Source organism: Erythrobacter sp. JB1-7, from assembly GCF_057365015.1.
In genome coordinates, this window is the sequence record NZ_CP200291.1 from 2,279,710 (window position 1) to 2,737,999 (window position 458,290).

Here is a 458,290-nt window from a genome sequence, read left to right on the forward strand (position 1 = left end):
GCGCATTGCAGGGCGCGCGGCCAGCTGCACGACCTATGGCGATCTGGGGCTGGGCGAATATGCGGCGCGGGCGAGCCGGGGGAAGCTGGGCGCGGATGATTTGTGCCACCATGATCCGATGTTCCTGCCTGATGGAACCTGCGTTTTCGGTCAATGCGGGGCTGCGCAAACGCATCTGGAACGCCAAGGCGTAGGGCTGGGGGATGTGTTTGTGTTCTTCGGTCTGTTCGCAGAGGAGGAAACGGGAGAGCCGCATCACCGCATCTTTGGTTATTTGCGAGTGGAAGAAATGGTGCCTCTGGCAGGTGGCGCGCCGCAATGGGCGCTGGATTTAGCGCATCCCCATGCGCTGGCGATGCACCACAAAAACGATGTGATCTGGCGAGGGGAAGGGCGCACGGCAAACCAGGCCAGCGATACCTTGCGCCTGACGGTGCCCGAAGGCCCGCCTAGCCTGTGGCAGCGGCCCGCATGGCTGAAACGCGGCGGGCTGTCCTATCACGACCGCGAAGACAGGTGGATCTCAGGCGGCAGATTGCGCTCCGTCGCGCGGGGTCAGGAATTTGTCGCCGATGTCGGACGGCGCAAGGCCCCGCGCGAATGGCTGGAGCAGGTGATCGGGGAGATAAAAAGCTAATCCTCCCCGGTTCGGGGAGGATTGGGGGGATCAGAGCGACTTGATAATCGCTGAGAAATCAAGCGCGCCATTCTCTCCAGCAAACGCCTCGTAAATCTCAGCCGAATGCTTGCCGAGCGGCGTTTTCGCCCCCGAAGTGTGCGCCGCCTCCATTGCAAGGCGCAAGTCTTTGAGCATCAGCGCTGAGGCAAAGCCGCCTTGGTAATCGTTATCCGAAGGGCTTTCAGGGCCAACACCGGGAACCGGGCAATAGCTTGTCATGGACCAGCACTGGCCGGAGGATACGCTGGAGATATCGTAGAAGGTTTGCGGATCAAGGCCGAGTTTATCCGCCATGGAAAACGCCTCTGCCGTGCCGATCATTTGCACCGCGAGCAGCATGTTGTTGCAGATCTTCGCCGCCTGTCCATTGCCTGCATCCCCTGCGTGGATCACGGCTTTGCCCATAGCTTGCAGGATCGGCTCCGCGCGGGCGAAGGCCTCGCCCGTACCGCCGACCATAAAGGTCAGCGTGCCGCCATTCGCTGCCGCAATCCCGCCGGACACGGGCGCATCGACCATGGCGTAACCTGCCCCTTCAGCGCTTTCGATCACCGCGCGTGCGGTGGCGACATCAATGGTCGAGCAATCGAGGAAAACCGCTCCTTCAGGGGCCTTGCCGATCACGTCTGCTTCGTAAACGGATTTCACAATGGCCCCATTCGGCAACATGGAAACAACCGCCTCTGCATCCGCGCACGCCTCTTTGGCGCTGGTGAATGTGGTGCATCCGGCCTCGCTCGCAGCGGCCAGCGCATCCTCGCTCAAATCAAAAGCGCGCACATCATGGCCCGCCTTCACAAGGTTAGCAGCCATCCCGCCGCCCATATTGCCGAGCCCGATAAAGGCGATTTTCATAGGTAATCTCCGATTTTCGTCATCCCAGACTTGATCTGGGATCGTTCGCCGTTAGCTCAGCGTCGCATCATGGATTGCCGCGTCACTGCGTTCCTCGCAATGACGAGTTTTGAGAGTGTGGGCGTGAGTTTCGTAACGTTTCGCTAGGATGACGTGGGTGTCTAGCGCCCCTTCCACACGCCCTCACGCTTCTCGATAAATGCGGCCATACCCTCGGCTTTGTCCTCTGATGCGGTCAAAATTTGGAAGATACGGCGTTCAACGATCAAGCCTTGATCTAGCGTCATTTCAAACGCTGAGTTCACCATTTCCTTGTTCGCGATTGTCGCCATGGGCGGCATTCCTGCGATGGTCTTGGCGGTTTTAAGCGCGTCTGCGATCAGGTCCGCTTGCGGCACCACGCGCACGATCAGGTTTGCGCGTTCGGCTTCCTCGGCGCTCATCATGCGGCCTGTCAGACACATTTCCATGCTCTTGGATTTGCCAATCGCGCGGGTGAGCCTTTGCGAACCGCCCATGCCGGGGGCCACGCCCAGCTTAATCTCTGGCTGGCCGAATTTGGCATTGTCCGAGGCGATGATGAAATCCGCCATCATCGCAAGCTCGCACCCGCCGCCAAGGGCAAAGCCATTGACCGCCGCAATCCAGGGCTTGCGCGTTTTCTTGACGATTTCAGACGTCCAGGGCGAGAAGAAATCATCGAGGTAAAAATCAGCTGCCGCTTTCTCGCTCATCTCTTTGATATCAGCGCCCGCGGCAAAGGCTTTCTCGCCTGACCCTGTCAGCACAGCGCAAAGCTGGCTGTCATCGGCTTGGTAAGCGGCGAAAGCTTGGATCAATTCATCCAGCACTTGGCTGTTCAATGCGTTCAGTGCCTTGGGCCGGTTGAGCGTTATCAGCGTAACGCCGGTGTTTCCTTGGGCGTTGGGTTCGACGAGAATCGTTTCGTAGGTCATTTGTGTCTCCTTAATCGTCATTGCGAGGAGCGAAGCGACGCCGCAATCCAGGGGCAGCAGCGCACTAGGCTCTGGATTGCTTCGCTTCGCTCGCAATGACGAAGGCGCAACCGGCATGTCGTAACTGCTAAAGCGGCTTCCACTCCTCGCCCCCCGGCAGCGGCGCGAAGATGCTGTCTATCAGCTCTTCGCTGACCTCTTCTGGCGTTGCGGGATCCCATTTGGGATCGTTGGTTTTGTCTGTGATGACCGCGCGGACGCCTTCGGCAAAATCGGGCCGGGTCAAAACGCGCGAAGCTATGCGGTATTCCATCACCATATTGTCGGCAAAGTCAGTGAGTTCGGTGCTTTCCGCGAGTTGCCGCATGGCGACTTTGCAGGTCTGCGGGCTCTTGGTGCCAAGCGTATCGCGTTCTTTCACCGCCCAGTCATCGCCTTCTTCGATGGCCGCCTCCAGGCTCGCACCGATTTCCTCGACACTGTCAGAGGCGAAGTGTTTCGCGATTTTGAGCGCGTTTTTCTCAATTCGCGCCTCGGGCGGAGTGCCGACAGGTTCGGACAGGATACCGCGAATGCGCCCGGGCCGTTCGATTATGCGCTCCTTAATCTCATCAAGCATCTCGCTTGGCACGTAATGCGTGGCAAGGCCCGCCCACAAGGCCTCCGCCCCGTCCAGCCGCGCACCGGTGAGCGCGAGAAACTGCCCAATCCGCCCGCCAAGGCGCGAAAGGTACCAGCCGCCGCCCACATCGGGGAACAGACCAATCCCGGTTTCTGGCATGGCGAACCGAGTGTTCTCGGTCGCCACGCGGAATTTCGCTGGCATCGCAATGCCCACGCCGCCGCCCATCGTGATCCCGTCCATGAACGCCACAATCGGCTTTTTATAGGTGAACATCTGATGGTTGAGCTGATACTCATCGTGAAAGAATTTGCGCCCCGATACCCCGCCATCGTTCAGCGCTGAATCGCGCAGGAAAGCGATATCGCCGCCTGCGCAAAAGCCGCGGGAGCCATCGGCATGGTCGAGTATGACCGCCTCAATCGCGTCATCATCCGCCCATACGGTGAGCGCGTTGGACATGGCATGACACATATCGAGCGTCAGCGCGTGGAGCGCCTTGGGACGGTTCAATGTGATATGCCCGATGGGGCCATTGGTGCGGGTTAAAACGTCAGGTGTCATGGTGCTGGATATCCTTGCGCGTCTGTTGGATACTCCGCGTCAAATACAGTCGGCGCAACCCCATCTTCGCGATAGGGACCGGGCTCACACCAAAATCCAACATCGGGCAATCCCTGCGCCCTCCATTGTTCACTTACGTTGCTGTTTAGAAGGCGGGTTACCATTTGGCAGTTGTTCTGGTTGTAGTCGTTTGCCTCGCCCTTAACATCAAAGGTGGCAAAATGGAGCCGCATATTCTTGTCTAGGCTACCATTGCGATACAACGTGGCTACGTGTGTTGTATTCTCACTTGCCTCTTGCTCGTTTAGTGGGCTTTGACAACCGGATAACAATCCAAGCAGAGTGAATGTCACTGCGAGTGCAGACTTCGTTTTCATTGCAGCAGCCAGTCCCGAATTACGATCATACATCGCTATTATTTCTTTGTTTGTTCGCAAATGTTGGTGCCATAGCCCGTTGGTTTACACTTGTAGCCGCATTCATAGTCACCCCCGCCATCAGGTCTTGCTCTTTCTAGGTGCTCAATCGCAGCCTTTTGGCAAAGATCAAAAGTCCGAAATCCGCGGATGGTATCATTTGTTAGCAGAGTATCACCCGTGTAAATGAACGCGTCCCATTGGTCGGGGCGATCATCGCAAGCGCCAAGCCCAAGTGAGACAATAGCCAAAACTGAGATTGCGAGCCGCCTCACTGCCGCAGTAAATCCCGGCCCACAATCATGCGCATCACCTGATTGGTGCCCTCCAGGATCGAGTGCACGCGCAGGTCTCTCCAGAACCGTTCAATCGGGTAATCGCGCAGATATCCGTATCCTCCGAAGAGTTGCAGCGCATCGTTCACAACCTTGCTGCCATTATCGGTCGCGAGGCGTTTTGCCATGGCGGAAAAGCGCGATTTGTCGGGCGCTCCATCGGTGACTTTGGCTGCGGCGAGGTAGAGTAGAGCGCGTGCCGCCTCCAAGTCGGTTGCCATATCCGCGAGCATAAATTGCGTGTTCTGGAAATCGGCAACGGGTTGATCGAACTGTTTGCGATCCTTGGTGTAAGCAATCGCTTCGTCCAGGCACCTTTGCGCGCCGCCCAGCGAGCATGCGCCGATATTCAAACGCCCGCCGTCAAGGCCCATCATGGCAAAGCGAAAGCCTTCGCCTTCATCGCCGACCCGGTTTGCCACTGGCACGCGCGCGTCCTCGAAAATCACTTGGGCAGTGGGGGAGGCGTTCCAGCCCAGTTTCTTCTCCGGCGCGCCAAAGCTGACACCCGGCGTATCTTTGTCGATCACGAGGCAGGAGATGCCTTTCGTTTTGTGATCGGAAGTGCGGACCATGCAGACATAGACATCGTTCACGCCGCCGCCTGAGATAAACTGTTTGGTCCCGTTCAAGACATAGTGATCGCCATCGAGCCGGGCCGTGGTTTTCAAAGCCGCCGCATCCGACCCGCTGCCGGGTTCTGTCAGGCAGTAACTTGCGATTTTCTCCATGCCGATGAGGTCAGGCAGATATCGGTCTTTTAGCTCCTGCTGCCCAAACTCATCGATCATCCACGCGGCCATATTGTGGATCGAGATAAAGGCGGACGTGGTGGGGCAGCCATAGGCCATCGCTTCCATAATCAGCGCGGCCTCGAGCCGCCCAAGCCCGATGCCGCCGCTTTCCTCCGACACGTAAATCGCGCCAAAGCCGAGCTCTGCCGATTGCTTGATCGTGTCTTTGGGAAAGATGTGTTTCTCATCCCACTCCGCCGCAAATGGCGTGATCTGGTCGGCGGTGAAACGCTGCGCGACTTCCTGAATGGCGAGCTGATCGTCGGTAAGGGAAAATTGTCCTGTCATGGCGGCTCATCTAGCCCCCTTGCGCGGCAATTAAAGGGATAGGCTTTCAGATTTTTGCTAGGTGTCCCGGTGTGATTGCGGTTAGTCTTGGATAGAGGGGAGCGAAACCTTGCGCATTGCCGTTCTGTCCGTAGTTGCAATTGCCTTGCTGGCGTGGGCTGTCTGGTGGCTCGCCCCCAAGTTTATGGTCAGTGATGGCGATATGACAGAGCCGCGCTCTGAGATTCACGCCGCCACGCATGAGGGCGTGATTTACACCGCTGGCGGGATTGGGTTTTTCCGCACTCTCAAAAGCTGCGAGGCTTATGACACACGGTTGCAAGAATGGCGCGATTGCCCTGATCTGCCGCGCGCTTTGCATCATGTGGCGATGGCGGCAAATGATCACATGGTGTTTGCAAGCGGCGGGTATTCAAGTCTGCCATTCAATGCGGATCGCGATGCTGCTGTGTTCGCCTTTGACCCTGCAAAGCCTGCTTCGGGGTGGGAGGAAATCGCCAAGCTTCCCACTGAATTGGGCCAGCACGCGATGGTCTATCGCGATGGGGGCTTGTTCCTGATTGGCGGGGAAAGCGGGGGCGAAACAGTCGCGCATTTGCGCCGGTATGATCTGGCAAGCGGCCGGTGGTCGCAGATGTCCGCCATGCCCACCGCGCGCCATTCGCATGCGATTGCCATGGATGAAACGCGTCTGTTCGTAACCGGCGGTCGCAGCCCGGCGCTCGGCGATGCGTCATCTGTTATCGAAGTGTATGATTTTGGCTCGGACAGCTGGACAAGTTTGCCCGATGCTCCGTTTAAGCTTGGCGGCCACGGTGCTGCGGTGATTGGCAGCCGCTTGCATGTCTATGGCGGAGAAGATCTGGATAGCGGCCTCGTGCTGGCACGGCATGCATCACTCGATCTGGCTGATCCGCAGGCGGGTTGGCAGGATGAAGCTGATCTCAGCAAGCCGCGTCACGGCTTTGCAACAGCATCGGTGGGCGGGGTGATCTATATTCTGGGCGGAGGTGCCCGCGCCGGGCTGCAGACGCCGTTCTCGGTTACCGGAACGGTTCAAATGCTGGCGGATAAATAATGGGCGCAGGTGTAACCTTTGCGCGCTATCATGCGTAGACTGATATATGTCTGCACAACAAAATCGCGCACGCCTTATCCTTGTCTACAACGCTGATACAGGTCTGATCCAGGCTCTGATGCATGCGGTGCACAAACAGCTGCGCCCGGACACCTATCCGTGCTCTTTATGCGCGCTTACATATGGTGCGGTGTCTATGCGCAGGGACTGGCGCAATTTTCTGGATGAGCTTGATCTGGATGTTGAGATCTATCACCGCGATGATTTTACCGGTGCCCACCCGCAATTGGGCACAGGCGGCGCGCGCGAGATTGCTTTGCCTGCGATCCTGATGGCTGAACCGGGGGCAGAGCCATTTGTGTTCATCCCCGCACCGGAACTGGACGCGATGGCCGATGCTGATGAGCTGATGGAGCATGTGGAAAAGACGCTGATGGTGTGCCGGATGGGCAGCCCCGTTGCAGCGAATGCAGCCGGCTAATTCGTTTCAAGCTCGCAAAAATCGCTTTGCGCGACTTGTTTTGCCTCGTCAAACAGCTCCTGCGTGGGCGCGAGCCGCCGGATCAGCACCACGCCGCGCGGTGTTGGGCTGATCGTGGCGGCATCATCACCTGAGCTGCCCGCGACAAGCTGTACCGATTTCGCCAGCCCTTCGCCGCGCACCGTCAAATAATTGTTGGTGTTGGCATCAAAGAAAGACAGCGACTGATAGCCGGGCCATTCGGCCATGGTGACATTGAGGCGGCTGCCCGGCTCGCTCAAATCATAGCGGCACAGCGAATAGAAGAGGTCAGGCGAAGTGCGCACCACGGCCTGTGTTTGCGGGGTGATCCGCTGCGGCGTGGTGAAAGCGTGCTGGCTGATCCCGCGGTTTTTCAGCGTTGCAAGCGTGCGGTCCATAATGACGCCGGGTGCATAATGCAGCGCCGCCCAATGCGCGGCGATGGCGGTGATGATGAGCACGGCGACGGGGCCAATCCAGCGGGTCATGATGCGTCCCCTTTGCAGGACAAGCGTTCAATAACCGGGGGTTTCAAACTGGTTTGCGGATCGGACAGCAGCTCTTCATCGGGCAGGTAAAGCCGCAGGGTGAGATCAAACTGGCCTGCATTGCGGCTGGAAATCCAGTCGACCCCTGGCTCCGGTCTTTCGGGCGCGACGAGCACGCTCCAGTCATCCGCTTCACCTGAAATGCTGGTCGCATCCATGCTGAGCGCTTTATCCTCGTTCATGGGCAGCATGCTTTGTGCATCGTACAAAGTGATCGACCACCAATTTGCAGGCAGTGCGCCGCCCAGTATCGCGTATTCGCATTCCTCGCGCAGCGGATCGCCTGCGCCATCAGTGGTGCGGGTGAAATAGACCGCTTCGCTTTTAGCCAATCCCAAGAGGCCATGGCGCGCAACGCGGGCGCGGGTGTAGGGATCGGCGGCCTTAGACCCGATAGCAAAATCGCTGCGCCAGCCATCCACTTCTACATCGCCGAAATCGAGCGGTTTCATGCCTGGCCAAAGCCCCGCCATATACAATGCGCTGGCAAGGCCTAAGCCAGCGCCGAGGACCGCTGCGAGGCCATAACGTATACTCGCGCTCATCATTCGATCACCGCCTCCGCTTCAATCTCAACCTTCCATTCCGGGCGGCATAGCCACGCTGCGCCAACCATGGTCGCAGCCGGATTGGCGCTTCCGAAGAAGATCTTGTGCACCTCGCCCACCGCGTCTTGGTCATTGGGATCGGTCAAAAACATGCGCGTGCGCACGACATGCTCTGCCTCGCCGCCCAATTCCTCAATGGCCGCGAGGATCAGATCGCAGCACCTTTCAGCTTGTGCGGCGGCATCGCCCACCCCATGAATATCGCGTGTGGTGGAGCCATCATCTTCGACGGGGCCAGTGCCCGCAACAATGATCCGATTGCCTGTCCGAACTGCGCGGCAAAAGCCGAATTGCGCCTCATAGGGGGAGCCGGAGGTTGTGCGTTGGCGAGAGGTCATTGGGGGCACCTTGTCCACGGAATCGGAGTAACTAAGATGTCTTCGTCCGGTGTTGGAAGCCGGTACAAGGTGACGTCGTTAGAGTCCCGCTTCACCAATCGAAGCATTTCTCGCCGTGTCCAGATTTCGCCTTCACCTTGCATTTCAAGCGAGACGATTAAGCCTTCAGAGTGTTGTTCTATCAATGTAACCGTGCCTACACTCTCATAAAAGACGATTTTATCCGATTTGATCTCGATCCGCTCTTCATTTGCGGTCTCACAACTGACCTGAATGTAATCCCACACCCACACGCCATGATATTGGTCTGGAATGCTGGTGTCGGCGGTTTGGGTTGAGGCACCTGCGGACGCTTCGGGCGCGGGTTCGCGATTGACCTTTTCCTGACCGCCCTGCTCGATCAATGTGGAAGGCTCACTAGGGTCGTCGGTGTTGGGGGATTGGTCCACTTCATACGAACATGCGGAGAGCAAAGCCAAGCAGGCAACGATTGGAAAACCGCGCATCCTATTCCCCTTCGGCCTCGCCCAGAACTTCGCGGTTGAACCGCTCTTCCAAAAGCCGTGTATTATTGCCCGGATACCAGCGCTGCGATCCGATCCCTTTGTGCCACGCCGCAAGCTCAACCAATGTCCCCTGCGCTGAGGGAACATCGGGCGTGTTCAGATATACAGGGTCGGCAAAGGCTTCATCGGCGGTGGCAATCGTCCACCCTGCCTTTTTCAAACCCGCAATCAAATCGCCCAGAAACAATGCCGATAAATCGGTTTCGTGCAGCAGGATATTGTGCACGATAGGGCGGTCATACGTCTTGAGGGCCAAGGCGTTGTAGAACTCTGCCGCTTCCACATGGGCGGTGACAAACAATCGCCCAGCGGCTGCCGGATCGTAGGCTTTGCCCTCACGCTCGGCCTTGTTAAGTGCGCCGTCAATCCACCAATCCGAGGCATCGACCGTTGGGCTGGCATTGAGCAGGCCTCGCGCGCTTAAAGCACCGCGCACCGCATCACGTTTGGTTTTGTCATTGCGGCCTTCATCAAGATAGGGATAGCGGAACCATTCGCGTGTGCCTTTTCGCTCCGCCAACCATTGGGCTGCCCGGTCGATTTCAGCGATATATTCGCCGGTTTCCGTGCGCGAAAGCCGGGGATGGCCGAATGTGTGATTGGCGATGACATGCCCGGCATCGATATAGGCTGCGATGCGCGCCTCGGCGCCGGGCCGCTCGGGAATTTTGCCCGGATTGATAAAGAAAGCCGCTTGTTCAACGCCGCCTTTGCGCAAGGCTTCGATCATCAGGCGCGTGCGCTCATCTTCGCTGAAAAAGGCGCCAGGATGGCGCGGCGTATCGTCAAAGGTTATCGCAATCCGTTTGCCCGGTAGCTCCGGCGTTGTAGCGCAAGCAGTAAGGATCAGCGCAAGGCAAGCGGTAAACAACCAGCGCAAGCGTTTATCCCTCACCTGCCGGGCAGCGCTTGCGTTCAAGCGCGCCGTAATTGGTGCCCGCAACTTCCATAAACAGGCGGCCATCTTGGACGCGAAGCCGGTAGGTCGTCTCCCACGTTTCCCCTTCGCCGGTGGAAAGCACAGTGATGAGCGCGCCTTCATTGTCCTGCCGGACGCTGGTCACTTTGGCGACGCTTTCGTAAAAGACCATTTCGCCCGCTGAAATGCGCAGCCGCGCATCGGAATTGGGTGAGCAATCGCTGTTCACATCATCCCATGTGCCATGAAAGCGCTCCGGGATAACCGGCGTGTTCGTGTCTGCATTGGCGGCAAAAGGCGCAGCTATGGCAGAGACAGCAAGGGCGAAGGGGGCGATGAGTTTGTATGAGGACATGGACAAACTCTATCACCCCATTTGCCGTTAGCCCATAGTCGGGATCACAAAAGCGTTGCCATCATCAGCCGAGCCATCGGGCCAACGCTGGGTTATCTTTTTCAGCTTGGTCCAGAATGCGAGGCCTTCGGTCCCGTATTGGTCGATATCGCCAAATCCTGATCGCTTCCATCCGCCAAACGAATGATAAGCAACAGGCACAGGGATCGGCACATTGATACCCACCATGCCCACCTGAACGCGGGCAGCAAATTCGCGTGCGGCGTGGCCATTGCGAGTGAAGATCGCAACGCCGTTGCCGTATTGATGCTCTGACGGCAGGCGCACAGCCTCTTCAAAATCCTTGGCGCGGACCATTTGCAGGACGGGGCCGAAGATTTCTTCCTGATAAGACTTCATTTGCGGCGTCACATGGTCGATCAATGTGGGGCCGACAAAGAACCCGTTTTCGTGGCCCTGCAAAGTGTATCCCCGCCCATCGACGACAATCTCGCCGCCTTCTTCTTCAGCCGTGGTGATCCATTGTTCGATGCGGGCCTTGTGTTCAGGCGTAACCACCGGGCCGTAATGCGCATCGGGATCGGTTGAAACGCCGATCCGCAGGGCCGCGATGGCCGGCAGCAGCTTTTCCTTGAGTCGCTCAGCCGTGTCTTCGCCGACCGGCACCACCACGGGCAGCGCCATGCAGCGTTCGCCCGCCGAGCCAAAGGCCGCGCCTGCCAGATCGTTCACCACAGCATCAAGATCAGCGTCTGGCATCACGATCCCGTGGTTCTTCGCGCCGCCAAAGGCTTGCACACGTTTGGCTTTTTCTGCGCCGCGCCGGTAAATGTAATGCGCGATGTCAGAGCTTCCGACAAAGCTGATCGCGGGGATATCGGGATGATCGATAATCGCATCGACCATTTCTTTATCGCCATGGATGACTTGCAGCAGGCCTTCAGGTGCGCCCGCCTCGATAAACAATTCGGCCAAACGCACAGGCACGGATGGATCGCGCTCTGATGGTTTGAGGATAAACGCATTGCCCGCAGCACACGCCATACCGAACATCCACATCGGGATCATCGCGGGGAAGTTAAACGGGGTGATCCCGGCGCCAATGCCAAGCGGTTGGCGCGTGGAAAGCACATCAATGCCGGGGCCTGCGCCTTGCGTGTATTCGCCTTTCAAAACCTGCGGAATGCCGCAGGTATATTCGATCACTTCCAGTCCGCGCTGCACATCGCCGATGGCATCGGGAACCGTCTTGCCGTGCTCGCTCGACAGCAATTCAGCAAGCGATTGCATATTCGCCTCGATCAGTTCCTTGAACCTGAACATGACGCGCGCGCGTTTCTGAGGATTGGTCGCGGCCCAGCCCGGCTGGACTTTCTTGGCGGTTTCAACCGCTGCATCGAGCAAAGCGGCATCGCCAAGCGCAACTTCGGCCTGAACTTCGCCGGTCGATGGGTTCCATATCTGGTGTTTGCGTGTGGGCGCGGGGCTATCGCCGACAATAAAATGATCAACCTGGCGCATGAATATTCCTCTCAAGCATCAATATCTGTCGCACGCCATAAGGGCATGAGCGGGCGAATCCAATCGGTTCCGCCATTGCGGGCCAATATAACGGACACGCCGCATCATCACCTATCTGATTGACCATCCAAAGCGTTTGCGGCAGAGCGCCCCCGCGCCAAAAGCACGCGCAAATCAGGCGCGGGTGTAGCTCAATGGTAGAGCAGCAGCTTCCCAAGCTGACGACGAGGGTTCGATTCCCTTCACCCGCTCCAGTCTGGCTACACCCGGCCGTTTACGTTTCCGATCAAATCTCGGTGATGATATCGCCCAGGGGCAGGCGCGATTTTGGCAGGGCGGCGTTAAAGTCATCATCGGCGCGGTAACCGGCAGTGACAATCGCGAGGCTTTGCAGGCCTTTGTCCGACAGGCCAAATTCTGCATCCAGCGCGCTGTGGTCCACGCCTTCCATTGGCGTTGTGTCGATGCCCATGGATGCCGCGCCCAGCATGAACTGGCCCATATTGAGGTACGTCTGGCACGCGTTCCATTCGGCAAGCTTGCCCGCATCGCGGTTCATATTGATGAACATTTTGCGCACATCATCGGTTTGCTTGGCCAGTTTCTCTGGGTCCTCGGCAAAACGGCCATCGGCCTGCTCCACTTCGAGCACTCGCGCGAGGAAATCATCGCTGAGCTGCGTGCGCGAGGCGAACACAATCGCGAGCGATGCATTGAGCACTTTGGGTTTGTTAAAGCTGAAGTCTCCCTCCGTCCCTTTGGCGACGCGCGCTTTGCCTTCATCGGTAGTGGCAAAGATAAAGTGCCATGGCTGGGCATTGGTGCTCGACGGGCTGAATTGCAGCAGGCTGCGCAATTTTGCCAGATCATCCTCGCTGATCGGGCGGGCGGGGTCGTATTCCTTGGTGGTGTAGCGCGATTTGGCGCTGTCGAGGATGGAACTGGCAGCGTTAAGCGGTGCGAGTGCGGCTTTGGTCATGATGATTGATGTCTCCTGATAAGAGTTTTGCAAGGCAGGGCGTTTTTGAAACGCGCTGCGGGTTTGACCCTCTAACTGGTGAGGCCTTGCAAAGTTTCAAATTGGAAGAGGGGCGCGCCTTTATAGACGCTCGCCATTCGCTCGCGTTTATCTAGGGGGCATCCTGATCGCGCCATCCAGCCGGAATTGATGGCCATTGATGTAGGTGTTGCGGGCAATCTCTACGATCAGCGAGGCAAATTCTTCCGGTTCGCCCAGCCGCTTGGGAAAGGGCACGCTGGCGTTCAATTGATCCCACATTTGCGGATTGCGGTCTTTCATGCCGAGCATTAGCGGCGTTGCAAAAATGCCGGGCATGACCGAGTTTACCCGAATGCCCAGGTCCATCAAATCGCGCGCCATGGGCAGAACCATGCCGTTCACGCCCGATTTGCACGATCCGTAAATCACCTGGCCGATCTGACCATCCTGCGCGGCGACGCTGGCAGTCAGAGTGATAGATCCGCGTTCGCCGTCATCATTGACTGGGTCGGCATGCGCCATGCCCAGCGCGCTGAGGCTCGCCATGCGGTAGCTGGCGACCAGAATGCCTTGCGCGCCGAATGCGTAATCTTCGCTGGACAAGCGTTTGTAGCCGCCCGTTTCCTTGTCATAGCCAATCGTCTTGCCGCGTTTGGATGCCATGGCGCAGTGGACCAGCGCGCGTTCCTGTCCGTTAGCGGCGCGCGCGGCTTCAAATCCGGCAATGGCAGAAGCTTCATCCATGATATCGACATGGTGGAACGTGCCGCCAATTGCGGCGGCATGCGCTTTGCCGTCCTCTTCATTGATATCGAAAATCGCGACGTTCAGCCCCGCATCGGCCAATGCCTTCGCGCTTGCCTTGCCCATTCCCGATGCGCCGCCGGTTACGATTGCGGCCATGCCCTGTTCCAATTTCATGCGGTGTCGCCCCTCTTATATGTCGCGCCGTTGAAAAACCGATTGGTAGGCCGGATTGCCCCTTTGTGCCAGCGGTCCCGGCGGCGCGCAGGCGCATCGCATTGATTTGCTCGTTAACCTTGCCGCGCTAAAGCTCGGTGCAATGGATACGTTTCTTTTCACTATGCTGCTGGTTTTTGTGTGCGCTCAGGGTGCGCGCGATCAATTGGTTGTGGCGAATTTGTCCGATGCGACAGGCCGCGCTGTACCGCCTTTGGTGTTTGGCATTGCCTGCGCGGTGTTCAGCGGCGTTGCGCTGGCCTTTGCGGGCGCAACCATTGCGCATATCCTGCCCACGCGCGCAGCGGAAATGCTGGTGGCTTTCGCTTTGGTGGCAGCCGCGATTGAATGCGTGTGGCCGGTAAAAATGAAACCCGCCAAAGAACCGACCCGGTCTGCCTTTGCCATCAGCGCGGTGCTGCTTTTTCGCCAGATCGGGGACGGGCCGCGCTTTATCATCTTTGCACTTGCCGCCGCTGCCAATTACGCGCCAGCCGCTGCGATTGGCGGCGCATTGGGCGGCGCGGCGGCGCTGGCGCTGGGCTGGCTGATGGGAGAACGAACGCTGGCGCGCTATCCGCTTTATTATCTGCGCATGGCACTGGGCGTGTGTTTGTTTGTTGCGGGCATCTTCATCGGATTGAACGCTCGTTACAATATCTACTGATCGCTTTTGCCGATCACTGCAAATGCGTTTTTCTCGAAACTAAATCCCGCCTTATCCATTGGTTAGGTGAAGAAGGCGGCGCGCGGTTCCCCCGTCCATACTGACGGTCTTTCGCGTGCAAACAGATTAAAAGGAGGGCAGAAATGCTTGACCCTAACAACAACTCCACCACTCAAATGGTTGCCGAAATCAATGGCCTGCTGGCCGATCATTTTGCGCTGTATGTGAAAACAAAGAACTTTCACTGGCATGTGAAAGGTCCGCGCTTTCGCGATCTGCACCTGATGTTTGATGAGCACGCAATTGAAATTCGCGACCAGATCGATGCCATCGGTGAACGCGCGCGCAAACTGGGCGGCGATACGATCACATCTGTTGGCATGATCGCGCAGCATACGCAGGTCAAAGACCAGGACAGCGCATCGCTCAGCGCGGACGATATGATCCGCGAATTGCGCGATGATAACGCAAACATGGTCGCACGCCTGAAAGCGATGAAAGAAACCGCAGATGCCGCAGGCGACAATGCCACGGACGGTTTGATTGATGACTGGACCGACATGGCCGAAGAGCGTGTGTGGTTCCTCAATTCAGCGCTCGGTTAAGACAAAGCAGGAGAGGCGCGTATCAAGCGCCCCCGGAACAAGGGGCAATAAACCCCGTCCAAAAGGCCGTTTCCGCTATAGGCGGAGGCGGCCTTTTTGCTATGCGCGGCTTTTGAAAGAGTGAAAGCGCGATGGACAATATAGAATTTCTGGGCGGGCAGGACGCGGTCGATATTGCTGACCGAATTGCAGCATTTCTCGATTGGGCTTTGGCCACCAGCGAAGGCGATCTGGCGATTGCGGTGCCGGGCGGGTCAACGCCGTTTCCGATATTTGAAGAACTGGCGAGCCGCGATCTCGATTTCACCCGGCTGGTGATCTGGCCCACCGATGACCGCATCGTCCCCGAAGATCACCCCGCTTCGAACACCGGCAAAATCCGCGCGATTTTTGAGCCTTTGGGCGCGCTGGTAAACGCGTTGCATGAAGAGGCTGAGCCGCCGGAATTTACGCTCGTCTGGCTCGGAATGGGGGCAGATGGGCATATCGCTTCGCTGTTTCCAAACACCGATCCGCAAGCCGATGAAACGCGCAGCGTGCTGCGTCTGACGCCCGATCCGCTCCCGCCAGAAGCTCCGTTTGACCGCATCACTTTGACCATGCCGGCATTGCTGGCGGCCGCAATGCTGTTGTTCGTGATCCGCGGCGATGACAAACGCGGCGTGTTCACTGGCGCGGTGGAGGGAGCGCATGATCTGCCGATTGCCCGGCTGCTGGCAGCGGCGCAAGATCACCCGGCGCCGCCGCAGATTACATGCTTCACCTGATTATCAAGGCGATCCCTGCGCCCGTGCACCGCGCGATTATGCCGCTGGCGCATAAGGTGCGCCATTACTGGCGGCGCTGGCGGGGAAAGCCGATTGCAGGTGCGGCGATTGTGCTGACCAATCCGGCAGGCGAGGTGCTGCTGCTGCGTCATTCTTATGGCCCGCCCGTTTGGGCTCTGCCGGGCGGAGGGATTGGCGCGGGCGAAGATCCTGCGGCCGCAGCCGCGCGCGAATTGGCCGAAGAATTGCAGGTTTCGCCGGACGCACTTGTACCCCTGGGCACGATGGAGGAGACCATTTCCGGCTCGCACCATATCGGCCATCTGTTTGCGGCAACCACCACTCAAACACCGCGTCCCGATGGCCGCGAAGTGGTGGAGGCGCGTTTTTTCCCGGCGGATGCCCTGCCATCCAATACAGGCCGCATTTCGCGCGCGCGGCTTGGTGCGTGGGCTGAACGGCGCGGATAGCGCCGAAACGGAAAAGCGCCGCGGTTAGCGCCAGGCCGGAAAAACGCCGCGGTTAGCGCCGAAACGGAAAAGCGCCGCGGGCCGCCTTAAAGCAGGCTCAGCTGCGCATCATCTTTGGGCGGGTCTGCCGCTTTACCCCGGTCCAGATTGGAGAGGGTCAGTCCCATTAACCGGATCGGCATGGGCAGCGGCAATTCTTCATTCAGCAGCGCGCGGCCAAGCTCAGCCATTTCCGCTTTGCTTTCAATCCAGTGCGGCACCGATTTTGACCGGGTGATCTGCTCAAAATTGTTGAACTTCATTTTCAAAGTGATGGTCTTGCCGCGCACCGGTGTGTCTTTGCCGCCGCCAGCCGCCTCAATCCGGCTCCACACGATCTCGATGATATCTTCCAGCGTGCTGCGCAAAGCCGCGCCGCCGCCAATATCCTCGCTGAAGGTCCGCTCTCCGCCAACAGATTTGCGCACCCGGTGCGCGCGCACAGGGCGCAGGTCGATCCCGCGTGCGGCGCGGTAAAGATAATCGGCCATGCTGCCGAAATTGGCGCGAAGGAAAGCGATGTCTTTCGCCGCCAGATCAGCGCCAGTGGCAATGCCAAGCCGGTTCATTTTCTCTTCCGCCTTTGGCCCCACACCATGAAAGCGGCGAATGGGAAGCCCGGCCACAAACCGTGCGCCTTCACCGGGGCGAATAACGCAAATGCCATCAGGCTTGTTCTGATCGCTCGCGATTTTGGCGAGGAATTTGTTGTAGCTCACTCCCGCGCTTGCCGTCAGCTGCGTTTTGGCGCGGATTTCCTGCCGGATCAGCTCGGCAATCCGGGTCGCGCTGCCAATGCCAAGCCTGTCCTCGGTCACATCCAGATAGGCCTCATCCAGGCTGAGCGGTTCGACATGTTCGGTGTGATGGCCAAACACCGCGCGTATCTGGCGGCTGGCTTCTTTATAGGCGTCAAAGCGGTGCCGCACGAAAACGAGATCGGGGCACAACCGTTTCGCAGTGACCGATGGCATGGCGCTTTTTACGCCAAATTTGCGCGCTTCATAGCTGGCCGCCGCCACCACGCCGCGCCCGCTTGACCCGCCGACAGCCACAGGCCGCCCGCGCAATTCGGGATTGTCGCGCTGCTCGACGCTTGCAAAAAAGGCATCCATATCGACATGGATGATCTTGCGAAGTCCGTTTTCGTCGGCCTGCTTGGGAGCCTCTTCATGGGCCGGGTCATTGGCCGGGGAACTGGGAACCGCATCGGTGGTCATCACCCCCATCAATTAGTCGCTGAGCGGAGATAAGTAACCTCCCTTTGGAACAATCACGTTGCACGCGGATTTTGTGCATATGCGAAAAGAACAATGGTCAATGGCCGCGCCAGCAGGCAATAGCGGCTCGATGGCTTCGAACACTTCCCAATCCACTCCATCAAAAGCGCTGGGCGAAACTCAGCTGATCTGGATGATGGCGATGCTGATGGCGCTTCAGGCCTTCGGTATTGATGCGATGCTGCCTGCATTGGATGAAATGGCGCTCGATCTGAATGTTGCGGGCAATGACCGGCAATATGTGATCGGCATTTACCTGCTTACCGCCGGGATTGGCGCACTGGTGCCCGGCGCATTGGCGGACCGTTTTGGCCGCCGCCCGATCCTGCTGGGCGCGATTGCGGTGCATATTTCGCTGTCGCTGCTCAGCGCTTTTGCAACCTCGTTTGAAATGCTGATCGGCATCCGCGCGGTTCAGGGCTTTTTCGGGGCAGGCATTGTCGCGCTGCCGCCTGCGATCATCCGCGACCGGGTGGGAGGCGATAAAATGGCCAAGATGATGAGCCTGATTTTCGTCATCTTTCTGATGGTTCCCGCCATCGCGCCCAGCATTGGCGAATTGGTCCTGCTGGTTGCCGATTGGCGCGCGATCTTTGCCGTCATGGCTCTGCAAGGCATTGTAATCGGCGCATGGGTGTATTTCCGCCTGCCCGAAAGCCTTTCAGAAGAAAACCGCCAGCCCATCGAAATCCCGGTGATCGCACGCAATATGGGCAAAGCGTTAAGCGTGCCGAGCGTGGTCGGCTATGTTTTCGGCAGCACATTGGTGTTTGGCGCCTTGTTTGGCTTTATCAATTCCGCCCAGCAATTGATCACAGAGGCATTTGACGCAGGCGATCAATTCCCGGTTGTATTCGGTATTTGCGCAGGGTCGATGGCAGTGGCGAGCTGGTCAAATTCGCGCATCGTCGAACGCTTTGGCGCGCGCCGGGTCAGCCACACGGCTCTGTTTGCGTTTATCGCGGTCAGCTCTGTGCAGGTCTGGTTCGCGTTTCAACCCAATGAAAGCCTGTATGAATTTGTGCCGCTCATGGCGATCAATATGATGCTGCTTGGCTTTATCGGGAGCAATTTTGGCGCGATTGCGATGAACCCGTTTTTCTCCATCGCAGGCGCTGCCAGCTCCGCGCACGGCTTTGTTCGCATGACCATTGCGGCGGTGATCGGCGCGGTAATCGGCCAGGCGTTCGATGGCACCGCGCGCCCGCTGGCGATTGCTTTGCTGACAAGCGGGATTGTCTGCTTGCTGCTGGTGCTGTTCAGCGAGAAAGGCAAATTGTTCGGCCCGCCGGATCGGATTGCGGGGCCGACAAAGATGAAGAATATCTGAGGGTTATTGTTTTTGCGCCGCCATCCGGGCGCGCATCCTCGGCGCTATTGCCTCGCTGCGCTACGGGCACCTGCGGGCGGGCGGTCGCCCTTGCGGCCTTGGGCCGTTCCTACCTCTCACACTCCAGCTTACGCCATGCAAGTTCAGCAAATTCGCACAATAAAGGCCGCGTATCGCGCGGGTCTATGATGTCCTCGACATTATAGCGTTCGGCTGATCGGAACGGCGATGTGACTTTCGCCAGACGCGCTTTGATGGCTTCGAGTTCAGCTGCCGGGTCTTCGGCGGCTTCGAGTTCCGATTTGTAAGCGACTTCCAATCCGCCCGCGATTGGCAGGCTGCCCCAATCACCCGATGGCCAGCAAAACCTGTATTGATACCGTTCGGCATTGCTCATCGCGCTGCCTGCAATGCCGTAAGCGCGGCGCATCACGATGCTGGCAAGCGGGACGGTGGCTTTGTAAATCGCATTCATGGCCTGAACGCCGTACCGGATCGTGCCCGCCATTTCCGCCTCGCGCCCGATCATAAAGCCGGGATTGTCAACGAGGTGGACGATGGGCAGGCGAAACTGGTCGGCGAGTGTGACGAAGCGTTCGACCTTTTCGCTGGTTTTCGCTTCCCATGACCCGCCAAGGAAGGTTGGATCGCTCGCAACCACTGCGACAGGATAGCCATCAAGGCGGGCCAGCGCAGTAATCGCCGCGCGGCCCCAGTTTTTGCCGATCTCAAAGACGGTGCCTTTATCGAGGATCATCTCCATCGCGCGGCGCATGGAGTAAACCTGATTGGCCTCATGCGGGACAAGGCTGAGCAGCGCTTCCTCGCGGCGGTCGGCGGGGTCTGAGTTTTGCGCCCGCCGGGCGAGCTGCCCTACATGTTCGGGCATAAAGGAAAGGAAATGGCGCGCGCGGGCGAACGCCTCAGCCTCTGATGCTACTTCATCATCACAAACGCCATTGCGGGTGTGTATATCCGCGCCGCCCAGCGCTTCCTTGTCGCGCGGGTCAGTGCCTTCATCGCCATCCATTGCGGCGACTACGGCGGGGCCAGCGGCGAAGACCTGGGAAAGCCCGCGCACCATCACCGAATAATGGCTCGCCACCAGCCTTGCCGCGCCCAATCCTGCCGTCGGACCGAGCGCCAGAGCCACCACAGGCACCGTGTCGAGATTGCGCACCGTCTCGCCCCAGCCCGGCACGGCGGGGATATAGGTCGCGCCGATTTGCTCCAGCGTTTTGACAGAGCCGCCGCCGCCCGTGCCATCAATCATCTTGATAATCGGCAGGCGCAGTTCGTGCGCCATTTGTTCAGCCTGCACCATCTTGCGCGCAATACCTGCATCCGCCGCGCCGCCGCGAATGGTGAAATCATCGGCTGTCGCAACCACCGGGCGGCCATGAACGGTCGCTTTGCCAAACAGGAACGGGGCAGGGGTGACGCCGGTCAGATCTCCCTTGTCATCATAGCGCGCCGCGCCCGCTATCTTGCCAATTTCGCGAAAAGAACCGGGATCACAGATTGCCGCCAGCCTTGCGCGCGCATCCATTTTGCCGCGAGAGTGCTGCCGCGCGACTTTATCCGCGCCGCCCATTTGCTCCGCCATCGCCTCACGCGCGCGCAGCTCTTCGAGTTCTTTTTCCCACGTCATGGTGCGTTATTCGACAGTTTGAGGCATGGGCGCACCAAGTGCCTCGCATTCATCGAGCGAAGTCATGGTGAAGCTTGTGTTGGTCACTTTCCAGCCCTTTTCGGGAAACTTGGCAAGGCTCATCGAATTGATCCCGCAATGGGTGGGTGTGTGGTTCACGAGGAACACATACGGCCCCCACACATGCGCCATGGTGCCGTCGATCTGCACCTGAGTGTAGCTCATATATTCGTCCGTGCCCGGAGGCGTTTGCTCCCAGCCTTTAAGGTGCTCACCAGCAGCCACAATGCGGATTTTGGGATCGTCGGGATCGCGGCGATCATGGACGAAGATGACGCTTTCTTGCGCCATGGTGTCGGCAAGGGCGGTTTTGTCGGGACTGCGAAGGGCCTCGAAAAAGGCGTCCACGGCGGCGGTGACTGGCGCCTCGGCGGTTTCTTCAGCGGCGAGGGGTGCGGCGATGAGCGCGAGCGCTGTCGCGGCTAGGGCGTGTTTAATCATGGACACTAGCTAACCGAAAGTGTTCGTCATTGCGAGCCGAAGGCGAAGCAATCCAGTCTCGATTTCTGTCACCCCGGCGAAGGTCGGAATCCAGTTGGCGTCGGCGATCAAGACTTCCGTTATCTGGATCCCGGCCTTCGCCGGGGTGACGGTTAGGGTGGTGGCTAGGCAGGCCGAAAATCCGCGATGCCCCAGGTGATCGGGCCATCGGGGTGTTTTTCGCGGTTGATCACTGCCGAAAAGAATGCGCGCACGCCGTACAAAGCTTTCTCTGCGCGCGGCACATAGGTGCGAGAATTCCACGCCTCGGTCCCGCGCGCGCGGACCTTGCGGCCAATCGCGCCATAAATGCGCGCGGCTGACAACACGGCCCAGCGGCTGCGAAAAGGCAGACGTTCGGCTCCCACCCGCGCGGCGGCTTCGTGTTTTTCAACCAGAGCGACCAGACGCGCGGTCATTTCGGCCAGCTCTTCGCGGTGATGCGGTTTGGTGTGCTGGCCCGGCTCGATATCCTGTTCGACCAGCCATTCGACCGGCAGATAACAGCGCCCCGCTGCATCATCTTCGACGATATCACGCGCGATGTTTGACAGCTGAAAGGCCAGCCCCAAATCATTCGCGCGGTCCAGCGTGTCGCTATCAGCGGGGTCCACGCCCATCACCACCGCCATCATCACACCAACCGCGCCCGCCACGTGGTAGCAATAGCGCATCATGTCGGCTTCGGTGCGCGGGCGCCAATCTTCTGCATCAAGAGCAAACCCTGCGATGACATCTTCTGCCATTTGCGGGGTGAGGCCCACTTCGCGCGCGACAATGCCGAAAGCATCGAAAGCCGGATCGCCTGTGGGTTTGCCTTCAAACGCTTTGGCCGTCAGTTTGCGGATGAGTGCCAAGCGGCTGTCGAGATCGGATTGATCGCCAAGCTCGCCGCCCATCACCTGATTGTCGGCAATGTCATCGCACCTGCGGCACCAGGCATAAAGCAGCCATGCCCGTTCGCGCGTTTCGCTGTCGAACAATTGCGAGGCGGCGGAGAAACTTTGCGAGCCTTGTTTGATCGCAAGGCGCGAGTGTTCGACGAGAGCGGCGCGGGTTTCGGGGGAGGTCATTGAGCTATTTGCGGGGATTCGCGATTGGGAGGCATCACAAATCATCCGCCTTCATCTGAAAGATGGGCGTGTGCGGCTGATACGCCGCCATCTTATCCAGCAGATCCGCAATTGTATCCGCCGCCACAAGAATGCCCTGATGCGCAGGGCGAACAAAGCCGACCTCGGCCATTTTCGCGTTGAACGCTATCAATTCGTCGTAAAAACCAAAGGCGTTGAGCAATCCCACAGGGTCCGAATGATAGCCAAGCTGCGCCCAGCTCATCGCTTCCCACAATTCATCCATGGTGCCCACGCCGCCGGGCAGAGTGACGAAACCATCCGAAAGATCGGTGAAGCGCTGCTTCCTCTCATGCATGCCGGAAACGGTGATAAGCTCATCGCAATTGTGATTGGCAACTTCGGAATTGACGAGCGCTTCGGGGATGACCCCGATAACCTCGCCACCTGCTGCGGCAGCGCCATTGGCGACAGCGCCCATCAGACCGAGACGCCCACCGCCATAGACAACGCCAATGCCGCGCTGCGCAAGTGTAGCGCCAACTTCGCTGGCAAGCGCTATATAGCGCGCGTCTTCAGGCGTGGCAGAGCCGCAGTAAACAGCGAGACGTTTCATGAATCCTCCCCAGCATGGGGAGGGGGACCAAGCGAAGCTTGGTGGAGGGGCGCGTTGTTCAATTCGGCCAACCTTTCATCACAAATCACACCCGATCGCCTAATCACTGTTTCCAGTCCTGACCGCATACAGCGCGCATCATCTGCTGTGTCTCAACTCTTCTCAAGTCCCACTTCGCAAACTCTCCAAACTCCAGTTGTTCGACGGTCCAGCGGTGTTCGCCGGGCGCGTAGGCTTCTTTCGATATCTGGTGAGATGCCTCGACCGTAGCAATCATGTTTCGCTTACAGTCAATTGCGATCACTGCGTCCATTCGCCCACTCGGATAAGTTCGAGGCACGATTTGAAATCGGGTCAAAACAGTCGGGAATTCACGCCCTTCGAATTTTATAGTCTTGCGTGAATTTCGATCCCAGTGAAACCATGACCCCTCATCCTTTTCGAGAACGGCCCAATCGTGCTGATGGTTTGGTGCCACCAATGTGGAAGTGCTCAAGTCCGGTGCGGCGGCAACCAATAATAGGGCGATGAGGCTCACACCGTCGCCCTTTTCTTCAAATCTTCCAGCATAATGCCAGCCGTGGCCTTGCCCGAACCCACAACGCCCGGAATGCCTGCACCCGGATGCGTGCCAGCGCCGACGAGGTAGAAGTTTTCGATGACATCGTCGCGGTTGTGACCGCGCAGGTATGCGCTTTGCCACAAGAGCGGTTCAAGGCTGAACGCGCTGCCCATATGGGCTGACAAATCCTGCTGGAAATCCTTGGGCGCGTAAGAGAACTTGGTCACGATCCGGTCATGAATGTCCGGGATCAGGCGGCGGCCGATTTCATCGAGGACCATTTTCTCAAGCTTGGGTCCAACCTCATCCCAATCCACCGGCATCTTGCCCATATGGGCAACCGGAACAAGCGCGTAGAATGTGCTTTTGCCCTTGGGTGCCATGCTGGGATCGGTCACAGTGGGGTGGTGGAGGTAGATCGCGAAATCTTCAGGCAGAACGCCGTTTGAGAAGATGTCGTCAAGCAGACCCTTATACCGCTCTGCAAACAGGATCATGTGATGCGCAATGCCGGGCCATGTTCCCTCAAGCCCGAAGTGGACGACGAACAATGAGGGTGAAAAGCTTTTCTTATTCAAGCTCTTCGCCATTTTCTGGCCGCGCTGGGAATCTGATAGCAAGTCCTTGTAAGAATGCATGATATCGCCATTGGACGCGACCGCATCAAAGCGCTGTTTCCAGCCTGATTTCGTCTCAACCTCATCCGCGCGGGTGCCCAATGTGTGGACCTGCACCACCGGATCGCCCACGCGCATTGTCCCGCCGAGCCGTTCGAAATGACGCACCATGCCCGCGATCAAGCGGTTGGTCCCGCCGCGCGCCCACCACACGCCGCCGTCTTTTTCCAGCTTGTGAATGAGCGCGTAAATGCTCGAGGTTTTCATCGGATTGCCGCCCACCAGCAGCGAATGGAAACTGAACGCCTCGCGCAGTTTGGGATGCTTGATATAGCTGGAGACCATCGAATAAACGCTGCGCCAGGCTTGCTCTTTCACCAGAGCAGGGGCAGCTTTCAACATGGTTTTGAAATCGAGGAACGGCTTTGTGCCAAGTTTCAGATAGCCTTCCTCATAAACGCGCGCCGAATATTCGAGGAAGCGCTGGTAACCCACCACATCATCGGGATTGAGCTTGGCAATTTCGGCGTTCAATTCGTCTTCGTCGTTGGAATAATTGAAATTGGTGCCATCGGGCCAGTTGAGGCGGTAGAACGGCATAACCTTCATCAGCTCAACATCTTCGGCGATGTCGTGGCCGGTCAATTCCCACAGCTCTTCAAGGCAAGGCGGATCGGTGACCACCGTGGGGCCTGCATCGAAGGTGAAGCCGTCTTTTTCCCAGAAATATGCGCGCCCGCCCGGCTTGTCGCGCGCTTCGACGACGGTTGTCGCGATGCCGTGTGATTGCAGCCGGATCGCCAGCGCCATCCCGCCAAAACCGGCGCCGATTACGCATGCCGATTTGCCTGCATATTTCTTCGCCATATCAGGATTGATCCCTTTGCCGCCTGGTTGCGCTGGGGCAAGGTTGAGTTTGGCATCTGCGTTCATGCAGGTTTCTCCGTGCTGAGTGGAATTCCGCGCGAGAAAAAGGCTTTCATCGCTCGGGGTATAGTTACGGGCGGCTTACCTGAGAGGATGCGCAGCTTGTCTCTTAACGAGCTGTCGCCGGCATAAAAGCGTTCCACCAGAGGGCCTGACAGGCCGTAAAAGCGTTGCAGCACCACCACGCGCTGGGCGGGGTCTGCCGCTTCGAACAGCATGCGCACCAGCATCCGGTAAAACGCCATTTCCTGCCAATGCGCGCGGGCGCGGCCTTCGCAAAACTGCGCCAGATCAGCGCCGCTCGTCTGCGGCGCGCGGGCCAGCAGGCCGGCTATGGCGAGCGCATTGTCGGCTGCAAATGGCAAGGTGTAACTGGTGAGCGGGTGCGAAAACCCGCCGCGCGATCCGGCAATGGCAACGCCGGGAATGCGCAATTCATCCAGCACCGCATCGAAATTGCCGCCGGATACAACAGGCAGAATTCCGGCTTCGTGCCCGATAACCTCGCCATGCAGCCCTTTTGCACGGGCATAGCTTTGTGTGCGCGACCAAAGCTGATCGCGGTCCATCTTGGGGTCATCGGCGTAATAGGTGTCTTCGATAAACACTTCATCCTTCGCCAAAGGCAGGACATAAACGAACCTGTAGGCCGCCCCATTGCCGTAAGGTGCGACCTGATCGACGGTGGCATCCATGATGACAGGGCGGGTGAGGCGGTGGGGTTCATCGGTGCGGATATGCTGGCCAAGGAAGACCTGCCATCCGCCTGCAAGGTTTTCGCTTGGCGTGAAGGTGCGGCAATCAATGACGCGTTTCGCTGCGATTTTGGAGCCATCATCCAAGGTTACACCATCAGCGTCCAACCCGCGCGCCCGGGTGCCAAGGCGCACCGAACCTTCCGGCAGGGTCGCCATCATGACTTTGTGAAAATCCTCGCTCGCCATGGAGCGGTATCCGGTGGGCAATTCGCGGCCATAGCGGGGGAAGTGTATCTCATATCCATCATCCCACGCATTTTGGGGGAAGGCGGATAAAAGATCGGTCGCGGCCCTATCGAGATCGCTCGTAAACCAGCTCCAGCGGTGATTGCCGCCCAGCGTTTCGCCTGCATCCAGCAGCACAAACCTGACATCAGGCGCGCGCTGGTGCAATGCAAGCGCCAGCAGCCCGCCAGCAAGCCCGCCGCCAACAATTGCGACGTCCTTGCCCGTCTGTGCGCCCGCATCTGAAACTGAGTCGTTCATCTGTTTCAACGCCCTAGGCGCATGGGCCGCGTCCGGCAATGTCGGCGGGGGCGGCGCGCTTATGCCGCGAATACGTGTTGCCCAATTGGAACTTCGCACGCGCCCGCTCATTGGAACGGATGCGGCGAGCGGCGTGCTTGCATCTGTTTGTTGTCGCTTATGTTTCTTGCAAAAAGGTCTCTCCCCGCCGTGCTCTTGTCCATTCTGCCATCCGAAAAATTGCGCCTTTCGCGCATTAGCGCCGCTTTCCTCGCCGCATTCGCGCTGAATGCGCCTGCCCTAGCTAAGGAGGCACTAGCTGAGGAGGCGCTGACTAAGGAGACCGCTGAATTGGAGGCGGAGGTGTCCGGGCACCAGGAAACGGACCCAAGAGCGAATGTTTCGCCCCAGACCCGGCAGCCGCCCCGGATCAAGCCTGTGTTCGATGACAACTGGGTTACCATCGGCATCGGTGTAGGGCTGGTGCCCAGCTATTCCGGCTCTGATGATTACAATGTCTTTCCGCTGCCTTTGATCGTTGGCCGTGTGGGCGGGGTTGGCCTGCGCCCCAACGGCCCGGGTCTTGCGCTTGATCTGCTGTCACCCGGCCCGGCCATCGGGTCGGGGCGCGATGTTGAGTTTAATTTCGGCCCCGCATTTCGGATCCGCAATGACCGGGCCGCGCAGGTCCGCGATGATGTGGTCGAACAGCTTGAGGATCTGGATCTGGCGGTCGAAGTTGGCCTCACCGGCGGGGTCAGCATACCCGGCGTGCTGCACAAACGCGATTCCGTTTCGTTCAACACTCAGATCCGCTGGGATGTGGCCGGCGCGCATGGCGGAATGCTGGTTGAGCCAAGCGTTGGATATCTAACGCCTGTATCGCGCAGCGCGCTGCTGAATGTGAGCCTGGGCCTGCAGTTTGTGGATGATGATTTCGCCGAATATTATTACAATATCAGCCCGGCTGACAGCGCGCTGAGCGGCCTTCCGGTGTTTGGCGCGGATGGCGGGCTAAACTCTGCCAGCGCCGCGGCAATCTTCACTCGCGATCTGGATGGCAACGCGCTGAACGGCGGTTTCAGCATCTATGCGATTGGCGGGTATTCGCGCCTTTTGGGCGATGGTGCAGACACGCCGTTCACAAATATTCGCGGGGATGCCGATCAGTTCATCGTCGGTGTGGGCGTTGCGTATACGTTTTAGGTCATTCCCCCGCTTCGCACGCATCAAGATGCGCTGAAATGAATGCTTCTGAAGCGGCATCAAATTCGGCATTTTGTTCGTCTGTGTAGTCCCGGTTGATCAGTTCAAGGCCGAGCGCGTTTATCTTGGGTTGCAAAGTTCTGAATGCGGGGAACCAGCTGGCGTTTGCAAATATCGTGTCCAACCTGCGGGTTTCATCCGCATTAAACGCCTTGAGAAAGCGCTTCACGCCTTCCTGCTTGTCAGCATTGTAGGCTTCCGCTGAAATCGTCAGATTGTCGTCGTCTGCATCAAGGACTTCGGCAATTGTGTTGTCTGCGCTTTGGCTGGCGATGGCTGTGGCAAGAAAGCGTTGCCCCAAATCAGAGCCAAAAAACCGGGCTGCCCCTGCCGCCTCTTCCTCCGACACATTCTGTTTGAAAAATCCCTCCAATTTGCTGCGATACCAATCATTGTCGGACATGTGAAAGCGGTACATTATCGGTCTGACAGCAGCGGTATACCCGTCAACAAAACCAGGGCAGTCGCGTTCCAGCTGCATGACGTCAGCATCCTGTCTAAGCACCGCGACAAAGCCGATCTCCATGTCATGTTCAAATCGCGATTTTGCGATATCATCTGAAGCCACGGCGAAGGCGAGCTGCGAAAATCCGTCTTGTTCATCGGCATTTTGCGCAACCAGTATCTGCGGCACAAAGGCCAGCATACATGCCAGAAATGCGCTAAATAAACTCCGCATGAGATTGTCCTATCGCTTTGTTAAAACGCCTATTTTGGCGAGGCTCCGTGCGATGTGTATGTGCGAAAATCGTCTTATCGGCAAGCCAAAGCCTTGCCATCGTTTTCGCACGCGCGCATCAAGCGGCTGAAATAACGGGAGAGAAGAACAATGGGTTTGCTTCATAAACTGGCCGCCGGATGCATCAGCCTTGCCGCGTTGGTCAGCGCGCCTGTTTCAGCGGAGACGATCCTGGTGCGCGCGGGCAATGTTATTGTTGATGCCAGCAGCGACCCCACGGGGCCTGCGACGATTGTCATCAAGGACGGCGTCATCACCAATGTGTTGAGGGTGGATGTGGCCACTCAAGACGCGCTTGAGGAAGAAGTCTCGCGCATGATCGATCTGTCGGACAAGACCGTTTTGCCCGGCCTTATCGATCTGCACACGCATTTGTCCGGCGATCCATCGGGCGAATTTTGGCGCGCGGCGACCACGCCGCCGGAATATTACACTTTGATCGCGGCCAAGAATGCGCGCCTAACCGCGCTTGCAGGTTTTACCACGGTCCGGGATCTGGGCTCGCGCACCGATCAGGTCACACAAAGCCTGCGCACAGCCACGGCTCAGGGGCTGGTGCCCGGTCCGCGCATTGTGACATCGGCGCGCACGATCAGCATTGTAGGCGGGCACGGCGATGTGAACGGCTTTCACAAACATGTCGATGATGTGCTGACATCGGGCTTTACATGCACAGGCGCGGTCGAATGTTCTGAAAAAGTGCGCACTGCGTCGAAATACGGCGCAGACCTGATCAAAATCACTGCCACAGGCGGCGTGTTGAGCCAGCAGGGGCGCGGGCTCGAAGAGCATTTTACCGCCGAAGAAATGCGCGCGATTGTTGAAACGGCAGAATTGCTGGGCCTGAAAGTCGCCGCTCACGCGCATGGGGCGCGCGGGATTGAGGCGGCGGCCAAAGCGGGCGTGCACACCATCGAACACGGCACCTATATGGACGAGGCCGCCGCCAAAGCGATGAAGGCGAGCGGCACAACCTTAATCCCAACCTTGATGGCATTTGCAGGCATCAAGGAAAAGCTGGGCACGGGGTTTTATACGCCCGTGGTTGAGGAGAAAATTCGCGCCGTCAGCGAGATCGCCGATACGATTGTCCCGCGCGCTCGCGAATACGGGGTGAACATCGCCTTTGGCACCGATGCAGGCGTGTTTGCGCATGGGGAGAATGCGGGCGAATTTGCGCTGCTGGTAAAAGGCGGGATGTCGAACCGCGAAGCCATTGCTTCTGCCACGACAGGGGCGGCTGAAATCCTCGGCATGGAAAGCGAGATTGGCCGGATTGCGCCGGGTTTTTCCGCCGATTTGATCGCTCTTTCCGGCAATCCCTTGGACGACGTGACCACGCTGGAGAATGTCGAGTTCACCATGGTGCGTGGCCGCGTCATCGAATGATATCGCAAGGGTTTGTTGGGGCGGCTTAAAACTCGCCCGCCACCCCGGCGCGCACGGCGGTGGAATTGCCGCCTGCATAAGTGACCCCGGCTGTGATCGCGACATCGCCTTGCAGCCGGTGCATCAGGCCAAGCGATACGCCCACTTCGCCGCGATAGGCCGCGATATTGCTGGCATAGCTGGTCTTGCCCGCTTCGCTGGGGAAATGCGGCGCGGCTTGGGCGGCGATGGCGGCAATTCCGCGCTTGGCATCATCATCGACCGTTTGCGCCAGATCAAACGCGCCATCAATCCGCGTTTCCAGCCCATTCACTCTCGCCTCAAGCGCGCCAAATTGCGCATCGGAAACCATTGCCAGAGCATTCATCGACACGCGCACATTGGCGACAGAGGCTGCGGTGGCGGCCTGCTGGCGACCCAAAGTGCCGTTTGCATCTATCGTCACGACATCGACGGGGCCTTCCTGCGCGGCGGTGGACGCGGTGATATCGCCCAGCCGCACCGATGATCCGGTGCCGCCCAGTGTCACTTGCTTGTCCGCAGTGGTCGCCGCACCTTGGCCGATGGCTGTTGCTTGTCTGTGCGAAGCGACCGCATCAACGCCAATTGCCGTGCTGAAACTGCCGCTGGCCTCGGTGTTCTCTCCCAAAGCCGTCGCGCGTTCTCCAGCATTCGCGCCGAACCCCACCGCGGTTGCGCGTGATCCGGTTGCGCGGCTGAGCTGTCCCACAGCCGTCGCCCGGCCAGCGGTTGCGCCTGCGGTATTGCCGACCGCCGTTGCGCTGGCAGCGGTGGCAAAGGCATTGCGGCCCATTGCTGCGCTGGAAAAGCCCGTTGCCCGTGAACCTGCGCCAACGGCTGAGGCGTTCTCGCCCGTGCCTTGCGCTCTTGCGCCCATTGCAAGTGAATTGGTCATGCTGGCAAACGCATCCACTCCGAATGCGGCTGCGCCATCTGCCAGGGCTTGCGCGCCCAAGCCGTCAGCATCCCCGCCGTCGCCTCCAATCGCGATCGACGATATGCCTGCTGCATTGCTGGCAGCTCCCAGCGCAATCGCTCTTTGTGACGCTGCACTGGCACCGGCCCCTATGGCCAGCGCTTCATCCTGCGCTGCCGATGCGAATGTGCCAAAGGCAAGGGATGAGGCGCCTTGGCTGGACGCGCCTCTGCCAATCGCTGCGCCCGTAATGCCGCTGGTCTGCGCCTCATATCCGATAGCAATCGCTTCGGCAGAATTGGCACCTGCTGATCGTCCTATGGCGATGGCAGAGCCGAAATCTGCTGCTGCCTGCGTACCAAGCGCGGTTGAGAAATCGCCCATCGCAGAACTGTCCGGTCCAATCGCAGTGCCGCGTACACCTGTGGCTTGGGATGCGGTGCCAATCGCGATGGCGCGTTCGCCTGAGGCAGCGCTGGTTGAACCCAATGCGATGGCGCGTTCAGCGTCGGCGGCGGCTTCGTCGCCGATGGCAATTGCGCTTGATCCTGATGCCGCGCTGTCTTTGCCCAAGGCCAAGGCGGCCGCGCCAGATGCGCTTGCCGCGTCACCAAATGAGGCTGCGCTCAAGCCGCTTGCCAATGCATCGACACCAATAGCGGTGGCTGCATCAGCGAGCGCTTGCGCATCGTTGCCAGCTGCGAAAGAGCTGATGCCAGCGGCCTGTGCGAGACTGCCAAGTGCGGTTGCACCCTCTGCTGTCGCGCGGGCTTCTTTGCCCAAAGCGCTGGCATCAACACCGCTTGCTTCTGCCTGACTGCCATAGGCCGCAGCGCCGGCTTCCGTGGCTTGTGACCCGGCGCCGACAGAGGTGGAATCGGCGCCTTGTGCATTGGCGAGATTGCCGATGGCTGTGGAGGCCGCGCCGCTTGCTTCAGCCGCCTTGCCTGCGGCGATGGCGTCAATTCCGTCGGCATTGGCGAGGTTACCAAGGGCGGTGGCTCCGTCTGCGGCTGCGGAGGCTTCTTTGCCGACAGCGCTGGCGTCAATGCCTGTCGCGCTGGCGAGATTGCCGATGGCTGCAGCGCCTGCAGCGTTGGCTTCAGCCGATTTGCCTGCGGCAATGGCGTTCACCCCGTCGGCGCTTGCCAGATTGCCGATTGCGGTCGCGCCGTCTGCGGCTGCGGAGGCTTCTTTACCGAATGCGCTGGCGTCAATGCCTGTCGCGCTTGCAACATTGCCGATGGCTGCAGCGCCTGCAGCGGTGGCTTCAGCCGATTTGCCTGCGGCGATGGCGTTTAGCCCATCGGCGCTTGCGAGATTGCCGATTGCTGTGGCGCCGTCTGCGGCTGCGGAGGCTTCTTTGCCGAAAGCGCTGGCGTCAATGCCTGTCGCGCTGGCAAGGTTGCCGATGGCTGCAGCGCCCGCAGCGGTGGCTTCAGCGGATTTGCCTGCGGCGATGGCATTGACCCCGTCGGCATTTGCAAGATTGCCGATTGCGGTTGCTCCATTGGCCAACGCATCCGCGCCAGTTCCCACGGCGAGTGCGCCAATACCGTCAGCTTCGCTAGAAGATCCAAAAGCGGCCGCGTCTTGCCCTGTTGCCTTTGCGTTTGATCCGGTTGCCGTTGTGTCGTCCCCGCTTGCTTCTGCATCGGAGCCAATGGCGACCGCATCATCGCCATCAACGATAGCGCCAGATCCGCATGCAAGCACTGAGGTGGCCGCGCCGACCACCGACGCGCCATCGGTGCCATCGCCAAGCACCGTGATGACGCCATCTGCATTGATATCAAGCAAGCAGGCTTGCGCTTTCACTTCCTCGCCAGGAGCGAAAACGAGGCTGGCAGCGATTGCATAAGCCGAGCATTTGATTGCTATGGGAAATTTCATGGATACCTCGCATTGCTTGATTGCTGTTCGCGATCCGCAATTGCACGAAATCATCCATGAAGCTTTCGAGGCGGCTTAGGTAGATATGCCCCGGCCAAACCCGTAACCACCTCGAAAGACTAACGTTTATCCCTGAGAGTTCTGCACCCAGGCTTAAAACTCGCCCGCTACCCCGGCGCGCACGGCGGTGGAATTGCCGCCCGCATAGGTTACGCCAGCTGTGATCGCGACATCGCCCTGCAATCGGTGCATCAGGCCGAGCGATACGCCAACCTCGCCGCGATAAGTCGCAACATTGCTGGCATAGCTGGTCTTGCCCGCTTCGCTGGGGAAATGCGGCGCGGCTTGCGCTGCAATGGCGGCAATCCCGCGTTTTGCATCATCATCCACCGTTTGCGCCAGATCAAATGCGCCATCAATTCGGGTTTCCAGCCCGCCAACGCGCGCTTCCAAAGCGCCAAATTGCGCTTCATTCACTTGGGCAAGGGCGTTCATCGATACGCGCACATTGGCAACAGAAGCTGCGGTTGCGGCCTGCTGGCGGCCAAGAACGCCGTTTTCATCAATGGTGACAACATCGACGGGGCCTTGCTGTGCATCGGTGGAGGCGGCGATATCGCCGATCCGCACCGATGAACCGCTACCGCCCAAAGCGACCTGATCATCAGCCGTTGTCGCTGCGCCTGCGCCAATCGCGGTGGAGCGGGCATTGAACGCTTCGGCTTCAAAGCCGACCGCCGTGCTGAACCCTCCGCGCGCATCGGCCCCTTCGCCAACGGCTGTTGCGCGGTTTCTGGCATTGGTGCCAAATCCAACCGCGGTGGCGCGGCTGCCTGTGGCGCGGCTGTCCTGCCCCACAGCCGTCGCCCGGCCAGCGGTTGCGCCTGCCGTGTTACCCACAGCAGTTGCGCTGGCGGCGGTGGCAAAGGCATTGCGGCCCAATGCGGCGCTGGATGTGCCAGAAGCCTGCGTGCCCGTGCCGACAGCTGATGCGTTTTCGCCCGTGCCCGCTGCCCCGCTGCCAAGCGCGAGCGATTGCGCTGCGCCAGCATTGGCTCCTGCACCAAAGGCGGCGGCGCCATTACCTGCTGCCGATGTGTTCGCACCAATCGCCAGAGCGTCTGCATCACTGGCATTCGCATTGACACCCAATGCCACAGACTGTGTGCCCGTGGCGGAAGCCGGTGTTGAGCTTGTTCCTGGCTGGATTGCCAAAAAGGCGCTGCCGCCAGATGATACATTGGCAATAGCGCTGTTGAGTTGTCCCAGATTAACCGCATCCGTCACCGCAGTGCCATCGGCGACATTGACCAGCCGCCGCTCTGATCCCTGGCGCCCGAATGATACGGTGTTCTCTTCCAGCGCGGCGGAATCCTGGCCGATTGCAACTGCGCCCTCTGCGCTCACAAACGCCGCCTGACCAATCGCGGTGGCGCGTGCGACATTGGTGAAAGCCGATTGTCCAATGGAGACCGAATCCTGCGCTGCAGCGGATTCGTTGCCGATTGCGACAGCGCGCTCGCCAAAGGTATTTGCGAACGCCCCGATTGCCACCGCGCTATCATTGCGGCCCACAGATGCGCGCGTGCCGATTGCGATGCTCAATTGCGCATCGGCATCCGCTCCTGATCCCAGCGCAATGGAATCCTCGCCCACAAAGCCTGCCGGTCCCTGTGTCCCTGTGGCAGCGAGAAATCGTGATGCGCCAGCGACTGTTTCAAGCGCGGTGTTAAGCTGCGCGACATTGACGGCATCGGTGTCTTCGAACCCTTCGGCGACGTGGATGATGCGGCGTTCAGAGCCCGCAATCCCGATTGAGACGACATTGTCCTGATCCGCGAGTGATCCGTATCCAAGCGCGACCGAATTGTCCGCACGGATAACCTGAGCCTCTGATCCAAGCGCCAAAGCGCCAAAACCGTCCGCGATTGTGCCTGCATTGCCGGAATCGTCGCTGTCTGCGCCGATAGCGACCGAAAATTGCCCTTCCGCGCGTGCTTCGGGGCCAATGGCAATGGCCTCATCACCCAAAGCTTGAGGGCTGACACCGTCTGAATTGACGTCCAGGAAACCCCCGCTTGCGCCGCCGCCGCCCACGGCTGCTTCAAGCTGGGAAAGCGTCACTGCGTCATTGGCATTCACGCCTTCTGCGACATTGGTGATCCGGCGGAAATCGCCCGATGCGCCGACAGAGACGGTGTTGGCCTCGGTCGCTTCTGATCCGAACCCGATGGCGACCGCGCGCGGGGCCGATGCCACGGCCTGCGCGCCCACGGCGGTTGAAGTTGCGCGGCTGGCATTTGCGCCGGAACCCAGCGCGAGGCTGTTTTCGCCATTGGCATTTGCTCCGCCAAAAGCGGCTGCGCCAAAGCCTGTTGCATTGGTGATCGCGCCAACAGCTGTAGTCATGTCGCCATTCGCACCGGACATCGCGCCGATGGTCGTGGCTTCTGACCCATCGGCAAAGGAAAGCTCTCCGATAGCGATAGAGCCGAACCCGGTTGCGGTCGGCTCTGATCCTTCGCTAAAATTGATGACTGCGCCTCCAAATCCGCTCATTGTGCCAAGTGCCGCATTGAGTTGCCGCACATTCACAGCATCAGTATCGAAAACGCCATCATTGACATTGGCTATGATGCGCTCTTCACCGTCAGATCCCACTGCAAAAACGTTGTCTCGGCTGGTGTTGGACCGCGCTCCGATGACGACAGAATTAGACCCGTTGTTTTCAGCGTCCACGCCAATCGCGATGCTGCCATCTGTCGCGACAAATGCACCCAGCTCGTCACCGTTTCCGTCGCTGCCAATGGCGATTGAATTGTTGCTGAAGACCCGCGATCCGGTGCCAATCACGATGGAGTCCACACCAAAAGCCTGCACAGGAACCGCGCCCGGTCCCCTCGTAGGACTGCCAATCACAATGGATCCTTGGCCATTGGCTTGCGCAAACGAACCAAGAGCAATGCCATCTCTCGCTGCGACCGAACTGCGCCCTAGTGCCAGCGCATCGGCGTCTGCAATCGCTCCAAAACCAAGCGCAACCGCGTTGATCGCCGCTGTGCTGTCCGATCCCAATGCAACCGCGCGCGTGCCGGTTGTGCTTGATCCGACCCCGCAGGCGAGCGAGGTGTTGACATTGGCCGAATCCGCCCCGCCATCATTGTCTGATCCTTCATCGACAACTCCGTCATCGTCGCGGTCGAGCAGGCAATCTTCGGCCTGTGCGCTGTGCGGTGTGAGCGCGAGGCCCAAGCTTCCGGCGATCATGGCGGTGGTGACAAGCAGCTTCGTCTTCATGGCAATTCCCCTTAAACCTTGCAGTTTTCCAAGAGGAACAGAGCCAAGCGCGATCCTGATCAGCGCTGTGCCAAAGTAATTATAACCCCGCTCCCCTGATGCGATCAGTATTGGGCGAAACTTGCCCGATAGCAACAGAAAACAGAAGCAATTTAGATGCTTACTGTTCTGTTCGGAGATATGGGTTAGCGCTCAACAATTCTTAGAACCCAAACGCGACCCCCACGCGCCCGCCTGTGCTGTCAGGCGCGCTGGAGCCTGCAAGGCCAGCGGAGATATAGACCCTGTCTGCAAGACGCGCCGATACGGACCCGGCAAAGCCCTGTTCGCCCCTGTAGGTGGATGCATTGAGGCTGACGCTGACCGCGCTGTCAGGCACAATCATCTGACCGCCCAATGCCATGGCCGCTGCGATCCCGCCGGACAGCCGCTGGTCCATGTCCTCCAGCTGAAATTCCAATCCTGCCACCTGGTCACCGATTGCAAGAACGCTGGTTTCCAGCGCGCTGAACTGAGCATCTGATACTTGCGCGAGAGCATCCATCGACAGTCGCACATTGGCGACCGAGGCGGCGGATGCGGCCTGCTGGCGGCCAAGAGTGCCGTTCTGGTCAATCGTCACGACATCCACCGGGCCCTGCTGTGCAGCTGTTGAGGCAGCAATATCGCCAATCCGCACGCTGGAGCCATCCCCGCCCAGCGCCACTTGATCATTGCGGCTCGTTTCTGCGCCTGCACCAATGGCGGTGGAGCGGGTGTTCGCAGCTTCAGCCTCAAATCCGATAGCGGTGCTGGCAAAACCGCTTGCGCCCGTATTTTCCCCCACCGATGTCGCGCGTTCCCCGGCCTGCGCGCCGAACCCGACAGCCGTTGCGCGATTGCCTGCCGCGCGGCTGTCCTGTCCCACGGCGGTGGCGCGGCCTGCACTTGCGCCTGCGGTGTTGCCAACTGCCGTTGCGCTGGCGGCCGTGGCGAAAGCGTTGCGGCCCAGCGCCGCGCTTGACAATCCGCTCGCCTGGGTTCCGGTGCCAAGGGCAGAGGCGTCTTCGCCCATCGCTCTTGCGCCTGTACCAAAAGCCGCAGCGCCGTCAGCGTTTGCGCGGGTTTGGTGCCCAATGGCGATGGAGCGTGTTGCCTCTGCGCGCGATTGCGAGCCCAGCGCGATGGCCTCGACCCCGGTCGCCTGTGCCTGCGCGCCCAAAGCGGTGGCGAATATTGCGCTGGCCAGACTGTCTGCGCCAAGGGCGGTGGAATCGGCTCCCAGCGCCAGCGCGCCTGTATCGCCTGCATCATTGCCATCACCGCCAATCGCAACCGCGCCGACACCGCTGGCCTGTGTGTTCCAGCCCAGAGCCACTGCGCCATGAGCGGTCGCAAAAGATGCTCTGCCAATGGCAATCGCCCCTTCGCGGCTGGCGGTTGCATTGCCGCCCACTGCCACGGCGAACGCGCCGCTGGCATCGGCCTGTTGGCCCAGCGCGCTGGAGCTTACGCCTGTTGCATCCGCCAGCCTGCCAACCGCGATGGAACGGTCCCCTTCAGCATTGGCCGAACTGCCAAACGCGCTCGAAAAAGCGCCCGTTGCCTGCGCATTGATCCCGCATGCGGTGGACGTTTCATCATCGTTGGAATTGGCCGCGCCATCATTATCGGTCGGCCCCAGGTCCACCGCGCCATCATTATCGCGGTCAAGCAAGCAATCATCCGCGCGCACCGCCTGCGGCCAAGTGACCGCCGCCATATTGATAAGCAAAACGCCCAATGCCGCATAAAGTTTTAGTGTCATACCATGCCCCTTAACTGGGCTGTTTGCCCAAATATTCCCCGCAATAGATCTATACCAATAGACCTTTATTAGCAGGGGTTAGGCACAAGAGGGCAGCAGCGATAGCGCCATTATAGAGCAGGTTTTTCGCGAACAGATGGCGCGGCCCGGTTCCCGCAGCTTGGCAAGGCGAGAAATAATGTCCAATGACCTGTAACCTTTTGCCGCTGGGTGCGAACCTGCTGCGAATGCGATATCTTTGGGGGCTACACACATGGAATTCACACTTTCGCGCAACACGCGCATCACCGCCATTCTGCTGCTGATCGCGGCAGTGACGCAGGCGGTTTACACCGTGCTTTACATCAACGAAGTCGATGTGCCCCGGCAATTGCTGTGGGGCGCAGAAGGCGTGCTCTTTACGCTGATGACAGCCTTTGCCGGCGCGGCCATGGCGCAAACCGGCCGCGTGCATCTGGGCTTTGCCGCAATCGCCTTTGCCAGCGTCCTCAACGTGGTGCAGGTGGGTGTCGGGCTGACTTTGTTCGGCCCATTTTTCGAAGCGGCAGGCGAAGTGGAAGCGCTTGCGCCTGTTGCAGGCGCTATCGTGGCATTCTCGTTCATGGTCTACAATGCGGCAAAGGTTTTGCTGGCCATGGCGCTGATGGCCTTTGGCTTTGCGAAATTGAGCGCGGGCGGCAAAGCGCTTGGCGGGCTTAGCGTGGTTGTTGGCCTGTTTGCCGCTGTCACCAATGCCGCATCGATGGCTGCGGGCCGCGATGTGTTTGGCGAATTGCCGCTTGCAGGCGGATCAGGCGTGTTGGCGACCGTGCTGCTGGCCGTGTGCCTGATGACGCTGCGAACAGACGAGGGCTGATCCGTCCGCCGCAAGACTGGCGCATTCTTGCTCGTTTAATCCCCCCCCCCCTTTTTTCCGGCACGCAATTTGTCGCATTCTTCCAAGGCGATTGGCTGCCGAGGCTTTATTGTCCTTGGTATCGCTTAGCCCGCGTTAGACGGCTGGGCCGAGAATTACCGAGACAAAGCCAGGTCAGGGGGCTTACGATTATGAATTTTGCAATCAGGGATACCGTTACCTTTATTGTTCGCGTGGCGGCAGGGGCGTGCTGCGCTGCTGGCTTTGCGATGGCTTTGACAGCGCCTGCGATAAGCTGACATCCGCCAAACACAGTGCCCATGGACTGCGCTGCGAACAGGGCATCAAACACAGCATCAAACACTGGACGCGCACGGTTAAAGCGCCTAGCTTTAATCCATCCCCGGGGAGCGCTGCTTTGCGCTGAGAGGTGGGTGTAGCGCCCCATGACCCGTTGAACCTGAACCTGTTAACACAGGCGGAGGGAGCGGGCTGTCCTGAGCGTGTTGAAGGAGCGGCTGTGCGATCTCTCCGTCTTTAGGAGAGCGTAAATGGCCGATATCAATTCACCTGTAGAAATTGGCGTAACCACTGGGCCCATTCGTGGCAGCCGCAAGGTTCATATCGGCGCGCGCACGGGCAGCGGTATTCAGGTCGCCATGCGCGAGATTGATCTGGAAGCGGGCGAAGAGCCAGTGCGGGTCTATGACACATCCGGCCCCTACACCGATGAAAATGTCAGCATTGATATCAATGCCGGGCTTGCCGGCCTTCGCTCTGACTGGATCAAAGCGCGCGGCGATGTCGAGCAATATGATGGGCGCGAGGTAAAGCCTGAAGATAACGGGCAATTGGGGCCAGACCGTTCTGGCGGGGTTCCGCAATTTCCTAATGTGGTGAAACGCCCGCTTCGCGCCAAAGCGGGGCAGAACGTCACCCAGATGCACTATGCCCGCAAAGGCATCATCACGCCCGAAATGGAATATGTCGCAGAGCGTGAGAACTTGGGCCGCGAACTGGCGGCTGATTTCGTGCGCGATGGCGAAAGCTGGGGCGCGGAAATTCCCGATGTCATCACGCCCGAATTCGTCCGCTCAGAAGTAGCGCGCGGCAGAGCCATCATCCCCAACAACATCAACCACCCCGAAACGGAACCGATGGCGATCGGGCGCAATTTCCTCGTCAAGATCAACGCCAATATTGGCAACTCCGCCGTCGCCAGCGATGTCGCGACCGAGGTTGACAAGATGGTCTGGGCCACGCGCTGGGGCGCGGATACGATCATGGACCTGTCCACGGGCCGCAACATTCACGACACGCGCGAATGGATCATCCGCAATTCCGCCGTGCCGGTTGGCACGGTGCCGATTTATCAGGCTCTCGAAAAAGTCGGCGGGGTTGCCGAAGACCTCACCTGGGACATTTTCCGCGACACGCTGATCGAGCAAGCCGAACAGGGCGTCGATTATTTCACCATCCATGCAGGTGTGCGTCTGCCGTTTGTGCCGATGGCAGCGAAGCGCGTCACCGGCATTGTCTCTCGCGGAGGCAGCATTATGGCAAAATGGTGCCTGGCGCATCACAAGGAAAGCTTCCTCTACGAGCATTTCGACGAAATCTCAGAGATTTGCGCCGCATACGACATCGCCTATTCACTCGGCGATGGCCTGCGCCCCGGCTCCATCGCGGACGCCAATGACGAAGCGCAATTTGCCGAGCTTTACACTCTGGGCGAGCTGACCAAGCGCGCTTGGGAACGCGACGTGCAGGTCATGATCGAGGGGCCGGGCCATGTCCCCATGCACAAGATCAAAGAAAATATGGACAAGCAGCTGGAGGCGTGCGGCGAAGCACCTTTCTACACGCTCGGGCCCCTCGTCACCGATATCGCGCCCGGTTACGATCACATCACCAGCGGCATTGGCGCGGCTCAAATCGGTTGGTACGGCACCGCAATGCTCTGCTACGTCACCCCCAAAGAGCACCTCGGCCTGCCTGACCGTGACGATGTAAAAGTGGGCGTGGTAACCTACAAACTCGCCGCCCACGCAGCTGACTTGGCGAAAGGCCACCCGGCCGCCAAAGTGCGCGATGATGCGCTGTCAAAAGCGCGCTTTGAATTCCGTTGGAGAGACCAGTTCAACCTCTCCCTCGACCCCGAAACCGCCGAAGAATTCCACGACCAGACCCTGCCAGCCGAAGGCGCGAAAACGGCGCATTTCTGCTCCATGTGCGGGCCGAAATTCTGCTCGATGAAAATCAGTCAGGAAGTGCGCGAATTCGCCGCCAAGCAGAATGCAGGCGCGGATAGCTTCCTTGCAGCAACCGCGCCGGTTGAAGGCGCGGAAGCGGGAATGGAGGAGATGAGCCGGGTGTATAAGGAGAAGGGGGAGCGGCTGTATCTGCCTGAGGAGGAGTAATCCATGACCGCCACAAAAGCACAAGATCATCAATACCGCGTGCCTTTTGTGGAGCGCACTGAGATGCAATATCTCGCTTTAGAGCGCGGCTATGCCAAGGCGCTTATGCCGCTTGGCCCCAATGCCAATCACGTTGATGTGATGTATATGGGCGCCTTCACCGTACTGGCCGAAGCGACCGCCGCCAATCCGGGTATCTCTGTTGTGGATGCAGAGAAGCACTTTCCCATCGTAAAAGACATTGCGGTCGACTTTCACCGCATGGCCGCCCGCGATGTGACCGCCGAATACCGCCTTAGCGAAGAGCAAATCGCAGGATTACTGGCAGACCTGGAACGCAAAGGCAGCGCTGGGTATTTGGCCGAAGTACCGATGCTGGATAGCAAGGGCACGCTGGTTGCGACAGGGAAGGTCACGATCAAGCTGCTGTCGCATTCTTGGGACGGGTGAGGGCGCGGAAGCGGGGATGGAGGAGATGAGCCGGGTGTACAAGGGGAAGGGCGAGCGGCTGTATTTGCCGGAGGAGGTGATGTGAACGGACTTTCGCTTGAGACCGATTTCGATGCAGCGATGATGGACATTTATGTCCGAGCTAAAGCAGAGGCAAACTACGTCGCTTCGATATTTCACCGCATGCTCATTGAACACCGTGGTCTCGAGACGGCTCGAAGATTGATCAATGATAGAACCGTTTCAGAGGGATATACGGCGCTTTGGCAGCGGGGACGTATGGACCTTACGGTCGAAGCCTTAGTATTCGAAAACCCAAAGTGGCATCCATTGTTCGAACCAGATGAGATTGAGAGAGCTCGAAAGCGCTTGGAGAACTACCAATACTTCGGAGAAAAACAGAGCGGCTAAAAATCAATAATGTCAGTTTTTTTGATGTCTCGAACAATCAGAGCCTTAAGCCTCCCAGTTGACGATTCAAGTCTCTGGCCATGAACTGTTATCATTCCGCGCGATGAGGAGCGATCGGTTGCATTGGAGCGCAAGCTGGATGCGATAAGCTCAATGTTCGCATTAGAGCGTGCGCCTTCACTTAACTCGAAGGGTATCGGGCGTTGTTCCATCGGTAGAAAAATCCGTCCTTTGAAAGTATTTACATTGTAACTCGACACCAATCCATCATGCTCGATAATCTCCTCGCGTTTAATGGTACGAGAAATAAAATCAAAACTGACCTGGGTCATGTCTGGGCCAATTTGTTCTTCGCCGCTGCGATCAACCCAAAACAATCTCGCTTGGCTCGCTGTTTCTGATCCGACAATTGGCCGGTGTATATCTGATATGCTCGACTCTGTCTTTTCAATAAGGCTATCGAGCTTTTCAGCCGTGATCTGCTTCTCTTCTAAGAGTTCACGATGCGACTGCAACAGACTCTTCTCATAATCAACGTGAAATCCTAGGGTATTGGCGACTACGTAATCGTATGAAGAATAAAGCAGGTGCCCCAACGGAGACTCTTTTGGCGCGTTACCTACCACCCAAGCAGCACCTACAATCGTAGCAGCAACTTTCCAAGAACCGGATTCGGGAGTTGAAACAAGGATTTCTGCATTCTTTAGTGATGGGGCTTGTGTGATTATTTCGCCATTCATCACTAAGTGGGTAGTAAGTGCAAGAGAGCGCTGAAACCCTACCATTGCGCGTGCCGCATCGTAAAAATCGAGGACGTGATTGTCGGACGACCGACCTTCGAATTTCAGTACAATGTTGGTCATTTATGAGCTGCCACAATAAAATTGAATAACAACTCAAGATCATTACAGCAGTGCATAGGAAATGGAAGCTGGACTTGAATTACTGACAACCTGAAAGATCGAAATCGCTTCGTTTCGTTGACTATAGTTGCGCGCTCCGCAACGTCGACACTTGTTATCGCTTCGTCTAAATGTTTCCGGTGACAAAGCGCCCACCCCTCAGCCTCAACCCCGCCCCATAGCCACCATCACCCGGTCCAAGCTTTGCAAGAACCGCGATCTATCCGCCTTACTAAAGGGCGGCGGGCCTCCGCCTATTCCGTCCATTCCGGCGCGCAGGTCTTCCATGATTGCTCGGGTTGCAAGCGCTGCGCCTATGCTCGCGGGGGTGAAAGCATCGCCATTGTGTTTAAGGACACGCGCGCCCGCTTTCAGGCAGCGATCCGCTAGCGGGATGTCGCCCGTAATCACCACGCTGCGCGCATCCGCATTATCGGCAATCCAATCATCAGCCGCGTCAAAGCCATCACCGACCACCACCCGTTTAACCCGCGGGTTATCGGGGATGCGGAAGGGAGAATTGCTGACAACGCGCACTTCGGCTTTGTACCGGTCAGCGACGCGGTAGATCTCGTCTTTGACGGGGCAGGCATCGGCGTCGATCAGGATGGTTACAGGCGATAAAGCGCCATCAAAGTCAGGCATGACGCCCCCTTAGCGCGCCCGGCCAATCTTTCCTACATTGCAAAATTGTGGCTTAAGCTCGTCGATGAGCAACTCCAAATCAGCGCCCACGCGCATCTCCGCCCATTCCTCTTCACTGGGATCCGATTCACTGGGATCCAACTCACTGGCATCCGACACCGCGCGCACGGTTACCTCTATTCGCCGCGATGGATGGACATTGGCAAAGCAAGCCGAATTTCTGCGCACGCTTTCGGCGTGTCACAGCGTAACCGAGGCCGCCCGCAGTGTCGGGATGAGCCGCCAATCAGCCTACAGGCTGCGCGCCCGGATGAAGGGCGAGCCATTTGATATGGCATGGACAGCCGCCTTTCGATGCCAGTTCGATGCGCTTGCCGAATTGGCGATGGACCGGGCCATGAATGGGGTGGAGGTGCCGCATCTCTATAAAGGCGAGCTGGTCCATACATCGCGCAAATTTGATGAACGGCTGACGGTCGCTTTGTTGGCGATGCGCGGTGCGTTTCGCCCCGCCAATATTGCGATGCGGACGCTTGATACCGATTACACCGATGCCGAGTTTGGGCAATTGGTCAAACGTTTGGAAAGCGGCCCAGAAACATGGGCCGAAGAAAGCCGAATGGATGGTGAGGCGGACGAAATTGAGGCGGTTAAATATCTGGAAAACAGGAATAACTCTAAGAAAGATCGGCCTGACAACGCGAAGTAAAGGCGTTTTCATGTTGGATAAGTGTCACCTTTGATTTTTGCTCAAAAAAGCGCGGATTTCCGTGGCTTTTCCCGCGAAAAGGGTGGGTGACACGGTGTCACCTTTGTCAACTTCGCCAATGGGTCAAAACAACGGCGGTTGGGACCTGAAATGGGGCCGATTGTGCTTGCCCCTTTGCGCATGGCTTCCCACATTGGATGGTACAAAAAAGCATCAAAGGAGAGCCTTGCTATGACAATGCAGTTTCAGTTTAACTCCGACAGTTCGGTAATGGGCACAGAAAATGTGGCAGAGCGGATCGAGGCGATGATGCGCGACAAAATGGCGCGGTTCGAAGATCGGCTCACTCGGCTAGAAGTGCACGTTACCGATGAGAACGGGCGCAAAGGCGGCGCAGATGACAAAACCTGCATGATCGAGGCGCGCCCGCGCGGCGGCAAACCAATCGGCGTCACCGAACATGCAAGCGATGTCGACACAGCAGCCCGGCGCGCGGCCAATACGATGGCGCAGCGGCTGGAACGCGTGCTGGGCAAAGAGGAAAAGCACAAGCACGACCCGCGCCCTGACAAGGTGCTCTGATCGGGCAGGCGCAAGTCTGCGTTCAAGGTGGTGACAGAAGCGTTTTCTTGCACCACCTCAAACTGTTACATGGCTGTTCGTCTATTCGACAATCGTGATCTCAACCCGGCGCGCTTCGGCATTGGATAGCTCTTCGCTGGTGGTGTCATCGGGTTTGACGAGTTCAGTGCGCGCTTCATCAATGCCAAGCGCAACCAGCTGCGCCTGCACGTTTTCAGCGCGCTGTTTGGACAATTCAGCGTTCAGTTCGGCATTGCCGGTGGGATCGTTAAAGCCCGATATGGCGAGCGTCGCATCCGGGTTCGCGTCAAGGTAGCCGCGAAGGCCAGTGGAGACGGTTTCGAAATCGGGCGTGACATCGGTGGCGCCGCTGTCGAAATAAACGCTCAGCATGGGGCGGCCATCGCGTTCGCTTGCGGTGATGCCAGCGCCTTCGGGCACGGTTTGCGGCTCGGGTGCGGCCTCGGGTGCCGGTGCGGGTTCAGGCGCTGAGGCGGCGGCTGGCGCGCTCACGGCTGCTTCGGGATCTTCGGCGAGGATGGTGGAATTGGCCCAGACCGAAACCAAGGCTGCCACCGCGATGGCACCGATTGCGATCAGGGCGACGAGGCACCCGGTCTGGAACATGGTGTCTTCTTCTGCGTCCTTGCGGCGGCGGCCAGAAGCAGCGGTTTGGGTTGGATCAGCCATGGTCAATTCCCCTCATGTCTTGCGCGAACGATCCGCGTTAGGCGAGGGGCGCTGTGCCGCTTTGCCGTTACAGACTCGAACACTGGCGAAAGGTTTAAGCAAAATGATCCAGAATGACAAGATTGCACTACACAATGCGTGTCATGCAATTTTGACGCTTATTTGATTGGGTAAATCGGATGGCGAAATTGTCTCGGTTGTAAAACTGTGTTTCCGCGAATGCCCGGTTAACTCAATGGCGGTAGACCGGGCACGTCATGACAATTTCCGACCACGCCTCCTTTGCCGCGCATTCTGCACCCGCTGACACCGCGATGAAGCTGTTTCCGGCGGTGTACGATGCCGCGCAGGAGGAGATGGCGGCGGCCTATCCCGCCAAATGGTGTCAGTTTGGTCACCATCTATCGGGCCATCCTTTATTGGGTTCGGCGGCGATTGCGCAATTGGCGACGCGCCTGCCGGCGCATCATGTGACGATACGGGGAGGCAAAGCGGGTTTGAGTGTGGCTGAACTGCTTGCCCAGATGGAGCGCGGGACCGCTTCGGTTGAGCTGCGCGACATTGACCGTGATCCGCAATACGACCTGCTGATGCGCGATGTCTTGGGCGAGTTAAAGCCGGTGATCGCAAAGGTAACCGGAGCCATGCGCGAACCTGCCGCTTCGCTGGTTATCGCAGCGCCGCATACCTCCACCCCCTTGCGGTTTGATCCAGCCTTTACGATCCATTTTCAGCTGTCAGGATCGCGCAGTGTGACAAGCTTTCCTGATGCAGAACAATCGGTTATTGTCCCGGTCGAGTTTGAACGCGCGCTGTGTGAGGATGCGGCAAGTGCCAGCGCAGCTCGCACTCTGGAATGGAACGATAGCCTGGCTCCGCTGGCAAAACGCCGCGATCCAGCGCCGAGTGAGGCGCTTTATGCCCCGGCTTTTGCTCCGCATTTGGTGCGCGTGCATGAGGAAATGTCAGTTTCGCTCGCGCTTTCGTGGAATTCGCGGTGGAGCATCCAGTTTGCTGAGGCGTGCCGGTTCAATGCAAGACTGCGCGCGCGGGGGCGAGCCCTGATCCTGCCCGGCCCTTTCCGGGGCGAAATTGGGTGCGCAGCTATGCCTGGCGGGCTTGGCAGCAATGGGACTGGGCCAAAGAACGCTTGCGGCGAGAGCGCGCGGCGTGGGCTTAGGCTGCGGGTCTTGGATTGGCCTTTGCGGCGGGCGCGCCGCGATGTGCGTCTTCCTAAACGAGCTTGCGCCCGAACACCGGTTTAGACCTTCGCTGGTGCATTCTGGACGCAGTATGATTGGCGGGGTCAGCGGGCGCGGTGATGATGGCAGGACCAGGCGCTGAGCCATTGTCGGCCTTCGGCTGAGGGGCAGGATCAAGCGGGACCAGTTCGAACAAAGCGGCGGCCTTATCGCCATCGTCCTCAAGCGATTTAACGCGGTAGCGCTGCGCTTGCCCTTCGGGTTCGAAGACCTCTCCATCGGTCCATGCTCGAGCGCCGCCCGCTTCGCTCAACCCCGCCTTCGCCGCGACAAAGGCGAGGATGCCTGTATAGCTATCGCGCCAGTCCTGTACGGCCGGTTCAACGACAACCTCGCCGCCGATCCAATGGACCGCGCCAAAACTGCGCACGCCCCGGGTTGCAGGCTCAGGGTCAAGCGCCTGACGTTTCGGGCCAAAGATGACCGGGTGAATATGCAGCGGGCCGGGTATGGGCTGAGCGGCGGCGGCATCAAAATGCTCGCCTGCAAACAGGCGGTTGGACTGTGCCCAATGGACCGCTGATGGCGGGGCATGATCGAAGGGAATGCGGCTCATCAAGGTAAGCAATTCAAGCCTGCGGTGAAACTGGCTGCGCTCTGATTGCGGTTCGGCCCGAGCTGGGCCAGCGTGCACACCCGCGTCTCCCTCCTTACTCGGCACATCCCCTTCGTCCGGCTCTTCGTGCCATACCTCGAGCAGGATGTGGCAGGCAGCGCGCTGCACCCGCGCGGCGATATCGGGACAAAGCTGCGTTGTGGCAGGCGATGCCAGCACTTGTTTCAGCGTCTCTTTGGGCGGCGGGCCAAGGCAGAATTCAAAGCTTAACCGCAACGCCTCTTCGGCATTTTCAAGCTGCGCAAACAGATCTGGCTTATGTTCGGAAACGGCGAAGATCGTGCCCGTTTTCATCTCTTCAACCCGCGCAAAATCACGCACAAGCGCGTCGAGCGTGTCGATGCGCTGATCGAATGTCAGCATGGATTGAAGGCGAACGGGATATTGCATTGCGGCTAACAGGTTAGCTGCATGTTTTGCCAATATCCTAAAGCGTCACGGTAAGCGGGGCGTTAACGGATCGCTGCTTCCCGTGATGCCCAGCTCGTCCAAAATGCTATCGGATTTCTTCTTTACACCGAAAAATCCAGCTTTGGCCAAAGGCCATGTCGCGCGGTTAAGGGGCTGGGTGATAATGTGCAGATCGCCGCTTTCGGCAAACGGGGCAAGATCATCGCGCAGCGCATCGCGCAACCAGCCCGCCGGCAGGGTCGGGGTGACAATCTGGGTGATGCCTGCACCGCGCATAATATCACCGAGCGCTGTATCGCTGTCCCACATCGCGGTTTTGCACCCAAACGCCTCGCCCGCTTCTGCAATTCCGCCTGCAACAGCCTCGCTTGCGAAAATGCGCGCGGCATCGCCAATGCCCCCGGGAGAGCGCGCCTCTGGCCGGGCAGCCCCAATGACAAGGGCCGGAATGCCGGGCAGGTCAAGCGGCGCGTGATGCGCGGCTTCATCATGCAGCAGCAGAGCGAACGGGCCATCAACCTGCGGCGTACCGGGAAAGGTGATCGGCTGGCGGCTGTGTTCTTCGGCTTCGGTCAGCGCCTCCGCTTCATCGGAAAGTCCATCTGCGTTCAGAGGACCGTCCGGCTGATTGGCCGTGTAACGCGCGATATTATCGGGCCGGGCAAGGTATGTTTTGCCTTTGGTGTGCAGCCCGCCGACCCAGCGCCACGACAGAGTGTTCGACGCCGCATCGCCATCGATCAAATGGCGCAGGAAGAAGTCCGCGCCCAATTGCCAATCCAGTTTTAAGGTAAAAATCCAGATGCTCGCAAACCACATGCGCGCATGATTGTGGAGGTATCCTGTCTCCACCAGTTCGCGCGCCCAGTGATCGAATGCGGCAATGCCGGTGCGTGCCTCTATCGCCTTAATGTAAGCGGTCTGCACCCCCGCATTGCTTTGCACGCGGGCGAAAGCCGCATCGCGCCCTTCGCAATAACTTGGCCAGATGGTGGGGCGCTGCTGAAGATACCCTTTGAAATAGACCCGCCAGAACACCTCTGCGATGAATTTCTCCGCCGCTTTTGGGCTGTGCTGGCCCAGAACCGCGTCAATCACTTCTGTCTCGCTTAACAGGCCTGCATGCAGCCAGGGCGACAATTGCGAGACATTGGCCCGCAAACCATCGGCGGCGACCGGGTCATCGTAATTGCGGGTGTTTTCATAGGCTTTGCCTGCATGGGGCAGGAACTGGGACAGGCGTGCAAGCCCGGCGGTGCGTGTTGGGGTAAAGATCATGGGGCTCAAACCCGCGGAATGCCTCGCCGGTTCCAGAGCAAAGCGCACGGAGCCCTATCTTTTTCGGAACATCCGCGCCGTATGTGGCTTCGTATGTAGTGAAGGGCACTGCGATCCCTATTCGCAGCTCGGCCCTCGTTTGATCCCCCTATTAAAAGGATAGACTTTATGAACATTTTCAAACTGACGCTCGCATCAGCCATGGCGCTTTCCATTGCGGCCTGCGCGTCCGAACCCGCCGAAGAAACCACGCCGGATGAAACCGCCGTGACCGAAGAAGCGACCGCCGCTGGCACCATTGTTGAAGTTGCGCAAGGCGATGAAAGCTTCTCCACTTTGGTCGATGCCGTTGTGGCCGCTGATCTGGTCGATACGCTTTCCGGCGAGGGTCCGTTCACCGTATTCGCTCCCACCAATGACGCATTCGGCAAACTGCCGGAAGGCACGGTCGAAGGTCTGGTTGCAGACGACAAGGAAACGCTTGGCGCGATCCTGAAATACCATGTTGTTGAAGGCAATGTGGCATCCGAAGCGCTGACTGCGGAAATCGCAGCGGCTGGCGAAGAAGGCTACACCGTCACCACCGTCGGCGGCGGCACCTTCACTGCAACTGTCGTTGATGGCGGCGTTGTGCTGACCGATGCGGCAGGCAACACCGCGGCAATCACTGCGACTGATGTCGAAGCGTCAAACGGCGTGGTGCATGTGATCGATACGGTTTTGATGCCGCAATAATTGCTGCGCAAAAACCAGACGCATAAAAAAGGGCGGGCTCTTGAAGAAAGGGCCCGCCTTTTGCGTGGGCGATCTGTGCCCGCTATGATGCCAGCAGGAGATACACGATGCGCGAATTGTTTTTGGCAGCAATGACCCTTGGCCTGGCCGCATGCGGCGCAAGCGATGGGATAGAGCGGGACGCGCAGCCTTTTTGCGCAATTGCGGCGGACGAAAAGATCACCGCGACTGGCACCGAACCGTTCTGGTCGATCGCAATCACAGGCGGCGAAGCTGTCTATTCCAGCCCCGAAACCCCTGATGGAGAAGTCTTCAATGTGGCCCGGTTTGCCGGGAACAATGGGCTGGGCTTTTCGGGCGAATTTCGCGGCGAAAAGCTTGTGCTGACGGTCACTCCGGGTGAATGCAGCGATGGGATGAGCGATGCGGCCTATCCCTTCACCGCAACCGTCGCACTGGGCGATGAAACATTGCTGGGCTGCGCCTACACTGACAGGCAGGGGGCAGAGGGCGCAGAGGAGGCATAGGGCGCGCCCTGACAAAAGTGCCACGGGACTTGGCCTGATGGGCGCGCCTATGGTCACTCGGACGAGGGCGCAAAGCGGCCAGTATCGCGGCGCATAATTGGGGAGGGATATCATGGCAGATCAAACAGGGGGCTGTCTGTGCGGCCAGGTGCGCTACACGCTCAGCGCTGATCCGGTGGTGTGCGTCGCGTGCCATTGCATCAATTGCCAGAAACAGGCTGGGTCAGCTTTGTCAGTGATCGTGGGCGTGCCTGAAACAGCGGTGGTGTGCGAAGGCCAATTGAAGACTTACAACGATACAGGCGACAGCGGCGCGCATGTCTACCGGCAGTTTTGCCCCGAATGCGGATCGCCTGTTTTCACCCGGCTTGATCGCGGCGATGGCTTAATGTTCATCAAAGCGGGCACTTTGGATGACACGTCAGCGCTTAATCCTGCATTCCATTGCTACACCAAAAGCAAACAAAACTGGCTGGATATTGGCGATGTTCCTGCGTTCGAAACGGTGCCTGCAGGGATGTGAATAAGCCACCGCTTTTGCTGCGAGATTCGCCTTTCACAGCAATTTTCGGAGAAGCTCAAAAGCAGGTAGGCCGTGCGCTTTGGGCGTTGCGCAGCGCAAAAATTTTGGAACGCGCCTCTCGTTTTCTCGTTGCATAGGAAACGAAATACAAACTGGTGAGCGCGTGCGGCCCCCTAATTTACGCCGCGTCATCGCCGGGAAAGCAGGTAACGTGAACACTGATGACGAACGCGATCGCGGGCGCCTGACCGGTCAGGCGTCGATGCGGTTTGACGATGCGCCTGATCGCTTTAAGGCTGGCGGCGCAGACAACAAATTTTCAGGCTCTTCCGGGGTTCTGTTCGAACAGGCCATGGCGCAAACGCGCATGGCGATATGTTTGTGCGATCCATACGCCAAAGATGTGCCGATCGTATTTGCGAACCGCGCATTCCGCCGGTTAACCGGATATTCCGAAGAGGAAATTCTGGGACGAAATTGCCGTTTCTTGCAAGGACCAGAAACCGATCCTGAACCCATTGCCCGCATCCGTGATGCTATCGCGAATGAGGATGTGGTTGTGGTTGAGATGCTCAACTACCGCAAGAACGGCACCACGTTCTGGAACGCGCTGCATCTTGGCCCGATTTACAATGATGAAGGCAAGCTCGTCTATTTCTTCGGCAGCCAGTGGGATGTCTCTGATGTCCGCGCGGCGCGTGCCGAAGAACAGCATGCCAAGGATATGGCGCGCGAATTGTCGCACCGGATGAAGAACATGTTCGCGGTCATCTCAGGCATCGTCAATGTGACGGGCCGGGTGCGCGGCGTGAAGGACGAAGCGGCTGAAATCAATTCGCGCATTCAGGCGCTTGGCCGCGCGTATGAAACCACACTGGATGAAGCATCAAGCGGCAATATCGACATTGGCGAGGCTATTCAGGCCGTCCTGTCGCCATATGGCCGCGAAGATGACCGGCTGACATTCAAAGGCAGCAGCGTGCGCATGCCGTTCACTGTTGTTTCGGTTGTCGGCCTGATCCTGCACGAACTGGCTGCCAATGCGACAAAACACGGCGCATGGCTGCGTGATAATGGGAAAGTCAGCGTCGATTGGTTCGTCAAAGACGAGCCGATGCTGACGATCACCTGGCGCGAACAAGGCGGCCCTCAGATTGATCCGCAAACCATCACTGCCGGCACTGGTACAGCGATTGTTGATCGTCTGCTCGCCGGTGGCCGCGGATCGATTGCCCGCCAATGGGATGAAAAGGGCCTCACCGCGACAGTGAAAGTGCCCGTCAGGGACACGCCATGAGCGTCCACCACACTCTGCTGTTGCTTGAGGATGAGCCGCTAATTCTGCTCGATCTGGAATATGCCGCGCAGGATCGCGATTGCGAAGTGCTTAGCGCGATGGACTGCAATTCGGCCATGGCGCATATCGCCAGCGGCACGCGCATAAGCGCGGCGGTTCTCGATGTGTCGCTGGGCGGGGGTGAGACATGCTTCACCGTCGCGCGCAAACTGAGCGAGCTGAAAGTCCCATACATCCTGCATTCCGGCGATCTTGACCGGCACAACGAACGCATTCGCGACATTAATGCAGAATTGATCGCAAAGCCTGCTGCTGCAGACAATGTGATTGACCGCGCGATTGGTCTGGCAGACGGCAAGCATTGATTGCTGGCCTGGCGGATCAATCCTAGAACAGCCCCGGCATTTCATATTGCGCCACGCTGGGCTGTTCAGGCTGCAAAGGTTCGCGCCCGCCTACGCTCAAGACGCCCTGGCCTTGCCCGCCGCTGATCGGAGTGCAGCTGCGCCCGGCCAGAAAATCAAGCGCGGTGGAAATCGAGGCCTCGTTGGGATCGCCCAACGCGGTGAATATGTCATCATCTGCGCGGCACGAATTGGGGATTTCGCTTGCAAGCCCTGTGAAGTAATCGCCATTGCCATCTGCGTTGACCGTCTGGAACGTCACGGCGCGCACCCGCAGATCGCAGCTATCCAGATCAAATCCAAATTGCCCCACAGGCTTGCCCGATGTGTCACTGCCGATCAGGGCGATGCTGTCATTGGCAAGATACGGGATCATCGCATTGGTCACCAGTTCGCTGGCCGATGCCGTGCTGCCGGTTGCGATCACGGCGATTTTGGTGGGCTGGATCGCATTGGTTTCGTTCTGGAACAATTCGGTTGAGTTTTCCGATGATTTTGAGGGCCTAAGCACGGTTTCGCTGAAGACTTGGCCCACACGCCCTTCGCCCATCAAATCGCCCAGCGTTTCAGCAACGCTCACCAATCCCCCGCCATTATAACGGAAATCGAAAATCAACTCGGTCACGCCCTGGCTGGCGAACAATTGAAATGCATCGCGCAATTGATTGGCTGCATCCGAGACGATGAATGTGCGCAGATTGAGATAGCCCACTTGCTTGCCGCCATCGTTTAGGATGAGCGCGCCATAACGGTCTGAAATGGGATCGAGCGAGAAATCGCTTTTCGCCACAGTCGTTTCAATCACCGCGCCATTGACATCGGTAAAGCGCAGCACGCGCTGTGTGCCCGCGGTGGACGGGCCAAGCGCATCGACAACCGCTTGCGGGCCCCCCGATGCCATCAGGCTGGATACGGTTTGCAGATTGCTCGAACTTGTCCCGATCGCCAGCAATTCGCTGCTGCGGTCAAAGCCTGCTTGAAAGCCATTGCCGTTTTCAAACGATTCAACACCGAACACGCGGTTGTTCACTGTGTCATAGGACAGACGAATGCCAAATCCTGCGCTGGAACCTGATGCAATCAGCTCGTTTTCTTCGGCAATGGAGGTTGCAAACGTAAAACCGACATCGCGCGATTGCGCGCGGGCAGGGGCGACGCGCGCGTTTAAAAAAGACTGCACATCGCTAAAATTGGCAGGGTTCACCGAATTGTCGAGCAGGTCGGGGAACAGATACCATTCATCGAGCACCCGGTCGGCAAAATCGATCTGTTCAGCCACCGAACACCCTGTGGATGGCGGCGGGGTCGGCGTGGGAGTGGGGCCAGGCGTGCCGACAATAGGCGCAGGGGGCGATCCGCCGCCGCCCCCGCACGCTGTCAAAACAAGTGCGAGGGTGGCTGTCAAAGCGGTGGTGCGAACAAACTTCATGGATGCGACTCCGAAAATGGGGGGCGAGCTTTTGGACTGTTTCGCTCGGCAAAGAATGACTGTGACCATGCAACGCCGGGGGCATTTGGGCAAGTTCCCACGGGGTAATTCACAATTTGTGACGATATGAAACAGGCCGACCCGTTGATTTTCCGCGATATTTTGAAAGTTTTCCGCAGAAACCGGGGCAAATGTGCTTGCGGCGGCTCGTATCAGAGCCATTGAAGGACTAGCAATTAGGTAATGGAAGCGATTCAATCATGACCGGGTTTCCCGATTGGCTCTCTCAAAAGTTGCCCGCATCCGCGCGGCACAATGGCCTTGCGATTGCCGAATTGGGCGATGCAAAGACATTCGGGCGTGGCGGCTTTGCGCTATCCAGCCCGGCATTTGAAGCGGGTGAGGAAATGGACCCGTGCTTTACCGCGAAGGAAGAAGACGCGGTCGCCCCCCCGCTGGAATGGAATGCACCGCCTGCAGGCGCGCAGGAAATCGTCGTTATCGCCGAAGACGCATCAACCAGCGGTGACATTCCTCAGACGCATTGGCTCGTGTGGGGAATGAAAGGGCAGAAAGGCAAACTGCTCGAAGGCGAAGCGCCGCCGCGCGCTGGTAAGAACGCACAAGGCAATTCAGAATGGCTTTTGCCCGATCCTCCGCTGGGGGAAACGCGGCACTACGTATTCCAAATCTTCGCGACTGAGTTACCGCTGACTTTGATGCCCGGTGCAACGCGCGACGATCTCATTGCATCGATCAAAGGCTTTGTGACGGCTTGTGATGTGCTTTATGCGCCGTTCACAGGTGTTGAGGCCGCCGATGAGGGCTGGGACGACGATTTGGAATAGACGAACCTAATTACACGTGAACTTTAACCGCCTGATTATATAAGGGAGAAAACCAATGGCGAATGCACTGCAAAAGCCGGTAAAATTGTCAGAAGAACTGGAAGCCGTTGTCGGCAAAGGTCCGATGCCGCGGACCGAAGTGACATCGAAAGTCTGGGTCTATATCAAGGCCAACAACCTGCAAAAGGAATCGGATAAGCGCACAATTGTGCCTGATGCGAAGCTTGGCGCGGTGATCGGTAATGATGAAATCAACATGATGAAGATGACCGGGAAAATCTCCAAGCATCTCAGCTGATTTCGGCTTTTCAATCGAAGTAATGGCGGCGCGCGATCCATCAGGGTCCGCGCCGTCTTTTCGTTTGGGCTGACTGGCGCTATCGTTTTGCCTGCGCAGGCGCTTTGCCAGCGCGGGCTGTGAGTTTAGCCCCGTATCCACTCAGGAGAGACCGCTATGCCCCGCCGCGCCCCGTTTTCCATCGCTCTTGGACTTGCCCTGTGTGCACCTGCTGCCGCGCAGGATGGCGTGCCTTCCGGGGCGGAAATTCCGGTCGAAGATGTGACTGGCGCGCTTCCTGAACCAGAGCCTCAACCCGAACCCGAACCGCTCAGCCCGGATCAAGTGGCTGCCAATGCCGCGCTGGATGCAGCGCCGGTGTTTGATGGTCATAACGATGTGCCGATCCAGCTGCGCGCACGCTTTGACAATCAGCTTGCCGGTTTTGATTTCACGGACACGGCAGATACCGGCACAATAGGCACCGATGGCGAAAGAGGCCGCCGGGTGATGCACACCGATTTAACGCGGCTCAAAACGGGCAAAGTGGGCGCGCAGTTCTGGTCTGTTTATGTGCCCGTGCAATTGCCCGAACCCGAAGCGGTGCAGATGACGCTGGAACAGATTGACGTTACCAAGCGGCTGATTGCCAAATACCCTGATGATCTGACTCTGGCGCTCTCCGCTGATCAGGTCGAAACCGCAATGGCAGAGGGGCGGATTGCCTCGCTTATCGGGATGGAAGGGGGGCATTCCATCGGATCAAGCCTTGCCGTGCTGCGCCAGATGTATGCGCTGGGCGCGCGTTATATGACGATCACGCACAATGCGAACACGCCGTGGGCCGACAGCGCAACCGATGATCCTGAACATGGCGGGCTGACCGGATTTGGCCGCGATGTCATTCGCGAAATGAACCGCATCGGCATGCTGGTTGATCTTAGCCATGTGAGCGAAGAGACGATGAACGATGCGCTCGATATTGCCACTGCGCCGGTCATTTTCAGCCATTCAGGCGCGCGCGGGGTCAATGGCCACGCGCGCAATGTGCCCGACAGCGTCCTTGCCCGATTGCGCGACAATGGCGGGATCGTGATGGTGGTGGCGCTGCCCGGCTATCTGAACGAGGCAGAGCGCGAATGGTACGCTGCCCGCTCCGCTGAGGAAGCGCGGCAGAAAGCTCTGTTCGCCGGTCAGCCTGATATTGTGAGCGCTGCGATGGAGCAGTGGGACGAAGCCAATCCAACGCCTGAAACCATGATCAGCCACATGGCCGATCACATCGACCACATCAAATCGGTCGCCGGGGTCGAAGCCATCGGCATTGGCGCTGATTTTGACGGAATGCCAACAGGGCCTGTGGGACTTGAGGATGTGGCGGGCTATCCCGCTTTGTTCGCAGAGCTTTCCCGGCGCGGCTATTCGCAGGTGGAAATGGAGCTGATCGCCAGCCGCAACGCGCTACGCGTGATGCGTATGGCAGAACGCGCCGCTGCCAATGCGCGCAGCCAGCCGGTGATTGAAACGATAATGCCCCAACCCGAGACTGATTGAGCCTGGGACTGATTAAACCCGAGACGCATTAAACCTTCTCAAGCAGCCTTAACGCAGTGTCAGCCCCACAAGGCCGGCACGATCCAAACCGCGCTCATCGCGATAATTGCTACGACAAGTCCAATGCCGAGCACATAACGCATATGGCCCGTGGTTTGCGCCGCGCGGGCATCATCATCTTCGATATGGATGGCGTCGTCTTTTTCTTCCATGATTATCTCTCGTAATCTCTTGCTGTTTATTGTCTCTTGCCACGCCAAAGGTCGGCGCGCCAGCGGATTGTCTTTAAGCGGCGGGCCTGTTTCAGTCGCGCAGCAGATCATTGATCCCGGTTTTGGACCGGGTTTGCGCGTCCACGGTTTTCACAATGACAGCGCAATAAAGCGATGGCCCAGGTGTTCCATCGGGCAAGGGCTTGCCAGGCAAAGCGCCGGGAACAACCACAGCATAAGGGGGCACTTCGCCCATATGCACTTCGCCCGTGGCCCGGTCGACGATCTTGGTCGAAGCGCCGAGGTAGACGCCCATCGACAGCACCGCGCCTTCGCCAACCCGCACACCTTCGGCCACTTCGCTGCGCGCGCCGATAAAGGCGCCATCGCCGATAATGACAGGTTCCGCCTGAAGCGGTTCGAGCACGCCGCCAATGCCGGCCCCGCCCGAAATGTGCACATTTTTGCCAATCTGCGCGCACGATCCAACCGTCGCCCAGGTATCGACCATGGTGCCTTCATCGACATAAGCGCCGATATTGACGAAGCTCGGCATCACCACTGCGCCTTTGCCGATATGGCTGCCGCGCCTAACGACTGCGCCGGGCACCACGCGAAAGCCTGCATCGCGAAAACGGTTTTCGCCCCATCCGGCAAATTTGATCGGCACCTTGTCAAACGCCGCCTCGCCCGCGGCGGCATCGGGCATGACGCGGTTGTCGTTGAGCCGGAAGGATAGCAGCACGGCTTTCTTTAACCACTGGTTCACTTGCCAGCTGCCATCAGAGACAGGCTCAGCAACGCGCGCTTCGCCGCTGTCGAGCATTGCGAGCGCATCGGAAACGGCATGACGCACCTCGCTGCCCGGCGTTATGTCCTGACGGTTTTCCCAGGCCTGTTCGATTTGGGCAATAAGTGTCTCGGTCATGGAGGTATCTCGCTGGGTTGCAGTTTGGCGTTGTCGCTTGCGAGGCTGCTAGCCGCGCAATCCCGGTGCAGCAAGCCTTATAGAGCGATCCCGGCTGCGACCTTAAAAGAATGGCGAAGAATGCGCTGCGTTCCAAAAAAGCCGCAGATCTTGAACCAAAATGGCGCTGCTATGGGTTGCCTCTTGTCAGCCTGTTAAGCTTACACTTAAACAGGTTTCTTAGGAGGCTGTCGAACAGGACATAAAAATATGATTCAACCGTCTCCGCGCGGCTCGCGCAAATCCGCCCCGCTTTCGATTTCAAAAACATCGATTCCTCAAGCGAACCCATCGCCCAATCCGGCCGCATCGCGCGCTACGATCCAGCGCGATGTGATACAGCCCGATGATAGGGCACCGATCCGCTGGAAAATCGTGGTTGCTGCGGTGGCTTGCGCTGCACTCACGGCTTGCGGCGGCGGCGGTACGTCGGGCGGAAACGGCGTTTCTTCAGTTCCGCCGCCGCCACCGCCGCCACCTCCACCTCCGCCGCCTCCACCTCCGCCGCCCCCACCTCCGCCGCCACCACCGCCCACAAATTTCGACACGCAGGAATTTCGGCGTTCTGACGGTCCATCATTCCACGCAGCGGACGAAGCATGGCGGCGCAATTTTACCGGAAACGGGGAAATCATTGCGGTGATCGATACAGGGCTGGATGAAGACAGCCCCGAATTTGCAGGCCGCGTGCATCCCAATTCAACCGATATTGTCGGCAATCGCGGCATCACACCCGAAGATGACCATGGCACCAATGTATCCCTGGTGGCCGCTGGCGGGCGCGATGATACCGGCGTTTTGGGGATTGCTTTCGATTCCCAAGTGCTCGCCATTCGCGCTGACAGCATCGGCAGCTGCGGCGATGATACACCGCAAGATGCGGGGCTGGATTGCAGTTTCACCGATAGAGACATTGCGCGCGGCGTCGATCTGGCGATCAATACCGGAGCGACTGTCATTAATCTCAGCCTTGGAGGCGGAGCCGCATCGCAGCCTCTGCTCAATGCGATTGGCCGTGCGGCTGATGCAGGCATCGTGGTTGTTGTGGCGGCTGGCAATGGCGGTGACGGTTCCGAAGCAGGGATTGATCCGGATCAGCCCGACCCCTTCGCATCCAGCCTGCAGGAAGCGGGCAATGGCAATGTCATTATTGTCGGGTCGGTCGATGCCTCGGGTAATATTTCCGATTTCAGCAACCGCGCAGGCAACTTCTCCGCGTCTTATCTGACGGCACTCGGCGAACGGGTGTGCTGCGTTTACGATAACGGCGAATTGTTCGTCGAAACGGTTGATGGCTCGCAATTCGTAACTCTGTTTTCGGGCACCAGCTTTGCTGCACCGCAAGTGGCAGGGGCGGTTGCTTTGCTGGCTCAGGCATTCCCCAATCTTTCAGCCAATGACATCGTCGAAATCCTGCTCGATACCGCGCGTGATGCGGGCGCTGCGGGGACGGATGATGTGTTTGGCACCGGCATTCTGGATCTCGCCGCAGCGGTTGCGCCGCAAGGCACAACGCGGCTGGCGAACACTGGCACGGCTTTGGCATTGGCGGATGATTTTGCGGTGGGTTCAGCCGCGATGGGCGATGCGCTGACAGGGTCAAGCCTGCGCACCGTGGTGCTCGACAGGTATGACCGGGCCTATAATGTTCAGCTTGGCAGCCAGTCGCGCTCGGCTGCGCAAGTGCAGCGTTTGCGCGGCGCGGTGGAACGCGGCGGCACAACGCATTCGGCGGGCAGTGACGCGCTGTCTCTGGCCGTTACGGTGGGTGATGGCCCGCTGGCAGGCGGCCTCAACTGGGCGCGCGATCTGCAATTGTCTTCCCGCGATGCCCAAGGTGCGCGCGTTCTGGCAGCGCGGGTGGCCGCGCGCATTGCGCCTGACATGCAGCTTGGCTTTGCCATTTCGCAAAGTGCGCATGGGCTGGTTGCGCAAATGCAGGGGAGTGAGCGCCCCGCTTTCGCCATCGCGCCTGATGCCAGCAATGATGCAGGCTTTCTGGAAAGCAGCGATGTCGCGATTGCCGCGCGCCACACTATCGGCCCGTGGGGCGTCACGCTGTCGGCTGAAGCCGGGCGCGCCTGGCTTGGCAATAATCGCCTTGTAGGCGGGGCGGCAATTGGCGTTCGCGAACGCCGCCCAACGACCACCTTTGGCCTCGCGGCTGATCGATCGTTTGGCGATTTGGATACCAATTTTGCACTGACTTGGCTCGCCGAGGAAGAGACCGTTCTGGGATCGCATTTCAATTCCGGTTTCGGGATCACCGGGGCGGATACGCTGTTCCTTGATGGGGAGGCGGGGTACAATTTTGCTCCCAATTGGCGGCTTGGCGGATCGCTGCGCGCCGGCGTAACGCGTCCGCGCGCAGGATCGCTATTGGGCTCTGGCTCGCAATTGCTGACGCAAGGGTGGTCGCTTGACCTTGCCAAACGCAGCACTTTTGCATCCGGTGACAGCATCGGTTTCCGCCTCAGCCAACCCTTGCGGGTAAGCGGCGGGGCGCTCAATTTTGAGCTGCCGGTCGCTTATGATTACGCCACCGAAACATCGGTGATCGGCACGCAGCGCCTGACGCTGACACCCAGCGGGCGCGAGGTTATGGGCGAATTTGCGTGGGGCACGCCGATGTTCTTTGGCTATGCGAGAGCCAGCGTGTTCTATCGCCGAGAGCCGGGCCACTTTTCCGCTGCGCCCGATGATATGGGCGCCGTGATCCGGTTTGATGCCAGGTTTTAGATTGCTGGCTGGAGCTTCAACCAAAATCAAAGCTCCAGCGCAGGTCTATTCGGGCATTCCCGCCGCTTTGGCAAAGCTGTAAGCGCTCGCCATCAAAGGCTGCACACGCTCGCTCATCTTTTTGGCATGAGCGGACGAGGCGGTGCCATCGATCACACGCTTTTTGATGCCCTGCATAATGCCGGCCAGCCGGAACAAATTGTATGCAAAGTACCAATCCATCGGGGGTACAGGATATCCGGTGCGCGCGACATAGCGTTCCACCGCTTCGTCCTTGGATGGGATGCCCAATTCTTCGAGGTCAAGCCCCATCAATCCCGCGCGTCCATCGGCCGGGTTGAACCAGTTGAGCATCAGATAGCTGAAATCCGCAATCGGATCGCCCAATGTCGACAATTCCCAATCCAGCACCGCGATTATGCGCGGTTCATCGCTTGCAAAAATCACATTGTCCAAGCGGTAATCGCCATGCACCACGCTTGATCCGTGCTGCGGCGGGATTGTTTGCGGCAGCCATTCGATCAAGCGCTCCATCATTGGCTGATGCTCGGTTTCGGACAGCTTGTATTGCTTTGACCAGCGCGAGATCTGGCGCGCGCAGTAATCGGTGGGTTTGCCATAATCGCCAAGCCCAATATCGCCGGGCGTATTAAGATGCAGATCGGCCATCGTATCGATCAGCGCGTAATAGATATCGCGCCGCTCGCTTGGCTCAAGACCGGGCAAAGCGCCATTCCATAAAGAGCGGCCATCGGCCATGCCCATTACGAAGAACTTGGAGCCGAGCACGCTCGCCTCTTCGCACAGGCCATATGTGCGCGGCACGGGAAATCCGGTCGGATACAGCCCCGTCATCGCGGTGTATTCACGGTCGACCGCATGGGCAGATGGCAGCAATTTGCCAAAGGGCTGGCGGCGCAGGACGTAATTTTGCGCAGGCGTTTCGATCTTGTAGGTCGGGTTGGATTGCCCGCCTTTGAACTTGGAGTAGCTGATCGGGCCTGCAAACCCCTCGACATTGGCTTCAAACCACGCGGTCAGTGCCTCAAGATCAAGCTTGTCCGCTTCTGGCACTTCGACGGTGCCGACCATTTCTGTGTCGAAATCAATATCCATTAGTCAAACACCACCACACTGCGCGCGGAATGCCCTTCGCGCATTTTGTCAAAGCCTGCATTTATATCGTCAAGCCCGATGCGCTCGGCAATGATCGTCTCGAGATCGAGCAGGCCGCGCATGTAGAAGTCCACCAGACGTGGCAGATCAACAGGGAAATGGTTGCCCCCCATAATTGCGCCCATTAGCTTTTTGCCAGACAGCAAATCCATCGCCGAAAGCCCGACTTTGCAATCGAGCGGCATCATGCCCAGGATGACTGCGCTGCCGCCGCGCCGCAAAGATGCGACCGCAAGATCAGCGGCCGCCTGACGGCCCACCGCCTCGATCCCCCAATGAACGCCGCCACTCGAAATCTCCAGGACTTGTTTTGCGGCATCATCGGCAAGAGCATCAATCACATGCGTCGCGCCAAGGGTTTGAGCGAGCTCACGCTTTTCCGGCAGCGGATCTGCTGCGATGATCTGACCTGCGCCTGCAATTTTGGCAGCGTTGATCGCGGCAAGGCCCACGCCGCCGCAGCCAACCACCAGCACGCTTTCCCCCGGTGTGACTTTGCACGCATTGAAGATCGTGCCAGCCCCGGTTGTCACAGCGCAGCCGATTACGGCGGCGCGGTCCATCGGCATGTCCTTATCAATCGCCACACAGGCGTTTTCGTGGATCAGCATCTGTTCGCTGAAGGCCGACAGATTGAGCATCTGATTGACCGGTTCGCCATTGCTGCGGGACATGCGCGGCGCATCGCCTTTGCCGCGCCGGGTGGCTGCGCCCAGGCACAAGGCCATGCGGCCCGTCACGCAAAATTCGCAAGTGCCGCAAAAGGCGCTGAGGCAGGATACGACGTGATCGCCCGGTTTCACCGTGCGCACTTCACTGCCCACAGCGCGCACCACGCCCGCTGCTTCATGCCCCGGTATCGCGGGGAGAGGATGCGGATAGGCACCATCGATAAAGTGCAGATCGGAATGGCAAAGCCCGCAGGCCTTGGTGTCGATCAGAACTTCGTGCGGGGCAGGATCGGCAAGCTCAATATCGCCGATCGCAAGCCCTTCGCCCGGAACTTCCAGGATTGCTGCCTTTGCCATTTGTCCTCTCCCCTAGCGCGCCGCGCGTTAGCGCGCTGCGCCGATATCACCTGCGCTCATACCGCCATCATTGGCCGCATCACCCACGCCGCCACCGCGCAGCGCGTTTGCGCTGGGGCCTGCTTCGGGCACATGCTTGCCAAATTCCATGCGTGCAATGGAGCGGGCGTGCACTTCGTCCGGGCCATCGGCCAGCCGCAAAGTGCGCTGATGGGCATAGGCAGAGGCAAGGCCGTAATCGTTCGATACGCCGCCGCCGCCATGGGCCTGAATGGCATCATCAATGATCTTGAGCGCCATATTGGGAGCCTGAACCTTGATCATGGCGATTTCCTGCTTGGCCGATTTGTTGCCGACTTTGTCCATCATATCGGCCGCTTTCAGACACAATAGGCGCGTCATATCGATATCGATCCGGGCGCGGGCCACGCGTTCTTCCCAAACCGAATGCTTGTAAATCGGTTTGCCGAAAGCTTCGCGTTCCTGCAGGCGCTTGCACATTTTTTCGAGCGCTTCTTCGGCGCAGCCAATGGTGCGCATGCAATGGTGGATGCGGCCCGGGCCAAGGCGCCCCTGCGCGATCTCAAACCCGCGTCCTTCGCCCAGCAGCATATTGCTGACAGGTACGCGCACGTCTTTCATTTCCACTTCCATATGGCCGTGAGGTGCGTCGTCATAGCCAAAGACGGGCAAGTGGCGCAGAATGTTCACGCCGGGGCTGTCAATCGGCATCAGCACCATGCTTTGCTGCGCATGGCGTTTCGCTTCAAAATCGGTTTTGCCCATCAGGATTGCGATTTTGCAGCGCGGATCGCCCAGGCCAGAAGACCACCATTTGCGGCCATTGATGACATATTCATCGCCATCGCGTTCAATCCGGGTTTCGATATTGGTCGCATCGGATGAAGCGGTGAACGGCTCTGTCATAAGAAAGGCAGAACGGATTTCGCCGTTCATGATCGGACCCAGCCATTGTTCTTTCTGTTCAAGCGTGCCGTAGCGGTGGAACACTTCCATATTGCCGGTGTCAGGCGCGGAACAGTTGAACACTTCTGATGCCCAGCCAATGCGGCCCATTTCTTCGGCGCACAAAGCGTATTCGAGATTGGTCAGACCAGGGCCGTCAAATTCGAATGTGTCATCGACATGGTGGTGGCTGTCATTGCGCGGCGGCATGAACAGGTTCCAGATGCCCGCTTCTTTGGCGAGCTTCTTTTTGTCTTCGATGATCTGAATGACTTTCCAGCGATCCCCCGCCGCATCCTGTTCGTGATAGGTGTCCATATTGGGGCGAACATGCGTTTCGATGAAATCGCGCACGCGGTCGCGCCAATAGACCTGTCGTTCTGTCGGTTGGAAATCCATAGGGTGATCCTCTCTAGTCCTGAATTGCAATCGAATCTGTTGCGGGCGACCGTGGCAGAGCGGATTGCCTGCGCCAAGCTCTCATTTGTGGCATTGGGCTTTGCTACATGGCATCTGGCTGAGGCCGTAGCGACAACCGTTCAATGCGCGCTTCGTGTTCTTCGCGGCTGATCGGGAACCGGGCGAGCCAATAGGCCGCGACAAGCGCCAGAATGATGGTTAGGCCGGCAAAGGCAGTGATGATGGTTGCAATGACATCAAACGGCACTTTGGTCGGATCAGCGCCCTGTTCAAGCTGCGAAAATCCGATGATCTGCCCGGTCAATGCCGCACCAAAACCGGTGGCGCATTTCTGCACCAGCCAGTTGCCCGAATAAAACGATCCCTCTGCGCGGCGTCCGGTGCGTTCTTCAAATGCCTCGACTATTTCTGCCAGCATGGAAGTGGACGAAATCATTACCACCACGCCGAACATATTGGCGAAAATGACGAACAGATAATACAGCACGGTCGATGAGAAAGAGGCGATTGGCGGCCACAAACCTGCAAGAAACAGCCCATAAGGCGCAATGCCGATCACAAGCGCGAGGATCGCAGACCAGGCAGCGCTTGCAGGCTTGCCGAAACGTTGGTGCATGGGCGCCACAATCATGAACATGCCGATCACCGACACCACCAGCACAAACGGATAAGCGGTCAAGCCATTGAGCCAGACAGGAGCCCAATCGAACGTCACCCGGTCAAGCTGCCAGACATAGACATTGAGAAAATTGGAGATGGAGAAATTCATCCCCTGGCTGATATAAGCGGCCAGCGCTCCGGCGGCGAAAATCAGAAACGCCTTTTCGCTGAAGGCCTCAACGATTTCGCCAAAGGCATCCTTGACGCTGAAAGGTGGCGGCTTTTGTTCGGGCAAATGCGCAACCAGCTTGTGCTGGCCAATGGCGGACCCGAGCACAGCCACTGCCATCAGGACCGCGCCCACCGTTCCCCATACCGGATAGCCTGCCTGATTGAGCAAGCCGTTCTCGCCCGGCATGAACACGGTATAGGCCAGCACCATCATGAGAATGCCGCCAAGCCATCCTGACAGAAAGCGAAACCGGAACAAGGTGGTGCGCTCATCGTAATCGGACGTAAGTTCAGGCACGAGGCTGATGGAAGGCACTTCGCAGGCCGACAGCAGCACCCGGATTGTCACCATCAATCCCAACAGGCCGAGCGCCGATGGCGCCTCACCACCGGGAGGGGACCACAGCATCACCCAGACAAACGCCAGCGGGATCGGCGCGGCATAAAGCCAAGGCAATCGCCTGCCCCAACGGGTGTAAGTGCGATCAGAAAGATATCCGATGATCGGATCGACAAAGGCATCGATTAACAAGGCTGCGAGCAGGATCAGCCCGACGAGGCCCGCATCCATTCCCAGAACCTGACTGTAGTAGAACAGCAGGAAGAACAAGAACCCCCCATCCTTGACCCCAAATGCCACCGCGCCAAAGCCATGAATGAGCTTTAGCCGCATCGGCAATTTGCCTTGTACAAAACTCATTGCGCCCCCTCACCTGGGTGACAATGCTCTGCGAATCCCGTCATTGTGGTTCTCCCAAACCTTGACCCTAAGCCTAGGCTTGCGATGTTTTTCGTCAATGATGTGTGTGGCCAAAGACCGGTGACGCTACGGCAAGCGAGGGCGTTTGCGCAAAGCGGCCGAATTGCGGTTTGAAAGCTTGCAGGAAGGCGCGAAATAACGATAACGTAAGCGTCAAGTGGGAGCTTATTTGAGAGGAGTTACGCCTGTTATGGCTGATCTGGAAACATTCCGCACCGAGACGCGGCAATGGCTTGAGGCAAACTGCCCGGCTGAAATGCGCGAGCCTGTACGCGATGAAGAAGACGTCTATTGGGGCGGCCGCAATGCGGTGTTCAAAAACGACGCGCAAAAGGCTTGGTTCGAAGCGTGTGTAGCAAAGGGCTACACCGTGCCAGCATGGCCAAAGGCATATGGCGGGGCCGGACTGGAACCGGCTGAGGCGAAAGTGCTGCGCGAGGAAATGGGCCGCATTGGTGCGCGCCCGCCGCTCAGCTCATTCGGTATCTGGATGCTTGGACCCGCTCTGCTGAAATTCGGCACTGAAGAGCAGAAAAAACATTTCCTCGGCCAGATCGCCCGCGGAGAAATTCGTTGGTGCCAAGGATATTCAGAGCCCGGCAGCGGCTCGGACCTCGTATCCTTGCAAACCTTTGGCGAAGACAAAGGCGATCACTGGGTCGTCAATGGGCAAAAGGTCTGGACCAGCTATGCCGATCATTGCGACTGGATTTTCTGCCTTGTCCGCACTGACAAGAACGACAAATATCGCGGCATCACATTCATGCTCTTCGATATGGAAAGTGAAGGCGCATCAACCAAGCCGATCAAATTGATCAGCGGCAATTCGCCTTTCTGCGAAACCTTCTTTGACAACGTAAAGGTGCCCAAAAGTTACGGCGAAGGTATTCCTGCACAAGTCGGCGAGATCAATCGCGGCTGGGACGTGGCGAAATATCTGCTGGGTCACGAGCGCGAGATGATTTCGGGCGCGGGCGGCGGTGATCGCACCTCTGCCATTGGTGCCGCGATGAAACGCCATGCGGCCAAGACCGGCGATGAGATTGATCCCGTTTTGCGCGCAGAACTGGCGATGTTTGATGTCGATGCGCTTGCCTATGGCGCGATGGGGGAAAAATTCCTCGACGAGATCAAGGTGGGCAAAGCGCACCCGGCGCAGCCAAATATGATGAAATATGCGGGCACCGAGCTGAATAAGCGCCGGCATGAATTGATGATGACAGCAGGCGGTTCGCGCAGCTTGGAATGGGAAAGCGACGAGACCGAAGGCGGCAAGCCATCGCGCAACTGGCTTCGCACCAAGGCCAATTCGATCGAAGGCGGCACGTCAGAAGTCATGCTCAATGTGATTTCCAAACGCATTCTCGAACTGCCTGGTTCGTAAACACTATTGGCGTCACCCCAGCGAAAGCTGGGGTCTCGTGCCGCTAGAGGAACACCCGGCGGCAGACGATCCCAGCTTTCGCTGGGATGACGTTTCTTGAGAGGACGAAACACAAATGCCCCTATATCACGACGAAGATCAGGCCATGCTGGCCGACAGCGCAAGCGGCTTTATGGCCGAAGAAGGCAATATCGCGAAACAGCTGCGCCATTACCGCGATGGCAATTGCCCCGATGGATTTGGCCACAAGCTGTGGAAGCAAATGGCCGAGATGGGCTTTACAGGCATGCTTGTGGGCGAAGAGGATGGCGGGCTTGGCATGGGCCATGTCGAAGCGGGCATTGTGCTGGAGGAGATTGGCCGCAATCTTACGCCTTCGCCGTTTCTGACCAGCTCCGTTCTGGCTGCGACCGCGCTCAAACATGGCTCGTCCGATATGAAAGGCCGCTATCTGCCCGGCCTGATCGAAGGCGACAGCGTCTTTGCCGTGGCGATTGATGAAACCGCAAAACACCGGCCCAGCCGGATCGCTACGCGCGCTGAGAAATCGGGCAATGGGTTCAAATTGTCGGGCGCAAAAACCTTCGTGATCCAGGCGGTTGCCGCCGACATGCTCGTGGTTGCTGCGCGTACCAGCGGATCGGACGATGACAATGATGGCATCACCTTGTTTGCCGTGCCCAAAGATGCCGCGAACATGACGCAGGATCCTGTGCGGCTGGTTGACAGCTCGGTTGCAAGTCACATCAAATTTGACGGTGTTGAATTGGACGGCGATGCCGTGATCGGCGACGTTGATGGCGGCCGCGATATTCTCAACGCTATGCTCACTGCCGGCCGTGTGGGTGCAGCCGCCGAAGGTGTGGGCGTCGCCAGCGGCGCGATGGATATGACCATCGATTACCTCAAACAGCGCAAGCAATTCGGCACCCTGATCGGTGAATTCCAGGCATTGCAGCACCGCGCCAGCCACCTTTATTCCGAAGTTGAAATTGCGCGCGCTAGCGTCATCAAAGCGCAGCAATTGCTGGATGCAGGCGCTGAAAGCGCTGATCTGATGAGCTCTGTTGCCAAAGCGAAAGTCGCCAAGACCGCAGGGCTTTCGGTGAAAGAAGGCGTGCAGATGCACGGCGGCATCGGGATGACTGATGAATATGACATCGGCCTTTACATGAAGCGCGACCGGGCTTTGCAGGAATTTTTGGGCGATGCCTATTTCCACGCGAACCGCGTCGCTGAACTTAGCGGATATTGAGGAAGCAATTGCATGGATATCCAATCCCTGTTCGGCCTTGATGGCCGTATCGCATTGGTCACGGGCGGCAGCCGCGGCATTGGCAAGATGTTTGTCGAAGGTCTGCTGGCCGCCGGCTGCGTCCGGGTTTACATCTCGGCGCGCAAAGTTGAGCAGATGGAAGCCACCATTGCCGAATTTGGGGCTGATAAAGTGATCGGCATTCCCGCTGATCTGTCCCAGATGGACGGCATGCAGCATGTTGCCGATGAAATGGCTAGCCGCGAGGACAAGCTTGATATCCTCATCAACAATGCGGGCGCTGCTTGGGGTCAGGATTATCTGGAATTTTCCGAAGCGGGCTGGCACCGCACGATGGACCTGAATGTCAAAACGCCGTTTTTCCTGACCCAAAAACTGCACGATCTGCTGGTGGCAGCGGGCAAAGGCGATCATCCGGCCAAGGTTATCCATGTGTCCAGCATTGATGGCCAGCGGATCAATCCCTGGGAAACCTATCCCTATCAGGCATCAAAGGCTGCGGTGATCCAACTCACCCGGCGCATGGCAGCTCGGTTGATACAGGACAATATCATCGTCACTTCCATCGCGCCGGGCGCTTTCGTCAGCGAAATGAACCAGGCGGCCAAGAACGATCCTGCCACCAGCGCGGCGGTTATCCCGGCCAAGCGCATCGGCACCAAGGAAGATATGGCAGCGGCGGCGATATACCTGTGCAGCCGGGCAGGCGATTACGTCGTCGGCGATACGGTGACAGTGGATGGCGGCATCGTAAACGCGGCTTTGCCAGCATCGTTCAGCGATCCATCGGGCGGCGTATAACGGGGCCATATTGGATGGGGCGGCGTAACGGATCGCGGCGCGCGCGCGTATAGGTCTGTGAACCTGCCCGTTATTCGGAGAGACCATGATGGCTGCGCTGTTTTTCCCTCGCTTTGCTGCTTCGCTTCTGGTTGGCGGAGTTTTCGCTCTGGCTCTTGCTGCGCCGCCGCTAACTCCGCTCGCTGCGCAAGATAGCGAGGAAGAGCGCGCGCCTGCCCCTGATTTCAGCGACGAAGCAGCCCCCGATGAAACGCCGCAGGAACCGGCCGCTGAAATGGCTGAAGCGCTTGACCGGATGGGCGAAGTGATTGCGGCGCTGGATGGCGAAGCGAGCCGCACCGGCAACAATTGGCAGTTTAATCTCGATGAGCAATTGATGATGGTCGTCACCGATCCCAAAGCAGGGCGGATGCGGATCATCACTCCGATCGCTGAGGCTTCTGCCCTTCCCGAAGGCGGGATGGAACGGTTGATGCAGGCCAATTTCGACACCGCTCTGGATGCGCGATATGCGGTGGGTCAGGGCGTTGTATGGGGCATTTTCCTCCACCCGCTCGACAGCCTGACGACGCGCGATTTTGCGAGCGGCATTTTGCAGACCAAATCGCTGGCCGATACATTTGGCACCACTTTTTCAAGCGGCGCGCTGAATTATGGCGGCGGCGATAGCGGCGCGATCATTGAAGAACAGCTCAAACAATTGCTGGAAGAACTGGAACAGCGCGAAACCGTTTGAGCGCCAGGCGCTAGAGCCTGCTCCCAGAGGCTATCCCATCAATCCGCGCACAAACGGGATCAGCCCTGTCTGGCGCGTGCGGCGCATCCGTTCTGCATCGAGCACTTCGCACACGCGGGCAAAGCATTCGTCCACATCGTCATTGATGACGACATAATCATATTCGGCCCAATGGCTGATTTCATCGCGCGCGCGCTCCATGCGGGCATCGATCACGCCTTCGGAGTCCTGCGCGCGTGCTTCCAATCGGCGGCGCAATTCATCAAGGCTGGGCGGCAGGATAAAGACGCTGACCACATCCTGCGCGTCTTTTTGATAAAGCTGCTGTGTGCCTTGCCAATCAATGTCGAACAGGAAATCGCGCCCCTCTTTCAACGCTTCGCGGATGGCGCCTTTGGGCGTGCCGTAGCGGTGGCCAAACACCTGCGCCCATTCGTAAAAGTCATCCTCTGCGATCATCGCATCAAAGCGCTCTTCGGAGACGAAATGGTAATGCACGCCGTCTTCTTCGCCGGGGCGGGGCGGGCGCGTGGTGGCAGAAACCGACATTTCGATATGACGGTCCGCTTCCAGCAGCATACGCGACAGGGTCGTCTTGCCCGCACCAGAAGGAGAGGACAGGATAAAAAGCAGCCCGCGCCGTTTCAGCGCATTGGTTTGCAGCGGAGGCGCGGTGCGTTCAGCGGTCATGCGCCAGGCTCTTCGCGCGTGAGAGCGGGGCGATCATCAGCAGCCGCGCGCGCCTTTTGGACACTGCGCCCGCGATCATAGAGCGTTTTGACCAGCACCCCGCCTGCCACCAGCGCAAGGCCCGGCACGGACCGGGTCGCAAGCTTGCTCGCCCCATACAGCGCAAGGCTGGTGACCACGGTGCGCCCGTCGATCAGTTCGCGCGCTTTGGCAGGATCGTAAGCGGCAACGACCATGCGCTTTTCCAGGTGGTCAAGCACAAGGCGGCCCGCGGCTTTCACAAGCAGCCCGGTGATCACCGCATTGGTGGCGGGATTGGTGCTGGGCAGGGGCAGCGATTTTGCATGTTCGCCCGCAGGCGCGTTGTCACTGAGCGAGCCGCTTTTGCTCGCGCCTTTCGCTTTCCCACGGTTAAGAATGCCCATCAGCCAAACGCCTTCCCGCGCTATTTCTTTCGGCCAAAATCCACTGAGACGACGTTCGAGCCATCGCCATCACCGCCCGCGCCATCTGTGTCGTCATTGCCTTCGGTGCCGTCATTTTGCGCCGCGTCATGCTCTTCGGGCGCAAGATCATCGACAGCGGCCTGAAACTGCAGACCAAAATCAACCGCCGGATCAACAAAGGCTGTGATCGCGGCAAAGGGCACTTGCAGTTTGGCAGGGATTTGATTGAACGACAGGCCGACCGAAAAGCCTTCTTCGCGCACTTCGAGTTCCCAGAACTTGTTCTGAAGCACTATCGTCATTTCATCGGGAAAGCGATCTTTCAGATGCTGCGGGATCGATACGCCGGGCGCGGTGGTTTTGAATGTGATGTAGAAATGATGCGTTCCCGGCAATTCGCCGCCGCCGCTTTGAATCTCGCCCAGCACGCGGCCCACAACCGCGCGCAGCGCTTCCTGCACGATTTCATCGTAAGGTATTAGGCTGTCAGGCGTTTCATCGGTCATGATGGTTAAAGAAGTGGCTGCGCGCGCGCCGATGGTCAAGACCTGTTCGACAACTATCCGGGATTGCACGAGGCTGACAGGCGCTTATAGCGCGTGACACTATGACACAAAACGCCTCTCAATCCGCTCGCGTTCCTGGCAGAACCGGTCACATTGCGCGCAAAACCGCCGAAACCTCGATTGATATCGCGGTCAATCTGGATGGCACAGGCGTTTATGATGTTTCGACAGGGATCGGCTTTCTCGATCATATGGTGGAGCAGTTTTCCAAACATTCGCTGATTGATGTCACGATGAAAGTGACCGGCGATCTGCATGTCGATCAGCATCACACAACAGAAGACAGCGCCATCGCATTGGGTCAGGCGCTGTCTGATGCGCTGGGCGATAAAGCGGGGATTGGCCGGTACGGTGCAGCCTATTCGCCCATGGATGAGACATTGGCGCGCGTGGCGCTTGATATTTCAGGCCGTCCGTTTCTGGTGTGGAATGCCGCGTTCACTCAGGAAAAGCTGGGCGAATGGGACACCGAACTGATCGAACACTGGTTCCAATCGGTCGCGCAAACCGCCGGGATCACGCTGCATATCGAATTGCTGTATGGCAGCAATAATCACCATATTTGTGAGAGCATTTACAAAGGGTTCGCCCGGGCCATGCGCATCGCAGTGGAACGCGATGTGCGCAAAGGCGACGCGGTGCCGTCAACCAAGGGGCAATTGGGCGGATAGGCCATGTTTGTGATTGATCTGGAATACACCGCCGCGCTTGATGTGATTGATGCGCTTTTACCCGATCATCAGGCGCATTTGCGCAGCGGCCATGCGGACGGCGTGTTTTTAAGCTGGGGCCGCAAACAGCCGCGCACGGGCGGTATCATCCTTGCCGTCGGAACCCGCGAGGCTGTTGAACTGCGTGTGAGCGATGATCCTTTTGTGCGCGAGGGCGCTTGCAAAGTGACGATCACCCAGATGATCCCGACATTCGCTGCCAAGGGGCTGGAGGCGTTGACGGCGTGACCACCGCGCTCATCGATTATGGTGCGGGCAATCTGCATTCGGTTTACAACGCTTTGAAAGCGGCTGGAGCGGATGTGACCGTTACCGCTGATGCAAGCACAGTGCGCACCGCCGACAGGATCGTGCTGCCGGGGGTTGGATCGTTTAAAGCGTGCAGCGATGGTTTGCGCGCGCTGCCCGGCATGATCGAGGCGATGGAAGAACGCGTGCACATTGGCGGCGCGCCGTTCCTGGGCATTTGTGTCGGCATGCAATTGCTGGCCACGCGCGGGCTGGAATTTGGCACGCATGAAGGGCTGGGCTGGATCGCGGGCGAAGTGCGCCTGATCACGCCCAGCGATCCTGCGATCAAGGTTCCGCATATGGGATGGAATGATGTGGCCTTGCTGCCCCATGCAAAAGGGCATGCAGTGATTGATCCGGGCGAGGCGTATTTCCTCCATTCCTATCATTTCGCTGCCGAAAACCCGTCGGATATCACCGCGATGACCGATCACGGCGAAGGGCTGGTCGCAGCCGTGGCGCGCGACACAATGCTGGGCGTGCAATTTCACCCCGAAAAGAGCCAGGCCTATGGTTTGGCGCTGCTAGAGAGGTTTCTGGAATGGAAGCCGTAGAGCCTTCGCCGCAAAACATTTCCTACAGCGGGAAATTGGGGCAGAGTTGCACAGCGGCTAAATCGCAATTGAAAGTGCCGAAATGCTAAAGGTTACACTTTTGAAACGGAAATGGGCCTCAAACTCAGGGGATGCGGGGCTTTGCGCCCGCGCACAACTTTTGCAAAAACCCCTCTCAGCGGTCCATGTCTCAGCCCCAAGCATGAAGGAAATGCCATGATCGTCTTCCCCGCCATCGACCTGAAGGCAGGCGAGGTGGTGCGCCTATCCGAAGGCGATATGGACCGCGCGACGGTTTACGGCGATGATCCTGCTGCGCAAGCCGCGCTGTTTGCTGAGGCCGACGCGCAGCATCTGCATGTGGTGGACCTTGATGGCAGCTTTGCCGGCGAAGGGCGCAATGCAGAGGCGGTGAGAGCGATCATCAAAGCGTTTCCCGGCCATGTGCAATTGGGCGGCGGTATCCGCGATGCAAGCGGGGTCGAAGGCTGGTTCAAGCTGGGCGTTGCGCGCGTCGTTATGGGCAGCGCCGCGCTCAAAAACCCCGAATTCGTGCGTGACATGGCCCGGGAGTGGGAAGGCGGCATCGTGGTCGCGGTGGATGCCAAAGACGGCATGGTCGCAACCGAAGGCTGGGCCGAGGTTTCCGATGTGCCTGTGGTCGATCTGGCAAGGCGATTTGAGGATGCAGGCGTTGCCGCGCTGCTGTTCACCGACATTGGCCGCGATGGGCTGCTGAAAGGCGTGAACGTGGATGCGACGGTTGAACTCGCCCGGCGCGTTGACATCCCTGTGATCGCGAGCGGCGGGGTCAAGGGATTGGATGACATCCACGTGCTGGCCGCTCATGCAAATGAGGGAATAGAAGGGGTGATAACAGGCCGTGCGCTCTATGAAGGCAGGCTGGACCTGGCCGCGGCGATTGCGATGGGGAACCGGGCGTGATGATCGCATTGCTTGGCACGATGTTGATGTTCGCTCTGATCTTGGCATTCATCGCCGGGCAAACCCGTGTGACCTTGGAGGCGCTCCAATCTGGCAAAGCGGGTTGGGGTAAGTATCGGGGGAACAAAGAAGCGTCACCTGTGAAGTACTACACTTGGATAGCCATCTACATCCTGTCTCTGGTGATTGGCCTTTCCTACGTTTTGGCCGCAATTCGGGTGATCCTCACATGACAGTCCGCATTCGCGTCATCCCCTGCCTCGACGTTGCTGATGGCCGCGTGGTGAAAGGGGTCAACTTCGTTGATCTCAAAGACGCAGGCGATCCGGTGGAGCAGGCGCGCGCCTATGACGCGGCGGGCGCGGATGAGCTGTGCTTTCTCGACATCTCGGCCAGTCACGAAGGGCGCGGGACATTGCTCGATATCGTCAAACGGACAGCTGAGGTGTGCTTCATGCCGCTGACGGTTGGCGGCGGGGTGCGCAGCGTGGATGACGCGCGCGCGCTGCTGCTCGCAGGGGCGGACAAGGTGGCGATCAACTCAGCTGCCGTTGCGCGGCCAGACCTTGTGGCAGAGATCGCCGCGCGCTTTGGCAGTCAATGCGTGGTGGCCAGCGTTGATGCGCGCAGCGTGGTGCCGCCTGTGGGCGAAGAGGCACCCAAATGGGAGATCTTCACGCATGGCGGACGCAAACCGACCGGCATCGACGCGGTCGAATACGCGGCCAAGGTGGCTGAGCTTGGCGCGGGTGAGCTGCTGGTGACCAGCATGGACGGCGATGGCACGCAGGCTGGCTATGACCTTGCGCTAACCCGCGCAATCGCGGACCGCGTGAGCATTCCGGTCATCGCCAGCGGCGGTGTGGGGACGCTGGATCACCTCGTGGACGGCGTGCGCGAAGGCGGGGCGAGCGCGGTGCTGGCCGCCTCGATCTTCCACTTTGGCACGCACACAATCAGCGAGGCACATGCAGCGCTGCGCGAGGCAGGCTTGCCTGCGCGCGGGGTATGAGGGAAGAGGGCGGGATGACAGACACTCTCCAACGGCTCGAAGCCACGATCGCGGCGCGCGCTGATGCTTCGCCTGATACAAGCTATGTGGCCAAGCTGAATGCGAAAGGCGTGGGCGCCATCGCGCAGAAAGTGGGTGAGGAAGCGACCGAGGCGGTGATCGCAGCGGTTGCTGGCTCTCCTGATGAGCTGACAAGTGAGGCGGCCGATCTGGTGTTCCACCTGCTGGTGCTGCTGCACAAGCGCGGTGTGTCGCTTGAGGATGTGACCAGTGAACTGGCGCGGCGCGAAGGGCTGTCGGGCCTGGATGAGAAAGCGCAAAGGAGCCAATAGAGCGATGCCAATCGATGCCACCCAGCCCTATGATGATGACAACATCTTCGCCAAGATCCTGCGCGGTGAGATACCCTCTGCCAAGGTTTATGAGGATGAATGGGCCTATGCGTTCGAGGATATCAACCCGCAAGCAGACGTGCATACACTGGTGATCCCCAAGGGCCGGTATGTCAGCTGGGATGACTTCAGCGCGAACGCGCCTGATGCTGAGATTGGCGGGTTCGTGCGGGCTGTCGGCAAGGTCGCTCGGATGAAAGGGCTGGTTGAACCGGGATACCGCTTGCTTGCCAATGTGGGCCAGCATAGCGGGCAGGAAGTGCCCCATCTGCATGTCCACCTGTTTGGAGGGCATCCCCTTGGCCCCATGATCGCGCGGTGATTGCTGGCGGGTTGAGGGATCGGTTCATCGCGGGTGGAACACCCATAATCCTGCATTCAGGTGGACATCTACACAGCTTGGCTATGCAGGGATTTGCAACCGCGCTAACCGATTGAATGATGAGAAGGCCAAACCTCCCCGGCGGATTGATCGATGGTTCGCGCCACCTGTACGGCGTGCGGGTCTATTACGAGGATACGGACCTTTCAGGCATCACCTATCATGCCAATTACCTGCGCTGGTTTGAACGCGCACGCTCTGACTTGTTGCGATTGCTGCGGATCGATCAGCGCGCTGCGATTGAGGCGGGCGAAGGCGCCTATGCGGTGACAGAGATGAACATCAAATACGTGTCTCCGGCCAGGCTGGATGATGATGTGATCATCACCACCACCAGCACCCAGATTGCGGCGGCCTCTGTGCGGATGGAGCAAGCTGCACGGCGCGGCGATGATGTGCTTTGCACAGCGCAAGTGCGTGCAGGCTTTCTCACTCTCGAAGGCCGCCCGCGCCGCCAACCGCAAGAATGGCGCGATGCCTTTCACACCTTTATGACCGCTTCATCCTGATCAAAGGACCATTTTCGAAAGTGTCACTCACCACTCTGACATCACAAGTCATCGCCGCCGCGTCACAGGTCTCTCTGGCTGCTCCTGCGGCTGGCGCTGCATCCACCCGGCTTGACCCGGTGGAGCTGTTTCTCGATGCCGATATCGTCGTTCAGGCCGTTATGGCTGGTTTGCTGATCGCCAGCATTGCGGTGTGGGCAATCAGCATCGCCTTTGCCTTGCGCATTGGCGGACTGGAGAAATCAGTCGATGGCTATCAGTCTGAATTCTGGGAAACGCGTGATCGCGACGGCATGCTGACCAAATCGGCCCGCGCGGGCAATCCGGCGGCGCGTGTCGCAGGGGCGGGGATGGATGAATGGAAGCGCTCCAAAGCCGGGCCTTCGATTGATCGCAGTGCCGCACGCGACCGGATCAGCGCTGCAATGGAAAGCCAGATCGCTGAGGAAGCCGACGAAACGGCAGGGCGTTTGGGCTTTCTTGCAACCACCGGATCGGTCGCGCCCTTTGTCGGCCTGTTCGGCACAGTCTGGGGCATCATGAACAGCTTCTTCCAGATCGGCGCACAGGAAAGCTCATCCCTGGCAGTGGTCGCGCCGGGCATTTCAGAGGCCTTGTTTGCGACCGCAATCGGTCTGTTCGCTGCTATCCCGGCAGTCATCGCCTATAACCGGTTTTCGGGCCGTGTGGACCGATATGAAGCGAAACTTCAAAGGTTTGCTGACAAGGTTCACGCAGGGCTCAGCAGGGAACTGGACAAAGGCTGATGGGGGCCGCACTCTCCTCTAACCGCCGCGGATCGCGCCGCTCGCGCCGTGCGCCGATGGCCGAAATCAACGTCACGCCCTTTGTTGATGTCATGCTCGTCCTGCTCATCATCTTCATGGTGACAGCCCCGCTCCTTGCAGTGGGTGTGCCCATTGAATTGCCCGAAAGCGCGGCCAATCCGGTCAATCAGGATCCTGAACAGATCACCGTTTCGCTCAATGAAGAAGGCGCGATCTTCATCAACAATGACGCTGTGCCCACTGGCGGTTTCCCCGCAGCTCTTGCGCAAACGGAGCGGGGCGCAGATGGGCAATTGCCCGTCGTCGTCTTTCGCGGGGATCGCAGCGTCGATTATGGGCGGACAATGGCCGTTCTGGGTGAGCTCAATCGTGCAGGCTTTACCCAGATTAAACTGGTGGCAGAGCCATGATGGGCAACGCAGCTTGCCCGGTCACCTCGGATTCATCGAGGCGCACTTAGCGTTGAGGTAATGATGGCTGAGGCACGAACATATCGCAATGAAGACGGCATTGGACTGGCCGTCGCTGCCGTTTTACACGTGGCGGTTGTCGCATTGCTATTGCTCCAGCCTGTGCGACTGCCTGATACCATCCCAGAACCTGAAGGCATCGCCGTCAGCCTCGCAACCGATGTGAGCTTGACATCCACGGCGCCTGATCCTGTGCCGGAGGCTGCGGCGGCTACTGCTCCCGTTCTGGGAGAAGTTCCGGTGCCTGAGCTGAGCGATCCTGTCCCGCTGCCCGATAGCGCGCCGCCTCCGCCGCCACCTTCGCGCTCAGTAGCGCCCAATCGCTCGGCATCCGCGCCTGCTGCGCGCCCAACGCCGCGAACCCCAGCGCCGTCGCCGCGCGCTACGCCCAGCCGGCCAAGCGGTGGAAGCCGGATTGGCGATGACTTCCTGCCCGGTGCAGGCACGTCATCGAGCAGCACCGAAACACGCATCCCGGCAAGCCAGATTGGTGCGAGTGCGCGCGCTTCTCTGCAGGCTGCGATCAACCGTCAGATCAAACCGCATTGGAGCGCGCCCAATGGAGTTGATGCGGAAAAGCTGGTTTCGATAGTGTCTTGGCAGCTCAGCGAGAACGGGTCTTTACGCGGTTCACCTCGCTGTAAAACCAACGCAAATAGCATAACCGCGTCCAATCGCCCGCAGGCAGGATTGCATTGCGAGCGCGCCATTAAGGCTATTCGTCAAGCTGCGCCTTTCGATCTCCCGGATGAATATTACGAAGCCTGGAAAAACATCACCGCTTGGCGGTTTGATAGAAGGTTGTGACCGATGAAACGTGCATTTATTCTGTTTGTCTTGAGCTTATCTACTCCCCTCGCAGCGCAGAACACCGATCTGGGCGAGCCAGTGGCAGAAGGCGGAGACGTGAACACCGTCTTTGAAGATAGCTCGCCGTTGAGTGAAGGGGGCCTTACGGGCTCCACCACCGATGAAAGCGCGTGGGAAGATCTCGGCATTGCCATCCCCGCTTTTGCTACCAATGCTGACCGGTCAACCCCTGCCAATTCGGGCGGAACGGCGGCGCTGGGGCAGGAAATCGCGCGCGTCATCACAGCCAATTTGCGCAATAACGGCCTGTTCAAACCGACTGGCCCAGACAGTCTGCCGCAGCCGCCATTCTCGCAAATCCGCAGCCCCAGCTGGAGCACGTGGAATTCGCGCGGTGCCGAAATGCTGGTACAGGGTTTCGCCAACGCAAGACCTGACGGCAAGCTGGTGGTGGGATGCTATCTTTATGATGTGGCTCTCAAAGATGAACTTATCCGTGAAGGGTACGAAGTGCGCCCGGCTGATTGGCGGCGCGCCGCGCATAAATGCTCCGACCTGATCTACGCGCGGCTGACGGGGGAAAGCCCGTTCTTTGACAGCCGCATCGCCTATATCGCCGAAACGGGACCAAAGGATAAGCGGGTCAAACGCCTTGCAGTGATGGACAGTGATGGTGCCAATCACCGCTTTCTCACCCTTGGCAGCGCCACCGCACTAACACCGCGATATTCGCCCGATTATTCTAAGATCCTGTACCTGTCCTATGTCGATGGCAATCCGCGGATCTATGTCTACGACATTGGCCGGGGCAGTCAGACTTTGGTGACAGAGAACAAAAGCCCGACACTCGCCCCGCGTTGGGCACCGGATGGCCAGCATATCCTGTTTTCCATGGCGGTTGCAGGCAACACCGATATTTACCGTGTCCCTGTAACGGGTGGGCGGATTACGCGGCTAACCGATACGCCTGGGATTGATATTGGCGGATCGTATTCGCCTGATGGCAGCAAGATCGTTTTCGAAAGCGATCGGTCTGGGTCGCAGCAATGCTATGTCATGAATGCTGATGGCACAAACCAGCGGCGCATCACCTTTTTCGGAGGGCGCTGCGCGACACCAGAATGGAGCCCGCGCGGTGACCAGATCGCGTTCACGCGCATTGCAGGCGACTTCAATGTCGCAGTGATGACGCCAGCGGGGCGTAACCTTCGCGTGCTGACGAACGGATGGCAAGATGAGGCCCCGACATGGGCGCCCAATGGCAGGATCATCCAATTTTTCCGTACGGCGCGCAATTCGGGCAAATCGAACCTGTGGCAGGTTGACCTCACCGGCCAGAACGAACGGCGTCTGCCAACCCCGGTTGATGCATCTGATCCCGCCTGGGGACCAATCCGGCCCTGATGGGGCTTGCCGATACGACCGATTGATGCGCTATTTGTATGATAAGCGATTGCGCTGACGAATGCTCAAAGAAAGGATAGTCTTGATGAACAAGCCTCTTGCCACCGCACTGCTGCTGGCCTCCGTCAGCGCGATTGCCGCATGCTCGAAAGAAGCGCCTGAGGAATTGCCGCCGCCACCGGTGAATACCGCGACACCAACCCCGGCGCCGCCGCCCACTAATACGGCGGGTGTTGCAGGGCCGGGTACACAGGCCCATTTCCGCAATGCTGTGGGTCAGTCCACGGTCGTTTTCTTCGATACAGATCGCTTTAACATCGACAGCGCGGATGCCGCCGCTTTGCAGGCGCAGGCGCAGTATTTCGCGCAATATCCCTCGCTGACTTTCACAATCGAAGGCCACTGCGATGAGCGCGGGACACGCGAATACAACCTTGCCCTGGGCGAACGGCGCGCCAATGCGGCGAAGAACTACCTCGTCAGTCTTGGCATTTCACCAGACCGGATCACCACGGTCAGCTTTGGTAAGGAGCGCCCCGTTGCGCTTGCTTCAACGCAGCAAGCCTGGGCTAAAAACCGCCGCGCGGCCAGCGTATTGATCAATTGACCTGAGCAGTGATGATGGGTGCCGGGGCGCTGATGGCGATCCCCGGTGCTTGCCCTGCGTCAAAGCCTGAAAACTGAGCAACAAGGCACAGAGCTGCCAGCGCGGCAGTGCTGAAAATGCTCGAAATTTTGAGTTGCTGGCTCATGCGGTTCCCTGTGTGAAAGCGCCGCGATAACGACACTTCGTAAACGTAGTATTGCAATGCAACATTTTCAATTGCAACTGGTTCCTCCAATTTACGAAAAGCGTGCGGGCCTGGATGCATCTCGCCTTTTCATCTGTGGTCAGGGTGGTTAGATTGGCGCTTGTGACCCATTCCATTCTTTCTTTCATTCCCCGTATTCAGGTTCCCGCATGAGCGCGGCACGTCGTTCCAACGATTGGGGCTTTCCGCGCTGGCGTTCCTACGATTCGTCGCGCGAAACGGTCGCGCAGCGTGAATGCGACCGGCATGGCTGCGATGAACCGGGGCTTTGTCCTGCGCCCAAATCGCCCAACAACCCGGACAAATGGTATTTCTGTCAAAAACATGCGGCGGAATACAACTCAAAGTGGGACTATTTCGAAGGTCTCGAAAAGGCCGAGAAAGAGCAGCGCGCCAAAGCGGAACGCGCCGAAAGCGCAGCCTATGCGGAAAGCTCGCATTATGGCTGGGCGACATCGGGCGATGGATCGCGCACCGCTGATGAGATGCGCGCGCTCGAAGTGCTGGAATTGGAAGCGGATGCTGAGTTTGAAGCCATCAAGAAAGCCTATCGCCAAAAAGCAAAACTGGTGCACCCTGACGTAAAACCGGGGGATGAGGAAGCTGCCAAGGAGTTCCAGAAACTCCAGGTCAGTTACGAAGTATTGCGTTCCGCCGAAGAGCGCCGGGTGTGGAAGGGGTGATCCCTTACAATCGCACGGCCTGAGTAGGAAAGCGGTTTAAGCGCTAATCTGCTTTCGGTCCTGCAAATCCGCGTTTGTTTGAGCTTGAATTGATCGCCGGGGCGGGATTGTCATTCCACCATGCAACATCGCTCCACGGGCGCGCATCAACCTCGTGGGTCCAGCAATTGCGCGGCTGCTGCGCCAGATGCCAATAGGTCTCTGCCAGATCAGCCGGGTCAAGCACGCCGTCTGCGCCCTTTGCCTGTCTGAATGCATCCCATTTATCACCCAGCAGTTTGCCCAATGTGTCGGGAGCATCGACCGCGCCATCGACCACCACATGCGCGACATGCACGCCTTGCGGGCCGAATTCTGCGTTTAAGGTCTGGCACAGCATCCGCCGCCCGCCCATGGCCGCTGCGTGGCTGTGCTGGCCCGCATTGCCGCGCATCGCCGATGTGGCAGAGGTCACCAGCAGCGTCCCATGCCGTCCGGTCTTGGCGCGCTCCACCATCGCTGGCAGCATCGAATGGGCAAGGCGGAACAGACCAAAGCAGCCCAGCCGCCACCCCAGCTCAAAGGTGCGGTGCGGGGTATCGTGCAGATCGCGGTTTCCGATCTGCGCGCCCAGATTGTAGAGCGCGGTGTCGATGGGGCCGATGTCGCGCTCGACCCGTTCCACCAGCTCTTCAATCGAGCCGTCTTCAGCCGCATTGAGCAGTGTGCCTGTCGCAGTGCCGCCCGCTTCCTCTATGTGGTCAATCAACCGGCCAAGGCTCGCCTCATCTGATCGGCGTGCGAGCACTGCGTGATATCCGCCCGCGGCAAACCGTATGGCGGTGTTCCCGCCGATCCCTGCGCCAGCCCCGATTACCAGACACACTGGCTTTCGCGTATCACCCATTGCTTACTCTCCCTCCCTTGCGGCTTAGCGCGGGTGAGGGGAGTAGGAAAGCGCCTCAAACGTGTTCGAGAGCTTGCTCGAAGTCTGCGATCAGATCGTCTGCATCCTCAATCCCCACGCTGATGCGCACCAGGCTGTCGGTTATGCCAAGCGCGGCTTTGCGTTCATCGGGCACTGACAGATGCGTCATGGATGCCGGGTGGCTCGCCAGTGTCTCTGTCCCGCCAAGGCTGACGGCAAGCTTTGCGATTTGCAGGTTGTCGAGGAAAGCGAAGCATTCCGCTTCGCCGCCTTTCAGGAACACGCTGAACGTGCTGCCTGCGCCTTTGCAATGCCGATCATAGATGTCGCGTTGGCGGGCATCTGTGATATCGCCGAGATAGCCAAGGCTGGTGACTTTGGGATGGTCTTTCAGAAACGCGCAAACCTTGGCGGCATTCTCGCCTGCGCGCTGCATGCGCAGTTCCACCGTCTCCAATGACCGCAGCAGCATCCAGGCGGTGTTCGGATCAACAATCCCGCCCATCGTGTTGCGCAGCGCGCGCACCGGGTCCATCCAGCTTTTCGCGCCCGCAATGCTGCCTGCCACAAGGTCCGAATGCCCGCCCACATACTTGGTGAGCGAATAGGCGACGATGTCCGCCCCGTGATCCAGCGGGCGCTGCCACAAGGGGCCAAGGAACGTGTTGTCAATCGCAATGGGGCAGGGCCATTTGAGGTTCGCATCGCGCGCTGCTTTCACAGCTTCGATATCGACCAGCGCGTTGGTGGGGTTTGCCGGGCTTTCCAGGTAGATCATCGCCACTTTGCCGCCATTCGCGTTTGCTTGGCGTTTGGCGCGGCTCAGCACCTCGTCCAGCTCTTCCCTGCTCGCGCCAGCGGGGAAGTCGACATAGGTCACTCCGAACTTCGACAGCACTTTGGCGACGAAGCCTTCGGATGCGGCATAGAGCGGGCCGGAATGCACGATCACATCGCCTTGGCTCACATAGGCCAGCATCAGCACGCAGATCGCGGTCATGCCGGATGAGAACGTCAGCGCATCCTCTGCCCCGTCCCAGATGGCAAGCCGGTCTTCCAGGATCTCCTGATTGGGTCCATTGAAGCGCGAATAGACCAGCCCTTCTGCTCCGCCTTCGCGTTTTCCGGTGATCCCTTCAAAGTGGCGTTTGCCGTCAGCCGCGCTCGGGAAGGCGAACGTGGAAGTGAGGAAGATGGGTGCTTTCAGTGATCCTTCGGACAGCACCGGGTCAAACCCGTGTCCCATCATCAGCGTCGAGGGCTTGAGCGGCCGGCCTGCGATGGAGGTGCGTTCTGGCTTGGGCTTGCGGCGCGGGGTGGGGGCACCGGGCGCTGCGTTCTGATCAACAGGTGTGTTGGTGGGGGGCGTATCGGTCATGGGCGGGAGCCTTCCTGCGTATTTGGACGCTCCCAGGAAGGCAGGAGCGGATTGGAGAGGGTAGGGGCGCCCGCCTCTAACCTTCCGCAGAGGCGCTTCTCCCTTTGCCTGTTAGGCCCTGCGATAGCCAGAACTGGTTTCACATGCAACCGCTTCGCGTCAGCTCGGTTCATCGCAGCTGAGGCACACATGGACCGCATGTTACACGGTCTTAGCGTAAAAAAGATCCGCCCGATATTTCGCCAGGTGCGCGGCAAGTGAGAGAAGGGGGCGGGATGGTTCATGCGCCCTTTATACCGCGCGGGAGCCATGTAGGACAGCGCTGCGGTTCCGGGGGAACAGGCGAGCATCGGCAGGCGCGCCTCTTCAGAAAAAAGCAGCTCGAAGCCGCACCCAGGTTGTGCTTTGATTAGGCCGATGGGCGCGCATGGGGCCAAAGAGCCTGAGACCAAGCGAAAGGGAGAGGCTTATGTCCATAAACGATCCGTTCCAGATGCAGCGCGAGCTGCGTTACGGCGCCCCGGTATGCGATCAGATTTTGACCGGGCGGCATTTCACCATCGGATATTCCTGGTATTTCCGGCAGGCCAAATGGACGCTGGAGATCATCAACCGCGAACGCGAGCTGGTGAACAATCTATCGGGCGTGGTGCGCAAAAACGCGTTCCGCGCAGACACGCGCATTCCCAAGCGGTTTCGCGCTGGGCTGAAAGCTTATGTCGGCAGCGGCTATGATCGCGGGCATTTGGTGGCGAGTGCCAATCAGGATTTGCAGGAAATCCAGAACTCCGAAACATTCCTGATGTCCAATATGAGCCCTCAAAAGCCGCAATTTAACCAAGGCATCTGGCGCGATCTGGAAGATGAAATCCGCAATCTGGATAAGCGGCCCAGCACTGCAGAAACTTATGTGCTGACTTGCCCGGTGTTCTATTTCGGCGAAAAGGTGGAGCGCATCGGCAAGACCCAAGAAGATTTCGGCATCAGCGTGCCGGTGCCTCATGCCTTCATCAAAAGCGTGCTGGTCGAAAACAAGCGCGGGCGATTCCGGCTGTGGACTTTTGAGATACCAAACAAGAAACAGACCGCTGATCTGGAGACGTTTCTCGTTAAAACCTATGATGCAGAACAGATTGTCGGCGGGCAGTTCTGGGACCGGATAGCGGGCGGCGATCTGCATGCGTATAAACGCAAAGCAGGGTCCATGTGGTGATCGCTTAAACCAGCGATCCCACCGCCCAAACCACGCCGACAATCAGGAAAATCCCGATTGCATCGAGCAGCAGCCCGGCGCTCATCAGTTTGCGGATCGTCAGCCGGCCTGTGCCCCATGCAATCGCGTTGGGGCCGGTTCCAGCAGGCAGAATGAAACCCCAGCTTGCCGCCAATGCTGCGGGCATCGCGACCAGAATGGCCTGTTCGCCCAGCCCAAGCCCTGCGGCTAGGCTGGCCACCACCGGGATGATCGCGCTGGCCGTGGCGACATTGCTGGCAAATTCCGTCACCAGAACTACCATGGCAACAATTGCGAGCGTCATCAGGATCAGCGGCACAGCCTCTAGTGGTAGCAGCGCATCGCCCAGCCACTGCGCCAGCCCGCTCGCCTGCATGCCTGCAGCCAGCGCCAGCCCGCCGCCAAACATCAGGATAACGCCCCAAGGCGCGCGGTTGGCCTCTTTCCATTCGAGCAGACGGCGCGCCTTTCCATCCTCGCCCGCGCCATCCTCGCGCACGCCATCGGGCAGAACGAACAGCGCAAGAGCCGCGATCACCGCAATGGTGCCATCGGTCCAGCTGCCCTCTGGCAAAAAGGGCGCGACCCAGCGGCGGCTCATCCACAGCGCAAAGGTAACCGCGATGATGATCGCCACGCGATTCTGCGGGCGCGACCATGGCGCGTTGTCCTCGATGGCATGGCGCGCGGCGGCAACATCAAAAGGGTGCGCGGTGACATTCTGAACGCGAGCGATGATCGCAGCGGCGAGCGGCACGCCCAAAAGCACAATCGGCAGGCCAAACATCATCCAGGTGGCAAAGCTGATTTCCAGCCCGATCATGTCATCCAGCAATTGCACCGCAATGCCATTGGTGGGTGATCCGACAATCGTGCCAAGCCCTCCAATGCTGGCGGCAAAGGCAATCCCCATGGGCAGCGCGCCGGAAAGGCCTTGGGTTTGCGGCTCGCTTGCGCTCGCGCCATGGCCACCCGCTCCCTCCACCCTTCCACCCGGATCGTAACCCGGTGTGATAATCCGGGTGGAAGGGTGGAGGGAGCGGGTGGCTACGGCCCCCTTAGACAACGCCGTCCCCTCAGACAACGCCGCTCCCCCAGAGAGCACCGCCAGTGCCATCGGCATCATAATCAGCGCGGTCGATGTGTTGGATATCAGCATCGACAAAACCGCCGCGCTCACCATAAAGGCGAGCAGCAGGCGCGCTTGTCCGCCGTCTGATCCAATCGCTTTCAATATCGCAAGGCTCAACCGGCGGTGCAGCCCGGTGCGCTCAATCGCCAGCGCGATAAACGCGCCGCCCAGCAGCAGGAACAGGATGGGCGCGTAATAGGCGCTCGCGGTCGCTTTGGCATCCATTACTGAACTGAGCGGCAACACCGCAAATGGAAGCAGCGCGGTCGCCGCCAAGGGCACCGCTTCGGTCATCCACCACACCGCCATCCACAGGACAAGGCCAGCGACCAGCCAGCCGCCCGGTTCCATGCCAGCAGGCGGCGCGGTCAAAGCGGTGATCGCAAACAGGGCAGGGCCCAAAAGCAGGCCGATGCGGCTGGCTGTCATGTGCGTTTAACCTCCCCCTTAAATCCGCGCGCGCGGATTGGTCAGGCATCCTGCCAGCTTGCATGACAAGCGCAAGGCCTCTTGCCCCAATTGCGGCGAGTGATTAGCGCTTGGGGTATGGGATGGCAGTACCATTTGATCGAAGGTGTGAAAGCGGTGTTCGCAGGCGCGGCGATTGGCATGGCTTTGCCGACGCTGTTTGTGATCGCTCTCGTCTGGGACGAAGGCGACGTCACGCAGGGCGAAACGGTTCTTTTGACGTTGATGCCATTTGGCGTGGGCGTTGTTGCTGCAGGGATTGGCCTGATCGTCGTCGGCTTTCCGATCACAGCATGGCTGGCGCGCCGCAATCAGGAAAGCTGGCGCGCTTATTTCACTGGCGGACTAATCGGCGGTTCGGTCCCCGTATTTCTGATCACGCTGGTGTTGATCGGGGCGGGTGGATCGCTGGCAGGCGGGTTTATTGGCGCGCTGTTTGTAAGCGCTTTTGGAGCGGTCACAGGCGGCGCTGTCGGTCATTTCTGGTGGGTCTTCGCACGCAAGAAAGCCGCGCTCAACAACACCGATGGCTTGACCGAAATGTTCGAATAAACCTTGCCGGAACGCGCCGCCGCCACTGGTGGGGGCAGCGCGTTCTGGCTTAGGCTTTATTGCACCTCAGGCGGCGCTTCGCCTTCGGGATAAGCGCCATCGCCATAGATGACCGTGCCTGTACGGATACCGCGGCGATAGGCCTTGTTCAGTTTTTGCGCGCGTTCGAACATCAATTGCTGCGCTGCCCGGTTGGCCACCGGCTCATCCGCGCATGCGGTTACCGGCGACATCCACGCATTGGGCGTGTCATCACCCACGCCGCGCCCGGTTGTGCACACAAATGTCAGCCCCGGATCGCGGTGGCCATTGATCATATCGGCAATGGTGCCTTCATAGCGATTGTATTTGATACGGTCTTTCTTGGCGATGAGAGCTTTCACATCATCACGCGCGAATTTGGACAGATGCGCTTTCAAATCCGCGTCCTGCGGAAAAAAGAACGGCTTTGCCTCATCATAAATACGGCTGATCCGCAATGCCCCGCCAAACGATTCCACTCCGCGTAGCGAGTTCACAAATTCCTCGGCATTGAGCGACAAAAGGACATCGACATTGCTGCCTGTAAAAGCGAGCCGCTGGATCGATGGCCCGCCAATTTCACCGCGCCAGAAACCGTAAATCACTTTGGGATCAGACCAGTTGGGATAGACGATCCGCTGGCGAATATCGCTCAGGCTTAAAGCGACACCGCGCACTGTGATGAATTTCGCCTCGTCCAATGGCGCACCGCCAATTGTGATTGCATAAGGTTGGCGCACGGGCCATCCTTTCGCGATTTGTTCGACCATGGCAACATTGTGCAGGTTCAGCCAGAACGCGAGCTGTTCGTTGCGCGGCAAAGTGGTGATATCGAGAGTGTCAGCAACGCGCTGCAAGTCTTCGCGATATTCGGTAAAGCTCGCAATAATCTCGGCACTCATAAACGAAAAGCCGACCATCGACCCATCCAGCCGGTAGATCGAATTGTGCGCCATGCGTATCCGAGTGGCGAGCGGGCCGGTGATTTCAAACGGTTTGCGCCGCATTGGCGGACCCATTGACATGACGAAATTCGAAAGCGCCTCGGTCCAGATGGAATAGTCTATCCGGTGGCGGATACGGTCACCCTTGGGCGCGAATTGGGTGAGGGAACTGTCAAAACTGGCGTCAACGTAATCTGCTTGAGCGATATCGGTAGAACTCGCTGAAAGCGGAACACCGGTCGCCGCCAACAAAGTAGCAGCGCTCAAAGACAAGAAATGACGATTGCTCATAGGCGTATACGTAGAGCCATCACCGCGCTCGTAAAGTCAAAATGCTACCAATGGCGATCTATTCAATCTCGCCTTTATCTTCTGGATCCCCCGGCAATGCGATATTGCTGAAAGTGACCGTTCCGGTTCGCCCTTCGCGGATGATTTTCTGGAATTTCTGTTCGCGCTGGGCGAGCAGACGCGCCATGCTCTGGGGTATGCGCGCGCTGACCGAACTGCCGCCAGACGTGATGTTCTGATAGGTCGGCTCGCGCACGCCGCCGGCCAGATCGGCGATGTCATATTCTGAAATGCGCGCCTCAGTGCTGGTGGTTTTTGCCAGCAATTCGCTCACTTCGGTATTCGCATATTGCGCGATATGGGCGCGCACATCTGCTTCGAAATTGGGAAAGAAGAAGGGGGCGGCCTCTTCATAGATTTTCGACACATCAAGGCGGCTGCCTGATTTTTGCGTGCCGCGCAGCGAGTTCACAAAATCGCGCGCGCCGCGTTCTAGCAGCCGGCCGACATTGCTGGCGTCAAATGCCTCTTTCTGGATCGAAGGCCCGCCAATTTCGCCTCGCCAAAATCCATAGATAACCAGCGGATCGTTCCAGTTCTGATAGACGATCTTCTCGCGAATATCGCGCGGGGAAAGCCTGATGCCTTCGACTGTGATAAACTTTGCCTCATCCAAAGGCACGCCATCGACTTTCAATTCGCGGGGCTGGCGCAGGGGCCAGTTTTGCGAAATTTTCTCAACCAGCGCGACATTGTGCAGGTTAATCCAATAGCTCAATTGCTCATTGCGGCTCAGCGCCTGAATGTCGATCTGGCTGGCGGTTGCTTCCAGATCGCGGCGATATTCTGAAAAACTGTCGCGGATGGCATCATCGAAAAAGCTGAACATGACCCGCGTGCCCTCGAGCCTGTAGCGCGAGACATGGCCATATTGGCGGCGCGAGCCAAAACTGGGATCAGGCCGGCCGGCACCTTGGCGCAGGGAAGGGCCCATTGAGATGACAAGGTTCTGCATCGCCTCGGTCCAGATTGAATAATCGATCCGGTCATTGTTCGGGTTATCGCCGGGCACAAAGGTCGCATATTGCGGATCTACCGAGGCGCTGCGGGCGTGTGCTGCCTGAACGGCAAAAGCGGCAGCGCAAGTGCTAATCGCAAGAATGGCGGCAAAGCGCGCAGATCCTGAACGCGGGCGGCGAGGGAGAGGCCTTAACAAGGGCATTCTGGTAGTCCTTCCGTGGGTAACAGACCGGCCCTTCTTGCGAGACCGTTTAGCCGATGCGCGGTATGGATGCGAAGCCAATCCGCAGCTTAAAGTTTAAGGCGCGCCGCACAAAGGGGGAAGGCGGCGCGCTGGGCCTTTGCAGCGCGAAGTGCACAGCAGTTGGCCCTAATACTGTGGTACATGAAATAATGTAACGCGCGATGACGGTAATCGGTTTCGGTGTGTTATTTGTCGAATACAGTGCTTGTTGGGTGCGCCCTTGGCATCCGCCAAGGGCTTGGCCGGACCGCGCCTGAGTCTTTGTTTGGTGCGGATTGCACATCCGTGCAATCCTTGGCCGGACCACCCCACCTCCCCGCCCGTCCACCAAGGGTTCCATAGGATATGGTGGACGGGCGGGGAGGTGGGGTGGTCCGGCGTGAGCGTTAGCGAGCCCAAACAAGAACGCGCGAAGCGAACACAAACAAAAACGCGCGTTATCAAGCAAACAAAAACGGGCGCTCTTTCGAACGCCCGTTTTAACGCTGCAGCGTTTGGCCGCACCTATTTCGGAGCCAGCACCATCAGCATTTGGCGACCTTCCAGCCGCGGGAATGCTTCGACTTTGGCCGTTTCTTCGACATCGGCCTGCACGCGTTTGAGCAGGTCCATGCCCAAATGCTGGTGCGCCATTTCGCGCCCGCGAAAGCGCAATGTCACTTTCACCTTGTCGCCATTGTCGATGAACTTGTTCACATTGCGCATCTTCACGTCATAATCATGCGTGTCGATATTGGGGCGCATTTTAACTTCTTTGATGTCCTGCGTCTTTTGGGTTTTGCGCGCGGCATTGGCCTTTTTCTGAGCCTCATACCGATATTTGCCAACATCGAGGAATTTGCACACGGGGGGGTCCGCATTGGGCGAGACCTCGACCAGGTTAAGACCTTTCTCATTGGCCTGTTCTGCCGCTTCGCGCGTGAACATCACACCCAGATTTTCGCCTTCGTCATCAATGACGCGGACTTTGGGCACTTGAATGAAATTGTCATAGCGAGGGCCGCTTTTAGTTGGCGGGGCCATCTGACGCCGAGGTGGACGGGCTATTGTGTTCTCCTGTTGTAGCCTTGATTCTTACGCGCTCCATGTAGGGGTTTTGAGCTCGAAACGCTAGGCAGAGTCTTAAGCTGCCTCGCGATAAAGCGGGAATGTGACCAATTTGCCCTTTGCGGGGAGCACCGCATCAATCGCGCTTGCGGGACTTAGCGCCTTCAAAATCTCCGGCGCGCCTGCATCCATTCCGCCTGTGTATGCGCCAAAGGCCGGCGCGATCATGCGATCGCCTGCTTCCATGGATCGGCTGATCACGCCGCAGGGACGCGCGATATGGCGGTTCCTTACACGCACGCGCATCTTGGGATGATAATGCCCGGAAAGCTCCGCGCGGGTTTCGCCCGGCTTTGCCTCGTGCCGCAAGATCACGCCGCCGACTTCCAGCTCGCCCGTAATCGCAGCGCCGAATGCCCGCGCCATGTTTTCATCGTGATTGCCCGTGATCCAAACCCAATCGAGCGCGCGGGTCAAACTCTCCAGCATTCCGGCGGCATAGGGATCGAGCCTGTGCGTGCCTGCGTCATCGTGAAAATTATCCCCCAGAGTGATAACCCGCCGCGCGCCCGTCGCTTTCACAGCATCGGCAATCCGCTCCAAAGTTTCGCGGCTGTCATAGGGGGAAGCATTTGCCCCTGCTGCGCATACCAGCTGCCCTTTTCCAGATGCAGATCGGCGACCAGCACTGCGCATTCCGCCGGCCAATACAGCGCATTCGATTTGAGCAGCACCATTTCATGGCCTGCAAACTCCATCGCAGCGCCAGTATCAGGCATGATGTGAAGGGGTGAACGAAACAAGAACCATGCGATGTCTCTTGCCGGGAGAGGAGCGCTTTGGCAAGAGCGCGGATATGGACTGGACATCGAACACACAGCAAGCGCGCACCTGGTTTGAAACCTTGCGCGATATGATCTGCGCAGAATTTGAAAGCATTGAGCGCGAGGCGGGCTCTGATGCGAGCTTTGAATACACCCCATGGAACCGCGAGGAAGAGGGCAATGATGATCCCGGCGGCGGCGTTCAGGGCTTGATGAAAGGCAAAGTGTTTGAAAAAGTCGGCGTGAATGTATCCACCGTGCGCGGCAGCTTTTCTGAACAATTTGCGGCTCAGGTGAACGGCGCAAGCGCTGAACATCCAGAGTTTACTGCGACCGGCATCAGCCTGGTTGCGCATATGGCCAACCCCCATGCGCCTGCCGTGCATATGAACATGCGCTTTCTTACCACGCAGGCGGCTTGGTTTGGCGGCGGGGCAGACCTTAATCCGCCCATTCCTTACGAGGAAGACACCGAGGCGTTTCACGCGAAGTTCAAGGCGACGTGCGATGCGCATGGCGGCGATTATTATGAGCGATACAAGAAATGGGCGGAAGATTATTTCTATATCCCGCATCGCAATGTGCACCGGGGCGTTGGCGGGATTTTCTACGACCATCTGGAATGCGCTGATGAGGCCGCGTTTGAGGCGAACCTCGCGTTTACCCAAGATGTGGGCAAGACATTCCTCGACATATTCCCCGCGCTTGTGCGCAAACGCATGAAGTCTGATTTCACCGCTGAGGAGGAAACCCAGCAGCTCGAATATCGCGGGCGCTATGCCGAGTTTAACCTCGTCTATGACCGAGGCACGATCTTTGGCCTCAAAACCGGCGGCAATGTTGACGCGATCCTGATGAGCCTGCCGCCGCGCGCTGTTTGGACGTAGTTTGGCTGCCGCTTGCGGCTTCTATTTCGCAGGGCAAGGGAGCGTCTGTTAAAGTTTTAAACCCGCGCAGATGTTTGTGCATCACATCGCGCAGCCGCGCCAGTTCCAGCGGCTTTGCCACATGTTCCTGCATCCCGCTTTCCAGGCACGCTTCGACATCGTCGTTGAACGCATTGGCAGTGAGAGCGACGATGGGAAGATCTTCGGGGGCAAAGCCAGCTTCGCGGATTGCGCGGGTCGCCTCCAGCCCATCCATGCGCGGCATCTGCAAATCCATTAGAACCATGGAATAGGGTTTAACCTCATCGCGGGCATCGATAACAGCTTTCACCGCTTCTTCGCCGTTTTCCGCAATTTCAAATGTGAGGCCGAGACGGCGCCCCATTTCGCAAATCAGTTCCTGATTGATATCGAAATCTTCGGCCAGCAATATCCTGCAGCTGCACCCCGCACAGGGATTGGCGGCGATCTCAGCTGCTGGTGGTCCCTTTATCTGAGGCGCTGGCGCAAGCACAAGCGGCAGGGAAAGTGTAAAGCTTGATCCTTCACCTTGCACGCTTGCAACCACCAGATCACCGCCCATCAATTCGCACAATTGGCGGCTGATGGGCAGGCCCAGACCCGTTCCGCCGCGCTGTGAATGCATGCGCTGATTGTCCTGACAAAACGGATCAAAGATCGACACCAGCATATTCGAAGCAATTCCAATCCCGGTATCACTTACGGTGAAGATGATGTGGCTTTTGCTGCGCGTCAGTTTGAGCGATACTGCGCCCTGATCGGTAAAGCGCACAGCATTGGACAACAGATTGCCAAGGATCTGGCGCAGCCTAAGCCCGTCCAATTGCACATAGCGCGGCACATCCGAGGCAATCTCACAGGTCAGATCAACGCCTTTTTCCTGCGCAATGGGCTGCGACAGGCGCGCGGCTTTGGCTGCCAGATGCGCGATATCGCAATTGTCCGCGCGCAATTCCAGCTTGCCTTCCTCGACCTTGGTCAAATCGAGAATGTCATTGAGCAGGGTTTGCAGCGCTTTGCCGGAATCCAGGATCAGATCGACATGCCGCTGCTGTTCCGCATCAAGCGCGCTTGTGGACAGCAATTCTGCAAAACCCAGCACGCCGTTCATCGGAGTGCGGATTTCATGGCTCATTTTTGCAAGGAAAGAGCTGCGCGCATTGGCGGATGCGTTGGCATTGTTGCGGGCCTCGCGCAGTTCGGCCTGCATCTTTTCTTCTTCGGTGCGGTCGCAAAACACACCAAACAAAGCGCTGGCTTTGCCATTTTCGTCAAATTCAACCAGCGAAGTGCTTTGCGTATGGGCCACTTCGCCGTCGGCGCGCAGCAAGCGCGCTCTAAAACTGAACGGTTCGCCGGTTTGCCGGGATGTTTCAATGGCTTCATTGACGATTTTGCGATCCCCTTCGTGATAGAAATTGATCGCATCCTCAAGGGCGGGCGGCTCATCGGGCTCAAGCCCGTGGATCGCGAAACACCCATCTGACCAATACACTTTATTGTTGCTCAGATCGACACGCCAATGGCCCACCTTGGCCGTGGTTTCGGTGAGTTTTAGCAGCCGGTTTGTTTCTTTCAGCCCGCGCATCTGGGCAGCGAGAGTGAGAGATTCGGCCTTGGCGCGGCGGCGCGCCGTTGCATCGCGCAGCAGAAATGCAAACGCCAATGCAGTGATCATCGCGACGCTGGCGATTTGCAAGGCGGCACCTGTCAGCAGCCCGGAACACAGCAAGATGATGCCGCACACTGCCGCGACTATTGTCGCTGCTGATGCAGCATGCACTTTGCCTGAAGAGAGCGCCGTTTCGTGTCCCATGTGCCTTAGAACGGCACGTTGGGCCCAATGTTTCAGCCACAGCGCTACTACCTAAATATCCATTTCCCTTTTTGAACGGCGCTCCAAGCAATTGAAACGAGATGCGTTAACGCTTGCCCGCTGGCGATGTTCGCCACATACTCGCAAGTGATGCTGCGCCAGTATGAACTTGTTGAACGGGTCAAGGAATACGATCCATCCGCTGATGAGGCGGCGCTGAACCGTGCCTATGTTTACACCGTCCAAAAACATGGCAGCCAGAAACGCGCGAGCGGAGACCCGTATTTCTCGCATCCGGTCGAAGTGGCGGGACTGATGACTGACCTGCAACTGGATCAGGAAACGATCATCACGGCCTTGCTGCATGATACGGTTGAGGACACGCTGGCAACGATTGAGGATATCGAACAGCATTTCGGAGCCGAAGTCGCGCAATTGGTCGACGGAGTGACCAAGCTTTCAAAAATCGAGGCTATGCCCGAAAATGAACGCGCGGCGGAGAACCTGCGCAAGTTTTTGCTGGCGATGTCAGAGGATATTCGCGTGCTGTTGGTCAAGCTGGCTGACCGTTTGCACAATATGCGCACGCTGCATTTCATCAAGAAACCTGAAAAACGCCAGCGCATCGCGCGTGAGACAATGGATATCTACGCCCCCTTGGCAGAGCGTGTGGGCATGTACGAATATATGCGCGAAATGCAGGCGCTGTCGTTCCGCGAGCTTGAACCCGAAGCCTATGCCACCATCACCGACCGGCTTGAAAAACTGCGCAATTCCGATGGCGGTCAGGTCGATGCCATCGCGCTTTCGATAAAGCAGGCGCTGGCCGAGGCTGATCTTAATGTCGAAGTGATGGGACGCGAAAAGCACCCCTTTTCGATTTGGCAGAAAATGTCTGAACGCCATGTCAGTTTTGAACAGGTCACTGATATCATGGCGTTCCGGGTGGTAACCGATAACGAGGCGGATTGTTACCGCGCTTTGGGCGTGCTGCACACGACGTGGCAGTTTTTACCCGGCAAATTCAAGGATTACATCTCAACGCCCAAAACCAATGGTTACCGCTCGCTGCACACCAGCTTGATGTATGAAAATTCAATGCGGGTCGAAGTGCAGATCAGGACGCGCGAAATGCACAAGCGCAATGAATTCGGGCTGGCGGCGCATTGGGCTTATAAACAGGGCGACAAACACGATGGCGCGGTGGGCTGGCTGCGCGATCTGATTGAGATTGTCGATGCCAGCCACGATGCCGAAGAATTGCTCGAACACACGCGCATGGCGATTTATCAGGATCGCATCTTCGCGTTCACTCCCAAAGGCGCCTTGTTCCAATTGCCAAAGGGTGCAAGCTCGGTCGATTTCGCCTTTGCGGTGCACACCGATCTGGGACTTGCCTGCGTGGGGGCAAAGATCAATGGCCGCCACATGCCGCTCAGGACGCCGCTCAATAATGGCGATGTGGTGGAGATCATCAAGGGAGCAGGCGCAGAGCCGCAATTGTCGTGGCTGGGCTTTGTCGTGACAGGCAAGGCGCGTGCGTCGATCCGGCGCGCGGTGCGGATGAAGGAGCGCGCTGAGGTTGCGACCATCGGCTCCAAACTGTTCGATGAAATCGCCTCCCGCGTGCCTGCGCGCATTGGCAAGAAAGCGATCCGTGCGGCAATTGAGCGATTGGGCATGGAAACGCCTGAAGAACTAATGTTCGCGATAGGCTCTGCCAAGCTGACCGACCGCGAAGTGATGGAAGCTTTGGTGCCGGGATGCACGTCTGAATTCGATAGCGATGCAGACTGGTCGCGGCGCGAACGGGTGGTTTCCATTCGCGGATTGACGCCGGGCGTTGCGTTTGAATTGGCGACATGCTGCCACCCGGTTCCTGGTGACCGCATTGTTGGCTTAAGGCGCAAGGGCGAAACGGTGCTCGTCCATGCGATTGATTGCCTGGAACTCGCCAATGGTGAGGACACCGATTGGCTGGACCTGTCCTGGGGTAAACGATCCCATGGCGCGATTGGGCGGTTAGCGGTGACGATCTATGACAGGCCCGGCACGCTGGCGGAAATGGCGGGCGTTTTTGCGCAGAACAAGATCAACGTGACCAGCCTGTCGCAAACACAGCTCGATCATCCATTTACCACCTATGAAATCGATGCAGAGGTCGAGGATTTAACCCATTTGACACGCATCTTGAGCGCCTTGCGCGCCAGTGATGCGGTCGCTCAGGCTGAACGCATCTAAACGTGCTTAAGCGGCTGTAACCCGCAGAATACGGGGCATTGCTTAGTTAAAGCCGGGTTAACCAGTCTTTAAACCGGTGCTGACACATCCTTTGCCAATCTGGACCTTCAACGCAATTGCTTTGAACGCCTTGCCAGGATCCTAAGTGAAAGGGATTTGACTGTGAATGCGATCAGTCATCGTGTCGATATGTCGGACAGCCCATCAGGGGCGATCGAGGTGGGAACGCCGCCTGATTTGCCGGGCGAATTGAGCCTGCTTGCGGGTGATACAGACGAATATCCCAAAACCGGCCAATCAACCCGGCGGCCTAAATGGCTGGATCGCTATTCCTTGAATGCCAAATTGCGCTTTGCAATGCTTGGCAATGTGATTATTCTGGGAAGCATGGGGCTCATCGTCTTGGGATGCTGGCTCTATTTTCTGAATTGGGGCGAAGATGTGGGCGATATGATCGCCGCGGAGATACGCACTGGTCAGGCAACGCTGGATCTGCGCGATGCACAGGCGCAGCTGGACGGACCCAGTGATGAATTTACGGCCGCGCGAAAGCAGGCAATTGCGTCATCGCTTGCTGATGCCAAAGCAGAGATCGCCATTGCCCAAGACCGCAATCAGGGCGCGGGGCAAATCGCCACCAAAGACCAACTTGACGCTTTTCAAGCCGACCTCATCCAGGTGCAAGCTCAGGTCGCCGCATTGCCCCTGCCAGCGTCGGAAGAAGCAATCGGTGCTCTGCGCGAAACCATCAAGGCTGCCGAAATCGATCAGCGCGCCAATGTCGAACAGCTTCGCGATGATGTGAGCACAATCTCGAATGAATTTTTCGACGCGCTCGTTTGGACCTTGAGTCTTGCAGGGTCGCTTTTGCTGGTTTCGTTTGTGGTGACATTTGTCGGTGTCAACTCGATTATCCGAAACGTTGTCGGCGTGGTTCGATCGATGACCGCACAAATGTCCAAAGTTGCCGGCGGCAAAACTGATGCCGAGATCCCGGGCCAAATGCGCGGGGATGAAATAGGTGAAATGGCAAGAGCGCTCGAGGTTTTTCGCGTTAAGTCTCTCGAACTTCGCGGCCTCAATGACACTCGGGCAAGGGAAGCCGAGCAGCGTTTGGCACAGCAAGAAGCGTTGAACAAAAGAGCCGCAACGCTTCGCAGCGAAACCAGCGGATTGCTCGAAGGGTGGGCGGATCAGTTTGAAGTAACCGGGACCGAATTGGTCGCCTCCGTTTCCAGCGCGATCGAGCAATTGCGCCAGACATCGCAATCCATGGAAGCTCTCTCACACGAGTCCGCCGAGCAATCGCGCGGAGCGAGCAAGGCCATGGAAGCGGCCAATGTCAATGTGACCGCTGCCGCTGCTGCGACGGACCAATTTGCCTTGTCAATCAGCGAGATCAGCCAGCAGGCTTCGGGGTCAGCAGCACTGGCGCGCGAAGCCAGCACTTTGGTTGATGCTGCCAATTCCCAGATGAACACTTTGGCCAATGCCGCTGATGAAATTGGCGAGATTGTTGAACTGATCCAAACGATCGCGCAGCGCACAAATCTGCTTGCCTTGAACGCCTCGATCGAGGCGGCCCGGGGAGGTGAGGCAGGGCGCGGTTTTGCGGTGGTAGCGAGCGAAGTGAAAGAACTGGCCAATCAAACGAGCGCAGCGACCCAAAGTGTGGGTGAGCGAATTCACGCGATCCAATCTTCAACCAATTCCAGCGTTGATGCGCTCACATCGATTGTGACTCAGATTACTGAGCTTGAACAATCCTCTGGGGTCATCGCAAGCGCGGTCGATCAGCAGTCTTTGTCGGGTGAAGAATTGGCGCGCAATATTGATGTGGCAGCATCGGGATCGAGCAGCGTTGTTGAACGCCTCGAAAAAATGCGGTGCACCAATGAGAAGACGGGCGGGGCAATCAATGAGGTTGTGGCCAGCGCGCAAGAGCTTGGCCATGTGGCTGAAAAGATGCGGGAAAAGGCAGGCGTGTTTGTTGCTCAGGTGCGAAAGTCTGCACGCGATCTGGCTGTGGATGACATAGATCCTGTGAGCGATCCATCGGTTCGCACTGAACCTAAAGCAGCTCTAGCGTCAGATTGACCGGGTCTCCCTCGGCCAGATTTTCAGCGCGCATCACCTTTTTGGACACCAGCAGCGTCCAATTTTTGCTGCGTTTGGACATGGTCTCGATATTCATCGGGAAGACCGAGGTTTTCCAGCGCGTTTCGCCAATCTGCGCATAGCATTTGACAGAGCCAAAACCGCGCTGCTTGCCAAATTCGAGGCGGTGCAGGGCAGCGTGAGTGGTGATGGCCTCAGCGGCTTTGCCTTTCAGGTTCACCAGATGATACGTGCCGCGCTCCCCGCTCCACCGCTGCAGGGGGAGGGCGGTATTGATCGTCTCGCTCATTCGTCTGCCGAACTCTCGGTAGCAATGGCGCGAATTGGCACGGGAATATTGCAGATATCCGCGCCGCCTGCGGGCACGATAAAGAATGGATCACGCCGGTTGGCGCGTGCCTCAGCATAGCGGGCAAAGCTCTCGGTTTCGGTGGAGAGATATTCAAAGCGGGGCTGCTCAGCCTCGGGCAAATCGGAGGCTACGCGGATCGAGAGGATAGGCGTGCGCTTGTCCGCTTCCTCAGCGGTGTAGAAACCCAATGCGCCTGAGCCGCGAGGAAGGGAGGACAGATGCTCCATCCCGCTGATAATGCGCCCTACAAGCGCGATATTGCGATCAAGATGACGCGGTGCATGGCCGATAACGGTGTAAAGCTCTGCGCCTGAGCCTGTGTCGGGGGAGGTGTTTCGGCCAACGCCTACCATGCCGTAGCAATGGACGGGCCAGAAAAAGTTCTCGGATACATCACGATAGAAACCTCGCTTTTGGACTTCCGCGTGCGGCAACATCGGTGCTTCGATCTCATTGTCGTTTTCGTCACGCCAGGGCCCGACTTGGTAGTTGCCAATTGGCCAACCACGCCTGAACTCAACCCATTCGGCATAACTGTCGCGCTCATGCCAGCCATTTGGCGCCGTCGGCGTGGTTGTAGTGTTGATTGAGATCATGGCGATATCATGACTGCTCATTTCACCATCGTTGTGTGGACCGGGAAAGGGAACATCTTCGGTCATTTTGAGGTATTCTTGGATCGCTGCTTTTTTCTCTGGCTCTGAGACATCTTGCCTAGAGAGCACCGCTTTGAGCGCAGATTCAGCGACCCAAAGAAATGCCGCCGATCCCATTTCTCGACGAAAAGCGTTCAGACTATCGAGGTTCATGTCCGCTTCGCCTAGTTTATTTTCATCGACTAGATACTCCTCCTCTCCCATCACCTTCAGCCCCTCAGGCAGCGGCTTCGCCTCGCCCTCCGCCTCAGGATTGTCGTGATTGGGATCGCCCCATTGGACGACGTAATTGTCCTGCACGCGGTTCACCGAGATACCGTCATACCATTTAGCGCGCGCCAAGGTGCGGATGTTTTCCACCCACCCTTGGCTGAACGGCGCAGGCATTAGCTGGATCACCACTTGTCGCTCGTTACCGTCACGGTCAGGAGCCAGCGTCATCACCACCATATCCTCTGCCGCAATCCTGACCCAATCTGCAGCATCAGCGGCGCTCACAATTTCATTGGGAGAAGGCGCTGCTTGTGCCTCTTCTTGAGCGGAAACGGGGAGGGCAAATGCGAGAAGCGCGGCGGCGGCAATCAGTGGCTGTTTCATGAAACACCTTGTGGCACCGCATCATCGCTTGCGAAAGGGTCAAGGCGTCGCTATCGACGCGCACCTGCTGATAAAGCATGCGGAGACGTGGCCGAGTGGTCGAAGGCGCACGCCTGGAAAGTGTGTAAAGGGGCAACTCTTTCGTGGGTTCGAATCCCACCGTCTCCGCCACCCACCCCCAGCACCGATCTTGTCTGTATTGCAGACTTAGGCTGCGAGGGTAGTCCGGTTTCCGCTGAGCCTTAGGAATGTCGACGACCTGCTGGCGGAGCGGAGGAATGATTTCTGTCACGAGGCCGTGCGGCATTGGTGAAACGGGTTCGGCCCGTTGTTCGCAGATGATGTCCAGCGACAGCGAGTAAGCCGGATGCGGGTCTTCTGGCAGTGGAAGTGGCACCTCGACGAGATCTATGTAAAGATCAATGGCGAGCTGCATTATCTGCGGCGCGCAGTCGACCAGTAGGGCGAGATCCTCGAGAGCTACGTCACGAAGATGTGCGACAAGAAAGCTGCAATGCGAGAACCCGGCAAGCGGGACAAACAGGAGGTAGGACGCTGGGCCAATAACAGGTTGGAGAACAGCCACCAGCCGTTACGATTGCGAGAGCGAGCGATGCTCAGATTTCGGCAGATGAAGTCGTTACAGAGGTTCGCCTCAGGCCACGCTAACGTCCACAAGCACCTCAATGCCCAACACTACCTATTTGATAGAGAAACCTAAAAGACCGCCCGCTCAGTCGCACTGGCTGAGTGGCAAATCTCATGGCCTGAGAATTAACTTGGGAAGGGGTACTTGCGCGGAACAGAGACAAGTTGCGATTAGACAGAATGCCCCTCGCACACCATGCCTGTTTCTGTGATTGCCAAACCCAGCATACATATTTAAGTCTACTAAGAATGTTGGTCGAGCGCCGTAATAGGGCAATAACTGAGCTTCGATTACGCTTACTAGTGATTTTTTTCGCCGCAATATCTGCTGGCGTTTTATCGGGATGCTCGCAGTCCAAGAACGATACTTTGCAGGCCTCGCCATGCCGGACTGCAATGCAAGCCGCTTACGGGACCGTTCCGGATGATCTGGGGGCTGCTTGCGCAGACGAGCTTCCCCAACTCAATTCCGATCTCCAATCCGCGGTTGTCGACAACTACATCCGCGAGACACGTAAATATCTTCCTGCAGAACGTTTGCCCGAGCTGATAACAAAGCTGTCGTCAGACAATCAGCGACGTATGAGCGCATTCGGAGCCCTCAAGATCATGCGCGAAGACGATGCTATGGAACGCTTAGACGCCATGGCAGCCGATCCAGCGAATGTGGCTGATGAAGTTGCATCGATCCTGATCGAACGTGCCCGTGCTGAGGTCATCGGACTGTCCGGCGATCGCGATCGTCAAACGATTATGTATGACAAGCTCATGCCGCGAGCAAAAGCTGCGGGTTTGATCCGTATGGTTCCTAGCCTGCAATATGGTTATGGCGTGATCGCTGCGCGTCAGGGTCGCTTGGCTGATGCAATAGGTCACTACCGTGCGTCCACCATAAGCTATGAACAAGTGGATAATCTGAAAGCTCGAGATGTGAGCTGCGACGGCCTGGCTGCGACAATCATAAATCTAGACTTCACCTCGCCTGAAGGTCAGGAAGTTCTCGAGGCTGTCAACAATGCTGGCTTGGCGTTGTGGGCTGGATGCGCTTTTCAGGGGATGAGCTGGAAGACCGGTCACGACGGCGATATCGATCTTTCAAACCAATACGCATCCAAGGCAGAGGAAATTTATCAGCGACATAACGCAGAAGGCATGTTGGCCATGCTTTATCTCAGCGATGCTAACACGGAAATGTTCGCGCAAAACTTCGCAAATTCCATTGCACTGGCCCAAAAGGCCATGGACATAGGGACCAGACTGAAAGACCAGTCCATAGTATACAACGCAAACAAATATCTTGCAGGGATATATTCCGATCTAGGGCAACACGACAAGGCTATTACGCTTTTCGAGGCTGCATTGGATGCCACACAAGGCACTAATCTGGCCCTGACGAGCAGTGTTGAGGCAAACATCGTAAAAGAAATTGGAGTCCAACATTATTGGGCTGGTCGTCCTGCCGAAGCTTTGGAAACCCTGACACGCGCGGGCAAAATTTTTCAGACCACTGACGCATACATGTCAGGTTATACCGATTTTCACATGGCAAAGTCACTCTATGATCTTGGGCGCATGGATGACGCTCTCGAACGAGCACAAGCAGCCTTGGAAAGATACGATGGCCCGATGGATGGTATCAAAAAAGCGGCTGTTTTGACCTGGATTGCGGAAAGACATCTCGAAAGCGGAAATGACGATCTGTCATATTCACGGCTCACTGAGGCAAAAGACCTGATAGAAGCGTCTGGGACATCCGTCGAAGATTTACCATCTCTAGGCGGATATAAGTTTTGGAACCTAGAATACGCGGAAAGCATGGCGAATATGTTGAAGCGGATGGGAAAACCGGAGATGGCCATTCCCTATCTTGAAGCCGCAGCCAAGATCAGCAAGGCCCAGTATCGTGGCGATAATATGAAAGCGCTGGCCAATACGGAACTTATGTTTGCTGTGCGCGACCGCGAGCAAGATCTAAGACTTATGCAGCGCAACGGGGAGCTCAAGGATCTCCAATTACAGAGATCTCAGCTGCTCGGCATCCTGTCTTTGATGGGTGTGGGCCTTGTCGGCCTGCTCGCATTTATTCTCTACCGATCGTACCGATATCAACGGCAACTTGTATTGACGCGCGATATGTTTCTGTCGGAAATTCATCACCGAACCAAAAACAACCTTCAGCTGTTATCAAGCCTATTGAGAATTGATGCCCGACGTAAAAAGGACATGAGCAAATCTCCTGGCAGCCGCTACGATTCTGCAAATCGCGCCCGCACAATGGCTCTGGTGCATGACCACCTTTACATGAGCTCGGATACGTCCGAAGTCGATACGCACGAGCTTATCATCGAGCTGCTAGCACTTCTCGACTCCAGCCTCGGACGTTCCGAAATCATTGTGACTTCCGATATCGAGAATGCGCAAGTTAATGTCGATACCGCTACGCCACTAGGCCTTGTCTTGTCTGAGATCATGACCAATGCATACAAGCACGCTTTCGGTCTAGAGGGAGGCACTTTGCATGTGGAATTGGCTAGCAAGGACAATTCCCTCACCTTGCGCATCCAAGATAACGGCCGCGGTTTCGATCTTAACAAAGCCCGAAACAAGAGCGGCTCAATGGGCCTGTCTATAATAGAAGATATGGTCAAGCAGATGAACGCATCTTTGAATGTGCGATCCAACGAGCAAGGATCCTGCTGGACTATATCCGGTATTCCGCGACATAGATCTTTCCCGCTTGCCGATCATTAGACTAACGCTTTTGAAAAGATAGAATTGTTAAGATGAATAGCCCCAGGCTTACTAGACGCCTTCGTGCTTTATGTTTTGCTTTCTTTCGTAATTGAACGGTGACAGCATACCATTAGCCGTGTGCTTTCGAGGGTTTACTATGGACAAATAGCGCTGTCGTTGCACGCCCAAACAAAGACTGGTTTTCGTTATCACTAGCGTCATCAGGATCGCGCTACATCCCTTTGATGCGACGACTTTGAACGAAGTCGTGGAAGGTGATGGCGTTTGGTTTTAACGCGCGTAAGCTCTCATAGCCGAAGGCAAAGTTGATCCGGTTATGCCAGCTGAGTTGCTCTGCGAACTCAGGCGCCAATCTGCGAAACAGTGCGGCCGGAAGGCGCCAGCCTTTGGGGCGTGTGCCGGTTACTTTGCGGTATGCACGTTTCATATCGTCCACCGTCATAACATCACCAGCCAGGTTGATTTTGCGACCTGCAAAGCTGTCCGGTTTGGTCAAGGCCTCTGCAGCTATCCACGCTAGATCGCTGATTGCCAGCATTTGGAATTTCGTCTCGGCCTTTAGAGATCCTGCCAAAATCGGAAACAACAGTTGGGGTTTCATGTTAGGGTTCATCAAGTTGTCCATGAACCAGACAGTGCCGAGAAGCGTCCAGTCGAGGGGGCTGCGTTTGATGTCTCGCTCCAGCAATGCCTTCGAAATGAAATGCTCAGGACCGCCAGGTTCGTGACCATCGCCCATGCTGGACTGTACAATATGGCGAACGCCAGACGCCTGTGCGGCTGCAATGACTGCCCTTCCTTGTTCCAGCTCGCCCACGAGCCCCGCCTCTGGCGCATAGAAATCCTGAACTGAGAATACGGCCTCGATACCGTCGAACGCAGGAAACAATGTGTCAGGTTTTGACAGATCCCCTTGGACGACCTGCGCACCCATTCTGGCAAGCGCTTGTGCTTTGTCAGACGAGGCCCGTCGGGTCAGGATACGGATTGCGTGACCGCGCCTCAGCATCTCATGCGCAACAGCTCCGCCCTGCAATCCCGTCGCGCCAAGGATAAGGAAGGTCATTGGGCCACCTCCCTTGTGATGAATTCATCAACGTGTTTCGCGACTTCGTTTGGCCGTTCCACGACCGAGATATGTTTGCCGCCCACCGGCGCGAAGTGGCCGTGTGGGATAAGTAACGCGGCTTCTGCCTGCACTGCGATCGGATACATCACGTCTTCTTTTCCGGCGATTACAAGCGTGGGGCAAGACAGGTCAGCTATGCGCGGCAACAACGGCGATCCGCGCAAAAGAACAGAGCGGATTGCGGCTGACATTCGCTTAGGGTCTGCCGTCTTGAGCATGTCGTGAAAGGCGCGCGCGTAGTGCTGGTTCGCTGCCAGAACCTCAGAAGTGAAGAAGCTGTTGGCGACGCCGTTGCGAAAGGTATTTGATGGCAAAATCCAACGGGCACCGCTGGCGATGAAGCGAGCCTGAAGGCCAGGGCGGGTCGCGCCAATCTCCATGGGTGTGTTCATCAATATCAGGGCTTTAACTCGGTCAGGATGCGCGAGCGCCAGTTGTGCAGCGGCCATCCCGCCCCAAGACGTTCCGCCCACGATGCCACGGTTCAGATCGAAGTAATCCATGATCTCTGCCACCGCCTTTGCGCAGGCGTCCATGGTAAACTCGGCCTCGCCGCCGCCGCTTTGCCCATGGGCGGGGCCGTCGATCAACAAGAACCGATAAGACCCGCCAAGTTGCGCGACAAGATCGCTATAGATCCGATGGTCGGTGAAAATCGACGGCCAAAGGACAATTGCCTCATAACCCGCGCCTGTATCCAAAACATGAAGCTGCCCCAAAGCGGTCGAAACGGTGCAGGAAACAGCCGCTGTCGCGTCAACTCTTGTCATTGGTTTCATCGTGCTCTCCAAAAGTAATCAATGATTACATATCGTCGCTTGCGCGCAATGTAAACACTGATTACAATTCCCTCATGACACTGGCAAAGCCCGATAACGCGCATCACCACGGAAACCTTAAGCAAGCACTTGTGGAATATACCCTTTCTGCGGCTGATCATGGGACGTTAGCCCAGCTGTCCGTGCGCAAGGCCGCCCGTGATTTGGGCGTGTCACCGGGGGCTGCCTATCGCCATTTTCCTGATAAGGACGCCCTAATGGCCGCCGTCGCGGCACAAGGATTCGACGCTTTGGCAGGCGCCTTTGAACACGCCGTCCCCTTTGAAAGCGAGGCGCGGGACGTAGCGGAGGCGCGCGCAAGGTTTGTGACGCTGGCAAACACCTACGTTGCATTCGCGCGCGACAGGACAGAGTTATGGAGGCTGATGTTCGGCCCCTTAGGCCTGATCCCAAGCCCGAATATGGACCGACCTTCTACCTATGACTGGCTCGCCAAGAGCCTGGATGAAATGGCGCTTTTTCAGATCATTGCCCCACCAAGCCCTCAGGATCAGTTCTTTGCATGGACTGCCCTTCACGGATTGTCGGACCTGCAAGCCTCTCCCGCGGTCAAAGGAGTGCCGCTTAAAAGCACGATAGAACGGCAGTGTTTGAAGATTCTCGCAGCCCTCTCGTAAAGCATAGTAGGGTGCCCTTCGCCGGTAATAGGGCGAAGGGCTATGGCGCAGTCTTTTCCGCCTTCAGTTAGTTCACAGGTATTCGTGACGTTCTCTGTGATACCGCTCAATTGAGTCAGTAGCGCTCAAAGAAGTCTCTCAAGACGGTGCTCAACTCTTCTGGACGGGTCTCTGGGATCCAATGGCCGCTGTCGAATGCCTGACCCTCGACGGTTGTTGCCAACGGTGTCAGCATGTCTCGCACATAAGGCACCGGTGCGAGGCGGCCGGCGTTCAGGCCGAGAACTGGCATTTCCAGCCGTGTTTCCATGAACGCTTTGTTGTCTTTTACGTCCTGCGCGAAGGCACGGTACCAATTAAAGCCCGCTTTTGCCGTCTTGGGATCGCTGTATGCATCCACTGTGATTGCGATCTCGACATCAGTAATGCCGCCAGCGCCGGCATCGAATTTCTTCATGAACTCGCCGTAATAAAAATCCTCTTGCCCTGCTGTCAGCACCTCCGGCACGTTATCCGGTGCTGCGTTAAAGGCAAAATGCCATGCGCGCGGATCAACAGAGATCGCAGCGAATGTAGGCGTGCCCGGGATTGGCACGTCGATTATCGTTACTGTGTCAGCCGCCTCTGGGAATTGGCTGGCGAACGCGAATGCCGTCATGCCCCCGACATCGTGGCCCACGATGTTGGCGCTGCTGATGCCGAGTTCATCCATCAGCGCCTTGATGTCGCCTGCCATAGTCGCTTTGTCATAACCGTCTTCCGGCTTGTCGGATGCGCCTACGCCGCGCAGATCAACTGCAATGACGTCATAGTCAGCAGCGAGCAACGGCATGACTTCGACCCATGACGCCCAGGTTTGGGGCCAGCCGTGCAAGAGAATAACAGTTTCACCGGGCCCGCCGTCACGCACATAGTGTAAGTTTACGTTGGAGGTGGTTGTGCGGGCGCTTTCGAAGCCTTCTGGGACTTGCGCGTTAGCGAGTGCGGCAGAAGCGGATAGAGCAAGAATTGCAGCGAATTGCACAAGGGTTTTCATGGTTTTGTTTCCTTTGGTTGAATTGAGAATAGTCTAGGACCAGTCGGACAGGTTCTGGCCGGTGATCTGCCCGACGTCCCGTGCCGGCAGTGCGTCCATCGCGTCCGAGAACAGCTCTGGACCAACCGAATTGAACCCGCCGATTTCTTTGAGTATCCGGACCGTGGTTTTCAGATCGAAGTCCCCGTCCCCGGGAAGGAGGCGATGGCGCAAAAGGTCGTTGTAAAGATCGCCTTTTTGTTCCGATTTCGCATCAACCAACTGGACGTCGAAGATCTTGTGGCCGGGGATTGTTCGCAGAAGGTCGTGATCCGGGTCTGATCGCCAAAAGTGCCATGTGTCGAAGGTCAGCCCAAGATTGTCGCGATTGACGGCCCGAACGAGATCCCACCCTTTGGCCAGAGTTTGAATGGAAGACACCGGCATCGGCTCAAACCCAAGGCGCAACCCACGTTGGTTTGCCCGGTCTGCAAAGCGTCCCAAGGCGTCGATCAGGGCCGAGCGTTCGTACTCCACGCCCAGGCCTTCGACGACATTGATTTGCGTTGCCCCTAGCACGTCAACCATCTCGAATATCTCATCTTCTGTATGATCAAGAAAGGCGATGTTTTCTTCGGGAAAGCCCTTCGGGATGGCAAAATTGGGGACCCATTGAACAAAGGGGTCGACAATGGCTGCATGGATTCCCGCATCGTCGTACCGCTTGCGGATGTTCGCATTGCTCAGACCTTGGTCGCGCCAGGTTTTGAAATCGATCGGAAAGACTGACATAGTGTCGAAGCCGCCCTCAATTGCAGCGAGGATCCGGTCGTCTAGCGACTTGTTTCGAACATTGGCCGCCCAAAGAACGCGACGTTTTGGTGTACTGGGCATAAGGCCCTCCGGTTTGCTAAATGCGAGAGCTGCAGCAGCGATTGCCGATGTGAGGACTGCACGACGATTCATCGAAACTCTCCCTATGCTGCGTGTGGGCGAGCGATTTCATCCAGCTTGGCGAACGCTCGCTGAATAGCGGGCCGTTGTTCAAGAGCTGCGACCCAAGCCCGCGTGTGAGGCATATCGGGAAGGCGTTCTGGCGCGGAGCGATCCAAATAGATTAGCCCCCCCGTGCCCAAGGAAAGGTCATCATGTCGGCAATGGTGTAGTCACCACCGCCTAGATAGGCGCTGACAGCGAGTCGTTGTTCGAGAACCGTGAAAAGACGGATTGTCTCGGCCAGATAACGTTCGATTGCATAGGGTAGCTGTTCGTCAGCCGCTTGGAAGTGCCCCCATTGACCAATCATCGGCCCCAGCCCGCCGACCTGCCAGAACGACCACGCCAAGGTGTCAGCCCTAGCTTGTCCTGTCTTTGGCAGAAATGAGCCGTGCTTTTCAGCGAGGTGCAGCAGAATAGCGCCTGATTCAAAAAATGTCAGATCACCGTCTTCAAGTGCAGGTATTTTGGCGTTCGGGCTAACTTTCAGAAACGCGCTTGTGCTCTGCTCTCCATGTTCGATGTCAATTGGCACCAAGTCGTAGGGGAGACCGAGTTCTTCCAGCAGAATTGCCGGCTTTTGGCCGTTGGGTGTGTTCCATGCGTATAGGGTAGTCACTGTCTCTCTCCAGCTTTGGTGTGCGTTGAGAGCAAACTATGAGAAAACCAAAACTAGCATTAGTCGGCGAATTCGGATATCATTTATCCATGCATGAATTAATAGACGCTTCATTGCCAGATCTCGCTTTGCTTGTACGGGTCAAAGACAGCGGCGGATTCAGCGCCGCTGCACGGCTCACCAAAACACCTCAACCCACGGTAAGTCGCCGGATCGCTGCATTGGAAGACCGTGTTGGGGTGCGTCTGTTCAATCGCACCACCCGCAGCGTAGTGCTGACAGACGCGGGACAACGCGTTTACCAACATGCGAAGCAAATGCTGGAACAGGCAGAGGCTGTCGCAACGGCCCTCGAAGAAATGAATTCAAGCCCCACAGGAACACTGCGTTTGACCTGCCCGGTGATAGTTGGCCAATGCCTAATAGGCGAGATCTTGCCGCAATACATCTCAACCTATCCCGAGGTGCGCATCAGGCTTGAGGCAACCGCGCGGCGTGTCGACCTCATAGAAGAAGGGTATGATATCGCGATAAGAGTCGGTGAATTGAGTGACTCAGGTCTTGCTTTGACCCCGCTTGGTCAGGCGACAACAGCGTTTTTTGCTACGCCAGACTACATGCTAGCTGCACCGCCCATTCGCGCCCCAGGTGATCTTGGCGCTCATCCCTTGTTTCTGTTTTCAGGATCGCTTGATCCAACTCGTGTCACTTTCGCAAAAGCGTCAGACGAAATGGTCGCTGATCTGACCCCCAGATTTGCCTGCAACGACGTCAGTCCAATCCTGAATGCTGCTCTGCAACATTTGGGAGTAGCGCAATTACCGAGATTTGCCGTCCAGTCGGAGTTACGCGCAGGGGACCTTGTCGAACTTTTACCGGATTGGCAGTTGCCCAAGACAAAAATCAGCGCACTGACCCCGTCATTTCGGGGTTCTTCTCCGGCCGTCAAAGCGTTTCTCGCATTAGCCAAAGAGGGTGTGAAAGGCCACCTTTGACGATGTTCTTTGTTTTGATCCTAAGGCAAACACGGTTTTGAAAGCCGCGATTGATGTCTGTCGCAGCATCGATAGTTCTGGGCGGTCTTGTCGGGCTTATCAGGCATTTCTGACTTCGCGTGTCATCGCGCGTCGATGCGCCGCAAGTCGAGAGCAAAGCCTTCTAGTCTATTTCGCCGTTCTAACTCATAGTTAACGTCCTTCGCGTGGTTGTTATGATGTAAGACAGCTTCCCACCGAGCTTGCGGAATGTTGACGAGATTTTGTTCGAACGCGGGATCGACATTTGTCACTAAACTCCTCGAATGTGGCGGAACTTTTCAGCCCGATGTCCGCTGCTGACATCGAACGGCAGCGGATGAGCCGGGCGCGCGGCTTCGTAACTGGCGCTGGCACCTCGATGAGATGTTCGTTTAAATGAGCGGTGATACGCGAAATTTTTGGTGAGCGGTCGACGACGAGGGTGAAGTTCTTGAGCGTTATGTCACCAAAAAAGCCCGCCAAAAAGCAGCTCTGAAGTTCTTTCGCAAACCGCTGAAGTGGCGCGGTAAGGTTGAGAAGATCGTGACCAGCGGTCTGAATTTTTATCCAGCAGCGATGCGCGAACTGGGAAAATTAGTTTCAGGATCATGGGCCAATAGTTTAATAATCGGACCAAAACTCGCATTTTCCGTTCTAAAGAATAGAAAACGTAATGCCGCGTTTCCGCCGGATGAAATAGCTACAAAAATTCGGTTCAATTTACGCCAGCGCCCACAACCACTTCGACTCTCTGCGCCGGCTTATGGATCGACAAACCTACAAGATCCGCCGTTCAGTTGGGCTTACCGCTTGGCAAAATTACGCTGCATGGTCCTGGCTCGCCTTTGCTATCGGTGGCCCATTCCAGGCGAGTTCGCTTTAGTCTGACAGCACCCTCATTTTTCTGAGAGCATCATGGGGCTCAAAAGCCACAACCCCGACTTCGCATGCCAAATTGGTATTACAGAATTATCTCGATAGGTCTACAAATTAGGTTGACAAAAAATAATGCCAATCTATCCCATCAAGCAATAATTACAGAATCACATGGGAGAGGAATGATGGGCAATCGGCTTACGCCGTCGCGGGGGTATTCGCGCAAACACCGTATTATCACTGGAATGTTGGTTGGTTCAGCCATTGCCCTGATACCGGGCGCGGCATTTGCTCAGGATGAGCAATCGGGCGCTTCTGTTGATGGCAGCGATGAAGACAATACGATCATCGTCACCGGCATTCGCAGTTCTTTGCAAAGCGCTCTGAACGAACAGCGTAACGCAGACAGCCTGATTGAAGTTATTCAGGCAGAAGACATTGGTAAGTTGCCTGACCAGAACCTTGCCGAGGTGCTTGAGAACGTCACAGGCGTGCAGATCACCAGAACCGCTGGCGTTGGTACTGGGGTTCAAATCCGTGGTACGAATGACAACCAAGTGCTTATCAATGGCGTTAAAACCGTTTCGGCTGGCACGGGTCGCGGCGGCATCAGCTTTGAAGACATTAACCCTGCCATCATTGGTTCAGTAGAAGTTATCAAGGCTCCAACTGCCGCCACACTTGAGGGATCGGTCGGCGGTACCGTTAATCTTCGCACTATTCGCCCGCTTGATATCACTGACCCCATTATCGCTGTGCGTGTGCAGGGTGAGTATAGCGAGCTGTCTGAAAGCGTGAAGCCGCGCATTTCAGCCAGTTTCGGCAATGTTTGGCAAACTGGCGGCGGCGAAATTGGTCTTGTGGTCAGCGGCAGCTACACCGAGCAAGAGGCAACCAGTTTCCGCCCGCGTGTTGACCGCGATAACCTGATTAACGCCAACGATTCAGTGACGGCAGCTGGTCTCCCGGGCCCTGCCAATCCGTTTCTAAATATCCAGTTCCTCAACCAGGAGCGGGAGAATTTCGAATACGATACCATCAACCTTGCAGGGTCTTTGGAGTGGGCACCCAGCGACAGCCTGATGTTCTTCCTCGATGTGATCTACAACGACCAAGAGCGTCGTCAGGACAGCTCACGCATTCAGGGTTCAGGCGTCAGCGCGGTCGACCGGGTCAATGTTCCTGATACGTTTGAAACCGTCAATTTTGGCTCGCTTGATGGGTTGGCATTGGGTAGCATCGAAGCGGCGCTAACCGGGACGATTCAGCCCAACCTTGCTCAGGATGATGATGATCCAAACCTCCGCTTTTCCAGCGATACTGGCGCGCGGCTAACCACTAGCGAAGTCTATCGTTTGGGCACCGAGTTCGAGACAGGAAAGCTAACCACTCGCGTTGAGTTGTCGCGTTCTACTTCGGATACATCCAACCCGAACCTCAGCACCACGCTCAACTTTATCAACCCGAACCCGCTCACTCCGCTGGATGGGTCCAGCAATGATAACAGCGTGCCTTTTATTTATGATCTGACGGGCGGCTCGCTTACTTTCGGTGTTGATTTCGATTCGCCTTTTGCACCCACCGTTGCCGATTTGCTTAACCCGGCGAACACGGTGCTGGATGCGGTGACGAACAGTAACAACACCACTGAGAACAAAGAAGACGCTTTCCGGATCGACACCTCGCTTGATCTGGAAGATACCTTTGGTTTCATCACATCTGTTGATGTCGGTTACCGCTACAATGACAGCTCAACTGAATTTAATCAGCTGCGCTCCACCTTTGGTACAGGCGCAATTGCGAACAGCCCCAGCGGTGCTGATCTGGGCGGTCTGATTGTTCAAGGGCCAGACAATTTTGGTGCTTTTGATGGCCGCGAACTTGCGTTCCGTAACTTCGTCGTGATCGATCCAAATCAGGCTTTCTCCAACCGCGACGAAGTGTTTGCGCAGTTGCAGGCCGCATTGGACGCAACGCCGGGCGGCATGGCAGCGATTGCTGGCGGTGGCCGTTTGCTAAATGATCTTGATCCAAATGCATCGGGCAATCTGAGCGCGTCATTCCGCGTTGAGGAGCAAACCCATGCTTTGTACGGTCAGGTCAATTTCGAAACCGGCCCAATCCGCGGCAATATCGGTGCGCGCTGGGTTGATACAAGCATCGATTCATTCGGCAATGCAGTCGCCAATGGGGTCGCCTCACCGCTGACTTCGAGCGGCGGCTACAGCGAGTTCCTGCCGCGTATAAACCTGATCGCAGATGTTACCGACAATCTGCTTTTCCGGGCCAGCTACACCGAAGATATCAATCGTCCTGACTTCGACGATCTGTCGCTGTCTGTGTCGTTCCCGACGGGGCCAAACAACGCTGTGTCGCTGGGCAACCCCAATCTTGCGCCAGAAACGGTGCGGTCTTACGATGCCTCGCTTTCGTGGTACTTTGCGCCGTCATCGCTGCTGAGCATTGGCTTCTTCCACAAGGATCGCACGAACCTGTTTGTCACTCAGCTCGAAGATGCTGTTGAGGATGCCAACGGCTTCCGCGACATTACGGATCCATGTGAGGGCGGCGGTATCTTCAACCCCGTGCCAGACCGTAACGTTCTGTCGCCAACACCGGGCAACGGCCTGTGTGTACCGCTGCAAACAATCGTGAACGATACCGCGACCACATCGCAAACGGGTATTGAGATCGCGTTCCAGTATGACCTGTCGCAATTTGAAGACACGCTGGGTTTTGCATCGGGCTTTGGTGTCATTGCAAACTACACCTATCAGGACTTCAGCGGCGGCGAGGCGACACAGACTGCTTCGGGCCGCGGTCAGGACATCTTTGAAGCGATCAATGCTAGCGTTCCTGATCCAGTTGAGGCGGTCCAAGGGCTGCTCGATTTCTCAGAAAACGCTTACAACCTGACGTTGTATTACGAGAAATACGGATTGTCGGCGCGTGCACGTTACACTTGGCGCGATGCGTTCCGCACGCTTGACACGGCGGCTGGTGCTTCGCTCAATTCGACGCTGGGCTTTCCGACTGTGACTTCCGCTCGCGGTCAGTTGAACGGTTCGATCGTTTATGAGCTCACCGACAATATCGCCCTTGGCGTTGAAGGTGTGAACCTGACGAAATCCCGGATTGAGCAATTCTGCGTTAATGACGGGGCGCTGCTGTGCTTCCAAGGATTGCCTGATCGCCGGATCACATTCGGCGCGACGGTGCGTTTCTAAGGTTCAATCGTTAAAAGTATCGCCAGCCGCTATTGCCCATTTTTGGTGCGCAATCAGCGGCTGGCCTTACCACAGATTGAACAGTTCAATTGTCTAGGAAAATTGGTATAGGCCTTACGATTACCTTAAGCTGGAGCCTTTTTGCAGATGAGTAGCAAGCGACTTTTTCAATCAGTGGCTGAGCAGATTGCCCAGTTGATCGATGAAGGTGCCTACCCGCCTGGCACGAGGTTGCCGGGTGAGCGGGAGCTCGCTGAAAAGCTGGGCGTAAGCCGGGTGACAATCCGCGAGGCTGAAATTGCATTGCAGGCTATCGGACGTCTGGAAATTAAGACTGGGTCAGGCGTTTATGTAAGCGATAGCAAGCCCTTAGTGGGTGAGGCGCTTCCCAATGCGAGCGCATTTGAAGTGACCGAAGCTCGCTTGCTGGTCGAGTCCGAAGCAGCTGCTCTTGCTGCGCACAACATATCTGATGATGCGGTTCTGAAGCTTGAAAAACTGGTTGAGATAATGCGTATCGGGACGCCGGAACAGGCGGATGAGGCTGATGAGAAATTTCATGCCACCATTGCCGAGGCTTCCAACAATGCAGCAATGGTCCATATGATCAAATCAATGTGGCGGATGCGCGAAGATATCCCTGACGTAAAGGCCACCTATCAGGCTGTTTGCGTTCATGATGCGGAAACGCGCACGGCGGAACACCGGGCTGTGTTTGATGCCTTGAAAGCGCGCGATCCTGCTGGCGCGCGCGCGGCAATGCGGGAGCATTTCCACCGTTTGCTGGAAAACATGCTTGAGGCGACCGAGCGCAAGGCGCTGGAGCAAGTGCAGCAGCAGGCAACCGAAAGTCGCGAACGCTTTCTGGCCTCTGCCAAAATCGGTTAGACCGATTGGTATTACAAATTATATAATTAGAACATGCCAGATTGATTGACAATCAATCGACTCGCCGTATAATCCTTGTAATCGGAATGTGGAGAGGACTGAGGGGATGGTAGCGAGGTTCGGCCTTGTGTCGGCGATAGTGTGCGCGGCTTCAAGCTCAGCATTGGCCGAACGCGTTCTGGTTTCCAACCAATCCGAATACGAAGCTGCTGCTGCCCGTGTCACAGCGGGTGATACGATTGTGCTTGCTCCCGGCGAATGGGACGATTTCGAGCTTGTGATTACGGGTGAAGGGCGTGCGGATGCGCCGATCACTGTCATGGCGCAAAATCCAGGCGAAACGATCCTTACAGGTCAATCCAGCCTACGCATCGGCGGCGAATACATCGTGGTCTCTGGGCTGGTGTTTCGCGATGGTTACAGCCCGCGCGGGGAAGTGATTGCCTTTCGCGTTTCCAAAGAAAATCAGGCCAGCAATAGCCGCGTCACGCAAGTCGTAGTCGATGGCTTTAGCAAACCTGATCGGTATGAGAGCGATTATTGGGTTGGTATTTATGGCAACCGCAACCGATTTGATTACAATCATTTGTCGGGAAAAACCAATAAGGGCGTGACGCTGGCCGTTCGGCTCGATTCAGAAGAAAGCCGCGAAAACGATCACCAGATTGCTTACAATTATTTCGGTCCGCGCGCGGTGCTTGGGTCAAATGGCGGCGAAACCCTGCGCATCGGTACCAGCCGATATTCGATGTTCAATTCCAACTCGCTGGTTGCCTATAATATATTCGACCGAACCGGCGGCGAGGTTGAGATTATATCGTCAAAATCCGGCGGGAATGTCTTTCGCGGCAATGTTTTCCTGAAAGCGCGCGGCACGCTGACTCTGCGTCACGGCGACAATAACGTGGTCGAAAGCAATGTCTTTTTTGGCGGCGGAGAGGATTACACAGGCGGTATCCGCGTCATCAATCGCGGCCAGCATGTGCTCGGCAATTACATGGAGGGCCTGCGCGGTGAAGCATTCTCCAGCGCGCTCGCGATCATGAACGGCGTGCCCAATTCGCCCGTCAATCGCTATGTCGAGGTGGCCAATGCGCGCATTGAAAACAACACCATTGTCGACAGCCGCCGGGTCGCATTCAATGTTGGCGCAGACGAAGAGCGTTCCGCAGCACCCAATGGCAGCACATTCAAAAACAATCTGATGAGCGGGCTCGAAGGTGCTTCCTTCATTGAAGCTTACGGTGATGTGTCCGGCATTAAGTTCAGCGGCAACCGTGTCAGCCAAGGCGGCGTTACGGAAAAGCTTGGCGCATTAACGCAGGCGCCTGCCGCGATGGAGCGGGCGGCCAACGGCTTGCTTTACCCTACCGATCCAGCGCTTGCCCATGTCGGTGCTGCGCGCGATCTGCCTGTGGTGGCATTAAGTCAGGTTGGAGTAAGTTGGTATCCCAAGCCCGCCGAGCGCATCGCGTTTGGCTCATCGGGCCGGACAATCGAAGTGGCGCCCGGGCATGACGCGCTTGCTGACGCTGTGATCGCGGCGCAAGATGGCGATGTTCTGATGCTCAGCGCCGGCAAATACATCGTTGATCGCTCTATTCCGGTTTCTGCCGCTATCGCGATCAAGGGCGCTGGGTCTGGGGAAACCTCAGTCCTGTTCACTCGCCCATCGCTATTTGAGCTGCGCGAAGGCGGAGAGCTTTCTCTTGAAAGTGTAGCAATCGACGGATCGCTTGCACCGGATTCGGTGGGCAATTCGGTCATAAGGACCACTATCTTTCCGATCCAATCCAATATGCGGATTGCGCTGGATCAGGTGGCTGTTCGCAATCTTACCGTCAACAAGTCGTTCAATGTGCTCACTTTGGGCAAGAACACTTTAGCTGATCGCGTTTTAATAAGGCGCAGCAGCTTTTCCGACATCACCGGCACAATCGTTTCCGCCGCAGCAGAAACGGATGATTACGGACAATACAATGTCGAATATCTCGAGATAACTGAGAATGACTTTGCGCGCGTTGGCGGGCCTATCGCGGACATTTATCGCGGCGGCCGCGATGAGAGCACTTTCGGGCCAAACGTCACTTTTGCGCAGAATTCGCTTCACGAAGTTGGGCTGGCCGCGACGAATGGTTCTGGCGGCTCGGTTAACCTCCACGGCGTTCAGATCGCGGCGCTTACGGACAATATGGTGCGCGGCTCTGCTCCGTTTCGTGTGGTTCACACTGTTGGCACGCCGAAAACATCCATAACGGGCAATGCTTTCGCTGGCACCGCTGATCTGATCCTTGAAGAATTAAATTTCAGCGGAGATCACCGGGCGAACACCATGGGCAACACTTTTGAGAAGGGGGACGCGAAATGAGCCGCTCCAGTCTCTTCGCAGTAGTCCCAGCAATGCTTGCAATGCTTGCAACGCATTCTCCTCTCCAGGCTGCTGCAAAACCAGTGACCGTCTCGTCTGATACGCGGATCGATCCAGGCGAGGCGGTCTTGGCTCATGCGCCGTTGTTTGCGGCAGAAATGGCCCGTGCGAGCGCATTTATTGATGGTATGATGAAGGACGGAATTGTCGTTCCCGTCCCCAAAGACCCAGGCGGCGGCTACACCCACGAACAACATAAACGCAATTTTCGCGCCCTGTATCAGGGCGGGCAGCTTTACCGGATCACCGGCGATGAAAAGTACCGGGTGTTTGTGCGTGATATGCTGCTCGAATATGCCGATCTTTACCCGGAACTTGGCGATCATCCCGCAAAGGCAAACCAGAATGTCGGGCGTCTGTTCTGGCAAGTTCTCAACGATGCCATGTGGCTCGTTCATGCCGTGCAGGGATATGGTGATATCCGCGATACCTTAAGCGCCGAGGAACGCGGGCTGATTGATGACAATGTCTTCCGGCCCGCAGCGCATTTCCTGTCTGTGGATTCTGAGCGGACGTTTAATCGCATTCACAACCACGCCACATGGGCCACTGCCGGGGTTGGCATGACCGGTTATCTGCTTGGCGATGATGACATGGTTGAGCGCGCTCTGCTTGGGTCTGACAAAAGCGGCGAAACCGGCTTTATCCGGCAAACCGAATTGCTGTTTTCACCCGACGGATATTACACTGAAGGCCCTTACTATCAGCGTTTTGCTCTCCTTCCCTTCCTGGTTTTTGCAAATGCGATTGAGCGCAACGAGCCAGAGCGCGCAATTTTCAAACATCGCGATGGGATTCTGCTGAAAGCGCTGCGTACAACCGTTCAGCAAAGCTATCGCGGGTACTTTTTCCCTTTCAATGATGCGATCCGCGATAAAAGCCTCCGCACGGCCGAACTTTATGAGGGCATCGCAATTGCTTACGGGCAAACGCGCGATCCAGCCCTGCTTTCAATTGCTGATTTTCAGGGGCGCACGGTTCTCACGCCCAATGGCGCCTTGGTCGCGCGCGATCTTGCGGCGAGTAAAGCTAAACCCTTTCCTTTCCGATCTCTGCTTTTGAGTGATGGGCCTGATGGAGATGAAGGCGCGGTTGCGATTTTGCGGCAGGGTCCGGTCAATCGCGAAGGCGAGCCAGCGACTGCTTTGATTGCGAAAAACAGCTCGCAAGGCATGGGCCATGGCCACTTCGATAAACTTGCATGGCAGCTTTACGATAATGGCAATGAAGTCGTGCGCGATTACGGCGCAGCGCGCTTTCTCAATATCGAGGCGAAGCGCGGCGGGCGTTACCTGCCTGAAAACGAAACTTGGGCGAAAAGTTCAATTGCGCACAACACTCTTGTTGTCGATGAGCAAAGCCATTTCGGTGGTGATGCAAAGCTAGCGGACACGTTCTGGCCCACGCAGCTCTATTTCTCTGATGCGGATGGCTTGCAAGTTTCCAGCGGAGTGATCGCAAGCGCTTATCCCGGCGTAACGATGCGCCGGACATTGGTGATGCCGCAAATCCCTGGTCTCGATGCGCCTCTGGTGATTGATCTGGTCAATGCGCAAAGCAATGAGGCGCATCAATACGATTTGCCGCTGCACTATTCGGGTCACATCATGGAACACGATTTTGCTGCGAAGACCAATGTCGCTGCTCGTCCCGTTTTGGGGACAGACAATGGCTATCAGCATATTTGGGTTGATGCAGAGGCCGCGCAGCAAAGTGGGAAAGGCGCGCTCACATGGATATTGGATGGACGCTTCTACACCTATCGTTTTGCAGCCAATGGACCCGTGACCGCGATCCTTGGCGAAAGCGGCGCAAACGATCCTGAATTTAACCTGCGGCGCGAACCCGTGCTGATCCTGCGCGCCCAACGGGAAGGCGAGGCAAGCTTTGCCAGCCTCTTGGAAGCGCATGGGCTGTATGACGGCGCGACCGAACAAACAATCGACAGCCGCAGCCTTGTTGCAGACCTCGACCATCAGCAGATTGAAGGCATGGATATCGTGGGCTTGACCCTGAAATCAGGGCAGCGCTTTGCGATAGCGGTCTCCCATAATCCTGACCCCGCGTCCGCACACAGTGTGACGATCAATGGCGACAGCCTGCAATGGGAAGGGTTTGCGAGTGTGATTGCGCTTTCCGGAGGGGATAATTGACAATGGCAACAATCGCAGAGGCACAAAGCCCGCCCTTTGTGGTCGCGAAGGACACACCCAAAGAAGATCTGGGCGATGGCATATCGCGTCAGATCCTTGGGTTTGGGCCGGAGATTATGATTGTCCGCGTTTGGTTTGAAAAAGGCGCTGTGGGCCAGGTGCATGCGCACCCTCATAGCCAATCCAGCTACGTTGAAAGCGGCAATTTTGAAGTCTTCATCGATGGTGAAAAGCGCGTTCTGGGCGCAGGCGATTGCTTCTACATTGCTCCCGATTTGGATCACGGCGCGGTGTGTCTTGAAGCAGGTGTGCTGATCGATACGTTCAGCCCTGTTCGCGAAGATTTTCTTGGGCTGGAGGGCTGAACGATGAAGATGAGCGGACTTCGCTGGTGGGTTGTTAGCCTTGTCGCGATTGCGACGATTATCAATTACATTGATCGTCAAACAATCAATGTCCTTTGGCCAGAACATATTGCGCCAGACTTGTTCCCGGACATGGATGCCGACGGGCATAAGGAAATTCTAGGCATCATCAGTGTCGTGTTCATTTTCTCATATGCGGCAGGGCAGGCGATTTTCGGCAAGATTTTCGATTGGCTGGGCACCCGGATGGGGTTTGTCCTTTCGATTGGCGTTTGGTCGCTGGCAACGGCGGCTCACGCGCTGGCAAAAGGCGTTGTAAGCTTTAGCATTTTCCGCGCTATTCTCGGAATTGCAGAGGCTGGAAACTGGCCCGGTGCGACCAAGGCAAACGCGGAATGGTTCCCGACCAAGGAACGCGCACTTGCTCAGGGTATATTCAATTCAGGCGCCGCTATTGGCGGCATTATATCGATCCCGCTAATCGGCTTTCTTGCGGTCATTCTCGACTGGAAATTGATCTTTATCATCGTCGGTTTGGTCGGCCTTTTGTGGCTGGTGCCGTGGTGGTTTATCGTAAAAGGCCCCCCGCAAAGCCACGATTGGCTTTCCGATGATGAGCGCGAATACATTCTTAACGGGCAAAAGCCGGAAACTTCTGATCCGGACGAAGCCGGCGAAGAATACAATCCATCGACAGGCGAATTGCTATCGCGCAAGGAAAGCTGGGGCGTCATTATCGCATCAGCCGCTATTGATCCCATCTGGTGGCTTTTCATCATCTGGATCCCAACTTACTTCCTCGAGGTTCATGACTTTGCCATCAAAGACGTCGCCGCTTCTGCATGGCTCCCGTATGTGGGCGCGATGGTCGGAGCGTGGGTTGGCGGATGGCTTGCTGGCAATCGTCTGAATTCTGGATGGAGCGTTGATAGAACCCGCAAATTCGTGATCACACTGGGCTGCCTGATCATGTTGCCTGCATTGCTGGCGCTGTCAGTTGCATCATCCCCGTGGGCCGCATTGTGGTTGATGTTTGCAATTCTGTTTGGCTTCCAGGTTGCAATTGGAAATGTCCAGACACTGCCCAGCGATCTTTATGGCAAAGGCACTGTGGGTACATTGGCGGGCGTTGCGGGTATGGCCGCGAAACTGAGCGCGGCGGCTTTGACCGCAATCGTTCCGATCATGACCGCGGGCGCCAATTATTATTCGGTGTTTGTTCTTGGCGCAGCTCTCGCGTTGACAGCAATTGCCAGCGTTTGGCTACTCTGCGGGACCATCAAACCGCTCAAACCACAAACCGCATAATCCAGAATTTGAAATTCACCTTTAGGGACGGGACACGATATGAAATTTTCAGGCAAAACAGCCATCGTAACGGGCGGCAGCCGCGACATTGGCCGCGCGGTGTGCGTAAAACTTGGCAGCGAGGGCGCCAATGTGGTTGTCAATTACAACAGCAATGAAGCGGACGCTGATGCGACTGTGGCAGCGGTAGAAGCGGCAGGTGGCAAAGCGATCAAAGTGAAAGCTGATGTAACCAAGCAAGCCGATGTCGCTGCACTTGTCGCAAAAGCTACCGATACTTTTGGTGATGCGATCCATATCCTGGTCAACAATGCAGGCGGTCTGGTCGCTCGCAAGACTTTGGCTGAAATGGACGAAGATTTTTTCAACTTCGTTATGCAATTGAACGCGACTTCGACTTTCCTGGCGTGCAAAGCGGCAGTTGCGCATATGAGCGAAGGTGCATCCATCGTGAATCTCGCATCGCTTGCCGGCCGCGATGGCGGCGGCGGCGGTGCGATTGCCTATGCTACTTCAAAAGGCGCGGTTATGACGATGACGCGCGGCCTTGCCAAAGAGCTTGGACCAAAAGGCATCCGTGTAAACGCGATTTGCCCCGGCATGATAGCAACCAAGTTCCACGATGATTTCACTCCCGATGCAGCCCGCGAAAATGTTGCCAATTCAACACCGCTGAAACGGCAGGGCAAAGCAGAGGAAACCGCTGAGCTTGTCTCATACCTCGCCTCGGATGAAGCTTCGTTCATTACAGGCGCGAATGTTGACATCAATGGCGGTCTGGCGTTCTCATAACGCTTTCCCTTTCTCCCCCTTTTTTAAGTTTATGAGAGCTTCTCTCCATGGCTGAATTCCTTTCTTTTGGCGAAATCATGCTGCGGCTCAAAACGCCGGGTCATGAACGGTTTTTCCAATCCCCTGCGTTTGAGGCGACCTTTGGCGGGGGCGAGGCGAATGTCGCTGTGGCTTTGTCCAATTACGGGCTTGATGCAGGCTTTGTCAGTGCGCTGCCGGATAATGACATTGGCGACAACGCCATCATGGAGCTGCGCAAATTTGGCGTGGATACAGCGCATATCAGCCGCTCAGGTGACCGGGTTGGCATTTATTTCCTCGAGACAGGCTCCAACCAGCGCCCCTCCAAAGTTGTTTATGACCGGGCAAACAGCTCGATCTGCAATGCCGGCATGGATGAGTTTGATTGGCCGGCAATCTTCAAAGGCGCAAAATGGCTGCACATCACCGGGATCACACCCGCGCTTAGCCAGTCGGCGGCAGACTTGTCGATGGCCTGTGTGAAAGCGGCCAAAGAAGCAGGGCTTACCGTAAGCTGCGATTTTAACTTCCGGGGCAAGCTATGGAAGTACGGCAAAAGCGCGCCTGAAGTGATGCGCGAACTCGTCAAATATGTCGATGTCGGCATCGCGAACGAGGAAGACTGCCAGAAATCGCTTGATATCAGCGTGGATGTCGATGTGGAAAGTGGTGAACTGGATACTGCCAAATACGAAGCGCTAGGCCAGAAAGTGCTCGATACCTATCCCGACATGCACACCATTGCGATCACACTGCGCGAAAGCCTTTCTGCGGATCGCAACAACTGGTCCGCCTGTTTGCGCACTCGCGATCACGGCTTTATGTTATCAAAGAAATACGCTCTTACTGATATTGTTGATCGAGTCGGCGGCGGAGACAGCTTTGCCTCAGCACTCATCTATGGCCTGAACGCTTATGAAGACCGCCAGCAAAGCCTGGAATTTGCCGTGGCCGCTTCCGCTCTCAAGCATACGATTAGCGGCGATTTCAATCGTGTGAATGTGTCTGAGGTGGAAAAGCTGATGAGCGGTGATGGATCAGGCCGGGTTCAACGCTGAATTTATCAACGATGGTTCGCAAGGGCACTGCCAGACCATATGTGCTGCTGGCGAAATGCGCCTGATCGGGTAGGACAAGGGCTAAGCCCTGCGGACCAGCCGGCTCGTTTCGCTATTTCATTTCATCACCGCAGATCCTTTGGCTTGAGGGTGGCAAGGACAGCGAAAGCCTCGAGAATTGCATAAGGAAGACCAGGGATAAGACGGCGGCGCCACGCATTTAGCGGTCAGCACCGAAATGGCATGGCATGCCGACTGAAATTACCATTGACGGTCCCACTTCCTGCGAGGCTGCGATGCGTGATTTGGGTGGCTCGGAGAAGCTGGAAACAAACCGCTTGTGCAGTGCCCCCGTCTATGCGGGAATTTCGTTCGAGCATCGCTTTTTTCTTCTCCCATTTGCATGCCCTATAGGTGCCGTGTCAGCACGCCTTGCGATTCTCTTGCCGGTTCAGCTTCGCCTTCTCAATAGCCAGCCTCTCTGGCGGGCGCTTGTGCGCGGGCGGTTTGCGGTGCGGATGTGGCAGTGCTGATCAATGTCTGCGCCTTGGCGATAGCAGCGGCTTCATCCATTTTGCCTGTGTGAACGGCTGTGCCCATTTCGAGCAATTCCATGCTAATCACAGTACCAGCGGAGGCTTCTTCTTCCACCGTGATGCCGCCAGCGCGCAAAAGCGAAGCATCCCATGCCGCGCGCACGGCGTTCCAATATGCGCCGGTCGCTTCCCAATATTCATCCGCCGCGCTCACCGGGTAGCCGTCGAACTTCCTATAGGTGTTAAGAACGCTTTCCTGCACATAGGGCACAGCCTCGCCATTGACCCATTTCATTTTGGTGTTGTCTTGCCAATGGATCCAGCCGCCCGGCATGGGCTGGTGCCGGTTGATTGACATGTAGTGATCATAAACCGGATTGCGCGTCGCATCGCGGCGAGCGAGCGGGCGCACAGTCCAGCTCGAACGCCAGCGGCGCACACCATTGGTGGTTTGCCATTGTCCCCACGCGGCATAGCGCGGGCTATCATCCACCTGGTACACCGTCTGCGCCCAGCGCCCTTTGCGTAAAGCTTCGGGTACGTCCTGCAATTCCCATGTGCCGGGCGCTGTGTATCCGAGAATTTGCTCGGGTTCATACTCCCAGTCTTGCCGCCAGTGTTTGACGACAAATGGGCTTTCATCCGGACCCACGACCAGCAGATGCTGAAGGACAATCTTTCGCCCCGTATCCTCAACCACTCGCACGCTTTCGTGCCCGCCGGACATTTTGGGTTCAAGCGGTGTGTAATCGGCGCGCCAGGGCGTTGTTTCTTTCATATCAAAGGTGACTTTGAAATTGCCTGCCATAGCCAGAATATCCGCGCGGTCAGCCTCAAACGATGCTTGCTCCATTTCAGCTGAGCGTTCGCCCACCGGATCATCAGCCAAAGCAGGTGTGCCTGCCATAGCAAGAACAGCCAGTGCGCCGCCAATCAGTGCGTGTTTCATCATGTCGTATGTCCCATTCTTACTTAGAAATTCGCGGTTAGAGAGACGCTGAAATTGCGTCCCGGCTGTGTGAAAGCATCAGTGATGGTGGACGCTGTGGTCAGGCCGCGCACATCGTTCCAATAGCTGTAGCTTTTGCCCAAAATATTGAAGATACCTGCACGCAGGGTGATCGTGTCGCCCACCCGGTAAAAAGCGGTGGCATCCAAAATGAAGAATTCATCCGGGCGGAAGCAATCGCCCTGGCATACGCCGGGAGTTTCATTGGCTGGCTTTTGAGCGTTGTACGTGCCGATCAACTCGCCGCCGAATGTGCGATCTGGATGGCGGTACCCGATGCCGATAACCGCGTTCAATGGATCAATGGTGGAAAGCGAGGCATCGGCAAGATTGGGTGATGAAACTTCGCCATCGGCATAGGCGATTGCGAAGCGCGCTCGAAAACCGCTGTCTGATTGATAGTCTGCCTTGGCCTCAACACCTGTGACATCAACCGCGTCCAGATTGATGAATTGGAAGATGCTCGGATCAAACGGAGTCCCTGTCCCGCCAACCACTTCTTGCGAGATAAAATTGTCATAGCCAGCGATAAAGCCTGTCAGCGACAGATCGACATTATCATCATTGTAGCGGATGCCTGCTTCAAAGCTCTCGCTGGTTTCAGGCTCCAGATCGGGATTGGGCGCGGATGTGTAGCCAAAGGCGAGGTTTTCGAAGAAATTGTTCACCTGGCTGGGCGTGGGCGCGCGAAACCCTTGTGCGTAATTGGCGAACAACCGAACTTCGCCGCCCAGTTTCACCACCGCGCCGACCTTGGGCGAAATGCGCGATCCGTCTTGGCCTGTCGCATCAAATGTAGGCAACAGCGGATCATCAGTTGGGTCGAGATCGTAAAAGTCGAGGCGAACCGCAGGATACAGCGTGAATGCGCCGCTAGCGAATTCTATCGCGCTGCCGATAAATGCGCCTCCAAGCGTGAAATCAGTGGCTGGAAAGGCGCGCGTGGGGAACACTTCGCCAAAGGGCGGGACGACCCCGTCGCGCAATCCTTCTTGGCGAGTGAAACTGATATCAGCGCCATAAGAAACAGTGTGTTTGACACTGCCGGTTGTAAAGCTGGACCTGAAATCGGCAACCGCCCCATACACGCGGTTGTCAAAAGTGTTGATCCGTTCGCGATCAGGGCGCGGTGTTGGCGATAGGGGGAGCGGTCTTCATCGGCGAATTGCCGGTCATTGCCATCTTGCCAATACCCGGCAAGATGAGCGTAGTCGAGAAAGCCTGCGCCAGCTTCATCCGCCGTCCAAGTCCAGTCGCCAGACACCCGAGTGCGTTCAATTGAATCAAGCGCGGTGAGATTGTCGACATTCCAGGCTGGAAACGGGCCGAAAAAGACAGGGCCAATGCCGCTTAGTACTTCGGAAAAAACCTCACGTTCCTGATATTCGCCGGTCAGGCGCAGGCGGTGATTGCCGTTGTCCCACACGAGCTTTCCAAGAAAGGCGTTGGAGCTGCCATCCTGCGGATTGGGAGTGGTGCGATCCGGGCCTGTGACGTCATTGGTGCCCTGATTGGCCAATTCTTCGAAATCACGCCGCGAATAGGCCAGCATGGCGGAAAACTGACCGGTAGAGCCAGCCACAGCGATTGTTTCGGCAAACTCCTGATCGGCAGAGCTGTATTGCGCACGCGCAAAACCGCCAAATGCTGCACCGTCCAGCAGGTCTTCTGGATCAGATGTGGTGAAACTGACGGCCCCTGCCAGTCCATCGCTGCCGTAAAAGGCTGATGCTGGCCCGCGCAGGATCTCGATCGATTTGACCAGACCGATGTCGGTTGAGCTGTCGCGGCCCACGCTTTGAGCGCCAAAGCTGAAACCTTGCGGCGTGCGAATGCCATCGACTTGGATAAGCACGCGATTGCCGCCAATGCCGCGAATGTTGAAATCTTCATTGCCCGCACGCCCCGTTGATCCAAGCGCTGCGCCAAATCGAGCAGGGGCCCGGCGCACGGTAACGCCCGGTTCAAATCGCACGACGTCGCGGATGTCTGTCGCCAGCTCGTCAGCGATTTGGTCAGCATCGATAACCGTTACTGTTGCGGGAGCATCGGCAATTGTTACGGGTGCGCGCGTCGCGGTTACTGTGATCGTTTTGGTGTCCTGCTCATTTTCCTCAGCATTCTCTGCTGCCACGGCAGGATTGGTGAGACTGAGCGCAAGACAGGAACAAGCCGACAATTTCGCGGCTCGATTTTTGAGAATGAACAAGAAAAACCCCTACATGTTGAATCGCAAATGCGAGTCACTCTCATTAGCATCGAGAGGTGCGGGGTTCTTGTCAACCGGTTTGGTAAAACGCTGCGCAATTCTTGTAGGGCAAGGGGTGGGCTGCATCGCTGATTGCCCCGACCAATAGCCTCGCTAATCGCCCCGCCAACCGTACAGCAAATCGCCGCGCGCATTGCCTGAGCGCAGGCGCCAACTCACAATTCAGCTGAAAAGAATGTCAGGCCTTATTTACCGGCCGGCGCATTCCGGGGTTCCGGGGGCAAATCGTCTTCGATGCTTTTGGCCATCGCTTCGATATCGCGCTCGGCCTTGGCGAAGCGGTCCTCGAACGAGCCTTGAGGGCCATCACCAAATATGATCGCTGCCAGCGCTGCAAGGGTCAGGCATCCAAGGACAATGGCGGGCCGCATCAATAATCGCGCCTGTAGCGCAGATTGACATTGGTGCCGATGGTTCCGCCCGCTTGGCTGAGGACGGACAAAGCGGGCGTGAGGCTGATTTCGAGCTGCGTGGCGGTAAATCCGCGCGCATCCGTGATGACCTCGATATAGACATCATCGGTGATGTATTGCCCGGCAGCAACCGCTGTCCCGCGGCCCGTCGCCTCGTCAGAGCCAAGGACGCGCAGGCGGTCCACGCCCGTGGCAGAGCGCAATTTGCCTAGCGGGTTCAATCCGCCGCTTCCCCCGCGAAGCGCGTTGAGCGATCCAGCCAGCTGAACGGCCTGCAAGGCCGACAGATTGGCAACGCTGCTGCCAAATAGGACGCGCGAAATGATTTCATCCTGAGGAAGTCCCGGCGTGCTGGAGAAGGCGATTTGGGGAGAATAGGCCCGGCCCGATACATCCACACTCACCGTGACTTCTTCGACCTGCTCGCTCGCATTCATCGCGATTGTGGGGTTAACCTCGCGCCCGCCATTGAAACGAATGCTTCCCTGATTGAGTTCAAAAGAGCGGCCAGCAAAGCCCAGCGTCCCGCGCACCATATCCACTTCACCTGCCATACGCGGATCGCCATTGGTTCCGGTTATGCGCAGGTTCGCGCTCCATTCGCTTTCTAGGCCCATGCCCGACACATACAATTTTTCGTCTGCCACCAGTTCCAGATTGAGCCGGATTTCGGTGAGCAGGTTTGCCAGCTCAACCTGCGACTGTGTTCCGTTTGAGCTCCCATCTTCGGGCGGTGGTTTGAAGCGCACGCCGCTAAGTTCGGGTACTTCGGCAGCTCCTGGATAGGCGAGTTTGTAACGCGCTTCGGGCAGGCGGATCGTTCCTGCCAAAATCGGCATTTCTCCGACGCGTTTGGTGAAGGTCAAATCACCCGTCGCACTGGCCGACAAAGCATCGCTGCGAGCAAGACGCGCATTGTTTAAACTGACATCGATATCCATCGGAAACCCGCGATCTGAAGCAAGGCTGACGGTCCCTGAAGCGGACACCGTCCCATCGCCAGCGGCCGCTTCGAGCTGTTCGATCAGCAATTCATCATTATCGAACCGCCCCGCAAATGTCATATCCGCCAAGCGAGTGCCATAGACCAGATTTTCATAGGTAAGCCCTTTGCCGCGGATAATACCGTTGAGCGCAGGCTTACCGACCTGACCGGAAAAATCGGCGGCTATGCCAAGCGCGCCTGTCAATTCCTGATCGTCCTGTCCGGCGAGCGAGAACACCGCTTGGGCAGGGCCATTATAGCGAATGCCCCCGCCAAGGGGCGCGCCCAGCAATCGGTTAACCCATGAACCTGTGCTGGGGGAAGGGGAGTGAGGCTGGCATTCAGCCGTCCGATCACTGCACCGCGCTGACGAATGACTGCGCGGCCCGCCCCGCCGCTTGCCTGCAATTGCCCGACAAAATTCACGTTCAAGGGCTCACTGACTGATGTCGCGGTGGACCGGGTCAGCCCTCTGATCCGCAGCCGTGCATCCGCGCGAGGGAAACTGGTCGCGCTTGCCTGAACGAAATCGAGGCTGCCTGATGCCTTGCCGCCGATCCCGAGATCTGGCGACACCGAATTGAGCAGTTTCAGCTCTACATCCTCCAGCCTGCTTTGCAGTTTGACGGCATCGCCAAATTCGCCTGCAATCTGCGCGCTACCTGCGCCGATATTCATCCGCGTAGGCAGCAGATCATAGCTGTTTGTGCGCGGGATTATGCGGGCAGGGGTGGCAGTTTTGAAGGGAATGCCGCGCACATTGCCATCTAATGCGGCGCGCCACAGATCAGGGGCCAGCTGCGCGTTAGCGGCGATGCGAAACGGCGCGCCATTATCGCCAGAGGCCAGCAATTGGGCTGTGCCCGTTCCTTCCCTGTAATTCACCTGCGCGCGCACCTTATCGATGGTGGTGCCAAAGTAATTCGCATTGGCAAGCTGGATATCTGCGACCACTTGGGGCTGATCATACAGCACCACATCGGCATCAATAATGCCGCGTCCAATGGTCAATTGAGCAGGGCCGGGCAAAGTGGTGCCCGAAGAGCGCAGCGCAATCGCAGCGGTCTGGAATTTGCCTTCGCCCCCCAATTGCACCAGGCCCGCAAGGCCGCGCCCATTGGCGTTCAGTTCGCCGGTGAAGGGCCCAGCTGCGCTTTGGCGTATTTCGCCTGAAAAACCGATGCCGCTCAAGTCGCCTTCATTGATGGCAAACGTAATCGGACCGCGGCTGAGATCGGCAATCATATCAGCGCGCAGCGGGCCGTAATCGGTGGCCGCATCAGCAAGGATCGCGTAGCGGCCATTATTGCCGCGAATTTTGGCTGTCAGGTCAGCAAGGCCGATCCCAAGGCCGGGCCGGGCCGCCTTGATTGTCGCTGTTGGGCGAGTAATGGTCCCTGCCAATTGGACGCCAAGCGGGCCATAATCATCGGAAAGCCCGCTTGCCACGAGATTGATCTGGCCGTCTGCGGAATAACTGCCGCGCCCATCGCGCAAGGCAAAGGAAGGCGCGGTCAGCCGCAAATTGGAAAAACGCGCGGTGCCGTCGCTGCCGTAGGACACATCGCTGGATGCGCGCAGATTGCCGCCAAGAAAATCGCGAACGCTTTCATTCGTCAGCTGTGTTGATCGCGCTTTGACAGAGCCTGCGAGCGCGTATTCGCCCGTATCGCGCGCTTTAAGATCTACATCGCTTGTGATGTCGAACAAGCCTACGCTTTCAAGCCGATAATTGTCGATCTTGCCATCCAGCGCGCCTGCATATCGGCCCGCCTCGGCATCGGCCAGCAAAGTGACCTGCGCGTCAATCCGGCGCGATTGCAGTCGCAAATTGTCGGACAGAATGCGCGGCCATGCGATCAAGATATCGCCCGTCAAGGCGATATCGCTTAACGTTCCTCCAGCGGCTGTATCGAGGCCAATGATCCGTGTCGCGCGCGCGGAAACCGGGATGGTCATGCTTGCGACGTCAACGTTTGCCGCGCCGCTTGCATTCAGCCCCTCAATCCCGATGCCGTTTGCTTCAATGCGGTTTGCATCAATGTCATACTGCACCGCAGGCGCCGAAAATTCCCCATCCAGCGTTAGCTGCGCGCGCAGGCCTGATCCGCTAATGTCGGGCGCGATTGTGCCGGGTTGCAGCAGCGCGAAGTTCGTCCGGAAATCCTCAAAAGTGTTCTGCGAAAGATCAACGAGACCGATGGCAGCAAGGTTGAACGCGTCGCTGAATACGCGCCCATCTACCTTTGCAGTGCGCTCATCCAAGGCTGCCTCAATATCGAGATTGGTGGTCTCTCCGAGCATTTGCGCCATCGCTTCGGGCGCAAATGCGGACAGTCGCAAATCGCCGCGTGCTCCAACGGTGCCATTGCGGGCTGTGAGGTCGATATCGGCAATGTCGGTCCCGTCCAGCACTGCCGAAAAATCACCATCCCATTTGGTCCAATCGCCTTGGCCCTTAAGTGTTGCTTGCATGGGGCCAGGCAAACCCGCCAAAGCCGCGATCACTCCGTCATCAGGGGCGTTGACTGACAGAGCGAGGTCCAAAATGTTGTCTTCGGGCACTGCGTCGAGCAAAAGGGTGAGACTGTCGCCTGCCGCATCGCTTTCTCCGCTTGCCAAACTGGCCGCGTCAAAATTGACCACGGCGCGCCCGTCTTCGATATGCGCATTGCCCGATAGCTGAGCGACACGCTGGGTGCCGGTCACACCGCGTTCAACCGTCAATTGATCAATTGCGAACCGTCCCACATCGATATCGTAATCGGGCAGCAGCGGTGCATCACTCGGCGGAGTCTCGGCAAATTCGGGCAGCCGAGCGAGGACCGCGGTCTCACCTGATAACTCGGTGATGTCGATATGCCCTGCGATAAAGGCAAACGGGTTCCAATCGAGCGCGATTTCAGGGGCGGACGCAAACAGGCCTTGCGGATCGGACAGGGTCAGATCGCGAATGGTGAGATCGCTGTAAAGCGAGCCTTCGAGCGAGCCAATCCCGATTTCAAGCCCGTTTTCAAATTCCAGCGCTTCGATCTGGTCCTTGACGAAATCGCGTCCCGGCGACGAATTGAGCGCAATCAGCGCGATGCCTGCGATCAGGATCACTGCGGCGATTACCGCGATTGCCCCAACCATTACGCGTTTGGGCCATGACCAGCTCTGTTTTGTCTCGCTCTCGGGCATCAAAATGCCTGCCCAATAGAGACATAGACATTGATGAGGCTTTCACCCTCGCGCCGATTGATCGGAGTTGCGACATCCAGCCGCAAGGGGCCAAAATTGGTGTAGAACCGGCCGCCAATTCCTGCACCGAAACGGATGTCGGAAAAGGTCGGTAGAGTATCTGTGTAAACCTGGCCCGCATCGACAAAGGCAACAATTCCATAATCGCCAAAGCGATATCGCACTTCGGCAGCGGCTTCGACTACGCTGCGCCCGCCGATCGGAGTGATGATAAATTCATCGGCGGTTTCGTCAGGATCAGTTGGGTCAAAATTGTCATTGGGCACCAGCACATTTGGCCCCAATTGCTGGAAGCCGAACCCGCGCACCGATCCCCCGCCGCCTGCATAAAGCCTGCGTGATGGAGCAATGTCGGAGCGATCTGCACCGGTAATGCTGCCAAATTTCGCTCTGCCTGCAAGAACGAAACTCTCATTGATCGGATAATACGCGGTGCTGTCGATCACGGTGCGCACATAGGGCACGAATTCGTTGTCGAAAGATGCCTCAGGTTGGAGCAATGCGTTGACCCTGAAACCTTTGGTTGGATTTAACAGATCATCGGATGTGTCAAACCCGACCTGCCCGGTGATCGATCCAATAAAATAGGTCTGATCCACGACATCGCCCAGATCGGCATCAAACGCCTCTTCGACGCTTCCGATGGCTTCTGCGCCAAATGCATAGGTAAAGCGTTTCTGCCAGATCGGGGTGGAGACGTAGGAATAAAGCAGGCCAATGCGCCCGGTGAACGCCTCGAACGCATCAAAATCTGAGCGCAGCGCGTTAAGGCCCACTTCAAAGGTCCGGTCGCGCTGCCCTGCATTGGCGCGGCGAAAGTTCAGCCCTGCGCCTTGCTCATTTGTGCCTGCAACAGCCGAGGCTGACAGCGCGCCTTCGGGCGGGAATAAATTGCGATGGGTCCAGCTTCCTTCGAGGCGAAAACCCTGACCAGTTCCAAACCCAAAGCTGCCGGCAAGGGTGCGCGGTGGTCCTGCATTCTGATCGACGGCGATGGTCACATATTCCGTGCCATCGCCAGCATCCTCGCCCGTGCGTTCGGGCACGACACTGACGGTGTTGAAAAGGCCAGTTGCAACCAATGCCTTGCGCAGATCATCGAGACCGCGGCTGTCAAACAATTCGCCGCGTTCAAACCGCGCAATGGTGGCGACTTGATCAGCATCAAAAGCGGTGTCGCCGCGCGCGACAAAACCGCCAATCCTGGCGCGAGGTCCAATATCAACTGGCAATGTGTAATCGCCGGTTGCCGTGATCGGATCAAGCAGCACATCGCGCTGGCCCAGTTCGGCAAAGGGATAACCGTTTTCAGGCAGAGCAGTCGCGATCAGAGCCTCATTTGCCAGAATGCGCGATGCAATAATCGGTTCGCCCAATTCAAGCGCGGAACTATCCGCAATCAAACCAGCCGGGACCGTAGGTTCAGCCTCAATCTTGATCGATGCCAGCGTAAATCGTTTGCCTGGTGTAATGTCGAGCGCCGCGACAATTCCAGTTTCGCCGTGTTCAGATGTGTTTTCGATCCGCGTTGCGACTTCGCTTTGATACCAGCCTTCGGACCTCAACAAACGCTGAACCAATTCGCCATCCTCGGTCAGCCGCGCTCTGATCATAGCGAGGTTGGCAGCTTTGCCATCCCCGTCTTCCAGTGCGGAAAGCCGATTGAATTCGCCCCGCAGGTCAAATTCGGTCTCCTTGTCGGCTTGCGCGAGGCCAGTTATTGCTGCGGTGTAGGCGAGCTCTGGCGCGGGTTCTGTGTCGCTGGTTGGTGCGCCGGCCAGTTCAACCTCCACCAGCTCAAACTGATCGAGAGGAGTGAGCGGGCGGGTTAGGTCAGCATCGCGAATGGGCGCATCGGCTATCACTTCTGTGCGGTCACCATCTGCCAGTTCGGGCAGGATAACGGTTGCCGATGTTTCATTAACAGGACCGTCTTCGGCCTCCTCGGCGCCAAAGCGACGCTCAAAATCCTCCAGCGATTCCAGTTCCTGATCAAGCGCGGGATCATCAAGATCGAGTTTAGGGATCGCGGATGCAAATTCGTCATCAGATATCACGGGTTCAATTGAGGGAAGAGCTGAGCCTATGGGTGGAGAAGGCTCAACCTCTGCATCGATTTGCGTATCTTGTGCTGCCAATGGCGCGCAGGCCACACCAAGTGCGAGCCAGACGAGCGAACGTCCCGACAGAACCAAAGATTGCTGCACTCTAAATGCCATTTGCTTTAATCAATACGCCTTGCGTTGCGGGCCTGGCGCTACGTCACTCCACATGATCCAAAGAGCGAAAGGTTCCCGCCATTGTTTGGAGGTCCTTCAACCGGCGCCTGTATGAACAAACGCTTGAGCGGGAAAGTGTTCCAGCGTCACTCCGGTCGAACCGATGGACTGATGGGTTTGCGCGCCAACCAGTTAAATTACTGGTCGCTTGGAAGCACTCCTGAGAGCCCTTTATGAACCAACGCTAAGCCTCCGAAACGGCGCAATAAGTCTTCAGGTAGTCCTCGTGAGCGGGAAGGCCGTTGGTCGCGCGTTCGACCAAAGAACGTACATTGTCCAAAAATTCCTGCAATTGCGCATCTGACAGGCCGTTCGCCATGGGATCATGAGCTGCCGGGTTAACGCCTTGCCCCAACATTACCTGCACCCAGCTCGCTTCGCGGAACAAGTCATCTGCATCGCGGCCAACCCGGCCAGATGATGCAAACAATTCTTGTTTCTGGGTCAGGGTCTCTGGCACATCCATATGCTTGCAATAACGCCAAAATTCAGTGTCTTCGCGAGTGGTCTGCTTATAATGAAGAATGAGAAAATCGCGGATCTGCTCAAATTCTTGGGCGCACCTGCGATTGTATTCCGCGCGTTCACGCTTGGCATTCTGATTGCTTGGAAACAGTTGTATAAGGCGGTTTATCTGAGATTGGATGAGGTGAATGCTGGTCGATTCCAACGGTTCCAGAAACCCGCTCGATAATCCGATAGCAGCGCAATTGTGCGACCAAAACTGCGACCGGCGCCCTGTGGTAAAACGAATAGGGCGGGGGTCAGCCAGAGCCTTGGTATCAAGACCCGCGATAAGAGTTTCACTCGCTTCATCATCAGATAAAAAGTCAGCGCAATATACGTGGCCATTGCCTGTGCGATGTTGCAGCGGAATGCGCCATTGCCATCCCGCAGATTTCGCAGTGGCGCGAGTGTAGGGCACTAATGTTTCTAGCCGCTCGCTTGGAACAGCTTGGGCGCGGTTGCATGGGAGCCAATGTGACCAGTCTTGATATGCCACACCCAGTTCCTGCCCGATCAGCAATGCGCGAAATCCGGTGCAGTCGATAAAGAAATCGCCGTCGATCCGATCGCCATTGCTGAGCGTGATGGCGGTCAGATCCCCGTCTTCCCCGTCGCGCGATATAGACTGTACGATCCCTTCGGTTCGTTTGACGCCGCGGTTTTCGCAATATTCACGCAGATAGGTTGCATATAGGCTTGCGTCGAAATGATAGGCATAGGCCAAGCCCGTCATGGCGGTATTACCGACACGGTCCAGCTTTCCAAATTTAGCCTTATCAGCCGCACATTGATGGAGCGAATAGTGCCATAGATCCTGGGTAATACCGAGCTGTTTGCCGCGTTTCCAATGATGATGGAAAGAGACATTCGCGAGGCTCATGCCCGCGTCGCCAAAGGTGTGCAGATAGCGCGATCCGAGGCTTCCCCAGTCGACAAACTCAATGCCCAATTTGAAAGTGCCATTGGTGCGGCGCACGAAATCATGTTCATCTAGGCCAAGGATAGTGTTGAGCCGGATGATCTGCGGGATGGTTGCTTCACCCACACCAACCGTGCCGATCGTATCGGATTCAACCAATTCGATCGAAAGTGTCTTGCCAAGCAGGCGAGAAAAGGCTGCCGCGGCGATCCACCCAGCAGTGCCGCCGCCCACAATGACAAGTTTTTCAAGAGGTTTCTTCATGGCCTAGATACGATGAGAGCAGACTTTGGCCGAAAAAATGCATTGATGGTCAGGCGACCTTCGACGGGGTCCGGTGAAAGAGGCGCTTTTTCATTTATAAGACCGGAATGGAGCATATTACCGCGATAGAACACTGCCTGGTTGAATGCACCATCGCTGGCAAAAATTCGCTCAAAATGTGGGGCCCCGTCGGTGACATAAGCTGGCGGCGGCAATCCGGTGGCGCGGACATCGTTTTCCAAAGTTGCTTTGTATTGCGGGAAATTATCCGCTGTTAGCGCTTCAAAACCAGTAGGTAGGTGGCGATAAAACCCGGTCCCGCCATGATCGGTTCGACCAAGGTAAAGCATCATGGCGATTTGATGGGGATCAGTGCCGTCGACATGAGGAAAGCACTGCATGGGAACAAGCCTTGAGGGGGGCGTTGTGACCAGCGAGAACCAAGCCTGCATCTCCCACCCATGGGCTGCTTTTCCGAATTGCGCATCGAGCATCGGCGCCAGTTGCGTGAGCAATGCAGTGCTCGCCTTTTCGTCAAGCTGCGACCGGAGGCCAGGATATTGCGGCGTGACCTCTGCAAAATTTTGCAAAGATGCGATATCAACAACGACATCAGGATTTGCAAGGAGGTCATGCACTTCGATAAAATCATGATTTTTCGAAGGAAACAAATCGGACCGAAGAGTTGCAAGTGAGATTGACCAGTTTTGCATTCTTAGATGTTGAACCTTCCTGTGAGTTCGCCGCTCGCGGAGCCTAACAAACCAGAACTGAAGCGCAAAGAAGTAAGGTCTAAAGATCTAAAATATAATAAAAATTATGGGTTCTGGTGCTAATTGTGTCGCGTTGCAGAGGGTTTGTCGCGCGAGAATTGCCACGCCGAACTGGAAAGTGTGGCAGTGCGGCCACATCTTTGAGAGTGTTGGGGGTTATTTTCGCAAAAGCCGGACGCGATGTACGTGAAAATATTGATTTTAAACATAAAAATGATCTCTCACTCATCTTTGGCGCAAATGCAGTTTCCGATTTACGGATCAAGCTTGATGCGTTATGCAAAAACATGCAAACACGCTGAGATCGTGATGCCCTTGGGGAGGATTTGAAATGGGATTTAAGCTTCACACTACCAATGCGCGCCTGCTTTGCGGTGCCGCAACTGGGCTTGCGCTCGTGGCGAGCGCTGTGCCTGCTGTGGCTCAAGATGAGCAGTCTGATAAAGAACCGCAGGCAGTTGATGATGGCAACCAGATTGTTGTCACCGGTATCCGCAGTGCCATTCAAAATTCACTCGAGACAAAGCGAGATGCAACGTCAATCGTTGAGGTCATCTCAGCTGAAGATCTTGGCCAATTGCCCGATCTGTCAATTGCCGATTCCTTGGCGCGTTTGCCTGGCGTCACAGCCCAGCGCGTTCGTGGTCGTTCGCAACAGGTTTCCATTCGCGGCCTTGGCCCTGATTTCTCGCTTGCTCTCTTGAATGGCCGTGAAATTGTCTCGGCGGGCAATAACCGCGGCATCGAATTCGACCAATTCCCCTCTGAGCTCATCAGCCAGGGCGTCGTCTACAAAACTGGCGATGCGCAGCTGGCTGCTATTGGTATTGCCGGGGCGGTTGATCTGCGCACGGTTCGTCCACTCGATTTCAACGACACTCAGCTGAGTGTTTCGGGTACTTACGTCTATAATGACAGCGGTTCGCGCAATCCTGACTTTCCCGAGGATGGTTACCGATTCTTTGGGTCTTACATCGACCAAAACGAGGCCGGTACTGTCGGTTGGTCCATTGGCGCCACGATCCAATCAAACCCAACGCATTTTATCTCACGGGAATTGAAGACCAACCAATTCCAAGTCGCGCGCGATGCAAATGGTATCATTTACCCCGCCGATAACCCACGTCAGGGCGCGGTGAGCCGTGAATTTGAGCGGACTTCAGTTGCTGGTTCTTTGCAGTTTGAGCCAAGCGAAGACTTCTCGCTAATGTTCGACGCGTTTTACACCGAAACCACCGATGCCGGTATTTTCCGGGGAACGGAAACTCCAATTGCATCATGGAGCGGTGCGCAGTTTGAAGGTGCGACAGGAGCGGGCCCATTTGCTGACAGTGCAAGTTATTCCGCCGTGGTGCCAATCCTGCGGACCGATACTGAAGGCAATGAAACTGAAATTTTCGCGCTTGGCGCCAATCTTGATTTCAATGTGACTGACAATCTCAGTTTCATTCTGGATTATGGTTTCTCAACCCTGGACCGCGAGGATATCGATTACGAATCCTATGCTGGCACCGGCCCTGCACGGTCAGGCGCTCAGGATACGTTGAATTTTACATTCCCAAGCGACGGGACATACAGCATTGACGGTTTGATTGACTACACCGATCCGGCCAATGTTCTGCTGACCGATCCAGGTGGTTGGGGCCAGGTTGGCTTTCTGCGTGAGCCTGTCATCAATGATCAATTGCATCAACTTCGCGCCGAACTTGCGTGGGAATTTGACGGGGGCTTTCTCGACAGCATGATCGTGGGCTGGTTGTTCACTGATCGTACCAAAGATTTCGATAATAACGGCACGTTCCTCCGGCAAGGTGCTGGCTTTGTGAACGGCTCAGCAGCCATTCCGGGCGATCTGATCGTGGGGGCGACCGATACCGGTGACCTTGGTCAGAATATCATTGCCTATGACCCTGCTGATTTGTTGACCAATGGCACATATCTGCTCGAACGGGCGACCGATGACACCGAATGGGAAGTCAACGAAACCGTTCACAACTTCTATATGCAGGCCAATATCGATGGTGATCTGGGCAGCATCCCGGTGCGCGGCAATATCGGGCTGCGCTATGCCTATACTGACCAGTCATCGACAGGCACTATCAGCGGCGGATTGGTGAATACTGTCGGCACTACCTATGGCGATTGGCTTCCCAGCGCCAACCTCAGCTTTGAAGTGGCTCCAGACACTTTCATTCGCCTTGCGGCGGCAGAGACGATCACCCGTTCACGGCTCGATCAGTTGGCGGCAAACCAGAACATCACGTTCAACAATTTGAGCTGTTCTGATACTGACGGTGACCAAATCCCAGATACTCTGCTGGCATTTAATCCGCCGGCTGTGGTCTGCTTCAATTTGGGCGGCGGAAACCCTCTATTGGAGCCATTTGAGTCGACATCATTCGATGTCTCGTTCGAAAAGTACTTCTCCCCAGGCACTGCGATTATCGTGGCGGGTTTCCACAAGGATCTTTCGAATTGGATCATTGATTTCAATGAATTGCGAGATCTGACACGCGAAATCAATCTGGGCAATTTCGATGGCAATGGTCTGGTGACAGCCAATCCGGAATTGGCCAACGGTGTGTTCAGCGGACCGGTGAACTTTTCGGACGGCACAATCACCGGTGTTGAAGGCACGGTTCGCGTTGATTTTCGCGATGTCACCAATGCACTTGATGGATTTGGCGGGTTCGTCAGCATCACTTATGCTGATGCATCGGTTGAAAACCAGAACGGGGACTCAATTCCGATCCCTGGCTATTCAGACACCACATGGTCTGCTGATCTTTTCTACGAGAAAAGCGGGTTTAGAGCAAAGCTGGCAGCAAGGTATCGTAGTGGGTTCCTTTCAGAGGTCCAAAACTTCGCCGGCGGACTTGATGGTGCCGATGCTCAGAGCGAAACCATCCTTGATGCGCAAATTGGATACACCTTCCAGGATGAAAGCGGGCCCTTGTCGGGTCTCGGGGTCTTGATTGAGGTGTTCAACCTCACGAATGAGCCGTTCGTTACTCAGAACGACCTGCTTGGCGTAGGTGGTGATGTGATCGGCACATTCCCCAGCCGCCATGAAGTTTATGGCCGGACGTTCAACTTTACGCTCCGCAAAAACTTTTGAACCTGAGGGTCGCATCTCTCTCGTGAACGGGGCTCGTCAGCGATGGCGGGCCCTTTTCTTTTGTGTCGCAAGTAAGCCTGAAATAGCTTTAAGCGGCTAGTGGCGACGGGCAGTGTCGTGCCAGAAAATCAGCGTGCATAGGCATATCGCTAACAGCGCTTTGCATGGCTTCGGCTATCATGCGCATCCGCTGCGCAACGGGTACATCGGCACGCATTTGTGTGATCGCTGGGGCTTTTTGCGGGGTGATACCTTGACCAAGATAAACCGCGATCCAGCTTGGATTGGCAAAAAGCTCCCGTTCATCTGCAACAATCATTCCATGGTTACGGAAATGGTCAATCTTGTATTGCAGGCTGTCTGGTATCGCCATCGCTGAGCAATAGCGCCAAAGCTCTGCGTCATCACGTTCGGTTGCAGTGTAATGCAGGATGAGAAAGTCGCGGATACGTTCATATTCGCGAGTCGTTTGCGCGTTGTATTCGCGCGCAAGTAATGGCGACATCTCCGTATCGGGCAGCAACGCTAACAATCGCAATATGCCATATTGGATCAGGTGAAGGCTTGTCGATTCCAACGGTTCCATAAATCCAGCCGACAGCCCGATAGCAACGCAGTTCTTGTCCCAAAATTTGCGGCGGCGGCCCGTTGTAAATCGCAAGGTTCGCGGGTCCGCCTGCGGTTTTCCGTCAAGCGACTCCAGTAGCGTTTCAGTTGCTTCATCCTCGCTGATAAACTCGCTGCAGTGAACGTAACCGTTGCCCGTACGGTGTTGCAAAGGAATGCGCCATTGCCAACCAGCCGCCTTGGCGGTTGACCGGGTGTATGGCGCGATATTTGCTCGCTTCTCGCAAGGTACGGCCACGGCACGATCGCATGGCAGCCAATGCCGCCAATCTTCATAGCCTGCATGCAAAGCACCTTCGATCAAAAGCCCGCGAAACCCGCTGCAATCAATAAATAACTCGCCTGACAAGGTTGAGCCATTGTCCAAAGTGACACCTTCGATGAAGCCATCTTCGCCGCGCAAATTCACATCGGTGACACGCCCTTCAATGCGCGACACGCCGCGAGCTTCGGAGAGCTTTCGCAAGAACGCTGCGTAAAGGCCAGCATCGAAGTGGTAGGCATAATCGAAAGTAGACTGGATTTTGCGTCGATCGCTTTCAGGATGGGCGAACCGGCCCGCCTTGGCCATGGCCCAACACATCGAGAAGTCGTCAATCGGACCCTCGATGCTGCCAGCAAGGTTCTCTCTCATCCAGTAATGGTAGAATGGCACTTTATCGAATTCAGCGCCGTAGCGGCCGAAGGGGTGGAAATATGAATGTCCCTGGCGCGCCCAATCAACGAATTGAATGCCAAGTTTGAATGAGCCAGCGGTTTCCTTGACGAATGTTGTTTCATCAATGCCGATGCGCTGATTGAATGTTCGGATAGGCGGGATCGTTGCCTCGCCGACGCCCACTGTGCCGATGGCTTCGGATTCTACGAGGGTAATTGAGCATTCGCGGCCCAACGCGTCGGATAAGGCGGCGGCTGTCATCCAGCCTGCGCTGCCGCCGCCAACAATCACAATGCGTTTCAGCGGAGCAGACTTCTCTACCATATCAGCCACCGCAGCTTTCGCGGATAAGCAGGCTGGTTTCCATCCGCTCTGAAATGGCTTTACCGCCGTGAGTGTCGATCAGTTTTGATACAAGCATCCGGCCAGCCAGATTTGCGTCTTGGTCGATAGTCGTCAGGCGAGGAGTGACCAGTCGCGATGCGGGGATGTTGTCATATCCAACAACCGATACGTCCTGCGGAACAGAGCGACCCGATTTTATTAGTGCGTGAATGGCGCCGATGGCAATCAAATCACTGGCAGCAAAGATCGCGTCAAACCCCGTTCCACTTTCAATCGCCGAGCGGGTTGTGGCTTCGCCTGATTGCACATCGAAATGCGCAGGCAGCGCCAGACTGTCATCCTGAGCAATGCCAGCCTCTTCCAGGGCTATTTTGTAGCCGCGATAACGTTGTTCCGCCTCGGGCGCCTCAGTATCGCCCAAGAACAGCACGCGTTTGCGCCCAAGCCTAAGCAGATGGGATGTGGCTCGGCGTCCACCCGCGACATTGTCAGAGCCGACGCTGCAATAGGCCGAGTCATTGAAATCCGCGCCCCAAACGACGAAATTGTCTTCCCCACCGGCAAGGCTGTTAAATGCATCATGTAAGGAGCTTTGCCCAATGAATATCATGCCGGTGGCGCGGCTTGTCGTCATCGCGAACCGCAAATCTTCAGCCGAGCGCGGAAAGACATGACTGATGACAAGATCAACTTTGCGGTCCCGCGCAGCTTCGGCAATGCCTGCCAACAGCTCGAGGAAGAAAGGATCGGCGACGCGAGTTTCCCGTGCTTGAGGGGCAGGCACAATTACCGCAATTGTGGCCTCTGCACCTACTGGCCCGTTAGGCATATGGCTGCGAAAATCGTAGTCATGCGCTCGGGCAATGCGCCAGATTTCCTGTTTAGTACGGCGTTTCACAGCAGGGCTGTCATTGAGGGCTCTTGATACGGTGGATATCGATACGCCCGCCTGCCGCGCGATATCTTCCAGCCGTGCGTTTTTCTTCGACCTCAATCCCGCAGCATCCATGCTTTATCTTTCCCCCAATGCCGCCCAGAACCCGGTGCGCGGCGCGAGAATGGATTGCACGTTTTGTGCGGTTTGCGCCAGTCTCTCATTTGCGATTACTGTGGCTGCTTGAAAGGCAGGCGGCACATCCCACTCAATGCTCTGGGTGCCTAAATTGAAAGCGCATAGCACCTCGCTTGTATGGCTGCGGCGAATGAAAGCGACGATGTCTGCTGGCGTATCCAGCAACTCGCTGTCACCCGCGATCAATGCATCAAGCGTTCGCCGCAACGCCAGCAATTGCCGCGTATAATTTACCATAGAGCTCGGTTCGCCTGATTGCAGATCAATCGCAAGTGAGGTGTGTGCAGGGTCCACTTTCAACCAGGTCTGGTTGGCATTGGAAAAGCCTGCCTGCGATGCTTGGGATTTCCAAGGTATTGGCGTGCGCGCCCCGTCACGGCCCAATGTGTGGGGCCAATTGAGGATCGCTTCGGGATCTTGCAGATCGGCAAACGCGACATGGCCCTGTGGCAGACCCAATTCCTCACCTTGATAGATAATTGGATTTCCGCGCAGCGATAACAGCAGCAGCATTGAAAGCCGCGCGGTTTGTTCAATCCCAGTCTCTCCAGTGCCCTCATCGCTGGCCCAGCGCGTGGTTGCGCGCGGTGCATCGTGATTGGAAAACGCCCATGATGGCCACCCTTCACCCGGCGTGCCGTCCCAGTTTGAAAGCGAATGTTTGACTTTCTGAGCGGTAAGGTTCGGCGCATAGAGAAAATCGAAATTGTAGGCTGAATCCAGCCGCTTGCCATTTGCCGTGAACGCTTTCATTTCAGCCAATGGATTGGGGCCGCCAACCTCTGCAACGGTGAACCGGTTTGGATATTCATTGATCGTCGCGCGGATGCGTTCAAGGAATGCCGGTATATCTTCATGCGATTGATTGAACCGTTTGATCTGCATATCGAACGGACGCGTAACCTCATTCATCGGCGCGCCTGAAGGCGGATTGTCGCGCAATTGCGGATCGTGCATCGAAAAATTGAGAGCGTCCAAACGAAACCCATCGACGCCGCGATCAAGCCAGAACCGCGCGACATTCAGCAGTGCTTCTTGAACTTCGGGGTTATGGACATTCAAATCAGGTTGGCTGGTCAGGAAATTGTGAAGGTAGTATTGCCTGCGCGGCCCATCCCATTGCCAAGACGATCCTCCAAACACCGATTGCCAGTTGGACGGAGGGGAACCATCCGGTTTTGGATCGGCCCAGACGTACCAATCGGCCTTGGCATTGGTTTGATCGCGCCGGCTCTCCTGAAACCATGCATGTTGATCGGAGGTGTGCGAATAAACTTGGTCGATGATCACTTTCAGGCCGAGCTCATGCGAGCGTTTGATGATCGCATCAAAATCATCGAAGGTCCCGAAAGTCGGATCAATCCCGCAATAGTCGGAAACATCGTACCCGAAATCCTCCATGGGTGACGTGAAGAACGGCGAAATCCAAATGCCGTCAACGCCAAGTGATGCAATGTAATCAAGGCCTTCTGCCACGCCGCTCAGATCACCGATGCCATCAGCATTGGTGTCTTTGAAGCTGCGCGGATAGATTTGGTAGATCACCGCACCGCGCCACCATTCCTGAACCGTCGTGAGCGGCTGGGACTTTGCTTTTTCAAGCGGTTTGGTCATTTCTTCTTCCCGTGTAATCGCGCGATGCACCAGCCAAAGGCGGGCAGTTCCATTTCCACGCTACCTGGCGCGGCAACGGCGCCTGGGCATTGGCCGTTCAATGCTTCCAATGAACGCGCTGCGTAACCCACTCTCGATGTAATGCTGATTGGCGCAGACGAAGTGTTGAAAGCCACTAGGTATTCTTCATCCGTCTCAGCATCGAAGCGAGAAAAACTGACAAGACCAGGCGCTTCATCATCATAGGTGCGCGCGATTTGTTTGCCCCGGCGCAATGCGGGATGCCTCGCCCTGACTTTAGCAAGCTCGGCAATCAGCCCATAGAGTGGATGGGCGGTATCGAAGTTCTCTTCGCTGGTGGTCGCATCTGTTCCGATCAGAATGTTGTCATTGTAACTGTCGGTAAGGCTTGCAAACATATCTTCACGCGCTGCTTGATCGTTGCCATCCCCTACAAAGCCTTGCTCGTCGCCATAGTAAATGACGGGGTTGCCGCGCAGGGTCATCAACATAGCATGACCAAGCTTGACCCGGCTCAAAAGTTCTTGGTTTGAAATGTCTGGATTGTCAGCTTTTACCAAAGTCGAAAAGCGGCCCATGTCGTGATTGCCAAGGAAAGTCGGCATCGTTCTGGCCGCGTCGGGTCCGCCTTCGTAATTCACATCGCCTTCGAACATATCAACTAGGACAGAAGGCGGGGTTCCTTTGCCTACGGCTTCGTGAACTGCCGATTGAAACGCGAAGTCCAACACCGCGGGAAACCCATCGCGGCGCGTAAACTGTGCCAAGACACCGCTGTCCGGGCTGGAGGAATACACTTCTCCGAATATCAGGAAGTTGGGAATGCCCTTCGCTTTCGCCGTTTCCAGCATAGCCGGCACAAAGCTTTGCCAAAACTCAGGGTTTACGTGTTTTGCAGTATCGATTCGGAAGCCATCAATGCCGAACCGAGTGATCCAACTGGCATAGATTTCGATCATGCCCGAGAGAACGCGTGGATGCTCGGTGTAAAGGTCATCAAGCCCGGCAAAATCTCCATAGCGGCTGCTTTCGCCGGAAAAGGTTGTGCTGCCGCGATTATGGTAGAAGATTGGATCGTTCAGCCATTCGGGCTTTTTGGAGTTGCGCTCTCCTGCAGGCACAATAGGAGTGTAGGCATAATCTGGGGATCTTAGACGCGCGAAATTCTCCTGAGTTTGCAATTCGTCGCCCATGAAACCGTCATTGATCGGCTCTCCAGTCAGCCCGCCGCGACGCGAATAGGGGAAATCTGAAAGGCTGCGATAGGTGTAGCTGGAGGCATTGCCATCGGCATACTGGATTACATCTGCCGTGTGATTGGTGATGATGTCCATATAAACTTTCATCCCGCGTGCATGGGCTGCATCGACGAAAGCTTTGAATTCTTCGTTGGTGCCAAAGTGTGGATCAATGCTGGTAAAGTCTGTCACCCAATAGCCGTGATAGCCTGCGCTTTCATCTCCTTCTGGGCCTTGCACTGGCTTGTTTTTGAAGATGGGTGCGAACCAAATGGCGGTCATCCCCATGCCTTGCAAATAATCAAGCCGTGCCGTCAGCCCAGCCAAATCGCCGCCGTGATAAAATCCTTTATGTTTAGGATCAAAGCCGTGATCGAGTGCTGTGCCTTCTATCCCGCCGCGGTCATTGGAGGGATCGCCATTGGCAAAGCGATCGGGCAGAACAAAATAGACCACCTCATCTTCGGGAAGCCTATCGCGATAAGCTGACCTTTCTTCAGGTGTTGGTTCTGCAGGCGCATCGTTCATTGCGGATGCGCTGCCAACAAAGCCTGCCAGGGCAAGCACGCCTGCCATCCATAGTCGCGTCATAGTCACGTCCTCCCGTGACCTGATTGCCACTTTTGTATCAACTTTGCAATTCTTTGTGAAAAATCATCAGCACTGAAATTGATGCAAATTTATCTCATAAAATCATTGGACTAATGACGGAAAAATCGAAAGAACTGGTCGTATATAGCGCCGAACCACAAAGGTTCTTGCAAAAATTTGCATAAGCGGCACACTAGGGCGGCTGGAATTAAGGGCAGATAATTGGCCTTTGCCAGCGAAACATACGCAAGAAGCGTGCCTGCAATTCTGATATCAGAATTGCAGAAACTGCGAGAGGGATAAGTGGATATGGCACAGGCGCAAGTGCTTGGATCGGGCACGGGCACCAGCACGGGGCGAAAACCAGCGATGAGCGCGGGCCAGATCTGGAATATGAGCTTTGGTTTTCTTGGCATCCAGATCGGCTTTGACCTTCAAAACGGCAATGTAAGTCGCATTTTCCAAACGCTTGGCGCCGAGGTGAATGAGCTTGCGATCTTATGGATCGCAGCGCCGATGACGGGCCTGATAATTCAACCGATTATCGGCCATCTATCCGACAACACATGGGGCAGGCTGGGGCGTAGACGCCCCTATTTCCTTATTGGTGCGATATTTGCGACATTGACATTGTTCATTATGCCGAATTCACCAACCTTGTGGGTTGCTGCAGGCATGTTGTGGATCATGGACGCCTCGCTCAATATCACGATGGAACCCTTTCGCGCATTCGTTGGTGACAATTTGCCGGATCGCCAGCGAACGCGAGGCTATGCAATGCAGAGCTTCTTCATTGGCGTTGGCGCCGTTATCGCTGGCGCGCTGCCATGGATGATGACCAATTGGATGGGGTTGTCTAATGTGGCGGGCGAAGGTGAGATACCTCAGACCGTTCAATATGCCTTTTATATTGGAGGCTTGGCTCTGTTCATCGCGGTGTGCTGGACGGTTTTTCGGACTAAAGAATACAGCCCTGATGAGATCGCTGGGTTTGAAGCGGCTCGGCACGCAGCTTTGGGCGTCGAGCCTATGGAAGCTGCAAATGTTCAACGCAGCGCTGCGCAATTTCAGCGCGGTGGTCTGGTCTGGATTGCAATCGGCGCAGCGTTTGCTGCCTTCGTGATGTATGCTCGCGGTGAACCCCGGCCTGCGTGGCTGGGCGAGGTTGAAGTCGCGCAAGAACTTTATGTCCTCGCTGGTTTGGTTGCAGCGTTCGGGGCCATTCAGATCATTGCATCACTGCTGCGCAGCGGCGGCAAAGATGACAATGGCTTTATGGAAGTCGTCAATGATCTGTTCTCCATGCCCAAGACCATGCGGCAGCTTGCTGTAGTCCAGTTCTTTAGCTGGTTTGCCATGTTCTCGATGTGGATTTACGGCACGCCCGCAGTTGCAGAATTTCACTTTGCGTCCCCTGACCCTGTGACCCAGGGGTATCAGGACGCAGCCGATTGGTGGAGCCTGCTTGGATCGGTTCGCAATGGCGTTGCAGCAGCGGCGGCTTTGGCTTTTATCGTTATCGCAGCAAAGATGGACAGGTGCCGTCTCCACGCCCTTAATCTGGCGATTGGAGCGGCGGGTTTCGCAGCGATGCTGTTAATCCGCGACCCGGCATTGCTATGGATGCCGATGGTTGCTGTAGGGTTCGCCTGGGCTTCGATCGTTTCGCTGCCATATGCCATTTTGGCAGGGTCTGTCCCTGCGCGGAAAATGGGCATCTATATGGGTATCTTCAACATTTTCATCGTTGTTCCGCAATTGATCGCGGCGACGTTGCTGGGCTTTTTGCTCACCACATTTTTCGATGGTGCGCCGATTTACGCGATGGCCATTTCAGCCATATCCTTTGCCCTGGCTGCGGTCGCGACCCTGTTTGTAACCGATGGGACCACTGCCATTCTAGAGCGACAGGCCAAATTGTCGGGGGCATCCTGATGCGCAAAACAGCATTGATGGCATTGGCGGCGGTTGGTCTTGCGGGATGCGAACCAGCGTCTGCACCAGCTTCGTTTGAGCCCCAGCCTTATGTGCAAACTGCGACGCCAGAATGGGCCGCAGATGCTGTAATTTATCAGATGAATACTCGGCAATTCACGCAGGAAGGCACCTTTGCCGCTGCGCAAAGTCATTTGCCAAGGCTTGCCGATATGGGGGTCGATATCATCTGGTTGATGCCGATCCACCCGATCGGCGAGGAAAAGCGTAAAGGGACAATGGGGAGCCCGTATGCGGTCCAGGATTATCGCCAGGTCAATCCCGATCTGGGCACGGAAGAAGAGTTTCGCGCCTTCGTTAGCGCGGCCCATGAAGCGGGTCTGAAAGTCATCCTTGATTGGGTCGCCAATCATTCAGCATGGGACAATCCGCTGATTGCCGAGCATCCTGAATGGTATACCCGCAATCTGGAAGGGGACATAATCCCGCCTGAAGGCACTGACTGGTCGGATGTTGCCGACTTTGACTACTCGAATTCGGGTCTGCGCGATTATATGACTGGCAGCCTGGCCTATTGGGTGCGCGAATTCGATGTGGATGGCTACCGCGCGGATGTCGCAGGCTTTGTACCGCTTGATTTTTGGGACACCGCACGCGCGCAGCTTGATACGATCAAACCTGTTTTTACGCTGGCCGAATGGGAAACCCGCGATCTTCACGCTCGCGCATTTGATGCGACCTATGCCTGGGGGTGGAAAGAGGCAATGCAGGAACTTGTTGCGGATGGCAGCGGCGCCGGAAAAATGCGCGGATACTATCTTGCGCAAAAAACCACTTGGCCGCACGCAGCGATGCGCATGGTTTATACCGATAATCACGACCAGAATTCGTGGGATGGAGTAGCGTCAGAAATTTATGGTCCAGCCTATGAAACGGCGATTGCCTTGAGTTTTGTTGGGCCTGGTATTCCGCTAATCTATAATGGTCAGGAAGCGGACCTCGATCGGCAGTTGGAGTTTTTCGAGAAGGATGAGATCGATTGGAATGAAGGTCGTTTCGATCCTCTATTCCGCTCTCTCATTGCGCTCAAAACAAGCGAGCGGGCATTGCACAATGGAGCCCATGGCGCCCCATTTGTTGATGTACCAAACAGCGCAAAAAAGGACGTGTTGAGCTTTATCCGAGGGGAGGGCGATGACCGCGTCTTTGCGGTCTTTAACCTGTCACCGCGCGCACAAAAGGTAACTTTTGATTTAGAGCGTCACTACGGCACAATGAGTGATGCGATTGGCGGCGAGACCGTGAGATTTGAAGCAGAAACCATGCTGGATCTTGGCCCCTGGGGTTACCGTCTCTTTACGGCTGAGTGATCTCAACCAGATCACCAGCAGACACATTGGGTTGGATGGTTTCCGAGCCATCGGGCCAGATCACGCGCAGGCCGGCGCTGGTGTTGCTGCCCATTCCAAAAATTTGATCAGTAGAATTGTGTGAGGTGAAATTGCTGTTGATGCCGACCATCCGCGTTTGAGTCGTGTCGGCGATGGTGAGCTCGATGATTGCACCAATCGCAAAAGTGTTCGGACCTCGCCCGCGCAGGCGCACTTTGACACTTTTCGCACCGGTTAATTGGTTTTCCCAATAATAGACCGCACCACTTGGCTCAGCGGTCAACAACAGCGCATCCATATCGCCATCATTGTCAAAATCATCGCAAATCACGCCGCGGCCCTGATCGGTCTCAGCAATGGCGGACGCCTCGGCGGCGTCTGCAAAAGTTCTGTCGCCGCCGTTCATCCAAAGACGGGTCACATCGTTCACATAGTTTGAAGCGCTGGGGTCTTTCCCAGCTTCCCAGCCGTTCGTCTGGTAAAGGTCTAGCCATCCATCCGCGTTAAAGTCTGCAAAGCACGATCCCCACCCCCAGCCGCCTGGCTCAATTCCCGATGCTGCATTGCGAACAAAACCGCCCGAGCCATTGTTTTCGAACAATCGATTGCCGTTGATTGAGGAAACAAACCAGTCGAAATCACCATCATTGTCGAAATCGCCAATCGCGGCTCCCATTCCGTTTTCGTCGTCTGGGATGAAGGCGCTTGAGCTGAAAGTTCCGTCGCCATTGTTAAGCAGCACTTTCGATCCGCGAAAATCGGACACCATCAGGATGTCCAGATCTCGGTCACCATCAATGTCGGCAAAGCCAGGCGCGAAGGTGTAATCATAATTTGGGCCCAGCACCCCCTGCGGCAGATCGAATGCCAGTAGACCTGCAACGCCGCTAGTCGCGCTGACTGGGGTGAAAGAGACTGCTCCACCTTGCGCCGTATCATTGCGCCAAAGTGTTTCGGTTTCGCCTGGATTTTCCGGATCGCGCGGTGTCCCCCAATGCGCCATCAAAACGTCCAGATCGCCATCCCCGTCATAGTCACCCAAAGCCATGGAAATGGTTTGTTGAGCGCTCGCCAAATCAAATCCTGATCCAGCAGTCGCATCTGTAAAGCTTCCAGTGCCGTCATTGATGAAAAGCTTCGTTGGCCCGCCTTCCAGCCCGCCAAGCAACAGATCTAGATCGCCGTCTCCATCCAAGTCGCCAAAAGTGGGGCCGCTATGCGCGCCGTTAATGCTGGTCCCCTCCAGCGTGAAAGCCAAACCTGCCGCGCCTGCGCTTTCCACAAAGGTGCCGCCCTGGTTTAAGTAGAGCAAGTTGGGGCCAATATCACCCCGCACAACAAACACATCGATGTCGCCATCATTGTCGATATCGCCTGATGCCGCGCCGCCAGCAAATTGGCTAACCATGCCATTGATGCCGCTTGAAAAGCCGAAGCTATGGCCGAAGCCGGCGGCGGCTGTACGATTGGAAAAGCTGGTGTTGCCTCCTGCAGGTAGCGTTGCACTGGCGGTGCTGGGCGAAGGGGAGGGCGTGCTGCCTCCACCTGCCGCGACCGGCGCAGGCGTGGTCGCACTATCGCCGCCGCCGCACCCGGCCAAGCCTGCAAACAGCAAAGCGCATATGGCGACCGCACTGACATTGGTCGCATTGCCCCTGTTACCGATCATGATCCCTCTCCCCGTGCCATTGATAGCACTTCTAACTTTTTTGCAGAAAAATGCACACTGGAAAAGCATGAGTTTGCTGGTATCGTGAGTGCGACGCCGGAGAAACTTGCAAAAATTTGCATAAATCTATCGATTGGGAGAATGTGATGCTGGCTCGTGTGACAAAGGCGGCCTGGATTGCCGTGTTGGTAATGGCCGCTGCGGTGCCTTTGCGCGCAGAACCTGTTCAGGAAACATCGCCCGACGGCCGAATTGCAGTCGAGATATCTGACCAAGGCGGTCTGGCAACCTACACAGTTTCGTTTGATGGCGAAGTTGTGATGGAACCTGCGCGTCTCGGCCTATTGTTTGCCGATCACCATGGCTTTGAAAATGACCTAAAGATCACCAGCCATACGCGGAACCGGGTTGATCAGTCATGGGAGCAACCATGGGGTGAGCGCCGGATCGTGCGCGATCATCACCGAGAAGTGGCGGTAACTTTCGGGTCTCAAAAAGGACCTGAGCGGCGCATGATTGTCCGCTTTCGTCTGTTCGATACCGGAATTGGTTTCCGCTATGAGCTGCCTGAGCAAGACGCTTTGCAAGGCGATATTCGTATTTCGGACGAGCTGACCCAGTTCAACATCGGGACGCAGGCAGACAGCTGGTGGACACCTGCGAGGCAGTTTAATCGATACGAATACATCTATCGAAAAGGCAAAGCGGGCATCGTGGATGACGCGCACACGCCAGTGACCTTTCGCCAGCCAAAAGGCGTGCATATCTCAATTCATGAAGCCGCTTTGGTGGATTATTCCGCCATGTCGCTTTTGGCGCTTAGGCCTGGCAGTTTCGAGGCGCGCCTGCGCGAAGGTGCAGACGGGGTGAAAGTGCACACGGCGGCTCCGTTCAAAAGCCCGTGGCGCACAATTCAGATTGCGCCTGATGCCAAGGGGCTTATCAATTCGGACATTGTTCTGAACCTTAATGAATCCAATGCGCTGGGCGATGTTTCGTGGGTTGAGCCGGGCAAATATATCGGCATCTGGTGGGCCATGCACATCAACGAGCGCACCTGGGGCAACGATGGCATTCACGGTGCGAACAATGATGATGTAAAACGCTATATCGACTTTGCAGCTGAGCACGGTTTTTCCGGGGTGCTCGTTGAAGGTTGGAACATTGGCTGGGACGGCGATTGGTTCAATAATGGCGAATTGTTTGATTTCACCCAGAGCTATCCAGATTTTGATTTGCCGATGCTCAGCCGATATGCGGCTGAAAAAGGCGTGCGCATAATCGGTCACCATGAAACCAGCGGAAATGTTGCCAATTACGAGGCGCAGATGGAAGCCGCCTTTGATCTTTACGCCGCCAATGGCGTGCGCGAGGTTAAGACGGGATATGTCGCGGATGCAGGCGATATTGTGCGCTATGATGACGAAGGCGTGAAGCAATATGAATGGCACGACAGCCAGTTTATGGTCGGTCATCACCTGCGAGCGGTCAAAGCAGCCGCTAAACGCAAGATTTCCATCAATGCGCATGAGCCAGTCAAAGACACAGGATTGCGGCGGACCTATCCCAATTGGATGACGCGGGAAGGGGTTCGCGGGATGGAGTTCAACGCATGGGGATCACCGCCCAATCCAACCGAGCATATCCCGGTGATCGCGTTCACCCGAATGCTATCAGGCCCGGCAGATTACACACCGGGTATCTTTGACCTGCGCCCCAATGAACGCCCCCCTGTGCGCGAAGATATGCAGCGCGGTGACCCTTCCAATCGCCCGCAAACAACATTGGCCAAGCAGCTGGCGTTGTATGTGGTGTTGTATTCGCCGTTGCAGATGGCGGCTGATCTGCCTGAAAACTATGAAGCGCGTATGGATGCGTTTCAGTTTATCAAAGACGTGGAGGCGGACTGGGAAGAAACCGTTGCGATTGCAGGCGAAGTTGGCGAATATGTTGCCATTGCGCGCAAAGGCCGCGCTGGTGGTGAATGGTTCTTGGGCGCCGTCACCGATGGCCGGGCGCGTGAAATGTCGTTACCTTTGGATTTTCTTGATGAGGGTAAGAGCTACACAGCGCAAGTTTACCGCGATGGTGATGATGCGCATTGGGACACCAATCCCAATGCCTTGGTGATTGAGGAAATCGCTGTAACCAGTACCGACAGTCTTGATGTAAGTCTCGCAGCTTCGGGCGGTGTGGCCGTGCGCTTTATCGAGCAGTGACGGATTTGATGTGAGCGATAACTTCTGCCTCGCTCACTACATCAGCGTATTTCGCTTCCATATCAAACAGGTTTGCTTGGTGCGGATCTTCATGCCGATCTCCAACGGCCTCTCGCACCACCGTCGTGATAAAGCCATGCGACATGCTGTCGACGCAAGTCGCGCGGATACAGCCGCTGGTGGTGAGACCTGTCAGGATCACATTATCAATGCTCATAACTGTTAAAGTTGAAGCGAGCGACGTGCCGAAAAAGGCGCTGGGATATTGCTTGGAAATAATAAGTTCGTGAGCGGCCGGCTCCAATCCTTTGGGCCATGCGCCCATGGGAGAGCCTTTTAAAAAATATCGCAAGGGTTTGGCTTTTTCATAGAACCGTCCGCCGTCAACCGCGCTTTGGTGATAGACAACATTGGTTAGGATGACCGGAATACCGGACTCGTGTGCCACTTCGCGCACCCGCAATGCCGATGCCAGAGTGTTGTCAACATCGGCATACAAATCGCATTCGGGATCAAAATATCCCTCAACAAAATCGATGAGAAGCAATGCTGGTTTTTTGCCAAAGCCTGCTTTTTGGCCATAGGCAGCTGCGTAATTGGTATTGAGATCGTTCATGCCCATTGCTTATGCCCGAACACAGTGCAGCTCAAGCGGGGTGATATGCGCGCTGTCCGGCAGTCGGACAGTTAAGTGCTGACTTGCCAGTCGGACCCGCACCGCGCATAGCGCCAGCGGTGAGTGAGAAACGACGATATGCGATAATCGGCTGCGGCATGATGGGCCGCGAGCATATGGCCAATCTTGCGCTGATCGACGGTGCACAATTGGTCGCAATCGCTGATCCCGATGCAGGATCACGCAAAGCTGCTGAGGCGTTGGCGAGCAAGCTTGGGCAAGATGTCGCGGTGTTTGCAGACAACGCCCGAATGCTTGCTGATACTACCCCCGATGCTGTTATTATCGCCGCACCCAATTACGCCCATTTTGGCCTTGTGCAGCCGGTGATGGAAATGGGCGCAGGTATTCTGCTTGAAAAGCCAATGTGTACAGATGTCGCGGATGCACTCACTTTGGCCGCAGCCGCTCGTGATTACGCCAACCTGTTCTGGGTGGGGCTGGAATATCGGTATATGCCGCCTGTCACCCGATTTATCGAGCGCGTGCATGCCGGCGAGGCGGGTGATGTAAAAATGCTCGCCATTCGCGAACACCGCTTTCCGTTCCTAGAAAAGGTGGGCGACTGGAACCGCTTCAATCGGAACACCGGGGGCACTCTGGTGGAAAAATGCTGCCATTTTTTCGACCTTATGCGTCATATCCTGCGCGATGAACCTTGCCGCGTTTTTGCAAGCGGCGGGCAGGATGTGAACCACCTCGATGAACGCTATCTTGGCGAGACACCCGACATCATCGACAACGCCTTTGTTACTGTTGATTTCGCAGGCGGCGCGCGCGCAATGCTTGATTTGTGCATGTTCGCAGAAGGGGCAGAGCAGCAGGAAGAGATCAGCGCGGTCGGGGACAGGGGCAAGCTTGAGGTTAAATTGCCTGCAAGCGAGATCATCTGGGCACAGCGGGCGGGGCAAGTCGATGGTAACGGCCAGCGCATCCACGGGCGACCGGGCTTTGAGGTAGAGCCCGTCTCGACGCCCAAGGACGCTCTTGCCGCCGGATCGCATCACGGCGCGACCTTTTTCCAGCAGCGCGATTTTCATGATGCGCTTGTGAACGGAACAGCGCCGCTTATCACCGCGCAAGACGGCTATCGCTCTGTTGTGATGGGTGCAGCTGCGCAGCAAAGCATCGCCACGGGCGAGCCTGTAACCATAGATTTTAAAGATGAGGATTGATCGACGTGCCTGACACCATGCCCCGCATTGGCTTTGGCCTGTGGAAGATCCCGCGCGAGGATACCGCTGATGCCGTTTTCGAAGCGGTTCGTGCAGGCTATCGCCATTTCGACAGCGCTGCCGATTACGGAAATGAGGCTGAAACCGGCGAAGGTTTGACGCGGGCCATCGCCGAAGGTCTGGTTGCGCGTGAGGAGCTGTGGATCACCTCAAAACTGTGGAACACCTTTCACGCGCCAGAGCATGTTGAAGAAGCATGCCGAAACTCAATGGCCGATTTGCAGCTTGATTACCTTGATCTTTATCTGATCCACTTTCCTATCCCGCTCGAATATGTGCCAATTGAAACGCGCTATCCGCCCGAATGGCTGTTTGACCCGGATGCGCCCAAGCCGCAGATGAAGCCGGCGCGTGTGCCGCTCCATCAGACGTGGATGGCGATGGAAGCATTGGTCGACAAGGCCGCCGCGCACCGCATTGGCGTGTGCAATTACAATTCGGCTTTGCTGCATGATCTGATGACCTATGCCGAGGTTAAGCCGGCAATGCTCCAGATCGAAGCGCATCCCTTTTTGACACAGGAGCGGCTGATCCGGCTCGCGGGTAATTACGGGATGGATGTGACAGCGTTTTCGCCTCTGGGTGCGCAAAGCTATTTTGAGCTCAATATGGCCGAGGCTGGAGAAAGTTTGCTGGGTGCGGCACCCGTCATGGTCGCAGCACAGGCGCATGGCAAAACCCCCGCGCAGGTTCTGCTGCGCTGGGGCGTGCAACGCGGCACGGCGGTCATCCCGAAAACTACCAAGCCTGAGCGGATGCGCGAAAATCTTGATATCGATGATTTTGAGCTGTCAGCGGTGGAAATGGCGGCGATCTCGTCGCTCAATCAGAACCGCCGGTTTAACGATCCGGGCACCTTTGCAGAGGAAGCGTTCGGCGCGTTTCACCCAATCTATGACTGATTTCCCGCATGTGATCGCAGGTGAAGGTTCGCTGGTGGAATACTTTGCCGATGGCCAGGCCGGCGTGGGAGCGCGTTTGGCTGACCATGGCGCAGTGCTGCTGCGCGGCTTTTGCGTGCCCGATGCGCATGCCTTTGACGCGGCAGTCAAGGCGTATGGTAAGCCCGGCTTTACTTACGAAGATCTCGCTTAGCAATGCGGTGCGCACGAATATCACTGCGCGTGTTTTCACCGCCAATGAAGCGCCGCCTCATACCGAGATTTTCCTCCATCACGAAATGGCGCAAACGCCGATCTATCCATCGGCGCTGTTCTTTTATTGTGAAATCGCACCAGACGAGGGCGGTGCTACGCCCTTGTGCCGATCTGACTGGGTTTGGGAGCGCTTGGTGATTGAAGCGCCAGCTTTTGCCGCGCGGCTTGAGGCAGAAGGCGTGCGCTACACAAATGTCATGCCGGGTGATGATGATGCGGGGTCAGGGCAGGGGCGGTCCTGGAAAAGCACTTTGAACAGCATAGCTCCCGAAGCGGCTGAGGCGCGGTTGGCACAGCTTGGCTATTCTTGGGAATGGCGAAAAGATGGATCCCTGCGCGCAACCACGCCCGTTCTGCCAGCAGTCCGCGAAATTGGCGGTGGCAGGCGCAGCTTCTTTAATCAGCTTATCGCCGCGTTTCGAGGGTGGTCAGACAGCCGCAATGACCCTGGCAAAGCGATCACTTTTGGCAGCGGCAAACCGATCACGGCAGGGGAGATGGGCCCCGCCATCGCAATCGCCGATGAGCTGACCTATGATCTGCGATGGCAGGCGGGCGATGTCGTTCTGGTCGATAATTTCACCGTGATGCATGGGCGGCGCCCTTTCAAAGGTAAGCGCCGCGTTTTGGCCAGCCTGATCAGCTGAGGGCTGGTCTGCGCGCTGCCATCACCCACGCTGCGATATTGGCAATACCCAGAGCGCTCATCAAAACGAAGAATGCCGTGCTGAAACCCTGAGCATTGGCCGCGCCCAATGGCGAAAACAGCAGATACAGCGCCACCACGCCCGACAGCAGTGTGAACGCCGCTGGCTGGGCGTAGGCCCAAGGCGTCATATCCACCTCGTGCCGCGCGGCTGGCCGATAAAGTTCCGCTCGCGGTGCCCAATATCCGCAGGCCAGCATGATCCCCACCTCAATCACAAACAGGATTGCATATTGGTGGATGAAATGCAGCGTCACAACATCGTCAAACACGAAGCGGAGCAATCCATAAGCGGTCACGTGGAAGACAATCACAAGCTTGGCTCCCAATGCCGGAACGCGCGCGGTGAACAGGCCCATGATGACGATCACGACCGTGGGGATGTTATAGAACCCGGTGAACACCCGTACGATCTGCCACAGCCCTTCCTGTGCAAAGTAGAGCATCGGCGCGGCCACGAATGAGAACAGCGCGATCACCACGCTCGCGATCTTGGCGACTTTCACCAGATGCGCATCGGTGGGCGCTTTGCGGGATGGCGCATAGATATCGAGCGTGAACAAGGTTGCCGCGCTGTTGAGCAGCGAGTTGAACGAGCTGAACACCGCGCCCAGCAGGACCGCCAAAAACACGCCTGCGAGATAAGCCGGCAGCAGATCGGAGACAAGCCGGGGGTAGGCCTCATCAATCGAGGCAAAGCCTGCGCCATACAGATGGAACGCGATGACGCCGGGGATCATCATCATGAACGGCACAAGGATCTTGAAAAACCCCGATGCCAGCACTCCCTTTTGCCCCTCAGCAAAAGAGGCCGCGCCCAATGTCCGCTGGATCACATATTGATTGGTGCACCAGTAGAACAGATTGGCGAAAATCATGCCGGTGAAGATTGTGCCGAACGGCGTGGGGTCGCTGGCAGAACCTATCGCATTCAGTTTTTCGGGGTGATTGGTAGCCAGCCGCTCAAGCCCCTCGCCGAAGCTGCCATCGCCCAGCGCGATCAGGCCCAGAACCGGGATCAGCGATCCGAATATCAAAAGGCCAATCCCATTCAGCGTGTCCGAAACGGCGACCGCGCGCAGCCCGCCAAACACCGAATAGGCCGCGCCGATCAAGCCTATCGTTACCGATGTTATGAGCAGTGCGGGGAACGCGCTCAACCCCGTCAGCGTCGGCACATCGAAGAACTTCATCACCGCCAGGCTGCCCGAATACAGCACCGATGGAATGGTCACGAGGCCGTATCCCAGCATAAACAGCAGCACCGACAATCGCCTGACAGTGGGATCGAACCGTTCGGCCAGAAATTCGGGCAGAGTGGTAAAGGCCCCGGCGAGGTATCGCGGCAGGAAAACGAACGCCATCGCCACGGTCGCGATAGCGGCGGTTACTTCCCACGCCATGCTCGACATATTGTGGCCATAGGCTGATCCATTGAGGCCGATCAGCTGTTCTGCCGATAGATTGGTGAGCAATAGCGACCCGGCGATAAACCCCGCGGTCAGCCCTCTTCCCGCAAGGAAATACCCATCGCGCGTTTCGGTCGTGCCGCGCGTTTTGAGCCAGCTGACCCAGGCGATCACTGCCATAACGACGGCGCAGCTTGCCAGTGTGAAGAGCAGTGAAGCGTCCATCGTTATGCCGCGTTAGCGGCAAGGGATGCCCTGCGTCAAAGCGGGCGGTGCATTGGCGATCTCGTACTAGCGCTGATTGACGAAGTACATACTGCGGGATGGGGGTCTAGGTGGAGGGGGAAGGGGGCTTTGTTCCGGCCCTGCGCTGAATGAGGGTGCAAAGGCCCGGCGCAAAGTTAGCAGGGTTCGGGCATGTAGGAAAATGGCCAAGTCTTTGCCTCGCCGCCGCCCCGCTGCCCCCCGTGGCCACCCCGCCGCCTCCATTGTCATCCCCGCGAAGGGCTCTCCTGAGCTTTGTCGAAGGGCGGGGATCCATGGACTGGCACGCGGTTTTGCAAACATTGCGGTGACAATTAGTGAATTACTTCACGGTTCATTTTACGGCCCCTACTACAAAGCTGTTTTGTGACAGGCTGTTAGCCAAACGGTTGTCTGCCTCGATATGTCTAATGCGACGTCCATCGAGCATCTTGTCATAGTAATCCGGCAACCAACCCAGCCGCTCCGCAATCCCTGTCGTCACCGGATCATTAGTCACCTCAACTGTAATCCGCTTCAACTTCACACCCTCGCCAAAGGTCGCGGCGAGATCGAGCGGGTCTACCTTTTCAACGCTGGTTGGATCATCGAGATCGCCGAACGTCACCAACATCGGATACATATGGCGGCGTCTGCCGGGGCCGGCGGGTTTGTACAAAGGCAGATCGTATTCGCCCTGCATCCGGAGGATTGCCCGGACTTTCTCTTTTGCAGCCCCATCTCCGCGATAGCTTGGTGCCAATAGTGACATCACATTGGAGGCCCAATCTGTCTGGCTTTCAGACCGCAACAGAGCAAACAGCGTGCGACCACCGGGCAAGTCCACAGCCACAGCCTCTCCGCGAGCGCGCATGGTCGCGCGTCCGGGTGAGAGTATAGCGTTCTTGCTTGCCACGCGCGTGGAGACCTCGATCACACTGGAGCCGGTTTTGAGGCCCTCGGGCGTTTCCACCTCGACCTTGAGGCGATAGCGGTATTCGGGCGGTGTGCTCTCAGCACACCCCGCCAGCAGCATCGCAGCCACCAAAGCCCAAAATCCGGCAATCATCCGCATAACCCACGCGCCCTCCTGCTGCGCTCGGAGCGGTAATCGCATGATTTGGTTGCGGTTTGGTATCCAGCGCGCCGCCCTAAAAAGGCGACTGCGGTGGTTGCCTCAATAGAAAACCCGCTCGTGCTGAGCTTGTCGAAGCACCGTCCTTCTTTTTGAGAGCATGGAGCCAAAGCGAAGGATGGCCCTTCGACAGGCTCCGGGCGAGCGGTCGTGGCCCGAAAGTTGGTAGACCTAGACACTCTCCCAAACACCCGCCAAAACACGTCCACGAAACACCCGCGCACCTACGATCCACAAAAAGAGCACCCCACCCACCATGACAGCCTGGCGTTTTGCGGTCGATCGTGGCGGCACTTTTACCGATGTGGTGGCGCTGACGCCGGGTGGCTCTTTGGTCACCGAAAAGCTGCTGTCAGAGCATCCTGGCCAGTATGATGACGCGGCCAGTGAAGGCGTGCGGCGGCTGCTTGCGCGGCACGCAGGGGGCAATGGCGAGGCGCCCATTGCCGAGGTGCGCATTGGAACGACTGTGGCCACCAATGCCCTGCTTGAGCGCAAGGGGGAACGCATCGCGCTCGCCATTACGCGCGGGTTTGCTGATGCCTTGCGGATCGGCACGCAGGCTCGGCCCGAAATCTTTGCGCGCCATATCATTTTGCCAGAGCAATTGCCGGACCGCGTCATCGAAGTGGATGAGCGCGTTGGCGCGGATGGTGAAGTGCTGCGCCCGCTTGATGAGGCCAAGGCGCGTTCCGATTTTGCGCAGCTAAAGGCAGACGGTTTTGACGCTATCGCTATCATCCTGATGCATGGCTGGAAATACCGCGAGCACGAGGCGCGGCTTGCGATAATCGCGCGCGAGCTTGGCTTTGCGCAGGTGAGTGTTAGCCATGAGGTCGCGCCGCTGATCAAACTCGTCCCGCGCGGGGATACGGCGGCGGTGGATGCGTATCTCTCGCCCGTCCTGCGGCGCTATACGGACGGTCTGCAAAAGAGCCTGCCTGAAACAGGCGCGCTCAAATTTATGCAATCCAATGGCGGATTGGCCGAAGTCGGCGCGTTTCGCGGTAAGGATGCGATCCTGTCCGGGCCTGCGGGCGGGGTTGTGGGCATGGTCGCGGCATCCGCGCCGCTTGGCCACACAAAGCTGATCGGGTTTGATATGGGCGGGACCAGCACTGATGTCGCGCATTACGCCGGCGAATTGGAGCTGACAGGCGAAAGCGTGGTCGCAGGCGTGCGCGTTGCCTCGCCCATGATGCAGATCCATACGGTGGCGGCGGGCGGCGGTTCTGTGTGCAGTTTTGATGGCGCGCGGTTCCGTGTGGGTCCGCAAAGCGCGGGGGCCAATCCGGGACCTGCGTGTTATCGCAAGGGCGGCCCGCTGACGGTAACCGATTGCAATCTGTTCCTAGGCCGGATTGACCCTGCGTTTTTCCCGCCTGTGTTTGGTGAGGGCGGGGATGAGCCGCTTGATCCCGATGCCTCGCGCGCCCGGCTGGAGGCGATTGCCGCTGCGCTGCCTGATCCCAAACCGCTGGAAGAAATCGCGGCGGGTTTCCTCGATATTGCGACCGACAATATGGCCAATGCGATCCGCAAAATATCGACCGCGCGCGGTTATGATGTGACGCGTTACGCGCTCGCGTGTTTTGGCGGGGCGGGCGGGCAACATGCGTGCAAAGTGGCTGACGCTTTGGGTATGGAGACGGTGCTGGTCCACCCGCTCGCGAGCATCCTGTCAGCCTATGGGATCGGGATTGCGCCTGTAAAAGCGATCCGCGAAGTTAGCCTTATCCGGCCATTGTCGGACGGATTTGGCGAAGAACTGGCACTGCTTGAAAAAGAGGCATCGGCTGCGCTGGCTGCGCAAGGTATTGAGAGCGCTGAGATAAACCTGGAGCCGCGCGCCCAGCTGCGGTTCGAGGGAAGCGACAGCGCGTTGATGATCCCATGCGGCGATGCCCGGAAAATGGACAGCGAATTTCGCGAACTTCATCGCCTGCGTTTTGGGTATTCCGATGCTCACAAAACAATCATCATTGAGGCGTTGAGCGTCGAAGCAAGCGGCCTGTCAGGCGGGCTGGGGGAAGCGTTCGCGCAGCCTGAGATGGCCCATGGAGAGGCTTTGGGCGCACTCAAAACAATGAAGCGCGCCGCGATGCAGGCAGGGCAAAGGGTGGATGGACCCGCGCTGATTATCGACCCTGGCTCCACGATTGTGGTCGAAGAAGGCTGGCAAGCGCGGCTTGCAGATGAGGGCAGTCTGATCCTGTCGCGCATTGCGGCGGCCAAACACGCGGCGGCAGCGGGCACTGAGGCCGACCCCATCAGGCTGGAGATATTCAACAATCTGTTCATGGCCATCGCCGAGGAAATGGGCGTTGTCCTCCAATCCACCGCGACATCGGTGAATATCAAGGAACGGCTCGATTTCTCCTGCGCTCTGTTTGACCAGGCAGGCGCGCTGATTGCCAATGCGCCGCATATTCCGGTGCATTTGGGATCGATGGGCGATTCCATCGCTCAGGTTATCGAGCAGAGGGGCCCTAGCGAAAACGGGATGCCGCGCGATGGGCGCGGGTTTAAGCGCGGCGATGCCTATGTTTTGAACGATCCCTATCGCGGCGGCACGCATCTGCCTGATGTTACGGTGATTGTGCCTGTGTTTTACTCAGACGCGGGAGAGGCCCCCGACGCATTCGTCGCCGCGCGCGGGCACCATGCCGATATTGGCGGGATCGCACCCGGCTCCATGCCGCCTGATAGCCGCACCATCGACGATGAAGGGGTGCTGATCGACAATGTGCTGATGGTGGATGAGGGGCGCTTTTGCGAAGGCGAAGTGCGGGAAGTGCTTGGCTCCACTGCAAATCCTGCGCGCAATCCGGACCGCAATCTATCCGATCTGCGCGCGCAATTGGCCGCCTGCACGCGCGGTGCGGATTTGCTCACCGGTGTGGTGGCCGATCAGGGGGCGGCGGTGGTGGAGGCCTATATGGGCCACGTCCTCGCCAATGCAGAGGAAAGCGTCCGGCGTCTGATCGACGGGCTCGACGAGGGCGAGTTTGCTTACGCAATGGATAGCGGCGCGTGTGTGAAGGTTGCCATCCGCATAGACCGCGCAGGCCGCAGCGCCGTGTTCGATTTTACCGGTACGTCCGATCAGCGGCCCGACAATTTCAACGCGCCAAGGTCAATAACGCGGGCAGCCTCGCTTTATGTCCTTCGCTCTTTAATCGACGATGCGATTCCGATGAATGACGGGTGCCTGCGCCCTGTGAAACTCGTGGTGCCCGAAGGGTCCATGCTCAACCCCCGGCCCGGAGCGGCCGTGGTCGCGGGCAATGTCGAGACGAGCCAGGTCATCACCGATGCTTTGTTCGCGGCGTGCGGTAAGCTTGCGCCTTCCCAAGGGACGATGAACAATTTCACTTTCGGCAATGATCGGCACCAATATTACGAGACGATCTGCGGCGGGTCGGGCGCAGGGCCGGATCATGACGGCACAGATGCTGTGCAAACGCATATGACCAACAGCCGCCTTACCGATCCGGAGATCCTCGAGACGCGCCTGCCCGTCCGCCTTGATAGCTTTGCGATCCGGCGCGGTTCCGGGGGCGAGGGCGCGCATTCGGGCGGCAATGGCGTGGAGCGGCGCGTGACTTTCCTTGAGGCAATGCGCGCGAATATGCTCGCAAACAGGCGGGCTGTGCCCCCGCGCGGTATTATGGGCGGCGGGGACGCGGCACCGGGCAAAAACTGGGTCGAGCGCAGGGATGGATCGCGCGAGGATTTGAGCGCAAGCGCGTCTGCTGAGATGCAACCGGGGGATACATTTGTGATCCATACGCCCGGCGGCGGCGGTTTCGGGGGAGGATTTGGTGATGGATGAGATGAATTACTGGCCGCTTGCAGGCATCGCGATTGTCGTTGCCGGCTTTGCGCTCAAATTCAATCCGCTGCTGGTGGTGGTCAGCGCGGCTGTTGCGACGGGCGTTCTCGCAGGGCTGGATGTGGTCGCGGTGATCGAGGCTTTGGGAAAGGCTTTCAATGATAACCGCTATATCTCGGTCACTTGGATCATCCTGCCTGTCATTGGCCTACTAGAGCGATACGGCCTGCAACAACGCGCGCGCGGTCTGATCGAGGGGATACGCGGGGCGACGTTTTCAAAGCTGCTGATCATCTATCTCGGCTTTCGCCAGATTACTGCGGCGCTGGGCATGAAAGATATCGGCGGCCATCCCCAAGCGGTGCGTCCTTTGGTGGCGCCCATGGCAGAGGCAGCAGCCGAAACCGCGCATGGCAACCTTCGCGAAAGCGACCGGGAGGAAGTCAAGGCGATGTCAGCTGCGACCGACAATGTCGGGCTGTTCTTTGGCGAGGATATTTTCTTCGCCATCGCATCAATCCTGTTGATCCAGGGCGTGTTTGAAAGCGCAGGCTACCCTCTCACTCCGCTTGAGCTGTCCGTCTGGGCCATCCCAACCGCGATATGCGCGTTCTTCATCCATGGCTGGCGGATCAATGCGCTCGACCGGCGAATTGGCGCGGGCAGGAGTGCGCGGCGATGATCACCTATGAATGGCTCTATATCCTCGCAGGAAGCTTTTTCGCGATCTGGGCGCTGCTCAGCCTTAAAGACAGGCTTTGGGGTAATGCCGGGTTCTGGGGGCTTTTGTCGGCAAGTTTCTTTGCTGGCAGCCATGTTTCCGATCTTGTGAACGGGATCATCGTGCTTGCCATGGTCGCGATTGCGGGGCTGGGCGGGCTGAAGCGCTCCAATCCGGACACCACAGGCGAGGCATCACGGGGCAAGCGCGCAGCGAGCCTTGGCAATAAGCTGTTCGTGCCCGCACTCATCGTGCCTTTTACTGCCGTGGCCGGAACGCTGCTGTATAATTTCACGCCCTTGGGGGAGACGGGCCTGTTTGAAGAACGGCGAGAGACGCTGCTCTTGTTCGGCATTGGCGTTGTCATCGCGCTTATCACTGCGATCATCTGGCTGCGTCCGCCCGCGCTCGCGCCTGCTGAGGAAGGGCGGCGATTGCTCGATTCCATTGGCTGGGCCGCTATCCTTCCGCAAATGCTGGCGGCGCTTGGCGCGGTGTTTGCGCTTGCCGGGGTGGGCGACATTATCGGCGGGGCAGCGGGGAGCGTTATTCCCGAAGGAAGCATCTTCCTCACCGTCGTCGTCTTCGCACTGGGCATGGCGATATTCACGATGATTATGGGCAATGCCTTTGCCGCATTCCCGGTGATGGCGGCGGCCATCGGTATTCCCCTGCTGGTTGAGGGATATGGCGGCGATCCTGCCGTGATCGGAGCGGTCGGTATGCTCGCCGGGTTCTGCGGCACTTTGCTCACGCCTATGGCGGCCAATTTCAACATCGTGCCTGCCGCGCTGCTTGAACTCAAAGACCAGAACGGAGTTATCAAACAGCAAGTGTGGACCGCGATCCCGCTGTGGGTGTGCAATGTTGCGATCATCTATGTGGGGGCGTTTCTGCTGTGGAAATGACCGCCGAAATCGCGGCCAAATTCGCGCAAATCGCGCTGGGTCACGTGGCAAAGCCGTTTCCGTACAAGGACGATCATGTCTTTGATGGTGAGAATGATGCGCGCCTGCCGCAGGCGGCACATCCATGCTTTTTCGGCAGTTTCGATTGGCATTCCTGCGTCCATTCCTGGTGGATGCTGCTCACTCTTCGGCGCCTTTATCCCGATCTGCCGGAGGCGCGCGCGATTGAGGAATTGGCCGATGCGACATTCACAGCGGAAAAGCTTGGCATTGAGCTGGCCTATCTGGACCGTCCATCAGCGCGCGGGTTTGAGCGGCCCTATGGCTGGGGCTGGCTGCTTTACCTCCATCACGAGGCCGCGCGGCACAGCGACAAAGATTGGGGCGACCGCTTGGAACCGCTCGCCCGCGCCTTTGCCGCGCGATTTGGCGATTACCTTTCCATCCTCACCTACCCGATCACGGTCGGCACGCATTTCAACACCAGTTTCGCGCTTGTTCTGGCGCGCGAATGGGCGCAGGCGCGCGATGCGGTGCTGGCCGGCACAATTGATGATTGGGCGCAGCGCGCGTTTGCCGGGCGAAGTGATTATGCCGGATGGGAGCCGGGCGGGGACGAATTTCTCTCTCCCGTTCTCACTGCCGCCTTGCTGATGAGCCGGGTGATGGAGCGCGATCAATTTGCGCCGTGGTTTTCCGCGCTGGTTGTCAGCAATGGCTGGATTGAGCGCGAATGCCGCCCTGTCACAGTATCAGACCGAACAGATGGCAAGATCGCGCATCTTGACGGGCTGAACCTGTCGCGCGCCTGGTGTTTGGCGCAGGTGAGCGCGGCTTTGGGCGATCACTCTGCAACGCCGCACTTGGAGGAACGCGCTCAGATCCATCTCGACGCTGCCATGCCGCATGTCGCAGGCGATTATATGGGTGAGCATTGGCTGGCGAGTTTTGCGACTTTGGCGCTATTGGGGCGGGGGTAGGGCCTAACCGACTAATCGGTACCACGCGGCGGTTTGCCTTTGTATTTCGGCTTTCCCTTATCCTTGTTCTTGGTTCCCTTTTTGGGCTTGCGCGTGACGGGATGGCTGCCATCTGATTTGGAGCCAGCTTTCGCGCCAGTTTTTGCGCCATCTTTTGCGCCAGCTGTTTCAGGGCTTTTCCCGGCATAGGGCTTTTTCTTGAACGGCTTTCCGCCTGCGCGCGGTTTTGCGTCATCATCTTTGCGAAACGGCTTTCCGCCCCGATCATTGGCGCCCCGATCACCGCCGCCTTTACGGAAAGGTTTGGCGCGCGCTCTCGGCCCCCCGCCACCGCTACCGCCGCCATGTTTGCGGTTGTGGCGCGCTTCGATGCGGGGGCCATCGGGGGATTCTTCGATTGCGATCGCGTCTTGCTCATCCTCGCTCGATGCGGTGCGCTGCAAGGTTTCGCTGAATTTGCCCGCAATGGCGCGCGGCACCTGAAACCACGTTTCTTCTGGCCCCACACGGATCGCGCCGATTTCATTGCGAGTGATATGACCCCGACGGCAAATCAACGGGAGCAGCCAGCGCGGCTCAGCGTTTTGGCGGCGGCCAATGCCCATTTTGAACCACACCACATCCTCAAATCCGGGACGATGCCTGTCTGCCTTGGCTTTTTCGCGCGCCTCCGGCGTGTTGGCGAGCAGTTCTTCGGGCTGCGGCATTTTGGCCCGGTGCGCTTTTACCAATGCAGCGGCGATGTCTTCGGCCGGCAAACGCTCCATCAGCTCTGCCGCCAAAGCCCGGTCATCGTCTTCGTATTCTGAGGGCTGGGTCAGCTTTTCCATCAGCCGCGCATGGTCTTTTGTGCTGATCTCCTCGCGCGTGGGCGCGCCCATCCATTGCGCCTCGATCTTGGCTCCGCGCAGCATCCCCTCGGTCCGCCTGCGCCGATTGTATGGCACAAGGATCGCGGCTGTGCCTTTCTTGCCCGCGCGGCCCGTCCGTCCCGAACGGTGCTGCAAAGTTTCAGCATCGCGCGGCGTATCGACATGGATCACAAGGCTGAGCGTTGGCAGATCAAGCCCGCGCGCGGCAACATCGGTTGCCACACACACCCGCGCGCGTTTGTCGCGCAGCGCCTGCAAAGCCTGATTGCGTTCCTGCTGCGAATGCTCACCCGACAGCGCAACGACGCCAAACCCCCGGTTTTGCAGCGTGGCATGCAGCCTGCGCACACTGTCGCGCGTGGCGCAGAAACAGATCGCGGTTTCCGCCTCGTGAAAGCGCAGCAGATTGACAACCGCATTCTCCACCTCGGATGGTGCGATCGTGATGGCCTGATAGCTGATATCGCCATGCCCGCGATCCTTACCCGCAAGCGAGAGGCGCAGGGCATCTGTCTGGTAACGCTGCGCCAGCCGCACAATCGCCTGCGGCATGGTGGCTGAGAAGAGCAAAGTGCGCCGCTGATCGGGCGCTGCATCGAGGATTTCCTCCAGATCATCGCGAAAGCCCATGTCGAGCATTTCGTCCGCTTCATCCAGAACCACGCCGACAAGGCCCGACAAATCGAGCGCGCCGCGCTCCAGATGATCGCGCAATCGGCCCGGCGTGCCCACGACAATCGCCGGCCCGCCGCGCAAAGCGCGCCGTTCCTTGCTCGCATCCATTCCGCCGACACAGGTCGCAATGCGCAAGCCCGCTTTGGCATAGAGCCAGCCAAGCTCGCGGCTAACCTGCAATGCCAGCTCGCGCGTGGGAGCAATGACCAGCGCAAGCGGTTTTTCGGTCAGCGGTGTCCCGCGTATCTCGCCCAGCAATTGGTCCGCCAGGGCTACACCAAAGGCAACCGTCTTGCCCGATCCGGTTTGCGCAGAGACGATCAGGTCGCGTGCATGCGCATCAGGCGCGATGACGGCGGCCTGCACCGGGGTGGGCTGATCATAGCCGCGTTCGGCCAGCGCTTCGCCCAGATGGGCAGGCAGAGTTTCAAAAGACATAGAAGTTCGCTTGGATAGGCGCGCAAAAGGCAGGCGCGGGGGAAGAAAGAGGCATGAGCACGTTGCGCGGAAATTTGCGCGGTGATCACAATTGGCGACGGCGCGGAGCCGAAATCGCCTGCGACATGCGCCATAGCGGGGAAGGGCCGGTTTGGCTTGCGATATTTTTGGCCATTACCTGGGTTGAGACCAAAAAGCTGATGAGCGGGGATGGATCAGGCCAAAGCGCCTCACCCCCGCCCCGATTTGGCGGGGCCATCTATCCAGCTAAACATCTGAAAAAATGGTGGGCGCGGCAAGGATTGAACTTGCGACCCCACCCGTGTGAAGGGTGTGCTCTACCACTGAGCTACGCGCCCGCCTGATGCGCCTGGCTGAGCCAAGCTTTTCAAGGCGAGGCGGGCACTTACTGCGAGTGTCTGCGCTTGGCAAGTCTTGCGAATGGGCGCTTTGCCAAATGGTGTCTTGCAAATTCGTTTGCGCGCGGCTTCGCCCGGTTACGGCGCGAACAACGCTTTCACCATCGCCAGAACGCTGCGGTTGGTCGGTGCGGCTTGCGGGGCGGGGCTGACCGGGCATTCGAGGCAATAGGCCTGAATGCCCCGGCTGCCTGATAGCACTTGCGCATCTGCTGCAATCCGGCGGATCAGCGATTGCTGGCCGATAGCAGCGCGTGCGAACAGGTCTGCGCTGCGCGGCTGCGCACTGGCATCGGCGGTGCTGCCCAAAAGCTGGCGGATGAGCGAATCGTAACTGTCCTGCTGCGCGCCAAGGAATAGCGGGCTCCACGTGTCTTCTTGAATGCCGGCCTTGGTTGCAGTCCATTCCAGCGCATCGGCCAATCCGCCAAACTGATCGATCAGGCCTAATTGGCGAGCGGTGCCGCCATCCCAGACGCGGCCTTGACCAATCTCGTCAGCTTTGGCTTTCGTGATCCCGCGCGCTTTGGCGACGCGTTCCAGAAAATCGTCATAGGTGTTGGTGATGGTCGCCTGAAAGATTGCATCGGTTTCGGGTGTCAGCCCGCCAATGATATCGGGCTGACCCGACAAGGGCGTGGTGCGGAACCCGTCAGTGCTGATGCCGACCTGGTCGGTCGCATTTTCAAAGGTGGGCAGCACGGCAAAAACGCCGATAGAGCCGGTTACCGTTTCGGGCTGGGCAAAGATGCGGTCGCCTGCGGTGGCGACCCAATATCCGCCGCTTGCCGCGACATTGGCAAAGGAGATGGCAACGGGAATATCCTTGGCCTTGTAACGCAGGATCGCGCGGCGGATTTCCTCTGATGCCGTGACAGAGCCGCCGGGTGAGTTCACCCGCACAACGAGCCCTGCCAGATCATCATCAAGCGCCGCATTCAGCACATCGGCAATCCGCGTTCCGCCGGCGGTTCCGGGGCCTGCATCGCCATCAATAATCGTGCCAGCAACAGTGACAACGCCAATCCGTTTGCCGCCTGCATCGGCTGGGTTATCGGCAAGGTAGGGGGCAAGATCGCTTTTCGCGTAAGAGCCGGGAGCTTTGTCAAAGCTGTCCTCGCCCACGATTTCAGCAACGCGCGCGCCAAATTCCACGCTGTCGCCCAGCTTGTCGACAAGCCCCGCGGCCAAAGCGGCCTGCGCAAGATCGCCCGAGGATGCCTCGACCCAGGCGACGGGATCTTTGGTCACGCGGTCCAATTCGAGCGCAGGGCGCGCCTTTTTGACATTGGCTTGCCATTCTTCCCACAAAGCGCCGTAAAGGCTTTCCAGATTTTCGCGCGCGGGGTCTGACAGATTGCTGCGTTCGAACGGTTCGACCGCTGATTTGAACTCGCCCACTTTGTAAATGCGGGCATTGACGTTGAGCTTATCGAGCAGCCCTTCGTAAAATAGGATGCTGCCCCCTGGCCCCGCGATCAGCGCGCCGCCAAGCGGATCAGCCCAAATCTCGCTGGCATGCGAGGCGAGCAGCATGTGATCATCGCCGTAAGCAAGCGCATAGGTGAGCACGGGCTTTTCCGCCGCGCGCACACGGTCCATCGCCTCACCAATGGCTTGCAGATGAACCTGCCCGCCGCCGGCAAAGGTGGACATGTCGATCACCACCGCTTTGATCCGGTTATCGCTGGCCGCTGCATCCAAAGCGCGGATGACATCGCGCGCCTGATGTTCGGTAGGCGGGGCTTCTCCGCTGAGCAATGTGGCGACCGGATCGATCAAGCTGCGCTCTTCAACGATAAAGCCGGACAAGTCGATTTTCAGCGCACCATCGCGCACTGCGCCCGGATTGGGCGATGCGGAAAGGATGCTGAACAAAGCGAGGAAAAACAGGAGCATGAAAAGCAGTACCAGCCCGTCTTTGATCCCGACGAGAACTTTCCAAACCTTACCGACAAATGCCATATGTGCGCTTTCTTGTATTGGGGCCAGGCCACCCCGCGCCCTCCACCCTTCCACCCGGATCGTCACCCGGTAGGATAATCCGGGTGGAAGGGTGGAGGGCGCGGGGTGGCCCGGTGCGCGAACCTAAGCTCGCAGACCTATCTCCACTTAATCACAGAATGCGCAAACTTCCATGGCAAAGGGGCAATTGGTGGGTTGAGCGTTGGATGCGGCTCGACTAAAGGCGTGGCTTTAATGGACAACACGGCATCTTATCGCGCTCCCGATCGCTTTCCAGCGGGCCGGGCGGCCTTTCCGCATCGTGATCTCACTGGCATCGGGCAGCTTGAACGTCACGAGGTTTTGTATTTGCTCGCCTCAGCTGAGCAATGGGTCGAACTGAACCGGCAAAGCGCGAAACATGCAGGCTTGCTTGCCGGGCTAACCATCATCAACGCCTTTTTCGAAGCGTCCACCCGAACGCTGTTAAGCTTTGAAATTGCGGGCAAACGGCTGGGCGCAGATGTCGTCAATATGCATGCCGCGCAATCGAGCGTGAAAAAGGGCGAGACGCTGATCGACACCGCGATCACGCTGAATGCCATGCGCGCCGATGCGATTGTGATCCGCCATGGATCAAGCGGGGCGACCCAATTGATCGCGGACAAGGTGGATTGCCCGGTGCTTAATGCTGGCGATGGCAGCCACGAACACCCCACGCAGGGTTTGCTCGATGCGCTGGCGCTTCGCACAAAACTGGCAGAGCGGGGCGAGGCCGCCGAGGATTTCACCGGGCGCACTGTGCTGATCTGCGGGGATATTCTGCACAGCCGGGTCGCGCGTTCGAACATTTTGTGCCTGCAAGCCATGGGCGCGAGCGTGCGGGCCTGCGCGCCGCCTGCTCTGATGCCGGCAGGGATTGGCGCGATGGGAGTGGAGGAGTTCCACGATTTTGATGCGGCATTATCCGGCGTTGATGTGGTGATGATGCTGCGGCTTCAGCAGGAACGCATGGCGGGGCAATTCATCCCTTCAGCCCGCGAATATCATCACCTGTACGGCCTCACAAAAGCGCGGCTGGCGCTCGCGGCAAGCGATGCCTTGGTCATGCATCCCGGCCCGATGAACAGGGGCGTGGAGATCGACAGCGAGGTGGCCGATATGCTCGACCGGTCGATTATCACGCAGCAGGTTGAAATGGGCGTGGCAATCCGGATGGCTTGTCTTGATGTGCTGACCCGGCAGGCGCGCGGTGTTGAGGGGTGGGCACAATGAAGCAGACGCAGCCTATAACGATCACCGGCGGGCAGCTGGTCACGGGTGATAGCACCATAAGCGGCGGCGTGCGGCTGGCCGATGGGCTGATTGCAGCCGCCGGGCCAGATGTCGCACCTGAGGCTGGCGATGCGGTGATGGATGCGCGCGGGCAATTGATTGCGCCGGGTCTCGTTGATCTGGGCGTGTTCGCGATTGATAAACGCGCGTTTCATTTCGGCGGTATCACGCGGGCGGCGCTTATGCCCGATCAATCCCCGCCGCTCGATTATCCCAGCCGCATCAATTACATTGCCAAATCGGGCAAGCCTGATCTGTGGGTCCACCCGCTGGCGGCTGCGACTCGCTCGCTTGAAGGGGCGCAGCTGGCTGAAATAGCGCTGATGCGCGATGCGGGCGCGCGCGGCATTGCAACCGGGCGGCGCTGGATCGGCGATAGCGGCGTGATGCTGCGCGTGTGCCAATATGCTGCGATGCTCGATCTGGTGGTGGTGACCCATGCCGAGGATGCAGCCCTGGTGGGCGATGCAGCGGCCAGCGCGGGCGAGATTGCAACGCGGCTTGGCCTGCCCAGCGCGCCTGCCGAAGCTGAGGCGCTCGCAGTGGCGCGCGATATTGCGCTTGCCGAGATGAGCGGCGCGCGCGTGCATTTGCGCCAGGTGACCACGGCGGCGGGATTTGATCTGGTGCGCGCGGCCAAATCGCGCGGGGTGCGGGTAACCTGCGGGATAACGCCTGCGCATTTCATGCTGTCCGACCTTGCGACAGCCGATTTTCGCACCTTTGCCAAGCTTTCGCCGCCATTGCGCAGCGAAGCGGATCGGCAAGCGGCCATCGCTGCCATTGGCGAAGGGGTCGTGGATGTTATTGCAAGCGGCCACGATCCGCGCGGGCCAGAGGATAAACGCCTGCCATTTGCCGATGCGGAGCCAGGAATGGCGGGGGCTGAAACGCTGCTTGCCATGACGCTGACACTGGTGCGCGACGGGGTGATCGATATGGCGCGCGCGTTTGATTTGCTGGCGCGCAATCCTGCCCGGCTTTTGGGAGTGCCAGCGGGCGCCCTCGAACAAGGGCTGGAGGCGGATATTGCTCTGATTGATCCAGAGGCCCCGTGGATGATCGACCGGACAAAGATGGAAGCAACGGGCGATAACACTCCGTTTGAACGCCAAGGCGCACAAGGCAGAGTGCGCGCGCTGATCAAAGGCGGAGTGCAGATTGAGCTTTGAGGCCAATGGCGCAGACCCGGCGCCGCAGGCGTCGCAAGGGCGACTGCCCGCCCGCAGCGGGTCCGCAGCGAAGCGAAGGACGTCTAGCGAGGACGAACCCGCGGATGCGGGTTCGCAAACCATTACTCCATAAAAAACGCCCCCGGAAGTTCGCACTTCCGAGGGCAGTTTCGCTGAAGTTCGTGTGTGTTTCTTACCGGGTGCGGGCAGCGATCCGCACGCCGCGATCCACTGCGCCTGCTGGCGGGTTGGATGCAGCATAGGCAAAGCAGCCTCGGCCCGAGGCCTTGACGGTGCGGCACATGGAGCGCGCGGTCGATTGGCCAAAGCCAGCCGCTGCGACGCGGAAATAGGTTTTGCCTTTCACTTCGGCGCGAGTGATGACGACATCATGCGCTTTCAGCTGCGGGAATTTGGATTGCGCGACTTTCCATCCGCGTTCCGCCTCGGCGCGGCTTGAAAAGCTGCCCAATTGGATAAGATGCGTGTCCGCCTTTGGCTTGGTATAGGCCGCGCGGCGCTGGGTTGCAGGCTTGGCTGCGGGCTTGGGCGCGCGGGTTGGCGCTTTGGCAACGCGCTGAGGAGCTGCGCTTGAGGGCGCGACAGGAACTTTCTGCACAACAGGCTTGGAAACGAACCGATCGCTCGATGCGCGAGCGGGGGTCGCTGCGGGTTTAGCGACAGGTTTCGCAACCGGGCGAACCGCAGGTTTTGGAGCCGCCTGGTTCGTCGCTGCCAGAATATCGGCAACGGTCGGATCAACGGTGGCAACGCGCGCTTTGGGAGCGGCGGTGGTGGTGCCGGGTGCCAGTTTGAATGCGAGAGCTTCGCCTTCGCTCACTTTGCCAGGTTCGTCCGCACCATCAACAGGGACGCTGGCAGCAGGCACGCTGGCGGCGGCCTGTGCGATCATTTGTTCGGTGCTGGGGAAATTGCCAAGCGCCAGATGCTGCGGTTGGCCGCCATCGCTTGCAGGCGAAACCTGGAGCAGGTCAGCAACGCGCGCCTGATGCGCTTCGGGCTGTGATGTCGCTGCCCATCCGGACAAACGCCCGTCAAGCTGGCCAGCGGGCACATCTTCTGCCGCCATCACGCGGGCCGCGCGCCAGTTGCCTGCCAGCGCATAAGCATAGGCAAGGTTCTGACGCACTTTTGCAGTGTTCTGCCCAGCGCGCAGCGTGTTCATCAGCACATGCGTGCCTTGTTCAGGCTTTCCAGCAAGCGCGATCGCAAGGCCATAATCAGCCGGATTGATCGCGGCTTCATTCGCTTCGAGTTGACGCAGCGCTGTTGCCGTGTCGCCGGCCGCGATCTTGGCGAGCGCAAAGCTCAGTACAGTACGCGCATCCTCATCACCCAGATCCAGCGCATCGCCAAAGCTGGTGGCAGCAGACTGGAACCGGCCCGCTTCAAGGTAAGCAGCGCCCAAAGTGGAGCGGAAAGCGGGATTGCGCGGCTCTGCCAAAACGGCGGCCTCTGCATGGGCGATGGCTTTGGAAACCTGCCCTTTTTCCAGCGCAATCTGCGCCTTGCTGAACGAGGCATCCGCGCGCGGCGCAGAACTGGTGGTGCACCCTGCCAGCGCGACACTTGCAAGGGCGGTGCCCATCACGAGGGCGATCCGGTTGGCATTATGGAGACCGTTGGTGCGGCTGTTGGTGCTGCGTGACATGGTCATATTCCCTGTTTCAAATGGCGCGTTCAAATGCGTTGGGTGGTCAAACAATTCAGTGAAATTCAGCGGCGTTTCATGCGCTGGACGAGAGCATCGAGATCTTCGATTTCATCCAGCATCTGATCGAGCGCCTGTGTCACCAAAGCCTGCGCGCTCATATTGTGCATCGTGGATGCAAGCCGCAGTTTCAGGTGGCGATCCGCATCAAGCCGCAAAGTGAAAGCGGCGCGTTTGGCGCTGGATTTCGACTTGGATCTGGCGGGTTTGGATTTCTTGGGTTTTGGAGCGATGTCGGCTGCCGATTTGGCCGAAATGGGCACGACTTTGGCCGTGTTCTTCGCGGCTTTACCCGTGGTCTTTTTGGGTTTGGCTGTTTTTACTGGAGCGACTTTTACAGGCGCTGGTGTGGCAGGCGCAGCAGGCTCGACCAGATCGGCTTCTTCTGCGCCCATATCGTTCCAGCCCAGATCTTCCAGCTGATCGGCATTGGCGCCGGTTGCGGTGGCAATGTCGCTGGGCAAAGATGCCGCCTGGGGCCGCATAGCAGGTTTTGCTCCGCCTTTGCGAGCGAGCAAGCGCGGGCCGAGTGAGGCGAAACTGGCTTCTGTCATCCTCCCCGGCTCCCTTATTGGGCCACGCGGCGGCCAAAACCACCAGCGGGCCGCGCAACACCGCCGCCATTGGCGACAGGCGTGCCGGGTGCGGCAAAGACTGTGCGGCGGAAGTTTTTCTCCAGCCGGTCAGAAATGTATTTCCACAAAGCCGTGATTTCAGCAGCGCTGCGGCTTTCTTCGTCCACTTCCATCACTGTGCGGCCATCAATCATCGAGGCGGCAAAATCAGTGCGGTGGTGCAAAGTGATCGGGGCAACCGTGCCGTGCTGCGACAGTGCAACGGCGGCTTCGGATGTGATTTTTGCTTTGGGAGTGGCCGCGTTCACGACAAACACCAACGGCTTGCCAGCGCGCTCGCACAGATCAACCGTCGCGCCCACAGCGCGCAGATCGTGCGGGCTGGGACGGGTGGGGACCACGATCAGTTCAGCCACGCTGATAACCGATTGGATCGCCATGGTGATGGCAGGCGGCGTGTCGATGACAGCCAGTTTGAAACCCTGTTGACGCAAAGCTGCCAGATCATTGGCCAGCCGCGACACGGTGGTTTGGGCAAAGGCGGGGTATTCCGCTTCGCGCTCGTTCCACCAATCGGCCAAAGAACCTTGCGGGTCGATGTCGATCAGCACGACAGGGCCAGCGCCAGCGCGCTGAGCCTGAACGGCGAGATGCCCGGACAGGGTTGTTTTACCCGATCCGCCTTTTTGCGATGCCAAAGCGAGTACGCGCAAGGATTGGTCCCCCAAGAAATTAGGCCAGTGCCCGCTTGCGTGATTGCAGCGAGTGCCATTGAGATCGCAGGATACCCCTAATTTTGAGTTAACGAGAGCCGGAGCACCCGCCGCGAAATGACCTTGGAGACAGCAACGAAATCCTAACCCGGCATTCACTATACCCGGTTCAAAGCTGATACATCGCGCACGCAGTCCCATTGTGGTACACTTGGCAGGGATAGCTGTATGGCGCGCTGGAATACGGAACGAAAAGGGCGAAAGATGATGGCACATTCCATGACCCAATTGCTTGGAAAAGGGCGATTTTTACCCGGATTGGCTGCGGGAATTGCTTTGGGTGTGGCAGCGCCCTTATCCGCGGATGTGAAAACCGGCGTCGATGCCTGGAGCGCGGGCGATTATGATCGCGCAGTTGCCGAATGGTCAGAGCCCGCTGCAAAGGGCGATACCGATGCGCTGTTCAATTTGGCGCAGGCTTACCGTTTGGGACGCGGGGTCGAAGCAGACATTTCCAAAGCGCGCGATTTGTATTTGCAAGCCGCCCGGCAAGGCCATGTCAAAGCGGCGGACAACTACGGTCTGCTGCTGTTTCAGCAGGGCGAACAGGCCAATGCGATGCCTCTGATCGAGGCCGCTTCAGGACGCGGCGATCCGCGCGCGCAGTATGTTATGGGTCTGGCCCATTTTAATGCGGATTTTGCGGAAAAAGACTGGGTGCGCGCCTATGCGCTGCTCTCGCTTTCCCAGGCAGCTGGTTTGCCGCAGGCGAGCAACGCACTGGCGCAGATGGACACCTACATCCCGCTGGCCCAGCGGCAGGAAGCGCAGATTTTGGCGGTGACTTTGAAAGCGGAAGCCGATCAGCGTCTGAGCGCGCAATTGGCTGCTGCTGATCTGGGCGTTGTAACACCGGTGAACGCGGCTCCTGCCAATTCGGGCCCGGCTATGGCCGCACCGCGCGCACCGCATCGGTCCGCTTCGGCACGCAGCGTTGCATCACCGCCGCCTGCTACGCCGCAAACCCGCCGCGAACCGCGCGGATTGCCGCCCGCATCGCAGCCTGTGCCGCAATATCGCCTGCCAGCCGCCGCGCCACCAGCGCCAACGCCTGCGCCATCGCGGGCTGCGGCCCCTGCTCCTAAACCCTCAGCTCTTGCTGCCTCTGGGGGCGCATGGGGCCTGCAATTGGGAGCGTTTGGCGTTGCTGCCAACGCGGACAAACTTTGGAGCAAGCTGTCGAGCAACCCCGCACTGGCCGGCGCGCGCAAGTCGCTGATTTCGGGCGGGCGCGTTACCAGGCTGATGGCGTTGGGCTTTGCCAGCCAAAGCGAAGCGGCCCGCGCGTGCTCTGCGCTCAAACGTCAGGGGCAGGATTGTCTCGTCAAGAAGCCGTGATCACGCATTTGTGACCGGGCACATCTGATCGCGCGTTTTTGCCGCTCGAATTTGCCCGTTCGAATATGACCGCTCGACTTTGAACGAATGCTATCAGCGGCTCGGCTGCAATCGCTTTTCTTGGGCCTCGCACCTGCTAGACAAGGCTCACAGGGGGATTCGAGATGAGCGATACAATCAGTGCAGCGGCGATAGAGGCTGAGTTCGGTGATAAGGGCGCATCCCCCGTCCCTTCAGCACCCGTTGCGAAAAGCGATCGGATATCCACGCTCGATTTCATTCGCGGCATCGCCGTTATGGGCATTCTGGCCGCCAATATCATCGCCTTTGGCCAGCCGTTCAACGCCTATATGTTCCCTGAGGCTTTTCTGGTCGATGCAGCTGATCCGGGCGGGTGGCAATGGATTGCGCAATTCGTTTTGGTCGACGGTAAGATGCGCGGGCTATTCACGCTGTTATTTGGCGCAGGCATGTATCTGTTTATGGAGCGGGCATGGGCGCGCGGGGAGACGCGCAAGCTGCAATTGTGGCGATTGTTCCTGCTGCTGTGTTTCGGGCTCGTGCATTTCTTTTTCATCTGGATGGGCGATATTCTGGCGATGTACGGCCTTATCGGCTTTGTCGCAGTGGCTTGCCTGCGGTGGACCGCCAAGGCGCAGCTCGTTGTCGGGCTGACAGGCTATGTGTTTGGCGCGCTGTTTTACGGCGCAATGATCAGCTTTCCTTTCGTGATCGCAGAAACGCCCGCGGGCGAGGCAGCGGAATTTTCCGAAATGCGCGTCGAGTTTCAAGATGGGATCAAAGAGGCGCTTGCCGATGATGCGATCACAACGGAGCTTAAGCAGTCAGGTAATTATGCGGGGCTTGTGGAACGGCGCGTGGCCGAGGAATGGTTCCTGATCCCGGCCAATTCGCTTTGGATGATGTTTGAAACCCTGCCGCTGATGCTGTTGGGCATGGCGCTGTACCGGTACGGCTTTTTCAGTGGGGCGCTGGCATCCAGAAAAATGCGAGTCTGGGGCTGGGCCGGGCTGGCTGGAGGTGCGCTTTTGCACTTGGGTATAGGATTGTTTGTCAAAGCAAGCGGCTTTGGCTTTTACGCGGGAACTGCCGCATTTATTGGCTGGAGTATGCTGCCCCGAATTATGATGGTCTTGGGACTTGCGGCCTTGCTTGTCGAATACTCGCCCAAATGGACGGGTTGGCTGGCCGAGCGTATCCGAGCAGCGGGCAGAGCGGCCTTTACCAACTATCTGGGTACATCTGTATTGATGCTTTTTGTGTTTCACGGCTGGGCGCTGGGGCTGTTTGGCGCGCTCAATCGTCCGCAGCTTTACCTGGTCATGGCGCTTGCGTGGGTCATCATGCTGGCGTGGTCAAAGCCATGGCTTGACCGGTATCGTTATGGCCCGCTGGAATGGCTGTGGCGGTGTATGACCTATCGCAAGGTATTTCCGCTCAAGCGCTGAGGTTCGAAGCGGAACCCGCTGAGTTTTTGTTGACTGCGGATTGCACATCCGTGCAATCCTTGGCCGGGTGTTTTCGTTAAGTGCGCTCAGGCATCCGCCTGAGCTTGGCCGGACCACCCCGCTTCGCGTTCTTGTCTCGTGTTCGCTTACGCTCATGGCCGGGCCACCCCACCTCCCCGCCCGTCCACCATATCCTATGGAACCCTTGGTGGACGGGCGGGGAGGCGGAGCGGTCCGGCTAAGCCTTTGGCGGATGCCAAAGGCGCACCCAACAAAACCCTTGCAATTGAGAATAATTCGCATAACTTGGTTTTGCAAACGACTCGCAGGAGTAACTATCCGCCCATGTATATCTGCATCTGTAACGCAATAAGGGAAGCAGACCTGCGCACCGCAGCCACAAAAGGGCGCGGTGACGCGGCGGCGACTTATGCTGCGCTGGGTAAGAAACCCAATTGCGGTCAATGCCTTATGAAAGCAGGCGCGATCATCAACGAGGAGCGCGCGCTGGCCTCTTGCGATCAAGTCGCAGTCTAAAGCGCTTTTCAGTTACTGAGAACGGTTTTCAAGTAGCTGAAAAATAAAGAGAAATTTTCGATTTCCCCTTGTTCGGGGCGATGTATGCCGCATATAAGAGCCATGCGACGCGGCATGCGCACTCTTGCGCATCTGCCACCAGAACAAGGAAACCCCCGCCATGAAGGGCGATGCAAAAGTAATCGAATTTCTCAACAAGGCTCTCACAAATGAGCTGACCGCGATCAACCAATATTGGCTGCATTACCGCGTGCTCGATGATTGGGGTGTGGCGAAGCTTGCAGCTTATGAACGCAAGGAATCCATTGAAGAAATGGAACATGCCGACAAATTGGCCGCGCGGGTGCTGTTTTTGGGCGGGCTTCCCAATTTTCAGGCGATCCACAATCTGCGCGTCGGCGAGACGGTGAAGGAAATCCTCGATGCGGATATGAAGCTTGAGGAAGACGCGATCCCGCTGCTGCGCGATGCGGTCGAACATTGCGAAAAAGTGCGCGATTATGTGAGCCGCGATCTGTTCGCCCACATCCTCGACAACGAAGAGGAGCATGTCGATTTCCTCGAAACGCAGTTCGATATGATCAAGAATATGGGGCTGGAAAACTACGTCCAGTTGCAAAGTCAGGCGGCGGGCGAGGGGTAACTTTGCCGCGTCAGGCATTCGATGCATAGAAAGGGGCGGGGCAGCGGTGCCTCGCCTTTTTTGTGTGCGCGTAGATCGTCAGCGTTTTTTCCGCTCATGCGGGCCATCAGCAGCCAGCAAGGTTTCGCGCAAGAACTGCGACAGCGCAAAGATAAGCAAGCCCATGGTGACGACCCACAAAACCGCGACAATCGTGCCGATCTGCGCTTTGATATAGACCGAGACGAACAGCAGCGCGATCACCACGCTGATGACGCAGGCTGCACCGGTTGAAAACTTGATCGCCCGGCGCGATATCGCGCGGCGGGCGCGCAGCCATTGAAGCTCTGCCGCTTTGGCTGCGCCGTCATCTTTGGGCACTTGCTCATCCAGCCGCTCAATCCGGCCCGCAATCCAATTGAGCCGGGTCACCATGACATTCATGATTGATCCAATCGCGACGAGCAGAAACGCAGGCGCAAGGCTGAGCTGCACTGCGCGGCTGACATCGGGCGTGTTGGATGTGCGCTCGATTATCTCGGTGGCGATGCCCGCTGCGCTTAACAGGTCGATCACGTCTTGTCCGATCCGCCCGAATAATTGCCGCCGCCACCTTTGTTGGCGTTATACGGGTTTTTGGGGCTTTTCAGCGTCACGCGCACAGGCACCGCGTCAAATCCCAGTTTGGCGCGGATGCCGTTCACCAGATAGCGTTCATAGCTTTTGGGCAAATCATCCAGCCGCGTGCCAAACACCACAAAGCGCGGCGGGCGCGTGCCGACCTGTGTGATATAGCGCAGCTTGATCCGCCGCCCGCCGGGGGCTGGCGGGGGATTGGCCGCCAGCGCATCATCGAACCAGCGATTGAGCGCGGCAGTGGGCACGCGTTTTGACCAGTTTTCGCGCAGATCAAACGCCGCGCCCAGCATCGTATCGAGCCCTTTGCCGGTCTTCGCGCTCACTGCGAACAGGGGCACGCCGCGCACTTGCGCGAGGCCATCATGCAGCGCGGCTTTGATCCCGTTGAACAGGCCGCTGGGCGTGTCCGTTCCGCCTTGGCCGGCAATGTCCCATTTGTTGATCGCAATCATCAACGCGCGCCCTTCTTCAAGCGCGAGCGATGCGATTTTGAGATCTTGATGCTCAAGCCCCTGGGTCGCATCCAGCAGCAGCACGACAACCTCGGCAAAATCCACCGCGCGCCGCGCATCGGCAACCGAGAGCTTTTCCAGCTTTTCGGTGACATTGCGCTTTTTGCGCATGCCAGCGGTGTCGATCAGGCGGATGTCGCGCGCGTTGTCTTCGTCGGGGCCGGCTTTGGGATCGTGCCACACCCAATCAATCGCAATCGAATCGCGTGTGATCCCGGCCTCTGGTCCTGTCAGCAGGCGATCTTCGCCCAAAAGCTGATTGATCAGTGTCGATTTGCCCGCATTGGGCCGGCCAACAATGGCAAGTTTCAGGGGGCCAAGCGGCGCATCCTCATCCTCTTCAATCGGGCGCGAAGCGGCTTCTTCAAAGGCATCGGCCTGATCGCCAATGATAGGCCACAGCACGCTGAACAAATCGGCAATACCTTCGCCGTGTTCGGCGGATAGAGGGACAGGTTCACCAAGGCCGAGCGAATAGGATTCGAGCACTCCGGATTCGCCCGAAGACCCTTCGGCTTTGTTCGCGACCAGAACAATCGGCACATCCGCGCCGCGCAGATAGCGAGCAATTTCGCTGTCGAGAGGGGTCAGTCCGGCGCGTGCATCAATGACAAACATCGCCGCATCTGCGCCTTTCAGACTGGCTTCTGTCTGTTTGCGCATTCGGCCGGGCAGAGTGAGTTCATGCTCGTCTTCCCACCCGGCGGTGTCAACGACGGTGAATTGCAATCCGGCAATCTCTGCATCGCCCATCCGCCTGTCCCGCGTCACGCCGGGCTGATCATCGACGAGCGCGAGCTTTTTGCCGACAAGCCGGTTGAACAGCGTCGATTTGCCCACATTGGGCCGCCCGATAATGACGACTTCGGGTTTTGTGGCGGGGAGGGGAGAGGTTTCCATGGCAATAGGGGCGCTGTGTGCGCCGCCTTAATCCTTCTTCGCAACGGGCGGATTGTCGCCTAGATCTTCAAACCATGCCTCAACCGGGCCATTAAGCTTGATGGTGAGCGGGCGGCCTTTGCGGTCGACGGTTTTGCCGGCCTGCACGCGCACCCACCCTTCGGAAATGGAGTATTCTTCGATATCGGTGCGCACTTTGCCTTTGAACCGGATGCCAATGCCGCGCTGCAGGGTTGCTGCATCGAAATGCGGGCTCGCCGGGCTGACCGAGAGGTGGTTGGGCGGAGTGTCTGCGCTGGAAGGCGTGGCGGATTCGGCGGATTGGGGTGTTTCGTCTGTCATGATATTCTTTCGCTTTTGCGGCGCGTAATGCCGCTATCGGGTGCGCCTTACGAGCCTCGCGGCCTCTAAACAAGCAGACACTGGGTCAGCGGATGCTTGCCCTTTGGCGAAAGCGGCGATACAGGCCATCGCGAATACGCGCGGGGACCGGCTTTGGTTTCCCGCGCGGCTTCGTTCAGCAATGCGGGCGTGGCGGAATTGGTAGACGCGCTGGTTTTAGGTACCAGTATCGTAAGATGTGGGGGTTCGAGTCCCTTCGCCCGCACCAATCTGCGCCATCAGGCCCGCGGCTGAACGACGATACGCTGTCACGATTTTGCGAAGAAGAAGGCTCTCAAAGTACACTCATGCAAACCAAGCAAACCATCAATGAAGGCCTCAAACGCGCCTATTCGATCACCATCAGCGCTGATGAAATCAGCTCCAAAGTGGATGCAGAGATCAAAAAGGTTGCCCCGCAGGTCAAAATGCCCGGCTTTCGCCCCGGCAAAGTGCCCGCCAATCTTGTGAAAAAGATGCACGGCGAACAATTGCACGCGCAGGTCGTCAATGATGCGATCCAGTCGGCAGTTGATGGCGTGATCCGGGATGAGGAACTGCGCCCGGCCATGCAGCCGCAAATCTCGCTTGGCGAAGGGTATGAAGAAGGCAAGGACGCTGAACTGACCGTCGAGCTTGAAGTGCTGCCCGATATCGAAGCGCCCAGCACCGATGGGTTGAAGCTGGAAAAGCTGGTCGTGCCGGTCACCGATGAACAGATCGACGAAGCGATCCAGGGCATTGCGGGCCAGAATAAAAGTTACAAAGACGCAGCCAAAACTAAGAAAGCGGCCGACGGCAATCAGCTCATCATTGATTTTGTCGGCAAGATTGACGGCGTTGAATTTGAAGGCGGAAAAGCCGAAGACGCGCCGCTCGTTCTTGGATCAGGCGCGTTCATTCCCGGTTTTGAAGAGCAGTTGACCGGTGTGAAAGCGGGCGATGAAAAGACCATCACGGTCAATTTCCCCGATGATTATCAGGCCGACCATCTCGCAGGTAAAGAGGCGACCTTTGACGTAACGGTGAAAGCGGTGAAAGTGGAAACCGACACCGTCATCGACGAAGAATTTGCGACCAATCTGGGTCTAGAAAGCCTCGATAAGCTGAAAGAGCTGATGAAAGGGCAATTGGAGCAGCAAACCGCTGGTCTGACGCGCACGCAGATGAAGCGTTCGCTGCTCGATACGCTGGCGGCGGGGCATGATTTTGAAGTGCCCGGCCAAATGGTCGATGCCGAATTTGAGCAGATCTGGAACCAGCTGCAACAAGAAGCGTCCAAGGAAGACGATCCCGAAGCGGCTTTGAAAGAAATTGAAGCGGAAAAAGACGATTACAAAGCGATTGCCGAACGCCGCGTGCGTTTGGGCCTGCTGCTGTCCGAGATCGGCCAGGCCAATAATGTTGAGGTGAGCGCGCAGGAAATGTCGATGCTGATCCAGCAGGCAGCCCAGCAATATCGCGAGGAAGACCGCGAACGCTTCATGCAATATGTCCAGTCTGATCCGATGGCGGCGGCTCAATTGCGCGCGCCTTTGTACGAAGACAAAGTGGTCGATTATCTGTTCGACACTGCCGAAGTGACAGAACGCGAAGTGACCGCAGAGGAATTGCAGGCCGCGATTGAAGCGGATGAAAGCGCTGAGGCGGAAAAAGCCAAGGCGGCACCGAAGAAGAAAGCCGCAGCGAAAAAGCCAGCAGCGAAAAAAGCGCCAGCGAAGAAGCCAGCAGCCAAGAAAGCTCCGGCCAAAAAGGCTGACGCTGAGGAAAAACCCGCCGCGAAGAAGGCTCCGGCGAAAAAAGCCCCGGCCAAGAAAGCGGCAGCGAAACCTGCGGCTGAGAAAAAGCCGGCGGCCAAAAAGGCTCCCGCTAAAAAACCAGCTGCGAAAAAAGCGCCTGCCAAGAAAGCATAAGCTGCAAATCAGCGAGTCCCTGCGAAGGCGGAGACCGCGTGCAACCAAGCGCCAAGCGGCATGAGATCCCCGCCTTTGCGGGGACGCGCTATTCGGTTGCCGCTTGGATTTCGGGCGGCGACCAAGGTTTAAATGACGGCGCGGGCAGTTCGGCTGTTCGCGCCGTTTCATATGCAGCGCCCGCTTTCAGCACATCGTGATCGGCCCATTTTGCGCCGAAAAAGCTGATGCCAACCGGCAGCCCTTCGATATGTCCCATCGGAACAGTCAGGTGCGGATAGCCCGCGATGGCTGCGGGCGATCCGAACCCGATGGAGCCGTTGAAACTGTCGCCGTTGACCAAATCGCTCGTCCATGCCGGGCCGCGTGTTGGGGCGACGAGGAATTGCACATTGTGCGCCGCTAGCAGCATGTCGAGCGTTTCCTCGCCTGCGATCCGCACTGCATTTTCCCGCGCTTTTTCATAGGCCTCGCGGTCGGTGGTCGCTTCGGCAAGCTCGAACAATTCCTGCCCGAACCAGCGCATTTCGGTCTCTGCATTGGCTTTGTTGAACGCGATGAGGTCAGCCAGTGATCGCGGGGCGACATCTGTGTCTGTTTCGCCGGGTCCGCCGCCGATTGCAGGGATCGATTCCAGATAGGCGTTCATGCCCTCGCGCAGCTCGAACATCAGCACGGTAAAGCTGTCGCGGAACATTTCCTCGCGCGGTTCAAACTCGATATCGACCAGCACCGCGCCCGCGCGCTCCAAATCGGCCAGCGCCACACCGAAAACCTCAGCCAGATCTGCGCGGTTGCCGATCTGATTGCGCATCACCCCGATGCGCACGCCTTGCAGGGCCGCATCGTCAAGCCCCGCTGCGTAGTCGGAAATGCGCGGAACGTTTAAGGTGACGGGGTCGGCATTGTCCTCGCCCGCAATCGCGCTCAACAGCCTAGCGGCATCGCGCACTGTGCGCGTCATCGGACCCGCTGTATCCTGCGTGCTTGAAATCGGCACCACATGCGTGCGGCTGACGATCCCGACGCTGGGCTTGAAGCCCACGATCCCGTTGATCGAGGCGGGGCACGATATGGAGCCATTCGTCTCAGTCCCAATCGCCGCCCAGGCAAAGCCCGCAGCCACCGCAGCGGCGCTGCCTGAGGATGATCCGCAAGTGTTGCGATCGGTGGCATGCGGATTGCGAGTGAGGCCGCCAATCGCGCTCCACCCGCTGGTCGAGTTATCGCTGCGGATATTGGCCCATTCACTGAGATTGGTTTTGCCCAAAACCACCCCGCCAGCCACGCGCAGATTGGCGATCAGCGGCGCGTCGCGGCCTGTGAAATTGTCCTTCAATGCCAGACTGCCAGCGGTGGTGGGCAATTCGCGCGTCTCGATATTGTCTTTGACCAGCACCGCGCGCCCGCCAAGCGGTGCGATTCCGATCAACTCAGATGCTTGCTCGGGCGCATCGGGATTGACGGCAATCACCGCATTCAGTTCAGGGCCTGCATCGTCCAGCCGCTCAATCCGGTCGAGATAATAGCGCGCCTCAGCCGCCGTATCGCTCAAGGTCCGCGCATCGGATGAAGTGATCGGCAAAATCAGAGCTGCGGTAAGGGCGAGGGCGCAAATGGGGTGTTTCATGCGTCAAGGATCGCACCTTTTGGTTCAGTTATGCAAGCGAGTAAAAAACCGCCGCTATTAACCTTTTGACCCGCGCCGTCTCAATCGCGAACGCCGATAGCATGATGCTTGTGGTGGGCGCGTCTGCGGGTCAACGCCGCGAAACGCAATTTTGCAATCCGGTAACTCAAAGCTGCTATAGCCCCCAATCAGATGAATCAATCAGCCGCCCAATCCCAGCCCAGCGCGCCGCCCAAGCGCAAGCATTATCACGATATTGATGGTGCGCGTTCGGTGCTGATGTTCCTGTCTGTCGCGCTGCACACAGGCACAGTCTACGCGCCGATGCGGCCATGGATTACAGGGAACGAGGACCGCGCGGCGTTCTTTGATTGGTTGATCTTTGCTTTCCATCTATTTGTAACGCCGACCTTTTTCTTTGTTGGCGGGTTCTTTGCCGTGCTGCTTCTCACAAGGCGCACAGTGGGCGATTTTCTGTGGAACCGCTTTCAGCGCACCGCCATCCCGCTGATTGTGATCGCGGTCACGTTCAACATGCTCGAACATTATCTCAGATGGAGTGATGCTGGCGGGACAGGCTCGATATTCGAATGGATCGGCAGCCCGGCTTTCGTGCAGATCTGGGCGGATGGCACATGGCAATTGCATCTGTGGTTCCTTATCAGCCTGTTGCCGATGTTTGTGCTTGCTGCGATTGTTCAGGCAGCCGTGCCCAAGGATGCGGGGCTGCGCGGGCTGTCTGTCAAACTGTCCGACTGGCTGGGCAAAATCGCCAGCGGCAGCCTGCCTTTCTTATTCGTCCTGTTGTTTTTTGGTTTTGCCAACACGGCCAATTATTCCGCTGCGGCGCTGGTGCCGGGCGGGTATGATCTGATTTTTCCCGGCTTTCAAAGCTGGTACAAACTGACCAGCGAATTTCCTTTCTTCGTCATCGGCGTGATGGCGGCCCTGTCACCGCGCTTGCTTGCAGCCTTGGTTGAATGGCGCTGGTGGATGCCGATTGCTGCATTTGCAGCGCTATTGTTTCAACCCTATCCGATGGCGGATCAGGGGCACATCATGCCGTTTGTGTTCAATGGCGCGGCCTCTATGGGGATTGATCTGGGTGAGGATCGCACGTTCGCTGTGCGCATGACATTGCTGTTCCTTAACCAGCTGGCGATCTGGACACTGGTTTTGTTCATCCTGCAATTCTTCCACCGCTTCTTTAACGAAGGCGGCCCGCGCACCGCTTGGCTCGCCGATTGCGCGCTGTCGATGTATCTGTTCCACCACTGCTTTGTATATATTTACGGGCAGATGTTTGTGGGGCTCGATTGGCCGATTGCGCTGGAATTTGCGATTGTGACCTTTGCAGCGGCGACCACGGTCATCCTGATCCATGAATTGCTGGTGCGGCGCGTTGCGATTTTGCGCTTGTTGTTCAATGGCAAAACCGATGTGGAACAGGTCGCTCATCAGCCCGGTTTTTTCGAAGCGTTCTTTCCATCTGCCAAGGCGCAGTCGGTTAAAACCACGAAGCCTGCTTGAACCTATCCCCAGCGTAAACGCGCGACCCCTTGAAAAAGCGCATCCCGGCCCGACATAGCGGGTCCGGCATTCACGAAGGAAAAGCTCACCATGATCGATCTGCTTGGCGCAAACGGCGAAACACACGGCTCTCAGGGTCAGTTTACGCGTGATCCTCTTACCGGCGCCTTGGTGCCTGTGGTGGTGGAGCAAACCAGCCGGGGCGAGCGCAGCTTCGACATTTTCTCGCGCCTTTTGCGCGAACGTATCGTGTTTGTGACAGGGCAAATCGAAGACGGCATGGCATCGCTGATCACAGCGCAGCTGCTGTTCCTCGAAAGCGAAAACCCGTCAAAGCCGATTTCGATGTACATCAACTCGCCCGGCGGCGTGGTGACTGCTGGTCTGCAGATCTATGACACCATGCAATATATCAAACCGCGCGTTTCGACCGTGGTGATGGGGCAAGCGGCCAGCATGGGCAGTTTCCTGCTTGCCGCAGGTGAGCCGGGCATGCGCATCGCTTTGCCCAATGCGCGCGTGATGGTGCATCAGCCTTCGGGCGGGGCGCGCGGCATGGCGTCCGATATCGAAATTCAGGCGCGCGAGATCTTGCGCATTCGCACCCGGATGAACGATCTCTATGTCAAATTCACGGGCCGCACCCTTGAAGAGATTGAAAAGGCGATGGACCGCGACACCTTCCTTGAGGCTGAAGAGGCCAAGGAGTTTGGCCTGGTCGATAAAGTCTTCGAAACGCGCCCCGAAAATGAAGAGGGCGATGAGGAAGCAGGCTCTGGCGGAGCGCCCGAATAACCTCGCGCGCGGTTTTGCCTGCGGTTGTAATATATTTGGAAACGAATGCGCATTCATGTGTCCCGCGATGTGACGCGGCGGCAGGTAAACGGGCTTTGCGTGTTACAAAGGCGACATTTGCCGCCTGATTGGACGTAAATTCGGGCACTTGTGGTTGATTCATTTTGTGTCGGAGATACAGTCAGCGAATCCGAACATGGGGTCGTTTCAATTGGCGTGTTCGGATTAAAGGAAACTTGGAATGACAAAACTCAGCGGATCCGACAGCAAAAGCACCCTGTATTGCAGCTTTTGCGGGAAGTCCCAGCACGAAGTGCGCAAGCTGATTGCAGGGCCAACCGTGTTCATCTGTGATGAATGCGTGGAGCTGTGCAATGACATCATCCGAGAGGAAACCAAGCAGGGCATTGCCGGCAAAAAAGACGGCGAAGTGCCCACGCCTTCCGAAATTTTCGCGACTTTGAATGATTACGTGATCGGTCAGAATTCGGCCAAGCGCAATCTTTCGGTGGCGGTCCACAACCATTACAAACGCCTGCACCATTCAGGCAAAGCTGGTGAAGTTGAGCTGGCGAAATCGAACATCCTGCTTGTCGGCCCGACAGGTACGGGTAAAACCTTGCTCGCCCAGACTTTGGCGCGCACGTTTGATGTGCCTTTCACCATGGCCGATGCGACGACGCTGACAGAAGCGGGTTATGTTGGTGAAGATGTTGAGAACATCATCCTAAAATTGCTGCAATCATCCGATTACAATGTTGAAAAAGCGCAGCACGGCATCGTCTATATCGACGAAATCGACAAGATTACGCGCAAGGCGGAAAATCCCTCCATCACGCGCGACGTATCGGGTGAAGGTGTGCAGCAGGCGCTGCTGAAACTGATGGAAGGCACCACTGCCAGCGTTCCTCCGCAAGGCGGGCGTAAGCATCCGCAGCAGGAGTTCCTGCAGGTTGACACCACCAACATCCTGTTCATCTGCGGCGGCGCGTTTGCTGGACTCGACAAGATTATTGGTGACCGACTGCAAAAACGCTCCATCGGGTTCGGGGCGCATGTTGCCGATCCTGACAAGCGCAAAGTGGGCGAATTGCTCGAAAAGAGCGAGCCGGAAGATTTGCTCAAATTCGGTCTGATCCCTGAATTTGTGGGTCGTTTGCCAGTTATCGCGACCCTGCACGACCTTGATGTCGATGCGTTGGTTACGATCCTTCAGGAGCCGAAAAACGCTTTGGTGAAACAATATGCGAAACTCTTCGAGCTTGAAGATGTTGAGCTGACCTTCACCGAGGATGCGCTCAAAGCCATCGCCGAACGCGCGATCAAGCGTAAGACTGGCGCACGCGGTCTGCGCTCTATCGTCGAAGGCATTCTTCTGGATACGATGTTCGACCTGCCCGATATGGACGGCGTGACGGAAATCGTGGTTGACGGCGAAGTCGTCAGCGGCACCAAAGAACCCGTCCGCGTCCACGGCGCGAAAGAGGCGAAGGAAGAGGCGGCTTGATCCGCTGTTTGTCAGGTATTTTTGCCTGACTTGAATTTCCTTTTTATCTGTAGCCAGAACAAATGGCGCAGCCCTACTGCTGAGCATATTTTTGCAGAAGTTGACGGGGTCAATACGCTTTCCGCGGGAACCCATCGCGATGCGCAGGAGCGTGTCAGTGATGACCTGATTAGCTGGGCCGATATCGTTTTTGTGATGGAGCAGCATCACAAACAAAGGCTCCAGCAAAACCATCGCACTGCCCTCAAAGACAAGCGGGTCGTGGTCCTTTCCATTCGCGATAACTACGAATTTATGGACCCCGAACTGATCCGATTGCTTCGCCACAAGTTTAGGCACTGGCTTCCCTGATTGTGCGCCCTGAACGCAAAAACCCCGCTCAGCCTGGAGGTTGATGGCTGAGCGGGGTTCTGTTTAGCGCCGCCCCGGGTGGGAGGGAGGGGTGGAGCAGCGCTAGCTTTGAAGAGTTACGGTTTAGCCCGGCAAAAAGACGCCATCGGTGACGTGAATGATGCCGTTCGATGTGTTGACATCAGCCGTCGTAACGGCAGCCGTGCGGCCAGCGCCGTCTGTCACCACGATGGTTTCGCCTGACAAGCGCGCTTCGAGTACGCCGCCAGCCAAGGTCTTGATGCGGGCAATCCCATCGCTGCTATCGTTGATATAGCCAAGGATCATTTTGCTGGTGATGTTGCCGCCAACCACATGATAAGTGAGGATGCCTGTGAGAGCCTCTTTGTTTTCAGGCTTCACCAAATTGGCCACCGTGCCATCGGGCAATTTGGCAAATGCGGTGTCAGTGGGGGCAAAGACTGTCAGCGCGCCATCGGCTGAAAGCGTTTCGGCCAGACCAGCGGCCTGAACCGCTGCGACAAGCGTGGTGTGAACCCCTGTGCTAACAGCGGTCTCGACCAGATTGGCCTCGGCCTTTTTCGCTTTGTGATGATGGGCGGCGACAGGGGCTGTGCCAAGCGTTGTAACAGCAGCGGTGCCGATAGCAGCTGCAAGCGCAATGGCCTTGAGCCGGGCGGGGAGTTTAGCAGTACGTGACATAAAGGGGGATCTCCTTTTGTTGCTGCAAGCCCTCCCGGTCTTGCGTGTGGAGTTACGCACTGCGTTTAGATGCGGATGCAAAGCAGTTTCAATTAAATGAGGAAATCATTAAAAGTCAGGGATTTGGGGGGTGTATTGGCGCGCCACTGGGCTTCGCCATTCTAAACCCGTGTCAGGTTTACACCTGGGACAGCGAACCTTGCGCCACAACCGGACCTGCATCCACACCCTCAGGCTTTCCGCCCAAAGGTTCGCGTGTCAGCACCAGTTCCACCCCGTCGCCCATATTGCGCGCGACATTGGCGGGCAGTTCAATCCGGCGTTCTTCGCCCGCTGCCACCACGCCAAGCGATTGCAGATCGGACCCATCGGCAGGCACCAGCCACAATTCGTGATCGTGCACGCCGTCAGCAGAAAGGCCGGAGGCCGACACCAGCATCTCATCGCTTTCCGGCAGAAACGTCACGCCAAGCCGTAATTGCGTTTCCCCAATCGGGATCGATGCCACCAGAGGCGCTGCGGCGATCTGCGGTGTTTCCGGGTCCATTGGCGCAGGCGAAGTGCCCGGCCCAAACGCCATAAAGGCAAGCGCGATTGCCGCCGCGGCGGATGTCAGCCCGGCGGTCCACTGCCAGCGGTGCAAGCGGGCGCGCAGGTCGATAACCTCGCCCGTATTGGCCGCAGCGTCCCCAATCTGTGCAGGCTGCGCCGGTTGATCAAGCGCTGCGTGAACGCGCGCATCGATCTGCTGCCAAACGCTTGCATCAGGCTCCATCGCGGCCATTTCATCGGTCCACGGCGCAAACCAATTGTCCCACCACGCCTTGCGATCAGCAAAGGCCGCATCATGCGCCATGCGCCCGCGCGCGGTGAGCAATTCCTCACCTTCGAGCAAGCCCAGCGCATATTCTGCGGCAATGGTTTTGTCGTCGCGATTGTCCATCGGATCGAGTTTGTCTTGGCCGCTCATTCGCTTGCCTCCAGACAAGCGCGCAGGCGCATCAATCCGCGGCGGATCCAGCTTTTCATGGTGCCCAGCGGCACATCGGCCTTTTCGGCCAATTGCGCATAGGTGCTGCCTTCGAAAAACGCCTCACGAATATAGGTTTGCGCCTTTTCATCGAGAGTTTTGAGGCAGGTGTGGATCTGCGCGTTTTTCTCCGCATCAATCAGCAGCGCATCAGCAAGCGGCGTTTCATCAGGCAGCGGGGCGGCCTCTTCCACGGGCACTGCACCGCCGCGCACTTTGCCCGTGCGCAAACGGTCAATCGCGCGGTTGCGCGCGAAAGTGGCCAGCCACGATATCGGGCTGGCGCGGTCCGGATCATAGCGATCCGCCCGCTGCCAAAGATTGACATATACGTCCTGCAAAGCGTCTTCTGCTTCCTTTCGATCTCTCAAGATACGAAAGCAGATACCAAACAGTTTCACGCGGGTTGCCTGATAAATTTCCTCCAGCGCTGCGCTGTCGCCCTCGGCCAGACGGACCATGGCGCTGCGCAGCGCTTCGCGCGCTTCAGGAGTGGAAGGGGTAGGGCTCGTTGCCATCGGCAATGCAATTGCCTCTAGGATGGCTAAACGTCAATGGGTGTGGACACCATTTGCGCTTCAATCGTAGACGCAATCATCCAGGCCATCGCGCTGCACCACGCCAATGCGGCGTTCCAGATTGCGGCCATAGCTGGCGAGCCAGCCTGCAGGGCTGGTCACCTCGCGGGTTTTTGGGCTGGGAAGAGCAGCGGCCATGCGCGCGGCTTCGTTGGCGGAAAGCTGGCTTGCGGATTTGCCAAAGTAACGCTGCGCGCCGGCTTCTGCGCCGTATGTGCCAAGGCCCGTTTCCGCGACGTTGAGATAGACCTCCATGATGCGGCGTTTGCCCCACACATTTTCGATCCAGAACGTGAACCAAGCCTCCAACCCTTTGCGAAAATAGCCGCCGCCTTGCCACAAAAAGACGTTTTTGGCCGTTTGCTGGCTGATCGTGGACGCGCCTCTTATCTTGCCGCCTTTTTGGTTGTCTTTATATGCTTTTTCAATGGCTTCTGTATCAAAGCCAGAGTGGCTGCAAAATTTGGAATCCTCCGCCCCGATGACGGCGGCAACCAGATCAGGGTCGATTTGGGAAAGGCTTTCCCAGTCTTTCGTCACTGCGTTTTCGTCCATCGCCATGGTCGCGGTGTAGGGGATGGGTAGCCATTTGAATGCGATCACGGCGAGCAGCGACAGGCCTGTGAACCACAGGATCACTTTAACCAGCACCCGCGCGCATATTCCGGCCAATCGCATCATCGCAGCAGCGTTTATAACGCGCGCCCTGCCAGTGCAATCATCGGTGTGTGTGGCCCCTGCGCCGAAAGACTTACGGGGTCAGCGTGCAGGGCCAACTTGCGAGCCACGCGCGGGCATGCTTTATCTGCGCGGTATACAAAATGGGGAGAGAAACCATGCGAACTTTCACAACCGCCGCCGCATCGATTGCTTTAATCTGCGGGGCAATGGCATCGCCTGTCTGGGCCGAAACCCCGCAGGAAATCGCCGCCGCGGTTGAGGCGGATTACGACAATTACCTCGCGCCCTTATTTGTGCATTTTCACCAGAACCCCGAGCTTTCTTTCCTTGAAAACGCAACGGCGGCGCGCATGGCGGCCGAATTGCGCGGTGCAGGCGTCGAAGTGACCGAAGGCGTGGGCGGCACCGGCGTTGTGGGCATGATCCGCAATGGCGAAGGCCCCCTGATCCTGCTGCGCGCGGATATGGACGGGCTGCCAGTGGTTGAGAAATCGGGCCTCGAATACGCCTCCACCGCGACGCAAGTGGGCCAGGACGGTGTGGAATATCCCGTCATGCATGCCTGCGGGCATGATGTGCACATCACCTCGCTTGTGGGCACAGCGCGGCGTTTGATGGCGATGAAGGATGAATGGCAAGGCACGATCATGTTCGTCGTCCAACCGGCCGAAGAGCGCGTGGGCGGGGCCAAGGCGATGCTAGCCGATGGCCTGTATGAACGCTTTGGCAAACCCGACTATGCGCTTGCCTTCCATGTCGCCAGCGTGCTGCCAACGGGCAAAGTGTCAGCAGCCGAAGGCATCCAGTATTCGAGCGCAGACAGCGTCGATATCACTGTTCCCGGCATTGGCGCGCACGGGGCCAGCCCGCACCGGGGCCGCGATCCGGTTTACATCGCCAGCCAGATCGTCACCGGCCTGCAATCGATCGTCAGCCGCGAAGTGAAGCCCTTATCCCCCGCCGTCATCACTGTTGGTTCGTTCCATTCGGGGTCAAAGCACAACATAATTTCTGATCAGGCAAAGCTGCAATTGACCGTCCGGTCCAATGATGAAGATGTGCGCGCGCAATTGCTCGCCAGTATCCGCCGCGTCGCGGTGGGCATAGGCAAAGCGCATGGCCTGCCCGATGATATGCCTGTCGAAGTGGTGGTGAGCGAGGGCACGCCTGTCACCTATAACGACAAGGCGCTGGCCAAGCGGCTCAACAATGTGATGATCCGCGATCTGGGCGAAGATGCGTTTATCCCGTTCGAACAACAGGGCATGGGCGCGGAAGATTTCGCCTATTTCGTTGAAGAAGAGCTGGGTGTGCCGGGTTATTACTTTGCCGTCGGCGGCACTCCGCCCGAAGATTTCGCCGACGAAGAAGCAGGCGGACCAGCCGTCCCGTCGCACCATTCGCCTCTGTTCAAAGTGGCGCCGAAGGAGAGCGTGACCTTGGGCACAAGAGCGATGGTTGCTGCTGTGCTGGATTTGGCGGGCGCTGAATAAAGCCAGCTAACACTCAAAACTTGGCCGCGTGCGGCGGCCTGCAAATAAAAAAGGCGGCCATCGCGGGCCGCCTTTTCAATGCGAGTAGTAAGATCGCGCTTACGCCATCCCAGGCAGCAACCGCTCACCCGCGATGCGCTGCATGGCTTTTTGCAGCTTTTCAAACGCGCGCACTTCGATCTGGCGGATGCGTTCGCGGCTGACTTCGTAGACTTGGGAGAGTTCTTCCAAAGTCTGCGGTTTTTCGGTCAAGCGGCGCTCTGTCAGGATGTGCTGTTCGCGCTCATTAAGCGCATCCATTGCCTCAACCAGCATTTCGTGGCGGACGCTGGCTTCTTGGGCATCGGCAACCGTTTCGTCCTGAAGCGGGCGATCATCGGTCAACCAATCCTGCCATTCGCCAGCGCCTTCTTCGCCGCCGCGCATGGGTGTGTTGAGCGAGCCATCGCCGCCCATCATCATGCGGCGGTTCATATTGACGACTTCTTGTTCGGGCACGCCCAGATCGGTCGCGATCTTGGTCAGATCTTCGGGTGAAAGATCGGTGTCTTCATAGGCTTCCAGCTGTTTCTTCATCCGGCGAAGGTTGAAAAACAGCTTTTTCTGAGCTGCGGTGGTGCCCATTTTGACCAGGCTCCACGAACGCAGGATATACTCCTGGATCGACGCTTTAATCCACCACATCGCGTAAGTCGCGAGGCGGAAACCGCGTTCGGGTTCGAATTTCTTGACGCCCTGCATCAGGCCGACATTGCCTTCGGAAATGAGATCACTCACCGGCAGGCCGTAGCCGCGATAACCCATCGCGATTTTCGCGACGAGCCGCAGGTGCGAGGAGACCAGCTGGGCAGCAGCCTCAGGGTCTTCGTGTTCCTCATACCGTTTGGCGAGCATATATTCCTGCTCGGCGGTGAGGACGGGGTATTTTTTGATTTCCGACAAATAACGGTTGAGGCTCTGCTCACCGCTAAGGGCGGGGACGCTTGTTTTTGCTTTACTCACAGTGTTCCTAACCTTTCTGGTGTCAGCCGCTTGTTGCGGACCTCTAATGAGCATCCGTAAATCTGGGCCACTCGGTTACATATACGCGAGAAATGCGCATTTGGGTGCGCTTTCATCGATTACAACGGGTAAGTTCGTCGATTAGTTCCAAAATATCCGGCGGCAGACTGGCCTGGAAATGGACATTTTTCCGTGTCACAGGATGGTTAAAGCCAATTTCCGCCGCATGCAGCGCTTGGCGCGCAAAACCAAGCTGTTTTAAAAGCGGTTTCAAAGCCTTGGGTGTCTGTCCGTAGAATGGGTCTCCTAATAAAGCATGGCCGATTGATGCACAGTGAACGCGCACCTGATGGGTGCGCCCGGTTTCCAGCCGGCATTCGATTAAACTTGCATCAGCCAGCCTGTCGAGAACGGTATAATGCGTAACGGCGTGTTTCCCGCGTGAGGAATTCTTGTCGAGCACAGCCATTTTCTTTCGATTGGCATCGGATCGGCCGATTTTGCCTTCGATAGTGCCGGTTTTGGGTGTAGGAAAGCCTGCGCATACAGCGAGATAACGGCGATGCACAGTGTGCGCAGCAAACTGCGCAGCAAGCCCTTCATGCGCGGCATCGGTTTTGGCCGCGACCAGCAATCCTGAGGTATCCTTGTCGATCCGGTGGACAATGCCGGGCCGCGCAACCCCGCCAATCCCGGAAAGTGAGCCCTTGCAATGGTGCAGCAGCGCATTGACAAGCGTGCCATCCGCATTGCCGGCCGCAGGGTGGACGACCATGCCAGCGGGTTTGTTGACGATGATAAGGTGCTCATCCTCATACGCGATATCGAGCGGAATGTCCTGCGGCTGCGCTTCGGCGGGGATCGCGGCGGGAATGGTGATGGCAAAAGGGGTGCCGCTGGCGATTTTGGCGCTGGGGGAATTTGCTGGCTGACCATCAAGAACGACGCGGCCCTGAGCGATAAGTGCTTGGACACGTGCACGGCTCAAATCGGTTGCGTCCGCTAGCGCTTTATCGAGGCGGGCGGGCGCACAGGTCTTGCCGGTGAGGGTGTTTTGGGAAGAAAAGGACGGTGCTTCGACAGACTCAGCACGAACGGATTTTGCTGTTTTCTCTACCATTTCAACCGTTCGCCCTGAGCTTGTCGAAGGGCCGTCCTTGCTTTTGGCGAGTGCAGAGATTCTGTCCCAATCGCCTCTGATAAGCGCTTGTTTCTTCGCTCTAGACCAACCCTTGATCTGCAATTCAGCGGCAAGAGCTTCGTGACGAGTGGGGAATTCCTGGGACCAGACAAGTTCAACTGGTAGCTTGTCTTTGGTGAAGCCCTGTACCTTTCCCGATTGATGCTCTCCGATCCGCCGTTCCAGATCATCGGTATGCCCGGTATAATACTTGCCCGCGCGGCAATGCAGCATGTAAGTCCAAAATGACATGGAGGAGGCCTAAGTGAAGGACGGTGCTTCGACAAGCTCAGCACGAACGGATATTGGGTTGAGCGAGAAGGCGCTCACTGACATCCACACAGCCGCTGCCGCTGCTTACCCCCGCGAGGCGTGCGGGTTGCTGCTCGGGGAAGGCGCGCAGATCACCCGCGCGGCGCCTGCTCGCAATGTTCATCCAACCCCGCAGACCCATTTCGGAATTGATCCCCAAGCGCTGATCGATGCGCATAAAGCAGAGCGCGCAGGCGGAGATGCGATCATCGGCTATTACCATTCGCACCCTTCGGGCGATGCGGTGCCGTCCAAAACCGACCGCGCCATGGCGGCAGGTGATGGCAAGGTCTGGGCGATTATTGCAGGCGGCGATGTGCGGGTTTGGCGGGACGACCCGGATGGCTTTGTCCCGCTTTCCTACTCGGTCTTGAAGGGGTAAATTGGCCGGCGTGATGACCCGGCCCATTCGATCTTTCGCGGACAAAACCGCTTTGGCTCAAACCACCTGTGGCAAGCGCGGTTTTTTATCCCTAGGACCGTGTAACATGTGTAACACGCATTCAGGAATGACGGCCCCAATATGAACTCACAAACCGATCTTGCCGCCCTGCTGTGCTCGCGGCTGTGCCATGACATGCTCTCGCCCGTGGGCGCTTTGGCCAATGGGCTGGAGCTGCTTGCAGATGAAAGCGATCCCGCAATGCGCGCCAATGTCTTGGAATTGCTGGAACAATCCGCCAAAATCAGCACGGACAAACTGCGATTCTTCCGCTTGGCGTTTGGCGCTGCGGGCGGGTTTGGCGATGCTGTCCCCGTCGAAGAAGCGCAAGAGGTGATCGCTGCGCTGGCTTCTGATGCCAAGAAAGTGGAGCTGAACTGGGCGATTGCCTCGTCCAGCCTGCCCAAACCGGCAGTGAAAGTGATGCTGAACCTATCACAGATCGCGCTGGATAGCCTGGTGCGCGGCGGAACGCTCGATATTGGCGCGGAACTGCTCGATGGCAATGTCGAGATCGTGGCGCGGGCAACCGCTGAAAAGCTCGCCTTTGACGAGGTGATCGGGCGGGCCTTGCAAGGGGAACTCGCCGCAGACGAGATCACCAGCCGCACAGCGGCAGCGCATATGGTCGCACTCGTGGCCAAAGAGATGGGCGGCGGGCTGCAATACCAGCTGACAGATGGCGCCTTGGTGCTGGGTGCGGTGCTGCCGCAGCCTGACGGGATGATTGGGTAAACGCGCGATGGAACGCTGCGAGCTTGTTCACGAAGTGGTGCCGTCGCCCAATTGCAATGAACGCGCGCTGCCGATCAGCATGCTGGTCATCCACTATACAGAGATGAAGCCCGTTGAGAGCGCGTTGGCGCGGCTTACCGATCCGGATGCGGGCGTATCGGCGCATTACCTCATCAGCGAAGAGGGCGTGGTGACGCAGATGGTGCCTGAGGAAAAGCGGGCATGGCACGCAGGCGTGTCGTATTGGCGCGGGCACAAGGATGTAAACTCGGCCAGTATCGGGATTGAGCTGGATCATCCCGGCCATGGCGGCGGCTACCGCCCCTTTGCCGATGCGCAGTTTGAGGCGCTGGTGCCGCTGGTTGCCCGGATCGTGAAACAGCACGACATCCCGCGCGCCAATGTGGTGGGCCATTCCGATGTCGCGCCTGCGCGCAAGATCGATCCGGGTGAGCTGTTCCCCTGGGAGCGGCTGGCGGAATACGGGCTGTGCCTGCCTATCCCCACAAACCTGGCATCAGGTGATCCGTTTCACAATGATGGGGCGTTCATGCTCGCACTTGAACGGTATGGATACGACATCACTGTCGGGCCCAAAGCGGTCGAGGCGTTCCAACGGCGCTGGCGGCCAGAGCTGATTGATGGCCAGATCGACCAGCAGATCAGTGCGATATTGTGGCAATTGCTACTTGATCGGGATCGCGGAACCGCTCGTTAAAGAGGCCGCAAGATCGACAATCCGAACGAGAGCTTTCCTACTCAGATACTAAGCGATACCTTTAACACCACCTTTACACATCGAAACACCACCGGGCGCCAAAAGCGTTATAAGCGCTCTCAGTGATTTTGCGAATAAGGGAGGGATTGATGATGGGAAAGAAGCTCGCAGCTGAGTTTTTCGGGACATTCTGGCTGGTGTTTGGCGGATGCGGTTCGGCGGTTTTGGCCGCTGGCATTCCGGATTTGGGCATTGCCTATGCAGGCGTGTCGCTGGCGTTTGGTTTGACGGTTCTCACCATGGCTTATGCTGTTGGCGGGATTTCGGGCGGGCATTTCAACCCGGCGGTTTCGCTCGGTCTCGCTTTGGGCGGCCGGTTCAGCTTTGGCGAGCTGGTGCCTTACTGGATCGCGCAAGTGATCGGCGCTTTTGCCGCTGGCGCGACTTTGTTCACGATTGCCTCAGGCGTGCCGGACTTTGCCGCAGGCGGGTTTGCCGCCAACGGATATGGTGAGTTCTCTCCCCATGGATACACGATGATGTCGGCTTTGGTGATTGAGATTGTGCTGACCGCGTTCTTCCTGATTGTGATCCTGGGATCGACATCACCCAAAGCGCCATCGGGTTTTGCGCCCATTGCGATTGGGCTGTGTCTGACGCTCATTCATTTGATCTCTATCCCTGTCACCAACACGTCGGTGAACCCTGCGCGTTCCACTGGCGTTGCGTTCTTCTCGGACAATGCGCTGGCTGTGCCGCAGCTGTGGCTGTTCTGGGTTGCACCGCTGATCGGCGCTGCTTTGGGCGCGATGATCTGGAAACTGCTGTTGTCGCCGGACGAATCGCTCGACAATATCGGCGGAACGGAGTGATCTTCCACTGCTCATAATGAAATGCCAAAGGGCCAGCTTTCCTACAGCTGGCCCTTTGTGTATCAGGTCCCAGTATCAGGGGGCTTGAGGCAGCCGCTCCTTCGACAGGCTCTCGATGAGCGGGTTTAAGTGAGAGGAAAGTCCGGGCTCCACGACGCAAAGGTGGCGGGTAACGCCCGCCGGGCTCGCTTGGTAACAGGCGCGCTTAGGGAAAGTGCCACAGAGAGAATACCGCCGATGGCCTTGCGGCTTGCTTGCAGGGTACAGGCAAGGGTGAAAGGGTGCGGTAAAAGCGCACCGGGGCGGCTGGTAACAGCGTCCGCATGGCAAACCCCACCTGGAGCAAGACCAAATAGGGATCTCGCGCTCGCCTTATCGGCAGGGCAGGGGGGCATCGCCCCGAGGAGGTCCGGGTTGGTTGCTTGAGCCGCTCAGCAATGGGCGGCCCAGATGAATGGCTGCCGCCGCGCGGCTGGTGCCTTTGGGCATACCGCGCGCGGAGACAGAACCCGGCTTATGATGGCCCCCTGATACGCTTTGAATTAGGCTGCGCTGCGCGCTTTCGCCTCTGTATTTTCCGCTGCATCGGGATATAGCTCATCCAGCGGGCGTGACCTGCCATCGGCGCAGACCATGCGAACATGGTACCGTTTAAGCCTGCGCGGTTCGGGCACGCCGCAGGAATGGGCGATAACGCCAACTTCCTTGCGCATCTGTTTGATGAAGTTCGCCACGCGCACCTGTTTGTTGGCAGGATCGAGCCCGCGCTGAAGGTCTTGATCGTGTGTGGTGATGCCCGTGGGGCATGTGTTCTTGTCGCATTTCATCGCCTGAATACAGCCGAGAGCAAACATGAAACCGCGCGCCGAAATGACAAAATCTGCGCCTGCGCACAAGGCCCATGCAACCTCGCCCGGTGTCACCAGCTTGCCGCTCGCAACAATGCGGATGCGGTCTTTCAGCCCGGCCTTATCGCGAATATCGACCATCATCGGCAAAGCCTCGCGCAGGATCAGCCCGACATTGTCAATCAACGGCAAAGGAGCAGCCCCCGTTCCGCCATCGCCGCTATCGACTGTGATGAAATCCGGCGCGCTTTGGGCCCCGCGCTGATTGATCGCCTCCATCAGCTCTTCCAGCCAGCCATACGCGCCGATGACGGTTTTGAAACCCACAGGTTTGCCCGTCACTTCGCGAATATGTGCAATCATATCGAGCAGTTCAGCGATATTACCAATATCGGGATGACGGTTCGGAGAGATGGAGGCCTGATGCGGTTCAATCCCGCGAATTTCAGCGATTTCCTTGTTCACCTTCTCTGCTGGCAGAATGCCGCCTTTGCCCGGTTTCGCCCCTTGAGACAGCTTAAGCTCAAACATCCTCACCTGTTCGTGCGCAGCCACTTCGCGCAGCTTATCATCTGATAGATTGCCATCTTTATCGCGCACACCGTACTTAGCTGTGCCGATCTGAAAGACGATATCTGCACCCCCTTCGAGGTGAAAAGGCGATAGCCCGCCTTCGCCAGTGTTCATCCAGCATCCCGCTTTGGCCGCACCATGCGACAGCGCTTGCACAGCTGGCTTGGACAGCGCGCCGTAGCTCATCCCTGAGATGTTAAACAGCGACGGTGCGTTGTAAGGAATGCGCGCGGCCCCCTCGCCAATCATCATGGCTTTGGCCTCGGATGCGTCAGCTTCGAGTGTGGGCCACGGGCAATTGACAAAGATGGGGGTGCCCACTGGCTCCAGATTGCGCGTCGATCCGAACGCTACATTGGTCGATTTGTCCGATGCCGCATCGTACACCCAATCGCGCTGGGCCCGGTTAAACGGCATTTCCTCGCGGTCCATGGCGAAGAAATACTGGCGGAAAAATTCGCCAAGCTCTGAAAAGACATAGCGCAATCGGCCGATAACCGGGTAATTGCGCCGCACTGCATCGGCGGTTTGGAATCGGTCGACAAAAAACACCGCGATCAACGCAGCAGCGCCCAGGCCAAGTACGAAGATAAATGCGGTGGTGAGCCCGCTGAAAATGGCCGACATTGTGTTTCCTCCCAAGACGCCTCTTGCACAGTATTACGCAAGAGACGCCTGGAAAGGTTACAGGTGTAAGGTCAGCCGGTCAAAAAGCTCTAGCTGCGGCCAATGCTGGAATATTCAAAGCCTGCATCGCGCATATCATCAGGGTTATAGATGTTGCGCAGATCGACCATGATGTGACCCTTGGCGAGCTCCTTGACCCGGTTAAGATCGAGCGCGCGGAAGGCATCCCATTCGGTGACAAGAGCAACAACATCTGCATCCTTGATCGCTTCATATGGATCCTGGCACATGTTCACCTCTGGCATCAAAGGTGCGGCGATTTCCATGCCTTCAGGATCATATGCGGCGACTTCAACTCCGGCATCGGACAGTGTCTGCGAAATCGCGATAGCCGGCGAGATCGCGCATGTCATCGGTGTTCGGCTTGAATGTCAGGCCCAACAAAGCTGCCTTTTTGCCGCGTGCATTTTCCTGACCGCCCAGCGCATCAAGCACTTTGCGACCCATGGCGCGCTTGCGCATATCGTTCACTTTGACGACCGCTTCGACGATGCGGGTGGGGCTGTCGTAATCTTCGGATGTCTTGAGCAGCGCCAAGGTATCCTTGGGGAAGCACGAACCGCCATAGCCGGGCCCGGCGTGCAGGAACTTTGAACCAATGCGGTTGTCCATACCGATGCCGCGCGCGACATCCTGAACATTCGCACCCACTTTTTCGCACAGATCAGCCATTTCGTTGATGAACGTGATCTTGGTCGCCAGAAATGCGTTGGCTGCATATTTGATCAGCTCGCTGGTGCGGCGATTGACGAACAAAATAGGCGATTCGTTGAGGAAGAGCGGGCGGTACACTTCGCGCATAACCTCGCGGCCAAACTCCTCTTCTGCGCCGATCACGATGCGATCAGGACGCTTGAAATCGCCAATCGCTGCGCCTTCGCGCAGAAATTCAGGGTTGGAAACCACGGCAACCTTGTGAGCGGTTCCGCTGTCTTTCAGGATGCGCTCAACCTCATCGCCTGTGCCGACCGGAACAGTGGATTTGGTCACAACAACCGCATCGTTGGAAAGGCTTGCGCCCACTTCGCGCGCGACCTGATGGACAAACGTAAGGTCAGCATGGCCATCGCCGCGGCGGCTGGGCGTGCCCACAGCGATAAAGATCGCACTTGCGCCTGCGATCCCTTCAGCAAGGTCGGTGGTGAATGACAGACGGCCAGCGGCCACATTATCCGCGACGAGCTTATCAAGGCCCGGCTCATAAATTGGCATCACACCGTCGTGGAGACGGTCAATCTTGCTTTGATCTTTATCGATGCACACAACATCGTGACCAAAATCGGCAAAGCATGCCCCTGAAACGAGCCCGACATAGCCAGAACCCACCATTGCAATCTTCATTGAGATCAGCCTTTACAAATTAGTTATACCGCACTTGCGAACGAGCGCCGTGGATTGCGCAACACGGGGGAAAAGGGAAGTGCGCAAAGGTATATGTCCCTTTCCAAAGCAGGTGGTCCCCCGATTACTTAAGAGAATCGCTGCTTGCGATCTCGATAGACCCATCCCCGTCAATCGCCTGGATCTGCCGCCGCTCATCCCCATCGAGAACAAGGGCCGTCAGCACACCGGATCGGAAAGCGCCTGTATCAATGCCGATCCGATTGCCGCAATCCATGACTTTGTCGAATATCGTGTGGCCGTGAATGACCACCTTTTCGAGCGCGCCTTGATGATTGAGGAACCTGTCCCTGATCCACAACATGTCTGAACGCTGCTGTTCGGCAATGGGGACGGCGGGGTCAATCCCTGCATGGACGAACAGGTAATCACCTGCGACGATCTTCTCTTCGAATGAATTGATGTAATCGCGTTCTTTTTGCGTCACGAGCCGGGGCAGGGCCGCGAACAGCTCTTCGAGTGTCATTGCGTCGAATTGCTGGCTCGAAATGCCATAGCTGAGGATCGTTTCGCGCCCGCCATGTTTGAGAAAGTGGCGCAGTATGTCCACTTTTTCAAAGGATTCCATGAACATATCTTCGTGATTGCCGGCCAGCACACGAACATTGCGCGCGCTTTGCCATTCGCGCGTGCGGGCGACCACGCCTGAACTTTCTGGTCCGCGATCAACCAGATCACCCAGCAAGATCATATGCGTGTCAGCCGGGTGCTCGCTTGCGGCATTACGCGCTGCATCATCCGCCTCAATCGCACCAATCAGGGCATCATAAAGGTCCAACCGGCCATGAATATCGCCGATCACATAATACCGCTCACCCTCCGGAACGCTGGGCAGGCGGGGGCTCGCTTGGGATTTGGAGCCGAACATTTGGCGAAGGGATTTGAGCATAGTTAGGTGGTCTGAGTGGCAATCATTGGAGACGGGCGTTGGTTGCGGGGGGGTCGCGGACGCACTGCGCCTGTCTTGGTGGATATAACGCAGGGCGCGGCATAGAGTTTCCGAGCGCACTGGGCAACCAAGCCAGTATTACATCTGGTATACACGCGGCCTTGATGCAAAAAGTGCACACTTGTGGGTGATTTAACAATCACCGGCAATTTTGCTTGCGTGAATTTGCGATAGTGTGCACGATTATGTCGCACTTCGATGAGATCGCCTCATAAGATAGCGACCGCGCAGTGTGCAGGTGGGACGAAGCAACCAATAGACAACACCAAAATAGGGAAGTTGTAATGCTCACGTCCATCCGCGGCCTTCTGGCCGCATCTATACCCGCAGGTGTGCTCCTCTCTGCTACACCCGCACTCGCTACAAATGTCGAGGCTTTGCCTTCGGTTGAGGCCGATGCTGAGATCGTTCTGGCAGATGCTGACCCGGTAAATGTCGAACTGGCAGACGCGCAGATTGTCGACATTTCAGTATCGCCCGAATCCACGCCCACACTGATTGATCCTTCAACCGACTGGTCCGCGCAATCCGCTGCTGCAGCACGGGCCAGCGCGCCTGTTGATGCGGACAGCGAAAGCTCTCTTGCAGCCGACAGCCCGCTTACCTTTTCGGCCAATGTCACGCTTGCAACCGAGTATCGCTTCCGCGGTGTTGCACTTACCGATGGTGAGTTTGCGATCCAGGGCGGCCTCGATCTGTCGCATTCATCGGGGTTTTACATCGGAACATGGGCATCCAACCTGGATGAACAAACTGTCGGTTATGGCTCGACTGAGCTTGATCTTTATGGTGGCTGGAGCGGCAATTTCACCGATGCTGTATCTGCAGACGTTGGCGTAATTGCATATCTGTATCCGGATGCAGGACCAGGCGAGTTTGACTACTATGAGGTGTATGGGTCGCTAAGTTTTTCCCTCGGCCCGGCATCGGTAACACCTGGCGTTGCTTACGCGTTCGAGCAGGATTCTTTGGGTGGGACGGATAACCTTTATCTTTACACCGATGTCAGCTTTGGCATTCCCGATACACCGCTCACCTTGAATGGGCACCTCGGCTATTCCGACGGCTTTTTGACCTTCACAAATAAGAGCGAAGCAGTTGACTGGTCGATCGGCGTCGATGTGGCGGTGGGGCCGGTGACGTTTAACGCGTCCTATGTCGGGGTTGAAGGCGATCCGTTGCTCGATCCGGGTGGCACATTCACCGATGACGCATTCGTCGCATCGGTAAGCGCAAGCTTCTAAGCTCTTTCACCACCACGCAAGAAAGGGGCGCGGCGCAGCGGAAAGCTGCTCGCGCCCCTTTTTTACGTTCTCAAGGCAAAGGCATTGCCGTGCACGGTGTGACTCCATACATCACAGGCCAAGCCGAAAGGAACACCTTAAACCATGACAGAATTTCTACATTCCATGCTGCGCATCACTGATGTTGATGCAACGCTCGATTTTTTCAAACTGATCGATGTGGAGGAAGTGCGCCGGTTCGATGTCGAAGCGGGGCGGTTTACGCTGATTTTTCTGGCGGCACCGGGGCAGGAAAATATTGCCGAGATTGAGCTGACCTATAACTGGCCGCCTGAAGATGGCAGTGAGGCGGAAACCTATGATGGCGGGCGCAATTTTGGCCATCTCGCATTCAGAGTGAAGGACATTTACGCCACCTGTCAAAAGGTCGCTCATGCCGGTCATATCATTCACCGTCCGCCGCGCGATGGGCATATGGCGTTCATCAAATCACCCGATGGCATTTCGGTGGAGCTGCTTCAGGAAGGCCGGCTTGAACCCAAGGAGCCGTGGGCCAGCATGGAAAACACAGGCACGTGGTAAAACCCTCGGTGGGCGAAAGGGCCAAGCAGCTGCCCTAGGTGCTGCTTGGCTGCTGGCCCTGATCGTCGCAATCCTCTGCGGTGTGATTGGTCGTCAATCGCAATACGATAAAGCCGAGGATCGCTGACACGGCAGAGCCTGTGAGAATGCCGATCTTGGCTTCTTCCACGAACAACTCGTTACCGGGGAACGCCAAGCCTGCGATAAACAGGCTCATGGTAAAGCCGATACCGCACAGGATCGATACGCCCCAAATCTCGGCCCAGCTGGCATTGGCTGGCCGCGATGCGAAGCCGATCTTGTCAGCAATAAAGACGGTCGAAAATATCCCGATCTGCTTGCCCACCACCAGGCCTGCGGCGATCGCGATGGGCAGTGGTGCGAGCAACGCATCTGCGCCCATGCCTTTGATCGACACGCCTGCATTGGCAAAGCCGAAAATGGGTACGATCATATAGGCGCTCCACGGGGCCAGGCCGTGCTCCAGCTTCTCCAGCATGGAATTGCCGTCCTTGCGGTGGAGCGGAATAGTGAGCGCGGCGACCACGCCGGCAATGGTCGCATGGACGCCTGAATGCAGCACGCAATACCACAGAACGACAGCGGCGATGATAAATGGCCACAATACGCTGACTTTCATCCGGTTCATCGCAATCATAACCGCGAGGACTGCGGCCGAGGCAGCGAGCCATTCAATGTAGATTGAAGGTGTGTAAAACACCGCAATCACCATCACCGCGCCGATATCATCGACGATGGCTACGGTAAGCAGGAACAGGCGCAAGGATGCAGGCACTCTGTTGCCCAAAAGTCCCAGCACTCCCATCGCAAAGGCAATGTCTGTGGCCGCAGGGATGGCCCAGCCGCTGGTGTAACCGCCGCCGCCTGAAACGAGCATAAAGACGGCCGCTGGCGCCAGCATTCCTGCAACCGCGGCAATCATCGGCAGGCGGCGCGCAGCGGGATCTGAAAGTGATCCGCTGACCACTTCGCGCTTCACTTCAAGGCCAACGACGAAGAAAAATATCGCCATTAAACCGTCATTTATCCAGTAATGTAGATCTTTTAACTTCTCTATCGGGGTCCATGGTAAGGTACCATAGAACAGTTCTTTATATTCGGCTGAAAGTGCAGAATTCGCCGCAAGCATTGCGGCCGCCGCGACAAGAATCAACAAGATGCCAGCAGAAGCATCGCCGACAAACAGGGCGCGCACAGGTGCAAAAACACGGCGCAGAGGCTTTGGTGCAGAAGATGGATTATCCGACATAAAATCTATTTGATCATCTTTTCTTGATTGTGTTGCAACTGAAAGAAGAGACTGTATTCTACAGGCGGGGGCAGACGGGGTAATAGTGGGTATTTCTGAGTTTTCAGTGTGGCAGTGGCTGGCTATGGTCCAGCACGAATTGCTTTTATTCGCTGGTGTTTTCTTCCTGATTGGTGCGCTTGATGATCTTGCGATCGATTTCAGTTGGCTATGGCTGAAGCTTTCCGGTCGGGCAAGCACTCCTGAACTAAACCGCATACGGCTGCAACAGCGCGAACTGGATGGGCCAGCGGCGATCTTTATTCCCGCATGGCAGGAAAGCCAGGTGATCGGCGATACCATCGCGCACACGCTCGCCAGCTGGCCGCAGCAGCGTTTGCGGTTGTATATAGGCTGCTATCAAAACGATCCCGCTACGATTGAGGCGGCGATGGATGGCGCGCGCGGCGATCCGCGCCTGCGCCTTGTTGTCCATGACAAACAAGGACCAACGACCAAGGCTGATTGCCTCAATCGGTTATACGATGCGATGCGCAGCGATGAACGGCGCGGGCAATTTCGCTTTTCCTGCGTCGTGTTCCACGATGCCGAAGATATGGTGGACCCGGCAGGCCTTGGTCTGTTGAGCGCGACGGTTGAGGATGGCGCCGATTTCGTCCAATTGCCGGTCGAGCCTGTGGTCCAGCCGCGCAGCCGCTTTTGCGGAAGCCATTATTGCGAGGAATTTGCCGAATCGCATGGCAAAGCGATGGTCGTGCGCGATGCATTTGGCGCAGGTTTACCCGGAGCAGGCGTCGGCTGCGCGATATCGCGCCAGGCGCTTGGCTGGCTGCATCAACGCAAAGGGGCAGAGGGCCAGCCATTTGCCTCCGATTCGCTAACAGAAGATTACGAACTCGGCCTCAGTATCGCGGCAGCGGGCGGCAAATGCCGGTTTGTGCGCGCTCGGGGGGCGGATGATGGCCGCTTGATTGCAACGCGCGCCTATTTCCCATCCAGCCTTGGCGCGGTGACCCGGCAGAAGACCCGGTGGATCCATGGCATTGCTCTGCAAGGGTGGGACCGGGTGGGCTGGAGTGGCAATCTGGTGGAAACCTGGATGCGCGTTCGCGACAGGCGCGGGCCGATCACGGCCTTGGTGCTGTTGATCGGATATGCGCTGATTGTGATGGCAGGTGTAGGCTGGCTGTTTGCCGGGCTCGGCCTGTTACCCCCGCTTGTGCTTACGCCGATGCTCAAAGCTTTGCTGGTCGCCAATTTGATCGCCTTTATCTGGCGAGCTGCGTGGCGATTTGTGTTCACGACCAGCATTTACGGACCGCTTGAAGGGATCTTGGCTGTGATCCGCATTCCTGTTGCCAATGTAATCTCAATCATTGCGGGCCGCCGCGCCGTGACAGCTTATGCTCGTTCGCTTTTGGGGCGCGGGATTGAATGGGACAAGACCAGCCATTCGCTGCACCCGACCCAGACCAACGGGCTTGCTGCAAGAGCGATCTGAGAGTGATGACGACGCTTTCTCGCAGGGGCAGCCCATTGGTGACTTTTGTGCTTTTGGGCGCAGTGTGGGTTGGTGCGCGCGCGATGATGTGGGAAAATCCGTTTCCCTTGCCGGCACTGGAAACGCCATATGCCGGTCATCAGGCTGCGCAGAGTTTCGGGTCTAAAGAAATCGGCGGTCCGTCCGGAGATTTTGCCCAAAACATGATTGACGATGGGCGCGCATTTCTTGGCCGGGCAGCGCCCCCGGCTGGTGTAAATACGCCATTCTCCAATGGCGCGCATGTCCGTGTGCCGCTGCGCGGTGACGTGATCCGCGTCAGCCTTGGGCGGGGTGATGACCACTACGCTCAGCAACGGCGATGGGCTGCGGCGCCCGGTGATTACGGCACGCAATCATCCATGGGGCACACCATGTTGTGGCGCGCCGCCATGCTGCAATCCGGGCGAGCGCGGTTGCAGAATGCTGATTTTCGCACAACCGCTTTTGCCCGGTCATCGCAAAGCGGATCATCGCCCACTGGCCCGGTAACCCCGCGCGAAAGCGGAAAGGTGGACCGGTTCTTCCTCGATACATGGGGATTTTACCGGCAGGGATCGAGTTCTGCGCCCATTTCGCAAGGGCGCGTGCCCACTTATGGGGCAAGTCAGGCCGGCGCAAAGCTTGCCTATCGCATCGCGCCGCGCTCCGGCCATGATCCGCGCGCATTTGCCCGCGCTTACCGTGCGCTGACGCTGAATGGCGAAAGCGAGCTTGCCTTGGGGCTCTCTGGCCGGCCATTGCCGAAATTTCCGGTGCGCTTTGCAGGCGAAGTGCGCGCCACCCAATTCGCGGACAGTTTGCGGTTTCGCCCTGCTGGCTATGCCTTTACCGAAATTGCGCCGATTGCGCTTCCTGGTCGGTTCTCTTTGGAAACCTATGCGCAGGCCGGCTATGTTGGCGGGCGTGATGGCACCTTTTTTGCCGATGGTCAGGCCACTGCAACGCGGCCGCTGACCACTTTCAACGCAGGCAAATTTGGCAATGCGCGCGTTAGTGTTGGCGGCGGTGTGTGGGGCGGGGCGCAAAAAGGCGCGAGCCGGGTGGATATCGGCCCAACCATGCGAGTGGATATGTCCATCGGCAAAGTACCCGCGCGCTTTTCGGTTGATTGGCGGCAAAAGGTCGCTGGTGATGCAGCCCCGGAATCGGGTGTAGCCGCAACCGTATCGACCCGGTTTTAAGCTGCCCGTCATATAGAGGGTGTTAAGCGCTCTCCAGATCGGCCATCATAACGGCCGATCCTTTTCACATCGCTGCTTTAATCTGAACAGCTGCGGATCATTCGTGCCGCTTCCCTTTCAACCCTGCGCGCTCTGGAGTAACTGGCTGGGCCATGGATGTTTATCTGCCCATTGCGAATCTATCGGTGAATGGCCTTGTCATCATCGTGCTTGGCTTTGGGACAGGCGTGCTTTCAGGACTGTTCGGCGTGGGCGGCGGATTTTTAACGACACCGCTGCTGATTTTCTACGGTATTCCGCCAACGGTTGCCGCTGCGTCTGCCGCAACGCAGGTGACCGGCGCAAGCGTATCCGGCGTGCTGGCCCATCGCCGCCGCAACGGGGTCGATTATCGGATGGGGGGCGTCCTGGTGGGCGGCGGCATTATCGGCGCGATGTTTGGTGCCTTGTTGTTCCGCGCGCTCCAGTCGCTGGGGCAGATCGATGTCGTCATCAACATACTTTACGTGCTGATGCTGGGCACGATCGGAACGCTGATGATGCGCGAGGCGCTCGGCGTGCTGATTCCTTCGAAAAAGGGTGCGAGCACCCAGCCGCGTAAACGTCGCCATCATCCGCTGGTGGCAGCCTTGCCCTATCGCTGGCGGTTCTATCGCTCGGGGCTTTATATCTCACCCTTGGCTCCGCTGATCCTGGGAGTTCTGGTGGGCATTTTGACTATGCTGATGGGAGTGGGCGGGGGATTTCTGCTGGTGCCTGCGATGCTCTATCTGCTCGGGATGAGCGGGAATGTGGTGGTCGGCACATCGCTTTATCAAATCCTGTTCGTGACGATGGTGACAACCATGACTCATGCGCTGACGACCAAAGCGGTGGATATTGTGCTCGCTGCGCTGCTGCTGGTTGGATCGGTGCTTGGTGCGCAGTTCGGCACCCAGATCGCGATGAAAGCGCGGCCAGAATTGCTGCGGCTTGTGCTGGCAGGTCTGGTGCTGCTGATCGCGCTGCGGATGCTGTGGGGTCTGGGCGTGCAGCCGGACGAGATTTACACGGTAAGCCCGCTGTGATGCGTGCTTTGCGATGTGCGATTGCGCTGTTGGCGGCGATCACCTTGTCAGCGCAGCGCGAACCTATCCTTGTGCCCGAAGTCAGCCAATCGCGCATTGAGGTGCGCCAGGGTTTCACCGGAGCTGACCTGCTGTTGTATGGTGCGGTGATCGATCCGGCGGGGATCAACGAAGGCAGTGAATACGACATCGTTGTGGTTTTAAAAGGCCCATCGCAGGCCATACGATTGCGCGAGAAAGATCGGATTGCCGGCATTTGGATGAACGCGCAAACCTCTGATTTTCGTTCTGCGCCCAGTTTTTTCGCGGTGGCCTCATCTGCTCCAGTCCGCGCTATCGTGGATGAACGCACCGCGGCGATTTATGAGCTGGGCACCAGTTTTATCCAGCTAAGCCCTTCAGGCGAAATTGATCCTGAACAACAGGCGCGCTTTGGCGAAGGTCTGGTTGATCTGCGCCGCCGCCAGCAGCTTTACAAAGAAGACCCCGAAGGCGTGCGCATCAGCGAAGGCGTATTGTATCAGGCTCGGATCGAACTGCCTTCTAATGTCACCACCGGGTCTTACACCGCTGAAACTTTTGCGATTGCCAATGGCCGCGTGCTCGCCAGTGCGACCGCCAAGATTGAAGTCGAAAAGGTTGGCCTCGAGGGACGCGTGGTTCGCGCGGCGCAAGAACGTGCGTTTTGGTATGGGCTGCTGGCGATAGTGATGTCACTGGGCATGGGCTGGCTGGCTGGCCGTCTGTTTGCGCGCGGCTGAATTGCCGCCCATTTTGACGCGATCTTAACCCCAATACGGTTAGTTTCTTATCGCAATCGCCATCGGCCTTTGCAGTAGAACCGCATTTACCAAGGGTAAGGCATCCAGATGAGCGATATGAGCCAGCACAATTTTGACAGCGCAATGCGCGACGACAATGCCTCTGTTACGCCGCCCGAGGCAAGTGGCGACAGTCGCTCGCAAGACAATGCTGGGTTGCCGATTGGTGTGGTGCTGGAGATTTCTGGAGCAGGTTCGCAGATCGCGTTTGATTTGCAACGCATCACCGAATGTATGCAGGATGATGACCCGTCGATCGCTTTGGCGGGACAGGTTGGCAGCCAGGTCAAGATCCGCGTGGGCGATGCTTGGCTGCTTGCCAATGTTCGCGATCAGCGCAAGGATCGCCGAACCGAAGGCGGGATCATCGCCAATATCGACTTTCTGGGCGAGGGCAGCGAAGAGAAGCTAACGGGCCGAATTCACGGCTTCAAACGCGGTGTTACCCGCTATCCCGTGCCCGGCGCGCTTGCCTATCCGGCGACCACGCAGGATCTGGAGCAGATCTATGCCAGCGATGGACGAGCCAACATCACCATTGGCAAGGTCTTCCCCACCAAGGACATCCGCGCAGGCCTGTATATCGATGCGATGCTGGGCAAGCACTTTGCGCTGCTTGGCTCCACTGGTACCGGTAAATCGACCAGCGCTGCGCTTATCCTGCACCGCATTTGCGAAGCTGCCCCGCAAGGCCATATCGTCATGATTGACCCGCATGGCGAATACTCGGCCGCCTTCCGCCAGACGGGGCAGATCCTCGATGTCTCCAACCTTCAAATGCCCTATTGGCTGCTCAATTTTGAGGAGCATTGCGAAGTGCTCCTCTCCAGCAGCGGCAATGACCGGCAGGTTGATATGGACATTCTGGCCAAGTGCTTGCTGCATGCCCGGTCCAAGAACAGGCTGGCTGAAACCATGGGTAAGATCACCGTGGACTCGCCTATTCCCTATCTCCTGTCCGATTTCTCCAACGTGCTTCAGGACGAGATGGGCAAGCTCGACAAGGCCACCTCTTCTGCGCCTTACATGCGGATCAAGGGCAAGCTCGAAGAGCTGAAAGCCGATCCGCGTTATCAGTTCATGTTCTCCGGCATGCTGGTGGGCGACACTATGGCCGAGTTCATCTCCAAGGTGTTCCGCATGCCAGGCGATGGCAAGCCGATCTCGATTATCGACGTCTCGGGCGTTCCTTCTGACATCACCGCAACCGTGGTCGCTGTCTTGTCGCGCCTGGTGTTCGACTTTGCGATCTGGGGACGCGAGGACAACACGCGGCCTATTCTGCTCGTTTGTGAGGAAGCGCACCGGTATGTGCCTAATGAGAAGAACTCGGATGGCTCCTCGGTTGGACGCATTCTCAGCCGGATCGCGAAAGAGGGCCGCAAATACGGCATTTCACTGGGCCTCATCACGCAGCGCCCCTCTGACCTTGCCGAAGGCGTCTTGTCGCAATGCGGCACCATCATCTCGATGCGGCTCAACAACGACCGCGACCAGGCGTTCGTGCGCGCAGCCATGCCGGAAGGCGCGCGCGGCTTCCTCGATTCCATCCCTGCCTTGCGCAACCGTGAATGCATTGTGTGCGGAGAAGGCGTTGCAATCCCCATCCGCGTAAGCTTCGACAATCTCGAAGAGCACAAGCGCCCTGCCTCCGAAGACCCCAGCTTTGTCGAGCTGTGGAATGGCGGCGGCGGCGAGGAGGAGATGGTCGAGCGCGTCGTCCTGCGCTGGCGTTCACAAGGGTAGGGGACTTCCCCGAGCTTGGGCTGGCCCACACCAAGGCGAGTCCCCGCGAAGGCGTGGACCTCCTTGATCCTAGCGCTTGACTGATGGAGGTCCCCGTCTTCGCGGGGGCTCGCATTCTTGGTATTATGTTCCACGGCTGTCCCCATAGAGGTGGATGTGCAGCCTGTCCGACATGCGCAGGCCGTGTTCCAGACAGATCGGGCTGAGCCATTGCTGCTTTTCGCGCAATGCCTCGCTGTCCGTCCCTTCTGCCATCAGGAACAAGCGCTCTGCCGCTATGCCGTATCGGCGTTTGAGCGAGAGCACTTCGTCAACATCAGCAGGCGTGCCAATCACGAACTTGAAGAACGCGCGCGGGTCGGTCGCATAGGCATCCAGCCGCTCCTCGATCAGGGCGAGGTCTGCCGGATTGCCCGAATGCGCCAGCTTTGGACTGACATTGTACTGATCGACCCGGATATCAACATGGGCGCTCGCTTTGGTGGTGCCGTTGGTCTCAACCTCCACCTCAATATCCGGCAAGATCGCGAGCATATCCGCCAGCGCCCCGCATTGCAGCAGCGGCTCGCCGCCTGTGATGACAAGGCGTTTCTGACCCAAAGCCGCCACTTTCGCCGCTGCCTTGGCGGGGGAGAGGGCGACCTGATTGGCTTTGCGGTCATAGGCGATGCCATCGCGGTGCTCTCGATTGTCGCCGTCAAACCGCCACGTATAGGCCGTATCGCACCACACGCAGGCCAGGTTGCAGCGCGACAGCCGCATGAAGGCAACAGGCACGCCTGCGCTTGGCCCTTCGCCTTGCAATGATGCGAACACCTCAGCGCGCCCCGTGTCATCCGTGGCAAGCACCAGATCAGCCATTGGCCATCCCCCCAATCGCGCCCACTCGGTTCGTCGCAGCTGAGCAACACATGGACCGCATGTTACACGGTCTTGGCGTAAAAATCAGATCGATCACAGGCGCGGCTTTTGATCGAGTAAGGCGATCAATGCGGAGGCAAAGGGTCTTTTGAAATGGCATGTCCTACCAGTGCCACGTTTGGTGCAAGTAGGAAACTCGGGTCCGCAGTGCAAAGTGAATGCGGTGAAGGGCCGCTCAATTCCACCCGCTCAATTCCAGTGTGCCGGATCAAGCGCCAAGAGCTCGGCCAATTGCGCGTACAATGCCGGTTCTTCGCGCTTTAGCGCCTGCGGTTTCTCAAAAAAGGTGACAATAGTCTCTGCGAAAAACTCTTCATGGTTCGTGGCGCCGTAACAATCGATCAATGTGGGTATCCCGCTTTCAACGCGCCGCACATGAGTGCTGAAAGCGTCTAGCATGGCCTTTTCCCAGCCAGCATAGGCCTGCCCCTTGCGCAATACAGGGATGCCGTTGGTCTGGCCGCTCAGGCTGTCCAATTGGTGCGCAAATTCATGGATGACCAGATTGTGCCCGTCTTGCGGGTCCAAACCGCCATGCAATGCATGATCCCACGACAGGATGACAGGCCCGCGCGCCCAGCTTTCGCCCAATGTTGCGGCTTGCCTTTGATGGATGACGAAGCCGTCATGATCGGGCCTGTGTGTGAGGAAAGTCGAAGGGTAAATCAGCACGTTACTAAGTGTGTCATACCAGGCGTCAGTGTTGACGATCAAAATGCATGCCTGCGCGGCGATGGAAAGCTGCATTGCCTCGTCTACGACAAGGCCGTTTTGCCCTCTGAAGGTAACCTGATCGAGGAACAGGTTGATCTTGCCCTCGTGTGCTGCGCGCAAAGGCTGGGGTAGTGATCGCACAAGCGGCACCAGCCGCTCTACCACTGCACGCTGCGCATCAGTGAGCGGGGTCGCCAGGATCGCTTTGCGCCTGCGTTGTTTTGCAAACCAACGATGTGTCAGAAACGCACCGATGAGCGGCGGAATGCAAAGGATAAGCCAAGCGAGCATGGCGGCTAAATAGGAGCGGACCCATGCCGTTTGTAGGCCGCGCCCTCTATCCCAACCGCTCAAGCGCTGCCGTCAGCCGCTCTACTTCGCCCGAATGGTGCGCGTAATCCTCGCGCGCTTTCTCTACCGCTTCGGGTTTGGCGCGTTCGACGAAATTGGCATTGGCAAGGCGGCCCTCGATGGATTTGGCTTCCTTCTCGCTCGCTGCCAGCGCTTTTTCGAGCCGCGCTTTTTCCGCGCCCACATCTATGATGCCTTCCAAGGGGATGACGAACGCATCGTTCATGGCGGTCACTTGCATCGCGGCCCCATCGGGCGCTTCGCCCACAGTGACTGGCGTGAGCCGCGCAAGCCGCTCAATCGCCGCGCTGGATCGTTCGATTGTGCTGGTTGCAAGGTCTGATGGCGCAGGCACGAAAGCGGGCAGTTTTGCGCCCGGCGGGATGCCAAGCTCGTTCTTCGCGCTGCGGACATTGGTGGTGAGATCGATCACCCAGTCAATCGCATCGGTGGCCGATTTGGACACTTCAGCGCGCGGATTGGGCCAGCTTGCAACGATCAGATCGTATTGGCGTGTCCCTTGTGCGTGCCACAGCTCTTCTGTGATGAAGGGCATGAACGGGTGCAGCATGACTAGGATCTGGTCGAGTGCCCACCCGGCGACTTCGCGGGTTTCCTTGGCGGGCATGGCGTCAGGGTCTGCGCCTTCTGCAAACACGGGCTTGATCAGCTCCAGATACCAGTCGCAAAACTTGGACCATGTGAACTGGTAAATCGCGTTGGCCGCCGCATCAAAGCGCAAGTCTTCCATCGCAGCTTCGATCTCTGAACACACGGCCTGCACTTCGCCAATGATCCATTGGTTGGCGGCAAGGCGCGCTTTCGGAGCCTTGATCGTGGCGGATTTGCCGATGTCGTTCGACTGGCAGAACCGCGTTGCATTCCAGAGCTTTGTCGCGAAATTGCGGTATCCTTCGACGCGGCGTTCGTCCATCTTGATATCGCGGCCCTGGCTTTCCATCGCCGCCATAAAGAACCGCAACGCATCCGCGCCATATTGATCAATCAGGCCGAGCGGATCGACAACATTGCCCTTGGATTTCGACATTTTCGCGCCGTCTGCCGCGCGGACAAGGCCGTGCAAATACAGCTTGGGCCAGGGCGCCTGCCCCATATTATACTGCCCCATCATCATCATCCGCGCATCCCAGAAGAACAGGATATCAAAGCCGGAGATGAGCAGGTTGTTGGGGAAGTGTTTTTCGAGCAGCGGTTGATTGTTCTCAGGCCAGCCGAGCGTAGCGAAAGGCCACAGAGCGGATGAGAACCATGTGTCGAGAACGTCATTATCACGTGTCAGAGCAACGTCTGCGCCTGCCTTGGCTTGCGCTTCTTCTTCGCTCTCAGCGACAAACACATTGCCGTCTGCGTCAAACCAAGCCGGGATCCGGTGTCCCCACCACAGCTGGCGCGAGACGCACCAAGGCTGGATATTCTCCATCCAGTTGAAAAAGGTCTTCTCCCAGCTCTTGGGCACAATCTCGATCGTGCCATCGCGCACATCTTGGATTGGTTTTGTGGCCAGTTTTTCCGCATCGACATACCATTGATCGGTCAGCCACGGCTCAATCACCACGCCGCCGCGATCACCGAAGGGCGTTGCGATCTGGCGCGGCTCGGCGTCGGAGATGACCTCCTCGCCTTTCTTGTTTTTAGAAGTGTGCGGGATCAGGAAGCCGTCCGCTTTCAGCCGCTCAACCACAGCCTCGCGCGCACCGTCCACTTTGTCGCGGCGGAAGCGGTGGAGGCCGATAAACTCTTGCGGTACCAAGCCATCGGCGGTCTGGCACACATTACCCTCACCATCGAGCATGTTGAGCATTTCGCCAGCCTGCATTCCGGCGCGCTTGCCCACTTCGAAATCGTTGAAATCATGCCCCGGCGTGATCTTCACCGCGCCTGAACCCAGCTCTGGATCGGCGTGTTCGTCAGCCACTATGGGGATGCGGCGGCCCGTGATGGGCAGCACCACATGCTTTCCCACAACGCTGGAATAGCGCTCATCCGTGGGATGCACCGCGACCGCCATATCAGCCAGCATCGTCTCAGGCCGAGTGGTCGCAACCTCGATGTAATCGCGGCCATCGGTAAGCGTTACGCCGTCAGCAAGCGGGTATTTGAAATGCCAGAAATGGCCCGGAATGGTCTGCTGCTCAACTTCCAGATCCGAAATCGCCGTCTTCAGCTTCGGATCCCAATTGACGAGCCGCTTGTCGCGGTAAATCAGGCCGTCATTGTAGAGGTCGACGAAGGTCTTGAGCACCGCTTTGGTAAAGTGCTCGTCCATGGTGAACTGCTCTCGCGACCAGTCCATTGAACAGCCCAAACGGCGCAGCTGCGTCGTGATCGTGCCTCCGCTTTCCGCTTTCCATTCCCACACTTTATCGACGAAATCTTCGCGGCTGTAATTGGTGCGCTTGTCCTGGCGCTGCTCCATCTGGCGTTCGACCACCATCTGCGTCGCGATGCCGGCATGATCGGTGCCCACGACCCAAAGCGCATCCTTGCCGCGCATGCGTTCATAGCGGATGACAATATCCTGCAATGTGTTGTCGAGCGCGTGGCCGATATGCAGGCTGCCGGTCACATTGGGCGGCGGGTTCACAATGGTGAAGGGCTGCGCATTGGGGCGTTCAGGGCGAAACCCCCGGTTTCCTCCCAATGGGCATACCAGCGCGCTTCTATGTCGGCGGGATTGAAAGTGGTGGGTAGTGTCATCTTTATTGGGCTCGCTAACGCTCGCGGGCCGGGCCACCCGCTCCCTCCACCCTTCCACCCGGATCATACTCCGGTGTGAAAATCCGGGTGGAAGGGTGGAGGGAGCGGGTGGCCCGGCATCCGATCAGGCCGGATAGCCTGACCGCACGCAATTCGACTCCCCCATGCCTCGCCAAGGGGAATGAAGCAACATCTCAACATTCTAACGGGCGCTTTCTCTTGAGAATGTGCGCGATTAACCGCATAGCTGGCGGCGATGGACGCGACCGCGCATTTTGACATCACCGATGATGGGGCAGGGGCAGCGCAGCTTGGCATGCACGGCGCTTTGCTGGTGTCCAGCGTGGGCGAGCTTGAGGGTGAGCTGAACCGGATCGATCAACCGATCAGCACCATCGACCTTGGCAATGTCCACGAAATTGACACGGTTGGCGCGTGGCTGACATGCCGGCTTGCTGCGCTGCATCAGGCGCAAATCACCGGCGCCAGCCCGCAGGCACAGCGGCTGCTCGACGCGGTAGAGGGCGCATCGAGCAATGCCGATATTCGCCCCGAGCGTGTGCCCGTATGGGAACGGGTGCCGCTGTCGCTGGGCGAAAAGCTGTATGCGGCCCGGTCCGGCTTTCTGGGTGTTATTGGATTTCTCGGTGCGATTGTTGCCGGGTTTGGCGCGCTGATCGCACGCCCTTCACGCTTTCCTTTGCGGCCACTGGTGCGCCAGATGGAGCTGGTGGGGGTCGCGGCGCTGCCCATTATCGGCCTGATGAGCTTTTTGATCGGCATCGTCATCGCGCAGCAAGGCGCGGTGCAATTGTCGCAATTTGGCGCAGAAACGCTGACGGTGAACCTCGTTGGCCGCATCACCTTGCGCGAGTTGGGCGTTTTGATGACCGCGATCATGGTCGCCGGCCGTTCTGGCAGCGCCTTTGCTGCGCAGATCGGCACCATGCGCCTGACCGAAGAAGTGGACGCGATGCGCACTATCGGTATCTCGCCGATTGAACGGCTGGTGATCCCGCGCATTCTCGCTTGCACCTTGATGATGGTGCTGCTGGGCTTTTATGCCTCTATCGTCGGCATTTTGGGCGGGGCGGTGATCGGCCAGTTTGCGCTTGGCATTCCGTTTTTCACTTTTCTTGAACGGATACAGGAAGTTGTCCCTGCGCACGATGTGTGGGTTGGCCTTATCAAAGCGCCCGTTTTCGGCCTGATCGTGGGGCTGGCGGGCTGTTATCACGGCATGCAGGTCAAAGGGAATTCGGAAGAAGTGGGCAGGCGAACCACTTATGCGGTCGTCTCGGCCATCTTTGCCGTCATTGTGCTTGATGCCTTTTTCGCGGTGTTCTTCACCGAGATCGGATGGGGTTGAGCCATGCATGATGATCCCGCCAACGCGCATGAACGTTTCTGTGATGAGCCGCCGATTGTCGTCGAAGGGCTGGTCAATCGCTTTGGCGATTTTGCCGTTCACGAAGGGCTTGATCTGGAGGTGCGCCGGGGCGAAATTCTGGGCGTAGTCGGCGGATCGGGCACGGGCAAATCGGTGCTGATGCGCTCTATTATCGGGCTGCAACGACCAACTGAGGGGCGGATTGATGTGTTTGGCCGCACCATCACAGCGGTTGATCTGGACAAGAAGATCGGTGTGCGGCGGCGCTGGGGCGTGTTGTTTCAGGGCGGCGCGCTGTTCTCAACACTGACCGTGGGCGAAAATGTCGAAGTGCCTTTGCGCCAGTTTTATCCCGAAATCAGCGACACATTGCGGCGCGAGATTGCGCGCTACAAAGTGCTGTTATCCGGCCTTCCCGAAGAAGCGATCGCCAAATATCCATCCGAGCTGTCAGGCGGGATGAAGAAACGCGCCGGGCTTGCGCGGGCGCTGGCGCTGGATCCGGAATTGCTGTTTCTGGATGAACCTACCGCCGGGCTGGACCCGATTGGCGCTGCCGCATTTGACCGGCAAACGCGTGAACTGAAAGAGACGCTGGGCCTCACCGTGTTTCTCATCACGCACGACCTTGATACGCTGTATGAAATTTGTGACCGGGTGGCGGTGCTGGCGGACAAACGTGTGATTGCGGTGGGCACCATTCCTGAATTGATTGCCACGCGCCATCCCTGGATTGAGGATTACTTCAACGGTCCGCGCGGGCGCGCTGCGCTGGCGACGCATGATCGCGGGGAAGATGCGTGATAGATGGTGGCTTACACCAAGCAGGCCATGGACAGACGCGGGTTACCCCGTTCATAGGAGGCTAGATGGAAACGCGGGCAAATCACCTTTGGGTTGGCGTTGTGACGCTGGTTCTGCTGGCGGCGCTGGCGGCGTTTATCGTGTGGATTGCTCGGCTGGGTCAGGGCGATCAACGCGAATACGATATCCTGTTCGCGCAAAGCGTTTCGGGACTTGCCAATGGATCGCAAGTGGCCTTTGCTGGCGTTCCCGTGGGGCAAGTGGCGGAAATCGCCTTGTCGCAGGACAATCCTGAATTCGTGCGCGTGCGGGTGAAGGTTAAAAACGATGTGCCCATTCTGGTGGGCACCACTGCCACCATTCAGGCGAGCTTTACCGGCGTATCGACCATTTTGCTGGATGGCGCGCGCAAGGATGCGCCTGCAATTTCATGCGAGACAACCGCATGCCCCGAAGGCCGCCCGTTAATCCCTGCCGGACGCGGCGGATTTGGTGAGATTGTCGCAAACGCGCCTTTGCTGCTCGAACGGCTGGCGACTTTGACCGAACAATTGAATGTCATCCTCGGTCCTGAAAATCAGGAAGAGCTGGCGGGAATTTTGAAGAATTCCAATACCTTGACTAAGGAACTTGCAGAGGCTGCCCCGCGATTGGAAGGCACTTTTGCCGAACTTGAAATTGCTTTGAAGGAATCGGGCGAAGCGCTTGATGCTTTTGAGAAAGTCACGCTCACAACCGATAAATTGCTCAACGAAGAAGGATCAGCCCTGTCCGCAGAACTGCGCGGTACGCTTGCTTCGGCCAATCAGGCTGCTGCATCGCTTGCGGCGACTTTGGAAGACACGCGGCCAGCTGCGCGCGCATTGCGAGAGACAACTTTGCCAGCGGCAGAGGCGACCTTGCAGGATTTGCGCACGACATCGCGCAGTTTGCGAACGATCACCGAACGGCTTGAAAGCCAAGGCATCGGCTCGCTCGTGGGCGGCCAGACATTGCCCGATTACGACCCGCCCGATTACGACCCGGAAAAGGACCGCTAGATGATGGATGCTTGGAAGGGTGCGCGCGCAGGCGCTGCGGGTTTGATAGCGCTTATGCTGGCAGGCTGTGTCAGCGTCGGCGTGGGGGGCAGCGCAGAACCGCCCACCAGCCTTTTGACATTGCGTGCTGATGATACTGCTCCCATCGGTGTGGCTGCTCGCGCTGGCGGGGAAGCCAATATCGGATCGCTGGCTGTGCTGGTGCCCGAAACGCCTGCAAAATTGGACGTACTGCGCGTGCCGGTTGCGGTGACCGACACCGAAATCGCTTATCTACAAGGCGCCACCTGGGTCGAACGACCTGCGCGGTTGTTCCGGCGATTGCTGGGCGAAACTTTGCGCGCCAAAACCGGCGCGCTGGTGCTCGATACCGATGACACGCCGCTTTTGGCGGGCCGCATTGTGCGCGGGACTTTGCGCGAAATGGGCTATGATGCGCAGAGCTCTACGGTGATCGTGCAGTTTGATGCGGTGATCTCAAAACCCGATGGCGAAGTGGTTGCGCAAAGGTTCGAAGCGCGCGAGGAGAATATCCTGCCAGAGCCGGGAGCGGTTGGCGATGCGCTGAACCGCACGGCCAACACGGTCGCGGGCGATGTGGCAGAGTGGATTGCGGCTACGCCTTAAAGCGCGTCTGAAAACAGGGCAGTTTCACCCTTTCGAGGCCTCCACAAAACCATGCGCGGTTAAAAAATCGCGTGCGCGTTTTTCGCGGCGTTCTTCCGCTTCCTCATCGCGGCCCCACAGATCCGCCTGCCATTCTTCTTCGAGGCTTGCCGCTTGCCACAGATCGCCTGGGTCTAAAGCGCCATCAGCCGCGCTCAGCGCGCAGATCAAGGATGCACTAAGGCTCGCCATCGCCTCAATCCCGGCAAGCGCAAATGGGGTCTGCCCCTCCAAACGCCCACGCAGATGCGTCAAAGCGGCATCGCTCTGCGGTTTGTGCACAACCCCGCTGATCCGGGTGAGAGTGATCTGCTCGCGTTTCTCGAATGCGGTGACAATCGGCTCCCACAGCTCCATCTGGCGGCTGTAAAGCGCTTCATCCGGGTCCGCGCGGTAAAGCAGCGTGTCGGTGTCGCCATAGCGGGCCGTTTTGGCGGCGATATCGGCAATGGAATGCGCCACCACGTCAATTGCGTAATCGGCCATATCGCGCATTGGAAAGGTGGCAGGGTCCAGTTTTTCGCCCTGGCTTTCCCATTCGCTCGCCAGTTTGCCCGCAAGCCTGCGGGTCGGCACGATCTGCGCGCTGCCTTTGACGGTTTTGATCCCGCGCCCGTCAAGCTGCACCTGCCAGCCGCTCTCAGCCTGCGCGACATCAACGTTTGTGTAAAACCGTTTCATGGTCTGCGCAGCGCATCCGCCGCCTTAAACCGCCGGGCCAAAAGCGGCGGGCCAAAGAAGAACCCGGCAACGCCTACCAAGGCGAGAATGACGGAAAGGGCATAGGGCAGCGGGATCGCGTTTTGCGCCCCGGCAATGCCCGCCATGACAGCGATAAGCGAACCAAACCGCAGCGCGTTCATCAACGCAAATCGCTGGCCTGCACGCTTTTCGTCGGCGCGCTTCTCATCGGCCTCCCGTATCACAGGATCAGGCGCGCTCATGCTTTGGCCCCCAGCAGCATTTCGCCCAATTCGCTTACATTGCGTGCAATCTGCTCCGCACCAAATTCGCTCAATTCAGCTGGCGCGTGATAGCCCCATGCGACCCCGATGGCAGGCACATTGGCAGCGCGCGCGGCTTCCATATCGAAACTGGTGTCGCCAATCATCACCGCTTGGCCCGGCTGCGCGCCGGCTTCGAACAAAGCCGCTTCGATCATGGCGGGATGGGGTTTGGAAGGGTGACGATCCGCGGTTTGCAGCGACGTAAACAGTTCGGCGATGCCGTGGGTTGCAAGGCACGCGGCAAGGCCCCGGTCCGATTTGCCGGTCGCCACCGCAAGGTTCCATCCGGCGGATTTTAAAGCATGGAGCAGGTCTGCAATGCCATCATAAAGCGGCTCATCAAGGAGCCCTTCTTCGCGGCGGGCGCGGAAGATCGTTTTGAAATGGGTGACAACATCGCGCAGTTTTTGATCATCTGCGCCCGGTGCAAGTTCGCGCACCGCGACAGGCAGGCTCAGCCCCACCAGACGGCGCACGGCATTGGCATCGGGCGCGGGCAGGCCAGCCTTTTTAAATGCCGCATCCATCGAAAAGCACACATCCGCCTGCCCATCCACCAGCGTCCCATCGCAATCAAAAATGGCAAGGCGGGTCATTTGCCGCGACCCTTGGGCTTGGCTTTGGCCTTGGCTTTCTTCCTCGCTGACCCGGCGGACGTCGCGCGGGTGCGGCGCTCGCCTCGGCGGTCTTTGCGATATTGCTTGGCATATTGGCGCGCGGCCTGTTTCTTTTGCGCAGGCGTGCGTTCAGGCGCTTCATCGCGCACGGGTGAGGCATCGCTGTCAGCAGGGTCAAAGCCCAAAGCCTCCATCGAGGCGGCGAAATGTTCGGGCAGGTCTGCGGTCACATCCAGCTTGCCGCCGCCCGTTTCGCTGCCGGTTTTGCGTTCGGGTGTCCCAATAATCAGGCGGCGCGCATGCAAGTGCATTTTGCGGCTGATCGCGCCTGTCAGGAACGCATCTGGGCCGCCATATTTCCCGTCGCCCACAATCGGATGGCCGATGGCAGCCATATGCACGCGCAATTGGTGCGTGCGCCCGGTCAGCGGTTCAAGCTCAACCCAGCTCGCGCGGTCAGAGGCGCGGTCCACAATTCGGTAACGGGTCTTGGCTGGCGCGCCGTCTTCTTCATCGACATGCATTTTTTCGCCGCCCGTGCCCGGCTGTTTGGCCAGCGGAGCATCGATTGTGCCTTCCTTTACCTCAGGCCGCCCCACGACCAGCGCCCAATACACTTTGCGCGCGCTGCGTCCGGCAAAGCGTTTGGAATAGCTCGCCGCGCTGCCGGGGGTTTTGGCAATCAGCAGCACGCCCGATGTGTCTTTGTCCAACCGGTGAACGAGGCGGGGGCGGGGTGTGTCTTCGTCTTCGACAAAAGCATCGAGCAGCCCGTCGACATGCCGGGTTTGTTTGCTGCCGCCTTGGGTGGCAAGGCCGGGGGGCTTGTTCAGCACAATCGCGGATGGCGTTTCGCGGATCACCATGGCGCGCGCCTGGGCGATATCGTCAGCGGAAAGCTCGCGCGGTTTGCGCGGGGCCTTGCCGCCGGGCTTGGCTTCTCCGCCGGGGGGCACCCGCAAAACCTGGCCTGCAGCAAGGCGATCTTCGGGCTTTGCGCGTTTGCCATCGAGGCGCACCTGACCCGTGCGCGCCCAGCGCGATATGGTGGCAAAACCGATCTGCGGCAGGTTGCGTTTGAACCAGCGATCAAGCCGAATGCCCTCATCATCGCCGGAAACGGTGAACTGGCGCACTTTGTCTGATTGTTTATCAGTCATGGAGCTTCTCCCATAAGGGCAAAGCCCAGCATCAAGGCCGCGATGCCGCCAAGCACCGATACCGCAGTATAAGCCGCCGCCGGTCCAAAGGCTCCGCGTTGCAGCAAAACCACAATTTCGAGGCTGAAGGCGCTAAAAGTGGTGAACCCGCCCAGCAGACCCACGCCCACAGCAAGGCGCACATTCTCAGCGCTTTCGCCAAAGCGCGCGAGCCAGCCAATCAGCACTCCCATTGCCAGACTGCCCAGCACATTCATGCACAGGGTTGCCCAGGGAAAGCCGGCCTCCGGCCCCGTCCAGCGGGCAATAGCGCCGCCCAGAAGATAGCGCGCAACTGCGCCTGCAGCGCCGCCCATGGCGACATAGGCCGATGCGATAAGTGGAGATTGGATAGCGACGCTCATCCTTGCGCCTTTAGCGAGGCGCACTCGCCCTGCCTAGAGCAAGGAATACAGCGCGCGCGGCAATTGATTGGCGCTGCTCCTTGCCAAATCGCCCCAAGTCCCTTAATGGGGCACCATTCGAAGCGCGACCCTGCGGGGATTCGCGGCTTTTTTAGCGTCAATCTCATGCGTGATGCCTCGCAATTTGGGGCCTCTTTCGCTTTTGAAAAGTAAGGTAGTGTCCGTTTATGCAAATCATGGTTCGCGATAACAATGTCGATCAAGCCCTGCGCGCTCTGAAGAAGAAACTTCAGCGTGAAGGCGTCTATCGCGAGATGAAATTGCGTCGTCACTATGAAAAGCCCAGCGAAAAGCGCGCTCGTGAAAAAGCTGCTGCCGTGCGCCGCGCACGCAAGCTTGAGCGTAAGCGGATGGAGCGCGACGGCATCAAATAATGCCTCGGTTTGGGCGGGAATCCGCTTGAACGCTCCTTTAGGATAAGCCATTAGGGCGCGGTATCATTCCGCGCCCTTTTGTTATGGCGCATCACCCCTCACCAGGCATCACCCCTCACCAGGATTGTATAATGGCAGAAGTTACCCGCGTTCCGATCCAGCCCATTGCCAGCGGATCGCTCACCAAATTGTGGCTTGGCGTGCTTCTGGCGGTGCTGATCGGCGGTGCAGTCGCGTGGGCAGCGGTTCCCAAGACGCTTAAAGTGGAAACGCTGGTTGAGGGCGAGGGCGACCTGATCGAAGAAGGTGATCTGGCTTTTGTGAAATACACCGGCACTTTGGCCGATACGGGCGAAGAATTTGACAAATGGAAGCCTGAGCAATTGCCGATCCCCGGCATTTTCCCCGAAGGCACCGCGTTCGAAATTCGCAAAGGCGCAGTGGTGGATGGCTTTTTCGAAGGTCTCCTGCAGATGCAAAAGGGCGGCAAATACAAGCTCTTCATCCCCGCCAGCATGGCCTATGGCGCATCGCCCCCTCCGGGAAGCGACATCCCTGCCAATGCCGATCTGATTTTCGATGTTGAAGTGGTTGATTTCTTCAATGAAGAACAATTGCAAAGCCGCATCAGCATTATGCAGCAGGCCATTCAGGCGCAGAACCCCGAAGGTTTGGGCGGCCCCGGAGGTCCACAAGGAGGCCCGCAAGGCGGCCCGCAGGGTGGTCCCCCGCCGCAAGGTGCACCGCAGGGGCCGCCGCCTGCTGGTCCTGCTGTGCGTTCACCGGGTCCGTAAACCGGCCTTACTTAGACCGTAACTTCCTATCGAAAGGCGCAATTGTGTCGGTAGACAAGAAAGACGTCGCCAAAATCGCCAAGCTCGCGCGGATCACTATGGATGATACCGAGCTTGAACGGATGGTGCCGGAATTGAACAATATTCTCAATTGGGTCGAACAATTGGGCGAAGTTGACGTGAGCGAAGTTGAGCCGATGGCGGCCGTGATCGCTGACAAGCTGACTTTGCGCGATGATGTGGTGGATGCTGATCCGAAAACCGGCGGCGGGCGGCGCGACGACGTGCTCGTCAATGCGCCTGCGGCTGAACACGGATTTTACGGCGTGCCCAAGGTGATTGAATAGACTAACCAGTTTCCCGTTTGCCCTGAGCTTGTCGAAGGGCCGTACTTAACTTCATGTGCTGCGCTCAGAAAAAAGAGCGGTGCTTCGACAAGCTCAGCACGAACGGTTTTGGATGTATGACTGACCTAACTGAACTCGGTGTAAAAGATATCCGCGATGGAGTGGCCGGCGGCGATTTCACCGCGCGCGAGGTTGCTGAAAGCTTCAATGCGGCGGTCGAAGCGGCCAGCGCTTTGAACGCCTTCATCGTCGCGACCCCGGATCACGCGCTTGCCAGCGCGGATGCGGTCGATGCCAAACGCGCCAAAGGCGAGGCATTGGGCGCAATGGGCGGCGTGCCGATTGGCATGAAAGACCTGTTCGCCACCACCGGCGTGCAAACCACCGCGGCCAGCCACATCCTTGAAGGGTTCACCCCGCAATATGAAAGCACCGTCTCGCAAAATCTGTGGGATGCGGGCGCTGGGATGCTGGGCAAGCTGAACCTGGACCAGTTCGCCATGGGTTCCTCGAACGAGACGAGCTATTTCGGCAATGTGAACTCGCCTTGGCGCAAGGAGGGTTCGAATGCGGCGATGTCGCCCGGCGGGTCTTCGGGCGGTTCTTCGAGCGCGGTTTCTGCGCGCATTGCACCTGCGGCCACGGGCACGGATACAGGCGGTTCGATCCGCCAGCCCGCTGCCTTTGCCGGAATTTGCGGGATCAAGCCGACTTACGGGCGCTGTTCGCGTTGGGGCGTGGTGGCGTTTGCGTCCTCGCTCGATCAGGCAGGGCCGATGGCGCGTTCGGTGGAGGATTGCGCGATTATGCTGGGCGCAATGGCCGGGCACGATCCCAAGGATGCGACCTCGCTTGATATCGCGGTGCCCGATTGGGAAGCTGCCTTGTCAGCGGACCTTAAAGGCAAGCGCATTGGCATTCCCAAGGAATACCGGATGGACGGCACCGATGCCGCCATTCTGGAAAGCTGGGAACAGGGCAAGGCGATGCTGGAAGATGCAGGCGCGACGATTGTCGATATCTCGCTGCCGCACACCAAATACGCGCTGCCCGCTTACTATATCATCGCCCCTGCCGAGGCGTCATCCAACCTCGCCCGCTATGACGGGGTGCGGTATGGTCTGCGCGATCTGCCAGAGGGTGCTGGCCTGCAGGACATGTACGCCGCAACGCGCGCCGCCGGTTTTGGTGATGAGGTAAAACGCCGCATTCTGATCGGCACCTATGTGCTGTCGGCTGGCTTTTACGATGCCTATTACACGCAGGCGCAAAAGGTGCGCGCATTGGTGGCTCGCGATTTTGACCGGGCATGGGAGGATTGCGACTTGATCCTTGCCCCGACAACGCCGACAGCTTCGTTCCCGCTGGGCAGTCTCAATGATGACCCGCTGACGATGTATCTGAACGATGTGTTTGCGGTGCCTGCGTCCTTGGCCGGCCTTCCTGCGATGAGCGTGCCTGCTGGCGTGAACCCCGATGGTTTGCCGTTGGGCTTGCAACTGGTGGGCAAGGCTTTTGATGAGCAGGGTGTGCTGGATGCTAGCTTGGCGATCCAGCAGCGCGCGGGGTTTGAAGCGGCGCCGGAGAAGTGGTGGTGACACACACAATTCCGTTCGTGCTGAGCTTGTCGAAGCACCGCTCTTTTTGGGCGCCCTGTGTGCAAAAGAAGGACGGCCCTTCGACAAGCTCAGGGCGAACGGAGAGGGCATTCGGTAAGCCGATGACCGGAGAGATCATCTACGCGACCATATTCATGGTGTGCTTCGTCCTTTTGGCGGGGTTTGCGATGTATCTTTCCAAAACGATCGACGCTGGCGAAGCGCGCTTTGACAGCGAGACGGGTGAACAGCTGCCTGATGAGGATGAGACAAAACTTTAGCCGTCATCCCAGCGAAAGCTGGGATCGGTATCGGCAGGTACAGGGCCAGTGGAAACAGATCCCAGCTTTCGCTGGGATGACGTGAGAGTAGAGAAAATGACTGAATACCGCATCCAAGGGCAAACCGGTGAATGGGAGGTCGTGATCGGCCTTGAAGTGCATGCGCAGATCACCACCCGGTCAAAATTGTTCTCCGGCGCGTCCACCACTTTTGGCGCAGAACCCAATTCTCAGGTTTCTCTGGTCGATGCGGCCATGCCCGGAATGCTGCCCGTGCCCAACCGCGAATGCATCCGTCAGGCCGTGCGCACCGGTATGGCGATTGAGGCTGAGATCAATGCGTGGTCGCGTTTTGACCGCAAGAACTACTTCTATGCCGATTTGCCGCAAGGCTACCAAATCAGCCAACTTTACCATCCGATTGTGGGCGAAGGACAATTGCTGATCGAGGCGGATGAAAAACACGGTATCCCCGAAGACAAAGTGATCGGGATTGAGCGTATCCATGTGGAGCAAGATGCGGGCAAGCTGATGCACGATCAGCATCCCACCATGTCCTATGTCGACCTCAACCGCTCGGGCGTTGCCTTGATGGAGATCGTCTCGCGCCCCGATATGACATCGCCAGCCGAAGCGGGCGCTTATGTGCGCAAATTGCGCTCTATCCTGCGCTATGTCGGCAGCTGCGATGGCAATATGGAGGAAGGCTCCATGCGCGCAGATGTGAACGTCTCTGTGCGCAAGGTGGGTGACAGCGAGCTTGGCACGCGCACCGAAACCAAGAACGTGAACTCGGTCCGCTTCGTTATGGCGGTGATCGAATATGAGGCCGCGCGGCAGGTTGATCTGATTGAAAGCGGCGGCAGCGTTGACCAGGAAACGCGCCTGTTCGATGTTGCGACCGGCACCACGCGCACCATGCGGTCCAAGGAAGACGCGCATGATTATCGCTATTTCCCCGATCCTGATCTGTTGCCGCTGGTGCTCGAAGATGACTTCCTCGCCGAATGCCGCGCCAGCCTTCCCGAACTGCCCGATGCCAAGCGGGTGCGGTATGAGCAGGAGCTGGGCCTCACGCCTTACAACGCGCGCGAGCTGACTGCCGAAGTGGAAACCTTTGCGCGGTTTGAAACGCTGCTGGGAACGGTCGCGGCTGCAATGGGCAAACCGGAAACCAAAGTTGCAACGCAGGTTGCCAATTGGGCGCTTTCGGTGGCTCCCGGTGTGATTAAATCGGCGCGCGAAAATTTCCCGGAAGAAACCGACCCCGCGCGCGCCACGGCAGAGCGTCAGGCAGCGATCCTCGCGATGCAGGACAAAGGCGAAATCAGCGGCAAGCAGGCCAAGGAAATCTTTGAACTGGTTCTAAGGACAGGCCGCGAACCCGATGAAATTGCTGACACAGAGGGGCTGAAACAGGTCTCAGACACGGGCGCGATTGAGGCGGCGATTGACGATATCCTGGCCAGCAACGCCGACAAGGTTGAGCAATATAAAGGCGGCAAGGACAAGCTGTTCGGCTTTTTCGTTGGTCAGACCATGAAAGCGATGCAAGGCAAAGCGAACCCGGGCGTTGTGAACCAATTGCTTAAAGATAAGCTGGGCTAACCCCGCGCTATCCGCCCCGCAGGCGATCAATTGCGGATCGTCTGCACCGCGACAAAGGCGCGCAGGCGCTGATCGCCGTCGCGCGCATGGAAGACAGCGCCCTTTTCATCGCGCAGCAATTGCGGCCCGTGAAAGCCGGCTGCCGTGGCAGTCACATCGCTTTTCTTGTCGGTCGCCGCAGCGTATTGCGCGCCCGTTAGCGACAGGATCGACGGCAGCACTTCGCCTGCACGCTCAAACGCCATTTCAATCGCGGTGCGAGCCAAAGCGCCATCATTGGCCGCCCAGATCGCCACGTTGTCTTCCTCTACAAAACTGGGGCGGCGAAGCTTTACGATGCTGAGCAATTGCTGCTTGTATATCCGCGCAGCCGTGCCGGGTTTGCGGATGGCGACATCCACGATCACCTGGATATTGGTGAAGTCTGCGGACAATTGATACCGCCAGCTGAGCACCGCAATTTCGCTTGCCTGCGGATGGGTGGCGGCAAATTGCGCCTCTAGCCGCTCGCGTTCCTTATCCCAAGTGAGCGCGCCAACCGTGTCATTCGCCTCTTCATCGAATGACCCCATGGCGAATGTCATGCTGACCGTGCTGTCGCCATCAATCGCGGCAGGATCGCCCGATGTGAGCGCCATGGATGTGCCCGACAGAACCTGCGTCGGCGGCTCAGCGAACCAGATCACCTCGGCCAGCGCCTGATCGGTGGCAGACAAAGCAAGCGGGCCAGCATCAAAACCGGCCAGCGCGCCGCGCAGAGGCTTTGCAAATCGGTGTGCCTTTACCGCTGCGTTTTGGGCGAGCGTTTCGGGTGTGCGATCAGTCAGAGCGCCAAGCAAGCCGCCTTCGCCTACAAGGATACGGCCCAGTTCAATGCTGGTCGCAAGCTCCTCCTGCGCAAGGATAATCGCTGCGGGCCGTGCAGGTTCAACCGTGCGGTCACTTTCAGCGATGAAGTATTCAGCCTGCGCCGCCGCAGGCCGGGCGATAGCAGGCTGAATATAACTGGCAGCAACCCCGCTGGCCGCAAACGCGCAGATCGCGAGGCGCGCGGCTATAGCTCGCCGCTTACTTGAAACGCTTGGCATATTCTTCGAAGTTCGCCAGCAAAGCTTGCCGCAAATCCGCATCCGCTTCGGGACGGTCTTCTACGGTTTTGGGCGGGAATTTTGACAGGCCATTGCCGCCGCGCCCTTTGATCAGCCGCGCCTTTTCAACGCCGCCGCGGAAATCCTTGAAGATAAACCGGTTGTTGAGCGACCGGCCATAGATCATCTTTTTCTGATAAAGGTTCTGCGTGACGATCAATTCGGCATAGCATTCATGCGTGCTGTCGCTGAGCCGGGTTTTGACTTTGGTCGTGATATCTCGGTCTGCAATGGGCACCTGATAGATCACCTCAGTGCCTTCTGGCATGCCGACTGCATCAGCGACATCAATGGACTGGAACGCCTCCACCTGAAAACGCGGGCTGAGCGCTTCGCGCATATATTCCGCGTTCGAGACGTTCTTGTCCTTGTTGATGGCTTCGTTGATGAGGCCGGGGCCGAACAGACCGATATTCTGCGCTTGCCCTTCGATGGTGGGGTAGATGTGCAGTTCGCACACGGCGGGTTTTTCCGCCGCTGCAATGGCATCCGAGGCCGCCGCGTCCGCATCAGCAATCATTTTGTCTGCGGCTGCATCTGCCACCGCTTCTGCAGCTTCTTCCGCGGCCTTTGCCGCGTCTACCGCGCTATCCTGTGCCATCGCAGGCATCGCCAGGCATGCATGCGCAGCCGCGCACAAAATCACGAATTTCGTTTTCATTTCCCGCCCCAAATTCAATTTCAAACAGATTCTACGATCGGCCGGATACCCTCCGGTCTGAATTGGCTAGCATAAGAGATTGATCGCTTTCAATGGGTTACTTGCACAATTTTGAGCGATCAAAGAATGGACTTAAGGGAATATGGGGCCGCCCGGCAAAGCAGTAAAAGCAAGGTGCGGGCAGGCGATCAAGGCTTCCCCGCCATTGCCGGGCGCGGTGCCAGCCCTGCGGCACGGCATAAGAATTTACTTGCCGTTTACCACATCCTTTGCGAGCCTAAGTACGGATCACGGGGGAGTAACTCATGAATGGAACAGTGAAATTCGCGATTGGCGCGGCGCTGGCGACCTGCCTTGCATGGGGCACGCACGCTGCATCGGGCGCAAGCTATATTGATGGGATTGAAAGCGATACCAAAGCGGCGCTGACGGCAGGCGGCTTTGACGGCGTTGAAATGGCAATGCAACGCGACCCTTTGGCGCGCGTTGCGGTGCTGCGCGGCGTGGATGACCCGGCTGAGCGGGCGAAAATCGAAAAAGCTCTCATGGCGAGCGATGCCAATCTGGCGGGAGTGCGCTGGGCTGATGGCGCCGCCTTGGCGGGCGGCGACAAAAGCGCAAATGAAACACCCTCTGCCGCAAGCGATGCTGATGCTGTCAGCGGTGCAAGCGCCGCGCAGGTTGCAGACTGCCAAGGCGATATTGATGCTTTCATGGACGGAAAGACGATCAATTTCCGTTCGGGCAGCGCCTATTTGCCTGACAGCTCGCTTGCGATCGTGGATGGTCTGGCTGAAAAGCTTACCGCATGCACAGGGATGAGCGTTGCCGTTGGCGGCCATACCGATGCGACAGGTTCGGCGCAGATCAACCAAACCTTGAGCCAGGCGCGCGCCGATGCTGTCGCCGCCGCTCTGGCTGAACGCGGAGTGGGCGAGGCGCGCATTACGGCGAAAGGGTATGGATCAGACCAGCCTCTCGTCGAAGGTGACGGCGCAAACGAAGCCAATCGTCGAATCGAATTTACGCTCGCGTCAGACGAGTAAAAGGGGGAGCGAATAGTATGGGATTGTTTTTTGAAAGCTGGATCCTTGTGATCGCGATGTTCTTAGTCGGGGTTGGCCTTGCATGGCTGATCTGGGGCCGGAATTGAAAGCGGGAGGGTTTGGAAAATGATTGAACTGTTTATGGATAACCCGCTGCGTATGCTGGCCGCTTTGGTCATCGGATTTGCAACAGGCTGGTGGATTTGGGCGCGGCTTTCGGCTGGCGCTGAGGCAGAAGCGGAGCCGGTGCGCACTGCGCCGCCACCGCCACCGCCACCGCCACCACCACCACCGCCACCTGAGCCGGAACCGGTTGCGGTTGAGCCAAAGCCCGAACCCGCTCCTGAACCCGCGCCAGCGCCCGTTATGGCCGCAGCGCCCGTGCAGGCCGAAGAGGGCAAGCCCAAGATCGCAGCGGCTGTTGGCGCGGCTGATGATCTCACCCGGATCAAAGGGATCGGGCCAAAGCTGAATGATTTGTGCCATTCGCTGGGGGTCAAACGGTTTGACCAGATCGCAGCGTGGAGCGCGGCGGATGTGGCCGAGGTTGATCAGTACCTCAAAATCAAAGGCCGGATTGACCGGGACAATTGGGTCGATCAAGCCGCTTTGCTTGCTGCCGGCAAGGATGAAGAACATGCTGCGAAATTCGCTATGAAAGCGCCGCCCAAGGGCCTTTCATAGCCCGGCAAAGCCTGCGCATCAGGCGCAATCAGCACAACAAAAAGGCCGCCCGGATTGCACCGGGCGGCCTTTTCTTATGCGTTTAATGCGAAGCTTAGACGCGTGTGCCGGTCACTGGCATTGCGCCAAATGCGCCTGCGTTTACATTGCCGGTGATGGTGTCACCATCGACAGTGGCTTCGCAATCGAGCGTCATCGGCATCGGGACAGTCATGTTCATTTTCCATTTGACGGTATCGCCAGCCACGGTGCCTTCTTCGATATCCATCGATCCCATGCCGCCTTCCATCTTGCCGCCGACAGTGCCATCGCCATTGTCAACAATGGTGAGAGTGCCGGTTTGATCGCCCATCGGGCTTTTGACGGTGGTGTTGTACGTTCCTGCAACAGACATGATTATCTCCTTGGGTAAGCGGCGGGCATTGGCCCGTTTCCGCAGTTTGTTTTGCCGAGCGATGCGGACGATACCGCCCGTGAAACTCAGCTTTGTTTCTGGCACGTGTGCGGCCTGCTATCAACCACAATCACGGGCGGCATTGCGGCGTTCCGGCAAGGCCAATGCGTGCCCTGCCAAAGCCGTAACGTCACATATGAGCAGCTTTTTGCGGCCAGATGCGCTTCCTCACTCCGTTTCGGGCAATTCGCGCACCTCAATCGGCATGCCAAGCGTTTCAAGCTGCGGTTTGACTTGCTCTGCATCGCCCACAACGACCCAGATAAATTCATCTGTGTCGAGCACATCGCGCGCCGCTGTATCCAGGCTTTCGCGGGTTTGCGCCTGATATTTGGCAACCAGCGTCTCGTAATAATCATCCGGGCGGCCAAATTGAGCGTTGCTGCGCAGCGCGCCCAGAACCGCGCCTGATGTTTCGAAACGTCCCGGCAATTCGCCCACTTCAGCCGCGACATTGCGCGCGAGTTCTTCCTCGCTTACGCCGCTGGTGGTGAGGAATTCTTGTGTTTCGCGAATCATTTCGGCGATCGAAGCGCCCGTCTTATCGGCCTGCACTCCGCCGCGGATCGAATAGGTTACCGCGTTTTCACGCGCCTGCGGCCCGCCGCGCACGCCGTAACTCCATCCCTTGGTCTCCCGCAGGTTCATATTGAGCCGCGCGAGAAACGTGCCGCCCAGTGAATTGTTGGCATTGGTGAAATCGACGTAACCAGGATCGCCTGCATTCAGCTTGGTCAATTGCGCACCGACAATCCGGCTTTGCGGGCTATCAGGACGATTGACGAGAATGATGCGGCCTGTCTCGCCAGCGGCTTTATCTTGCGCGGTAAAGCTTTTGGCTCCCTTGGGCGCATCAGGGGCGCTCCAATCGCCAAATGCTGCGTTGAGAGCATCGACAATTGCGGCGAGCGGCTGGTCGGAAATGACGAAAACTTCGCCATTATCGGGTCTTATCCATGCCTGTTTGAACGCCAGCAGATCATCGCGCGTGATCGCGCCAACGGTTTCAAGGCTGGCAACTGAACCATAGGCGGTGCCTTCGCCGAAAATCTCTGGCGCGATGGTGCGCTGCGCGATGCTGGCGGGATCGCGCAATTGCTGCTTGATCCCGGTCAGGGTCTGCGTGCGCACCCGCTCAAGTTCTTGCGGATCAAACGCTGGGTTGCGGACAATGTCCGACATAAGATCAAGCGATGGGGCAAGCTTTGCCGACAGCGCTGACAGCGTGAAGCTGGACCGGTCAGACGAACCGCCAATTGAAATGCTGACGCCGAGGCGCTCGCGTTCTTCGGCGATCTGCTGCGAGGTTAGAGTGGAAGTGCCCTCGTCAAACAGAGCCAAAGTCAGGTCTTCAAGCCCGGTCTTGCCAGCAGGATCGGCTGCATTGCCCGCGTCAAATTCCATAGTGACATAGGTTGCAGGCACCGCATCGCGGCGCGCATAGGTGACTTTCATCCCATTGGCCAAAGTGGCGCGTTCGACATCAGGGAAATCGAGCGCGGGCACCGTGTCAATCGGCGGTGCGGGGCGCTCAAGCGAAACGGTCAGCGTGCTGTCTGCCGCCTCTGAGGCATCGGGCGCATCGGCTGCAGCTTCGACGCTGGCGGCCTCTTCATATTCGCCGCGCTCCCCTTTTTCGAGCACGAGAGTGAAAGCGGGTTGATCCATCCATTTGCTCAAAGCGGTGCGCACTTTGTCTGGTGTCATCGCGGCGATGGCGTTCAATTGCTTGGCGTAATAGGCCGGATCATCCGAAAGCACTTCGCCGCGCGCCAAAGTCACCGCTTTGCCGCCGAAACCGCCGACTTGTTCAAGGCCGCGAATGGTGCTCGAAAGACGGCTGGTCGCGGCCCGCTGCAATTCATCGCGCGTCGGGCCTGTGGCAAGGTAATCGGCAATCAGTTCATCCAGCCGCGCTTCGAGAACAGCGACATCAACACCCGGTTTCACAACCGCGCCAACCGACAGCCAGCCAACACGCTGAAAATCGGCATGGCCAGCAAAGACGCTGACGGCGAGTTCTTCTTCGCGCACCAGCACTTGATCAAGGCGGCTAGAAATCAGTCCGCCCAAAACGGTCGCGCCCATATCCAGCGCGAAGGCATCGGGATCATTGCTGCCGGGGGCAGGCCAATATTTGGTAAGCCGCGTGGCCGCCACCTGATCTTTCATGATCGTGCGCGATGGCTCGGCCAGAGGCGCAATCGTCGCCGCTGCTGGCGTGTTGACAGGGCCGCTTTTGATGGCTCCGAACCATTTTTCAACGAGCGGACGCGCTTCTTCGCCCGACACATCGCCTGCGAGCACCAGAGTTGCATTGTTGGGGCCGTATTTGTCGCGGAACCAATTGCGCACATCATCCATGCTGGCCGCATCAAGATCAGCCATCGAACCGATCACTGAATGGCCGTAAGGGTGCCCTTCGCCATACAGCTTGTCGATGATTTCATAGAAGACGAGCCCGCCGGGACGGTTATCGCCCTGGCGTTTTTCGTTCTGGACAACGCCGCGCTGGTTATCGAGCTTTTCCTGCGTGACTGCGCCCAGCAGATACCCCATCCGGTCGCTTTCCAGCCAAAGCGCGCGCTCCAATGCGGGGCGGGGGACGGTTTGGAAATAATTGGTTCGGTCAAAATTGGTGGTGCCGTTGTAATCGGTCGCGCCCATTTCCTGAAGGTATTGGAAATAGTCATTGGGCGCGTTTTCAGAGCCATTGAACATCAGGTGTTCAAACAGATGGGCAAATCCGGTCTGCCCTTCGGGTTCGTCCTTGGAGCCGACATTATACCACACGGCCACGCCAACGATTGGTGCTTTGCGGTCTTCGTGCACAATCACGGTGAGGCCATTTTCAAGCTCGAACCGGTCAAAGGGGATGGCGACTTGCTGAACCAGCTGCGCAAGGTCGCCCGTGGCCGCATCATTGGCCGCCTCAGCTGGCGTTTCGCTGTGGTGGTCAGCCAAAGCGGGCGTAGCGGGCAATGCGATGGCGGCAGCGAGCGCGGTCAGGCTGGTGGCGGCTTTGCCAGCGGATTTAAAAGCTGATGGGAAAGTCATGAGTGGTCTAGGCTCCGTTCTGCGAGACGGGTGGAATGGTTGATGCCGTGCGAGCGCATCGCGCGCGCCGGGTCAAGGGGGCGGTGTGTGCCATCGACAAACGGCGCTGTCACGTCGATGAATGAAAAGCGGGCTGCGCAAAGTTCAGCGTGCATTGGTGACGGTTTTGCGCGTCTTTGCCGCGGCCAGCACATCATCGCGCCAGAAATACACAGGCTTAAGCTTGTGATCGACAAACAGCTGCATCTGATCGGTGTAATGCGGGCTTTTGGGCCGGGTGGTGGCAGCGCCGAATGGCTGGATAGAGCGGGAGAAAACCCGCCCGCCATCGCTGCCCGGTGCGGGCCATTCGACCCATTGGATAAAGCTGTCGCCGTGAACGAGGCTGGCGCGGCCATCGGGGTCAATCTCCCAGGTGGTGGCGGCGCGCAAAGTGTCTGATCCGCCGTCCAAGGGCAGGTCAACGTCCCCTTGGCGCAGGCGGACAAGATCCGACAATGGCGGGTCGAGCCTGCCGAAATGCTCCATCAAATGACCGGCTGCATCGCCCAGTTTTTCGCCGACATCAGGCCATTGGCGGTTCTGATATTCTGACGACATGAAATCACGGATCATCAGATAGGCCAGCGCATCAGCGCGGCCTTCTCCATCAGCGGTAAAATCCCACTTCAGCAGCAGATCCCGGGCCTTTTGCACCTGTCCACCGCTTGGCCCTGCATCTTTCATACGCGGCGGGAAGGACAGCGCTTCCAACTCATCAAACAGCCGCGCAATATAGCCTTCGCGTTCATAGGCAGTGTCGTATTTGATCTGCTCGAGCGCCGCGCGGTCCAGCGGGCCTGTGACAGCGCTCATCAGCTTATAGGCGCGGCGTGACCGGTTGGTCTGCTTGCGCTCGATTCCCAAAACAGGTGAGAAATCCTCGGGCAACAAATCGCTGCCTTCGCCTGCTGCGGTGTAAGGTTCATTGTTGGCGTTGTAGATCCAGCCAGATGCCGGATTGATGAGCTTGGGTATCTCTTCATAAGACACCGCGCCTTGCCAGATCAGATCAGAGCGGGTGCCATCCAGTATGCCGCGCCAATTGGCCTTTACATCTTCGGGCCGGTCAGGGATGCTGGCATTGTAGAGATAGGCGATATTGCCTTCCTTGTCGGCATAGATGAAATTGGTCGAAGGGATCGCCATGCGCGCCATTTGCGCCTGCCATTCATCCAGCGTTTTCGCCTTGTTTATCCGGTAATAGGCATCAAGCTGATCGACATTGTCTATTCCGCCATATCGGACCGCGAAATAGCCATCATCGTTCTGGATCACGGGGCCATGGGCGCTGCGAAGCACTTCGCGCCGGATGGGAAGAATAACGGGGCCAAACTTTACTGGAAGTGTTACGGTCTTGCGCTCCAGATCGCGCCATTCGCCGTCCAACTTGTACCGCGTGCCCGCTTCGCTGACTTCGAGCTTGTAGATATCAGTCATGTCGGGGCGGTTGACTGTGTTGGTCCAGCCCAGATGTTCATTGTGGCCGAGGAATGGGAAAGGCGATCCGGGGAAATTGGCGCCGGTGAAATGCCAGCCTTCTTCGCTTTCCACGCTGAATTCATACCACGCGACCCCGCCGCGAAGCGGTTGGTGCGAATTGGAGATAAGCGTGGTTGGCCCGCCGGATCGTTCAGGTGTGACTGCCCAGGCATTGGAACCCAGCAGCGCGGCATCTTCGCCCATGGGCAGTGGATGGAGCACATTGGCCTGATCGGGCGACGGGGCCTCTCTTGGGGTATCACCGCGCGGAAATCCCGGAATGTCCGGGCCAAATTCGCGCTGGAGTGGTTCGCCTGCCACCAGCGGACCGATCACATTGCCAAGGCCGAAGAAGAACGGTTGGCGCAGAACAAATCCGGCGGCAACATCCTCGCCGTTCACGGGAAAGAGATTGCCGAGTTTCAGCTCTTGCGGGTTCTCCTCAGCATATTGGTTCAGCCCGCTCGCATAGGCTTCGAACAAAGCGCGCGTGTCACCGGGCAGGCCCTGATATTTGCGCTGCGCCGTGCCGCGCGCATCGAGCAGGTGGTAGACATAATCGAATTCTGCGCCATCCTGCCCAGCGATGGCTCCGTAGCGCCCGCGTGACATCGCGATCACATCCTGAAGAGTGAAAAAATCATCCTCCGCATGGGCAATCGCTACGCCAAAGGCGACATCGGCATCGGTCTTGCCGTAAATATGCGGCACGCCGTATTCATCGCGGATGATCTCGGCTTGGTATTCGGTCCAGCTTTCGGGTGAATAGGAGGCTTCCTCGGCAAAGAACGGCTCCCACGTGGCCAGCGCGACGAACACGCCAATCGCAATCACCACCAGCGCTGCCGCGCCGCGTGCAAGCCATGTTCGCATCAATCTCTCCTGAACCTTTTATGCGCCGGGGTGTGCCGATGGATTGCCCCCTTGGCAAGCGGGCCTTCGTCACCCACCTAGTTGAGTAACACACCGGCATGCTTGCGGCATGCTTGCGGCTTGGTTGCGGCTTGGTTGATGAAATACACGCGAGAGAAGAATCAGGAAAGGCCTTGTGTTGCAAATGGGCAACACTATATAGGCCAGGAAAGTCACATGAGGGGTCTCTATCCATGAATCTCGAAAAGTTCACCGACCGCGCGAAAGGGTTCCTGCAATCGGCGCAAACGGTCGCCATTCGTATGAACCATCAACGCATCACGCCGCTGCATTTGCTGAAAGCGCTGCTTGAGGATGAAGAAGGCATGGCCGCTGGCCTGATCCAGCGCGCGGGCGGTGAAACGGCGCTGGCCGTCAGTGCTGTCGATGATGGTCTTGCGAAAATCCCAGCGGTGACAGGCGGCGGCGCGCAGCAAACGCCGGGTCTTGATAATGATGCCGTGCGCGTGCTCGACAGCGCTGAACAGCTCGCCGATAAGGCAGGCGACAGCTATGTCGCGGTGGAGCGCATTTTGACAGCGCTCGCCATGGCTCCCGGCGCAGCTGGCGAGGCGATGAAAGCGGCCAGCATTACGCCGCAAACTTTGAACGCAGCGATTGAGGCTCTGCGCGGCGGGCGCACCGCTGACAGCGCGAATGCCGAAAGCTCTTATGATGCAATGGAGAAATTCGCGCGCGATCTGACGCAGGCCGCGCGCGATGGTAAGCTTGATCCAGTGATCGGGCGCGATGAAGAAATCCGCCGCGCGATCCAGATCCTTGCTCGGCGCACCAAAAACAATCCTGCGATGATCGGCGAACCCGGCACGGGTAAAACCGCCATTGCCGAAGGTCTCGCGCTGCGTATTGCCAATGGTGATGTGCCCGACAGTCTGAAAGGCCGCACGCTCATGTCGCTCGATATGGGCTCGCTGATTGCGGGCGCGAAATATCGCGGCGAATTTGAAGAGCGTTTGAAATCCGTCCTTGATGAGGTGAAGAATGCCGATGGGCAGATTATTCTCTTCATCGACGAGATGCACACGCTGATTGGGGCAGGGGCGTCTGAAGGCTCGATGGATGCCTCAAACCTGCTCAAACCTGCACTCAGCCGCGGAGAGCTGCATTGCATCGGGGCCACCACGCTCGATGAATATCAGAAATATGTCGAGAAAGACCCCGCGCTCCAGCGCCGGTTCCAGCCGGTCTATATCGAAGAGCCTTCGGTTGAGGATACGATTAGCATCCTGCGCGGGATCAAGGATAAATATGAATTGCATCACGGCGTTCGCATCACCGACAGCTCTATTGTCGCGGCGGCAAAATTGTCCGACCGTTATATCCAGAACCGTTTCCTGCCCGATAAAGCCATCGACCTTATGGACGAGGCAGCCAGCCGCATCCGGATGGAAGTGGAGAGCAAGCCTGAAGAAATCGACGAGCTTGATCGCCGGATCATCCAGCTGAAGATTGAAGAGAGCGCGCTTGAAAAAGAGGATGACCGCGCCTCGCGGGATCGGCTCGCTACATTGCGTGAGGAACTGGCGAACCTTGAGCAGGAATCCTCCGAACTCACCACGCGCTGGCAGAATGAACGCGACAAGATCGACGCAGAAGGCAAGATCAAAGAGCAGCTTGATGCCGCGCGGCTGGAATTGGAGCAGGCCGAACGGAATGGCGATCTCGCCAAAGCGGGCGAGCTTTCATACGGCACCATCCCCAGCCTCGAAAAGCAGCTCGAAGAAGCAGAGAGCCTGAATGATGATGCGCTTTTGCGCGAGGAAGTGACCGAAGAAGATATCGCCAGCGTTGTCTCGCGCTGGACCGGCATTCCCGTTGATAAGATGATGGAAGGCGAGCGCGAGAAACTGCTCGATATGGAGAACATCCTCGGCAAACGCGTCATCGGCCAAAGCGCTGCTATCGAAGCGGTGTCAAAGGCCGTCCGCCGCGCGCGCGCTGGATTGCAGGATCCGGGGCGGCCCTTGGGCAGCTTCCTGTTCCTCGGCCCAACAGGTGTCGGTAAAACCGAACTGACCAAAGCGCTTGCCGGGTTCCTGTTCGATGATGACAGCGCGATGGTGCGCATCGATATGTCGGAATTTATGGAGAAGCACTCCGTCGCCCGGCTGATCGGTGCGCCTCCCGGCTATGTCGGCTATGATGAGGGCGGCGTGCTGACCGAAAGCGTGCGCCGCCGTCCGTATCAGGTGGTGCTGTTTGACGAGGTGGAAAAAGCGCACGCCGATGTGTTCAACGTGCTCCTCCAAGTGCTTGATGATGGTCGTCTTACTGATGGGCAGGGCAGAGTGGTCGATTTTTCGAACACACTGATCATCCTCACATCCAATCTGGGCAGCCAGTTCCTCTCCAACCTTCCCGATGACGGCAAAGTCGCGGAAGTCGAGGACAGCGTGATGGACGTGGTGCGCGGGCATTTCCGGCCCGAATTCCTCAACCGGCTCGATGAGATCATCCTGTTCCACCGCCTCGCGATGGAGCACATGGCGCCTATCGTCGCGATCCAGGTCAAGCGTGTGCAAAAGCTGCTGGATGATCGCAAGATCACGCTGGAGCTGACCGATGCGGCGCTCAGATGGCTTGGCCGGGTGGGGTATGACCCTGTCTATGGCGCGCGTCCGTTAAAGCGCGCGGTGCAGCGATATTTGCAGGATCCGCTGGCTGAAATGCTGCTCGAAGGCAAAGTGGCAGATGGCACCACGCTGGCGATTGATGAAGGCGATGGCGAATTGCAAATGACCGCGAAGTAAGCGGGGCAAAACCGATTCTCTCGCATTTGCGGCACGCCATCAGCCAACATCGCGGACGATGGCGTCCAGACCCGATATGATACAAAGAGTGGTTTGTTTCGCGCAGGCCGCTCTTTTTGTTACGTGCGGAAAGCCTGTCCGGTGAAAAATTTCCAAGCTGTTTGAGTGAATGTGGGATTAACGCAACAGGGGGGTAAAAATTACGGAATCGTTACGCGCCGCTTTGACATCAATTGTTCCCTATTGCACAAATCCGGCACCGCAGGGGCTTGGCTGCGTGGTGTCAGGGGCTGTTTTCGTTGTGCGTCGGGTAAACGCATGGAAAACAGAAGACAGCGCGCGTTGCTATAGTTCCGGTTGTCGCAACTGGAGTAATCATGAAAAAGTTTCACACCAATTCTATGAAGGCGCTCGCCTTCTCAGCATCGGCGATTGCATTTGTCATCGCCGGGCCCGCTTACGCGCAGGACGCCGATCCTGAGGCCCAAGAAGAAGAGGAAGAAGAGCAGGTCGATATCACGACAGATGCTGCCGGCTCTTCGGCTTCAGATGGATCGATCACAGTTACCGGTTCGCGGATTGTGCGTGACACATATTCCTCGATCTCGCCTCTGCAGGTGCTGAGTACAGAAAACCAGCAAGCCATCGGTGCTTTTGACCCCGCACAAATTCTGCAACGGTCCGAAGCTGCTGCAGGCACCCAGATTGATGCCACTTTCCTTGGGTTTGTTCTCGATAACGGCCCAGGCGCGCAAACGATCAACCTTCGCGGCTTGGGTGCGGACCGTACGCTTGTCTTAGTCAATGGTCGCCGTGTGGCGCCAGGTGGTGTTGGTGGTGCGCCAACCAGTCCATCAATCAACCTTATTCCGGCAAGTCTTGTCGACCGGTTCGATCTTTTGCTTGATGGTGCTTCGTCGGTGTATGGTTCTGATGCTGTCGCCGGTGTTGCGAACGTCATTTTGCGCAAGGACTTTGACGGTCTCGAGCTGCAGGTTACCGGTAACATCAACCCAGAAGGCGGCGGTGATGATTACACCGTCAGCGGTGCTTGGGGTTTCAACACTGATAGGGCCGTGTTCGGCATTGGTGTCGAATATTCACGCCGCGACCAGATTACTCTCGCTGACCGTGATTTCCTTGCTGATGACACCGTCAATGTCGAGATCGATCAAGATGGCAATATCTTCAACACTGGTCTGCGCGATAACGCGATTGTTCAAAACCGGTCGCCCGGGATTAGCGTGGCAGAGCGGGATTCTATCATTAGTGGAATTTCCGGCCGTATCTTCATCCCCGGCACATTTCTTGGATCGGTCTACTTTCCAGCTGGAGGCAACATTGCCAACATTCCGGGCTTGAACTTTGGCGAGAATACCAATGCTTTTGGTCAGGATCTTGATACGGATGGCGATGGTATCCGCGACGTTGATTTTCAAAACGTCAACTTGAATGGTGCCAACCTTGATCAAACGTTTGTGCCGCAACAAGATTTGTACAACATTTTTGCCTACGGTGAATATACATTCCCGGGAGAGGCGAACATTACGCCGTTTTTCGAAGCGCAATTCACTCGCGCCGAGATTTCGAACCCTAACAGCAACATTCCGCAAATCTTCCCGTTCGTTCCGGCCGACAACGCGTTTAACCCTTGCAATGTAAACAGCCCCAATGGAACGGACTGTTTTGCTGCTGATAACGCGCTTTTGGGCGGGCTTTTCAATCCGGGTGCTGGTAGCATTTCAACACTTCCGATCGCTGCAATCCGCGGTGACCGCAACAACTTCGAAGTCATCCAAGAACAGTATCGCGGCGTTCTGGGTGTTCGCGGTGATTTGCCGTTTATCGGGCCGTCTTGGACATTTGAGGTTGCAGGTGTCTACTCGCGCTCCGACGGTAATTTGTCAGTGAACGGCATTCGTGAAGACCGCTTGGCGCTTGCGCTTGGGATTGACCCGACTGCTGACTTTGACGGTGATGGGATTGTCGACAATACAGGCGATGGAATTGCCGATGATTACAACCAGAACATCCAAATCGGTACTGGCTCGCCGCTGTCTATCACGCCTTGTGATGCCAATGCTCTGGCCAATCCCGGATTGGCCGCGCCAGACCTTTTAGCTGGGTGTGTCCCCGTCGACCTTTTCAATGGCAGCGTTTTGGGCGCTCCGATTGGTGACTTTGCCACCGCTGCTGAACGAGATTACGTCTTTGGCGAGAGCACGTTTGATACTGTTTACGAGCAGGTCTTCCTGAGTGGTTTTGTCACTGGCGATTTGTTTGATCTACCAGCTGGTCCAGTCGGTGTCGTGCTTGGCGGTGAATGGCGCAACGATTCGATCGACTCACAGGCAGACTTCGTAAATTCAAATGGTCTGTTCTTTGCACGCTCGAGCGACTCAGGTGCTGTTGGTTCGGCTTGGATCCGCGAACTGTTCGCAGAAGTCGATGTTCCGTTGGTGGCTGGTAAGCAACTGGTCGAAGAACTGACAGTCAACGTGTCAGGTCGGCTAACGGATCAGGAGTTCTACGGCACAAACGGCACGTTTGCGGTCAAAGGTGGTTGGCGCCCGGTGGCACCACTGCTTCTCAAATTCTCCTACGGCACCTCGTTCCGCGCACCAAATCTGCGCGAAAACTTCTTGGCCAGCCAAACTGGATTTTTGAATATCTTCGATCCCTGCGCTGTTCCGGATGCTGCGTTTGTTGCTCCTCCTGGTGCGCCAGCAGGGACTTTGCCCTCTTACAATGCGGCATTGGATACTCGCGATCCGCAGATCTTGCAGAACTGCATCCGCGAAGGCCGTGATCCAACGACGGTCGGCATTGATGATCTTGGTCAAAACACCTTCCAGACGTCTGGTGTTGAAGTTGAATCGGGCGGTACGCTTGATTTGGATCCCGAAACTTCTACGTCGATCACAACTGGGTTTGCATTCGAAGAGAGCTTTGCGAGTGGTTTTGAAGTGGCTCTGAACTTCAACTACTACGATATTCAGATCCGCGATGCGATCGTTGAGCCGGGTGTGCAGTTTATTGTAAATGACTGTTTTGCAAGGGAAGACGGGGTTCGCAGCCCGTTCTGCGATCGTATTGATGTGTCGACCATTGGCCGTGATCTTATCTCGGACGTTTTCCAAGGCTTCATCAACTTCGACTCAGAAGCGGTTCGCGGCATCGACATGAACGCCACATTCCGTAAGGATCTTACTGTCGGCGGTGAGCAGTTCGATCTGGCGCTTGAGCTTCGGGCAAACCACCTGATTGAGCGTTCGATCGAAGAAGTCGATGATGAAGGTAATATCAACCGGGTTGATCTCGACGGCGAATTTGGCTTCCCAAGCTGGACTGGTCGGGCGACCTTCACGGTTAATTACGACGATTTCCGCTTCACGTGGCAGACCCGATATGTCGGCGAAGTCGAACAGGATGCCGCCGGTATTGATGAATTCTCAGATGTGTTCGGCAACGGTCCTGACGGAAATCCAACACCGGGCTTCTTCTCCGATACCTGTCTTGGCGGCGGCTCAGCAAATGTGCCGGGTGACGGTCGGTTCTGTCGCGACGTTGGGTTTGCTGACGAGTGGTTCGAGCATACCGCTTCTGTAACTTGGGACAACGGTACGTTCCGCGTGATTGCAGGTGTGACCAACATTTTTGACACCGACCCGCCTCAGGTCGATGCGTCAGAAGTGTTCAGCATCTCCAACGTTCCGATCGGAAACCCCTACAACTTTGATGGCCGTGAGTTCTTCGGCACGCTGCTGTATCGTTTCTGATCAAAAGTGTCATAAGATAGCAAAAATTGGGGCTTCTCAGCACTTGCCGGGAAGCCCTTTTTTTGATTTACTGCGAAGTTCGAGTTGCTGGACGGGAGGCTAGGTGGCTCACCTGAACTTTTGATTTCTCTGCAAACTGGAAGATACATTCATGAAGTTTTTCAAAGCCCCTTTAGCGGCCGTAATGGCCGGTGTTTCTGTGCTCGGTCTTGGCATCGCTGCGGCACCTTCCGAAACAAACGCACAATCCTCCGTTCCGGTCGATGTCTGGGCTCTGCGCAGCGTCGTAAATGCAGTGCAAGTCTCTCCCGATGGCAAGCACGTGCTGGTTCACAAGATCGAAAGCCGAGAAGGCGACTATCTGCTGGAGATCTATAAGACTGATGATTTGAGCAAACCGATCCGCCGTCTCAACGCAAAGCCAATGGAAATCATAAATGCGCAGTGGGTCGGCAACAATTACATCTTTGGAACGGCTTGGCAGGTCAATCGGAGCCAAGTAAAACGTCCAGAAGCTGATATTCGGGATTATCTTGGCTACTCATACAGCTTGGAAGAAAATAAATTCAGGTCTCTTGAAGGTACATTCAGTGTGGTCAGCACACTGCCAAATGATCCAGACAACATCCTTGTTTCGGATGCCAACTCAATCCCTGATCCGACCGGCGTTGATCCCTTTGCAGCTTTTCGGCCCCGTGCATATTACAAGTTCAATCTCAAACGCGCGTCACGCTCGCTTGTTCTCAAAGGAAACAGCAAGTTTCCTCAGGTTCTGTTGTGGGACAGCGATGGCAATCCGCGCTACACGCGCACGCTGGAAAACGACAACATCCTGCGCGAATTTTATCGCAAGCCGGGGGATGGTTCCTGGACGAAATTCCAGGAAATGGATTTCGACGATCAGGACAACCTTTACCGAGTGTTGAGCGGTATTCACGGCATTGCTGGGTTTAAGGATGGCGATCCTAACACCGGCTATTTGATCGATAATCGCGACGGTGATGACAAGGCTGGACTGTATACGTTCGACTTTAACACTGGTCAGGTTGGCGAGAAGCTCTTCCAGGCTGAAAATTCCGATGTGATGGGCATTCAGACTCACTCCATTCCTGGCAATGATAAGCTGGTGGCCGCGCGCTATCCGGGGGCCAAAATGGAGCGTCACTGGTTCGACGAGGATGAAAAAGCGCTTTACGAGGCGCTCGAACAGCAAATTCCGTATGCGCACAGCATCGGCATTTCCAGCCGGTCAACTGATGGCAAGACGATGATCGTCACCAACCGCGGACCGCGTGATCCTGGTTCGTACTGGATGGTGAAAGACGGCAAGCTGGCAAAGCTTGGCAGCCGCAACCCGCTGGTGAACCCGCAGCAGCTCGCCGATGTAAGATACATCCGGTATAAAGCGCGCGATGGTCTGGAAATCCCGGCCTATGTCACAATGCCAAAGGGTGAGGGGCCGTTCCCGCTGGTGGTTCAGCACAATGGCGGGCCGCACGTTAACGGCATGGTCTCTTACGACGAGATGGGCCAGATGCTTGCCAATGCAGGCTATATGGTGCTGCACCCAGAAAACCGGATTTCAACCGGTTGGGGTCAGAAACATTTTGACGCAGGATACGGCGAACATGGCGGCAAAATGCAGGACGACAAGGATGATGGGGTGAAATACCTTATCGAACAAGGCCTTGCTGATCCCGATCGTGTGGCGTTCTTTGGCTGGTCCTATGGCGGGCAAGCGGCACTGTATTCGGTCGCTCGTGAAGAGCAATTGTATCAGTGCGCCATTGCGGTGAACGCGGTGGCGGATGCGGAAAAGCAATATATGGGCCGCCGCGATGGCGATTTGAAAGCTCTGGATGAGTGGTCAAAACGCCGAGGCATGATCGGCGTCAACCCCATCGACGAGGTGGATAAGGTCAACATCCCGCTATTGATGGTACACAGCGATAATGATCGCCGGGTGATGTATTATCACTTTAAAGACTACAAAAAGAAGTTTGAGGCTGCCGGCAAAGAGGGGCAGTTCGTGACCATCAAGGGCGCGGACCACTTCTCCAATACGCTGATGTTCAGCCATCAGCAGCAGCTTTACACCAAGATGCTCGATTATCTCGCAAATGATTGCGGGCCGGGCGGGTTGTAAGCCTGCCGGATCGCATTAGCGGCAATCAAAAAGCCCGGCCTGCGCAATCGCGCAAGCCGGGCTTTTTTGTGTCGGTATTGTCTGGCGCTGCCGAATTGGAGGATACAGACCGGTAAGCGTCAGGCCCGGCCGGCGCGTCCCGCTCGGCCTATCCTATGCGGTTGCCGCGCACGCCCTTGCGCCCGTTGATGCGGATCCAATAGGTGCCCATGCTGGCGGGCTTAAATTCAACGGACTGGCCCACCTCGGGTGCGCGGGCGCGGATTGAATTGTTCTTGAACCGCCATTTGGCGTCGCCTTCTGCAATCCAGAAATGCCATTCATTTCGGCCAACCTTGCGCACCTTGGTGATGGTGGAAGTGAGGCGTTTGGACTCTTCTTTTTCTGCCTCGGTGGAAGCCTTGAAAATGCCCTTATCGGGGATGGAATAGCCAAACAGTTTTTTGCGTGCATCGGTAATCTGTTCGGTTCCAACCACCTTGACCTCACCGTCGCTAGCGGCGCCCACCAGAGCGCCGACTTCACGATCAAAACAGGCGAGACGCTGTGCATCGTCAGAGATTGAGGTGCAGCTTTCAAGCTTATCGACGATAGGGCTGTTGTCGAGGCTGGCGGACGGATCAGAGCGATCCTGGGCCAATATCGGCGTGGCCGACATACTGACGATGCCGAACATCAGCGCGGCCTTAGAACCGGTAGCCGTCAGGACGGAAGCGATCAGATTCCCTCTGCGTTGGTAAATGATCGGGGGCTGAGCGGCCTTGTCGCCATAATTTGAGGCTAACATTCCTGACACTCTCTCAGTTGTTTCCACCCATAAAACCGGCCGCATTGTCATCGACGAATGAGCGGGAGGCTTCGTTTCCGCGCCGTTGAACAAGCGCCCATTCGCGGTTGGTCATGCAGGTGCGTTTTCGCTTTGCGCGCGAACCGATAACGGCTTCGCTTTTGCAGCGAATGTAATTCGGATCTGACTTGTCCGTGATTTTCTCGGCTTTGGGCAATTTGTTTTCGATCACTTCAATCTCGGGTTCGGGCTGAGCTGTTGGTGTGTCAGCGGTTTCGGGGACCGGTTCATCAGCGGCTTGCAGCGCAAGCATGATGGCTGCGAAAATCGTGAAAGTCATGGGCGTAAGCTCCTGTTGCGTATTTCATGAGCAATATCACGATCGCTCCTTGCGTGAAAGGCAAAGAAAAGGGGGCGAACCGTGTGGTTCGCCCCCCGTCTTTTCGTTGGTCACTTGGGACCGCTTGCTTAAGCTTAGAAGCTGAAGCGAATGGCCGCACTGTAACGACGACCCAGTGGATCGTAGGTCGACGGGTAGATGTTACCCGAGTTGAACGCGGTTGTACCAATGTTCGAACCGACCGGTGTGGGGTCATTGTCCAGAAGATTGGTCGCGGTGAGCGTGAACAACACGTTATCGATCACATCCCACTGGAACGAGAGATCGAAATAGCTCTCGGATGGGATTTGAGTGAAGTCGACTTCGCCGAATGTTGGCGACGTGCCGATGAAAGCAGAACCCTGCGCTGCAATATCAGCAGGCTCCTGCTCAACACCGGAAAGGAAGCGCCAGCGCAGCGACAACGAATAGTCGTCGAAGAAGCTGAGCGTGGTCCGCTGGTTGAATACGAACTCCGGTTGGATGGACGCGCAGTTGGTTGAGTAGAACCCAACGCAATCACGGTTCAATGAACTTGCACTACCAGCGATGGCTTGGAAGCGGTTTTCGTTGGTCCATGTACCTTGGAAGTTCAAAGCCAACGAAATGTTGTCCGTCAGATCCATGCCGTAATTGATAGCAACATCAATACCATCGGTTGCGATAGCGCCGAGGTTGGTAAGGTTTTGCAAGAGACCTGGAACTTCGTTCACAGCACCGGCAATTTCACCAGTGGTCGAGCTACGCGAGACCAGCTGACAGAATTCATTGGTGTTGAAATCTAGGTTACCACTGTCGTAGCAACCGCCGATGATATCACCGATTGCCGGTGAACCAATCGCATCTTCGATTTCAATGTTCCAGTAATCAACCGTAAGCGTCAGACCCGGCGCGAAGTCGGGCTGTGCAATGAAGCCGACCGTCCAGGTTGTAGCTTGTTCGGTGTCGAGCTGAAGGTTACCGCCTGATGTCGTGTTGATCTGCCCAGCTGGTGGCTGGTTAATCAGTCCGGCATTCACGATCGCTGCTGGTGCGCCCTGAGCAATACAAACGGCAGCAAGAGCTGCGTCTGTTGTCGGGGCTGCGCCTGCGCAAGGATCAATCGCGAGGTTGTCCAGGCCGGTTGTGACCGGGAAGAACAACTCACCAATGTTCGGTGCACGTGCCGCACGCTGGTAGTTACCGCGGATAGAGAAGCCAGATACTGGCTCCCAAGTTGCGCCAACTTTCCAAGTGAACTCGTTGCTCGACAATTCGTACTGCGAATAGCGACCGCCCAGTTCAAGCGTCAGGTTCTCTGCAAACGCGACATCTTCCAGAACAGGAATGATCAGTTCGCCGAACACGTCGAAGACGTCATATGAACCTGCGAAGTTCGGATCAGCAGCACCGCCGCCAACAACCTGACCGGATTGCGAAGCTTCATCCGCGAACTGGCTGGTTGAAAACTCGCGATATTCCGCACCAACAGCGAAGTTGACCGGAGTGTCTGCGAACAGATTGATTGGCAAGTCACCGAAGATCGAGCCTTGAACAGTAGAAATCGACGAGGTGTCGATGACTTGCTGTGTCAGGTTGAACACGAAGTCTTGCGACTCTTGGGTGCCAAGGTCGCCTTGTGCGCCGAAGAGGTCGACAGGCGCACAGCCTGCGGATGTATCAACGCACTGAATGCCGCCAGCACCATCGGGAATGGCGAGCAATGCTTGCTGGAGACGACCGAGACGAGCGAAGCCCGACTGACGCTGCAGACGCTCTGATTCACCGTAAGTAGCCGACACATCATATTGGATGCCGTCTGTGATGTCTCCACGCGCGCCAACAGCGATGTTGAAGAGTGTGGTGGTGAAGTCAGAATTACGGGTGCCGATTTCGACCGTACGACGACGGATCTGCGTGCCAAACTGAACGTAGTCAGGATTGGCTGAGCCGTCGGCCAGTGTAGGGCCAAACTGCGAGTTGCGAGCAGCGGTGAATTCTGCAGCCGTGAGACCCAATGCATCGCCAAAACGTTGTGCGATGGCGTCAGGCAATAGCGGGTTGTTCAGGTTCAACTGGTAGGTGTTAAAGAACGAACCGCCAGGCGCGATGATCGTCGAAACAGTTTGCTTCGAGAACACAGCTTGTGAATAGAGTTCAATGTTCTCATTGATCTCGTAATTCGCAGCACCGTAGATGTTGTAACGTTCAAACGGTGTTTGGAAGATGTTGAACGGGTTGAAGTTGAACGGGCCCTGGCCGCTGTTCACACCTTCGGTAATGTCCGTACCATCGTTGTTGATCTGACCCGTGACGGTGCCGAAAGGCACGCCGGCAAAGGTAGTGCCAGCCGGGCAGTCAGCTTCGTCCATGAATGCCATCATGTCGCACACGGTGGCTGGGTTGGTCGGGCCGGTGAACACGAAGTTACCTGGTACCGAGTTGGACGAACCACCGGGGTTGCCGCTGAAAGAGCTGACGTTGAAGACTGAGAAGTCGCGGTCGCCCTGAAACACGGCTTCTTGGTTTTGGTAGCCAACGCTAAGAACAGCGTTGCCGCGGCCATCATCGAAGTTTGCACCGATGGTCAATTCAGCGCGGAAGATATCGCCGTCACCTTGTTCGGTGATGGTGTTGCTAACGTCAGCCTGGACGCCAGCGAAATCTTTCTTGGTGATGAAGTTGACAACACCGGACACCGCATCAGCACCATAGGTCGTGGTAGCACCACCTGTGAGGATGTCAGTACGCTCAATCACGGCGAGAGGGATGTTGTTCAAATCGACGCGGCCGGTTTCATCAGCCGGGACAAAACGGCGCCCGTCAAGCAGAACGAGGTTGCGAACCGAGCCAATACCGCGAAGGTTGACGAAAGATGCACCGCCATTGCCGTTGTTAACGGCAGAACCGATGCTTGGGATCGCACCAGGAAGTTCTCGCAGAAACTGTTCGGCAGTGGCAGTCTGACGCAGGGTCAGTTCTTCTTCGCCAATCGCCGCGACTGGGCTCGACAGTACGAGGTTGGGGTCGGTAACGCGCGAACCAGTCACGATAATAGCGTCAGCTTCTACCGTTTCTTCTTCCGCAACATCGGCATCCTGAGCGAAACCCGGCGTTGCAGCGAGCGCGAGGCCCACGGCAAGCGAGCCAGCGCTCAGTCGCAATTGTGTGGTCTTTTTCATTGGTTATGTACCCTTAGTTATGGTGATCAGCCAACCGCCTTTTTCAAACGACATGCCTGACTCATATTTGGCAACAGTCCAGGCCAGTCTGTAAAAACCAGCTTTGAATCACTGCCTGCTCCGGGACAATTTTTGATCAATCCTCCACGCGAGGCGCGCGAAGATACTGACCAAACCCTTGTCTCTGAGGCTCAAATGGAGAGTTTCGGGGGGCAAGGAAAGCGATCTGGTGCAATTCTGCAAAAATCGAAATGCCGTGTAGCTTGATTGCAACACTGTAAAATCAGCGAATTTCAAAACTTCGCATTTCCTAGGGGGAACAGGCTGGCAGGTGATGCAAAGTTACCGATTTGTAAAACTGGGGCATTTTTTTGAATTTGGTTAATTGGCGGCTTTTGGGCCCTCGTTTGAAGGGGTTTGGCGATTCTATTCGGCCGATGTTACGTCAAAGGCGATGGTCATCCGCTCTGCCGGGTTGCGGAAGGTAAAGGGGCGGGTGCCGTGATAGAGGGTCGAGGGGAACAGCGCGAGGTGGCCTTTTTGCGGCTTGATCGCAGTGACAGGTGCCAGATTGCAGCTCAGATCAGATGGCGGGCGGCCCAGTTCGAGCCAGCCCTGATGGCTGGTATCATCTGAAACAGCTTGTGGGACGCTCACGTAAAGCGCGCTCGAAATGATCCCCGCCGGATGGATATGTGCGGCGTGATGATCGCCCGCCGGATTGCTCGCGCTATCCGATATCAGGCGCACCGACCATGATCCCGCCAGCGCCCATTCCCGTCCATGATGGCGCAGCAGCGGGTGATGCGCGTCGGGGGCGGGCAGATCGCGGCGATATTCGGTCAGCGTTGCATCAATCGCGCGGTGCAGTTCTGCCAGCACCTTTTCGTGCCGGTGAAACAGGATGCCGCGCGTTTGTGTGCCCCCGCGCAGCGATTGGCCAAGCGGCATAGCGCTGGTTTGGTGAAGCGCGCGCAGGGTTTCGGCCGCGTCATCGATCAAGCCTGCGCGCGCAGACAAGGGGCGCATTTGCACAAGTCCCGGTTGTTCGTGAAGCCATGCTGCACGTTCATCTCCGGTCATCCGCCAGATGATGCCGCGCAAAGCCCAGGCCGCAATGCTCCAGGGAGCTTTCGCGATGATTTCTTCGAGCAGCGCCTGCGCCCGAGACCAATCGGCTGCGCGGATGCGGTGGCGCGCTTCGTGGAGGAGGCGGGAGGGGGAGTGTTCTTTCAGGCCCGCAAAGATCGTCTCGGCCCTGTCCCATTGCCCCACAGCGCCGGCATTGGCGGCTTCGAGTAAAGCGAAATGGGGTTCGCCCGGGAACCGGGCGCGCGCCTCTTTTGCGATATCGGCGGCTTTGGCGGCGTGATCGAGCCCGGCGAGCGCATCCACATGCGCGGCCGCAATATTGGGATCGCGCGGCTGGGCAAGCGCGGCATCTGAAAAGGGGCTGGCATAATCGGCATGCCCCTGTGCCAGCAGCAATCCAGAGAGAAATTCCAACGCCTCGATAAAGCCGGGCGCTTGCCCTGCCAGCTGGCGCGCAATCGTGATCGCGGCTGCCCTGCCGCCTGCCACATCAAGCGCCTGCGCTTTGCCAAGCCACAGATCGCCATCACCGGGCCGCTGTTTGAGCGCTGCATCGAACCGCGCGGCTGCATCCGCTTCGCCGCGCGCCAGCGCCAGCCGCGCGCGTTCATGCAGGGCAGTGGCATGGGTGGGCGCTGTATCAAGCACATTGTCCAATTGCCGCTGCGCTGCGGTCACATCGCCTGCCAGTCTCAGCACCTTTGCTGCGCGAACGGCCTCGTCATATTCGCGCATCAGACGTGGCCGAGCATTGGGCCGCGCATTTGGCGGCGATTTCGGCGGTGGGGCTCCAGACATATCCGTTTTTCCCTTCTCGCCGCATACAAAAGCCCGCATGCCGTAGCGTGACGATGCACGCCATGCCAGAACCTCATTTTTGAGCGGTTGATTCCCACCTCTCCCTCCCATAGGCAAGGCCCAAACAAAACGTTTACGTAAACGGGAAGGGACATTTCATCATGACAACAGCCTATATCGTTGAGGCGGTCCGCACCGCTGGCGGAAAGCGCGGAGGGCGTCTGGCCGGCGTGCATCCGGTGGACCTTTTGGCGCGCTCGCTTGACGCGGTAGTCGAACGCAGCGGCGTTGACCCGGAAGCGGTGGACGATGTGGTTACGGGCTGCGTCAGCCAGGCGGGCGAGCAGGCAGGTCAGGTCGGGCGCATGGGCGTGCTCGCTTCCAAACTGCTCCCCCAATCCACGCCTGCCGTTTCGATTGACCGGCAATGCGGATCTTCGCAGCAAGCCATCCAGTTCGCCGCGCAAGCCGTGATGAGCGGCACCCAGGACGTGGTGATCGCCAGCGGCGTGGAAAGCATGACGCGGGTACCGATGGGCTCAAACATGACGCTGCACATGAAAGAAGGGCTGGGCAATTACATGTCACCCGGCGTGATGGAGAAATACCCGAACGTCCAGTTCAGCCAGTTCATGGGCGCAGAAATGATCGCGCAAAAACATGGCTTTTCCAAAGATGAGCTTGATGCCTTTGCCTATGAAAGCCACCGCCGCGCCATCGCCGCGACCGAAGCGGGCGCGTTTGAAAATGAGATTGTTCCCATTGCCATCGAAACTCCCGAAGGCGATGACACACACACAGTCGATGAAGGCATCCGCTTTGATGCCAGCCCCGAAGGGATTGCTGGCGTAAAGCTGCTTTCACCCGAAGGCCGCATCACCGCCGCGTCTGCCAGCCAGATCTGCGATGGATCATCGGCGGTGCTGGTGGTGTCAGAAGAGGCTCTCAAACGCCACAATCTTACTCCCATAGCGCGAATTCACAATCTGACGGTGACCGCAGGCGATCCGGTTATCATGCTGGAAGAACCTTTGTTCGCAACCGACAAGGCGCTGGCGCGGGCAGGGCTCAAAATCGGCGATATCGACCTTTATGAAGTGAACGAAGCGTTTGCCCCTGTGCCGATGGCATGGCTCAAACATACAGGCGCTGATCCGGACAAGCTCAATGTGCATGGCGGCGCGATTGCGCTGGGCCATCCGCTGGGCGCATCGGGCACGAAATTGATGGCGACGCTTGTGCATGGCCTGAAACGCCACGGCAAGAAATACGGCCTGCAAACCATGTGCGAAGGCGGCGGCGTTGCCAATGTCACGATTGTAGAGAGCGTTTAAGAGTTAATCGAACCTGTTCCCGGCGTGGGCCGGGATAACGAATTGAGAGGAATGAAAACAATGGAAGTATCTGCAAATACCCCCGCCGTTGTAACCGGCGGCGCATCAGGCCTTGGCGCGGCAACAGCGCGCGCCATCGCTGCCAAAGGCGCAAAAGTCGCGATCTTTGATATGAATGAGGAAAAGGGCGAAGCCATAGCGGCTGAGCTTGGCGGTGTGTTCTGCAAAGTGAATGTCACCAGCGACGATGATGTGGATGCAGGCTTTGCCAAAGCGCGCGAGGCCCACGGTCAGGAACGCATTCTGGTAAACTGCGCCGGGATCGGCAATGCGATCAAAACCGCCAGCCGCGACAAGCAAACGGGCGAGATCAAGCATTTCCCCATTAGCGCTTTTGACTTTGTCATTCAGGTCAATCTGATCGGCACTTTCCGCTGCATTGCGAAATCAGCCGCAGGCATGATGAGCCTTGACCCGATGAGCGATGAAGGCGCGCGCGGCGCCATCGTCAACACCGCCAGCGTCGCTGCCGAAGATGGGCAGATGGGCCAGGCTGCTTACTCTGCTTCCAAAGGCGGCGTTGTCGGCATGACGTTGCCGATTGCGCGCGATCTGATGCGCGAAGGGATCCGGGTGAACACCATTCTGCCTGGCATTTTCAACACGCCTTTGATGAACGCTGCCCCGCCGCAAGTGAAAGAAGCGCTCGCAGCCAGCGTTCCGTTTCCCAAGCGTTTGGGCAACCCCGAAGAATACGCAAATCTTGCCATGTGCATGATCGAAACCGGCTACATGAACGGCGAAGACGTGCGGCTGGACGGCGCAATCCGAATGGCGCCGCGTTAAGGGCTCTTTTTACAAGCTTACGAGAATGATCGCCGCTCGCGCTTTCGGGTTCGGGCGGCGATTTTCGTTGGGGAGGGGCAAGTTATGCAGTCTCGATATGCCGCAATCTGGGTGGCTAAATGCAGACAATCACGTGTTTGACGCGCCCATTGTCTCTTCCAGCTCAAGACGGATATGTCCGAGTGTTGCGGCCAGCTGCGCCCACTGCGCCTCGCTTACATAGTCGGCATAGCGCGCAATCAAATCCAGTTGCACGCTTATACCTTGCGCGCGCATTTCTCTTCCCTGTTGAGTGATGGCAATACGCTTTTGCCGACCATCTTCCGGGCACTGTGACACTGCGACAAGATTTTTACTTTCGAGTTTTTCGGCGGTTGAGCTCATCGTAGCCCGCGTCACTCTGAAAGCTGCAGCGACTTCACTCAGGGTTTCATCAAGGCCAAGCCGTACAAGGCGATTGAGCACGCCGAATTGGGCCGTGGTAATCCCCGCTGGCAAATGACGAGCGAAAAGCACATCAGTAAGATGAGCAATGATGGAGATTTCCATCAAGGCCTGGACTGAATTTTCATCAAGGACTGCTGGTTCTTCAGGCATTGGTCTTTAGCTTCTTTGTAATTGGCCATCGCGGCGATGGCGAGGGCATGTCGCCATAGCCAAGTCGGAAAAGGCCCTGAACGCGCGCTGGTGGCTCGACGCCGAGTTCTGCGTGGATCTGAGCGAATGGCGTTTTCATTTCGGGGTATTCTTGAAGCGCTTGACTGGCGGGATGGAAACCGATGCCCATCGCGCTTGCCTGCTGGTTTAAGCGCACCCATTGCCTGCCTGCGGCCAGTTGATCCAGCCGATCATTCGCATCGCTTGCCAGCCACGCATATGTCGGCGTCGCATCGAGCAATCCTGCATAAAATGCATGCGCTTGCTCGAAGGCAAAGCTGTCTTGCCGGGCAAGGTTCGAGCGCGACATCAGACCGGCAAGCGAGATCGCCTCGATCAATGGGCCTGACAAAGAAATGCCATCGGGTTGTTCATTGACTTGTGCAGCACCTATTCGTGTGAGCCTGGTGCTTTCGGCATGCGTATGGGGCGTATTGGTTTCAATTGACCAGGCGGCCTGATTGATCTCGGTGATACGGGCTACACGTGCCGGCTCACTGGTTGCGCCAAAGAGACTGGCCTTTTCGATGGAGCCTGCAAGCTGAGCCAGATCCTCTTCGGTTATCGGGCGATCCAGGTCGAAGGGCTGGCGCGTGGTGCGTCTGGTTCCAATAGTCTGAAAAAGCGGGTCTACAGGCCCCTCTTTTGGCTCTAGGCGGATGGCCGCGATTGGTCGATTGTCGAGCCTGTCAGGATTGCTGCCATCGGGGAATGGATCGATTTGTGCGGCCATGCCGATTGCGCTGGCAGCTTGAGAAAGCAATTCGAGAAACGCACCATACCCGATAGTGATTTGACGATTGGGCGGATCAGTTTGCGGCAGAAACCGCGCCGTATCGGGGTGCAGGATGATCGTATCGGACTGGGCAAATTCGACCAGCCAAGGCTGCTGATTATGAGGGTTGGGCGCAAGGATAGCGTGCGACAAGACATGCATGCGAGGATCATCAAATCTCTTGTCAATCGCACCCCAAGGATCGCGAGCTGCGGCGATATCTCGGCTGCTTACCCAAGCGCCTGTGCCGATCAACAGGCAGGCAGCAGCGCCGCCTGCGCCTATGAGAAATTGTCGACGTTTCATGATCGCCTCATATAGTTAGATATCTAACTATTATGTGAAACATGAATTGTGTCAAGGAGGGAAGTGCTTTCGCACGTTCTATCCGATTGCCTCAACCAGTCTCACGAAAGCCGATAGGAACACGACTAACGTGTGAACCGGCGGTACGCCGACGGGGTGGTCCCAAATGTCTTTCGAAACGCCGCTGTGAAATGTGATTGATTGCCGAACCCCACGGCAAGCGCGATTTCGACCAATGACCACTGCGTGTTGCGCAGCAAACGCTTGGCTTCCTTGAGCCGCTCTTCGGAAAGGTATTTGTACGGAGAAGACCCGGTCGCTGATTGAAACTGGCGCGAAAATTCTGCCGCGCTTAGGCCGCACAATTTAGCAAGTTCCTCCACTTTGATTGGCCTATCGAGGCGTCTTGAAATGTAGTCTTCCACGCTTTGTAATCGAGCAGCGGACAAGGTCCGATTGTCAGCATCAGATGGCTGAGAGATCCCTTTGCTGTTGAGCGTATGCTCAGTCTGAGAGAAATTCGCCAAAGCCACATTGATAAGCGCATCGACTGATTTCTCGTCAAAGGGTTTGACCAGATAGCCATTGGGCCTGACGATTGATGCTCTCATCACTGTTTCGTGATCGGCGTGGCTCGTGATGAATGCCAGCGCCAGGGAATGTTCTTCGCGCAATTCGCCAGCGACCGCGACCCCATCCCGGTCGCCGTCAATATGGATATCCAGCAAGGCCAGATCAGGCTTTGCCTCCTCGATCAGGATGATGGCTTCGGAAAAGCTGTGTCCCACACCTGCGACTTGATGGCCCAGCGCTTCAACGATTGACGCCAGATCTCGCGCAATAATGCGGTCATTTTCAACAATGAGTATGTTGGCCATCTGGCAATGATATCCCCGAACAATTGCCGCACACCGTCAAATCTTGCGACTCGCGTCACCGATTTTGGCGAAAAATTGCAGCCTTTGTCCCATCTAGCGCAGGATTTGAATAAAATCACACCTGAATGGAAATACCAGCATGGGCCAGCCAGCTATTCATCCTCCAGCGGCCCGAAACAACGGTACGCATTAGGAGGGCCAAATGGCACAAGCATTGGCATATCGACACGCTCAGCAGGCAATGATTGTTGTCGATGACGTTGTCGAACGGATCAAACCGCAGAAACTTGAGTCGGCACAGGATGCCCAGGTAAGGGATCAGCTTCGCTGGGAACTCGTGCGCTCAATCGATGTGGCGACAATCTGCGGTGATCCAAAGCATTGGCGCGGGCTGGCAACCCGCGCTGCGATGGGAGACCGTCCGGCATACATCCAATTGCTGACTGACTTTGGCACATTTCTTCAGCTGTTCTTTGATCGTTTGATGCCTGAGCTTTATGCCAAGCGAATGGTCGATGAGACGCTGATTACAGTCGATCGGAAATTTGCCACCTGTAACCCGGCAAAGGGAATTCTCCCATGGCTGTTGGCGATCGCGCGCTACCGCGCCGCCCACCCCATCTGCGAGGAGAACTTTGCTTGGTAATAGTGCAATAACCTTTCTGCTTGCGTGTCCGATCTCACCCCCTCTGTGACACGCACTGGCGCCCGGAAGCTGCTCTCCCCCCGACACCCAGCTTTCCGGGCGCCCTCTTTTTGCAGATTGGTTGTAGAATTTCAGGCTGCTGGCAACCGGTCATGGGCTTTCAATTTCGTAAGCAATCCTTTGGCCGGGCAGCGCTGATTGACGAATGCGGCTTCCAAATATTTCCTTTTCCTGCGACTAAAGCACCCAGTTGGAGGCTGGTGACAAATCTGGACCCGCATACTCATATTGACTTTTCTAGTGGCCGGCGCCGCACTGTTTGCACCGCCCAGCGCGGCGCAAACAGATAGGGAGGCGGCGGAAAATGCTTGTGATCGCTTGCTGGATCCCATGTCCAGCAAGGCTCGGCGCAATCAGGCTTTAGTGTCTGTTTGCATTAGGCAGGCAGCTGCGATGACATCACGTGAGCAACTGCATTTTGCGACGCGCTATGCGCGGTTTGGATACACTTTCCTCGATAAAAGCGCTCGTGACAGTCTCAAGCCGAAAGTGTCGCCAAAAGCGTTCCTGCGGCTGAGCGCTGCATCTATCTGGCAGGAAGCCAAGGACAATGTCGATGGCGTCCGCGCCGAGGTGCGCGATCTGGCTAAGCAGGCTGACACGCAAAATGACGTGACGGCCCTTGCCGCTATTCGCCGTGCGCAAGCCTACATTGCGATGCATGATGGCAATGATGACCTTATGAAAGACCGTCTTAATCAGGGGCTTGCCCTTGCTGAAGCAGAGGATTTGCCAGGCATCAAATCTGGTGTTCTCTCTCTTCTGGGAGTGCATGCGTATCGGCAGGGAAATCGGCAATTGGCTTTGGAGCGAAACTATCAATCCCTGGCCGGATATATGAAAGCTGGTTGGCCTGACGCCGCTTCGCTGCCTTGTGAGAATATTGGATTGCTCAGACCATTGGCCGAAAATGCGTCGGAAAAAGCCATCGCTGCCGAGATCGCTGAAGCGGAGAATTCGAACAGTCCTGTGCAGGCTTGCTTGAACTTCGCCGCCTCGCAAGTCGTCAAATCTCGAACCGAGGACCGGGTTGCCTATTTGAGTAAGTCTCTGGAGCTGGCACGATTGCAAGGCTTCGTCCAGATGGAAGCCCGGCTGCTCGATAAATTGGGCGACAATGCTGTGGAAACGCTCGATTATGGTCAAGCGCTTGAATATTATGAAAAAGCTCTGGCGCTCAATGAAGAGTATGACCGGCATGCCTTAAAGCCGCCCTCCTACAGCCGGATTGGCATTGTCTATTACAATTTGGGCGATGGTGACCGCGCTATTGAGTATTACGAGACTGGTCTTGAAATTTTGGAGAAATACGATCCGTCGGACATGTCGATCAAAGGCACTTTGTTAGCCAATGTCGGCGAAGCGCATGTTAAGGAAGGCAGAGCCGAAGAGGCTATCTATTTCTTGGAACTTGGCAAAGAGGTCTACGCCAAGTCCGGACAGCAACGCAGCCTTGCCTTTCTCGACCGGCGCCATGCAGAAGCTTTGTACACGCTGGGACAATCGCAACAGGCCCTGAAAATGGCCGAGAAATCGGCTCGAGGCTTCCTTGAAAGCGACCTCGACACAGAAGCTGGAGCCACTCTCAGCTGGCTCGCTGCTCGGTATCTTGAAATGGGTGATTTCGATGAGGCCGAAGTCACTCTCAAGCGTGCACAGCAGCTTGTTGATCCTGAAAATCGCGGACCGTCCTATTTGCTAACACTAGAAACGAGCGCTTTTTGGCGGATGGACTATGCCCGGGGCATGGCGCAAATGCTCGCTCGGCTTGGCAAAGCTGATGAAGCTTGGCTCTATTCCGAAATGGCATTGGAGCTCAGTGAGCAACGCTTTGAATCGGACAGATTGGAAAGGCTTGCCAATGCTGATGTGCTGATAAAACTGCGTGATCGCGACAGGGATGTGGAGTTTATGCGCCAAGAGGCGCTGGTTTCGGACCTCCGGTTGGATCAGTCGCAAAGCCGAATGATATTGAGCGCTTTGGCTGCTGTAATTGCCTTGTTGCTTTCTATCTTATTGTTCTGGTTTTATCGCACTCAGCGCAAACTGGCTCACACGAAAGACGTATTTCTTTCTGAGATTCACCACCGCACAAAGAACAATCTGCAAGTTCTATCGAGCCTTCTGAGCCTTGATGCGCGCCGCAGCCGCCATGCTGACAAAAGCAAAGTGGCAACCCAGGATGCCGCCAATCGCGCTCGCACCATGGCGCTGGTTCATGATCACATTTACCATCATGAGCTGGGCGAAGACAGGCAAACTGATCTGAACGCCTTTGTTCAGGATCTGCTCAAGCTTTTGGAAGAGAGCCTTGGCCGCAAAGAGATTTCGCTCACTGGAAAATTCAATGCACCGCCAGTCGACGTTGACCGTGTAACCCCGCTGGGCTTGATTGTGGCAGAACTGGTTTCCAATGCCTTCAAATACGCCTTTGACGATGGGAAGGGTGTCATTGATGTCACTTTGAGCGATGACAATGGCAATCTTCTTTTGCTCGTCAATGACGACGGCGCTGGATTTGAACCTGAACTGGCGATGCGCAAGTCTGGGTCGCTTGGACTATCCTTGGTTCACGACCTGGCGTCTCAGATCGAAGCGAACATTGAAGTCACAAGTAGCGAGCGGGGCACCAGCTGGCGGCTCATCTTGGATCCGCGACCGGGCCATTGATCAGCGTAGTGCGATTGGCCGAGGGATCTCTGAAAGCGGTTTGAACGCCGTCATCGTGCCTTTTCGTGAACTTTGGCTTTCCTTGTCGCTCCCAGCTGCAAAACCAAACCGTCCGTGTCTCTGGAAAGCCGCCATTTAACGCTGACCCCAAGCGGCGCGTATGCGTGCAGACCTTTCCTACACCGCCTGCAATCGCCTATCCATTTTGGCCATGTTGATGCCCGGCAAGTCCCTCTTATCTACTCGCCCGGTTCGCCCATGTTCCGCGCGGATCGCGAAGGTTACACTGCATGCGCAGCGATTTGCGCGCAAGGCGCAGAAATCCGCGGGGTCCGGGATGGGGAGAACTTTTGCAAAAGGGTGGGTTGAGCGGTCCACGTCTCAGCGCCTATCGCATGCAAAAGCGTATGAGAAAGGAACATGATGAGCGACTACACTCAGATCCTGGTCGATAAGGCCGATGGCATCGCAACGATCACGCTGAACCGGCCTGACAAGATGAACGCCTATACCCGCACAATGGGCGAAGAGATCATCGCGGCGATGGACGACATTGATGCAGATGATGCGGTGCGCGCGGTGATTTTCACCGGGAGCGGGGAACGCGCGTTTTGCGCGGGCGCTGATCTGACACCCGAAGGCGGGGGCCAGGTGTTCTCTGATGGCGCGCAGGTTGATGACCTTTCCGATGAAAGAGTGCGCGATGGCGGGGGATTGCTGACTTTGCGATTGTTCGAAAGCCAAAAGCCGCTGATCTCTGCCTGCAACGGGGTTGCCGTCGGCGTGGGCGCAACCATGCAACTGGCAATGGATATCCGGCTTGCAGCGAGCCATGCGCGATATGGGTTCGTGTTCGCGCGGCGCGGCATTGTGCCAGAGGCCGCTTCAAGCTGGTTCCTGCCTCGGATCGTCGGCATCAGCCAGGCGCTCGAATGGTGTTATTCGGGCAGAGTGTTTGATGCTGAAGAAGCCAAAGCAGGCGGGCTGGTGCGTTCGGTGCATGCACCGGATGATCTGCTGCACGCAGCGCAAGGCATCGCGCGCGAGATTGCCGATAACACCTCTGCCATATCGGTCGCGATGACCCGCGCCATGATGTGGCGTTTGATGAACACCGATCACCCCATGGACGCGCACAAGATCGACAGTCGGGCAATCTACAGGCTATCGCGCGGAAAGGATGCCAAAGAGGGTATCGCCAGCTTCCTTGAGAAGCGTAATCCCGTCTATCCGGGCAAGGTCAGCGAAGATATGCCCGATTTCTACCCTTGGTGGGATGATGTTCGATACGAATGAGCAACCAATTGATGAATGCAAAGACGACCAAAGCGGCGCCCAACCCAAAGCCTGAAAATGGCCAGCTTGGCTTTTTCATGCCCTATCAGCTTTCGGTGGCATCGAATGCGGTGAGCGCGCTGATCGCAGAGCGATATCGCAAGCGTTTCCGGCTCAAGATCCCCGAATGGCGGATCATGGCGGTGCTGGGCAATCGCCATGAAGCGCGCGCGGGCGTTACGCAGCGCGAACTGACCGAGGCGACTTTGATGGATAAGGTTGCAGTCAATCGCGCGTGCAAGGGGCTGGAGGATCGCGGCCTGATCGAACGTCTGCCCAACAGGGATGATGGCCGCTCACACCTATTGGCGCTGACGGGCGAGGGACGGGCGATCCATCTTGAGGTGATGCCGCTGGCGCTTGCTACGGAACGCGAGCTGCTCAGTGAGTTCGGCGCAGAGGAGCGCGCGGCGTTCCGGTCCATGCTGGATCGGCTGCGCGCGCGGGCGGGCGAGCTGGGGCAACCTGACTAGCAAGGGCGGCGAAGGCCGAAACGCTGCGAGGCTAGTGAAACGCAAAAGGGCCGGCGCGCTGTGCACCGGCCCTTCTGTATGAGGCGGATTTAGGATCCCGCGCTACTTGATCAGCGCATCCGAGATCGAGCAGGCTGCGGGTCCAAGAATAACGATAAACAGAACCGGCAGAATGAACATGATGAGCGGAATGGTCATGATCGCAGGCAAACGCGCGGCTTTCTCCTCAGCGCGCATCATCCGCTCGTTGCGGAATTCGCCCGAAAGGACGCGCAAGGCAGAAGCGAGCGGCGTACCATAACGTTCGGTTTGAACCATAGTGGTCACCACGCCTTTGACCGCTTCCAGATCGACGCGGTAGGCGAGGTTGTCGAACGCCATTTTGCGCTCTGACAGGAAGGACATCTCAATCGCGGTCAGGGCAAATTCGTCGCCGAGTTCGGGATAGGCACGGCCCAGTTCCTTGGCAACGCGGTTGAAAGCGCTGTCGACAGTCAAACCGGCCTCGGCGCAGATCACGAGCAGATCGAGCGCGTCGGGAAGACCTTTCTGGATCTCCTTGGTGCGCTTGGTCGCCTTGTTGCTGAGATAGAGTTCGGATCCCTTATAGCCCAGAAACAGCATGGCAGACACCGCGCCAAGGCGCGTCATCGGTCCCCAATCGGGGAAGTATTCGATAACGTAAATGACGAGGAAACCAAGCGCGCCCAGCACGATAGGCAGGATGGCGCGCAGGCCGATGACGATAACCGCAAGTTCCTTGTTGCGATAACCGGCATGAGCCAGCTTTTGCTGAACCTCTTCGACCTGACTTTGCTGGAGGACATTCATCTTCCCCAGGCTGTCTTTGACTCTGTCGGTCGTGTCAGATTTGCGAACCAGGCTGGCGCGTTTCTTGGCTGAGCTGGTTACAATGCCCGCTTTCAGCTCTTCGCGCCGCTCATTGAGCGATTTGACGCGTTTCGCCATCGGGTCCTTGATCGTGACCGCAGCGTAAATCGCCATGATCACGGCAAAGGCGGCCATGCCGGCAAGGATAGTGCCGACCATGACAACATCGATGCCAAGCAGGGTTGGGCCGGGTGGTTGTTCAAGCATGTTCTAAACCTTCCCAGCTCAAATTTCGAAACTGACCATTTTGGCCATGATAAAGACCCCGATGCTCATCCAGACCATGCCGCCAAGGCCAGCAATGATAAGACGATCTTCGTAGAAGAACCCGCCGATATATTCGGGGTTGATCCAATAGATCAGGCCGAACACGATAAAGGGTAGCGAACCAACGATGTAAGCGGATGCTTTCGATTCAGAGCTCATCGCCCGAATTTTCAGCTTCATCTGCGAGCGTTTGCGCAGCACATCGGCAAGGTTCGACAGCGTCTCAGCAAGGTTCCCGCCCGTCTCGCGCTGGATCGCCAAAGTGATGCAGAAGAAGTTGAATTCAGAGATATTCAGCCGGTCAGCTGTTTCCTGAAGCGAATCTTCCATCGTCTTGCCGATTTTGATCCGTTCAACGATGCCTTTGAATTCGATGCCGACAGCGCCGGGCACTTCTTGCGCAACAACCGCAAGCGTTTCTGTCACCGGCAAACCCGACCGCAGACCGCGCACCAGCAATTCAATCGCATCGGGAAACTTGGCGTTGAATTGGTTGGTGCGTTTGTTGATCAGGTAATTGATTACCAAGTGCGGAATGCCCGCGCCAAGCACCAGACCGATGCCGAGGGACAACAGTAAAGCGCCCGACTGAATGTAGATCACAACCGCAAAAGCGAGCGCGATCCCGAGCGAGGCGTAGATGTATTGCGACACCGTCCATGGGTTGCCAGTGCGATCCAGCCGCATCGCCAAAGCTTCGGAACGTGAGCCTGCACCTTTGACCTGATAGGTCTTGGGTTTGCGCGATGCGATTGCCTTTTTCAGCTGCGATTCCACTTTGGCATCGGTGCTGTCGGAATGGCGATAACGCAGCGCTTCGAGCCGCCGCTTTTGTGATTTGCCTGCGCCAGATCCTGAGAACAGCAAAAAGCCGCCCACCAGCACCGCAAAGATGACAAGCGTGATTATGAGGGTCTCAAAGAGGTCCATAATGTCGTGTCCTGTCTGGTCCCTTTTGTGGCCTCGCTTAACGCAAGACCTGTGTCGAAATTATCTGCCAAGAGGCTGTGGAAGTGGCGCGGATCTGTGATGATCGCGCGCCTATCTCCAGACGGCTTATTCAGCCGGTGCCGCTTCGGTTTTGTCTTTTTTCTTCGCCAGCAGCGATTTGAAGTCGAACCCGCCAAGCAGCGATTTCTTCTCTTCGGTCACTGCCGCAAGATCTTCCTCGCTGGCGCCCATGACGCGTTCTGCAAGCTGCTTGATCGTGGCGGTTGCTTTGCTCGAAGCGTTGGCTTCGACAAAGACCTGACCCAGCTTGGCAGCATTGGATGCAGCTTTCACATCATAGGGGATGGCAAAGTCGATCTTGCGTTCGATCGATGCTTCGAAATCGGCTTTGCTGATCTCGGCAACGCTCGGCTGAACTTTGTTGGCGATGATCATCGGATGCGCATGGGCTGCGTTGGCTTTGAGCCAGGACAGGATGCGGATCGTGTCGCGTGCCGATGCCAAGGTCAGCTCACACGTGACAAGCACAAGGTTCACATCAGCCAGCAAATGCGGGAAGTTAATCAGCATGTTGCGCGGCAGATCAATCACCGTCATTTCGAACGCTTGACGGAATTCCTCCTCAAGCTGCACGAAGGCCGAACCATCGGTCATCAGCGGCTGGCTGATAGGCGCTTCGGCTGACAGGATTGACAGATTATCGTTGGCGCGGATCATGGCGCGTTCGATAAACAGGCCATCGATACGGCTGGGATTGTCAATCGCATCCGTCAGGCCGCGACCTGGCTCCAGATCTAGCGCGAGCGCGCCTGTGCCAAAATGCACATCAAGATCAAGCAGAGCGGTGGGCGACTGGTGATGATCGGAAAACAACCAGGCAAGCGAAGTTGCAATCGTCGATGAACCGACGCCCCCGCGTGTGCCAACAACCGCGGTGGAGATGTGGCGTTTGACGGCCTCTCCATCACCAGCCTTGGGCGCGTTGAATACGGCGAGCGCCTGATTGAGAGAATCGTGCACTTGCTGCGCCGAAAGCGGTTTCAGTAGGTAATCGTGAATGCCGCTCGACAGCAGATCGCGATACAGGCGCACGTCATTGACCTGACCAATGGCGATCACAACCGTGCCGGGTTCGCAAACTTCCGCCAAAGCGTTGATATCATTCAGCGGATCGCCGCTTTCCGACAGATCGACAAACAGGATCGCAGGGCTTGCGCTGACTGAAAGCGATTGCACTGCATTGCGCAGGCCGCCTTTGTTACACTTTTCCGGCTGCCAGCCCATTTCGATGACGACCGGACGCAGCACGTCCAGAGCGTTGTCGTCGCAGATATAGGCTGCGAACGGATCGCGATTGCCGGGAAGGCCTGATTTCCAGGGAGCATTCATGACTTAGTTACCTCCGGCTGCCGCGTCTTGAAGGCCGCCCGCACCAGACGGTTCGGCTTCGCGAAATGTTGTGATGGCTTTGTTCGAAGTCGCGATTAGGGTCTCGCTTGATCCGGTTTGACCTTCGAGAAGGTCTTCGGGATTGGCGACCATCGCGGCCAGATTGCTGTTGACTGCGCAGCCATAGCCGGGGCTGGTTGCGTTGACATAATTCATGTCCGATTTTGCAGACCAGTCAGGGCAACCTGGGACGGAAGCAGTCGACCGGGTGATGACCACGCGGGCCGCGCCGGGATTTAGAAAACCCGAAGTGGCAGGCGCTGTGCTGGTAACCATCAAGCCATAACGGCCAGCAAGATCGTTGACCGCGCCGGTTACTGCCGGGTTTTGGCCCGGATCTTCGATGGTGATGCGATCACCATAGCGCAGGTCCATGGCTTCGAACCAACCATTGAGGCGCTGCTGTTCGGAAACCGCAAGGCCGCTGGCCTGCGTTTTCACATCAAGCGTGAAATTGGTCCGTTCAACCACAGGCTGCTTCTGGCTGTAGACGGTGTTGTTGGTCGGCATTCCGCCGCACCCTGCAAGGCCAAGACCTGCGGTGAGGGCGAGCGCGAATGCGGGCACGGTCGCCAATTTGCTTTTGCGTGGCTGTGACATCGTACTATCCCTTTTCATCAGAGGTTAAAGCCGGGTTTGGCGGCTTCGGCTTGGCGGTCTTTTTTGCGTTTCTTTTCGCTGCGTCGCGGCTGTTGCGGCGCGGGTGCAGGAATAATCGCGGCTGGGCTGGCTGCGCCAATCGTTGCCGATGGAGCAGGCGCGCTGTTTTCAGCCGCGCTGGGGCCGGGACGCGCTTCGCCAGAAACACCATTTTGATCCCGAAAGCCCAGGAATTGCTGCGCTTCGTTCGCGGTGTGGAAACCGTCGGTTGGCAGCTTGATGTCGCTCGCATTGACCGGTTTGACGAGATACGGTGTGGCGATAATCACCAACTCGGTTTCGCCTTTGCGGTATGACCGCGAACGGAACAAATTGCCAAGGATCGGCACATCGCCAAGGCCGGGGGCCTTATCGATGGCGTTTTGCGAATTGTTGCTCATCAGGCCGGCAATCATGAAGCTTTGGCCAGAGCCAAGTTCCACGGTTGTTTCGGTGCGGCGGGTTGTCAGACTTGGAATTTCAAAGCCGTTCAACGTAACTGAACCTTGACTTGACAATTCAGACACTTCGGGGCGCAAACGCAGCGAAATACGGCCATTGGAAAGAACCGTAGGAGTGAAGGCGAGGCCAACTCCGAAATTCTTGAATTCAACCGCGACATTGCCCAGTCCCTGACTGATCGGGATCGGGAATTCACCGCCCGCCAGAAACGTAGCGGTTTCGCCCGAAAGCGCGGTAAGGTTCGGTTCGGAAATTGTGGTCACAAGGCCGATCTGTTCCGACAGATCGAGCGCGCCCAGCATGTTAAGGCCAAACAACTGACCAAGACCGCCCAAAGTGGTCCCGCCATTTGAATCGATCGAAGGTCCTGTGAGCGTCGTTCCATCGGGCAGCACAATCGATGTCTGTGCTGCGCCGTTGCCAACACCAAGCGGGCCACCATAGTTGAATTCAGTCCCGCCGATCTGGCGTCCGCCAGTGCCTACGCCAAAGCGGAAACCGCCTGTTGCATCGGCCGTTTGAAGGTTGCCGCCAATAGCGCGAACCAGCGAGCGGCTGACTTCGGCGAAGGTTACCTTGAGGTTCACTTGCAGCGGGGTAGCCGTTTTCAGGCGCGTGATAACATTGGTCTCTTCGCCCAGAAACGCCTGAACCAAACGTTCAGCTTCAGATGCATCCTCAGGGGCGGCCACAGTGCCTGTCAAAAGCACCGTGTTGGTGCCCATGGTCGAGACGCTGACTTTGGCCTCTGGCATGGCGAGAGCAAGCATTTGATCAATGCTGTCAATGTTCGAACCCACGCGGATATTGGCCGAAAAGATCACATCGCCGCGGGCATTGCTGGCGTAAATGGTCGTTTCGCCGCCCGCTTTACCAAAGACGTAAAGCTGCCGCTGTGATTTGATCTGCACGTCGGCAACCTGATCGTTGGCGACAAAAACGTCGGCCATGGATCCAGGCACAGTGACCAGTTCACCTTTGCCGATTGACAGAACGATGTCCTGCGATGGCCTGACGACCTGTTGCGCGGTTGCTGTGCTGGTCGGCACAGAAGCAAGCGGCGCAATCGCCAGACTTGCCAGCAGCAGTTTTTTCGTAAGTTGGCGTGTCATTTTTCGCCCCCCAATGGGTTTTCCATTTGCCGCTTGCGCAGCGTTAAAGCGTGAATTGGTGTCCGACATGGTCATGCCCTCAGCGGATTACGGCGCCTGCCACACCCGATGCGGTCTGGCCGGTGCTGCGGATGTTTTGCGATTGACCGCGCAGCAGCGAGTTTGCAGCTCCTGCCTGGCTATCGACCATCACTTCGGTGGTGGCCTGACCACGGGTCACTCGGACCTTGGGGCCTGTCGGTGCCGCAGGGCCATTGTTGCGGCGATCAAGCCCAGCAGCAGCGGCGGCAGCGCGTTGCGCATCGGCCTGTTGCTGGCGCTTCACCTCTTCAGGGCTCGGCGGGATCGATTTGCGCTGAAAGCGTGAGACATCGCCGCCGGTTGAGAAGGTGGTGCCTTTGTCAACTGGGCGGGCCATGGCGGCACGAAGGATGCGCTCTTCTTCTTCTGGCGTCGCATTTTCGGGAATTTCGATATCGCCCGATGCGATTGCTCGTTCAAGTTCAGCCTGATTGTCAGCAATAGAACGCAGCACCAAAGTCAGTTCGCCAATCGTCATGGCAACCGAAACTTTCTCGGCAATCTTCGGCGTCACTTCAATCGTTACGGTGCGGAAAGCGCGAACCTGAGTTTTGCCGTTTTCATCAAAGAACTGCTCGGTTGACTGATCGGTTGCGAGCACGCGCAGATTGCGCAGCACAGTTTCAGCCGCATTGAGCGGGCGACCTTCGCCGCCGACGGTTTGCGTGAGCACGAGGTCAACCCGATCACCCGGAAAGACAAAGCCTGCAACGCCGGTTTTGGCAGAAACAGGAACCGTGACAGCACGCATCCCAGCGCCCAGCGCAGCAGCAAGGAAGCCGCGATCGCCCGGGCTAACAAGAGTACCCTGCGTTACAGGTTCACCCACGGTGAGCGGATCACGAACGACCGTTCCCAGCAGACCGGACACATCCGATTCGCCTTCAAGGTAATATGCATCCTGCACAAGACCTTCGGGCCAGGACTGGAATTCCAGCGCCTCGGCAGTGATAATTGTTCCAGCAGGCAAAGGCAGCTTGGCTACCAAAACCTTGGGGCCCACAGGCTCTGCGGCAACTGCCTCAGGTGCAGCCGTTCCCCCGGCGAACATGGTGCGCGCTGCAAATGCGGTGCCGACCGCGATGATCAACGCGCCGAGCAGCAGAACCAGTTTCTTCCTATCCATGGCTATTCAGGCCCCTTCGTAATTGCCCTTGTTTGTTGTGCGGGCAGGTATGGTTTCTATCGTTAAGCGCGAACTGGTTAAGATCGGGTTCACCCCGGATTGGCGGCCAGTGCGATTGTGTCGAAATGATTGATGCTCAGCACCCACAGCGCGCCGGCTGCAATCGCCACTCCGTAGGGGAGCTGGCCGGGGGTGGAGGGTTTGAAGACGATGCGGCGCACGACAAAATAAATTGCCATAAAGCCACCCACGATCGCCATGATCACAAGCAAGGTCATGTAATCGAGCGGCGCGATCCAAAGCGAAAGCGCGGCGAGCAGTTTGATATCACCGCCGCCCAAAAGGCCGAGAGCGTAGAGCCCCATCAAGGCAACGCTTACCAGCAGGGCAAAGCCGAATTGCATGAGCATATCCGGCCAAAACGCCATGCCGCTGGCAAACCAGAACAAAGGCGCGCCCAGTGCGATGGCACCGTTCAGCCAATTGGCGATTTTGCGGCTGCGGATGTCAGTGAACGCTGCAAAAAGCAGCGCAATTGCCAAGCCAATCAGCAAACCGTAGTGAAGGTACATCATTAGCGCCTAGCCCTCGCGGCAGTGTGATCGCCAATCCATCCGGCGATCCTTGAGTAAGGGCGTGCTACAGGTCAGTGCTTACTATAAAGTAACCAAAACCAGAGGGACGATATTTAGGACATGCATGGCGGCGAAATGTCTTCCCTGACAAATAAGCGAATGTCTGCTGATACGATTGATCGGCGCGCTATTCCTGCTGAAGCGGTGGAAAGCCGCTGGGCCGCGCGCGATGGGCATTCCATTCGCCGAATCGATTGGCCGCTCACGCAAGGGGCTGGCCCGCGCGGATCAATCCTGTTTATGCCGGGGCGCGGCGATCATTATGAAAAATATCTGGAAAGCCTGCATGAGTGGCACCTTAGTGGCTGGCGCGTAACGGCTGCTGATTGGCGCGGGCAGGGCGGCAGCGGAAGGCTCGGCGGTGATGCCACAACCGGGCATATTGACGATTTTTCGACATGGACCGCTGATCTTGCCGCGTTTTGGGAGGACTGGGTGGCGGCCACTCCCGGCCCGCATGTGCTCGCGGCGCATTCGATGGGCGGGCATATCGTTATGCGCGCTTTGGTCGACGGCGTCCTTTCCCCGCTGCCCGATGCCGTGGCGCTGTCTGCGCCCATGCTTGGCATGGCAGGGCCTCCTTTGCCGCTTGCAATGCTGCATTCGGTTGCGAAATTGATGACGATGATCGGCGATCCCATGCGCAAAGCATGGAAAGGCGGAGAAAAGCCGGGCGATCTGCCTGAGGAACGCGCTCGGCTTTTAACGCATGATCCTCAGCGTTATGCTGATGAATTGTGGTGGCGCGCGCAGCGCCCAGAAATTGCGATGGGTCCGGCTAGCTGGGGCTGGTTAGAGCGTGCCTATGCATCATGCAGGCGGTTGGAGGAAGCAGGCGCCATGGAAGCGGTCGATTTGCCCGTTCTGATTGCGTCCACTTCCATTGATAAACTGGTGAGCCACCCGGCCAATGTCCGCGCCGTGTCCCGCTTGCCAAAAGGCGAACTGCTCGAACTGGGCGCGGAGGCGCATCATGAGGTTCTGCGCGAAGTGGACGATGTGCGAAGCCTTGTGATGGACGCGATTGGCGAATTTCTCGGCCGTGTGACCGATGGGGGATCACACTTAGAGGCACCGCACGGCTGATGTCTGGGAAGGTCTATGATTTTGCTGTGATCGGTGCCGGAATGGCGGGCGCGAGCATTGCCGCTGAAATCGCGTCTTATGCTTCGGTGCTTGTGCTCGAAGCGGAGGGTGCTCCCGGCTACCATTCAACCGGGCGTTCGGCTGCGTTTTGGGAAGCATCCTATGGCGGGCCGGGCGTGGCGCCGCTAACATTGGCGTCTGGGCCGTTCCTGAAGCAGCATGGTTTTCTGCGCGAGCGCGGCGCGCTGTATTTGGGACGCGGTGAAGACCGGGGCGCTATGCAAGCCTTTATTGATCGGTTCGCGCAAACCGATGTGATGCTGGAACGCAAGGACCGCGAGCACTTGGCCGCTCGGGTTCCGCAGGTCCGGGCTGAATGGAGTGAATGCATCTGGCAGCAGGCCTGCGCGGATATTGATGCCGCAGGTTTGCATCAGCATTATCTTGGCGAATTGCGGCGCGCTGGCGGCGACATGATTTGCCGTGCGCGTGTGAGCGGGCTCGCGCAAGAAAGTGGTGTGTGGCGTATCTCAACGCAGTCGGGGCAAACTTTTCGCGCGGCCCAAGTTATCAACGCGGCAGGTGCGTGGGCAGACCCGGTCGCCAAAATGGCAGGCGCAAGACCATTGGGTATTGAGCCTAAGCGCCGCACAGTCATACAGCTGCGTGTGGACCCTGCTGCGCCCGACGATCTTCCGCTGGTGCTCGATATCAATGGCCGGTTTTATTTTAAGCCCGACAATGGCCGTCTATGGCTCAGCCCGCATGATGAGATCGCAAGCGAACCGTGCGATGCAGCGCCGGAAGAGATGGATGTTGCGCTGGCGATTGATCGGTTTTGTTCGGTCACAGATTGGCGGATCGAAGCGGTCGAACGGCGATGGGCAGGGCTGCGCAGTTTTGCGCCTGATCGCCTGCCAATTTATGGCGCGGACCCTGTCGTCGAGGGCTTTTTCTGGTTTGCCGGCCAAGGCGGCTTTGGCATTCAAACTGCGCCTGCCGCTGCCCGTCTCGCTGCGCAGATTGCGCTTGATAGACCGCGCGATGCGATCACTTGCGGACTGGATGAACACGCCTATTCGCCAGCAAGGTTTAAGGTTGTAAATCCTGGTGTCTTCGCGGCGGCTTCACCCTAGCCAAGCTTCTTTCGATCTGTATGGTGCGGGCCAGATCCAACACAAATGAGGGGAAGAGAAATGTCTCACAAGTTTGAAATCTACAAAGATAAAGCGGGCGAATTTCGTGTGCGCTTCAGCTACAATTCGGAAGTGATGTTCTCAACGCAGGGTTATTCCAGCAAATCGTCGGCGAAGAACGCGATCGAGATCGATCCAAAAGAATGGACCCGGCGCGCCGGTAGAAGACAACAGCTAAGGCTGTTTTTCATTCGTAAGAGACAATCCGGGCGTGCCAATGCGGCGCGCCCGTTTTTGTGTGGGGTCTTGCGCTCTATTCGGCTGCAAGGATGGCGTCGGCTTCGTTGCTGGCAAGCTGATCGACTCGCTCATTTTCCGGATGGCCTGAATGCCCCTTAACCCAATGCCATTCGACTTGGTGTTTGGCGGCGACATCAATCAATTCGTGCCATAGATCAGCATTGCGAACCGGTTTCTTGCTGGCCGTGCGCCAGCCATTGCGCTGCCAGCCATCAACCCATTTGGTAATCCCATCAAGCACATATTTGCTGTCGGAATATAGGTCCACTGAGCACGGTTCGATGAGTGCAGAAAGCCCTTTGATTGCTGCGGTCAGCTCCATCCGGTTGTTGGTTGTGTCTTCTTCACCGCCGGACAGCTCTTTTTCGTGCTGACCCATCTTTAAAAGTGCGCCCCAGCCGCCTGGCCCCGGGTTTCCCTTGCATGCGCCGTCGGTGTAAATTGCTACTTGTTTCATTGTCTTGTTGGCCCCGATCAATAACGGAAACCGCCCCTCAGCTTAGAAGACCCGCGCCTTTTTGGTCGTAGAACTGCCATCTATGGACAAATTCCATCGGGTCTTTTCTTGTAACCAATGCATCATTTGGCGTCTCTAACCAATCCTCTGAACGGCTGGCGATGAAACGCAGACACGCCCCCTTTGCAATTGCCGGGAAGAGCATCCGCTCCTGCTCTGTCAGGTTCCGGATAGTTTCGTAGGCGTTAAGCAATTCTGTCCCACAATCGGACATATATTCGCCGGTGTGAGAATCAAAGCACCAGGCGGCGTGTGTCGTCGCCAGATCAAGGATCATGCAATCTGTGCAGGCGAAGTAAAAGTCGATGAGGCCAGTTACGTGCCCATCCAGCAATAAAACGTTGTCAGGAAAAAGGTCAGCATGGATTTGCGCGGCTGGCAAAGCGGATAAATCAAGCGCTGCTGCTTCGCGGGCCGGACCAAGCATTGCTGGCAAGTCAGGATGAATCGCGCTCAGGCCGTTGGGTGTGCACTTTTCCAGGGCGGCAAAATTGCTGGCAAAATCCATCGTGTTGGACCGGTTCAGCGGAAAATCTCTGCTTGCCAAATGAATTGCCGCCAGCGTTTTTCCAACCGCCTTGGCCTGTTCTGGCGTGGGGCGGGTGGGTGATACCCCAGGCAAAAATTCAATCAGCGCAACGGCTTTGTCATTCACCATGCGGAATTCTGCGCCGCTGCGATCATGGATTGTGCGCGGGACAGGGCAGCCTTTGGCGGACAGATGATCGAGCAGGCCTAGGAAATAGGGCAGATCATCAAGCTCGATCCGCCGTTCATACATGGTGAGGATATAGCGAGCTTGCGCGTCATCATCCTTGCGCGTTTCAATCAGCCAGTTGGAATTGGACACACCTTCGGCGATCCCTTTGGCCGAAACCAATTCACCGACGTCATAGTGGTTGATGAGATCGGTGAGATCTTCAGCGCTTAGATGTGTGTAAACGGCCATGGCAACTCAATTCGCGCGCGTCAGCCGTAATTATTCGGTCAATTGCCGCGGAAGTTTGAACACCATTTTCTCTTCCGCCGCTGTGATGGTTCGTTCTTCGACGGGGCGCAATTTGGCCAAGGCATCCACCACTTCGCGAACCAATATTTCGGGGGCTGATGCGCCGGCGGTCAATCCAATTGTATCAATTCCATCCAGCCAAGCCGGGTCAATTTCATCAGCGCGCTGGATCAGCTTGCCCGGTGTGCCCAAACGCTCCGCAACCTCCACCAGCCGCAGCGAATTGGATGAATTGGGAGCGCCGACGACCAGCACAAGATCGCAGTCCTTAGCAAGGTCTTTGACTGCCGCCTGCCGGTTTGACGTGGCATAGCAAATGTCTTCCGCTTTGGGTCCGCGAATATTGGGATAGCGCCATTCGAGCGCCTGAATCACCTCACGCGTGTCATCAACCGACAAGGTGGTTTGGGTGAGATAGGCCAGCGGTTCATCACTGTCGAAGGGAAGCTTGTCCACATCTTCGATATTCTCAACCAAGGTCATCTGACCCGGTTCTACTTGGCCCATAGTGCCAATAACTTCGGGATGTCCTTCGTGGCCGATGAAAATGATATGCCGTCCTTTTTCAAGCTGGCGTTCGGCCTGACGGTGGACTTTTGAAACCAGCGGACAGGTCGCATCGACATATACCATGTTGCGGCGTTCCGCCTCGGCAGGCACCGCTTTGGGTACACCGTGCGCACTGAAGACCACGGGCGCATCTGTGGGCACCTCGTGCAATTCCTTGACGAAAACAGCGCCTTTGGCTTTCAGGCCTTCAACCACATATTTGTTGTGGACGATCTCGTGCCGGACATAGACCGGTGCGCCATAGCGTTCGAGCGCTTTTTCAACGATTTCGATCGCCCGGTCCACGCCAGCGCAGAAGCCGCGCGGCGCTGCGATCAGCAGATTGAGGGGTTTTTTGGCGGATGCTGAGTCGTGAAAGGGCGCGTTCATGCAAGCGCTACTAGCGCTTTGAGACGCGTCTCGCTAGGGACATGTCACTGGGTTGGTTCAGGCCGCCTTTTTGGATCGAAATTTAAGGACCGTGAACAGATGAAATCCGTTGCACATTTGGGTGCTCGCTGGACAATGGCCTTGGGGTTGGCGGCAGCTGTCGCTGGATGCTCTCAGGAAGGCGAATTGGTCGTCAATCAAGGTGTGGGTATCACATCGGTGCTGTCGAGTTGTCCGGCTGTTGGCATTCCCGATTACACCGGTGATATAACCACTTTCCGTACCGCAGATGATGCAAGCTTTGCCAATCTTGATGTGAGCGCTGCGATTACCAAGCTGCGGTCCACTTGCGATGACACGACTGACAAAATCTACAGTGAGGCGACCTTTGATGTGGTTGCCACGCGCAAGGATGTGCGCGGCGCTCGTACGGTGACATTGCCCTATTTTGTCACCGTTTTGCGCGGTGGTAGCGCGGTCGTGACCAAGCGGGTGGGTCAAGTCACATTGTCTTTCGCTGATGGCGAAGAGCGTGCCATGGCGAGCAACAAAGCAGGATCATTTGTTGATAAGGCCGCAGCGACCTTGCCGGAAGATATTCGTGAGAAAATCACCGCTCGCAGGCGCCCCGGCGATCCTGAAGCTGCGCTTGACCCGCTGACTGCGCCCGATGTGCGCGCGGCGATCCAGCGGACCAGTTTTGAGATGCTGATCGGGTTCCAGCTGACCGAAGATCAACTCGCCTATAACGTTCGGCGGTAGGATTGCGGCTTTTCCCTAGGCCGCCATTGCGCTAACCGCGCGGGGACATGACAGACCACACAACACTCTACACCGCCTTTGCAGGCACGATTGACGCTGCTTTGGACGCGCTGGTTGCAGATGGCGCTTTGCCTGCGGATGCCTCGTTCAACAACGTAACGCTGGAGCCTCCGCGCGATCCTTCGCATGGCGATCTTGCAACCAATGCTGCCATGGTGCTGGCCAAACAGGCAAAGACCAATCCGCGCAATCTGGCAGAACAGATCGCCGCCAAACTGGAAGCGCATCCCGCGATCATCAGCGCCGAGATTGCTGGGCCGGGATTTATCAATTTACGTCTTGATACAAAGATTTGGCTGGAAGAGTTGAAGGCTATTCATGCGCTCGGCGATGGGTATGGCCGCTCTGCCATGGGGCAGGGGACCACGGTGAATGTCGAATATGTTTCAGCCAATCCGACAGGGCCGATGCATATGGGTCATTGCCGGGGTGCGGTGGTCGGTGATGCCTTGGCCTGCCTGCTTGAATTCGCAGGCCATGATGTGATCCGCGAATACTACATCAACGATGCGGGCGGACAAGTTGATGTGCTCGCACGCTCGGCGCACATTCGCTATCGCGAAGCCTTGGGCGAGGACGTCGGTGCAATCCCGGAAGGTCTTTATCCTGGCGATTATCTCGTGCCTGTGGGCCAGGCGCTCGCCAATGAGCTGGGCGACCGCTTCAAAGGTGCCGCAGAAGAGGATTGGCTGCCGATTTTCAGGGCAGAGGCAGTGTCGCGGATGATGGATGTTATCCGGTCTGACCTTGCCCTGTTGGGAATCCATCATGACGTGTTCGCATCCGAAGCTGCGCTACATCTGGCGGGCAAACCGGATGAAGCGGAAAGCTGGCTGCGCGAGCACGATTTTGTTTATGACGGCGTGCTAGAGGCGCCGAAAGGTAAAGCGCCGCCTGACGATTGGGAGCCGGTCGAATTGCCCCTGTTCCGGTCCACCCGGTTCGGCGACGATCAGGATCGCCCGATCAAGAAGTCAAACGGCGCATGGACGTACTTCGGAGCCGATCTCGCCTATCACATGCAAAAGGCTGAAAATGCTGATGAATTGATCGACATTTGGGGTGCAGACCACGCAGGTACGGTAAAGCGGATCAAAGCTGCGGTTGCTGCTTTATCCGAAGGCAAGGGCAAGCCAACCCCGTTCGATGTGAAGCTTGTCCAGATGGTCCAGCTGATGCGCGGCGGCGAACCTGTGAAAATGTCCAAACGCTCCGGCAATTTCATCACCATCGCCGATATGATCGAGGAGGTGGGCAAGGATGTTGTCCGCTTCACCATGCTGACGCGTAAGCCCGAGGCGCAGATGGATTTCGATTTTGCCAAAGTGGTGGAGCAGAGCAAAGACAATCCGGTGTTCTACGTTCAATATGCTCACGCCCGGCTCAATCGCACCGCACTGAAATCCGCTGAAGAAGGGATCACGCCTGACCCAGCCGATCTAGAGCGTTTGGGCGAAGAAGAATTGGCGCTTATCAAACGCGCGGCGCAATTCCCGCGTGAGATTGAAGCCGCTGCCAAAGCGCGAGAGCCGCACAGAATAGCGTTTTACCTCTATGATCTGGCCTCAGAGCTGCATTCTTTTTACACAATGGGCACCAAACAGCCTGAAAAGCGGTTCAAGCTGGAACACGATGTGGGATTGTCGGGCGCAAGGCTTTTCCTTGGCCAAGCAATCGGGCAAGTAATCCGTAATGGGTTAGGTGTGTTAGGCGTCGATGCGGTCGAAGCCATGTAGCACCCGCGCTCGTGCCAACAGGGGGTAGGCACCATGACGATGGTAATTGATGCCGAATTTGAGGATATCACCGTGACCGAAGACCAGCTTGATCTTAGTGCTGATGAAAGCCTGCCTTGGCTCGAATCCGATGAAGACGATGCGGCTGCCGGTGGTATCGACAGTGTTCAGGTCATGAGCTTTCTGGCTGTGCTACTGGTTCTGGCGGCAGCGATTATCATCGCTGTGTGGTATTTCACCAAGGGGTCTGGCGATACCGATCTGGTCGCAGATGGCAGCACAATCGAAGCACCCGCCGGTCCGATCAAGGAACGCCCGGAGGATCCGGGCGGCAAGGAATTTGAAGGCACGGGCAATCTGGCACCGGGCGTAGGCGAGGGCGAGGTCCGCGATGCGCAAATGGCCGATAGCGCAGGGTCAGAGGGTGCAGGCAGCGCAGGGGGTGATGCTGCGCGGCCATCGATTGACACTCAAGCGTCTGAAACCGCAGCAAGCCCTTCGTCAGATGCCTCAAGCGGTGCGTCGTCAAATGCCAGCGGTGTTGCGGTGCAACTGGCCGCCTATGGTAATCGTGCGCGGGCCGAAAAAGGGTGGACGGATTTGAGCCGCAGTTCGGATGCTCTGAACGGCGCTCGCTACCGGATTGTCGAAGCCAAGGTCGATATTGGCACCGTCTATCGCTTGCAGGTCATGGCATCCAATCGCGCCGAAGCAGATAGGCTTTGCGCAGCGATCAAGGCGGATGGCCTGGAGTGTGCGGTCAAGCCTTAGGAGCGATGCGCACTGCGTTCTGCCGCATTTTTCCCCATAACGGACCGTTAGTCCGCTTGCCTGACCGCGCCTGTGCTGCAAGGCTGCAGACATGACACCGGCAATCTTCGGATGTTCCGGCCTGACTTTAACGGCTGATGAGCGTGATTTCTTCCGCGATGCTGATCCGGCAGGCTACATCCTGTTTGGGCGCAATTGCGACAATCGCGAACAATTGCGCGCGCTCACCGATGAATTGCGCAGCCTGCATGGGCGCGACCGTCTGCTTGTATCCATCGATCAAGAAGGGGGACGCGTGGCACGATTGCGTCCGCCGCACTGGTCGCCTTATCCTTCGGGTGAGGCGTTTGCGGACCTTTACCAAATCGCACCAGCCAGCGCGATCGAAGCGGCGCGGCTGAATGCGCGCGCGATGGGGCTCGAATTGTCGGCCATGGGCATTACGGTCGATTATCACCCACCGCTCGATCTGCGCCAGGCAGGCGCGCATGATGTTATCGGGGACCGTGCGCTCGGCTCTGACCCTATGCAAATTGCTGCAATCGGGCGCGCAATCCTCGAAGGGCTGTCCGAAGGCGGTGTGACCGGTTGCATCAAACACATGCCAGGCCATGGGCGCAGCAGCGTCGATACGCACAAGGAAATGCCGACGGTCAATGAAAGCGCAAAGGAGCTCGCGTCAGACCTCGCGCCGTTTCGGTCGCTTAACACCGCTTTGATCGGGATGACGGGACATTTGCTGTTCCCGGTATGGGATGCGCAAAATCCTGCCACTTTGTCTGAGACAGTCATCCGCGATATTATTCGCGGTGAAATCGGCTTTGATGGTCTGCTGCTGACCGACGATATTGATATGGAGGCTCTTACTGGCACCATCCCCGAACGATCCGCCCGCGCACATCAGGCTGGCTGCGACATTATCCTCAACTGCTGGGCCAAAATGGAGGATATGAAAGGGATTTGCGACGTCTTGCCTGCTATGACTGAGGTAACCGCGAACCGGCTTGATCGTGCGTTGGAGAACACCGCTGTCGCTGACAAAATGCCGGATGACCAAGCTGAATTGCTGGCTAAATGCGATGCTCTGCTGGCTCTGACGGTCGAGCAGGCATGAGCAATCAAGAAGATATTGAAGGCCCTATGCAGGCCCTCAATTCAGGGCCTGCGGAGGCTAAAGATGTCGCGGCACCAGTGATGCCTTGGCCAGATGGAGACCGCGATGATGCGGGCGAAAATCTGATCGTTCACGGGGTGCATGAAGACAACACCACCTCGGGCGACAAACTTTATCTCGATCTGGAAGGATGGGAAGGGCCGCTTGACCTGCTGCTTGATCTGGCGCGCCGTCAAAAGGTTGATCTGCGGCAGATATCTATCCTTGCGCTGGTTGATCAATATCTTGGATATATCGAGCGTGCGGAAAGCCTGCGGTTAGAACTTGCCGCCGATTATCTCGTGATGGCGGCGTGGCTGGCTTATCTCAAATCTGCACTGCTTTTGCCCAAGGACGAGCAGGAAGACCCAAGCCCAGAGGAACTCGCGCTGCGTTTGCAACTGCGCCTTCAAAGGCTGGGAGCCATGCGCGAAGCTGCAGCGCGCTTGATGGGGCGTGACAGGATCGGGCGGGACATATTCTTGCGCGGTGCACCCGAAGGGCTGCGCACCGACCGCAAAACGGTTTGGACCAGCAATGTCTATGCGATCATCCAGGCCTATGGCCAGGTAAAGGCCCGCACGGCGCCGCGAATATACCATGTGGCTGATCGCCCGGTGATGACGCTCGACAGCGCGCTTGATCGGGTTTCCTCGATGCTGGGCGTAACGCTGGAATGGATGGATATTCGCGACTTTCTCCCCCGCATGCGGAACCAGAACTGCGCAAATCCGCGCTTGCTTCCAGTTTTGTCGCAGCGCTGGAATTAGCGCGATTGGGCCTGGCAGAGATTGATCAGGACGAGGCGTTTGCGCCGATGCGGATCAGGCGGATGAAACAGGGCGCAGCGCAATGAGCGGGGAGACGGTCCACGAGTGCGAAGGCGCAAGTGAAGCGGCCGCTTCCGCCCCCACCAACGCTCAAAGCACGTCATCTGATGATATTGAGCGGGCGATTGAGGCCACATTGTTTGCGGCCGAAGAACCCTTGAGCGTCGAAAATTTGTCGGCGCATTTGGGCGGCCTTGAACATGCCAAGATTCGCAGCGGTCTTCATGCGCTTGCTCAGCATTACGAGAAGCGCGGGGTTCATCTGGTTGAACGCGGCAAACGGTGGCACTTTGAAACCGCACCTGATCTTGCGCATTTGCTTCGGCGCGAGCGTGAGCAGGTCCGCCGGTTAAGCAGGGCTGCCACCGAAGTGCTTGCGATCATTGCCTATCATGAGCCTGTTAGCCGGGCCGAAATCGAATCCATTCGCGGCGTTCAAACGGCCAAGGGAACGCTGGATGTGTTGCTGGAAGCGGGTTGGATCAAACCAGCAGGCCGGCGCGAAGTGCCGGGCCGGCCTGTGATCTATGCGACAACGCCGGGCTTCCTTGATCATTTCGGCCTGGCATCGCGGCGCGATTTGCCCGGAATGGATGAATTGCGCGCTGCGGGCCTTCTCGATCCTGTCGATGAGGCAGTGGAAGAGGCTTTGGGCGATGTCTCAGCAAACGCAGAAAGTGGGCCAAACGATGACGACGGCAGCGATGCGGGCGATGCTGTGCCCGATGGCACAGTTGACGCTGTAACGGATAATGAACGCTGATTGTGTAACTCGGGTGGCATAGCGGGGCGTTTGTCCCTATATCGAATGTGTTCTGTGCAATAAGAGAGAAACCCCATGGGTCTTAGTGTTTGGCAAATCGCAATCATTGCCGTGGTCATTCTTGTCCTGTTCGGCCGTGGCCGCATTTCAGAAATGATGGGTGATTTTGGCAAAGGTATTTCCAGCTTCAAAAAGGGTATGAACGAAGAAGTGGACGACACGCCTGCGTCCAGTGCCCAAATCGAAGCGCCGCCAGCCGATCCTTCGACTGCTTCGTCGAAAAGCACGAAAACGGGCGAGAACACGCCATCGTCGTAATTTGTGTCGCAGGCCTGCGCCGCGCCCAAATCGTGTAATTTTCAGGAGAGGCAGGGCCTTTAACCCGTCATGTTCGATCTCGGCGCCGCTGAATTGCTTGTCATTGTAATCGTCGCCGTCATCGTGATCGGCCCAAAAGACATGCCGCTTGCCATGCGTACGGTTGGTCGATGGATTGGCCAGGTGCGCAAGGTCTCAGCTCATTTTCGCACCGGCATTGATGCCATGGTCCGCGAAGCTGAATTGGAAGACATGGAGAAAAAGTGGAAAGCGCAGAATGAGGAAATCATGAAGCGCACCGCTGTTTCGGCTGAAAACAAAGCTGGTGAACCTGTAATGACAGGCCCGCCTCCGATTGAGGCTCCAAAGAGCCCTCCAACCGGTAATGGCGATGAACCCGCCAATAGAAGTAACGCGGACCCGGCGTCTGTTGCAGCGGCGCCCCCCAAATCTGATTCCAATCCCAAACCACAGCCTGACACTGAGGGATAAGAGGGCGCGATGGTTCTCAAGATTGAAGATATCGATGAAAGCCGTGCGCCGCTGCTTGATCACCTGATTGAGCTGCGCGGCAGAGTTGGTCCGCTGTGTGCTTGCATTGCTGGTGTGTTTCAGCGTCTGCCTGGTCTTTGCCGATCCGATCCTGGCATTTCTGGTCAAGCCGCTCATCAGCGCATTTCCCGACGGCGAAGGCCAGTTAATCTTCACGAAACTGCCTGAATTGTTCTTCGTCGATCTCAAAGTCGCCTTGTTCGCGGGCTTTATGCTGAGCTTCCCAATTATCGCCAATCAGCTTTGGGCGTTTGTCGCGCCGGGGCTTTATGCAAAAGAGAAGCGTGCATTTTTGCCATTTCTTATTGCCACGCCTGTGCTGTTCCTTGGCGGAGCTGCGCTTGCTTACTTCGTGGTTATGCCCACCGCTTTTGCGTTCTTCCTTGGCTATGGAGGAGATGCGGGCGGAATTGATATTGAGGCGCTTCCGTCGGCTGGTGAATATCTCAACCTTGTGATGCAGTTCATTCTGGCCTTTGGTGTCACGTTCCTTTTGCCCGTTCTATTGATGCTTCTGCACAAAGCAGGAATTGTTACGCGCGAACAATTGGTTGCTGCCCGTCGATATGTAATCGTTGGTGTGGTCGCTTTGGCAGCGATTGTAACGCCGCCTGATCCGGGCAGTCAGGTCATCTTGGCAGTGCCGCTATTGCTTTTGTTTGAAGGGTCGCTGTTCCTCATGCGTTTTCAGGAAGCAGGCCGGCCTGACGCTGAGAACGAAGAAGACGAGGGCTTGATCGACGAGGGAGAAGATACGGGCGAGCCGTCTCTTTGAGAAAGGTCTGTAGACGCAGGCCGTTGGATACTCTTCGACCCTCACCTCATCCTTTGCGCGCCGCGCCAATAGCTTAGCGCGCGGATTTTGGACAAAAAAAGAGGCTCCAAAAAGGAGCCTCTTTCAATTGATTCGTCAAAACCCTCAGGGGCTTGTCGGCTCGTCGTCACCATCGTCAGCAACGATGATGATACCGGCAATAACAGCAGCAGCCGCCAAAACAGCGATGATGATGCCAGAGCCGCCTTCGAGACCGCTTTCACCTTCGACCGGTGCGGTCGAACGCTCAAACGCGGCTTCTGCGATAGCCGGCGTAGCAGCAAGCGAAATAGCTGCTGTCGCCAGAGCGAGATTGCGGATCTTCATTTAGTGGTCTCCTATTGAGATCGTTCTTGTGTTGCCAGGTTTCAATTAGACTTGCCCGACGATTGTGACAACCCTCTTTTTGTGATGCACCATATTGAGGGCTGTCAAAAATATGGTGCAATTCTAAAACCTTAAACGAGTTCAGGCAGTTTCGGACCAATTCCATGCTAAATCGGAGCAAGTTTTTTTGTGCAGTTGCACAATTGCATCAATCGCATCAGTCAGACAAAAGAAACCATGATTTGCTTAAGTTCGCGCAACGCACTTGCACGCCAAGTATGACGAAAAGGTGAACGTGCCGACCCAAAACTGTTCAAACCGTGTTATTAAGAAGACCAGCTGAATTGTTGAACGAGCGCAAGCCCCGCTTAACGGCTGTTAATCGCCCTCGCAAAGCTCGCTCTATTGCTGAAGAACCCGGACGCCGCCCACCCAGACCTCGCTGATTTGAGTTGCTCTGATATCGCGCGGTGTGGAAAGCATTGGATCGCGATCAACGAGCAGAAAATCGGCCCGTTCTCCGATGACAAGCCTGCCAAATCGACCCTCGGCAAAACCTGCAAATGCCGCATCAGCGGTGAAAGCGCGCAAGGCGTCTTCGCGGCTCACAGCTTCTTCTGCGCGCCAGCCGCCGAAAGGTTCACCGTTTTCATCGGTCCGGCTGATCGCAACAGCAATGCCCGCAAATGGGTCAGCCAATTCCACTGGAGCGTCTGACCCGAAAGCCAGCCGCCCGCCTTTGGCAAGAACGCTGCGCCACGCATAGGCGCCGCCCAAGCGATTAGGCCCAAGGCGCGCTTCTGCCATTTCGCGGTCCGATGTCTGATGCAATGGCTGCATTGACGCGATGATCCCATGCTTGCCAAACGCTGCAAGATCGGCGGGATCAACAATTTGGGCATGCTCAATGCGCCAACGCCGGTCGCCTTTATAGGTGTCTGCCAATTCCTCGATCGCCAGCAGCACATCGGCATTTGCCGCATCGCCAATCGCGTGAACTGCCGTTTGAAAATTATCGAGCGCAGCGCGGCTCATCCGGTTGCGCAATTGCGCTGGAGTTAGCAGCGGCAGGCCCCGCGTGCCGGGTTGGTCTTCGTATGGTTCCTTTAAGACAGCCCCGCGTGATCCCAGCGCGCCATCCAAGTATAGCTTCACGCCCAAAAGCCGCAATTTGTCGCGATATAGCCAGGGAGTAGGGCCTGGCCCGCCGATCAATTCCATCGCCTCAATGCTGTCTGCATAGGCCATTATCCGGATTTTCAAAGAGCCTAGATCGCCCGCACGCCGAAACGTCTGCCAATCGACCACCGGCGTACCCATGTCAGCGACCGCGGTCACACCTCTGGCGAGCAACACTTCCTGCGCTTTGGCGAAGGCGGCATCACGGTCCTGAGGGCGAGGCGTGGGGACGCTTTCTCCGACAAGCTTAATCGCATTGTCGATAAATACCCCGGTGGGATTGCCCCCAGCATCGCGCACGATCCGGCCGCCTTCGACGTCTTTACTGGCCGCCGTGACCCCGGCGCGTTGCATGGCGAGGCTGTTGGCCCAATTGGCGTGATTGTCGGCGCGTTCCAGCCAGACGGGGCGATCTGCAACAACCGCATCAAGTTCTGCGGCGGAAGGGAAACGGCCCAGCCCCCATTTTTCCTGATTCCAGCCGCGACCCAAAATCCAGGGGCGCCCCGGATTGTCCTCGGCAAATTGCTTAATTTTGGCCAGTGCATCTTCGAGGCTGGCCGTGTCAGACAAATCGAGTGTGAGTGCGGCAAAGCCGATATCCATCACATGCACATGCGCATCGATCATGCCCGGCAGCATCACCTGGCCTTTTCCATCGACCGCGAAATCGGTGCTGGGCCGCTCATCAGCGCGCTCCAGAACCTGAGTGATGCGCCCGTCATCATCAAATACAAGGCCTGTGAACCGCTTGACTTTGCCGTCCTCAGCGATGGTGATCCCGTCAACATTATCGACCAAAGTGTCAGCGTTGGCAGTGGAGGAGACACCGAATAGAAGTGCCGCCGCCAATGATGCCACCGCGCGAGAAAACATTTGCATTGTCAATCAATCCTGTATCGTCGATTTGGCCAGCCGTGTGATGAGCGCACTGGTGTCATGTCTGTTGCCGCCCTGCGCCTGAACATCAGCATAAAACTGATCGACCAAAGCGGTAATAGGGGAAGACAGGCCCAGCCGGTTTGCCTCATCAAGGGCATAGCCCAGATCCTTGCGCATCCAGTCTATTGCAAAGCCAAAATCAAATGTGCCGGCTGTCATCGTGGCCCAGCGATTGTCCATCTGCCAGCTTTGCGCGGCACCACCTGAAATGGCATCATAGGTCTTCTCAAGATCGAGCCCTGCGCCCTGCGCCAATCGCACAGCCTCAGACAAGCCGCCCAGGATCCCCGCGATGCACATTTGGTTGGCCATTTTGGCGGTTTGGCCAGAACCCGCCGGACCCACATGCGTGATAGCCTTGGCATAGCTTTCCATTACGGGACGCGCGCGCTCCATAGCTTTATCAGTACCGCCGCACATGATTGCGAGCTGCCCGCTTTCAGCGCCAGCCTGCCCCCGCTCACCGGCGCATCGAGCCATTCGATAGAGCGTTTTTCGCATTCTTCTGCGAGGCTGCGGGCGAGCGCTGCCGACGTCGTGGTGTGGTCGACCAGCATGGCGCCTTTGCCGATCCCTTCGAATATCCCTGCTGGGCCCCGAGTGATTTCATCGACATCCTCGTCTTTACCAACGCAGGTAAAGACTATGTCGGCGCCCGCTGCCGCCTCAGCCGGTGTTGCAGGCATCGCGATTGCAAGGCCTTCATCCTGCCAAGTTTTTTGCCAACCAGAAGAGCGTTTCGCCGACCTGTTAAAAGCGCGCACGTAATGTCCCGCTCGTGCGAGATGCCCGGCCATCGGACCGCCCATGACTCCAAGGCCGATGAAGGCGACTGTTTTCAATCTGCTCATAGGGTTGGTGCCTAGAGTCTTATCCAAAGCTTGCCAACCGATAGGGTTTGCTCTGGCGCGTTTGAGCGCGTAACCGGGCGGCGACATGACTGCACAAGAAGCTTCCCTATCCGGCCTGCGCGAAAGCGCTGCGATCCCTTCAGACCTTACGATAAATGACGTGCGCGCTGCGGCCGAACGGATCGAAGGTGCGGTTGTCAAAACGCCGATGATGCACTCGATAACCTTGTCCGAAATAACCGGCGCAGAGGTTTGGTTAAAGTTTGAAAACCTGCAATTCACCGCAGCTTATAAAGAACGCGGGGCGCTCAATGCCTTGCTGCACCTCACCGAGGAGCAAAAGCAGCGCGGTGTGATTGCGGCATCAGCTGGCAATCACAGCCAAGGGCTTTCTTACCACGGCACTCGGCTGGGGGTTCCCGTCACCATCGTGATGCCGCGCACCACGCCAACCGTTAAAGTGATGCAGACAGAAAGCGTCGGCGGCAATGTCGTTTTGGAAGGCGAGACCTTTGACGATGCGCACGCTTATGCGCGCCAATTGGAAGGGGAGCGGGGACTTACATTCATCCATCCCTTTGATGATCCGCTGATTGCTGCAGGGCAGGGAACGGTGGCCCTTGAGATGCTGGACGTAAAACCGGATTTGGATTGTCTTGTCACCCCTATCGGCGGAGGCGGATTGATCTCTGGCATGGCAACTGTGGCACGCTCGACCAATCCCGATATTGAGGTTGTTGGCGTACAGGCTGGGCTGTTCCCCAGCATGTATTCGCGCATCAAGGGTGAGGACCGTGATTGCGGCGGCGACACGCTGGCCGAAGGTATTGCGGTTAAACGTCCCGGCGCTTTCACAGCCAAAGTGATTGAAGAACGCGTCGATGACATTTTGCTGGTGGGTGAGCCAGCCTTGGAAAAGGCAGTTTCTCTTCTGCTCCAGATTGAGAAAACCGTCGTCGAAGGCGCAGGGGCTGCGGGTCTTGCTGCGGTCCTTTCAAACCCTGAACGGTTCAAGGGCAAAACAATCGGTCTCGTTTTGTGTGGGGGCAATATCGATACGCGTTTGCTCGCCAATGTGCTGCTGCGCGATCTGGCCCGGCAAGGGAGGCTCGCGCGTTTGCGCGTGACATTGCAGGATCGGCCCGGCGCGTTATTCAAGGTCATGCGGTTGTTCGATGATCACAATGTCAACATCATCGAGATTTATCATCAGCGTATTTTCACCACGCTCCCTGCCAAAGGCCTTATCACTGATATCGAGTGCGAGGCGCGTGATGCCAGCCAGGTGGAACAATTGGTCAGCGCTTTGCGCGCCAAAAATTACGCGGTTGAATTGGTGGAGCTGAATTGATCTTCGGCTGAAAGCATAGGGCTGAGATAGGGGTTTTTACCTGTCTGTGTTTCACAAATGCGGCGGTCACCGTCCCAGATTGCTCCGCTTTGGCCCTTGCGGCCCTCGGCATTGTGCAAAGTAAGACAATATTCACCCTGTTTCATGGTTAAGGGTCTTTTACCGCGAGGGTGGAGCAGGCATAACCTGATCTTAACGATTTCCCCCGCGATTCTCTCGCAAGATAGGACCGACTTTTACCCGTGACGGCCCCGATCCGCTTTCCCCGCTTCTTTGTTACGAGCCCTGCGCCGTGCCCCTATCTGCCGGGCAAACAGGAACGCAAGGTCTTCACCGAGCTGAAAGGCGCGCATGCCGATCAGCTGAACGAAGCGCTTGGCCGGATCGGATTTCGCCGCAGTCAAACCGTTGCTTACCGTCCCAGCTGCCTTGATTGTCAGGCTTGTATTTCGGTCCGTGTTGTTGCCAGCGAGTTCAAACCATCCAGCACGCAGAAACGCGACATCAAACGCAATTCCGATCTTGTTGTGACCGAATGCCGCCCTTGGGCAACCGATGAACAGTTTGAGCTTTTGTCCAAATACCTCGCTGTCCGCCACCCGGATGGCGGCATGTCTGCCATGGACGAGCTCGACTATGCCGATATGGTCGAACACACTCCTGTTACCAGCACTCTGGTTGAATACCGCGAACCGGGCGTTGGCGGGGAGCAGGGCAAACTGATCGGCGCATGTCTGACGGATCGTCAGGGCGATGGGCTTTCGATGATCTACTCGTTCTACGACCCTTCTCACGAAGGGCGCGCGGGATTGGGCAATTACATCATCCTGGACCACATCCGCCGCGCTGCGATGGACCGGTTGCCGTTTGTCTACCTTGGCTATTGGGTCGATGGGTCACCGCGGATGCAGTACAAGGTCCGTTATCGCCCGCTCGAAACGCTCACCCGCGATGGGTGGAAACGGATGGATGCGAAAGAGCAATCTCGCCTGATCGCAGAGGCCACCGCACCGCGCAAAGCTGCTGTGGATGACCTTGCCAAGGGCCTCAGCAAAGACGGGCAGAGCGCCCCGTTCAAACCCAGCAAAACGATCTAGGTTTGGCCCTGCACGGCCCGATTGGCGCCGCAGGCGAGCTCAACGTTCATACAGCTTCCGTTCTGCCGCACGCCGACTGACCAGACCGTTCATCACGCGGCCTCCTGCCTTGTTCCAGCGCGGGAACTCGCGCGCCGCGCCTGCGTAATCGCGGGCGATGTGCTTTTTGGTTAGAGTCGCGCGGGCAATCGCGCCAGTGTTGTAGTGAAAGCTGACCATTGCATCGAACTGGCTCTGCGTCGTCGGCGTCTTGCCAATCGCGCGCGCGACGTCATCGGCATAGCGGACCAGATCGCGTTCCAACCGCGCATCGCATTCAGCCTTGGACCACACAGTGCCGGGCCCGATCCGTTTGCCATCCAGTCCCATACCGGTTGCGCCCCAGCCAATCGTCCACGGTTCCCCGCCCGTTCCGGGATCAGGATAGGCCTCAACCCGGCCATCTGGGCGTTTGCGTTCGCAGCCCTCAAATGCTTTGATAAGCGCAATTCCGTCTGGTCCGATTGCGAGACATGGACCGCATGTTACACGGTCCTGAGACAATAAATCTGCGGCCTTATCGCCCGCACAATCCATGGCGTTATCCAGCGCATCATCCAGCGCATTCACTTCATCGCGGCGAAATCCGCGGCCCAGCAATTTGCGGACAGCGTCGAATACAGGGGCTCGGGTGTTCATTGGGGGTCTCCCGTTTGCGGGTGATAACAGATTTGAAAGAGGCGGCCTCGGTCAGGATCGCGCCCAATTCCAGCGCAGCGTCGCGAGTCATCGGCTGCACCAGCGTGTTTTGCTCAATCGGTGTGCGGATACTGACAGCCAGCAATCCAATCGGCCGCCCGTCCAGCGTTCTTAAGGGACACGCAACCGATGCTTTCAGATTGCCAGCGAGCATAAAGGCCTGAAGCTCACCATCTTCATAGTCCTCAACATTGCGGGCAATGCAGCGCGGAACGTCGCTCGCCAGCATATAATTCAATGTGCGCCGGATCGCGGTGAGAGGAAGGGGGCGATTGCGAAGGCCCGTTTCCTCAGTGCGGATGTCCATGCTTTCAAACACATCGACAATGCCCACAACCTGTTCAGACTGGTCTACATCAAACACCAACGCCCGAATAACTGCACGGCTTGACGAGGAGCGAAGGCGTAGATCGAGCAATCGCTGACGCACCAATTCATCGACTTTTATGGCGTGCACTTCGGCGCGCCGTTCGCGTTCTTCGCGCAGGATTTCCATCCGGTAAGTGTGATCGCTGCGCGCTTCGTAGAGGCCAATCAGCGATGGTGCCTGCCAGAAAGCAAGCGCCACAATCGCCGCGCACATCACAACGGGAACAGCAATGACAGCGCGGCGCGGATGTTTGTCGATCAGCGCAATAAAGCGCTCTGCAAATCCCAGATAAGGGGCAATGCTAGCCATGCTTACTCCCTCGCTTTAGCGGCAAGAGAGAGGATTTGAGCTGTTTTCAGCGCAAGGGAACGGCGTTTCATTAGACTGCCTCATGAGGTCAGGCTTTGTGGTGCCGTTTGGATTAAGCCGGGTTCATAGGGCCTGTCACAGACACAACAAAGCAGGTGAGGCCGACCTATTAGGCAGATTCTTGCAGTGTAGGAAAATGGTTTCACTTGTTGCAGCGAAGACACAGGCAAATTGCGTGTCAATTGCGCAACAAAAAGGCCGCCCGGATTATACCGAACGGCCTGTTTGTGTCTCAGTTTGGGAATTCATTGTCGCAAAAGAAGGCCTCGCCCCCTGATGCGCCAAGAATTACGCGCTGTAATACATATCGAACTCAACCGGGCACGGCGTTGTTTCCATCCGCATCACCTGCTCCCACTTGAGCTCTGCATAGGCTTCGATCTGATCCATTGAGAACACATCGCCTTTCAGCAAAAATTCGTGATCCTGCTCCAACGCTTCAAGAGCCTCGCGCAGCGATCCGCATACGGTGGGCACTTGCGAAAGCTCAGCCGGCGGCAGATCGTACAGGTTCTTGTCCATTGCCTCGCCGGGGTGGATTTTGTTCTCGATCCCGTCGATGCCTGCCATCAGCAATGCAGCAAAGGACAGATAGGGGTTGGCAAGCGCATCGGGGAAGCGAAACTCGACTCGTTTTGCCTTATCACCTGCGCCATAGGGAATGCGGCACGATGCCGACCGGTTGCGCGCCGAATAAGCGAGCAGCACGGGCGCTTCAAAGCCTGGGACCAACCGCTTATAGCTGTTGGTTGTCGGGTTGGTGAAGGCATTCAGCGCTTTGGCGTGTTTAATGACGCCGCCAATGTAATGCAGGCATGTTTCCGAAAGTCCGGCATATTCATCGCCAGCGAAAGTCGGATTGCCATCTTTCCAGATCGACATATGGGTGTGCATGCCCGATCCGTTATCGTCCTTGATCGGCTTTGGCATGAAAGTCGCCGTTTTGCCGTAAGCGTGGGCAACCTGCTGGACGACATATTTGTAGACCTGCACCTGGTCAGCCGTTTTGGTCAGGGTGGAGAAGGTAATGCCAAGTTCATGCTGGGCAGCGGCCACTTCGTGGTGGTGCTTGTCCATATCGAGGCCCATTTCCATCATGGTCGCAACCATTTCGCCGCGAATATCGGTGGCGCTGTCAACGGGCGCGACGGGGAAATAGCCGCCTGTTGCACGCGGGCGGTGGCCCATATTACCCATTTCGTATTCTTTGCCGGTGTTGGTGGGCAATTCCACATCGTCAATCGCAAAGCCGCTGCCGGCATAGCCGTCTTCGAAGCGGACATCATCGAACATGAAAAATTCAGGCTCTGGCCCGACAAAGACAGTGTCGCCAATGCCAGTGGATTTAAGGAATGCCTCAGCGCGTTTCGCGGTTGAGCGAGGATCGCGGGCGTAAAGCTGACCGTCGGATGGTTCGACGATATCGCAGAAAATCGAGATCATCGGCGTTGCCGAGAAAGGATCAGGATAAACCGCATCCAGATCCGGTTTCAGGATCATGTCGGATTCATTGATAGCTTTCCACCCTTCGATGGAGGAACCGTCAAACATCAGGCCATCTTCCAGCGCATCTTCGTCCATGGCGCTGGCAGCCATGGTGAGGTGCTGCCATTTGCCTTTAGGGTCGGTGAAACGTAGATCAACCCATTCAATTTCTTCGTCTTTGATCTGTTTCACAACGTCTTTTGCGCTAGCCATTATTGTATTCTCCAGCTGGTAGATGGTTTGAGAGGTTTGCCCGGCCCGAAGGATAGGCGGGATATTGGTAATCTAAATTGCGTCCTCACCGGTTTCGCCTGTGCGAATGCGCAATGCGGTTTCAATCGGGGTGACAAAGATTTTGCCATCGCCAATGCGGCCCGTTTGCGCAGCGCCTGCAACCGCTTCGATGACGCGTTCAGCCTGGTCGTCTTCGACAACCACTTCGAGTTTCACTTTGGGAAGGAAATCGACAACATATTCGGCCCCGCGGTAAAGCTCGGTGTGGCCCTTTTGTCGTCCAAACCCGCGCGCTTCGGTGACGGTGATGCCGGACACGCCGATTTCGTGCAGCGCTTCCTTCACCTCGTCGAGTTTGAAGGGTTTGATGATCGCTTCGATCTTCTTCACTTGGATCCCCGCCTGTTGGCCTGCTTGTGGGACAGCAGGCTTGCCGGTGTTTGACCGGTCGGTTTGTCACGCTCTCTTAACCAAGAATCATGCCAAACCGGCCAATTGTGCCGTTTCATAAGATCCGGTCCTTGCACCCCCTGTTCCTTGCCCAAATTCGCGCAAGGAATCGCTTGATGCAGCCTGCGAAATAGCAACATTGTGACGCGTTAAGCAACACTGCTCATCAAGCAGGCGATGTGTGCTCAAAAATTGTGCAAGAGGGGCTCTGCGGACAAGCCGGTCAGAGCCGCAATCCGGTGGTTTCGGGGAGGCCGCACATAATGTTGAGGTTCTGGATTGCCGCGCCCGATGCGCCTTTGCCAAGATTGTCGAGCTTCGCGATCAGGCGAACATTCCAGCCGCCTTCGTTGCCGCAAACGAACAGCGTCATGCCATCTGAGCCTTGCGCATTTTCATTGAGGAGCAATTCGGACGGCACTTTATCGCTGACATTGATCATTTGTGAGCCAGCATAGTGCTGCTGCAAAGTCTCCTTAAGATCATCAGCAGATGCATTGGTTGCCATCGCGCCCAAATGCAGCGGCACTTCGACCAACATACCGCGAAATGCGGGCACCACGGCTGGGGCAAACAGCACTTCGTGCCTCAGTCCAGCGTGCAGTTTCATTTCGGGGCGATGTTTGTGCGCAAGATTGAGGCCGTATGAGCGGAAGGCGATGTCAGGCTCGTTTGCGAACCGGTCAATCAGCGCATTCCCGCCGCCCGAATACCCGCTAACCGCGTTGACGGTGTAGGGCCAATCGGCAGGCAGCAGGCCGCTGCGAACCAAGGGCGCAACAAGAGCGAGAAAGCCCGTGGGATAGCATCCGGGATTGGAGACGAGCGAGGCATTCGCGATCTTGTCGCGGCCAGTCAGCTCAGGAAAACCATAGGTCCAGCCATCTGCCACCCGGTGCGCGGATGATGCATCGATAATCCTCGTGCCTGACCCGTCCGCCAGCCTTACGGCCTCGCGCGCGGCGTCATCGGGCAGGCACAGGACCGCGATGTCGGCCGAATGCAGCGCGTCTTTTCTTGCGGCCAAATCCTTGCGCTGTGCATCGTCAAGCACCAGCAGCTCAAATTCGCTGCGCTCTGCCAGACGTTCGCGTATTTCGAGGCCGGTTGTGCCCGCTGCGCCATCTATGAAAATGCGTGTTGCCATAAAATCTGCGCGCTAGCTTGCGTCAGAACGGGGGGCAAGCGCTGCTTTCAAGCAATATCCGCTCGGCCCCTTTGGCCCCATGCAGGCCCATATCCAGTCGCCTTCGGTGTCGAGCAACTCGATCGTGCTATCCGGCTGGGCTTTAGCAACAATCTGCGCGTCCACACTGGGCAGAAGAAGCAATTCTGCGCCATTTTCGCCAATCATTCGGCTGTCTGGGATCACATAATGCGCAGCAAGATGTTCGCCGGCCAGAGCCATATGAGCAAGGTCGCCGCGCAGGGGCAGGGTGCCCGGCGCAGGTTTTTCAACCGGCCCATTCAGACCAATCACCCCATTTGGCACTTCGTATTTTGGCATCTGGCTGCGTGCGCTGCCCATTGCTCGTCAATTCCTTATGCCCCCGCACATGACCGCGCTTAGCGGCAGGTGCGCTGGCGAGCAAGAGCACGGCCATTTCAGCCATAGCGTGCTTGCAGCATATGCCAGCTTGCCCGCAGGCCATATGCAGTGCCGCCTTTGGAGCGGCCAGGCTTGGCAAAGGGGCGCCAGGCAAAGGTGTCAAAATGCACCCAATCGGTGCCTTCGGACACAAATCTGTCGAGGAACAGTCCTGCAACGCTAGCGCCTGCATAAGGGTTTGAGTGCGCATTGACGATATCAGCGATGTCGGACCGCAGATATTCGCGATAAGCATCGGGTAGGGGCAGCCGCCAGGGTTCATCCCCATGCGCTTTGCCTGCTTCTGTCAGAGCATTCGCAGTGTCATCGCGGCGCGCCATCATCGCCGCGTAATCGGGCCCCAGGGCGACCCGTGCGGCGCCTGTCAAAGTCGCAAAGTCGATCACCAGATCGGGGTTTTCCTCGCTCGCACGGGTCAGAGCATCGCCCAGGATCAACCGCCCTTCCGCATCGGTGTTGTGGATTTCCACCGACAGCCCCTTGCGGCTGTCCAGCACGTCACCGGGGCGAAATGCGGGCCCTGAAATGGCGTTTTCGACCGCTGGCACCAACAGGTGGAGCCGCACTTTTAGCCCCGCGCCCATAATCAATCCGGCCAGCGCAATCGCATGGGCAGCGCCGCCCATATCCTTTTTCATCAGACGCATTCCGGCCGCAGGCTTGATATCGAGCCCGCCGGAATCAAAGCACACCCCTTTGCCGACAATCGCCAGCACGGGATCCTTTGTGGAACCCCAGCTAAGGTGCAACAGGCGCGGCGCGTGATGGCGGGCAGCGGCCCTGCCCACTGCGTGCACCATAGGGAAACCCTGCTCCAACGCATCGCCTTTGGTGGTTTTCAGTTCAGCGCCATGCGCACTTGCCAGCTTTTCGCATTCCGCCTCCAACGCGGCTGGTCCCATATCTTCGGCAGGGGTGTTGACGAGATCACGGACCAGCATTTCCGCATCAGCCTCGGCCCGGATCGCATCGATCTGGCCAACCTGGCTTGTTAAAAGCACGCGGTTTCCTGTGGGGTTGTCCTCTTCACGGTACCGGGTGAAACGATAATGCGCTGTGATCCAGCCGAACATCGCTGCGCCGGGATCGACCTCTTTAAGCCGGTAAGTGCCTTCGGGCAGGCGATCGGCCAAAGCGGCGAGGCAGAATGGTGAGAGATCATCGGGTTTTGCCACGCCGCCGACGGCAAAAAAACCGTCCCCATCGCCCACAAAGGCGACCTGACCAGGTGATCCATCAAACTTTTGCGCGGTAAGCTGAGCTCTCTGGCCCGCAGGCAGTGATTTGAGGAGAGCCTCACAATCATCTTTACAGGTCAGAGTGATGGACGTCGCGTCTTGTCCGCGATCGGGTTGGATCAGATCGGCTGTATCGGTCATATTGTGGTAATTAGTGCAGGTTTACCGCTTGTCACGCGGCAATTTGATCGCGCCACTTGGAAATGTGAAAGGCTTTGGATGAAACGCGCAGGATTATTGGGTGGACTATGCCTTGGTTTGGGTTTGATGGGCGCGGGCGCGGCCTTGGCTGATCCCGCCTCGGTTGAACAGATGCCCCCGCACGGCGCCGGCAATATCAGCGATTTTGAATTTTCTGACGTTGAAACCTCAGGCGAAGCCCGGCGCGAATTTGTATCGCAGTGGCCACGTGAGGCAGAAGACTTTCCCGGTTTGATCGCGGTGCTGAGCGAACAGCGCGCGAAAACTTTGGCGGCGCAAAAAAGCGAATGGGAGGAAGCGGTCAAAGAATTTGCAGACTCTGACTGTGTCACCTGCGTTTCGCGGTCCTATTCTGAAGACTGGGAAGTAATGGCGGATGCGCAGCGGTTTCTCTCTCTTGGGCAAGAGCGTTACTTCTATTCAGGCGGGGCGCATGGCAATTCCAGTTTTGATGCGCTGTTATGGGACAAGCAGGAGCAAGCAGCGCTTCGCCCAATTGAAATGTTTGTCGATCCCACCGCGCTCGAGAATGTTGCCTATGGTGATTATTGCGCCGCGCTTCACACCCAGCGCAGCAAGCGGCGCGGGCTGGACCCGGCACAGGGCAGCAAGTTCACCGACTGCCCCAGCGTTGACAGAATGGTGGTTTCTGTATCGTCTTATGGCGGCGAAAAGCTTGACCGGATCGAATTTCTAGCCGCGCCCTATGTGGCTGGCCCTTATGTCGAAGGGTCTTATCAGATGACCTTGCCTGTGACCGAGGCGATTTTGAGCGCAGTCAAACCCGAATTTCGTGAAGCGTTCGCGGCAGCGCCGTAACTCTCGCATTTTGGCAAACGCATCGCTATGTGGTGGGCATGCAAGAATATCAGCTCGTAGAAAACACCGACACCGTCTACCGTGACGGCACGATCAAACTGCACACGCAAGAAGGTTTTGAAGGCATGCGCCGCGCTGGCCAACTGTCCGCGCGCATCCTTGATGAAGTCGCCGACTGGGTGCAGCCCGGCGTGACCACCGAAAGCATCGATACCCGAGTGCGTGAAATGATGATGGATGCAGGCGCTGTTCCTGCAACGCTTGGCTATCGCGGTTACACCCATTCGAGCTGCATTTCGATCAACCATGTGATCTGCCATGGTATTCCGTCAGACAAAGTCCTGAAAGAAGGCGATATTCTGAATGTCGATGTGACTAGCCTGCTGGATGGCTGGCATGGCGACACAAGCCGAATGTTCTTTGCCGGCGAACCCTCGATAAAGGCCAAGCGGCTGGTTGATGTAACCTATGAATGCCTGATGCTTGGGATCGAAGCGGCCAAGCCCGGCGCGCGGCTGGGCGATATTGGCGCAGCGATTGAAGCGCATGCCAGGCAGTTCCGCTACGGAGTGGTGCGCGAATTTTGCGGCCACGGTCTGGGCCGCCTGTTCCACGATGCGCCCGAAGTGGTGCACGCATCCAAAGCGGGCACGGGGCCAGAGCTTAAACCGGGCATGTTCTTCACGATTGAACCGATGATCAATCTGGGCAAGCCGTGGGCCAAAGTTTTGAGCGATGGCTGGACTGCGGTCACCCGTGATAAATCGCTATCGGCTCAGTTCGAACATTCGCTGGCGATCACCGAAGACGGGAATGAAATCTTCACCAAAAGCCCGACGGGACGCGATAAGCCGCCTTATTGACGGCTCATAAGAACCAAATCGCCAGCACTGCCACCATCACGGCGATTACGGCCACTGAGAACGCGAGCATTGCGATAACTTCGCGCGTTATGTGGCCTTTGACCAGCCAGTCATACCCGCATGCAATGGCGATTGTGATCGGCATTTGCACACCAATCGCGACAGGGTCTGGCAGATCCAGCACTTGCACAACCCGCGCATAAGCGGGTGTCATGAGGGCCAAAGTTGCGATCAGCATGGCTTGGCGGTGTTGGTGGGTTTTCTTTGCCCGGGCGTAATTCACCGCGACGAAATAGAGCGGCAGAAATGTCACAAAGGCAGCGATGTTTACCACGGTGACTTCGGGCCGGCCCAGCTCCCTGCCAATATTGACCGCGATAATCGCGCCTGACGCAGCCATCGCCCCGACCAGAGCAATTGACGCGCTGCCAAGCCCGCGGTGCCACCGCATCCGCTTGGTCAAAACCAGCATCGGCTGGATCACGAGCAGCGCAAGCCATGTCAGCATAAGTACCCCGTGCAGAATGACGATAGGGATATAACGCGCCTGCACTTCGGGATGGACGATGGCTTTCACAGCGAACGCAGTGATCGTGAACACCAGCAGCGTGGCTGCGATCTGGCTCATCAGGATATGGGCCCGGCGATGTCTTTCTGGCGCGCGCATGTCAGGCTTCTCTCGCGGCTCTGATTGCGGCGCCTGCTGCGAAGGGGGTTATAGCAACCAGGCCAAGCGAGACCGCGCCTGCAAAACCCAGGCTTGCGACATCCTGCCGTGCGAGCGCCCCTGCGCCAAAGATCAGGATCGGCAATGCCAGCGGGATCAGCAGTAAGCCCGATAACGCCGCGCCCGCGCGCAGGCTGGCAGTCAGGGCCGCGATCATCAGGCCGATGGCCGCGAGCCCCGGAGTGCCCGCGAGCAAGCCGATGAGAACCAGATGCAAGTTCGGCCCATCCAGCCCGAGCAGCGCAGAAGCGGGGAAAGCGGCGAGCACCAATGGCGGGCCAAAGCTCATCCAATGGGCCAAAAGGCGCACTGCCATCATCGTCTCTTCAGCCATGCCGCGCAGGCGCAATTGGTCAAAAACGCCGCGTTCTATATCGGCGCGCACCAATCGTTCAACGGGCAGAATAGCCGCGAGAAGCGCCGCGATCCACACAACCCCGCCGCCTGTCTGGGCAAGCAGATCACCATCTGGCCCGACCGCAAAGGGGTAAAGCATCGCGACTGCTAGGAAGAACACCACTGGAAGCGCAGCCCCGCTGCCTGCAAAGGGCAGGAATTGGGCAAGGTCGCGTCTGAGCAAGGCTGCGATCACGGCGCGAAATCCTCTATCGCGAGGGTTCGCAGGGCGCCAATGGCAAGGCCCTGATGCGAGGCGATCACTGCAATCCCGCCATGTGCCGCATGGTTTTCAATCAACGCTGTGACCTGCCCAATCGCGGCTGTATCAAGGCCGCTCAGCGGTTCGTCCAGCAGCCAGATCGGAACCGCGCGATTGACCAGGCTGGCAAGGGCTGCCCGCTTGGTCTGCCCGGTTGACAGGTATTGCACCGGGACTTCCAGCAAAGCCTCCAGCCCCAGCGTTTCAATCGCAGATGCCGGGTCCAGGCAGCCATCCACCTTTTGCCAAAAGGCGAGCGCTTTGCCCAAGGGCAATTCAGGCTCAAGCGCGGGGCGATCATCCAGCAGCCCGATTGCGCCTTCGTTTTCGACATGGCCTGCAAAAGGGGTGAGCAGCCCTGCCAAAGCGCGCATCAATGTCGTCTTGCCCGTGCCATTGGCTCCGGTGACATGGATCACATCGCCTGCGCGCAGGTCCATCGCCAGCGCGCGGAACAGCAAACGATCCCCGCGCCGACAGGCGAGGGCATGCGCGGTGAGGGATGGTGGCAAAGACGCTTGCATCGCTATGCGCGTTAGGCAAAAGCGGGCCTGCAAACAACCGCTGCGATCCCCGCTCGCACACAACCACGCACACACGCACTCACAGGAGCAATCTGCCATGGTATCTGTACCCGAACTCACGCCTGAGGAACGGGCGCGCCTTTTGGCTGACAATCCCGAATGGGAAGACGCTCGCGAAGGCAAAGCCATTACCCGCACATTCCAGTTTGATGATTTCTCACAAGCCTGGGGCTTTATGAGCCGGGTTGCGCTGTTGGCCGAGGCGCAGGATCATCACCCCGAATGGTTCAACGTCTATGCCAAGGTTGAGATCACTCTCACCACCCATGATGCAGGCGGCGTGTCACAGCGCGATGTCAATATGATGAAAGCCATCGCAAAGCTCGTCTAACCCCCTTACAACCGGCGAGACATGTTACGCTCACGGGGGTTTTTGCAAAATTTGGCCGTCGCCGCAAACACCTGAAAAACCGGGTGCATTTTGAATTTCGGGTGAGCCCAAGTGTAACCTTTTGGATTTGCCGCCCTGAACGCCTATCGTTCAACCAAAAAACCGCATCCCATACCGCCACAATGTCAAAGAGCCGCGCCGCTTATAATCTGCGCGTGCCAGTGTAGGAAAGCGCGGGCTTGCCTGCCTAGCGGCCAAGCAGGCTGGCGCTGTCGCGCTGCTGTTTGCGCACGCGGCCCGGCATCCATTTTTTGGCAAAGTTGATTTTCCGGGCTGTCTTGCCGACCAGATAATGCAGGTCTTCGCCGTGAACCGCATCCCACACGGTTGCGGCGACTTCGCTCACTGGAGTAATCTCCAATCCGGCAGATTGAACCCGGCTGCGCACCGATTCGTTGGATTTTCGGTGCCCTGTCCCTTCGAGAAGAGGCGTTTCAATAAAGCTGGGGCAGATGGAGCAGGATTTGATGCCATCGGGCGCCCATTCCGCATCCAGACTTTCGGCAATGCCGCGCACTGCAAATTTGCTGGCGCTGTAAACGCTCATACCCGTGCCGCCCACAATGCCTGCGGCGCTTGCGATATTGACTAGGCATGATCCCGGCGCGGTTTTGAGCAGATGCGCATAGGCCGCCTGCGCGCCATACAGCACGCCGCGAATGTTGATATCGACGCAGCGGTCAATCTCATCCTTGCCCAATTCGTGGATCGGCCCGCCAGTGCCGATACCGGCATTGTTGACAACCACGTCCACCCGGCCGCCAGATGCCACGCTGAAAGCTTGCAAGGCGTTGTCCCATTCATCCCGGTCACGCACATCAAGGATGTGCATGTATTTGAAGCCGCCCTCAATCAGGCCGAGCGTGTCCTCCATCCCGGCTTCATTCACATCGCCGATCCCGACGAACCAGCCGCGCTCGGCAAAATGCTGCGCGATGGCTCGGCCAATGCCCGATGCTCCGCCGCTGATGAAAATAGCTCGGCGCTGGTTGGTGGCGCTCATATTATCTCTCTCCCCAAAAATGTACGCGCGCAAATCCTTAGACCCGCGCGCGTACATTGTCAGCCGCTGACATAAGTGTCAGCAAAAAAGGTGGGGCAAGCCTATTCGCTTAGCGCCTCTTCGAGGCCTTGGACATGCTGCGCCCCTTCGAGGATTTCGGCCGTTGATGCTGTTACCGTGTCGCCGATGGGTTCCGCGCGGCCGCCAAGGCAGCTGGCGAGAAAATTCTCAGTGATCGCGGTGTAGGCGATGTTGTTCACCGGCTTGGCAAAACCGTGGCCTTCATCCGGGTACAACACATAGGTGACAGGCACGCCTGCCTCTTTCATTGCGCCCACGATCTGGTCGCTTTCCGATTGCTTGACGCGCGGATCGTTGGCGCCTTGCAGGATAAGCAGCGGCTTGGTGATTTCATCCGCCTTGTAAAGCGGGCTGGCCGCTTTGAGCAGAGCGAGGCCTTCTTCGGTGTTCGGATCGCCCATGCGTTCATGGAAAATCTTCACCAGCGGCGCCCAATAAGGCGGAATGGTGCCAAGCAGCGTTTCAAGGTTCGATGGGCCGACAATATCAACCCCGCAGGCGAACTTTTCAGGCGTAAAGGTAAGCCCGGCAAGCGTCGCATAGCCGCCGTAAGAACCGCCCATGATCGCAACCTGATCAGGGCTCGTGATCCCTTCTGCAATTGCCCAATCGGTCGCATCAATGAGGTCATCATGCATTTTGAGGCCCCACTGCTTGTTCGCGGCATTGAGGAAGTCTTTGCCAAAGCCGGTTGAGCCGCGGAAGTTCACCTGCAACACGCCATATCCGCGATTGGCGAGCCATTGGACGCCGCTGGAAAAGCCGTAATCATCGCGCGCCCACGGGCCGCCATGAACCAGCAGAACCATCGGCACAGCTTTATCAGGACGGCCATCACCGTCGCTGTCGCTGCCCGGCGGCAGGGTCAGGTAAGAGGGCAGGGTCAGCCCATCGCGGCTGGCAATCTCTTCCGGGTGCATAGGCTGCAATGGTGCGCCTTCAAGCTCTGGCCTTGTGGTGTAAAACGGGGTGAGCGTGCCGGCTGCCCGGTCATAGATAAAGGTTTGCGATGGCGCGGTCAGCGGGTCGTTCCACACGATCCATGTCTGATCGTCATCCGTGCGGCTGGAAATGCCGAAATCGCCTTCCAATTCGCCATCAAGGAATGCCAGAGCTGCGCCGATATCATCGTCAATCGCGGTCCAGGTGTTTTTGAGGTAATTCACCGAATACGCTTCGACCAAGCCGGTTTTGGGATCGCGGATTGTGCCGCCCAGATCGGCCTTGTCATCTTCGGCAATCATGGTTTTTTCGCCGGTTGCGGTGTCCTGTGCAAACAAGGCAGCGGTGTTGCGACCCCGGCTGTCGAGCCAATAGAGGACCGATCCATCGGTTGTGTAACCAGCCGGGCTGGTGGTCAGCGAATCTTCCATGGCAGTGGTTTCGAACGGGGTTTCCTCCACCGTTCCATCTGCGACATTGAAGTAATCTGTGCCGCCTTCGGCATTCTGGCGAAACGCCATGCGCAAGGTTAGCGTGTCATCAGCCATAAACCCGGCATAGCTGTCATTTTGGTAGACCAGCTCCAATTCGCCGGTGTTGATGTCGAGCAGGTGGATGTCATGGAATTGCGGATTGCGATTGTTGACCCCGATCAGGATCTTGTCCTTGATCGTTTCGGACGCGCCGACGATCTGAACCCGCGTGTTTTCAAACGGGGTCATCAGGGTTTCTTCGCCGCTGGCGATATCGATTTTATACAGGAGGAAGTTTTCATCGCCTCCCTTGTCCTGAATGTAGCCGACGCTTTTGCCATCGGGAGCCCAGAAATGATCGCGGATCGGGCGGTCTGTTGAACTGGTGATCGCTTTGGCAGCGGCCATATTATCGCGCGGCGCAACCCAGATGTTGAGAATGCCGTCCTTGGGAGCAAGCCAGCTCAGCATGGTGCCATCCGGGCTCAATCGCCCTTGCGCTTTGGTGGGATTGCCAAACAGAGCATCGCGCGGGATCAAGGGGGCGGCGGCTTGGGATTGGGTCATTGATGCTCCGGTTTCGGATTGCGCGTGGTTGTCGGCTGAAACGACGCTTGGCACGGTAAGCGCGCAGGCAGTGGCAGCGGTGACAAGCAGGCGCGCAGGGTGTGAAAGACTGAACATTGGCGGGGGGCCCCTTTTATTCAAGATGTGATGGCACGCGCCGCATCATGGCCGCATCGTGCATGGAAACAGTGATACGGGTTTGCTCCCTTATCGCAAGCGCGCTTGGTCGAGCGGATATGCCGTTGGTCGGGCGCATTACGCCGCTTCACAGGGCAGGGTTGGCATAAAAATGCCAGGTAAAGATCGCCATTGCGCCCCTGTGCGGGCGCCATCGTTCGCCGTGCGCGCGGCATTCTTTTTCATTGGGGCGTTCTTCAAGGTCAAGCAGGCGCTTAACGCCTTCCTGCACGGCAAGGTCGCCAGCGGGCCAGATGTCGGTGCGCCCTTCTGCAAATAGCAGATAAATCTCCGCCGACCATCGCCCGATCCCTTTGATCTGGGTCAGGGTTTGGGTGGCCTCTTCATCGTCTTCGGGCATCGCGTCAAAATCGAGTGCGCCCGCTTCGACCAGTTCGCACAAGGACCGCGCATAGCCTTGTTTCTGGCGGGAAAGCCCGCAGGCTCTCAATGTATCGAAATCGCGTTTGAGCAAGCAGGACGGCGTGAAATCCGCACCCAATTCCGCTTCCAACTTGTTCCACATCGAGCTGGCAGCGGCGACCGAGACTTGCTGGCCGACAATGGTGCGCAGCAGGGTTTTGTACCCGCGTGGCCGCAATCGCGGTTCCGGGTATCCGATCCGCGCCAACTCCTCGCCAATGCGGGTATCTTGGGCAGCAAGCGCATCCATTTCGGCTTTGATAATTTGTGCGGTCAGGCCCACTCTCAATTCCTCTAACTTGCCAATTTGCAAGGAACTCCCTAGCTGAGCAGCGCATTATTCCAAGGGCGCACTCTTGCGCTCAATCGTTTCGAAAAGGACTTTGAAAGCCCATGCCCAAGCTGGTCGTCACCAATCGCGAAGGGGAAACAAGCGAGATCGAGGTCGAAAGCGGCCTAACTGTCATGGAGGCCATTCGCGATAATGGCTTTGATGAACTGCTGGCTTTGTGCGGCGGATGCTGTTCTTGCGCGACGTGCCATGTCTATGTCGATCCCGCTTTTGCAGACAAACTGCCGGAAATGAGCGAGGACGAGGATGACCTCTTGGAATCCTCCGATCATCGCAACGAAACCTCGCGCCTGTCATGCCAGGTTCCGCTGACCGATGAGCTGTCCGGCATGAAAGTGACTATCACCGCTGAAGATTAAACTTGTTTGCTGGCGCGCGTTCCAGCGACTAAATCTCTCGGCATGAACATAACTCAACCTTACGGCGATACGCTCAGCCTGATTGGAAACACGCCGCTTGTCCGGCTCGAAGGGCCGAGCAAGGCTGCGGGCTGCGACATTTGGGGCAAGTGCGAATACGCCAATCCCGGCTCTTCTGTGAAAGACCGCGCGGCGCTTTACATGATCCGCGATGCAGAAGCGCGCGGCGGTCTGAAGCCGGGCGGCACAGTGATCGAAGGGACGGCGGGCAATACCGGCATTGGCATTGCGCTCGTTGCCAATGCGCTTGGCTATAAGACGATCATCGTCATGCCTGACAATCAATCCAAAGAGAAAATGGACACGCTGCGGGCCTTGGGCGCTCAGCTTGTATTGGTGCCGCCCACTAAATACGCTGATCCGGCGCATTTCCAGCATGTCTCACGCCGCATGGCCGACGAAACAGCGGGCGCGGTTTGGGCTGGGCAGTTTGACAATGTCGCCAATCGCCGCGCGCATATCGAAGGTACCGCGCGCGAATTGTGGGAGCAAACGGGCGGCAAGATTGACGGTTTCACCTGTGCGGCTGGCACAGGCGGCACGATTGCAGGCGTTGGCATGGGGCTGAAAGAAAAGAACCCCGATATCCGCATCGCTCTGACCGATCCGCACGGCGCGGCGCTGTATAATTATTACGCCCATGGTGAGCTGAAAAGCGAAGGATCATCAGTTGCCGAAGGGATCGGGCAAGGACGCATCACTGCCAATCTGGAAGACGCGCCCATCGACACGCAGTTTCGCATCTCGGACGAAGAAGGCCTGATCTGGGTGGAAAAGCTTCTGCGCGAAGAGGGGCTTTGTCTTGGCCTGTCGAGCGGGATCAATGTGGCAGGCGCGATTGCGCTGGGGCAGCAATTGGTGAGCGAAGGCGCTAAGAACCCGCAGGTTGCGACCATTTTGTGTGACACCGGCTTTCGCTATCTATCGACGCTGTACAATGCTGAATGGTTGGCGGCGAAAGGTCTGCCTGTATTTGATTGGCTGGAACAGGCTGAGCCTGCCTAACGTCTAACCCGGCATCGACAAGCCGGTTATGGCGCGCTAGGCACGCCTGATGGCAGGACGCAGACTGTTTGGCAGCGCTTTAGCTGACATTAATGAGGCGGAGTTAGAGGCCGCTGGCATGAGCGGCGACGCGCCCCATTCCATGCCCCTTGGCGGCACCCGCGATGAAGCGGCTCAGCGTTTGCGCGCAGGGCTGCTGGGCATTTGCACCATGATCCTTCTGGTTGGGCTGGCCAGCATTATCGGCACGCAAGCCGAATTGGCAGAGCAAGCCGCCGTGCCCGACGCCGCGCCTACAACCGAACCCACAGAAGCACCCGCGCAGGTCGATCCGCTGGCCGATGCAGGCATCGTGCCCGATATTCCGGCTGATCCCGAGGAATCGGCTGAAGAGCCTGCCCTTAAAGAACCAATCTTTGCCGAAGATGGCGTGGTTCCTGATACTGCTGACACTGACCCGGTTGATGCGCCTTAGCCAAAGCCGCCGGGCAAGCAGTCGCTTTGCCCCTTACCTGAACGCGCAATCGCTTCTGGCAACCGTTTTTCTGGGCGCGCTAACCGCGTGTTCACAAAGCGGCGATCATCCGCACGATCACGCCGAAAGTGCTGCACAAGCGGCGATGCCAGAGGCGGTTGAATGCGAGAATGCAGGCAAAGCTGCTTCTCTTGGTCTGACCACAAGCCTGCCCGTATTCTGGTCGCTTGACGCAAATATAGAAGATGTAGCCAGCGGCCAAAGCGAGCAATCCTGGCAGTTTAGCGCGCTGTCTTCCTGTTATGATCTGGTGCCGCTTGATACGCTGACACCGGTTCCGGGCCTTGATGATGCATCGCCGATCGCGGACCCGCTCGCTTCGCTTGACCGGATTGCCATCATTCAGCCGCGCGTTTTGACCCCTGCTGACAATGTTGCGCTGGATGATTGGGTGCGGGCAGGCGGGCATGCTCTGATTGCGCTCGATCCGCTGCTAACGGGGCATTATGATGCGCCGCTTGGCGATCCGGTGAGGCCGATTGACAGCATGCTGTACGCGATCCCGCCGTTTGTTACGCGGTGGGGGCTGGAAGTGGTGTATGTTCCGCCAGAAAGCGGAGGCGCTGGTGCGGGCGAGGGCGAGGCAGGGGGAGTGGGTGCGGACCAGATCGTTCTGGGGCGCACGCTTGTTCCGATTGATACAGGCTGGAAATGGCGGATCACCGATCCTGATGCGGCAAGATGCGCGTTGACTGGCAAGGAATATCTTGCACAATGCAAAGTCGGCGAAGGGCAAGTCACCTTGTTTGGCGATGCGGCTGTTTTCGAACAGCGCGACCTGGCAGGCGACAACCTTGAAGCCATGACGGCAGTGCTACGATATGCTTTTGCGAGCGATCAATGATCCAATTTGGGGAAATTGCGGGAAATGCCTGCTGCGGCCATGCAGCAGCCGGGACTCGGAGCCAAATTTCTCGCGAAATCAGATCGTTTTGTGGGGAAATTAAGGGAATGTCCGGGTGATTGGGGGATTCATCACCAATTACTCACAAGATGAAATATAGGTAAATCAGATATTTACCATCTAATCCCGTGATTTCCCGCGAAAACCCCTTTTCACCCGCCTAGTTCCCGGATATTACCGGGTTCCATCAAACACATCTGTTTGCCTCGCGCCGCCTCTATGGATTGGCGCGCTGCCTCCGTTCGCGCGGGGGCGGCAGCGGGGAAGGTGTGTCGCGGTGAGGTGAATGCGGCAAAAGGTGGGGCCGCACAAGGGTATACGGGGAATTGTTCAGGTGTCGGGTTTGGGAGCATATAGCGGTAACGCTTTTTCGCCAGCAGGCGATAAGGGCCGTTTTGTGCTGCCGCCGGCGTTGCGCAAAGAGCTGAAAGAAAGCTCCGGCGGGGCCAAGACGCTGTGCATTGCTGCTCACGACAAGCTCGATTGCCTTATCGGGTTTGGTGTCTCACGCATTGAAAAACTTCAGCAAAAGCTCGACGATGAACAAGAGCGCGCCATTCGCATGAATAATGCCGAATTTGATTACGACACGCGCGCGCAGCAATTGTTCGGGTTTGAACAGCTCCCGTTTGATGACAGCGGCCGCTTTGTGATGCCTGATTACATTCGGGATCTGGGCAAGATCGAAGATGGGCTGTTTTTCCAGGGGGCGGGCGACTTCTTCCTCATCTGGAACCCCGAAGAGCTCGCCAAAATGGGGCCTGATTTCAAGGGAGCGCAAGCCGCCTGCCGCAAGCAATTGAGCGAGGCTGCGGCCAAAGCAAAAGCCAAGGGCGCAAAGAAATGAGTGCGCTCCACATCCCTGTCCTGCTTGATGAAGTGATCGCGGCCATTGCGCCTCGGCCAGGTATGGCCGTGGTGGATGCGACCTTTGGTGCAGGCGGATACAGCGCGGCGCTGCTCGATAAGGGCGCGCGCGTTTACGCATTTGACCGCGATCCCAATGCCATTCGCGATGGGGCGGGCATGGCGGCGAGCGCAGGCGGCCAATTGTCGCTGCACCCCCACCGTTTTTCCGACATGCAGGCGGAATTGGCGGATGCAGGGGTGCAGGCGGTCGATGCTGTCGTGATGGATATCGGCGTGTCTTCCATGCAGCTCGACCAGTCAGAGCGCGGCTTTTCGTTTCAATCAGACGGCCCGCTCGATATGCGGATGAGCCAGCAGGGCGAAAGTGCAGCGGATTTCCTCAACAGCGCCGATGAAGCCGCGATTGCCGATGTCCTTTATGATTACGGCGAAGAGCGCCAGTCGCGCCGCGTCGCCCGCGCGATTGTGGCAGCGCGCCCTTTAGAGACCACCGGCGATCTTGCCCGCGTGGTCCGCCGCGCTTTGGGGTATAAGCCGCATGACAAGAAAGACCCCGCCACGCGCAGCTTTCAGGCCGTTCGCATACATGTGAATGATGAGCTGGGCGAACTTCGCGCAGGGCTTCTTGCAGCGCAGGCATTGCTCAAAGAGGGCGGGGTTCTGGCCGTTGTCAGCTTTCACAGCCTTGAAGACAGGATCGTCAAACGGTTCCTGCGCGAGGCATCGGGCGCAGGCCGGGCGGTGTCGCGCCATTTGCCCGGCGAAGTGCCCGGACCGCCGCCAACTTTCGCAAAGCTATCCAAAGCGATCCGCGCGAGTGAGGCAGAATTGGAGCGCAATCCGCGCGCACGTTCCTCCATCCTTCGTACCGCCATTCGCACCGCCGCCCCCGCAAACCTCCCACAAGGAGCCGCCGCATGATCGTCACCGATGCAAGAAAACGCCAAATTGGCTGGGTTGCAGCTTTGGCTATGTGTGTGGGGCTGTTTGCTCTGCTCTCGATCAGCGCGATGGCTGAAAAGAGTGCGGTGTTGTTGGCCGAACGCAAGATTGTCGCGCTCGAGCGGCAAACCTTGATGCTGGAAACCGAATTGCAAGCGCGCGCCAGTCAGCGCCAGCTTGCCAATTGGAACCGGATTGAATTTGGCTATGAAGCGCCGCGCGCAGATCAATATTTCGATCACCAGCGCCAATTGGCAAGCCTGGGTCAACCCGCCGGACCCGAAGCGCCAAGCCCCGTGCGCGTAGCCCGCGCCGATCTGGGTGAGAGCGGCGATGTTCGGTCAAGCGAAACCGCTCAGATGGTATCGCCCATTTCGGGCGAGCCGATCACTTTTGCCTCGGCAAATGTGGCGAGCGCCGATCCGGGTGCAGCTTTTACTGAAGCCTTTGGCAATTTCCTGATCGAAGCTTCCCCCATCCGCGCCGCCAATGCGCAAACCCCGCTGATGGATGACGGCGCCTTGTCACGCGAGGTCGCCGAATGAGCGCTTTTGCAGCGCCCCGTCCAGCGATTGAGGCGGGCCGCATCCAATTGGTGCATCTGCGTTATCGTTCGTTGTTGACGGCGCGGTGGCGCGTTTTGTGGATCGCAATAGTCTTCACAATAGTGGCGGCGGCGGCTTTGCTGCGGATCGCTTATCTTGGCTTTGCTGGTCACACGCCGGTGCAATCGAGCCTTGCTGAACAATTGCTGCCTGCGCGCGGCGAGATCACGGACCGCAATGGCAAGCCGCTGGCCCGTGCCTTTCCCGCCTATGCCTTGTGGTTTGATCCAAAGGCGATGGGCGATGAAGGTTCACCTTTGGTTGGAGAGCCTGACGACATCGCCGCATCTTTGAAAGCGATTTTCCCGGCCATAAACGAACGCCGCACCGCGCGCCGCCTTGCATCTGGCAAAGCGGGATATCTGCGCCGCCGCGTTCTCCCGGAAGATGCGAACAAAGTGTATTCCCTGGGCGAGATCGCGCTGCAAATCCCGCGCGAAACCGATCGCCATTATCCGCAAGGGACGCTGGCATCGCATGTGCTGGGCTATGTCGCATCGGATGATACCGGGCGGCTGGGGATGGAGCAGGTGCTGAACGAGCAATTGTCCGATCCCGAACTGCGCGATCAGCCCACCGCGCTGTCGATTGATGTGCGCGCGCAAGGGGCGCTTGAAGATGAATTGCGGCGCGGCATGCTGGCGACCAATGCGCTGGGCGCGGCAGGCATTATCCTTGATGTTGATACAGGCGAGGTCATGGCGCTTGCCTCTCTTCCTGATTTCGATCCCAACCGGATCGATGCGGAAGGTCAGGCCAACATGATGAACCGCGTCACCAACCAGGTTTACGAGCTGGGTTCGACATTCAAACCCGTCAGCATTGCGGCTGCTATTGATGCAGGGGTGGTGCGCAATATGGGCAAGGCCTGGGATGCCTCAACAGTGGAAATGTCGGGCCGCAAGATCCGCGATTTGAAGCCCAAAGGCGCGGCGCTGAATGTGCCCCAAGCGCTCGTTTATTCGTCCAACACCGTGACCGCGCGCGTTGCAAACACGCTTGGTCCTGAAAAGCTGCGTCAATCAATGATTGATCTGGGCATGGATCAGCGTCCTCACATTGAATTGCCCGCCAAAGGCCAGCCTATCTGGCCGCGCGGCAAATGGAGCAAGCTTACTAATATGACGGTCAGCTATGGCCACGGCCTTGCTGTGACACCGTTGCACCTTGCTAATGCTTATGCAGCCATGGTGAATGGCGGCATCTGGCGGCCTGCGACTTTGCACAAGCTTGCGCCCGAAGATGTGCCGCGCGGGCGGAGAGTGTTCAAATCTTCTACCTCATCGCGCATGCGGCAATTGCTGCGCATGATTTCGATGTACGGCACAGGCCGCAATGCCGATGCGCCCGGATACCGGGTCGGGGGCAAAACGGGCTCTGCGGAAAAGGCGAGCAAAGGCGGCTACCGGAAAACCTCGCTCGTTTCCTCATTCGCTGCGGCCTTCCCAATGGATCAGCCGCGCTATGTGATCGTGATTGTGCTGGATGAACCGCGCGGCACGGCGGCGAGTTCTTACCAGCGCACCGCCGCATTTAACGCTGCGCCTATCGTTGGGCGCTTGGTGCCTCGGATCGCGCCCATTCTGGGCGTGCGGCCCGACAATCGGCGCGATGTTGATATTTCTGACCTTCGCTATCTGGTGGAGGGGCGCAAATGAAGCTGGCGGCGCTGATGGATCAGGCTGGGCTGGATATGGGACTTGAACGCGCGCGCGCAGGTGATGCGCGCGTGACAGGTTTTGCCATTGATCACCGCAAGGTTGCCCCCGGCACCGTATTCGGCGCGTTTCGCGGCGCGACTTTCAATGCCGAAGATGTCATCAGCGACGCGGTTGAAGCGGGCGCTATCGCTGTGGTTGCCCGGCCCGAGGCGCAAGTGGCAAACGCCCTGCATGTGCCAAGCGAAGAGCCGCGGCAGACCTTTGCGCATTTGGCGCGCGGCTTTTTCAGCCCTGTGCCTGAAACGGTTGTCGCAGTGACGGGCACCAATGGCAAGACTTCCACTGCCGAAATGACCCGGCAAATCTGGCGGATGTGCGGCGAGCGTGCGGCCAGCATTGGCACTTTGGGTGTGACCACGCCGGATGAAAGCGTTTCAACCGGTCTTACCACGCCTGATATCGTAACATTCCTTAGCAATATGAGCGGTTTGGCGCGCGAAGGGGTGACTCATGTTGCCTATGAAGCATCCAGCCATGGCCTGTCCCAATACCGCAATGAAGGCGTGCGGGTAAGCGCATGTGCGTTCACCAATTTCAGCCGCGATCACCTCGATTATCACGGCACGATGGAGGATTACTTTGCCGCCAAGATGCGGCTGTTTGATGAAGTGATCGAACCGGATGGGCGGATCGTGATCTGGCGCGACAAATCCAGCGATGAATGGACCGAACAGGCGATTGAGCATGGACTGAAAAGTGTTGCCAAAGTGCTTATCGTCGGCGAGGCGGAGGGCCCATCTGGGCACAAGCGTGATACTTTCCTCCGCCTCGTCCACCGGTCCGCAACTCAGCTGGGCCAGACATTGACGCTTGAATATGCAGGCGAAGAGCGCGTTGTTAAATTGCCGCTGATCGGCGCTTATCAATCGGCCAATGCTTTGTGCGCTGCCGGGCTGGCTTTGGCGACGGGATCTGATGCGGGGCAGGTTTTTGATGCGCTGTCGCGGCTTCAGCCTGTCAGAGGGCGGCTGGAACGCGCTGTGATAACGCGCAGCGGCGCGCCGGTTTATGTCGATTACGCGCACACGCCTGATGCTTTGGAAGCCGCGATTGCAGCTTTGCGTCCGCATGTTGACGCGGACAAAGGCGGCCGTCTGATTGTGGTCTTTGGCGCAGGTGGGGATCGGGATACAGGCAAGCGCGCGCCCATGGGCGAAGTTGCAGCGCGCCTTGCTGATATGGCTATTGTTACGGATGACAATCCGCGCGGCGAAGACCCATCTTCGATCCGCGCGCAAATTCTGGAAGGTGCAAACAGCGCCTGTGCCAACACCCGCGACATTGGCGACAGGCGCGCAGCCATTGGCGCTGCCATCGCGGAAGCGGGCGCGCATGATATCGTGCTGGTTGCGGGCAAAGGCCACGAACAAGGCCAGATAATAGGGTCAGGAAACACTATGCGAGTGCTTGCCTTTGATGATGTTCAGGTGGCGCGTGAATGCGCGGCAAATGGCGGGGAGCAGCTCCAATGAATGCAATTAACCCCTCCATCCACAAATGGCTGCGCGAATGGCCGGTTGATGCCCGTGACGCGTTGCCGATGGCTTTGTGGGATGCAGCAGCGATTGAAGCAGCGACAGGCGGCACCGCCAGCCACGCTTTTCAGGCCGCGGGCGTTGAAATGGACAGCCGCGATGTCAAGCCGGGCGATGTGTTTGTCGCGCTGAAAGGCGATGCGATGGACGGGCACCGGTTCCTGCCGCAAGCTTTCGCCAAAGGCGCCGTCGCAGCGATCACGGATCGCCCCGTTGATTTCCCGCATGTGCTGGTGGGCGATACCACCAAGGCGCTTCATGCGCTGGCCCATGCCGCACGCGATCGCAGCGAAGCGGTGCGTATCGCAGTGACCGGATCGGTCGGCAAAACAGGCGTTAAAGAAGCGATCTTCACAAGTCTTGATAGAGCGAGCCGAGGCGCAGCCCATCGCTCTGTGCGCAGTTACAACAATCATGTTGGCGTGCCGCTCAGCCTTGCGCGAATGCCCGCGCGCGCGAAATTTGGCGTGTTCGAGATGGGCATGAACCACGCAGGCGAAATCGCGCCTTTGGCCGATCATGTGCGCCCGCATGTGGCGCTGATTACGACTATTGCGCCGGCTCATATTGAAAACCTTGGCAGCATCGAAGCGATTGCCGATGAAAAGGCGCAGATTTTCACGGGCCTGATCGAAGGCGGCACCGCGATCATCCCGGCAGACAGTGATATGACGCAGCGTCTTATCGGCCATGCGCGCGGGGCGGGCGTGAACATCGTAACCTTTGGCCGCAGCGAAGGGGCCGATGTGCGCTTGCTGGACGCGATCCCGCAGGACCATGGCGGCGCGCTGATCACCGCCGACCTGGGCGAGACGCGTCTGTGCTACACCATCGCGGAGCCGGGCGAACACTGGATCGGCAATTCGCTAGGCGTGATGGCCGCGATCCGGGCAGCGGGCGGCGATCTGTCGGGCGCGGGGCTGGCCATGGCAGAAATGGGCGGATTGAAAGGGCGCGGCGCGCGCTTTCAGATCGCGGCAAGCGGCGGCAAGGCTTTGCTTGTCGATGAAAGCTACAATGCCAATCCCACCAGCATGCGCGCAACGCTGGCAAGCCTTGGCCAGACGCCGGCTGCTCGCCGCATCGCGGTGCTTGGCACAATGGGCGAGCTGGGCGACTTTGCCGACAGTTTCCACCGCAAGCTGGCAGAGCCACTCGCCGATGCAAAAATCGACCATGTCATTCTGGTGGGCGAGGGAATGCGGGCGCTCGCGGCGCAATTGGGGAAACGAGAGGGCGGCCAACTTGGCTTTGCGCCCTCCTTCACGCATTGCAATGATGCCGATGAAGCCATTGCTGAATTGACCGAATTTGGCCTGACCAATGGCGATGCTGTTCTGGTTAAGGGATCAAACTTTATGGGCCTTGGCCGATTGGTGTCACATTTTACTAGCGCGCTTTCATGAGCGGGCGCCGAGGGATCTGAATGCTTTACCTACTTGCCGAATGGCTGGGCTATGAAGGGCTCTTCAATCTGATCAGATACCAGACGTTCCGCACTGGCGCGACGTTGATGACAGCGCTTTTGATCGGTCTGGTCATTGGCCCCAAATTCATCAACATGCTGCGCGTGCGTCAGGGCAAGGGCCAGCCGATCCGCGAAGATGGCCCGCAATCGCATCTGGCCAAGGTTGGCACGCCGACCATGGGCGGGCTGATGATCCTGGTTGCGCTGTCATTGTCGCTTCTTTTGTGGATGGATTTGCGCAGCCCGTTTGTATGGGCCTGCCTTGCCGTGACGCTGGGTTTCGGCCTGATTGGCTTTCTTGATGACTACGACAAAGTCACCAAGAATAGCCATGCAGGGCTATCAGGCAAAGTGCGCCTGCTGCTGGAATTCGCAGTGGCCGGGGTGGCGAGTTACATCATCGTCAGCCAGATCAACACCAATTTGTATATCCCGTTTTTCTCCGACGTAGAGATACCCTTGGGGCCGTTTTACTACGTCTTTGCCGCCTTTGTTATGGTGGGCGCTGGCAATGCGGTGAACCTGACAGACGGGCTGGATGGCCTGGCGATTATGCCGGTTATCATTGCTGCGGGCACCTTTGCGATCATCGCTTATCTGGTGGGCCGGGCGGATTTCTCTGAATATCTGGGCATTCCGCATGTGCCGGGCGCTGGCGAACTGGCGATTTTCTGCGCGGCGATTATGGGCGGGGGGCTTGCCTTCCTTTGGTTCAACGCGCCGCCTGCTGCGGTCTTTATGGGCGATACAGGCTCGCTTGCACTGGGCGGGGCATTGGGCGCAATCGCGGTGGCTGCGCATCACGAAGTCGTATTGGCTATCGTTGGCGGCTTGTTTGTGTTCGAAGCATTGAGCGTCATCATTCAGGTCTTCTGGTTCAAACGGACGGGCAAGCGCGTGTTTCGCATGGCCCCCATTCACCACCATTTCGAACAATTGGGCTGGAGCGAGAGCAAGGTCGTGATCCGGTTCTGGATCGTTGCAATCATCCTTGCGCTGATCGGCCTTGCCACGCTGAAGCTGAGATAGGGGAAACAGGCTTGATCACTTCTGCCGCCTTTGCCGATAAACGCTATGCCGTCCTTGGCCTGGCGCGATCGGGCGCGGCTGCGGTGGAAGCTTTGCTGGAAAGCGGGGCGCAAGTGACCGCGTGGGACCGGCAGGATATTGCGCGGGACAGATTTATCGGCCGGTGCGAATTGGCCGATCCCTTGCAAACCGACCTGACCGGATATGCCGGCGTCATCGTCTCTCCCGGCGTGCCACTGAACACCCATCCCATCACGGCCCATGCTGCAAAATTCGGCGTGCCCGTGATTGGCGATATTGAGCTGTTTGCGCTCGCCCGGGCTGAATTGCTGCCGCACAAAGTGGTGGGAATTACAGGCACCAATGGCAAATCGACCACGGTTGCGCTGCTTCATCATATCTTGAATATGGCGGGCATTCCCACAGTGATGGGCGGCAATATCGGCGATCCCATTCTTGGCCAGCAGCCGCTTGCTCCCAATGAAAACGGCGTGGGCGTTTATGTGCTCGAATTGTCGAGCTATCAGATTGATCTGACTTTCAATCTGGACTGCGATGTCGCAGCGCTCACCAATGTGACGCCCGATCATTTGGACCGGTATGACGATTACGCGGCCTATGCTGCGGCAAAGGCGCGGCTGTTTTCAATGCAATCGGCGCGCAATCTCGCGGTGTTTGGTTCGCTCGATGGTCCTGCGGGCGCTGTCCACCGCGCGCAATTGGACAGCAGGCCAGATGGCTGCGTGATCGCGGCAGATGGCGCGGCGCTTCAATCGCTTCAGCGCGGTTGGCCAAGTTTGCAGGGTCCGCACAATCTTGAAAACGCCGCCGTCGCCATCGCCATTGCCGAAGAGCTGGGCGTCAAACCCGCACAGTGGCAGCACGCTTTGCCCCGGTTTCAATCCCTGCCGCACCGGATGGAATTGGTGGCGCAGGATGCGGGCGTCATGTTCATCAACGATTCCAAAGCGACCAACACCGCTTCCACCGCGCCTGCCTTGGCCGCGTTTCCGCCTGATCCGGCGATCAATGACGGCGCGCCGCGCATTCACTGGATCCTTGGCGGGCTGGCGAAAGAGGAGGGGCTGGGCGATTGCGCGCAGCATCTGGGTATGATCGCCGCCGCTTACACCGTGGGCGAGGCTGGCCCGATGTTTGCCGACCTTATCGCGCCCCATACCCGCGTTGAACGCTGCGAGCTTATCAGCGAAGCGGTAAGCCGTGCGCGCGATGCGGCCCGGCCCGGTGATGTCGTGCTGTTTTCACCCGCCTGCGCCAGCTTTGACCAGTTTCGCGATTACGAAAAGCGCGGCGAACATTTCCGCCAATTGGTGGGCGTGATTGCCGATTGCGAGGTTGATTGTTCGGCTGCCTATTTCAAGGATGAAGCGGCATGACCGTTTTGAAAACACATACGGGTACGCACAGCGATGCACCGGCCATTGCCCCGACCGGATTTCTGAAGATCTGGAACAATCGCGGGCGCATCTGGTGGCGTGAACTGGACAAAACGCTTTTGGCACTTGTTATCGGCTTGATGCTGCTGGGTACGGTCGCGGTGGCAGCGGCCTCTCCTGCGGCTGCGGATCAATATGAAACGGCTGATTTTGCTTTTTTCAAACGCCATATCCTTTTCCAATTGCTCGGTTTGGCAGGGATGCTGGCTGTGTCCTTTATGAGCCGCGATGAAGCCCGGCGCATCGGGATCATTATGGGCGTTGGCATGCTGCTATTGCTGTTTCTGGTCCCCATTTTCGGGGAAGAACGCAATGGTTCGCGCCGCTGGCTCGAAGTGGGCATGTCTTTGCAGCCGAGCGAGTTTCTAAAGCCCGGTTTCGTCGTCATCCTCGCGTGGATTATGAGCCTGCGGCTGCGCGATCCTGATTTGCCTGTTCTCACTTTTGTCAGTGCAATCATGGTCTTAGTTGCCGGATTGCTGATGTTGCAGCCCAATTTGGGCGCGACGATCCTGTTTGGCGGCATTTGGTTTGTGATGATCCTGCTGTCGGGCGTATCCATCGCGCGCATCGGCGTTTTGGTCGCCAGCGGCATTGGCCTCATCACCGCAACCTATTTCTTCTACGACAATGCGCGCCACCGGATCGATGCGTTTCTGGGCGGCGGCACCGCGTTTGATCAGGTTGACCTTGCGCAGCGCACTCTGCTTGCGGGCGGATGGACGGGCAGCGGGCTGTGGCTCGGCATTCGCAAAATGAGCCTGCCCGAAGCGCACACCGATTACATCTTCTCGGTTATCGGAGAGGAATTTGGCCTGATCGTGTGCGGCTTGGTCGTGCTTTTATACCTCGCCATTTTGACTCGCGCGCTGATCCGGTTGGTGGATGAGGACAATCTGTTTGCTATGCTGGCCGGTGTTGGCCTTGCCACACAGGTTGGCGGGCAGGCTTTCATCAATATCCTCGTCAATCTTCAGCTGTTTCCATCCAAAGGCATGACCCTGCCGCTCATCAGCTATGGCGGTTCCTCCACGCTCGCCATATGCTTTACCTTTGGGTTGCTGCTCGCGATTACGCGCCGCAATCCCTATCTTGAGCGCGAGACGAAAGGGCTCAAACATTTCTTTGAGCGCAAGGAGGGCGCATGACGGGCCAGAACACAGCGGACCAGCACATCCCGACAGGATCAAGCCGGCATTTCGTGCTGGCCGCAGGCGGGACGGGCGGTCATCTGATCCCGGCCTTTGCGCTAGCAAGCGAGCTGGAAGCGCGAGGGCATCACGTTGCGCTTATCACCGATGAACGCGGCGCCAATATTCCGGGAAAACCCGAAAGCCTGACCGCGCATGTTCTTCCCGCTGGCCGGTTTGGCAAAAACCCGCTGAAATGGATTGGCGGAGTGCGCGCTGTGCTCGAAGGGCGGCGCATGGCGCTGCGCTTGTTTGAAAGCTTTGAACCGTCCGCTGTCGTTGGCTTTGGCGGCTATCCCGCTTTGCCTGCTCTGCTCGCTGCAACATCGGCCAAAGTGCCCAGCGTTGTGCATGAACAAAACGCTGTGCTGGGCAGGGTCAACCGCTTGCTGGCCCGCCGAGTGGATGCCATCGCGACATCCTATCCGGAAGTAGACCGGCTCAAACAAAAATATCAGGTCAAAACCCATCTGGTTGGCAATCCAGTGCGCGAAGGCGTGCTTGCTTTGCGCGATGAGGATTTTCCCGCGCTGGGCGAAGAGGGCCTGCTGCGCATCCTGGTGACAGGCGGCAGTCAGGGCGCGCGTATCTTATCCGAAGTGATCCCCGATGGCATGGCGATGCTGCCCCCGCCGCTGCGCAACCGGCTGCAGATCACTCAGCAATGCCGCAGCGAAGATCTGGACGCGGTGCGCGAACGATACGGCGAGCATGGCATTCCGGCAGAGCTGGGCACCTATTTTGAAGATATGGATGAAAGGCTGGCTGATACCCATCTGTTTATCGGGCGGGCAGGCGCATCCACCATCGCTGAACTGACAGCGGTGGGCAGGCCAGCCATCCTGATCCCGCTGCCGATTGCAACCGACGATCATCAGGCGGCGAATACGCGCGAAATGGTCGAAGCGGGCGGCGCGCGCATGATCCGCCAGCCTGCCGAAACCGTCACCGATCCGCGTCCGATGGGCGAAGACGGCAATGATCTGATGCGCCGTCAGGAAGCGATCTTTGCCAAGCTTTCAAAAGACATCTGCTTGCAAATTCAGGCCATGGCGCAAAATCCGGGCAGTCTTGCCAATGCAGCCCATGCTGCGTGGAATTGCGGCCGGCCCGATGCGGCAAAGGACTTGGCTGATCTGGTTGAAAGCATGAGCGGCATTGATCTGATGGATGTGATCCGCGTGGGCGATGCCGTGCCAAGAGCGGCGCAGGGCGCTGCGGTCACTCAGCCTTCGACCCGGAAAGCGGCGAAAGATATTGCCGCCAAGGATGCCAGCTAAATGAAAGTCCTTCGACAGGCTCAGGATGCACGGAAACCTTTCAAGGGAGCGCTGCTCCCATGAAAGGCGTTGGCACCGAAATTGGCGTTATTCATTTCGTTGGCATTGGCGGCATTGGCATGTCCGGCATTGCCGAAGTGATGCGCAATCTGGGCTATAGCGTCCAAGGGTCCGACATTGCCGAAGGGCCAAGCGTGGAACGCCTGCGCCAACGCGGCATCACGGTGCATATCGGCCACGCGAAAGAGAACGTGGAAGGCGCCGCCGTTGTGGTCACGTCCACCGCTGTGCGCCGCACCAATCCCGAAGTGGCCGCTGCACTTGAAAACCGCATTCCCGTCGTGCGCCGGGCTGAAATGCTGGCCGAGCTTATGCGGCTTAAATCCACTGTCGCGGTCGCTGGTACGCACGGCAAAACCACCACGACCAGCATGATTGCAGCGCTGCTGGACAAGGGGGATATTGACCCCACCGTCATCAATGGCGGTATCATCGAACAATATGGCTCCAATGCGCGGCTGGGCGATTCTGAATGGATGGTGGTTGAAGCCGATGAAAGCGATGGCAGCTTTTTGCGGCTAGATGGCACGATTGCGGTCGTCACCAATATCGATCCTGAACATCTCGATCATTACGGCGATTTTGACGGGGTAAAGCGGGCCTTTCTTGAATTTATTCAGAACGTGCCGTTTTACGGCGCGGCGATCCTGTGTGTTGACCATCCCGAAGTGCAAGCCGTGATCGGGCAAGTGCGCGACCGGAAAGTGGTGACTTACGGGTTCTCGCTTCAGGCCGATATTTGCGGGGTCAATATCCAATCATCGGGCGGCGGGAACACGTTTGATGTGATCGTGCGCCAGCGCGGTGAAGAAGACCGCCGTATCGAAGGCGTGCAATTGCCGATGCCGGGCCGCCACAATGTCCAGAATGCTTTGGCGGCGATTGCGGTTGCGATTGAGATGGGCTGCAGCGATGATGTAATCCGCACAGGCTTTGCCAGCTTTGGCGGGGTACGGCGGCGCTTTACCAAAGTGGGCGAGATTGCACGCGATGGCGGCGTGGTAACCGTCATTGACGATTACGCGCATCACCCGGTCGAAATTCAGGCTGTTTTGTCCGCCGCGCGCGAAGCGGTGTCTGATAATTCGGGCCGCGTCTTCGCGGTTGCGCAGCCGCATCGTTACACCCGGCTGGGCGATTTGATGGAGGAGTTTCAATCCTGCTTCAACGATGCCGACAGCGTCTATGTCACGCCCGTTTACGAAGCAGGCGAAGACCCGATCGAAGGCGTAAACAGCGCCGCGCTTGTCGCAGGGTTGAAATCGCGCGGACACCGATCTGCCGCCACGATTGACAGCCAAAGCGACCTTGCCGCGGCGCTGGCAAGCGAAATCGCAGCCGGAGATATCATCGTATGCCTCGGCGCGGGGGATATCACACGGTGGGCGGCTGGCCTTGGCGCTGCGATTGACTCACTAAAGGCTGCATGAGGATGACAGCAAACCAACCCGGCGATGGCTATCAAGGCGATACGGGCATGGCCCCCAATTGCCACGTCGAAGGCGAGGCGAGCACGCATGTGCCCACAGATGGCATTCGCGGCACGCTTACGCGCAATGCGCCTTTGGCAAAGCATGTCTGGTTCAAAAGCGGCGGGAATGCGGATTGGCTGTTTGAACCGGCTGATCTGGATGATCTGAAAGCGTTCGTGCAGCGGCTTGATGGGCAAATTCCGGTGATGGCTTTGGGTGTCGGATCAAACATGATTATCCGCGATGGCGGTGTGCCGGGGATCGTCATCAAACTGGGCAAAGCGTTCAGCGAGGTTGAGATCACAGGCGAGACCAGCGTTCAGGCAGGCGCGGGTACGCCGGTGAGCATTCTGGCGCGGCGCGCGGCGAAAGCCGGCATTGACGGCATGGCGTTCTTTACCGGAATTCCCGGCTCTGTCGGCGGGGTCACGCGGATGAATGGCGGCTGCTATGGCCGCGAAACCTGCGATGTTCTGACGGATTGCGATGTGTTTTTGCCTGATGGCGAATTTGTGACATTGTCCAACGCTGATCTGCAATACAGCTATCGCCATTCCGCTTTGCCCGATGGCGCAGTGGTTGTCGCGGCCCGGTTCGAAGGGTTCCCCGGCGATCCTGCGGCGATCAAGGCAGAGATGGACCGCATTTCAGCTCAGCGCAAAGATGCGCAGCCCATTGGCAGCATGACCGGAGGATCGACATTCAAAAACCCTGACGGGCATTCATCATGGAAGCTGATTGATGATGCGGGTCTGCGCGGGTTTAAGCATGGCGGTGCGCAGGTTTCCGAAAAGCACTGCAATTTCCTGATCAACACAGGTGATGCGACCAGCACCGACATTGAAAGTCTGGGCGAATTGGTGCGCGAAAAGGTTTACGCGCATTCGGGCATTCAGCTCGAATGGGAAATCAAACGGGTGGGCCGGGTATGAGCGACTTGAGCGAGTTCGAAGAGCGCATCCTTGCCAACATCGAAGAGCATGGCTGTCAGGTTAATTACGTTTTTGATCCTGATGGCGAAACACCTGGTAAAAGCTATTCGGTTGGTTTCCCGAGATCCATCCGTCAGCCCGAAGTGATCTGCTTTGGGCTCGATAACAAATTGATGCATTCGATGATCAACGAAACTTACCGTCAGTGTCGGGATGGTCTCGTCATCCAACATCGGGAGCGAATTTCTAGCCTACTTGATGGCTTTGATTGTGAGTTTCGCAGAGTCCGTCCGGAAAACATCATTGAAGATCATTTCGCTTCGGCGATGTGGTATTCGAGACATTGCGGGCGTGGACACATGTCCGAAGCATTTCAAATCGTTTGGCCGGGTGCGATCAACGGCTTGTTCCCATGGAACAATGGCGCTGCTCAAGATGTCATTGACGCACAACCCGCACTCTATGAGGTGGCAGCATGACCGCCACTATCCATGTCGCCGTCCTGATGGGCGGCTGGGCGAATGAACGTGAGGTCTCGTTAATGAGCGGAAACGGCGTTGCCGATGCGCTTGAGGCCAAAGGGCACCGCGTCACGCGCATTGATATGGGCCGCGATGTCGCCGCGCGTCTGGCCGAGGCCAAGCCTGATGTGGTGTTCAACGCGCTGCATGGTGTGCCGGGCGAAGATGGCAGCGTGCAGGGTATGCTCGATCTGATGGGCATTGCTTACACGCATTCAGGCCTCGCCACATCGGTGATCGCGATTGACAAACAGCTGACAAAACAAGCGCTGGTTCCCCACGGCATTCCCATGCCGGGCGGGCGGATTGTGCCGTCTGAGGAATTGTTCGAACGCGACCCGCTGCCGCGCCCCTATGTGCTTAAACCTGTCAATGAAGGATCGTCAGTCGGCGTCGCGATTGTGACCGAGGATTCCAATGTCGGCAATCCGATCGCGCGCGATGCTGCGGGGCCTTGGCAGGAATTTTCGCATCTGCTTGCCGAACCGTTTATCAAAGGGCGCGAGCTGACCACGGCTGTGATCGATGGGATTGATGGCCCGCGCGCTTTGGGCGTGACCGAGCTGATTATCGAAACCGGTTTCTACGATTACGAACACAAATACACAGAAGGCCGCACGCAGCATGTGTGCCCGGCGCAAATCCCGCCCGCAATCGCCGCGCTGTGCGAAGATTATGCGATCCGGGCGCATCAGGTGCTCGGGTGCCATGGCACCAGCCGGACCGATTACCGCTGGGATGAAGAACTGGGCGAGGACGGCCTGTTTGTGCTCGAGACGAACACGCAGCCGGGCATGACCCCGCTCAGCCTGGTGCCCGAACAGGCGCGTCATGCCGGGATCGATTACGCCGATCTGGTCGATATGATCGTGCGCGAAGCAATCAGAGTGCATTCATCCGCCAGCAGCCAAACCCACGCGCAGGAGACAGCCCATGGCTAAAATCAAACGCTCCAACACCAAAGGCGTGCGGCGAGCGGCGCAGTCGCACAGCCGCAATGCCAATGCGCGCCGGGCCAAGGCGAAAACCGCAGGCGTGCTCGACACGGCGATGTCGGTGCTGCCCTTTACCGAAGAACAATGGGGCCGCATCTGGATGGTGTGCATTATCGCGGCTGCCTTGGCGGTTGCCGCGTTTATCGCCAATCTCGCTGGCGTGCCCGCCATGGCCCGCGCGCAGATGTCGCATGTTGCCGCCGATGCGGGGTATAAGGTTCGCCATGTCCGCGTGACAGGGACCGAGCGCATGGACGAACGCGAGGTTTATGCGCGCGCTTTGGGCCAGCAAAGCCGGTCCATGCCCGATGTTGAAATTGACAAGCTGCGCACCGAACTCCTTGAATTGCCATGGGTAAAGGATGCGCGCGTGTCGATGCAGCTGCCCGATACTCTGGTGATTGATATTGTCGAGCGCACTCCGCATGCGGTGCTGGTGCGGCCTGACAGGATGATGCTGATTGATTCGACCGGGCGGGAGCTTGAACCGATTGCGAGCAAGGATGCGGACGCAATGCTCAAAATCTCCGGTCCCGGTTCGGCTGCGCAAGTGGGCGAGCTTGATCAATTGCTGGCCGCAGCCCCTGCGTTGGAGCCGCATCTGGCGGCGGCGGAATGGATTGGCAATCGGCGCTGGAACCTGACGTTGAACAGCGATCAGGTGGTGGCTTTGCCCGAAGGACAAATGGCCGCATCCAGCGCGCTGGTGAAATTTGCGCGCATGGACGGGCAGAACCGCTTGATTGGCGGCAAGGTTGCAACCTTTGACATGCGCAATCCGCCGCGCGTCTATATGCGTGTGCCAGGGCGCGGCGATACCGTTCTTGCGCAGGGGGAAGCTGAGTTATGGCAATCACCAAAGCCCGCAAATCGGCAAAACCTGCGCCCGCCGCGAAAACCCCTAAACCCGCTCCAAAACAAGCGCATAAGGCGCGTCTTTCAAAAGTTTTCGGCGCGATCAATATCGGTTCGTTCCGTATCTCTGTCATGGTTATGGGCGAGAGCGAGAATGGCGATCTGTTGGTGCTGGGATCAGGCCACCGCGCCGCTCAGGGGATCAAGCGCGGCTATGTCACCGATATGCGCAGCGCCACTTATGCCATTCGCGATGCGGTGGAGCGGGCAGAGAAAAACGCCGGCGTCAGCGTCAACAGCGTGTGGATCGGATGCGCCGGGGCAGGGCTGAAAAGCCAGGTTTCCAAAGTGGAGATTGAAATCGGCGGACGGCGCATCGAAGAAGACGATGTCGACCATCTGCTGTTTGCCGCGCGCGATACGATTGAACCCGATGGCCGCACAGTGCTGCATGCACAGCCTGCGCATTACACGTTGGACGGGGCACACGGCGTTGCCAATCCGCGCGGGCTTCATGCGGAACGGCTGGGCGTGGATGTGCATGTTATGCTGGCCGATGGTCCGCCTGTGCGCAATCTGATGGAAGCGGTGCAAAGCGCGCATCTCGATGTCGAAGGCGTGGTCGCGTCTCCGCTGGCGGCGGGCTATGCCTGCCTTAACGAAGAAGAGCGCGATCTGGGTGTCGCTCTGGTTGAGATCGGTTGCGATGTGACCAATGTTTCGGTCTTTGCAGGCGGCATGCTGCTGGGGCTGCGTTCTATTCCGATGGGTTCGGGCAGCATCACGGATGCGGTGGCAAGCGCATTTGGCATTCGCCGCTTTCAGGCCGAGCGGCTGAAATGCGTATCAGGCTCTGCCATGGCCAGCCCTAGCGATCACCGCGAAATGATCCCATTGTTCGGCCCGAATGATGAAGGCAATGAAACCCCCGCTCCCGGCGCTGAGATTGCGGCCAAAAGGGGCGCTGACAACACTGCCCGGATTGCGCGGGCGGAATTGGTGTCGGTTGTCACGCAGAACTTATCGCAGCTCACCAATGAAGTGGGCAAGGCGCTGCGATCCATGGGCTTTTCCGGCCCGCGTGCAGGGCAGGTCGTTTTGACTGGCGGCGGCGCTGAACTGGATGGCTTGGCCGAATTTGCGCAAAGCGCGCTGGGCATGCCGGTGCGCATTGGCCGCGCGCCAGCTTTACGCGGCCTGCCCGAAGCGCATGCCAATCCCGGCTTTGCGACATTGGCGGGTCTGTGTCTGTATGCAGCCGATGACCCGGTTGATATCCGGTCGCTGCGCGGCCAGGCAAGCAGTGTTTACAAATTGGACCCAGCCAAGAAAAGCGCGTTCCAGTTTGGCCGGTTGGCGCGTGCACTGCGTGAATATTTCTAAAGGTTCACGCGGTGTTTATAAGACTATATGTGCCCAATGGGGGATAAGCCCCACTGTGGATAAGGATTTTACCGCTATAACGGGTAAGTCAGGAATGTGTCAGAGATAAACAGAATGCAAAAAGCGCACTTTCAAACCTGAGCGCTTGCATTCGGAGGACAAGGCGATGAGCATCACAATTGGACCCGCAGCAACCGACGATCTGCGTCCGCGTATCACCGTAATCGGGATTGGCGGCGCCGGCGGCAACGCAATCGGCAATATGATCGCGTCCGAGATTGAAGGGGTCGATTTTATCGTCGCCAACACCGATGCGCAGGCGTTAAGCTCAAGCTCGGCGGATAAACGCATTCAGCTTGGCCCAGAAATCACTGGCGGTCTGGGCGCTGGCGCGCGGCCTGAAGTGGGCAAAGCAGCTGCCGAAGAAACCGTGCAGCAAATCGAAGAGGCGCTCGACGGCGTCAATATGGTCTTTATCGCCGCTGGCATGGGCGGCGGCACGGGCACAGGCGCTGCGCCTGTCATCGCAGAGGTGGCGCGCAAAATGGGCGTGCTGACCGTGGGCGTTGTGACCAAACCGTTTCTGTTCGAAGGCACGCGCCGGATGCGCGCAGCAGAGGCAGGCATTGCCGAATTGCAGGATCACGTCGACACGCTGATCGTCATCCCCAACCAGAACCTGTTCCTGATCGCCAAGCCTGAGACGACGTTTAAAGAAGCGTTTGAGCTTGCCGATGAAGTGTTGCAACAGGGCGTTCGCTCTATCACCGATCTGATGGTGATGCCGGGGCTGATCAATCTCGACTTTGCCGATGTCCGCTCTGTCATGAGCGAGATGGGCAAAGCGATGATGGGTACAGGCGAAGGGTCTGGCGAAAGCCGCGCACTCGAAGCGGCTGAAATGGCGATTGCCAATCCGCTGCTCGACGGGGTCAGCATGCAAGGCGCCAAAGGCGTTATTATCTCGATCATCGGCGGCGAAGATATGAAGCTGCTCGAAGTGGACGAGGCCGCCAATCATATTCGCGAACTGGTCGATGAAGACGCGAACATCATCTGGGGCAGCGCGTTCAATCCTGACCTTGATGGCAAGATCCGTGTTTCGGTTGTGGCAACGGGTATCGAACCCGGCGCTGCGGGAGAGACTGTGCGTTCATCCTCCAGCGCGTTGCCAGGTGCTCGTGCGCCCAAGCGGCCCGTATTTGAATTGCCGGATGACAGCGCTGTGGCAGATGACGCCGCTGGGCAAGCGGCCGATGAACCTGTGGCATCCCTTATGGCAGTGCCCGAAGAACCCGAAGCAGTCGAAGCTGAGCTTGAAGAAGCTGAGGCCGAAGAAGTTGGAGCCGAAGAAGTTGGCCTCAGCGGTGATGTTTTGGCTGGCGGGAACGAGCCGTTTGATCTTACCGGAATGCAGGCCGGTGATGATATGGGCGACAGCGAAGATGACGTTGACGAAATCGTCGATCCGCTCGCCGGATTGCGCGGTGCAAGCGATGATGCATATGGAGTGGACAATGGCGATGAAGGCGGCATGTCTCCGCGCGAAAATGGCAGCCTGTCCGAAGCCGGCTCCGCCGATGCGGACGATACGCTTGAATTGAGCGATGAAGGCTATGCCGAATATTGCGAAGCCGATGGCGATGATGTGCTCGCCGATGCAGACAGGCTGGCAGCCGAAGATAACCCTGTTGAGGCGCGTTTGGGCGGCGGTCGCCGCCGCGGTCTGCTGGGCGGCGGCGATGATGCTTCTGCCGATGCGGATGCGTCTGGCGGCAGTTCCGGCGCGGCTTCGGGCGGCGGTTCAAGTGGCGCTTCAGGTGGCGGCGGCTCAGGCGGTGCGGCTTCGAGTGGTAGTGGCAGTTCGGGCAGCACTTTGTTTGAACGCATGGCCAATCTGTCGCGCAGTTCCAGCGATGATGATGATGACGACGAGGATGGCGACGGTGATGCACCAGCGCTCAGCATTCCGCGTTTTCTGGGACGTCAAAACAACCAGTAACCTTTAGTCGTTTGCCGGGTGCACGTCTCCATGTGCGCGTGCAAACTACCGCTGATTGCTCAGCCTAACCTGAGCAAAGCGCGCTTCGCCTCGTCTGATGCGGCAAGAGGATGCGTGCGGGCGGCGAATTGGCTAGCGTAGCGTTCGTGAAAATCGCCCGCATACTTAGATCGCCCATATTTGCCCGCGTATCGGCCCCAGCGCTGATCGCAGCTGCTGTGTTTGCCGCAATGGCGGGCAACCCTGCGCAGGCTCAGGAAATGGTCTCGCGCCCGGTCGTGCAATCGCTGGGATCTGAGGAAGTGCAGGATTTGGGTGCGGCTTTGCGGCAATTGGCGCGCCGTCCGCGCGATCTGTCGGCATTGCTGGCAGCAGGGCACGCCTCGCTTGCGGTGGACGATCTGGATGCCGCGATCGGCTTTTTCGGCCGCGCGCAGGATTTGGCTCCCAGTGATCCGCGCGTGAAACTGGGCATGGCATCGGTGCTTTTGCAATCGGGCCGCCCGGTTCCGGCGCTGCAATTGTATAACGATGTCGCGGCCTCGGGCACGCGTCTTACAGGCACTGCACGAACAAGCTTTGCGCGCGATCGCGGGCTGGCCTTTGATCTGGTCGGCAACACCCAAGCTGCGCAGGCGCAATACGCCGCCGTGCTCGCGGCCAATCCCGAAGATGCTGAAACCGTGCGCCGGTTGGCTATCTCTCAGGCGATTGCGGGTAATGACACCGGCTTTCAAGACACTCTGCGCCCATTGCTCGAAGAAAGCGATCCGGCTGCCTTTCGCGCGCGGGCTTTTGGTTTGGCGATTATGGGTGAGCAGGCACGTGCCGCGTCAATCGTCAATGAAGTGATGCCGCGCGATCTGGCGAGCCGGCTGACCCCCTATCTGGCATTCATGCCGCGCCTTACTGCCGCGCAGCAATCCGCCGCTGCCAATCTGGGCATTTTCCCGCGCGCGGCTGATATTGGCCGCGAAGATCCGGCCATTGTTCAATATCGCGCGCTCGAAGGGGGCGAGCAGCCTCGCGCTCTGGCCGCTGCCGCCAATCCGACCAGAGCCAATTTGACAGGCGTCGATGCTCGGCTAGCGCCTGCGGGAACACCGCTAGGATCGCCTGCATCGGCTGGCACAGACACCGCAGCCCGTTTGGCAAGCGCGCCGCGAATGACAGGGCAAGCGTCTGGCGCACCCAGCGAAGTCGCAGCCCAAACGCAGTCTGATAACGCAGAAGTGCCCATTTCCGCGCCCACAGGTCCGACGGTTGTGTACGGCACTGCGGCCCCTCGGCCAAACCGGCCCGCGCCAACGCCGCAACCCGCTTCGCTTGCAAAACCCAGTGTCGCGGATGCCTTTGCCGATATTGGCGAGGGGGAAAGCACGCCCACTGGCAGGCGCGCCGATGCGGTTGATATCAATGCGATAGAGGTGCCGCGCGAAACCAGCGCGCCTGCTGAGCCCGCCCCGCCTGCCGCGCCGCGCCGATATTGGGTGCAGGTCGCAACCGGGCGCGATGTGGCTGCGCTGCGGTTTGACTGGCGGCGGATCAAACGCACAGCGCCCGATGTTTTGGGTGACCTCAATGCCCATGTAACCCCGTGGGGCGAGGCCAATCGGCTGCTCGCAGGTCCGTTGGGCAGTGCGACTGATGCGCGCGCCATGGTCAATGATCTGAAAGCCAAGGGGCTCGATACCTTTGCCTATACCAGCCCCGAAGGCGCAGAGATCAAGCCGCTCACGGGTTCTTGAAATGGGGCTGCGAAGCAATCTTTGCACAGCCTTTTAACAAGTCAGATCAATTCTCCCCAGCCGCTCTCGCCTCGCGCATTGCCAATCGCTTGAGGCCGGGTCCATGCCGCAAATGTATGATAAGTCGCACACCGCAAGGCCGTATGGCCCCAACCGCTTCGAAAGCGCCCAAATGACCCCGCGCCAGCAAATGGTTGCCGCGCAGGATGATGGCGCGCCGCTGGACATGCTGCTGGCGCTGTTCGAGGCGCGCGGGTGGAATTGCGAAACCGTTTCCGAAGAGGAAATGCTGGGCGAAGTGCAAGGCAGTTGGGCAAAATATCAACTGCGCGCGATCTGGCGCAGCAGCGACAATGTGCTCCAGTTTCTGTGCCTGCCCGATATCCGCATTGGTGAGGAAAAGCGCCAGCACGCCTATGAGCTGCTCAGCCTTGTGAATGAGCAGATATGGCTCGGCCATTTCGATATCTGGTCCAGCGGCGATGTTCTGCTTTACCGCCATGGCGCGCTGCTGGGCGATGATGGGATGCTGAGCCTCGATCAGGCGCAGGCGATGGTGGAAAGCGCGATTGACGAATGCGACCGGTTCTATCCCGCGTTTCAATTCGTATTGTGGGGCGACAAATCCCCGCGCGATGCTTTGGAAGCGGCGATGGTCGATGCGGTTGGTGAAGCATGAGTAGGGGTGAGGCATGACTGGGGGCAACGCATGACTGGCGGGCCGCTGCTTATTATTGGGTATGGCAATATGAGCGGCGCAATGCTGGCCGGGTGGCTGGCGGCAGGCGCTGATCCGTCGCAATTTGCGATCTTGAACCGTTCGGTAAAGCCTGCGCCTAGCGGAGTGCGCGTTTACAAAGACCTTGCTGAGGCTGAAAGCGGGCTGCGCCCTTCGGCGGTGATGCTGGGGTTTAAACCGCATCAATTGAATGGTTTGGCGAGTGATTTTCAGACCCTGTGCGCGCAAGTGCCTGTCTACTCGCTGCTTGCCGGCATCACGTTGGAGCAATTGCAGGCTGCGTTTCCCGCCGCATCGGCGCATGTGCGGGTGATGCCCAATCTGGCGAGCCGGGTGAACAAATCGCCGGTCATTCTGGCGCAAAGCGGATTGGACGAGCCGGGCCGCACAGCCGCGTTCGATCTGTTCGATCGCTTAGGCATGGCGGTGTGGCTGAAGGATGAGGCGCAATACAATCTGGCTACCGCGCTGGCAGGTTCAGGGCCAGGCTTTGTCTACCGTTTTATTGATGCATTGGCAGGCGCGGCTGAGGAATTGGGCCTGCCGCAAGAAGAGGCGCAGACCTTGGCGCTCGCAATGGTGGACGGCGCCGCATCGCTGGCGGCGAATGCTGAGGATGCACCGGGCGCTTTGGCCGATAAAGTCGCCAGCCCTGGCGGGATGACGCGCGAGGGGCTCAATGTGCTCGATGCGGATTCGGCGCTGAAACAGCTTTTGCGCGAAACCTTGCGCAAAACACGTGATCGGGGCGCCGAATTGTCAAGTGAACTGGGGTGATTAGCGCCCAATTGTGCAATTTGTTCATTTTTTAGTAAGTGTATATGAACAATTCGCGCAAATCAGTCCGGTTTTGCTTGAAATCCTCTGACAAAACACCGATATTGTGCAGGCAAGGCGTGTGCGTTCGCGCCGTTTTCATGACTCCGATCTTGGAGAAAGGGATCCATAATGTCTGACTGGAATGACACTCAGCCTCGCCAAGGCATCGGCTCTGTGCCGCGCGCTGGCGGTGCTGTGACCTATGATGAGGGCCTGCGCAAATACATGCTCTCGATCTACAATTACATGTGCACCGCGATCATCGTCACCGGCTTCGTCGCGCTTGGCATGGCAGAAAGCGGGATGGCTGCGGCGATTGCAAGCACTCCGCTGCAATGGGTTGTGATGCTCGCTCCGCTTGGTTTTGTGCTGGCGATGAGCTTTGGCCTCAACAAATTGAGCCAAGGCACGCTGCAAGTCCTGTTCTGGGCTTTTGCAGTGGTCATGGGCATGTCGATGTCGACCATCTTCCTCGTCTTCACGGGCGAATCCATTGCGGTCACGTTCTTCGCCACCGCAGGCGCGTTCGCGGGGCTTAGCCTGTTCGGCTACACCACGAAGAAAGACCTGTCGGGTTTCGGCACGTTCCTGATTATGGGTGTTGTTGGCCTGATTATCGCGTCGATTGCGAATATGTTCATCGGCTCCAGTACGCTGGCTTTTGTGATCAGCGGGCTTGGCGTTTTGATCTTCGCAGGCCTGACCGCTTACGACACGCAAAAGCTGAAGACGCAGTATCAGTATCTGCGCGGGACCGAATTTATGGGCAAAGCCATCATCATGGGCGCGCTGAACCTGTATCTCGATTTCGTGAACATGTTCATGTTCCTGCTGAACTTCCTCGGCAGCCGCGAATAATCGGTTAAGTTTTCGGAGCGGCCCTAATCGCCGTTTCCGCAGGAAAAACGAAAAAAGTGATGCCCGGAGCCTAATACCTAGGCTTCGGGCATTTGCTTTGCGGCGAAGCTTGGGTAACGCGGGGATAAACCAATCCGCTTCACCCTCCATAAAGGCTGGGTTGGGCAACCTCGGCTTGGTGGGATAGACAAAGGTCGCTTCATGATGACAACAGACACGACATCGCCGTTAAAAACTGCCGCAATTTCCGCCAGCCGCGATGCCAAAACGGCGCGCAAGCCCCGATCCGCTGTTAAGCTTGCCGTCATGGGTGCAGGCGCTGCTTTGCTCAGTGCATGCGCGACCACTCCACCGCCGCCGCCACCCCCGCCACCACCACCGCCGCCACCTGTGGTCGAAGCGGTGCCGTATCGTCCGCTCCCGCCATCTGGCGCGGCCTATGTGATGACGATCCCGCCTTTGGGCGCGGACGGCAGGCGCATGACAGTCAATCGCAATCTGAGCGATGATGAACTGGTGTGGCATTTCCGCTCTGGCTGGAATGTCGCCGCGCTCAATTGTTCAGCGGCGCGCTATCAACCGATCATTGATGGCTATTCGCTCTACATCAAACGCTATGCCAAGCCGCTGAAAGCGGTGAATGACCGGATGGACCGGGTCTATCGCGGTCAAAACTCCAGCCGCCGGGCAGCGATTATGGAGCGCGAGGGCAATATGACCAGCGTTTACAACTTCTTCGCTCTGCCGCCCGCACGCGCGCAATTCTGCCGCGAGACGCTGGATATCTCCAACCGATTGCTGGCCGCGCCTGATGTGGACCCGGAGGCATTTGCGCGCGATAATTTCGTCCAGCTCGAACGCGCGTTTGAAACCTTTTTCAACAATTATGCGGCCTATCAGCAAAGCTCGGCTGAATGGGATGCGAAATATGGCGCGCAATATGGCGCTTCGCAGCCCGGCTGGGTCGCTGTGCAAAGAGCCAAAGCGCGCGGCGTTGTCGTTCCCTCGCCCGGGCAGGGGGCGACCAATCCCGGTGCGACATTGGCAAACCCGGCTGCTGTATCAGGAACGGTGGCCGATCCGGCAACCGGGACGCAGGTTCCCGTCATCCCGACCGATACTGAGTTCGTATCCCAACCGGTCACCCAGCCAATAGCGAGTGATGACAGCGGCGATCAGTAAGGCTCTTGCCCTTGGTATCATCGCCTTTTAAGGCGCTGGCACACACCGGTAACGGGAATGCGGTGCGGCGCGCTCTTTTGGGCATGCCAATTCCGCAGCTGTCCCTGCAACTGTAAGCGGTGAGTGTCTTTCTCGCGCATGCCATCCGGCATGCACCCACTGGGCGACAGGCTTGGGAAGGGGAGAACGGGCGCACTGACCCGCGAGCCAGGAGACCGACCGGAGTGTGTCGCTTGTGGCCGCTCTCAGGGATTGGGGAGGCGCGGATACATTTCGTTTCGAGCGACGATACGTGTGCGCCGTGTGGGTAAATCCCCGCACGGTGCGTTTGTTGACGCTTGAACGAACGGGATATCCGCAATGAAACTAAAAAACCTTTTGGCAGGCGCGTGCTTCGCGGCGCTTTGCTCAGCCAGCTCCGCTTTTGCTCAGGATCGGCGAGATGGTGTTTGCTACATTACCGATGATGAGAGCACGCCTGAACTCGAAACCTTGTGTTATCCCGGAAGAGTGATCCTGGTTCCGGGTAGCCGGACTGGGCAATTGGCCGTGGGAGACTACACCGGCTCTGCCACGCTCATAACGCCTGACCAGATCACCCAGCGCCAAATCCGCAATGTCGAAGATGCCTTGCGCGATGTGCCCGGTGTCGCGGTTGCCTCTACGCCCGGCCAAACCCAAATCCGCCTGCGCGGTTCTGAGGCCAATCATGTGCTCGTGCTGGTTGATGGGATTGAGGTTTCCGATCCCGGCAGCGGCGAATTCGACATCGGCACTTTGCAGGCCGAAATTGGCAGCCGCCTAGAGGTTTTGCGCGGACCGCAATCCGCGCTTTACGGCAATGATGCGATTGGCGGGGTCGTTGCTTACCAAACCGCATCGGGCCGCGCTTTAAGCGGTGTATCAGCGTTTCTCGAAGCGGGCACTGATGACACATTCAATGTCGGCGCGCGCGCGGGGTTTGCAGGGGATGAATGGGATTTGGCGCTGTCGGGCATTGTTGTCAGCACTGATGGGCAGCCCAATGCGCGTGGGGGGCTGCGCGATATCGGACGCGAAAGCGCAGCGTTGTCGGGCAAAAGCTCAGTCAATCTCGCTGACAATGTCACCTTGCGCGCAGTTGCCCGGTACTCATCGGCAGAGGGGCGATTTAACGAACAGGATTTCGCCTTTGGCAGCCCCACATTCGGCCTTGTCATCGACAGCCCCGGCACCAGCTTTGAAAGCGAGGCGTTCTCCGCACTTGTCGGCGCGCGTGTGGCCGCGCTGAACGGCGCATGGACGCATGATCTGTCCGCACAGATCACCGATGCTACGCGCGATACGGTGCAGCCCAATGGCTTTCCCAGCGGAACGGAAAGCGACCGGTTCAAAGCATCCTATGTCACCGCCTATGATTTTGGCGGCAGCGAACACAGCGTAACCTTTGCAGCTGATTACGAGCTTGAAGGGTTCAACAATGTCCTGACTTTCGATGATCGCAATGAGGTGGAAAATATCGGGTTTGTCGGCGAATATCGTTTTGCAGGCGACCGCTTCGACCTCTCTGCCGCTATTCGCCACGATATCAATGACCGGTTTCAGGATGCGACCACGTTTCGCGTGGGCGCAGGTTACCAGATCACCGACGGCACGCGTGTAAGAGCAGCCGCGGGATCGGGCGTTAAAAATCCGACGCTGAATGAATTGTTCGGCTTTTTCGATGGCACCTTTATCGGCAATCCTGATTTGCAGCCTGAACAATCGACCAGCTGGGAACTAGGCGTGGACCAGAGCTTTGCAGATGGCGATATAGCGGTGTCAGCCACTTATTTCCGGGCCGAGCTGGATGATGAGATTTTCACCACCTTTCCCCCGCCAACCTTTATCGCCAGCCCCGGCAATCGCGAGACTCAAAGCGATCAGCAGGGCGTGGAATTGGCGATCACGGCCGATTTGGGCGCGGGCTTCTCTTTTAACGGGGCTTACACGTTCCTTGATGCAGAAGAGGACGGCGCGGAAGAAGTGCGCCGCCCCGATCACATCGCCAGCGCGGTGCTCAATTGGGAAGCGCCGGGCGAACGCTTTGCTGCCAACCTTGCGGTGCGGTATAATGGCGAGGCGAAGGATCTGGATTTCAGCACTGGCGCTTTCCCGGCTCCGCAAACGACGCTAGATGATTACACGCTCGTCAATTTCAACGCGCGGGTGACCCTGACAGACGATATCGCGCTGTTTGGCCGGGTCGAAAACCTGCTTGATGAACGCTATGAACCCGTCTTCAGCTTCGTCGCTCCGGGGCGCAGCGCGCTTATCGGGATACAGGCAGGGTTCTAAGCTCTCGCTTAAGCTCTCGCTTTCTGGCGGGGAAATGCATACATGCGCGCTTATGCATTTCCTCGACCAAGCCAAAATCTATATCCGATCAGGAGCCGGCGGCCCCGGCGCGGTCAGCTTTCGGCGCGAAAAATACGTCGAATATGGCGGTCCTGATGGCGGCAATGGCGGCAAAGGCGGCGATATAATTTTCGAAGCGGTCCAGGGCCTCAACACTCTAATTGATTTTCGCTACGCCCAGCATTTCAAAGCCAAGCGCGGCAATCACGGGCGTGGGCGCGATCAGACGGGCGCGGGCGCAGATGACCTTGTGATTGAAGTGCCTGTGGGCACGCAGGTCTTGTCAGAGGACAAGGAAGACATTCTCGCAGACTTCACCGAAGTCGGCCAGCGCATCACCATGCTTGAAGGCGGGATGGGGGGACGCGGCAATGCGTCTTACAAAAGCTCCACCAACCGCGCCCCGCGCCAGCACCAGCCGGGTGAGCCTGCGCAGGAAGAATGGGTGTGGCTGCGGCTTAAACTGCTCGCGGATGTGGGGCTTGTCGGGCTTCCCAATGCGGGCAAATCAACGTTCATCAATGCGGTGTCCAATGCAGGCGCAAAAGTGGGGCATTATGCTTTTACAACGCTTGTTCCAAAGCTTGGCGTTGTGCGGCACCGCGCACGCGAATTTGTGATCGCGGACATCCCCGGCCTGATTGAGGGCGCGGCTGATGGGGCCGGAATTGGCGACCGCTTCCTTGGCCATGTAGAGCGCTGCCGGGTGCTGATCCATCTGGTCGATATTGCAGGCGATGATCCAGCCGAAGCTTTGCGTATCGTGCAAGATGAGCTCGCCGCCTATGGCGCAGGTTTGGAGGATAAACCCCAGCTGATCGCGCTCAACAAGCTTGATCTGGCCGACAGCGAATTGGGCGATGCATTCGCGCAGGAATTGATCGCTGCGGGGGCTGAGAAAGTGTTCAACATCTCAGGCGCAACCGGCGAAGGGATTGATGCGCTGATGGATGCGGTGCTGGCATATCTACCCGACCGCACTTCGACCGAGACCAAAGCCAATGAGGTTGTGGACGAGGAAGCGGACGGCGCGGCCGAATGGTCGCCAATTTGAACAATGAGCGCGCACTCCCTTAAAGACATCGCAGCGGCCCGGCGGCTGGTTGTCAAAATCGGCAGCGCGCTGCTGGTCGAAGACGGCAAGCCTGCGCTTTCGAGGCTGCAATCCCTGGCGGATGAGATCGCCCAAATGCGCCGCGCAGACAGCGAAGTGATCGTGGTCAGCTCGGGCGCAATTGCCTTGGGCGCGGCTTTGCTGGGTCTGCCCAAAGGCGGGCGCGCCAGCCTTGCCGATGCGCAGGCGGCGGCGTCTGTGGGGCAGGTGGCTTTGGCGCAATTATGGGCTGATGTTCTGGGGGCGCATGATTTGCAGGCCGCGCAGATGCTGGTGACGCTGGATGATCTGGAGGATCGGCGGCGCTACCTTAACGCGTCGGCCACTTTGGAACGTCTGCTCGAACTGGGCGCGGTGCCGGTGGTCAATGAAAATGACAGCGTAGCGACCGAAGAAATCCGCTTTGGCGATAATGACCGCTTGGCCGCAAGGGTCGCGCAGGCGGCTGGTGCGCAGGCCGTTCTGCTGCTTTCCGATGTAGACGGCCTGTATGATCGCGATCCGCGCGAGCCCGATGCTGCGCTTATCCCGGTCGTCGAAGGGGTCACGCCAGAGATTATCGCGATGGCGGGCGAGGATTCGTCTTCGGGCCTGGGATCAGGCGGGATGAAAGCCAAATTGCAAGCCGCCCGGATTGCCGAACGCGCCGGCATTACGCTCGCGATTATCAACGGTACGGGTGAACGCGCGATCACCCAAGCTTGCGAGACCGGGCGCGGCACCGTGTTTGTCCCTGTGCGCGATGACAATGCCCGCAAGAGCTGGCTCGGCGGAAGGCTCGCGCCCGAAGGCGTGCTGAGCGTGGATGCGGGCTGTGTCGAGGCTTTGAGCAAAGGCGCAAGTTTGCTCGCCGCTGGCCTGACCGAGATCGAAGGTGAATTTGAACGCGGCGCGCTGGTAAGCCTGCACGGCCCCAAAGGGGAGCGATTGGGGCAAGGATTGGTCGAATATTCAGCCGCCGAATGCCGCGCGATCCTTGGCCTGAGCCAAGGCGATCAGGAAGCCGAGCTTGGCTACGCACCGCGCGCCGCTGTCGTCCACCGCGATCATATGGTGCAAGGGTGATTTTGGGATGAGCGACCCGCTGACGCTTGCGATAACAGGGGCGACCGGGTTTGTCGGCAGCGCAGTGCTCGATCATGCTCTAAGCGCCGGACACACTGCGCGCGCGCTCACCCGGCGCGATCAGGCAGGGCGCGATCAGCCGGGGCGCGATGGCGCGGAGTGGGTGAACGGCACTTTGGATGATAAAGCGGCCTTGCGCACATTATGCGAGGATGCTGATGCGGTCATCCATATTGCGGGGCTGACGAACACGCCGGACCCTGCCAATTTTGAAGCGGCCAATGTCGGCGGCACCGCCAACATGATCGCAGCGGCAAAGGCCGCGCGCGTAAAGCGGTTCGTCTTTGTCTCATCGTTATCGGCGCGAAAGCCGGAATTGTCCGCCTATGGCGCATCCAAAGCGCGTGCAGAGGAATTGGTGCAGGCGAGCAAGCTTGATTGGACAATGGTGCGCCCGCCTGCGGTGTACGGCCCGCGCGATACCGACATGTTTGAGCTTTTCCGGTCGGCGAAAATGGGTTTGGTCCCGCTGCCGCCGCGCGGTGCGACATCCATCATCCATGTGAGCGATCTGGCCCGGCTGCTTGTCGCGCTGGCGCAGAAACCACGGCTCAAAACCATTTACGAACCCGATGATGGGCGCGAGGGTGGCTGGTCGCATCAGGAACTGGCGCAGGCCATCGGGCAGGCGGTTGGCAAACGGTCGGTCTTCGCGCCTCATTTGCCGGAAACCGTGTTGAGAGCAGCTGCCAGCGCTGACAGATTGCTGCGCGGTGACAAGGCCAAGCTGACTGCGGATCGCGTGGGCTATATGTGCCATCCCAATTGGGTCGCGCGGTCTGATCGCGCTGTTCCCGGCACCGTGTGGGAACCGCAAATCGGCGGTGAAGACGGCCTAAAACAGACGGCGGATTGGTACAGAGCCAAAGGTTGGCTTTAAGAATGATGGTGCGAATCCCCGCGAAGTTGGGGATCTCTAACTGGCGGCGCTTTATCGGTGGAGGGCCCCGCCTTCGCGGGTGCTCACACGAGGCAGAGGATCACAGGAACGGTTCTTCGCCCGGCTTGTGGATGCCGCATTCGGTTTTGTCCCAGCCTTTCCAGCGTCCTGATCGCGGGTCTTGACCCGGTGCGACTTTGTGCGTGCACGGCTCGCAGCCGATCGAGGGAAACCCTTTGGCCACCAGAGGATGCGCTGGCAGGTCATGCTCCGCAAAATAGGCTGCGATGTCATCGGCTGACCAATCGATCAGCGGGTTAATCTTCAGACGGCCTTGCGCGTCCGATGTGTCCACTTCAAATCGTGGCAGGTTTGCGCGGGTGGAGGATTGGAACGCTTTGCGCCCGGTAAAGCTCGCGTCATAATCAGCCAGCGCTTTTTCAAGCGGTTTGACTTTCCGAATTTCGCAGCAGCCATCGGGATCATACGACCATCTAAGGCCCGTTTCATCCTTTGCTGCGATCTCGTCCGCATCGGGCGTTAGGATTTGCAGATTGGTGAGGCCAATGCGCTTTGCCAGCAGATCGCGATATTCCAGAGTTTCGGCAAAATGCTTGCCCGTCTCAAGAAACAGCACCGGGATGCCGGGATCAACTTCAGCCACAAGGTGAAGCAAAACAGCGCTTTCCGCGCCAAAGCTGGAAACGATCGCAATATCGCCTGCAAGATTGTCCTTGATCACACCTTCGAGCATTTCGTGCGTTGATGACCCGCGAAACATCCGGTTGAGGCGCACCGCGTCGTGCTCTGAAAAGCGCGGTGCGATATCGAGCCGGTCAATCTTGCGCACTTCGTTCATTGGCCTGTCCCATGACGCAATTGCTGGATTGTCGCGCGGCCATCGACCGTGCGCTGATAGACATTGTCCCATGTGGCAAAGGCGCGTTTCGCATCCGCTTCATCAAGCGGTGTATCGGGCGCAAAGGCGTCAAATCCGCAGCGGCGTAGATGCGAAAGCTGGTCAATCCCAATGTCGCCCACCGCGCGCAATTCGCCCGCGAACCCCGCCTCGCGCAGGATGCGTGCGGAGGAATAGCCGCGCCCATCGGTAAAGCTGGGGAAGGTCACTTCAACCAGCGCAAGCCTGTCCAAGAATGGCAGCAACGCGCGCGCATCATCGCCCGGTTCGATTCGCACAGCGGTCGCGTTGGTCTGATCGCAGCACGCATCGACGGTTACGGTGCCGTGATCGACCACTTCGTCATCGCGGAAACGGAATTGCACTTCGTCAGGAGAGGTGCCGAGGTTCTCAGTCATTCCCGCCTCCTTTAGCGGCCATCGCGCTGGCAAAATCTGTGTGGAGATGGACCGAACGCGCCGAACCGGCAACGGTCCTGAGGCCGGTTTCAACCATAGAGCGCCTCCTTAAACGGGGCCATGCCGATCCGGCGATAGGTGTCGAGGAACCGTTCCTCTCCTTCGCGCGAGGACAGGTAGACATCGGTGACTTTCTCCACCGCGTCGATCACGCCGTCCTCATCGAAACCGGGGCCGGTGATCTTGGCAAGGCTGACATCCTCAGCCTCGGACCCGCCGAGCGACAATTGGAAGTTTTCCTTACCCTTTCGGTCCACGCCCAAAATGCCGATATGGCCCGCATGATGGTGCCCGCAGGCGTTGATGCAGCCTGAGATTTTGAGCTTCAATTCGCCCAGGGTTTCGGTTTTGCCCTTATCGGCAAAGCGCTGCGAAATGCGCTGGGCAAGCGGGATCGAACGCGCATTGGCAAGCGCGCAGTAATCCAGACCGGGGCATGCGATTATGTCTTCGATTGTGTCGAGATTGGGCGAACTCAAATCAGCCGCATCCAGAGCAGTCCAAAGCGCATGCAGATCAGCGATACGAACATGCGGCAGCACCACATTTTGCGTGTGCGTGATGCGCAGCTCATCAAAGCTATATTGCTTGGCAAGATTAGCCATCAAGCGCATCTGATCGCCTGTTGCATCGCCGGGGATGCCGCCTACAGGCTTTAGCGAGATGACGGCCGAAACATAGCTGTCATGCCGGTGGCGATTGGTGTTGCGGTCCACCCACAGCGCGAAATCGGGATCGGAGCGGTCCACCGATTTGGGGCCGTCTTCGAATGCGGGTGGGGCAAAGAATGTGCGCAGCCGTTCAATCTCGGCCAGAGGCGGTTCAACGCCTTGATCGAGCATGTGCGCAAATTCTTCTTCGACTTGCCGCGTGTATTCATCCTTGCCCAGTTCGTGGACGAGGATTTTGATGCGCGCTTTATACTTGTTGTCGCGCCGGCCATAGCGGTTGTAGACGCGCAAGGCGGCCTCAGCATAGGTGATGAGCTGATCGACCGGCACAAAATCGCGGATCATCGGAGCGATCATCGGCGTGCGGCCCATGCCGCCGCCAGCAAAGAAGCGCGCGCCAACCTTGCCATCCTGCTCGACGATCTGAATGCCGATATCGTGCAGCCGCATCGCAGCGCGGTCTTTCTCGCTAGCGATCACGCAGATTTTGAACTTGCGCGGCAGATAAGTGAATTCGGGGTGAAAGCTCGACCATTGCCGCAGCAGCTCGGCATAGGGGCGCGGGTCAATGAGCTCGTCATGCGATGCACCGGCGAAGTGATCTGACGAGATGTTGCGGATGCAATTGCCCGAGGTCTGGATGGCGTGCATCTCAACCTTGGAAAGCTCTTCCAGAATGTCGGCTGCATCTTCCAGTTTGATCCAATTGTACTGGATGTTTTGCCGGGTGGTGAAGTGGCCATAGCCGCGATCATATTTATCCGCGATATTGGCAAGTGCGGTCATCTGCCCGGAATTGAGCGTCCCGTATGGGATTGCGACACGCAGCATATAGGCGTGCAATTGCAGATAGAGGCCATTCATCAGCCTCAATGGCTTGAACTGGTCTTCGGTCAATTTGCCATCAAGGCGGCGCTGTGCCTGATCGCGGAATTCCGCAACGCGGGCATCGACCATGGCTTGGTCATAGCTATCGTACTTATACATCAGATAATCCAGTCGAGCGCTTCAGGGTCTTTGGGTTTGAGCGTCAGGTCAGGCCGCACTGTGGGGCCGAGTGCGCGCACGCGGTCCTTGATATGGGCAGGGCGCACGCTGCCGTCATCTTCGCGTGTCGCCTCTATAATGTAGGGCACATTGACGCGGCGGGCGGCTTCTTCGCGGGCAAGGATTTCCTCGCCTTGTTCGCCCACATCAGCCGCATCGTCCACATATCGGGACCAGCCAGAGCCGGTCCACCAGGTGACATCGCCGGTTTTCAGGTCGTTGCCTGTGAGCACTTTCATCTTATTCACCCGTCATCCCAGCGGAAGCTGGGATCTGTTTGAGGATTGCGCCCAACTCGGAACGATCCCAGCTTTCGCCGGGATGACGAGGGAGGCGCGCGGTTACATCGCCGATCACAATCAAGGCAGGGCTTTTGATCGCCTGTTCGCGCACCAGATCGGGCAATCCAGCGAGCAATCCGCGCACCACGCGCATTTCGGGGCGTGCGCCGTTTTCGATCACAGCCAGCGCCGCGTCAGGAGCAAGGCCATCTGCCATCAGCTTTTCGGCAATCTGAGGCGCGGTTTTAACGCCCATATAGATAACGAGTGTGCGCCCTTTTCCAGCCAGTCCCGACCAATCCTGATCGGACAATCCCTTGCATTGGCCTGCGACAAAGCTGACAATGCTGGCCGCATCGCGGTGAGTCAGCGCGATCTGGGCTGCGGCAGCTGCGCCATTGGCTGCTGATATGCCGGGAACGATTTCTACCGGAACACCGGCGGCGCGCGCATCTTCTGCCTCTTCCCCGCCGCGCCCGAAAATCAGCGGATCGCCGCCTTTAAGGCGAACCACATCGCGGCCAGCCTTGGCTTCGCTGATGAGCAAAGCGTTGATGTCATCTTGAGGAAGAGTGTGCCGCGCGCGTTTCTTGGCAACCGAGATCAGCCGCGCATCGCGTCGCGCCATTTTAAGAATTTCAGCGCTGACCAGCCCATCATGGACGATAACTTCAGCGCGCTCAATCAGCCGCGCAGCGCGCAGGGTCAGCAGATCAGGATCGCCGGGACCTGCGCCGACAAGATAAATGATGCCTGTTTTCATGGTGCCCAAATGGGGCAGGGCACCCAGCTACGCCAGTGAGAATGGATTGGGATGCGTGAAGGAAAGCTATTGCCATGCGAGCGGGCGGCGCCCTGGCGTTCAAAATCCGGTAGGCTGCGCAGAACCCCCTAGCCATGGGATCACGCGAAATTTCTGCGCTCAATTCAGAAGAAGGCGTTTTCAATCGCTTATAAGGAGTTTCCTGTGCCGCGTCGCTTTACTTTCATTGCAATTCCTTTTGCCTGCCTGACCATCCCCGCAGCCAGCTTTGCGCAGGACCAGGCGGCCAACACTGCCGCATTATCAGAACCTGCCCCTGCCAGCCCGAGCGCGGATGCCCCCGTTTTGGCGTCGCAGCCTGCTCCTCTCATCGCAGTTCAGCCCGCTGCGCCTGCGACCGATTATCTTCCCGCAAACACCGAAGTGCGCCTGCGCATGAACCAGACGGTGACGACAAAGGGTAAAACCTGGAGCGAAGGCGATACCTTTTCGCTGAGCGTGACGCACAATGTCTTTCACAATGGCTATATCATCATCCCCGAAGGCGCGCGCGCGATTGGCCGCATCACCTGGCTTACGAGCAAGGGAGCGTTCGGCAAGTCGGGCAAGATGGATGTCGAACTTGAATATGTCGAAGTAAACGGCCGCCGGATCGATCTGGAAGGCACATACCGCCAGGAAGGCGAAGGCAATACGGTCGCCACGATTGGCGGCGTGATTGCCGCAGGCGTGTTTGCAGGGTTTATCACGGGCCGCAGCGGGACCATACCCCAGGGGCGCGAGCTCACGGCCTTTACCGAAAAGGCGATGCCGGTGGTGCTTCCCAAACAGGCTGTTCAAACGGCGCAGCCTGCTGCGAGCGCTCCGGCTGCTGTCCAAACAGCGCCGCAGCAGCCCGCGCAAACCGCTACCCCGCAGGCAAGCGGAGGTCTGGTGGCATCACCCGGTTGGTGAGCGTTAGAAGCGCGCCCCTAAGCTTTGCCTGCGCTCATCAATTCGACCAGCTGATCGAGCTGTTTGGATGAGCGCAGGTGAAGATCGCGCTGCGGGAAGGGAATCTCGACATCGTGTTCTTTGAACAATTGCCAGATCCGCATATAGACATCGGACCGGATATTGGCGAGCCCGCCTTCGGGATCCTCGATCCAGAACCGAATTTCGAAATTCACCGAATTGTCGCCAAATTCCATGATGTTAACGCGCGGTTTCGGGCGGGGCAGAATGCGGTCTGTTTCGCTCACCGCTTGATACAACAGCTTGGTCACCAGATCGAGGTCGCTGTCATAGGACACGCCCACCGGCGCTCTCACGCGCACTTCCTTTGACGAATAAGACCAGTTCACCACCTGATTGATCATTAGGTTTTCATTGGGAATAAGGTGCTCTGTCTGATCGCGAGTGATCACGGATATCGCGCGGATGCCGATCTTGCGGATTTGGCCCACCGCTTCATTACCAGCCTGATCGGTGACCGAGATGACATCGCCCGGCTTGATCGATTTATCGAGCAGGAGCAGAATGCCTGAGATGAGATTGCCGAAGGTTTTCTGAAGGCCAAAACCAATCGCCAGACCAAAGGCACCGCCAGCAAAGGCTAGGGCGGTTAGATCGATGCCCAGCAGATCAATCCCGATCAGAAATGCAACCGCCCAGATGAGAATCGTGCTGAGTTTTTCGGCAAGCAGTTTTTGGGTGCTGTCAAACCCTGTGACCCGGCGGATGAGATTGCGGCTGATGCGGGTGAGCAGCCATGCAGCGGTCATCACCAGCGCGATTACGCCAATCACCAAAATCACATCGAGCAGCGAGATACGGATGCTGCCAAGCTCGAAGGCCCAGTCAGCCATCCAGCCCAAAACAGCGCCCGCCGTTTCGCTTTGCGCGCCGACCCCTTCGACCAGATCGCCAGATGCACCAATGGCTTCGGCTACGTCGCCGCCATCTTCTGACTGGGATGCGGCTGTATCGGATGCGCTTTCGCTGCCACTATCCTCGCTGCCCGCATCGGCTGTACCTGTTTCGCCTGTCCCTGTTTCGCCTGTTCCTGTTTCGGATGTGCCCGTTTCGGGCACGTCGGTCTCGGTGGCATCGGCAGGTAGAGAAGCAGTCGTGGCAGTCATCAAATATCCAATTTTGCAAGGGCCTGTGCCAGATCTGCGATCAGGTCAACCGGGTCTTCAAGACCAATCGATAGGCGAATAGCGGCCCCTGCACCAGCGCTTGTTGGGGCATTCATGGCGGAACGGTGCTGGTGCGGGTAGATTGGCAGCACGAGGCTTTCAAAACCGCCCCAGCTGTAGCCAATGCCAAACAACGCAAGCGCATCGGCGACGCGCGCGCTGGCATCGGGATCATCGCCCTCAAGGACAAAGCTGAACAGACCGCAGCCGCCGGTAAAATCGCGCAGCCACAATTCGTGGCTCGCATCACCGGGGCGCATCGGGCACATGACCTGCGCGATCTGGGGCTGATTGTGGAGCCATTCGGCAATCGCAAGCGCGCTTTGGGTGGAGCGTTCCAATCGCACCGCCATGGTGCGCAATCCGCGCGCGGCCAATGCAGCATCATCGGGCGAGACAACCTGCCCCAATTCCTGACCTGTACGGCGCAGCGCGCGATACCATCGCTCGCCTGCCGATGCGCTGCCCATCATCAAATCCGAATGCCCGCCAACATGTTTTGACAGGCTTTGCATGACGATGTCGCAGCCATGGGAAAGCCCAGCGAAACCAAGCCCGCTGGCCCAGGTGTTGTCGAGCAGGCTGACCGCTCCTGCGGCGCGCGCGGTTGCGGTGAGCGCGGGGATGTCGCACACTTCCATTGTCAGGCTGCCGGGGCTTTCCAGCCACACGGCGCGCGGGCTGGTTTGGGCGACCAGCGCTTCAAAAGCCGGAATGTCGAGCGGATCAAAGAAGTGATGCGCCACGCCCATGCGTTTCAGCAGCCCCATCGCCATTGCGCGCGAGGGATCATAGGCGTTGTCGGTTACCAGCAGCGTATCGCCGGGTTTGAGCACTGCCAAAAGGCTCCCTGCAATCGCTGCCACACCGCTGGGATACAGCACTGTGCCATGCGCGCCGGGCTCCATTTCGGTGAGCGCCTGTGCCAGCGCCCATTGTGTTGGCGCGCCGCGGCGGCCGTAGAAGAAATCGCCATCCTCATTCGAACCCAAGGCCGCCTTGCGGTCGGCCTCGCTCGCATAAAGGTGCGTCGATGCGCGCCATATGGGCGGATTAACAACGCGCCCGGTCCATTCTTCGCGCCGCCCTGCATGGGTGATGCGAGTGGCTGGGCTCAGATCCTTGTCTGCGCCTTTTTCGGTGCCGCCTGGATCGCTCATTTAGCAGGGCCCACCGCTTTGGGAGTGTCAGGATCGGCGCTCCATTCCATCCAGCTGCCATCATACAAAGCGGCGTCTTGCTTGCCGATCAGATCAAGCGCGAACAGCAGCACGCTGGCCGTGACACCGCTGCCGCACGTGGTGGTGATGGGGCGGTCAAGATCAACGCCTGCCTCGTGAAAGACTGCGCGCAGCAGGGGCGGGGATTTGAATGTGCCATCTGCTGCAAACACGTCCCCAAATGGCACGTTGAGCGCGCCGGGTATGCGGCCATTTGTGCCGCCATGGACGGGGTCTATCCCATCGCCAAACACGCGATCAGCGCTGCGGGCATCGACGACTTGCTGCGTCGGGGTTTTAAGATTGGCGAGCATATCGGTCTTCGTCATGGTCCGCACAGGCGCGGTGCCTGCGCTGTTATCGGCCGCCAAGTCTGGCGCGGTGCCGCTCTCAAGCGAGCGGTTTTCGGCGCGCCACTTGGCCAGCCCTCCATCAAGGACCGCGACATCGTCAAATCCGTGCGCTTTTAAGGCAAACCAGGCGCGCGCGGATGTTTTCACCGCGCTGTCATCATACAAGACAATCCGGTTGCCTGGCGCAATGCCAAGCGCGTTGAGCCGGGCATCTACCTGAGCTTTATTGGGCAGGGCGGCGGGCACGTCAGATCCGCTGTCGGTAAAGCTCTTCAAATCGAGAAACAGCGCGCCCGGTATATGCGCGGCTTCGTATTCTGCGCGCGCATCCCGGCCGGCGGCAGGCAGATGCAGCGATGCATCCACCACTGCGATATCCGGCTGGTCAATGTTGCCGGCAAGCCAGTGGGCCGTGACAAGCGATGGAAAAGGGTCACTCATAAAGCGAGGCGTAGCGTTCGCCGCCGCTCCCGCCAAGACCTCATGCCGCTTTGGCAGCGGCTCCATCGGCTTTGACCTGACGGGCCAGCAAGCCCGGAACGCTGCCCGGCGGGATATCGAGCGCAATCGGGTGGAGCCTTCCGGCGCTTGCCATGCTGGGCGTGCCGATCACGAAACTGCGCGTTTCATCAGGCGATCCGGCGCGGGCGAGGGTGATTTGCGCAAGCGGGATAAACAGCGGTTTTTGCCCCTGCCGCAGGGGCTGCACTTCGCTCAAAGGCAGAGTCAGCTGCGCGGTGATGGTGCGGCTTTGATTGGGTCCGATGCGATCGAGCGTTTCAAGCGCGTTGGCAGCTGAGCCTGTGGCGGGCGCGGTGGCGCTGCGCTGTGCGCATACCAGCGCGCCGGAGACCGCGATATCGCGCACCGCATTATCAGACCGATTGGCGAGAGTGAGGCGGCAATCCAGCGTGAACATCATCAGCGAACGGGTCGCGCCTGCAATCTCAAGCTCAAGATCTATACGCGGCGGCGGCGCAGGTGCAGCCGGCGCGGCGGGCGATTTTCCAGGAGATTTGGCGGGTGGGGGTGTATTGGCACGGGTTTGCGGCTGCTGCGCTTCGGGGGCGAGGGGCGGGGCGGTGACAGGCGGTGCCGGGGTAGCCGCCGGCTGGCGCGCGGCAGTTTTGCGCGCGCGCAATTGCCACGCGGCAATCGCCGCGGCTGCGCCAAGGCCCAGTGCAATCAGGGCCCATAGCCACAAGGGAATGCCGCCAGGTTGCGCTGCGGTTTCGGATGCAGCGTCAGGAACGGCTGCGGGCGGGGCAGTAACAGGACTGACTTGGCCTGCGTTCTGAGGTGACGAACTGTCTTGCGGCACGGTGGGCGCAGGCGCGCCTGGCGCGCTTGCTTCAAAGCCTTGAGCGGACGGCGCACCGCCTTGCCGTGCAGGCTGAACAGGCCGCGCCGCCGGTACGCTCGATGCAGGCGCGGTCGATGCAGGCGCGCTCGCACTTTCACGCTCCCCTGCCGCCTCAAGCTCAGGCTCACCGAGAGGTTCGATTGCCGCCTCATCAATTGGCGCAGGCGTGTCTGATGGGGTGGGCGCAGGCGTTTCGGTGGGGATCGAGCGCGGCGCAATCGGCACGCCTGAACGCACATCGACGGGCCCTTGCGGAGCGGGCGTTGGCGTCGGCGTTGGTTCGGGCAGGGAAAAACCGCCCGGCGCGTTCTGCGCCTGCGCCGCCCCATCAGCGAGCGGGCCTGATCCCGCTCCAATCCCCACACCGGCCACAATCGCCAGCGCAAGCGCGCCGCATAGGCGGCGGATCAACCGAATGCGTCGAGCGGAAAAGGGGCGATCAAAATGCGTCATCACAATGGTTGGTCGAAATAAGCCTAGACCCGGCAATATGAACGGATTGACAAAACCGGGCTGTCGCATCGGCGATTGATCCGATGCAGGCCCGCTTTCACCGCAAATAGGGGATCTGATCGCTGCGTCCAGTAACGCGCTTGCATGACGGCATCTTTCGCGGCAACAGCGCGGCATGGAAAGCACACAAGACCCCGCCACAGCGCCCGCCTTTTTGGGCAAGGATACCCCTCTGCCGCAATCGCCGGAAGATGCGGTACTCGATTATGTTCCCAATCCGCGTGCAGGCGCGCTGTTTCTGGTGCGTTTTGCCGCGCCTGAGTTCACCTCGCTATGCCCAGTCACCAATCAGCCCGATTTCGCGCATCTGGTGATCGATTATGCACCGGGTGAGACAATTGTCGAATCCAAAAGCCTCAAGCTGTTTCTGGGCAGTTTTCGCAATCACAACGGCTTTCACGAAGATGTGACCGTGGGCATCGGTCAGCGGCTTTATGACGAGATGAAGCCGCAATGGCTGCGCATTGGCGGGTATTGGTATCCGCGCGGCGGCATTCCCATCGACGTGTTCTGGCAAAGCGGCGCCCCGCCCGAAGGCCTGTGGCTGCCCGATCAAGGCGTAGCGCCCTATCGCGGGCGCGGGTGAACACCGCGCCAAGCCTGAACCCAAACCAACCGAGCATCCCAAGCTCGTAAGGCCGACCGGCCGCCCGCAGATGCCCGTAGCCGGACGAAGGGCGGCGAAGGAACAGCATCGAGGAAAAAGAAAATGGTGCCGGCTGCACGATTCGAACGCGCGGCCTGATGATTACAAATCAACTGCTCTACCAACTGAGCTAAGCCGGCCCATTATCTTCGCGATTTTCGAATGAATCGCATCGCGAAGCGCGCGCCTAGCCGCAAAGGGCCAGCTTTGTCCAGATGGCAATCGAATCTCTTTGCATTTCCTTTGCCATATCGAAATTTGCCGAGCGGCCTGTGTCGTTCATCGAACAAGCGGGCGGCTTCGCCATTTAAGCCTTGTCTGCGCAGCCCTTAAGATACATCGTAGCTCCAAGCAAAGGGACTGAGCACGTGGACCACAATCGAGAAATAGATGAGGCGTTTGAAGCCAACAGCAAATCGGTCGGGGTGGCCTATCTGTTGTGGTTCTTCTTCGGACTTTTGGGAGTGCACCGCTTTTATGCAGGCAAGACCAAATCGGGCGTGGTGCGCTTGCTTTTGTGGCTGATCCCTTTTGTCGGGTGGGCCATTCTTGGATTGCTGTGGATCATTGATCTGTTCCTGATCCCATCCATGATCGGCGAACAGAACCTGAAAGCGCTCAAGCTGATCAATGCAGGCGCGGCGCAAAACCCGCAGGCTTTGCCCGAACCGGGCCCGCAGGATATTGCGCCCGAAAATCTCGATCCCAAACGCAAAGCGATGCTCGAAGAATTGCGCGCCACTGGTTATCGCAAAGAACGCCGCGACCGTTTCAGCGGTGATTTCAGCGCTCTTCGTTAACAAGAGCGGGGTTAAAGCGCGCCAAATGTCCAACCCTCGGTCCGCGCGATGTGCGCGGTGAGCGCCTTTGGCCTCCAGCGGGCCGGTTCGCGGTGCACTTTGCGCAGCCATGCAGCAGTGATCAGCGCGTCGGATGAATGATCATCAATCGCGCCTTCGCCCGCAACCGGCGGTGATCCCAGACAATCAAGCGCTGCGTTGAGCGCGCCAAACCTGCGGATTTTCGATTTGCCCGGCGCGCGGCCTGCTTCTGCTGCGGCAAGGGCGGTGTAAATCTCGCAGATGACGCTGCCGTTGGCTGAGCCATTTTCTGGCAGCGGATCAATCGGCCACACGGGCACTTGCCACGATAGCTGGTGCAAAACCCGCATTCCCGTGAGCGAGCTTTTGCCAACCTGCGCCGCGCCGACAAGATTGAAATTGGAATAGGGTTTCAGCCCCATCGCGGCCTGCGCGTGCTCCGTAACGCGCAATCGCCCGCGCCCGCCTTGGGCCGGGTCAGCGCGAAAATGCGCGCCTTCGCGCCCGCCATGACGGCGGAAATAGGGGGCGAGGGCCGGGTGATCGGTAAAGCTGTTTGCGCCCAAATGCGGGTCGGCGGCGCTGATCTCGTCGATCATAGCCCACAGATCGCGCGCGCTGGCAGGGCTGGTTGCAAGGCCGGGGAAAAACGCGCCGCAATCGGCAAAGGGAAGACCAATGCCAAGGTCCATGCCAATCAGCGTGTTGGGAGGTAAATCCTCCCGCAAAAGGGTAAGCACTTCGCCGCGCGACCAGCCTTTTTGAGGAGGCTTGACCAGAACGGGCGCGCCGCCGCCAATCGCCGCAAAGGCTAGCGCAATCCCCTTATGCCTTTCTCCTGCTGCGCCTGACCAATCGATGGCGAGGAAATGCTCAAAATCTCTCATGAATTTTGTTCTTCGCCGCGCTGCGTCCGCAAACTGTCCCAATATTGCATCCGCTCGCGCACTTTGCGTTCAAAGCCGCGTTCAACCGGCGCATAGAATTGCTGCGGCTCCATGTCCGCGGGCCAGTAATTGTCGCCGGAAAACCCTTCATCGGTGTTGTGGTCATAGGCATAGCCTTCGCCGTAGCCGATATCTTTCATCAGCTTGGTCGGCGCGTTGAGGATATTGGCAGGCGGCATCAGGCTGCCGGTTTCGCGCGCTGTTTTAAAAGCGGATTTTTGCGCGGCATAGGCGGCGTTCGATTTGGGTGCGGTGGCGCAATAGAGGCAGGCCTGAACAATTGCGAGCTCGCCTTCGGGGCTGCCGAGGAATTGGTACGCGTCTTTTGCAGCAAGGCACTGGGTGAGCGCTTGCGGATCAGCAAGGCCAATATCTTCGCTCGCAAACCTGACCAGACGGCGCAGCACGTAAAGCGGTTCTTCCCCGGCGGTCAGCATGCGCGCAAGGTAATAGAGCGAGGCCTGCGGATCGCTGCCGCGCAGAGATTTGTGCAGCGCGCTGATGAGATTGTAATGCCCATCGCGGTCCTTGTCATAAACAGCGACGCGGCGTTGCAGGAATTGGCCGAGAGCAGCAGGATCAAGCGGATCGCGCAAGTTTGCATTATATAGCGTTTCAGCCTGCCCCAGCAGAAAGCGGCCATCGCCATCCGCGCTCGCGATAAGGGCAGCGCGCGCATCTTGTGTGAGGGGTAGGGGGCCTTCAAGCGTCTCAGCCCGGGTTAGCAAAGCTTCCAAGGCCTTAGCGCCAAGCCGTTCCAAAATCAGTACTTGCGCGCGGCTTAACAAGGCGGCGTTGAGAGCAAAGCTGGGGTTCTCAGTCGTCGCGCCCACCAATGTCACCGTGCCGCGTTCAACAAAGGGCAAAAACCCATCCTGTTGCGCGCGGTTAAAACGGTGGATCTCGTCCACAAACAACAGCGTCTTGCGTCCGGCATCGGCCATTTTGTCAGCTTCGGCGAAGGCTTTTTTAAGGTCGCCAACGCCGGAGAACACCGCGCTGATCGATACAAAGCGCAGCCCCACCGCATCGGCCAGAAGGCGGGCAATACTGGTCTTGCCCGTGCCCGGCGGCCCCCACAGGATCATGCTGGAAAGCTTGCCCGCCGCCACCATCCGCCCGATTGCGCCCTCTGGTCCGGTGAGGTGTTCCTGCCCGATCACGCCGCCGAGTGAGCGTGGGCGCAAACGGTCAGCCAGCGGGGCATCATCGCGCGGCGCGCTGGCGGCGTTTTGCGCTCCGTCACCTGCGGCAGGTGCATCATTTCCAAACAAATCAGCCATTGATCGGGCGTGATAGGCCGCTCGTCGGAAAAAGCCATATGGGGCTTGAAGTGATGCATCCACGATATATCTTTACTATCATAAGACGTATCAGGAGAACGAATATGACCCGGATGAATGGTGGAAACTGGTCGCAGCTTGGCCCGATGATCGCGATGATGGCAGCCTCTGCCGCGAGCGAGTGGGACGATGGGGCGCGCCGGTCGCGCAAATCGCAGGGTTGGTATGATGGCGGCAAATCGCGCAAGCGGCGCGGGCGCATGTTCGGCACAGGCGAATTGCGCCTCGCTTTGCTGGCGCTGATCGACCGGGAGCCGCGCCATGGCTATGAATTGATCCGCGCGATCGAGGATATGACCGGCGGCAGCTATGCGCCAAGTCCGGGCGCGGTGTATCCCACGCTGCAAATGCTCGAAGAAGAAGGTCTGATCAAACCGGCCAAGGCAAAACCGGCCGCCGGCGATGAGGGCAGCAGCAAGAAACCGTTCAAGCCCACCAAAAAGGGCAAGGGCGAACTTGAAGACCGCGCAGAGGAAGTCGAAGAATTGATGGCCCGGCTGGGCGAACACGGCGAACGGGCGGAAAAGGTGAAAGAGAAGTCACCCGATCTGTGGCGCGCTATGGGCAATCTTGCCAATGTGCTTAAAAACCGGGCGCGGGCAGGCAAGCTTGATCAAAAGGCATTGGATGAGATCGTCGATATCATTGACGAGGTGTCCAAGCGGATTGAACGGATGTGAGCCGAACCGGGCCAGCTTGACCCCTTTGACCCCTGTCTGATCTCCTCCTGAGCCCCGGCAATTGCCGCGCGCGCCATAAATCTATACGATCCTCTGCAACCGGGTCGCGCTGGTTTAATCCGATCGGGGGATTGGGATGAGTATCACACAGAAAACACCGTGGCATCTATGGGTCGTGGGCGGGCTTAGCCTGCTGTGGAATTCCGGCGGCGCGATAAGCTACACCATGACGCATCTTGGCATGCTGGAAGCGATGGGTATGCCGCCTGAGCAGATCGCTTTTTACTCCAGCTTTCCCGCCTGGGCGACCGCCGTTTGGGCGCTGGGCGTGTGGGGCTGTTTTACCGGATCGCTGGCGTTGCTCCTTCGCAGCCGATTGGCTGTGATCCTGTTTGGCATTTCGATCATCGGCCTCATAGGCACGACGATTTTTAACTGGGGGATTTCTGATCTGCCCGCCGAATTGAAAACCGGCGGGCATATCGCGTTTGCCGCTGCCATTTGGGTGGTCACCATCGCGCTGTTTTTCTACGCAAAGGCCATGCAGCGCGCGCGGGTTCTGCGTTAAACGGTTTCCGCTTCGCTGTTTTGTAGAGCGCGGCGGTCTTCGATCAAGCGGACATAGGTTTCGGCAACCACGCGGTTGATCGCTTCCCAGCTGAACAGCTTTGAACGTGCCTCCCCTGCTGCCCCGTGGCTTTCGCGTAACGCGGGATCGGTGCAATAGGGGGCAATCGCTTCGGCCAGGCCCGCTGCATCGGGCTTGCCATCGGCCAGCGGCACCAGCCGCCCTGACGCGCCGCAATCCACCAGACTGGATGCGCCAGTTGCGCCCGCCGCGACGACAGGCAATCCGCAGGCCATGGCTTCCAATGTCACATTGCCAAATGTTTCGGTGATGGATGGGTTAAGGAACACATCCCCGCTTGCCAAAGCTGTGCCAAGGTCCGCGCCCGTTTTGAACCCTGCGAAAATCCCGCCGGGTAGATTATCCTCAAACCATCCGCGCGCAGGGCCATCGCCGATCACCAACACTTTGTGCGGCACCTGGCGTTTGCGCAATTGGACGATGGTTTCGGCAAAGACATCCAATCCTTTTTCCATCACCAGCCGACCCAAAAACACAATCGCGACATCATCATCGGCAAGTCCAAGGGACCGCCGCCAATCCAGATCGCGCTTGCCGCTGGAAAAGATCGTGCGATCCACTCCGCGGCTCCACAGGCTGATATCGTTGTGCATGTCCTGTTCGAGCAATTCGGCAATCATGCTTTGCGATGGAGCGACCAGCGCATCGCAGCGATTGTAGAACCGGCGCAGCATCCAGATGACGGCAGGTTCGGCAAAGCCAAGCCCATAATAGCGCGGATAGGTTTCAAACCGGGTGTGCACCGATGCGAGAACCGGGATATCGGCATCCTGCGCCCAGCGCAAAGCGGCGTGATTGGCCGGATCAGGCGCGGACAGGTGGATGATATTGGGCGCAAACTTGGCCAGATCGCGGCGCACTTTGCCGCCTAAGCCTGTTGCCATGCGGTATTCGCCCCGGCCCATGGGAAAACCAATGGAAGGCAGGCTGATGAGATCGCCGGTTGGCTCAAACGCGGGTTTTTCCACTGTCGGAGAATAGACGCGCACTTTCGCGCCAAGGCTCAGCAAAGAAGCCACCAGCCGATTGAGCGCCTGATTGGCGCCATCGCGGGTGTAGTTATAATTGCCGCTGAACAGCGCAATGCGAAGATCGGAAAACTCCATCCCGCGCGCTTTAGGCGATGCGCGGCTGAGTTACCACCGTTCAAGCGGCACCGATGCGTGCGCCAATCGGGGAAGCGATGCGCCGCTCGTCTTTTATCCGGCCAGCGGTCCCTTCCACCGATCTGGGAGCGATAGAGATTGACTCTCTCCCCTGCATCTCTATTGGCGGCTCCGGGCCACGCGGTCCCAACGCCGCGCGAGCTCTCTGTAAGGAGAGAATACAATGACTGACTATGCACGCGGGCTCGCACATGAGCCGCCCGTAAAACCTGAACGTCCGCAATTTTCATCCGGTCCTACGGTGAAATTTCCCGGATGGTCCCTCGACAAGCTGAAAACCGAATCGCTGGGGCGCTCGCATCGCTCTGCGCTCGCGAAAGGCCGATTGAAATATGCGATCGACCTGACGCGCGAATTGTTGGGCGTGCCCGATGATTACCTCGTCGGCATCATGCCCGCATCCGACACCGGCGCATTGGAAGCGGCGATGTGGACGATGCTCGATCCTGCGCGCCCTGCAACGGTTGCGGCGTGGGAAAGCTTTGGCAATGTGTGGATCCAGGATGCGGTCAAGCAGCTCAAACTGCCCAATCTGCAAGTCTTGTCAGCCGATTACGGCGAAATTCCCGATCTTTCGACAATCCCTCAGCGCAATGATGTCGTCTTCACGTGGAATGGCACGACATCGGGCGCGATGATCCCTGATACGGACTGGCTGGAGCCGGGCCGCGAAGGCATCACGATCAACGATGCCACCAGCGCCATTTTTGCAATGGAAATGGACTGGGCAAAGCTGGATGCAACCACGTTCAGCTGGCAAAAAGTGATGGGCTCAGAAGCCCAGCACGGCATGCTGATCCTGTCGCCCAAAGCGGTGGAGCGCATCGAAAGCTATGATCCGTCATGGCCGCTGCCTAAGCTTTTCCGCATCAAGAAAGGCGACAAAATCAACAAGGGCATCTTTGAAGGCGCGACAATCAACACGCCTTCTTTGCTGGCCACTGAAGATTACATTGCAGCGCTTGAATGGGCGAAATCCATTGGCGGGCGCAAAGCTTTGATTGAGCGGGCAAACACCAATGCCAAAATCGTCAAAGACTGGATTGAGGCCAAGCCATGGCTGAAAAACATGGTCGCCGATCCGGCGCAGCGCACCAATACAGGTGTGTGCATGCAATTCACCGGCGAATGGTATGATGGCCTTTCGGCTGACGAACAGGCTGCGGTGCCCAAGAAAATTGTGAAAATGCTCGAAGAGCGCGCGGTTGGCTATGATTTCAACGGGTACCGCGATGCGCCACCATCCTTGCGGATATGGTGCGGCGGCACATTGGAAGCTGAAGATATCCAGCGCCTGCTGCCATGGATCGAGTGGGCTTACGAGATCGTCAAAGCCGGCTGATTAGCGTCGCAAGTGCATCCCCGTGAAGGCGGGGATCGCTCGCCACTGTTTCCAATCTATTTGATAGCGATCCCAGCTTTCGCTGGGATGACGAAAGTGTTTTCCATGACCAAACCCAAAGTACTCATTTCCGACAAGATGGACCCCAACGCTGCGCGCATTTTTGAAGAGCGCGGCTGCGAAGTTGACGTAATCACTGGTGAAAGCCCTGAAGAACTCGCCGCGCGTATCGGCGATTATCACGGGCTCGCAATCCGGTCCTCCACCAAAGTCACGCCTGCCATTCTTGATGCGGCGACCAATTTGAAAGTCATCGGCCGGGCCGGCATCGGTGTCGACAATGTCGATATCCCCTATGCCAGCGGCAAAGGCGTGGTTGTGATGAACACGCCGTTCGGCAATTCGATCACCACGGCTGAACACGCGATTGCCATGCTGATGGCGCTCGCTCGCCAGATCCCGGCTGCCAATGCGCGCACGCAAGCGGGCGAATGGCCCAAGAAAGACTTTATGGGCGTGGAGGTCACCGGCAAGACGGTTGGCCTGATCGGCGCGGGAAATATCGGTTCGATCTTTGCCTCGCGCGCTTTGGGTCTGAAAATGAAAGTGGTCGCTTACGATCCCTTCCTGACCGAGGACCGTGCGGTAGAAATGGGCGTTGAGAAAGTTGATCTCGATACGCTCCTCAGCCGGGCTGATTTCGTCTCGCTCCACACCCCGTTGACCGACGAAACGCGCAATATTTTGAGCCGCGAGCGGCTGGAAAATGCAAAACCGGGCATCCGCATCGTCAATTGCGCGCGCGGCGGATTGGTTGACGAGGTGGCCTTGAAAGACTGCCTTGAAAATGGGCAAGTGGCCGGCGCTGCATTGGATGTGTTCGCCGAAGAACCGGCCAAGGAAAACGCCCTGTTTGGCGCGCCCAATTTCATCTGCACCCCGCATCTGGGCGCATCCACCACCGAAGCGCAGGTCAATGTCGCGCTGCAAGTCGCCGAGCAAATGGCCGATTACCTCGTCAATGGCGGAGTGACCAATGCGCTCAACATGCCATCGCTTTCCGCCGAAGAAGCACCCAAATTGAAACCCTATATGGCGCTGGCGGAAAAGCTGGGAAGCCTTGTCGGGCAATTGGCGCATGGCAGCTTGACCAAAATCAGCATCGAACGCGAAGGCGCAGCCTCTGAATTGAATGGCAAGCCGATCACAGGGGCGGTTCTGTCAGGCTTTATGCGGCGGTATTCCGATACGGTGAACATGGTCAACGCGCCGTTCCTTGCCAAGGAACGCGGGCTGGAAGTGTCTGAAATCCGCCAGAACCGCGAAGGCGCGTTCTCAACCCTTATCCGCGTGACAGTGGAAACCGATGCCGGGCCGCGCTCTGTTGCGGGCACTTTGTTCGGCAATGAAGCGCCGCGTCTGGTTGAGATATTCGGTATCGGGATCGAGGCGGAACTGGATGGCAATATGCTTTATGTCGTCAATGATGATGAGCCGGGCTTTATCGGCCGCATCGGGACGCTGCTGGGCGATAATGGCATCAATATCGGCACGTTTAACCTGGGCCGGCGCGATGCGGGCGGGGAAGCTGTGTTGCTGCTCAGCCTCGATGACGCGCTGAGCGAGGATATGATCGCCAAGGCCGAAGCGGTCGAAGGTGTGAATATGGCCAAAGCACTGGTGTTTTAAGTCACGCCTATCTGCGTCCCCGCTTCCACGGGGATTGCAGATAGGCTAGGGGCCCTCGCGAAATGACCAATTCAACAGATCTCCTTCCCGAAGGGCTTCAGGATCGCCTGCCTGCATCCGCGCAGGCGATCACCCTTGCCATGCGCGCGTGCCTCGATGTGCTGCACGCCCATGGTTATGACCGGGTGCGCCCGCCATTGCTCGAATTTGAAAGCTCGCTTGCCGCCCGGATGAAAGGCGTGGAAACGCGCCGCATGTTCCGCATGACAGACCCGGCCAGCCTGCGCACTTTGGCGCTGCGGTCGGATATCACGCCGCAAATTGGGCGTATCGCTGCAACCAGCATGAAAGACGCGCCGCGCCCGCTTCGGCTCGCCTATTGCGGGGACACTGCCGTAATGCAGGCAAGCCAGCTTGATCCTGCACGCGAGCGGCTGCAATTGGGCGGCGAACTGATCGGGTCAGACACGGCGGCGGCGGCGGGTGAGATTGTCGCGGTGGCGATTGAGGCATTGCGCGCAGCCGGGCTTACCGGGCTGTCGGTGGATTTCACTCTGCCCGATCTGGTGGACACATTGGGCGCGCAAGACCGCTCGCTTGCGCCTGAAACATTGGATGCGATCCGGCGCGAATTGGATACCAAGGATGCAGGCGGGCTGAAAGCTGTGGGCGGCGAGGCGTATCTGCCGCTGCTTTATGCCACCGGGCCATTCGCCGAAGCGCTGCCGAAACTGCGCGCGCTTGATCCGGGCGGCGCATTGGCGAGCAGGCTTGATGGGTTAGAAGCAATCGCGGCGCGCATTCCCGATGATGTTCGCATCACGCTTGATCCGACAGAGCGGCACGGGTTTGAATATCAAAGCTGGTTTGGCTTTACCATCTATGCGGGCAATGTGCGCGGCGCAGCCGGGCGCGGCGGCACGTATATGATTGGCGGCACGGGCGAAGCGGCAAGCGGATTTACGCTTTATGCAGACCGGCTGGCAGAAGCCGCGCCTGCGCCCGAAGCGGGGCAATTGGTCTATTTGCCGCAAGGGTATGACCCGGTGCGCGCGGCTCAATTGCGGGCGGATGGCTGGCGGACATGCGCGCAAATTGGCGATGATGAAGACCCGGCGGCTCTGGGCTGCACGCATAAGCTGCGCGGTGACGAGGTAACAGAGCTTTCCTGACCGCAATCGCCGAGTTGGCTTAGCTCAGGATTGCTTCCAGAAACGCGTCAATCGCTTCAGTCTGCGCGGCGCCTACATCGGTTCCTATTTCGCGGTTCAACCGGCTGTGATCCGTGTCTGCAATGGGCAGCGCGCTCGCCGTTCTGCCTGCTTCCACCAAGGCGTTTGTCAGCATCTGCGCCTGTTTGCGCGATGCATCGCGCTCTTGGACATAAAGCGCCAGCCAGTTTGGCACATCGCGCCCGCCCACATGGGTTTGGGGCGATAAGGCTGCGTGGCGGGCCGCATCATTGCCAAATACGCGCAGATACAGATCCCGGCTGCGCGGGCCGGCATCCGCCATATTGGCAGCGATATCGTATCCAGCGCCATCGAGCAGCACCGCGCCCCGCACCGCCTCAAACGCATCGCCTGCATATTGCGGATCGCTGGCGACCAATGCCGCCAGATGCGCGCCTGCGCTGTGGCCCATCAACACGATGCGTTCCCGGTCAATCCCGACAGATTGGGCCTGACCCACCAGAGCCTGCACCGCTGCGCCGACATCTTTTGCCTGTTCTTCGACAGGCGCGCCGGGCAGCAATCTGTACCCGGTTGACGCAAAGATGATGCCGCGCGCGGTGTAATAAGCCGGTTTGCCCTGCACATATTTGTTGTCGCCCATCGACCACCCGCCGCCATGGACAAACAGGATAACAGGCAAATCATCGACTGCATCGCCGGGCGTGTAGACGCTAATTTGCTGACTGGGATGCGAACCAAAAAACAGCGTGCGGGCGGGCTTTGCTGAGGCAAAAGAAGCGCTGCGCCCGTCAGCATTCCCGCCGCGCCGCGCCCGCGCGCGCTCTCGCACTTGCTGGGCGCAGGTGTCTGATAACTGATCTGATTTTTGCGCAAGGCAGTTGCGGATATCTGCCCGGTTAGGGCGGCCATCCTGCCCGCACAGCGTTCTGATCTCGCGCATACATTCGCGCGCAGGGCGATCTGACCCGCGATCCTGGGCAAAGATAGGGCCGATGATAAGAGAGGCCATCAGACCCGTTCCCAAAGCAGCGGTCAATCGGTTTAACACAAGGTGGGCTTCCTCAGATTGATTACGGTGTTCTCATTGCGGCGGTCTTATTGCGATACCACAATGCCTATCCGTGCCAATTGGCGATAGCGTCGCGTTTTGTAACGATCCTTTGCTCTCCGCCGATCAGCCGCAGGATATGTCGCATTTTTACAAAGGGGGCCTTTTATGCTGATTGAGAAGCCCAGGCCCCTCAGATCAGGCGCTTTCCTACATAACCGGCCATGTGCGAATAGATGCGCATGGCTCTGATGGCGACTCTCGACAAAATACGCGCACTGCGGGGCCGAAGCTGCAAAAATGAACAAGGTTACACTTTGTTCGGCGGCATTGCTTTGTTCTCTTGCAATTTCAGCCACTTGCCCGAAATTCACTATTTTGCAAAAACGGCCTTCACCGGTCCATGTCTGCGCGCGCTTGCCCTTCGCTTGTCCAGCGCCTAACCCCCGCGCGGCGCTTCGCGAGCGCTTCGATCTAAGACCCAGTTTCAAGGAAATCGCATAGCATGGCCAACGTCACCGTAATCGGCGCCCAGTGGGGCGATGAAGGCAAAGGCAAGATCGTCGATTGGCTGGCCAGCCGGGCGGATGCAGTGGTGCGCTTTCAGGGCGGGCACAATGCCGGGCACACCTTGGTGATCGATGGCAATGTGTTCAAACTGTCGCTGCTGCCATCGGGCATTGTGTCAGGTACGATGAGCATGATCGGCAATGGCGTGGTGCTCGACCCATGGGCTTTGCGCGATGAGGTGGAAAAGCTGGAAGCGCAAGGCGTCGCGATCAGCGATGACAATCTGGCGATTGCCGACAATTGCCCTTTGATCCTGCCGATGCACCGCGATTTGGATGGCCTGCGCGAAAACGCGGCAGGTAAGGGCAAGATCGGGACAACCGGGCGCGGCATTGGCCCGGCTTACGAAGACAAAGTGGGCAGGCGCGCAATCCGCGTGTGCGATCTGGCGCATCTTGATGACCTTGATGCGCAGTTAGACAGGCTTTGCGCGCATCACGACGCGCTGCGCGCAGGGTTTGACCAGCCGCCCGTGGACCGCGCGGCCTTGATTGCGGAACTGCGCGATGTTGCTCCGTTCGTGCTGCGGTTTGCGCAGCCCGTTTGGAAGCGGTTGAAGAAAGTGCGCAAAGCAGGCGCGAAGATCCTGTTTGAAGGCGCACAGGGCGTTCTGCTCGATGTGGATCACGGCACCTATCCCTTTGTCACCAGCTCCAACACGGTCAGCGGCACAGCGGCGGCAGGCAGCGGGCTTGGCCCCAATTCAACAGGCTTCGTGCTGGGCATTGTGAAAGCGTACACCACTCGCGTGGGCAGCGGCCCTTTCCCAACCGAGCTTGACGATGAGATCGGCCAGGGCATCGGGGAGCGCGGTCATGAATTCGGCACCGTCACAGGCCGCCAGCGGCGCGTCGGGTGGTTTGATGCGGTGCTGGTGCGCCAGACTTGCTCGATCAGCGGCGTTACAGGCATTGCGCTCACCAAGATTGACGTGCTCGATGGGCTGGAGACGGTGAAGATTTGCACCGGATACCGGCTCAATGGCAATGTGCTTGATTACCTGCCCAGCCACGCCGCGGATCAGGCAGCGGTCGAACCGATCTATGAGGAAATGGAAGGCTGGAGCCAGAGCACAGTGGGTGCGCGGTCTTATGCTGATCTGCCTGCCAATGCGATCAAGTACATCCAGCGCGTCCAAGAGCTGATCGAGTGCCCGGTTGCGTTGGTATCGACCAGTCCGGAACGCGATGACACCATCCTGATGCGCGATCCGTTTGTGGACTAATGCATCCTGACCCCAAGGCCTGCGCAATTTACAACTTAAGCCTTTCCTACTGGCCTGCTCAGCAGCTAACCCAATTGCGGTGAAGGATACAAAAGGCATAAATCCGGCGTAATGGGTTTCAAGTCTGTCTTGGCTGTTTTGGCAATGTTTGCGGGCTTCGCGGTGTTTTGGAGTGCCGGGTTTTCAAGCGCGGCTGCCTCCGATCAAAGCCAGACCTATCCCACGCAGCGCAACACTCCGGTGCAAAGCGGGCAAAGCGGGCAAACCGGGCAAACACAGGCGGGCGGGCCGCAAAGCGCCCCTCACGCCCGCGCGCCGCACCGCTCGCTTGATCCTTACACTCGGCAGGTCATCACCCGCCAATTTGCCGATTTCCTGCTGGTTGATAAATCGGACCGCATGCTGATCGCCTATTCCAAAGGCAAACCCATCCGCACCTATCGCGGGCTGCGTTTTGGCGATGCGCCGCGCGGGCACAAACGCTTTGAAGGCGATGAACGCACGCCCGAGGGGCTGTATTACATCGATGCGCGCAATCCTGAAAGCCGCTATCACTTGAGCCTGCGTATCTCTTATCCCAATATGCGCGATCGCGATTATGCTGCGCGTCAGGGCCGTTCGGCGGGCGGCGATATCTTTATCCATGGCCAGCCCAATGGATATCGCGGACGGGCGATAAAGCGCGATTGGACCGATGGCTGCATCGCGCTTTCCAATGCGGAAATCAGGGAGCTGTGGCAGCTTGTGCCCGATGGCACCCCGATCCGCATTCAGCCGTAGCGCGCTTACCTCGCATCCTTATCGGCGGTCTCGCTGGCGTTCTGTTCGGCCAGCATCGCGACCTGAACCTGGAGCCGCTTAATCTCGCGCAGAATGGTCAGCATGTTCATGCGGGCAAACATCCATTCCTTGGCAAAGCCCATAATGACGAGCAGAGCGACCCCGGCAATCGCCCAGATCGCGTGCAGGATCGGGTGATCGGTGGTCTGCGTTGTCTGCCACAGCACGAACAGCAGCAGAAATCCCAGAACGGTGGTGAAAGCAAAGATCAGCTTGGCCCAACCGCCCAAAGGCCCTTTCCAACTGTCGCCGATTTGCTGGAACATGCCGCGATCATCTTCAAGGCTCTCCAGAAAGGCCCAGTCATCATCGCTGAGCTGCTGGGCAATGCGGGTATCGGGTGCGTCTGTCATGTTTAGGGCTCCTTTAGCTTGAGTTCGGTGTGTTCAAAGTCAGTCCTGCAAGGCAAGCTTCAACTTGCGCCGTGCGTGGAACAGGCGGGTTTTGGCTGTCCCCAGCGGGATCGATTGGGCGCGGGCAATCTCAACAAGGGTCAGCCCTTCGGCGAAATGCAGATGCGCGGCCAGTCGCTGATCGGCGGGCAGGCTGGCAAATGCCTGGGCCAGCGCGCTCGCGGTGTCCTGCGTGGGCGGGGCGCTGTGTTCGCTGGCCGCTGCGTGTGAGTGATCTGCCTGTTTTCGCGCCTTGATCGCGCGCGCAATCGCATCGGCCCCGCGGCGGTGCAGCACGGCAAAAACAAAGCTGCGAAAGCGGGCCGGATCGCGCAAATTGCCAATCCCCTTCCAAATGCCCACCCAGCATTCCTGCACCAGATCGCGGGCCAGATCAGGCTCGCCTGTATACCGCCGCGCCGCGCGCAGCAGACGCGGGTTCCACCGCTGATACAGCCGCGCAAAGGCCGCCCGGTCGCCTTGCTGTGCAAGCACGACAAGCAATTCATCGAACAGCGCACTTGCCTGTTCAGCAGGCTGAGAAGTTGAAACAGATGGCGGCATTACAAGGGTAGTCTGACCATGGGCCAAAAGGGTTCAATGGAGCGCGATTTATTTCGGTTGATTAAGAGTTCAGCGGTAAAATTCTTGACTTGAACCTGTTTTGTTCTACTTCTGTTTCTAACAGGTGGAGGTGATTCGATGAAACAGGATGGCATGGATACAGGTTTTGGCTCTGATATTGGTGATGTTGCTTACGATCTGCCGGGCGCTGATGATCAGATTGATGATCCGGCCGGCAGTTGGGGCATGCCCGCGCAGGATGCCGCAGGGACGCGGGCCCGCGTTGCGATCTTTGCTGATCGGGACCGGATCCGCCGCGAAATTGGCGAAGACCTTGCAGGCGCAGGGTTTCGCACGCTTGATGGCGGGACGATTGATGCCTTGCTGACTGGCCCGATTGCTCTGCTGGGCGATGTTGTGATGATTGATTGCCCGGTGGTGGATACCGGCACGCTTGCTGCCTTGACCCGGCTCGATATGCGGGTGGCGCGGACAGGGGCGCAGCTGATTGTCTCGACTTCGCTTGATGCGCTTGACGGTGTGTTCGCAGCGTTTGACCAATCGCATCCGCAAATTCTGGTCCAGCCCAGCCGGGCAGAACGGGTGCTGGCCGTGGGCCAGGTAATGGCAAATCTCTCCAATGGCCGCGTGCGCGAAATGAGCGAGGAGGACAGGCTCAACCTGCTCCACCTTTCCCGCCAGGTCGAAGCGATTGCCAACACATTGGAAGGTTTGTCGGACCATTCCGGATTGCGCGATGCGGCAGGGTTTGGCGCGGCGTCACATTCGGGCGAGGGCGGTGATGGCGCGCCGACGCAGCTGTTCAATTCAACCGCGCCTGCGCTGCCTGATGCACGCTTTGTGCGGCAGATCATCGCAGGCCGGCAGGCGCGCGCGAAGTTTTTCGATGCAGAGCTGTTTGCCGATCCGGCATGGGATATGCTGCTGGACCTGGCCGCGGCGCATGCAGAAAAATCGCAAGTTTCTGTCACCAGCCTTTGCATAGCCGCAGCTGTGCCAGCAACAACGGCGCTGCGGTGGCTCAAACAGATGGTGGATTGCGGCATCTTTGAAAGGGTGGCTGACCCTTCCGACAAACGCCGCGCCTTTATCGCGCTCAGCGATGCATCGCTCGAAGGAATGGCGCGCTATTTCCAAGAGCTCGAAGTGCCATTGGCGAAGGCCGCTTAGGCGACGCGCTAACTTGCAAGGTCGCTATGGTACGCGGCGCGTTAGTCAACCGGCAAATGGGCTGCGCAGGATCACAATCGAGCGGTGCGGGTCCAAATGCGCGCCACTAGGTGCGGCCCCAGCGGCGACCTCAGCGGCGCCACCAGCCTGGCCATCGGTCGGACCCTCAGCCGCGCCAGAATACCTGTCTGCGCCATCCTTTGCCGATGCACAAGCAGGCATGCCGCCAGCTCCGTTCGCGGCGGGGCACTGGGACAGGTCGCATTGGATACGAACCGCATCAGCCCGCGCCCGCGCGAGGATTTGACCACTCACATCGCCGTGAGTGCACACAATATCGGCTTCACCCAGCATCCGCGCTTGGCGCAGGGTCAGGTCTTCGGGATCGGCGCTTGTGAGAATGAAATCAGCGATCTCGCGGTGCGTCATTGTTGTTGGGGCGAGGGGGCAAAGCATCGCCTGCCGCCCCATCTGCCGGCTCATCTGGCGCTCTATTCTGCTCCCCTTTTGACGCGGCCACTGCTGCGCCGCCTGCCTGCGCGGCGTCATTGCCAAGGCTATCGGCCCAATCCTTCACCCGCTGGTGCGCTGCCTCATCAAGCGCATCAAGCGCGCCGCCTTCGCGCAAAGCCGCATCAATCGCGCGGCGGCGGTCAGCTCCACCGGGCAACTGGGACCGCAACCGAGGGCGAACCGCTTTCAAAGCATCGGCAAGCTTCCCAAGGCTTTGCGGCAATATCCGCTCCAGCCGCAGCCGCACATGTTTGGCAAGCCCGGCAGAAGCGCCGCCTGTGCCAACGGCGATGAGCAGCGGATCTCGGTCCAGAATGCTCGGCGTTGTAAAATCGCACAGGTCAGGCCGGTCGACCACATTCACAATCATCCCTGCACAGCGCAGATTGATCGCAGCGACTTCGCACGCCTTTGCATCTTCGAACGCGACAAAGGCAATGCGCACACCTTCATCAACAGCGCGCGCATGGTCGTCCACCACAATGCCGCCTGCGCGCTCCACCAATCGCCGCTTTGGCTCGGCCGCAGGCCCATCGCCCAGCACCAGCACCGATTGCCCGGCGATCTGATGAAACAGGGGAAGGCTCGCGATTTCGGCCATTACAGCGCGCTTAATCCAGCCATTCCGGCACGCGTTCTGCATCCATGATGGTGGCGGCGGCTATCCGGTCTGCGACCACCGCATAGCGATCCCCGTCAACCAGCACTTCGGCGACAAATCCGCGCGAATTGTAGCTGGACGCCATGGTCGCGCCATATGCTCCGGCAGTGCGGAACACCGCGAGATCGCCGCTTTCCAGCCTGTCGGTCAGGCGGCCCATCGCGAATGTATCGCCGGTTTCGCAAATGGGGCCAACGATATTGGCCGTCATATCCGCGCCGCGCGGCTGAACCGCGACGAAATCGTGATAGGCCCCGTAAAGGGCCGGGCGAGCAAGATCATTCATTGCCGCATCGACAATCACAAACGGGTCTTTGATCCCGCGTTTCACCCGCACCACACGGGTCAGAAGCACGCCTGCATTGCCTGCGATCACTCGGCCGGGTTCAAAAATCAGCGACACACCCCAATCGCGCGTGACCCGCGCCACCATCGCGCCATATTCGGCAGGGGATGGCAGCACTTCTTCGCGTTTGTAAGGCACACCAAGCCCGCCGCCCAGATCGACATGAGTGATCGTATGGCCGGCCCCGCGCAAAGAAGCGACAAGAGCGCCCAGTTTTTCAAACGCGCGCTCCAGCGGGGCAAGATCGCCCAATTGGCTGCCGATATGCACCGCAACACCGCGCAAATTGACGCCCGGCTTGGCCGCCAGCATGCCGAATATCTGACCCGCCTGATCGATCGGTACGCCAAATTTGTTGTCCGCTTTGCCCGTGGAGATCTTGTCATGCGTGCCCGCATCGACATCGGGATTGATCCGCAGCGCGCATTGCGCTTGCTTCCCCATTTCGGCGGCGATTTCGGCAAGCTCCAGGCCTTCTTCTTCGCTTTCAATGTTGAACTGGCCAATGCCCGCCTCCAATGCTTCTGCCAGTTCTGCTGCGGTTTTGCCCACGCCGGAAAAGACGATTTTGTCAGGTGTGATCCCTGCCGCCAGCGCGCGGCGCATTTCGCCCACCGACACGCAATCCGCCCCGTATCCCTGTTTTCCAAGCACTTTGAGCACAGCCAAGTTCGGATTGGCTTTAACCGCAAACGCGATGAGTTTGTCAGGCACACCCTCCAGCGCGTCGCGGAAGACCGCCGCATGGCGTTCCAAGGTGGCGCGCGAATAGACATAGACGGGCGTGCCGACTTCATCTGCGATGCGCGGCAAGGGAACGTCTTCGGCGTGCATGACGCCGTCTTTGATGGCAAAATGATCCATGGTTTCAGGCTTTATTCGGGAGGGAGATCAAAGGGGTCGTCTTCGCGCTCTTCGGACCGGCGGCGCAATTCGACGCTGCGTTCGGGCGCGGCCAGCGCTTCGAGTTCAAGCAATTCGTCGGATGTCGGCTGCACACTGGCCCCTGCGGGCGCGACGGGCAGGCTGGCTCCTTCGGGCGGGGTCAGCGCCGTGCGCGATCCGCACGCGGCAAGCAGGCCGGCGCTTGCGATCAAAGCGGGGGCTAAACCGTGAATGCTTCGAATGCGCACGTCCTATTCTCCTCCAAGCGCGTCCTGCGCGCTGCTTACCTGCCGTCTTACCTCGACCGGCGCGGTTCCGCCATAGCTTGAACGCGCAGCAACCGAGGCATCCACGCTGAGCGCATCAAACACGCGCTCGTCAATGCGCGCATCGATGGCCTGCAAATCAGCCAGCGGCAATTGCGCAAGGGCTTGGCCGCGTTCCTCAGCCAGTTTCACAGCAGCGCCGGTGATATGGTGCGCTTCGCGAAAGGGGATGTCGGCCTGCGTGACCAGCCAATCGGCAAGGTCGGTTGCGGTGGCATACCCCAATTCAGCCGCTTCGCGCATGCGTGCAGTGTTGAACGTGCTGTCTGCGATCATTCCGGTCATTGCCGCGATGGACAGCGTCATCAGGCTGGCGGCTTCGAAGACGGGCGGCTTATCGTCCTGCATATCCTTGGAATAGGCGAGCGGCAGGCCTTTCATCGTTATCATCAGAGCATTGGCGCATCCGATCACGCGGCCCGCATGCCCGCGCACCAGTTCGGCGGCATCGGGGTTCTTCTTTTGCGGCATGATGGATGACCCGGTTGAAAGGCTATCGGACATAGCGATAAAGCCGAAAGGCTGGCTCGCCCAGATAATCATTTCCTCGGCCAGCCGCGACAGATGCAGCGCGGTTACGCTCGCGCAGTGGAGGTAATCCATTGCAAAATCGCGGTCTGAGACGGCGTCGAGTGAATTGGCGGTTGGCCCATCAAAACCAAGCGCGGCCGCCGTCGCGTCGCGGTCAATCGGAAAGCCGGTGCCCGCAAGCGCGGCTGATCCCAGCGGGCATTCGTTCAAACGTGCCCGGGCATCGGCAAGGCGGGACTCTGTCGCGCCGGATCATCTCGTAATAGGCCATCAGGTGGTGACCCAAGGTGACGGGCTGTGCGGTTTGCAGGTGGGTAAAGCCGGGCATGATACTGCCTGTATGTTCGGCAGCGCGCGCGACCAGAGTGCGCTGCAACCCGGCCAGCCCTTCGTCCATCGCATCGCAAGAGCTGCGCACCCACATCTTGAAATCGGTGGCGACCTGATCATTGCGGCTGCGCGCGGTGTGGAGCCGCCCTGCTGCTGCTCCGATCAATTCCGCCAGACGCGCCTCGGTGGTCATGTGGATGTCTTCAAGATCCCAATCTTCGGGCACCCCGTTCGCTTCGTATTCGGCAGCGATCTGATCGAGCCCGCCGGTGATCGCGGCGACATCATCTGCGCTGACAATGCCCTGTGCTGCCAGCATGGCGGCGTGCGCTTTGGATGCGGCGATATCTTCGCGCCACAGCGCTTTATCAAACGGGATTGAGGCATTGATTTCGCGCATGATCGCGCTAGGCCCGTCAGCGAACCTGCCGCCCCACATGGTGTTTTTGGAGTCGCTCATGTCTCGTTTATTTGCTTTCGTCACTTTGGCTGCGTTCGCGCTTGCAGGCTGCGATAGTGGCGCTGGCGACGCGGCGCAAGAAAGCGCTGCTTCGGCCGGCAATAGCGATAGTGCAGCCCCGCCGCCCCCGCCGCAGATACCGGGCAAGATTGTGCGCGCTTTTGCAGGGACTGAGCTGCCTGCGCTCACCTTTGAAAACCCTGCGGGGGAAACGCTGGATCTTGGCGCGATGGATCAGCCGGTATTGCTCAATCTGTGGGCGACATGGTGCGCGCCGTGCGTGATCGAAATGCCGACTCTAGATGCGCTGGCGGGCGAGCTAGAAGGCGAAGTGCGGGTCATCACCATCAGTCAGGACATGCGCGGAGCTGAAGTGGTGGAGCCGTTTTTTGCAGATAAGGGCTTTGAGCGGCTGGAGCCCTGGCTCGACCCGCAAGCCAATATGGCGGCAGAATTTGGCGAAGCGGGCGCGCTGCCGCTTACCATTTTGTTCGATGCCGATGGCAAGGAATTGCTGCGCGTTGCAGGCGGATATGAATGGGATAGCGAAGACGCGATTGCCGCTGTGAAAGAGGCGCTTGCTGAGTAAACGCGGGCGCAAGCCTTTGATTGCAATGCAATGAAACGTGGTGGGCGATGACAGGCTCGAACTGCCGACCCTCTCGGTGTAAACGAGATGCTCTACCAACTGAGCTAATCGCCCCACGGCCATTGGCGGGGATTTTTCCCGCCGGGTGGAGCGATATCTAGCGGCAAATGGTTCAAAATCAATTGCTGAGTGGTGCGGAATTTTCAAAAAGAGTAAAGCGCGCTTTCATGACGACACCTCATCTTTGTGTTTTGGCGACCGGCGGCACCATTGCCGGGATGGCCGGATCGCCCACGCGCCACGAATATCGCCCCGGCCAGATTGCCATTGCCGATTGGCTGGAACAAGTGCGCGCCTTTTGTTTGTCGGCGCAGCTTTCCGGCGAACAGATCGCCAATATCGGGTCAGAAGATATCGGCCCTGCGGTGTGGGCAAAGCTGCACGCGGGGATCGCCCGCGCGGTGGGCGATCCAGCGATTGATGGCATTGTGATCACCCATGGCACCGATACGGCAGAGGAAACCGCGTTTCTGCTTGACCTGACTGTGCCTGCGACAAAGCCTGTGGTGCTGGTCGGCGCGATGCGGCCTGCCGATGCGGTTGGCAGCGACGGGATGCGCAATTTTGTCAATGCCGTGCGGGTGGCAAGCGACCCTGAGGCGAGCGGGCGCGGCGTATTGCTGGTGATGGGCGACAGGATTTTGGCCGCGCGCGATGCAAGGAAAGTACGCACGCGCGGCACCGATGATGCCTTTCGCGGGTTTCCGCGCGGTTCTGTCGGGCTGGTGACGCCCGCCGCGCTCGAATGGTTTGGCAATCCGTGGCGGGAAGAAGAAGGCGCGCGTTATGCTTTGCCAGATATGAGCGCGCCTCTCGCCATGCCTGATGTGCCGATCCTTTATATCGGTGCTGGCATGCCGGCTGATTATGCCGCGCGCATGCTCGGCGGCGACACGCGCGGCGTGATTGTTGCAGGGGCAGGGGAAGGCAACATGCCGGACGGATTGCGCCAGGTTTTGGTTAAGCGCGCGAGCGAAGGCACAATTGTGGTGCGAGCCAGCCGGGTTGATGAAGGGCTGGTGGACCGCGAACCGGAGGATGCGGAGAACGGCTTTATTGCCGCCCGCGCGCTCAATCCGCAAAAGGCACGGATTTTGTTGCAGGTGCTGATCGCGAATGGGGTGCGGGAACTGAGCGCTATTCAAAGCGCGTTTGATAATCCTTGATGAGGGGAGTCTTTTGTTGGGTGCGCTCAGGCATCCGCCTGAGCTTGGCCGGACCGCCCGCCTCCCGCCCGTCCACCAAGGATTCCATAGGATATGGTGGACGGGCGGGGAGGCGGGGCGGTCCGGCGTGAGCGTGAGCGAACTTAAAACGAAAAACGCGTGAGCGGACATCCGTCCTGATCTTGGCGTCGTGGCCCCCGGCTCTAAATCTTCTTACCCCCAGGGCGTAACCAGATATTTCTCGCCCGTTTTCATCTGGCGATAATCCTCGATCACGTCCTTGGTCAGCATTTCTTCCAAATTCACTTTGGCTTTGTAGCTTGATGCAAAGGTCGTCGTCAGGTTTTCCAGCACGCGGGTGCGCATTTTGACGACGGTTTCCATTCCCGCTTTGGCAAGGAAGGGTGTCAGCAGCCAGCCTGCGACGCACCACTGCAAACCATAGCTGGGCGTCAGAATGGTCGGGCCAAGATCCAGCCGCCCATACATATACATCTTCTTGTCCTGATTGGAGCCATAGCGCGAATATTCACCCATTTGAGAAGCTGCAACCTGCTCCATCGCTTTCAAGACCTTGTCGCTGTTCTGCCCGCCGCCAATCGGGTCAAAGCCCAGAAAAGCGCCGGTTGCAGCAATCGCGTCGCGCAGGTTTGCACCATATCCTTTATCGGATGAATTCACGATATGCGATGCGCCAGCGGCTTGCAGCAGATCGACATGCTCTTGCTTGCGCACAATATTTACAAGGCTCATGCCATCTTCGATGCAGATGCGGTTGAGCATCTGGCCAAGGTTCGATGCAGCGGCCAGGTGGATGATCGCATCGTGGCCTTCGGCCTTTGCCGTTTCGACAAAGCCCAAGGCTGTCATCGGGTTCACAAAACTGGATGCGCCCGTTTCGCAATCGTGATCGCCTAGCGGCAAGCACATCATCGCATCGGCAATCGCATATTGGCTGAAAGCATGGCCGGGCACGCAGGCGACCCGCTGGCCCATCAGCGCTTTGGCCATATCGCTATCGCCTGCCGCGACAACAGTGCCTGCGCCTTCATTGCCCGCCTCTAGGCGCTGGCCGTGGCGGCCTTTCTGCCCGCTCAAAAACGGCTCCGGCATTTGCGCGACTACTTTGCCGGGCGAATATTCCGCATTCTGGAAATCGGCCGCCGAAGTGAGGATCGCAAGGTCCGATGGATTGATCGGCGCCGCTTCCATTTTGACAAGCACTTGATTGCCGGTGGGTTCGGGGAAGGTTTCTTCAACCACTTCCAGTGTCAGTGTGCCCTCAGCAGAAAGCGTGGTGTAAAGCTTGTGTCCGGTCGTCGTCATGGCAGAAGTCCTCTCTTTGTGTTGATACGACAGCTAGGCGCGCTGCCACGCATTGGCCAGCGTGACGTTACGTAAGCTCAATCGGGATAGACGGCTTCGACAAAATAAAGCCCATGGGCAGGGGCATTGTGGCCCAAGGCCTGCCGGTCGCGCGCGGCCAATGCCTCGCCAATGCGGCTTTCTGCCCAAGTGCCTGTGCCAACCATTTTAAGGCTTCCCACAATGCTGCGCACTTGATGGTGGAGGAAACTGCGCGCAGCGACATGGACGTGGATTTCGTCGCCATGAGGCCCGGCGGCGCGCACGACATCGAGCTGATCAAGGGTTTTGACAGGGCTTTGCGCCTGGCATCGGACGGATCGGAACGTGGTGAAGTCATGCTCGCCGACCAGGGCTTGGGCGGCGCGGTGCATCGCCTCTGCATCCAGTTTGGGCGCGACTTGCCACACGCGGTTGGCGTCCAGTGTCAGCGGGCTGCGGCGGTTGGCGATGCGATAAAGATAACGCCGCCCGGTGCACGAAAAGCGGGCGTGCCAGTCATCAGCGACAATCTCGCAATCGGTGACAGCGATAGGGTTGGGCCGCAAATGCGCGTTCAATCCCTCCATCAAACGAAACGGCGTCAGGTCTTTTGCAACATCAATATGGCTGCGCATGGCGAGCGCGTGAACGCCCGCATCGGTGCGCCCGGCGCTGAGCATTTGCACATTCTCGCCCGTGATCGCATGGGCCGCCTCTTCAACCGCGCTTTGCACACTGGGCCCATGCTTTTGCCGCTGGAGGCCCATGAACGGCGTGCCATCAAATTCGAGAGTGAGCGCAAAGCGGGTCACGTGAGAATTGTTCCGGCATCCACGCCGCGCCCGCGCAGGAAATCGGCTCGGTCCATCGCAGGTTTGCCCGCGCGTTGCAGGCGCGAGGGGCGGATTGCGCCGGTCTTGCAGGCGATTGAAAGGTCATCGTCGAGCACTTCACCCGGGTGTGAGCTTCCGCGAAGGCGGGAGCCTCCTTCATCCTGCGCAAGGTCCCCGCCTTCGCGGGGGCTCGCAAGAGCCTCTGCCAACAACACTTTCACCCGCTCGCTCTCTTCTCCAGAACCCAGTTCAAACCAAGCGCCAGGAAAAGGTGCAAAGCCTCTGATTTTGCGCTCGATTACCTCGGCATCCTCGCGCCAGTCAATGCGCGCCTCAGCCTTGTCGATCTTGGGCGCGTAGGTGGATGCTGCGTCATTTTGCGCCTCGGGGGGGAAGGCTGACAAATCCTCTAAAACTTCCACCACCGCAACTGCGCCCATTGTCGCCAATTCGCCCGTCAGCTCGCCTGTGGTTTTGCGCGCGGTAGGTGTGCGCACAGTGTGCAGCATGGGGCCTGTATCCAATCCCGCCTCCATCTGCATGATCGTAACGCCCGTTTCCTCATCGCCTGCCATAATCGCGCGGTGAATAGGCGCAGCCCGCGCCAGCGCGGCAGGATGGAGGCGTGGATATTGATGCAGCCATGCGTGGGCGCATCGAGCACCGCCTGTTTCAGGATCAGCCCATAGGCGGCCACCACCGCAACATCAGCGTCAAGCACCGCGAACGCGGCCTCCTCCTCGGCGGGTTTCAGGCTTTTGGGTGTGCGCACCTCCAGCCCCAATTCCTCTGCTTTGGCATGCACAGGCGAAGGGCGCAGCTTCTTGCCGCGGCCCGAACGGCTTGGCGGCTGCGAATACACGCACACGATTTCGTGCCCAGCATCCCGCAAAGCGACCAGCGCGGGCACTGCGAAATCCGGCGTTCCCATAAAAACTATGCGCATAAACCCAGCCCCAAGCTTTGTTACCAAGCCGCCAGCCCCTATCTTGCGCCCCATGGCATCGCAAGAGATTGAAAGCTTATCGCAAAGTCTGGCTCGGCTCCCCGGCCTTGGGCCGCGCTCTGCGAGGCGGGCTGTTTTGTGGCTGGTGAAGAACCGCGCGACCGCGCTGCCCGCTCTGCTTGAGGCGCTCGACGCGGTGTCGGAAACGCTGGTGGAATGCTCGGTATGCGGCAATGTCGATACATCGGACCCGTGCGGCATTTGCACCGATCACCGCCGCGATGCGCGGTCCTTGTGCGTGGTAGAGGATGTCGCCGATGTGTGGGCGCTTGATAGGGCAAAGCTGTTTCAGGGGCGCTATCACGTGCTGGGCGGCAAGCTGTCCGCGCTCGATGGGATCGGGCCGGAAGACCTCAACATTGCGAGCCTGCTTAACCGGGTTTCAGATGGCGCGGTCGATGAGGTTGTGCTGGCGATGAACGCCACTCTCGAAGGGCAAACGACCGCGCATTACCTGGCGGAGCGCCTTGAGGAGCACAAAGTGCGCATAACGCAGCTTGCGCACGGCCTGCCCGTGGGCGGAGAGCTGGATTATCTGGACGAGGGGACTCTGGCGCAGGCGCTGCGGGCACGGAGGCCGGTGGGATGAAGCCGAAGCTAAGTTTAGGCCAGCGCTTAAAAAAGCTGACCAGTAGCTCCGCGCGATTTGAAAGAGTTCGCGAAGAAACATCACATTGGATCGCAGATTGTCCCAAATGTGGGAGCCGAGTTTCCTTGTGGGATGCCGGAGGCGCAACTCTTGGTGACCGCTCAGTCACTTTGAATTCTGCCACTATTGAACAGGGCGGCTATCATCGGTGTGGTGGATGCAAAAATTGGGTGCCACTTACATTTGCGCGCCGACAAGGTCGATCACTTTAATCGAACCATTGCGATTGAATCCGCCCGCAAACCCACCTATTTCCCTCACATGGCTATCCGCGAAATCCTAGAAGCGCCCGATCCGCGCCTGAAAACTGTCTCTGTTCCCGTTGAACCCGGTGAGTTCAATGATGAGCTAAAAACGCTCGTCGATGATATGTTTGAGACGATGTATGATGCGCCCGGCATCGGTCTTGCGGCCATCCAGGTGGGCGTGCCTAAGCGCTTGCTGGTCATTGATCTGCAACCCGAAGACCCCGATGCAGAGCCGGTGGAATGCGACCATGACGGCACCAAACACACGCATCCGGCAAACAAGAAAGAGCCGCGCGTTTTTGTAAACCCTGTCATTCTTGATCCGGCAGAGGAGATGTCGACCTATCAGGAAGGCTGCCTTTCCGTCCCCGAAATCTACGCCGATATAGACCGCCCGGCGACTTGCACGGTGCGCTATCAGGATTTGGACGGAAACACTCACGAAGAGGCGTTGGAAGGGCTGATGGCGACGTGCCTTCAGCATGAGATGGATCACCTCGAAGGCATCCTGTTTATCGACCACCTCTCGCGGCTAAAGCGCGGCATGGCCTTGAAGAAGCTAAAGAAATTGCGGGCGGCGGCGTAATTTGTGCGAACGCGCATTCGCGCTTGCGGTTGAATTTTAGCAACCGATCGTTCGAACCTATGTCGTCATCCTGAACTCGTTTCAGGATCCATCACCGGCGCAAATCCATCCGATTTGGTGGAAATCCAACTGCCTGCCCCTTGTTCTCACTATGTTCCGTGCTATGCAAAAGTATGGAAAACCCGATTCTTATGATCGCAATATTGATCGCAGGCCTTCTCACAGGCGGCGCTGCCGCGTGGTTCTTTGCATCGCGCCCGGTGGCGGATTTGCGCGCTCGGCTTGACGCTCGCGAGGAGGAGTTCAAGCGCGCGGCGGCTGAGCTTGGCCATGCGCAGATTGAGCTGTCTGCGGCCAAGGAGCGGGCAGGGCGCGCCGATGGGCTGGCGGAGCAATTGGAGATGTCGCGTGAAGAGCGCGCGCAGCTTGCAGAACATCTGGCTGCGCTGGAAAGTCAGGCGGAAGAACGGGCGAAAGCCTTTGCCGAACAAAAGCGTGTCTTGACCGAGCAGCGCGAGGAATTGCTCAATCAATTCAAGGCGACAGGGGCAGAGGTTCTCAAACAGAATCAGGACGAATTCCTGCGCCGGGCCGAACAGCGCTTCAAACAATCCGAAGAGACGGGTGAGGCCAAGATCAAGGCGCTGCTTAATCCTGTGGGTGAGCGGTTGGAGAAATACGAGAAACAGGTCGAAACGCTCGAAAACCAGCGCAAGGATGCGTTTGGGCAATTGCACGGCCTGATCCAGTCCATGCGCGAGGGGCAGGAGGAAGTGCGCCGCGAAGCGCAGCGTCTGGGCAATTCGCTCACCAATGCGCCCAAAGCGCGCGGGCGCTGGGGAGAGCGGGCTTTGCAAAACCTGCTCGAACAATGCGGGCTGGCGCAGCACACCGATTTTCAGATGGAGCATTCGGTCGAGACCGAGGAAGGTCGACTGCGGCCCGATGCGATCATCAATGTGCCGGGGCAAAAGAAGCTTGTGATCGATTCCAAAGTGTCCTTGAACGCCTATCAGGCCGCGTTCGAGGCGGATGATGATGAAACGCGCAAACGCGAGCTTGACGCGCATGCTAAATCCATGCGCGGTCACGTTCAAACCCTGAGCGCGAAAAGCTATCAGAGCCAATTTGAAGAAGCGCCCGATTACGTCATCATGTTCATTCCCGGTGAGCATTTTGTGACCGCTGCTTTGGATGCAGACCCGCAATTGTGGGATTTCGCGTTTGAACGCCGGGTCTTGCTGGCCACTCCCACCAATCTCGTCGCAATCGCGCGCACCGTTGCGCAGGTTTGGCGGCAGGATGGGCTCGCCAAAGAAGCGCAGGAAATTGGGCGGATGGGGGCAGAGCTTTACGGGCGGCTTGAAACGGCGGCCCAGCACCTCAAACGCATGGGCGGCGGGCTGGAAAGCGCGGTCAACAATTACAACAAATTCGTCGGATCGTTCGAACGCAATGTGCTGTCATCGGGCAAGCGGCTCGCTGAAAAAGGCGTCGAAATCGGCAAACGCGAGATCGAGGACGTACCGCTGGTGGAAAGCGCCCCCCGCTACAACGCCGCCGATGCAGCCGATGTGGATTCCGGGGATGCGGATGCAGCGGCGATTGAGGCCGAAGACCATACCTCTGCGCAAGATTTCATGCTGGCGAGCGACACTGACGCGGCGCAATAGTTTGCACCGCCCCATTTTCCTATTGGGGATATCGGGCTAACCACACCCCAATTTTCCTACACGCGCCATTTCTGCTTCACCCTGGCAGATGGCAAAACATCCTGCACATTCGCGCCGCCGCAAACCGCATTTCTTTCGCCCTGTACCTGTGCGTGCTCGCCCCGATGGGTGGAGCGCGGTGCGTCAGGCGCTGTTCCTTGCTGAGCTTTACCTGTCGGGATCGGTCACCACGGCGGCGCGGCGTGTGGGGATGAGCCGGATGAGCGCTTATCGGCTGCGCAAACGCGGTGATGCGGTGAGTTTTGCGCGGGCGTGGGACCATGTCCTGTCGCCGCCGGGCACTGGCCGATTACCGGGCGTTCCTGCCAATTGGCAAAAGGTTACACAATCTGAACTGATGGAGAGGATCGAAGAAGGCTTTGTGCAGCCCGTTCTGTATCGCGGAAAAGTCACCCAGATCAGGCGCAGGCCCGACAATTCCGCCGTTTTGCGCTTTTTGAAACGCTCTGATGCGCGCATCGCGAAAGGGGAATTGTGAGCACACGGCGCGGCCCGGCAAACTTTTGCAAAACCCCCGTCACCGGTCCATGTCTCGGTATGGAAAAGGGGCCAGGATGGCGGCCTTAAGGCTCCAAACTGGCCAGCACTTCATAGGCAAGCACCGCGCCCGCCATGGCGGCGTTGAGCGAATCGGCCCGGCCGCGCATCGGCATGGTGACGCGCAGATCGCATTCCGCTTCGTAGCTTTCGGGAAGCCCTTGCGATTCGTTGCCGACAAGGATGAAGCAGGGCGATGCGTAAGGCGCACCGCGATAGGGCACGGCATCGCGCAAGGATGCGGCGACAAGCTGCCCCGATCCCTCGCGAAGCCATGGTACAAATGCCTCCCACCGGGCCTGCGCGATGGTTTGAGTGAACACAGCGCCCATGCTCGCGCGGACAGCTTCGGCGCTGAAAGGGTCGGTGCAGTCGTCGATCAGGATCAGCCCGCCAGCGCCCACCGCGTCTGCGGTGCGCAGCATGGTCCCCAGATTGCCGGGATCGCGCAGGTCTTGCGCCACCAGCCAGATGGGGGCGGCATGGCGGTCAACATAGTCAAGGCTGGTCTCCCACTCCTCAAACACGCCGAGCACGGTTTGCGGGTTCGACTTGCCCGTGATCTTGGTGAGGATGTCTGGCGTTGTGGTGATGACATCGCCGCCTGCGTCGAGCACCGCGCTCTCCAACTGGTCAAGCAGCGGATGCGGGTTGCGCCCGCTCTGTTCCGGGGCGACCATGATCAGCTCTTTGGGAAGCCTGCCGCTGGCGCGCGCATCCTCGAGCAGCCGGAGCCCTTCGACAAGGAACTGGCGCGCGCGGCGGCGATGCTTCTTATCGCGCAGGGACCGCCAGTACTTGACGCTGGCATTGGAGAAACCGGAGATATGGGTGCGGGTCATCAGATCAGGCACGCGCGAAGGGGAGGCGCGCGCGCTACTCCTCGCCAAAGCCATCTTCGACCAGGGCAACCAGATCGGCGAGCACCGCTTCCGCGCTGTCGCCTTCGACGATCAGATCGACATCGTGTCCCTTGGCTGCGCCCAGCATCATCAGACCCAGGATCGAGCCGCCCGCTGCCTCGTTACCATCCTTGGCAACGCGCACTTTGACAGTGTCTGGCAAAGCGGCAACCGCGCCCACGAACTTGGCGCTGGCGCGCGCATGCAGGCCGCGCTGGTTGACGATAGTGACAGTCTGGCGATGCGCGGTCATGGCTTTGGTGTCGTCCTGTCCGCGATCAGCCTTTGCCGCCAACAGCGCGCTCGGGCTCGCAGCTCGTGTCGCTTGCCAGCAGCTCGCTGGCGACGGTGATGTAGTTGCGCCCGGCGGTTTGCGCGGCTTCAACCGCGTCTGCGACCGGCATGACCTTGCGCGCGCCGGCAAGGCGGATGAGCATGGGAAGGTTGATCCCGGCGATTACCTCGACCTTGCCCTTATCGAGCAGCGAGATCGCCAGATTAGAGGGGGTGCCGCCAAACAGATCGGTGAGGATAATGACCCCTTTGCCTGCATCGACATCGCCGATAGCATTCGCGATGTCAGCGCGGCGCTCTTCCATATCGTCATTGGGGCCGATGCACACCGTCGCCAGCGCATCCTGCGGGCCAACGACATGCTCCATCGCTTGCACGAATTGCTCAGCCAGGCGGCCATGCGTTACCAGTATCAAACCGATCATGTGAGAAATGAAACCCGTTACTACCTTGCAAGGACACGCCCGAAAGCGTGTGGCTTTGTTCGTATTGGCAATTGCTGTTCAGCGGCGGTCGCGTTCGATCTCGTCAGCGGCGCGGCTGCGCAAATTGCGATGGCGGACAGTGGGCGAAAAGCCAGCATCGCGCAAGCCTTGGGCCATGCGTTCAGCGGTAAAGACGGAGCGATGTCTCCCTCCGGTACACCCGAAAGCGACGTGGACATAGGCTTTGCCTTGCGCTTCGTAACGGGGGAGGAGATCGGTCAGAAGGTCGCGGATCTGATTGAAAACCGCGTGAAAAGCGGGGTCGCTCTCGATATGCTCGCCCACGGGCGCGTCCTTGCCGGTCAGCTCGCGCAGGCCATCGACCCAGTGCGGATTGTCGAGAAAACGCATGTCGAAAACCAGATCAGCAAGCGGCGGCATCCCGCGCGCAAAGCCAAAGCTGGAGACGGTGAGCGTCATTTCACCTGCCTGCTCATCGGAAAACTGGCTGCGAACCTGCTGTTGCAGCTCATTGACGGCAAGCGCGCTCGTATCGACCACGATATCGGCCCAGCGGCGCAGCGGTTCGAGCAGCTCGCGCTCTGCGGCGATACCGTCATGCACGGGGCGGCCCTGCGCCATGGGATGACGGCGGCGCGTCTCGTTATAGCGCCGCTCCAGCTCAGCGCTGGCGCAATCGATGAACATGAAAGTGACCGCCAGATCATCGCGCTCGGTCAAGTCCTTCACCAAGGCGATGATGTCGCCCGGGACAAAGCCGCGCGTGCGCGAATCGAAGCCGATAGCCATGGGGGTGCGCTGCCGATTGGCCTGCTGTTCAGGCTTTGCGACAAGCCGTTTGAGCAGGCGCACCGGGAAATTGTCGATCGTCTCCCAGCCCAGATCCTCCAGCACATCGAGCGCGGTCGATTTGCCCGCTCCCGAAAGGCCGGTGACAAGCAGGAGCCGCTGGCGATCTTGCGCCGCGCCGTGCCCTGCCATGTTGGGAGCAGAAGGGGTGGTTGGCTGGTCCATACCGCATGCTACGACCTGACCGCGATAGCGCAAGGCACAATCGCGTGAGCGGTTCAATCAGATGTCTAGCTCAGATGCCGTGCATGCGCAAAGCCCAGCGAGCCCTTGCGGCAGGCGCCCAAGGGCCAGGTGTGAAAGGCAGCACGGGAATGGGAGCGCCGAGCAGCGTGCGGGCGGTGAGCGCCTCGGGCAGCCGTTCGCCCTTTGGCTCTGGCGATCTTTCAAGCTGCAGGATCAGCGCTGCAGGTACGCCAGCGGCGGTTGGCAGCGTAACCAGTCCAACCCCGCGGATCTCGAGAAGGCCAGCGATATTGGGAGGCGGGGAGGCGAGAATTTGTCCCTGGGGTGAGCGCGACAAACGCACGCCGTCATCCCCGATCAGGACCGCGCCATCCTCTATTAACGCCAAAGCCAGCGAGGATTTGCCCGACCCCGGCTCGCCTTCGATCAAAACAGCGCGGCCATCTATCGCAACGGCGGTGCCTGAAAAGATCGCCTCTGCCGTCATGGCCGTATCAGCCCGATTGCGCAGCGGGCAGGCGCAAGACGAGGCACGCCCCGGTCTTGCCATCCGCGCGGGCTTCTGCGCTCAGCGACCCGTCATGCGCCTCGGCAATGGCGCGTCCTATGGCAAGGCCAAGGCCGGAATGGTTGCCGAAATCCTCGCCTTCCGGGCGGAGCGAGTGGAAACGCTGGAACACCTTTTCGCGCGCATCTTCGGGGATGCCGGGGCCGATATCGCACACTTTAAGGACCACCCATTCACCATCATTGTCGATCTCAACATCAATCGGTGCACCGGGCGGAGAGAACGACACCGCATTGTCGAGCAGGTTTTCGATGACCCGTTCAAGCCGCGCCCCAACGCCCATCACATAGGCGGCAAAACCGCGCGCTTGCAGATCAATCGGGCGGCCTGCGTTTTCCGCGCGGTTTTCGCGGCTGCCGATGATTGCGCGGACCAGATCGGCAATATCGATCCGCTCCAATGTGGCGCGCGACATTTCGGCATCGATCCGGCTGGCATCCGAGATTTCAGAGACCAGCCTGTCAATCCGGCGGACATCATGCGTGGCGATCTGGATCAACTCTTCGCTCAGTTTCGGATCGTCCACCCTGGGGAGAGATTCAATCGCGCTGCGAAGGCTGGCAAGCGGGTTTTTGATTTCGTGTGCGACATCCGCAGCAAAGCTGTCGACCGCATCAATCCGCAATCGCAAGGCGCCCGTCATATCGGAGAATGCCCGGGCGAGCAGGCCGATTTCATCGCTGCGCTGGGGCAGGCGCGGCACTTCAACCTCGCGCTCGCGTCCCTGGCGAACGCGCATCGCGGCATTAGTCAAGGCGCGCAAAGGTGTGACTATTGTGCGCGCCAAAAACAGCGACAAAAGGGCCGAGGCGAACAGCACCAGCATCACAGCAAAGCCAAGCGCAGAGCGCGCAGAGCGCACGCGTTCTGTGATATCGACCGGATTGCGCACCGTCAGCAGGGTCGCGCCGTTCAATCCGACAGGGGCCGCCGCGGTGATGACAGGGCTGCCATCGGGCCAGTCATACAATGTGATCTGGCTCAAACCCTCTTCACGAGCGCGGGCGAGTTCCGGCCAGGCATTGGCTTCCATGGCTTCAGGTTCGATGTAATCGGGCACAGGTTCAGCGCTGACAATGGCGCTGACAGTGTCATCAAGCCAGCGCGCCAATTGCTGATCCCAGTCATCATCGGTGATATCGTTGAATTCAAACGCGGGCTCATCGAGAGCAAAACTGTCCGCAATCATCGCCCCATCGGCATCGAACATGCGAAGACGCAGGCTTTGCTCTTTGCCGATCTGAACCAGCAACGCCTCTTGGCGCTCCAGAGTGGCACCGGCCAAGGCCTCGGCGGTGATCTGCGCTTCGATCCGCGCCAGTTTGAACCGTTCATCGATCAGCTGGTTGCGATAGACATCAAGGTAGAACAGGCCGCCGCCCAGAATTGCCAGCGGCAAGATATTGACGACCAGAATGCGCGCGGTCAGCGCAAATCTGCCGGTGGTTGTCAATTTCTCCGGCGGCCGGACCGCTGGCGTCGGATCATCGATAGCGTTTGACGAATAGGTATCAGCCATCGGTGAAACTGTAGCCGGCCCCATACAACGTATCGATTGCACCGAATTCAGGATCAACGACGCGAAATTTGCGCCGCATCCGCTTGATGTGGCTGTCCACTGTTCGGTCATCGACGAAAATGTCGTCGGGATAGGCTGCGTCCATCAACTGGTTGCGACTTTTGATGACGCCTGGCCGCGCAGCGAGAGCTTCGAGGATGAGAAATTCGGTCACCGTCAGGCTGACGGGACGATCATTCCAAGCGGCGTAATGCCGGGCAGGGTCCATATACAGCCGGCCGCGCGCGATAATGGGATGCGATGCATCCGCTTCGCTGGGTTCATTGCCAAATGTGCGTTCGGGATCGGCGCGGCGCAGGATCGCTCTGATCCGCGCGGTCAGCAGGCGCAGGCTGAACGGTTTTGCGATGTAATCATCCGCGCCCAATTCCAGCCCTGCTTCCTCGTCGCTTTCATCATCTTTGCTGGTGAGGAAAATCACCGGGAGGGCGGAGTGTTCGCGCACCCTTTGCAACAATTCCATGCCATCCATCTTAGGCATTTTGATATCAAAAACAGCAAGATCAGGCGGGTTTTCAATAAGCGCTTTCAACGCTGCTTGCCCATCGGAATACAACCGTGTCACGAACCCTTCGGCCTGAAGCGCGATGGAAACTGTGGTGAGAATATTGCGATCATCATCAACCAGCGCGATCTCAAAGCGCTCATCGGTTTTTTCCTGCTCACTCTCACTTGCATCAACAATTGCGGGTTGGTTTGCTTCGGTTGAATGGTCCGAATCAGAATTGCTCGACAGATCATCGGGCAAGGATGATGATGTGATGGCCATATATTTGCTCCCAAGCCTCTATATTCAGGGGCGATTGAAACGGGTTAGCGCCAAGCGTTCAGCGAAACAATTGGCGTTTGTCTGCGATCAGTATGACCAAGGCGGACAATGATGGCTGAATGCGATCTGCCAAGCCGATGTCCCAAAGTGGGGCGTATGCAATGGCGTCCAGTGCAACTCGCTATGCAGTATCGTCAATTCAACTCCTCTCAATTGGGTATCACTAGCCCATTTGAGCGGTTTACGCTGCGACGGTGGGTCAGTATGCAAATGGCCGGATTGGGATCCAGCCATTAGCGAATCAGCGGCCATGCTTTCCCCCGGATCTTTGATCTGAGCATTTCTCCAATCCACAGCAAACGGGTTCGATGAAGGAGATTACGTTTGACACCGCTCGCCCAATCGCTGGCTTCGCAAGGCATCAATGCCGCCGCTGATATTCACCCCAATCTCGGGACCGCTGCTCTGGTTGAAGCATCGCTCGCCAATGATGAAGGCGCTTTGTCAAAAGACGGCGCACTGGTTGTACAAACCGGCGCGCACACCGGCCGTAGCGCGAAAGACAAGTTTATCGTGCGCGATGAAACGACCGAGGACACCGTGTGGTGGGGCAAAGTCAACGCGTCAATGACGCCGGCCCATTTCGCCGCTCTCAAAGAAGATTTCATGGCGGCGGTTGCCAAGAAAGACACTTTGTATGTCGCGGACCTGTTCGGCGGGTCGCAACCAGAGTACCGCGTCAATGTGCGCGTCATCAATGAGCTTGCCTGGCACAACCTGTTTATCCGCACTTTGTTGGTGCGTCCCACTGCGGAAGAATTGGGCACGTTTGACCCCGAATACACGATCATCGACCTGCCCAGCTTCCGCGCTGATCCAGATCGCCACGGCACACGCAGCGAAACGGTGATTGCAGTGAACTTCACCGAAAAGCTGATCCTGATCGGCGGCACCAAATATGCCGGCGAAATGAAGAAAAGCGTTTTTGGCATTCTCAATTACCTGCTGCCGACCAAAGGCGTGATGCCGATGCATTGCTCTGCCAATATTGGCGCAGACCAGAAGACGGCTGTGTTCTTTGGCTTGTCGGGCACGGGTAAAACCACGCTTTCCGCTGATGCCAGCCGCACGCTGATCGGCGATGATGAACATGGCTGGTCCGACACGGCGGTCTTCAACTTTGAAGGCGGCTGCTACGCCAAGATGATCCGCCTGTCCGAAGAGGCAGAGCCGGAAATCTACGCCACGACCAAACGGTTTGGCACCGTGCTTGAAAATGTCGTGATGGACCCGTCAACGCGCGAATTGGACTTTGACGACAACACGCTCGCGGAGAACACGCGGGGCGCTTATCCGATCCACTTCATCCCAAACACATCTAAGAAAAACCTCGGCCCTGTTCCTGCCAATGTCGTGATGCTGACCGCCGATGCGTTTGGCGTATTGCCTCCGATTGCGCGGCTTACGCCCGAACAGGCAATGTATCACTTCCTGTCCGGATATACCGCCAAAGTGGCCGGCACCGAAATCGGCGTGACCGAGCCTGAAGCGACCTTTTCAACCTGCTTTGGCGCGCCGTTCATGCCGCGCCACCCAAGCATATACGGCAATCTGCTGAAAAAACGCATCGCCAAGGGGCAGGTCCAATGCTGGCTGCTCAACACCGGGTGGACCGGCGGCAAATACGGCGTTGGCAGCCGGATGCCGATTAAGGCGACCCGCGCTTTGCTGAACGCGGCACTGGATGGCAATCTCGACAATGTCGAATATCGCAGCGATCCCAATTTCGGATTTGATGTGCCCGTGCATGTGCCTGTTCTGGCCGAGGCGGGGATTGATCAGAGCATTCTCGACCCGCGTAGCACATGGGCCGATAAAGGCGAATATGACACGGCTGCATCCAAGCTTGTGCAATTGTTCATCGATAACTTCGCTGAGTTTGAAGCGCATGTTGATGAAGGCGTTCGTCAGGCGGCACCTGCGGCGGCCTGATAATCAGGTTTCTCTTTGTAAAGGCCTCGCACCATGGCGGTGCGGGGCCTTTTCTTTTGCGCGATTGCAGCGCACAACCTCGGCAGAGATTCGCGAAGGGAAGGAAGAACTATGAGCATTCTTGATGGAATTATGAAACAGGTCGCAGGCTCGCCCGATACGGTTGCCAGCCTTGCAGAAAAGGTCGGCATTGATCCGGCCATGGCTGAAAAAGCGGTTGCCGCTTTGGGCGCTTCGCACGCCGAAGAAGGCGATACGGTTGAATTGGCCGCTGAAAAAACCGGCCTTGATACCGGCGCCTTGGGCGGCATCATGGAACAGCTTGGCGGCGAAAATGCGCTGGGCGATATTGCTGGCAAATTGCAAGCCGATGGCGAAGGCGGGCTATCCGGGATTATGGGGATGCTGGACCGTGATGGCGATGGCAATCCGCTCAATGACATTACCGATATGGCGTCGAGCTTTTTCGGCAAGAAATAAGGCAGATGGTGCGCCTGGCCTTTCGCAGAACACGCGGGACAGGCGCGCCAATCTGACCACAAACCAAGGGGGATAGACGATGAGCCTTGCTCAAATGCTGCAACAATCGGGCGCAATTACATCGATGGCGCGCGAACTTGGAATTGATGAAGGCACCGCGAAAACGGCGGCGGGCGCTTTGCTGCCGGCGATCGTTGCGGGGATGGGCCGCAGCGCAACGGGGGGGACAAGCACGCCCGAACCTTTGGGTGGGCTTGGCTCTTTGGCTGGCGCGATCCTTGGCGGTGGCTCAGGCAGCGGCGGTGCAGCAGGCGGGCTCGGCGGTATGCTTGGCGGCGGGCTGCTCGATGCGGTTCTGGGCAATGATCCAACGCCTACGCAGCCGGGCAATGACATTCTTGGCAATATCTTTGGCAGCAAGGATGTGAGCCGCTCGGTCGCAGGTGAAGTCGCCGCGATGACAGGCCTTGATGAAGGGCTGCTCAAAAAGATGCTGCCGATCCTTGCAATGGCGGTGGCAGGCTATCTCGCGAAATCTGCAACCGGCGGCGCGGGCGCTGCGTCATCAGGCGGAGGCGGCAGCAATCCGCTGGGCGGCATTTTAGGCTCGATTGTGAGCGGAATGATACGCGGCTGACAGGGGCGATATCAGCTGGATCAGTGGTAAGCGTGCGCGCTTAACGCTGGTCCGGTTGTTGCGTTATCGTTTCTATTTGCTTCACTGCTACCTTTCGGATCGTTATCGTTCGCCCCTTCGTCCGCATCGGTTCCCGCCTCGGCTATGCCCGCCATCGACGCATTCACCGGCGTTCCTTCGGGCGCGTCTTTTAGCCCTTCGATCAACATTTTGGTCTTGTCAGCCCGGTTGCCCCCATGCGGGTCAAACGCAATAGGCTGTAAGGATTGCCTTGCGAGCGCAATCTTGCCCTCGCTTAGCTGCATCATCGCCACATTGAACCACAGGCTCTTGTCAAACGGGGCCAATTGCGCCGCGCGTTCGAGCGCATGACGAGCGTTTTCAGGCGGCGTTATGCCGCGCGCGACGAAGCTGCGATAGTAATAGATGAGCGGCAGTGGATGGTCGTTCTCGATCTGGTTCAGCGCGGAAAACGGCTTCATCGCTGCATCATAAGCATCATCGCGCGCATCCCCGTCCAGCTCACTTGCCTGGCGAAACAATGCGAAGCCTTTTTGAACATAAGCATTGGCACGCGATGGATCGAGAGCGATGGCCTGTTCCGCCGCTGCGATGGCTTCGGCGTTATTGCCCGCGTCAAACTCCGCTTCGGCAAGGGCCGTGTAAACCCCTGCATCGCCTGAATATTTCGCCGCGATTTCGCGCACATCGGGAAGCAGTTCGAGCGCCTGTTCACGCGATACTCCGCGCTGCGAGCGGATGCGAAGGGGCATCATCTTTGCTTCGCCTTCGGGCAGGCGGCGTATCGTGATCTCGCCAATCGGGAGCTCTTCTGGCGGCAGCGTGAGCATATTGAACCGGCGCCCGCGCATATAGGCATCCAGTTCTCTTTGCAGCGCATCAAGATCGCCAAAAACCGCTTCGCCTGCATCCAGCGGAGACGAGCCGGAAAAGACTGCCCGGCCGAATTCGGCCAATTGGCCGCGCCGTTCGGGGGTAAATGTGAGATAGTGATAAAGCAGCCAGCTGCGCCCGTAAAACGCGGTGTAGCGGCGGCCCGCACGCTTTTCGTACAGCTCGTGATCAAGCAATTCGCGCACGCTTACATCCTTGGCATAGGCGAGTTCGCCTGCCCGGTGGCGCGCGACGCGCCCGATCAGAATGCCGCCATCTTTTTCAAACGAAGCAGCGGCGAAAAATTCTGCTGCCCCTTCGCTTAACCAGCGTGGCATTTCAAATCGCGACGACGAGATCAAGAAGTGGTGCACATATTCGTGCATCAGCACGATGGTGGAGAAATCGGGATAGCCGTTCTTGTTGCGAATATTCTGGACAAATGCCCGGCTTGCGCCTGCACGCGGCACGTAAAACCCGGCGATGTTCCGGCTTCCTTTGCCTGCGACTTTTTGCAACTGGCGTTCGCTGCCAACAACGAAAATGACAACTCTGTTTGACGGGCTGGGCTTTTCCACGCGGCGTCCGGTCAGCACTTCCATCGCCTTGTGAAACCGCTCAAGATTTTCAGCGTAGCGTGCGATGTCCTTTTCCTTGTCATCGGCATAGACAACAAAGTTATCGCTTGATGCCTCGTACCACGCGGCTTTGGCAGGGGAAGTAATCAGCAGGAATGTGCTGAAACACACAAATATCGAAAGCAATCTTGTCGTCATCGCAAAGTACCCTGTTAGCCCCATTGGCGCAGCGATTGCGAATCTGTGCGCTCAATCTGTCGCAGGATATTGAATTTATAGCATTTGAATAGCCCTACGCTTGGCTATCATCCTTTTGACTGATCGCATCGAGATAGCTCCAGATGGTGCTGACCACGACGGACCCTTCGCCAACCGCGCTGGCGACCCGTTTGACAGAGCCTGCGCGCACGTCACCTACAGCGAATATGCCATCGGTCCCGGTTTCAAAAGGAGAGCTTCGCCCGGCATCGGGGCCGGTGTAAACAAAGCCTTTGTCATCGGTTCGGACCAGACCAGACAGCCAATCGGTGTTGGGCGCGGCCCCGATCATGATGAACAAGGCTGTGGTGGCAAGCTGCTGTTCGCCGTTTTGCGTTTTCAGCGTCACACTCTCCAGCCAATCACTCCCATGCAGCGCGGTTACCTGCGTGTGATAATGAATGGTGATGCGCGGGTCCGCTTCGAGACGGCTGGAAAGATAGCTCGACATGGACGCCGCCAGCGAGCCCGAACGCACCACCAAATGCACATGTGCGGCGCTGCGCGATAAATACATCGCAGCTTGCCCGGCAGAATTGCCGCCGCCGATCACGACCGCTTCGGTCTTGGCGCAAAAGCGCGCTTCCATTTCGGTGGCGGAGTAGAAGATGCCTGCACCTTCGAGCTCGCGCAGATTGTCCAGCGGCAAGCGGCGATATTGGACACCCGTGCTCACCAGAACGGCGCGTGCGCAAATGATGTCGCGTCCCCGGTCGCCTTCATCTAGCGTCGCGCAATACGATCCATCCTCGCGCCGCTCCAGCTTTTCAACGCGGCGCGGCATGACAAACCGGGTGCCAAACTTCAGCGCTTGAATCTGGCCGCGATAGGTTAGGTCAGTGCCGCTGATCCCTGTGGGAAAACCCATATAGTTTTCGATCCGGCTGGATGTGCCCGCCTGTCCGCCAATGGCCATATCTTCAACCACCAGCGCCTCAATGCCTTCAGCCCCGGCATAAACGGCAGCGGCCACACCAGCAGGTCCGCTGCCCACGATCAAAAGATCGACATCGGTGTTTTCGCAAATGTCCAGATCAAGGCCGAGATAGCGAGCCACTTTGCGCGGGGTCGGGTCATCAAGCTGTTGATCGACGCCGAGGACCACTGAGGGTTTGTGGCGCGTGATTTCGCAAACCTTGATTGTTTCGGCATCGCTCGCGCCCATGTCAAAGCTTTGAAAGGGTATCCGGTTGCGCGATAAGAAGCGTTCGCAGGCTTGCACCGCCGGATCGCGGTCCGCCCCGATGATTTTAACAGCGCTGTTGCGCATCTCGAACTGTTTACGCCGTCTTGCGGCAAACACCGATATCAAGTGATCGGACAGCTCCGGCACGCGTGCCATCAGATCAAGCATGGCACCGCGCGGCGCCTCAATTGCGCATGTCCGCTTTGCTGCACGCATTTTGAGGTAATTCGTTGCCCGGTTCAAAAACCCGATCTCGCCCATGAACTGGGTCGGGCCGAGCGAGGATTCCATGAGCCGTTCATCCGTGTACGGATTAACGACTTCAAGCTCGCCTTCGACCACATAGACAAAGGTGTCCATCGGATCGCCAATATCGGCAACAATATCGCCCTGCTCGTAAGTTACCTCACGTCCAATTTCGCGGATCGCGTCCACATGCGCTTCAGCAAGCGGCACGCGGCGCATGGTTTCTAGTTCTTCGCCGAATGTTTCCATGAAAGGATGTGCCTGTTTTTGAAAGCTCGGAGCAGAGAATCTAGCCCCGGATCCCTGCAATATAGCGGCTGACGGTTTTATCGACCACATCGAGCGGGGAATTGCCGCCAAGAATTACCGCTGTGTTGAATGCCTTGAAATCATAGGCATCGCCCAATTCCGCTTCGGCGCGGGCGCGCTGTGATACGATTTGCGAATGGCCGATCTTGTATCCGCACGCCTGGCCCGGCCAGCTGCAATACCGATCGACTTCGGAGGCAACCTCCTGTTCCTTGGAGCCATTGCGTTCAACAAAGAACCGCCGCGCCTGTGTCCGGGTCCAGCGTTTGTGATGTAGCCCCGTATCCACCACAAGGCGGCAAGCGCGAAAAGCGAGCGCTTGCAAGTAACCCAGCCGGCCAACTTTGAATTCGTCATACGCGCCCAGTTCATCGGCCAATTGCTCCCCATACAGCGCCCAACCTTCGCTGAAGGCGTTAAAGGCGAGGATGGACCGGATCAGCGGCAAACGGTTGGAATAGGCCGCTTCCCACACATGGCCGGGAATGGCTTCGTGGAAAGTGAGATCGGGCAGATCATACTTGCGGTGCAGATCGGTGTCGCGCAGATTGATCCAGAAGCGGCCCGGTATCGATCCATCCTTGCTGCCGCCGCCGCCATAGGCCGCAGGTGCGCCCAATTCTTCGGATTGCGGGATGCGGCGCACTTCGAACGGGGGATCGACCAGCTGCGTAAAGGCGCGGGGCATTTGCGCTTTTATATAGTCCACCTGATCGCCAATAAACGCCATGATTTCAGCGCGGCCTTTATCGCCCGGAGCAAACTGATAGCGCGGGTCTTGTGACAGGGCCTGCATGCGTTCGCCCACCGTGCCTTTGGTGTAGCCGATTTCTTGCAGGATAGGCTCCATCCGGCCATGCAATTCGGCCAGTTCATCAAGACCCTGCTCGTGAATTTCATCAGGCGATAGCATGGTGGTTGTCGATGCGCGATTGGCCCAGGCATACCATTCATCGCCATTGGGCTGCGCCCAGATGCCAGCATCGGACTTGGCCAATGCGCGCTGCGTTTGCAGTTCTTCCAATTGGCGCTGGAGTGCGGGTGCGACATCGCCTGACACGATGCCAAAAGCGTATTCGCCTTTTTCGCCCAGCGCTTCATCGCCAAATTTCGATGTGATCTGGCTGGTCAGGCTGCTGACCAGAATGCCCCCTTTGGCTGCATCGGCAATGCTCGATTGCATTTGGGTGATGGCCTTATCGAGCAGGAAATCGGGCGGGATAACGCCGTAAGCGCGGGCCGCCTTCATCCGCTCGGTCTCTCCGTCGAGCACCAATGGGATTTGCGACAGACGATTAAGGTAAAAATAGATGTCCTCCTCGCTTGCCACAGGCTGGGATGAGGACATGAAACGCGGCAAGTCGATGTAAGCGCCGACATTCTGGATCACCACGTAAGGTGCATTGCGCCAACTGCCCACGGCCACATCTCCATAGGGCAGATCCATGCCTTCGAGGGCTGTGGTAAAGGCGCTTTCCACCACCTGAAAACTGGTTGCCTGATCGGCGGTGAGGCCGTCTTTGGGATAGGTGCGCGCGCCTTCGCGCAATTCTTTCAATGTCGCTTTATAGTCGTCGCGGCCCTCTGCCCCCGGCGTGCCAAAAGTCCCGCGCCATTCGGCATATTCGCCCGTATCCACGCCAAGCCCGGTTGCGCGCGCTGGTTCATGGGCGAGCATGCGGTAACCGATATCCTCAAGCACCTGATCTGGGTCGGAAAATACCGCAGGCGACGCTGAGAGGGCGCGCGAACCAGTTGGCGCGCAACCCCCGATGGTGCCAGCGCCCAGTGCCAATGCAGAAGCGCCGCCAAGCCCTGAAAGGGTCTGGCGGCGCGTGATGTTCGTGTCTGATCTATCCATGGCCGAAATGTCTACCGCGCCCATGGTCTCAGTTCAATCAGTCCTTGAGTTCAGGCGGCACAATCCCGCCTGCATCGGCCAGAGCTTTCATAACAGACCGGTGCAGCGCGATATTGTCTTCTGCCGATCCAGAATAATCGGCATTGCCCATTTCCTGAGCCAATTCCTTGCGATTGGCATAGCTGGGATCAAGCCGCAGCAGTTTCATCAGATCGACAATCGAGGTTTTCCAGTTAAGATCATCTGCTCCCGGGATCGAGCCGACGCGCGCGACCACATCAACTTGATCTATTGCAGCGCGCTGCGGCGCGGCATCTGCGGCCGGTGCTGCCGCCGGTGCGGCTTTCGCCTCTTCCTCGTCATCGCCCCAAATTGCGCTTTTGATTGAACTGAAAATCCCCATATTATCCTCCTTTGTATTAGACCCGAATAACCGTATCGGAACACACGCAGTTGGGCCAGCGTAATGATGCTGCTTGCTCGGTAGTTTTGTAAAAAGAGGCTTTAATCACATGGCAGATCTGGTGCTTTCCATCGTCATGCTTGCCGCGATTGCGCTTTTGGTTGGGGCGTTTTTCCTGTGGCGGCGCACTGGTGAGGCGAAACAGCCTTTGCTGATGGTGCTGCTTTCAGCGGTCGCGGTGGCGAATGTGCTAATCTGGACATTGCCAAGCGCGGTTGGCGAAAGGCCGCTCGATCAGGCGCAGGCGCTGGAAGAGGAATAGCGGAAGCGGGATGGGCCGCGCGCCTTTTGCACGCGGCCCATTCGTGTCAGTTCAGGGCAATTCCCAATTGATTGCGCTTGAATAGGTGCCTGCAACATTTGCGCCGCTGCTGTCTTTGGCAGGGGTAAACCGCCCTCGGCTGGTCAAATGTTTGCATGTCGCCTCATCCAGAGCGGTGTGCCCGGTTGACCGCGTGATTGTGCAATCGCTGACTCGGCCAGACGCGCTGATTTCCAGAGTGAAACTCGCGCGGCCAGAATAACCCCGGCGGATCCAGCTTGAACGGTAATCATTCGTCGTCACCCATGATCCCGGATTGCCGCGCGGGCTGGCTTTGACCGGATCGAATGTGGGCGGCGGCGGCGCGGTGGGGCCTTCGATCCCGAGATCAATCGGGCCAGATGGGCCGGCAGAGCCGATAAGCGGACCATCCAGATCGGGAAACCCGGTTACAGGGCTGGTCGGGCCAAGCACAATTGGCGCATCTGGCGCGGTAATGTGCGTGTTTTCGATTGGACGCGCTTCGCTGGTTTGCTTTTCAACCGGTTTCGGGGTTGGTGCGGGCGGAGGGGGTGTCTCGATCACTTCGGGCGTGACGATCACGCCTGTGGGGTTGGCAATCGGCTTGGTTATCACGACTGTCACTGCCAGTCCGGCAATCAAGATCGCGCCAAATGCGGCAGGCACACCGATCGCGCCCAGCATGGCGGCTGGGCTGGGCCTGCTTGCTTGTTTTGCATAGTTCATTGGGTGGTACTCCTCTCTCATCACGTGCGCCGTGGTTGAGTTAAGAGCGGTTAGGGGCGCTGATAACTCAGGCTCACTATTCGCAAGCTAACCCCCCAAATGATTGTTTTGCAAATAGTTTCGAGTTGCTGATTGGGACTGGTCGCGAACAGAAACTTTGTTTGTTTTAGTCTCACAAGCGCCAGGCGCGGTCCATCCGGGCATTTGTTTTGTGTTTCGCGCCCCATCCGGGGCGCGTCTTCGCTATGCGTGCAGCAAGCTGCACCCGCTGCGGGCGGCCTTGCAGGTGGCCTTTGGCCAGCTGCGTCTTCGACTTCGCTTCCGCCCTTGCGGCGCTTCGCACCGTGCTACCGCGACCAAGCCGCTGGCTGGCACCAAGTTTCTGGGGGCAACGGGTCTGACGAGCGGTGATTGCGAGCCGTAGGCGAGCCAGAGCGCGACTGCGCGACCGCAGGTGCTCAAAGCCGGACGAAGCCCGGCTTTGAAACCGCACCGAGGACGAACCCGCCGATGCGGGTTCGTAAAACCAAAAACCGATCAAATGATCCGCAAGATTATTTGATCGGACAATCCGGCGACAGCCTGAAATCTAGGTAATTGTCGACGCTTGCCATCATGTCTTCCATTTCATTTTCAAAGAAATGGTTTGCGCGCGGGATTTCGTCGTGATGGATCGTGATGTGCTTTTGTGTCCGCAGCTTCTCCACAAGCTTTTGCACAGCGCTCGGCTGCACCACTGTATCCGCTGCGCCTTGCACGAAAATCCCGCTGGCGGGGCAGGGGGCAAGGAAGGAAAAATCATACATATTTGCAGGCGGCGCGACCGATATAAACCCGCGCACCTCAGGACGGCGCATCAACAATTGCATGCCAATGAGCGCTCCGAATGAATAGCCTGCCACCCATGTCGTCTGCGCTTCGGGATGGATCGATTGTACCCAATCAAGCGCGGATGCCGCATCCGACAACTCGCCCACGCCGCTGTCAAACGACCCCTGGCTGCGGCCCACACCGCGAAAGTTAAAGCGCAAAACGGCAAAGCCGCGGTCCACAAACGTCTTATACATCCGCTGGACGATCCGGTCATTCATGGTGCCGCCGCCTTCGGGATGGGGATGCAAGATCATCGCGACGGGCGCGCGCGGGCGCGGCGGAGGGGAGAAACGACCTTCAAGACGGCCTTCGGGGCCGGGAAAAATGACGGATGGCATGAAAAAACCTTGTTATGAGGAATGCGATATGTCGGCTGACACATTGGAATGCAGGGCCTATAACGCGATAGGTTTCATTCTGCAATTTTTTAAGAATCGTTCGCAATAAGTGTCCAAACCCCGCATCTATCTCGACCACGCCGCGACCTCGCCCCTGCGCCCCGAAGCGCGCGCCGCGATGGAGGAGGGCTTTGCCTTGTGGGCCAACCCTTCCTCGCCGCATGCAGAGGGGCGCAAGGCGAAAAAGGCACTCGAAGATGCACGCGAGCGGATAAAGCGGTCGCTTGGCTGGAATGGCGAAGTGATCTTTACGAGCGGCGCGAGTGAGGCGCTTTGGATTGCACTCAACCGTGCGAAAGCGGACCGCCGGATTGTGAGCGCGGTGGAGCATGACGCGGTGTTTCGGGCGGCGCCGGATGCTGAGATTGTTAGCGATGACAGCGTGTTTGCTGAAAGCAGCGTGCTGGCCGTTCAGCACGTTAACTCAGAGACCGGGACAATCAATCCCGTTAGCGATATGGCCAAAACCGTGCGCGAAAGCGGCGCATTGGTTCTGTCCGATTGCGCGCAGTCAGCGGGCAAGATCGCTCTGCCAGATGCGGATATGCTGGTTGTGTCTGCGCACAAATTTGGCGGCCCTATTGGTATTGGCGCGCTGCTGATGCGCGACTTCAATATGCTGGAGCCGATAGGCGGGCACGAACGCGGCTATCGCCAGGGAACCGAAAATGCGCCGGCGGCGATGGGTATGGCAGCCGCATTAGAGGCCGGCGATTGGGCGAGCAGCCCTGCGGATCGCACCTCTTTTGCCGCCGTTATGGGCGAGGGTGTCCAAGCTTTTGGCAAGCAATGCGACTATATTCACGCCCTTGCTCACCCCGAAATATCCGCCCAAGCGCTTCTGATCCGTCTTGATGCCATGGGCTTTGCTGTTTCAGCGGGAAGCGCATGCTCCTCAGGAACACTCAAGAAAAGCCGCGTGCTTGATGCTTTCGGTGTGCCTGATGATGTCGCAGCGCGCACAATCCGGGTGAGCATTGGCTGGTCCACAACGCCGAATGATCTTGAGCAATTCGCCGAGGCGTGGAAATCGCTCTCGTAAGGAAACCCGCTCATCCTGAGCTTGTCGAAGGGCGCTCATCCTGAGCTTGTCGAAGGATCGTCCTTCACTTCAAACGTCTGCTTAAAAAAGGAAGAACGGTGCTTCGACAAGCTCAGCACGAGCGGTTAGAGGATGAGGGGCAATGATCTACCTCGATTACCAAGCCACAACCCCGCTCGCGCCTGAAGCGCGCGATGCTATGCTGCGCTGGCTGGATGGGCCGGATGGCACTGGTTTTGGCAATCCGCATTCCCCGCACAAGCTGGGCCGTCAGGCTGCCGCTGCGATTGAGGCGGCGCGCGAAAAGGTTGCTGCGCTGTTTCCCCCGGCGGGCGCGTCATCTTCACCAGCGGCGCGACAGAAGCGCTTAACCTCGCCATTCGCGGTTGCTCCAGCAGAGGCGTGGTGGCGCATTCTGCCATCGAACATTCAGCCGTTGGCGATACCGCCGATGCTGCCGGGCAAAGGCATATTCTGGGCGTGGATGCGGCAGGGATTTGCGATGCCTCGCAGGATATTCCTGGCAGCGTCGGCCTGATCGCGGTTCTGCAGGTCAACAATGAAATCGGCACTGTGCAGCCGATCCTCGACTGGACGGCAAAAGCGCGCGAGATGGACGCTTTGATGCTGGTGGACGGCGTGCAGGCCTATGGCAGGATCATTGTCTCTCATGCCGATATGATCGCGATTTCCGCGCACAAATTTCACGGCCCCAAAGGGGTGGGCGCGTTGTGGGTGCGCGATGGTGTTTCGCTGGACGAAGTGCAGACCGGCGGCGGGCAGGAGCATGGCCTGAGGTCGGGAACATTGTCACCTGCGCTGATCGCCGGAATGGGCGCCGCGGCGGCTTTGGCGAAAGAGCGCATGGATGAAGACGCAGAACATGTGCAGGCCCTGTGGAACCGCGCGCGTGATCTGTTTGGCGGATGGACACTGAACGGAAGCGAGGATGCACGCTGGCATGGCAATCTCAACATTCGCAAACAAGGTGTTGATGTCGCAAGGCTTATGTCGGAATGTCGCACTGTCATGTTTTCGGCTGGCAGTGCGTGTGCGAGCGGATCAGGGCGGCCCAGCCATGTTCTAAAGGCTATTGGGCTGAGCGACGAAGAGGCTAAATCTTCGATCCGGCTGGGATTTGGCCGTTACACGGCGATGGACGATATCGAAGCTGCAGCCAAGGCGATCAACAATGCCGCAAAGGAGCAAGAGCAATGGGGCTAAGCGTCACCTTTATCGACCCGCGCGGCAATCCGGTTGAGGCGCGATGCGAGGCGGGCGACAATTTGCTGCGTGTGGGTCAGGCGGCAGGTCTGCCGCTTGAGGGGACATGCGAGGGTCAGATGGCATGTTCGACCTGCCACGTGATTGTCGCGGGCGAATGGTTCGACAAGCTCGCCGAGGCAAGCGAGGAAGAAGAGGACATGCTCGATTTTGCCTCAGGAGCGCGGAGGACCAGCCGGCTTTCCTGCCAGATAGACATATCTGACGCGCTCGACGGGCTCACCGTGCACGTGCCCGGCGAAGCCCGCGATGCGCGAGGAATGGGCTAGCGGTTTAGCCTAAGCCTCTGTTTTAGAGGTTTCGCGCAGATTGTTCTTCCAGAACCGCAAGCGATAGCCAAAGCGGTGGAGCAGCCAGCGCAGAGCCAGCACCAGCAAGGTGATCGGCAACAAAGCGGTCGCGGCCATCATGATAAAGGCAATTGTCCCGCCAAGGATGGTGCCCAGCGAATTCCACGCTGCCTCAATTGGCTCACCAAAGCTGCCCGAAACCGCGCTGACTTCGCCCGCTTCATAGCGGATCGTCATTTCACTAAACGCGACGCGCGTGCGCATGGTTTCCAGCCAGCTTTTCGCCTGATCGATTTCCTGATTGACCTGCGCCACGGCCCGTTCCGCCTCGACCAATTCGCCAACGCTGCCGCTGCGAGAGGCAAGGATTTCGGTAAGCCTTTCGCGCAGCAATTCGCGCGAACGCAGGCGGGCCTCAGTATCGACGATCTGTTTCGACAGATCTTCGCCTGTGCGCGAGGATGATCTCAGTTCGCCATCCGCTTCGCCTGATGTGGTTTCCAGCTTTTTGGCAAAATCGGCGGCTTTGTCTGCGGCCACGGCAATGTGGAGGCGGCCGCTTGAATATTCATCGCTATCACGCGCCTGATCCATGGAGATAACGCGGCAGCCTCTGTTGCCCAATTCCTCGCACATGGAGACATGCGTTTGCTGAACCTGCCTGATGCTGCCCAATGGAAGGTCGAAGCCAAGACGGTAGGTATAGGCGATCTGCGGCTCGCTGACGGGGATGTCTGCGCCATCGGCAGGGGCGCTGCCCGCTTCCTCGGCGATTGCATCAGCGGCAGCCATGTCAGGCGCTTCCATCGCCATCATATCCGCGCTGCGGGCCATTTCGCTTTCCGCGCCGCTGCATGCGGTTAGCGTCAAAGCGGTTCCCGCGATCAACATCCAAGATTTAGACATGCCCATCCTCTCCTGCCTTATTTTAGCCCTAATATCGCCATATTTACGCCACAATTGAGGCAAGCGCAAGTCTGCTCCATTCTTTCGTCACCACCACAAGCTGCTTGGTTATTGATAACGCAACCATTCGTCGCCATGGGTCGCGGTAATGACTGCCTCCGGTGAAACCCTTATGCCGCCTGCAACAGGCCCTTTGTCAGCCGTGCGCAACCGTGTGCGCGCTTTGGTGGAATCCAAGCGGTTTGAGCACTTCATCATCGCTGTCATCGTCATCAACGCGGTTGGTCTGGGTCTTGAGACCTCCTCCACCATCATGGCACAGGCGGGCGGGGTAATAGCTCAACTGGATCGGCTGGCTCTGGGCATTTTCATTGTTGAGTTGGCGCTCAAACTATTCGCTTATGGCTGGCGGTTTTTCAAAAATGGCTGGAATGTCTTTGACTTGACTATTGTCAGCGCAGCCCTGCTGCCCGCAGGCGATCAATTCTCGGTACTGCGCGCGCTGCGAATTCTGCGCGCTTTGCGGCTGGTTTCAGTCGTGCCGAGCATGCGCAAAGTGATTGTTGGCTTGTTCAGCGCGATCCCCAGCATCGGCACCGTCGTCGTCATGCTGGGATTGTTGTTTTATATCAGCGCGGTGATGGCGACAAAGCTGTTTGGCGAGGCGTTCCCCGAATGGTTCGGCGATCTGGGATTATCGCTCTATTCGCTGTTCCAGATCATGACGCTTGAAAGCTGGTCGATGGGCATCGTGCGCCCCGTGATGGAAGTATATCCCTATGCCTGGGCGTTCTTTGTGCCGTTCATCCTGCTCACCAGCTTCATCGTGCTAAACCTGTTCATCGGTGTGATCGTCAACGCCATGGCCGAGGCAACGGGCGAAGACGCGCATAATGAGCGTGAGGAGATAATTCTGGAGCTCAAAGCGCTGCGCGAAGACGTGGCAGCGTTGCGCGAAGATGGAAGCAGATAACTCGCGCCTATTGCTTGTCGCTCCGGCTCAGCGGCGCGGGATTAACTCTCGACTAGAGGAAATGTTCTAGCTCTATTGGGTGAACACAACCCCATCGTTAGGGACTTGCTGATGAGATTTTCTCCGTCAAAAACGCTGGCTATGATGATGGCGGTCATAGCCATTGTCCTTGGGCCATCTGCCACCGCATACGAAATGTCGAGCGCAGTGGTGCGATTGCAGCCAAGAGAATTTCGCATCTACGACATCGCCGCAAATGAACCCATGATGGTTGGGTTTAGCCTTGAGGAAGATCCTGAAGTGGCGCTGCATTGCCAGGGCAGGCGGCCAGATCCGTATGCAATGCCTCTGCCATATTGCGCTGGTGTATTTGAAAGCGATGGCCGCAGCGTCAACGAAAATGGAACATATGTGACGGGCCTTCATGGCGCGGGCGTTGGCTTTTCACCAAAGAATGGAAAAATTACAGTGGCTTTGAAGAACATTTCAAAAGTTCCTCTAGACCTTTCGCTATACGCAAGGCCGCTGGATTGATCGGCCCGAGGTTGGAAGATTGATCCGCAACTGAGCATTCAACCCTGTGGAAACGCCTCTCCCCCGCGCGCGCGCCGCTTGCTAAGCGGGTGGGATGGATGAACCGACGACACCTGACGATTCCCCCAAGGACGAATTTGACCTCATAACCGATGCGCCGTTCGATGCAGCGCTGGAAGAGCGGTATCTCGTCTATGCGCTTTCCACGATCACAGCGCGGTCGCTGCCCGATTTGCGCGATGGGTTGAAACCGGTTCACCGGCGCTTGCTTTGGACGATGCGGCAATTGGGCCTGACGCCCACCAGCACGTTCAAAAAATCCGCCCGCGTTGTGGGCGAGGTTATTGGTAAATACCACCCGCATGGCGACACGGCAGCCTATGATGCGATGGTGCGGCTCGCGCAGGATTTCTCGCTGAGATACCCGCTCGTTGAGGGCCAAGGCAATTTCGGCAATGTCGATGGCGATAACGCCGCTGCGTACCGCTATACCGAATGCCGTCTGACCAAAACCGCGATGCAGCTGATGGACGGCTTGGATGCGGGCACGGTTGATTTTATCCCGACCTATAATGGCGAGGAACAAGAACCCGACATCATGCCGGGCCTGTTCCCCAATCTGCTCGCTAATGGGGCAAGCGGGATTGCGGTTGGCATGGCGACCAATATCCCGTCGCACAATGTCGCCGAAGTGCTGGATGCGGCCGAACTTGTCCTGTTCAACAAGGATGTGACCCATGAAGAGCTGATGGGCGTCTTTAAAGGCCCCGATTTTGCCACTGGCGGTCAAGTGGTCGACAGCGCAGAGATTATCTCGCAGGCCTATGCCACAGGGCGCGGATCGTTCCGTTTGCGCGGAAGGTTCCATGCGCCAGAGGCTGACAAGGCCGAGGATGTTGCCGCCGGGATTGAACGGCTGGGCGGGGGGCAATGGCAGCTTGTCATTTCCGAAATCCCGTATCAGGTGGCGAAGGGTAAGCTGATTGAGCAAATCGCGCAGGCGATTGCGGATAAGAAACTGCCGATCCTCGAAGATGTGCGCGATGAAAGCGACGAAAGCATCCGCATCGTGCTGGTCCCGCGCAGCCGCAATGTGGACCCGGAATTGCTGAAAGAGAGCATTTTCAAGCTCACCGATATGGAAACGCGTTTTGGGCTGAACCTCAACGTATTGGATGCAACCCGCACGCCGATGGTGATGGGGATCAAGGAGCTGCTGACCCACTGGATCGCAGCGCAGATCGACATCTTGCAGCGGCGCACTCAGCACCGGCTCGATCAGATCGCACGGCGGTTGGAACTGGTCGAAGGCTATATCATCGCTTTCCTCAATCTTGATCGCGTGATCGAGATTATCCGGTACGAAGATCACCCCAAAAAGGTGATGATCGCCGAATTTGAGCTGACTGACAGGCAGGCCGAAGCCATTCTCGACACGCGGCTGCGCTCACTTCGCAAGCTTGAGGAAATGAAGCTGCGCGATGAGAAAACCGCGCTGTTGGAAGAGCAGGAAGCTTTGCAAAAACTCTTGGACAGCCCGCAGCGCCAGCGCACCCGGTTGAAGAAAGATATGGCCGCGCTTCGCAAGGAATATGCCGAGGACACTGCGCTGGGCGCGCGCCGCACTCTGATCGAAGAAGCCGCCCCTACGGTTGAATTTTCGATGGATGCGATGATCGAAAAAGAGCCGATCACGGTGATCCTGTCGCAAAAGGGCTGGATCAGAGCGGCAAAAGGCCACGTCGATCTTGCGCAGGAATTCAAATATAAAGAGGGCGATGCGCTGTTTGACATCGTCCATGCGCAAACGACCGATAAACTGCTGATCGCGGCGGCCAATGGGCGGTTCTACACGTTGGGATGCGACAAATTGCCCGGCGCGCGCGGCTTTGGTGAGCCGGTGCGCACGATGATTGATCTGGAAGCCGATACCAGCATCGCCAAGATGTTGGTGCACAAAGAAGGCGGGCGGCTATTGCTCGCTTCCTCCAACGGCAAAGGTTTTGTCGCCGAGACTGGCGAACTGGTTGCGGAGACCAAAAAGGGCAAGCAGGTGGTGAACCTCAAAGGCACAGCCCGGCTGCAAGTCATCCGCGAAATCGCCAAGGAACACGATCACGTCGCCGCTGTTGGCGATAATCGCAAGTTGATCGTCTTCAATCTTGAAGAAATGCAAGTGCTGGCGCGGGGGCAGGGTGTGATGCTGCAACGATACCGCGATGGCGGATTGTCCGATGCGACGACGTTTACGCTGGCAGAGGGTCTAAGCTGGCAGATGGGCGGATCTGGCGAGCGCACCCGCACTGAAAACGATATCTGGCAATGGAAAGTCGCGCGCGGGGCGGCCGGGCGCATGCCGCCGCAGGGCTTTCCCAAGGACAACCGCTTTTAACGCCGAAAACGGACAGTGAAAAGCCCGCAAGCAGAGGCAACAGCCTTTTCCTTGCGGGCTTTGTTTGCGAGCTGAAACGGCGGTTTAGCTGCCCGTTTCGCCGCCTGCTGCCATGCTGGCGGTTTCAATCACAGTGCCTTCGGGCACTTCGGTGACATTCTCGGCGATTTGCGCTTCATTCACGCGCACCACCAGCGTATCGGCGGCATCCAGCATGAAAAATTCGCGTTTCAAGGTGATGATGCCATCCTCGCGCATCAGAACGATCTGATCGGCTTCGTTATCGATCAGATGGATCGTTCCGGCAGGCTTTTGATCGGCGCTCATAACCGCAGCGCCTTTGACCAGCGCGGCATCAAGCTTGGCTGCCTTTTCCGCCTCTTCAGCGGCCATCATCGCGTCCAGATCCGTCTTGGTCGTATTGGCAGTCCAGCCAATTTCGCGCTCGGCAAGCAGATCGGCGGGCAGCGGCACTTTATAACTGCCGGTGTCCAGCGTTACGATGCCATCAACATTGCTTTCAATCGTGCCAACAGGCGCATCGTCATTGCCATAAACCACTGTGCCTGCATCCTGCGCGCTCGCGGCGAACGGGGCGCCTGCAATCAAGAGGGCGGCGGTGAGGGATTTAGCGAATTTCATGGTCAAATTTCTCCATTCGATGTGTGGGCCCAGCCGGGCATATCCGCGCTCTGATCACCATTTGCCGCGACGCGATCGCGGCTTAGATGGTGCAAGGGCGCGTAAAGAAAGAATGGCGCGCACACGCGGATCGTTCCAAATTTGTGGGCCTGTTCAGGGCAGAAATCGGTAATGCGAGGCGCAGCTTCGGTGAAGCGCTCTATTGAGCGCTAATGGTCAACCGCCCAGTTCTGCGTCCAACAGCGCCTGGACCCGCTGTGTGTCGGGAAAGCCCTCCGCGATCCAGCGGCGCTGAACCGTTTGCAGTATGCGCGCAACCTCTGGCCCTTTGGCGACCCCGCGCGCGACGATTTCTCCGCCTTTCAAGGGGAAGGTGGGCGGCTCCCATCCGGACAGCACGCGCGCATCGGCGTTCAGCAATAGCAGCCTGTCCACCGCAAAAGCGGGCGAGACCTCATACGCCAGAGCTTTCGGATTGGCGGCATCTTCGCCCGTTCGGCTGACCGCGCTGACGAGCCGCGCACGCTGCGCTTTGGATAGGCGCAGCCGCGCTGCGACGCTTTCAGCAATATCGGGCGAGGTCGGCAGCAGGCTGGCAAGGCGCCGCAGCGGATCGGACGCAAACCCCTGCGCCGCCTCAGCCGCGATCAGCTTGCCAAGGCTCGCGATAAAAGCCTTGCACACTTCGGGCAGGATCACTTGCAAAACGCCGCGCTTGTGCATCCGTTCTATTGTGGCGTGCGGATCGGGCAGGGCAAGAAGGCGGAGCAATTCATCGCATACCCGTTCGCGGCTCAGCCCTTTCATCGTGCTGGCCATATCGGCGCAGGCGTCTTCGGCGGCGTCATCGAGGGCTGAACCAAAGCGTGCTTGAAACCGGTAATAACGCAGGATGCGCAAGTGATCTTCGGCAATCCGGTCCCGCGCCTCTCCGATAAAGCGCACGCGGCGCGCTTTCAAATCGTCCAGCCCGCCGAAATAATCAGACAATTCAAGCGTTTCCGGGTGAGCAAACAGCGCATTGATTGTAAAATCGCGCCGCGCCGCATCATCGCGCCATTCGGTCGCAAAGGCGATGGTGGCGCGCCGCCCATCGGTCGCGACATCGCGGCGCAAAGTCGTTATCTCGACCGTGCCGTCATCGAAAACGGCGGTGACAGTGCCATGGTCAATGCCTGTGGGAACGGTTCGGATGCCAGCTTTGCCGCACAGATCGATCACCGTGTCGGGCCAATGCGTGGTTGCGCAATCGATATCGTTGACGGGCAGTTCTAACAACGTGTCGCGCACCGCGCCGCCGACCCAGCGCATATTCTCAGCGCCCAAAGCGGCGCGCAACGCCGCCAGATCCGCGCGCTTTGTCCACGGCGCGGCAGGCAGATGATGCGATGTTGCAGAAGGCGGGAAAGCGGACATAACCTCGCCCCTTTAAGAGCGCAGCTGATCCACCGCAATGCGCTGCGATAAATTGACGCAGATCGCGGCGGTCACGCCCCATATGCGAAAGCCCGCATAATCCATATCAAGATAACGGCGCGGCTTGCCTTTCCACATGGTGCTGCGCTGTGTCCAAGCGGCAGGGTCGAGCAGGGTTGCCGCAGGCACTTCGAACCAGGCTTCGACTTCTTGCGGATTGGGAGTGAACGGCAGGTCGGGGGGGATAACGGCGAGAACGGGCGTGATGAGAAACCCTGTGCCGGTGTGGTAAAGGTCGCTCGTACCGATCACGCTCACGGCGGAGCGGGGCAGGGCAAGTTCCTCTTCCGCCTCGCGCAGGGCTGCCTCAACCGCATCTTCGCCCGGATCAATCTTGCCGCCGGGAAAGGCGACCTGGCCGGGATGATCGCGCATATTGGTGGGGCGCTGGGTCAGCACGATTGTGGGCTCTTCCCGGTCGACCACCGCAATCAATACGGCGGCGGGCGTATCGCGGCCATCGGCAAGATCCGCATCAGTGAGCAGGCCGGCAACATCTTTTGCGTGCCCTTCGTGATAAAGCGCGCATAGACGGTCATACAAAGCCGTCATCCGCTCAGCCCGTTGCAATCAGCGAAAAAATTGCGCCCTGGCTGGTGACCAGCCAATCATCGCCGCTCGTTTCCATCGCGATTTCAGCCAATTGCGCATAGGTGGACCGGTTGAGCCGCGCTTCGCAGCCGCGCCGCACATGCAGATAGATCGCCGGGGTTTCCGGATCGCCAGCGGCCCTAAGCGCATTGTCAGGCCCCACCAGCACCAATTCATCGGTGTTGAGCCGGATCGCGATCTCGCCCGTCTTGGCAACGCAATCGGTTGCAATAAAGGCGGCATCGTCGACTTCGATGCTGAGTTTTTCAACGGGTGTTTGCAGCCAGTGCTGGCCCGCATCATCGCGGATCAAAAGCGAGGAAAACGCGCGCACCATGGCCGGGCGATGGATGATGCCGCCTTCGTGAAACCAGGTGCCATCTGCGGCAATGCGCATATCGCTGTCGCCGATGTGCTGGGGCGACCAGGTTTCAACCGGCGGAATTTTGCGCGCGGCAACTTGCTCAGCGATTTGTGCCAGCGTCAGTTCTGCAAGATAGGGCGGGGGATCGTATGGCATTTGTGGCTGTGTCGATGGCAGATGATGGGTGGCAGGGGAAGGGGGTTTTGTTTGTGTTCTTTACGCTGAGTTTTTGTTGGGTGCGGCCGGGACATCCTCCAAGGGCTTGCCGGGCTAACCTGAGTCTTTGTCGGGTGCGGCCAGGACATCCGTCCTGACCTTGGCCGGGCCGCCCCACCTCCCCGCCCGTCCACCAAAGGTTCCATAGGATATGGTGGACGGGCGGGGAGGTGGGGCGGCCCGGCGTGAGCGTAGCGAACACAAGCAGTAACGCCCGGCGTGAGCGTTAGCGAACACAAACAAGAACGCCCCCAGCAGGCCTCCCGCTCTACTCGCCCCAGGGGCCCAGCATTCCTTCGGCGGGCATTGCCCCAAGCGCGGGGCCGCGTGCCAGCAGGCGGTCTTGCTCATATGGCCCCGGACAGCGCCATCCGCCTGTCATCGCGGCGGAAAAGCCCCAGCGCTGATAATAGTCAGCATCACCGATCAGAACCTGAGCCAAAGGTGTCTGCCCGCCAGCGGCAAGCTGCATTTCAGCATCAAGCATCGCTGCCATCAGCCCCATGCCAAACCCTTCGCCCTGACGTTCGGGCAGCACAGCAACCGGCCCCACCATGATCAGCGGGATCGCCCGGCTTTCGGTGTCGCGGGCGGTTTTTTCGCGCAGCGCCACGGGCCAGCACTGAATGGTGCCAACCAGCATCTCATCTTCATCCAGCGCGGCAAAGCTGAGGCTGCCCAGGCATTCCATGCCTGCGCGTATGCGATAGGCGGTGCGCGCATGGCGGTCCGGGCCAAAGGCACGGTCCAGCAGAGCCTCGATCATGGCGGGCTCTACGCTGGAAAGCGGTATGAGAGAGGCGGTTTTGGTTGTCATCGTGTGTTTTGCAATGTTGTGCGCAGGAAGAGTGAGGCGGGTTTAGGCCGGCCGCTTCCTCCACCTTGTGCATCGCGAAAGCAATGCAAAACAGCGTTACATAGTCAGTTTGAGAAGGCGCGCTTCATCGCCATCTTCGGCCACCCAGATCGCGCCATCTGGCCCCTGTTCCACTGAACGCAGGCGCCCGCCAAGTTCGATCCGGTCTTCCTCGGCCACCGCATTGCCATCAAGCGACACGCGCACCAATGCCTGCGAAGCAAGCCCTGCAATCAGAACCTGATCCTTCCACGCGGCAAACATATCGCCTGTATAGATAATCATATCACCCGGCGCGATCACCGGGGTCCAGTGGATTGCGGGTTTGACAAAGCCATCATCAGGCGTGTGATCGGGGATATCGACCCCGTTGTAATTGTCGCCATTCGACCGGGTGGGCCAGCCATAATTGGCCGCGCGCTGCACCAGATTAAGCTCATCCCCGCCAGCAGGGCCGTGCTCTATCTCCCACAAACGCCCCTCAGCATCGAAATCCATACCGAGGATATTGCGGTGGCCATAGGACCAGATTTCCGCTGTCACGCCGCCTTTATCAGCGAACGGATTGCCTTTGGCAGGCGTGCCATCAAGGTTCAGCCTGACCATGGAGCCAAGCGTGTTTGTCATATCCTGTGCGGGGTCTTGTTTTTGGCGGTCACCGCTGGCGACAAACAGATACTGCTCATCAGGGGAAACAAGGATGCGGTGCGAATAATGGCCTTTGCCTGTCACCTTCGGGGCCTGACGCCAGATCACTTCCAGCCCTTCGACAGAGCAGGCATCGGTTGCGCTGCAATCCAAAGTGCCGCGCCCGACAACCGCTCCGCGCGCGCCGTCATCTCCATCCGCATCCTCGGCCATTTCGGCCCAGCTAAGATAGATGGTGCGGCCAGTGAGTTCGCTTTCTGATTGAGAGGGGAGGAACGCGATATCGCCAAATCCGCCCTGTCCGCCATAGGCGACTTCTGGCGCGCCTGCCACTTCGCCGATTTCGCCGGTGGAGGTGTCCATGACTTTGAGAACGCCCGCTTTTTCAGTGATGAACATCACGCCGGTGCCCGGGACAAATTCGATCGCCCATGGTTCTTCAAACACGCCCATGGTTTCAACGGTGTAATCCGCGCCTGCCTCTGACCCCTCGGCGCTATCCCCGGTTTCAGCAACCGCGCAGCTTGCGAGCGCGAGAGCGGGAAGGGACAAAGCTGTAAGCCGAAGCGAAGCGGCGAATTGTGAAGAGAACGTCATGGATCAATCAACTCCGGAAAATCAAACGGGCGCTGCCTCTTTGACGCGGCCTGTGCTCATCGGGGTGGATGAGGCTGGGCGCGGGCCTTTGGCGGGGCCGGTGGTGGCAGCGGCGGTGGCTGTTGGCGATGATCTACCCGCTGGCTGCGCGGATTCCAAGGTGCTTTCCCCAAAGCGGCGCGGGGCGCTGGATGTCGCAATCCGCGAAACATGCGCCTGGGCCGTGGCAGTGGTGGAGCCGGATGAGATTGACAGGGTCAACATTTTCCAGGCGACGATGCTGGCGATGACTCGCTGCGTGCGCGATTTGACTGCGCAATTAGGCGATCCTGCGTGCGAGGTGCTGATTGATGGCAATCAGACCCCGCAAGGGCGGTGTGAGGAATGGCGCTGGGATGCGCGCGCGATTGTGGGCGGAGATGGGAGCGAACCGGGGATCAGCGCGGCTTCGATCATTGCTAAAGAATGGCGCGACCGGCTGATGATCGCCGCTGCCGCCGATCACCCGCATTTCGGTTGGGAACGCAATAAGGGGTACGGCACCAAAGAGCATATGCAGGCCCTTCGCCTGCACGGCCCAACCCCGCTGCATCGCCGCAGTTTTGCGCCCGTCGCGCAGGCGAACCTGTTGTAGGGCCGAAGGGTTTTTCCTCTGCTTGGACCGCGGGTTTTTTGTTGAGTGCGCCCTTGGCGGACGCCAAGGGCTTGCCGGGCCACCCCGAGTCTTTTGTTGGGTGCGCTCAGGCATCCGCCTGAGCTTGGCCGGACCACCCCGCTTCCCCGCCCGTCCACCAAGGGTTCCATAGGATATGGTGGACGGGCGGGGAGGAGGGGTGGTCCGGCGTGAGCGTTAGCGAACACTAAACAAAAAAACTCCCGGCCCCGAGCGTTAGCGAGCCCAAACGAGAATGCGCGAAGCGAACACAAACAAGAACATCCGCCGCCACCAATCCGCTTTGCTATACCCCACAACCCGCCTAAACGCAGCGGATGTTTGGTGCGATTCTTCTTAGTCTGGTGGGTCTTGTTGGCCTTGGCATTGGTGGTGAGCTGCTGGTGCGCGGGGCGGTGGGCATTGCGCAGAAAATGGGCGTGTCCACTCTGTTTACAGGGCTGGTCATCGTCGGATTTGCCACCAGCATGCCCGAAATGGCAGCCAGCGTTCAGGCAAGCCTTGCAGGCTCTCCGCAAATTGCTTGGGGCAATGTGGTGGGGTCAAACCTTGCGAACACGCTGCTTATCCTTGGCGCGACTGCTCTGGTCATGCCGATTGCACTCAGCGGCAGCGGAAAACGCGATGCGGTGGTGGCGCTGGGCGCGACATTGCTGCTCTGGGCGCTTGCCATCGGTCAGGTGGGCGGGCGCTGGATTGGCTTTGCGCTTCTGGCGGGTATCCTTGCCTATATCGTGTGGCGCTATCGCAATCCGGGGGCGGGCGGCGATGATGAAGAACTGGACGATGCGCCATCGGTCTTGTGGCAGGCCATTGCCTTGTTCGTGGTGGGCCTTGTCATTCTGGTCGCAGGCGGGAACGCGCTGGTGACAGGCGCGATTGATCTGGCGACCATTTTTAACGTGCCTGAAACCGTGATCGGCCTGACGGTTGTGGCCGTGGGCACCAGCCTGCCCGAACTTGCCGCATCCATCGCGGCGGCCTTGCGGGGCAGGCCGGGGCTGGCATTGGGCAATGTCGTGGGCTCCAACATTTACAACATCCTGCTGATCGGCGGGGCGACGATGTCGATTGCACCGCTGCCTCTGCCGGCTGAATTGGCGGGCGTTCAGCTGCCTCTGCTGGCTGCGAGCGCTGTTTTGCTGCTGCTGATTTTGTGGAAGGCAAAGCGGATCGGACGGGTGATGGGCGGGCTGCTGCTGGCCGGGTTTGCGGCCAACACCATTTGGGTTTTTGCGTAATCGCGGCCAAGCTTTGCGCTAAAAAATGGCATGGCCTGAAAAATTTACAATTTTCCTGGCTCTGTATTACCCGGTTAATACACCCCCTTCATATCGAGTCCCCTCAATACACTCAGACTCCACATCTTGTGGGTTCTTATTTCGTTCCTGCACAAGCGCTAGAGTCTTTACGAAGCCTTAACCATAAACCCCTCTAATTCTTTGCTTGACGCGGACTCCTATCGGACTCCATGCCTGTGGATAAGTGATGGAGTCCCGATCCGGGACAAGCCAATGGGGCGATAAAATGGGTGTGATCGAAACTTCAAAACTGAAAGCGGCGGGCGCGGTTGCGGCCCCTGCGATCACGCCTGCGCGCCCCATTCCTGGCTTGCCGCTTGGCACCATTCTTGGCGGTGATTGCGTCGAAGCCATGCGCTCATTGCCCGACAATTCAGTCGACCTTGTGTTCGCTGATCCGCCTTACAACCTGCAATTGGGCGGCGATTTGAACCGCCCTGATGGCAGCCAGGTCGATGCCGTCACCGATCACTGGGACCAGTTTGATAGTTTCCGCGCTTATGACGATTTCACGCGCGCCTGGCTTGCCGAAGCGCGCCGTGTTTTGAAGCCCGATGGATCGCTGTGGGTCATCGGCAGCTATCACAACATCTTTCGTGTGGGCACTGCGGTGCAGGATATGGGGTTCTGGATCCTCAACGATATCATCTGGCGCAAGACCAATCCGATGCCCAATTTCAAAGGCACGCGTTTCACCAATGCGCATGAAACGCTGATCTGGGCGAGCATGGGCGAAAAATCGCGCTATCACTTCAATTACCGGGCGATGAAAACGCTCAATGATGAACTGCAAATGCGGTCTGACTGGGTGATGCCGATCTGTTCGGGCAATGAACGCCTGAAAGAGCACGGCAAGAAAGCGCATCCGACACAAAAACCCGAAAGCCTGCTTTACCGCTTGCTGCTCGCGACAACCGAGCCGGGTGATGTGGTGCTCGATCCGTTCTTTGGCACGGGCACAACAGGCGCGGTTGCCAAGCGGTTGGGCCGCCAATGGGTCGGCTGCGAACGCGAGGAATTTTACCAGACCATTGCGTATAAACGCATAGAAAAGGAACTTCCTCTCGACGAGAGCGCTTTAAAGACAATGCAATCACGAAAGTCCGCGCCCCGGGTCGCCTTCGGGACGTTGGTGGAAACCGGACTGATCGCGCCCGGAACCAAGGTGTTCGACAAGAAACGCCGCTGGGTCGCGATCGTCCGGGCAGATGGTTCGCTTGAACACGAAAAAGGCCACGCGCCCAAAGGTGTCCACACCGGATCGATCCACTCGCTGGGCAAGGAATTGCAAGGCGCGCCAAGCTGCAATGGCTGGACGTTCTGGCATTATGAAAAGGGTGGCGAAATGCTCCCTGTAGACGCGGCAAGGCAGCTTTATCTGCTCGCGTCTGAGGATTAAGTCCGCTTTCTATCCATCTGAAAACCTGAAACTTGTGCGAAGGATATGCATCATCCAGCGCAGATATCGCACGTCCTGGCAAATCCTGACAATCATTCGCATCTAAGGTTCAGGTGGCATCGTATCCTTGGGGCATCCGGTCGTGTGATCGGGCCTAAGCGGGGGGAACACTAAGCGGCGCAAAGCCGCAACCCTTAGGAGCTACGAATGTCTTTTTCTAAACTTGCACCTATTGCCATCGCGCTTGGCGTGCTGGCGGTTCCATCCAATGCATTTGCGCAGGATGATGATGGCGGCATCTATGTCGGCGTAAGCGGCGGCGCCGCATTGCCCAATGACAGCGACAATTCCGGCGAATTTGATGAGACCGTGCCAGCAACGGCGGATTTTGGCGAAATTCCTGCCGGAACAGATCTCGCGTGGAGCACCGAGAATGACACAGGTTTCGCGATTGGCGGACAGGTTGGCTATGATTTTGGCAATGGCCTGCGCGCCGAACTGGAAGGGACTTATACCGAATACAATGTCGATACGCATGCTGGCTTGCTGGTTGGCGGCGCGGATATTGACGGTGCCGATAGCGCGGTTTTAACCCGCGGCGCGGCTGACCCCGCCAACCCGACCGTCGGGGCCGTGATTGCCGATGGACAGGGCGATGTGTCCAATCTCGGCATTTTTGCCAATGTCTTTTATGATCTCAACACGGGCAGCGGGTTCAAACCCTATGTCGGCGCGGGAATTGGCTATCAATCCACCGATGTCGAATACGCCCCATCCGGCGTTCTGGTTGGCGATGATAGCGACGGATCGTTCGCCTATCAGGCAATGGCGGGTGCCAGTTTTGCTGTGACCGATGGCGCAGAGGTCTTTGGCCAATACACCTACCGTGCCAATTTCAGCGATGCGGATATTGAACTGGACTTGTTGCCAGCGACTTTGGGTGTGGAAAGCGCCCAGTCGATCATTTCAGCAGGGGTTCGCCTGAAGCTGTGATCGCGGGCGCATTATCCACACCGAAAAAGAAGGGGCCGGGCACGCAAGTCTGGCCCCTTTTTGCGCCAGAGCGCTGCCGATTGGCTAAGCTTGCCCGTTTCCTATTGGAAAATTCGTGATATCGCCGCGGTCCAACAAAAGGCATAAAAGAGGATGTCGCGGATGATCTTGCAAACCCCACTTGCGCTGCCATGCGGCGTAAGCCTGCCCAATCGCCTCGCAAAAGCAGCGATGACCGAAGGACTGGCAGACAGCCGCGGCGCGCCGACCGCTGAATTGGAGCGGCTGTATGGCATTTGGTCGGATGGCGGCTGCGGCATGCTGCTTTCGGGCAATATCCAGATTGACCGCGATCATCTGGAGCGGCCCGGCAATATCATTATTGATGGCGAACTGGATGATGACGCCATCGCCGCCTTCCAGCGCTGGACAGCGGCGGCGACGCGTTCTGGCAATCATTTCTGGGCGCAAATCAGCCATGCCGGCCGGCAGACCTTTGCCAATATCAACCCTCAGCCCAAGGCTCCCTCTGCGGTGAAGCTGGGCCTGCCCGGCGGGCAGTTTGGGGAACCTGTTGCTCTGGAAGACAGCGAGATTGAAGCGATCATCCACGGGTTCGTGCGGGCGGTGCGGATTTGCAAGCAGGTGGGCTTTACAGGCGCACAGATCCACGGCGCGCACGGCTATCTGATTTCGCAATTCCTCAGCCCGCGCTCAAACCTGCGCACCGATCGCTGGGGCGGGAGCCTTGAAAACCGGGCGCGATTGCTGCTGAGCGTTGTCGAACAGGCGCGCGTCATTGCGGGGCCTGATTTTGCGATCAGCGTGAAATTGAACAGCGCGGATTTTCAAAAGGGCGGCTTTGCATTTGAAGACAGCCTTCAGGTTGTCACCTGGCTTGAGGAGCGCGGGGTTGATCTGATCGAGATTTCCGGCGGCACCTATGAACAGCCCAAATTGCTGGGCATCGAAGGGATGGAGCCCGCTGATGATCCCGGTATCGCGGCGTCTACCTTAACGCGGGAGGCGTACTTTGTCGATTTTGCCAAAGCGATGAAAGACGCTGTCAATGTACCGCTGATGGTGACGGGCGGTTTCCGCAGCAGGGCAGCGATGGAGCAGGCCGTTAGCGATGGCGCGGCGGATATCGTGGGCCTTGGCCGCCCGCTTTGCGTCGAGCCTGATGGGGCGAGGCGCATTCTGGCAGGTGCAGACGCTCTGCCGCGCGCAGAAAACACGCTTTCGCTTTTGCCAGCGCCGTTGAAATTCCTGGAAAAGATAAGGGCAATCAGAGCCATGGCCGGGTTTGCCACGCAATTCTGGTTCTACGCGCAGATATATGCGCTGGGGCGAACGGGCAGAACGGACCCGGACATGACTGTTTTCAAAGCGTGGCGATTGGTCGAAAAAGAACACGCACAAAGACTGAAAGCCAAAGGTTGAAGCGAAGCGGCGCGCGATAGAGTTGACGAGAACCCGCGCGCGGCCCTGTCCTACATCGGGGCGGGGCGCTATCGTTCGCGCCATGACCAAGTTATCGCTCATTACCCGCCTGAAATCCCTCCCAAACGCTGCTTTTGGGGCAGGGCACTTTTCTTTGTCAGGACCGTGTAACATGCGGTCCATGTGTCAGACTTCGGATGAGAAAGCTGAACAGATCACCGATTCGAGGGGTCGGGTATGAGCGCGTCAGTCTATGTCCATCCCATCGGCCTTTCCGCTTCCCCGCAGGCAGAAGCAGGGGCAGGCGGCCCGGCATCGATCCGGCTGGGCGGTTCGATGGCCTATGCCAGCCGCTTTGCGCTGGTGGTGCGCGAAAGCGGGGCAGTGACGCATCGCCGTGTGTTCGCCCTTGCGGATGCGGCAGAGGCATTGGGCGAGCCGGGCGGCGCGCTGGCTGAGGACGCTCAGGCGCAATGGGCGAACCTTCAAAAGGTGCATCAACCCTGGGATCTGGGCGCGCGCGTGATCCGGTTCGATCAGCCGCAAGTGATGGGCATCCTCAACGTAACGCCCGACAGCTTCTCGGATGGGGGCGCGTTCGATACAGCCGAGCGAGGCCGCGAGCACGCCGCTGCCATGCTGGAGGCAGGCGCGGCGATCATCGACATAGGCGGGGAAAGCACACGCCCCGGCGCTGCTGCGACTTTCGAAGGGGATGAGATCGAACGAGTGATCCCGGCGGCTGAGTACTGCGCGAGTATGGGCGCAGCGATCAGCGTCGACACACGGCGCGCAGGCGTGCTCGAAGCGGCACTGGGCGCAGGCGCGCAGGTGGCCAATGACGTATCAGCCTTGCGCTATGACCCGCGCATGGGGGAATTGGCTGCCAATGCCGGGTGCCCCGTCATCCTGATGCATGCACCGGGCGGGGGCGAAGACCTCCATGCCAAGGACAAGCTGGATGGCGGCGACTACACCGATGTGGTGAGCGACGTGTTTGACTTCCTCAAGGATGCCCGCGCCCGCGCGATTGCGGCCGGTGTTGATGAAGCGCGCATCATGCTCGATCCGGGCATCGGCTTTGGCAAGTCGCTCAGCGACAACCTCGCGCTCATGAACGCGCTGCCGCTGTTTCATGCCCTTGGATCGCCGTTGATGGTCGGGGCCAGCCGCAAACGGATGATCGGCGCGTTGAGCCGCGAGGAGGAAGCAGGCGCACGCCTTGGCGGCTCGATTGCGTTGGCCTTGCGTGCGATAGATGCAGGCGTGCATGTGCTGCGCGTGCATGACGTGGCGGAGAGCGTTCAGGCGCGCAATGTTTGGCGCGGTATGCGCGATGCGGCGCTAACCGACTTCAGCCAGCTTGAACCTCTATGATTGGCGCCGCGCCTTTACCGCTTTCCTACTTGTCACAAACTCGCCATGAGACGTGGGCAAGAGGCAATTGACCATTCAATCAAGGATATCACCCATGCGCCGTCTTTCGCTGTTTGCCGCTGCCACCTGTTCCATCGCTGCCCTGGCAGCAGCGCCTGCTTTTGCCGATGCGCATAAGGGACACGGCGGTAACCATGGCGAAGTGCCGCTGGCCGCTGAAGACTTGCTTGCGCCCTATTACGCGAAACTGGCCGAGAGCATCGAATTGCCCGTCGCGCCCGCCAATGCCTCGCTCGCGCCGGAAAGCGTGATTACCCGGCTCGCCTTTGGCAGCTGCAATCACCAATTGCGCTCGCAGCATATGTGGGGCCAGATTGCCGCAACCGATCCTCAGCTGTTCCTGTTTATCGGTGACAACAATTATGGCGATCAGTTCTGGAAAGGCGATGCATCGCTCAGCACTTTGCGCAAAGCGTATGAAGTGCAGGCTGGCACGCCTGAGCTTGCCGATTTCATGGCAAAAGTGCCGATGATGGTCGCATGGGATGATCACGATTTCGGGTTCAACGATGGCGGCGCAAGCTTTGCCCATCGCCGCTGGTCAGAGACGATTTTCGAGACATTCTGGGGATCATCCGACGAAGTGCGCGCGCGCCCCGGTATCTATGAAAGCCGCATGTTTGGACCCGAAGGGCAGCGCACTCAGGTGATCGTGCTCGACACCCGGTTCTTCCGGTCAGACTTTGAAGCGATGCCCTATTCAGACGAACGCCCGCCGCTTGGCCCCTATGTGCCCAGCGAAGATGCGTCGAAGACCATGCTGGGCGATGCGCAGTGGGAGTGGCTGGCGCAGGAGCTTGCCAAACCGGCAGACTTCCGCATCATCGCATCCTCCATTCAGGTGGTGACCGATGCGCACAATTACGAAAGCTGGGAAGCGCTGCCGCTGGAGCGTGCGCGGCTTTACGAAATGCTCGCCAATCGCGAGGAAAGCGGCATGGTGCTGCTGTCAGGCGATCGCCATGCGGGCGGCATCTACACTGAGACCGCACCCGAGACGAAAGGCGAGACAATCTGGGAGCTGACGAGCTCTTCGCTCAACTACTCGTTTTCCACCACCGAACGGAACACCGCGCGCGAACCCGATCCCAAGCGGGTGACGGACTTCATCTCGGAGGAGAATTTCGGGCTTGTCGATATCGACTGGGCCAAGCGGACTTTCACCATGTCCATGCGCGGCAATAAGGGTGAAGAGCGAGTGACCCAGACGGTGAACTGGTAAGCGCGTTTGGGGGCAAACGGCGCTAAAGCGTGAACCCGCCATCATCGACCAGCACGTGGCCTGTAAGGTTCGCGGCTTCATCGCTGAGCATATAGAGAATCGACTGCGCGGTTTCGCGCGCGGTTGAAAAGCGGCCCAGCGGCGTCGTTTTGCCCATGTTCTGGATAACAGCATCGCGCCCGTGCTTTGCAACCGCTGCGTTGAATTCAGGCCCGCTTTCCCAGATGGCGGTGTCAACGCCGCCCGGCGCAATCGCATTGACGCGAATACCGGCGGCGGCGTTTTCAGCTGCTGCCATGCGCGCCATATGGGCAACGGCTGCTTTGGAGACGCCGTAGGGGCCAGTGCCGGGCACAGGCTTTACCCCGGTTGATGAGGCTGTGATAACGACACTTGCCGCTTTCCTACTGCTGTCTGACTGTGCTTTGAGCATGGCATTGAGGCTGGCCCGCAAAGTGAGGAACGCGCCATCAAGGTTTACGTCCATAATGCGCCGCCAATCGGCCATGGTGAGATCCGCAAAGGCTCCAAAACCGCCCATGCCAGCATTGACGATGGCGTGATTGAGGCCAGTAAGGTGCGGGGCGATGTCATCCCACAAGGCCTCATCCGCGACGCTGCCGGTGATGCACACGGTTTCGGTATCGCCAAGGTCGAGCGCCGCCATGCCGGCCTCGTCCACATCGACAAGGATCAGCTTTGCTGCGCCGCGTTCGGCGAGCAAGTGGGCGCAGGCAGCGCCAATGCCGGACGCTGCGCCCGTGACGAGCGCAGTCCGGTTGGTGAAGGCATGGGCGATAGGGTTTGTGTCAGTCATGCCCGCAGGGATAGCCCAACGCGCACAGCGATCAAGCGACGTTATCAATCCCCAGATCGCTCAGCTTGCGATAAAGCGTTGATCGTCCAATGCCGAGCCTGCGGGCAACCTCGGTCATTCGGCCGCGATAATGACCAATCGCGAGGCGGATCACGTCAGCCTCGATCTCTTCCAAGGGACGCAAATTGCCGTCTTCGGTATACAGCATCACGCCCACACCTTCGTGCAGATGGCTGGATACGGGGTCTTTCTGCTCTCCCAAAAGCTCAGAAAGCTGAGGGAAACTGTCCGCTGTCAGCGAATCGGTTTCGCAATAGACGGCGGCTCGGAACAGCACCGATTGCAATTGGCGCACATTGCCCGGCCAATCAAACGCCGAAAGCAGCGATAATGCGCTATCAGAAACGGACAGATGCTTAAGCCCCGGCTGTTCGCCAATACGCGCCAGAAAATGGCGAGTAAGAGCGGTGATGTCGCCCGTGCGTTCGCGCAAAGGCGGAAGCGAAATGAGCGTGCCGCCCAGTTTAATCGCCAGTTCCTCGTCAAACTGATCAGCAGAAACGAGCGTTTTCAAAGGGAAATTGCTTGCTGTCAAAAGACGCACATCGATGCGGAACCCATGCGCGGCGCCAACCGGACGGACAATGCCGGTCTCAAGCGCTTCGGCAAGGCGGCGTTGGACAGGGCCAGGAAGCCGGTCAATCTCGTCGAGCACCAAAGTGCCGCCATCGCAGTGCTGCATTGCGCCGATCTGGCGGTCAAACGCGCCGGGAAAAGCATTGGGTTCGTGGCCGAACAGCACCGATTCGAGCGAATTGGGCGGAACGCTGGCGACATTGATGATGCGCAAAGCATCTTTCGAGCGCGGAGAAGCGGCGTGCATGGCGCGCATCAGCATCTCTTTGCCAGTGCCGCTTTCGCCTTCGATCAGGGTGTGGCCATGCCCGCGGGCCGCTTTTGCAGCTTTAGCCAAAGCCGTGCGGAAACCGGGCGCGGTTCCGATCATCGCATCGAAATCGAGCGTGGCAGACATCTTCTCGGTCAGCGGGGCAAGCTCGTCCTTGGGCGCTTGCCGCTTGGTAACAGTGCGCAAGGCTTCCATCAGCCGGTCGGGCGAGACGGGTTTAACGAGGTAATCGCTTGCGCCTGCACGCATCGCTTCGACCGCGAGCAGCGGGGAAGCGCTGGTGGTGAGCATTAGAATGGGAAGCGCAGGGCGGCGCTCTTTCAACTCGGTGATAAGAGCGCAGGCATCATCGCCCGGAACCCACTGATCGAGCAGGATCGCAGACAATTGCATGCCTTCGCGCGTGCCCAGCATGGCGATTGCTGTATCGGCATCGGGCGCGACCAAAGTGCGCCAGCCATCACGCGCTGCAATAGCTGAGATAAGCCGCGATTGTGCAGGCTCATCATCGATCAACATCACAAGACGTGTGTCTTCTAGCTGTTCTGTCTCCGCCATGATCGGCAAGGACCCTCCGATGCCCTGGCAATCGTCCCAGGGTGAGACGTCCGCAGGGCGTACAAGCATCGAGTAAATACGATATTAAGGCTGTTCGACCCGATGCACTTTAAGCCGGTCTTTGTACGCGACCAATCGCACAGCATTGTTGCAGAGCACTGGCAATACAGTGGGCTTGAGCAACGCGGCTCTCTCCGATACGGGGAGGGGCCGCTTAGATTAAGCTGTATGGTTTTCGGATGAACCGCGCGTGACGCGCAAGTTTATGGCAGGAACCGCAGGCGGATCGGTTGGATGAATAAGGGCCAAACAGGCCGACAAAGGGAAAATGACGCAATGAGCATCCATGATATGGACAAAGCACAAGAAACATATGGCGGCTTTATGAGCGCGCTGAAATATTCGGTCCCCGTGATTGCGGTGATCGTTGCACTCGTCGTTGCGATGATTGCCGGCTAAAGCCTGGCCAATAGGCCGTTAACAGGGGCGTACTTGTGAAAATTGCAGTGTTGAAAGAACGCAGCGCGGGCGAAACGCGCGTTGCGGCAACGCCGGAAACGGTCAAAAAGTTTGCAGGCCTTGGCAATGATCTGTTCGTTGAAAAGGGCGCAGGCCTGACCGCGTCGATCACGGATCAAGCTTATGAAGAGGCCGGTGCCACTGTTGGCACCGCCGCTGCTACGATCAAGGATGCTGACATCGTGCTGGCGATTCAAGCTCCCGATGTGAAGCTTTTGAAAGGCGCAAAGCCGGGCGCGATGGTTGCGGCCCTGTTTGACCCGTTCAACAATAAAGATCTGCTTGGTGCTTATGCGGCAGCGGGCCTTGAAGCGTTGTCGATGGAATTCATGCCGCGCATCACGCGCGCGCAGGGTATGGATGTGCTTTCCAGCCAGTCCAATCTTGCTGGATATAAAGCGGTCTTGGCCGCAGCGGACACCTATGGCCGCGCTTTTCCGATGATGATGACGGCAGCCGGCACCGTTCAAGCGGCCAAGGCGTTTATTATGGGCGTTGGCGTGGCGGGTCTGCAAGCGATTGCCACCGCGCGGCGTTTGGGCGCGCAGGTTTCGGCGACTGATGTGCGCTCTGCTACCAAAGAGCAGATCGAAAGCCTCGGAGCCAAGGCGATATTCGTTCAGGACGTAGCCGGGATCGAAGGCGAGGGTTCGGGCGGTTACGCGACCGAGATGAGCGATGAATATAAGGCGGCGCAGGCCAAGCTTGTCAGCGAACACATTGCCAAACAGGACATCGTCATCACCACCGCTTTGATCCCCGGACGCGCTGCGCCTGTGCTGATCACCGATGCGCAAATCGCCACAATGAAGCCGGGCAGTGTCATCTTCGACTTGGCCGTGGCGCAAGGCGGCAATGTCGAAGGTTCAAAGCCTGACGAAGTCGTCGAAAAGCACGGCGTTAAAATCATCGGATTTTCAAACACGCCCGCGCATTTGCCCGCTGACAGCTCCGCACTGTTTTCGCGCAATCATTTCACCATGTTTCAGGCGTTCTGGGACAAGGAAGCGGGCAAGCCTGTGTTTGACGAAGAGATCGGCGATGCGATCCGCCTGACGCAGGGCGGCGCTGTTGTTAATGAGAGGCTGAAGGGGGCCTGATCCATGGACTTTATCTCAATCCTCTCGATTTTCGTGCTGGCGTGTTTCGTCGGCTATTATGTGGTCTGGTCGGTGACGCCTGCGCTTCACACGCCGTTGATGGCCGTGACCAATGCGATTTCCAGCGTGATTATCGTCGGCGCACTGATTGCGGCGGCTGAGGCTAGCAGTCCGGTGGCCAAATATCTGGGCCTGTTTGGTGTGGTGCTGGCCAGCGTCAACATTTTTGGCGGTTTTGCCGTGACCGAGCGTATGCTCGCCATGTATAAGAAAAAGGAGAAGTGAGGATGGGTTCTTTCATGTCACCCGTCATCCCAGCGAAAGCTGGGATCTCCCTCAATAAGCTCCGCGCTAAGTGGCCAGCGATCCCAGCTTTCGCTGGGATGACGGCTTTGTTCGCAACCCCAGCTCATGCCGCTGGCGATGGCGCGGCTACACCCGCTTGGGCAATGCTTGCCTATCTTATCTCCGGTGTGTTTTTCATCCTTGCTTTGCGCGGGCTTTCCAGCCCGGCCACAAGCCGCGGCGGCAACCGCAATGGCATGATCGGGATGGTCATTGCCGTTGGCACCACTTTGATCACGCACAATCTTGCGACATGGTATGAGATCGCAATAGCGGTCGCGATCGGCGGCGCGATAGGGTTTGTTATCGCGCGCAAAATCGCGATGACATCCATGCCCGAGCTGGTTGCAGGCTTCCACTCGCTTGTTGGCCTCGCAGCAGTAGTTGTTGGCCTTGCCGCATGGCTTGATCCGGCGAGTTTCGGGATCACTGATAATGCGGGCCAAATCCTTATGGTCAGCCGGATCGAGCTTGGCCTTGGTATCGCGATTGGTGCGATCACCTTCTCAGGCTCGGTTATCGCTTTCCTTAAACTGTCAGGCAAAATGAGTGGGTCTCCGATCATGCTGCCGGGGCGGCATGCCATCAATTTGGGCACTTTGGCTGCGATCATCGGATTGGTCGGCTATTACGCCGTTTCACCGCAAGGCGGGGCAGGCGAAGGCTGGATGATCCCGGCAATTACTGTGCTTGCCTTTGTCATCGGTTTCCTCCTAATCATCCCGATTGGCGGGGCGGATATGCCGGTCGTTGTGTCGATGCTGAACTCCTATTCGGGTTGGGCAGCGGCAGCAATGGGCTTCACCCTTGGCAATTCAGCTATGATCATCACCGGCGCGCTGGTGGGTTCATCGGGCGCAATCCTCAGCTACATCATGTGCAAGGCTATGAACCGCAGCTTCATCAGCGTGATCGCTGGCGGCTTTGGCGCGGATGATGCTGGCGGCGCTGGCGATGGCGCACCGCGCGAACAGCGCCCTTACAAACAGGGCAGCGCGGATGATGCCGCCTTTATGCTGGAACAGGCTGAAAGCGTTATCATCATTCCGGGATACGGCATGGCGGTGGCGCAGGCTCAGCATGTCCTGCGCGAAATGGCCGATGCGCTGAAAGAAAAAGGCGTGGATGTGAAATACGCGATCCACCCTGTTGCTGGCCGGATGCCGGGGCATATGAACGTGCTGCTTGCAGAAGCGAACGTCCCTTATGACGAGGTGTTCGAGCTTGAGGATATCAACTCAGAATTTGCCCAGGCCGATGTCGCTTTCATCATTGGGGCAAATGACGTGGTGAACCCGGCGGCTAAAACCGACAAATCATCGCCCATTTACGGCATGCCCGTGTTCGATGTGGACAAGGCAAAGCAGGTGTTCTTCATCAAACGCTCCATGGGCGGCGTCGGCTATGCGGGCGTTGACAATGATGTCTTCTACATGCCGCAAACCGTCATGCTGCTGTCTGATGCGAAGAAGATGGTCGAAGGCATCGTAAAGGCGCTCGACTAAATGCGCGCGATGCTCCTTGCGCTTGCGGTGATTGCGCTGCTGGTTGGGGGGTATTTTGTGTTCCGCGATGGCGGGGTGCTTGAACAGGTGACCGAGGAACGCGTTGAGCAGGCGCTGCTCGCCAATGGCGTGCCTGAAAACCTGGCCACCTGCATGGCGCCGCGCCTCACCGACAGGCTATCGATTGTGCAATTGAAAAAGCTGGAACGCCTGGCCCCCGAAGAGGGCGAGGACCGCGTGCCCTTATCGCCTGGCAAAGCGCTGGAGCGATTGGAGCGGGTCGATGACCGCGAAGCTGTTGAAACGCTGGGATCGGTCGCGGCAGGGTGCGGGTTGGATATGCTGAAACAGCTGCTTTGAAACCGCTTTTGGGGGTCGCAGAATGAAATGGGTGTTTAGGACAATCGGATTTCTCGCTGTGGTGCTGGGCGCAGCTTTCCTGCTCTTTCGCACGCCAGATACCGATCCCGCCGAAATGCGCGCCAAATATGGCGGTGAGCCTTCGCAATTTGTGTTGCTGGAAAGCGGTTTGAAAGTGCATTTGCGCGATGAAGGCCCTTTGAACGGCGATGCAAATGCGCCTGTCATCATGTTGCTGCACGGTTCAACAGCCGATCTGCACACCTGGCAGCCTTGGGCAGAGGCCTTGCGCGAAGATCACCGCGTCATCCGGTTTGATCAAGTGGGGCACGGCCTGACCGGGCCGGATCCAGACGGTGATTATTCGCTCGATAACTTTGTCTCCGATATTGATGAGGTGGCCGATGCGCTTGGACTGGAACGGTTTGTTCTGGCCGGAAGCTCGATGGGCGGATCGCACACGGCGGCCTACGCGATGGCGCATCCGGACAGATTGATTGGCGCGGTTATGGTGGGGGCAAGCGGTGCGCCGGTGCGGCCAGAGCGTGATGCCAGCCTTACCTATCAATTGGCGCAGACCCCTGTCATCAATTCCATCATGGCGCAGATCACTCCGCGATCCATGGTCAAGGATGCCTTTGCTCAAACCGTCAGCAACAAGGCCATCGTCACCGATGAGACGGTCGACCGGTATTGGGAATTGTTGCGCTATCCCGGCAACAGGCAGGCCACAATCGCCCGGTTCGGTAATCCGCGCACATCGTTTGACGCTGAAGACATCGCGCAGATAGCTGTGCCAACTTTGCTGCTGTGCGGGGAAAAGGATCCGCTGATCCCGGTTCCCTCCTGCCGCTGGTATGACGAAAATCTGCCTAGCTCGACCATGGTTATCTATCCCGGCATCGGCCACTTGCCGCACGAAGAAGCGCCAGAGGCGAGCCTCGAAACGCTAAGAGGCTGGCTGCTGAACATCGCAGAAACCACGTAAGCGCCTTGTAAAGCGGTGGTTTTTTCCCGCCTATAGACGCGGCGTAACGTTCGCCGCTAAACCGGGCCACCTACCTAAGTGGAATCGAGGGTCGCTTTGCGCAAATTGGGATTGATCGGCGGCATGAGCTGGGTGTCGACGGGCATGTATTATGAGCGGATCAACCGCATCATCCAAAAACGCGCGGCCCCCATGGCAAGCGCGCCGATGCTGATCGAAAGTCTTGATTTCACCGAACTTCACGGCCTGAACACGCCAGAAGATTGGGAACGCGCCACTCAAACATTGATTGCCAGCGCAAAACGGTTGGAAGCAGCCGGCGCAGAGGCATTGTTGATCGGTGCCAATTCCATGCACAAAGTCTATCGCGAGCTTGAAACGCAGGTTGATATCGAAATCATCCATATCGCTGAATGCGTCGGTAAAAAACTAAAGCAGGCGGGCATCAAGAATGTCGCTCTGCTGGGCACGCGCAATGTGATGACGGAGGGGTTTTATCGGCGCAGACTGGTTTCGCACGGGATTGATCTGCTGCCGCCCGATATGGGCAATGTCGAAACGCTGGACCGGATTATCTACGATCAATTGATGGTCGGCAAAGTCACGCGTGATGCACAGCGCACATTGAAAACGATCATCACAAACAAGGAACAGGAAGGCGCACAGGCGATTGTGCTGGCTTGCACGGAGCTTGATCTGATCGTCGATATCAATGCCAATGTGCTGCCAGTGTTCGATTCGACTGTAATCCACTGCGAAGCAGCGGCAGAATGGATTTTGAGCGAGGATTAAGCGCGCTCATTTGCGACTCAACGCCGCGCGGGAACAACTGGCCGCAGGGATCGCTCACAAAGGGATGCGGTTTTGAATTGAAACCCGTATTGGCCGTGGCGAATTTGTCATTGGAACGTAACAGTGCAAATTCCGGGCTCTCGGGTCGCTATGCCGATAGCCCGGGGCCGCTTGCCACCCCTTTTTCTGTCCGGCGAGCGGCCCCACTCAACTTTGCGCGGGGCGCCAATGGGCGGTATGCAGGCGCAATAAGGGATTGGCTGATGTCCACATATGCGCGCAGAGTTGCTGATCTGTTCGCCTTGAGGTGGTTGGCACCCTCCGCCAATGTCCCAAAATGAAACGCGCACCTTACGCTGCCAATCCTGACGCGCTGGATCACCGCGGGTTTTCAGGCCGAGAATTTGACGGGGCCGCCAATATCGCAGGCGCGCCCAGAACGCCCAGCGAGCGCAGAGGGCCGCGCACCGCCTTTCAGCGCGACCGCGACCGGATCATCCATTCGATGAGTTTTCGCAGGCTCAAATCGAAAACACAGGTCTTTATCGCGCCCGATGGCGATCATTATCGCACCCGGCTTACGCATAGTCTGGAGGTTGCGCAGATTGGACGTGTGCTGGCGCGCGCTTTGGGCTTGGATGAGGATCTGACCGAAGCCTTGTGTCTGGCGCATGATCTGGGGCACCCGCCTTTTGGCCATGCAGGGGAGCATGCTTTGTCCGATGCGATGGAGCGGCATGGCGGGTTTTGCCACAATGCACAGACATTGCGCACGGTGATGCGGCTCGAAAGCCCCTATCCGCTGCACGAAGGGCTCAACCTGACCTGGGATTTGCTCGAAGGGTTGGCCAAGCACAATGGCCCGGTGGAAAATCCGGGCTGGGCGCTGGCGGAGCTTGATGCGGCGTTTCCTTTGGAACTGGGCCAGTGGCCTTCGCTCGAAGCGCAGATTGCCGCGCTTAGCGATGATATCGCTTACGACAATCACGATATTGATGATGGCCTGCGCGCAGGGTTTCTTGACCTTGATGATCTGCTTCAGCTGGATTTCCTCGCGCAGCAATGGCGAGCGGTCGAAAAACGCTTTCCTGGTGCACCCAAAGACCGGCTACTGCGCGAACTGGTGCGCGGGCAGATTGGATTGATGGTGAATGATGTGCTGGAACACACGGCGAAACAGATCGAGGGTATGGAAAAAGTCGCCGATATTCGCGCCGCTGGCCGCCAGCTGGCAAGTTTCTCGCCCGCTATGGAAGCGCATGAGCGTGCGCTCAAATCCTTTATGTATGACAAGCTGTATTTCCACCCCGAACAGGTCGCTGCTGCTGCACATGCACGCGATGTTGTTGCGCGGTTATTCGCCGCATATTCGCAAGATGCAAAGCTGATGCCCGCAGAATGGCAGGATCGTCTGCCCGATACAGAGCCTGCGCGCGCGCGCTGTATTGCCGATTTTATCGCCGGAATGAGCGATGGCTTCGCGATCCGCCAATGCGCCGCCATTTATGGCGAGGCCCCAAGCGGATTGACCAATGTCTGACCGGACGCGCGAATATTTTGCCGACAATGGCATGGATGAGAAAAAAGCGCCGCTACGCATAGGGCTTGTGGGCGCCACCGGGCTGATTGGGCGGCGCGTTATCGAAATCTCCAGCCATGGCGATGCCGCCCGGATCGTTGGCATCGCGCGGCGCGAACTTGATATGCCTGCGGGCACGCGGATGGAGATTTTTGTTGCTGAGCCGGAAAAATGGGGCGAAATATTCGAAGCGGTCCGCCCGCGAGCGTTGATCTGTGCGCTGGGGACAACGATCAAGAAAGTGGGCGGGGACGAAGACGCCTTTCGCGCGGTCGATCAGGAACTCGTCATGGCCACGGCAGAGGCTGCACACAAGGCAGGCATTCTCAATCTGGTCCTCGTCAGCGCGGCGGGAGCTGATCCGGCGTCCAAACATTTCTATATGCGGGTGAAGGGTGAGACCGAACAGATGGTTTCCAAAGTGGGTTTCAAACGGCTCGATATTCTGCGCCCCGGCCTTTTGAAAGGCGCGCGCAATGATGATTTCCGCATGGCAGAGGGATTGGCAAAGATCGCCAGCCCGCTGATCGATCCGCTGCTTCCCAAGAAATGGGAGATGTTCCGCTCGGTCGAGGCTGATCTGGTGGCAGAGGCGGCTTTGGGATTGGGCATGCGGCGCGCGCAGGGGCGCTTTACCCATGATAACGAGGCAATGAAGCGGGCCGCGCGCGAATGGCGGATGAAAGCGGATCTGCCTGAGGAACAGGAATAATCGCGATTATGCCATGGGATCTTGTCTTTAGCGCCGTGAATGCCCTTGCGATGATCGCATGGGCCGCATTGATCTTGTTGCCGCGCTGGCCTGCTTTGCTGTCGGCGGTGCTTTATGCAGGGATTGGCATGCTGTGCTGTGTTTACGCTGGGGGCTTGATCGGGATTGTCAGCGGATTGATATCGGCTGGCCCGGATGTGGGCGCGGGCGGGGGCGGCGCCAATTTCTCCACGATTGAAGGCGTGCGCGCTTTGTTTGCCAGCGATGGCGGCGTCACCGTTGGATGGACGCACTATCTCGCCTTTGATTTGTTTGTCGGGCTTTGGATTGCGCGCGATGGCGATGCAAAAGGGATCAATCGGTTTATCCAGGCCCCTATCCTGCTGGCCACATTGTTTGCAGGACCGCTCGGTCTGTTTATCTGGCTGATCCTTCGCGAGCCTGCAGCACGCAGACAAGGCCGTTTCGCCTAACGTAAATTGATGGACTGATAGAGCGGTTTGCGCCTAGTCTGTCCGGCAAAGAACAAAGCCAGGAGAGATAAGCATGGGCTGGGAAAACACCATCCAGGGCAACGCGCATCACAACTATGAAACCTTTGATGAAATTCTGAATTTCTGGGCAGAAGAACGCCCCGATGCGATCGCTTTCGAACAAGGCGATCGCCGGACAAGTTATTCAGAATTGAACACGGCAACCCGGCGGATCATCGCGCTGTATAAATCGCAAGGCATCAGCAAAGGTGACCGCGTTGCCTGGCTGGGCAAAAACTCCGAATTTTATTGCCAGCTTTACCTTGCAGCGGCCCGGATGGGCGCTGTTATGGTTCCCGTTGGATGGCGACTGGCTGCGCCTGAGGTCGCTTACATCCTGTCCGACACAGAGGCGAAATTGCTGTTTGCCGAAGAGCAATTCGCAGACATGGCAAACAATGTGGCAAGCGAGCTTGAACATGATTGCGGCGTGCTGCTTGTCGATGAGGCGCGCGCGCACATTGCCGAAATGCAGCCCGATAACGATTACACGGCCCCGCCTGCCGAAGATCCAATTTTGCAATTGTACACCTCTGGCACCACCGGCAATCCAAAGGGCGCGGTGCTGTCCAATCGCAATCTTTTGGGCCTTCGCAATGCGGCGGCGGAAGAGGGGCTGGCGTGGAGCTTTTATGAGGAAGGCGACTGCATGCTGGTTGCCATGCCATGCGCCCATATTGGCGGCACGGGCCTGATCAATATCGGCATTTCAAACGGCATCCGCCATCATATCGAGGCTGAATTCACTCCCGAAGGTGCGCTCAAAGCGATTGAGGCGGGCGCAACGCATATGTTTATCGTGCCTGCCGCGCTGCAAATGGTGGTGCAGCACCCCAAAGCGGCGGAAACCGATTTCTCCGCGCTGCGATATCTGATGTATGGCGCAGCGCCCATGCCTTTGGAATTGCTCAAAGAAGCGGTCCGGACCATGCCCAATGCGGGCTTTTTGCAAGCCTATGGGATGACAGAAACATCGGGCACAATCTCGCTCTTGCCGCCCGAAGATCATGTGCTCGAAGGCAATGAGAGGATGCGTTCGGCGGGCAAGGCTGTGCCGGGGGCTGAGATTGAGGTGCGCGACACTCACAACAAAGAAGCGCCGCGCGGCGAGATCGGCGAAGTGTGCATTCGCTCCCCCTCAAATACGCGCGGATATTGGAAGCTGCCCGGTGCAACGCAGCAGACGATTGATGCCGATGGCTGGTTGCACACCGGCGATGCGGGGATCATGGACGCAGATGGTTATGTTTACATCCAGGACAGGATCAAAGACATGATCATTTCGGGCGGCGAGAACGTGTACCCCGCAGAAGTGGAAAGCGCGATCTACGGTCATCCAGCCATAGCCGAGGTGGCAGTGATTGGCATCCCCAGCGAAAAGTGGGGCGAGGAGGTCAAAGCGTGCTGCGTTGCCAAACCGGGCATGGAGATCGATGAAGCTGACGTAATCGCCTATACGCGCAAGAAGATCGCCGCTTTCAAAGCACCCAAAAGCGTTGATGTGATCCCTGAAATGCCGCGCAATCCATCGGGCAAAATCCTGCGGCGGCAATTGCGTGCGCCTTATTGGGAAGGGCAGGACCGGCAAGTGGGCTGAGTGCTGTGAAGCACCACGCGCCCGCCACTCTACGCAATCGCGAGGCTATTCTTGGTGTTTTGCAGGCGGAATTGACCGGGTGCCGCAAAGTGCTCGAAATTGCATCGGGCAGCGGCGAACATGCGGTGTATTTTGCGCAGCATCTGCCGCAGGTTCAGTGGCAGCCCAGCGACCCTGATCCGCGAGCGCTCAGTTCGATCAAGGCATACAGAGCGGAATATCGGGAGGGCAATCTGGAATCACCGATTGCGCTAAACGCGGCGGATGCGGCATGGCCCCTTGCGCGCGCGGACGCGGTTTTGTGCATCAATATGGCCCATATCAGCGAATGGGCGGCAAGCCTTGGCCTGATGGCAGGCGCGGCCCGTGTGCTGGGAAAGTCAGGCGGACCACTGATTATCTATGGCCCGTTTTTTGAAAACGGATTGGAACCAGCGCCTTCCAATCTTGAATTCGATGCCAGCCTTAAATCGTGCAATCCCGCTTGGGGCATTCGCCATGTTGATCAGATGGACGAAGCGGGCGCGGCAAACGGCCTATCGCGCAGCGCACGGCATGAAATGCCTGCCAACAATCTTGCGCTGGTTTACAGGCGGGTGTAATTTATTCGTCGCCGTCAATCACATCTTCGCCCGCTCTGCCAACCGAGGAGATGTCCTCGCCTAGACCTTGCACTGTGTTACAGGCAGCGGTGGTAAGGGTAAGCGCGCCAAGCGCGGCGGCGATCAGGGTGGTGCGGATCATCGAGAATTCCTTTCAGCGTCCCATTTAGGTTGTCTCAGCCGCTTTCGCTTTGGCCTGTGCGAGGAGACGTTCGCGATATGCGATCAATGCCCCTGCGCCGATAATCAGCGGCGCGCCGATCCACAAACTGGCGGGCGGGGTGCGGTCAAACACGGTGTAGCCATACCATGTCGCCCAAAGGAGCGAGGTGTAATCCATCAGCAGGATCACCGATGCAGACCCAAATCTCAGCGAGCTGGTGAGGAGTATTTGGGCAATTGCTCCCGCAGCCGCCATGGCGACTATAATGGCCCAAGTTTCCGCGTCATGCGGCTGATACACAAACGGCATAGCGAGAAAGGCGATGGGGGTGGTAAGGGCGGCAAACCAGAACACGATGCTCCACGGGGCCTCGGTTTTGTTCATGGTCCTGAATTTGAAAGCTGATAAGCGCCACAAGAAAGGCGGCAATCAGCGCTACGGCTGCGCCTGCGGGATCAATAGTCGTGGAGCCGGGCTGAGTGAGGACCAACACACCCGCAAACCCCAAAACAACCGCTGCCCAGCGATACTTGCCGACCCGTTCCTTGAACAGGATTACGCTTAGCAGGACCGCGAAAAAGGGTGCGGTAAAGGACAGGGTTGTCGCTTCTGCCAAGGGGAGCAGGACGACCGCGCCGTACACAAAGAACATGCCGACAATGCCATAGGCTGCCCGTTTCGCGTGGCTGCCAAATCTTTGCGTTTTGACGCTGGGCAATTGTCCAAGAGCCACAAGCGCGGTGAGCACAAAGCCGAATGTCAGAAATTGCCGCCAAAAGACCAGTTCGGCCAGATGCACGCCTTTGCTGCTTGCCAGTTTAAGCAGCATCGCCATCGTCGCGAGCGCGGCAGCGGTTGCCAAACGAAGGCCGAGCGCCAGAAAAGGGCGCGGTTTGGCAATTGATCCATCCATGTGTGAGAGCCGCTTTAAGCCCCGCTGACTATTGCGCAAGCTGCAGCTTTGCCTACATCGCGCCGCAGATGATGGACTTGTTCACCCAATTGGCGCTTTCAAGCGATGCCGCGCAGATGGCGGTGGCAGGCGGCTTTTTCTGGGCGCTGGCCGGCTTTGCCGCGCTGATGGAATGGCGGCGCAAAAAGATGCGTGACTATGCGCAGCTGGAACGCGTCGGCTGGGTGCCTTGGACTGCGATTTTCATCATGGGCGCAATGATAGGCGGCGGGTGCCTTGCGATGAGCCTGCCGGTGGTGCTGGGAACTCTCTAAGCGCTTGAGAATTCCTGCAAAGGCAGGGATCTCTTGCATAAATGAGGTAAGCCGATGGAGGCTCCCGCCTTCGCGGGAGCTCACAAGCTTACAGACAAGCCTCAAGATACGCCTGATCAAAGCCAAACTGACGCGCTTTTTCCAGCGTATAGGGCCGCAGACCGGCAGCACGAAACTCGCCCAAAATCTTGCCGTCTTCTGTCTCGTCGAGATATTCAAACTTGAACAGATTCTGCGTCACGATCACTTCGCCTTCCATCCCGATCACCTCGGTGATGTCAGTCGTGCGGCGCGAACCATCGCGCAGACGTTTCACCTGAACAATGATGTCCACGGATTCTGCGATCTGGCGCGAAATGGCTTCTTTGGGGATCTTGATGTCGCCCATCAAAATCATGTTCTCCATCCGGCCAAGGCATTCGCGCGGGGAGTTAGCGTGAAGCGTACACATCGAGCCATCGTGGCCCGTGTTCATCGCGGCGAGAAGGTCGAAGCACTCGGCTCCGCGAATCTCACCCAGGATGATTCGGTCAGGACGCATACGCAGGGCGTTTTTAACAAGGTCACCAATGGTAATCGCGCCTTGCCCTTCAAGGTTAGGCGGACGGGTTTCCAGCGGCAGCCAGTGCGGCTGTTGCAGACGAAGTTCGGCGGCGTCCTCAATCGTCAGAACGCGCTCACCCGGGTCGATCATTTTCGACAGGGCATTGAGCATGGTGGTTTTACCAGAGCCCGTACCGCCAGAAATAACGATGTTGAACCGGCAGGCGCCTGCGATTTTCAGCGCGGTGCACATCTTCTCGCTCATCGAACCAAACTCTTTGAGCATGTCCAAGGTGATCGGTTTCTCAGAGAATTTACGAATGGAGATCGCGGTGCCGCGCAGCGAAAGCGGGGGAACGATCACGTTCACACGAGAGCCGTCTTTCAAACGGGCATCGGCAAGAGGCGTGGTCTGGTCAACGCGGCGGCCAACCTGGTTCACGATGCGCTGGGCGATTTGGAAGAGGTGCTGTTCATCGCGGAACCGGATCGGCGCGATAATCAGCTTACCCTTTTTCTCGATGTAAGTCTGATCGGGACCGTTGACCATGATATCAGACACGTCCGGATCATTCAGTAGCTCTTCTAAAGGACCAAAGCCCAAAAGCTCATCGATGAGAACTTTTTCGAGCGCGAACTGTTCGCGGCGGTTCAGTGTGACCTTAAGTTCGGCCAGCACTTCCATGATAATCGGGCGAAATTCTTCCGACAGCTCTTCCTTGGAAAGCGTGGCTGCGGCTTCGGGATCGACCCGTTCGAGCAGGCGCGGGAGCACTTGCTCTTTGATTTTGTGGACGCTGGCTTCGAAACCGCCGCCTTCATGTTCACCCGAATGGGTTGCATTCATGCGTTCGGTAAGGCGGTCCATCGCATCAGCGGTGGAAGTTGGTTTGGAGGGTTTGGAGGGCGCAGCTTTGGCTTTTTCAGCCTCGGGCTTTTCCTCTTCACCTGGAAGCGGCGGAAACTGCTCTCCGCCGTCGGACTGTCCGCCGCCGGATTTCATCGGGCGTGCAACCCCAAATGCCGGACGACCGCCAGGTTTCATCCCGCCGCCGCCTTTTTTCCCGAATGCGCTCATTCCTAGCCCCCAAGGCTACCAATCCAAAATCGAGACATGTTCAAATCGAGCCGAACAGTGCCTTTCGAGATGTGGTGAATAATTCGGAAACCTTATTTTTTCCCTAAATTTCGCTGAAAGGAAGTGAGCTCTGATACGTGGCCATGGTCCTTTGGGCGGCGATGTTCCAGCGGAAGCACTGGTCAATTTTGTTTAGAGATGATGAAACAAAGCTCTGACGCTTTTCTAACGACCAACCTGAAATGGTCGAGATAGTCTGTGTCCAGGCTGCCGCGTCTTCCGGTCGAATAAGAAACCCCGTTTCGTTATCAAGGATTGCAGCAGGGATACCGCCCGAACGTGAACCAAGCACGACGCCGCCCGCAGCCGCCGCCTCGGTCGCGACCAGTCCATAGCCTTCGAAGGTTCCATCGTTCGGTACAATGTTGGGAACCACCACGCATAGCGCGCGGCGATAGGCCTCGGCCAGTTCCGGTTTTGACAGCGTCCCTAGGTGTTTTACGCGAGGGTGTTTGAGCGCCGCAGCTTCTTCGGCATCGGTTGGCGGCCCTGCGACATGGAGCGTGATATCTGGGTCGATATGGGGAAGCACATTGGCCACAAACCAACTTAGCCCCTTTAATGGTATAATCCGGCCTACAAACAGCAGATTTCGCTGAGGCAATGTGTCCTGAACGTGACCCTTTATCGTTGTCGCGAGCGGGATAATGTCCACTTTGTGCCATCCCGTTTCACGCACCGCATGAGCGGTGGCATCGGAATTCGCGGCGATAGTCGCTGTGCGAAGAAGCCATGCACCCAGCTTAAGGTAGGCGCGGTAAACCTGGCCGCGCAAATTCTTGCGCCGGGCATAAGATGCGTCTGTGCCGTGCGCGCTGATGATCACGCGGCCCTTGTGGCCGCCCAGCATCGCGATTGGCCAGATCGCCATATCGCCCAAGTGCAGGATGTCCGCTTTGCTCTTACGGGCGATCAACCGCTTGATCACCTTAATTGGAAAACCTAAAAGTGATGCTGCGCGGGGCGGACTGCCATCGGGCTGCCCCGGCAACGCAATCACATCAATGTCAGTAAGTGATCGTAGTGCGTCGCTGATCTCAATCGACCAGGTTTCCATCCCTCCGACAGCGGGCGCCCATTTGCGGGTAATAAATAGAACGTCTAGTTGGGACTGTGTCACCGATCACACCTGGGCAACGATCCATAAACGCGCCTGACACCATTTGCCGATCAAAGGCATTTGGCTCAACGGGTCAAGGTACTTTAGGATGTTATAGTGCGGTATGTGCTTGAGACTGATTCCGTCTCTACGGAAACCCGCTTTTACCAAAAGTTCGACAGTTTGCTTGCCGTTTCTAACCGCAACATGCTCATCAAACTGACGTATAAGCCCAGCATCTTTCGCTCGCTCTAGAATAAAATCGAGGTTGGGCGTGTGCAGATACAAACTACCGCCTTGTACCAAAGAGCCGCGGATTGCGGCATAGATCGGGATCAGATCATCATCGGTCACATGTTCGGAAAAATCGAGTGTGGTTGCCGCATCAAAAGCCGCGGAGTTCTTTTTGCAAAAGCGGATGATGTCGTCGCAGTGAAAACGGTAGTTAGAGCGCCCTTCGCGAACGGCCCACTCATTGGCTGAGGCAATAAAGTCAGGGGAGAAATCCACACCGTCATAAGTGCCTTCACGATCACCCAACGCATGAAGTAACATACCGTTGCCACACGCAAAATCGGCAAGGCGCGCCTTTTTAGGCAGGTCCATCAATTCTGCAAGATTGCGCACCCTGTCGAGCGGTTTTGAGTTATAGCGTTCGACGTAATCGCCGCTGTGAAGTGCAAGGCTGTCAGTCATTCTCGTTCTCTTTTAGCGACGTGGGCTGCGTAACGGCTTCAACCAATGGAGCGAACAAAGCCGTGCCAAGGAACTGTGCGACGCGGTTGATGGCAAGGGCTAGGAAAGCTGATTGGGGTGAGGCGTCAATCGCGCTTGCCATCAGCGCACCGAGAGCCTCGCTGACTCCAAGACCGCCAGGTACCAAAGAGGAGGCAGAGCCTGCAATAGCAGCCAGAGCGTATGGCATCGCCTCCGGCAATTGCACGACAAAATTGATGACTGCAAAAGCGAGCGAGAGGCGAAGCGCCGCAATGCCGATGCCGACCAGCCGGTGAAAAAGGGTAAGAGCGGCGATCCACATCGTACCCTTGATCGCAATTATAACAAATGCGCCAATGGTCACAATGATACCGCCAGCAAGAAGCACCACTCCTGCATCCGGCAATTGGGCAAGCAAAATGACCCCCGAGGCGATGCTGGCCAAGGCAATCCAGAGAAGCGCGGTAGCCATTACAAGAGTTACGCTGTTCGTAATTGAAACGCCAGCCTCAACCAAGGCCATAGTGCGCACAATTGCGCCGCCTGGAAGCGGCAGCGCTTCGGCCATCTGGGCGCGCGAACTGGCGCGCATCGCAGCGCCGAAGGATATATCCCCTCCGCTTCCGCGCGCCATAAGAACCAAGGAGACCGCGCTGTAGACCAGCATGACGACCCCCATTACCGCAGTAAGGATCGCCATCGCGATAAGTCCGGATTGGCTCCACGCGATATCCAGCATCACGAGCGAAGAAAAAGTGCCAACAACGAAAAGGGCGATGGCCAGCCACAAAATGAGCTTTCCCCTGCGTTCTTTCCACGAACGCAAAGGAGCCGCATGCTCGCGGATCGCGCCGATCATGTCGTCAACAACGATCATCACAAACCCAGCCAATACACGCGCGTTTGGGGGCGTACATCAGGCGGCGCTCGTTTATCAAGCAATGTCAGGTTTTTACACCTACTCAGACCGCTCACACAAGCCGGCAGCAGCTCTGTTTCATTAGCGCTATCTGATCCTGACTGGATAGATTGATGGGGCGTGTGCATGTTCATGACGGGATGGTCAAAACCTAAAAGTCAGTCCAATAGGGCCGCGTAGGTGCAGAGGCATTGGGAGGGGTTAGGTTCTCACCAAACAGAAGGCCAGCAGCGTTTTCTGTAGAAGCGGTCAATATGACGCGGCCGCGATTAAGACTCACGGTATCGCCATCGGCATAAAGCACGCCGTCAATGCTCAGCGATCCCTCGACCGTGTATTTGCCAGGCACACGCAAAGTCCAAGCGAAAGTCTCGCCAGCGTCAATGGATGTGCCTGCAAGGTAAACTGGTCCCCAAAAGTGCCGATAAGTCTCTTGCAGGGCTGCCAGATCGGCGGGCAGGAATGCGCTTTGGCGCTCCCCGCCTTCCATAGAGGCGAGCAAATAGGGGTTGTAGGGCGGCTCTACGGTCAACAGCATCGGCACCGGCCGCTTAGCCATGGCATCTGCAAAAGCAGGCTCGCCGTTTGCTTTGTAATTGCGCATCCCCCAAGTGGTCATGAAGAAGTTGGCTTTATCGTGGCGCGGGAGAAAACCGGGAAAATCAAAATAGGCGATGCGGTCGGTGAAGATACCATCCACAGCGGCTTCAATGGCGCGCTGTTCGGGTTGGCGGCTGGCATCGTCCATTGCCCAGACTAGGATAGCAGAACCCAACAATGCCAAAGCGACAAGGCCATGATTGTACCGCGCACATACCAGCGGCAGTCCAGCGGCAAGCCCGGCGCATACGGGCGGCAACATAAAAGCATAATAATAGGGAAAAGCATTTGTGTAAAAAACAAGCGTCGAGATCGGCGCAAGCAAACCTGCAAACGCCCAACGCTCAGCGTTCAGATAGCTTTGACCACGGATTGCCGCATACACCGCGACGCCCAATAGTATCGCAAAGGGAAGTGACAACAGCAGGCCGGTTGAGACGTAATTCACGCGAAACTTAAGGCCAAACATAGTGGCCCCAGAATTGCCGAGCATCTGAGCAGTTTCATCAAGCCCTGCCAGATTGGCGCTGTGCCAAAAATAGATCGGGGTCGCGAGAGCTATGGCGATTGTCGGAACCGCGGCGATCGAAACAGCCGCTTTGAACGTAAAATTAGCATCTGACCAGCGCAGCCAAGCCATACCCATGAAAGCGGGTGCCCACAAAACAATCTTGATCGTAACGCTAAAGGCAAGCGCAAGCGCTATGGCTGCCGCTATCACGGCCGAAGGCGAAAGGCGGGCTCTTGCCAAAAGCGCAAGTGCGGTCATGCAAAAGCTGGCTGCAAGCGGATCGACACGGAAAGCTGACCCGTGCTGCAAAACATAGCTGAATGAGAGATAAGCGAGCGCGCAGATAATTGCGGTACTGTGCGCCGCAAAACGCTTTGCCGTCACCACAATCATAGCGCTGGTCCAGATCATTGCTGCAAACATCACCAGTCGGCCTGCGACAATCTGATCGACCGTCGTTCCGTCGATACGTGGAAGCCAGGCAAAAAAGCGCACGTGAATGGTGTTGAGCGGAGTGGTCAGATCGCCACGCAGATAATCGTAAACCTGTCGAATAAAATGATATTCATCCCAGCTGATCGACCGGGTCAAAATCAGATGAAATTGCAAGGCGCATAGACAAACCCCGACTGCAAACAGCACGCCGTGAACCGAAAGACCCAGATTTTTGAGCCCCGGATTGCGCGGCGATGCCAGCGTGGTCACGCCGATTTCCTAAGGGGATCGCGTGCAACCGTAGGTCGTTCACCTTTGACTGCTTCAGCATGTGATCTGGCGACTATTTCGGCGGCATCAAGCTTTTCCTCAACCCGGCGAAGCTTTAGCATATTGGCCTCAAGCAGCTTGCGATTGGTCGCGATCAGATCGGCTAAAACGCCAAGAACCGCTACAAGCACTCCGACAATCAGCAACGCCGCGCCAAGGATCAAAGATTGGACATGGCCAGCGCCATCGCCGTTCGCCACAAACCACAGGAACCGCGCAATCGGGATAAGACCAAAAGCACTTAGCAATGCCCCGATGGCAAGGAACACCCGCATCGCATTGAATGTCGTGTAAGCGCGCACAATCGTAACGCCCGTCGACATGATAAAGCGAGGAATTGACTTGAACAATCGGGACGGGCGCGTCGCGGCATTGGTGCGGATGGGGACAGATTTAATTGATAGCCGTTTGCGCCCAGCCTGGATCAGCATGTCTGTGGTGTAACTGAATTCGGTTGTGATATTGATGCGCTGGGCTGCATCGCGCGTCATGGCGCGAAACCCGCTGACCGCATCTTCGATGTCAGTGGCCGACAATGTACGCACCACAAAGCTGCCTAGTCGCTGTAACAGCCGTTTAAATGGCGAGAAATGCTCATTGTCCGCAACGGACCGGTCGCCCAGCACGATATCAGCATCACCCGATACAATCGGCGCAACAATGCGAGCGATATCTTCGCCAGCATACTGCCCATCAGCATCAGTATTTACGATGATATCCGCGCCTTGGTTCAAGCAATAGTCGATGCCGCTACGAAACGCCTCGGCGAGGCCTCTATTGCGCCGGTGCCGAATAATGTGCTCTACTCCCCACCGGCGGGCGACACCGATTGTGTCATCGGTCGAACCATCGTCAATAATCAGGAATTCAATTTCATCCACACCGGGCAGGCTGCGCGGCAATTTGGCCAGAGTGTCTGGTAACACTTCGGCTTCATTCAGGCACGGCAATTGGATAATCAGCTTGGACATGTATGTGCTCAAAGTTCCTCAGCGGGCGCGCATCAGGCCCAATCAAAGGCTGTAACAGGAGGCTGTTAAACAAGCGTAAACTATGATCCGTCCGACTATCTTCAGTGCTGCATCGCGCGCTCCTTGTGTCTGCAAGCGTTCATTACCGAACGCAGTCCAATGATTCAGGCCGACCGCGCAGGTTTCCTGTATGCGCTTACCGGATTTGCTGTGCTTGCGCTGGGCGATGCGGTTGTCAAAAGCATGGCCGGCGACTGGCCGGTTTATGCGGTTGCGGCGTTAAGATTTACGATTGGCGCGATTGCTTTGTCTTTCTGGTTGTGGCGAAGCGAGGGCGCAGCGGCGTTTGTTCCGCAAAACTTGAGGCTGCAAATTGCGCGCGGATTTTGTCTGGCGGCAGCTTCGCTGTGTTTCTTTTCAGCAATTTACATCATGCCGCTGGCTGAAGCTTTGGCGATATCGTTTCTCGCCCCGATGTTGACGCAGGCGCTGAGTGGATGGCTGCTGAAAGAGCGCGTGCGGCGTTCGGTTTTTGCCGTGTCGCTGGTCGCGCTGATTGGGGTGGCGATTGTGCTGCGGCCCAGTCTGGCAGAGCTTGGCTGGGCGGCTTTGCTGCCGCTGATTTCGGCGGTGTTTTTTTCGTTATTGATGGTCGCCAACAAAGCAAGCGCAGGGCAGGGCAGCGGGCTTTCCATGCAGGTGTTTGTCGCGGTTTTCTGCGCTCCGTGGTTGATTGCAGGCAGTCTGGCTGCGAAGTATTCGGGCATTCCCGCGCTCGATTTTACCTGGCCAAGCTGGGATGTGGTGCTGCGCTGTACGATTGTTGCCTGCACCGCGACAACCGCGCATTGGCTTGCCTATATCGGCGCTGCAAAAGCGGGACCAGGGGCGATTGCACCTGCCATCTATGTGCAAATGTTGATCGCGATTGTGGCAGGCTGGCTGGTGTTTGATGACATTCCTGATCTCTACACGCTCGTAGGCGCTGCGATCATCATTGCAGCGGGCCTGTATCTGTGGCGCGATGGGGGTAATGCGAGCCCCCCAAAGCAGATTGCACCAAACGAGAGCTTGCCGATCAAAAGATAGCGGTTAGACGCTTGGCTGGCAGATGGGCACCTTTGGCAAGGCAATGTTCATGACTAATGCCTAGGGGCTTTGATCAGGGCGGGGGCCAGTTCAGGGTGCCAGTTATAGGCGGAAATTAAGGGGTTTGACGATTTATGTGCGGCATTATCGGAATTGTTGGCGGTGAAGCGGTTGCAGATCGGCTGGTCGATGGCCTGCGCCGGATGGAATATCGCGGCTATGACAGTTCTGGCGTTTGCACTTTGCATGATGGCCAATTGGTGCGCCGCCGGGCAGAGGGGAAACTGCTCAACCTCGTAGGCGTATTGGATAACGAACCTGCGCCTGGCACCGTGGGTATTGCTCACACGCGCTGGGCGACACACGGCGCGCCGACGGCATCCAATGCGCACCCGCACGCGACCGATGAGGTTGCGATTGTGCACAATGGCATCATCGAAAACTTCAAAGAATTGCGCGCAGAGCTGGCCGCGCAAGGGCGCACCTTTGAAAGCGAAACCGACAGCGAAGTGGTCGCGCATATGGTCTCGCACCGGATTGAGGCGGGACTGGATCCCATCGCTGCGGTCAAGGACGTGCTGCCGCGCCTGCGCGGTGCGTTTGCGCTGGCGATTGCGTTTCGTCAGCATCCTGATCTGTTGATCGGTGCGCGGCTCGGGTCGCCACTGGTCGTGGGATATGGCCCGGCAGGCGATGATGCCGAGATGTATCTGGGCTCCGATGCCCTGGCGCTTGCTCCGCTGACGCAGCGCATCACTTATCTTGAAGAAGGCGACTGGGTCGTCGTGCGCCGCGATGGCGCGCAGGTTTATGATGATGAGAACACGCCCGTCACGCGCGAGATACAGGCGTCGGGTGCATCAGCGGCTGCGGTGGAGAAAGGCAATTATCGCCACTTCATGCAGAAGGAGATCTTTGAGCAGCCCACTGTGGTGGCCCAAACCCTGGGATCGTATCTGCGCCGTGATGACAATTCTGTCGCTTTGCCTCAGTTCGACATTGATCTGTCAGCCATTCGCCGCCTGACAATTGTTGCGTGCGGGACATCTTATTACGCTGGAATGGTGGCGAAATACTGGTTTGAACATTTTGCCCGCGTGCCTGTCGACATCGATGTCGCGTCCGAATTTCGATACCGCGATCCGGTGCTCGAAGACGGTGGGCTCGCGCTGTTCATCTCCCAAAGCGGGGAGACAGCAGACACGCTGGCGGCGCTGCGCCATTGCAAGGAAAATGGGCAGGTCATCGGCGTTGTCGTGAATGTGCCCACCAGTTCTATGGCTCGCGAGGCAGACTTGCTACTGCCGACCCATGCAGGCCCGGAAATCGGCGTTGCCTCGACTAAGGCGTTTACTTGCCAGCTTGCCGTGCTCGCCGCTTTGGCGGCGCATATGGCGGTCAAGAAAGGGCTGATGAGCCGCGAGGAAGAGATCGAAGTTGTCGGCCACCTGCTCGAAGCGCCCGCTGCGCTCAATGCTGCGCTTGATCATGATGAAGACATTGCCGCCATGGCGCCTCTGGTCGCGCCGGCGCGCGATGTGCTGTATCTGGGACGCGGGCCGGATTATCCGCTTGCGCTCGAAGGCGCGTTAAAACTCAAAGAAATCAGTTATATACACGCCGAAGGTTACGCATCGGGTGAAATGAAGCACGGACCCATCGCGCTGATTGATGACGAGGTTCCCGTGGTGGTGATCGCGCCTTCGGGGCCATTGTTTGAAAAAACGGTCTCCAACATGGAAGAAGTGCGCGCGCGCGGCGGCCAAGTCGTGCTGATTTCGGACAAGGATGGCATCAGCGAGGCGGGCGATGGCTGCATTGCCACAATCGAAATGCCCGTTGTCCATCCACTCATCGCGCCGCTCGTCTATGCGATCCCTGTGCAATTGCTGGCCTATCACGTGGCGGTTGTGAAAGGCACAGATGTCGATCAGCCGCGCAATTTGGCGAAGTCCGTTACAGTGGAATGACACGCGCCTTGCGCCCTTTGGCGGAGAGGCGAATTAACTCTTTGTGAGGGGCTCAAGCTTTACGCGCGGCTAACCTTTTTTGGTTAGGCCGCACGGTGTGAACGATCCGGCTTCCTCAATTCAAAACACACCCGATCCGGCCTTGGACAAGGTCGCCGGTGCAGCGCGTCCGCGCAACCTGTCTTTGAAAGCGGTTCTGGGCCTTTCCGATAAAGCGGACAGGGATTGGGCGCAGCTGCGCGGTTTGCAATATGCGGGCCTGGCCAAACTGACATTCCAGCGCGCTTTTGCGCATTCGCTGCTCGCCGTGTTTGTGGCGCGCATTTACCTAGATAGCGTGCCGCCCGCCATTGTCCTTGTGTGGATGGGGGCAATGGCGCTGATCAACATCCAAAGCGCACGGCTGGACCGCGGCCTTGCTGACACCGAAAAGCGCAAGATTTCGTCCGGCGAGTTTAACCGCCAGATGCAATTTGCTGTCCTGTCGGGAATATTCTGGGCTGTGCCAGTGATGACATTTGCGCCCTATGGTTCGATGGAGGATATGGCGGCGCTGCTGATGCTGATTGCGCTGTTAATCGCCTCTTCAGTGTTTTTCTACACCGCTGCGCCGATCAGCATTCTTATCCTTGGCATGACCGTGGGACTGGCCAGCATTGCGCAATTGGCGATGAACGGATTGTGGCTGGTGATGGGGGCCACGATTTTGTTCCTGATCGCGGCGATGCTGGGCACAGTGCATGTTGGCCGAACCTATCTTGCCGCGCGATTGTCTGAGCGGGTGATTGCGGAAAAAGAAGAAGTCGTCTCGCTGCTGCTGCGCGAATTTGAAGAAAACGAAGCGGACTGGTTGTGGGAAATTGACCCCTCGCGCCGCCTGCGTTCGGTCAGTCCGCGCTTTGCCTTTGCGCTGGGAGCAAAGCAGAGCGAGGTGCAGGGCAAACCCCTGCTTGATCTGATTGCGGGTGAGCATGTCAGCGGCGGCCAATACGATAAAAGCCTTCGCGAACTGGCCGAATGTCTGACCCGGCAGGAGAACTTCTCCAACCTGCTTGTGAAAGTCACCATCAAGGGGCAAGAGCGTTGGTGGGAGCTTTCCGGTACGCCCATGCGCGATCAACGCGGGCGTTTTATCGGGTTTCGCGGAGTGGGTTCGGACAAGACAGAGGCGCGCGAAAGCTCAGAGAAAATCGCTTATCTGGCGCGTTTTGACACACTGACCAGCCTGCCTAACCGGTTGCAGCTGACAGAAGCGTTGGGCCATGCGCTTGATGACAGCGCTCGCTGGCGCACGCGCTGTGCGTTGATGATGGTGGACCTTGATCGATTCAAGGCGGTGAACGATTCGCTGGGCCATATGACAGGCGACAAATTGCTCGCACAGGTTTCTGCGCGGCTCGAAAAGCTGATGGGCGATGGCCAGATGTGCGGCCGGCTGGGCGGCGATGAATTTGCCATCGTGATCAAAGATGCGAGCGAGCAGGGCACTGTAAAGGCGATGGCGAACAAGATCATCGAAGCTTTGTCCGAACCCTATCAGGTTGAACAGCACACCTTGTATGTCGGGGCGAGTGTCGGGTCAGCCGTTGGCCCGCGTGATGGCAAAAGCGTTGAGGAATTGATGCGCAATGCCGACCTTGCACTGTACCGTGCCAAGGATGTGGGCGGGGGCGAACATTGCGCGTTTGAACAGGAACTGCATGCCTCTGCCGAAGAACGCCGCCAGTTAGAAGTTGCGCTCAGGTCCGCCATGGCGCGCGATGAATTTGTGCTGCATTACCAGCCCGTGGTCGATGCGCGCAGCGAGAATATCGTCAGTTTCGAAGCTTTGGCCCGCTGGAACAGCCGCGATCATGGCTTTGTCAGTCCGGGCAAGTTTATCCCGCTTGCCGAAGATACACGGCTGATTGTGCCGATTGGCAAATGGGTGCTGTTTCAGGCCTGCCAGGAAGCGATGAGCTGGCCCGATCATATCAAGGTGAATGTCAACGTATCGCCTGAACAATTGCTTGAACCCGATTTCCACGCCGATGTTGTGCAGGCGCTTTCGCAAAGTGGGCTGCGGCCTGACCGGCTTGAGATCGAAGTGACTGAGAGCATTTTCGTGCGCGATGCCAGTGTTGCGCGCAACGCTTTGGAACAGGCGATGGCGCTCGGGTGCTCGATCGCGCTTGATGATTTTGGCACGGGCTATTCCTCGCTCGGCTATATCCGCAAGCTGCGCTTTTCAACGATCAAAGTGGACCGCACTTTCGTGCAGGGGGCCGCACAAGGGGCCTCGGAAAGTCTGGCGATTATCAACGCGGTGGTCGCCATGGCAAAAAGCCTCGACATGACCACCACTGCCGAGGGTGTTGAAACGGTTGAGGAAGCGGATCTGATCCGCAATCTGGGCTGCGATAAAATCCAGGGGTTCTATTTTGGCAGGCCCATGTCAAACGAGGAGGCGCGCCGCCTGTTTGGCGCCGCATCAATGAAGCGCCGGGCGTAAGCAGGTCGAAAACGGGCCGTTCGCAGCGGCACATTACTGCCGTGCTGATTTACGCAGAAACCAGACTGCCAAGCAGATTTTCAAACATCCGCCTGCCATCTGTGCCGCCCAGCGAAGGGTGCGCGGCAGCACGGATTGCGCGTTCGGGATGCGGCATCATGCCCAGCACCCGGCCATTGGCGCTCAATACGCCTGCAATATCGCGCTGTGATCCATTGACAGCTTCGTCATAGCGAAAGGCAATGCGCCCTTCCGCCTCTAACTGATCCAGCGTCGCATCATCGGCAAAGTAGTTGCCATCGTGATGGGCAACGGGGATGTTCAAAACCTCGCCATCGGCAAAACCGCGAGTGTAAAGTGATGAGGTGTTGGCGACATGCAAAGGGACCGTTCGGCAGATGAATGTCTGGCCCGCATTGCGCATCAGCGCGCCGGGCAGCAATCCCGCCTCTGTGAGCACCTGAAATCCATTGCACACGCCCAGAACGGGCAGCCCTTTTTGTGCTGCGGCCACAACCGCGCGCATGATCGGGCTTTTGGCCGCCATCGCGCCAGAGCGCAGGTAATCGCCATAGGAAAACCCGCCGGGCAGAGCGAGGAAATCAAGGCCGCTGGGAAGGTCCGCATCCCCATGCCAGATGCGCACAGCCGGTTTGCCGGTTACATCTTCCAGTGCCACCGCCATATCGCGGTCGCAATTGGAGCCGGGAAACGTGATAACGCCTGCAGTAAAGCTCATCAGGCGGGCTCTGCTGCTTGGCTGGCGATGCGTTCAATCGCGTAATCTTCGATCACTGTGTTGGCGAGCAGCTTTTCGCACATTGCCTTGATCGTCTCATCGCTGGTGCCGTCTGCCACATCGAGTTCGATCACCCGGCCAATGCGCACATCGTTTACGCCTTCAAAGCCAAGCCCATCGAGCGAATGGTGCACCGCGCGCCCCTGCGGATCGAGAACGCCGGGCTTTAACGATACGATGATGCGGGCTTTCATAAGAAGCGGCTCCTGCTGAGCGTTGGATTGCTGCGTGCGATATAACCCGCCTGCACCCTTACGCAATTGCCAATGCCTATTTGTCCTGAGCTTTCTGAGGCAAGACCACCACTTCGAGCGCGTCATCAGGTGCCAGATATTTGACCGCCATCGCCTGAATATCACCCGGAGTGATCGCATCGAGCACTTGCGGGTAATCGAAGTATCGCTCGATCCGCTCCGGCTGGCTTTGTGCAAAGCGCGCGAGCCCCATCCATCCGCCAAGGCTTTTCAATGCGTTGTCATAGCGTTCTTTGACCGGCTTGCGCGCGCGCTCAAGCGTGTCAGGATCAATCGGAGCGCTGCGCAGATCGGTGAGCAATGCGCCAATCGCCGCGCGCGCCGCATCGATATTGGCGGCTTCCAGCGAAGAGCCGAGCGCAAATGTGCCGTAACCGCGATAGACCCGGCTGGGGCTGCTGCCGGCCGTGGGAGAATAGGCCTGGCCCAATTCTTCGCGCAGACGTTCCTGAAGCTCGATCCGCACCACGCTTGCCAGCAGGCTGAGGCGCACCGTTTCAGCCAGATCGCTATCATCGGTTGTGGGCCACACCATGCGCAGCAAAGCCTGATCCGCTTCGCCCTGATGGGTAAGTGTGCGCGGCGTTCTGTCGGCGGTGAAAGTGCGAATGCGGGCTTCCTCGCGGGGCAGAAACTCCGCCTCTCGCTGGGGCAAAGTGCCAAGTGTTTTGGCGACCGCTGCGATGACTGCGTCCTCATCCAAATCGCCAACAATCGAAACTTCAATCGCGCCATTGGCCAGTCTGTCGCCAATCGCTGCGCGCAATTGTTCAAAATCAATCGCGTAATACGCCTCCTTTGCAGGCAGCGCAAAGCGCGGATCAGCATCCGATACAATCCCGCCAATTGCGGTGCTGTAGGCTCTGCCCGGTGTTGAGGTTAGCGTTTCGTAGAAATTGTCGATCCCCTTGCGGAACCGGGTGACGGCTTCGGGGCGGTAGCCCGGATCGGTCAGCATGGCGGTGATCAGCTGCAATTGCAGTTCAAGATCGCGCGGTGTGGTCCCGCCGCTTAAGGCAAAGCCATTGCCGGTTGCGCTGATATTGCTGCCAACGGATCGGCCTGCCAGAATGGTCGATAATTCATCGCGGCTGTGCTGGCCCAAACCGCCCGCGGCAAGCGAGCTTGTGAGGAAAGTCTTTAGCGGATCGTCCTTGGTATCGAGCAGGCTCCCGCCATCCACCACCGTCAGCACCGATATGCGATCTTCGCGAATATCGGTCTGTTTAAGGTTCAGCCGCACATTGTTGGCAAACCGGATCTTGCGAATGCCAAGCCGCTCTTCGGCGCTGTCCGCCACGATTGCGCTCGCTTTGCCGAAATCGGTGTAAGCAAATTCTGCCGTGCCGGTGTCTTTGGGCGGGGCAATTGGCAGCGCCATGGCGGCATTGAATGCACTGCGCAGCGCGTCCTCGCCGCCTTCGGGCGCGGTGCGGCCTTGAAACCGGATCAGCGGGTCAGACAGATCAGCGGCATCAGCCAGCAATGCGGCATAGACTGATTGCGGCGTGATCGCGGGTGCAAGCCGTTCAAATTGCGCGAGCCTGTATGCGGGCGTTGTCGTCACCACATCATCGCCCACGACGCGCAGCGCGCTTCCAGCAAAAGCGGCATTGCTGCGGGTGTCGGCTGATTTGACTGCGTTTTCGGCAGCAGTGCGCCGATTGGCGAGCTGTTCGTCCACTTCGGCCTGGGTAAAGCCATAGGTAAGCGCCTGGTTCACTTCGCGCACGGCGGCAAGCAGGCCTTTCTCCCATTCGCCATCAACGCTGGAAATGCCTATCCCGGTGCTGCGCGCATCTTCGAACACGTCACTGCTGGCAAAGCTGGCCGCGCGAAAGGGCGCATCATCGCCGCGCGCCAGCCGGGTAAGGCGGCGATTGATAATGGCATAGGCGATGGATCTGTGCATACGCTGGTCGCGGTTTGCCTGCGTGTCGGGTTCATTGCGCCACGGGGCCAAGGCAAAGATTGATACGCTTTCCGACAAAGCCGGGTCGATATAGATATCAGCCTCGATCCCGCGCGCGGGATCGATAGGGCCGCTGATGGGCTGGGGCGGGGCAGGCGGGCCTTGCCAATCGGCAAACCGTTCGCGCAGCTTGGCTTTCATCATTTCGGTCGGATAATCGCCAATGACGATAAGCACCGTGTTGTGAGGCGTATATGTGCGCTCATACAAGGCGCGCAGTTGCGCAGCGGTCGCATTTTCGAGCACCGATAGATCGCCAATAGGCAGCCGGTCGCGGAACCGCGCATCAGGCGCGGTAAAGGCCATGGAATCCTCGGCAGCGCGCTGTTGGAACCCGCGCCTATCGCGCCGTTCAGCCAGAATAACGCCGCGCTCGCGCTCCACCGCATCAGGCGCAATGGTCAGCTCGCTGGCCGTCTCGCGCATCAACATGAGTGCTGTATCGAGCAGCTTTTCCTCATTGCGAGGCAGGTTGAGCATGTAAGTGATCGCCTCAAGCCCGGTTGACGCATTGGTGTCCGCGCCAAATTGCAGCCCTTCGCGTTCGAGCAGCTTGATCATTTCGCCTTCGGGGATGTTGGTCGACCCGTTAAACGCCATATGTTCCAGATAATGCGACAATCCGCGTTCGGACGCGGTTTCTTCCAGCGACCCGGACGATATCCGCATCCGTACCAGCGCGGTGCCTTCGGGTGTGGCGTTTTGCCGCAGGATAAAGCGCATGCCGTTATCAAGCTGGCCGTAAACATAATCGGGATCGACCGGAATGTCGCTCGTCTCAAACGGCCAGACAGGCTCGCTCGCCTCTGATGGCGCCGCCGCATCTGCGACGTCCTGCGCCGCCAGTGTGTGCGTTAAAGCAAAGTTGGTAAGGGCAAGCAAAAGGGCGCAGGAAATCGCGCGCGACATCGGAATTTTCAAAGCGGTGGTCTCTCCAAACCTTTAAGATGAGGGGAGACTAGCGGGTCAAACCTGACTGTCAGCTTATTTCTACGTTTTTTGGGAGGGCGCGGGTGGCTTGGTACAGAACCAATCCCAAAACCCTTATTTCTTTGCAGGCGGCATTCCGCGCAGGCGGGATCGGTGGCTCGACAAGTCGAGCACTTCGCCGGGGCCATTGTCCTCATTTTGCAGGAGGCCAAGGCGGCGGGCCACTTCGCGGTACGCTTCCTCTTCGCCGCCGAGATCACGGCGGAAACGATCCTTGTCGAGCTTTTCGCCCGAATTCATATCCCACAAACGGCAGCCATCCGGGCTGATTTCATCGGCGAGAATAACCCGGCTGAAATCGCCATCGAACAGCCGTCCAAATTCGAGTTTGAAATCAACCAGCCGGATATCAATCGCGGCAAACATTCCGCACATGAAATCATTGATACGGATCGCCATGGAAGAAATGTCCTGCATTTCCTCGTGGCTGGCCCAGTTGAAACAGGCGATGTGTTCTTCTGCAATCAGCGGATCGCCAAGCGAATCGTCCTTGTAGTAATATTCGATCAAGGTGTGAGGCAGCGGTTCGCCTTCTTCGATGCCCAGCCGTTTGCTGATCGAACCAGCCGCCACATTGCGCACCACCACTTCGATCGGGACAATTTCGACCTGCCGCACCAATTGCTCGCGCATATTGAGGCGGCGGATAAAGTGGGTGGGGATGCCGATATGCGAAAGGCGCGTAAAGACGTGTTCGCTGATGCGATTGTTGATGACGCCTTTGCCGTTGATTGTGCCCTGTTTTTCGGCGTTAAAGGCGGTCGCATCATCCTTGAAGTACTGGATGATCGTGCCGGGTTCCGGCCCTTCATACAGGATTTTGGCTTTGCCTTCGTAGATCTGACGGCGACGCGACATGCACAAAACCCTTTATCATACGAATGGTGCCCGGGGGCGGATTTGAACCACCGACACGCGGATTTTCAATCCGCTGCTCTACCCCTGAGCTACCCGGGCATTCGCTGCGGCGACGTTGTTGCTGTGGCCTTTATCGGACAAGCTTTAACGGCGAGCAAATGAAGGCGGCGCTATGACGCGGCGCGCGGCGCTTGGCAAGAGGTTTTAGGGCCTGTTTTTGCAAGTATCCTGCGCCATGTCGCAATTGACCTGTTCAAAACTCGTCTTTCGCATCGCTATCGATCCCTCGCGCAGCGATTTCAGCCGGGTCAACGGGCGGTCCGGGCACAGCATATCCATCGCCAAACCACTTGGCGAGATCGCGGTCACGGCAGCGCGCTGAGCAGAACGCTTTGAATTCAGCGCTGCGCGGTTTTGATTTGCAAAAGGAGCAAAATTTGGGAGCGGTCTTCATACACCCACAATTTGGGCCTGCGGCGCCTCAAGGGCAAGGCCTGGATCGGTTTCAATCCGCAATTGCTTGCCCGTGCGCCGGGAAAGTTCCTCCAGCCAGTCTGGTTTCAATTTGGCTTTAAGAGCGGGGTGAATCCGCACAAGCAGGATTGGCCCTGTCCCCTGTGCATGCTCGGCCACTCTCATCGCGTACCGTGCGCACAGGCCCGTGCGAGAAGCGGCGAACAGGTGGAGAAGCGAGGGGCCTGTTAGCCGCGCAACAATCTGGACAAAGCCAAATCCGTTCATTGCGGTGCGTTCATGCGGCCAATCGGAAAGCGCTGCGGCGAGCGCATCATCGACGGCGCGGCGGTCTGCTTTGGCGGTGAGAGTGGGGAAATCAATTCCGATATTCCCGCCAATCTCAAACCACGCGGTCGCGCGAGCTATGGCGGGAATGGCTGCGAGCGCCAATTCGCGCGGGGCCATGTCGCCGTCAATATCCACCAAAGTCATCGCAGGGGTGGGGCTGATGATGATCTGCCCGCCGGAAAATTCAAGGGTGGCGGACGAGGCTGCGTGCCACACATCCTCCCACAATCCGGCTGGGAAGCGGGCGACGGGCTTTCCATTTGCCTCATCAAATCCGGAATTTGTGTCATTTTGAGACAAGCTTGTCCCATTTTGAGACATTTCCGTGCGCGCAGCGCGCCCTTGCGCCAGTTTGAACCGACCTCGCTCGGTGATTGCAGCGCGGGTTATGCGCACATTGACTACGGCGCCTTCGGTCACATCGCTCGGTAAGTGATCGACCAATATCTGGGTGCCGTTTTCGGTTTTGGCAGTGCCGCGCCGCGCGCCTTTGGTTTTTGCGATAAGCCGCGCTGTAACCTGATCGCCTGCACGCAAAGCCCCCGGCCAGATCAACCGCGCGCCCAGAACCTGTTCGCCCTTGACCAGCAGCGCGCGCCTTTCGCCGATGCCGCGTTCGACTAGCCACCGGGCATCGGGCCTAGCCAATGGCGAACCCTGCCGATTTCAGCAAAGCGCGCGTTTCGTACAAAGGCAGCCCCATAATGCTGGAATGGCTGCCCCTGATCCACTGGATCAAGCCTTCGGCCGCGCCTTGTATCGCGTATCCGCCCGCTTTGCCGCGCCATTCTTCGCTGGCGAGATAGTGCTCGATTTCCTCAAGGCTCAGGCTTTTGAAAAGCACGACATTTTCAGACAATCGCTCTTTCACGCTGCCATCGGGCGCGCGCAGGGCAATGCTGGAATAGACCGTGTGCCGCCGCCCGGATAGCAGCTCAAGGCAAGCACGCGCTTCGGCCTCATCCTCGGTTTTTGGCAGGATCCGCCGCCCGCATGCGACCACAGTGTCACCGGCCAGCACAAACCCGGCTGCCTCCACCGCAACCGCCTTTTCGCGGCCCATGCGCGCGGCGTAATCTTTTGGCAGCTCGCGCAGATGCGGGGTCTCATCAATGTCGGCAGGAACCACGCCATCAGGTGCAATGCCTAGCCTTCCCAGCAGCTCGAGCCGCCGGGGTGATGCAGACGCCAATGTCAGATGCGGTAATGTCAAATTAGGGGAACCCATCGGCCTCGCCCTTGGACTATTATGCGGGGCCGGGGCCCTGACCGGGGCCGCCGCGGCCCGGCATAAAGCGGTACGTGATCCGTGCCTTGGTAAGGTCATACGGGGTCAGCTCGCACAGCACTTCATCGCCGACCAGCACGCGAATGCGGTTCTTGCGCATTTTGCCTGCGGTGTGGCCCAGCACTTCATGGCCGTTTTCAAGCTCAACCCGGAACATCGCATTGGGCAACAGTTCAACAACGCGCCCGCGCATTTCGAGGAGTTCTTCTTTGGCCATGGATGTCCTTTGTGTCGGCTTTCGAGTGAAATCGGGTGTTCAGGAGGCGCGCTTTAACGAGCGGATGAACAAAAGGGAAGCCTTGTGCGTTGGTGCCTGTGTGGCGGACCTGCGCGCGCCGCATTGTCGCAGCTTGCCCTTGTTTTCATTAATATGGGTGCAAAGCGATACAATTCAACCGCTTGTCCTTTTATCGGGAATGCTCAAAAGGGCTCTTTATGACCTCTCCTCTCGCTTGCAGCGCAGCTTTTCGGCCGTTTCTTTTGGCTAGCGTGTGTCTTGGCGGTGTCATTTCGGCACCAGCCTTGTCGCAGGATGGTGGCGCTCGCGGGGCAGGCGATGACGACCGTGAGATCATTGTTGAGGGGCAAAGATTGCGCGGGCAATTGGATGTCGAACAGGCCCCTTTGCAAGTGCTCGATGAAGACGATGTCGCTGCCGAGGGTGTCTCCTCCATCACCGATCTCATCGCGCAAATCACGGCCCAATCGGGCTCTGCCAGAGGGCGCGGCGGGGGCGGGCGGCCTGTTATCCTGGTCAATGGTATCAGGGTAGGCTCGTTTCGCCAGCTCGCCGCCTATCCCACCGAAGCGCTGGAGCGGGTGGAAGTCTTCCCCGAAGAGGTTGCGCAAAGGTTTGGCTTTGCGCCTGATCGCCGGGTCATCAATCTGATCCTCAAAGACAATTTCGCCAGCCGCGAGGTGGAATTGGAGTTTGAAGGGCCATCGCGCGGCGGGTATTTCGTGAACGAGCAGGAACTGGGATATCTGCGCATATCGCCTGAGGGCCGGTTCAATATCAATCTGGAAGCCAACGACACCTCGCTTTTGACCGAAAGCGAGCGCGATGTCATTCAGACAGAGGGCTCCATCCCAGATCTGGCGAGCGATCCTGACCCCGCGCAGTTCCGCAGCCTGATCAGCGATGCGCGCTCGCTTGAGGCAAATATCAGCTGGGCCAAAGCAGTGATTGCAACTGGCACCACGCTTACCGCTAATGTAAATTACGACCGCAATGATACGCGCAGCCTGTCGGGGCTGAATTTCGTTACCTTGACCGATGCCGCCGGCATCAGCGTCATCCGCACTTTCGGCCAAGACAGCCCGCTGGAGCGGCGAACGGCAACCGATGCGGTCTTTGGCTCAGGATCTTTAACGAAGCGCATCAACGCCTTTCAGTTCACCGCCACATTTGATGGATCGCTGACCGAAAGCGAGACCGAAATTGACCGCTTGTTCGACACTAGCGATCTCGCTTTGCGGGCGAGTGCGGGGCTGATCGCGCTGGATGCGCCATTGCCTGTCAATGCCGATAACGGGTTTGATATCGCACGCTCGCGCACTTTGGCCGGCGAAACGCTGACCACTTTGCGCGGCCCGCTTGCTGATTTGCCGGGCGGCGAATTGCTGGTGACTTTCGATGCCGGATACAGCTGGACGAACCTAACCACATCGGACACGCGCACTTTGCAAACAGCCGACCTCACACGCGGAGTGGTGACGACAGGGGCAAATATCACGGTCCCGATCACGAGCACGCGCCGGGGCTTTGCCGACGGGTTGGGAAGCTTCACTTTGAACGCGCAGATCGGGCTCGACCATTTGTCCGATTTTGGCACTTTGGGCGATTACACCATCGGCCTGAATTGGAAAGTGACCGATGCGCTAAACCTGTCAGCGACCTATATCGTACGCGAAGTGGCACCGGGCCTTTCCGCGCTTGGCAGCCCCACGATCACGGTTTTCAATGCGCCAGTGTTCGATTTCACCAATGGCGAAACGGTGCTTGCCAGTGTGACAAGCGGGGGCAATCCCGGCCTGCTGGCAGAAACGCAAAGTGATTGGAAATTTGCCGCGACATGGGAATTTCCATTTTGGGAAAATACAAGTTTTACAGCCGAATATATCCGCAACCGATCACGCAATGTCACAAGCGCTTTTCCGCAGATCACGCCGGAAATTGAGGCCGCTTTCCCCGCCCGTGTCACGCGCGATGCCGCAGGCGTTCTAACGGCGGTGGATCAACGCCTTGTGACTTTTGCGCAGACACGGGCGGACCGGTTGCAATTCAATCTGCTGACGCGCGGCACTTTTGGCGGCTCATCAAGAGGAGGCGGGGCCGGGAGCGGAGGACGAGGCGCTAGCGGAAGACAGGGCGGCCCGCCTGAGCGGACCGCTGGCGGCGGTGTTCCATCTGCGGCACCGGGCGCGCCTTCCGATGATCGCCGCGCTGCTTTCATGGCGTTTCGCACAAAGGTGTGCGCGGATGATGGCGTGCAATTCCTCGCCCGCTTGATCGCTCGGGTCGAGGCAGGAGAAGACGTCTCCGGCGAATTGCCCGGATTTAACCCGCAGCGATTGCAAGGAATGCTCGAGCGGGCACGCGATGATAGCGGGGCAATCACGCCTGAACGGATCGGCATGATCCGCGAAAGAATATGCAGCATGGACCTGGCGCAAATGCGCGGCAGGCGTGGAAGTGGGAGCGCAGAAAGCGAGGGCGCAGGCCGGCCCAAAGCGCGCCAAGGCGCTGGCGCTGGCTCTGGCAGAGGCGGCGGTAGCCTGATCGGTGCCGCTTTGGGCAGGCGCGGCGGCGAGCGGCGCGGATGGCGTTATTTTGCCAGCCTGACGCACACGATTGAACTGCAAAACGACATTCTGATTGCGCCGGGGCTCGACCTGCTTGACCAACTGGACGGCGATGCGACCGGAGCCTTTGGTTTTCCCCGTCACACAAGCCGATTGGAAGGCGGAATGTTCGGCAATGGCATCGGTGCGCGTGTGTCTGCGCGCTATACCGGCAGCACCCGGTTAAACGGAAGCGGCTTGCCGGGCAGTTCTGACCTGATCTTTGATGACCTGGCGACATTCGATCTGCGATTGTTCACCAATTTGGGCCAGTTTCTTGGGCGTGATGAGGGGGCATTGAAAAACCTGCGGCTGTCTTTTCGTGCGGATAACATCTTTGATGCCCGCCGGCAGGTGACCGATGAAAGCGGCGCAACGCCGATCAATTATCAGCCCTTTGTTATTGATCCGACCGGACGGTTTGTGGGCGTGGATATTCGCAAGCTGTTTTGAGGGTGTTTTTGTCTGTGTTCGCTGGCGCGCTTTTTTTGTCTTTTGTTCGCGTGCGCTCACAGCCGGACCGCCCCGCCTCCCCGCCCGTCCACCAATGGTTCCATTAGGATATGGTGGACGGGCGGGGAGGCGGGGCGGCCCGGCAAGCCTTTGGCGGATGTCAAAGGCGCACCTAACAAAAACTCGGGGCGGTCCGGCCAAGGATCAGGCGGATGCCTGATCTGCACCCAACAAAAACGCCCGGCCAAGGTCAGTCGGGTGCCTGAGCGCACCCAACAAAACTCACCTTAGCGATTGCTCACCGCTGTCAGTGCAGTTTTGAACGCGGGAACATCCAGCTTTGGTTGAATGTCGGCGCGAAGGGTTTCCAATCCCCTTCGGCCTGCGCCAGCCGATCCGCCAGAGCGACCATCACCGATGGATTTACACCCATGCCGCAATGGCTGGCATGAACCTCGATATTCTCGGTCGGATGTGCGCCTTCGGCCTGAAGGCTCGCATGCCAATGCACAATGCCATCTGTTTTGGTGTAAATCGATGTCGTGGGCAGCGGCGGGGCGGTTTCCAGATCGTCAAACCGGCCATCGCGCATCGCTTCGGGTTCTTTGCCGTTCAGCCGCTCAAACAAAGCGCGCGCATGGGTGTGATTGCGATCTGAGGAAATGGGGCTGCCCAAAGTGATGACGCTGCGCACCATATCAGGATGCAGTTTGGCAATTTCCCGTGCGAGCACACCGCCAAGGCTCCACCCGATGATCGACACTTTGCGGCCTGATGTTTTGTAAAGGCGTTTCAGCTGGCTTTCGAGCTGTGCAACCAGAGCGTTGTCAACGCGGATATTGCGGCCTGCGTCCCAGCCATGCGCGTCATATCCCAGCTCTTTTAACAGGCTGCGCATAGGCATGGTGGAACTGTTCGATGCCATAAATCCGGGCAGGCACATCACCGCATGGCCATCACCTTTTGGCAAAGTGGTCAGCATGGGGCGGCTGGCGTAAAACAGGCCCAGCTCAAACATGGCGCGCCCTTCGCTCAGCGTCCAGAAACGGTTGGGCGGCGAGGCCTTGTAATCAGGCTGCTGTGTGAACGGGATGCTTGCCATTTTGCTTTTCTCCTCAGAGGCCCTTGAAGGCTTATGCGACCCGCTCTTGCGGCAGGCTTTTTGCAAAGATTATATGGGTTTAATCAGGCTTATTCAGGTTTTGTTTTTCGTTTCATAGTGGTCGTAGGTTTGCGTTTTGCAGGTTTACGAGCTGCCGGTTTCTTCGCAGCGGATTTGGCTGCGGGTTTCCTTGCAGCAGGCTTTTTCGCTGCTGGTTTTCGGGCGGGCGGTTTTTGTGCGGGCGCTTTGCCAGCAGGCGCGCCTGCAGCTTTCGCCACAGCCAGCATTTCGTCGAAACTTTCCTGCAGGCATTCTGAGTAAAACTCAGGATCGGGCATGATATCGCGGCAGGCGGTGAAGCTTATATACGCTTCATCGACATAACTTTGAACCACGTGCGCAAGGCCCAGCCCATCGGTTAGACAAATGAGCGAAAGCGCCATCGATTCCATCCGGGCACCAGCCGAATAAATCGGAACCGGCGGTCCGGGCACATTGGTGACAACCGTGTTGAACGGCATCAATGTGCGGTGGGCAAGGCTGACGCGGTTAAACAATTGCGCGCCAAGGGCCATATATAACAGCGGGTTGACCTTGCTGACTTCTGTCATGGTGCGCGCGCCGATGGCGTTGGTCATCGCTTTGGAGTTTTTGGTCCGTTTGAAGACAAATTCCAGCCGTTCAGCCGGGTCTGCTATCTGTGATCCCAGCGGCGCGATCATTGCGGCCACCTGATTGCCCATATCGCTTTTCTCATCGGCAGATCGCACCGAAATGGGCGCCATTGCCGTCATCGAGGATTTGGGCAGATCATCTTTCGCGGTGAGATATTTGTGCAGCGCGCCGCCGACAATCGCTAGCGCCACATCGTTCACCTTGGCTTCTGGCTGAAGCGCACGGATCGCTTTGATATCGGCCAGCGGGAAACTGCGCCCTTCAACCACGCGGTGCGGCGAAATGGAGCGGTTGAACCGCGTGCGCGGCGGCACATAATCGCTGTTCAGCTTGAACTGGCGTGTGACCAACCCTTTGATCGCGCTGGCGATACCGGGAACGGCCTGAGCTGCCACTTGCGCCTGCTTAACCGGGTTCACGATGGCGTTGAGATAGGATTTGCCAAGCAATTCAACCGGACCCGGTATTTTTTCCGGCTTCCATTCATCGGAGGAATTGGGCGGGGCGGTGCTGGGCGTGGCGGTGTGGATTGCCTCCATCAGGTCAATCCCGCTCATCCCGTCAATCGCGGAGTGGTGGATTTTGGTGACAAAACCAAAACAGCCGGGCGGATAACCGCGCACATTGTCCAGCCCTTCGATCACGGTAAATTCCCATGGCGGGCGGTTCAAATCCATCGGCCGCGCGTGGATGCGGGCGGTCTGGATGCACAATTGCCGCCAATCGCCCGGTTTTGGCAAAGCGACATGGCGCACATGATATTCAAGGTCGAAATTCGGATCTTCGATCCAATAGGGATAATCGAGATCAAACGGGACGCGGACAAGGCGTTGACGCATCGTTTTGGACAGGTGCAGCCGGTCGCGGAAGAAGTCGAGAATGTCTTTAAAGCGGACAAAACCGCCTGGCGCCGTTTCCGGATTGTAGATCAGCAGATTGCCGATATGCATCGGCGAATTGGGGGATTCCAACGCGACAAACGAGGAATCCATACCCTGCAATTGCTGCAAACGGGCCTCCTGTTAAAGCATCCTCCAAAACGGCTTGTTTTCAAGCTCTGTAAGGTGAGGTAGGCACGTTTTGGGATCAAGGCAAGCTGACGTAGGCGGTAAGTGTTGTTCTGGGACGGGCCTGTGTTGTAATTTAATTACACACCTTTAGCGGCCTTACTGTCCGAAACCCACCATTGCCGCAGCGTCAATGCGCGTTTGCTCGATACGCCTGCCAGCACCATAAGCCCGGCCAATATCCCTAGGTTTTTGACGAAATTCTGCGTCTCGCGCGGGGCCGTATCCTCGCCCATGGTCCAGAAATCGTGGAGCATAAAATTGACCAGCAAAATGTAGATGACGCAGCCATAGGCAACCAGACGGACATGGCGGCCGGCGATGAGGGCGAGGCCGCCAGCGATATTCACAAACGCGGAAAACCACATCAGCGGTGCGGCAAAGGGGATGGCGTGGCTTTCCATATAAGCGATGGTTTGCGCCGGCCCTGCGGCTTTCATCAGGCCCGGAAAGAGGAAGTAAAGACCCAGCAAAATGCGGCCTATGGTAAAAGTCAGATTGGTCATGAAATCAGCTCTCTCGTTTGTGATATGTCGTATTTTTACAATTGAGAGCCGGGCGCGATGCTGTCGCCGCAGGCCGCTCCGCTCGCCCAGGCCCATTGGAAATTGTACCCGCCAAGCCAGCCTGTCACATCCACAGCCTCGCCAATGGCGTAAAGGCCGGGCATGCGTTTGGCTTCCATCGTTTGGCTCGACAATTCGGCGGTGGAAATGCCGCCTATGGTGACTTCGGCTTTGGCAAACCCTTCGGTGCCGCTGGGTGAAAAGCGCCAATTGGCGAGCTGTTCGCCCGCTGCGCGCAGGGCTTTATCCGGCACATTGCCAAGCTCGCGTTCTATGCCCAGTCTATCCGCCAGTGCATCCGCGAGCCGATCGGGCAAATGTTCGCGCAGCGCCGCTTTGACGCTGGCGCGCGGCCGGTCGCGTTTCATATCGAGCAGCCAGTCGGCATCGTTTTGCGGCAGGAAAGTGATGCCGATATCTTCGCCATGCCGCCAATATGAGGAAACCTGCAGGATCGCTGGCCCGGAAAGCCCCCTATGCGTGAAAAGCGCTGCTTCATCGAAAGCGGCGTTTCCGGCGCTCGCGCGAACAGGCGCGGAAACGCCGGAGAGTTCGCGGAACAAGACGTCCTCTCCGCCAAGGGTCAAAGGGACAAGGGCAGGGCGCGGCTCAACCACTTTCAGGCCAAACTGGCGCGCAAGATCATAAGCGTATCCGCTCGCGCCCATTTTCGGGATCGAAGGTCCGCCTGTGGCAATCACCAGGCCTGGTGCGGAAAAATGCCGATCGCGCGCGGAGACTGCGAATGCGCCATCCTTATGTACGACTGCCTCGCATTCTGCACCGCAGATCACGTCCACATTGTCCGGGCATTCATCGAGCAGCATTTGAACGATCTGCTTGGCTGAGCCGTCGCAGAACAATTGCCCCAGCGTCTTTTCATGCCAGGCAATCCCGTGCGCATCGACCAGATCAATAAAGTCCTGCGGCGTGTAGCGGGCGAGGGCGGATTTGGCGAAGTGCGGATTGGCGGACAGGAAATTGGTAGGGCTCGTATTCACATTGGTAAAATTGCAGCGCCCACCGCCGGAAATCAGGATCTTCTTGCCCGGCTTCTCCCCCTTTTCCAGCACCGCCACGCGCAGCCCCCGCCGGCCTGCGCGGCCTGCGCACATCAGGCCCGCAGCCCCTGCGCCCAGAATGATCACATCATATTGTTCCATCAAGCTGGCGATAGAGAGCCTCGTGCGGATTGCCAATCGCGCAGGGCAATCCCTATCTAAAGCCCATGGCGAAAGCAGGCACTCCCCACAGTCCCGACGGCGCGCAGCGGTTCAACGAAGAACGCGCGGCAGAGACGGTCTCGCGCGCGCAGCCCAATCTGGAGGCGGGTGTTGATGCCATTCGCGAG

Annotated in this window: 412 protein-coding genes, 7 tRNA genes, 1 other RNA gene, 15 pseudogenes and 2 riboswitches (2 of these 437 running past the window's edge); of the genes and pseudogenes, 223 read left to right on the forward strand and 212 right to left on the reverse strand. The window is 57.9% G+C overall.

All coding sequences use genetic code 11. The features are described 5' to 3' along the window. Positions 1–637, forward strand: partial view of an Nmad3 family putative nucleotide modification protein gene (locus tag AC0V6W_RS11125; RefSeq protein WP_486149983.1) — the 3' portion only. Its footprint begins 101 nt before the window's first position; 637 of the gene's 738 nt are visible here — the last part of the coding sequence; the start codon falls outside the window, past its left edge; its stop codon occupies positions 635–637. Positions 638–667: 30 nt separating this feature from the next. On the opposite strand, the gene mmsB is transcribed toward AC0V6W_RS11125, so the two are convergent. From mmsB to AC0V6W_RS11150, 5 genes are all read right to left on the reverse strand, one after another. Next, a complete protein-coding gene (mmsB, locus tag AC0V6W_RS11130) occupies positions 668–1,534 on the reverse strand; it encodes a 3-hydroxyisobutyrate dehydrogenase (RefSeq protein WP_486149985.1) in 867 nt (288 codons plus the stop codon). 161 nt (positions 1,535–1,695) lie between these two features. Further along, complete coding sequence (locus tag AC0V6W_RS11135) at positions 1,696–2,490, reverse strand: enoyl-CoA hydratase-related protein (RefSeq protein WP_486149987.1); 795 nt, start codon at positions 2,488–2,490, stop codon at positions 1,696–1,698. Positions 2,491–2,617: 127 nt separating this feature from the next. Further along, positions 2,618–3,676 (reverse strand): enoyl-CoA hydratase/isomerase family protein, encoded by a 1,059-nt coding sequence (locus tag AC0V6W_RS11140; protein WP_486149989.1) that lies wholly within the window; start codon positions 3,674–3,676, stop codon positions 2,618–2,620. Continuing rightward, a complete protein-coding gene (locus AC0V6W_RS11145; protein WP_486149991.1) occupies positions 3,673–4,086 on the reverse strand; it encodes a hypothetical protein in 414 nt (137 codons plus the stop codon). The genes AC0V6W_RS11140 and AC0V6W_RS11145 overlap by 4 nt, the downstream gene beginning before the upstream one ends. A 277-nt stretch (positions 4,087–4,363) precedes the next feature. Continuing rightward, a complete protein-coding gene (locus tag AC0V6W_RS11150; protein WP_486149993.1) occupies positions 4,364–5,509 on the reverse strand; it encodes an acyl-CoA dehydrogenase family protein in 1,146 nt (381 codons plus the stop codon). A gap of 109 nt (positions 5,510–5,618) precedes the next feature. On the opposite strand from AC0V6W_RS11150, the gene AC0V6W_RS11155 reads away from it, so the two are divergent. Together AC0V6W_RS11155 and AC0V6W_RS11160 are read left to right on the forward strand one after the other, a co-directional pair. After that, positions 5,619–6,587 (forward strand): Kelch repeat-containing protein, encoded by a 969-nt coding sequence (locus AC0V6W_RS11155; protein WP_486149995.1) that lies wholly within the window; start codon positions 5,619–5,621, stop codon positions 6,585–6,587. Between the two features lie 46 nt (positions 6,588–6,633). Then, the gene (locus AC0V6W_RS11160) at positions 6,634–7,068 is read left to right on the forward strand and encodes a hypothetical protein (protein WP_486149997.1); all 435 of its coding nucleotides are present in this window, start codon (positions 6,634–6,636) and stop codon (positions 7,066–7,068) included. Here AC0V6W_RS11160 and AC0V6W_RS11165 read toward each other — a convergent pair. From AC0V6W_RS11165 to AC0V6W_RS11195, 7 genes are read right to left on the reverse strand one after another with little or no spacing between them, the layout of a single operon-like run. Continuing rightward, complete coding sequence (locus tag AC0V6W_RS11165) at positions 7,065–7,577, reverse strand: DUF1254 domain-containing protein (RefSeq protein ID WP_486149999.1); 513 nt, start codon at positions 7,575–7,577, stop codon at positions 7,065–7,067. The genes AC0V6W_RS11160 and AC0V6W_RS11165 overlap by 4 nt on opposite strands. Further along, a complete protein-coding gene (locus tag AC0V6W_RS11170) occupies positions 7,574–8,185 on the reverse strand; it encodes a DUF1214 domain-containing protein (RefSeq protein ID WP_486150001.1) in 612 nt (203 codons plus the stop codon). The genes AC0V6W_RS11165 and AC0V6W_RS11170 overlap by 4 nt, the downstream gene beginning before the upstream one ends. Further along, a complete protein-coding gene (locus tag AC0V6W_RS11175; RefSeq protein ID WP_486150003.1) occupies positions 8,182–8,583 on the reverse strand; it encodes a RidA family protein in 402 nt (133 codons plus the stop codon). Before AC0V6W_RS11175 ends, AC0V6W_RS11170 begins: the two co-directional genes overlap by 4 nt. Further along, positions 8,580–9,089 (reverse strand): hypothetical protein, encoded by a 510-nt coding sequence (locus AC0V6W_RS11180; RefSeq protein WP_486150005.1) that lies wholly within the window; start codon positions 9,087–9,089, stop codon positions 8,580–8,582. The genes AC0V6W_RS11175 and AC0V6W_RS11180 overlap by 4 nt, the downstream gene beginning before the upstream one ends. 1 nt (position 9,090) lies before the next feature. Next, positions 9,091–10,029: a polysaccharide deacetylase family protein gene (locus AC0V6W_RS11185; protein WP_486150007.1), complete on the reverse strand. Its 939-nt coding sequence runs from the start codon at positions 10,027–10,029 to the stop codon at positions 9,091–9,093. A 4-nt stretch (positions 10,030–10,033) separates the two neighbouring features. Next, positions 10,034–10,423 (reverse strand): hypothetical protein, encoded by a 390-nt coding sequence (locus tag AC0V6W_RS11190; protein WP_486150009.1) that lies wholly within the window; start codon positions 10,421–10,423, stop codon positions 10,034–10,036. Positions 10,424–10,450: 27 nt separating this feature from the next. Beyond that, a complete protein-coding gene (locus AC0V6W_RS11195) occupies positions 10,451–11,944 on the reverse strand; it encodes a CoA-acylating methylmalonate-semialdehyde dehydrogenase (RefSeq protein ID WP_486150011.1) in 1,494 nt (497 codons plus the stop codon). 180 nt (positions 11,945–12,124) lie between these two features. Between AC0V6W_RS11195 and AC0V6W_RS11200 the strand changes: the two genes are divergently transcribed. Next, positions 12,125–12,198: transfer RNA gene (locus AC0V6W_RS11200), tRNA-Gly, on the forward strand. A 32-nt stretch (positions 12,199–12,230) separates the two neighbouring features. On the opposite strand, the gene nfsB is transcribed toward AC0V6W_RS11200, so the two are convergent. Next, on the reverse strand, positions 12,231–12,923 hold the full coding sequence (nfsB, locus tag AC0V6W_RS11205) for an oxygen-insensitive NAD(P)H nitroreductase (protein WP_486150013.1): 693 nt from the start codon (positions 12,921–12,923) through the stop codon (positions 12,231–12,233). A gap of 147 nt (positions 12,924–13,070) precedes the next feature. After that, positions 13,071–13,865, reverse strand: a complete 795-nt coding sequence (locus tag AC0V6W_RS11210) for an SDR family oxidoreductase (RefSeq protein WP_486150015.1) — start codon at positions 13,863–13,865, stop codon at positions 13,071–13,073. 142 nt (positions 13,866–14,007) lie between these two features. Here AC0V6W_RS11210 and AC0V6W_RS11215 point away from each other — a divergent pair, with 142 nt between their 5' ends. The 4 genes from AC0V6W_RS11215 (at position 14,008) to AC0V6W_RS11230 (ending at position 16,413) form a co-directional block, all read left to right on the forward strand. Continuing rightward, on the forward strand, positions 14,008–14,571 hold the full coding sequence (locus tag AC0V6W_RS11215) for a hypothetical protein (RefSeq protein ID WP_486150017.1): 564 nt from the start codon (positions 14,008–14,010) through the stop codon (positions 14,569–14,571). A gap of 143 nt (positions 14,572–14,714) precedes the next feature. Further along, the gene (locus tag AC0V6W_RS11220) at positions 14,715–15,176 is read left to right on the forward strand and encodes a Dps family protein (protein WP_486150019.1); all 462 of its coding nucleotides are present in this window, start codon (positions 14,715–14,717) and stop codon (positions 15,174–15,176) included. Positions 15,177–15,307: 131 nt separating this feature from the next. Then, positions 15,308–15,943 carry a 6-phosphogluconolactonase gene (locus AC0V6W_RS11225; protein WP_486150021.1) on the forward strand — a complete coding sequence of 212 codons (636 nt, stop codon included), beginning with the start codon at positions 15,308–15,310 and terminating at the stop codon, positions 15,941–15,943. After that, complete coding sequence (locus AC0V6W_RS11230) at positions 15,931–16,413, forward strand: NUDIX domain-containing protein (protein ID WP_486150023.1); 483 nt, start codon at positions 15,931–15,933, stop codon at positions 16,411–16,413. Before AC0V6W_RS11225 ends, AC0V6W_RS11230 begins: the two co-directional genes overlap by 13 nt. An 86-nt stretch (positions 16,414–16,499) precedes the next feature. On the opposite strand, the gene dinB is transcribed toward AC0V6W_RS11230, so the two are convergent. Next, positions 16,500–17,672, reverse strand: a complete 1,173-nt coding sequence (dinB, locus tag AC0V6W_RS11235) for a DNA polymerase IV (RefSeq protein WP_486150025.1) — start codon at positions 17,670–17,672, stop codon at positions 16,500–16,502. A gap of 100 nt (positions 17,673–17,772) precedes the next feature. Between dinB and AC0V6W_RS11240 the strand changes: the two genes are divergently transcribed. Then, positions 17,773–19,062 (forward strand): multidrug effflux MFS transporter, encoded by a 1,290-nt coding sequence (locus AC0V6W_RS11240; protein ID WP_486150027.1) that lies wholly within the window; start codon positions 17,773–17,775, stop codon positions 19,060–19,062. 109 nt (positions 19,063–19,171) lie between these two features. On the opposite strand, the gene AC0V6W_RS11245 is transcribed toward AC0V6W_RS11240, so the two are convergent. From AC0V6W_RS11245 to crtY, 7 genes are all read right to left on the reverse strand, one after another. Further along, positions 19,172–20,713 carry an acyl-CoA carboxylase subunit beta gene (locus tag AC0V6W_RS11245; RefSeq protein ID WP_486150029.1) on the reverse strand — a complete coding sequence of 514 codons (1,542 nt, stop codon included), beginning with the start codon at positions 20,711–20,713 and terminating at the stop codon, positions 19,172–19,174. A 6-nt stretch (positions 20,714–20,719) separates the two neighbouring features. Then, complete coding sequence (locus AC0V6W_RS11250; RefSeq protein WP_486150031.1) at positions 20,720–21,214, reverse strand: hypothetical protein; 495 nt, start codon at positions 21,212–21,214, stop codon at positions 20,720–20,722. 164 nt (positions 21,215–21,378) lie between these two features. Then, positions 21,379–22,326 (reverse strand): phytoene/squalene synthase family protein, encoded by a 948-nt coding sequence (locus AC0V6W_RS11255; RefSeq protein ID WP_486150033.1) that lies wholly within the window; start codon positions 22,324–22,326, stop codon positions 21,379–21,381. A gap of 34 nt (positions 22,327–22,360) precedes the next feature. Continuing rightward, the gene (locus AC0V6W_RS11260; protein ID WP_486150035.1) at positions 22,361–22,942 is read right to left on the reverse strand and encodes an LOG family protein; all 582 of its coding nucleotides are present in this window, start codon (positions 22,940–22,942) and stop codon (positions 22,361–22,363) included. Between the two features lie 103 nt (positions 22,943–23,045). After that, on the reverse strand, positions 23,046–23,480 hold the full coding sequence (locus AC0V6W_RS11265; protein WP_486150037.1) for a hypothetical protein: 435 nt from the start codon (positions 23,478–23,480) through the stop codon (positions 23,046–23,048). After that, positions 23,477–24,988 carry a phytoene desaturase gene (locus AC0V6W_RS11270; protein WP_486151587.1) on the reverse strand — a complete coding sequence of 504 codons (1,512 nt, stop codon included), beginning with the start codon at positions 24,986–24,988 and terminating at the stop codon, positions 23,477–23,479. Before AC0V6W_RS11270 ends, AC0V6W_RS11265 begins: the two co-directional genes overlap by 4 nt. Before the next feature lie 62 nt (positions 24,989–25,050). Further along, complete coding sequence (crtY, locus tag AC0V6W_RS11275) at positions 25,051–26,292, reverse strand: lycopene beta-cyclase CrtY (protein ID WP_486150039.1); 1,242 nt, start codon at positions 26,290–26,292, stop codon at positions 25,051–25,053. 189 nt (positions 26,293–26,481) lie between these two features. Here crtY and AC0V6W_RS11280 point away from each other — a divergent pair, with 189 nt between their 5' ends. Continuing rightward, complete coding sequence (locus AC0V6W_RS11280; RefSeq protein ID WP_486150041.1) at positions 26,482–27,477, forward strand: MipA/OmpV family protein; 996 nt, start codon at positions 26,482–26,484, stop codon at positions 27,475–27,477. A 1-nt stretch (position 27,478) separates the two neighbouring features. On the opposite strand, the gene AC0V6W_RS11285 is transcribed toward AC0V6W_RS11280, so the two are convergent. Further along, positions 27,479–28,216, reverse strand: coding sequence for a hypothetical protein (locus AC0V6W_RS11285; RefSeq protein WP_486150043.1), 738 nt, complete (start codon positions 28,214–28,216; stop codon positions 27,479–27,481). 150 nt (positions 28,217–28,366) lie between these two features. On the opposite strand from AC0V6W_RS11285, the gene AC0V6W_RS11290 reads away from it, so the two are divergent. Continuing rightward, positions 28,367–29,665 (forward strand): metal-dependent hydrolase family protein, encoded by a 1,299-nt coding sequence (locus tag AC0V6W_RS11290; protein ID WP_486150045.1) that lies wholly within the window; start codon positions 28,367–28,369, stop codon positions 29,663–29,665. A 25-nt stretch (positions 29,666–29,690) separates the two neighbouring features. Here AC0V6W_RS11290 and AC0V6W_RS11295 read toward each other — a convergent pair whose 3' ends face one another. The 3 genes from AC0V6W_RS11295 to AC0V6W_RS11305 form a co-directional block, all read right to left on the reverse strand. Beyond that, positions 29,691–32,495, reverse strand: a complete 2,805-nt coding sequence (locus AC0V6W_RS11295) for a hypothetical protein (protein ID WP_486150047.1) — start codon at positions 32,493–32,495, stop codon at positions 29,691–29,693. Positions 32,496–32,648: 153 nt separating this feature from the next. Continuing rightward, positions 32,649–35,792, reverse strand: coding sequence for a YadA-like family protein (locus AC0V6W_RS11300; RefSeq protein ID WP_486150049.1), 3,144 nt, complete (start codon positions 35,790–35,792; stop codon positions 32,649–32,651). Positions 35,793–35,994: 202 nt separating this feature from the next. Further along, the gene (locus AC0V6W_RS11305; protein WP_486150052.1) at positions 35,995–37,578 is read right to left on the reverse strand and encodes a YadA-like family protein; all 1,584 of its coding nucleotides are present in this window, start codon (positions 37,576–37,578) and stop codon (positions 35,995–35,997) included. Between the two features lie 253 nt (positions 37,579–37,831). Between AC0V6W_RS11305 and AC0V6W_RS11310 the strand changes: the two genes are divergently transcribed. The 4 genes from AC0V6W_RS11310 (at position 37,832) to AC0V6W_RS11325 (ending at position 41,715) form a co-directional block, all read left to right on the forward strand. Then, a complete protein-coding gene (locus AC0V6W_RS11310) occupies positions 37,832–38,434 on the forward strand; it encodes a thiamine biosynthesis protein ThiC (protein WP_486150054.1) in 603 nt (200 codons plus the stop codon). A 394-nt stretch (positions 38,435–38,828) separates the two neighbouring features. Continuing rightward, a riboswitch (TPP riboswitch) is annotated at positions 38,829–38,938 on the forward strand. 47 nt (positions 38,939–38,985) lie between these two features. Continuing rightward, on the forward strand, positions 38,986–40,854 hold the full coding sequence (thiC, locus tag AC0V6W_RS11315) for a phosphomethylpyrimidine synthase ThiC (RefSeq protein WP_486150056.1): 1,869 nt from the start codon (positions 38,986–38,988) through the stop codon (positions 40,852–40,854). 3 nt (positions 40,855–40,857) lie between these two features. Next, positions 40,858–41,304: a PaaI family thioesterase gene (locus tag AC0V6W_RS11320; RefSeq protein WP_486150058.1), complete on the forward strand. Its 447-nt coding sequence runs from the start codon at positions 40,858–40,860 to the stop codon at positions 41,302–41,304. An 81-nt stretch (positions 41,305–41,385) separates the two neighbouring features. Next, complete coding sequence (locus tag AC0V6W_RS11325) at positions 41,386–41,715, forward strand: hypothetical protein (RefSeq protein ID WP_486150060.1); 330 nt, start codon at positions 41,386–41,388, stop codon at positions 41,713–41,715. On the opposite strand, the gene AC0V6W_RS11330 is transcribed toward AC0V6W_RS11325, so the two are convergent. Continuing rightward, positions 41,712–42,578: a DUF7946 domain-containing protein gene (locus AC0V6W_RS11330; protein ID WP_486150062.1), complete on the reverse strand. Its 867-nt coding sequence runs from the start codon at positions 42,576–42,578 to the stop codon at positions 41,712–41,714. The two genes, AC0V6W_RS11325 and AC0V6W_RS11330, sit on opposite strands and share 4 nt — an antisense overlap. Positions 42,579–42,782: 204 nt before the next feature. Continuing rightward, entirely contained in the window at positions 42,783–43,262 is a 480-nt protein-coding gene (locus AC0V6W_RS11335) for a YaiI/YqxD family protein (protein ID WP_486150064.1), read from the reverse strand. Positions 43,263–43,326: 64 nt separating this feature from the next. Here AC0V6W_RS11335 and AC0V6W_RS11340 point away from each other — a divergent pair, with 64 nt between their 5' ends. Together AC0V6W_RS11340 and AC0V6W_RS11345 are read left to right on the forward strand one after the other, a co-directional pair. Beyond that, positions 43,327–43,971 (forward strand): hypothetical protein, encoded by a 645-nt coding sequence (locus AC0V6W_RS11340; RefSeq protein ID WP_486150066.1) that lies wholly within the window; start codon positions 43,327–43,329, stop codon positions 43,969–43,971. Positions 43,972–44,202: 231 nt separating this feature from the next. Further along, positions 44,203–44,553 (forward strand): HPF/RaiA family ribosome-associated protein, encoded by a 351-nt coding sequence (locus AC0V6W_RS11345; protein WP_486150068.1) that lies wholly within the window; start codon positions 44,203–44,205, stop codon positions 44,551–44,553. 81 nt (positions 44,554–44,634) lie between these two features. On the opposite strand, the gene AC0V6W_RS11350 is transcribed toward AC0V6W_RS11345, so the two are convergent. Beyond that, on the reverse strand, positions 44,635–45,243 hold the full coding sequence (locus tag AC0V6W_RS11350; RefSeq protein WP_486150070.1) for an OmpA family protein: 609 nt from the start codon (positions 45,241–45,243) through the stop codon (positions 44,635–44,637). A 257-nt stretch (positions 45,244–45,500) separates the two neighbouring features. Here AC0V6W_RS11350 and AC0V6W_RS11355 point away from each other — a divergent pair, with 257 nt between their 5' ends. Beyond that, positions 45,501–46,508 carry a hypothetical protein gene (locus tag AC0V6W_RS11355; protein WP_486150072.1) on the forward strand — a complete coding sequence of 336 codons (1,008 nt, stop codon included), beginning with the start codon at positions 45,501–45,503 and terminating at the stop codon, positions 46,506–46,508. Here the strand turns inward: AC0V6W_RS11355 and AC0V6W_RS11360 are convergent. Further along, complete coding sequence (locus tag AC0V6W_RS11360) at positions 46,477–47,511, reverse strand: hypothetical protein (RefSeq protein ID WP_486150074.1); 1,035 nt, start codon at positions 47,509–47,511, stop codon at positions 46,477–46,479. The two genes, AC0V6W_RS11355 and AC0V6W_RS11360, sit on opposite strands and share 32 nt — an antisense overlap. Positions 47,512–47,556: 45 nt before the next feature. Then, positions 47,557–48,810, reverse strand: coding sequence for an FAD-binding domain-containing protein (locus AC0V6W_RS11365; RefSeq protein ID WP_486150076.1), 1,254 nt, complete (start codon positions 48,808–48,810; stop codon positions 47,557–47,559). A gap of 168 nt (positions 48,811–48,978) precedes the next feature. Between AC0V6W_RS11365 and AC0V6W_RS11370 the strand changes: the two genes are divergently transcribed. The 5 genes from AC0V6W_RS11370 (at position 48,979) to AC0V6W_RS11390 (ending at position 52,257) form a co-directional block, all read left to right on the forward strand. After that, a complete protein-coding gene (locus tag AC0V6W_RS11370) occupies positions 48,979–49,545 on the forward strand; it encodes a fasciclin domain-containing protein (protein WP_486150078.1) in 567 nt (188 codons plus the stop codon). 107 nt (positions 49,546–49,652) lie between these two features. After that, entirely contained in the window at positions 49,653–50,072 is a 420-nt protein-coding gene (locus AC0V6W_RS11375; RefSeq protein ID WP_486150080.1) for a COG3650 family protein, read from the forward strand. A gap of 112 nt (positions 50,073–50,184) precedes the next feature. Beyond that, positions 50,185–50,595: a GFA family protein gene (locus AC0V6W_RS11380; RefSeq protein WP_486150082.1), complete on the forward strand. Its 411-nt coding sequence runs from the start codon at positions 50,185–50,187 to the stop codon at positions 50,593–50,595. A gap of 211 nt (positions 50,596–50,806) precedes the next feature. Further along, positions 50,807–51,892, forward strand: a complete 1,086-nt coding sequence (locus AC0V6W_RS11385) for a PAS domain-containing protein (RefSeq protein ID WP_486150084.1) — start codon at positions 50,807–50,809, stop codon at positions 51,890–51,892. Further along, a complete protein-coding gene (locus AC0V6W_RS11390; protein WP_486150086.1) occupies positions 51,889–52,257 on the forward strand; it encodes a response regulator in 369 nt (122 codons plus the stop codon). The genes AC0V6W_RS11385 and AC0V6W_RS11390 overlap by 4 nt, the downstream gene beginning before the upstream one ends. A gap of 22 nt (positions 52,258–52,279) precedes the next feature. On the opposite strand, the gene AC0V6W_RS11395 is transcribed toward AC0V6W_RS11390, so the two are convergent. Further along, entirely contained in the window at positions 52,280–53,725 is a 1,446-nt protein-coding gene (locus AC0V6W_RS11395) for a S41 family peptidase (protein ID WP_486150088.1), read from the reverse strand. Between the two features lie 260 nt (positions 53,726–53,985). On the opposite strand from AC0V6W_RS11395, the gene AC0V6W_RS11400 reads away from it, so the two are divergent. The 3 genes from AC0V6W_RS11400 (at position 53,986) to AC0V6W_RS11410 (ending at position 56,404) form a co-directional block, all read left to right on the forward strand. Then, on the forward strand, positions 53,986–54,573 hold the full coding sequence (locus AC0V6W_RS11400) for a YbhB/YbcL family Raf kinase inhibitor-like protein (RefSeq protein ID WP_486150090.1): 588 nt from the start codon (positions 53,986–53,988) through the stop codon (positions 54,571–54,573). A gap of 55 nt (positions 54,574–54,628) precedes the next feature. Next, positions 54,629–54,871: an SWIB/MDM2 domain-containing protein gene (locus tag AC0V6W_RS11405; protein WP_486150092.1), complete on the forward strand. Its 243-nt coding sequence runs from the start codon at positions 54,629–54,631 to the stop codon at positions 54,869–54,871. A gap of 156 nt (positions 54,872–55,027) precedes the next feature. After that, positions 55,028–56,404 (forward strand): dipeptidase, encoded by a 1,377-nt coding sequence (locus AC0V6W_RS11410; RefSeq protein WP_486150094.1) that lies wholly within the window; start codon positions 55,028–55,030, stop codon positions 56,402–56,404. 59 nt (positions 56,405–56,463) lie between these two features. Here the strand turns inward: AC0V6W_RS11410 and AC0V6W_RS11415 are convergent, their stop codons facing one another. Further along, positions 56,464–56,616 carry a hypothetical protein gene (locus tag AC0V6W_RS11415; protein WP_486150096.1) on the reverse strand — a complete coding sequence of 51 codons (153 nt, stop codon included), beginning with the start codon at positions 56,614–56,616 and terminating at the stop codon, positions 56,464–56,466. A gap of 91 nt (positions 56,617–56,707) precedes the next feature. Next, positions 56,708–57,544 (reverse strand): 2,3,4,5-tetrahydropyridine-2,6-dicarboxylate N-succinyltransferase, encoded by an 837-nt coding sequence (gene dapD, locus AC0V6W_RS11420; RefSeq protein WP_486150098.1) that lies wholly within the window; start codon positions 57,542–57,544, stop codon positions 56,708–56,710. A 426-nt stretch (positions 57,545–57,970) separates the two neighbouring features. Between dapD and AC0V6W_RS11425 the strand changes: the two genes are divergently transcribed. Further along, positions 57,971–60,322 (forward strand): S8 family peptidase, encoded by a 2,352-nt coding sequence (locus AC0V6W_RS11425; RefSeq protein WP_486151589.1) that lies wholly within the window; start codon positions 57,971–57,973, stop codon positions 60,320–60,322. Positions 60,323–60,367: 45 nt separating this feature from the next. Here AC0V6W_RS11425 and AC0V6W_RS11430 read toward each other — a convergent pair whose 3' ends face one another. The 4 genes from AC0V6W_RS11430 to AC0V6W_RS11445 all read right to left on the reverse strand — a co-directional run bounded on the left by AC0V6W_RS11430 (position 60,368) and on the right by AC0V6W_RS11445 (position 65,443). Then, positions 60,368–61,438, reverse strand: coding sequence for a phosphotransferase family protein (locus tag AC0V6W_RS11430; protein WP_486150100.1), 1,071 nt, complete (start codon positions 61,436–61,438; stop codon positions 60,368–60,370). After that, positions 61,438–62,526 carry a Zn-dependent alcohol dehydrogenase gene (locus tag AC0V6W_RS11435; RefSeq protein ID WP_486150102.1) on the reverse strand — a complete coding sequence of 363 codons (1,089 nt, stop codon included), beginning with the start codon at positions 62,524–62,526 and terminating at the stop codon, positions 61,438–61,440. The genes AC0V6W_RS11430 and AC0V6W_RS11435 overlap by 1 nt, the downstream gene beginning before the upstream one ends. Positions 62,527–62,553: 27 nt before the next feature. Continuing rightward, positions 62,554–63,891 carry an acyl-CoA dehydrogenase family protein gene (locus tag AC0V6W_RS11440; protein WP_486150104.1) on the reverse strand — a complete coding sequence of 446 codons (1,338 nt, stop codon included), beginning with the start codon at positions 63,889–63,891 and terminating at the stop codon, positions 62,554–62,556. A 103-nt stretch (positions 63,892–63,994) separates the two neighbouring features. Then, positions 63,995–65,443 carry an MFS transporter gene (locus AC0V6W_RS11445; RefSeq protein WP_486150106.1) on the reverse strand — a complete coding sequence of 483 codons (1,449 nt, stop codon included), beginning with the start codon at positions 65,441–65,443 and terminating at the stop codon, positions 63,995–63,997. A 250-nt stretch (positions 65,444–65,693) separates the two neighbouring features. Here AC0V6W_RS11445 and AC0V6W_RS11450 point away from each other — a divergent pair, with 250 nt between their 5' ends. The 4 genes from AC0V6W_RS11450 to AC0V6W_RS11465 all read left to right on the forward strand — a co-directional run bounded on the left by AC0V6W_RS11450 (position 65,694) and on the right by AC0V6W_RS11465 (position 69,700). After that, positions 65,694–66,887, forward strand: a complete 1,194-nt coding sequence (locus tag AC0V6W_RS11450) for an acyl-CoA dehydrogenase family protein (protein WP_486150108.1) — start codon at positions 65,694–65,696, stop codon at positions 66,885–66,887. A gap of 115 nt (positions 66,888–67,002) precedes the next feature. Then, entirely contained in the window at positions 67,003–68,142 is a 1,140-nt protein-coding gene (locus AC0V6W_RS11455; RefSeq protein ID WP_486150110.1) for an acyl-CoA dehydrogenase family protein, read from the forward strand. Positions 68,143–68,154: 12 nt separating this feature from the next. After that, positions 68,155–68,964 carry an SDR family oxidoreductase gene (locus tag AC0V6W_RS11460; RefSeq protein WP_486150112.1) on the forward strand — a complete coding sequence of 270 codons (810 nt, stop codon included), beginning with the start codon at positions 68,155–68,157 and terminating at the stop codon, positions 68,962–68,964. 85 nt (positions 68,965–69,049) lie between these two features. Further along, positions 69,050–69,700 (forward strand): hypothetical protein, encoded by a 651-nt coding sequence (locus tag AC0V6W_RS11465; protein ID WP_486150114.1) that lies wholly within the window; start codon positions 69,050–69,052, stop codon positions 69,698–69,700. 30 nt (positions 69,701–69,730) lie between these two features. On the opposite strand, the gene gmk is transcribed toward AC0V6W_RS11465, so the two are convergent. Genes gmk through AC0V6W_RS11480 form a run of 3 tightly spaced genes read right to left on the reverse strand, consistent with a single transcriptional unit; the run spans position 69,731 to position 71,342 of the window. After that, on the reverse strand, positions 69,731–70,390 hold the full coding sequence (gene gmk, locus AC0V6W_RS11470) for a guanylate kinase (RefSeq protein ID WP_486150116.1): 660 nt from the start codon (positions 70,388–70,390) through the stop codon (positions 69,731–69,733). Beyond that, a complete protein-coding gene (locus AC0V6W_RS11475) occupies positions 70,387–70,815 on the reverse strand; it encodes a hypothetical protein (RefSeq protein ID WP_486150118.1) in 429 nt (142 codons plus the stop codon). Before AC0V6W_RS11475 ends, gmk begins: the two co-directional genes overlap by 4 nt. A gap of 20 nt (positions 70,816–70,835) precedes the next feature. Then, complete coding sequence (locus AC0V6W_RS11480) at positions 70,836–71,342, reverse strand: SspB family protein (protein WP_486151591.1); 507 nt, start codon at positions 71,340–71,342, stop codon at positions 70,836–70,838. A gap of 101 nt (positions 71,343–71,443) precedes the next feature. On the opposite strand from AC0V6W_RS11480, the gene hisB reads away from it, so the two are divergent. The 14 genes from hisB (at position 71,444) to pal (ending at position 80,297) form a co-directional block, all read left to right on the forward strand. Then, positions 71,444–72,073, forward strand: a complete 630-nt coding sequence (hisB, locus tag AC0V6W_RS11485) for an imidazoleglycerol-phosphate dehydratase HisB (protein WP_486150120.1) — start codon at positions 71,444–71,446, stop codon at positions 72,071–72,073. A gap of 3 nt (positions 72,074–72,076) precedes the next feature. Then, positions 72,077–72,361, forward strand: coding sequence for a YciI family protein (locus tag AC0V6W_RS11490; RefSeq protein WP_486150122.1), 285 nt, complete (start codon positions 72,077–72,079; stop codon positions 72,359–72,361). Further along, positions 72,358–72,978, forward strand: a complete 621-nt coding sequence (hisH, locus tag AC0V6W_RS11495) for an imidazole glycerol phosphate synthase subunit HisH (protein ID WP_486150124.1) — start codon at positions 72,358–72,360, stop codon at positions 72,976–72,978. The genes AC0V6W_RS11490 and hisH overlap by 4 nt, the downstream gene beginning before the upstream one ends. A 216-nt stretch (positions 72,979–73,194) precedes the next feature. Then, positions 73,195–73,923, forward strand: coding sequence for a 1-(5-phosphoribosyl)-5-[(5-phosphoribosylamino)methylideneamino]imidazole-4-carboxamide isomerase (gene hisA, locus AC0V6W_RS11500; protein WP_486150126.1), 729 nt, complete (start codon positions 73,195–73,197; stop codon positions 73,921–73,923). After that, positions 73,923–74,156, forward strand: coding sequence for a hypothetical protein (locus AC0V6W_RS11505; RefSeq protein WP_486150128.1), 234 nt, complete (start codon positions 73,923–73,925; stop codon positions 74,154–74,156). The genes hisA and AC0V6W_RS11505 overlap by 1 nt, the downstream gene beginning before the upstream one ends. Beyond that, positions 74,153–74,935 carry an imidazole glycerol phosphate synthase subunit HisF gene (gene hisF, locus AC0V6W_RS11510; protein WP_486150130.1) on the forward strand — a complete coding sequence of 261 codons (783 nt, stop codon included), beginning with the start codon at positions 74,153–74,155 and terminating at the stop codon, positions 74,933–74,935. Before AC0V6W_RS11505 ends, hisF begins: the two co-directional genes overlap by 4 nt. A 14-nt stretch (positions 74,936–74,949) precedes the next feature. After that, positions 74,950–75,267, forward strand: coding sequence for a phosphoribosyl-ATP diphosphatase (locus AC0V6W_RS11515; RefSeq protein ID WP_486150132.1), 318 nt, complete (start codon positions 74,950–74,952; stop codon positions 75,265–75,267). Between the two features lie 4 nt (positions 75,268–75,271). Next, on the forward strand, positions 75,272–75,649 hold the full coding sequence (locus tag AC0V6W_RS11520; protein WP_486150134.1) for a histidine triad nucleotide-binding protein: 378 nt from the start codon (positions 75,272–75,274) through the stop codon (positions 75,647–75,649). Between the two features lie 119 nt (positions 75,650–75,768). Further along, a complete protein-coding gene (locus AC0V6W_RS11525; RefSeq protein WP_486151593.1) occupies positions 75,769–76,218 on the forward strand; it encodes a YbgC/FadM family acyl-CoA thioesterase in 450 nt (149 codons plus the stop codon). Positions 76,219–76,238: 20 nt separating this feature from the next. Continuing rightward, positions 76,239–76,985: a protein TolQ gene (gene tolQ / locus AC0V6W_RS11530; protein WP_486150136.1), complete on the forward strand. Its 747-nt coding sequence runs from the start codon at positions 76,239–76,241 to the stop codon at positions 76,983–76,985. Then, on the forward strand, positions 76,985–77,416 hold the full coding sequence (locus AC0V6W_RS11535) for an ExbD/TolR family protein (protein ID WP_486150138.1): 432 nt from the start codon (positions 76,985–76,987) through the stop codon (positions 77,414–77,416). The genes tolQ and AC0V6W_RS11535 overlap by 1 nt, the downstream gene beginning before the upstream one ends. Before the next feature lie 60 nt (positions 77,417–77,476). Continuing rightward, positions 77,477–78,283 (forward strand): energy transducer TonB, encoded by an 807-nt coding sequence (locus AC0V6W_RS11540; RefSeq protein ID WP_486150140.1) that lies wholly within the window; start codon positions 77,477–77,479, stop codon positions 78,281–78,283. Between the two features lie 3 nt (positions 78,284–78,286). Beyond that, complete coding sequence (gene tolB, locus AC0V6W_RS11545) at positions 78,287–79,690, forward strand: Tol-Pal system beta propeller repeat protein TolB (RefSeq protein WP_486150142.1); 1,404 nt, start codon at positions 78,287–78,289, stop codon at positions 79,688–79,690. An 85-nt stretch (positions 79,691–79,775) separates the two neighbouring features. Continuing rightward, the gene (gene pal, locus AC0V6W_RS11550; RefSeq protein WP_486150144.1) at positions 79,776–80,297 is read left to right on the forward strand and encodes a peptidoglycan-associated lipoprotein Pal; all 522 of its coding nucleotides are present in this window, start codon (positions 79,776–79,778) and stop codon (positions 80,295–80,297) included. Here the strand turns inward: pal and AC0V6W_RS11555 are convergent. After that, positions 80,290–80,442 (reverse strand): hypothetical protein, encoded by a 153-nt coding sequence (locus tag AC0V6W_RS11555; RefSeq protein WP_486150146.1) that lies wholly within the window; start codon positions 80,440–80,442, stop codon positions 80,290–80,292. The genes pal and AC0V6W_RS11555 overlap by 8 nt on opposite strands. A 209-nt stretch (positions 80,443–80,651) precedes the next feature. On the opposite strand from AC0V6W_RS11555, the gene AC0V6W_RS11560 reads away from it, so the two are divergent. Beyond that, entirely contained in the window at positions 80,652–81,185 is a 534-nt protein-coding gene (locus AC0V6W_RS11560; RefSeq protein ID WP_486150148.1) for a J domain-containing protein, read from the forward strand. A 43-nt stretch (positions 81,186–81,228) separates the two neighbouring features. Here the strand turns inward: AC0V6W_RS11560 and AC0V6W_RS11565 are convergent, their stop codons facing one another. Both AC0V6W_RS11565 and AC0V6W_RS11570 read right to left on the reverse strand, forming a co-directional pair. Further along, positions 81,229–82,071: an SDR family NAD(P)-dependent oxidoreductase gene (locus AC0V6W_RS11565; protein WP_486150150.1), complete on the reverse strand. Its 843-nt coding sequence runs from the start codon at positions 82,069–82,071 to the stop codon at positions 81,229–81,231. A gap of 55 nt (positions 82,072–82,126) precedes the next feature. After that, complete coding sequence (locus AC0V6W_RS11570) at positions 82,127–83,470, reverse strand: cystathionine gamma-synthase family protein (RefSeq protein WP_486150152.1); 1,344 nt, start codon at positions 83,468–83,470, stop codon at positions 82,127–82,129. Between the two features lie 469 nt (positions 83,471–83,939). Between AC0V6W_RS11570 and AC0V6W_RS11575 the strand changes: the two genes are divergently transcribed. Next, a complete protein-coding gene (locus AC0V6W_RS11575) occupies positions 83,940–84,683 on the forward strand; it encodes a DNA/RNA non-specific endonuclease (RefSeq protein WP_486150154.1) in 744 nt (247 codons plus the stop codon). A 4-nt stretch (positions 84,684–84,687) separates the two neighbouring features. Here AC0V6W_RS11575 and AC0V6W_RS11580 read toward each other — a convergent pair whose 3' ends face one another. Continuing rightward, on the reverse strand, positions 84,688–86,265 hold the full coding sequence (locus AC0V6W_RS11580) for an SLC13 family permease (RefSeq protein WP_486150156.1): 1,578 nt from the start codon (positions 86,263–86,265) through the stop codon (positions 84,688–84,690). A 117-nt stretch (positions 86,266–86,382) separates the two neighbouring features. Here AC0V6W_RS11580 and AC0V6W_RS11585 point away from each other — a divergent pair, with 117 nt between their 5' ends. Beyond that, the gene (locus AC0V6W_RS11585) at positions 86,383–86,856 is read left to right on the forward strand and encodes a hypothetical protein (RefSeq protein ID WP_486150158.1); all 474 of its coding nucleotides are present in this window, start codon (positions 86,383–86,385) and stop codon (positions 86,854–86,856) included. A 56-nt stretch (positions 86,857–86,912) separates the two neighbouring features. Here AC0V6W_RS11585 and AC0V6W_RS11590 read toward each other — a convergent pair whose 3' ends face one another. The 4 genes and pseudogenes from AC0V6W_RS11590 to pdeM all read right to left on the reverse strand — a co-directional run bounded on the left by AC0V6W_RS11590 (position 86,913) and on the right by pdeM (position 91,181). Further along, the gene (locus AC0V6W_RS11590) at positions 86,913–88,112 is read right to left on the reverse strand and encodes a DUF547 domain-containing protein (RefSeq protein WP_486150160.1); all 1,200 of its coding nucleotides are present in this window, start codon (positions 88,110–88,112) and stop codon (positions 86,913–86,915) included. 58 nt (positions 88,113–88,170) lie between these two features. Beyond that, the gene (locus AC0V6W_RS11595; RefSeq protein WP_486150162.1) at positions 88,171–89,334 is read right to left on the reverse strand and encodes a DUF547 domain-containing protein; all 1,164 of its coding nucleotides are present in this window, start codon (positions 89,332–89,334) and stop codon (positions 88,171–88,173) included. Positions 89,335–89,880: 546 nt separating this feature from the next. Beyond that, positions 89,881–90,399 carry a translation initiation factor IF-3 gene (infC, locus tag AC0V6W_RS11600; RefSeq protein ID WP_486150164.1) on the reverse strand — a complete coding sequence of 173 codons (519 nt, stop codon included), beginning with the start codon at positions 90,397–90,399 and terminating at the stop codon, positions 89,881–89,883. Between the two features lie 99 nt (positions 90,400–90,498). Continuing rightward, positions 90,499–91,181 (reverse strand): annotated as a pseudogene (gene pdeM / locus AC0V6W_RS11605) (ligase-associated DNA damage response endonuclease PdeM). A 98-nt stretch (positions 91,182–91,279) separates the two neighbouring features. Between pdeM and hemF the strand changes: the two are divergent. Further along, positions 91,280–92,134: an oxygen-dependent coproporphyrinogen oxidase gene (hemF, locus tag AC0V6W_RS11610; RefSeq protein ID WP_486150166.1), complete on the forward strand. Its 855-nt coding sequence runs from the start codon at positions 91,280–91,282 to the stop codon at positions 92,132–92,134. On the opposite strand, the gene AC0V6W_RS11615 is transcribed toward hemF, so the two are convergent. Continuing rightward, positions 92,070–93,971: an ATP-binding protein gene (locus AC0V6W_RS11615; RefSeq protein ID WP_486150168.1), complete on the reverse strand. Its 1,902-nt coding sequence runs from the start codon at positions 93,969–93,971 to the stop codon at positions 92,070–92,072. The two genes, hemF and AC0V6W_RS11615, sit on opposite strands and share 65 nt — an antisense overlap. 150 nt (positions 93,972–94,121) lie before the next feature. Here AC0V6W_RS11615 and AC0V6W_RS11620 point away from each other — a divergent pair, with 150 nt between their 5' ends. Together AC0V6W_RS11620 and AC0V6W_RS11625 are read left to right on the forward strand one after the other, a co-directional pair. After that, the gene (locus AC0V6W_RS11620) at positions 94,122–96,212 is read left to right on the forward strand and encodes a RelA/SpoT family protein (protein WP_486151595.1); all 2,091 of its coding nucleotides are present in this window, start codon (positions 94,122–94,124) and stop codon (positions 96,210–96,212) included. Between the two features lie 162 nt (positions 96,213–96,374). After that, positions 96,375–98,309, forward strand: a complete 1,935-nt coding sequence (locus tag AC0V6W_RS11625; protein ID WP_486150170.1) for a methyl-accepting chemotaxis protein — start codon at positions 96,375–96,377, stop codon at positions 98,307–98,309. On the opposite strand, the gene AC0V6W_RS11630 is transcribed toward AC0V6W_RS11625, so the two are convergent. Both AC0V6W_RS11630 and AC0V6W_RS11635 read right to left on the reverse strand, forming a co-directional pair. Next, positions 98,284–98,619, reverse strand: a complete 336-nt coding sequence (locus tag AC0V6W_RS11630) for a DUF1905 domain-containing protein (RefSeq protein ID WP_486150172.1) — start codon at positions 98,617–98,619, stop codon at positions 98,284–98,286. The two genes, AC0V6W_RS11625 and AC0V6W_RS11630, sit on opposite strands and share 26 nt — an antisense overlap. After that, the gene (locus AC0V6W_RS11635) at positions 98,616–99,935 is read right to left on the reverse strand and encodes a peptidylprolyl isomerase (RefSeq protein ID WP_486150174.1); all 1,320 of its coding nucleotides are present in this window, start codon (positions 99,933–99,935) and stop codon (positions 98,616–98,618) included. The genes AC0V6W_RS11630 and AC0V6W_RS11635 overlap by 4 nt, the downstream gene beginning before the upstream one ends. 81 nt (positions 99,936–100,016) lie before the next feature. Between AC0V6W_RS11635 and AC0V6W_RS11640 the strand changes: the two genes are divergently transcribed. The 3 genes and pseudogenes from AC0V6W_RS11640 (at position 100,017) to AC0V6W_RS11650 (ending at position 103,334) form a co-directional block, all read left to right on the forward strand. Further along, positions 100,017–100,106, forward strand: a tRNA-Ser gene (locus AC0V6W_RS11640). Between the two features lie 52 nt (positions 100,107–100,158). Continuing rightward, a pseudogene (locus AC0V6W_RS11645) lies at positions 100,159–100,656 on the forward strand (IS6 family transposase); the annotation flags it as partial. Positions 100,657–100,832: 176 nt separating this feature from the next. Then, positions 100,833–103,334, forward strand: coding sequence for a sensor histidine kinase (locus AC0V6W_RS11650; protein WP_486150176.1), 2,502 nt, complete (start codon positions 100,833–100,835; stop codon positions 103,332–103,334). Between the two features lie 214 nt (positions 103,335–103,548). Here AC0V6W_RS11650 and AC0V6W_RS11655 read toward each other — a convergent pair whose 3' ends face one another. After that, the gene (locus AC0V6W_RS11655) at positions 103,549–104,403 is read right to left on the reverse strand and encodes an NmrA/HSCARG family protein (protein WP_486150178.1); all 855 of its coding nucleotides are present in this window, start codon (positions 104,401–104,403) and stop codon (positions 103,549–103,551) included. Next, positions 104,400–105,257 carry an alpha/beta fold hydrolase gene (locus tag AC0V6W_RS11660; protein WP_486150180.1) on the reverse strand — a complete coding sequence of 286 codons (858 nt, stop codon included), beginning with the start codon at positions 105,255–105,257 and terminating at the stop codon, positions 104,400–104,402. Before AC0V6W_RS11660 ends, AC0V6W_RS11655 begins: the two co-directional genes overlap by 4 nt. Before the next feature lie 62 nt (positions 105,258–105,319). Between AC0V6W_RS11660 and AC0V6W_RS11665 the strand changes: the two genes are divergently transcribed. Beyond that, complete coding sequence (locus tag AC0V6W_RS11665) at positions 105,320–105,922, forward strand: TetR/AcrR family transcriptional regulator (RefSeq protein ID WP_486150182.1); 603 nt, start codon at positions 105,320–105,322, stop codon at positions 105,920–105,922. Positions 105,923–106,037: 115 nt separating this feature from the next. On the opposite strand, the gene AC0V6W_RS11670 is transcribed toward AC0V6W_RS11665, so the two are convergent. From AC0V6W_RS11670 to AC0V6W_RS11680, 3 genes are all read right to left on the reverse strand, one after another. Continuing rightward, positions 106,038–106,958 (reverse strand): alpha/beta fold hydrolase, encoded by a 921-nt coding sequence (locus AC0V6W_RS11670; protein ID WP_486150184.1) that lies wholly within the window; start codon positions 106,956–106,958, stop codon positions 106,038–106,040. 33 nt (positions 106,959–106,991) lie between these two features. Further along, on the reverse strand, positions 106,992–107,903 hold the full coding sequence (locus AC0V6W_RS11675; RefSeq protein WP_486150186.1) for a sugar phosphate isomerase/epimerase family protein: 912 nt from the start codon (positions 107,901–107,903) through the stop codon (positions 106,992–106,994). A gap of 151 nt (positions 107,904–108,054) precedes the next feature. Beyond that, positions 108,055–108,552, reverse strand: a complete 498-nt coding sequence (locus AC0V6W_RS11680) for a glutathione S-transferase N-terminal domain-containing protein (protein WP_486150188.1) — start codon at positions 108,550–108,552, stop codon at positions 108,055–108,057. A 38-nt stretch (positions 108,553–108,590) separates the two neighbouring features. Here AC0V6W_RS11680 and AC0V6W_RS11685 point away from each other — a divergent pair, with 38 nt between their 5' ends. From AC0V6W_RS11685 to AC0V6W_RS11730, 10 genes and pseudogenes are all read left to right on the forward strand, one after another. Further along, a complete protein-coding gene (locus tag AC0V6W_RS11685) occupies positions 108,591–109,547 on the forward strand; it encodes a LysR family transcriptional regulator (protein ID WP_486150189.1) in 957 nt (318 codons plus the stop codon). A 459-nt stretch (positions 109,548–110,006) separates the two neighbouring features. Beyond that, positions 110,007–110,456 (forward strand): annotated as a pseudogene (locus AC0V6W_RS11690) (DDE-type integrase/transposase/recombinase); the annotation flags it as partial. Between the two features lie 170 nt (positions 110,457–110,626). After that, positions 110,627–113,671 (forward strand): TonB-dependent receptor, encoded by a 3,045-nt coding sequence (locus AC0V6W_RS11695; protein WP_486150190.1) that lies wholly within the window; start codon positions 110,627–110,629, stop codon positions 113,669–113,671. A 174-nt stretch (positions 113,672–113,845) separates the two neighbouring features. Further along, entirely contained in the window at positions 113,846–114,559 is a 714-nt protein-coding gene (locus tag AC0V6W_RS11700; protein ID WP_486150192.1) for a FadR/GntR family transcriptional regulator, read from the forward strand. Positions 114,560–114,665: 106 nt separating this feature from the next. Further along, a complete protein-coding gene (locus AC0V6W_RS11705) occupies positions 114,666–116,927 on the forward strand; it encodes a polysaccharide lyase 6 family protein (RefSeq protein WP_486150193.1) in 2,262 nt (753 codons plus the stop codon). An 83-nt stretch (positions 116,928–117,010) separates the two neighbouring features. Then, positions 117,011–119,140, forward strand: a complete 2,130-nt coding sequence (locus AC0V6W_RS11710) for an alginate lyase family protein (RefSeq protein ID WP_486150194.1) — start codon at positions 117,011–117,013, stop codon at positions 119,138–119,140. A gap of 2 nt (positions 119,141–119,142) precedes the next feature. Continuing rightward, positions 119,143–119,505, forward strand: a complete 363-nt coding sequence (locus tag AC0V6W_RS11715; RefSeq protein ID WP_486151597.1) for a cupin domain-containing protein — start codon at positions 119,143–119,145, stop codon at positions 119,503–119,505. Positions 119,506–119,514: 9 nt separating this feature from the next. Further along, complete coding sequence (locus AC0V6W_RS11720) at positions 119,515–120,813, forward strand: MFS transporter (RefSeq protein WP_486150196.1); 1,299 nt, start codon at positions 119,515–119,517, stop codon at positions 120,811–120,813. Between the two features lie 39 nt (positions 120,814–120,852). Next, the gene (locus AC0V6W_RS11725) at positions 120,853–121,605 is read left to right on the forward strand and encodes an SDR family NAD(P)-dependent oxidoreductase (RefSeq protein WP_486150197.1); all 753 of its coding nucleotides are present in this window, start codon (positions 120,853–120,855) and stop codon (positions 121,603–121,605) included. 47 nt (positions 121,606–121,652) lie between these two features. Further along, positions 121,653–122,684: a PfkB family carbohydrate kinase gene (locus AC0V6W_RS11730; RefSeq protein ID WP_486150199.1), complete on the forward strand. Its 1,032-nt coding sequence runs from the start codon at positions 121,653–121,655 to the stop codon at positions 122,682–122,684. Between the two features lie 465 nt (positions 122,685–123,149). Here AC0V6W_RS11730 and AC0V6W_RS11735 read toward each other — a convergent pair whose 3' ends face one another. From AC0V6W_RS11735 to AC0V6W_RS11775, 9 genes and pseudogenes are all read right to left on the reverse strand, one after another. Then, the gene (locus AC0V6W_RS11735) at positions 123,150–124,172 is read right to left on the reverse strand and encodes a DUF6607 family protein (protein ID WP_486150200.1); all 1,023 of its coding nucleotides are present in this window, start codon (positions 124,170–124,172) and stop codon (positions 123,150–123,152) included. A 20-nt stretch (positions 124,173–124,192) separates the two neighbouring features. After that, positions 124,193–125,317, reverse strand: coding sequence for a TonB-dependent receptor domain-containing protein (locus AC0V6W_RS11740; RefSeq protein WP_486150201.1), 1,125 nt, complete (start codon positions 125,315–125,317; stop codon positions 124,193–124,195). A 665-nt stretch (positions 125,318–125,982) separates the two neighbouring features. Further along, positions 125,983–126,363, reverse strand: a pseudogene (locus AC0V6W_RS11745) (TonB-dependent receptor plug domain-containing protein); the annotation flags it as partial. Positions 126,364–126,683: 320 nt separating this feature from the next. Next, positions 126,684–126,869 (reverse strand): hypothetical protein, encoded by a 186-nt coding sequence (locus AC0V6W_RS11750; RefSeq protein ID WP_486150202.1) that lies wholly within the window; start codon positions 126,867–126,869, stop codon positions 126,684–126,686. After that, the gene (locus AC0V6W_RS11755; protein ID WP_486150203.1) at positions 126,869–128,188 is read right to left on the reverse strand and encodes a translocation/assembly module TamB domain-containing protein; all 1,320 of its coding nucleotides are present in this window, start codon (positions 128,186–128,188) and stop codon (positions 126,869–126,871) included. The genes AC0V6W_RS11750 and AC0V6W_RS11755 overlap by 1 nt, the downstream gene beginning before the upstream one ends. Continuing rightward, on the reverse strand, positions 128,098–131,031 hold the full coding sequence (locus AC0V6W_RS11760; RefSeq protein WP_486150204.1) for a translocation/assembly module TamB domain-containing protein: 2,934 nt from the start codon (positions 131,029–131,031) through the stop codon (positions 128,098–128,100). The genes AC0V6W_RS11755 and AC0V6W_RS11760 overlap by 91 nt, the downstream gene beginning before the upstream one ends. A 47-nt stretch (positions 131,032–131,078) precedes the next feature. Continuing rightward, positions 131,079–133,358, reverse strand: coding sequence for an autotransporter assembly complex protein TamA (locus AC0V6W_RS11765; RefSeq protein ID WP_486150205.1), 2,280 nt, complete (start codon positions 133,356–133,358; stop codon positions 131,079–131,081). A 244-nt stretch (positions 133,359–133,602) separates the two neighbouring features. Next, a complete protein-coding gene (locus AC0V6W_RS11770) occupies positions 133,603–135,108 on the reverse strand; it encodes a tryptophan halogenase family protein (RefSeq protein ID WP_486150206.1) in 1,506 nt (501 codons plus the stop codon). Continuing rightward, positions 135,105–135,821 (reverse strand): DUF6445 family protein, encoded by a 717-nt coding sequence (locus tag AC0V6W_RS11775; RefSeq protein WP_486150207.1) that lies wholly within the window; start codon positions 135,819–135,821, stop codon positions 135,105–135,107. Before AC0V6W_RS11775 ends, AC0V6W_RS11770 begins: the two co-directional genes overlap by 4 nt. 391 nt (positions 135,822–136,212) lie before the next feature. Here AC0V6W_RS11775 and AC0V6W_RS11780 point away from each other — a divergent pair, with 391 nt between their 5' ends. Beyond that, a complete protein-coding gene (locus AC0V6W_RS11780) occupies positions 136,213–138,999 on the forward strand; it encodes a TonB-dependent receptor (RefSeq protein WP_486150209.1) in 2,787 nt (928 codons plus the stop codon). 88 nt (positions 139,000–139,087) lie between these two features. Here the strand turns inward: AC0V6W_RS11780 and AC0V6W_RS11785 are convergent, their stop codons facing one another. The 4 genes from AC0V6W_RS11785 to AC0V6W_RS11800 are packed head-to-tail and all read right to left on the reverse strand — an operon-like array spanning position 139,088 to position 145,165. Then, complete coding sequence (locus AC0V6W_RS11785) at positions 139,088–140,608, reverse strand: tryptophan halogenase family protein (protein ID WP_486151599.1); 1,521 nt, start codon at positions 140,606–140,608, stop codon at positions 139,088–139,090. 1 nt (position 140,609) lies between these two features. Further along, positions 140,610–141,638 (reverse strand): LacI family DNA-binding transcriptional regulator, encoded by a 1,029-nt coding sequence (locus tag AC0V6W_RS11790; RefSeq protein WP_486150211.1) that lies wholly within the window; start codon positions 141,636–141,638, stop codon positions 140,610–140,612. 3 nt (positions 141,639–141,641) lie between these two features. After that, a complete protein-coding gene (locus AC0V6W_RS11795; RefSeq protein WP_486150213.1) occupies positions 141,642–143,315 on the reverse strand; it encodes an alpha-glucosidase in 1,674 nt (557 codons plus the stop codon). Continuing rightward, on the reverse strand, positions 143,312–145,165 hold the full coding sequence (locus AC0V6W_RS11800) for an alpha-amylase family glycosyl hydrolase (protein ID WP_486150215.1): 1,854 nt from the start codon (positions 145,163–145,165) through the stop codon (positions 143,312–143,314). The genes AC0V6W_RS11795 and AC0V6W_RS11800 overlap by 4 nt, the downstream gene beginning before the upstream one ends. A 309-nt stretch (positions 145,166–145,474) precedes the next feature. Here AC0V6W_RS11800 and AC0V6W_RS11805 point away from each other — a divergent pair, with 309 nt between their 5' ends. Both AC0V6W_RS11805 and AC0V6W_RS11810 read left to right on the forward strand, forming a co-directional pair. Next, entirely contained in the window at positions 145,475–147,100 is a 1,626-nt protein-coding gene (locus AC0V6W_RS11805) for an MFS transporter (protein WP_486151601.1), read from the forward strand. After that, the gene (locus AC0V6W_RS11810; protein ID WP_486150217.1) at positions 147,100–148,470 is read left to right on the forward strand and encodes an alpha-amylase family glycosyl hydrolase; all 1,371 of its coding nucleotides are present in this window, start codon (positions 147,100–147,102) and stop codon (positions 148,468–148,470) included. The genes AC0V6W_RS11805 and AC0V6W_RS11810 overlap by 1 nt, the downstream gene beginning before the upstream one ends. Here AC0V6W_RS11810 and AC0V6W_RS11815 read toward each other — a convergent pair. Next, a complete protein-coding gene (locus AC0V6W_RS11815; protein WP_486150219.1) occupies positions 148,457–150,160 on the reverse strand; it encodes a CRTAC1 family protein in 1,704 nt (567 codons plus the stop codon). The genes AC0V6W_RS11810 and AC0V6W_RS11815 overlap by 14 nt on opposite strands. 146 nt (positions 150,161–150,306) lie before the next feature. Here AC0V6W_RS11815 and AC0V6W_RS11820 point away from each other — a divergent pair, with 146 nt between their 5' ends. Further along, the gene (locus AC0V6W_RS11820; RefSeq protein ID WP_486151603.1) at positions 150,307–152,379 is read left to right on the forward strand and encodes a glycoside hydrolase family 97 protein; all 2,073 of its coding nucleotides are present in this window, start codon (positions 150,307–150,309) and stop codon (positions 152,377–152,379) included. Here AC0V6W_RS11820 and AC0V6W_RS11825 read toward each other — a convergent pair. Beyond that, on the reverse strand, positions 152,366–152,995 hold the full coding sequence (locus tag AC0V6W_RS11825; protein ID WP_486150221.1) for an isochorismatase family protein: 630 nt from the start codon (positions 152,993–152,995) through the stop codon (positions 152,366–152,368). The genes AC0V6W_RS11820 and AC0V6W_RS11825 overlap by 14 nt on opposite strands. Before the next feature lie 119 nt (positions 152,996–153,114). Between AC0V6W_RS11825 and AC0V6W_RS11830 the strand changes: the two genes are divergently transcribed. From AC0V6W_RS11830 to AC0V6W_RS11845, 4 genes are read left to right on the forward strand one after another with little or no spacing between them, the layout of a single operon-like run. Beyond that, positions 153,115–154,230 (forward strand): Gfo/Idh/MocA family protein, encoded by a 1,116-nt coding sequence (locus AC0V6W_RS11830; protein ID WP_486150223.1) that lies wholly within the window; start codon positions 153,115–153,117, stop codon positions 154,228–154,230. A gap of 5 nt (positions 154,231–154,235) precedes the next feature. Continuing rightward, complete coding sequence (locus AC0V6W_RS11835; RefSeq protein WP_486150225.1) at positions 154,236–155,192, forward strand: aldo/keto reductase; 957 nt, start codon at positions 154,236–154,238, stop codon at positions 155,190–155,192. Next, positions 155,185–155,385, forward strand: coding sequence for a hypothetical protein (locus AC0V6W_RS11840; RefSeq protein ID WP_486150227.1), 201 nt, complete (start codon positions 155,185–155,187; stop codon positions 155,383–155,385). Before AC0V6W_RS11835 ends, AC0V6W_RS11840 begins: the two co-directional genes overlap by 8 nt. Before the next feature lie 7 nt (positions 155,386–155,392). After that, a complete protein-coding gene (locus tag AC0V6W_RS11845; RefSeq protein ID WP_486150229.1) occupies positions 155,393–156,094 on the forward strand; it encodes a TauD/TfdA family dioxygenase in 702 nt (233 codons plus the stop codon). On the opposite strand, the gene AC0V6W_RS11850 is transcribed toward AC0V6W_RS11845, so the two are convergent. Together AC0V6W_RS11850 and AC0V6W_RS11855 are read right to left on the reverse strand one after the other, a co-directional pair. Then, entirely contained in the window at positions 156,087–157,787 is a 1,701-nt protein-coding gene (locus AC0V6W_RS11850; protein ID WP_486150231.1) for a solute:sodium symporter family transporter, read from the reverse strand. The genes AC0V6W_RS11845 and AC0V6W_RS11850 overlap by 8 nt on opposite strands. A gap of 373 nt (positions 157,788–158,160) precedes the next feature. After that, positions 158,161–158,880 carry a hypothetical protein gene (locus tag AC0V6W_RS11855; RefSeq protein ID WP_486150233.1) on the reverse strand — a complete coding sequence of 240 codons (720 nt, stop codon included), beginning with the start codon at positions 158,878–158,880 and terminating at the stop codon, positions 158,161–158,163. A gap of 316 nt (positions 158,881–159,196) precedes the next feature. Between AC0V6W_RS11855 and AC0V6W_RS11860 the strand changes: the two genes are divergently transcribed. Genes AC0V6W_RS11860 through AC0V6W_RS11875 form a run of 4 tightly spaced genes read left to right on the forward strand, consistent with a single transcriptional unit; the run spans position 159,197 to position 165,384 of the window. Then, complete coding sequence (locus AC0V6W_RS11860; protein WP_486150235.1) at positions 159,197–162,775, forward strand: hydantoinase B/oxoprolinase family protein; 3,579 nt, start codon at positions 159,197–159,199, stop codon at positions 162,773–162,775. A 1-nt stretch (position 162,776) separates the two neighbouring features. Further along, the gene (locus AC0V6W_RS11865; protein WP_486151605.1) at positions 162,777–163,457 is read left to right on the forward strand and encodes a DUF969 domain-containing protein; all 681 of its coding nucleotides are present in this window, start codon (positions 162,777–162,779) and stop codon (positions 163,455–163,457) included. Beyond that, positions 163,454–164,404: a DUF979 domain-containing protein gene (locus tag AC0V6W_RS11870; protein WP_486150237.1), complete on the forward strand. Its 951-nt coding sequence runs from the start codon at positions 163,454–163,456 to the stop codon at positions 164,402–164,404. Before AC0V6W_RS11865 ends, AC0V6W_RS11870 begins: the two co-directional genes overlap by 4 nt. Continuing rightward, positions 164,401–165,384, forward strand: coding sequence for a DUF2891 domain-containing protein (locus AC0V6W_RS11875; RefSeq protein WP_486150239.1), 984 nt, complete (start codon positions 164,401–164,403; stop codon positions 165,382–165,384). The genes AC0V6W_RS11870 and AC0V6W_RS11875 overlap by 4 nt, the downstream gene beginning before the upstream one ends. Positions 165,385–165,395: 11 nt before the next feature. Here the strand turns inward: AC0V6W_RS11875 and AC0V6W_RS11880 are convergent, their stop codons facing one another. From AC0V6W_RS11880 to sppA, 3 genes are all read right to left on the reverse strand, one after another. Further along, positions 165,396–167,369 carry a DEAD/DEAH box helicase gene (locus AC0V6W_RS11880; RefSeq protein ID WP_486150241.1) on the reverse strand — a complete coding sequence of 658 codons (1,974 nt, stop codon included), beginning with the start codon at positions 167,367–167,369 and terminating at the stop codon, positions 165,396–165,398. Between the two features lie 284 nt (positions 167,370–167,653). After that, positions 167,654–167,728 (reverse strand) — tRNA-Val (locus AC0V6W_RS11885). A 138-nt stretch (positions 167,729–167,866) separates the two neighbouring features. Beyond that, complete coding sequence (sppA, locus tag AC0V6W_RS11890; RefSeq protein ID WP_486150243.1) at positions 167,867–169,753, reverse strand: signal peptide peptidase SppA; 1,887 nt, start codon at positions 169,751–169,753, stop codon at positions 167,867–167,869. 234 nt (positions 169,754–169,987) lie between these two features. Between sppA and AC0V6W_RS11895 the strand changes: the two genes are divergently transcribed. After that, the gene (locus AC0V6W_RS11895; protein ID WP_486150244.1) at positions 169,988–171,007 is read left to right on the forward strand and encodes an aspartate carbamoyltransferase catalytic subunit; all 1,020 of its coding nucleotides are present in this window, start codon (positions 169,988–169,990) and stop codon (positions 171,005–171,007) included. Next, positions 171,004–172,239 (forward strand): dihydroorotase, encoded by a 1,236-nt coding sequence (locus tag AC0V6W_RS11900; protein ID WP_486150245.1) that lies wholly within the window; start codon positions 171,004–171,006, stop codon positions 172,237–172,239. The genes AC0V6W_RS11895 and AC0V6W_RS11900 overlap by 4 nt, the downstream gene beginning before the upstream one ends. 193 nt (positions 172,240–172,432) lie before the next feature. Here the strand turns inward: AC0V6W_RS11900 and AC0V6W_RS11905 are convergent, their stop codons facing one another. The 3 genes from AC0V6W_RS11905 to AC0V6W_RS11915 are packed head-to-tail and all read right to left on the reverse strand — an operon-like array spanning position 172,433 to position 175,259. Continuing rightward, complete coding sequence (locus tag AC0V6W_RS11905; protein ID WP_486150246.1) at positions 172,433–173,917, reverse strand: SPOR domain-containing protein; 1,485 nt, start codon at positions 173,915–173,917, stop codon at positions 172,433–172,435. Between the two features lie 59 nt (positions 173,918–173,976). Then, positions 173,977–174,525, reverse strand: a complete 549-nt coding sequence (locus AC0V6W_RS11910; RefSeq protein ID WP_486150248.1) for a hypothetical protein — start codon at positions 174,523–174,525, stop codon at positions 173,977–173,979. A gap of 14 nt (positions 174,526–174,539) precedes the next feature. Continuing rightward, positions 174,540–175,259, reverse strand: a complete 720-nt coding sequence (locus tag AC0V6W_RS11915) for an AAA family ATPase (protein WP_486150250.1) — start codon at positions 175,257–175,259, stop codon at positions 174,540–174,542. A 264-nt stretch (positions 175,260–175,523) separates the two neighbouring features. Here AC0V6W_RS11915 and AC0V6W_RS11920 point away from each other — a divergent pair, with 264 nt between their 5' ends. The 4 genes from AC0V6W_RS11920 (at position 175,524) to bfr (ending at position 179,306) form a co-directional block, all read left to right on the forward strand. After that, positions 175,524–176,657 (forward strand): SPOR domain-containing protein, encoded by a 1,134-nt coding sequence (locus AC0V6W_RS11920; RefSeq protein WP_486150252.1) that lies wholly within the window; start codon positions 175,524–175,526, stop codon positions 176,655–176,657. Between the two features lie 164 nt (positions 176,658–176,821). Continuing rightward, positions 176,822–178,126 (forward strand): DUF418 domain-containing protein, encoded by a 1,305-nt coding sequence (locus AC0V6W_RS11925; protein ID WP_486150254.1) that lies wholly within the window; start codon positions 176,822–176,824, stop codon positions 178,124–178,126. Positions 178,127–178,471: 345 nt separating this feature from the next. Then, positions 178,472–178,663 carry a (2Fe-2S)-binding protein gene (locus AC0V6W_RS11930; protein WP_486150256.1) on the forward strand — a complete coding sequence of 64 codons (192 nt, stop codon included), beginning with the start codon at positions 178,472–178,474 and terminating at the stop codon, positions 178,661–178,663. 160 nt (positions 178,664–178,823) lie between these two features. Beyond that, positions 178,824–179,306: a bacterioferritin gene (gene bfr, locus AC0V6W_RS11935; protein WP_486150258.1), complete on the forward strand. Its 483-nt coding sequence runs from the start codon at positions 178,824–178,826 to the stop codon at positions 179,304–179,306. A gap of 78 nt (positions 179,307–179,384) precedes the next feature. On the opposite strand, the gene AC0V6W_RS11940 is transcribed toward bfr, so the two are convergent. The 3 genes from AC0V6W_RS11940 to AC0V6W_RS11950 are packed head-to-tail and all read right to left on the reverse strand — an operon-like array spanning position 179,385 to position 181,678. Next, positions 179,385–179,861 (reverse strand): DUF2721 domain-containing protein, encoded by a 477-nt coding sequence (locus AC0V6W_RS11940; protein WP_486150260.1) that lies wholly within the window; start codon positions 179,859–179,861, stop codon positions 179,385–179,387. After that, complete coding sequence (gene der, locus AC0V6W_RS11945) at positions 179,858–181,336, reverse strand: ribosome biogenesis GTPase Der (protein WP_486150262.1); 1,479 nt, start codon at positions 181,334–181,336, stop codon at positions 179,858–179,860. Before der ends, AC0V6W_RS11940 begins: the two co-directional genes overlap by 4 nt. A gap of 27 nt (positions 181,337–181,363) precedes the next feature. Further along, entirely contained in the window at positions 181,364–181,678 is a 315-nt protein-coding gene (locus AC0V6W_RS11950; protein WP_486150264.1) for a DUF3297 family protein, read from the reverse strand. Positions 181,679–181,861: 183 nt separating this feature from the next. Between AC0V6W_RS11950 and AC0V6W_RS11955 the strand changes: the two genes are divergently transcribed. Both AC0V6W_RS11955 and tig read left to right on the forward strand, forming a co-directional pair. After that, positions 181,862–181,946 (forward strand) — tRNA-Leu (locus AC0V6W_RS11955). 79 nt (positions 181,947–182,025) lie between these two features. Beyond that, positions 182,026–183,630, forward strand: coding sequence for a trigger factor (tig, locus tag AC0V6W_RS11960; protein ID WP_486150266.1), 1,605 nt, complete (start codon positions 182,026–182,028; stop codon positions 183,628–183,630). A gap of 88 nt (positions 183,631–183,718) precedes the next feature. Here the strand turns inward: tig and AC0V6W_RS11965 are convergent, their stop codons facing one another. Beyond that, complete coding sequence (locus tag AC0V6W_RS11965; protein WP_486150268.1) at positions 183,719–185,260, reverse strand: amidase; 1,542 nt, start codon at positions 185,258–185,260, stop codon at positions 183,719–183,721. Positions 185,261–185,452: 192 nt separating this feature from the next. Between AC0V6W_RS11965 and AC0V6W_RS11970 the strand changes: the two genes are divergently transcribed. The 4 genes from AC0V6W_RS11970 (at position 185,453) to AC0V6W_RS11985 (ending at position 189,443) form a co-directional block, all read left to right on the forward strand. Next, on the forward strand, positions 185,453–186,790 hold the full coding sequence (locus AC0V6W_RS11970; protein WP_486150270.1) for an acyltransferase family protein: 1,338 nt from the start codon (positions 185,453–185,455) through the stop codon (positions 186,788–186,790). A 90-nt stretch (positions 186,791–186,880) separates the two neighbouring features. Further along, positions 186,881–187,585: an ATP-dependent Clp protease proteolytic subunit gene (locus tag AC0V6W_RS11975; RefSeq protein ID WP_486150272.1), complete on the forward strand. Its 705-nt coding sequence runs from the start codon at positions 186,881–186,883 to the stop codon at positions 187,583–187,585. A 241-nt stretch (positions 187,586–187,826) separates the two neighbouring features. Then, positions 187,827–189,092, forward strand: coding sequence for an ATP-dependent Clp protease ATP-binding subunit ClpX (gene clpX, locus AC0V6W_RS11980; protein WP_486150274.1), 1,266 nt, complete (start codon positions 187,827–187,829; stop codon positions 189,090–189,092). A gap of 21 nt (positions 189,093–189,113) precedes the next feature. After that, positions 189,114–189,443, forward strand: a complete 330-nt coding sequence (locus AC0V6W_RS11985; RefSeq protein ID WP_486150276.1) for a low molecular weight protein tyrosine phosphatase family protein — start codon at positions 189,114–189,116, stop codon at positions 189,441–189,443. A 123-nt stretch (positions 189,444–189,566) separates the two neighbouring features. Here AC0V6W_RS11985 and AC0V6W_RS11990 read toward each other — a convergent pair whose 3' ends face one another. The 4 genes from AC0V6W_RS11990 to mtgA form a co-directional block, all read right to left on the reverse strand. Continuing rightward, positions 189,567–190,145: a fasciclin domain-containing protein gene (locus tag AC0V6W_RS11990; protein WP_486150278.1), complete on the reverse strand. Its 579-nt coding sequence runs from the start codon at positions 190,143–190,145 to the stop codon at positions 189,567–189,569. A gap of 178 nt (positions 190,146–190,323) precedes the next feature. Beyond that, positions 190,324–191,115, reverse strand: coding sequence for an anti-sigma factor (locus tag AC0V6W_RS11995; protein WP_486150280.1), 792 nt, complete (start codon positions 191,113–191,115; stop codon positions 190,324–190,326). Then, on the reverse strand, positions 191,112–191,693 hold the full coding sequence (locus tag AC0V6W_RS12000; RefSeq protein WP_486150282.1) for a sigma-70 family RNA polymerase sigma factor: 582 nt from the start codon (positions 191,691–191,693) through the stop codon (positions 191,112–191,114). Before AC0V6W_RS12000 ends, AC0V6W_RS11995 begins: the two co-directional genes overlap by 4 nt. Positions 191,694–191,753: 60 nt before the next feature. Beyond that, positions 191,754–192,434: a monofunctional biosynthetic peptidoglycan transglycosylase gene (gene mtgA / locus AC0V6W_RS12005; RefSeq protein WP_486150284.1), complete on the reverse strand. Its 681-nt coding sequence runs from the start codon at positions 192,432–192,434 to the stop codon at positions 191,754–191,756. 155 nt (positions 192,435–192,589) lie between these two features. On the opposite strand from mtgA, the gene AC0V6W_RS12010 reads away from it, so the two are divergent. Next, the gene (locus AC0V6W_RS12010) at positions 192,590–193,927 is read left to right on the forward strand and encodes a M20 metallopeptidase family protein (protein WP_486150286.1); all 1,338 of its coding nucleotides are present in this window, start codon (positions 192,590–192,592) and stop codon (positions 193,925–193,927) included. Positions 193,928–194,026: 99 nt separating this feature from the next. Here AC0V6W_RS12010 and rpoH read toward each other — a convergent pair whose 3' ends face one another. The 3 genes and pseudogenes from rpoH to AC0V6W_RS12025 all read right to left on the reverse strand — a co-directional run. Next, a complete protein-coding gene (rpoH, locus tag AC0V6W_RS12015) occupies positions 194,027–194,929 on the reverse strand; it encodes an RNA polymerase sigma factor RpoH (protein ID WP_486150288.1) in 903 nt (300 codons plus the stop codon). A 112-nt stretch (positions 194,930–195,041) separates the two neighbouring features. Continuing rightward, entirely contained in the window at positions 195,042–196,049 is a 1,008-nt protein-coding gene (locus AC0V6W_RS12020) for an RluA family pseudouridine synthase (RefSeq protein WP_486151607.1), read from the reverse strand. Positions 196,050–196,151: 102 nt separating this feature from the next. Beyond that, positions 196,152–196,361, reverse strand: a pseudogene (locus tag AC0V6W_RS12025) (GIY-YIG nuclease family protein); the annotation flags it as partial. 52 nt (positions 196,362–196,413) lie between these two features. Here AC0V6W_RS12025 and AC0V6W_RS12030 point away from each other — a divergent pair. The 5 genes from AC0V6W_RS12030 (at position 196,414) to rnpB (ending at position 199,721) form a co-directional block, all read left to right on the forward strand. Beyond that, the gene (locus tag AC0V6W_RS12030; RefSeq protein ID WP_486151609.1) at positions 196,414–196,803 is read left to right on the forward strand and encodes a M67 family metallopeptidase; all 390 of its coding nucleotides are present in this window, start codon (positions 196,414–196,416) and stop codon (positions 196,801–196,803) included. Between the two features lie 141 nt (positions 196,804–196,944). Continuing rightward, entirely contained in the window at positions 196,945–197,598 is a 654-nt protein-coding gene (locus tag AC0V6W_RS12035) for a histidine phosphotransferase family protein (RefSeq protein WP_486150290.1), read from the forward strand. A 7-nt stretch (positions 197,599–197,605) separates the two neighbouring features. Continuing rightward, positions 197,606–198,316, forward strand: a complete 711-nt coding sequence (locus AC0V6W_RS12040) for an N-acetylmuramoyl-L-alanine amidase (protein ID WP_486150292.1) — start codon at positions 197,606–197,608, stop codon at positions 198,314–198,316. A gap of 152 nt (positions 198,317–198,468) precedes the next feature. Further along, positions 198,469–199,188 carry an aquaporin Z gene (gene aqpZ / locus AC0V6W_RS12045; RefSeq protein WP_486151611.1) on the forward strand — a complete coding sequence of 240 codons (720 nt, stop codon included), beginning with the start codon at positions 198,469–198,471 and terminating at the stop codon, positions 199,186–199,188. A 77-nt stretch (positions 199,189–199,265) separates the two neighbouring features. Continuing rightward, an RNA gene (gene rnpB / locus AC0V6W_RS12050) (RNase P RNA component class A) lies at positions 199,266–199,721 on the forward strand. 9 nt (positions 199,722–199,730) lie between these two features. Here the strand turns inward: rnpB and AC0V6W_RS12055 are convergent. The 3 genes and pseudogenes from AC0V6W_RS12055 to AC0V6W_RS12065 form a co-directional block, all read right to left on the reverse strand. Next, positions 199,731–201,236 carry an FMN-binding glutamate synthase family protein gene (locus AC0V6W_RS12055; protein WP_486150294.1) on the reverse strand — a complete coding sequence of 502 codons (1,506 nt, stop codon included), beginning with the start codon at positions 201,234–201,236 and terminating at the stop codon, positions 199,731–199,733. Positions 201,237–201,325: 89 nt separating this feature from the next. After that, positions 201,326–202,637: pseudogene (locus tag AC0V6W_RS12060) on the reverse strand (UDP-glucose dehydrogenase family protein). A 124-nt stretch (positions 202,638–202,761) separates the two neighbouring features. Continuing rightward, on the reverse strand, positions 202,762–203,586 hold the full coding sequence (locus AC0V6W_RS12065; RefSeq protein ID WP_486150296.1) for a metallophosphoesterase family protein: 825 nt from the start codon (positions 203,584–203,586) through the stop codon (positions 202,762–202,764). Positions 203,587–203,930: 344 nt separating this feature from the next. On the opposite strand from AC0V6W_RS12065, the gene AC0V6W_RS12070 reads away from it, so the two are divergent. Together AC0V6W_RS12070 and AC0V6W_RS12075 are read left to right on the forward strand one after the other, a co-directional pair. Then, positions 203,931–204,890 (forward strand): TorF family putative porin, encoded by a 960-nt coding sequence (locus AC0V6W_RS12070; RefSeq protein ID WP_486150298.1) that lies wholly within the window; start codon positions 203,931–203,933, stop codon positions 204,888–204,890. A 144-nt stretch (positions 204,891–205,034) separates the two neighbouring features. Beyond that, the gene (locus AC0V6W_RS12075; RefSeq protein WP_486150300.1) at positions 205,035–205,472 is read left to right on the forward strand and encodes a VOC family protein; all 438 of its coding nucleotides are present in this window, start codon (positions 205,035–205,037) and stop codon (positions 205,470–205,472) included. 34 nt (positions 205,473–205,506) lie between these two features. On the opposite strand, the gene nhaA is transcribed toward AC0V6W_RS12075, so the two are convergent. After that, positions 205,507–206,742 (reverse strand): Na+/H+ antiporter NhaA, encoded by a 1,236-nt coding sequence (gene nhaA, locus AC0V6W_RS12080; protein ID WP_486150302.1) that lies wholly within the window; start codon positions 206,740–206,742, stop codon positions 205,507–205,509. Positions 206,743–206,827: 85 nt separating this feature from the next. On the opposite strand from nhaA, the gene AC0V6W_RS12085 reads away from it, so the two are divergent. From AC0V6W_RS12085 to AC0V6W_RS12105, 5 genes are all read left to right on the forward strand, one after another. Next, positions 206,828–208,243: a glycosyl transferase family protein gene (locus AC0V6W_RS12085; RefSeq protein WP_486150304.1), complete on the forward strand. Its 1,416-nt coding sequence runs from the start codon at positions 206,828–206,830 to the stop codon at positions 208,241–208,243. 5 nt (positions 208,244–208,248) lie between these two features. Next, a complete protein-coding gene (locus AC0V6W_RS12090) occupies positions 208,249–209,466 on the forward strand; it encodes a hypothetical protein (protein WP_486150306.1) in 1,218 nt (405 codons plus the stop codon). Positions 209,467–209,618: 152 nt separating this feature from the next. Beyond that, entirely contained in the window at positions 209,619–210,533 is a 915-nt protein-coding gene (locus AC0V6W_RS12095) for a sulfite exporter TauE/SafE family protein (protein ID WP_486150308.1), read from the forward strand. Beyond that, complete coding sequence (locus AC0V6W_RS12100) at positions 210,533–211,294, forward strand: TIGR02186 family protein (RefSeq protein WP_486150310.1); 762 nt, start codon at positions 210,533–210,535, stop codon at positions 211,292–211,294. The genes AC0V6W_RS12095 and AC0V6W_RS12100 overlap by 1 nt, the downstream gene beginning before the upstream one ends. Before the next feature lie 108 nt (positions 211,295–211,402). Next, positions 211,403–213,100: an ATP-binding protein gene (locus AC0V6W_RS12105; RefSeq protein WP_486150312.1), complete on the forward strand. Its 1,698-nt coding sequence runs from the start codon at positions 211,403–211,405 to the stop codon at positions 213,098–213,100. Positions 213,101–213,223: 123 nt separating this feature from the next. On the opposite strand, the gene AC0V6W_RS12110 is transcribed toward AC0V6W_RS12105, so the two are convergent. From AC0V6W_RS12110 to AC0V6W_RS12120, 3 genes and pseudogenes are all read right to left on the reverse strand, one after another. Beyond that, the gene (locus AC0V6W_RS12110; protein ID WP_486150314.1) at positions 213,224–213,961 is read right to left on the reverse strand and encodes a 7-carboxy-7-deazaguanine synthase QueE; all 738 of its coding nucleotides are present in this window, start codon (positions 213,959–213,961) and stop codon (positions 213,224–213,226) included. Positions 213,962–214,210: 249 nt separating this feature from the next. Continuing rightward, positions 214,211–215,026 (reverse strand): M90 family metallopeptidase, encoded by an 816-nt coding sequence (locus tag AC0V6W_RS12115; protein WP_486150316.1) that lies wholly within the window; start codon positions 215,024–215,026, stop codon positions 214,211–214,213. 46 nt (positions 215,027–215,072) lie between these two features. Beyond that, positions 215,073–217,804: pseudogene (locus AC0V6W_RS12120) on the reverse strand (valine--tRNA ligase). 256 nt (positions 217,805–218,060) lie between these two features. Here AC0V6W_RS12120 and AC0V6W_RS12125 point away from each other — a divergent pair. The 4 genes from AC0V6W_RS12125 to AC0V6W_RS12140 all read left to right on the forward strand — a co-directional run bounded on the left by AC0V6W_RS12125 (position 218,061) and on the right by AC0V6W_RS12140 (position 221,665). Then, a complete protein-coding gene (locus tag AC0V6W_RS12125; RefSeq protein WP_486150318.1) occupies positions 218,061–219,173 on the forward strand; it encodes an MlaE family ABC transporter permease in 1,113 nt (370 codons plus the stop codon). A gap of 3 nt (positions 219,174–219,176) precedes the next feature. Further along, a complete protein-coding gene (locus tag AC0V6W_RS12130; protein WP_486150320.1) occupies positions 219,177–219,998 on the forward strand; it encodes an ABC transporter ATP-binding protein in 822 nt (273 codons plus the stop codon). A 65-nt stretch (positions 219,999–220,063) separates the two neighbouring features. Beyond that, entirely contained in the window at positions 220,064–221,038 is a 975-nt protein-coding gene (locus AC0V6W_RS12135) for an MlaD family protein (RefSeq protein WP_486150322.1), read from the forward strand. Beyond that, complete coding sequence (locus AC0V6W_RS12140; RefSeq protein WP_486150324.1) at positions 221,039–221,665, forward strand: ABC-type transport auxiliary lipoprotein family protein; 627 nt, start codon at positions 221,039–221,041, stop codon at positions 221,663–221,665. 24 nt (positions 221,666–221,689) lie between these two features. Here AC0V6W_RS12140 and AC0V6W_RS12145 read toward each other — a convergent pair whose 3' ends face one another. Genes AC0V6W_RS12145 through crcB form a run of 5 tightly spaced genes read right to left on the reverse strand, consistent with a single transcriptional unit; the run spans position 221,690 to position 224,892 of the window. After that, positions 221,690–222,385, reverse strand: a complete 696-nt coding sequence (locus tag AC0V6W_RS12145; protein WP_486150326.1) for an ATP12 family chaperone protein — start codon at positions 222,383–222,385, stop codon at positions 221,690–221,692. After that, positions 222,382–222,648 (reverse strand): hypothetical protein, encoded by a 267-nt coding sequence (locus tag AC0V6W_RS12150; protein WP_486150328.1) that lies wholly within the window; start codon positions 222,646–222,648, stop codon positions 222,382–222,384. Before AC0V6W_RS12150 ends, AC0V6W_RS12145 begins: the two co-directional genes overlap by 4 nt. Next, positions 222,645–223,307, reverse strand: a complete 663-nt coding sequence (locus tag AC0V6W_RS12155; protein ID WP_486150330.1) for an HAD-IA family hydrolase — start codon at positions 223,305–223,307, stop codon at positions 222,645–222,647. The genes AC0V6W_RS12150 and AC0V6W_RS12155 overlap by 4 nt, the downstream gene beginning before the upstream one ends. After that, positions 223,304–224,488: an RluA family pseudouridine synthase gene (locus tag AC0V6W_RS12160; protein WP_486150332.1), complete on the reverse strand. Its 1,185-nt coding sequence runs from the start codon at positions 224,486–224,488 to the stop codon at positions 223,304–223,306. The genes AC0V6W_RS12155 and AC0V6W_RS12160 overlap by 4 nt, the downstream gene beginning before the upstream one ends. After that, positions 224,485–224,892, reverse strand: a complete 408-nt coding sequence (gene crcB / locus AC0V6W_RS12165) for a fluoride efflux transporter CrcB (RefSeq protein WP_486150334.1) — start codon at positions 224,890–224,892, stop codon at positions 224,485–224,487. Before crcB ends, AC0V6W_RS12160 begins: the two co-directional genes overlap by 4 nt. 227 nt (positions 224,893–225,119) lie before the next feature. Here crcB and rpsU point away from each other — a divergent pair, with 227 nt between their 5' ends. The 6 genes from rpsU (at position 225,120) to gatB (ending at position 229,954) form a co-directional block, all read left to right on the forward strand. Next, a complete protein-coding gene (gene rpsU / locus AC0V6W_RS12170) occupies positions 225,120–225,326 on the forward strand; it encodes a 30S ribosomal protein S21 (protein ID WP_006834591.1) in 207 nt (68 codons plus the stop codon). Positions 225,327–225,457: 131 nt separating this feature from the next. Beyond that, a complete protein-coding gene (locus tag AC0V6W_RS12175; protein WP_486150336.1) occupies positions 225,458–226,120 on the forward strand; it encodes an FKBP-type peptidyl-prolyl cis-trans isomerase in 663 nt (220 codons plus the stop codon). A 44-nt stretch (positions 226,121–226,164) separates the two neighbouring features. Beyond that, entirely contained in the window at positions 226,165–226,467 is a 303-nt protein-coding gene (gene gatC, locus AC0V6W_RS12180; RefSeq protein ID WP_486150338.1) for an Asp-tRNA(Asn)/Glu-tRNA(Gln) amidotransferase subunit GatC, read from the forward strand. A gap of 116 nt (positions 226,468–226,583) precedes the next feature. Beyond that, positions 226,584–228,065, forward strand: a complete 1,482-nt coding sequence (gatA, locus tag AC0V6W_RS12185; protein ID WP_486150340.1) for an Asp-tRNA(Asn)/Glu-tRNA(Gln) amidotransferase subunit GatA — start codon at positions 226,584–226,586, stop codon at positions 228,063–228,065. Positions 228,066–228,187: 122 nt separating this feature from the next. Beyond that, positions 228,188–228,346 carry a hypothetical protein gene (locus AC0V6W_RS12190; RefSeq protein WP_486150342.1) on the forward strand — a complete coding sequence of 53 codons (159 nt, stop codon included), beginning with the start codon at positions 228,188–228,190 and terminating at the stop codon, positions 228,344–228,346. A 96-nt stretch (positions 228,347–228,442) separates the two neighbouring features. Continuing rightward, a complete protein-coding gene (gatB, locus tag AC0V6W_RS12195) occupies positions 228,443–229,954 on the forward strand; it encodes an Asp-tRNA(Asn)/Glu-tRNA(Gln) amidotransferase subunit GatB (RefSeq protein WP_486151613.1) in 1,512 nt (503 codons plus the stop codon). Positions 229,955–229,980: 26 nt separating this feature from the next. Here the strand turns inward: gatB and AC0V6W_RS12200 are convergent, their stop codons facing one another. Together AC0V6W_RS12200 and AC0V6W_RS12205 are read right to left on the reverse strand one after the other, a co-directional pair. Beyond that, positions 229,981–231,042 (reverse strand): hypothetical protein, encoded by a 1,062-nt coding sequence (locus tag AC0V6W_RS12200; protein ID WP_486150344.1) that lies wholly within the window; start codon positions 231,040–231,042, stop codon positions 229,981–229,983. After that, positions 231,023–231,763, reverse strand: coding sequence for a hypothetical protein (locus tag AC0V6W_RS12205; protein ID WP_486150346.1), 741 nt, complete (start codon positions 231,761–231,763; stop codon positions 231,023–231,025). Before AC0V6W_RS12205 ends, AC0V6W_RS12200 begins: the two co-directional genes overlap by 20 nt. 305 nt (positions 231,764–232,068) lie before the next feature. On the opposite strand from AC0V6W_RS12205, the gene AC0V6W_RS12210 reads away from it, so the two are divergent. Both AC0V6W_RS12210 and AC0V6W_RS12215 read left to right on the forward strand, forming a co-directional pair. After that, complete coding sequence (locus tag AC0V6W_RS12210) at positions 232,069–232,809, forward strand: OmpA family protein (RefSeq protein ID WP_486150348.1); 741 nt, start codon at positions 232,069–232,071, stop codon at positions 232,807–232,809. Positions 232,810–232,935: 126 nt separating this feature from the next. Further along, complete coding sequence (locus AC0V6W_RS12215) at positions 232,936–233,493, forward strand: hypothetical protein (protein WP_486150350.1); 558 nt, start codon at positions 232,936–232,938, stop codon at positions 233,491–233,493. Between the two features lie 94 nt (positions 233,494–233,587). Here AC0V6W_RS12215 and AC0V6W_RS12220 read toward each other — a convergent pair whose 3' ends face one another. The 3 genes from AC0V6W_RS12220 to AC0V6W_RS12230 form a co-directional block, all read right to left on the reverse strand. Beyond that, a complete protein-coding gene (locus AC0V6W_RS12220) occupies positions 233,588–233,887 on the reverse strand; it encodes a hypothetical protein (protein WP_486150352.1) in 300 nt (99 codons plus the stop codon). A 228-nt stretch (positions 233,888–234,115) separates the two neighbouring features. Beyond that, positions 234,116–237,004 carry a M16 family metallopeptidase gene (locus AC0V6W_RS12225; protein WP_486150354.1) on the reverse strand — a complete coding sequence of 963 codons (2,889 nt, stop codon included), beginning with the start codon at positions 237,002–237,004 and terminating at the stop codon, positions 234,116–234,118. 144 nt (positions 237,005–237,148) lie between these two features. After that, positions 237,149–239,398 (reverse strand): acylase, encoded by a 2,250-nt coding sequence (locus tag AC0V6W_RS12230; RefSeq protein ID WP_486150356.1) that lies wholly within the window; start codon positions 239,396–239,398, stop codon positions 237,149–237,151. Positions 239,399–239,631: 233 nt separating this feature from the next. Here AC0V6W_RS12230 and clpB point away from each other — a divergent pair, with 233 nt between their 5' ends. The 3 genes from clpB to AC0V6W_RS12245 all read left to right on the forward strand — a co-directional run bounded on the left by clpB (position 239,632) and on the right by AC0V6W_RS12245 (position 248,133). After that, entirely contained in the window at positions 239,632–242,208 is a 2,577-nt protein-coding gene (gene clpB, locus AC0V6W_RS12235) for an ATP-dependent chaperone ClpB (protein ID WP_486150358.1), read from the forward strand. Between the two features lie 377 nt (positions 242,209–242,585). Beyond that, complete coding sequence (locus AC0V6W_RS12240; RefSeq protein WP_486150360.1) at positions 242,586–245,987, forward strand: TonB-dependent receptor domain-containing protein; 3,402 nt, start codon at positions 242,586–242,588, stop codon at positions 245,985–245,987. 151 nt (positions 245,988–246,138) lie between these two features. Further along, positions 246,139–248,133 carry an alpha/beta hydrolase family protein gene (locus tag AC0V6W_RS12245; protein WP_486150362.1) on the forward strand — a complete coding sequence of 665 codons (1,995 nt, stop codon included), beginning with the start codon at positions 246,139–246,141 and terminating at the stop codon, positions 248,131–248,133. Positions 248,134–248,281: 148 nt separating this feature from the next. Here the strand turns inward: AC0V6W_RS12245 and AC0V6W_RS12250 are convergent, their stop codons facing one another. The 4 genes from AC0V6W_RS12250 to AC0V6W_RS12265 form a co-directional block, all read right to left on the reverse strand. Then, positions 248,282–248,947 (reverse strand): hypothetical protein, encoded by a 666-nt coding sequence (locus AC0V6W_RS12250; RefSeq protein ID WP_486150364.1) that lies wholly within the window; start codon positions 248,945–248,947, stop codon positions 248,282–248,284. Further along, positions 248,934–249,260: a hypothetical protein gene (locus tag AC0V6W_RS12255; protein ID WP_486150366.1), complete on the reverse strand. Its 327-nt coding sequence runs from the start codon at positions 249,258–249,260 to the stop codon at positions 248,934–248,936. The genes AC0V6W_RS12250 and AC0V6W_RS12255 overlap by 14 nt, the downstream gene beginning before the upstream one ends. 134 nt (positions 249,261–249,394) lie before the next feature. Further along, positions 249,395–252,460 (reverse strand): TonB-dependent receptor plug domain-containing protein, encoded by a 3,066-nt coding sequence (locus AC0V6W_RS12260; protein WP_486150368.1) that lies wholly within the window; start codon positions 252,458–252,460, stop codon positions 249,395–249,397. 426 nt (positions 252,461–252,886) lie between these two features. Beyond that, positions 252,887–254,350, reverse strand: coding sequence for a 2OG-Fe(II) oxygenase family protein (locus AC0V6W_RS12265; protein WP_486150370.1), 1,464 nt, complete (start codon positions 254,348–254,350; stop codon positions 252,887–252,889). Positions 254,351–254,511: 161 nt separating this feature from the next. Between AC0V6W_RS12265 and AC0V6W_RS12270 the strand changes: the two genes are divergently transcribed. Continuing rightward, positions 254,512–255,684 carry an acetyl-CoA C-acetyltransferase gene (locus AC0V6W_RS12270; protein ID WP_486150372.1) on the forward strand — a complete coding sequence of 391 codons (1,173 nt, stop codon included), beginning with the start codon at positions 254,512–254,514 and terminating at the stop codon, positions 255,682–255,684. 60 nt (positions 255,685–255,744) lie between these two features. After that, positions 255,745–256,530 (forward strand): SDR family NAD(P)-dependent oxidoreductase, encoded by a 786-nt coding sequence (locus AC0V6W_RS12275; protein ID WP_486150374.1) that lies wholly within the window; start codon positions 255,745–255,747, stop codon positions 256,528–256,530. Between the two features lie 129 nt (positions 256,531–256,659). Here AC0V6W_RS12275 and AC0V6W_RS12280 read toward each other — a convergent pair whose 3' ends face one another. The 3 genes from AC0V6W_RS12280 to AC0V6W_RS12290 all read right to left on the reverse strand — a co-directional run bounded on the left by AC0V6W_RS12280 (position 256,660) and on the right by AC0V6W_RS12290 (position 259,146). Further along, positions 256,660–257,127: a MarR family winged helix-turn-helix transcriptional regulator gene (locus AC0V6W_RS12280; RefSeq protein WP_486150376.1), complete on the reverse strand. Its 468-nt coding sequence runs from the start codon at positions 257,125–257,127 to the stop codon at positions 256,660–256,662. Then, positions 257,120–258,268, reverse strand: coding sequence for an Acg family FMN-binding oxidoreductase (locus tag AC0V6W_RS12285; protein ID WP_486150378.1), 1,149 nt, complete (start codon positions 258,266–258,268; stop codon positions 257,120–257,122). The genes AC0V6W_RS12280 and AC0V6W_RS12285 overlap by 8 nt, the downstream gene beginning before the upstream one ends. A gap of 125 nt (positions 258,269–258,393) precedes the next feature. Next, positions 258,394–259,146: a helix-turn-helix domain-containing protein gene (locus AC0V6W_RS12290; protein ID WP_486150380.1), complete on the reverse strand. Its 753-nt coding sequence runs from the start codon at positions 259,144–259,146 to the stop codon at positions 258,394–258,396. Between the two features lie 202 nt (positions 259,147–259,348). On the opposite strand from AC0V6W_RS12290, the gene AC0V6W_RS12295 reads away from it, so the two are divergent. The 4 genes from AC0V6W_RS12295 (at position 259,349) to AC0V6W_RS12310 (ending at position 264,330) form a co-directional block, all read left to right on the forward strand. Next, a complete protein-coding gene (locus AC0V6W_RS12295) occupies positions 259,349–259,792 on the forward strand; it encodes a hypothetical protein (RefSeq protein ID WP_486150382.1) in 444 nt (147 codons plus the stop codon). 453 nt (positions 259,793–260,245) lie between these two features. Then, a complete protein-coding gene (locus AC0V6W_RS12300; RefSeq protein ID WP_486150384.1) occupies positions 260,246–262,522 on the forward strand; it encodes a sensor histidine kinase in 2,277 nt (758 codons plus the stop codon). Between the two features lie 423 nt (positions 262,523–262,945). After that, positions 262,946–263,818, forward strand: coding sequence for a crotonase/enoyl-CoA hydratase family protein (locus AC0V6W_RS12305; protein WP_486151615.1), 873 nt, complete (start codon positions 262,946–262,948; stop codon positions 263,816–263,818). 11 nt (positions 263,819–263,829) lie between these two features. After that, the gene (locus tag AC0V6W_RS12310) at positions 263,830–264,330 is read left to right on the forward strand and encodes a MarR family winged helix-turn-helix transcriptional regulator (protein ID WP_486151617.1); all 501 of its coding nucleotides are present in this window, start codon (positions 263,830–263,832) and stop codon (positions 264,328–264,330) included. A gap of 102 nt (positions 264,331–264,432) precedes the next feature. On the opposite strand, the gene AC0V6W_RS12315 is transcribed toward AC0V6W_RS12310, so the two are convergent. The 7 genes from AC0V6W_RS12315 to AC0V6W_RS12345 all read right to left on the reverse strand — a co-directional run bounded on the left by AC0V6W_RS12315 (position 264,433) and on the right by AC0V6W_RS12345 (position 271,883). Next, the gene (locus tag AC0V6W_RS12315) at positions 264,433–265,428 is read right to left on the reverse strand and encodes a type II secretion system F family protein (RefSeq protein ID WP_486150386.1); all 996 of its coding nucleotides are present in this window, start codon (positions 265,426–265,428) and stop codon (positions 264,433–264,435) included. Between the two features lie 18 nt (positions 265,429–265,446). Next, positions 265,447–266,418, reverse strand: a complete 972-nt coding sequence (locus AC0V6W_RS12320) for a type II secretion system F family protein (protein WP_486150388.1) — start codon at positions 266,416–266,418, stop codon at positions 265,447–265,449. Between the two features lie 126 nt (positions 266,419–266,544). Then, complete coding sequence (locus tag AC0V6W_RS12325) at positions 266,545–267,828, reverse strand: pilus assembly protein CpaE (RefSeq protein ID WP_486150390.1); 1,284 nt, start codon at positions 267,826–267,828, stop codon at positions 266,545–266,547. Positions 267,829–267,831: 3 nt separating this feature from the next. Continuing rightward, complete coding sequence (locus AC0V6W_RS12330; RefSeq protein WP_486150392.1) at positions 267,832–268,488, reverse strand: CpaD family pilus assembly protein; 657 nt, start codon at positions 268,486–268,488, stop codon at positions 267,832–267,834. 17 nt (positions 268,489–268,505) lie between these two features. Further along, positions 268,506–270,101, reverse strand: coding sequence for a type II and III secretion system protein family protein (locus AC0V6W_RS12335; protein ID WP_486150394.1), 1,596 nt, complete (start codon positions 270,099–270,101; stop codon positions 268,506–268,508). A gap of 79 nt (positions 270,102–270,180) precedes the next feature. Then, positions 270,181–271,308, reverse strand: a complete 1,128-nt coding sequence (cpaB, locus tag AC0V6W_RS12340) for a Flp pilus assembly protein CpaB (RefSeq protein WP_486150396.1) — start codon at positions 271,306–271,308, stop codon at positions 270,181–270,183. Between the two features lie 89 nt (positions 271,309–271,397). After that, positions 271,398–271,883 carry a prepilin peptidase gene (locus AC0V6W_RS12345; RefSeq protein WP_486150398.1) on the reverse strand — a complete coding sequence of 162 codons (486 nt, stop codon included), beginning with the start codon at positions 271,881–271,883 and terminating at the stop codon, positions 271,398–271,400. A gap of 159 nt (positions 271,884–272,042) precedes the next feature. Here AC0V6W_RS12345 and AC0V6W_RS12350 point away from each other — a divergent pair, with 159 nt between their 5' ends. From AC0V6W_RS12350 to AC0V6W_RS12360, 3 genes and pseudogenes are all read left to right on the forward strand, one after another. Further along, positions 272,043–273,029, forward strand: a complete 987-nt coding sequence (locus AC0V6W_RS12350; RefSeq protein ID WP_486150400.1) for an alpha/beta fold hydrolase — start codon at positions 272,043–272,045, stop codon at positions 273,027–273,029. Then, positions 273,029–274,165, forward strand: coding sequence for an NAD(P)/FAD-dependent oxidoreductase (locus AC0V6W_RS12355; RefSeq protein ID WP_486150402.1), 1,137 nt, complete (start codon positions 273,029–273,031; stop codon positions 274,163–274,165). Before AC0V6W_RS12350 ends, AC0V6W_RS12355 begins: the two co-directional genes overlap by 1 nt. 60 nt (positions 274,166–274,225) lie before the next feature. Further along, positions 274,226–274,403, forward strand: a pseudogene (locus AC0V6W_RS12360) (YegP family protein). Positions 274,404–274,478: 75 nt separating this feature from the next. Here AC0V6W_RS12360 and rnhA read toward each other — a convergent pair. From rnhA to ispH, 3 genes are read right to left on the reverse strand one after another with little or no spacing between them, the layout of a single operon-like run. After that, positions 274,479–274,922, reverse strand: a complete 444-nt coding sequence (gene rnhA / locus AC0V6W_RS12365; RefSeq protein ID WP_486150404.1) for a ribonuclease HI — start codon at positions 274,920–274,922, stop codon at positions 274,479–274,481. A 37-nt stretch (positions 274,923–274,959) separates the two neighbouring features. After that, positions 274,960–275,931, reverse strand: a complete 972-nt coding sequence (locus tag AC0V6W_RS12370; protein ID WP_486150406.1) for a homoserine kinase — start codon at positions 275,929–275,931, stop codon at positions 274,960–274,962. Positions 275,932–275,961: 30 nt separating this feature from the next. Then, positions 275,962–276,930: a 4-hydroxy-3-methylbut-2-enyl diphosphate reductase gene (ispH, locus tag AC0V6W_RS12375; RefSeq protein WP_486150408.1), complete on the reverse strand. Its 969-nt coding sequence runs from the start codon at positions 276,928–276,930 to the stop codon at positions 275,962–275,964. Between the two features lie 99 nt (positions 276,931–277,029). Here ispH and AC0V6W_RS12380 point away from each other — a divergent pair, with 99 nt between their 5' ends. The 9 genes and pseudogenes from AC0V6W_RS12380 (at position 277,030) to tatC (ending at position 284,650) form a co-directional block, all read left to right on the forward strand. Further along, positions 277,030–277,692, forward strand: coding sequence for a hypothetical protein (locus AC0V6W_RS12380; protein WP_486150410.1), 663 nt, complete (start codon positions 277,030–277,032; stop codon positions 277,690–277,692). 47 nt (positions 277,693–277,739) lie between these two features. Further along, positions 277,740–279,488, forward strand: coding sequence for an arginine--tRNA ligase (gene argS, locus AC0V6W_RS12385; RefSeq protein WP_486150412.1), 1,749 nt, complete (start codon positions 277,740–277,742; stop codon positions 279,486–279,488). 33 nt (positions 279,489–279,521) lie between these two features. Then, the gene (locus tag AC0V6W_RS12390; RefSeq protein WP_486150414.1) at positions 279,522–280,259 is read left to right on the forward strand and encodes an SPOR domain-containing protein; all 738 of its coding nucleotides are present in this window, start codon (positions 279,522–279,524) and stop codon (positions 280,257–280,259) included. A 91-nt stretch (positions 280,260–280,350) separates the two neighbouring features. After that, a complete protein-coding gene (gene nagZ, locus AC0V6W_RS12395; RefSeq protein WP_486150416.1) occupies positions 280,351–281,373 on the forward strand; it encodes a beta-N-acetylhexosaminidase in 1,023 nt (340 codons plus the stop codon). A gap of 80 nt (positions 281,374–281,453) precedes the next feature. Then, positions 281,454–282,268, forward strand: a pseudogene (locus tag AC0V6W_RS12400) (segregation and condensation protein A). Then, on the forward strand, positions 282,265–283,005 hold the full coding sequence (scpB, locus tag AC0V6W_RS12405) for an SMC-Scp complex subunit ScpB (RefSeq protein ID WP_486150418.1): 741 nt from the start codon (positions 282,265–282,267) through the stop codon (positions 283,003–283,005). The pseudogene AC0V6W_RS12400 and the gene scpB overlap by 4 nt, the downstream one beginning before the upstream one ends. Before the next feature lie 75 nt (positions 283,006–283,080). After that, positions 283,081–283,323 (forward strand): twin-arginine translocase TatA/TatE family subunit, encoded by a 243-nt coding sequence (gene tatA / locus AC0V6W_RS12410; protein WP_486150420.1) that lies wholly within the window; start codon positions 283,081–283,083, stop codon positions 283,321–283,323. A gap of 69 nt (positions 283,324–283,392) precedes the next feature. Next, positions 283,393–283,815, forward strand: coding sequence for a Sec-independent protein translocase protein TatB (gene tatB / locus AC0V6W_RS12415; protein WP_486150422.1), 423 nt, complete (start codon positions 283,393–283,395; stop codon positions 283,813–283,815). A 9-nt stretch (positions 283,816–283,824) separates the two neighbouring features. Then, positions 283,825–284,650 (forward strand): annotated as a pseudogene (gene tatC, locus AC0V6W_RS12420) (twin-arginine translocase subunit TatC). A gap of 144 nt (positions 284,651–284,794) precedes the next feature. Here tatC and AC0V6W_RS12425 read toward each other — a convergent pair. The 4 genes and pseudogenes from AC0V6W_RS12425 to AC0V6W_RS12440 all read right to left on the reverse strand — a co-directional run. Then, positions 284,795–285,016 carry a hypothetical protein gene (locus AC0V6W_RS12425; RefSeq protein WP_486150424.1) on the reverse strand — a complete coding sequence of 74 codons (222 nt, stop codon included), beginning with the start codon at positions 285,014–285,016 and terminating at the stop codon, positions 284,795–284,797. Positions 285,017–285,418: 402 nt separating this feature from the next. Then, the gene (locus tag AC0V6W_RS12430; protein ID WP_486151619.1) at positions 285,419–287,071 is read right to left on the reverse strand and encodes an amidohydrolase; all 1,653 of its coding nucleotides are present in this window, start codon (positions 287,069–287,071) and stop codon (positions 285,419–285,421) included. Positions 287,072–287,083: 12 nt separating this feature from the next. Continuing rightward, complete coding sequence (locus AC0V6W_RS12435; protein WP_486151621.1) at positions 287,084–287,512, reverse strand: NAD(P)-dependent oxidoreductase; 429 nt, start codon at positions 287,510–287,512, stop codon at positions 287,084–287,086. Between the two features lie 24 nt (positions 287,513–287,536). Continuing rightward, positions 287,537–288,075 (reverse strand): annotated as a pseudogene (locus tag AC0V6W_RS12440) (NAD(P)-dependent oxidoreductase); the annotation flags it as partial. Between AC0V6W_RS12440 and AC0V6W_RS12445 the strand changes: the two are divergent. Next, a complete protein-coding gene (locus AC0V6W_RS12445) occupies positions 288,074–289,339 on the forward strand; it encodes a threonine ammonia-lyase (RefSeq protein WP_486150426.1) in 1,266 nt (421 codons plus the stop codon). The pseudogene AC0V6W_RS12440 and the gene AC0V6W_RS12445 sit on opposite strands and share 2 nt — an antisense overlap. On the opposite strand, the gene AC0V6W_RS12450 is transcribed toward AC0V6W_RS12445, so the two are convergent. Continuing rightward, a complete protein-coding gene (locus AC0V6W_RS12450) occupies positions 289,309–289,485 on the reverse strand; it encodes a hypothetical protein (RefSeq protein WP_486150428.1) in 177 nt (58 codons plus the stop codon). The two genes, AC0V6W_RS12445 and AC0V6W_RS12450, sit on opposite strands and share 31 nt — an antisense overlap. A 96-nt stretch (positions 289,486–289,581) precedes the next feature. Here AC0V6W_RS12450 and AC0V6W_RS12455 point away from each other — a divergent pair, with 96 nt between their 5' ends. After that, on the forward strand, positions 289,582–290,436 hold the full coding sequence (locus AC0V6W_RS12455) for an arginyltransferase (RefSeq protein ID WP_486150430.1): 855 nt from the start codon (positions 289,582–289,584) through the stop codon (positions 290,434–290,436). A 39-nt stretch (positions 290,437–290,475) separates the two neighbouring features. Here the strand turns inward: AC0V6W_RS12455 and AC0V6W_RS12460 are convergent, their stop codons facing one another. From AC0V6W_RS12460 to AC0V6W_RS12490, 7 genes are all read right to left on the reverse strand, one after another. Continuing rightward, complete coding sequence (locus AC0V6W_RS12460) at positions 290,476–291,114, reverse strand: lysozyme (RefSeq protein ID WP_486150432.1); 639 nt, start codon at positions 291,112–291,114, stop codon at positions 290,476–290,478. Further along, complete coding sequence (locus AC0V6W_RS12465) at positions 291,047–291,853, reverse strand: hypothetical protein (protein WP_486150434.1); 807 nt, start codon at positions 291,851–291,853, stop codon at positions 291,047–291,049. Before AC0V6W_RS12465 ends, AC0V6W_RS12460 begins: the two co-directional genes overlap by 68 nt. A 348-nt stretch (positions 291,854–292,201) precedes the next feature. Beyond that, a complete protein-coding gene (gene glnA, locus AC0V6W_RS12470; RefSeq protein ID WP_486150436.1) occupies positions 292,202–293,611 on the reverse strand; it encodes a type I glutamate--ammonia ligase in 1,410 nt (469 codons plus the stop codon). 72 nt (positions 293,612–293,683) lie between these two features. Continuing rightward, positions 293,684–294,022 (reverse strand): P-II family nitrogen regulator, encoded by a 339-nt coding sequence (locus AC0V6W_RS12475; RefSeq protein WP_486150438.1) that lies wholly within the window; start codon positions 294,020–294,022, stop codon positions 293,684–293,686. Between the two features lie 283 nt (positions 294,023–294,305). Next, a complete protein-coding gene (argC, locus tag AC0V6W_RS12480) occupies positions 294,306–295,229 on the reverse strand; it encodes an N-acetyl-gamma-glutamyl-phosphate reductase (protein ID WP_486150440.1) in 924 nt (307 codons plus the stop codon). A gap of 12 nt (positions 295,230–295,241) precedes the next feature. Next, complete coding sequence (locus tag AC0V6W_RS12485; RefSeq protein WP_486150442.1) at positions 295,242–295,610, reverse strand: hypothetical protein; 369 nt, start codon at positions 295,608–295,610, stop codon at positions 295,242–295,244. Positions 295,611–295,687: 77 nt separating this feature from the next. Further along, positions 295,688–297,070: a leucyl aminopeptidase family protein gene (locus tag AC0V6W_RS12490; protein ID WP_486150444.1), complete on the reverse strand. Its 1,383-nt coding sequence runs from the start codon at positions 297,068–297,070 to the stop codon at positions 295,688–295,690. 78 nt (positions 297,071–297,148) lie between these two features. Here AC0V6W_RS12490 and AC0V6W_RS12495 point away from each other — a divergent pair, with 78 nt between their 5' ends. Together AC0V6W_RS12495 and map are read left to right on the forward strand one after the other, a co-directional pair. Continuing rightward, positions 297,149–297,949 (forward strand): PdaC/SigV domain-containing protein, encoded by an 801-nt coding sequence (locus AC0V6W_RS12495; RefSeq protein WP_486150446.1) that lies wholly within the window; start codon positions 297,149–297,151, stop codon positions 297,947–297,949. A 38-nt stretch (positions 297,950–297,987) separates the two neighbouring features. Then, positions 297,988–298,812, forward strand: a complete 825-nt coding sequence (map, locus tag AC0V6W_RS12500) for a type I methionyl aminopeptidase (protein WP_486151623.1) — start codon at positions 297,988–297,990, stop codon at positions 298,810–298,812. A 4-nt stretch (positions 298,813–298,816) separates the two neighbouring features. On the opposite strand, the gene AC0V6W_RS12505 is transcribed toward map, so the two are convergent. The 3 genes from AC0V6W_RS12505 to ccmA are packed head-to-tail and all read right to left on the reverse strand — an operon-like array spanning position 298,817 to position 300,709. Beyond that, complete coding sequence (locus tag AC0V6W_RS12505; RefSeq protein ID WP_486150448.1) at positions 298,817–299,440, reverse strand: hypothetical protein; 624 nt, start codon at positions 299,438–299,440, stop codon at positions 298,817–298,819. A gap of 40 nt (positions 299,441–299,480) precedes the next feature. Then, the gene (locus AC0V6W_RS12510) at positions 299,481–300,131 is read right to left on the reverse strand and encodes a heme exporter protein CcmB (protein ID WP_486150450.1); all 651 of its coding nucleotides are present in this window, start codon (positions 300,129–300,131) and stop codon (positions 299,481–299,483) included. Beyond that, the gene (gene ccmA / locus AC0V6W_RS12515; RefSeq protein ID WP_486150452.1) at positions 300,128–300,709 is read right to left on the reverse strand and encodes a heme ABC exporter ATP-binding protein CcmA; all 582 of its coding nucleotides are present in this window, start codon (positions 300,707–300,709) and stop codon (positions 300,128–300,130) included. Before ccmA ends, AC0V6W_RS12510 begins: the two co-directional genes overlap by 4 nt. Positions 300,710–300,818: 109 nt before the next feature. On the opposite strand from ccmA, the gene AC0V6W_RS12520 reads away from it, so the two are divergent. Next, positions 300,819–301,112, forward strand: a complete 294-nt coding sequence (locus AC0V6W_RS12520) for a 4a-hydroxytetrahydrobiopterin dehydratase (protein ID WP_486150454.1) — start codon at positions 300,819–300,821, stop codon at positions 301,110–301,112. A gap of 247 nt (positions 301,113–301,359) precedes the next feature. Here AC0V6W_RS12520 and AC0V6W_RS12525 read toward each other — a convergent pair whose 3' ends face one another. The 3 genes from AC0V6W_RS12525 to AC0V6W_RS12535 all read right to left on the reverse strand — a co-directional run bounded on the left by AC0V6W_RS12525 (position 301,360) and on the right by AC0V6W_RS12535 (position 305,121). After that, positions 301,360–302,175, reverse strand: a complete 816-nt coding sequence (locus AC0V6W_RS12525; RefSeq protein ID WP_486150456.1) for an SDR family oxidoreductase — start codon at positions 302,173–302,175, stop codon at positions 301,360–301,362. 101 nt (positions 302,176–302,276) lie between these two features. After that, positions 302,277–304,355, reverse strand: a complete 2,079-nt coding sequence (locus AC0V6W_RS12530; protein ID WP_486150458.1) for a S9 family peptidase — start codon at positions 304,353–304,355, stop codon at positions 302,277–302,279. A gap of 148 nt (positions 304,356–304,503) precedes the next feature. Continuing rightward, on the reverse strand, positions 304,504–305,121 hold the full coding sequence (locus tag AC0V6W_RS12535) for a DNA-3-methyladenine glycosylase family protein (protein ID WP_486151625.1): 618 nt from the start codon (positions 305,119–305,121) through the stop codon (positions 304,504–304,506). A 110-nt stretch (positions 305,122–305,231) separates the two neighbouring features. On the opposite strand from AC0V6W_RS12535, the gene AC0V6W_RS12540 reads away from it, so the two are divergent. The 30 genes and pseudogenes from AC0V6W_RS12540 to AC0V6W_RS12685 all read left to right on the forward strand — a co-directional run bounded on the left by AC0V6W_RS12540 (position 305,232) and on the right by AC0V6W_RS12685 (position 339,211). Then, positions 305,232–305,549, forward strand: coding sequence for a 2Fe-2S iron-sulfur cluster-binding protein (locus AC0V6W_RS12540; RefSeq protein ID WP_486150460.1), 318 nt, complete (start codon positions 305,232–305,234; stop codon positions 305,547–305,549). A 42-nt stretch (positions 305,550–305,591) separates the two neighbouring features. Then, entirely contained in the window at positions 305,592–306,614 is a 1,023-nt protein-coding gene (locus AC0V6W_RS12545) for a cysteine synthase A (RefSeq protein ID WP_486150462.1), read from the forward strand. A gap of 49 nt (positions 306,615–306,663) precedes the next feature. Then, entirely contained in the window at positions 306,664–307,089 is a 426-nt protein-coding gene (locus AC0V6W_RS12550) for a hypothetical protein (protein WP_486150464.1), read from the forward strand. Next, on the forward strand, positions 307,031–307,993 hold the full coding sequence (locus AC0V6W_RS12555; protein WP_486150466.1) for a motility-associated ABC transporter substrate-binding family protein: 963 nt from the start codon (positions 307,031–307,033) through the stop codon (positions 307,991–307,993). Before AC0V6W_RS12550 ends, AC0V6W_RS12555 begins: the two co-directional genes overlap by 59 nt. 394 nt (positions 307,994–308,387) lie before the next feature. Continuing rightward, on the forward strand, positions 308,388–308,900 hold the full coding sequence (locus AC0V6W_RS12560; RefSeq protein WP_486150468.1) for a division/cell wall cluster transcriptional repressor MraZ: 513 nt from the start codon (positions 308,388–308,390) through the stop codon (positions 308,898–308,900). Further along, entirely contained in the window at positions 308,897–309,844 is a 948-nt protein-coding gene (rsmH, locus tag AC0V6W_RS12565) for a 16S rRNA (cytosine(1402)-N(4))-methyltransferase RsmH (protein WP_486150470.1), read from the forward strand. The genes AC0V6W_RS12560 and rsmH overlap by 4 nt, the downstream gene beginning before the upstream one ends. Continuing rightward, positions 309,841–310,410 carry a hypothetical protein gene (locus tag AC0V6W_RS12570; protein ID WP_486150472.1) on the forward strand — a complete coding sequence of 190 codons (570 nt, stop codon included), beginning with the start codon at positions 309,841–309,843 and terminating at the stop codon, positions 310,408–310,410. Before rsmH ends, AC0V6W_RS12570 begins: the two co-directional genes overlap by 4 nt. Beyond that, positions 310,407–312,128: a peptidoglycan D,D-transpeptidase FtsI family protein gene (locus tag AC0V6W_RS12575; protein WP_486150474.1), complete on the forward strand. Its 1,722-nt coding sequence runs from the start codon at positions 310,407–310,409 to the stop codon at positions 312,126–312,128. The genes AC0V6W_RS12570 and AC0V6W_RS12575 overlap by 4 nt, the downstream gene beginning before the upstream one ends. Continuing rightward, the gene (locus tag AC0V6W_RS12580; RefSeq protein ID WP_486150476.1) at positions 312,125–313,663 is read left to right on the forward strand and encodes a UDP-N-acetylmuramoyl-L-alanyl-D-glutamate--2,6-diaminopimelate ligase; all 1,539 of its coding nucleotides are present in this window, start codon (positions 312,125–312,127) and stop codon (positions 313,661–313,663) included. The genes AC0V6W_RS12575 and AC0V6W_RS12580 overlap by 4 nt, the downstream gene beginning before the upstream one ends. After that, positions 313,660–315,132 (forward strand): UDP-N-acetylmuramoyl-tripeptide--D-alanyl-D-alanine ligase, encoded by a 1,473-nt coding sequence (locus AC0V6W_RS12585; RefSeq protein WP_486150478.1) that lies wholly within the window; start codon positions 313,660–313,662, stop codon positions 315,130–315,132. The genes AC0V6W_RS12580 and AC0V6W_RS12585 overlap by 4 nt, the downstream gene beginning before the upstream one ends. Before the next feature lie 20 nt (positions 315,133–315,152). Further along, the gene (gene mraY / locus AC0V6W_RS12590) at positions 315,153–316,223 is read left to right on the forward strand and encodes a phospho-N-acetylmuramoyl-pentapeptide-transferase (protein ID WP_486150480.1); all 1,071 of its coding nucleotides are present in this window, start codon (positions 315,153–315,155) and stop codon (positions 316,221–316,223) included. An 11-nt stretch (positions 316,224–316,234) separates the two neighbouring features. Next, positions 316,235–317,620, forward strand: coding sequence for a UDP-N-acetylmuramoyl-L-alanine--D-glutamate ligase (gene murD / locus AC0V6W_RS12595; protein ID WP_486150482.1), 1,386 nt, complete (start codon positions 316,235–316,237; stop codon positions 317,618–317,620). Beyond that, the gene (locus tag AC0V6W_RS12600) at positions 317,617–318,828 is read left to right on the forward strand and encodes an FtsW/RodA/SpoVE family cell cycle protein (RefSeq protein WP_486150484.1); all 1,212 of its coding nucleotides are present in this window, start codon (positions 317,617–317,619) and stop codon (positions 318,826–318,828) included. The genes murD and AC0V6W_RS12600 overlap by 4 nt, the downstream gene beginning before the upstream one ends. Further along, positions 318,825–320,150, forward strand: coding sequence for an undecaprenyldiphospho-muramoylpentapeptide beta-N-acetylglucosaminyltransferase (murG, locus tag AC0V6W_RS12605; protein WP_486150486.1), 1,326 nt, complete (start codon positions 318,825–318,827; stop codon positions 320,148–320,150). Before AC0V6W_RS12600 ends, murG begins: the two co-directional genes overlap by 4 nt. A gap of 59 nt (positions 320,151–320,209) precedes the next feature. Continuing rightward, positions 320,210–321,640 carry a UDP-N-acetylmuramate--L-alanine ligase gene (gene murC / locus AC0V6W_RS12610; RefSeq protein ID WP_486150488.1) on the forward strand — a complete coding sequence of 477 codons (1,431 nt, stop codon included), beginning with the start codon at positions 320,210–320,212 and terminating at the stop codon, positions 321,638–321,640. A 2-nt stretch (positions 321,641–321,642) separates the two neighbouring features. After that, positions 321,643–322,614: a UDP-N-acetylmuramate dehydrogenase gene (gene murB / locus AC0V6W_RS12615; protein WP_486150490.1), complete on the forward strand. Its 972-nt coding sequence runs from the start codon at positions 321,643–321,645 to the stop codon at positions 322,612–322,614. Next, on the forward strand, positions 322,611–323,093 hold the full coding sequence (locus AC0V6W_RS12620; protein ID WP_486150492.1) for a DUF4262 domain-containing protein: 483 nt from the start codon (positions 322,611–322,613) through the stop codon (positions 323,091–323,093). Before murB ends, AC0V6W_RS12620 begins: the two co-directional genes overlap by 4 nt. Beyond that, positions 323,090–324,076: a D-alanine--D-alanine ligase gene (locus AC0V6W_RS12625; protein WP_486150494.1), complete on the forward strand. Its 987-nt coding sequence runs from the start codon at positions 323,090–323,092 to the stop codon at positions 324,074–324,076. The genes AC0V6W_RS12620 and AC0V6W_RS12625 overlap by 4 nt, the downstream gene beginning before the upstream one ends. Positions 324,077–324,314: 238 nt before the next feature. Further along, positions 324,315–324,893: pseudogene (locus AC0V6W_RS12630) on the forward strand (cell division protein FtsQ/DivIB); the annotation flags it as partial. A gap of 224 nt (positions 324,894–325,117) precedes the next feature. Further along, positions 325,118–326,368, forward strand: a complete 1,251-nt coding sequence (ftsA, locus tag AC0V6W_RS12635) for a cell division protein FtsA (protein WP_486150496.1) — start codon at positions 325,118–325,120, stop codon at positions 326,366–326,368. 166 nt (positions 326,369–326,534) lie between these two features. Continuing rightward, the gene (gene ftsZ, locus AC0V6W_RS12640) at positions 326,535–328,370 is read left to right on the forward strand and encodes a cell division protein FtsZ (protein ID WP_486150498.1); all 1,836 of its coding nucleotides are present in this window, start codon (positions 326,535–326,537) and stop codon (positions 328,368–328,370) included. A gap of 146 nt (positions 328,371–328,516) precedes the next feature. Next, positions 328,517–330,118 (forward strand): SPOR domain-containing protein, encoded by a 1,602-nt coding sequence (locus AC0V6W_RS12645; protein WP_486150500.1) that lies wholly within the window; start codon positions 328,517–328,519, stop codon positions 330,116–330,118. 172 nt (positions 330,119–330,290) lie between these two features. Further along, positions 330,291–330,797 (forward strand): type III secretion system chaperone family protein, encoded by a 507-nt coding sequence (locus tag AC0V6W_RS12650; RefSeq protein ID WP_486151627.1) that lies wholly within the window; start codon positions 330,291–330,293, stop codon positions 330,795–330,797. 30 nt (positions 330,798–330,827) lie between these two features. After that, positions 330,828–331,634, forward strand: a complete 807-nt coding sequence (locus AC0V6W_RS12655; protein ID WP_486150502.1) for a pyrroline-5-carboxylate reductase family protein — start codon at positions 330,828–330,830, stop codon at positions 331,632–331,634. A 171-nt stretch (positions 331,635–331,805) separates the two neighbouring features. Next, on the forward strand, positions 331,806–332,534 hold the full coding sequence (locus AC0V6W_RS12660; protein WP_486150504.1) for a Bax inhibitor-1/YccA family protein: 729 nt from the start codon (positions 331,806–331,808) through the stop codon (positions 332,532–332,534). 201 nt (positions 332,535–332,735) lie between these two features. Further along, positions 332,736–333,716, forward strand: a complete 981-nt coding sequence (locus tag AC0V6W_RS12665; protein WP_486150506.1) for a hypothetical protein — start codon at positions 332,736–332,738, stop codon at positions 333,714–333,716. 29 nt (positions 333,717–333,745) lie between these two features. Further along, positions 333,746–333,954, forward strand: a riboswitch (cobalamin riboswitch). Positions 333,955–334,076: 122 nt separating this feature from the next. Beyond that, complete coding sequence (locus tag AC0V6W_RS12670; RefSeq protein ID WP_486150508.1) at positions 334,077–336,032, forward strand: TonB-dependent receptor plug domain-containing protein; 1,956 nt, start codon at positions 334,077–334,079, stop codon at positions 336,030–336,032. Between the two features lie 52 nt (positions 336,033–336,084). After that, a complete protein-coding gene (gene obgE / locus AC0V6W_RS12675) occupies positions 336,085–337,146 on the forward strand; it encodes a GTPase ObgE (protein WP_486150510.1) in 1,062 nt (353 codons plus the stop codon). Positions 337,147–337,149: 3 nt separating this feature from the next. Beyond that, positions 337,150–338,271 carry a glutamate 5-kinase gene (gene proB, locus AC0V6W_RS12680; protein ID WP_486150512.1) on the forward strand — a complete coding sequence of 374 codons (1,122 nt, stop codon included), beginning with the start codon at positions 337,150–337,152 and terminating at the stop codon, positions 338,269–338,271. 7 nt (positions 338,272–338,278) lie between these two features. After that, positions 338,279–339,211, forward strand: coding sequence for an NAD-dependent epimerase/dehydratase family protein (locus tag AC0V6W_RS12685; RefSeq protein ID WP_486150514.1), 933 nt, complete (start codon positions 338,279–338,281; stop codon positions 339,209–339,211). Between the two features lie 100 nt (positions 339,212–339,311). On the opposite strand, the gene AC0V6W_RS12690 is transcribed toward AC0V6W_RS12685, so the two are convergent. From AC0V6W_RS12690 to cobA, 5 genes are all read right to left on the reverse strand, one after another. Continuing rightward, complete coding sequence (locus tag AC0V6W_RS12690) at positions 339,312–340,070, reverse strand: phosphoadenylyl-sulfate reductase (RefSeq protein ID WP_486150516.1); 759 nt, start codon at positions 340,068–340,070, stop codon at positions 339,312–339,314. Continuing rightward, positions 340,067–340,528 carry a DUF934 domain-containing protein gene (locus tag AC0V6W_RS12695; RefSeq protein WP_486150518.1) on the reverse strand — a complete coding sequence of 154 codons (462 nt, stop codon included), beginning with the start codon at positions 340,526–340,528 and terminating at the stop codon, positions 340,067–340,069. The genes AC0V6W_RS12690 and AC0V6W_RS12695 overlap by 4 nt, the downstream gene beginning before the upstream one ends. 89 nt (positions 340,529–340,617) lie before the next feature. Next, positions 340,618–342,246, reverse strand: coding sequence for a nitrite/sulfite reductase (locus AC0V6W_RS12700; protein ID WP_486150520.1), 1,629 nt, complete (start codon positions 342,244–342,246; stop codon positions 340,618–340,620). Beyond that, entirely contained in the window at positions 342,246–342,545 is a 300-nt protein-coding gene (locus AC0V6W_RS12705) for a DUF2849 domain-containing protein (RefSeq protein ID WP_486151629.1), read from the reverse strand. Before AC0V6W_RS12705 ends, AC0V6W_RS12700 begins: the two co-directional genes overlap by 1 nt. Before the next feature lies 1 nt (position 342,546). Then, entirely contained in the window at positions 342,547–343,350 is an 804-nt protein-coding gene (gene cobA, locus AC0V6W_RS12710) for a uroporphyrinogen-III C-methyltransferase (RefSeq protein ID WP_486150522.1), read from the reverse strand. Positions 343,351–343,554: 204 nt separating this feature from the next. On the opposite strand from cobA, the gene AC0V6W_RS12715 reads away from it, so the two are divergent. Further along, positions 343,555–344,304 carry a hypothetical protein gene (locus AC0V6W_RS12715; protein WP_486150524.1) on the forward strand — a complete coding sequence of 250 codons (750 nt, stop codon included), beginning with the start codon at positions 343,555–343,557 and terminating at the stop codon, positions 344,302–344,304. Positions 344,305–344,321: 17 nt separating this feature from the next. On the opposite strand, the gene AC0V6W_RS12720 is transcribed toward AC0V6W_RS12715, so the two are convergent. From AC0V6W_RS12720 to AC0V6W_RS12735, 4 genes are read right to left on the reverse strand one after another with little or no spacing between them, the layout of a single operon-like run. Then, positions 344,322–345,470 carry a mechanosensitive ion channel family protein gene (locus AC0V6W_RS12720; protein ID WP_486150526.1) on the reverse strand — a complete coding sequence of 383 codons (1,149 nt, stop codon included), beginning with the start codon at positions 345,468–345,470 and terminating at the stop codon, positions 344,322–344,324. Further along, positions 345,470–346,690 (reverse strand): cystathionine beta-lyase, encoded by a 1,221-nt coding sequence (gene metC / locus AC0V6W_RS12725; RefSeq protein WP_486150527.1) that lies wholly within the window; start codon positions 346,688–346,690, stop codon positions 345,470–345,472. Before metC ends, AC0V6W_RS12720 begins: the two co-directional genes overlap by 1 nt. After that, entirely contained in the window at positions 346,687–347,544 is an 858-nt protein-coding gene (locus AC0V6W_RS12730) for a sulfurtransferase (RefSeq protein WP_486150528.1), read from the reverse strand. The genes metC and AC0V6W_RS12730 overlap by 4 nt, the downstream gene beginning before the upstream one ends. Positions 347,545–347,584: 40 nt before the next feature. Further along, positions 347,585–348,919 carry a hypothetical protein gene (locus AC0V6W_RS12735; protein ID WP_486150530.1) on the reverse strand — a complete coding sequence of 445 codons (1,335 nt, stop codon included), beginning with the start codon at positions 348,917–348,919 and terminating at the stop codon, positions 347,585–347,587. A 175-nt stretch (positions 348,920–349,094) separates the two neighbouring features. On the opposite strand from AC0V6W_RS12735, the gene queF reads away from it, so the two are divergent. Next, positions 349,095–349,565, forward strand: a complete 471-nt coding sequence (queF, locus tag AC0V6W_RS12740; RefSeq protein ID WP_486150532.1) for a preQ(1) synthase — start codon at positions 349,095–349,097, stop codon at positions 349,563–349,565. Positions 349,566–349,689: 124 nt separating this feature from the next. Here queF and AC0V6W_RS12745 read toward each other — a convergent pair. Beyond that, a tRNA-Thr gene (locus AC0V6W_RS12745) sits at positions 349,690–349,765 on the reverse strand. Positions 349,766–349,993: 228 nt separating this feature from the next. On the opposite strand from AC0V6W_RS12745, the gene AC0V6W_RS12750 reads away from it, so the two are divergent. Beyond that, positions 349,994–350,425 (forward strand): TM2 domain-containing protein, encoded by a 432-nt coding sequence (locus AC0V6W_RS12750; RefSeq protein ID WP_486150534.1) that lies wholly within the window; start codon positions 349,994–349,996, stop codon positions 350,423–350,425. A gap of 11 nt (positions 350,426–350,436) precedes the next feature. Here the strand turns inward: AC0V6W_RS12750 and AC0V6W_RS12755 are convergent, their stop codons facing one another. Both AC0V6W_RS12755 and AC0V6W_RS12760 read right to left on the reverse strand, forming a co-directional pair. Further along, complete coding sequence (locus AC0V6W_RS12755; RefSeq protein WP_486150536.1) at positions 350,437–351,333, reverse strand: hypothetical protein; 897 nt, start codon at positions 351,331–351,333, stop codon at positions 350,437–350,439. Then, a complete protein-coding gene (locus AC0V6W_RS12760; protein WP_486150538.1) occupies positions 351,330–352,676 on the reverse strand; it encodes a replication-associated recombination protein A in 1,347 nt (448 codons plus the stop codon). Before AC0V6W_RS12760 ends, AC0V6W_RS12755 begins: the two co-directional genes overlap by 4 nt. 104 nt (positions 352,677–352,780) lie before the next feature. On the opposite strand from AC0V6W_RS12760, the gene AC0V6W_RS12765 reads away from it, so the two are divergent. Both AC0V6W_RS12765 and AC0V6W_RS12770 read left to right on the forward strand, forming a co-directional pair. Beyond that, positions 352,781–353,416, forward strand: a complete 636-nt coding sequence (locus AC0V6W_RS12765) for a PadR family transcriptional regulator (RefSeq protein WP_486150540.1) — start codon at positions 352,781–352,783, stop codon at positions 353,414–353,416. A gap of 136 nt (positions 353,417–353,552) precedes the next feature. Further along, positions 353,553–353,984 (forward strand): hypothetical protein, encoded by a 432-nt coding sequence (locus AC0V6W_RS12770; protein WP_486150542.1) that lies wholly within the window; start codon positions 353,553–353,555, stop codon positions 353,982–353,984. Here the strand turns inward: AC0V6W_RS12770 and AC0V6W_RS12775 are convergent. After that, positions 353,981–355,171: a glycosyltransferase family 4 protein gene (locus AC0V6W_RS12775; RefSeq protein WP_486150544.1), complete on the reverse strand. Its 1,191-nt coding sequence runs from the start codon at positions 355,169–355,171 to the stop codon at positions 353,981–353,983. The genes AC0V6W_RS12770 and AC0V6W_RS12775 overlap by 4 nt on opposite strands. A 223-nt stretch (positions 355,172–355,394) precedes the next feature. Between AC0V6W_RS12775 and AC0V6W_RS12780 the strand changes: the two genes are divergently transcribed. The 3 genes from AC0V6W_RS12780 to AC0V6W_RS12790 all read left to right on the forward strand — a co-directional run bounded on the left by AC0V6W_RS12780 (position 355,395) and on the right by AC0V6W_RS12790 (position 359,434). Then, complete coding sequence (locus AC0V6W_RS12780) at positions 355,395–356,573, forward strand: phosphoserine transaminase (RefSeq protein ID WP_486150546.1); 1,179 nt, start codon at positions 355,395–355,397, stop codon at positions 356,571–356,573. A 105-nt stretch (positions 356,574–356,678) separates the two neighbouring features. Continuing rightward, positions 356,679–358,262 (forward strand): phosphoglycerate dehydrogenase, encoded by a 1,584-nt coding sequence (gene serA, locus AC0V6W_RS12785; protein WP_486150548.1) that lies wholly within the window; start codon positions 356,679–356,681, stop codon positions 358,260–358,262. Between the two features lie 62 nt (positions 358,263–358,324). Next, positions 358,325–359,434 (forward strand): ATP phosphoribosyltransferase regulatory subunit, encoded by a 1,110-nt coding sequence (locus AC0V6W_RS12790; protein WP_486150550.1) that lies wholly within the window; start codon positions 358,325–358,327, stop codon positions 359,432–359,434. Between the two features lie 19 nt (positions 359,435–359,453). Here the strand turns inward: AC0V6W_RS12790 and AC0V6W_RS12795 are convergent, their stop codons facing one another. Then, positions 359,454–360,467, reverse strand: a complete 1,014-nt coding sequence (locus AC0V6W_RS12795; RefSeq protein ID WP_486150552.1) for an alpha/beta hydrolase — start codon at positions 360,465–360,467, stop codon at positions 359,454–359,456. Positions 360,468–361,011: 544 nt separating this feature from the next. On the opposite strand from AC0V6W_RS12795, the gene AC0V6W_RS12800 reads away from it, so the two are divergent. Both AC0V6W_RS12800 and AC0V6W_RS12805 read left to right on the forward strand, forming a co-directional pair. After that, positions 361,012–362,301, forward strand: a complete 1,290-nt coding sequence (locus tag AC0V6W_RS12800) for an adenylosuccinate synthase (protein ID WP_486150554.1) — start codon at positions 361,012–361,014, stop codon at positions 362,299–362,301. Between the two features lie 111 nt (positions 362,302–362,412). Continuing rightward, positions 362,413–363,081, forward strand: coding sequence for a L,D-transpeptidase family protein (locus AC0V6W_RS12805; protein ID WP_486150556.1), 669 nt, complete (start codon positions 362,413–362,415; stop codon positions 363,079–363,081). A gap of 5 nt (positions 363,082–363,086) precedes the next feature. On the opposite strand, the gene AC0V6W_RS12810 is transcribed toward AC0V6W_RS12805, so the two are convergent. Then, on the reverse strand, positions 363,087–363,494 hold the full coding sequence (locus tag AC0V6W_RS12810; protein ID WP_486150558.1) for a DUF6768 family protein: 408 nt from the start codon (positions 363,492–363,494) through the stop codon (positions 363,087–363,089). A 39-nt stretch (positions 363,495–363,533) separates the two neighbouring features. Then, positions 363,534–364,097, reverse strand: coding sequence for an RNA polymerase sigma factor (locus AC0V6W_RS12815; RefSeq protein ID WP_486150560.1), 564 nt, complete (start codon positions 364,095–364,097; stop codon positions 363,534–363,536). Between the two features lie 138 nt (positions 364,098–364,235). Here AC0V6W_RS12815 and AC0V6W_RS12820 point away from each other — a divergent pair, with 138 nt between their 5' ends. Then, positions 364,236–365,288 (forward strand): MarR family transcriptional regulator, encoded by a 1,053-nt coding sequence (locus AC0V6W_RS12820; RefSeq protein WP_486150562.1) that lies wholly within the window; start codon positions 364,236–364,238, stop codon positions 365,286–365,288. Between the two features lie 45 nt (positions 365,289–365,333). On the opposite strand, the gene AC0V6W_RS12825 is transcribed toward AC0V6W_RS12820, so the two are convergent. The 5 genes and pseudogenes from AC0V6W_RS12825 to argH form a co-directional block, all read right to left on the reverse strand. Then, positions 365,334–365,717, reverse strand: a complete 384-nt coding sequence (locus AC0V6W_RS12825) for a hypothetical protein (protein WP_486150564.1) — start codon at positions 365,715–365,717, stop codon at positions 365,334–365,336. Continuing rightward, complete coding sequence (locus tag AC0V6W_RS12830; protein ID WP_486150566.1) at positions 365,695–366,402, reverse strand: precorrin-2 dehydrogenase/sirohydrochlorin ferrochelatase family protein; 708 nt, start codon at positions 366,400–366,402, stop codon at positions 365,695–365,697. Before AC0V6W_RS12830 ends, AC0V6W_RS12825 begins: the two co-directional genes overlap by 23 nt. Positions 366,403–366,412: 10 nt before the next feature. Next, a complete protein-coding gene (gene lysA, locus AC0V6W_RS12835) occupies positions 366,413–367,672 on the reverse strand; it encodes a diaminopimelate decarboxylase (protein WP_486150568.1) in 1,260 nt (419 codons plus the stop codon). An 11-nt stretch (positions 367,673–367,683) separates the two neighbouring features. Next, positions 367,684–367,941, reverse strand: a complete 258-nt coding sequence (locus tag AC0V6W_RS12840; protein ID WP_486150570.1) for a hypothetical protein — start codon at positions 367,939–367,941, stop codon at positions 367,684–367,686. A gap of 3 nt (positions 367,942–367,944) precedes the next feature. After that, positions 367,945–369,319 (reverse strand): annotated as a pseudogene (argH, locus tag AC0V6W_RS12845) (argininosuccinate lyase). Positions 369,320–369,338: 19 nt separating this feature from the next. Between argH and AC0V6W_RS12850 the strand changes: the two are divergent. Further along, positions 369,339–369,929 (forward strand): TlpA family protein disulfide reductase, encoded by a 591-nt coding sequence (locus tag AC0V6W_RS12850; RefSeq protein WP_486150572.1) that lies wholly within the window; start codon positions 369,339–369,341, stop codon positions 369,927–369,929. A gap of 38 nt (positions 369,930–369,967) precedes the next feature. Here AC0V6W_RS12850 and AC0V6W_RS12855 read toward each other — a convergent pair. Then, positions 369,968–370,043: transfer RNA gene (locus AC0V6W_RS12855), tRNA-Val, on the reverse strand. Positions 370,044–370,156: 113 nt separating this feature from the next. Here AC0V6W_RS12855 and AC0V6W_RS12860 point away from each other — a divergent pair. After that, positions 370,157–371,155, forward strand: a complete 999-nt coding sequence (locus AC0V6W_RS12860) for an asparaginase (protein ID WP_486150574.1) — start codon at positions 370,157–370,159, stop codon at positions 371,153–371,155. 213 nt (positions 371,156–371,368) lie between these two features. Here AC0V6W_RS12860 and AC0V6W_RS12865 read toward each other — a convergent pair whose 3' ends face one another. The 3 genes and pseudogenes from AC0V6W_RS12865 to fmt all read right to left on the reverse strand — a co-directional run bounded on the left by AC0V6W_RS12865 (position 371,369) and on the right by fmt (position 374,281). Further along, complete coding sequence (locus tag AC0V6W_RS12865; RefSeq protein ID WP_486150576.1) at positions 371,369–372,481, reverse strand: zinc-binding dehydrogenase; 1,113 nt, start codon at positions 372,479–372,481, stop codon at positions 371,369–371,371. 77 nt (positions 372,482–372,558) lie between these two features. Then, a complete protein-coding gene (gene truA, locus AC0V6W_RS12870; protein ID WP_486150578.1) occupies positions 372,559–373,314 on the reverse strand; it encodes a tRNA pseudouridine(38-40) synthase TruA in 756 nt (251 codons plus the stop codon). After that, positions 373,311–374,281 (reverse strand): annotated as a pseudogene (fmt, locus tag AC0V6W_RS12875) (methionyl-tRNA formyltransferase). Before fmt ends, truA begins: the two are co-directional and overlap by 4 nt. 52 nt (positions 374,282–374,333) lie before the next feature. On the opposite strand from fmt, the gene recR reads away from it, so the two are divergent. The 4 genes from recR (at position 374,334) to AC0V6W_RS12895 (ending at position 378,035) form a co-directional block, all read left to right on the forward strand. After that, positions 374,334–374,930 (forward strand): recombination mediator RecR, encoded by a 597-nt coding sequence (gene recR / locus AC0V6W_RS12880; RefSeq protein ID WP_486150580.1) that lies wholly within the window; start codon positions 374,334–374,336, stop codon positions 374,928–374,930. A gap of 321 nt (positions 374,931–375,251) precedes the next feature. Further along, on the forward strand, positions 375,252–375,824 hold the full coding sequence (locus tag AC0V6W_RS12885) for a peptide deformylase (RefSeq protein ID WP_486150582.1): 573 nt from the start codon (positions 375,252–375,254) through the stop codon (positions 375,822–375,824). A gap of 173 nt (positions 375,825–375,997) precedes the next feature. Continuing rightward, complete coding sequence (locus tag AC0V6W_RS12890) at positions 375,998–377,497, forward strand: DNA recombination protein RmuC (RefSeq protein WP_486150584.1); 1,500 nt, start codon at positions 375,998–376,000, stop codon at positions 377,495–377,497. 88 nt (positions 377,498–377,585) lie between these two features. Continuing rightward, positions 377,586–378,035 (forward strand): hypothetical protein, encoded by a 450-nt coding sequence (locus tag AC0V6W_RS12895; protein WP_486150586.1) that lies wholly within the window; start codon positions 377,586–377,588, stop codon positions 378,033–378,035. A gap of 85 nt (positions 378,036–378,120) precedes the next feature. Here AC0V6W_RS12895 and AC0V6W_RS12900 read toward each other — a convergent pair whose 3' ends face one another. From AC0V6W_RS12900 to AC0V6W_RS12930, 7 genes are all read right to left on the reverse strand, one after another. After that, positions 378,121–378,936: a TrmH family RNA methyltransferase gene (locus AC0V6W_RS12900; RefSeq protein WP_486151631.1), complete on the reverse strand. Its 816-nt coding sequence runs from the start codon at positions 378,934–378,936 to the stop codon at positions 378,121–378,123. A 34-nt stretch (positions 378,937–378,970) separates the two neighbouring features. Further along, entirely contained in the window at positions 378,971–379,249 is a 279-nt protein-coding gene (locus tag AC0V6W_RS12905; RefSeq protein ID WP_486151633.1) for an HPr family phosphocarrier protein, read from the reverse strand. A gap of 25 nt (positions 379,250–379,274) precedes the next feature. Next, entirely contained in the window at positions 379,275–379,715 is a 441-nt protein-coding gene (locus AC0V6W_RS12910) for a PTS sugar transporter subunit IIA (protein ID WP_486150588.1), read from the reverse strand. 78 nt (positions 379,716–379,793) lie between these two features. Further along, positions 379,794–380,750: an RNase adapter RapZ gene (gene rapZ, locus AC0V6W_RS12915; protein ID WP_486150590.1), complete on the reverse strand. Its 957-nt coding sequence runs from the start codon at positions 380,748–380,750 to the stop codon at positions 379,794–379,796. Positions 380,751–380,820: 70 nt separating this feature from the next. Then, positions 380,821–381,258 carry an HPr kinase/phosphorylase gene (locus AC0V6W_RS12920; protein WP_486150592.1) on the reverse strand — a complete coding sequence of 146 codons (438 nt, stop codon included), beginning with the start codon at positions 381,256–381,258 and terminating at the stop codon, positions 380,821–380,823. A gap of 7 nt (positions 381,259–381,265) precedes the next feature. Then, positions 381,266–382,858: a sensor histidine kinase gene (locus AC0V6W_RS12925; protein WP_486150594.1), complete on the reverse strand. Its 1,593-nt coding sequence runs from the start codon at positions 382,856–382,858 to the stop codon at positions 381,266–381,268. Further along, positions 382,851–383,687, reverse strand: coding sequence for a response regulator transcription factor (locus AC0V6W_RS12930; protein WP_486150596.1), 837 nt, complete (start codon positions 383,685–383,687; stop codon positions 382,851–382,853). Before AC0V6W_RS12930 ends, AC0V6W_RS12925 begins: the two co-directional genes overlap by 8 nt. A 384-nt stretch (positions 383,688–384,071) precedes the next feature. On the opposite strand from AC0V6W_RS12930, the gene AC0V6W_RS12935 reads away from it, so the two are divergent. The 3 genes from AC0V6W_RS12935 (at position 384,072) to AC0V6W_RS12945 (ending at position 386,796) form a co-directional block, all read left to right on the forward strand. Continuing rightward, positions 384,072–385,679: a phosphoenolpyruvate carboxykinase gene (locus AC0V6W_RS12935; protein ID WP_486150598.1), complete on the forward strand. Its 1,608-nt coding sequence runs from the start codon at positions 384,072–384,074 to the stop codon at positions 385,677–385,679. 111 nt (positions 385,680–385,790) lie between these two features. Continuing rightward, positions 385,791–386,159 carry a hypothetical protein gene (locus tag AC0V6W_RS12940; RefSeq protein ID WP_486150600.1) on the forward strand — a complete coding sequence of 123 codons (369 nt, stop codon included), beginning with the start codon at positions 385,791–385,793 and terminating at the stop codon, positions 386,157–386,159. A gap of 79 nt (positions 386,160–386,238) precedes the next feature. Further along, positions 386,239–386,796: a DUF937 domain-containing protein gene (locus tag AC0V6W_RS12945; RefSeq protein WP_486150602.1), complete on the forward strand. Its 558-nt coding sequence runs from the start codon at positions 386,239–386,241 to the stop codon at positions 386,794–386,796. Between the two features lie 20 nt (positions 386,797–386,816). On the opposite strand, the gene AC0V6W_RS12950 is transcribed toward AC0V6W_RS12945, so the two are convergent. The 4 genes from AC0V6W_RS12950 to AC0V6W_RS12965 all read right to left on the reverse strand — a co-directional run bounded on the left by AC0V6W_RS12950 (position 386,817) and on the right by AC0V6W_RS12965 (position 392,531). Continuing rightward, positions 386,817–388,466: a DUF1570 domain-containing protein gene (locus AC0V6W_RS12950; RefSeq protein ID WP_486150604.1), complete on the reverse strand. Its 1,650-nt coding sequence runs from the start codon at positions 388,464–388,466 to the stop codon at positions 386,817–386,819. 94 nt (positions 388,467–388,560) lie between these two features. After that, on the reverse strand, positions 388,561–390,207 hold the full coding sequence (locus AC0V6W_RS12955; protein ID WP_486150606.1) for an FAD-dependent oxidoreductase: 1,647 nt from the start codon (positions 390,205–390,207) through the stop codon (positions 388,561–388,563). A gap of 40 nt (positions 390,208–390,247) precedes the next feature. After that, positions 390,248–392,128 carry a DUF885 domain-containing protein gene (locus AC0V6W_RS12960; RefSeq protein WP_486150608.1) on the reverse strand — a complete coding sequence of 627 codons (1,881 nt, stop codon included), beginning with the start codon at positions 392,126–392,128 and terminating at the stop codon, positions 390,248–390,250. A gap of 37 nt (positions 392,129–392,165) precedes the next feature. Then, complete coding sequence (locus tag AC0V6W_RS12965; protein ID WP_486150610.1) at positions 392,166–392,531, reverse strand: DUF3597 domain-containing protein; 366 nt, start codon at positions 392,529–392,531, stop codon at positions 392,166–392,168. Positions 392,532–392,640: 109 nt separating this feature from the next. Here AC0V6W_RS12965 and AC0V6W_RS12970 point away from each other — a divergent pair, with 109 nt between their 5' ends. Next, positions 392,641–392,853 (forward strand): hypothetical protein, encoded by a 213-nt coding sequence (locus tag AC0V6W_RS12970; RefSeq protein ID WP_486150612.1) that lies wholly within the window; start codon positions 392,641–392,643, stop codon positions 392,851–392,853. A gap of 51 nt (positions 392,854–392,904) precedes the next feature. Here AC0V6W_RS12970 and AC0V6W_RS12975 read toward each other — a convergent pair whose 3' ends face one another. Beyond that, positions 392,905–393,600, reverse strand: coding sequence for a TonB family protein (locus AC0V6W_RS12975; RefSeq protein ID WP_486150614.1), 696 nt, complete (start codon positions 393,598–393,600; stop codon positions 392,905–392,907). 554 nt (positions 393,601–394,154) lie between these two features. Next, a complete protein-coding gene (locus AC0V6W_RS12980; RefSeq protein ID WP_486150616.1) occupies positions 394,155–394,811 on the reverse strand; it encodes an alpha/beta hydrolase in 657 nt (218 codons plus the stop codon). A 109-nt stretch (positions 394,812–394,920) separates the two neighbouring features. Between AC0V6W_RS12980 and AC0V6W_RS12985 the strand changes: the two genes are divergently transcribed. From AC0V6W_RS12985 to AC0V6W_RS12995, 3 genes and pseudogenes are all read left to right on the forward strand, one after another. After that, positions 394,921–395,913 (forward strand): cysteine desulfurase family protein, encoded by a 993-nt coding sequence (locus AC0V6W_RS12985; RefSeq protein ID WP_486150618.1) that lies wholly within the window; start codon positions 394,921–394,923, stop codon positions 395,911–395,913. Between the two features lie 142 nt (positions 395,914–396,055). Further along, positions 396,056–397,137: pseudogene (locus tag AC0V6W_RS12990) on the forward strand (cysteine desulfurase family protein). Next, positions 397,128–397,466: a 2Fe-2S iron-sulfur cluster-binding protein gene (locus AC0V6W_RS12995; protein WP_486150620.1), complete on the forward strand. Its 339-nt coding sequence runs from the start codon at positions 397,128–397,130 to the stop codon at positions 397,464–397,466. The pseudogene AC0V6W_RS12990 and the gene AC0V6W_RS12995 overlap by 10 nt, the downstream one beginning before the upstream one ends. A 9-nt stretch (positions 397,467–397,475) precedes the next feature. Here the strand turns inward: AC0V6W_RS12995 and AC0V6W_RS13000 are convergent, their stop codons facing one another. Further along, a complete protein-coding gene (locus AC0V6W_RS13000) occupies positions 397,476–398,393 on the reverse strand; it encodes a DUF4349 domain-containing protein (RefSeq protein WP_486150622.1) in 918 nt (305 codons plus the stop codon). Between the two features lie 148 nt (positions 398,394–398,541). Between AC0V6W_RS13000 and AC0V6W_RS13005 the strand changes: the two genes are divergently transcribed. The 3 genes from AC0V6W_RS13005 to parC all read left to right on the forward strand — a co-directional run bounded on the left by AC0V6W_RS13005 (position 398,542) and on the right by parC (position 402,292). Beyond that, complete coding sequence (locus AC0V6W_RS13005; protein WP_486150624.1) at positions 398,542–399,366, forward strand: ion transporter; 825 nt, start codon at positions 398,542–398,544, stop codon at positions 399,364–399,366. Positions 399,367–399,507: 141 nt separating this feature from the next. Further along, entirely contained in the window at positions 399,508–399,900 is a 393-nt protein-coding gene (locus AC0V6W_RS13010; RefSeq protein ID WP_486150626.1) for a hypothetical protein, read from the forward strand. Between the two features lie 94 nt (positions 399,901–399,994). Then, positions 399,995–402,292, forward strand: a complete 2,298-nt coding sequence (gene parC, locus AC0V6W_RS13015; protein WP_486150628.1) for a DNA topoisomerase IV subunit A — start codon at positions 399,995–399,997, stop codon at positions 402,290–402,292. Between the two features lie 84 nt (positions 402,293–402,376). Here parC and AC0V6W_RS13020 read toward each other — a convergent pair whose 3' ends face one another. The 6 genes from AC0V6W_RS13020 to AC0V6W_RS13045 all read right to left on the reverse strand — a co-directional run bounded on the left by AC0V6W_RS13020 (position 402,377) and on the right by AC0V6W_RS13045 (position 407,682). Next, positions 402,377–402,934 (reverse strand): hypothetical protein, encoded by a 558-nt coding sequence (locus AC0V6W_RS13020; RefSeq protein WP_486150630.1) that lies wholly within the window; start codon positions 402,932–402,934, stop codon positions 402,377–402,379. A gap of 216 nt (positions 402,935–403,150) precedes the next feature. Next, positions 403,151–404,350 (reverse strand): CCA tRNA nucleotidyltransferase, encoded by a 1,200-nt coding sequence (locus AC0V6W_RS13025; RefSeq protein WP_486150632.1) that lies wholly within the window; start codon positions 404,348–404,350, stop codon positions 403,151–403,153. A 12-nt stretch (positions 404,351–404,362) separates the two neighbouring features. Further along, on the reverse strand, positions 404,363–404,962 hold the full coding sequence (locus AC0V6W_RS13030) for a CoA pyrophosphatase (protein ID WP_486150634.1): 600 nt from the start codon (positions 404,960–404,962) through the stop codon (positions 404,363–404,365). 4 nt (positions 404,963–404,966) lie between these two features. Then, the gene (locus AC0V6W_RS13035) at positions 404,967–405,521 is read right to left on the reverse strand and encodes a DUF1285 domain-containing protein (RefSeq protein WP_486150636.1); all 555 of its coding nucleotides are present in this window, start codon (positions 405,519–405,521) and stop codon (positions 404,967–404,969) included. A 328-nt stretch (positions 405,522–405,849) separates the two neighbouring features. Then, entirely contained in the window at positions 405,850–406,398 is a 549-nt protein-coding gene (locus AC0V6W_RS13040) for a GNAT family N-acetyltransferase (protein WP_486150638.1), read from the reverse strand. A gap of 96 nt (positions 406,399–406,494) precedes the next feature. Then, positions 406,495–407,682: a PQQ-dependent sugar dehydrogenase gene (locus AC0V6W_RS13045; protein WP_486150640.1), complete on the reverse strand. Its 1,188-nt coding sequence runs from the start codon at positions 407,680–407,682 to the stop codon at positions 406,495–406,497. Here AC0V6W_RS13045 and AC0V6W_RS13050 point away from each other — a divergent pair. From AC0V6W_RS13050 to AC0V6W_RS13080, 7 genes are all read left to right on the forward strand, one after another. Next, the gene (locus AC0V6W_RS13050) at positions 407,681–408,316 is read left to right on the forward strand and encodes a ribonuclease HII (RefSeq protein ID WP_486150642.1); all 636 of its coding nucleotides are present in this window, start codon (positions 407,681–407,683) and stop codon (positions 408,314–408,316) included. The two genes, AC0V6W_RS13045 and AC0V6W_RS13050, sit on opposite strands and share 2 nt — an antisense overlap. Before the next feature lie 356 nt (positions 408,317–408,672). Then, positions 408,673–409,596 carry a calcium/sodium antiporter gene (locus tag AC0V6W_RS13055; RefSeq protein ID WP_486150644.1) on the forward strand — a complete coding sequence of 308 codons (924 nt, stop codon included), beginning with the start codon at positions 408,673–408,675 and terminating at the stop codon, positions 409,594–409,596. A 286-nt stretch (positions 409,597–409,882) separates the two neighbouring features. Further along, a complete protein-coding gene (locus tag AC0V6W_RS13060; protein ID WP_486151635.1) occupies positions 409,883–411,055 on the forward strand; it encodes a DNA methyltransferase in 1,173 nt (390 codons plus the stop codon). 207 nt (positions 411,056–411,262) lie between these two features. Continuing rightward, positions 411,263–412,048 carry an outer membrane protein gene (locus AC0V6W_RS13065; protein WP_486150646.1) on the forward strand — a complete coding sequence of 262 codons (786 nt, stop codon included), beginning with the start codon at positions 411,263–411,265 and terminating at the stop codon, positions 412,046–412,048. A 162-nt stretch (positions 412,049–412,210) separates the two neighbouring features. Further along, positions 412,211–413,491, forward strand: coding sequence for an NADH:flavin oxidoreductase/NADH oxidase family protein (locus AC0V6W_RS13070; protein ID WP_486150648.1), 1,281 nt, complete (start codon positions 412,211–412,213; stop codon positions 413,489–413,491). A 237-nt stretch (positions 413,492–413,728) separates the two neighbouring features. After that, entirely contained in the window at positions 413,729–414,868 is a 1,140-nt protein-coding gene (gene folP, locus AC0V6W_RS13075) for a dihydropteroate synthase (protein WP_486150650.1), read from the forward strand. A gap of 94 nt (positions 414,869–414,962) precedes the next feature. Further along, complete coding sequence (locus AC0V6W_RS13080) at positions 414,963–416,150, forward strand: alkaline phosphatase D family protein (RefSeq protein WP_486150652.1); 1,188 nt, start codon at positions 414,963–414,965, stop codon at positions 416,148–416,150. A 22-nt stretch (positions 416,151–416,172) separates the two neighbouring features. On the opposite strand, the gene AC0V6W_RS13085 is transcribed toward AC0V6W_RS13080, so the two are convergent. Together AC0V6W_RS13085 and AC0V6W_RS13090 are read right to left on the reverse strand one after the other, a co-directional pair. After that, positions 416,173–416,967, reverse strand: coding sequence for an SDR family NAD(P)-dependent oxidoreductase (locus AC0V6W_RS13085; RefSeq protein WP_486150654.1), 795 nt, complete (start codon positions 416,965–416,967; stop codon positions 416,173–416,175). A 31-nt stretch (positions 416,968–416,998) separates the two neighbouring features. After that, complete coding sequence (locus AC0V6W_RS13090) at positions 416,999–418,432, reverse strand: sigma-54-dependent transcriptional regulator (RefSeq protein WP_486150656.1); 1,434 nt, start codon at positions 418,430–418,432, stop codon at positions 416,999–417,001. Positions 418,433–418,768: 336 nt separating this feature from the next. Here AC0V6W_RS13090 and AC0V6W_RS13095 point away from each other — a divergent pair, with 336 nt between their 5' ends. The 12 genes from AC0V6W_RS13095 to AC0V6W_RS13150 all read left to right on the forward strand — a co-directional run bounded on the left by AC0V6W_RS13095 (position 418,769) and on the right by AC0V6W_RS13150 (position 429,064). Then, the gene (locus AC0V6W_RS13095; RefSeq protein ID WP_486150658.1) at positions 418,769–418,891 is read left to right on the forward strand and encodes a hypothetical protein; all 123 of its coding nucleotides are present in this window, start codon (positions 418,769–418,771) and stop codon (positions 418,889–418,891) included. 35 nt (positions 418,892–418,926) lie between these two features. After that, positions 418,927–420,051: an NAD(P) transhydrogenase subunit alpha gene (locus tag AC0V6W_RS13100; protein ID WP_486150660.1), complete on the forward strand. Its 1,125-nt coding sequence runs from the start codon at positions 418,927–418,929 to the stop codon at positions 420,049–420,051. A 3-nt stretch (positions 420,052–420,054) separates the two neighbouring features. Continuing rightward, on the forward strand, positions 420,055–420,336 hold the full coding sequence (locus tag AC0V6W_RS13105) for an NAD(P) transhydrogenase subunit alpha part 2 (protein WP_142786877.1): 282 nt from the start codon (positions 420,055–420,057) through the stop codon (positions 420,334–420,336). 98 nt (positions 420,337–420,434) lie between these two features. Then, positions 420,435–421,901: an NAD(P)(+) transhydrogenase (Re/Si-specific) subunit beta gene (locus AC0V6W_RS13110; RefSeq protein ID WP_486150662.1), complete on the forward strand. Its 1,467-nt coding sequence runs from the start codon at positions 420,435–420,437 to the stop codon at positions 421,899–421,901. Beyond that, positions 421,902–422,261 carry a hypothetical protein gene (locus AC0V6W_RS13115; RefSeq protein ID WP_486150664.1) on the forward strand — a complete coding sequence of 120 codons (360 nt, stop codon included), beginning with the start codon at positions 421,902–421,904 and terminating at the stop codon, positions 422,259–422,261. Positions 422,262–422,283: 22 nt separating this feature from the next. Next, positions 422,284–423,249 (forward strand): alpha/beta fold hydrolase, encoded by a 966-nt coding sequence (locus AC0V6W_RS13120; RefSeq protein ID WP_486150666.1) that lies wholly within the window; start codon positions 422,284–422,286, stop codon positions 423,247–423,249. 78 nt (positions 423,250–423,327) lie between these two features. Beyond that, positions 423,328–424,041, forward strand: a complete 714-nt coding sequence (locus tag AC0V6W_RS13125; RefSeq protein WP_486150668.1) for an aspartate/glutamate racemase family protein — start codon at positions 423,328–423,330, stop codon at positions 424,039–424,041. 337 nt (positions 424,042–424,378) lie between these two features. After that, the gene (locus AC0V6W_RS13130; RefSeq protein ID WP_486150670.1) at positions 424,379–425,581 is read left to right on the forward strand and encodes a deoxyguanosinetriphosphate triphosphohydrolase; all 1,203 of its coding nucleotides are present in this window, start codon (positions 424,379–424,381) and stop codon (positions 425,579–425,581) included. Beyond that, the gene (locus tag AC0V6W_RS13135) at positions 425,574–426,332 is read left to right on the forward strand and encodes an NAD(P)H-binding protein (protein WP_486150672.1); all 759 of its coding nucleotides are present in this window, start codon (positions 425,574–425,576) and stop codon (positions 426,330–426,332) included. Before AC0V6W_RS13130 ends, AC0V6W_RS13135 begins: the two co-directional genes overlap by 8 nt. Before the next feature lie 8 nt (positions 426,333–426,340). Further along, positions 426,341–426,805: an ABA4-like family protein gene (locus AC0V6W_RS13140; RefSeq protein ID WP_486150674.1), complete on the forward strand. Its 465-nt coding sequence runs from the start codon at positions 426,341–426,343 to the stop codon at positions 426,803–426,805. 73 nt (positions 426,806–426,878) lie between these two features. After that, the gene (locus tag AC0V6W_RS13145) at positions 426,879–428,462 is read left to right on the forward strand and encodes a long-chain-fatty-acid--CoA ligase (RefSeq protein ID WP_486150676.1); all 1,584 of its coding nucleotides are present in this window, start codon (positions 426,879–426,881) and stop codon (positions 428,460–428,462) included. Positions 428,463–428,467: 5 nt separating this feature from the next. Beyond that, entirely contained in the window at positions 428,468–429,064 is a 597-nt protein-coding gene (locus AC0V6W_RS13150) for a DUF938 domain-containing protein (RefSeq protein ID WP_486150678.1), read from the forward strand. A gap of 1 nt (position 429,065) precedes the next feature. Here the strand turns inward: AC0V6W_RS13150 and AC0V6W_RS13155 are convergent, their stop codons facing one another. Genes AC0V6W_RS13155 through AC0V6W_RS13165 form a run of 3 tightly spaced genes read right to left on the reverse strand, consistent with a single transcriptional unit; the run spans position 429,066 to position 430,140 of the window. Continuing rightward, positions 429,066–429,206 (reverse strand): entericidin A/B family lipoprotein, encoded by a 141-nt coding sequence (locus AC0V6W_RS13155; protein ID WP_486150680.1) that lies wholly within the window; start codon positions 429,204–429,206, stop codon positions 429,066–429,068. A 24-nt stretch (positions 429,207–429,230) separates the two neighbouring features. Next, the gene (locus AC0V6W_RS13160) at positions 429,231–429,536 is read right to left on the reverse strand and encodes a hypothetical protein (RefSeq protein ID WP_486150682.1); all 306 of its coding nucleotides are present in this window, start codon (positions 429,534–429,536) and stop codon (positions 429,231–429,233) included. Next, complete coding sequence (locus AC0V6W_RS13165; protein ID WP_486150684.1) at positions 429,511–430,140, reverse strand: DMT family transporter; 630 nt, start codon at positions 430,138–430,140, stop codon at positions 429,511–429,513. Before AC0V6W_RS13165 ends, AC0V6W_RS13160 begins: the two co-directional genes overlap by 26 nt. Positions 430,141–430,208: 68 nt before the next feature. Here AC0V6W_RS13165 and AC0V6W_RS13170 point away from each other — a divergent pair, with 68 nt between their 5' ends. Next, positions 430,209–430,454 carry a hypothetical protein gene (locus AC0V6W_RS13170; RefSeq protein WP_486150686.1) on the forward strand — a complete coding sequence of 82 codons (246 nt, stop codon included), beginning with the start codon at positions 430,209–430,211 and terminating at the stop codon, positions 430,452–430,454. 88 nt (positions 430,455–430,542) lie between these two features. On the opposite strand, the gene AC0V6W_RS13175 is transcribed toward AC0V6W_RS13170, so the two are convergent. The 6 genes from AC0V6W_RS13175 to AC0V6W_RS13200 all read right to left on the reverse strand — a co-directional run bounded on the left by AC0V6W_RS13175 (position 430,543) and on the right by AC0V6W_RS13200 (position 437,717). Beyond that, on the reverse strand, positions 430,543–432,075 hold the full coding sequence (locus tag AC0V6W_RS13175; protein ID WP_486150688.1) for a TadA family conjugal transfer-associated ATPase: 1,533 nt from the start codon (positions 432,073–432,075) through the stop codon (positions 430,543–430,545). Positions 432,076–432,178: 103 nt separating this feature from the next. Then, the gene (locus AC0V6W_RS13180; RefSeq protein ID WP_486150690.1) at positions 432,179–433,192 is read right to left on the reverse strand and encodes a glycosyltransferase family 4 protein; all 1,014 of its coding nucleotides are present in this window, start codon (positions 433,190–433,192) and stop codon (positions 432,179–432,181) included. A 66-nt stretch (positions 433,193–433,258) separates the two neighbouring features. Next, the gene (locus AC0V6W_RS13185) at positions 433,259–433,930 is read right to left on the reverse strand and encodes a class I SAM-dependent methyltransferase (protein ID WP_486150692.1); all 672 of its coding nucleotides are present in this window, start codon (positions 433,928–433,930) and stop codon (positions 433,259–433,261) included. Beyond that, positions 433,923–434,831 (reverse strand): hypothetical protein, encoded by a 909-nt coding sequence (locus AC0V6W_RS13190; protein WP_486150694.1) that lies wholly within the window; start codon positions 434,829–434,831, stop codon positions 433,923–433,925. Before AC0V6W_RS13190 ends, AC0V6W_RS13185 begins: the two co-directional genes overlap by 8 nt. A 190-nt stretch (positions 434,832–435,021) precedes the next feature. After that, complete coding sequence (locus AC0V6W_RS13195) at positions 435,022–436,686, reverse strand: hypothetical protein (protein ID WP_486150696.1); 1,665 nt, start codon at positions 436,684–436,686, stop codon at positions 435,022–435,024. Then, positions 436,683–437,717, reverse strand: a complete 1,035-nt coding sequence (locus AC0V6W_RS13200; protein WP_486150698.1) for a glycosyltransferase family 2 protein — start codon at positions 437,715–437,717, stop codon at positions 436,683–436,685. The genes AC0V6W_RS13195 and AC0V6W_RS13200 overlap by 4 nt, the downstream gene beginning before the upstream one ends. Positions 437,718–437,876: 159 nt before the next feature. Here AC0V6W_RS13200 and AC0V6W_RS13205 point away from each other — a divergent pair, with 159 nt between their 5' ends. From AC0V6W_RS13205 to AC0V6W_RS13215, 3 genes are all read left to right on the forward strand, one after another. Beyond that, positions 437,877–438,806 (forward strand): DMT family transporter, encoded by a 930-nt coding sequence (locus AC0V6W_RS13205; RefSeq protein ID WP_486150700.1) that lies wholly within the window; start codon positions 437,877–437,879, stop codon positions 438,804–438,806. A gap of 134 nt (positions 438,807–438,940) precedes the next feature. Further along, entirely contained in the window at positions 438,941–440,776 is a 1,836-nt protein-coding gene (gene glmS, locus AC0V6W_RS13210) for a glutamine--fructose-6-phosphate transaminase (isomerizing) (RefSeq protein ID WP_486150702.1), read from the forward strand. Positions 440,777–440,873: 97 nt separating this feature from the next. Then, the gene (locus AC0V6W_RS13215; RefSeq protein ID WP_486150704.1) at positions 440,874–443,267 is read left to right on the forward strand and encodes a putative bifunctional diguanylate cyclase/phosphodiesterase; all 2,394 of its coding nucleotides are present in this window, start codon (positions 440,874–440,876) and stop codon (positions 443,265–443,267) included. A gap of 49 nt (positions 443,268–443,316) precedes the next feature. Here the strand turns inward: AC0V6W_RS13215 and purQ are convergent, their stop codons facing one another. The 9 genes from purQ to infA all read right to left on the reverse strand — a co-directional run bounded on the left by purQ (position 443,317) and on the right by infA (position 450,449). Then, positions 443,317–444,006, reverse strand: coding sequence for a phosphoribosylformylglycinamidine synthase subunit PurQ (purQ, locus tag AC0V6W_RS13220; RefSeq protein WP_486150706.1), 690 nt, complete (start codon positions 444,004–444,006; stop codon positions 443,317–443,319). Then, on the reverse strand, positions 444,006–444,260 hold the full coding sequence (purS, locus tag AC0V6W_RS13225) for a phosphoribosylformylglycinamidine synthase subunit PurS (RefSeq protein WP_486150708.1): 255 nt from the start codon (positions 444,258–444,260) through the stop codon (positions 444,006–444,008). The genes purQ and purS overlap by 1 nt, the downstream gene beginning before the upstream one ends. A 76-nt stretch (positions 444,261–444,336) precedes the next feature. After that, positions 444,337–447,174, reverse strand: coding sequence for a M16 family metallopeptidase (locus AC0V6W_RS13230; RefSeq protein ID WP_486150710.1), 2,838 nt, complete (start codon positions 447,172–447,174; stop codon positions 444,337–444,339). A gap of 162 nt (positions 447,175–447,336) precedes the next feature. Further along, positions 447,337–448,140, reverse strand: coding sequence for a phosphoribosylaminoimidazolesuccinocarboxamide synthase (purC, locus tag AC0V6W_RS13235; RefSeq protein WP_486150712.1), 804 nt, complete (start codon positions 448,138–448,140; stop codon positions 447,337–447,339). A gap of 24 nt (positions 448,141–448,164) precedes the next feature. Next, a tRNA-Phe gene (locus AC0V6W_RS13240) sits at positions 448,165–448,239 on the reverse strand. 154 nt (positions 448,240–448,393) lie between these two features. Then, a complete protein-coding gene (gene yacG, locus AC0V6W_RS13245) occupies positions 448,394–448,594 on the reverse strand; it encodes a DNA gyrase inhibitor YacG (RefSeq protein ID WP_486150714.1) in 201 nt (66 codons plus the stop codon). Beyond that, on the reverse strand, positions 448,591–449,592 hold the full coding sequence (locus AC0V6W_RS13250) for a ribonuclease (RefSeq protein ID WP_486150716.1): 1,002 nt from the start codon (positions 449,590–449,592) through the stop codon (positions 448,591–448,593). The genes yacG and AC0V6W_RS13250 overlap by 4 nt, the downstream gene beginning before the upstream one ends. Then, positions 449,585–450,172 carry a Maf family protein gene (locus AC0V6W_RS13255; protein WP_486150718.1) on the reverse strand — a complete coding sequence of 196 codons (588 nt, stop codon included), beginning with the start codon at positions 450,170–450,172 and terminating at the stop codon, positions 449,585–449,587. Before AC0V6W_RS13255 ends, AC0V6W_RS13250 begins: the two co-directional genes overlap by 8 nt. Positions 450,173–450,191: 19 nt before the next feature. Continuing rightward, positions 450,192–450,449, reverse strand: a complete 258-nt coding sequence (gene infA / locus AC0V6W_RS13260) for a translation initiation factor IF-1 (RefSeq protein ID WP_108786584.1) — start codon at positions 450,447–450,449, stop codon at positions 450,192–450,194. On the opposite strand from infA, the gene AC0V6W_RS13265 reads away from it, so the two are divergent. Both AC0V6W_RS13265 and AC0V6W_RS13270 read left to right on the forward strand, forming a co-directional pair. Then, positions 450,442–450,720, forward strand: coding sequence for a hypothetical protein (locus tag AC0V6W_RS13265; protein ID WP_486150721.1), 279 nt, complete (start codon positions 450,442–450,444; stop codon positions 450,718–450,720). The two genes, infA and AC0V6W_RS13265, sit on opposite strands and share 8 nt — an antisense overlap. Further along, a complete protein-coding gene (locus tag AC0V6W_RS13270) occupies positions 450,713–453,529 on the forward strand; it encodes a porin family protein (RefSeq protein ID WP_486150723.1) in 2,817 nt (938 codons plus the stop codon). The genes AC0V6W_RS13265 and AC0V6W_RS13270 overlap by 8 nt, the downstream gene beginning before the upstream one ends. A gap of 307 nt (positions 453,530–453,836) precedes the next feature. On the opposite strand, the gene AC0V6W_RS13275 is transcribed toward AC0V6W_RS13270, so the two are convergent. From AC0V6W_RS13275 to AC0V6W_RS13290, 4 genes are all read right to left on the reverse strand, one after another. After that, positions 453,837–454,631, reverse strand: a complete 795-nt coding sequence (locus AC0V6W_RS13275; protein WP_486150725.1) for an esterase/lipase family protein — start codon at positions 454,629–454,631, stop codon at positions 453,837–453,839. Between the two features lie 89 nt (positions 454,632–454,720). Continuing rightward, entirely contained in the window at positions 454,721–456,298 is a 1,578-nt protein-coding gene (locus tag AC0V6W_RS13280; RefSeq protein ID WP_486150727.1) for a WS/DGAT/MGAT family O-acyltransferase, read from the reverse strand. A 155-nt stretch (positions 456,299–456,453) separates the two neighbouring features. After that, complete coding sequence (locus AC0V6W_RS13285; RefSeq protein WP_486150729.1) at positions 456,454–456,879, reverse strand: DoxX family protein; 426 nt, start codon at positions 456,877–456,879, stop codon at positions 456,454–456,456. 35 nt (positions 456,880–456,914) lie between these two features. Then, positions 456,915–458,102, reverse strand: a complete 1,188-nt coding sequence (locus AC0V6W_RS13290) for a BaiN/RdsA family NAD(P)/FAD-dependent oxidoreductase (RefSeq protein WP_486150731.1) — start codon at positions 458,100–458,102, stop codon at positions 456,915–456,917. A gap of 65 nt (positions 458,103–458,167) precedes the next feature. Between AC0V6W_RS13290 and uvrC the strand changes: the two genes are divergently transcribed. Then, positions 458,168–458,290 carry the 5' end (the start) of an excinuclease ABC subunit UvrC gene (gene uvrC, locus AC0V6W_RS13295; RefSeq protein ID WP_486150733.1) on the forward strand. It continues 1,815 nt past the right edge of the window, so 123 of the gene's 1,938 nt are visible here — the first part of the coding sequence; its start codon is at positions 458,168–458,170; the stop codon falls past the right edge of the window.

Bases quoted from the DNA above. Each gene is read 5' to 3' on its own strand.
- mmsB (WP_486149985.1), bottom strand. From the start codon at position 1,534: ATGAAAATCGCCTTTATCGGGCTCGGCAATATGGGCGGCGGGATGGCT.
- AC0V6W_RS11135 (WP_486149987.1), bottom strand. From the start codon at position 2,490: ATGACCTACGAAACGATTCTCGTCGAACCCAACGCCCAAGGAAACACC.
- AC0V6W_RS11140 (WP_486149989.1), bottom strand. From the start codon at position 3,676: ATGACACCTGACGTTTTAACCCGCACCAATGGCCCCATCGGGCATATC.
- AC0V6W_RS11145 (WP_486149991.1), bottom strand. From the start codon at position 4,086: ATGTATGATCGTAATTCGGGACTGGCTGCTGCAATGAAAACGAAGTCT.
- AC0V6W_RS11150 (WP_486149993.1), bottom strand. From the start codon at position 5,509: ATGACAGGACAATTTTCCCTTACCGACGATCAGCTCGCCATTCAGGAA.
- AC0V6W_RS11160 (WP_486149997.1), top strand. From the start codon at position 6,634: ATGTCTGCACAACAAAATCGCGCACGCCTTATCCTTGTCTACAACGCT.
- AC0V6W_RS11165 (WP_486149999.1), bottom strand. From the start codon at position 7,577: ATGACCCGCTGGATTGGCCCCGTCGCCGTGCTCATCATCACCGCCATC.
- AC0V6W_RS11170 (WP_486150001.1), bottom strand. From the start codon at position 8,185: ATGATGAGCGCGAGTATACGTTATGGCCTCGCAGCGGTCCTCGGCGCT.
- AC0V6W_RS11175 (WP_486150003.1), bottom strand. From the start codon at position 8,583: ATGACCTCTCGCCAACGCACAACCTCCGGCTCCCCCTATGAGGCGCAA.
- AC0V6W_RS11180 (WP_486150005.1), bottom strand. From the start codon at position 9,089: ATGCGCGGTTTTCCAATCGTTGCCTGCTTGGCTTTGCTCTCCGCATGT.
- AC0V6W_RS11190 (WP_486150009.1), bottom strand. From the start codon at position 10,423: ATGTCCTCATACAAACTCATCGCCCCCTTCGCCCTTGCTGTCTCTGCC.
- AC0V6W_RS11195 (WP_486150011.1), bottom strand. From the start codon at position 11,944: ATGCGCCAGGTTGATCATTTTATTGTCGGCGATAGCCCCGCGCCCACA.
- nfsB (WP_486150013.1), bottom strand. From the start codon at position 12,923: ATGACCAAAGCCGCACTCGCACCGCTTAACGCTGCCAGTTCCATCCTC.
- AC0V6W_RS11210 (WP_486150015.1), bottom strand. From the start codon at position 13,865: ATGAAATTGGAACAGGGCATGGCCGCAATCGTAACCGGCGGCGCATCG.
- AC0V6W_RS11215 (WP_486150017.1), top strand. From the start codon at position 14,008: ATGGATACGTTTCTTTTCACTATGCTGCTGGTTTTTGTGTGCGCTCAG.
- AC0V6W_RS11220 (WP_486150019.1), top strand. From the start codon at position 14,715: ATGCTTGACCCTAACAACAACTCCACCACTCAAATGGTTGCCGAAATC.
- AC0V6W_RS11225 (WP_486150021.1), top strand. From the start codon at position 15,308: ATGGACAATATAGAATTTCTGGGCGGGCAGGACGCGGTCGATATTGCT.
- AC0V6W_RS11230 (WP_486150023.1), top strand. From the start codon at position 15,931: ATGCTTCACCTGATTATCAAGGCGATCCCTGCGCCCGTGCACCGCGCG.
- dinB (WP_486150025.1), bottom strand. From the start codon at position 17,672: ATGACCACCGATGCGGTTCCCAGTTCCCCGGCCAATGACCCGGCCCAT.
- AC0V6W_RS11240 (WP_486150027.1), top strand. From the start codon at position 17,773: ATGGCCGCGCCAGCAGGCAATAGCGGCTCGATGGCTTCGAACACTTCC.
- AC0V6W_RS11245 (WP_486150029.1), bottom strand. From the start codon at position 20,713: ATGACGTGGGAAAAAGAACTCGAAGAGCTGCGCGCGCGTGAGGCGATG.
- AC0V6W_RS11250 (WP_486150031.1), bottom strand. From the start codon at position 21,214: ATGATTAAACACGCCCTAGCCGCGACAGCGCTCGCGCTCATCGCCGCA.
- AC0V6W_RS11255 (WP_486150033.1), bottom strand. From the start codon at position 22,326: ATGACCTCCCCCGAAACCCGCGCCGCTCTCGTCGAACACTCGCGCCTT.
- AC0V6W_RS11260 (WP_486150035.1), bottom strand. From the start codon at position 22,942: ATGAAACGTCTCGCTGTTTACTGCGGCTCTGCCACGCCTGAAGACGCG.
- AC0V6W_RS11270 (WP_486151587.1), bottom strand. From the start codon at position 24,988: ATGGCGAAGAAATATGCAGGCAAATCGGCATGCGTAATCGGCGCCGGT.
- crtY (WP_486150039.1), bottom strand. From the start codon at position 26,292: ATGAACGACTCAGTTTCAGATGCGGGCGCACAGACGGGCAAGGACGTC.
- AC0V6W_RS11285 (WP_486150043.1), bottom strand. From the start codon at position 28,216: ATGCGGAGTTTATTTAGCGCATTTCTGGCATGTATGCTGGCCTTTGTG.
- AC0V6W_RS11290 (WP_486150045.1), top strand. From the start codon at position 28,367: ATGGGTTTGCTTCATAAACTGGCCGCCGGATGCATCAGCCTTGCCGCG.
- AC0V6W_RS11295 (WP_486150047.1), bottom strand. From the start codon at position 32,495: ATGAAATTTCCCATAGCAATCAAATGCTCGGCTTATGCAATCGCTGCC.
- AC0V6W_RS11300 (WP_486150049.1), bottom strand. From the start codon at position 35,792: ATGAAGACGAAGCTGCTTGTCACCACCGCCATGATCGCCGGAAGCTTG.
- AC0V6W_RS11305 (WP_486150052.1), bottom strand. From the start codon at position 37,578: ATGACACTAAAACTTTATGCGGCATTGGGCGTTTTGCTTATCAATATG.
- AC0V6W_RS11310 (WP_486150054.1), top strand. From the start codon at position 37,832: ATGGAATTCACACTTTCGCGCAACACGCGCATCACCGCCATTCTGCTG.
- thiC (WP_486150056.1), top strand. From the start codon at position 38,986: ATGGCCGATATCAATTCACCTGTAGAAATTGGCGTAACCACTGGGCCC.
- AC0V6W_RS11320 (WP_486150058.1), top strand. From the start codon at position 40,858: ATGACCGCCACAAAAGCACAAGATCATCAATACCGCGTGCCTTTTGTG.
- AC0V6W_RS11330 (WP_486150062.1), bottom strand. From the start codon at position 42,578: ATGACCAACATTGTACTGAAATTCGAAGGTCGGTCGTCCGACAATCAC.
- AC0V6W_RS11335 (WP_486150064.1), bottom strand. From the start codon at position 43,262: ATGCCTGACTTTGATGGCGCTTTATCGCCTGTAACCATCCTGATCGAC.
- AC0V6W_RS11340 (WP_486150066.1), top strand. From the start codon at position 43,327: ATGAGCAACTCCAAATCAGCGCCCACGCGCATCTCCGCCCATTCCTCT.
- AC0V6W_RS11345 (WP_486150068.1), top strand. From the start codon at position 44,203: ATGACAATGCAGTTTCAGTTTAACTCCGACAGTTCGGTAATGGGCACA.
- AC0V6W_RS11350 (WP_486150070.1), bottom strand. From the start codon at position 45,243: ATGGCTGATCCAACCCAAACCGCTGCTTCTGGCCGCCGCCGCAAGGAC.
- AC0V6W_RS11355 (WP_486150072.1), top strand. From the start codon at position 45,501: ATGACAATTTCCGACCACGCCTCCTTTGCCGCGCATTCTGCACCCGCT.
- AC0V6W_RS11360 (WP_486150074.1), bottom strand. From the start codon at position 47,511: ATGCAATATCCCGTTCGCCTTCAATCCATGCTGACATTCGATCAGCGC.
- AC0V6W_RS11365 (WP_486150076.1), bottom strand. From the start codon at position 48,810: ATGATCTTTACCCCAACACGCACCGCCGGGCTTGCACGCCTGTCCCAG.
- AC0V6W_RS11370 (WP_486150078.1), top strand. From the start codon at position 48,979: ATGAACATTTTCAAACTGACGCTCGCATCAGCCATGGCGCTTTCCATT.
- AC0V6W_RS11375 (WP_486150080.1), top strand. From the start codon at position 49,653: ATGCGCGAATTGTTTTTGGCAGCAATGACCCTTGGCCTGGCCGCATGC.
- AC0V6W_RS11380 (WP_486150082.1), top strand. From the start codon at position 50,185: ATGGCAGATCAAACAGGGGGCTGTCTGTGCGGCCAGGTGCGCTACACG.
- AC0V6W_RS11390 (WP_486150086.1), top strand. From the start codon at position 51,889: ATGAGCGTCCACCACACTCTGCTGTTGCTTGAGGATGAGCCGCTAATT.
- AC0V6W_RS11395 (WP_486150088.1), bottom strand. From the start codon at position 53,725: ATGAAGTTTGTTCGCACCACCGCTTTGACAGCCACCCTCGCACTTGTT.
- AC0V6W_RS11400 (WP_486150090.1), top strand. From the start codon at position 53,986: ATGACCGGGTTTCCCGATTGGCTCTCTCAAAAGTTGCCCGCATCCGCG.
- AC0V6W_RS11405 (WP_486150092.1), top strand. From the start codon at position 54,629: ATGGCGAATGCACTGCAAAAGCCGGTAAAATTGTCAGAAGAACTGGAA.
- AC0V6W_RS11410 (WP_486150094.1), top strand. From the start codon at position 55,028: ATGCCCCGCCGCGCCCCGTTTTCCATCGCTCTTGGACTTGCCCTGTGT.
- AC0V6W_RS11415 (WP_486150096.1), bottom strand. From the start codon at position 56,616: ATGGAAGAAAAAGACGACGCCATCCATATCGAAGATGATGATGCCCGC.
- dapD (WP_486150098.1), bottom strand. From the start codon at position 57,544: ATGACCGAGACACTTATTGCCCAAATCGAACAGGCCTGGGAAAACCGT.
- AC0V6W_RS11430 (WP_486150100.1), bottom strand. From the start codon at position 61,438: ATGGATATTGATTTCGACACAGAAATGGTCGGCACCGTCGAAGTGCCA.
- AC0V6W_RS11435 (WP_486150102.1), bottom strand. From the start codon at position 62,526: ATGGCAAAGGCAGCAATCCTGGAAGTTCCGGGCGAAGGGCTTGCGATC.
- AC0V6W_RS11440 (WP_486150104.1), bottom strand. From the start codon at position 63,891: ATGGATTTCCAACCGACAGAACGACAGGTCTATTGGCGCGACCGCGTG.
- AC0V6W_RS11445 (WP_486150106.1), bottom strand. From the start codon at position 65,443: ATGAGTTTTGTACAAGGCAAATTGCCGATGCGGCTAAAGCTCATTCAT.
- AC0V6W_RS11450 (WP_486150108.1), top strand. From the start codon at position 65,694: ATGGCTGATCTGGAAACATTCCGCACCGAGACGCGGCAATGGCTTGAG.
- AC0V6W_RS11455 (WP_486150110.1), top strand. From the start codon at position 67,003: ATGCCCCTATATCACGACGAAGATCAGGCCATGCTGGCCGACAGCGCA.
- AC0V6W_RS11460 (WP_486150112.1), top strand. From the start codon at position 68,155: ATGGATATCCAATCCCTGTTCGGCCTTGATGGCCGTATCGCATTGGTC.
- AC0V6W_RS11465 (WP_486150114.1), top strand. From the start codon at position 69,050: ATGATGGCTGCGCTGTTTTTCCCTCGCTTTGCTGCTTCGCTTCTGGTT.
- gmk (WP_486150116.1), bottom strand. From the start codon at position 70,390: ATGACCGCTGAACGCACCGCGCCTCCGCTGCAAACCAATGCGCTGAAA.
- AC0V6W_RS11475 (WP_486150118.1), bottom strand. From the start codon at position 70,815: ATGGGCATTCTTAACCGTGGGAAAGCGAAAGGCGCGAGCAAAAGCGGC.
- AC0V6W_RS11480 (WP_486151591.1), bottom strand. From the start codon at position 71,342: ATGACCGATGAAACGCCTGACAGCCTAATACCTTACGATGAAATCGTG.
- hisB (WP_486150120.1), top strand. From the start codon at position 71,444: ATGACACAAAACGCCTCTCAATCCGCTCGCGTTCCTGGCAGAACCGGT.
- AC0V6W_RS11490 (WP_486150122.1), top strand. From the start codon at position 72,077: ATGTTTGTGATTGATCTGGAATACACCGCCGCGCTTGATGTGATTGAT.
- hisA (WP_486150126.1), top strand. From the start codon at position 73,195: ATGATCGTCTTCCCCGCCATCGACCTGAAGGCAGGCGAGGTGGTGCGC.
- AC0V6W_RS11505 (WP_486150128.1), top strand. From the start codon at position 73,923: ATGATCGCATTGCTTGGCACGATGTTGATGTTCGCTCTGATCTTGGCA.
- hisF (WP_486150130.1), top strand. From the start codon at position 74,153: ATGACAGTCCGCATTCGCGTCATCCCCTGCCTCGACGTTGCTGATGGC.
- AC0V6W_RS11515 (WP_486150132.1), top strand. From the start codon at position 74,950: ATGACAGACACTCTCCAACGGCTCGAAGCCACGATCGCGGCGCGCGCT.
- AC0V6W_RS11520 (WP_486150134.1), top strand. From the start codon at position 75,272: ATGCCAATCGATGCCACCCAGCCCTATGATGATGACAACATCTTCGCC.
- AC0V6W_RS11525 (WP_486151593.1), top strand. From the start codon at position 75,769: ATGAGAAGGCCAAACCTCCCCGGCGGATTGATCGATGGTTCGCGCCAC.
- AC0V6W_RS11535 (WP_486150138.1), top strand. From the start codon at position 76,985: ATGGGGGCCGCACTCTCCTCTAACCGCCGCGGATCGCGCCGCTCGCGC.
- AC0V6W_RS11540 (WP_486150140.1), top strand. From the start codon at position 77,477: ATGATGGCTGAGGCACGAACATATCGCAATGAAGACGGCATTGGACTG.
- tolB (WP_486150142.1), top strand. From the start codon at position 78,287: ATGAAACGTGCATTTATTCTGTTTGTCTTGAGCTTATCTACTCCCCTC.
- pal (WP_486150144.1), top strand. From the start codon at position 79,776: ATGAACAAGCCTCTTGCCACCGCACTGCTGCTGGCCTCCGTCAGCGCG.
- AC0V6W_RS11555 (WP_486150146.1), bottom strand. From the start codon at position 80,442: ATGAGCCAGCAACTCAAAATTTCGAGCATTTTCAGCACTGCCGCGCTG.
- AC0V6W_RS11560 (WP_486150148.1), top strand. From the start codon at position 80,652: ATGAGCGCGGCACGTCGTTCCAACGATTGGGGCTTTCCGCGCTGGCGT.
- AC0V6W_RS11565 (WP_486150150.1), bottom strand. From the start codon at position 82,071: ATGGGTGATACGCGAAAGCCAGTGTGTCTGGTAATCGGGGCTGGCGCA.
- AC0V6W_RS11570 (WP_486150152.1), bottom strand. From the start codon at position 83,470: ATGACCGATACGCCCCCCACCAACACACCTGTTGATCAGAACGCAGCG.
- AC0V6W_RS11575 (WP_486150154.1), top strand. From the start codon at position 83,940: ATGTCCATAAACGATCCGTTCCAGATGCAGCGCGAGCTGCGTTACGGC.
- AC0V6W_RS11580 (WP_486150156.1), bottom strand. From the start codon at position 86,265: ATGACAGCCAGCCGCATCGGCCTGCTTTTGGGCCCTGCCCTGTTTGCG.
- AC0V6W_RS11585 (WP_486150158.1), top strand. From the start codon at position 86,383: ATGGGATGGCAGTACCATTTGATCGAAGGTGTGAAAGCGGTGTTCGCA.
- AC0V6W_RS11590 (WP_486150160.1), bottom strand. From the start codon at position 88,112: ATGAGCAATCGTCATTTCTTGTCTTTGAGCGCTGCTACTTTGTTGGCG.
- AC0V6W_RS11595 (WP_486150162.1), bottom strand. From the start codon at position 89,334: ATGCCCTTGTTAAGGCCTCTCCCTCGCCGCCCGCGTTCAGGATCTGCG.
- infC (WP_486150164.1), bottom strand. From the start codon at position 90,399: ATGGCCCCGCCAACTAAAAGCGGCCCTCGCTATGACAATTTCATTCAA.
- hemF (WP_486150166.1), top strand. From the start codon at position 91,280: ATGGACTGGACATCGAACACACAGCAAGCGCGCACCTGGTTTGAAACC.
- AC0V6W_RS11615 (WP_486150168.1), bottom strand. From the start codon at position 93,971: ATGGGACACGAAACGGCGCTCTCTTCAGGCAAAGTGCATGCTGCATCA.
- AC0V6W_RS11620 (WP_486151595.1), top strand. From the start codon at position 94,122: ATGCTGCGCCAGTATGAACTTGTTGAACGGGTCAAGGAATACGATCCA.
- AC0V6W_RS11630 (WP_486150172.1), bottom strand. From the start codon at position 98,619: ATGAGCGAGACGATCAATACCGCCCTCCCCCTGCAGCGGTGGAGCGGG.
- AC0V6W_RS11635 (WP_486150174.1), bottom strand. From the start codon at position 99,935: ATGAAACAGCCACTGATTGCCGCCGCCGCGCTTCTCGCATTTGCCCTC.
- AC0V6W_RS11650 (WP_486150176.1), top strand. From the start codon at position 100,833: ATGTTGGTCGAGCGCCGTAATAGGGCAATAACTGAGCTTCGATTACGC.
- AC0V6W_RS11655 (WP_486150178.1), bottom strand. From the start codon at position 104,403: ATGACCTTCCTTATCCTTGGCGCGACGGGATTGCAGGGCGGAGCTGTT.
- AC0V6W_RS11665 (WP_486150182.1), top strand. From the start codon at position 105,320: ATGACACTGGCAAAGCCCGATAACGCGCATCACCACGGAAACCTTAAG.
- AC0V6W_RS11670 (WP_486150184.1), bottom strand. From the start codon at position 106,958: ATGAAAACCCTTGTGCAATTCGCTGCAATTCTTGCTCTATCCGCTTCT.
- AC0V6W_RS11675 (WP_486150186.1), bottom strand. From the start codon at position 107,903: ATGAATCGTCGTGCAGTCCTCACATCGGCAATCGCTGCTGCAGCTCTC.
- AC0V6W_RS11685 (WP_486150189.1), top strand. From the start codon at position 108,591: ATGAGAAAACCAAAACTAGCATTAGTCGGCGAATTCGGATATCATTTA.
- AC0V6W_RS11695 (WP_486150190.1), top strand. From the start codon at position 110,627: ATGATGGGCAATCGGCTTACGCCGTCGCGGGGGTATTCGCGCAAACAC.
- AC0V6W_RS11705 (WP_486150193.1), top strand. From the start codon at position 114,666: ATGGTAGCGAGGTTCGGCCTTGTGTCGGCGATAGTGTGCGCGGCTTCA.
- AC0V6W_RS11715 (WP_486151597.1), top strand. From the start codon at position 119,143: ATGGCAACAATCGCAGAGGCACAAAGCCCGCCCTTTGTGGTCGCGAAG.
- AC0V6W_RS11720 (WP_486150196.1), top strand. From the start codon at position 119,515: ATGAGCGGACTTCGCTGGTGGGTTGTTAGCCTTGTCGCGATTGCGACG.
- AC0V6W_RS11725 (WP_486150197.1), top strand. From the start codon at position 120,853: ATGAAATTTTCAGGCAAAACAGCCATCGTAACGGGCGGCAGCCGCGAC.
- AC0V6W_RS11730 (WP_486150199.1), top strand. From the start codon at position 121,653: ATGGCTGAATTCCTTTCTTTTGGCGAAATCATGCTGCGGCTCAAAACG.
- AC0V6W_RS11735 (WP_486150200.1), bottom strand. From the start codon at position 124,172: ATGATGAAACACGCACTGATTGGCGGCGCACTGGCTGTTCTTGCTATG.
- AC0V6W_RS11750 (WP_486150202.1), bottom strand. From the start codon at position 126,869: ATGCGGCCCGCCATTGTCCTTGGATGCCTGACCCTTGCAGCGCTGGCA.
- AC0V6W_RS11760 (WP_486150204.1), bottom strand. From the start codon at position 131,031: ATGGTTGGGGCAATCGCGGTAATCGCCGCAGTGATCCTGATCGCAGGC.
- AC0V6W_RS11765 (WP_486150205.1), bottom strand. From the start codon at position 133,358: ATGGCATTTAGAGTGCAGCAATCTTTGGTTCTGTCGGGACGTTCGCTC.
- AC0V6W_RS11770 (WP_486150206.1), bottom strand. From the start codon at position 135,108: ATGAAGAAACCTCTTGAAAAACTTGTCATTGTGGGCGGCGGCACTGCT.
- AC0V6W_RS11775 (WP_486150207.1), bottom strand. From the start codon at position 135,821: ATGCAAAACTGGTCAATCTCACTTGCAACTCTTCGGTCCGATTTGTTT.
- AC0V6W_RS11780 (WP_486150209.1), top strand. From the start codon at position 136,213: ATGGGATTTAAGCTTCACACTACCAATGCGCGCCTGCTTTGCGGTGCC.
- AC0V6W_RS11785 (WP_486151599.1), bottom strand. From the start codon at position 140,608: ATGGTAGAGAAGTCTGCTCCGCTGAAACGCATTGTGATTGTTGGCGGC.
- AC0V6W_RS11790 (WP_486150211.1), bottom strand. From the start codon at position 141,638: ATGGATGCTGCGGGATTGAGGTCGAAGAAAAACGCACGGCTGGAAGAT.
- AC0V6W_RS11795 (WP_486150213.1), bottom strand. From the start codon at position 143,315: ATGACCAAACCGCTTGAAAAAGCAAAGTCCCAGCCGCTCACGACGGTT.
- AC0V6W_RS11800 (WP_486150215.1), bottom strand. From the start codon at position 145,165: ATGACGCGACTATGGATGGCAGGCGTGCTTGCCCTGGCAGGCTTTGTT.
- AC0V6W_RS11805 (WP_486151601.1), top strand. From the start codon at position 145,475: ATGGCACAGGCGCAAGTGCTTGGATCGGGCACGGGCACCAGCACGGGG.
- AC0V6W_RS11810 (WP_486150217.1), top strand. From the start codon at position 147,100: ATGCGCAAAACAGCATTGATGGCATTGGCGGCGGTTGGTCTTGCGGGA.
- AC0V6W_RS11815 (WP_486150219.1), bottom strand. From the start codon at position 150,160: ATGATCGGTAACAGGGGCAATGCGACCAATGTCAGTGCGGTCGCCATA.
- AC0V6W_RS11820 (WP_486151603.1), top strand. From the start codon at position 150,307: ATGCTGGCTCGTGTGACAAAGGCGGCCTGGATTGCCGTGTTGGTAATG.
- AC0V6W_RS11825 (WP_486150221.1), bottom strand. From the start codon at position 152,995: ATGAACGATCTCAATACCAATTACGCAGCTGCCTATGGCCAAAAAGCA.
- AC0V6W_RS11840 (WP_486150227.1), top strand. From the start codon at position 155,185: ATGACTGATTTCCCGCATGTGATCGCAGGTGAAGGTTCGCTGGTGGAA.
- AC0V6W_RS11850 (WP_486150231.1), bottom strand. From the start codon at position 157,787: ATGGACGCTTCACTGCTCTTCACACTGGCAAGCTGCGCCGTCGTTATG.
- AC0V6W_RS11855 (WP_486150233.1), bottom strand. From the start codon at position 158,880: ATGCGGATGATTGCCGGATTTTGGGCTTTGGTGGCTGCGATGCTGCTG.
- AC0V6W_RS11860 (WP_486150235.1), top strand. From the start codon at position 159,197: ATGACAGCCTGGCGTTTTGCGGTCGATCGTGGCGGCACTTTTACCGAT.
- AC0V6W_RS11865 (WP_486151605.1), top strand. From the start codon at position 162,777: ATGAATTACTGGCCGCTTGCAGGCATCGCGATTGTCGTTGCCGGCTTT.
- AC0V6W_RS11870 (WP_486150237.1), top strand. From the start codon at position 163,454: ATGATCACCTATGAATGGCTCTATATCCTCGCAGGAAGCTTTTTCGCG.
- AC0V6W_RS11875 (WP_486150239.1), top strand. From the start codon at position 164,401: ATGACCGCCGAAATCGCGGCCAAATTCGCGCAAATCGCGCTGGGTCAC.
- AC0V6W_RS11880 (WP_486150241.1), bottom strand. From the start codon at position 167,369: ATGTCTTTTGAAACTCTGCCTGCCCATCTGGGCGAAGCGCTGGCCGAA.
- sppA (WP_486150243.1), bottom strand. From the start codon at position 169,753: ATGGCATTTGTCGGTAAGGTTTGGAAAGTTCTCGTCGGGATCAAAGAC.
- AC0V6W_RS11895 (WP_486150244.1), top strand. From the start codon at position 169,988: ATGGACAACACGGCATCTTATCGCGCTCCCGATCGCTTTCCAGCGGGC.
- AC0V6W_RS11900 (WP_486150245.1), top strand. From the start codon at position 171,004: ATGAAGCAGACGCAGCCTATAACGATCACCGGCGGGCAGCTGGTCACG.
- AC0V6W_RS11905 (WP_486150246.1), bottom strand. From the start codon at position 173,917: ATGACCATGTCACGCAGCACCAACAGCCGCACCAACGGTCTCCATAAT.
- AC0V6W_RS11910 (WP_486150248.1), bottom strand. From the start codon at position 174,525: ATGACAGAAGCCAGTTTCGCCTCACTCGGCCCGCGCTTGCTCGCTCGC.
- AC0V6W_RS11920 (WP_486150252.1), top strand. From the start codon at position 175,524: ATGATGGCACATTCCATGACCCAATTGCTTGGAAAAGGGCGATTTTTA.
- AC0V6W_RS11925 (WP_486150254.1), top strand. From the start codon at position 176,822: ATGAGCGATACAATCAGTGCAGCGGCGATAGAGGCTGAGTTCGGTGAT.
- AC0V6W_RS11930 (WP_486150256.1), top strand. From the start codon at position 178,472: ATGTATATCTGCATCTGTAACGCAATAAGGGAAGCAGACCTGCGCACC.
- bfr (WP_486150258.1), top strand. From the start codon at position 178,824: ATGAAGGGCGATGCAAAAGTAATCGAATTTCTCAACAAGGCTCTCACA.
- der (WP_486150262.1), bottom strand. From the start codon at position 181,336: ATGGAAACCTCTCCCCTCCCCGCCACAAAACCCGAAGTCGTCATTATC.
- AC0V6W_RS11950 (WP_486150264.1), bottom strand. From the start codon at position 181,678: ATGACAGACGAAACACCCCAATCCGCCGAATCCGCCACGCCTTCCAGC.
- tig (WP_486150266.1), top strand. From the start codon at position 182,026: ATGCAAACCAAGCAAACCATCAATGAAGGCCTCAAACGCGCCTATTCG.
- AC0V6W_RS11965 (WP_486150268.1), bottom strand. From the start codon at position 185,260: ATGAAACACCCCATTTGCGCCCTCGCCCTTACCGCAGCTCTGATTTTG.
- AC0V6W_RS11970 (WP_486150270.1), top strand. From the start codon at position 185,453: ATGAATCAATCAGCCGCCCAATCCCAGCCCAGCGCGCCGCCCAAGCGC.
- AC0V6W_RS11975 (WP_486150272.1), top strand. From the start codon at position 186,881: ATGATCGATCTGCTTGGCGCAAACGGCGAAACACACGGCTCTCAGGGT.
- clpX (WP_486150274.1), top strand. From the start codon at position 187,827: ATGACAAAACTCAGCGGATCCGACAGCAAAAGCACCCTGTATTGCAGC.
- AC0V6W_RS11990 (WP_486150278.1), bottom strand. From the start codon at position 190,145: ATGTCACGTACTGCTAAACTCCCCGCCCGGCTCAAGGCCATTGCGCTT.
- AC0V6W_RS11995 (WP_486150280.1), bottom strand. From the start codon at position 191,115: ATGAGCGGCCAAGACAAACTCGATCCGATGGACAATCGCGACGACAAA.
- AC0V6W_RS12000 (WP_486150282.1), bottom strand. From the start codon at position 191,693: ATGGCAACGAGCCCTACCCCTTCCACTCCTGAAGCGCGCGAAGCGCTG.
- mtgA (WP_486150284.1), bottom strand. From the start codon at position 192,434: ATGATGCGATTGGCCGGAATATGCGCGCGGGTGCTGGTTAAAGTGATC.
- AC0V6W_RS12010 (WP_486150286.1), top strand. From the start codon at position 192,590: ATGCGAACTTTCACAACCGCCGCCGCATCGATTGCTTTAATCTGCGGG.
- AC0V6W_RS12020 (WP_486151607.1), bottom strand. From the start codon at position 196,049: ATGGTAGAGAAAACAGCAAAATCCGTTCGTGCTGAGTCTGTCGAAGCA.
- AC0V6W_RS12035 (WP_486150290.1), top strand. From the start codon at position 196,945: ATGAACTCACAAACCGATCTTGCCGCCCTGCTGTGCTCGCGGCTGTGC.
- AC0V6W_RS12040 (WP_486150292.1), top strand. From the start codon at position 197,606: ATGGAACGCTGCGAGCTTGTTCACGAAGTGGTGCCGTCGCCCAATTGC.
- aqpZ (WP_486151611.1), top strand. From the start codon at position 198,469: ATGGGAAAGAAGCTCGCAGCTGAGTTTTTCGGGACATTCTGGCTGGTG.
- AC0V6W_RS12055 (WP_486150294.1), bottom strand. From the start codon at position 201,236: ATGTCGGCCATTTTCAGCGGGCTCACCACCGCATTTATCTTCGTACTT.
- AC0V6W_RS12065 (WP_486150296.1), bottom strand. From the start codon at position 203,586: ATGCTCAAATCCCTTCGCCAAATGTTCGGCTCCAAATCCCAAGCGAGC.
- AC0V6W_RS12070 (WP_486150298.1), top strand. From the start codon at position 203,931: ATGCTCACGTCCATCCGCGGCCTTCTGGCCGCATCTATACCCGCAGGT.
- AC0V6W_RS12075 (WP_486150300.1), top strand. From the start codon at position 205,035: ATGACAGAATTTCTACATTCCATGCTGCGCATCACTGATGTTGATGCA.
- nhaA (WP_486150302.1), bottom strand. From the start codon at position 206,742: ATGTCGGATAATCCATCTTCTGCACCAAAGCCTCTGCGCCGTGTTTTT.
- AC0V6W_RS12090 (WP_486150306.1), top strand. From the start codon at position 208,249: ATGACGACGCTTTCTCGCAGGGGCAGCCCATTGGTGACTTTTGTGCTT.
- AC0V6W_RS12095 (WP_486150308.1), top strand. From the start codon at position 209,619: ATGGATGTTTATCTGCCCATTGCGAATCTATCGGTGAATGGCCTTGTC.
- AC0V6W_RS12100 (WP_486150310.1), top strand. From the start codon at position 210,533: ATGCGTGCTTTGCGATGTGCGATTGCGCTGTTGGCGGCGATCACCTTG.
- AC0V6W_RS12105 (WP_486150312.1), top strand. From the start codon at position 211,403: ATGAGCGATATGAGCCAGCACAATTTTGACAGCGCAATGCGCGACGAC.
- AC0V6W_RS12110 (WP_486150314.1), bottom strand. From the start codon at position 213,961: ATGGCTGATCTGGTGCTTGCCACGGATGACACGGGGCGCGCTGAGGTG.
- AC0V6W_RS12115 (WP_486150316.1), bottom strand. From the start codon at position 215,026: ATGCTCGCTTGGCTTATCCTTTGCATTCCGCCGCTCATCGGTGCGTTT.
- AC0V6W_RS12125 (WP_486150318.1), top strand. From the start codon at position 218,061: ATGGACGCGACCGCGCATTTTGACATCACCGATGATGGGGCAGGGGCA.
- AC0V6W_RS12130 (WP_486150320.1), top strand. From the start codon at position 219,177: ATGCATGATGATCCCGCCAACGCGCATGAACGTTTCTGTGATGAGCCG.
- AC0V6W_RS12135 (WP_486150322.1), top strand. From the start codon at position 220,064: ATGGAAACGCGGGCAAATCACCTTTGGGTTGGCGTTGTGACGCTGGTT.
- AC0V6W_RS12140 (WP_486150324.1), top strand. From the start codon at position 221,039: ATGATGGATGCTTGGAAGGGTGCGCGCGCAGGCGCTGCGGGTTTGATA.
- AC0V6W_RS12145 (WP_486150326.1), bottom strand. From the start codon at position 222,385: ATGAAACGGTTTTACACAAACGTTGATGTCGCGCAGGCTGAGAGCGGC.
- AC0V6W_RS12150 (WP_486150328.1), bottom strand. From the start codon at position 222,648: ATGAGCGCGCCTGATCCTGTGATACGGGAGGCCGATGAGAAGCGCGCC.
- AC0V6W_RS12155 (WP_486150330.1), bottom strand. From the start codon at position 223,307: ATGACCCGCCTTGCCATTTTTGATTGCGATGGGACGCTGGTGGATGGG.
- AC0V6W_RS12160 (WP_486150332.1), bottom strand. From the start codon at position 224,488: ATGACTGATAAACAATCAGACAAAGTGCGCCAGTTCACCGTTTCCGGC.
- crcB (WP_486150334.1), bottom strand. From the start codon at position 224,892: ATGAGCGTCGCTATCCAATCTCCACTTATCGCATCGGCCTATGTCGCC.
- rpsU (WP_006834591.1), top strand. From the start codon at position 225,120: ATGCAAATCATGGTTCGCGATAACAATGTCGATCAAGCCCTGCGCGCT.
- AC0V6W_RS12175 (WP_486150336.1), top strand. From the start codon at position 225,458: ATGGCAGAAGTTACCCGCGTTCCGATCCAGCCCATTGCCAGCGGATCG.
- gatA (WP_486150340.1), top strand. From the start codon at position 226,584: ATGACTGACCTAACTGAACTCGGTGTAAAAGATATCCGCGATGGAGTG.
- AC0V6W_RS12190 (WP_486150342.1), top strand. From the start codon at position 228,188: ATGACCGGAGAGATCATCTACGCGACCATATTCATGGTGTGCTTCGTC.
- gatB (WP_486151613.1), top strand. From the start codon at position 228,443: ATGACTGAATACCGCATCCAAGGGCAAACCGGTGAATGGGAGGTCGTG.
- AC0V6W_RS12200 (WP_486150344.1), bottom strand. From the start codon at position 231,042: ATGCCAAGCGTTTCAAGTAAGCGGCGAGCTATAGCCGCGCGCCTCGCG.
- AC0V6W_RS12205 (WP_486150346.1), bottom strand. From the start codon at position 231,763: ATGAAAACGAAATTCGTGATTTTGTGCGCGGCTGCGCATGCATGCCTG.
- AC0V6W_RS12210 (WP_486150348.1), top strand. From the start codon at position 232,069: ATGAATGGAACAGTGAAATTCGCGATTGGCGCGGCGCTGGCGACCTGC.
- AC0V6W_RS12215 (WP_486150350.1), top strand. From the start codon at position 232,936: ATGATTGAACTGTTTATGGATAACCCGCTGCGTATGCTGGCCGCTTTG.
- AC0V6W_RS12220 (WP_486150352.1), bottom strand. From the start codon at position 233,887: ATGTCTGTTGCAGGAACGTACAACACCACCGTCAAAAGCCCGATGGGC.
- AC0V6W_RS12225 (WP_486150354.1), bottom strand. From the start codon at position 237,004: ATGACTTTCCCATCAGCTTTTAAATCCGCTGGCAAAGCCGCCACCAGC.
- AC0V6W_RS12230 (WP_486150356.1), bottom strand. From the start codon at position 239,398: ATGCGAACATGGCTTGCACGCGGCGCGGCAGCGCTGGTGGTGATTGCG.
- clpB (WP_486150358.1), top strand. From the start codon at position 239,632: ATGAATCTCGAAAAGTTCACCGACCGCGCGAAAGGGTTCCTGCAATCG.
- AC0V6W_RS12240 (WP_486150360.1), top strand. From the start codon at position 242,586: ATGAAAAAGTTTCACACCAATTCTATGAAGGCGCTCGCCTTCTCAGCA.
- AC0V6W_RS12245 (WP_486150362.1), top strand. From the start codon at position 246,139: ATGAAGTTTTTCAAAGCCCCTTTAGCGGCCGTAATGGCCGGTGTTTCT.
- AC0V6W_RS12255 (WP_486150366.1), bottom strand. From the start codon at position 249,260: ATGACTTTCACGATTTTCGCAGCCATCATGCTTGCGCTGCAAGCCGCT.
- AC0V6W_RS12260 (WP_486150368.1), bottom strand. From the start codon at position 252,460: ATGAAAAAGACCACACAATTGCGACTGAGCGCTGGCTCGCTTGCCGTG.
- AC0V6W_RS12265 (WP_486150370.1), bottom strand. From the start codon at position 254,350: ATGTCTGGAGCCCCACCGCCGAAATCGCCGCCAAATGCGCGGCCCAAT.
- AC0V6W_RS12270 (WP_486150372.1), top strand. From the start codon at position 254,512: ATGACAACAGCCTATATCGTTGAGGCGGTCCGCACCGCTGGCGGAAAG.
- AC0V6W_RS12275 (WP_486150374.1), top strand. From the start codon at position 255,745: ATGGAAGTATCTGCAAATACCCCCGCCGTTGTAACCGGCGGCGCATCA.
- AC0V6W_RS12280 (WP_486150376.1), bottom strand. From the start codon at position 257,127: ATGCCTGAAGAACCAGCAGTCCTTGATGAAAATTCAGTCCAGGCCTTG.
- AC0V6W_RS12285 (WP_486150378.1), bottom strand. From the start codon at position 258,268: ATGAAACGTCGACAATTTCTCATAGGCGCAGGCGGCGCTGCTGCCTGC.
- AC0V6W_RS12290 (WP_486150380.1), bottom strand. From the start codon at position 259,146: ATGGCCAACATACTCATTGTTGAAAATGACCGCATTATTGCGCGAGAT.
- AC0V6W_RS12295 (WP_486150382.1), top strand. From the start codon at position 259,349: ATGGCACAAGCATTGGCATATCGACACGCTCAGCAGGCAATGATTGTT.
- AC0V6W_RS12300 (WP_486150384.1), top strand. From the start codon at position 260,246: ATGACATCACGTGAGCAACTGCATTTTGCGACGCGCTATGCGCGGTTT.
- AC0V6W_RS12305 (WP_486151615.1), top strand. From the start codon at position 262,946: ATGAGCGACTACACTCAGATCCTGGTCGATAAGGCCGATGGCATCGCA.
- AC0V6W_RS12310 (WP_486151617.1), top strand. From the start codon at position 263,830: ATGAATGCAAAGACGACCAAAGCGGCGCCCAACCCAAAGCCTGAAAAT.
- AC0V6W_RS12315 (WP_486150386.1), bottom strand. From the start codon at position 265,428: ATGCTTGAACAACCACCCGGCCCAACCCTGCTTGGCATCGATGTTGTC.
- AC0V6W_RS12320 (WP_486150388.1), bottom strand. From the start codon at position 266,418: ATGGACCTCTTTGAGACCCTCATAATCACGCTTGTCATCTTTGCGGTG.
- AC0V6W_RS12325 (WP_486150390.1), bottom strand. From the start codon at position 267,828: ATGAATGCTCCCTGGAAATCAGGCCTTCCCGGCAATCGCGATCCGTTC.
- AC0V6W_RS12330 (WP_486150392.1), bottom strand. From the start codon at position 268,488: ATGTCACAGCCACGCAAAAGCAAATTGGCGACCGTGCCCGCATTCGCG.
- AC0V6W_RS12335 (WP_486150394.1), bottom strand. From the start codon at position 270,101: ATGACACGCCAACTTACGAAAAAACTGCTGCTGGCAAGTCTGGCGATT.
- cpaB (WP_486150396.1), bottom strand. From the start codon at position 271,308: ATGGATAGGAAGAAACTGGTTCTGCTGCTCGGCGCGTTGATCATCGCG.
- AC0V6W_RS12345 (WP_486150398.1), bottom strand. From the start codon at position 271,883: ATGATGTACCTTCACTACGGTTTGCTGATTGGCTTGGCAATTGCGCTG.
- AC0V6W_RS12350 (WP_486150400.1), top strand. From the start codon at position 272,043: ATGTCTGCTGATACGATTGATCGGCGCGCTATTCCTGCTGAAGCGGTG.
- AC0V6W_RS12355 (WP_486150402.1), top strand. From the start codon at position 273,029: ATGTCTGGGAAGGTCTATGATTTTGCTGTGATCGGTGCCGGAATGGCG.
- rnhA (WP_486150404.1), bottom strand. From the start codon at position 274,922: ATGAAACAAGTAGCAATTTACACCGACGGCGCATGCAAGGGAAACCCG.
- AC0V6W_RS12370 (WP_486150406.1), bottom strand. From the start codon at position 275,931: ATGGCCGTTTACACACATCTAAGCGCTGAAGATCTCACCGATCTCATC.
- ispH (WP_486150408.1), bottom strand. From the start codon at position 276,930: ATGAACGCGCCCTTTCACGACTCAGCATCCGCCAAAAAACCCCTCAAT.
- AC0V6W_RS12380 (WP_486150410.1), top strand. From the start codon at position 277,030: ATGAAATCCGTTGCACATTTGGGTGCTCGCTGGACAATGGCCTTGGGG.
- argS (WP_486150412.1), top strand. From the start codon at position 277,740: ATGACAGACCACACAACACTCTACACCGCCTTTGCAGGCACGATTGAC.
- AC0V6W_RS12390 (WP_486150414.1), top strand. From the start codon at position 279,522: ATGACGATGGTAATTGATGCCGAATTTGAGGATATCACCGTGACCGAA.
- nagZ (WP_486150416.1), top strand. From the start codon at position 280,351: ATGACACCGGCAATCTTCGGATGTTCCGGCCTGACTTTAACGGCTGAT.
- scpB (WP_486150418.1), top strand. From the start codon at position 282,265: ATGAGCGGGGAGACGGTCCACGAGTGCGAAGGCGCAAGTGAAGCGGCC.
- tatA (WP_486150420.1), top strand. From the start codon at position 283,081: ATGGGTCTTAGTGTTTGGCAAATCGCAATCATTGCCGTGGTCATTCTT.
- tatB (WP_486150422.1), top strand. From the start codon at position 283,393: ATGTTCGATCTCGGCGCCGCTGAATTGCTTGTCATTGTAATCGTCGCC.
- AC0V6W_RS12425 (WP_486150424.1), bottom strand. From the start codon at position 285,016: ATGAAGATCCGCAATCTCGCTCTGGCGACAGCAGCTATTTCGCTTGCT.
- AC0V6W_RS12430 (WP_486151619.1), bottom strand. From the start codon at position 287,071: ATGTTTTCTCGCGCGGTGGCATCATTGGCGGCGGCACTTCTATTCGGT.
- AC0V6W_RS12435 (WP_486151621.1), bottom strand. From the start codon at position 287,512: ATGGAAAGCTATGCCAAGGCTATCACGCATGTGGGTCCGGCGGGTTCT.
- AC0V6W_RS12445 (WP_486150426.1), top strand. From the start codon at position 288,074: ATGACTGCACAAGAAGCTTCCCTATCCGGCCTGCGCGAAAGCGCTGCG.
- AC0V6W_RS12450 (WP_486150428.1), bottom strand. From the start codon at position 289,485: ATGAAACAGGGTGAATATTGTCTTACTTTGCACAATGCCGAGGGCCGC.
- AC0V6W_RS12460 (WP_486150432.1), bottom strand. From the start codon at position 291,114: ATGAACACCCGAGCCCCTGTATTCGACGCTGTCCGCAAATTGCTGGGC.
- AC0V6W_RS12465 (WP_486150434.1), bottom strand. From the start codon at position 291,853: ATGGCTAGCATTGCCCCTTATCTGGGATTTGCAGAGCGCTTTATTGCG.
- glnA (WP_486150436.1), bottom strand. From the start codon at position 293,611: ATGGCTAGCGCAAAAGACGTTGTGAAACAGATCAAAGACGAAGAAATT.
- argC (WP_486150440.1), bottom strand. From the start codon at position 295,229: ATGGCAACACGCATTTTCATAGATGGCGCAGCGGGCACAACCGGCCTC.
- AC0V6W_RS12485 (WP_486150442.1), bottom strand. From the start codon at position 295,610: ATGGGCAGCGCACGCAGCCAGATGCCAAAATACGAAGTGCCAAATGGG.
- AC0V6W_RS12490 (WP_486150444.1), bottom strand. From the start codon at position 297,070: ATGACCGATACAGCCGATCTGATCCAACCCGATCGCGGACAAGACGCG.
- AC0V6W_RS12495 (WP_486150446.1), top strand. From the start codon at position 297,149: ATGAAACGCGCAGGATTATTGGGTGGACTATGCCTTGGTTTGGGTTTG.
- map (WP_486151623.1), top strand. From the start codon at position 297,988: ATGCAAGAATATCAGCTCGTAGAAAACACCGACACCGTCTACCGTGAC.
- AC0V6W_RS12505 (WP_486150448.1), bottom strand. From the start codon at position 299,440: ATGAGCCAGATCGCAGCCACGCTGCTGGTGTTCACGATCACTGCGTTC.
- AC0V6W_RS12520 (WP_486150454.1), top strand. From the start codon at position 300,819: ATGGTATCTGTACCCGAACTCACGCCTGAGGAACGGGCGCGCCTTTTG.
- AC0V6W_RS12525 (WP_486150456.1), bottom strand. From the start codon at position 302,175: ATGAGCGCCACCAACCAGCGCCGAGCTATTTTCATCAGCGGCGGAGCA.
- AC0V6W_RS12530 (WP_486150458.1), bottom strand. From the start codon at position 304,355: ATGTTCAGTCTTTCACACCCTGCGCGCCTGCTTGTCACCGCTGCCACT.
- AC0V6W_RS12540 (WP_486150460.1), top strand. From the start codon at position 305,232: ATGCCCAAGCTGGTCGTCACCAATCGCGAAGGGGAAACAAGCGAGATC.
- AC0V6W_RS12545 (WP_486150462.1), top strand. From the start codon at position 305,592: ATGAACATAACTCAACCTTACGGCGATACGCTCAGCCTGATTGGAAAC.
- AC0V6W_RS12550 (WP_486150464.1), top strand. From the start codon at position 306,664: ATGGCAGGACGCAGACTGTTTGGCAGCGCTTTAGCTGACATTAATGAG.
- rsmH (WP_486150470.1), top strand. From the start codon at position 308,897: ATGAGTGCGCTCCACATCCCTGTCCTGCTTGATGAAGTGATCGCGGCC.
- AC0V6W_RS12570 (WP_486150472.1), top strand. From the start codon at position 309,841: ATGATCGTCACCGATGCAAGAAAACGCCAAATTGGCTGGGTTGCAGCT.
- AC0V6W_RS12575 (WP_486150474.1), top strand. From the start codon at position 310,407: ATGAGCGCTTTTGCAGCGCCCCGTCCAGCGATTGAGGCGGGCCGCATC.
- AC0V6W_RS12580 (WP_486150476.1), top strand. From the start codon at position 312,125: ATGAAGCTGGCGGCGCTGATGGATCAGGCTGGGCTGGATATGGGACTT.
- AC0V6W_RS12585 (WP_486150478.1), top strand. From the start codon at position 313,660: ATGAATGCAATTAACCCCTCCATCCACAAATGGCTGCGCGAATGGCCG.
- mraY (WP_486150480.1), top strand. From the start codon at position 315,153: ATGCTTTACCTACTTGCCGAATGGCTGGGCTATGAAGGGCTCTTCAAT.
- AC0V6W_RS12600 (WP_486150484.1), top strand. From the start codon at position 317,617: ATGACCGTTTTGAAAACACATACGGGTACGCACAGCGATGCACCGGCC.
- murG (WP_486150486.1), top strand. From the start codon at position 318,825: ATGACGGGCCAGAACACAGCGGACCAGCACATCCCGACAGGATCAAGC.
- murC (WP_486150488.1), top strand. From the start codon at position 320,210: ATGAAAGGCGTTGGCACCGAAATTGGCGTTATTCATTTCGTTGGCATT.
- murB (WP_486150490.1), top strand. From the start codon at position 321,643: ATGACAGCAAACCAACCCGGCGATGGCTATCAAGGCGATACGGGCATG.
- AC0V6W_RS12620 (WP_486150492.1), top strand. From the start codon at position 322,611: ATGAGCGACTTGAGCGAGTTCGAAGAGCGCATCCTTGCCAACATCGAA.
- AC0V6W_RS12625 (WP_486150494.1), top strand. From the start codon at position 323,090: ATGACCGCCACTATCCATGTCGCCGTCCTGATGGGCGGCTGGGCGAAT.
- ftsA (WP_486150496.1), top strand. From the start codon at position 325,118: ATGGTTATGGGCGAGAGCGAGAATGGCGATCTGTTGGTGCTGGGATCA.
- ftsZ (WP_486150498.1), top strand. From the start codon at position 326,535: ATGAGCATCACAATTGGACCCGCAGCAACCGACGATCTGCGTCCGCGT.
- AC0V6W_RS12650 (WP_486151627.1), top strand. From the start codon at position 330,291: ATGACCCCGCGCCAGCAAATGGTTGCCGCGCAGGATGATGGCGCGCCG.
- AC0V6W_RS12655 (WP_486150502.1), top strand. From the start codon at position 330,828: ATGACTGGCGGGCCGCTGCTTATTATTGGGTATGGCAATATGAGCGGC.
- AC0V6W_RS12660 (WP_486150504.1), top strand. From the start codon at position 331,806: ATGTCTGACTGGAATGACACTCAGCCTCGCCAAGGCATCGGCTCTGTG.
- AC0V6W_RS12665 (WP_486150506.1), top strand. From the start codon at position 332,736: ATGATGACAACAGACACGACATCGCCGTTAAAAACTGCCGCAATTTCC.
- AC0V6W_RS12670 (WP_486150508.1), top strand. From the start codon at position 334,077: ATGAAACTAAAAAACCTTTTGGCAGGCGCGTGCTTCGCGGCGCTTTGC.
- obgE (WP_486150510.1), top strand. From the start codon at position 336,085: ATGCATTTCCTCGACCAAGCCAAAATCTATATCCGATCAGGAGCCGGC.
- proB (WP_486150512.1), top strand. From the start codon at position 337,150: ATGAGCGCGCACTCCCTTAAAGACATCGCAGCGGCCCGGCGGCTGGTT.
- AC0V6W_RS12685 (WP_486150514.1), top strand. From the start codon at position 338,279: ATGAGCGACCCGCTGACGCTTGCGATAACAGGGGCGACCGGGTTTGTC.
- AC0V6W_RS12690 (WP_486150516.1), bottom strand. From the start codon at position 340,070: ATGAACGAAGTGCGCAAGATTGACCGGCTCGATATCGCACCGCGCTTT.
- AC0V6W_RS12695 (WP_486150518.1), bottom strand. From the start codon at position 340,528: ATGACTGAGAACCTCGGCACCTCTCCTGACGAAGTGCAATTCCGTTTC.
- AC0V6W_RS12700 (WP_486150520.1), bottom strand. From the start codon at position 342,246: ATGTATAAGTACGATAGCTATGACCAAGCCATGGTCGATGCCCGCGTT.
- AC0V6W_RS12705 (WP_486151629.1), bottom strand. From the start codon at position 342,545: ATGAAAGTGCTCACAGGCAACGACCTGAAAACCGGCGATGTCACCTGG.
- cobA (WP_486150522.1), bottom strand. From the start codon at position 343,350: ATGAAAACAGGCATCATTTATCTTGTCGGCGCAGGTCCCGGCGATCCT.
- AC0V6W_RS12720 (WP_486150526.1), bottom strand. From the start codon at position 345,470: ATGACTGCCACGACTGCTTCTCTACCTGCCGATGCCACCGAGACCGAC.
- metC (WP_486150527.1), bottom strand. From the start codon at position 346,690: ATGAGCGATCCAGGCGGCACCGAAAAAGGCGCAGACAAGGATCTGAGC.
- AC0V6W_RS12730 (WP_486150528.1), bottom strand. From the start codon at position 347,544: ATGAGTGACCCTTTTCCATCGCTTGTCACGGCCCACTGGCTTGCCGGC.
- AC0V6W_RS12735 (WP_486150530.1), bottom strand. From the start codon at position 348,919: ATGACGCATTTTGATCGCCCCTTTTCCGCTCGACGCATTCGGTTGATC.
- queF (WP_486150532.1), top strand. From the start codon at position 349,095: ATGGAAAGCACACAAGACCCCGCCACAGCGCCCGCCTTTTTGGGCAAG.
- AC0V6W_RS12755 (WP_486150536.1), bottom strand. From the start codon at position 351,333: ATGAGAGATTTTGAGCATTTCCTCGCCATCGATTGGTCAGGCGCAGCA.
- AC0V6W_RS12760 (WP_486150538.1), bottom strand. From the start codon at position 352,676: ATGGCTGATTTGTTTGGAAATGATGCACCTGCCGCAGGTGACGGAGCG.
- AC0V6W_RS12765 (WP_486150540.1), top strand. From the start codon at position 352,781: ATGACCCGGATGAATGGTGGAAACTGGTCGCAGCTTGGCCCGATGATC.
- AC0V6W_RS12770 (WP_486150542.1), top strand. From the start codon at position 353,553: ATGAGTATCACACAGAAAACACCGTGGCATCTATGGGTCGTGGGCGGG.
- AC0V6W_RS12775 (WP_486150544.1), bottom strand. From the start codon at position 355,171: ATGGAGTTTTCCGATCTTCGCATTGCGCTGTTCAGCGGCAATTATAAC.
- AC0V6W_RS12780 (WP_486150546.1), top strand. From the start codon at position 355,395: ATGACTGACTATGCACGCGGGCTCGCACATGAGCCGCCCGTAAAACCT.
- serA (WP_486150548.1), top strand. From the start codon at position 356,679: ATGACCAAACCCAAAGTACTCATTTCCGACAAGATGGACCCCAACGCT.
- AC0V6W_RS12790 (WP_486150550.1), top strand. From the start codon at position 358,325: ATGACCAATTCAACAGATCTCCTTCCCGAAGGGCTTCAGGATCGCCTG.
- AC0V6W_RS12795 (WP_486150552.1), bottom strand. From the start codon at position 360,467: ATGGCCTCTCTTATCATCGGCCCTATCTTTGCCCAGGATCGCGGGTCA.
- AC0V6W_RS12800 (WP_486150554.1), top strand. From the start codon at position 361,012: ATGGCCAACGTCACCGTAATCGGCGCCCAGTGGGGCGATGAAGGCAAA.
- AC0V6W_RS12805 (WP_486150556.1), top strand. From the start codon at position 362,413: ATGGGTTTCAAGTCTGTCTTGGCTGTTTTGGCAATGTTTGCGGGCTTC.
- AC0V6W_RS12810 (WP_486150558.1), bottom strand. From the start codon at position 363,494: ATGACAGACGCACCCGATACCCGCATTGCCCAGCAGCTCAGCGATGAT.
- AC0V6W_RS12815 (WP_486150560.1), bottom strand. From the start codon at position 364,097: ATGCCGCCATCTGTTTCAACTTCTCAGCCTGCTGAACAGGCAAGTGCG.
- AC0V6W_RS12820 (WP_486150562.1), top strand. From the start codon at position 364,236: ATGAAACAGGATGGCATGGATACAGGTTTTGGCTCTGATATTGGTGAT.
- AC0V6W_RS12825 (WP_486150564.1), bottom strand. From the start codon at position 365,717: ATGACGCACCGCGAGATCGCTGATTTCATTCTCACAAGCGCCGATCCC.
- AC0V6W_RS12830 (WP_486150566.1), bottom strand. From the start codon at position 366,402: ATGGCCGAAATCGCGAGCCTTCCCCTGTTTCATCAGATCGCCGGGCAA.
- lysA (WP_486150568.1), bottom strand. From the start codon at position 367,672: ATGGATCATTTTGCCATCAAAGACGGCGTCATGCACGCCGAAGACGTT.
- AC0V6W_RS12850 (WP_486150572.1), top strand. From the start codon at position 369,339: ATGTCTCGTTTATTTGCTTTCGTCACTTTGGCTGCGTTCGCGCTTGCA.
- AC0V6W_RS12860 (WP_486150574.1), top strand. From the start codon at position 370,157: ATGACGACACCTCATCTTTGTGTTTTGGCGACCGGCGGCACCATTGCC.
- AC0V6W_RS12865 (WP_486150576.1), bottom strand. From the start codon at position 372,481: ATGACGACGACCGGACACAAGCTTTACACCACGCTTTCTGCTGAGGGC.
- recR (WP_486150580.1), top strand. From the start codon at position 374,334: ATGGCATCGCAAGAGATTGAAAGCTTATCGCAAAGTCTGGCTCGGCTC.
- AC0V6W_RS12885 (WP_486150582.1), top strand. From the start codon at position 375,252: ATGGCTATCCGCGAAATCCTAGAAGCGCCCGATCCGCGCCTGAAAACT.
- AC0V6W_RS12890 (WP_486150584.1), top strand. From the start codon at position 375,998: ATGGAAAACCCGATTCTTATGATCGCAATATTGATCGCAGGCCTTCTC.
- AC0V6W_RS12895 (WP_486150586.1), top strand. From the start codon at position 377,586: ATGGCAAAACATCCTGCACATTCGCGCCGCCGCAAACCGCATTTCTTT.
- AC0V6W_RS12900 (WP_486151631.1), bottom strand. From the start codon at position 378,936: ATGACCCGCACCCATATCTCCGGTTTCTCCAATGCCAGCGTCAAGTAC.
- AC0V6W_RS12905 (WP_486151633.1), bottom strand. From the start codon at position 379,249: ATGACCGCGCATCGCCAGACTGTCACTATCGTCAACCAGCGCGGCCTG.
- AC0V6W_RS12910 (WP_486150588.1), bottom strand. From the start codon at position 379,715: ATGATCGGTTTGATACTGGTAACGCATGGCCGCCTGGCTGAGCAATTC.
- rapZ (WP_486150590.1), bottom strand. From the start codon at position 380,750: ATGGACCAGCCAACCACCCCTTCTGCTCCCAACATGGCAGGGCACGGC.
- AC0V6W_RS12920 (WP_486150592.1), bottom strand. From the start codon at position 381,258: ATGACGGCAGAGGCGATCTTTTCAGGCACCGCCGTTGCGATAGATGGC.
- AC0V6W_RS12925 (WP_486150594.1), bottom strand. From the start codon at position 382,858: ATGGCTGATACCTATTCGTCAAACGCTATCGATGATCCGACGCCAGCG.
- AC0V6W_RS12930 (WP_486150596.1), bottom strand. From the start codon at position 383,687: ATGGCCATCACATCATCATCCTTGCCCGATGATCTGTCGAGCAATTCT.
- AC0V6W_RS12940 (WP_486150600.1), top strand. From the start codon at position 385,791: ATGAGCATTCTTGATGGAATTATGAAACAGGTCGCAGGCTCGCCCGAT.
- AC0V6W_RS12945 (WP_486150602.1), top strand. From the start codon at position 386,239: ATGAGCCTTGCTCAAATGCTGCAACAATCGGGCGCAATTACATCGATG.
- AC0V6W_RS12950 (WP_486150604.1), bottom strand. From the start codon at position 388,466: ATGACGACAAGATTGCTTTCGATATTTGTGTGTTTCAGCACATTCCTG.
- AC0V6W_RS12955 (WP_486150606.1), bottom strand. From the start codon at position 390,207: ATGGAAACATTCGGCGAAGAACTAGAAACCATGCGCCGCGTGCCGCTT.
- AC0V6W_RS12960 (WP_486150608.1), bottom strand. From the start codon at position 392,128: ATGGATAGATCAGACACGAACATCACGCGCCGCCAGACCCTTTCAGGG.
- AC0V6W_RS12965 (WP_486150610.1), bottom strand. From the start codon at position 392,531: ATGGGGATTTTCAGTTCAATCAAAAGCGCAATTTGGGGCGATGACGAG.
- AC0V6W_RS12970 (WP_486150612.1), top strand. From the start codon at position 392,641: ATGGCAGATCTGGTGCTTTCCATCGTCATGCTTGCCGCGATTGCGCTT.
- AC0V6W_RS12975 (WP_486150614.1), bottom strand. From the start codon at position 393,600: ATGAACTATGCAAAACAAGCAAGCAGGCCCAGCCCAGCCGCCATGCTG.
- AC0V6W_RS12980 (WP_486150616.1), bottom strand. From the start codon at position 394,811: ATGCCATCCGTCATTTTTCCCGGCCCCGAAGGCCGTCTTGAAGGTCGT.
- AC0V6W_RS12995 (WP_486150620.1), top strand. From the start codon at position 397,128: ATGGGGCTAAGCGTCACCTTTATCGACCCGCGCGGCAATCCGGTTGAG.
- AC0V6W_RS13000 (WP_486150622.1), bottom strand. From the start codon at position 398,393: ATGTCTAAATCTTGGATGTTGATCGCGGGAACCGCTTTGACGCTAACC.
- AC0V6W_RS13005 (WP_486150624.1), top strand. From the start codon at position 398,542: ATGACTGCCTCCGGTGAAACCCTTATGCCGCCTGCAACAGGCCCTTTG.
- AC0V6W_RS13010 (WP_486150626.1), top strand. From the start codon at position 399,508: ATGATGATGGCGGTCATAGCCATTGTCCTTGGGCCATCTGCCACCGCA.
- parC (WP_486150628.1), top strand. From the start codon at position 399,995: ATGGATGAACCGACGACACCTGACGATTCCCCCAAGGACGAATTTGAC.
- AC0V6W_RS13020 (WP_486150630.1), bottom strand. From the start codon at position 402,934: ATGAAATTCGCTAAATCCCTCACCGCCGCCCTCTTGATTGCAGGCGCC.
- AC0V6W_RS13025 (WP_486150632.1), bottom strand. From the start codon at position 404,350: ATGTCCGCTTTCCCGCCTTCTGCAACATCGCATCATCTGCCTGCCGCG.
- AC0V6W_RS13030 (WP_486150634.1), bottom strand. From the start codon at position 404,962: ATGACGGCTTTGTATGACCGTCTATGCGCGCTTTATCACGAAGGGCAC.
- AC0V6W_RS13035 (WP_486150636.1), bottom strand. From the start codon at position 405,521: ATGCCATACGATCCCCCGCCCTATCTTGCAGAACTGACGCTGGCACAA.
- AC0V6W_RS13040 (WP_486150638.1), bottom strand. From the start codon at position 406,398: ATGACAACCAAAACCGCCTCTCTCATACCGCTTTCCAGCGTAGAGCCC.
- AC0V6W_RS13050 (WP_486150642.1), top strand. From the start codon at position 407,681: ATGGATCAATCAACTCCGGAAAATCAAACGGGCGCTGCCTCTTTGACG.
- AC0V6W_RS13045 (WP_486150640.1), bottom strand. From the start codon at position 407,682: ATGACGTTCTCTTCACAATTCGCCGCTTCGCTTCGGCTTACAGCTTTG.
- AC0V6W_RS13055 (WP_486150644.1), top strand. From the start codon at position 408,673: ATGTTTGGTGCGATTCTTCTTAGTCTGGTGGGTCTTGTTGGCCTTGGC.
- AC0V6W_RS13060 (WP_486151635.1), top strand. From the start codon at position 409,883: ATGGGTGTGATCGAAACTTCAAAACTGAAAGCGGCGGGCGCGGTTGCG.
- AC0V6W_RS13065 (WP_486150646.1), top strand. From the start codon at position 411,263: ATGTCTTTTTCTAAACTTGCACCTATTGCCATCGCGCTTGGCGTGCTG.
- AC0V6W_RS13070 (WP_486150648.1), top strand. From the start codon at position 412,211: ATGATCTTGCAAACCCCACTTGCGCTGCCATGCGGCGTAAGCCTGCCC.
- folP (WP_486150650.1), top strand. From the start codon at position 413,729: ATGAGCGCGTCAGTCTATGTCCATCCCATCGGCCTTTCCGCTTCCCCG.
- AC0V6W_RS13080 (WP_486150652.1), top strand. From the start codon at position 414,963: ATGCGCCGTCTTTCGCTGTTTGCCGCTGCCACCTGTTCCATCGCTGCC.
- AC0V6W_RS13085 (WP_486150654.1), bottom strand. From the start codon at position 416,967: ATGACTGACACAAACCCTATCGCCCATGCCTTCACCAACCGGACTGCG.
- AC0V6W_RS13090 (WP_486150656.1), bottom strand. From the start codon at position 418,432: ATGGCGGAGACAGAACAGCTAGAAGACACACGTCTTGTGATGTTGATC.
- AC0V6W_RS13095 (WP_486150658.1), top strand. From the start codon at position 418,769: ATGAGCATCCATGATATGGACAAAGCACAAGAAACATATGGCGGCTTT.
- AC0V6W_RS13105 (WP_142786877.1), top strand. From the start codon at position 420,055: ATGGACTTTATCTCAATCCTCTCGATTTTCGTGCTGGCGTGTTTCGTC.
- AC0V6W_RS13110 (WP_486150662.1), top strand. From the start codon at position 420,435: ATGACGGCTTTGTTCGCAACCCCAGCTCATGCCGCTGGCGATGGCGCG.
- AC0V6W_RS13115 (WP_486150664.1), top strand. From the start codon at position 421,902: ATGCGCGCGATGCTCCTTGCGCTTGCGGTGATTGCGCTGCTGGTTGGG.
- AC0V6W_RS13120 (WP_486150666.1), top strand. From the start codon at position 422,284: ATGAAATGGGTGTTTAGGACAATCGGATTTCTCGCTGTGGTGCTGGGC.
- AC0V6W_RS13130 (WP_486150670.1), top strand. From the start codon at position 424,379: ATGAAACGCGCACCTTACGCTGCCAATCCTGACGCGCTGGATCACCGC.
- AC0V6W_RS13135 (WP_486150672.1), top strand. From the start codon at position 425,574: ATGTCTGACCGGACGCGCGAATATTTTGCCGACAATGGCATGGATGAG.
- AC0V6W_RS13140 (WP_486150674.1), top strand. From the start codon at position 426,341: ATGCCATGGGATCTTGTCTTTAGCGCCGTGAATGCCCTTGCGATGATC.
- AC0V6W_RS13145 (WP_486150676.1), top strand. From the start codon at position 426,879: ATGGGCTGGGAAAACACCATCCAGGGCAACGCGCATCACAACTATGAA.
- AC0V6W_RS13155 (WP_486150680.1), bottom strand. From the start codon at position 429,206: ATGATCCGCACCACCCTGATCGCCGCCGCGCTTGGCGCGCTTACCCTT.
- AC0V6W_RS13160 (WP_486150682.1), bottom strand. From the start codon at position 429,536: ATGCCGTTTGTGTATCAGCCGCATGACGCGGAAACTTGGGCCATTATA.
- AC0V6W_RS13165 (WP_486150684.1), bottom strand. From the start codon at position 430,140: ATGGATGGATCAATTGCCAAACCGCGCCCTTTTCTGGCGCTCGGCCTT.
- AC0V6W_RS13170 (WP_486150686.1), top strand. From the start codon at position 430,209: ATGATGGACTTGTTCACCCAATTGGCGCTTTCAAGCGATGCCGCGCAG.
- AC0V6W_RS13175 (WP_486150688.1), bottom strand. From the start codon at position 432,075: ATGAGCGCATTCGGGAAAAAAGGCGGCGGCGGGATGAAACCTGGCGGT.
- AC0V6W_RS13180 (WP_486150690.1), bottom strand. From the start codon at position 433,192: ATGGAAACCTGGTCGATTGAGATCAGCGACGCACTACGATCACTTACT.
- AC0V6W_RS13185 (WP_486150692.1), bottom strand. From the start codon at position 433,930: ATGACTGACAGCCTTGCACTTCACAGCGGCGATTACGTCGAACGCTAT.
- AC0V6W_RS13200 (WP_486150698.1), bottom strand. From the start codon at position 437,717: ATGTCCAAGCTGATTATCCAATTGCCGTGCCTGAATGAAGCCGAAGTG.
- AC0V6W_RS13205 (WP_486150700.1), top strand. From the start codon at position 437,877: ATGATTCAGGCCGACCGCGCAGGTTTCCTGTATGCGCTTACCGGATTT.
- glmS (WP_486150702.1), top strand. From the start codon at position 438,941: ATGTGCGGCATTATCGGAATTGTTGGCGGTGAAGCGGTTGCAGATCGG.
- purQ (WP_486150706.1), bottom strand. From the start codon at position 444,006: ATGAGCTTTACTGCAGGCGTTATCACGTTTCCCGGCTCCAATTGCGAC.
- purS (WP_486150708.1), bottom strand. From the start codon at position 444,260: ATGAAAGCCCGCATCATCGTATCGTTAAAGCCCGGCGTTCTCGATCCG.
- purC (WP_486150712.1), bottom strand. From the start codon at position 448,140: ATGTCGCGTCGCCGTCAGATCTACGAAGGCAAAGCCAAAATCCTGTAT.
- yacG (WP_486150714.1), bottom strand. From the start codon at position 448,594: ATGAAGACCGCTCCCAAATTTTGCTCCTTTTGCAAATCAAAACCGCGC.
- AC0V6W_RS13255 (WP_486150718.1), bottom strand. From the start codon at position 450,172: ATGGGTTCCCCTAATTTGACATTACCGCATCTGACATTGGCGTCTGCA.
- infA (WP_108786584.1), bottom strand. From the start codon at position 450,449: ATGGCCAAAGAAGAACTCCTCGAAATGCGCGGGCGCGTTGTTGAACTG.
- AC0V6W_RS13275 (WP_486150725.1), bottom strand. From the start codon at position 454,631: ATGGCAAGCATCCCGTTCACACAGCAGCCTGATTACAAGGCCTCGCCG.
- AC0V6W_RS13280 (WP_486150727.1), bottom strand. From the start codon at position 456,298: ATGGATTCCTCGTTTGTCGCGTTGGAATCCCCCAATTCGCCGATGCAT.
- AC0V6W_RS13285 (WP_486150729.1), bottom strand. From the start codon at position 456,879: ATGACCAATCTGACTTTTACCATAGGCCGCATTTTGCTGGGTCTTTAC.
- AC0V6W_RS13290 (WP_486150731.1), bottom strand. From the start codon at position 458,102: ATGGAACAATATGATGTGATCATTCTGGGCGCAGGGGCTGCGGGCCTG.